General features: G+C 73.6%; 373 protein-coding genes and 12 pseudogenes (2 of these 385 cut by a window edge). 198 read left to right on the top strand and 187 right to left on the bottom strand.

Annotated elements, in window-relative coordinates; all coding sequences use genetic code 11:
* The 4 genes and pseudogenes from AC5R91_RS02650 to AC5R91_RS02635 form a co-directional block, all read left to right on the top strand.
* Nucleotides 1-166 carry the 3' portion of a hypothetical protein gene (locus AC5R91_RS02650; RefSeq protein ID WP_495395485.1) on the top strand. Its footprint begins 1,208 nt before the window's first position, so 166 of the gene's 1,374 nt are visible here — the last part of the coding sequence; its start codon lies off the left edge, out of view; the stop codon is at nt 164-166.
* Nucleotides 167-421: 255 nt separating this feature from the next.
* Nucleotides 422-2,169, top strand: a pseudogene (locus tag AC5R91_RS02645) (Tn3 family transposase); the annotation flags it as partial.
* 351 nt (nt 2,170-2,520) lie between these two features.
* Nucleotides 2,521-3,513, top strand: coding sequence for an aldo/keto reductase (locus AC5R91_RS02640; RefSeq protein WP_495395484.1), 993 nt, complete (start codon nt 2,521-2,523; stop codon nt 3,511-3,513).
* Nucleotides 3,514-3,516: 3 nt separating this feature from the next.
* Entirely contained in the window at nt 3,517-4,422 is a 906-nt protein-coding gene (locus AC5R91_RS02635) for a recombinase family protein (RefSeq protein ID WP_495395482.1), read from the top strand.
* Nucleotides 4,423-4,914: 492 nt separating this feature from the next.
* On the opposite strand, the gene AC5R91_RS02630 is transcribed toward AC5R91_RS02635, so the two are convergent.
* The 5 genes from AC5R91_RS02630 to AC5R91_RS02610 all read right to left on the bottom strand — a co-directional run bounded on the left by AC5R91_RS02630 (nt 4,915) and on the right by AC5R91_RS02610 (nt 9,616).
* Nucleotides 4,915-5,166, bottom strand: coding sequence for a DinB family protein (locus tag AC5R91_RS02630; RefSeq protein ID WP_495395481.1), 252 nt, complete (start codon nt 5,164-5,166; stop codon nt 4,915-4,917).
* An 88-nt stretch (nt 5,167-5,254) separates the two neighbouring features.
* Entirely contained in the window at nt 5,255-5,800 is a 546-nt protein-coding gene (locus tag AC5R91_RS02625; protein ID WP_495395480.1) for a CchlQ, read from the bottom strand.
* 138 nt (nt 5,801-5,938) lie between these two features.
* Complete coding sequence (locus AC5R91_RS02620; protein ID WP_495397882.1) at nt 5,939-6,754, bottom strand: methylenetetrahydrofolate reductase; 816 nt, start codon at nt 6,752-6,754, stop codon at nt 5,939-5,941.
* 383 nt (nt 6,755-7,137) lie between these two features.
* Complete coding sequence (locus tag AC5R91_RS02615; RefSeq protein ID WP_495395479.1) at nt 7,138-8,556, bottom strand: hypothetical protein; 1,419 nt, start codon at nt 8,554-8,556, stop codon at nt 7,138-7,140.
* Nucleotides 8,557-9,076: 520 nt separating this feature from the next.
* Nucleotides 9,077-9,616, bottom strand: a complete 540-nt coding sequence (locus tag AC5R91_RS02610) for a putative immunity protein (protein ID WP_495395478.1) — start codon at nt 9,614-9,616, stop codon at nt 9,077-9,079.
* A gap of 56 nt (nt 9,617-9,672) precedes the next feature.
* Here AC5R91_RS02610 and AC5R91_RS02605 point away from each other — a divergent pair, with 56 nt between their 5' ends.
* Nucleotides 9,673-10,524, top strand: a complete 852-nt coding sequence (locus AC5R91_RS02605; RefSeq protein ID WP_495395477.1) for a class I SAM-dependent methyltransferase — start codon at nt 9,673-9,675, stop codon at nt 10,522-10,524.
* Between the two features lie 123 nt (nt 10,525-10,647).
* Here the strand turns inward: AC5R91_RS02605 and AC5R91_RS02600 are convergent, their stop codons facing one another.
* Nucleotides 10,648-11,175 carry an alpha/beta hydrolase gene (locus AC5R91_RS02600; protein ID WP_495395476.1) on the bottom strand — a complete coding sequence of 176 codons (528 nt, stop codon included), beginning with the start codon at nt 11,173-11,175 and terminating at the stop codon, nt 10,648-10,650.
* A 270-nt stretch (nt 11,176-11,445) separates the two neighbouring features.
* Between AC5R91_RS02600 and AC5R91_RS02595 the strand changes: the two genes are divergently transcribed.
* Complete coding sequence (locus AC5R91_RS02595) at nt 11,446-11,802, top strand: hypothetical protein (protein WP_495395475.1); 357 nt, start codon at nt 11,446-11,448, stop codon at nt 11,800-11,802.
* A gap of 296 nt (nt 11,803-12,098) precedes the next feature.
* Nucleotides 12,099-13,262: a GNAT family N-acetyltransferase gene (locus AC5R91_RS02590; RefSeq protein WP_495395474.1), complete on the top strand. Its 1,164-nt coding sequence runs from the start codon at nt 12,099-12,101 to the stop codon at nt 13,260-13,262.
* A gap of 144 nt (nt 13,263-13,406) precedes the next feature.
* Here the strand turns inward: AC5R91_RS02590 and AC5R91_RS02585 are convergent, their stop codons facing one another.
* On the bottom strand, nt 13,407-13,673 hold the full coding sequence (locus tag AC5R91_RS02585) for a hypothetical protein (protein ID WP_495395473.1): 267 nt from the start codon (nt 13,671-13,673) through the stop codon (nt 13,407-13,409).
* 484 nt (nt 13,674-14,157) lie between these two features.
* On the opposite strand from AC5R91_RS02585, the gene AC5R91_RS02580 reads away from it, so the two are divergent.
* The 6 genes and pseudogenes from AC5R91_RS02580 (at nt 14,158) to AC5R91_RS02555 (ending at nt 19,172) form a co-directional block, all read left to right on the top strand.
* Nucleotides 14,158-14,373, top strand: coding sequence for a hypothetical protein (locus tag AC5R91_RS02580; protein ID WP_495395472.1), 216 nt, complete (start codon nt 14,158-14,160; stop codon nt 14,371-14,373).
* 89 nt (nt 14,374-14,462) lie between these two features.
* A complete protein-coding gene (locus AC5R91_RS02575) occupies nt 14,463-15,281 on the top strand; it encodes an SHOCT domain-containing protein (protein WP_495395471.1) in 819 nt (272 codons plus the stop codon).
* Between the two features lie 119 nt (nt 15,282-15,400).
* Nucleotides 15,401-16,255: an aminoglycoside adenylyltransferase domain-containing protein gene (locus AC5R91_RS02570; protein WP_495395470.1), complete on the top strand. Its 855-nt coding sequence runs from the start codon at nt 15,401-15,403 to the stop codon at nt 16,253-16,255.
* Nucleotides 16,256-16,380: 125 nt separating this feature from the next.
* Nucleotides 16,381-17,208 (top strand): MerR family transcriptional regulator, encoded by an 828-nt coding sequence (locus AC5R91_RS02565; RefSeq protein WP_495395469.1) that lies wholly within the window; start codon nt 16,381-16,383, stop codon nt 17,206-17,208.
* Nucleotides 17,209-17,309: 101 nt separating this feature from the next.
* Nucleotides 17,310-17,630: pseudogene (locus tag AC5R91_RS02560) on the top strand (class I SAM-dependent methyltransferase); the annotation flags it as partial.
* 249 nt (nt 17,631-17,879) lie between these two features.
* A complete protein-coding gene (locus tag AC5R91_RS02555; protein ID WP_495395468.1) occupies nt 17,880-19,172 on the top strand; it encodes an alpha/beta hydrolase family protein in 1,293 nt (430 codons plus the stop codon).
* Between the two features lie 80 nt (nt 19,173-19,252).
* On the opposite strand, the gene AC5R91_RS02550 is transcribed toward AC5R91_RS02555, so the two are convergent.
* A complete protein-coding gene (locus AC5R91_RS02550; RefSeq protein WP_495395467.1) occupies nt 19,253-19,765 on the bottom strand; it encodes a methyltransferase domain-containing protein in 513 nt (170 codons plus the stop codon).
* Between the two features lie 67 nt (nt 19,766-19,832).
* Between AC5R91_RS02550 and AC5R91_RS02545 the strand changes: the two genes are divergently transcribed.
* The gene (locus AC5R91_RS02545) at nt 19,833-21,068 is read left to right on the top strand and encodes an epoxide hydrolase family protein (RefSeq protein WP_495395466.1); all 1,236 of its coding nucleotides are present in this window, start codon (nt 19,833-19,835) and stop codon (nt 21,066-21,068) included.
* A 55-nt stretch (nt 21,069-21,123) separates the two neighbouring features.
* Here AC5R91_RS02545 and AC5R91_RS02540 read toward each other — a convergent pair whose 3' ends face one another.
* From AC5R91_RS02540 to AC5R91_RS02500, 9 genes and pseudogenes are all read right to left on the bottom strand, one after another.
* A complete protein-coding gene (locus AC5R91_RS02540; protein ID WP_495395465.1) occupies nt 21,124-21,795 on the bottom strand; it encodes a class I SAM-dependent methyltransferase in 672 nt (223 codons plus the stop codon).
* Nucleotides 21,796-21,859: 64 nt separating this feature from the next.
* Nucleotides 21,860-22,558, bottom strand: a complete 699-nt coding sequence (locus AC5R91_RS02535) for a DUF4865 family protein (RefSeq protein ID WP_495395464.1) — start codon at nt 22,556-22,558, stop codon at nt 21,860-21,862.
* Nucleotides 22,559-22,579: 21 nt separating this feature from the next.
* Nucleotides 22,580-23,173: a TetR/AcrR family transcriptional regulator gene (locus tag AC5R91_RS02530; RefSeq protein WP_495395463.1), complete on the bottom strand. Its 594-nt coding sequence runs from the start codon at nt 23,171-23,173 to the stop codon at nt 22,580-22,582.
* A gap of 53 nt (nt 23,174-23,226) precedes the next feature.
* Nucleotides 23,227-23,649, bottom strand: a complete 423-nt coding sequence (locus AC5R91_RS02525; RefSeq protein WP_495395462.1) for a hypothetical protein — start codon at nt 23,647-23,649, stop codon at nt 23,227-23,229.
* Between the two features lie 230 nt (nt 23,650-23,879).
* Nucleotides 23,880-24,426 (bottom strand): annotated as a pseudogene (locus tag AC5R91_RS02520) (SigE family RNA polymerase sigma factor); the annotation flags it as partial.
* Nucleotides 24,427-24,676: 250 nt separating this feature from the next.
* A complete protein-coding gene (locus AC5R91_RS02515; RefSeq protein WP_495395461.1) occupies nt 24,677-25,588 on the bottom strand; it encodes a sigma-70 family RNA polymerase sigma factor in 912 nt (303 codons plus the stop codon).
* Nucleotides 25,589-25,694: 106 nt separating this feature from the next.
* Nucleotides 25,695-26,363: a DUF2599 domain-containing protein gene (locus AC5R91_RS02510; protein WP_495395460.1), complete on the bottom strand. Its 669-nt coding sequence runs from the start codon at nt 26,361-26,363 to the stop codon at nt 25,695-25,697.
* Nucleotides 26,364-26,650: 287 nt separating this feature from the next.
* Nucleotides 26,651-27,025, bottom strand: coding sequence for a fluoride efflux transporter FluC (locus AC5R91_RS02505; protein WP_495395458.1), 375 nt, complete (start codon nt 27,023-27,025; stop codon nt 26,651-26,653).
* The gene (locus tag AC5R91_RS02500; RefSeq protein ID WP_495395457.1) at nt 27,022-27,600 is read right to left on the bottom strand and encodes a fluoride efflux transporter FluC; all 579 of its coding nucleotides are present in this window, start codon (nt 27,598-27,600) and stop codon (nt 27,022-27,024) included. The genes AC5R91_RS02505 and AC5R91_RS02500 overlap by 4 nt, the downstream gene beginning before the upstream one ends.
* Before the next feature lie 436 nt (nt 27,601-28,036).
* Here AC5R91_RS02500 and AC5R91_RS02495 point away from each other — a divergent pair, with 436 nt between their 5' ends.
* Entirely contained in the window at nt 28,037-28,918 is an 882-nt protein-coding gene (locus AC5R91_RS02495) for a TIGR03620 family F420-dependent LLM class oxidoreductase (RefSeq protein ID WP_495395455.1), read from the top strand.
* 144 nt (nt 28,919-29,062) lie between these two features.
* Here AC5R91_RS02495 and AC5R91_RS02490 read toward each other — a convergent pair whose 3' ends face one another.
* Nucleotides 29,063-29,344, bottom strand: coding sequence for a GlsB/YeaQ/YmgE family stress response membrane protein (locus tag AC5R91_RS02490; protein ID WP_009738533.1), 282 nt, complete (start codon nt 29,342-29,344; stop codon nt 29,063-29,065).
* A gap of 297 nt (nt 29,345-29,641) precedes the next feature.
* Here AC5R91_RS02490 and tatA (AC5R91_RS02485) point away from each other — a divergent pair, with 297 nt between their 5' ends.
* A complete protein-coding gene (tatA, locus tag AC5R91_RS02485) occupies nt 29,642-30,019 on the top strand; it encodes a Sec-independent protein translocase subunit TatA (protein WP_495395454.1) in 378 nt (125 codons plus the stop codon).
* Nucleotides 30,020-30,405: 386 nt separating this feature from the next.
* On the opposite strand, the gene AC5R91_RS02480 is transcribed toward tatA (AC5R91_RS02485), so the two are convergent.
* From AC5R91_RS02480 to AC5R91_RS02460, 5 genes are read right to left on the bottom strand one after another with little or no spacing between them, the layout of a single operon-like run.
* Entirely contained in the window at nt 30,406-31,104 is a 699-nt protein-coding gene (locus AC5R91_RS02480; protein ID WP_495397881.1) for a BtrH N-terminal domain-containing protein, read from the bottom strand.
* A gap of 9 nt (nt 31,105-31,113) precedes the next feature.
* Nucleotides 31,114-32,139 carry an IS3 family transposase gene (locus AC5R91_RS02475; protein WP_495392521.1) on the bottom strand — a complete coding sequence of 342 codons (1,026 nt, stop codon included), beginning with the start codon at nt 32,137-32,139 and terminating at the stop codon, nt 31,114-31,116.
* A gap of 5 nt (nt 32,140-32,144) precedes the next feature.
* On the bottom strand, nt 32,145-32,489 hold the full coding sequence (locus AC5R91_RS02470; protein ID WP_495395453.1) for a hypothetical protein: 345 nt from the start codon (nt 32,487-32,489) through the stop codon (nt 32,145-32,147).
* 25 nt (nt 32,490-32,514) lie between these two features.
* A complete protein-coding gene (locus tag AC5R91_RS02465) occupies nt 32,515-32,937 on the bottom strand; it encodes a BtrH N-terminal domain-containing protein (RefSeq protein ID WP_495395452.1) in 423 nt (140 codons plus the stop codon).
* On the bottom strand, nt 32,934-33,188 hold the full coding sequence (locus AC5R91_RS02460) for a GyrI-like domain-containing protein (protein WP_495395451.1): 255 nt from the start codon (nt 33,186-33,188) through the stop codon (nt 32,934-32,936). The genes AC5R91_RS02465 and AC5R91_RS02460 overlap by 4 nt, the downstream gene beginning before the upstream one ends.
* A 1,032-nt stretch (nt 33,189-34,220) precedes the next feature.
* Here AC5R91_RS02460 and AC5R91_RS02455 point away from each other — a divergent pair.
* The 3 genes from AC5R91_RS02455 (at nt 34,221) to AC5R91_RS02445 (ending at nt 36,987) form a co-directional block, all read left to right on the top strand.
* A complete protein-coding gene (locus tag AC5R91_RS02455; RefSeq protein ID WP_495395450.1) occupies nt 34,221-34,871 on the top strand; it encodes a DsbA family oxidoreductase in 651 nt (216 codons plus the stop codon).
* Nucleotides 34,872-34,909: 38 nt separating this feature from the next.
* Nucleotides 34,910-35,542, top strand: a complete 633-nt coding sequence (locus AC5R91_RS02450) for an HD domain-containing protein (protein ID WP_495395449.1) — start codon at nt 34,910-34,912, stop codon at nt 35,540-35,542.
* Nucleotides 35,543-35,649: 107 nt separating this feature from the next.
* Entirely contained in the window at nt 35,650-36,987 is a 1,338-nt protein-coding gene (locus AC5R91_RS02445) for an APC family permease (protein WP_495395448.1), read from the top strand.
* A gap of 60 nt (nt 36,988-37,047) precedes the next feature.
* On the opposite strand, the gene AC5R91_RS02440 is transcribed toward AC5R91_RS02445, so the two are convergent.
* On the bottom strand, nt 37,048-37,884 hold the full coding sequence (locus tag AC5R91_RS02440; RefSeq protein WP_495395447.1) for an LLM class flavin-dependent oxidoreductase: 837 nt from the start codon (nt 37,882-37,884) through the stop codon (nt 37,048-37,050).
* A 191-nt stretch (nt 37,885-38,075) separates the two neighbouring features.
* Nucleotides 38,076-38,570, bottom strand: coding sequence for a hypothetical protein (locus tag AC5R91_RS02435; RefSeq protein WP_495395446.1), 495 nt, complete (start codon nt 38,568-38,570; stop codon nt 38,076-38,078).
* A 332-nt stretch (nt 38,571-38,902) separates the two neighbouring features.
* Between AC5R91_RS02435 and AC5R91_RS02430 the strand changes: the two genes are divergently transcribed.
* Nucleotides 38,903-39,895 carry a site-specific integrase gene (locus tag AC5R91_RS02430; protein WP_495397880.1) on the top strand — a complete coding sequence of 331 codons (993 nt, stop codon included), beginning with the start codon at nt 38,903-38,905 and terminating at the stop codon, nt 39,893-39,895.
* A 94-nt stretch (nt 39,896-39,989) separates the two neighbouring features.
* Here the strand turns inward: AC5R91_RS02430 and AC5R91_RS02425 are convergent, their stop codons facing one another.
* Nucleotides 39,990-40,121 carry a hypothetical protein gene (locus tag AC5R91_RS02425; RefSeq protein ID WP_495395445.1) on the bottom strand — a complete coding sequence of 44 codons (132 nt, stop codon included), beginning with the start codon at nt 40,119-40,121 and terminating at the stop codon, nt 39,990-39,992.
* Nucleotides 40,122-40,734: 613 nt separating this feature from the next.
* Between AC5R91_RS02425 and AC5R91_RS02420 the strand changes: the two genes are divergently transcribed.
* From AC5R91_RS02420 to AC5R91_RS02405, 4 genes are all read left to right on the top strand, one after another.
* Nucleotides 40,735-41,670 (top strand): hypothetical protein, encoded by a 936-nt coding sequence (locus AC5R91_RS02420; protein ID WP_495395444.1) that lies wholly within the window; start codon nt 40,735-40,737, stop codon nt 41,668-41,670.
* A gap of 90 nt (nt 41,671-41,760) precedes the next feature.
* Nucleotides 41,761-43,002 carry an IS256 family transposase gene (locus AC5R91_RS02415; RefSeq protein WP_495395443.1) on the top strand — a complete coding sequence of 414 codons (1,242 nt, stop codon included), beginning with the start codon at nt 41,761-41,763 and terminating at the stop codon, nt 43,000-43,002.
* A 344-nt stretch (nt 43,003-43,346) separates the two neighbouring features.
* Nucleotides 43,347-44,189 (top strand): class I SAM-dependent methyltransferase, encoded by an 843-nt coding sequence (locus AC5R91_RS02410; RefSeq protein ID WP_495395442.1) that lies wholly within the window; start codon nt 43,347-43,349, stop codon nt 44,187-44,189.
* A gap of 108 nt (nt 44,190-44,297) precedes the next feature.
* Nucleotides 44,298-46,154: a hypothetical protein gene (locus AC5R91_RS02405; protein WP_495395441.1), complete on the top strand. Its 1,857-nt coding sequence runs from the start codon at nt 44,298-44,300 to the stop codon at nt 46,152-46,154.
* Nucleotides 46,155-46,379: 225 nt separating this feature from the next.
* Here AC5R91_RS02405 and AC5R91_RS02400 read toward each other — a convergent pair whose 3' ends face one another.
* Both AC5R91_RS02400 and AC5R91_RS02395 read right to left on the bottom strand, forming a co-directional pair.
* A complete protein-coding gene (locus AC5R91_RS02400; RefSeq protein ID WP_495395440.1) occupies nt 46,380-47,120 on the bottom strand; it encodes a formylglycine-generating enzyme family protein in 741 nt (246 codons plus the stop codon).
* A gap of 188 nt (nt 47,121-47,308) precedes the next feature.
* Entirely contained in the window at nt 47,309-48,382 is a 1,074-nt protein-coding gene (locus AC5R91_RS02395) for a pentapeptide repeat-containing protein (protein ID WP_495395439.1), read from the bottom strand.
* 396 nt (nt 48,383-48,778) lie between these two features.
* On the opposite strand from AC5R91_RS02395, the gene AC5R91_RS02390 reads away from it, so the two are divergent.
* From AC5R91_RS02390 to AC5R91_RS02375, 4 genes are read left to right on the top strand one after another with little or no spacing between them, the layout of a single operon-like run.
* A complete protein-coding gene (locus AC5R91_RS02390; protein ID WP_495395438.1) occupies nt 48,779-51,241 on the top strand; it encodes a VWA domain-containing protein in 2,463 nt (820 codons plus the stop codon).
* A gap of 1 nt (nt 51,242) precedes the next feature.
* On the top strand, nt 51,243-51,851 hold the full coding sequence (gene cobO / locus AC5R91_RS02385) for a cob(I)yrinic acid a,c-diamide adenosyltransferase (protein ID WP_495395437.1): 609 nt from the start codon (nt 51,243-51,245) through the stop codon (nt 51,849-51,851).
* The gene (locus AC5R91_RS02380) at nt 51,845-53,548 is read left to right on the top strand and encodes a cobyrinic acid a,c-diamide synthase CobB (protein WP_495395436.1); all 1,704 of its coding nucleotides are present in this window, start codon (nt 51,845-51,847) and stop codon (nt 53,546-53,548) included. Before cobO ends, AC5R91_RS02380 begins: the two co-directional genes overlap by 7 nt.
* An 8-nt stretch (nt 53,549-53,556) precedes the next feature.
* Nucleotides 53,557-54,063, top strand: coding sequence for a cobalamin biosynthesis protein (locus AC5R91_RS02375; protein ID WP_495395435.1), 507 nt, complete (start codon nt 53,557-53,559; stop codon nt 54,061-54,063).
* A 150-nt stretch (nt 54,064-54,213) separates the two neighbouring features.
* Here AC5R91_RS02375 and AC5R91_RS02370 read toward each other — a convergent pair whose 3' ends face one another.
* Nucleotides 54,214-54,477, bottom strand: coding sequence for a hypothetical protein (locus tag AC5R91_RS02370; RefSeq protein WP_495395434.1), 264 nt, complete (start codon nt 54,475-54,477; stop codon nt 54,214-54,216).
* Nucleotides 54,478-54,493: 16 nt separating this feature from the next.
* Here AC5R91_RS02370 and purN point away from each other — a divergent pair, with 16 nt between their 5' ends.
* Entirely contained in the window at nt 54,494-55,144 is a 651-nt protein-coding gene (gene purN, locus AC5R91_RS02365) for a phosphoribosylglycinamide formyltransferase (protein WP_495395433.1), read from the top strand.
* Nucleotides 55,145-55,281: 137 nt separating this feature from the next.
* On the opposite strand, the pseudogene AC5R91_RS02360 reads toward purN, so the two are convergent.
* The 3 genes and pseudogenes from AC5R91_RS02360 to AC5R91_RS02350 all read right to left on the bottom strand — a co-directional run.
* Nucleotides 55,282-55,776 (bottom strand): annotated as a pseudogene (locus tag AC5R91_RS02360) (transposase); the annotation flags it as partial.
* Between the two features lie 63 nt (nt 55,777-55,839).
* Complete coding sequence (locus tag AC5R91_RS02355; RefSeq protein ID WP_495397879.1) at nt 55,840-57,072, bottom strand: IS256 family transposase; 1,233 nt, start codon at nt 57,070-57,072, stop codon at nt 55,840-55,842.
* 118 nt (nt 57,073-57,190) lie between these two features.
* A pseudogene (locus AC5R91_RS02350) lies at nt 57,191-57,958 on the bottom strand (IS256 family transposase); the annotation flags it as partial.
* Nucleotides 57,959-58,213: 255 nt separating this feature from the next.
* Here AC5R91_RS02350 and AC5R91_RS02345 point away from each other — a divergent pair.
* Together AC5R91_RS02345 and AC5R91_RS02340 are read left to right on the top strand one after the other, a co-directional pair.
* Nucleotides 58,214-59,086 carry an NAD-dependent epimerase/dehydratase family protein gene (locus AC5R91_RS02345; protein WP_495395432.1) on the top strand — a complete coding sequence of 291 codons (873 nt, stop codon included), beginning with the start codon at nt 58,214-58,216 and terminating at the stop codon, nt 59,084-59,086.
* 66 nt (nt 59,087-59,152) lie between these two features.
* On the top strand, nt 59,153-59,842 hold the full coding sequence (locus AC5R91_RS02340) for a precorrin-8X methylmutase (protein ID WP_495395431.1): 690 nt from the start codon (nt 59,153-59,155) through the stop codon (nt 59,840-59,842).
* Nucleotides 59,843-59,921: 79 nt separating this feature from the next.
* On the opposite strand, the gene AC5R91_RS02335 is transcribed toward AC5R91_RS02340, so the two are convergent.
* Nucleotides 59,922-60,278, bottom strand: a complete 357-nt coding sequence (locus AC5R91_RS02335; RefSeq protein ID WP_495395429.1) for an ArsR/SmtB family transcription factor — start codon at nt 60,276-60,278, stop codon at nt 59,922-59,924.
* 389 nt (nt 60,279-60,667) lie between these two features.
* Between AC5R91_RS02335 and AC5R91_RS02330 the strand changes: the two genes are divergently transcribed.
* Together AC5R91_RS02330 and AC5R91_RS02325 are read left to right on the top strand one after the other, a co-directional pair.
* On the top strand, nt 60,668-61,228 hold the full coding sequence (locus AC5R91_RS02330) for a hypothetical protein (RefSeq protein WP_495395428.1): 561 nt from the start codon (nt 60,668-60,670) through the stop codon (nt 61,226-61,228).
* Entirely contained in the window at nt 61,218-61,427 is a 210-nt protein-coding gene (locus tag AC5R91_RS02325) for a VOC family protein (protein WP_495395427.1), read from the top strand. Before AC5R91_RS02330 ends, AC5R91_RS02325 begins: the two co-directional genes overlap by 11 nt.
* Here AC5R91_RS02325 and AC5R91_RS02320 read toward each other — a convergent pair whose 3' ends face one another.
* Nucleotides 61,428-62,006 (bottom strand): putative glycolipid-binding domain-containing protein, encoded by a 579-nt coding sequence (locus tag AC5R91_RS02320; RefSeq protein ID WP_495395426.1) that lies wholly within the window; start codon nt 62,004-62,006, stop codon nt 61,428-61,430.
* A 234-nt stretch (nt 62,007-62,240) separates the two neighbouring features.
* Between AC5R91_RS02320 and AC5R91_RS02315 the strand changes: the two genes are divergently transcribed.
* Nucleotides 62,241-62,447 carry a hypothetical protein gene (locus tag AC5R91_RS02315; protein ID WP_495395425.1) on the top strand — a complete coding sequence of 69 codons (207 nt, stop codon included), beginning with the start codon at nt 62,241-62,243 and terminating at the stop codon, nt 62,445-62,447.
* A 62-nt stretch (nt 62,448-62,509) separates the two neighbouring features.
* Here AC5R91_RS02315 and AC5R91_RS02310 read toward each other — a convergent pair whose 3' ends face one another.
* Entirely contained in the window at nt 62,510-63,328 is an 819-nt protein-coding gene (locus AC5R91_RS02310; protein WP_495395424.1) for a hypothetical protein, read from the bottom strand.
* 331 nt (nt 63,329-63,659) lie between these two features.
* Nucleotides 63,660-63,893: pseudogene (locus AC5R91_RS02305) on the bottom strand (helix-turn-helix domain-containing protein); the annotation flags it as partial.
* A gap of 98 nt (nt 63,894-63,991) precedes the next feature.
* On the opposite strand from AC5R91_RS02305, the gene map reads away from it, so the two are divergent.
* From map to AC5R91_RS02290, 3 genes are all read left to right on the top strand, one after another.
* Entirely contained in the window at nt 63,992-64,762 is a 771-nt protein-coding gene (map, locus tag AC5R91_RS02300) for a type I methionyl aminopeptidase (RefSeq protein ID WP_495395423.1), read from the top strand.
* A gap of 217 nt (nt 64,763-64,979) precedes the next feature.
* Nucleotides 64,980-66,143, top strand: coding sequence for an epoxide hydrolase family protein (locus tag AC5R91_RS02295; RefSeq protein ID WP_495395422.1), 1,164 nt, complete (start codon nt 64,980-64,982; stop codon nt 66,141-66,143).
* Between the two features lie 195 nt (nt 66,144-66,338).
* Entirely contained in the window at nt 66,339-66,956 is a 618-nt protein-coding gene (locus tag AC5R91_RS02290; protein ID WP_495395421.1) for a GNAT family N-acetyltransferase, read from the top strand.
* A gap of 103 nt (nt 66,957-67,059) precedes the next feature.
* Here the strand turns inward: AC5R91_RS02290 and AC5R91_RS02285 are convergent, their stop codons facing one another.
* Complete coding sequence (locus tag AC5R91_RS02285; protein WP_495395420.1) at nt 67,060-67,863, bottom strand: SDR family NAD(P)-dependent oxidoreductase; 804 nt, start codon at nt 67,861-67,863, stop codon at nt 67,060-67,062.
* Nucleotides 67,864-68,621: 758 nt separating this feature from the next.
* On the opposite strand from AC5R91_RS02285, the gene AC5R91_RS02280 reads away from it, so the two are divergent.
* Nucleotides 68,622-69,740, top strand: a complete 1,119-nt coding sequence (locus AC5R91_RS02280; protein WP_495395419.1) for a hypothetical protein — start codon at nt 68,622-68,624, stop codon at nt 69,738-69,740.
* Between the two features lie 99 nt (nt 69,741-69,839).
* On the opposite strand, the gene AC5R91_RS02275 is transcribed toward AC5R91_RS02280, so the two are convergent.
* Nucleotides 69,840-70,265 (bottom strand): PPOX class F420-dependent oxidoreductase, encoded by a 426-nt coding sequence (locus AC5R91_RS02275; RefSeq protein WP_495395418.1) that lies wholly within the window; start codon nt 70,263-70,265, stop codon nt 69,840-69,842.
* Nucleotides 70,266-70,447: 182 nt separating this feature from the next.
* Nucleotides 70,448-71,083, bottom strand: coding sequence for a hypothetical protein (locus AC5R91_RS02270; protein WP_495395417.1), 636 nt, complete (start codon nt 71,081-71,083; stop codon nt 70,448-70,450).
* Between the two features lie 310 nt (nt 71,084-71,393).
* Here AC5R91_RS02270 and AC5R91_RS02265 point away from each other — a divergent pair, with 310 nt between their 5' ends.
* The gene (locus AC5R91_RS02265) at nt 71,394-72,152 is read left to right on the top strand and encodes a phosphotransferase (protein ID WP_495395416.1); all 759 of its coding nucleotides are present in this window, start codon (nt 71,394-71,396) and stop codon (nt 72,150-72,152) included.
* A gap of 169 nt (nt 72,153-72,321) precedes the next feature.
* On the opposite strand, the gene AC5R91_RS02260 is transcribed toward AC5R91_RS02265, so the two are convergent.
* The 6 genes from AC5R91_RS02260 to AC5R91_RS02235 all read right to left on the bottom strand — a co-directional run bounded on the left by AC5R91_RS02260 (nt 72,322) and on the right by AC5R91_RS02235 (nt 81,033).
* Nucleotides 72,322-72,852, bottom strand: a complete 531-nt coding sequence (locus AC5R91_RS02260) for a GrpB family protein (RefSeq protein ID WP_495395414.1) — start codon at nt 72,850-72,852, stop codon at nt 72,322-72,324.
* A 106-nt stretch (nt 72,853-72,958) separates the two neighbouring features.
* Nucleotides 72,959-74,236 (bottom strand): lysophospholipid acyltransferase family protein, encoded by a 1,278-nt coding sequence (locus AC5R91_RS02255; RefSeq protein WP_495395413.1) that lies wholly within the window; start codon nt 74,234-74,236, stop codon nt 72,959-72,961.
* A 110-nt stretch (nt 74,237-74,346) separates the two neighbouring features.
* Nucleotides 74,347-75,933 carry a lactate racemase domain-containing protein gene (locus AC5R91_RS02250; RefSeq protein ID WP_495395411.1) on the bottom strand — a complete coding sequence of 529 codons (1,587 nt, stop codon included), beginning with the start codon at nt 75,931-75,933 and terminating at the stop codon, nt 74,347-74,349.
* Between the two features lie 97 nt (nt 75,934-76,030).
* Nucleotides 76,031-77,161: a zinc-binding dehydrogenase gene (locus tag AC5R91_RS02245; protein WP_495395410.1), complete on the bottom strand. Its 1,131-nt coding sequence runs from the start codon at nt 77,159-77,161 to the stop codon at nt 76,031-76,033.
* Nucleotides 77,158-79,503, bottom strand: a complete 2,346-nt coding sequence (locus AC5R91_RS02240; RefSeq protein ID WP_495397878.1) for an SDR family oxidoreductase — start codon at nt 79,501-79,503, stop codon at nt 77,158-77,160. The genes AC5R91_RS02245 and AC5R91_RS02240 overlap by 4 nt, the downstream gene beginning before the upstream one ends.
* Before the next feature lie 390 nt (nt 79,504-79,893).
* Nucleotides 79,894-81,033: a 5'-3' exonuclease gene (locus AC5R91_RS02235; RefSeq protein WP_495395409.1), complete on the bottom strand. Its 1,140-nt coding sequence runs from the start codon at nt 81,031-81,033 to the stop codon at nt 79,894-79,896.
* 281 nt (nt 81,034-81,314) lie between these two features.
* Here AC5R91_RS02235 and AC5R91_RS02230 point away from each other — a divergent pair, with 281 nt between their 5' ends.
* A complete protein-coding gene (locus AC5R91_RS02230) occupies nt 81,315-81,758 on the top strand; it encodes an Lrp/AsnC family transcriptional regulator (protein WP_009738598.1) in 444 nt (147 codons plus the stop codon).
* A 124-nt stretch (nt 81,759-81,882) separates the two neighbouring features.
* Here the strand turns inward: AC5R91_RS02230 and AC5R91_RS02225 are convergent, their stop codons facing one another.
* The 4 genes from AC5R91_RS02225 to AC5R91_RS02210 are packed head-to-tail and all read right to left on the bottom strand — an operon-like array spanning nt 81,883 to nt 86,217.
* Complete coding sequence (locus AC5R91_RS02225; protein WP_495395408.1) at nt 81,883-83,112, bottom strand: ABC transporter ATP-binding protein; 1,230 nt, start codon at nt 83,110-83,112, stop codon at nt 81,883-81,885.
* Between the two features lie 8 nt (nt 83,113-83,120).
* Complete coding sequence (locus tag AC5R91_RS02220) at nt 83,121-84,032, bottom strand: carbohydrate ABC transporter permease (protein WP_495395407.1); 912 nt, start codon at nt 84,030-84,032, stop codon at nt 83,121-83,123.
* A complete protein-coding gene (locus tag AC5R91_RS02215; RefSeq protein WP_495395406.1) occupies nt 84,029-84,928 on the bottom strand; it encodes a carbohydrate ABC transporter permease in 900 nt (299 codons plus the stop codon). The genes AC5R91_RS02220 and AC5R91_RS02215 overlap by 4 nt, the downstream gene beginning before the upstream one ends.
* Complete coding sequence (locus tag AC5R91_RS02210) at nt 84,928-86,217, bottom strand: ABC transporter substrate-binding protein (RefSeq protein ID WP_495395404.1); 1,290 nt, start codon at nt 86,215-86,217, stop codon at nt 84,928-84,930. Before AC5R91_RS02210 ends, AC5R91_RS02215 begins: the two co-directional genes overlap by 1 nt.
* Nucleotides 86,218-86,709: 492 nt before the next feature.
* Here AC5R91_RS02210 and AC5R91_RS02205 point away from each other — a divergent pair, with 492 nt between their 5' ends.
* The 3 genes from AC5R91_RS02205 (at nt 86,710) to AC5R91_RS02195 (ending at nt 91,304) form a co-directional block, all read left to right on the top strand.
* A complete protein-coding gene (locus tag AC5R91_RS02205) occupies nt 86,710-88,311 on the top strand; it encodes an amidohydrolase (RefSeq protein ID WP_495395403.1) in 1,602 nt (533 codons plus the stop codon).
* Between the two features lie 219 nt (nt 88,312-88,530).
* Nucleotides 88,531-90,441 carry an apolipoprotein N-acyltransferase gene (lnt, locus tag AC5R91_RS02200; protein ID WP_495395402.1) on the top strand — a complete coding sequence of 637 codons (1,911 nt, stop codon included), beginning with the start codon at nt 88,531-88,533 and terminating at the stop codon, nt 90,439-90,441.
* A gap of 32 nt (nt 90,442-90,473) precedes the next feature.
* Nucleotides 90,474-91,304: a polyprenol monophosphomannose synthase gene (locus AC5R91_RS02195; protein ID WP_495395401.1), complete on the top strand. Its 831-nt coding sequence runs from the start codon at nt 90,474-90,476 to the stop codon at nt 91,302-91,304.
* Nucleotides 91,305-91,442: 138 nt separating this feature from the next.
* Here AC5R91_RS02195 and AC5R91_RS02190 read toward each other — a convergent pair whose 3' ends face one another.
* Nucleotides 91,443-91,793 carry an RNA polymerase-binding protein RbpA gene (locus AC5R91_RS02190; protein WP_009738606.1) on the bottom strand — a complete coding sequence of 117 codons (351 nt, stop codon included), beginning with the start codon at nt 91,791-91,793 and terminating at the stop codon, nt 91,443-91,445.
* Between the two features lie 96 nt (nt 91,794-91,889).
* Here AC5R91_RS02190 and AC5R91_RS02185 point away from each other — a divergent pair, with 96 nt between their 5' ends.
* The 4 genes from AC5R91_RS02185 to AC5R91_RS02170 all read left to right on the top strand — a co-directional run bounded on the left by AC5R91_RS02185 (nt 91,890) and on the right by AC5R91_RS02170 (nt 95,388).
* The gene (locus AC5R91_RS02185) at nt 91,890-92,315 is read left to right on the top strand and encodes a hypothetical protein (RefSeq protein WP_495395400.1); all 426 of its coding nucleotides are present in this window, start codon (nt 91,890-91,892) and stop codon (nt 92,313-92,315) included.
* 72 nt (nt 92,316-92,387) lie between these two features.
* Nucleotides 92,388-92,837 (top strand): peptide-methionine (R)-S-oxide reductase MsrB, encoded by a 450-nt coding sequence (gene msrB / locus AC5R91_RS02180; RefSeq protein WP_495395399.1) that lies wholly within the window; start codon nt 92,388-92,390, stop codon nt 92,835-92,837.
* Nucleotides 92,838-93,475: 638 nt separating this feature from the next.
* Nucleotides 93,476-94,000 (top strand): DUF4262 domain-containing protein, encoded by a 525-nt coding sequence (locus tag AC5R91_RS02175; protein ID WP_495395398.1) that lies wholly within the window; start codon nt 93,476-93,478, stop codon nt 93,998-94,000.
* A gap of 860 nt (nt 94,001-94,860) precedes the next feature.
* On the top strand, nt 94,861-95,388 hold the full coding sequence (locus tag AC5R91_RS02170) for a phosphotransferase family protein (protein ID WP_495395397.1): 528 nt from the start codon (nt 94,861-94,863) through the stop codon (nt 95,386-95,388).
* Here AC5R91_RS02170 and AC5R91_RS02165 read toward each other — a convergent pair.
* Nucleotides 95,346-95,849: a methyltransferase domain-containing protein gene (locus tag AC5R91_RS02165; RefSeq protein WP_495395396.1), complete on the bottom strand. Its 504-nt coding sequence runs from the start codon at nt 95,847-95,849 to the stop codon at nt 95,346-95,348. The two genes, AC5R91_RS02170 and AC5R91_RS02165, sit on opposite strands and share 43 nt — an antisense overlap.
* A gap of 90 nt (nt 95,850-95,939) precedes the next feature.
* Nucleotides 95,940-96,884: an AraC family transcriptional regulator gene (locus tag AC5R91_RS02160; protein WP_495395395.1), complete on the bottom strand. Its 945-nt coding sequence runs from the start codon at nt 96,882-96,884 to the stop codon at nt 95,940-95,942.
* A gap of 211 nt (nt 96,885-97,095) precedes the next feature.
* Here AC5R91_RS02160 and AC5R91_RS02155 point away from each other — a divergent pair, with 211 nt between their 5' ends.
* Complete coding sequence (locus tag AC5R91_RS02155; RefSeq protein WP_495395394.1) at nt 97,096-97,707, top strand: flavodoxin family protein; 612 nt, start codon at nt 97,096-97,098, stop codon at nt 97,705-97,707.
* A gap of 137 nt (nt 97,708-97,844) precedes the next feature.
* Here AC5R91_RS02155 and AC5R91_RS02150 read toward each other — a convergent pair whose 3' ends face one another.
* Complete coding sequence (locus AC5R91_RS02150; protein ID WP_495395393.1) at nt 97,845-99,968, bottom strand: DNA polymerase; 2,124 nt, start codon at nt 99,966-99,968, stop codon at nt 97,845-97,847.
* Nucleotides 99,969-100,194: 226 nt separating this feature from the next.
* Between AC5R91_RS02150 and AC5R91_RS02145 the strand changes: the two genes are divergently transcribed.
* On the top strand, nt 100,195-100,524 hold the full coding sequence (locus AC5R91_RS02145) for an FDXHR family putative zinc-binding protein (protein WP_495395392.1): 330 nt from the start codon (nt 100,195-100,197) through the stop codon (nt 100,522-100,524).
* A 93-nt stretch (nt 100,525-100,617) separates the two neighbouring features.
* Here the strand turns inward: AC5R91_RS02145 and AC5R91_RS02140 are convergent, their stop codons facing one another.
* A complete protein-coding gene (locus tag AC5R91_RS02140) occupies nt 100,618-101,595 on the bottom strand; it encodes an acyl-CoA desaturase (RefSeq protein WP_495395391.1) in 978 nt (325 codons plus the stop codon).
* A 166-nt stretch (nt 101,596-101,761) separates the two neighbouring features.
* Between AC5R91_RS02140 and AC5R91_RS02135 the strand changes: the two genes are divergently transcribed.
* The gene (locus AC5R91_RS02135) at nt 101,762-104,338 is read left to right on the top strand and encodes a DEAD/DEAH box helicase (RefSeq protein ID WP_495395390.1); all 2,577 of its coding nucleotides are present in this window, start codon (nt 101,762-101,764) and stop codon (nt 104,336-104,338) included.
* A gap of 132 nt (nt 104,339-104,470) precedes the next feature.
* On the opposite strand, the gene AC5R91_RS02130 is transcribed toward AC5R91_RS02135, so the two are convergent.
* The gene (locus AC5R91_RS02130; RefSeq protein WP_495395389.1) at nt 104,471-106,930 is read right to left on the bottom strand and encodes a diguanylate cyclase domain-containing protein; all 2,460 of its coding nucleotides are present in this window, start codon (nt 106,928-106,930) and stop codon (nt 104,471-104,473) included.
* A 367-nt stretch (nt 106,931-107,297) separates the two neighbouring features.
* On the opposite strand from AC5R91_RS02130, the gene AC5R91_RS02125 reads away from it, so the two are divergent.
* Complete coding sequence (locus tag AC5R91_RS02125) at nt 107,298-107,933, top strand: response regulator (RefSeq protein ID WP_011604921.1); 636 nt, start codon at nt 107,298-107,300, stop codon at nt 107,931-107,933.
* Nucleotides 107,934-108,107: 174 nt separating this feature from the next.
* Here the strand turns inward: AC5R91_RS02125 and AC5R91_RS02120 are convergent, their stop codons facing one another.
* Both AC5R91_RS02120 and AC5R91_RS02115 read right to left on the bottom strand, forming a co-directional pair.
* Complete coding sequence (locus tag AC5R91_RS02120; protein ID WP_495395388.1) at nt 108,108-109,895, bottom strand: AAA family ATPase; 1,788 nt, start codon at nt 109,893-109,895, stop codon at nt 108,108-108,110.
* A gap of 267 nt (nt 109,896-110,162) precedes the next feature.
* Complete coding sequence (locus AC5R91_RS02115) at nt 110,163-110,669, bottom strand: hypothetical protein (RefSeq protein WP_495395387.1); 507 nt, start codon at nt 110,667-110,669, stop codon at nt 110,163-110,165.
* A gap of 672 nt (nt 110,670-111,341) precedes the next feature.
* Between AC5R91_RS02115 and AC5R91_RS02110 the strand changes: the two genes are divergently transcribed.
* Entirely contained in the window at nt 111,342-111,983 is a 642-nt protein-coding gene (locus tag AC5R91_RS02110; RefSeq protein WP_495395386.1) for a TM2 domain-containing protein, read from the top strand.
* Nucleotides 111,976-112,467 carry a DUF2752 domain-containing protein gene (locus AC5R91_RS02105; RefSeq protein ID WP_495395385.1) on the top strand — a complete coding sequence of 164 codons (492 nt, stop codon included), beginning with the start codon at nt 111,976-111,978 and terminating at the stop codon, nt 112,465-112,467. The genes AC5R91_RS02110 and AC5R91_RS02105 overlap by 8 nt, the downstream gene beginning before the upstream one ends.
* Before the next feature lie 198 nt (nt 112,468-112,665).
* Here AC5R91_RS02105 and AC5R91_RS02100 read toward each other — a convergent pair whose 3' ends face one another.
* Complete coding sequence (locus tag AC5R91_RS02100) at nt 112,666-113,253, bottom strand: acyl-CoA thioesterase (protein ID WP_495395383.1); 588 nt, start codon at nt 113,251-113,253, stop codon at nt 112,666-112,668.
* A 113-nt stretch (nt 113,254-113,366) separates the two neighbouring features.
* Nucleotides 113,367-115,094, bottom strand: coding sequence for an amidohydrolase family protein (locus AC5R91_RS02095; protein ID WP_495395382.1), 1,728 nt, complete (start codon nt 115,092-115,094; stop codon nt 113,367-113,369).
* Nucleotides 115,095-115,207: 113 nt separating this feature from the next.
* Here AC5R91_RS02095 and AC5R91_RS02090 point away from each other — a divergent pair, with 113 nt between their 5' ends.
* The 4 genes from AC5R91_RS02090 (at nt 115,208) to AC5R91_RS02075 (ending at nt 119,001) form a co-directional block, all read left to right on the top strand.
* Nucleotides 115,208-116,401: a lipase family protein gene (locus AC5R91_RS02090; RefSeq protein WP_495395381.1), complete on the top strand. Its 1,194-nt coding sequence runs from the start codon at nt 115,208-115,210 to the stop codon at nt 116,399-116,401.
* Between the two features lie 80 nt (nt 116,402-116,481).
* Nucleotides 116,482-117,141 carry a pyridoxamine 5'-phosphate oxidase family protein gene (locus tag AC5R91_RS02085; protein WP_495395380.1) on the top strand — a complete coding sequence of 220 codons (660 nt, stop codon included), beginning with the start codon at nt 116,482-116,484 and terminating at the stop codon, nt 117,139-117,141.
* The gene (locus tag AC5R91_RS02080; RefSeq protein ID WP_495395379.1) at nt 117,138-118,070 is read left to right on the top strand and encodes an LLM class F420-dependent oxidoreductase; all 933 of its coding nucleotides are present in this window, start codon (nt 117,138-117,140) and stop codon (nt 118,068-118,070) included. Before AC5R91_RS02085 ends, AC5R91_RS02080 begins: the two co-directional genes overlap by 4 nt.
* 4 nt (nt 118,071-118,074) lie before the next feature.
* The gene (locus AC5R91_RS02075) at nt 118,075-119,001 is read left to right on the top strand and encodes an SDR family oxidoreductase (RefSeq protein ID WP_495395377.1); all 927 of its coding nucleotides are present in this window, start codon (nt 118,075-118,077) and stop codon (nt 118,999-119,001) included.
* Nucleotides 119,002-119,304: 303 nt separating this feature from the next.
* Here AC5R91_RS02075 and AC5R91_RS02070 read toward each other — a convergent pair whose 3' ends face one another.
* The 3 genes and pseudogenes from AC5R91_RS02070 to AC5R91_RS02060 all read right to left on the bottom strand — a co-directional run bounded on the left by AC5R91_RS02070 (nt 119,305) and on the right by AC5R91_RS02060 (nt 123,982).
* Nucleotides 119,305-120,060, bottom strand: coding sequence for a TetR/AcrR family transcriptional regulator (locus AC5R91_RS02070; protein WP_495395376.1), 756 nt, complete (start codon nt 120,058-120,060; stop codon nt 119,305-119,307).
* 246 nt (nt 120,061-120,306) lie between these two features.
* Nucleotides 120,307-121,727 (bottom strand): annotated as a pseudogene (locus AC5R91_RS02065) (MFS transporter).
* A gap of 782 nt (nt 121,728-122,509) precedes the next feature.
* On the bottom strand, nt 122,510-123,982 hold the full coding sequence (locus tag AC5R91_RS02060; RefSeq protein ID WP_495395375.1) for an XdhC family protein: 1,473 nt from the start codon (nt 123,980-123,982) through the stop codon (nt 122,510-122,512).
* 374 nt (nt 123,983-124,356) lie between these two features.
* On the opposite strand from AC5R91_RS02060, the gene AC5R91_RS02055 reads away from it, so the two are divergent.
* From AC5R91_RS02055 to AC5R91_RS02040, 4 genes are all read left to right on the top strand, one after another.
* Nucleotides 124,357-125,541 (top strand): AAA family ATPase, encoded by a 1,185-nt coding sequence (locus AC5R91_RS02055; RefSeq protein WP_495395374.1) that lies wholly within the window; start codon nt 124,357-124,359, stop codon nt 125,539-125,541.
* Nucleotides 125,498-126,466 (top strand): hypothetical protein, encoded by a 969-nt coding sequence (locus AC5R91_RS02050; RefSeq protein WP_495395373.1) that lies wholly within the window; start codon nt 125,498-125,500, stop codon nt 126,464-126,466. Before AC5R91_RS02055 ends, AC5R91_RS02050 begins: the two co-directional genes overlap by 44 nt.
* Before the next feature lie 481 nt (nt 126,467-126,947).
* On the top strand, nt 126,948-127,712 hold the full coding sequence (locus AC5R91_RS02045) for a crotonase/enoyl-CoA hydratase family protein (RefSeq protein ID WP_011604937.1): 765 nt from the start codon (nt 126,948-126,950) through the stop codon (nt 127,710-127,712).
* Between the two features lie 555 nt (nt 127,713-128,267).
* Complete coding sequence (locus AC5R91_RS02040) at nt 128,268-129,482, top strand: ABC transporter substrate-binding protein (RefSeq protein WP_495395372.1); 1,215 nt, start codon at nt 128,268-128,270, stop codon at nt 129,480-129,482.
* Nucleotides 129,483-129,610: 128 nt separating this feature from the next.
* On the opposite strand, the gene AC5R91_RS02035 is transcribed toward AC5R91_RS02040, so the two are convergent.
* Nucleotides 129,611-130,537: a glycoside hydrolase family protein gene (locus AC5R91_RS02035; RefSeq protein ID WP_495395371.1), complete on the bottom strand. Its 927-nt coding sequence runs from the start codon at nt 130,535-130,537 to the stop codon at nt 129,611-129,613.
* A gap of 189 nt (nt 130,538-130,726) precedes the next feature.
* On the opposite strand from AC5R91_RS02035, the gene AC5R91_RS02030 reads away from it, so the two are divergent.
* The gene (locus tag AC5R91_RS02030) at nt 130,727-131,662 is read left to right on the top strand and encodes a sulfotransferase family protein (RefSeq protein ID WP_495395370.1); all 936 of its coding nucleotides are present in this window, start codon (nt 130,727-130,729) and stop codon (nt 131,660-131,662) included.
* Between the two features lie 94 nt (nt 131,663-131,756).
* On the opposite strand, the gene AC5R91_RS02025 is transcribed toward AC5R91_RS02030, so the two are convergent.
* Nucleotides 131,757-132,143, bottom strand: coding sequence for a DUF2237 family protein (locus tag AC5R91_RS02025; RefSeq protein ID WP_495395369.1), 387 nt, complete (start codon nt 132,141-132,143; stop codon nt 131,757-131,759).
* A gap of 64 nt (nt 132,144-132,207) precedes the next feature.
* Nucleotides 132,208-134,625, bottom strand: a complete 2,418-nt coding sequence (locus AC5R91_RS02020) for a HelD family protein (protein WP_495395368.1) — start codon at nt 134,623-134,625, stop codon at nt 132,208-132,210.
* A gap of 917 nt (nt 134,626-135,542) precedes the next feature.
* Here AC5R91_RS02020 and AC5R91_RS02015 point away from each other — a divergent pair.
* Complete coding sequence (locus AC5R91_RS02015) at nt 135,543-136,628, top strand: acetoacetate decarboxylase family protein (RefSeq protein ID WP_495395367.1); 1,086 nt, start codon at nt 135,543-135,545, stop codon at nt 136,626-136,628.
* On the opposite strand, the gene AC5R91_RS02010 is transcribed toward AC5R91_RS02015, so the two are convergent.
* Entirely contained in the window at nt 136,546-137,214 is a 669-nt protein-coding gene (locus tag AC5R91_RS02010; protein WP_495395366.1) for a TetR/AcrR family transcriptional regulator, read from the bottom strand. The two genes, AC5R91_RS02015 and AC5R91_RS02010, sit on opposite strands and share 83 nt — an antisense overlap.
* Before the next feature lie 15 nt (nt 137,215-137,229).
* Nucleotides 137,230-139,197 (bottom strand): APC family permease, encoded by a 1,968-nt coding sequence (locus AC5R91_RS02005; RefSeq protein ID WP_495395365.1) that lies wholly within the window; start codon nt 139,195-139,197, stop codon nt 137,230-137,232.
* A 290-nt stretch (nt 139,198-139,487) separates the two neighbouring features.
* Between AC5R91_RS02005 and AC5R91_RS02000 the strand changes: the two genes are divergently transcribed.
* Complete coding sequence (locus tag AC5R91_RS02000; RefSeq protein ID WP_495395364.1) at nt 139,488-141,041, top strand: substrate-binding domain-containing protein; 1,554 nt, start codon at nt 139,488-139,490, stop codon at nt 141,039-141,041.
* A 90-nt stretch (nt 141,042-141,131) separates the two neighbouring features.
* On the opposite strand, the gene AC5R91_RS01995 is transcribed toward AC5R91_RS02000, so the two are convergent.
* Nucleotides 141,132-141,731 carry a TetR/AcrR family transcriptional regulator gene (locus AC5R91_RS01995; RefSeq protein WP_495395363.1) on the bottom strand — a complete coding sequence of 200 codons (600 nt, stop codon included), beginning with the start codon at nt 141,729-141,731 and terminating at the stop codon, nt 141,132-141,134.
* A gap of 196 nt (nt 141,732-141,927) precedes the next feature.
* Between AC5R91_RS01995 and AC5R91_RS01990 the strand changes: the two genes are divergently transcribed.
* The 6 genes from AC5R91_RS01990 (at nt 141,928) to AC5R91_RS01965 (ending at nt 146,748) form a co-directional block, all read left to right on the top strand.
* Entirely contained in the window at nt 141,928-142,986 is a 1,059-nt protein-coding gene (locus AC5R91_RS01990; protein WP_495395362.1) for an ABC transporter substrate-binding protein, read from the top strand.
* The gene (locus tag AC5R91_RS01985; protein ID WP_495395361.1) at nt 142,986-143,924 is read left to right on the top strand and encodes an ABC transporter permease; all 939 of its coding nucleotides are present in this window, start codon (nt 142,986-142,988) and stop codon (nt 143,922-143,924) included. The genes AC5R91_RS01990 and AC5R91_RS01985 overlap by 1 nt, the downstream gene beginning before the upstream one ends.
* Nucleotides 143,924-144,727 (top strand): ABC transporter ATP-binding protein, encoded by an 804-nt coding sequence (locus AC5R91_RS01980; RefSeq protein WP_495395360.1) that lies wholly within the window; start codon nt 143,924-143,926, stop codon nt 144,725-144,727. The genes AC5R91_RS01985 and AC5R91_RS01980 overlap by 1 nt, the downstream gene beginning before the upstream one ends.
* Nucleotides 144,724-145,878 (top strand): alpha-hydroxy acid oxidase, encoded by a 1,155-nt coding sequence (locus AC5R91_RS01975; RefSeq protein ID WP_495395359.1) that lies wholly within the window; start codon nt 144,724-144,726, stop codon nt 145,876-145,878. Before AC5R91_RS01980 ends, AC5R91_RS01975 begins: the two co-directional genes overlap by 4 nt.
* Entirely contained in the window at nt 145,875-146,264 is a 390-nt protein-coding gene (locus tag AC5R91_RS01970) for a RidA family protein (RefSeq protein WP_495395358.1), read from the top strand. The genes AC5R91_RS01975 and AC5R91_RS01970 overlap by 4 nt, the downstream gene beginning before the upstream one ends.
* 70 nt (nt 146,265-146,334) lie before the next feature.
* Nucleotides 146,335-146,748: a VOC family protein gene (locus tag AC5R91_RS01965; protein WP_495395357.1), complete on the top strand. Its 414-nt coding sequence runs from the start codon at nt 146,335-146,337 to the stop codon at nt 146,746-146,748.
* A 277-nt stretch (nt 146,749-147,025) separates the two neighbouring features.
* On the opposite strand, the gene AC5R91_RS01960 is transcribed toward AC5R91_RS01965, so the two are convergent.
* A complete protein-coding gene (locus AC5R91_RS01960) occupies nt 147,026-147,232 on the bottom strand; it encodes a hypothetical protein (RefSeq protein ID WP_495395356.1) in 207 nt (68 codons plus the stop codon).
* A gap of 140 nt (nt 147,233-147,372) precedes the next feature.
* Nucleotides 147,373-148,212, bottom strand: coding sequence for an IS5 family transposase (locus AC5R91_RS01955; RefSeq protein WP_495392532.1), 840 nt, complete (start codon nt 148,210-148,212; stop codon nt 147,373-147,375).
* 359 nt (nt 148,213-148,571) lie between these two features.
* Here AC5R91_RS01955 and AC5R91_RS01950 point away from each other — a divergent pair, with 359 nt between their 5' ends.
* Entirely contained in the window at nt 148,572-149,417 is an 846-nt protein-coding gene (locus AC5R91_RS01950) for an IS5 family transposase (protein WP_495392703.1), read from the top strand.
* Between the two features lie 21 nt (nt 149,418-149,438).
* Here the strand turns inward: AC5R91_RS01950 and ltrA are convergent, their stop codons facing one another.
* The 5 genes from ltrA to AC5R91_RS01925 all read right to left on the bottom strand — a co-directional run bounded on the left by ltrA (nt 149,439) and on the right by AC5R91_RS01925 (nt 156,960).
* Nucleotides 149,439-151,262, bottom strand: coding sequence for a group II intron reverse transcriptase/maturase (ltrA, locus tag AC5R91_RS01945; protein ID WP_495395355.1), 1,824 nt, complete (start codon nt 151,260-151,262; stop codon nt 149,439-149,441).
* Nucleotides 151,263-152,183: 921 nt separating this feature from the next.
* On the bottom strand, nt 152,184-152,945 hold the full coding sequence (locus AC5R91_RS01940; RefSeq protein WP_495395354.1) for an SDR family oxidoreductase: 762 nt from the start codon (nt 152,943-152,945) through the stop codon (nt 152,184-152,186).
* Between the two features lie 184 nt (nt 152,946-153,129).
* Entirely contained in the window at nt 153,130-154,620 is a 1,491-nt protein-coding gene (locus tag AC5R91_RS01935) for a sensor histidine kinase (RefSeq protein ID WP_495395353.1), read from the bottom strand.
* Nucleotides 154,621-154,626: 6 nt separating this feature from the next.
* Nucleotides 154,627-155,379 (bottom strand): response regulator transcription factor, encoded by a 753-nt coding sequence (locus AC5R91_RS01930; RefSeq protein ID WP_495395352.1) that lies wholly within the window; start codon nt 155,377-155,379, stop codon nt 154,627-154,629.
* Between the two features lie 120 nt (nt 155,380-155,499).
* Nucleotides 155,500-156,960 carry an MFS transporter gene (locus AC5R91_RS01925; RefSeq protein ID WP_495395351.1) on the bottom strand — a complete coding sequence of 487 codons (1,461 nt, stop codon included), beginning with the start codon at nt 156,958-156,960 and terminating at the stop codon, nt 155,500-155,502.
* Between the two features lie 89 nt (nt 156,961-157,049).
* Here AC5R91_RS01925 and AC5R91_RS01920 point away from each other — a divergent pair, with 89 nt between their 5' ends.
* A complete protein-coding gene (locus AC5R91_RS01920; RefSeq protein ID WP_495395350.1) occupies nt 157,050-157,703 on the top strand; it encodes a TetR/AcrR family transcriptional regulator in 654 nt (217 codons plus the stop codon).
* A 594-nt stretch (nt 157,704-158,297) separates the two neighbouring features.
* Here the strand turns inward: AC5R91_RS01920 and AC5R91_RS01915 are convergent.
* The 6 genes from AC5R91_RS01915 to AC5R91_RS01890 form a co-directional block, all read right to left on the bottom strand.
* The gene (locus AC5R91_RS01915) at nt 158,298-159,545 is read right to left on the bottom strand and encodes an ABC transporter substrate-binding protein (protein ID WP_495395349.1); all 1,248 of its coding nucleotides are present in this window, start codon (nt 159,543-159,545) and stop codon (nt 158,298-158,300) included.
* A gap of 137 nt (nt 159,546-159,682) precedes the next feature.
* The gene (locus AC5R91_RS01910; RefSeq protein ID WP_495395348.1) at nt 159,683-159,877 is read right to left on the bottom strand and encodes a ferredoxin; all 195 of its coding nucleotides are present in this window, start codon (nt 159,875-159,877) and stop codon (nt 159,683-159,685) included.
* Complete coding sequence (locus tag AC5R91_RS01905; protein WP_495395347.1) at nt 159,874-161,121, bottom strand: cytochrome P450; 1,248 nt, start codon at nt 161,119-161,121, stop codon at nt 159,874-159,876. The genes AC5R91_RS01910 and AC5R91_RS01905 overlap by 4 nt, the downstream gene beginning before the upstream one ends.
* A 56-nt stretch (nt 161,122-161,177) precedes the next feature.
* Complete coding sequence (locus AC5R91_RS01900; RefSeq protein WP_495395346.1) at nt 161,178-161,855, bottom strand: ABC transporter ATP-binding protein; 678 nt, start codon at nt 161,853-161,855, stop codon at nt 161,178-161,180.
* The gene (locus tag AC5R91_RS01895; protein ID WP_495395345.1) at nt 161,852-165,535 is read right to left on the bottom strand and encodes an ABC transporter permease subunit; all 3,684 of its coding nucleotides are present in this window, start codon (nt 165,533-165,535) and stop codon (nt 161,852-161,854) included. The genes AC5R91_RS01900 and AC5R91_RS01895 overlap by 4 nt, the downstream gene beginning before the upstream one ends.
* Nucleotides 165,536-165,737: 202 nt before the next feature.
* Nucleotides 165,738-166,958, bottom strand: coding sequence for an ABC transporter substrate-binding protein (locus AC5R91_RS01890; protein WP_495395344.1), 1,221 nt, complete (start codon nt 166,956-166,958; stop codon nt 165,738-165,740).
* Nucleotides 166,959-168,433: 1,475 nt separating this feature from the next.
* On the opposite strand from AC5R91_RS01890, the gene AC5R91_RS01885 reads away from it, so the two are divergent.
* Together AC5R91_RS01885 and modA are read left to right on the top strand one after the other, a co-directional pair.
* The gene (locus AC5R91_RS01885; RefSeq protein WP_495395343.1) at nt 168,434-168,952 is read left to right on the top strand and encodes a flavin reductase family protein; all 519 of its coding nucleotides are present in this window, start codon (nt 168,434-168,436) and stop codon (nt 168,950-168,952) included.
* A 631-nt stretch (nt 168,953-169,583) separates the two neighbouring features.
* Nucleotides 169,584-170,399 carry a molybdate ABC transporter substrate-binding protein gene (gene modA, locus AC5R91_RS01880; RefSeq protein WP_495395342.1) on the top strand — a complete coding sequence of 272 codons (816 nt, stop codon included), beginning with the start codon at nt 169,584-169,586 and terminating at the stop codon, nt 170,397-170,399.
* Here the strand turns inward: modA and AC5R91_RS01875 are convergent.
* The 6 genes from AC5R91_RS01875 to AC5R91_RS01850 form a co-directional block, all read right to left on the bottom strand.
* Nucleotides 170,339-171,403 (bottom strand): SAM-dependent methyltransferase, encoded by a 1,065-nt coding sequence (locus tag AC5R91_RS01875; RefSeq protein WP_495395341.1) that lies wholly within the window; start codon nt 171,401-171,403, stop codon nt 170,339-170,341. The two genes, modA and AC5R91_RS01875, sit on opposite strands and share 61 nt — an antisense overlap.
* A gap of 86 nt (nt 171,404-171,489) precedes the next feature.
* A complete protein-coding gene (locus AC5R91_RS01870) occupies nt 171,490-172,329 on the bottom strand; it encodes a neutral zinc metallopeptidase (protein ID WP_495395340.1) in 840 nt (279 codons plus the stop codon).
* An 84-nt stretch (nt 172,330-172,413) separates the two neighbouring features.
* Nucleotides 172,414-172,770: a hypothetical protein gene (locus tag AC5R91_RS01865; protein ID WP_495395339.1), complete on the bottom strand. Its 357-nt coding sequence runs from the start codon at nt 172,768-172,770 to the stop codon at nt 172,414-172,416.
* A 240-nt stretch (nt 172,771-173,010) separates the two neighbouring features.
* A complete protein-coding gene (gene rnhA, locus AC5R91_RS01860) occupies nt 173,011-173,484 on the bottom strand; it encodes a ribonuclease HI (RefSeq protein WP_495395338.1) in 474 nt (157 codons plus the stop codon).
* A gap of 61 nt (nt 173,485-173,545) precedes the next feature.
* Nucleotides 173,546-175,723: a DUF7846 domain-containing protein gene (locus AC5R91_RS01855; protein ID WP_495395337.1), complete on the bottom strand. Its 2,178-nt coding sequence runs from the start codon at nt 175,721-175,723 to the stop codon at nt 173,546-173,548.
* Nucleotides 175,724-176,173: 450 nt separating this feature from the next.
* The gene (locus AC5R91_RS01850; protein ID WP_495395336.1) at nt 176,174-177,166 is read right to left on the bottom strand and encodes a lytic transglycosylase domain-containing protein; all 993 of its coding nucleotides are present in this window, start codon (nt 177,164-177,166) and stop codon (nt 176,174-176,176) included.
* Nucleotides 177,167-178,270: 1,104 nt separating this feature from the next.
* Between AC5R91_RS01850 and AC5R91_RS01845 the strand changes: the two genes are divergently transcribed.
* Entirely contained in the window at nt 178,271-178,975 is a 705-nt protein-coding gene (locus tag AC5R91_RS01845; RefSeq protein WP_495395335.1) for a LuxR C-terminal-related transcriptional regulator, read from the top strand.
* A 433-nt stretch (nt 178,976-179,408) separates the two neighbouring features.
* Nucleotides 179,409-180,125 carry a hypothetical protein gene (locus AC5R91_RS01840; RefSeq protein ID WP_495395334.1) on the top strand — a complete coding sequence of 239 codons (717 nt, stop codon included), beginning with the start codon at nt 179,409-179,411 and terminating at the stop codon, nt 180,123-180,125.
* Between the two features lie 421 nt (nt 180,126-180,546).
* Here the strand turns inward: AC5R91_RS01840 and AC5R91_RS01835 are convergent, their stop codons facing one another.
* Nucleotides 180,547-181,020 carry an Lrp/AsnC family transcriptional regulator gene (locus tag AC5R91_RS01835; protein ID WP_495395333.1) on the bottom strand — a complete coding sequence of 158 codons (474 nt, stop codon included), beginning with the start codon at nt 181,018-181,020 and terminating at the stop codon, nt 180,547-180,549.
* Nucleotides 181,021-181,455: 435 nt separating this feature from the next.
* On the opposite strand from AC5R91_RS01835, the gene AC5R91_RS01830 reads away from it, so the two are divergent.
* Both AC5R91_RS01830 and AC5R91_RS01825 read left to right on the top strand, forming a co-directional pair.
* Nucleotides 181,456-181,851, top strand: coding sequence for a Zn-ribbon domain-containing OB-fold protein (locus tag AC5R91_RS01830; RefSeq protein WP_495395332.1), 396 nt, complete (start codon nt 181,456-181,458; stop codon nt 181,849-181,851).
* A gap of 51 nt (nt 181,852-181,902) precedes the next feature.
* Nucleotides 181,903-183,105, top strand: coding sequence for a thiolase family protein (locus AC5R91_RS01825; protein WP_495395331.1), 1,203 nt, complete (start codon nt 181,903-181,905; stop codon nt 183,103-183,105).
* A 12-nt stretch (nt 183,106-183,117) separates the two neighbouring features.
* On the opposite strand, the gene AC5R91_RS01820 is transcribed toward AC5R91_RS01825, so the two are convergent.
* Nucleotides 183,118-183,711 carry a TetR/AcrR family transcriptional regulator gene (locus AC5R91_RS01820; RefSeq protein ID WP_495395330.1) on the bottom strand — a complete coding sequence of 198 codons (594 nt, stop codon included), beginning with the start codon at nt 183,709-183,711 and terminating at the stop codon, nt 183,118-183,120.
* A gap of 263 nt (nt 183,712-183,974) precedes the next feature.
* Here AC5R91_RS01820 and AC5R91_RS01815 point away from each other — a divergent pair, with 263 nt between their 5' ends.
* Nucleotides 183,975-184,925, top strand: a complete 951-nt coding sequence (locus AC5R91_RS01815; protein WP_495395329.1) for an SDR family NAD(P)-dependent oxidoreductase — start codon at nt 183,975-183,977, stop codon at nt 184,923-184,925.
* A 76-nt stretch (nt 184,926-185,001) separates the two neighbouring features.
* Here the strand turns inward: AC5R91_RS01815 and AC5R91_RS01810 are convergent, their stop codons facing one another.
* Together AC5R91_RS01810 and AC5R91_RS01805 are read right to left on the bottom strand one after the other, a co-directional pair.
* Complete coding sequence (locus AC5R91_RS01810) at nt 185,002-187,404, bottom strand: PASTA domain-containing protein (protein WP_495395328.1); 2,403 nt, start codon at nt 187,402-187,404, stop codon at nt 185,002-185,004.
* Nucleotides 187,405-187,936: 532 nt separating this feature from the next.
* Nucleotides 187,937-188,554: a TetR/AcrR family transcriptional regulator gene (locus tag AC5R91_RS01805; protein WP_495395327.1), complete on the bottom strand. Its 618-nt coding sequence runs from the start codon at nt 188,552-188,554 to the stop codon at nt 187,937-187,939.
* 195 nt (nt 188,555-188,749) lie between these two features.
* Here AC5R91_RS01805 and AC5R91_RS01800 point away from each other — a divergent pair, with 195 nt between their 5' ends.
* The 3 genes from AC5R91_RS01800 (at nt 188,750) to AC5R91_RS01790 (ending at nt 191,890) form a co-directional block, all read left to right on the top strand.
* Nucleotides 188,750-189,799, top strand: a complete 1,050-nt coding sequence (locus AC5R91_RS01800; RefSeq protein WP_495395326.1) for an NAD(P)-dependent alcohol dehydrogenase — start codon at nt 188,750-188,752, stop codon at nt 189,797-189,799.
* 405 nt (nt 189,800-190,204) lie between these two features.
* A complete protein-coding gene (locus AC5R91_RS01795) occupies nt 190,205-190,540 on the top strand; it encodes a DUF362 domain-containing protein (protein WP_495395325.1) in 336 nt (111 codons plus the stop codon).
* Between the two features lie 138 nt (nt 190,541-190,678).
* A complete protein-coding gene (locus AC5R91_RS01790; RefSeq protein ID WP_495395324.1) occupies nt 190,679-191,890 on the top strand; it encodes a cytochrome P450 in 1,212 nt (403 codons plus the stop codon).
* 2,710 nt (nt 191,891-194,600) lie between these two features.
* Here the strand turns inward: AC5R91_RS01790 and AC5R91_RS01785 are convergent.
* Together AC5R91_RS01785 and AC5R91_RS01780 are read right to left on the bottom strand one after the other, a co-directional pair.
* Nucleotides 194,601-194,888, bottom strand: a complete 288-nt coding sequence (locus tag AC5R91_RS01785; RefSeq protein WP_495395323.1) for a hypothetical protein — start codon at nt 194,886-194,888, stop codon at nt 194,601-194,603.
* A gap of 365 nt (nt 194,889-195,253) precedes the next feature.
* Complete coding sequence (locus tag AC5R91_RS01780; RefSeq protein WP_495395322.1) at nt 195,254-195,850, bottom strand: hypothetical protein; 597 nt, start codon at nt 195,848-195,850, stop codon at nt 195,254-195,256.
* A 214-nt stretch (nt 195,851-196,064) separates the two neighbouring features.
* On the opposite strand from AC5R91_RS01780, the gene AC5R91_RS01775 reads away from it, so the two are divergent.
* A complete protein-coding gene (locus AC5R91_RS01775; RefSeq protein ID WP_495395321.1) occupies nt 196,065-196,466 on the top strand; it encodes a LysR substrate-binding domain-containing protein in 402 nt (133 codons plus the stop codon).
* Between the two features lie 66 nt (nt 196,467-196,532).
* On the opposite strand, the gene AC5R91_RS01770 is transcribed toward AC5R91_RS01775, so the two are convergent.
* Nucleotides 196,533-199,115 (bottom strand): MMPL family transporter, encoded by a 2,583-nt coding sequence (locus tag AC5R91_RS01770; RefSeq protein ID WP_495395320.1) that lies wholly within the window; start codon nt 199,113-199,115, stop codon nt 196,533-196,535.
* Nucleotides 199,116-199,634: 519 nt separating this feature from the next.
* On the opposite strand from AC5R91_RS01770, the gene AC5R91_RS01765 reads away from it, so the two are divergent.
* Together AC5R91_RS01765 and AC5R91_RS01760 are read left to right on the top strand one after the other, a co-directional pair.
* A complete protein-coding gene (locus AC5R91_RS01765) occupies nt 199,635-201,149 on the top strand; it encodes an acyl-CoA carboxylase subunit beta (RefSeq protein WP_495395319.1) in 1,515 nt (504 codons plus the stop codon).
* Nucleotides 201,150-201,206: 57 nt separating this feature from the next.
* Entirely contained in the window at nt 201,207-201,542 is a 336-nt protein-coding gene (locus tag AC5R91_RS01760; RefSeq protein ID WP_495395318.1) for a hypothetical protein, read from the top strand.
* A 175-nt stretch (nt 201,543-201,717) separates the two neighbouring features.
* Here AC5R91_RS01760 and AC5R91_RS01755 read toward each other — a convergent pair whose 3' ends face one another.
* From AC5R91_RS01755 to AC5R91_RS01700, 12 genes are all read right to left on the bottom strand, one after another.
* Nucleotides 201,718-202,605: an LLM class flavin-dependent oxidoreductase gene (locus tag AC5R91_RS01755; protein WP_495395317.1), complete on the bottom strand. Its 888-nt coding sequence runs from the start codon at nt 202,603-202,605 to the stop codon at nt 201,718-201,720.
* Nucleotides 202,605-203,426 (bottom strand): thioesterase II family protein, encoded by an 822-nt coding sequence (locus tag AC5R91_RS01750; RefSeq protein ID WP_495395316.1) that lies wholly within the window; start codon nt 203,424-203,426, stop codon nt 202,605-202,607. The genes AC5R91_RS01755 and AC5R91_RS01750 overlap by 1 nt, the downstream gene beginning before the upstream one ends.
* Before the next feature lie 132 nt (nt 203,427-203,558).
* Entirely contained in the window at nt 203,559-204,977 is a 1,419-nt protein-coding gene (locus AC5R91_RS01745) for an MFS transporter (protein WP_495395315.1), read from the bottom strand.
* A gap of 85 nt (nt 204,978-205,062) precedes the next feature.
* On the bottom strand, nt 205,063-206,433 hold the full coding sequence (locus AC5R91_RS01740) for an FAD-binding oxidoreductase (protein ID WP_495397877.1): 1,371 nt from the start codon (nt 206,431-206,433) through the stop codon (nt 205,063-205,065).
* Nucleotides 206,434-206,567: 134 nt separating this feature from the next.
* On the bottom strand, nt 206,568-208,478 hold the full coding sequence (locus AC5R91_RS01735; RefSeq protein WP_495395314.1) for an FAD-dependent oxidoreductase: 1,911 nt from the start codon (nt 208,476-208,478) through the stop codon (nt 206,568-206,570).
* Nucleotides 208,479-208,584: 106 nt separating this feature from the next.
* Nucleotides 208,585-210,297: a dipeptide ABC transporter ATP-binding protein gene (locus AC5R91_RS01730; RefSeq protein WP_495395313.1), complete on the bottom strand. Its 1,713-nt coding sequence runs from the start codon at nt 210,295-210,297 to the stop codon at nt 208,585-208,587.
* Nucleotides 210,294-211,397 carry an ABC transporter permease gene (locus AC5R91_RS01725; protein ID WP_495395312.1) on the bottom strand — a complete coding sequence of 368 codons (1,104 nt, stop codon included), beginning with the start codon at nt 211,395-211,397 and terminating at the stop codon, nt 210,294-210,296. Before AC5R91_RS01725 ends, AC5R91_RS01730 begins: the two co-directional genes overlap by 4 nt.
* A 14-nt stretch (nt 211,398-211,411) precedes the next feature.
* Nucleotides 211,412-212,362: an ABC transporter permease gene (locus tag AC5R91_RS01720; protein WP_495395311.1), complete on the bottom strand. Its 951-nt coding sequence runs from the start codon at nt 212,360-212,362 to the stop codon at nt 211,412-211,414.
* Between the two features lie 69 nt (nt 212,363-212,431).
* Nucleotides 212,432-214,102: an ABC transporter substrate-binding protein gene (locus AC5R91_RS01715; protein WP_495395310.1), complete on the bottom strand. Its 1,671-nt coding sequence runs from the start codon at nt 214,100-214,102 to the stop codon at nt 212,432-212,434.
* 133 nt (nt 214,103-214,235) lie between these two features.
* A complete protein-coding gene (locus tag AC5R91_RS01710; RefSeq protein WP_495397875.1) occupies nt 214,236-215,453 on the bottom strand; it encodes an acyl-CoA dehydrogenase family protein in 1,218 nt (405 codons plus the stop codon).
* A 77-nt stretch (nt 215,454-215,530) separates the two neighbouring features.
* Nucleotides 215,531-216,700, bottom strand: coding sequence for an LLM class flavin-dependent oxidoreductase (locus tag AC5R91_RS01705; RefSeq protein ID WP_495395309.1), 1,170 nt, complete (start codon nt 216,698-216,700; stop codon nt 215,531-215,533).
* Between the two features lie 47 nt (nt 216,701-216,747).
* Complete coding sequence (locus tag AC5R91_RS01700) at nt 216,748-217,632, bottom strand: lysophospholipase (RefSeq protein ID WP_495397874.1); 885 nt, start codon at nt 217,630-217,632, stop codon at nt 216,748-216,750.
* A gap of 799 nt (nt 217,633-218,431) precedes the next feature.
* Here AC5R91_RS01700 and AC5R91_RS01695 point away from each other — a divergent pair.
* The 4 genes from AC5R91_RS01695 to AC5R91_RS01680 all read left to right on the top strand — a co-directional run bounded on the left by AC5R91_RS01695 (nt 218,432) and on the right by AC5R91_RS01680 (nt 222,882).
* Entirely contained in the window at nt 218,432-219,286 is an 855-nt protein-coding gene (locus AC5R91_RS01695; protein WP_495395308.1) for a LysR family transcriptional regulator, read from the top strand.
* Between the two features lie 166 nt (nt 219,287-219,452).
* The gene (locus AC5R91_RS01690; RefSeq protein WP_495395307.1) at nt 219,453-220,865 is read left to right on the top strand and encodes a sensor domain-containing phosphodiesterase; all 1,413 of its coding nucleotides are present in this window, start codon (nt 219,453-219,455) and stop codon (nt 220,863-220,865) included.
* Nucleotides 220,852-221,505, top strand: coding sequence for a TetR/AcrR family transcriptional regulator (locus AC5R91_RS01685; RefSeq protein ID WP_495395306.1), 654 nt, complete (start codon nt 220,852-220,854; stop codon nt 221,503-221,505). Before AC5R91_RS01690 ends, AC5R91_RS01685 begins: the two co-directional genes overlap by 14 nt.
* Nucleotides 221,506-221,616: 111 nt before the next feature.
* A complete protein-coding gene (locus AC5R91_RS01680; RefSeq protein WP_495395305.1) occupies nt 221,617-222,882 on the top strand; it encodes an acyl-CoA dehydrogenase family protein in 1,266 nt (421 codons plus the stop codon).
* 66 nt (nt 222,883-222,948) lie between these two features.
* Here the strand turns inward: AC5R91_RS01680 and AC5R91_RS01675 are convergent, their stop codons facing one another.
* Both AC5R91_RS01675 and AC5R91_RS01670 read right to left on the bottom strand, forming a co-directional pair.
* A complete protein-coding gene (locus tag AC5R91_RS01675) occupies nt 222,949-223,650 on the bottom strand; it encodes a DUF4386 domain-containing protein (protein ID WP_495395304.1) in 702 nt (233 codons plus the stop codon).
* Nucleotides 223,647-224,471 carry an SDR family NAD(P)-dependent oxidoreductase gene (locus AC5R91_RS01670; RefSeq protein ID WP_495395303.1) on the bottom strand — a complete coding sequence of 275 codons (825 nt, stop codon included), beginning with the start codon at nt 224,469-224,471 and terminating at the stop codon, nt 223,647-223,649. The genes AC5R91_RS01675 and AC5R91_RS01670 overlap by 4 nt, the downstream gene beginning before the upstream one ends.
* Before the next feature lie 35 nt (nt 224,472-224,506).
* On the opposite strand from AC5R91_RS01670, the gene AC5R91_RS01665 reads away from it, so the two are divergent.
* From AC5R91_RS01665 to AC5R91_RS01640, 6 genes are all read left to right on the top strand, one after another.
* Nucleotides 224,507-225,013 (top strand): MarR family winged helix-turn-helix transcriptional regulator, encoded by a 507-nt coding sequence (locus AC5R91_RS01665; RefSeq protein ID WP_495395302.1) that lies wholly within the window; start codon nt 224,507-224,509, stop codon nt 225,011-225,013.
* 168 nt (nt 225,014-225,181) lie between these two features.
* Nucleotides 225,182-225,655, top strand: a complete 474-nt coding sequence (locus AC5R91_RS01660; protein ID WP_495395301.1) for a hypothetical protein — start codon at nt 225,182-225,184, stop codon at nt 225,653-225,655.
* A gap of 432 nt (nt 225,656-226,087) precedes the next feature.
* Nucleotides 226,088-226,771 carry a TetR/AcrR family transcriptional regulator gene (locus tag AC5R91_RS01655; RefSeq protein WP_495395300.1) on the top strand — a complete coding sequence of 228 codons (684 nt, stop codon included), beginning with the start codon at nt 226,088-226,090 and terminating at the stop codon, nt 226,769-226,771.
* A 141-nt stretch (nt 226,772-226,912) separates the two neighbouring features.
* A complete protein-coding gene (locus tag AC5R91_RS01650; RefSeq protein WP_495395298.1) occupies nt 226,913-228,082 on the top strand; it encodes an acyl-CoA dehydrogenase family protein in 1,170 nt (389 codons plus the stop codon).
* A gap of 39 nt (nt 228,083-228,121) precedes the next feature.
* Nucleotides 228,122-229,480, top strand: coding sequence for an acyl-CoA dehydrogenase family protein (locus AC5R91_RS01645; RefSeq protein ID WP_495395297.1), 1,359 nt, complete (start codon nt 228,122-228,124; stop codon nt 229,478-229,480).
* Nucleotides 229,477-232,125 (top strand): CaiB/BaiF CoA transferase family protein, encoded by a 2,649-nt coding sequence (locus AC5R91_RS01640; protein ID WP_495395296.1) that lies wholly within the window; start codon nt 229,477-229,479, stop codon nt 232,123-232,125. Before AC5R91_RS01645 ends, AC5R91_RS01640 begins: the two co-directional genes overlap by 4 nt.
* Before the next feature lie 59 nt (nt 232,126-232,184).
* Here the strand turns inward: AC5R91_RS01640 and AC5R91_RS01635 are convergent, their stop codons facing one another.
* Together AC5R91_RS01635 and AC5R91_RS01630 are read right to left on the bottom strand one after the other, a co-directional pair.
* Entirely contained in the window at nt 232,185-233,024 is an 840-nt protein-coding gene (locus AC5R91_RS01635) for a mycofactocin-coupled SDR family oxidoreductase (protein WP_495395295.1), read from the bottom strand.
* Nucleotides 233,024-234,217: a CaiB/BaiF CoA transferase family protein gene (locus tag AC5R91_RS01630; protein WP_495395294.1), complete on the bottom strand. Its 1,194-nt coding sequence runs from the start codon at nt 234,215-234,217 to the stop codon at nt 233,024-233,026. Before AC5R91_RS01630 ends, AC5R91_RS01635 begins: the two co-directional genes overlap by 1 nt.
* 226 nt (nt 234,218-234,443) lie before the next feature.
* Between AC5R91_RS01630 and AC5R91_RS01625 the strand changes: the two genes are divergently transcribed.
* The 3 genes from AC5R91_RS01625 to AC5R91_RS01615 are packed head-to-tail and all read left to right on the top strand — an operon-like array spanning nt 234,444 to nt 237,569.
* The gene (locus tag AC5R91_RS01625) at nt 234,444-235,898 is read left to right on the top strand and encodes an aldehyde dehydrogenase family protein (RefSeq protein ID WP_495395293.1); all 1,455 of its coding nucleotides are present in this window, start codon (nt 234,444-234,446) and stop codon (nt 235,896-235,898) included.
* Nucleotides 235,899-236,543 (top strand): TetR/AcrR family transcriptional regulator, encoded by a 645-nt coding sequence (locus AC5R91_RS01620; RefSeq protein ID WP_495395292.1) that lies wholly within the window; start codon nt 235,899-235,901, stop codon nt 236,541-236,543.
* 36 nt (nt 236,544-236,579) lie between these two features.
* On the top strand, nt 236,580-237,569 hold the full coding sequence (locus AC5R91_RS01615) for an LLM class flavin-dependent oxidoreductase (protein ID WP_495395291.1): 990 nt from the start codon (nt 236,580-236,582) through the stop codon (nt 237,567-237,569).
* A gap of 58 nt (nt 237,570-237,627) precedes the next feature.
* On the opposite strand, the gene AC5R91_RS01610 is transcribed toward AC5R91_RS01615, so the two are convergent.
* Nucleotides 237,628-239,097 carry a TetR/AcrR family transcriptional regulator gene (locus AC5R91_RS01610; RefSeq protein ID WP_495395290.1) on the bottom strand — a complete coding sequence of 490 codons (1,470 nt, stop codon included), beginning with the start codon at nt 239,095-239,097 and terminating at the stop codon, nt 237,628-237,630.
* 272 nt (nt 239,098-239,369) lie between these two features.
* Here AC5R91_RS01610 and AC5R91_RS01605 point away from each other — a divergent pair, with 272 nt between their 5' ends.
* The 4 genes from AC5R91_RS01605 to AC5R91_RS01590 all read left to right on the top strand — a co-directional run bounded on the left by AC5R91_RS01605 (nt 239,370) and on the right by AC5R91_RS01590 (nt 242,928).
* The gene (locus AC5R91_RS01605; protein WP_495395289.1) at nt 239,370-240,272 is read left to right on the top strand and encodes an NAD(P)-dependent oxidoreductase; all 903 of its coding nucleotides are present in this window, start codon (nt 239,370-239,372) and stop codon (nt 240,270-240,272) included.
* Nucleotides 240,273-240,456: 184 nt separating this feature from the next.
* On the top strand, nt 240,457-241,284 hold the full coding sequence (locus AC5R91_RS01600) for a mycofactocin-coupled SDR family oxidoreductase (protein ID WP_495395288.1): 828 nt from the start codon (nt 240,457-240,459) through the stop codon (nt 241,282-241,284).
* 205 nt (nt 241,285-241,489) lie between these two features.
* Nucleotides 241,490-241,693, top strand: coding sequence for a ferredoxin (locus AC5R91_RS01595; protein ID WP_495395287.1), 204 nt, complete (start codon nt 241,490-241,492; stop codon nt 241,691-241,693).
* Between the two features lie 5 nt (nt 241,694-241,698).
* Complete coding sequence (locus tag AC5R91_RS01590) at nt 241,699-242,928, top strand: cytochrome P450 (protein WP_495395286.1); 1,230 nt, start codon at nt 241,699-241,701, stop codon at nt 242,926-242,928.
* A gap of 124 nt (nt 242,929-243,052) precedes the next feature.
* Here AC5R91_RS01590 and AC5R91_RS01585 read toward each other — a convergent pair whose 3' ends face one another.
* Complete coding sequence (locus tag AC5R91_RS01585) at nt 243,053-243,622, bottom strand: hypothetical protein (RefSeq protein WP_495395285.1); 570 nt, start codon at nt 243,620-243,622, stop codon at nt 243,053-243,055.
* 631 nt (nt 243,623-244,253) lie between these two features.
* Between AC5R91_RS01585 and AC5R91_RS01580 the strand changes: the two genes are divergently transcribed.
* The 10 genes from AC5R91_RS01580 (at nt 244,254) to AC5R91_RS01535 (ending at nt 259,113) form a co-directional block, all read left to right on the top strand.
* Nucleotides 244,254-244,838, top strand: coding sequence for a hypothetical protein (locus AC5R91_RS01580; protein WP_495395284.1), 585 nt, complete (start codon nt 244,254-244,256; stop codon nt 244,836-244,838).
* Between the two features lie 171 nt (nt 244,839-245,009).
* Entirely contained in the window at nt 245,010-246,518 is a 1,509-nt protein-coding gene (locus AC5R91_RS01575) for a GlnX family signal transduction membrane protein (protein WP_495395283.1), read from the top strand.
* Nucleotides 246,519-246,788: 270 nt separating this feature from the next.
* Nucleotides 246,789-247,805 (top strand): glutamate ABC transporter substrate-binding protein, encoded by a 1,017-nt coding sequence (locus AC5R91_RS01570; protein WP_495395282.1) that lies wholly within the window; start codon nt 246,789-246,791, stop codon nt 247,803-247,805.
* 6 nt (nt 247,806-247,811) lie between these two features.
* On the top strand, nt 247,812-249,383 hold the full coding sequence (locus AC5R91_RS01565; RefSeq protein ID WP_495395281.1) for a hypothetical protein: 1,572 nt from the start codon (nt 247,812-247,814) through the stop codon (nt 249,381-249,383).
* A gap of 202 nt (nt 249,384-249,585) precedes the next feature.
* Nucleotides 249,586-251,883: a serine/threonine-protein kinase gene (locus AC5R91_RS01560; protein WP_495395280.1), complete on the top strand. Its 2,298-nt coding sequence runs from the start codon at nt 249,586-249,588 to the stop codon at nt 251,881-251,883.
* Nucleotides 251,880-253,145, top strand: a complete 1,266-nt coding sequence (locus AC5R91_RS01555; RefSeq protein WP_495395279.1) for a protein serine/threonine phosphatase 2C family protein — start codon at nt 251,880-251,882, stop codon at nt 253,143-253,145. Before AC5R91_RS01560 ends, AC5R91_RS01555 begins: the two co-directional genes overlap by 4 nt.
* Nucleotides 253,126-254,472 (top strand): VWA domain-containing protein, encoded by a 1,347-nt coding sequence (locus AC5R91_RS01550; RefSeq protein ID WP_495395278.1) that lies wholly within the window; start codon nt 253,126-253,128, stop codon nt 254,470-254,472. Before AC5R91_RS01555 ends, AC5R91_RS01550 begins: the two co-directional genes overlap by 20 nt.
* Nucleotides 254,469-255,104: an FHA domain-containing protein gene (locus tag AC5R91_RS01545; RefSeq protein WP_495395277.1), complete on the top strand. Its 636-nt coding sequence runs from the start codon at nt 254,469-254,471 to the stop codon at nt 255,102-255,104. Before AC5R91_RS01550 ends, AC5R91_RS01545 begins: the two co-directional genes overlap by 4 nt.
* A 290-nt stretch (nt 255,105-255,394) precedes the next feature.
* Nucleotides 255,395-257,953 carry a tetratricopeptide repeat protein gene (locus tag AC5R91_RS01540; RefSeq protein WP_495395276.1) on the top strand — a complete coding sequence of 853 codons (2,559 nt, stop codon included), beginning with the start codon at nt 255,395-255,397 and terminating at the stop codon, nt 257,951-257,953.
* A gap of 164 nt (nt 257,954-258,117) precedes the next feature.
* A complete protein-coding gene (locus AC5R91_RS01535; RefSeq protein ID WP_495395275.1) occupies nt 258,118-259,113 on the top strand; it encodes a helix-turn-helix transcriptional regulator in 996 nt (331 codons plus the stop codon).
* Here AC5R91_RS01535 and AC5R91_RS01530 read toward each other — a convergent pair.
* Both AC5R91_RS01530 and AC5R91_RS01525 read right to left on the bottom strand, forming a co-directional pair.
* Entirely contained in the window at nt 259,049-260,707 is a 1,659-nt protein-coding gene (locus AC5R91_RS01530; RefSeq protein WP_495395274.1) for a phytoene desaturase family protein, read from the bottom strand. The two genes, AC5R91_RS01535 and AC5R91_RS01530, sit on opposite strands and share 65 nt — an antisense overlap.
* Before the next feature lie 117 nt (nt 260,708-260,824).
* Entirely contained in the window at nt 260,825-261,115 is a 291-nt protein-coding gene (locus AC5R91_RS01525) for a WhiB family transcriptional regulator (protein WP_495395273.1), read from the bottom strand.
* 252 nt (nt 261,116-261,367) lie between these two features.
* On the opposite strand from AC5R91_RS01525, the gene AC5R91_RS01520 reads away from it, so the two are divergent.
* Nucleotides 261,368-261,499, top strand: a complete 132-nt coding sequence (locus AC5R91_RS01520) for a hypothetical protein (RefSeq protein ID WP_495395272.1) — start codon at nt 261,368-261,370, stop codon at nt 261,497-261,499.
* A 402-nt stretch (nt 261,500-261,901) separates the two neighbouring features.
* Entirely contained in the window at nt 261,902-265,000 is a 3,099-nt protein-coding gene (locus AC5R91_RS01515; RefSeq protein ID WP_495395271.1) for a SpoIIE family protein phosphatase, read from the top strand.
* A gap of 55 nt (nt 265,001-265,055) precedes the next feature.
* Here the strand turns inward: AC5R91_RS01515 and AC5R91_RS01510 are convergent, their stop codons facing one another.
* From AC5R91_RS01510 to AC5R91_RS01495, 4 genes are all read right to left on the bottom strand, one after another.
* Complete coding sequence (locus tag AC5R91_RS01510) at nt 265,056-266,009, bottom strand: ABC transporter ATP-binding protein (RefSeq protein ID WP_495395270.1); 954 nt, start codon at nt 266,007-266,009, stop codon at nt 265,056-265,058.
* Nucleotides 266,010-266,076: 67 nt separating this feature from the next.
* Nucleotides 266,077-266,898, bottom strand: coding sequence for an ABC transporter permease (locus AC5R91_RS01505; protein WP_495395269.1), 822 nt, complete (start codon nt 266,896-266,898; stop codon nt 266,077-266,079).
* Complete coding sequence (locus AC5R91_RS01500; RefSeq protein WP_495395268.1) at nt 266,891-267,694, bottom strand: ABC transporter permease; 804 nt, start codon at nt 267,692-267,694, stop codon at nt 266,891-266,893. The genes AC5R91_RS01505 and AC5R91_RS01500 overlap by 8 nt, the downstream gene beginning before the upstream one ends.
* Before the next feature lie 535 nt (nt 267,695-268,229).
* On the bottom strand, nt 268,230-268,547 hold the full coding sequence (locus AC5R91_RS01495) for a GNAT family N-acetyltransferase (RefSeq protein WP_495395267.1): 318 nt from the start codon (nt 268,545-268,547) through the stop codon (nt 268,230-268,232).
* Between the two features lie 180 nt (nt 268,548-268,727).
* Here AC5R91_RS01495 and AC5R91_RS01490 point away from each other — a divergent pair, with 180 nt between their 5' ends.
* Nucleotides 268,728-269,879 carry a CapA family protein gene (locus tag AC5R91_RS01490; protein WP_495395266.1) on the top strand — a complete coding sequence of 384 codons (1,152 nt, stop codon included), beginning with the start codon at nt 268,728-268,730 and terminating at the stop codon, nt 269,877-269,879.
* Between the two features lie 190 nt (nt 269,880-270,069).
* Here AC5R91_RS01490 and AC5R91_RS01485 read toward each other — a convergent pair whose 3' ends face one another.
* Nucleotides 270,070-270,498: a VOC family protein gene (locus tag AC5R91_RS01485; protein ID WP_495395265.1), complete on the bottom strand. Its 429-nt coding sequence runs from the start codon at nt 270,496-270,498 to the stop codon at nt 270,070-270,072.
* Between the two features lie 172 nt (nt 270,499-270,670).
* Nucleotides 270,671-270,730, bottom strand: a pseudogene (locus AC5R91_RS01480) (SAM-dependent methyltransferase); the annotation flags it as partial.
* 263 nt (nt 270,731-270,993) lie between these two features.
* Between AC5R91_RS01480 and AC5R91_RS01475 the strand changes: the two are divergent.
* Nucleotides 270,994-271,473 carry an SRPBCC family protein gene (locus tag AC5R91_RS01475; protein WP_495395264.1) on the top strand — a complete coding sequence of 160 codons (480 nt, stop codon included), beginning with the start codon at nt 270,994-270,996 and terminating at the stop codon, nt 271,471-271,473.
* A 286-nt stretch (nt 271,474-271,759) separates the two neighbouring features.
* On the top strand, nt 271,760-272,662 hold the full coding sequence (locus AC5R91_RS01470; protein WP_495395263.1) for an oxygenase MpaB family protein: 903 nt from the start codon (nt 271,760-271,762) through the stop codon (nt 272,660-272,662).
* Nucleotides 272,663-272,902: 240 nt separating this feature from the next.
* Here the strand turns inward: AC5R91_RS01470 and AC5R91_RS01465 are convergent, their stop codons facing one another.
* Nucleotides 272,903-273,427: a hypothetical protein gene (locus AC5R91_RS01465; protein WP_495395262.1), complete on the bottom strand. Its 525-nt coding sequence runs from the start codon at nt 273,425-273,427 to the stop codon at nt 272,903-272,905.
* 181 nt (nt 273,428-273,608) lie between these two features.
* On the opposite strand from AC5R91_RS01465, the gene AC5R91_RS01460 reads away from it, so the two are divergent.
* The gene (locus AC5R91_RS01460; protein ID WP_495395261.1) at nt 273,609-273,872 is read left to right on the top strand and encodes a DUF2277 domain-containing protein; all 264 of its coding nucleotides are present in this window, start codon (nt 273,609-273,611) and stop codon (nt 273,870-273,872) included.
* A gap of 104 nt (nt 273,873-273,976) precedes the next feature.
* Here AC5R91_RS01460 and AC5R91_RS01455 read toward each other — a convergent pair whose 3' ends face one another.
* Nucleotides 273,977-274,159 (bottom strand): hypothetical protein, encoded by a 183-nt coding sequence (locus AC5R91_RS01455; RefSeq protein ID WP_041939414.1) that lies wholly within the window; start codon nt 274,157-274,159, stop codon nt 273,977-273,979.
* Between the two features lie 221 nt (nt 274,160-274,380).
* On the opposite strand from AC5R91_RS01455, the gene AC5R91_RS01450 reads away from it, so the two are divergent.
* Nucleotides 274,381-275,598, top strand: coding sequence for a sensor domain-containing phosphodiesterase (locus tag AC5R91_RS01450; RefSeq protein WP_495395260.1), 1,218 nt, complete (start codon nt 274,381-274,383; stop codon nt 275,596-275,598).
* On the opposite strand, the gene AC5R91_RS01445 is transcribed toward AC5R91_RS01450, so the two are convergent.
* Nucleotides 275,526-277,967, bottom strand: a complete 2,442-nt coding sequence (locus AC5R91_RS01445; protein WP_495395259.1) for an MMPL family transporter — start codon at nt 277,965-277,967, stop codon at nt 275,526-275,528. The genes AC5R91_RS01450 and AC5R91_RS01445 overlap by 73 nt on opposite strands.
* 485 nt (nt 277,968-278,452) lie before the next feature.
* Here AC5R91_RS01445 and AC5R91_RS01440 point away from each other — a divergent pair, with 485 nt between their 5' ends.
* On the top strand, nt 278,453-279,676 hold the full coding sequence (locus AC5R91_RS01440) for a cytochrome P450 (RefSeq protein ID WP_495395258.1): 1,224 nt from the start codon (nt 278,453-278,455) through the stop codon (nt 279,674-279,676).
* Nucleotides 279,677-279,868: 192 nt separating this feature from the next.
* The gene (locus AC5R91_RS01435; protein WP_495395257.1) at nt 279,869-281,425 is read left to right on the top strand and encodes an MFS transporter; all 1,557 of its coding nucleotides are present in this window, start codon (nt 279,869-279,871) and stop codon (nt 281,423-281,425) included.
* Between the two features lie 9 nt (nt 281,426-281,434).
* On the opposite strand, the gene AC5R91_RS01430 is transcribed toward AC5R91_RS01435, so the two are convergent.
* From AC5R91_RS01430 to AC5R91_RS01410, 5 genes are read right to left on the bottom strand one after another with little or no spacing between them, the layout of a single operon-like run.
* Nucleotides 281,435-281,830, bottom strand: a complete 396-nt coding sequence (locus AC5R91_RS01430) for an ATP-binding protein (protein WP_495395256.1) — start codon at nt 281,828-281,830, stop codon at nt 281,435-281,437.
* A 22-nt stretch (nt 281,831-281,852) separates the two neighbouring features.
* The gene (locus AC5R91_RS01425; protein WP_495395255.1) at nt 281,853-282,818 is read right to left on the bottom strand and encodes a glycosyltransferase; all 966 of its coding nucleotides are present in this window, start codon (nt 282,816-282,818) and stop codon (nt 281,853-281,855) included.
* Nucleotides 282,815-283,720 carry a glycosyltransferase gene (locus AC5R91_RS01420; protein WP_495395254.1) on the bottom strand — a complete coding sequence of 302 codons (906 nt, stop codon included), beginning with the start codon at nt 283,718-283,720 and terminating at the stop codon, nt 282,815-282,817. Before AC5R91_RS01420 ends, AC5R91_RS01425 begins: the two co-directional genes overlap by 4 nt.
* A 41-nt stretch (nt 283,721-283,761) precedes the next feature.
* Entirely contained in the window at nt 283,762-285,504 is a 1,743-nt protein-coding gene (rfaE2, locus tag AC5R91_RS01415; RefSeq protein WP_495395253.1) for a D-glycero-beta-D-manno-heptose 1-phosphate adenylyltransferase, read from the bottom strand.
* Nucleotides 285,501-286,583: a glycosyltransferase family 9 protein gene (locus AC5R91_RS01410; RefSeq protein WP_495395252.1), complete on the bottom strand. Its 1,083-nt coding sequence runs from the start codon at nt 286,581-286,583 to the stop codon at nt 285,501-285,503. The genes rfaE2 and AC5R91_RS01410 overlap by 4 nt, the downstream gene beginning before the upstream one ends.
* 328 nt (nt 286,584-286,911) lie before the next feature.
* Here AC5R91_RS01410 and AC5R91_RS01405 point away from each other — a divergent pair, with 328 nt between their 5' ends.
* The 11 genes and pseudogenes from AC5R91_RS01405 (at nt 286,912) to AC5R91_RS01355 (ending at nt 298,666) form a co-directional block, all read left to right on the top strand.
* A complete protein-coding gene (locus tag AC5R91_RS01405; protein WP_495395251.1) occupies nt 286,912-288,147 on the top strand; it encodes a glycosyltransferase in 1,236 nt (411 codons plus the stop codon).
* A complete protein-coding gene (locus tag AC5R91_RS01400; protein ID WP_495395250.1) occupies nt 288,144-289,565 on the top strand; it encodes a glycosyltransferase family 9 protein in 1,422 nt (473 codons plus the stop codon). The genes AC5R91_RS01405 and AC5R91_RS01400 overlap by 4 nt, the downstream gene beginning before the upstream one ends.
* Nucleotides 289,566-289,698: 133 nt before the next feature.
* The gene (locus AC5R91_RS01395) at nt 289,699-290,328 is read left to right on the top strand and encodes an HAD-IIIA family hydrolase (RefSeq protein ID WP_495395248.1); all 630 of its coding nucleotides are present in this window, start codon (nt 289,699-289,701) and stop codon (nt 290,326-290,328) included.
* Complete coding sequence (locus AC5R91_RS01390; protein WP_495395246.1) at nt 290,325-291,494, top strand: glycosyltransferase family 9 protein; 1,170 nt, start codon at nt 290,325-290,327, stop codon at nt 291,492-291,494. The genes AC5R91_RS01395 and AC5R91_RS01390 overlap by 4 nt, the downstream gene beginning before the upstream one ends.
* A complete protein-coding gene (locus AC5R91_RS01385) occupies nt 291,491-292,720 on the top strand; it encodes a glycosyltransferase (RefSeq protein ID WP_495395245.1) in 1,230 nt (409 codons plus the stop codon). The genes AC5R91_RS01390 and AC5R91_RS01385 overlap by 4 nt, the downstream gene beginning before the upstream one ends.
* A gap of 2 nt (nt 292,721-292,722) precedes the next feature.
* Nucleotides 292,723-295,089, top strand: a complete 2,367-nt coding sequence (locus AC5R91_RS01380; protein ID WP_495395244.1) for a PfkB family carbohydrate kinase — start codon at nt 292,723-292,725, stop codon at nt 295,087-295,089.
* On the top strand, nt 295,076-295,831 hold the full coding sequence (locus AC5R91_RS01375; protein ID WP_495395243.1) for an SDR family oxidoreductase: 756 nt from the start codon (nt 295,076-295,078) through the stop codon (nt 295,829-295,831). The genes AC5R91_RS01380 and AC5R91_RS01375 overlap by 14 nt, the downstream gene beginning before the upstream one ends.
* Entirely contained in the window at nt 295,828-296,988 is a 1,161-nt protein-coding gene (locus AC5R91_RS01370; protein WP_495395242.1) for a glycosyltransferase family 9 protein, read from the top strand. Before AC5R91_RS01375 ends, AC5R91_RS01370 begins: the two co-directional genes overlap by 4 nt.
* Nucleotides 296,989-297,110: 122 nt before the next feature.
* Nucleotides 297,111-297,428, top strand: a pseudogene (locus AC5R91_RS01365) (toll/interleukin-1 receptor domain-containing protein); the annotation flags it as partial.
* A 302-nt stretch (nt 297,429-297,730) separates the two neighbouring features.
* Entirely contained in the window at nt 297,731-298,375 is a 645-nt protein-coding gene (locus AC5R91_RS01360) for a PAS domain-containing protein (RefSeq protein ID WP_495395241.1), read from the top strand.
* Nucleotides 298,376-298,477: 102 nt separating this feature from the next.
* Nucleotides 298,478-298,666: a DUF2795 domain-containing protein gene (locus AC5R91_RS01355; RefSeq protein WP_495395240.1), complete on the top strand. Its 189-nt coding sequence runs from the start codon at nt 298,478-298,480 to the stop codon at nt 298,664-298,666.
* A 242-nt stretch (nt 298,667-298,908) separates the two neighbouring features.
* Here AC5R91_RS01355 and AC5R91_RS01350 read toward each other — a convergent pair whose 3' ends face one another.
* From AC5R91_RS01350 to AC5R91_RS01340, 3 genes are all read right to left on the bottom strand, one after another.
* Entirely contained in the window at nt 298,909-299,331 is a 423-nt protein-coding gene (locus AC5R91_RS01350) for a CBS domain-containing protein (protein WP_495395239.1), read from the bottom strand.
* A 182-nt stretch (nt 299,332-299,513) separates the two neighbouring features.
* Complete coding sequence (locus tag AC5R91_RS01345; protein WP_495395238.1) at nt 299,514-299,897, bottom strand: DUF6480 family protein; 384 nt, start codon at nt 299,895-299,897, stop codon at nt 299,514-299,516.
* A 97-nt stretch (nt 299,898-299,994) separates the two neighbouring features.
* A complete protein-coding gene (locus tag AC5R91_RS01340) occupies nt 299,995-301,470 on the bottom strand; it encodes a DHA2 family efflux MFS transporter permease subunit (RefSeq protein WP_495395237.1) in 1,476 nt (491 codons plus the stop codon).
* A 135-nt stretch (nt 301,471-301,605) separates the two neighbouring features.
* Here AC5R91_RS01340 and AC5R91_RS01335 point away from each other — a divergent pair, with 135 nt between their 5' ends.
* The 14 genes from AC5R91_RS01335 to AC5R91_RS01270 all read left to right on the top strand — a co-directional run bounded on the left by AC5R91_RS01335 (nt 301,606) and on the right by AC5R91_RS01270 (nt 311,573).
* A complete protein-coding gene (locus AC5R91_RS01335) occupies nt 301,606-302,412 on the top strand; it encodes a TetR/AcrR family transcriptional regulator (protein ID WP_495395236.1) in 807 nt (268 codons plus the stop codon).
* Nucleotides 302,406-302,798 carry an aspartate/glutamate racemase family protein gene (locus AC5R91_RS01330; RefSeq protein ID WP_495395235.1) on the top strand — a complete coding sequence of 131 codons (393 nt, stop codon included), beginning with the start codon at nt 302,406-302,408 and terminating at the stop codon, nt 302,796-302,798. The genes AC5R91_RS01335 and AC5R91_RS01330 overlap by 7 nt, the downstream gene beginning before the upstream one ends.
* Nucleotides 302,795-303,601, top strand: a complete 807-nt coding sequence (locus AC5R91_RS01325) for a hypothetical protein (RefSeq protein ID WP_495395234.1) — start codon at nt 302,795-302,797, stop codon at nt 303,599-303,601. The genes AC5R91_RS01330 and AC5R91_RS01325 overlap by 4 nt, the downstream gene beginning before the upstream one ends.
* 492 nt (nt 303,602-304,093) lie before the next feature.
* The gene (locus AC5R91_RS01320) at nt 304,094-304,237 is read left to right on the top strand and encodes a hypothetical protein (protein WP_495395233.1); all 144 of its coding nucleotides are present in this window, start codon (nt 304,094-304,096) and stop codon (nt 304,235-304,237) included.
* Between the two features lie 181 nt (nt 304,238-304,418).
* Nucleotides 304,419-304,982, top strand: a complete 564-nt coding sequence (locus AC5R91_RS01315) for an SRPBCC family protein (protein WP_495395232.1) — start codon at nt 304,419-304,421, stop codon at nt 304,980-304,982.
* 253 nt (nt 304,983-305,235) lie between these two features.
* Nucleotides 305,236-305,448, top strand: coding sequence for a hypothetical protein (locus AC5R91_RS01310; RefSeq protein WP_495395231.1), 213 nt, complete (start codon nt 305,236-305,238; stop codon nt 305,446-305,448).
* Nucleotides 305,449-305,529: 81 nt separating this feature from the next.
* On the top strand, nt 305,530-305,700 hold the full coding sequence (locus AC5R91_RS01305) for a hypothetical protein (RefSeq protein ID WP_495395230.1): 171 nt from the start codon (nt 305,530-305,532) through the stop codon (nt 305,698-305,700).
* A 100-nt stretch (nt 305,701-305,800) separates the two neighbouring features.
* Nucleotides 305,801-306,574 (top strand): phosphotransferase, encoded by a 774-nt coding sequence (locus AC5R91_RS01300; RefSeq protein ID WP_495395229.1) that lies wholly within the window; start codon nt 305,801-305,803, stop codon nt 306,572-306,574.
* Between the two features lie 209 nt (nt 306,575-306,783).
* Complete coding sequence (locus AC5R91_RS01295; RefSeq protein ID WP_495395228.1) at nt 306,784-307,170, top strand: hypothetical protein; 387 nt, start codon at nt 306,784-306,786, stop codon at nt 307,168-307,170.
* Between the two features lies 1 nt (nt 307,171).
* The gene (locus AC5R91_RS01290) at nt 307,172-308,314 is read left to right on the top strand and encodes an FAD:protein FMN transferase (RefSeq protein ID WP_495395227.1); all 1,143 of its coding nucleotides are present in this window, start codon (nt 307,172-307,174) and stop codon (nt 308,312-308,314) included.
* Nucleotides 308,311-309,066, top strand: a complete 756-nt coding sequence (locus AC5R91_RS01285; protein WP_495395226.1) for a ferric reductase-like transmembrane domain-containing protein — start codon at nt 308,311-308,313, stop codon at nt 309,064-309,066. Before AC5R91_RS01290 ends, AC5R91_RS01285 begins: the two co-directional genes overlap by 4 nt.
* Entirely contained in the window at nt 309,063-310,658 is a 1,596-nt protein-coding gene (locus tag AC5R91_RS01280; RefSeq protein ID WP_495395225.1) for an NADH-ubiquinone oxidoreductase-F iron-sulfur binding region domain-containing protein, read from the top strand. Before AC5R91_RS01285 ends, AC5R91_RS01280 begins: the two co-directional genes overlap by 4 nt.
* 26 nt (nt 310,659-310,684) lie before the next feature.
* On the top strand, nt 310,685-311,005 hold the full coding sequence (locus tag AC5R91_RS01275; protein ID WP_495395224.1) for a ferredoxin: 321 nt from the start codon (nt 310,685-310,687) through the stop codon (nt 311,003-311,005).
* A gap of 127 nt (nt 311,006-311,132) precedes the next feature.
* A complete protein-coding gene (locus tag AC5R91_RS01270; protein WP_495395223.1) occupies nt 311,133-311,573 on the top strand; it encodes a DUF4190 domain-containing protein in 441 nt (146 codons plus the stop codon).
* A gap of 135 nt (nt 311,574-311,708) precedes the next feature.
* On the opposite strand, the gene AC5R91_RS01265 is transcribed toward AC5R91_RS01270, so the two are convergent.
* On the bottom strand, nt 311,709-312,269 hold the full coding sequence (locus tag AC5R91_RS01265) for a TetR/AcrR family transcriptional regulator (protein WP_495395222.1): 561 nt from the start codon (nt 312,267-312,269) through the stop codon (nt 311,709-311,711).
* A 19-nt stretch (nt 312,270-312,288) separates the two neighbouring features.
* Between AC5R91_RS01265 and AC5R91_RS01260 the strand changes: the two genes are divergently transcribed.
* Entirely contained in the window at nt 312,289-313,347 is a 1,059-nt protein-coding gene (locus tag AC5R91_RS01260) for an epoxide hydrolase family protein (RefSeq protein WP_495395221.1), read from the top strand.
* A 62-nt stretch (nt 313,348-313,409) separates the two neighbouring features.
* Here the strand turns inward: AC5R91_RS01260 and AC5R91_RS01255 are convergent, their stop codons facing one another.
* Both AC5R91_RS01255 and AC5R91_RS01250 read right to left on the bottom strand, forming a co-directional pair.
* Entirely contained in the window at nt 313,410-314,468 is a 1,059-nt protein-coding gene (locus tag AC5R91_RS01255; RefSeq protein ID WP_495395220.1) for a hypothetical protein, read from the bottom strand.
* A gap of 554 nt (nt 314,469-315,022) precedes the next feature.
* The gene (locus AC5R91_RS01250; protein WP_495392234.1) at nt 315,023-316,279 is read right to left on the bottom strand and encodes an IS701 family transposase; all 1,257 of its coding nucleotides are present in this window, start codon (nt 316,277-316,279) and stop codon (nt 315,023-315,025) included.
* Between the two features lie 451 nt (nt 316,280-316,730).
* Here AC5R91_RS01250 and AC5R91_RS01245 point away from each other — a divergent pair, with 451 nt between their 5' ends.
* A complete protein-coding gene (locus AC5R91_RS01245) occupies nt 316,731-317,294 on the top strand; it encodes a hypothetical protein (protein ID WP_495395218.1) in 564 nt (187 codons plus the stop codon).
* 402 nt (nt 317,295-317,696) lie between these two features.
* Here the strand turns inward: AC5R91_RS01245 and AC5R91_RS01240 are convergent, their stop codons facing one another.
* The 4 genes from AC5R91_RS01240 to AC5R91_RS01225 form a co-directional block, all read right to left on the bottom strand.
* Nucleotides 317,697-318,032, bottom strand: coding sequence for a hypothetical protein (locus AC5R91_RS01240; RefSeq protein ID WP_495395217.1), 336 nt, complete (start codon nt 318,030-318,032; stop codon nt 317,697-317,699).
* A gap of 427 nt (nt 318,033-318,459) precedes the next feature.
* Entirely contained in the window at nt 318,460-318,915 is a 456-nt protein-coding gene (locus AC5R91_RS01235) for a DUF6461 domain-containing protein (RefSeq protein WP_495395216.1), read from the bottom strand.
* 177 nt (nt 318,916-319,092) lie between these two features.
* Entirely contained in the window at nt 319,093-320,799 is a 1,707-nt protein-coding gene (locus AC5R91_RS01230) for a metallophosphoesterase (protein WP_495395215.1), read from the bottom strand.
* A gap of 155 nt (nt 320,800-320,954) precedes the next feature.
* Nucleotides 320,955-322,115: a S1C family serine protease gene (locus AC5R91_RS01225; protein WP_495395214.1), complete on the bottom strand. Its 1,161-nt coding sequence runs from the start codon at nt 322,113-322,115 to the stop codon at nt 320,955-320,957.
* Nucleotides 322,116-322,469: 354 nt separating this feature from the next.
* Between AC5R91_RS01225 and AC5R91_RS01220 the strand changes: the two genes are divergently transcribed.
* The gene (locus AC5R91_RS01220) at nt 322,470-323,399 is read left to right on the top strand and encodes an LLM class F420-dependent oxidoreductase (protein WP_495395213.1); all 930 of its coding nucleotides are present in this window, start codon (nt 322,470-322,472) and stop codon (nt 323,397-323,399) included.
* Nucleotides 323,400-323,766: 367 nt separating this feature from the next.
* Nucleotides 323,767-324,723, top strand: coding sequence for an FkbM family methyltransferase (locus tag AC5R91_RS01215; RefSeq protein ID WP_495395212.1), 957 nt, complete (start codon nt 323,767-323,769; stop codon nt 324,721-324,723).
* A gap of 541 nt (nt 324,724-325,264) precedes the next feature.
* On the opposite strand, the gene AC5R91_RS01210 is transcribed toward AC5R91_RS01215, so the two are convergent.
* The 3 genes from AC5R91_RS01210 to AC5R91_RS01200 form a co-directional block, all read right to left on the bottom strand.
* On the bottom strand, nt 325,265-326,137 hold the full coding sequence (locus tag AC5R91_RS01210) for an enoyl-CoA hydratase/isomerase family protein (protein ID WP_495395211.1): 873 nt from the start codon (nt 326,135-326,137) through the stop codon (nt 325,265-325,267).
* Nucleotides 326,134-327,180: an LLM class F420-dependent oxidoreductase gene (locus tag AC5R91_RS01205; RefSeq protein WP_495395210.1), complete on the bottom strand. Its 1,047-nt coding sequence runs from the start codon at nt 327,178-327,180 to the stop codon at nt 326,134-326,136. The genes AC5R91_RS01210 and AC5R91_RS01205 overlap by 4 nt, the downstream gene beginning before the upstream one ends.
* A 96-nt stretch (nt 327,181-327,276) precedes the next feature.
* Nucleotides 327,277-328,089, bottom strand: a complete 813-nt coding sequence (locus AC5R91_RS01200) for a PaaX family transcriptional regulator (RefSeq protein ID WP_495395209.1) — start codon at nt 328,087-328,089, stop codon at nt 327,277-327,279.
* Between the two features lie 236 nt (nt 328,090-328,325).
* On the opposite strand from AC5R91_RS01200, the gene AC5R91_RS01195 reads away from it, so the two are divergent.
* Entirely contained in the window at nt 328,326-329,417 is a 1,092-nt protein-coding gene (locus tag AC5R91_RS01195) for an SDR family NAD(P)-dependent oxidoreductase (protein WP_495395208.1), read from the top strand.
* Nucleotides 329,418-329,578: 161 nt separating this feature from the next.
* Here the strand turns inward: AC5R91_RS01195 and AC5R91_RS01190 are convergent, their stop codons facing one another.
* Nucleotides 329,579-330,550, bottom strand: a complete 972-nt coding sequence (locus AC5R91_RS01190; RefSeq protein WP_495395207.1) for an aldo/keto reductase — start codon at nt 330,548-330,550, stop codon at nt 329,579-329,581.
* 140 nt (nt 330,551-330,690) lie between these two features.
* A complete protein-coding gene (locus tag AC5R91_RS01185; protein WP_495395206.1) occupies nt 330,691-331,863 on the bottom strand; it encodes a thiolase family protein in 1,173 nt (390 codons plus the stop codon).
* A 205-nt stretch (nt 331,864-332,068) separates the two neighbouring features.
* On the opposite strand from AC5R91_RS01185, the gene AC5R91_RS01180 reads away from it, so the two are divergent.
* Nucleotides 332,069-332,836 (top strand): SDR family NAD(P)-dependent oxidoreductase, encoded by a 768-nt coding sequence (locus AC5R91_RS01180; RefSeq protein ID WP_009737852.1) that lies wholly within the window; start codon nt 332,069-332,071, stop codon nt 332,834-332,836.
* Nucleotides 332,837-332,881: 45 nt separating this feature from the next.
* Here AC5R91_RS01180 and AC5R91_RS01175 read toward each other — a convergent pair whose 3' ends face one another.
* The 3 genes from AC5R91_RS01175 to AC5R91_RS01165 form a co-directional block, all read right to left on the bottom strand.
* Nucleotides 332,882-333,985: an MBL fold metallo-hydrolase gene (locus AC5R91_RS01175; RefSeq protein WP_495395205.1), complete on the bottom strand. Its 1,104-nt coding sequence runs from the start codon at nt 333,983-333,985 to the stop codon at nt 332,882-332,884.
* 171 nt (nt 333,986-334,156) lie between these two features.
* Complete coding sequence (locus tag AC5R91_RS01170) at nt 334,157-336,316, bottom strand: acyl-CoA dehydrogenase family protein (RefSeq protein ID WP_495395204.1); 2,160 nt, start codon at nt 336,314-336,316, stop codon at nt 334,157-334,159.
* 362 nt (nt 336,317-336,678) lie between these two features.
* Nucleotides 336,679-337,455: a TetR family transcriptional regulator gene (locus tag AC5R91_RS01165; RefSeq protein ID WP_495395203.1), complete on the bottom strand. Its 777-nt coding sequence runs from the start codon at nt 337,453-337,455 to the stop codon at nt 336,679-336,681.
* 485 nt (nt 337,456-337,940) lie between these two features.
* Between AC5R91_RS01165 and AC5R91_RS01160 the strand changes: the two genes are divergently transcribed.
* The 3 genes from AC5R91_RS01160 to AC5R91_RS01150 all read left to right on the top strand — a co-directional run bounded on the left by AC5R91_RS01160 (nt 337,941) and on the right by AC5R91_RS01150 (nt 341,493).
* Nucleotides 337,941-338,531: a metallophosphoesterase family protein gene (locus AC5R91_RS01160; RefSeq protein ID WP_495395202.1), complete on the top strand. Its 591-nt coding sequence runs from the start codon at nt 337,941-337,943 to the stop codon at nt 338,529-338,531.
* Nucleotides 338,532-339,030: 499 nt separating this feature from the next.
* The gene (locus AC5R91_RS01155; protein ID WP_495395201.1) at nt 339,031-340,161 is read left to right on the top strand and encodes an ABC transporter substrate-binding protein; all 1,131 of its coding nucleotides are present in this window, start codon (nt 339,031-339,033) and stop codon (nt 340,159-340,161) included.
* A gap of 93 nt (nt 340,162-340,254) precedes the next feature.
* Complete coding sequence (locus tag AC5R91_RS01150) at nt 340,255-341,493, top strand: excalibur calcium-binding domain-containing protein (protein ID WP_495395200.1); 1,239 nt, start codon at nt 340,255-340,257, stop codon at nt 341,491-341,493.
* 90 nt (nt 341,494-341,583) lie between these two features.
* On the opposite strand, the pseudogene AC5R91_RS01145 reads toward AC5R91_RS01150, so the two are convergent.
* Nucleotides 341,584-342,179 (bottom strand): annotated as a pseudogene (locus tag AC5R91_RS01145) (YbhB/YbcL family Raf kinase inhibitor-like protein).
* Nucleotides 342,180-342,188: 9 nt separating this feature from the next.
* Between AC5R91_RS01145 and htpG the strand changes: the two are divergent.
* Entirely contained in the window at nt 342,189-344,120 is a 1,932-nt protein-coding gene (htpG, locus tag AC5R91_RS01140) for a molecular chaperone HtpG (protein WP_495395199.1), read from the top strand.
* Between the two features lie 120 nt (nt 344,121-344,240).
* Nucleotides 344,241-346,694 carry an FxSxx-COOH system tetratricopeptide repeat protein gene (gene fxsT, locus AC5R91_RS01135; RefSeq protein ID WP_495395198.1) on the top strand — a complete coding sequence of 818 codons (2,454 nt, stop codon included), beginning with the start codon at nt 344,241-344,243 and terminating at the stop codon, nt 346,692-346,694.
* A gap of 14 nt (nt 346,695-346,708) precedes the next feature.
* On the opposite strand, the gene AC5R91_RS01130 is transcribed toward fxsT, so the two are convergent.
* Both AC5R91_RS01130 and AC5R91_RS01125 read right to left on the bottom strand, forming a co-directional pair.
* Nucleotides 346,709-347,896, bottom strand: coding sequence for a GNAT family N-acetyltransferase (locus tag AC5R91_RS01130; RefSeq protein WP_495395197.1), 1,188 nt, complete (start codon nt 347,894-347,896; stop codon nt 346,709-346,711).
* A 134-nt stretch (nt 347,897-348,030) separates the two neighbouring features.
* Nucleotides 348,031-349,014, bottom strand: coding sequence for a threonine ammonia-lyase (locus tag AC5R91_RS01125; RefSeq protein ID WP_495395196.1), 984 nt, complete (start codon nt 349,012-349,014; stop codon nt 348,031-348,033).
* Nucleotides 349,015-349,625: 611 nt separating this feature from the next.
* On the opposite strand from AC5R91_RS01125, the gene AC5R91_RS01120 reads away from it, so the two are divergent.
* Nucleotides 349,626-350,699 (top strand): dolichyl-phosphate beta-glucosyltransferase, encoded by a 1,074-nt coding sequence (locus tag AC5R91_RS01120; protein WP_495395195.1) that lies wholly within the window; start codon nt 349,626-349,628, stop codon nt 350,697-350,699.
* 152 nt (nt 350,700-350,851) lie between these two features.
* Nucleotides 350,852-352,990 carry a glycosyltransferase family 39 protein gene (locus AC5R91_RS01115; protein ID WP_495395194.1) on the top strand — a complete coding sequence of 713 codons (2,139 nt, stop codon included), beginning with the start codon at nt 350,852-350,854 and terminating at the stop codon, nt 352,988-352,990.
* Nucleotides 352,991-353,288: 298 nt separating this feature from the next.
* On the opposite strand, the gene AC5R91_RS01110 is transcribed toward AC5R91_RS01115, so the two are convergent.
* The 3 genes from AC5R91_RS01110 to AC5R91_RS01100 all read right to left on the bottom strand — a co-directional run bounded on the left by AC5R91_RS01110 (nt 353,289) and on the right by AC5R91_RS01100 (nt 356,517).
* Nucleotides 353,289-353,981: a TetR/AcrR family transcriptional regulator gene (locus tag AC5R91_RS01110; protein WP_495395193.1), complete on the bottom strand. Its 693-nt coding sequence runs from the start codon at nt 353,979-353,981 to the stop codon at nt 353,289-353,291.
* A gap of 214 nt (nt 353,982-354,195) precedes the next feature.
* The gene (locus tag AC5R91_RS01105; protein ID WP_495395192.1) at nt 354,196-355,266 is read right to left on the bottom strand and encodes a DUF2889 domain-containing protein; all 1,071 of its coding nucleotides are present in this window, start codon (nt 355,264-355,266) and stop codon (nt 354,196-354,198) included.
* 306 nt (nt 355,267-355,572) lie between these two features.
* Nucleotides 355,573-356,517: an alpha/beta fold hydrolase gene (locus tag AC5R91_RS01100; protein ID WP_495395191.1), complete on the bottom strand. Its 945-nt coding sequence runs from the start codon at nt 356,515-356,517 to the stop codon at nt 355,573-355,575.
* A 382-nt stretch (nt 356,518-356,899) separates the two neighbouring features.
* On the opposite strand from AC5R91_RS01100, the gene AC5R91_RS01095 reads away from it, so the two are divergent.
* A complete protein-coding gene (locus AC5R91_RS01095) occupies nt 356,900-358,837 on the top strand; it encodes an MFS transporter (RefSeq protein ID WP_495395190.1) in 1,938 nt (645 codons plus the stop codon).
* Between the two features lie 756 nt (nt 358,838-359,593).
* Nucleotides 359,594-360,793, top strand: a complete 1,200-nt coding sequence (locus tag AC5R91_RS01090) for an HNH endonuclease signature motif containing protein (protein ID WP_495395189.1) — start codon at nt 359,594-359,596, stop codon at nt 360,791-360,793.
* Between the two features lie 288 nt (nt 360,794-361,081).
* On the opposite strand, the gene AC5R91_RS01085 is transcribed toward AC5R91_RS01090, so the two are convergent.
* On the bottom strand, nt 361,082-362,512 hold the full coding sequence (locus AC5R91_RS01085; RefSeq protein WP_495395188.1) for an alkaline phosphatase PhoX: 1,431 nt from the start codon (nt 362,510-362,512) through the stop codon (nt 361,082-361,084).
* Nucleotides 362,513-362,652: 140 nt separating this feature from the next.
* Between AC5R91_RS01085 and AC5R91_RS01080 the strand changes: the two genes are divergently transcribed.
* Together AC5R91_RS01080 and AC5R91_RS01075 are read left to right on the top strand one after the other, a co-directional pair.
* Entirely contained in the window at nt 362,653-364,296 is a 1,644-nt protein-coding gene (locus AC5R91_RS01080; RefSeq protein ID WP_495394615.1) for an IS1634 family transposase, read from the top strand.
* Between the two features lie 918 nt (nt 364,297-365,214).
* Nucleotides 365,215-365,559, top strand: coding sequence for a cysteine hydrolase family protein (locus tag AC5R91_RS01075; RefSeq protein WP_495395187.1), 345 nt, complete (start codon nt 365,215-365,217; stop codon nt 365,557-365,559).
* Here the strand turns inward: AC5R91_RS01075 and AC5R91_RS01070 are convergent.
* Both AC5R91_RS01070 and AC5R91_RS01065 read right to left on the bottom strand, forming a co-directional pair.
* A complete protein-coding gene (locus AC5R91_RS01070) occupies nt 365,537-366,208 on the bottom strand; it encodes an alpha/beta fold hydrolase (RefSeq protein WP_495395186.1) in 672 nt (223 codons plus the stop codon). The genes AC5R91_RS01075 and AC5R91_RS01070 overlap by 23 nt on opposite strands.
* A gap of 1,029 nt (nt 366,209-367,237) precedes the next feature.
* Complete coding sequence (locus tag AC5R91_RS01065; protein WP_495395185.1) at nt 367,238-367,375, bottom strand: hypothetical protein; 138 nt, start codon at nt 367,373-367,375, stop codon at nt 367,238-367,240.
* A gap of 500 nt (nt 367,376-367,875) precedes the next feature.
* Here AC5R91_RS01065 and AC5R91_RS01060 point away from each other — a divergent pair, with 500 nt between their 5' ends.
* Together AC5R91_RS01060 and AC5R91_RS01055 are read left to right on the top strand one after the other, a co-directional pair.
* Nucleotides 367,876-369,297, top strand: a complete 1,422-nt coding sequence (locus AC5R91_RS01060; protein WP_495395184.1) for an NsdA family TPR-like regulatory protein — start codon at nt 367,876-367,878, stop codon at nt 369,295-369,297.
* Nucleotides 369,298-369,308: 11 nt separating this feature from the next.
* Nucleotides 369,309-369,884 (top strand): GNAT family N-acetyltransferase, encoded by a 576-nt coding sequence (locus AC5R91_RS01055; protein WP_495395183.1) that lies wholly within the window; start codon nt 369,309-369,311, stop codon nt 369,882-369,884.
* Nucleotides 369,885-370,132: 248 nt separating this feature from the next.
* On the opposite strand, the gene AC5R91_RS01050 is transcribed toward AC5R91_RS01055, so the two are convergent.
* Entirely contained in the window at nt 370,133-370,711 is a 579-nt protein-coding gene (locus tag AC5R91_RS01050) for a TetR/AcrR family transcriptional regulator (protein WP_495395182.1), read from the bottom strand.
* Nucleotides 370,712-370,818: 107 nt separating this feature from the next.
* Between AC5R91_RS01050 and AC5R91_RS01045 the strand changes: the two genes are divergently transcribed.
* On the top strand, nt 370,819-371,274 hold the full coding sequence (locus AC5R91_RS01045) for a nuclear transport factor 2 family protein (RefSeq protein ID WP_495395181.1): 456 nt from the start codon (nt 370,819-370,821) through the stop codon (nt 371,272-371,274).
* Nucleotides 371,275-371,474: 200 nt separating this feature from the next.
* On the opposite strand, the gene AC5R91_RS01040 is transcribed toward AC5R91_RS01045, so the two are convergent.
* On the bottom strand, nt 371,475-371,840 hold the full coding sequence (locus AC5R91_RS01040) for a YybH family protein (protein WP_495395180.1): 366 nt from the start codon (nt 371,838-371,840) through the stop codon (nt 371,475-371,477).
* A 331-nt stretch (nt 371,841-372,171) separates the two neighbouring features.
* Here AC5R91_RS01040 and AC5R91_RS01035 point away from each other — a divergent pair, with 331 nt between their 5' ends.
* The 9 genes from AC5R91_RS01035 (at nt 372,172) to AC5R91_RS00995 (ending at nt 394,871) form a co-directional block, all read left to right on the top strand.
* The gene (locus tag AC5R91_RS01035; RefSeq protein WP_495395179.1) at nt 372,172-373,191 is read left to right on the top strand and encodes an SDR family NAD(P)-dependent oxidoreductase; all 1,020 of its coding nucleotides are present in this window, start codon (nt 372,172-372,174) and stop codon (nt 373,189-373,191) included.
* A gap of 130 nt (nt 373,192-373,321) precedes the next feature.
* Nucleotides 373,322-382,144: an SDR family NAD(P)-dependent oxidoreductase gene (locus tag AC5R91_RS01030; RefSeq protein WP_495395178.1), complete on the top strand. Its 8,823-nt coding sequence runs from the start codon at nt 373,322-373,324 to the stop codon at nt 382,142-382,144.
* 199 nt (nt 382,145-382,343) lie between these two features.
* The gene (locus AC5R91_RS01025; protein WP_495395177.1) at nt 382,344-387,836 is read left to right on the top strand and encodes a beta-ketoacyl synthase N-terminal-like domain-containing protein; all 5,493 of its coding nucleotides are present in this window, start codon (nt 382,344-382,346) and stop codon (nt 387,834-387,836) included.
* Entirely contained in the window at nt 387,823-388,131 is a 309-nt protein-coding gene (locus AC5R91_RS01020; protein WP_495395176.1) for a phosphopantetheine-binding protein, read from the top strand. Before AC5R91_RS01025 ends, AC5R91_RS01020 begins: the two co-directional genes overlap by 14 nt.
* Before the next feature lie 2 nt (nt 388,132-388,133).
* Nucleotides 388,134-389,081: an alpha/beta fold hydrolase gene (locus AC5R91_RS01015; RefSeq protein WP_495395175.1), complete on the top strand. Its 948-nt coding sequence runs from the start codon at nt 388,134-388,136 to the stop codon at nt 389,079-389,081.
* Nucleotides 389,078-390,424 (top strand): glycosyltransferase, encoded by a 1,347-nt coding sequence (locus AC5R91_RS01010; RefSeq protein ID WP_495395174.1) that lies wholly within the window; start codon nt 389,078-389,080, stop codon nt 390,422-390,424. The genes AC5R91_RS01015 and AC5R91_RS01010 overlap by 4 nt, the downstream gene beginning before the upstream one ends.
* Nucleotides 390,421-392,370: an ABC transporter ATP-binding protein gene (locus AC5R91_RS01005; protein WP_495395173.1), complete on the top strand. Its 1,950-nt coding sequence runs from the start codon at nt 390,421-390,423 to the stop codon at nt 392,368-392,370. Before AC5R91_RS01010 ends, AC5R91_RS01005 begins: the two co-directional genes overlap by 4 nt.
* A 78-nt stretch (nt 392,371-392,448) precedes the next feature.
* Nucleotides 392,449-392,826, top strand: coding sequence for a VOC family protein (locus tag AC5R91_RS01000; RefSeq protein ID WP_495395172.1), 378 nt, complete (start codon nt 392,449-392,451; stop codon nt 392,824-392,826).
* Between the two features lie 1,313 nt (nt 392,827-394,139).
* On the top strand, nt 394,140-394,871 hold the full coding sequence (locus AC5R91_RS00995; RefSeq protein WP_495395171.1) for an HAD family hydrolase: 732 nt from the start codon (nt 394,140-394,142) through the stop codon (nt 394,869-394,871).
* Between the two features lie 76 nt (nt 394,872-394,947).
* On the opposite strand, the gene AC5R91_RS00990 is transcribed toward AC5R91_RS00995, so the two are convergent.
* The 3 genes from AC5R91_RS00990 to AC5R91_RS00980 all read right to left on the bottom strand — a co-directional run bounded on the left by AC5R91_RS00990 (nt 394,948) and on the right by AC5R91_RS00980 (nt 397,580).
* Nucleotides 394,948-396,033 (bottom strand): SDR family NAD(P)-dependent oxidoreductase, encoded by a 1,086-nt coding sequence (locus AC5R91_RS00990; RefSeq protein ID WP_495395169.1) that lies wholly within the window; start codon nt 396,031-396,033, stop codon nt 394,948-394,950.
* A 709-nt stretch (nt 396,034-396,742) separates the two neighbouring features.
* Nucleotides 396,743-396,952: a hypothetical protein gene (locus tag AC5R91_RS00985; protein WP_495395168.1), complete on the bottom strand. Its 210-nt coding sequence runs from the start codon at nt 396,950-396,952 to the stop codon at nt 396,743-396,745.
* Nucleotides 396,915-397,580, bottom strand: coding sequence for an LLM class oxidoreductase (locus tag AC5R91_RS00980; protein ID WP_495395167.1), 666 nt, complete (start codon nt 397,578-397,580; stop codon nt 396,915-396,917). The genes AC5R91_RS00985 and AC5R91_RS00980 overlap by 38 nt, the downstream gene beginning before the upstream one ends.
* Nucleotides 397,581-397,585: 5 nt before the next feature.
* Between AC5R91_RS00980 and AC5R91_RS00975 the strand changes: the two genes are divergently transcribed.
* From AC5R91_RS00975 to AC5R91_RS00955, 5 genes and pseudogenes are all read left to right on the top strand, one after another.
* Nucleotides 397,586-398,878, top strand: coding sequence for a macrolide family glycosyltransferase (locus AC5R91_RS00975; protein WP_495395166.1), 1,293 nt, complete (start codon nt 397,586-397,588; stop codon nt 398,876-398,878).
* 234 nt (nt 398,879-399,112) lie between these two features.
* Nucleotides 399,113-399,820, top strand: a complete 708-nt coding sequence (locus AC5R91_RS00970; protein ID WP_495395165.1) for an HAD family hydrolase — start codon at nt 399,113-399,115, stop codon at nt 399,818-399,820.
* A 507-nt stretch (nt 399,821-400,327) separates the two neighbouring features.
* On the top strand, nt 400,328-401,497 hold the full coding sequence (locus AC5R91_RS00965) for a ferritin-like domain-containing protein (protein WP_495395164.1): 1,170 nt from the start codon (nt 400,328-400,330) through the stop codon (nt 401,495-401,497).
* Nucleotides 401,498-401,578: 81 nt separating this feature from the next.
* Nucleotides 401,579-402,739 (top strand): annotated as a pseudogene (locus AC5R91_RS00960) (IS701 family transposase); the annotation flags it as partial.
* 401 nt (nt 402,740-403,140) lie between these two features.
* Entirely contained in the window at nt 403,141-403,983 is an 843-nt protein-coding gene (locus AC5R91_RS00955; RefSeq protein ID WP_495395162.1) for a heme-binding protein, read from the top strand.
* Nucleotides 403,984-404,069: 86 nt separating this feature from the next.
* On the opposite strand, the gene AC5R91_RS00950 is transcribed toward AC5R91_RS00955, so the two are convergent.
* Complete coding sequence (locus tag AC5R91_RS00950) at nt 404,070-405,389, bottom strand: MFS transporter (RefSeq protein ID WP_495395161.1); 1,320 nt, start codon at nt 405,387-405,389, stop codon at nt 404,070-404,072.
* 89 nt (nt 405,390-405,478) lie between these two features.
* On the opposite strand from AC5R91_RS00950, the gene AC5R91_RS00945 reads away from it, so the two are divergent.
* Complete coding sequence (locus AC5R91_RS00945) at nt 405,479-406,366, top strand: LysR family transcriptional regulator (protein WP_495395160.1); 888 nt, start codon at nt 405,479-405,481, stop codon at nt 406,364-406,366.
* A 272-nt stretch (nt 406,367-406,638) separates the two neighbouring features.
* Nucleotides 406,639-408,192, top strand: a complete 1,554-nt coding sequence (locus AC5R91_RS00940; RefSeq protein ID WP_495395159.1) for a cryptochrome/photolyase family protein — start codon at nt 406,639-406,641, stop codon at nt 408,190-408,192.
* A 93-nt stretch (nt 408,193-408,285) separates the two neighbouring features.
* On the opposite strand, the gene AC5R91_RS00935 is transcribed toward AC5R91_RS00940, so the two are convergent.
* Nucleotides 408,286-408,927 (bottom strand): TetR/AcrR family transcriptional regulator, encoded by a 642-nt coding sequence (locus tag AC5R91_RS00935; RefSeq protein WP_495395158.1) that lies wholly within the window; start codon nt 408,925-408,927, stop codon nt 408,286-408,288.
* 299 nt (nt 408,928-409,226) lie between these two features.
* On the opposite strand from AC5R91_RS00935, the gene AC5R91_RS00930 reads away from it, so the two are divergent.
* The 6 genes from AC5R91_RS00930 (at nt 409,227) to AC5R91_RS00905 (ending at nt 414,813) form a co-directional block, all read left to right on the top strand.
* Complete coding sequence (locus AC5R91_RS00930) at nt 409,227-410,678, top strand: aldehyde dehydrogenase family protein (protein WP_495395157.1); 1,452 nt, start codon at nt 409,227-409,229, stop codon at nt 410,676-410,678.
* Nucleotides 410,679-410,721: 43 nt separating this feature from the next.
* Complete coding sequence (locus AC5R91_RS00925; RefSeq protein ID WP_495395156.1) at nt 410,722-411,540, top strand: mycofactocin-coupled SDR family oxidoreductase; 819 nt, start codon at nt 410,722-410,724, stop codon at nt 411,538-411,540.
* A 36-nt stretch (nt 411,541-411,576) separates the two neighbouring features.
* On the top strand, nt 411,577-412,785 hold the full coding sequence (locus AC5R91_RS00920) for a cytochrome P450 (RefSeq protein ID WP_495395155.1): 1,209 nt from the start codon (nt 411,577-411,579) through the stop codon (nt 412,783-412,785).
* 29 nt (nt 412,786-412,814) lie between these two features.
* On the top strand, nt 412,815-413,000 hold the full coding sequence (locus tag AC5R91_RS00915; RefSeq protein ID WP_495397873.1) for a ferredoxin: 186 nt from the start codon (nt 412,815-412,817) through the stop codon (nt 412,998-413,000).
* Nucleotides 413,001-413,121: 121 nt separating this feature from the next.
* Nucleotides 413,122-413,646 (top strand): cupin domain-containing protein, encoded by a 525-nt coding sequence (locus AC5R91_RS00910; RefSeq protein WP_495395154.1) that lies wholly within the window; start codon nt 413,122-413,124, stop codon nt 413,644-413,646.
* A gap of 102 nt (nt 413,647-413,748) precedes the next feature.
* Nucleotides 413,749-414,813, top strand: a complete 1,065-nt coding sequence (locus AC5R91_RS00905) for a phosphotransferase family protein (RefSeq protein ID WP_495395152.1) — start codon at nt 413,749-413,751, stop codon at nt 414,811-414,813.
* Between the two features lie 54 nt (nt 414,814-414,867).
* On the opposite strand, the gene AC5R91_RS00900 is transcribed toward AC5R91_RS00905, so the two are convergent.
* Nucleotides 414,868-415,692 (bottom strand): SDR family NAD(P)-dependent oxidoreductase, encoded by an 825-nt coding sequence (locus tag AC5R91_RS00900; protein ID WP_495395151.1) that lies wholly within the window; start codon nt 415,690-415,692, stop codon nt 414,868-414,870.
* A gap of 321 nt (nt 415,693-416,013) precedes the next feature.
* Between AC5R91_RS00900 and AC5R91_RS00895 the strand changes: the two genes are divergently transcribed.
* Complete coding sequence (locus AC5R91_RS00895) at nt 416,014-416,241, top strand: hypothetical protein (protein ID WP_495395150.1); 228 nt, start codon at nt 416,014-416,016, stop codon at nt 416,239-416,241.
* Nucleotides 416,242-416,269: 28 nt separating this feature from the next.
* Here the strand turns inward: AC5R91_RS00895 and AC5R91_RS00890 are convergent.
* From AC5R91_RS00890 to AC5R91_RS00840, 11 genes and pseudogenes are all read right to left on the bottom strand, one after another.
* A pseudogene (locus tag AC5R91_RS00890) lies at nt 416,270-417,895 on the bottom strand (cobyric acid synthase); the annotation flags it as partial.
* Complete coding sequence (locus AC5R91_RS00885) at nt 417,892-418,986, bottom strand: cobalamin biosynthesis protein (RefSeq protein WP_495395149.1); 1,095 nt, start codon at nt 418,984-418,986, stop codon at nt 417,892-417,894. The pseudogene AC5R91_RS00890 and the gene AC5R91_RS00885, both read right to left, overlap by 4 nt.
* A gap of 208 nt (nt 418,987-419,194) precedes the next feature.
* Nucleotides 419,195-422,278, bottom strand: a complete 3,084-nt coding sequence (locus AC5R91_RS00880) for a DEAD/DEAH box helicase (RefSeq protein ID WP_495395148.1) — start codon at nt 422,276-422,278, stop codon at nt 419,195-419,197.
* A gap of 191 nt (nt 422,279-422,469) precedes the next feature.
* Complete coding sequence (tatC, locus tag AC5R91_RS00875; protein WP_495395147.1) at nt 422,470-423,474, bottom strand: twin-arginine translocase subunit TatC; 1,005 nt, start codon at nt 423,472-423,474, stop codon at nt 422,470-422,472.
* Between the two features lie 204 nt (nt 423,475-423,678).
* Nucleotides 423,679-423,951 carry a Sec-independent protein translocase subunit TatA gene (gene tatA / locus AC5R91_RS00870; protein ID WP_495395145.1) on the bottom strand — a complete coding sequence of 91 codons (273 nt, stop codon included), beginning with the start codon at nt 423,949-423,951 and terminating at the stop codon, nt 423,679-423,681.
* Between the two features lie 349 nt (nt 423,952-424,300).
* Nucleotides 424,301-424,516 (bottom strand): hypothetical protein, encoded by a 216-nt coding sequence (locus tag AC5R91_RS00865; RefSeq protein ID WP_495395143.1) that lies wholly within the window; start codon nt 424,514-424,516, stop codon nt 424,301-424,303.
* 10 nt (nt 424,517-424,526) lie between these two features.
* Nucleotides 424,527-425,519 carry a helix-turn-helix transcriptional regulator gene (locus tag AC5R91_RS00860; RefSeq protein WP_495395142.1) on the bottom strand — a complete coding sequence of 331 codons (993 nt, stop codon included), beginning with the start codon at nt 425,517-425,519 and terminating at the stop codon, nt 424,527-424,529.
* Between the two features lie 3 nt (nt 425,520-425,522).
* Nucleotides 425,523-426,605: a helix-turn-helix transcriptional regulator gene (locus AC5R91_RS00855; RefSeq protein WP_495395141.1), complete on the bottom strand. Its 1,083-nt coding sequence runs from the start codon at nt 426,603-426,605 to the stop codon at nt 425,523-425,525.
* 219 nt (nt 426,606-426,824) lie between these two features.
* On the bottom strand, nt 426,825-427,481 hold the full coding sequence (locus AC5R91_RS00850; protein ID WP_495395140.1) for an FKBP-type peptidyl-prolyl cis-trans isomerase: 657 nt from the start codon (nt 427,479-427,481) through the stop codon (nt 426,825-426,827).
* 13 nt (nt 427,482-427,494) lie between these two features.
* Entirely contained in the window at nt 427,495-428,853 is a 1,359-nt protein-coding gene (gene pafA / locus AC5R91_RS00845; RefSeq protein ID WP_041939239.1) for a Pup--protein ligase, read from the bottom strand.
* Between the two features lie 57 nt (nt 428,854-428,910).
* Nucleotides 428,911-431,115, bottom strand: coding sequence for an ABC transporter permease (locus AC5R91_RS00840; protein ID WP_495395138.1), 2,205 nt, complete (start codon nt 431,113-431,115; stop codon nt 428,911-428,913).
* 405 nt (nt 431,116-431,520) lie between these two features.
* Here AC5R91_RS00840 and AC5R91_RS00835 point away from each other — a divergent pair, with 405 nt between their 5' ends.
* The gene (locus AC5R91_RS00835; RefSeq protein ID WP_495395137.1) at nt 431,521-432,306 is read left to right on the top strand and encodes a dienelactone hydrolase family protein; all 786 of its coding nucleotides are present in this window, start codon (nt 431,521-431,523) and stop codon (nt 432,304-432,306) included.
* 191 nt (nt 432,307-432,497) lie between these two features.
* Here the strand turns inward: AC5R91_RS00835 and prcA are convergent, their stop codons facing one another.
* The 5 genes from prcA to arc all read right to left on the bottom strand — a co-directional run bounded on the left by prcA (nt 432,498) and on the right by arc (nt 438,960).
* Nucleotides 432,498-433,223, bottom strand: a complete 726-nt coding sequence (gene prcA, locus AC5R91_RS00830) for a proteasome subunit alpha (RefSeq protein ID WP_495395136.1) — start codon at nt 433,221-433,223, stop codon at nt 432,498-432,500.
* A 1-nt stretch (nt 433,224) separates the two neighbouring features.
* Entirely contained in the window at nt 433,225-434,049 is an 825-nt protein-coding gene (prcB, locus tag AC5R91_RS00825) for a proteasome subunit beta (protein ID WP_495395135.1), read from the bottom strand.
* A gap of 579 nt (nt 434,050-434,628) precedes the next feature.
* Nucleotides 434,629-434,847 (bottom strand): ubiquitin-like protein Pup, encoded by a 219-nt coding sequence (locus AC5R91_RS00820; RefSeq protein ID WP_495395134.1) that lies wholly within the window; start codon nt 434,845-434,847, stop codon nt 434,629-434,631.
* A gap of 376 nt (nt 434,848-435,223) precedes the next feature.
* On the bottom strand, nt 435,224-436,723 hold the full coding sequence (dop, locus tag AC5R91_RS00815; protein WP_495395133.1) for a depupylase/deamidase Dop: 1,500 nt from the start codon (nt 436,721-436,723) through the stop codon (nt 435,224-435,226).
* 431 nt (nt 436,724-437,154) lie between these two features.
* A complete protein-coding gene (arc, locus tag AC5R91_RS00810) occupies nt 437,155-438,960 on the bottom strand; it encodes a proteasome ATPase (RefSeq protein ID WP_495395132.1) in 1,806 nt (601 codons plus the stop codon).
* A gap of 119 nt (nt 438,961-439,079) precedes the next feature.
* Here arc and AC5R91_RS00805 point away from each other — a divergent pair, with 119 nt between their 5' ends.
* Entirely contained in the window at nt 439,080-439,403 is a 324-nt protein-coding gene (locus tag AC5R91_RS00805; protein ID WP_495395131.1) for a ferredoxin, read from the top strand.
* Nucleotides 439,404-440,015: 612 nt separating this feature from the next.
* Here AC5R91_RS00805 and AC5R91_RS00800 read toward each other — a convergent pair.
* Both AC5R91_RS00800 and AC5R91_RS00795 read right to left on the bottom strand, forming a co-directional pair.
* The gene (locus AC5R91_RS00800; protein ID WP_495395130.1) at nt 440,016-441,014 is read right to left on the bottom strand and encodes a tRNA (adenine-N1)-methyltransferase; all 999 of its coding nucleotides are present in this window, start codon (nt 441,012-441,014) and stop codon (nt 440,016-440,018) included.
* On the bottom strand, nt 441,011-442,201 hold the full coding sequence (locus AC5R91_RS00795) for a site-2 protease family protein (protein WP_495395129.1): 1,191 nt from the start codon (nt 442,199-442,201) through the stop codon (nt 441,011-441,013). The genes AC5R91_RS00800 and AC5R91_RS00795 overlap by 4 nt, the downstream gene beginning before the upstream one ends.
* A 239-nt stretch (nt 442,202-442,440) precedes the next feature.
* Here AC5R91_RS00795 and AC5R91_RS00790 point away from each other — a divergent pair, with 239 nt between their 5' ends.
* The 4 genes from AC5R91_RS00790 to AC5R91_RS00775 all read left to right on the top strand — a co-directional run bounded on the left by AC5R91_RS00790 (nt 442,441) and on the right by AC5R91_RS00775 (nt 449,448).
* Entirely contained in the window at nt 442,441-443,427 is a 987-nt protein-coding gene (locus AC5R91_RS00790; protein ID WP_495395128.1) for a RecB family exonuclease, read from the top strand.
* Between the two features lie 287 nt (nt 443,428-443,714).
* A complete protein-coding gene (locus AC5R91_RS00785; protein ID WP_495395127.1) occupies nt 443,715-445,223 on the top strand; it encodes an ABC transporter ATP-binding protein in 1,509 nt (502 codons plus the stop codon).
* A gap of 4 nt (nt 445,224-445,227) precedes the next feature.
* Nucleotides 445,228-447,759, top strand: a complete 2,532-nt coding sequence (locus tag AC5R91_RS00780) for an ABC transporter permease (protein WP_495395126.1) — start codon at nt 445,228-445,230, stop codon at nt 447,757-447,759.
* A gap of 513 nt (nt 447,760-448,272) precedes the next feature.
* Nucleotides 448,273-449,448, top strand: coding sequence for a hypothetical protein (locus tag AC5R91_RS00775; RefSeq protein WP_495395124.1), 1,176 nt, complete (start codon nt 448,273-448,275; stop codon nt 449,446-449,448).
* Here AC5R91_RS00775 and AC5R91_RS00770 read toward each other — a convergent pair.
* Nucleotides 449,396-450,217: an HAD family hydrolase gene (locus AC5R91_RS00770; protein WP_495395123.1), complete on the bottom strand. Its 822-nt coding sequence runs from the start codon at nt 450,215-450,217 to the stop codon at nt 449,396-449,398. The genes AC5R91_RS00775 and AC5R91_RS00770 overlap by 53 nt on opposite strands.
* 1,166 nt (nt 450,218-451,383) lie before the next feature.
* Here AC5R91_RS00770 and AC5R91_RS00765 point away from each other — a divergent pair.
* Complete coding sequence (locus AC5R91_RS00765; protein WP_011604006.1) at nt 451,384-452,226, top strand: PAC2 family protein; 843 nt, start codon at nt 451,384-451,386, stop codon at nt 452,224-452,226.
* Nucleotides 452,227-452,381: 155 nt separating this feature from the next.
* On the opposite strand, the gene AC5R91_RS00760 is transcribed toward AC5R91_RS00765, so the two are convergent.
* The 5 genes from AC5R91_RS00760 to AC5R91_RS00740 all read right to left on the bottom strand — a co-directional run bounded on the left by AC5R91_RS00760 (nt 452,382) and on the right by AC5R91_RS00740 (nt 457,650).
* Nucleotides 452,382-453,827 carry a DivIVA domain-containing protein gene (locus AC5R91_RS00760; RefSeq protein WP_495395121.1) on the bottom strand — a complete coding sequence of 482 codons (1,446 nt, stop codon included), beginning with the start codon at nt 453,825-453,827 and terminating at the stop codon, nt 452,382-452,384.
* A gap of 3 nt (nt 453,828-453,830) precedes the next feature.
* On the bottom strand, nt 453,831-455,219 hold the full coding sequence (gene mshC / locus AC5R91_RS00755) for a cysteine--1-D-myo-inosityl 2-amino-2-deoxy-alpha-D-glucopyranoside ligase (protein WP_495395120.1): 1,389 nt from the start codon (nt 455,217-455,219) through the stop codon (nt 453,831-453,833).
* A gap of 162 nt (nt 455,220-455,381) precedes the next feature.
* Nucleotides 455,382-456,158, bottom strand: coding sequence for an SCO1664 family protein (locus tag AC5R91_RS00750; protein WP_495395119.1), 777 nt, complete (start codon nt 456,156-456,158; stop codon nt 455,382-455,384).
* 124 nt (nt 456,159-456,282) lie between these two features.
* Nucleotides 456,283-456,825: a DUF3090 family protein gene (locus AC5R91_RS00745; RefSeq protein WP_495395118.1), complete on the bottom strand. Its 543-nt coding sequence runs from the start codon at nt 456,823-456,825 to the stop codon at nt 456,283-456,285.
* Nucleotides 456,826-456,831: 6 nt separating this feature from the next.
* The gene (locus AC5R91_RS00740; RefSeq protein WP_495395116.1) at nt 456,832-457,650 is read right to left on the bottom strand and encodes a histidine phosphatase family protein; all 819 of its coding nucleotides are present in this window, start codon (nt 457,648-457,650) and stop codon (nt 456,832-456,834) included.
* A gap of 196 nt (nt 457,651-457,846) precedes the next feature.
* Between AC5R91_RS00740 and AC5R91_RS00735 the strand changes: the two genes are divergently transcribed.
* Together AC5R91_RS00735 and AC5R91_RS00730 are read left to right on the top strand one after the other, a co-directional pair.
* Complete coding sequence (locus AC5R91_RS00735; RefSeq protein ID WP_495395115.1) at nt 457,847-460,243, top strand: ATP-dependent DNA helicase; 2,397 nt, start codon at nt 457,847-457,849, stop codon at nt 460,241-460,243.
* Between the two features lie 126 nt (nt 460,244-460,369).
* A protein-coding gene (locus AC5R91_RS00730) for a glycosyltransferase family 39 protein (protein WP_495395114.1) crosses the window boundary here: on the top strand, nt 460,370-461,373 show its 5' portion. 829 nt of this gene lie beyond the right edge of the window; the window shows 1,004 of its 1,833 coding nt (coding positions 1-1,004); it begins with the start codon at nt 460,370-460,372; its stop codon lies off the right edge, out of view.

Here is a 461,373-nt window from a genome sequence, read left to right as displayed (position 1 = left end):
GGTGCCCCGCGAGCACACCTACCTGACCCGCAACGGCGACGGGGAGATCTTCGAGGTCCGTGACGGCACCCGTCGGGCGCTGACCGCCGACGAGGCCGCGGCGTTGGGGGAGGTCGACTGCCCCACCGTCGCCGACGGTTTCCTCGACGCGATCCCGACCGCCTGACCCCCGCGGCGCCCCGCAGAGCACAGACCCACCACGGCCGTCTCGCCCGCCCGCACCGGTCCCGCGGGCGGGCGCGACGGCCCGCCCTGCGCCTACCACCGGCCCCCTGACACCGCCCTACTCGGCGGCATCTGACGAGACGGCGAGGATGCGCGAGGCGGCCCTGTGCGCGACCCATCCGAGGGAACCGCTGGCGAGGACGACGATGCCACCGACCGCCAGGATCGGATCGGTCAGCAGAACGCCGCCGGCGGTGGCGCCGCCCCGGCCGGGCGGCGCATCCTCAAGGCGGTGCGCCGCCTGCCCGCGCTGTCCCGGCGCCGGGTCAAGGACCGCCGCTGCTGCCCCGCGAAGTCGACGCCGAGCTGGTGCCAGCGATGTGGAAGCGCGCGGTGTTCTCCAACGCCAAGCTGCCGCAGGGCGCGGTCGACCGCGACGCGTACGTGGTGTGCGTCCTGGAGCAGCTGCACCGCGCCCTGAACCGGCGCGATGTGTTCGCCTCCCCGTCGAACCGGTGGGCGGACCCGCGCGCCCGGCTGCTGGACGGGCCGCGGTGGGAGGCGATGCGCGCGGACGCGCTCGCGGGCCTGTCCCTGACCGAGGACGCCGAGGAGCACCTGGCCCAGCTCACCCGGGGGCTGGACGCGGCGTGGCGGCAGATGGCCGACCGACTGGAGGAGGCCGGCGCCGACGCGAAGGTGGAGATCGTCGTCCCCGAGGGCGGCGGACGCGCCCGCCTGTCGGTGGACAAGCTCGGCGCGGTGGGCGAGCCGGAGTCGCTGACCTGGCTGAAGGCCACCACGGAGGCGATGCTCCCGAGGATCGACCTGCCGGACCTGCTGTTCGAGGTCCACTCCTGGACCGGGTTCCTCGACGCCTTCGGCCACGTCTCCGAGCGGCGCACCCGCATGGAGGGCTTGCTCGTCTCCCTGGTCGCGCTGCTGGTGGCGGAGAGCTGCAACATCGGCCTGACCCCGGTCATCGACCCGGAGAACAAGGCGCTGACCCGCTCGCGGCTGTCCCACGTCGACCAGAACTACCTGCGCGCCGACACCATCGCCGCGGCGAACGCCGCGCTCATCACCGCCCAGTCCCGCATCGAGCTGGCCCAGATGCGGGGCGGCGGGCTGCTCGCCTCCGTCGACGGCCTGCGGTTCGTCGTCCCCGTCAAGAGCATCAACAGCCTCTACACGCTGGACACGCTGCTGAACCTTGACGGCGGGGTGAAGCCGGAGATGGTCGCGACCGACAACGCCTCGTACTCCGACATGGCCTTCGGCCTGTACAAGATTCTCGGCTTCCGCTTCGCCCCGCGCTTCCGCGATCTCGCCGACCAGAGGTTCTGGCGGGCCGACCTGCCCGACGGTGAGGCGCCGACCGCCGGGTACGGGCCGCTGGAGGCCGTCGCCTGCGACAAGGTGAACCTCAAGCGGATCGCCACGCAATGGCCGGACATGCTCCGCGTCGCCGGATCGCTCATCACCAACCAGGTCCGGGCCCACGACCTGCTGCGGATGTTCGGCCGCGAAGGCCACCCGACCCCGCTCGGCGCCGCGTTCGCCGAGTACGGGCGGATCGACAAGACCATGCACCTGCTCGCGCTGGTCGACCCGGTCGACGACACCTACCGCCGGCTGATGAACCGGCAGCTCACCGTGCAGGAGTCCCGCCACCGCCTCGCCCGCGCGATCTGCCACGGCGGCCGCGGCCAGATCCGCCAAGCGTACCGCGAGGGCCAGGAGGACCAGCTCGCCGCCCTCGGCCTCGTCCTCAACGCCGTCGTCCTGTGGAACACCCGCTACCTGGACGCTGCCGTCGCCCAACTCCGCGCCGAGGGCCACGACGTCAAGGACGAGGACGTCGCCCGCCTCTCTCCGCTCAAGGACCGGCACATCAACTTCCTGGGCCGCTACCTGTTCAACATCAAGGCCAGCGGCCCCGGCAAGGGCCTGCGCCCGCTGCGGGACCCGGACGCCGTCGAGGACGCCGAAGACGAGGAGTGATGGGCGACGCACCCGACCTGTCGGGCCGTTCGTTGTCGAAGCGGAGGTCCCGCGCAGATACCCGGGACCGGTAAGAGAAGAGGACACCATGGCCCGCACGAAGGTCCGGCCGCTGGGCCGCTGCACCCGCTGGTGAAGACCGCCGGGAAATACGCGGTGTCCGGGCCCTGTGGCAACCTGCTGCCGGTGCACCGCTTCACCCTCACCCGCTCCCGCCCCCGCCGCGCCTGACCCGCCGGCGGGGGCCGGTCCTCCGGCTTGACTTCGAGCGCTCTCCAAGTCCTAGTTTCGGAGGCGTTCGTCAGCCCTCGAGGTACCGCCCGGTCCGCCGGGCAGGAGGAGTATCCGCGCATGATCACCCGAACCACGCTCGGCTCGCCCGGTCTCACCGTCAGCGCGATGGGCCTGGGGTGCATGGGGATGAGCGAGAGCTATGGCGCCGCCGACTGGGACGGCGGCCTGGCCACCATCGACCGGGCCCTGGAGCTGGGCATCACGTTCCTGGACACCGCCGACGCCTACGGCACCGGGCACAACGAGGTGCTGGTGGGCCGGGCCATCCACGGCCGCCGGGACCAGGTGCAGCTGGCCACCAAGTTCGGCATCGACCGCAGTGCCGGCGACCGGGCACGCCACATCCGCGGTGCCCGGGACTACGTGCTGCGCTCCTGCGACGCCTCGCTGCTGCGGCTGGGCGTCGAGGTGATCGACCTGTACTACGCCCACCGCCCGCCCCAGGACGTGGAGATCGAGGAGACCGTCGGGGCGATGGCCGAGCTGGTCGAGGCGGGCAAGGTCCGCCATCTGGGCCTGTCCGAGGTCGACGGCGAGCTGCTGCGCCGGGCGCACGCGGTGCACCCGATCACCGCGGTGCAGAGCGAGTACTCGCTGTGGACCCGCGACGTCGAGGCGGTCACCCCGGTGATGGCCGAGCTGGGGGTCGGGCTGGTGCCGTACTCGCCGCTGGGGCGGGGGTTCCTGACCGGCACCCTGGACCGCTCCGCACTGGGCGAGAAGGACTTCCGGCGCACCAACCCCCGCTTCGCCGGCGAGGCGGGCGAGGCCAACGAGAAGATCGCGCAGACCGTGCGTGAGGTGGCCGACCGGCTGGGTGCCACCCCGGCCCAGGTGGCGCTGGCCTGGGTGTACGCCCAGGCCGAGCGGCTCGGGGTGGCGGTGGCGACCATTCCGGGCACCCGCAGCCCGGCCCGGCTGGAGCAGAACGCGGCCGCGCTGGAGCTCACCCTGGACGCCGAGGCGCTGGCCGCGCTGGACCCGCTGAGCGACCGGGTGATGGGCGAGCGCTACACCCCCGCGCACACCGCTGAGGTCGCTCGGGGATAGCCGGTGGGCTCGACGCGCACGACGTCCAGCTCGACGACGTCGTTGTACCTCGTCCCGGACGAGGCCGGCATCGAGGACCCGGTCGTCTTCGAGGAGGACGGCGGCACCTCCAGCCGCCTCCACCCGCTCCAGCGTCCGAAATTCCGCGCGCTCCTCGACTACGCCCGGCCCGGGGACACCGTGCACATCTCCGAGATGTTCCGCCTCGTACGCGGCACCGGGCACATCCTCGACGTGCTCGACGTGCTCGACGTCCTCCACCGCGGCCAGGTGAAGTTCATGGTGCAGACCCTCGCCGCCGTCGGCGAGCTCCAGCGCGACCTCCAGCGGGAACTGACCTACGACGGACTGCGCGCCGCCGAGGCCAAGGGCAGCAAGGGCGGACGCCGCCCCGCTGTCCCGGCCGACAAGACCGGCGACGTCCGCACCGCGTATCTGGAGGGCCGCTCCATCGCCGCCCTTGCGCGCGACCACCGGGTCAGCCGCGGCGCGATCCGCACGGCCGTCGCCGATCTCCTGCCCGACCACACCGCCGCCGAGGAGGAACATGTCCGGGGGCGTCACAGGTTCATGGTCGCAGGCACGCGGCACGGCTTCGTCGCCGGAGCGGACGTCACCCTGGAGCCGGTGTTCGGGTCAGGTTGGCCAGTCGAGCTGGGAGTCGGGGACGCCCTGGGCACGGCCGTATTCCTCGGCCTCGGCACGCCCCTGCGGATCCCCACGCCGGTAGCGAAAGACTCGACCGGAGAACACGATGAAGCTTTCCTCGGCGGTGTGCAGGTCCACATACCACCCCGGCGCTTCCAGAGCCTCGCCGAGGTGAGCGGCCAGAACCTCGGCTTCGGCGTCAGCGACGTCGAAGTAGACCAGCGTCCAGACGGGTGGCTGGTCGGCGGTGGCATTGCCTGATGCCGATCGTTGGATCTTCCGAACGGTAAGCGCCAGGTCGTCGACGACCGCTCCCACCCGCAGGCTCTCGGCGATCAGTACTCCGGCGGCCACGGCGGCTCCCTGGGATCAGCTCCGGCTGACGGGCCTGTTCAGGCTATGCCGAGATCGCGGGGAAATGCTTGGGATCACCGCCGAGCAGCGGCAAGATCCGCGAGTACGTCACGCTGCGATCCACCCGCCCACCCGCCCATCCGCGGATCGCCGGACCGCGAGGATGGGCGACGTGCTGACTGTGGACGATACGGGCCACGCCGAACGACATCTTCATCCCGAACGACGAGATCAGAGTGATCTGCTGGTGGGACGAGGCGCAACCGGCTGCCGGCCGCGTACAGGTGCTCGACGTGGTGCTGGGACGGTTGACGCGAGCCGCCCTTTCCTGACGGATACCCGGAGTGCACCACACGGTGGCACGGACTCGAGCCCGGGCCTGCTGGCCGCCGGGTGGGGTCAGTGGCTGCGGGTGGGGTGACGTCCAAGTGCAGCCAGGAGCCTGTCCTGGGGTGAGCTGTCGGGGGGTACGGGCAGGGCGGTGGCGTACATGCCGGTCGCGGCGAGCTGGCCGCCGAGTGCGTCGACGGCGGTGAGGGTGGCGGTCACGGTCTCGGGGTCGAGCTGGACGGTCTGGTCGGCGGTGGTGGCCAGGTCCCAGGCGTGGATGAGCGCCTTTCTCGGACTGGCCAGCCAAATCCGTAGGATCAAGCTCGCATCGAGAGCGGCGCTATGTCGCGATTCGGTCAGGCCGGTGGGCAACCTGGCGCGTTCGCGGCCGGGGGAGAACCGCCTCCGGTCAGGCGTCGCCAGAGGCCGATCGGCAGAGCGGGCAGCGGTCGTTGCCGTCCCAGCTGTCCCAGCCGAAGTCCATAGGCGATAGCGCGGTGGCCTCCAACTCGGCGCGAACTGCCTCCCGGTAGCGCCAAACAGCGTCGAGATAGGGGTGGTAGGCGTCGTGGAATGCCGCCGACGATAGGCCAGCTCTAGTGGCGACCACGTGCCGCAACACGCGCAGCCGCTCGAACATCGCCTGGCCAGCGCCGGCGACCGTCGCGGTGGCGTCGATGAACAGCCGCTCGCGCACGTCGTAGATGCCCGCGTCGGCCAGCACCGCCCGCGACGCCGCGTCGAGGTCACCATTGCCGGAGCTGTTCAGGGCGATCTGGCGCAGCCGGGTGTGGCAGACACCCGCGGCCACGATGAACGCGATGTAGGTATCCCGCCGCCGTTGCAAGTGGCCTCGGTCGTCATCGCGCCGGCCACGCAGATGATCGGCCAGGACGGTGCCGGCGATCGCGATGACCGCGCCGCTGGCGGTGGCAACCAGTGTCCCCCAGTCCACCGCACTCCTTCCCTTCGATGCCGGTGCAGGCGTAGTCCGGTGGAGGCTTCTTACCGGCACGAAGTCCGCAGGTTCAGCCTCCAGGCGATCAGCGGCTACGACCAGCGCGCCGGCCGACGGAACGACTGTCGGATCAGGTCAGAGGAGTCCTTCGAGTTGGGCGGCGACTTGGCGGTAGCGGCTGACGGGGACGAGGTGGACGCCAGTGAACGCGGCGCTATCGCGTAGGCGGAGGATCTGTTCGCAGGCGGCGTCGACTCCAGCGGCCTGGTCGCGTTCGACGCGTTCGACGAGGTCAGCGGGGATGTCGATGTCGGGGATCGTCGCGGCGAGGCGCCGGGCCATCCCGGCGCTGGCGAGGACCATCACGCCCGCGTAGACAGGCCGATCGATCGGGTGGGTATCGCGCCAGCGCAAAAGGGCGTCCACTGAGTAGCTGACCTGGACGAAGACGAAGTCGGCCGCGTGCTTCCAAGCGGGCAGCGGTCGCAGGCCCGCCGCCGTGCCGACGCGGAAGGCGGGCCGGCCAGCGTAGACCGGGTCGTCGGCGACCGCGCGAACCTCATCAATCATGGCGCGTACGGTGAGGTCGCCAGTCCGGTTCCCAGCGGTGGGCTTGTCGCCCTGGACGAAGAGGAACTCCTCGACGCCGTAGGCAGCGGCAGTGAGTAGGTCGCGGCGGAATCCAAGCAGGTTGCGGTCACGGGAGTTCACGCAGGCGATGCTGCGCCCACCCATCGCTTGAACCTCGTGGGCGACGGCAATGCTGGAAACCGTCGCACGCCCCAGGTGATTGTCGGGAATCAGGAAGGCGTCGGCGACCGGGGCAAGAACGCCGATCTGGTGGCGGGCGTGGGTGAGATCGGGCCGAGTCGGCGGTTCGATCTCGCAGATCAGCTCGAAGCCGTTCGTCGAGGTTCCTCGGCTCGCCCTGCCGATCTCGTTCCGGGCCACTGCCTGCTCAGTCAATGCCGCCTCCACGTTCCCAGTGCGAGTCCGCCCCGCCCACGCCCCAGTATCGCTAGCGACCATCACGGTCCGTTGACCGCAGCCTTCGCGGCCGGACGGCGCGGACCGGACCCGGAGTGGCTAGCCCACCGCGAGACGATCGGGTGGCGGGACGCCGGTCCCTCGAGCACCTTCTCCGGCTCGGGAAGCAGCAGCTCGTCGACGCTGAAGAAGCCTCACAGTGGGGCGATGGGGTCGAGCGTGGCCGTATACAGTAGCTGGCTTACCGGCGGGCTGGGGAACCCGGCAACTGTTGTACTCCCGTCCTGCCAGCGCCCTCGGTCGGGCGGACCCCTGCGGAGCCTGGGACGGGGCCCGAGGAGCTGAGCTCAGGTCCCGCTGGGGCCGGGGGTGCGCAGGGCGCGTAGTTCGGCGGCGAGGTCGTCGGCCTGGCGTTCGGCGCGTTCAGCGCGGGTGCGGGCCTCGGCCCGGGCCTCGCCGATCACGGCGAGGCGTTCGGCGGCGGCGCGGCGTTCGGCGTCGAGGCGGGCCTCGGCCTCGACGCGGATCCGCTCGGTCTCGGCGGCTGCCGCGGTGCGGGCGCGGTCGACGTCGGCGGTTGCCTCCGCGCGGATGCGGGTGATCTCGGCGGTCGTCTCGGCGCGTAGCCGGTCGAGGTCGGCGGCGGCGGCCTGGCGTAGGCGCAGCGCGTCGGCGCGTTCGGCGCGGATGTCCTCGCGCAGCGCGTCGCGTTCGGCGCGCAGCTCGGTGCGCTGTCGGGCGTCGCGCTCGGCGTCGCGGCGCGCGGTGGCCAGCTCGGTGAGGGCCTGGTCGCGGGCGGCGGTGGCCTCGGCGATGCGCGTCTCGGCGTCGTGGTGGGCCTCGGTGATGCGGGCGGTGGCGTCGCGCTCGGCGGCGTCGATGGCGGCCTGGGCGTGGGCGTCGGCGACGGCGACGGCGGTGTCGGCGTCGGCGCGGACGGCCTCGGCCGCGGCGGTCGCGGCGCGGACGGCGGCGGCGGACTCCTCGACGGCGTCGGCGACGGCGGTCTCGGCCGCGGCCAGGCGGCGCTCGGCGTCCTCGAGCGCGGTGACGGCTTCGGCGGCGATCGCGTCGGATTCGGCGCGGGCGATCCCGGCGGCGCGGGCGGCCTGCTCGGCGCGTACGGCGCGGGCGACGGCTTCGGCGACGCGTTCGGCGGCGTCTGCCTCGGCGGCCTCGACCTGGGCTTCGGCGGCGGTGACGTCGCCGAGCAGCGCCATCTGGCGGGCGAAGGCGTCGAGGGTGGCGGTCAGTTCGCCGGCGAGGGACTGGACCTGGCCGGCGAGTTCCTCGGCGCGGGCGCGGCCGGCGGCCAGCGGGCGGGGGATCGGGGCGGGTCGGGTGGCGCCGGGTGCCGGGGTGCTCTGCCCGGCGGGGCGGTGGGCGAGTTCGCGGCGGCGGCGGTAGGCGGACAGACGGTTGTGGGCGGGGTCGTCGCAGTAGGCCGGGGGGCGGCCGGGACCGTCGGCGGGAGCGGGCGGGCGGGTGCAGCCCGGGTAGGCACAGCGCGCCCCCGCAGCGCCAGCCGGCGCCGGCGCCGGCGCCGACGCCGACGTCGGCGCGGCGTCCGCATCGGCGGCGGTGTCGGACGCCTGTGCCGGCCCGTCCCCCGGCGTGTCGGCGGCGCCGTCTGCGGTGGTGGTCGGGTCTGCGGTGGTGGTCGGGTCGGGGGGTTCGACGGGGGGGCGGGGTGTCGGGGGGCGGAACGGCTCGTCCGGCTCGGACGGCTCCTCGCGTTGCCGAGGGGGACGGGGCACCCGGCTCATCACGTTCCTCATTCCGTCTCGTATCGTCATTTCCGTATCATCACGCGCAATGAAACGTTAACTCGCATCGTTATATCACGGAACGGAACGACGATACGGGACGTCCCCCGCGTCCCGATCCTGACGCCCGATAAGGGAGGGTTATCGGGCGTCAGCCGATCCGCGGGCCTGCCTGGCCGGATCTGCTCTCTGCGACCAGCTGTGCCGTCTCACTGGATCTGCACTCGTCTCAGCGAAGCTGCGCAGATCTGGTCTCGGGTCTCACTGCATCTGCGTCACGTCGGGGGACGAGGAGGATCCGTACAGCCGCTGGCGCTAGCGATGATCAGGAGTTCTTGTGCCAGGGGCGTCGGGGTCGGCGAGGGTGTCCAGGACGAGGTGGCACCAGGTGAGGGCGGCGTTGACAGCTCGGGACTCGGGTCCGTGCCACCAGCCGCCATGTATCTCTCAGCAGTCGACGGTGCGGAGAACTGCCCGCATGTCTGGCTCTTCCCACCTCCGCAGCGGCGCGCCTCGCTGATCAGCGGCGAAGGGCTGCGTCGAGGTGGTGGCGGAGCATGTCCAGTCGACTGTGACCAGGGCTGTAAGCCGGCATCTGCCGCACGATCGTGCGCACCGCCGGCGGGGCGTGCTCGATCGCCCAGCGGATCTCGGTGTCACCGATGCCGGTGTCGTCGCCCGCCGCGAGTTCAGCCGCGCGCGCCGCCTGCATCGCCGGCCCGAGGGCGTGTTTCGCCTGGTGCGGGGTGGCCAGTGGGTGGATGTACGGGGTTGCTGCCGCGTAGCCCGCGGCGCGGGCGGCGGCGGTGGCAGCCGGATCGCCGACGTCCCGGGCGGCGGCGAGGGCCGCGAAGGCAAGGGCGCGCAGCGGCCCCCTCCGCAGCTGGCCGCGCGCGTAGGAGCGGATGCCCTCGATGGCCTCGCGGGGGCGGGTGTCGCAGGGAGCCTTCTGTTCGAACAGCGGCAGCGCCCGCTCGGCGCAGTCGGCAGCCCAGACGCCGAGACGTCGACGGTCCTCTTCGCCGATGGTCACCTTGCTCACCCGCGCATCCTGGTTCACCCGTACATCCTGCCGGTTGTCGTGGTACCACCGTGCGCTCTGCCAGAGTGGGCGTCATGGTCACCGAGCTCGCCGTCGACGCGTCGAACGCCACCCAGCTCGCCAGCTGGGACGGCGAGGGAGGCGCCTTCTGGGTCGCCCACGCCGACCGCATCGATGAGGGGGTCGCCGCATACCGTGACCGGTTTCTGGCCGCGGCCGCGATCGACGAGACGGCAACCGTCCTCGACGTCGGGTGCGGCAGCGGACGGACGGCCCTGGACGCCGCCCGCTGCGCGGCCGCCGGCTCGGTCCTGGGTGTGGACCTGTCCTCGGAGATGCTCGGGCTGGCCCGCCGGCGCGCCGCACGCGAGTACGTCACGAACGCGACCTTCGAGCAGGCCGACGCGCAGGTCCACCCCTTTCCCACCGCAGCCTTCGACGTCGCCGTCAGCCGGCACGGGGCGATGTTCTTCGGTGATCCCGTCGCCGCCTTCACCAACCTCGCGCGCGCCCTGCGCCCCGCCGGGCGCATCATCCTGCTGACCTGGCAGCCGTTCGAACGCAACGACTGGCTCCAGGCCTTCTTCACCTGCCTGGCCGGCGGCCGGGAGATACCCGTCCCACCGTCGGACGCGCCGAGCCCGTTCGCCCTCAGCGACCCCGACCGGATCCAGTCGCTGCTGCGTGCTGCCGGGTTCTCCGACGTCCAGCTGGAGGGCCTCGCCGAGCCCATGTACTTCGGTCCCGATCCCGACGACGCCTTCCGGTTCGTCTCCGCCCAGCACGCCGGACTGGTACGCGACCTCGACCCCGGCACCAAAAGCCGCGCGCTCGACGACCTGCGAGCCGACCTCGCCGCCCACCACACCCCACGAGGAGTCCTGTACGACTCGGCCGCCTGGCTCATCCAGGCCCGCCGGGACTAGAAGCAACTCGCCTCCAGGCCCCCGCCCCTGTCGTCGCGACCATAACGGGGCCTACCGGCGCCGAACCGCCGACCAAGCTATGTGAGGAACGCTGCACTGGTCCTCGTCGCGAGGGCACGCTCATCAGCGGGTGTCCTCCAGGCTCAGCAGCAGGTCGCCCATGGCGGCGGGCTGGGACAGGAAGGGGTGGTGGCCGGCGTCGAGCTCGACGACCCGGCCGGCCCTGCGGGCGAACTCGTGCTGCAGCCGGGCAGGGGTGCCCCTGTCCTGGGCGCACACGAGGTAGGTGCAGGGCAGATGGTGCCAGGCAGCCGCCCCGACCGGCTGCCCGGTCGCCTGGACGCTCTGGCGAGTGAGGTGAGCCGGCGCCTGCGTCTGGACGCCTGCGTCGCAGTCCGCCAGGAACGTGTCCACGAGCAGCTCGGGGCGGACCCCGAACGTCCCGGCGTCGACGTCGACGTCCAGGAACGGGGCGGGGGTGCCGCCGCCGAACTCCGACAGGCTCTGCCCGACCTCGGGCAGATAGCTGGAGACCAGCACCAGAGGGCGCACCGAGGCGACCCCCGCGGCGGCCTCCGCGGTCACGATGCCGCCGTAGCTGTGGGCGACCACAATGGTGGGTTCGTCGCCGTCGTGGAGCACGTGGCGCACGGCGGCGACAGCCAGAGATCAAGCAGCGGCTGCTCGACGCGTGCGCCGACCACGCGCTCGAGCATGGCCTCCCCGACCGGCTCGAGCCGCTGGCCTGCGCCGCCGGCACCTCAACCCGCATGCTGATCTACCACTTCGGCACCCGCGACGCCCCTGCTACGGGCCGTCCTCGCACACGCGCGGCAACGCCAGCTCGACACCTTCGGCGCCCTGCTGCGCGCCCGACCCGACGAGCCCTACACCACCACGCTGGACAACGCCTGGACCTCGATGACCGGCCCGGACGGACAGCCGTTCCTGCGGATGTTCGCTCAGCTGCGGGAGAGCTCGGTACAGCAGCTGTGGCCCGACTTCCGCCGTACCGCGACGACCGACTGGCTCGGGCCGCTCGCCGACGGCCTGGGCAGCATCGGCCGCCACGAGCTCGCGACCCTCGTCCTCGCGGTCATCCGCGGCCTGCTCATGGACCTCGACGCCACCGCGGACACCACCCGCACCGATCGGGCGTTCCACCACTTCCTCAGCACACTCGATCACCAGGGTGATGGCGAACGCTCACCGGCCCGCCGCGCCTCCGAACCAGCGAGCAGTGGCACGACCAGCACGAACGAGCCGATGGACACATAGCGCTGGGACAGGCCTGCCCACTATCGCTGCAGGTCCCGCGCCCGGGCAGCCCGCAGGCAACCTGCTCGACAACGTCAGCGATGTAGCGAGCTACTTGGCGGCTGGTGACACGGGCCCGAGCCCCGGGGAGGTCCGCACGTTCAGCCTGACCGAGGGTTTTTCGCCACGAACCCACGGCTTTTTCGATGATCGGATTCGAGTCCGACGTATTCGGCTCGCCTCCCTTCCAGGGTGCTCGGCACCGGGCTCCTGAAAAGTGTTGGCGGCGATGCGCACACTGCTGCCAGGGTTGGCCGGTGGTCGACGAGCTTCCTGACGGTCTGGTGACGCGCCATCCCACCCCAGACGATCAGCGACGTGTCCTGGCCGTCATGGACGCCTGGTGGGCGGGTTTCCAGGGCGACGCCGGGTCGCTGCAGCGCAGCCTGCTGCTCCCGCGGTTGTTCTTCCAGCACTTCACCGACAGCAGCTACCTGGTGGAACGCGACGACGGCCAGCTGGTGGCGTTCCTCATCGGGTTCGTGTCACAGTCCCAGCCCGAGATTGCCTACATCCACTTCGTCGGGATCGATCCGTCACTGCGCCGCCGCGGTGTCGGTGCGCTTGTCTACCGGCGGTTCTTCCGCCTGGCGGCCGCCCGAGGCTGCCGTCGGGTGCGGTGCGTCACCAGCCCCGGCAACACCGCCTCGCTGGCGTTCCACACCGGCCTCGGCTTCCAGGTCGATCCCGGTGACACCACGATCGACGGGGTCGCCGTCCACCGCGACTACGACGGACCAGGACTTCCTCGCATCGCCTTCACGCGGATGCTCACCGACCCGACGTCGCCGCCCCCACCGGCGATCAGAGACGTGCGGGTCTGCTTCCTCGGGGACTCCTTCACCGCAGGTGTGGGCGATCCCGCCGGCCTGGGCTGGGTCGGGCGCCTGGCCGCACACACCGAGAACAGCGGCCTGCAGCTCACCGCCTACAACCTCGGGATCCGCGGAAACACCTCGGCGCAGATACGGGCCCGGTGGCGCCAGGAGTGCCTGCCACGCCTGTCCGAGGCGCCGGAGGCCCGGCTGGTGCTGTCCTTCGGGGTCAACGACATGACCCCTGACGGCCAGGGCCTGCGTGTCCCTACCGAGAAGTCGGTGGCCAACCTCAGTGCCCTGCTCACCGAAACGCTGCCGGTCCTGCCCGTCCTGATGGTCGGACCGCCGCCCTCGGGAGACCCAGGTAGAGACGAACGCGTCGCCGCACTCGACGAGCAGTACGCCACCGTCTGCGCGGCGAAGGATGTTCCCTACGTCACCGTGTTCGCCGCACTGAAAGAGCAGCCGTCCTGGCAGCAGAGGATCGCCGCCGGCGACGGCGCCCACCCCGCGGCGGCCGGCTACGAGCAGCTCACCACCCTCGTCGTCGACCCCTGGCGACGCTGGCTCAACGATCCCCATGTAGGACAAAAGCGAAAATGATGAATGATGGCGGAAACACCCAGGGGGCGTTCAGCGGCCTCGCTGGGCCGCTCGTGGCCGGTCAAGCCAGGCCGCCGGGGTCGACACAGGTCCGTACGGGCAGAGGGCGCGACCCGCACGGACCTGCGTGACGCGGCACCGCTCTCAGCGGCGCCGAACGCCGGGCCGGTAGACCCGGGGCGGCGTGTAGACCACTGTGGGTCCGGAGGTCGGTGGGGCACCATAGACGGGCGCGGCCCCGTAGACCGCACCAGGCCGGTACACCCGGTGGGACGCGGCGACGACACCGGGCCGGTAGACCCTGGCGCTCCCCAGGGGCCGCGCCTGCGCCGCGACCGCGGGGAAGAGCGCGAAAGTCGCGGCAGCGGCAAGAAACAGGGCGAGCATCGACAACGTCCGTTTGAGGATCATGTTCTGCTTCCCGTCGTTAGGTTCACGGCTCGTGGAGACGCCGCTGGACACTGGACGGTGGCCACCTCGTCATGACGATATTCACCTAGGGGAGGGATTCGATCGCCGTCGGTTACATCATGGGGGAAGGGTTGGCGGGCGCGCCACTGGGGGCCGGCGTGAGGCGCAGATTCCGGCGCAGAGAACGAGCCGGCCTGGCTGTCCGCGAACATCGCCGCGAAGACCGCGGCCTTCTACGCCGCCGGCGGCGCTATGATCATCACTCCACGTTTCACCCGCTGGTCCTGGCCGGCCCCGGGAGCAGCTCATGGCACCCGACGTCGTTGCCATCCGGGGTTGTGTTGATCATTGTGCTCCTACGCTGCGCCTGCGCGTGAACCTGTGGCGTTGACGCAGCGGTTGGTGGCGGACAGCGTTCAGATCATCAGCAGCACCCCGGACAGATCACACGACGCGGTGACGGCCCGGCTGGCGGCGGTCACCGGTGAGCATCTCGTCCGGGCGGGTGCTCGCCGAGGCCCTCGCTCAGGTCACCACGTTCGACCTCCATCCGGCCGGGCCGAGTGGGGATCCCGGGACGGTCCGCGGAACAACGGAAAGCTACCGGGCGCAGTGCGCGCACGTCATCGGTCAGGGATCCACGCCATCCGACGGTCTCGACACGCTGATCAGCCGGCTGGTGAATCGGCTGACGACGTAGTTCGGCGTCCCTGGAACCCGACTGATCACGGACGTCGGACGGGAGTACTAGCCTGGGCGGACGGCGTCACAACCACCGGGAGCGGCACCATGCGCACGTTGACCAGCCAGGGCGAGCAGGCGGTCGCGGACCTCTCCGCCAGGTACGCCGTGAGCACCGACGCGGTGCGGGCCATGCTGGAGGCCGTCCGCCTGGGCGGCGGCACCATGGCGCAGTTCTCCCACCCCGAGTTCGGCGGGCCCGGGCAGTGGATGGCGGGCGGCATGACCATGGTCGGCGACATGTTCGACCACGGCCTGCAGGCGACGGTCAGCGGACTCGCGCGCGAACTGTCGAGCCTGCTGGCATCCACCCCGGTGTACGCGTCCGTGCTCGATCCGGTGTCCGCGAGCGAGCCCGGCCCGGTGTACCCGGCGAACCGCCGTACGGCGCAACCGGGTTCCTGGTGGCCGGCCGAGCTGGGGCGGCCCCGGGCGAGCGGCGGCCAGAGCGACTCCCGCTATGCGGTGTTCCCCCAGCTCAGCCGGCTGGCCGTGCAGAGCGGCACCGGGCCCGTGCGCGTCTACGACACGCTCGACCATGCCATCGGCGGCGTGCACCAGCAGCAGGGCGCCGAGCCGGGCACGCTGTCGTTCACCAGCCAGCACGGCACCTTCACCGTCGAGAGCCTGCCGGTGGCGAACCCGGCCCCCACGACGCCGCCCGCCGCCGAGTCCGCTGCCCAGCCCGCCGCGTCGACCACCGCCCCCGCACCGCCCGCCGCACCGGCCGCGCAGGCGGCCCGGTCCGCAGCCGACGCCGACGCGGTGCTGGCGACCCTCGACCGGCTCGGCGATCTGCACCGACGCGGCATCCTGACCGACGAGGAGTTCGCCGCGAAGAAGGCCGAACTCCTCTCCCGCCTGTAGCCCACCGGCTCTCACGCCTGGAGCCCCACCCCGCCGCGCCATGGGAGCGGACGGACCGTCCGCGCGGTCGGGCCGGCGGGCGGCCAGGCATGAGGCGACCGGAGGATAGGTTGTCCGACATGCCGGCCAACGATCTTCCCGCCGAGGCCCGTCAGGCGGCGGAGGTGTTCCTGGCGACCGCCGACGCGTTGGCCCCTGGCCTGGTCACCGGCTTCTACCTGGTCGGATCGGTGGCCCTGAACGATTTCCATCCCGAGGGTGTCGGCCGCGGCCGGCTGAGCACCGCCAGCGACCTCGACGTCGTCGTGGTGACCGACCGACGCCCGGGCAGCGGTTCCGACAGGGCGGCGCTGGCCGGGGCCCACGCCCGCACCGTCGCCCAGTTCCCGCGACCGCACCTCGACGGCGTGATGGTCACCTGGGCGGACCTCGCGGCGGGGCCGGACGGCTGCCCGGACGTTCCCTGCGCCCGGCAGGGCCGGTTCGTGCCGGCCGGACGGTTCGCTGTCAATCCGGTGACGTTCTGCGAACTGGCCTGGCACGGCGTCGCGGTGCGCGGGCCGCGGCCGGCCGCGGTGGAGGTGTGGGCCGACCGGGCGGCCCTGCGCGCGTTCACCGCCGACAACCTGCTCTCCTACTGGCGGCCGTGGTCGCAGACCGCGCGGCGCCGGCGGCCCCGGGCCCTCGCCGTCGGCCTCACCCCCTGGTTCCCGGTGTGGGCGGTGCTGGGGGTCAGCCGGCTGCACCACACCCTCACCACGGGGGCGATGACCTCCAAGTGCGGCGCCGGTCGGTACGCCAGGGACGCGTTCGACCCGCGCTGGGCACGCCTGATCGACGAGAGTCTGAGCCTGCGCACCGGCGGTGCCGAAGGTCGGCGTGGTTACCGGGACCCGCTGGCACGCCGCCGCGACACTCTGGCCTTTCTCGACGCCACCGTCGACTCCGCGCTCGCGTTGGCCGCCGCGCCCTGACGACCACGAGTCCTTGGGGCACGCCGTCGCCTGCCGTCGCGGCGCCGGAAGCCGGGCGGGCGGCATGACGGCGGGGCGCTCGCGTTGACCCTGACACGGTGGCAGGCCGTAGACCGGTAGGTGTCATGTTCAGCATCGGAGACTTCGCCCGCCGCGGGCTCGTGTCGGTCCGCATGCTGCGTCACTACGACGCGATCGGACTGCTGCGGCCCGCCCACGTCGACCCGGTCAGCGGCTACCGCTTCTACCAGGCCGGCCAGCTCGCCAGGCTCAACCGGATCATCGCCCTGAAGGACCTCGGCCTCACCCTGGCGCAGGTGCGGGCGATCCTCGACGAGCAGGTGAGCGTCGCCGAACTGCGCGGCATGCTGCGACTGCGGCAGGCCGAGCTCGCCGCGGCGATCGCGGCCGACACCGCCCGGCTGGCCCGGGTGCACGCGAGGCTCCGCGCGATCGAAAGCGAGGGACACATGCCCACCGACGAGGTTCTCGTCAAGCGTCTCACCCCGGTCCGGGTCGCGGAACTGGTCGCCACCGCCGCCAGCTACGCCCCCGAGGACATCGGACCGGTCGCCCGACCCCTGTTCGACGACCTGGTCGACCGGCTGGCCCGCGCCGGGGTGACCCCGACCGGACCCGCGCTCGCCTACTACACCGACGCCACCCAGGGCGAGGGCATGATCAGTGTCCACGCGGCCCTGCCGGTCGTCGCCGCGCCCGACTGCCACCCTGACTTCGCGCTCGTGGACCTGCCCGAGGTTCCCGCCGCGGCCACCCTCGTTCACCACGGGTCCATGGACGAGGCGGTCTCCAGCGGTCAGGCCCTGGCCGCGTGGATCGACACGCACGGCTACCGGGCCGTCGGCTACCCCCGCGAGCTCTACCTCGCCTGCCCCCCGCACGCCCCCGAGCGGTGGGTCACCGAACTCCAGGAGCCGATCATGAAGCGCTGACCCGACGACACCCAGCCCGACGACACCCGACCCGACCGCACTGGTCCGATCCGGCCCGCAGACGCGGCGGCCCACGCGGGGGCAGGGGCGGGGGCGCGGCGATGACCGACTCCGCGCCCCCGCGGCGGCGCTACGCCGACGATGTGCTCGGCGGCCCGACCGACACCGAACGCGCCCGGCTGGCCGCGATGGCCACCGTCTGCGACCCGACGACGATCCGCGTCCTCGACGAACGCGGCGTCGGCGTCGGCTGGCGATGCCTGGAGGTGGGCGCCGACGGCGGATCGATCGCGGCGTGGCTGGCCGACCGCGTCACCGGCGCCGACGCCGATTCCCCCACCGGCCCGGCCACCGACGCCGGGGCGGGCCACGCCACCGAGGCCGGCCACGTGGTCGCCACCGACGTCGACACCCGCCACCTCGATCAGCGACGTCGGGGTCGTCATGGACGTCGGGCTCGCGTCTGACAGCGCGGCGCGGTTCCGCGGAACACCACGATCATCAGATTTGGGCTCAGGCTGAAGCATTTCCGTACCCCGCCGATCACACACAACCACCCGTAGTTGCCGAGGCAACCGAGACAGGCACCGGCCAACAGGTGCGGTGTCGCCTGGCGGACTACCCGTCCTGCACGCTAGGCAACCTCAGCACCACTTAGAGTGCGAGCAGTGATGGCAATCCTCCGCGCGGTGTCCCTCGCCGCAGCGATCCTCCTGCTCCCCGTCGCCGGTGCCGGCAGCGCCGTGGCGGCTGTGCCCCCGCAGGGCCCGTCGTCAACGCAGGGCCCGTCGTCAACGCAGGGCCCGGCGACGGTGGCGGGGCTGGCCCTGCCTCGCCCCACCGGGCCCCTCGCGGTCGGCCGGGACACGCTGCACCTGATCGACCGCGACCGACGCGACCCGTGGGTGCCCGGTGTCGCGCGGGAGCTGATGGTCGACGTCTACTACCCGGCGCAGGCCGCCACCGGCACTCCGGCCCGCTACGCCACGGTCGAGGAGATCCGCCGCTACCTGGCCGCGCTCGGCCTGGCCGACACCCTGCCCGTGCAGGCGCTGGCCGACACGCGCATCGCCAGCCGTGTCGGGGCGCGCCCGCTGCCCGGGCGCCGGGCGCTGGTGCTGCTGTCCCCGGGCCTGGGGGTGGGGCGCCGCTCGCTGACCGGGCTCGCCGAGGACCTCGCCAGCCGCGGACTGGTCGCCGCAACCGTCGACCACGCCTACGAGTCGGTCGGCACGGCGTTCCCCGGCGGGCGGATGCTGACCTGCGTGGCGTGCGACCGGATGCGCACCGACGCCGACTTCCGCGCCGCCAGCCGCGGGCGCGCCGCCGACCTGTCCTTCGTCCTGGACAGCCTCACCGGGGCGCACCCGGCGTGGCGCGGCGCCCAGTTCATCGACCCGGCGCGCGTCGCCGCGGTCGGGCACTCCCTCGGCGGGTCGGCGGCGGCGTCGCTGCTGCTGCACGACCGGCGGGTGCGCGCCGGGGTCGACATGGACGGCACCCTCGGCGAGCCGGTCGGCGCCGGCGGGTTCGGCGGGCGGGCGTTCCTGCTGCTCGGCGCGACGACGGACCATCCCGGCACCAGTACCGGCACCGGGACGGCGGGGGCGGGAGCAGGGGCGGGGGTGGACGACGATCCGAGCTGGGCGCAGGCGTGGGCGCACCTGGGCCCGCCGCGGCTGTGGCTCGACGTCGACGGCGCGGACCACTTCAGCTTCACCGACGATCCCGTCCTCGCCGACCAGCTCCCGCTGCCCCCCGCCGCGGCGGCAGCGGCACCGGCGCAGGCGTTGACCGGACGGCAGGCGCTGGCGATCACCCGCGCCTACGTCGGGGCGTTCGTCGAACGCTGGCTGTGTGAGCGGACGCAGCCGCTGCTCGACGGGCCGAGCCGGGTCTACCCGCAGGTGCGTGTCGTCGGCCGGGACCCTCAGCCCACCGCCGACACCACCCGCCGGCGGTAGGCCGTCGGAGTGTCGCCGGTGTGCTGGCGGAAGGCGCGGGTGAAGGCGCTGGCGCTGTCGAGGTCAGCGAATCATCGAGGTCAGCGACACCGGGCCTGGACGGCGAACATCATGGCACCAATGGCGAGGTTGTTCTCGTCGCCGGTGAGTGACCACCACTCGTCCACTTCGTGCTGCGTCATCAGCTCGGCCTGGATGATGCCCTGTTGGAACTGTTCCACGAGGAGCTGCCAGGGTAGCCACGACTGGCTGGTGCTGCGGGACTGAGTCCCGCGGTACTGGGCGGATACGTCGGCGAGGCCGAGGCTGAACACGTCGCCAAGGAGCCGGCGGCCATAGGTCGCGTCGAACCCGCCCCTCTCACCCATGAGCTGCTGCAGAGCACGGACCATGGCGATGTGTATCGGCGCCTCGGGAACGATCAGGTCTGCGCACGTCCAGTCGACTTCCTCGACCAGAAGCCAGCCGCCGGGTGCGACCGCTGCCGCCAGCCGCCGCAGCGCGTGCAGATGGGGGTGTAGGTGTGCTATCAGTAGCCGCGTGTGTACCAGGTCGAACTGCGCGGGCGGAAGGTCGTCGACCATGACGTCCATGCACCGCACATCGACCCCGTCCGGCAACTCGCCGAGGAAGCGGATGTCGCGGTCGGAGAATCACGCCATGACCCCCCTGCGCGCCTTTCCCCTGGAGCCCGCCCCGATCCATGTGTCCGACGACGTCCTCGATGATCTGCGCGCCCGTCTCGCGCTGACCCGTGCGCCGGTGGACGAGGGGAACGGGGATTGGTCCTACGGCGTCCCGGACAGCTATCTGCGTGAGCTTGTCGCCTACTGGCGGGACGGCTACGACTGGCGCAAGGCCGAGGCGGCCATCAACGCCCACGAGCACTACCAGGTGAGCGTCGCCGGTGTCCCGGTGCACTTCATGCGCAGGCCCGGCCGCGGCCCCCGCCCGATTCCGTTGATCCTCACCCACGGCTGGCCGTGGACGTTCTGGCACTGGTCGAAGGTGATCGACCCGCTCGCCGACCCGGCCGCGTTCGGCGCCGACCCCACCGACGCGTTCGACGTCCTCGTGCCCTCCCTGCCCGGCTTCGGTTTCCCCGGCCCGCTCACCGGCTTCCCGGACGTCAACTTCTGGAAGGTCGCCGACCTCTGGCACACCCTGATGACCGAGACCCTGGGCTACGAGAAGTACGCCGCCGGGGGCTGCGACATCGGCGCGATCATCTCCAGCCAGCTCGGCCACAAGTACGCAGGCGAGCTGTACGGCATCCACATCGGCTCCGGGCTGCCGCTCGACTTCTTCACCGGCCCCCGCGCCTGGGACCTCGCCCGCAACCGGCCCCTCACCGACGACCAGCCCGCCGACGTGCGCGCCCGCATCATCGAGCTGGACCACCGCTCGGCGTCCCACCTCGCCGTGCACACCCTCGACGGCGCCACCCTGGCCCACGGCCTCGCCGACTCACCCGCCGGACTGCTCGCCTGGCTGCTGGAACGCTGGAACGCCTGGAGCGACAACGGCGGCGACGTCGAGTCCGTCTTCACCAGGGACGACCTGCTCACCCACGCCACGATCTACTGGGTGAACAACTCCATCGCCACGTCGATGCGGTACTACGCCAACGCCAACCGCTACCCCTGGGCCCCCGCCCACGACCGCACCCCTGTCGTGCAGGCCCCGGTCGGCCTCACCTTCGTCACCTACGAAAACCCGCCCGGCATCCACACCACAGGCGAGCGGGTCCGGGCGTTCACGACCGGCCCGCAGGCCGCCTGGTTCAACCACGTCAACGTCAACGCCCACGACCACGGCGGCCACTTCATCCCCTGGGAAAATCCCGACGCCTGGGTCAGCGACCTGCGCCGCACCTTCCACGGCCGCAGGCCCTGAACGACCCTGCGGGTTCCTCTGGCGACAGGCCAGATGAACAGGGATGCGTGACCGGTCAGGAGGCCGGCCCGCGGCGGGCGAGCAGGACGGCGGAGGGGAGCCGTTCGGTCGCGTCGGGGTTGCGCAGCAGCCGGGCGGACTCGACGAACCCGGCCCGGTGCAGCAGGGCGGCGATCGCCCCCGGCGGCCAGCGGTGCGACGGGGTGACCTGGTGGGGATGCGGCTGGGGGGCGTCGGTGCCGGCGTCGGCGTCGGCGGCCTGGAAGGCAAGCAGGACCTGGCCGCCGGGGGCGAGCACCCGGGCGAACTCGGCGAACAGCGCCGGCACCCGCGCCGGCGGGGTGTGGATGATCGAATACCAGGCGACGACGCCGCCGAGGGCGCCGTCGGCGAGCGCGAGGCGGTGCATGTTCCCCACCTCGAAGCGCAGGCCGGGCCGGTCGCGGCGGGCCAGCTCGATCATCCGCGGGGACAGGTCGACGCCGAAGGCGTCGACCCCGAGCTCGCGCAGGTGGGCCGTGATGTGGCCGGGACCGCAGCCGAGGTCGGCGACTTCGGCGGGCGTGCCGGTGGCGGTGGCGTGGGCGAGGACGAGTTCGGCGAACACACCCAGCAGCGCCCGGTCCAGCGGGCGGCGGGCCAACTCGCGGCTGAACAACTCTGCGTAGAGTTCGGCGACGCCGTCGTAGGCGTCGCGGGTCACGCGCAGATCCGGCTCCTCACCCATGGTCGATGATCATAGTGAGTCCGGGTGCAGCCGCCGGCCCCGGTCGGGGCAGCGGCCCGGCGGGCTACCAGCCGCGGCCGCTGGGCAGCGGTGCCGCGCCCGGCGCGGACACGTGCAGCACCTCGTAGCGCTCGGTGGCCTCGCCGTCTCCGGCGGCGGCCGCGGCGTCGGCCCACAGCACGAACCGCGTCAGCTCCCAGCGGCGGGGGTCCAGGGTGAGCGCGGCGGTGCGGACGCCGGCGCGGCCGGCCAGGGCCGCGAGCGCGTCGATCTCGCCGGCGACGTGGGCGGCGAGCCCCGAGCCCGAGCCGTCGTCGCGCGCGTCGGCGTCGGCGGGCAGCGCGCTGACCCGCCGCGAGGCCGCGGTCGGCGCCGCGGCCGAGGTGGCCGGCGGCGGCGCGCCCGCGTCCCTGGGACGAGCCGGCCCGGTGTCCGACGCCGGCCCGGTGTCCGACGCCGGGCCGGGGACGACGGCGAGGACGGTGCCGTGGGCGACCGCCGGGCGGCCGAAGGAGCGGATGATCCGGTCGAAGCCGCCGCCGCCGACGAGGAAACGGCCCATCGCGCCGGCGTCGTGCCACAGGTAGAACGGCGCGTACTGGTTCACCGCGGCACCCGCGACGCCGCGCTCGCGGATCGCGTACGTCTTCAGGGCGAGCCCGGCCCGGTCGTCGAGGGCATGGCCGGTGTCGGCGACCCGGCGACGGATGATCTCCATGTCGTAGTCGGCGGGCAGGGTGATCTCGTACTGCATCGCGTACATGTCTGCGTCCTGTCCTGGTCGCTAGCCGGTGGGTGCCGCCGGTGCGGTGTGGGCCGCCAGCAGGGCGAGCAGGCCGTCGACGGCCTGGACGAACGGCGCATCGCCGCCGGCGGCGCGGGCCAGCACGTACCCGCCCTGCAGCACCGCGACGATCGTGGCGGCCGTGACCGCCGCGTCGAGCCCGACGAGCTCGCCGGCGGCCGTCCCCTCGGCGAGCACGGCGCCCAGGCGCGCGCGCAGCCAGGTGAACGTCTGCTCGACCGGGCGGCGCAGCTCGGCGTCGGCCATCACGTCGGGGTCCTGGGTGAGCCGGCCGACGGGGCAGCCGCGCAGCACGTCCCGCTCGCGGCGCAGGTAGGTCTCGATGCGGGCGAGCGCCGGCCCGTCGGCGCCGAGCTGGGCGTCGGCCGCCGCCCGCAGCTGCGCGGCGGTCCGCTCGATCGCCGCCCGTGCCAGCGCCGCCTTGCCGTCGAAGTGGTGGTACATGCTGCCCTGCCCGACCCCGGCGTGCGCCTGGATCGCCCGCGGGCTCGTCCCGACGTACCCGCGTTCCCACAGCAGCACCCGCGTGCTCTCGATCAGCCGCTCCGCCGCGTCCACCCGACCAGTGTACATACCAGTAGGTACAGGAAAGGGAATCGGACGATGGCGCCACCCCTGTGCCGCGTCTAGCCAGTGGCGGGGGTCGCGGGGGCGGCCGGGCCGCCCGTGGGCGAGGCCGGCGTCACCGGCGGCCAGGACGAGAGCGAGGGCAGGGGCACGGCGGTCTGGGTTGCCGATCCCGTGTCGCACACCGGCACCTGGCCGCATGGGGTGGGCGTGGACCGGGCGAGCAGAGTGCCGGCGGAGTTGTCGGCGTAGAACGTCAGCGGCATCCGGCCGAGGGCCTGGTACCGGGCGAGATCCGGGGTCGTGACCTGGATGCGGGTGATGAACGCGCCGGTCGAGGGCTCGAAGGGAACCACGACGGCGTCCCCGGTCGGGAGCACGGCGACGAGCAGGGCGACCTGGGGGGACACCTGGCCGACGGCCCACCGCCGCGCGTTCCACTCGCCGAGCCGGCCGGACCCGTCGTCGCCCGAGCTGACCACCTCGACAGGCCTCGTGGGCGGCTTCGTCAGGTCATGGCGAGGGCCTGACCAGAGGATCGGGCCGTTGATGCCGGTGAGGTCGGGGACGGTGGTGAGGTCGGGGACTGCGGTGAGGTCGGGGACTGCGGTGAGGTCGGGGACTGCGGTGAGGTCCGGGACGGCGGCGGGTCCGTTGACGGTGCCTCCTTGCGTGGAGCGAGGGGTGCCCGATCCCGCAGGCCCACGGGGGGTCCGACCTGGGGTGGGCCTGGTGGGGCTGGTGGGGCTGGTGGGGCGGCGACGCCGGCGATCGCGGGGTGGATGCGTAACTTGGCGAGGCCCTTCGCGGCCTGACTTTTCACCGTGCCGACCGACCAGCGCAGCAGCGCGGCCACCGCGGCCTCGGACAGGTCCTCGCAGTAGCGCAGCACGACGACGGCCCGCTGCCGCGGCGGCAGCATGGCGAGCGCCGCGGCAAGCCCCGCCCGGTCCTCGACGGCGGCGAGCTGCGCCGACGGCTCCGCACGCTCCGGCGGCACGTCGACGAGCACGTGGCGGACCCGGCGACGGAACCCGGTGGGTATTGGCGTTGACCATCACCCGGCGGGCGTAGGCGTCGGGCCGGTCGTGGCCGCGCACCCGCGGCCAGACGACGAACACGCGGGTCAGCGTGGTCTGGGTCAGGTCCTCCGCCTCGCCGGCATCGCCGGTCAGCAGATAGGCGAACCGCAACAGCTCGCCGGCCCGCGGCGTGAAGTACGCCGTGAACCCGCCGTCGTCGCCCTCGTCCGTGTGCAACACGACCTCCCTCGCCCTACAAAGGCCGGCGGGCCGCCTCCAGGTTGCCCGGCGTCCCGAAATTTCCGCGAGCGTTGCCCGGCCGTAGGCGGTGGGGCGGCCGTACGCAGAGTCAGGGCAGGTCCAGCGCGGCGGTGAGCTGGGCGCTGCCGTGAGCTGGGCGCTGCCGTGAGCTGGGCGCTGCCGTGAGCTGGGCGCTGCCGTGAGCTGGGCGCTGCCGTGAGCTGGGCGAGGTGGCGCCGCGGCGGGCTCAGGTGAGCAGGTCGAGGTCCAGGGAGCGCAGGCGGTCGGGGTCGGCGAGGATGTCGATCTCGGTGATGCGACCCCCGCTGATCGTGAAGCCCATGACGGCGAACGGCCGCCCGCCGCTCATCGTCACCAGCCCCGCGGTGCCGTTGACCAGCGCCGGGCGGGCGGCGCGGCCGAAGCGGCGGAACGTCAGCGCCCGGGCGGCGACGGCGCGTGCCCCGCGGGTCCGCCCGGAGCCGGCGGCCCCCATCCCGGCGGCGCCCCGGTCGGCGCGCAGCACGACGTCGGGGTCGAGCACGGCGACGAGGGCGTCGAAGTCCCCACCGCGGGCGGCGGCGAGGAAGGCGTCGACGACGGTGCGCTGGCGGGCCAGGTCCACGTCGGGCGTGGTGGGCGCCCCCTGCACCCGGCGCCGGGCCCGGCTGGCGAGCTGACGGGTCGCCGCCGGGGAACGCCCGACGATCGGGGCGATGTCGTCGAAGGGGACGGCGAACATGTCGTGCAGCACGAACGCGAGCCGTTCGGCCGGGCCGAGGGTCTCCAGGACCACGAGCAGGGCCAGGCCGACCGCGTCGGCGATCAGCGCCTGCTGGGCGGGGTCGACGCCGTCGGCGTGGCTGACGATCGGGTCGGGCAGGCGGACGAGGTCGTCGAGGGGATCCTCGCGGCGCGCGGTGCGCGAACGCAGCATGTCCAGGCACACCCGCCCGACGACGGTCGTCAGCCAGCCGCCGAGGTTGGTCACGGCGTCGCTGTCGGTGCGGCTCAGGCGCAGCCACGCCTCCTGCACGGCGTCGTCGGCCTCGGCCAGCGAGCCGAGCATGCGGTAGGCGACCGCCCGCAACTGGCCGCGGTGCGCCTCGAACCGGGCCGCGAGCAGCTCCTGGGCGCCGTCTCGTACCTGCTCGTCCATGATCGCCTTCCGTCGTCGCGGGGTGTCGCAACCCTGACGGATCACAGGCCGCCGACGTGACGCCTCGGCGGCCTGTCGTAGCGCCGCGGGCCGGCGGACGCGCGCGTCAGGCGTGCTCGCCGGCGACGGTGTGCCGGGGTGCGACGCCGTCGGGCCGCCAGACGCGGGCGGGTGGGCCGGTGGGGTCGGTGCCGAGGGTGTTGCCGCAGCGGGTGGAGATCCACGTCGACATCGAGTTCGGTCGCATCATCGGCCGCCAGCTCTCCAGGTCATAGGTGTCGCCGGTGGCGTACCCCCGACCGCCGCCCAGCGCGGGGATCAGGGCCAGTTCCTGGTGACAGGTCAGTTGGGCGTGCAGGCTGTCGGTGACGTCGCGGCCGAGGGTGGGCAGCGTGGTCACGCAGCCGCCGATGGCCGTCCAGATCGCGTCGGTGGCTTCGCGGCGGTCGGCGTGGCGGGCGGCGGAGGTGGGCCGCACCGAGATCCGCAGCCGGCCGTCGGTCCACTGTTCGACGACGATCTCCTCGACGTAGCGGCTGGCCCCGCAGTACGGCGTCGCCGCCGCGGGCGCCACGGCGGGGGGCCGCGGGGGCGCCGCGGCGGCCGCGGGGAAGGACGACGCGGGGGTCGTGGCCGCCGGGGCGGGGCGGGCCGCGGCGTCCGCGCGGGTGGGGCCGTCGGCGCCGGCGCCGGAATGGCAGCCCGCGAGCAGCCCGCACATCAGGGCCCCGGCCACGGCCAGGGTCATCGGCGTGGGCAGCGGCCGGCGCCGCACGCGGCGTCCCGGGTGGCATGGCGGGTGGCATGGCGGGTGGCAAGGCGGGTGGCATGGCGGGCGGCGTCCGGGGCGAGCGGCCAGGTGGTGGGCCGGGTGGCGTTCCGGGGTCGGTGGGACGCGGGTGGCGGGCCGGGCGCCGCCGCGGCGCAAGGGGGTCGGCGTCTGCACGGGCAGAAGGGTAGGTCCGGGCGGGGCCGCCGGGCGCGACCGACCCCGCCCACCGGATCGGCGGGTGCGCGCTCGGGGCGGCGGGTGGGGGACATGTCCGGGCGTGGCGGACGCGGTCATCCCCACAGGGCGCGGGCGAGGGCCACGCCGGCCGCGGCGGCGCCGACACCGGCGAGCAGGCTGGCGGCGACGGTGAGGGCGGCGAGGCGGTGGCGGCCGCCCTCGACCAGGCGCAGGATCTCGTAGGACAGCGTCGAGTAGGTGCTCAGCGCCCCGCACAGCCCGGTGCCGACCAGCAGCGCCACCCGCGTCGAGGCGGCGCCGGCGGCGACCGCGCCGGTGACCAGTCCGAGCACGGCGCTGGCCACCGTGTTCACCGTGAACGTGCCCCAGGGCAGCGGGCTGTCGTGGCGGGCCTGCACGGCCCGGTCGGTGAGGTAGCGCAGCGGGGCGCCCACCGCCGCGCCGAGGATCACCAGCAGCCAGCTCACCGCCGTCGCCGCCCGGGTGGCAGCAGCCGGCGGGTCGCGGCCGTGGCCGCCCACACCGCGACGAGCGCCACGGTCGGGGTCAGCGCCAGGGCGGCCAGGGCCGCACGCGGCCGACCGTCGTCGAGGAGCCCTTCGACGTCGACGGCGTAGGTGGAGAAGGTGGTGAACCCGCCGAGGATCCCGGTGCCGAGGAACGGGCGGGCCAGCGGGTGGGCGAGGCGGCCGGCGGCCAGCAGGGCCATGAGCACGCCGATCGCCGCGCAGCCGACGGCGTTGACCGCCATGGTGGTCCAGCCGAACGCGCCGGGCTGGGTCGGCCAGGCCAGCGCCGCGGCGTAGCGGGCGCTGGCCCCGAGGGCGCCGCCGGCGGCGATCGAGCCCAGCAGCGGCACCGGCCGGGCGCGCAGTTCGGCGCGCTGTGCCGGCAGGTGCAGGTCGACGTCGGGATCGGCCGCGGCAGTGGCAGTGGGAACCCCAGGATCGGTCACGGCCTCGGGATCGGTCACGGCCTCGAGATGGGTGGGGGTTGCGGGCCGCGCGCGGGCCGCGCGGTGCGGTGCGGGCCGCTCGGCCATGCGGTTCCTCCCTGCGTGGGCGCCCGACCGGCGGGGCCGGGCGCAAGCCGTGTACACGCAGGGACCGTTGGCGGCGCGCTGCCGCGGTTGGACTACGGCGGGCCCCACCGCCGCCGGCGGCCGCCGCAGGGCGGGCACCGTCCGGGAGCGACTCTACCGGCCGACGGACGGGCCGCCTGCCGGCCCCCGCGGTCCGGCGCTGCGCGCCGGCCGTGCGACCGGCCGCCGGGCGGAGGGCGGATGGTGGAGGCGGACGGTGACGGGGGAGGGATGTGGGCTGCCGAGGTCGCGGTTGCGCGCCCCGCCCGCCCTGTTCGATCGCCGTCGTACACTAGGCGGTGTGTTCGGTGACCATCGAACACATCGTGAGGGGTGTCCGGGCCGAGCGAGGGCCCGGGGCCGCGCCGGCAGCGGCGCGGAGGTGAGGAGGATCGTCATGGCGGTGTTGTTGGGGCGCGTGGGCGTGTGGTCGCCGTCGTTCGCCTGGACCGAACCGGACGCCGTCGCCGCGGCGGCGGCGGAGCTGGACACCCTCGGCTACGGCGCGCTGTGGATCGGCGCCGCTCCGGCGGACCTGACCCTGCCCGAGCAGGTGCTCGCCGCCAGCGGCCGGCTGGCCGTGGCCACCGGGATCGTCAACGTGTGGACGACCGAGCCGGCCCCGCTCGCCGCCGCCTACCATCGCCTCGACGCCGCGTACCCGGACCGGTTCCTGCTCGGACTCGGCATCAGCCACGCCCGGGTCGCCGAGGCGCTCGGCCGCGAATACACCCGGCCGCTGGCCCACCTCGCGCAGTTCCTCGACGGGCTGGACGGCGCCGACGATCCGGTCCCGGCCCAGGCACGGGTCCTCGCCGCGCTGCGACCCCGGGCGCTCGAGCTGTCCGCGCGCCGCGCCCGCGGCGCCCATCCCTACCTGGTCACCCCCGAGTACACCGTCGCCGCCCGCGCGGCACTCGGCGACGGTGTGCTGCTCGCCCCCGACCAGAAGGTCGTGCTGGCCACCGATCCCGGCGACGCCCGCGAGCTGGCCCGGTCGAACCTGCACTACTACCTGGCCATGCCCAACTACGTCGCCAACCTGCAGGCACTGGGCTTTGACGCCGACGACGTCGCCGGGTCGGGCAGCGACCGGCTCGTCGACGCCCTCTACGCCTGGGGCACCCCCGCGCAGGCCGCGCAGCGTGTGCGCGACCATCTCGACGCTGGCGCCGACCACGTCGCGGTGCAGGTCATCTCCGCCGACGTCGACCTGGTCACCCGCACGGGCCGTCCCACCGTCGAGGAATGGCGCGCCTTGGCCGCCGAACTGCTCTGATCCACGCGGCCTGACAGCGGGTCCGCGGAGCCGACCCGGGCAGGACGAGCCGGTCCGGCACCGACGAGGCCCGGCACCCCGGGAGCGGGGGGCCGGGCCTGAGGTCGCGGCCGGGAGGCGGCGGGTCAGCCGAGTTGCGGCGGGTCAGCGGTGCAGCGCGTGGCGGCGTCCGCCCACCGCCCGCCAGACGAGCAGCACGACGATGGCGCCGAGGATGGACCCGACGACGCCCGAGGGCTGCAACGCCCCTTCGCCGAAGTCCTTGTCGAACAGGACGTAGCCGAGGAAACCGCCGACGAACGAGCCGACGACGCCCAGCAGGATCGTTGCGGGGATGCTCATCGGATCGGGTCCGGGCACGAGCAGGCGGGCCACGGCCCCCGCGATGAGACCGAGTACCACCCAGGTGATGAGGGTCCAGAGCACAGCGGGCCTCCGACAGATGAGGATCAGCGGCGGGGTTGCCGATGATCGGCGATGAGATCGACCGCGATGTACCCGCCGCCGACGATCCGTCAAACATCACCTCGCCGGTCAGGCTGACGACAGGGCACCCGCGGCGGATGGGACCCCTGGCCGCAGCGGCGGGTGTGACCCGGCTCGGACGGCCCCGCTCGGACGGCCGCCAGGGCGGGCCGCCGGATGCCCCGCCCGTCGCCACGGCGGTGCGGGCGGCCGTAGCATGCCCTCAGGGCCGGCGGTGGGTCCGACCCCGTCCGTAGGATGGTTTTCGTGGGTGACATCGGTACGCCTGAGCTGCTCATCATCATCGTCGTCGTCGTGGTGCTGTTCGGGGCGAAGAAGCTCCCCGACGCCGCCCGCTCCCTGGGCCGCTCGCTGCGGATCTTCAAGTCCGAGATCAAGGGCCTGCACGACGACGACGACGCGGCCCCGGCCGCCGCGACCCCCGCCGCACCCGTGCACCCCGCCGCCGTGAGCCCAGCCGCGCCGGCCGTGCCGCCGCCGGCCCCGGCCGCCGACGCCGCGGCGGTGGCCCCCGCCCCGCCCTCCCTGGCCGCTCCCGGCGCCGCCGCAACGGTCGCCGGGCCGGCTTCGGCCGCGGACGGCGCGGTGGACGGCCGGCCCGCCGGGTCACGCTGAGCACCGCCGCCGCAGTCCACCTGCTCTCCCTGCGCGGCGCAGCCGCGGGTCGCCGTCGCGCTCACGGCGGGCGTCGGGGAGCGTGATGCGTCCTGGCCTGCTGGTATGCCAGTAGGCTGGGCACGAGTTCGTGTCGTTCACCCAGCACCGCCCGCGCCGCCTCGGCCAGTCGTGCGCACCGGGCCGCTCGGCGATCGCGGTGAACCGATGGGCGGGGCGTGGGCGATCCGGGGCGGCAGGGTCTGCCGCGCCCACGGCGGCGCCTCGCCGAACGCGCGGGCAACCGCCCGGACACGGCTGCTCGTCGACGACCTGCATCGGGCCTACGTCGGCGAGCGGCGCGCGCACGAGCAGCGGCTGCGGGACTGGCGGTGGGGCGCGCTGCCTCACGCCTCCAGGCAGGACAACGCCTGCATAGCCTCACGCTCAAGGCGCGAAAGAGCGCCAAGGATCGTGCTGGCTTGTTTGAGGAACTGCGTCTCGCTCGATTCGCCAGCCTTCTTGATCAGTGCCGCCACTTCCGTCCACAGGGTGGCTGCCTCGGTGTACAGCGTGTGAGCAGTGCGCAGATGGCCACTGTCGAGCAGATCGGTGCATTCGGCGAGGAAGTCGCGGTAGAGGTTACGGAACAGGGCACCGCCGGTGCCGGCCTTCTCCATCAACAGGGCAGCCTGCGGCAGGTCCCGCTGCGGGGCGGCGGTGCGCTGGAACCATGTGCGTACCAGCTTGCCGGCCTTCTCGATGCCTCGGTGGCCGAGGTTGGCAATGGGCGGGTTGAGGAAGGCATGGGCGCAGGCGGTGATGGCAGGGATGATCTGCCCATGTGCGGAGGGTAGGTCCCTCTGAGCGGTGAGGGTGAAGGACCGGTGCTGGGCGGTCATCGGGCCGCGCTCGGCCCTGGCCTGGGCGAGGCTGGTCAGGCTGGTGGATACCGCTCCGCCTTGCTGGTCGGTGTCCACCAGGTAGGCGCAGCGGCCGTCATAGCCGTACATGGCGACGACGTGGCCGCCGAAGTGGACCTTCGACTCGAAGTAGTCCAGGTAGTAGCTGTCGAGCTGTAGTCCGACGGGGTGGCCGGCGTCGATCGGTAGGTGTCAAGTCAAATGAGACAGTTGGTCGTTGCTCGGCTGGCTCGGAACTGGCTGGTTGATCCACACGGTCTCGGGTAGCCGGGGTGGCCGTGGCCGGCGGGCGAACCGCTCGGGATGCGTGGCGTGGGCGCGGTCGAGGGTGGCCTGGCGGTGGGCCTGGACATCGTCGGCGGTGCCGAAGTGCACCGAAGCGGGCGTGTGAAACCCGATCCCGGAGTGGCGATGGTCGTGGTTGTAGGCCGTGAAGAACCCCTCACAGAACGCCCGGGCGTCGGCCAGCGACCCGAACCGGTCCGGGAAATCGTAGCTGTACTTGAGCGTCTTGAACTGCGCCTCGGAATAGGGATTGTCATTCGACGTTCGTGGCCGGGAATGCGACCGGTGGACGTTGAGATCGGCGAGGAGTTCGGATACCTGCTTCGAGACCATCGCCCCGCCACGGTCCGCGTGGATCGCCCGGGGCGCGGTACCGTTCCGCGTGATGGCGTCGGCGAGGAAATCCTTCGCGACCACGGCGTCCTCGCCGGCGGCGACGAGCCAGCCGGTCACATATCGGGAGTAGATATCGAGGATCACGTAGAGCTTGTACCAGACGCCTTTCGCGGGTCCTTTCAACGCGGTGATGTCCCACGACCAGATCTCGTCCGGGCCGGTCGCGGTCAGCTCCGGGCGGACCCGGGCCGGGTGGGTCGCCTGGGCGCGGCGTTCCCGGGTCTGCCCGGCCGCCCGGGCGATGCGGTACATCGTCGACAGCGAGCACCGGTACCGGCCGGCGTCCAGCTCCCGTGCCCAGACCTGCGGAATCGCCAGGTCCTGGTAGACCGGGCTCGCCAGGACCGCCAACACCTCGGCGCGTTCGACGTTGGTCAACGCGCCCGGCGGCGGTGTCCGCGCCAGCCACGGGCCGTGGCGCCGGCCGCCTGGTGCCGCATGACGGTAATACGTTGCCCGTGACCGGCCCGTGTGGGAGCACGCCCGGCTCACCGGCACCCCCGCGGCGCGCAGCTCCTCGAAAGCACCATCCAACACCCGGTCTACGGCCGTTCGGTGTCCGCGCTCCCGGAGATCTGTTCCAAGAGCGCGCGCGCTTTTCCCATGATATCCAGCGCGGTTTCGGTCGTCGCCAGCCGGTTTTTCAGCCGTTCGTTCTCGCGGCGCAACTTCTCCAACTCGATCTGCTCCGCCGATTTCCCGGGTTTCTTCTCCGGACCGAGAGCCGCGGTGCCTGTTCCGCCCAGGGCCCCCGCGTCACGGGCCCGGGTCCACTCCACCAGATGCGAGGAGAACAAACCCTCCCGACGCAGGACCGCTCCTTTCTCCCCATGCGGGGCGTTCTCATACTCGGTGACGATCCGCAGCTTGTACGCAGCGCTGAACACTCGCCGCGACGGACGCGGCGCCGGATCATGCCGCGGCGAGGACCCGCCCGGACGGTCCTGCGACTCTGACTCCACGAACACAAGGATCTCCGATCACGTCCCCCGTAGCCAACCCGCACCCAGCGGGTGTCTCACCCGAGACTGACAGGGAGGGGATGGAGGCCACCACGTTCTCCCATGCCTTGCGCGGGGATGTGGTCTCCTGGACCAGGAGTTCCAGCCCGAGCCTGGTGGCCAGGTTTCTGGTGATGTCGAAAGCCTTGACCCGTCCCCCGAGAAAAGGGAAGCCCATGTTCTTGCTGTCCCAGTAGATGAAGGACAGACCGGAGCCGAGGCCGAAGAGCATGGGCTCCGACAGATCGAGTCCTTGGTGGCGCAGCAGCACTCCCAGGGCTGTCGTCTCGCAGTGCTGCGTACCGCGGGCATCGATGTCTACCACCGTGGTCATGTCATCCTCTCCCGGACCGGGATGATCAGCCGGGTCATCAGTTCTTCTTGCGGTGCCTCCGCCGGTCCGACGAGATACGCCTCGCGTAGGGGTGCCTGCGGGCGCAGTCCGCGCTCGTGGATGGCGGCGAAGAGAACGTAGGCCAAAGGCAGTTGGGTGTGGGACCCGACGTGCATGGTCTCGGCGACGACTCCGCCGGGCAACCCCTCGAACTCCAGGCTGGGCATGCCTTCCCCCGGCGGGATCTGCACTCCGACGGCGATCTCCCGGAGGTCGGCCTACGCGCACCGGGTGACCGAGTTCCCGGCGAACGCTGTGACCACCAACGCTGTGACCACCCAGGCTGCGACAACCCTCGCCCGGCGACGTCGGACGCGACGGAGCCAGACGCGACACAGCCAGACGCGACACAGCCAGACGCGACACAGCCAGACGCGATACAGCCGGACTCCACACGGCAGGCGCCGGCCGGACCGGCACCGTCGCCGGGCGCCGGCGGCGGACCGGCCGGGCCGCGGCGGCGCCGCCCGCGTGCGGGGGTGTGCGCCGCCGGGGGGGTGACCGGATGTGGCTCCCGGTCCGGGGTGGCAAGGGCGAACCGGTCTCGCGCGCCGCGCACCCCACGCAGGCGGGCGCCGTCCCCGGTTGCAGGGCGGGGCGTCCGCCGGTGGTGCGGCGCCTGCATACCGACCGGAAATGCGGCGCATATGCACTGCCATAGGCGCGGGAATCGGCGGCCGTCACCGGGCGGGCGCGGATTCCCGCCGCGGCCGGCGGCACGGGCGCCACGGCGGGCGCCGGCGGCGGCGGATCGGCACGCCCCCGCCGCCCTCGGGCCGCCGCCTCCGAGCTGACCTGCGCCGTCGGCACCGGCCCGGCCCGGCGCCGCCCGTCCGGGTGCCGGCCGCGCCGGGCGTCGGCGCCGCGCCCGGCGGCGCCCGCCCCGGCGGTGCGGGCCGATCCCGACGCCGCACGCACACAGCACGGACCATGCCGCGACCGGCTGTTCACCGAGCACGGTGCCGAACGCGGTCCGCGCCGCGCCCCCGCCCGGGGTCGGCCCGGGCCGGGGCGGGCGGGGGCAGCGGCGTCCGGCGACATGCGGCGCGGGTTCCCGCGGACGGTGTGCGCGGTTCATCAGCAGCGGGCAGGCCGCGGCGCAACGCCGGTGGTGTTCACTCGAACCGGTGGCGACGCCGAGGGTCCGCCGTGCTGCGGTGCGCCGATCGTCGGAGCCTGGGAGCCGCGGACGAGAAGCGGCGAGAAGAGGATGGTGATCCGCCGTGCGTGTGGACATCTGGAGTGACGTCGTCTGCCCGTGGTGCTACGTCGGCAAGGCCCGGTTCGAGCGGGCGCTCGCCGCGTTCGCCCACCGCGACGAGGTGCAGGTGCGCTTCCACTCCTACGAGCTGAACCCGACCCTGCCCCGGGGCCGGTCCGAGTCGCTGCTCGTCGCGCTGGCCCGCAAGTTCAGCGACGTGCCGGCGACCGAGATCGAGGGCATGGAGCACCGCGTCGCCGACGCCGCCCGCCAGGAGGGCCTGGCCTACCGGTCCGACCGGCGCAACGGCAACACCTTCGACCTGCACCGGGTGTTGCACCTGGCCGGCGAGGCGGGCCGGCAGGTCGAGGCGGTCAGCGCACTCAACCAGGCGCATTTCGGTGCCGGCCGGGACGTGTTCGACCACGACGTCGCCGTCGAGGTGTTCACCGCCGCCGGCCTGCAGGCCGCCGAGGTGCGCCGGGTCCTGGCCGGCGACGACTACGCCGAGCGGGTGTTCGCCGACGAGCGTGCCGCCCACGACATGCGCGTCACCGGAGTGCCGTTCGTCGTCGTCGACCGCACCCTGGCGGTGTCCGGGGCGCGCCCGGCGGACCTGTTCACCCGCACCCTCGACCAGGCGTGGGCACGGCGCGCCCAGCGGGTGGCATGACCGATCCGTCGCCCCCCGCGCTCCGGTACGGTCCTGGCATGGTCATCGCGGAGCCGCCGCCGGAGCAGTCGTGGGACGTCGCCGTGGACGCCGACGAGCTGCACCACCGGCACGCGCCGTCGCAGCCGGCGTTCACCCTCGTGCACACCCACTGCCGCATCGTGTGGGACATCGCCGCCGGGCTGCTGGCCGCGGGCGCCGCGCCGCAGGCCGACAGCGGGCTGGTGCGCACCGGGGCGCTGCTGCACGACATCGGCGTCTACCGGCTCTACGACGACGCCGGCCAGCTCGATCACGCCCAGTACGTGCGCCACGGGGTGCTCGGCCATGAACTGCTCGCCGCCGACGGGCTGCCCGAGACCGTCTGCCGGTTCGCCTCCTGCCACACCGGCGTCGGGCTGACCCGCGCCGACATCGCCGCCGGTGATCTGCCGCTGCCCCCGGGCGACTACGTCGCGCAGACCGTCGAGGAACGGCTGGTCATGTACGCCGACAAGTTCCACTCGAAGAGCCATCCGTCGAGTTTCCTGACCGTCGACGCCTACCGCGGCTACGTCCGCCGCTTCGGCGCGGACAAGGTGGCCCGGTTCGACGAGCTGACCGCCGAGTTCGGCGTGCCGGACCTGGCCGCTCTCGCCGCCCGCCGCGGGATGACCGTCCGCGGCGGCTGACCGGCGGCGGTACCGACCCGTTTCGGCGGCTGGCCGGCCCGGCGGCCGGACTGGTCTCCGTCAGTTGTGCCAACCACCCTATGCGCGCCCGGTGCGCGGACGCCACGATGACGGGCGTGGCGGCGAGCGGTGCGATGAGCGGTGCGGCGGACGGTGCGGCGAGCGGTCCCGGACGGCTCGTGCGCCGCCTCGGGCCCGGTGACGCGGTGATGATCGGGCTCGGGGCGATGATCGGCGCCGGGGTGTTCACCGCCTTCGCCCCCGCGGCACACGCCGCCGGGTCGGGGGCGGGCCTGCTGGCGGCGCTGGGCCTGGCCGCGTTCGTCGCCTACTGCAACGCCACGTCGTCGGCGCGCCTCGCCGCGCGCTACCCGACGTCGGGCGGCAGCTACGTCTACGGCCGCGAACGGCTCGGGGAGCTGTGGGGGTACCTGGCCGGCTGGGCGTTCGTGGTCGGCAAGACGGCGTCGTGCGCGGCGATGGCGATCACCGTCGGCGAGTACGCCTGGCCGGCGCACCGGCATGCGGTGGCCGTCGCCGCGGTCGTCGCGCTGACCGCGGCCAACCTCGCCGGGGTGCATCGCAGCGCGCTGCTGACCCGGCTGATCGTCGCGGTGGTGCTCGCGGTGCTCGCCGCGGTCGTCGTGGCCTGCCTGACCTCGGGCGCCGCCGACCTTGCCCGCCTCGGGGCGGGCGGTGACGGGGCGGCGGTGACGGCCGGCGGGGTGCTGCGCGCCGGCGGGCTGCTGTTCTTCGCCTTCGCCGGCTACGCCCGCATCGCCACCCTCGGCGAGGAGGTCCGCGACCCGACGCGCACGATCCCCCGCGCCGTCGCGACCGCGCTGGCGATCACCCTCGTCGTCTACCTGCTGGTCGCCGTCGCGGCGCTGGCCGTGCTCGGTCCGCAGCGGCTGGCCTCGGCGGGCGCCCCGCTGGCCGACGCCGTGCACGCCGCCGGCGCCGGGGGGCTCGCCGGGGTCGTGCGGGTCGGAGCGGTGCTGGCCGCCGCCGGGTCGCTGCTCGCGCTGATCCTCGGGGTGTCGCGCACGACCCTGGCGATGGCGCGCGACGGGCATCTGCCCGCCACGCTGGCCGCGGTCGCCCCCCGGGTCGGCGTGCCGCATCACGCGGAGCTGGCCGTCGGCGCGGTCGTCGCCGTGCTGGCGGGGCTGGCGGACCTGCGGGCGGCGATCGGGCTGTCCTCCTTCGGGGTGCTGGTCTACTACGCGGTCGCCAACGCCAGCGCCTGGACGCTGCGCGCCGAGGAGGGCCGCCCCCCGCATGCGGTGCCCGCCGCCGGGCTGGTCGGCTGCGCGCTGCTGGCGTTCGCCCTGCCCGTCACGGCGGTGCTCGGCGGCCTCGGGCTGCTCGCCGCCGGGCTGGCCGCCCATGGCCTGCGCCGCCTGGCCCGCCGCCGCGCCACGGGGGAGCGGCGGGGTTCGTAGCCTCCGCCGAGCCGGTGACGGTGGCCGGCCCGGCGAGGCTCCCGCCGGCGGGCGGCGGGCTCAGCGCACGAGGGCGGCGAGGGTGTCGACCTGCGCGGGGTCGTCGGCGTAGCAGTAGAGCACCAGCTCGTCGGCGCCGAACTCGGCGTAGGCGGCGACCGTGTCGACGATCTCGGCAGGGTCGTGCAGCGGCTCGCCCCACCCCGGCCGTCCGGTGAAGGCGTAGTAGGCCGCGATGGCCCGGCGGGCACGGCTGAGCGTGTCCGGCCCGCCGACGGCCACGTTGACCTGGCAGACCAGCCGCGGCCGCCCGGCGCGCCCGGCGGCGGCCCACTGCTCGCCGACCGCGCGGACCAAGGGCCCGGCCCAGGCCAGCGGCGCCGCGCAGACGAAACCGTCGCCGTGCAGCGCGGCACGGCGCAGCGCCGCCGGGGCGAACCCGCCGACGAGGATCGGCGGGCCACCCGGTGTCGCCGGGCGCGGGCCGATCGCCGCGCCGCGGTGGGGCTGCCCGGCCCAGATCGCGCGCAGGGCGACGAGCTGGTCGTCGAGGATCCGCCCGCGGCGGTGCATCGGCGTCCCCGCCGCAGCGTGGTCGTCGGCGCGGCCGCCGACGCCGACCCCGAGAACGAATCGGCCGCCGGACATGCGGTCGACGGTGGCGACCTGCTTGGCCAGCAGCGCGGTGGCCCGCAGCGGGCCGAGCAGGACCTCGGTCTGCAGGCGGATGCCGGTGGTGGCACCGGCGAGGGTGGCCAGCGCGACGAGCGGTTCGGGATTGTCGAAGGTGAGCCGGTCGAGCAGCGCCAGGGAGTCGAAACCGGCCGCCTGCGCGCGGACGGCCCAGTCGAGCAGGCGGGCGGGGTCACTGATGGGCAGACCGAGACCGAGGTCCATGATGATCTCTCCAAAGGTGGGCAGCAGACAGCGCTGTCGCCACCTCCTCCTCGCCCGGGCGAGGAGCCGGCTCCCTCTGCGACGTGGTGCGTGGAGCACGGCAAGCGGAGTTCCGCCGCCGACCCTACCCGACCGCCACCTGTGGGGCACCCGTCCCGCCGGTCCGCCGCCCGCCGCCGCGGCGGGCGGGGTCAGCGGGCCCACGGGTCCTGCACCGGCATGGGCACGCCGTGGCGCCCCGTCATCCGGGACACGGCGAACGCGGCGATCTCCCGCAGCGCGACGTCGCCGAGCCGGCGAATCCCGGCGACCCCCGCGGCGACGCGCTGCTCGCAGACGCGGGCGCCGACGTCGTCGCCGACCAGCCGGTAGGCGTCGGCGAGGTCGCGCAGCACGGTCGGGTAGAACGCCGGCAGCGGCAGTGGCAGCCCGCGGCGCGCCACGTAGGACTCGCGCACCTGCTCGCCGGCGTGCAGCGCCCGCAGCAGCCAGGCGAGCCGGTCGTGCTGATCGTCCTGCAGGGCCGCCATCGCCAGGGCGCAGTCGGCGCGCAGCGGCGCGTCGTCGACCGGGCTGAGCTGCCGCCACACGGCAGCGAGCAGGCCGCGGGCGGCCTGCCGCCGGCCGCCGCGGGCCAGTTCGAGGCCGCGTTCGATCTGCTCCGCCCGCGGATCCACCTGGTGCATCAGCCGCCCTTCCGTCTGCGGCCGCCGCGGTGGCGGCGGCCGGCGAACGCCCACGGCGACGACGATAGGACCGACCTCCGACAAGTTTTCGTCCCGTCGCGGGCGGGCCGCCCGCCCGCCGATCAGGCGGACCGCCGGCCGGACGACCCCAGCCGTCCGCGGCGGCGGTGGGAACTAAGGTAGGCCGCGATGACGCTTCACCGCCGATCCGCACACCGGTGAACGGCGAGATCGCGCGGTCCGCCGACACCGCTGCTCACACCGCCGACACCGGCACTGACAATGCCGCCGACACCGCCGACACCGCCGACACCGCTGGCGCCGCACGGCCGCTGCCCGTGCCTGCACCGGGCGGATCCGCCGCCGGGGGCGCCGCGCCGCTCGCGCTGCCCGCCGACCTCGCCGCGCGCGTCGGCGACTACGCCCGCGCGTCGCGGTCGGCGTCGACGTGGCGCGCCTACGACAGCGACCTGCGACAGTTCCGCGCCTGGTGCGCCCGCCAACCGGCCGCACCCAGCGCCCTGCCGGCGACCCCGGCCACCGTCGCCGGCTACCTGGCCACGCTCGCCGACGCCGGCTACCGGCCCTCGACGATCCGCCGCCGCCTCGCCGCGATCTCCGTGGCCCACCAGCTCGCCCACCATCCCAACCCGGCCGCCGCCCCCGAGGTCGGCGCCGTCTGGGACGGCATCCGACGCACCCGCGGGGTGCGTCCCACCCGCAAGACCGCGCTGGACACCGACCTGCTCACCCGGGTCGTGGCGGGCCTGCGCGACGACGACGTCGCCGACGCCCGCGACCGGGCGCTGCTGCTCATCGGCTTCGCCGGCTGCCTGCGCCGCAGCGAACTGGTCGGCCTCGACGTCGCCGACCTGGTGGAGACACCCGACGGTCTCATCCTCACCATCCGGTTGTCCAAGACCGACCAGGAGGGCGAAGGGGCGCTGGTCGGCATCGCCTACGGCTCCTACCGGCCGACCTGCCCGGTGCGGGCGTGGCGGGCCTGGGCGGATGCGGCCGAGCTGCGCGAGGGCCCGGCGTTCCGCGCGGTCAGCCGGCACGGGCACGTCGGCGCCACCCGGCTCTACCCCGGGTCGGTGGCCCGCATCGTGCAGCGCCGCGTCGCCGCCGCGGGCCTCGACCCCGCCGACTTCGCCGGGCACTCGCTGCGCTCGGGGTTCGCCACCGCCGCCGCCCGCGCCGGCGTCGCCGACCGCTCCATCATGCGCCAGGGCCGCTGGCGTTCCTCGGCGTCCCTGGACGGCTACATCCGCGCCGGACGCCTGTTCGACCGCGACAACCCCTCCGGCCGCGTCGGCCTGTAGGACCCGGGGGCGGTGGGACCCGGGGGCGGTGGGACCCGGGGGCGGTGGGACCCGGGGGCGGTGGCCGTCCCGGCCTGCCCGCCCGGCGGCCTCGTCAGCGCCGCCGGAACCTGTCGACGGCGCAGGCGACACCCACACCCCAGAGCTGGATGACGACGGCACCGAGATCGGCCAGCCCCATCCGGACCAGCCCGACCGCGGCCACGGACGACACGACGATCACCATGCCGCCGCACCAGCCACCCCCGCCCCGCCTGGTGCGGTCACGGCAGACAAGGCGGTCACGGCGGCCGTGGCGCGCACGTGCGGGGACCACCCGCGTAGGCCGACGATCCCTGTCGGTGACGCAGCGTTGCGCCGCGGAGGGCCGGTGGCGGGTGCATGGGAGTGCGGGCCGGCCGCGGACGGTGGCGGAGAGCGGGCAGGTGTGGGTACTCCGGGTGGGGGGCGTGTGCGGGGGGCGCGGCTGGCGGGGGCTACGCGGGCGGGTGCGCGGGCGGCGGCGTGTCATGAGTGGCTGTTCCCCTCGCTAAAGCGCGTCCGACGTGTTCCGACCCCGACGTGAAGGGTCGGGTTCGAACCGGTCGCAGACGACACCTTCGGCAACGATCGCAGTGGTGCGTACTCTTCTTATCGAGCGATGCCAATGCATGGCAAGACACTGCATCAACCGTCAGGGAGGCTGTCCACGGCGCCGGAGAATGCGACATCGAATGCTGCATTCAGCATGCCCGTGCGGTATGCGGCCGGTCGATCACGCCAGCTCGATACGGCACCGTGTGCCACATCGAATATCGGGACATGCGTGCCCGGTGACCAACGGAGAGTGAGGAAGGCGGATGTCAGGTAAGCCGCAGCAGGAGCCGGTCACGCAGGTGGGCTCCCCGGTCATGCTTCTGCTGCAGCACCGGTACGAACAGTACAAGGTGCACGGAGTGTCACTGGGTGCGATTGCCCGCGAACTGCAACCGAGGGGAACAACGGCGGAACAACGAAACCTGGCGGCCAAAATCGGCCGCTTCTTCCGTGATGGTTCAGGGGCGCCGTCGCAGCGCTGGTCCTACCTGGAGACGGAGATACGACTCGGATTTCCCGTGGCGGAACAACAGGCCCGGATCGAGACCTGCGCCGAGCTGTATCACAAGGCTTTTCCGACCGCGACAGACTGCCCGTACGGGCGTTCCCCCGAGTTGTCCTTCGAGGACTATGTCCGGCGCAACATCGAGGAGTCGATGCGGGTACTGGGGCAATCGGGCGGCGCCGAGGAACTCTCCGACGCCGACCTGCGCCTGGTGGCCGAGCGGCTCATGCCGCTGCTCGACGGCGCCAGCCTGTACAACCCCTGCCTGCACTGGATGTCCACGCTGCGTAATGCTCCAGAACGTGGGCACAGCCCAGAGGACCTCCTGGCCATCACACAGTGCGACGAGCAGCTGGCCGCATTCGACCGGCAGCTCGCCGCGGTGACGCGCAGCGCAGCCGACCGGCTGCGTCGCGCCATCCGCGAGCATCGCGCCGCGCACCGCCGGGCTCTGGCCCGTCCCGGCGCCCCCGCCGGTCTCGTCGACGCCGGCGCTGGCGAAACCGGCGGCGTGGTCGCGCCGACCGGTGCCGCCCAGCCGGGCGCCGGAACCCCGCCCGCCCCGGCCGCCCTACCCGACTCCGTGGACTTGGCGCCGCCGACCTGGCGGTGGTTGCATACCTCGCCGCCGGGCCGCTCGAAGCTCGGCCCCAGTGGAGTCCACGGACGTGGTGTACGGAGTGTGATTGTCTGACGACTCGCCGGAGTGGCGGTCCGTGACGTGAAGCGACCACCGCGTGATCCTCATTCGAGAACGACCAAGAACCCGATGAGGAGAAACGCGATGGCCGTGCGTCCGACTGTGACCGACGCCGAGGGGTTCGGCAAGGAGCTGGTGGCGGCGAGTCCGGATCTGTTGGGCTCGATGGTGAAGGCGTTCGCGGAGGCGTTGATGGGCGCCGAGGCGGACGGGGTCTGTGGCGCCGAGTACGGGGAGATATCACCGGATCGGACGAATCGTCGGAATGGCTACCGGATGCGGGAGTGGGACACCCGGGCGGGAACGATCGATCTGGCGATTCCGAAATTGCGGTCCGGGTCGTACTTCCCGGAATGGCTGTTGACGCGTCGCCGGCGGGCGGAGCAGGCGTTGATCTCGGTGGTCGCGACGTCGTATCTGCTCGGGGTTTCCACGAGAAGAGTCGACAAGCTCGTGGAACAGCTCGGGGTCGCGCATATTTCGAAGTCGCAGGTGTCGGAGTTGGCGAAGCATCTCGACGGCCAGGTCGAGGCGTTCCGGTCGAGGCCGCTCGACGGCGGGCCGTACCGGTTCGTGCAGGCGGATGCGTTGACGATGAAGGTCCGTGAGGACGGCCGGGTCGTGAACGTGCACTGCCTGCTCGCTGTGGGCGTGAACGGCGACGGGCACCGGGAGATCCTCGGCCTCGACGTCGTGTCCAGCGAGGACGGGGCCGGCTGGCTGGCGTTCTTCCGCGGCCTGGTCGCCCGTGGCCTGTCCGGGGTCCGGCTGGTGACCTCGGATGCCCACCGGGGTCTGGTCGCGGCGATCGGGTCGACGCTGCCGGGCGCCTCCTGGCAGCGCTGCCGGACGCATTACCTGCGCGACTTGTTGACGTTCACACCGAAGTCGTCGCAGCCGTGGGTGGCAACATTGGTCCGGACCATCTTCGAGCAGGCGGACGCAAAAGAGGTGACCGTGCAGTTCGACCGGGTCGTCGACGCCCTCGCCGAGAAACTGCCCCGCGCCGCGGAACACCTGTCCGACGCGAAAGCGGACCTGCTCGGGTTCACCGCCTACCCGCGGGAGATCTGGCGGCAGATCTGGTCGTCGAACCCGCAGGAACGACTGAACAAGGAGATCCGCCGGCGGACCGACGTCGTCGGTATCTTCCCCGACCGTGGGGCCATCATACGACTCGTCGGCGCCGTCCTGGCCGAGCAACACGACGAGTGGATCGAAACCCACCGCTATTTCGGCCTGGAAATCCTCGCGAAAGTCGACGCGGGGAACACGCCGGCCGACACACCCGAGATCAGCGTGACACCCGAAGCACTCACCGCATAAACTAAACCTAGGATCACGCGGAGTCACCTTCCGTACACCACGCCGCTGGACGTGACCTCGGCCCCGGGTCGGGCGCGGATCGTGCCTGTGGCGCGGTCGCGGGTGAGCAGGGGATCGGCGACGCCGCATCGTCGGGGGGCGAACCCGCCCAGGGCTGAGGCCCACCAGCGCCCGCGGCCGCCCTCCCGCCGGCCGGCGGGAGGGATCGCGCCACGACGACCGTTCGGCCGTGCGGCGGAACAGCAGACTGCAGAGCAGGAGCGGTCAGACCGCCTGAACAGATGCGAACGTCGGTGACGTTCGGCGATCCGGACGTATACCTGTCTCGCTACACTGACCGCTCCGTGGACGATGCGACGGAGCTGAACCGGGCGCGCTGGGACGAACTGGCACGCCTGCACGGACAGGACAACTACTACGACATCGACGGTTTCCTCGCCGGTCACCTCGCGCTGAGCCCGCGGGAGCGGGCGGAGATGTCCGCAGCGGTCGGCTCTGTGTCGGGCCTTGATCTCCTGCACGTGCAGTGCCACTTCGGGTTGGGGACGCTGTCGTGGGCCCGGCTCGGTGCGCGGGTCACCGGCCTGGACTTCTCACCCGTCGCGGTGGAACGCGCCCGCGCGCTCGCCGCCGCCGCGGGGATCGACGCGCGGTTCGTCCAGGCGGACGCCCAGCGGCCGCCCGACGACCTCGCGGGCTCGTTCGACGTCGTCTTCGCCTCCTACGGCGTACTGCCCTGGATCGCCGACGTGACGGCCTGGATGACCGCCGCAGCCGCGGCCCTGCGCCCCGGCGGAACCCTGGTGCTCGTGGACGGGCACCCGCTGACCCAGATGATCGACACCGTCGACCCGGTCAGGTTCGACTTCCCCTACCAGGGCGGCGAAGCGCACCGCCTGCCCTCGACGGCGTTCTACACCAGCAGCGCCACCGCTCTGACCACGACGCGGACCGTGCAGTACCCCCATGGCCTCGGTGAGATCGTGACCGCCGCGGCCGACGCCGGACTGCGCCTCGATGCGCTCACCGAGTATCTCGACGCCGACGGCCCGGAGGGCCGCGACGAGCAGATGCAGCGCGGGCAGGACGACCGTTGGCGGCTGATCCTCGCCGGCCAACCCGTCCCGGTGCAGTACTCCCTGCGCGCCACGCTCACACCTCCGCGGCGCAGCACGCTGCGCGCCTAGCATCCACCACTCGTCGGGTGGGCGGATCCGAGCGGGAGACTGCTGCGGCGCCGGTGCGGGACATGGTCATGTTCTCGTTGCCGGGGTGGGCGTGGCAGGCTGCCAGGTGTGAACAGTGGCGCCGCGGCGGAACCGGGCCCCGAAACGGGCGCGGACGCCGCCGCGCCCGGCGGTCGGGGCGGCCCCGGCGACCTGAGCGGTCCGGGGAACGGCGAGGTGCGGGCCGTGCCGGCGGGGCCGTCGTGGGACATCATCGTCTCCCACACCGTCGCGGAGCCGGACGCCGCCTGGGCACGCTGGCTGTGCTGGCAGCTCGCCCACGCCGGCTACCGGGTGCTCAGCCATCCGCTGGTCGACAGCGCCCCGCCCGCCGGGGCGGCGCCGGTCGCTCTCGATCGCCATCTCGCGCTCGGCGGGGAGATCCTCGTCATCTGGTCGGCGGCCTACCGGGCGCAGACGGCCCGGTCGGTCGCCGCCGGAATGCCGGCCAGAGCGACGGTGGCGGGCAATGCGGCGATGCCGGGTACGGCGGCCAAGGCGACGGTGGCGGGGGCGCGTCCGACGACGCGGCCCGGGCCCGACGCCGGCCCGCCGCCGACCGCCGGGGTCGGCGCGCCGGGCGGCGGACGGATCATCCTGGTGCGGATCGAGGACTGCTCGCGGCCCGCGCCGTTCGCCGGCCTGCTCGCCTTCGACCTGTTCGGCCTGGATGCGACGCTGGCGCGTGACTGGCTGCTACGCCAGATCACCGTCGTCGCGCCCCGGCCCGCGACGGGCCTCGCCCCGCCGCCGTTTCCTCCCACCTCGTTCGCCGGCGCCGACGCCGAGCCCACCGCACGCTCCGGCGACGGCGGCGGACACCGTCCGCCCGGCCCACCGGCGCGCGGCGGCGCGGCGCGCGGCGCGACGTTCACCGGCGCCGGCGCCGGCGTCCGCCGCGAGCGCGGCGCCGCCCGCGACCTGGCCGCCGCCCGCCGCCTGGCCGTCCTGCCCGAGGAACGCGGCCATCCGATGAGCGTCAGCTTCAGCCCGACCGCGGCGCTGCTGGCCACCGGCGGCACCGACACCACCGTCCGGCTGTGGCAGGCGGCGTTCCCCGACCCCCCGCGGCTGGTCGCCACCGTCGGCTACGGCCGGCGGATCAACCAGGAGTGGGCGCGGGCGGTGACGTTCAGCCCGGACGGGCGCATCCTCGCCGCCGCCGGCGACGCGGGCACCACCGTGCTGTGGCAGGTCGCCGACCCGGCCCGCCCGGTGCCGCTGATGACGCTGACCGGCCACCGCGGCTACCTGCACGACCTCGGGTTCAGCCCCGGCGGCACGCTGCTGGCCACCGCCGGCGACGACCGGGCGGTGCTGCTGTGGGACCTCGCCGAGCCGGGGGTGCCGCGGCGCGCGGCGATCCTCGCCGGGCATCGCAGCGCCGTGCGGGCGGTGGCGTTCAGCCCCGACGGCACCCTGCTGGCGACCGGCGCCGAGGACCGCACGGTCACCCTGTGGGATCTCGCCGACCCGACCCACCCAACCGCCACCGTGACCCTGTCGGGCGCCCGCGGGGCGGTGTTCACGGTGGCGTTCAGCCCCGACGGCGACCTGCTCGCCGTGGCCGGCAAGGACCGCACCGTGCGGGTCTACTCGGTGGCCGACCCCACCACCGAGACCGTCCTCGCCGAGATCGCCGACCATCGCCGCGCCGTGCACGCCGTCGCCTTCAGCCCCGACGGGACCCTGCTGGCCACCGGCAGCGGCGACCGCACCGCGACGGTGCGCGACATCACCGACCCCGAACGTCCCGGCCCCGGCCACCGCCTGCCGGCCCACGCCGGCCCCGTCCAGGACGTCGCCTTCGCCCCCGACAGCCGCCTGCTGGCCACCGCCGCCGCCGACCGCCTCACGGTCCTGTGGGACCTCTTCCCGTCCCCGCCCGCCGCCGTCCGCCGACCCGCCGACCCGCCGACCCGCTGACCCGCCGACCCCGCGTTCTGCCCGACGCCGACGTTCCACCCGAGCCCGACGCTCCGGCCGAACCCGATATCCGGTCCCGCTCCCGGCGGCCACGGACGCACACGACAGCCGATACGAACTGCCTGCCTCCGGCACTCCCGACGAGGTCCACGCCGCCCTGTACCCGCTGGTGACCGACGTCCTTGGCCGCCGACTCGACCGTCCTGCGGTGCGGCCGCGGGCCGCTCATCTGCTCAGGGAACGCGCGACGCGCAGGCCCACGTCGTCGAGGCGCAGCGTCGGGTGGCTGCGGCGGCGCACCGAGGCCCGGCAGCTCCACGGTTCGTCGAACCACCCGCCGCCGCGCAGCACCCGGTAGCTGCCGTAGACCTCGGCGTCGTAGACGTCCCAGCACCATTCCCACACGTTGCCGAGCATGTCGTGCAGGCCCCACCCGTTGGGCGCCCGGCCGCCGACGTCCTGCGGCCGCTCGCCGGCGTTGGCGCGGTACCAGGCGATGTCGTCGAGGCGGCCGTAGCGGGCCCCCGTCGTCCCGGCCCGACAGGCGTGTTCCCACTCCGCCTCGGTCGGTAGCCGGTACCCGTCCGCACCGGTCTCCCACGCAACGTCGCCGCTCGCGCCCTCACCGTTGCCGCCCACCTCGCCCTCGCCGTCGCCGTCGCCGAGGTGGCCGTCGCCGACGTGGGCGGGCAGCCGGTACACCGGCGTCAGACCCTCGTGGCGGGACAGGGCGTTGCAGAACCGGACGGCGTCCCACCAGCACACGCCCTCGACCGGCAGCCGATCCCCTTCGACGCTACTCGGCCGCAGGCCGGTGATCTGCGCGTACTGCGCCTGCGTGACGGGGCATGCCGCCAGCCGGAAGGAAGCGAGATCCACCGACCAGCGGCGTCGGGTACGCCGATCCGACAACGTCACCTGCCCGGCCGGGACGGCGACCGTCTCGATGGACACGCCTGGCTGCATCCGACCATGATCTCACCGGTGGCCGCCCCCGGCTGGCACCGGCGGGCCGGGGACCGCGGGGCCTGCAACAACCTCGAAGGGGACGCAGGCGCGGCGGGGCGCGGTTCCGCGGAACCTTATGATCATCGAGACGTCGATCGGGAGGTGAGTCGGGTCCAGACGGCAGGGCGAAACCCGTAGCACCGTGATCATGTCGATGGCGTGGCCGGCCGAGTCGAGTCCGCCGTCCAGTGCGCGGGGCGGGTCAGGGTCGCCGGCAGGGTGGCGGTCCGGTCGCCGCGGGCGGCGTCGAGCTGGGCCTGCACGACGAACAGCGCCCCGCGCAGGTCCGCCCCGCTCAGGTCGGCGCCCCGCAGGTCCGCCCCGCGCAGGTCCGCGCCCCGCAGATCGGCGCCGCGCAGGTTCGCTTCGATCAGCAGGCGGCCGGCCAGCTCCGCCCCGCGCAGGTCGGCGCCGGCCAGGCGCGCGCCGACCAGGTCGACACCGAGGGTGCGCGGCCTGGGCGCGCCGAGGCCGCGCACCCCGTCCGACCGCTGGGCGCCGAGGCCCAGCGGCCGGTCCGACTGCCCCCGACCCCGACCCCGACCGCGGGCAGTCGCCCGGCGCGCCGCCGCGCCCCGCCGGGTGCCGGCCGACTCCAGCGGCGTGCCGTCGCGGTCGGCGGCGGGGGTGGGCCCGGCGCGCAGCAGGTTGCTGGCGCGGGTCAGCAGGTCGTGGACGGCGCGGCGGTGGGCGGGCAGATCCGCGGCGAGCAGGGTGTCGGCGTCGGCCCCGGTCAGGGCGACGGTCGCCGCCGTGGCGGCGTCGAGCTCGGCGAGCAGACCGGCGCGGTCCGCGGTGCCGAGCCGGGCACGGGCCTCGCCGAGGTGGTGCAGGGATTCGTGCAGGGTGCGCATGACCGCGAAGGCGTCGAACATCCGCGGGGCGTCGCCGGGATGGGTCCGCCAGTCCCGGCCGGCGAAGGTGACCTGGCTGACCTGCTGGCCGGCGCCGAAACAGTCGAACACCGCGCAGCCGCGGAACCCGCGGGGGCGCAGCTCGTCGTGCACGGAGCAGTCCTGGCGCGGGCTCAGATGCCGGCACGGCGTCCCCGGAGCCTTGCTGATCGGGAAGTCCGCCGAGGTGGCGAAGCCCGGGGCGACGCAGCACAGCGCGAAGCAGCTGCCGCAGTCTGCCGCCAGGCGCGGGTAAGCGGGGGTCAGCCCCAGCTCGGCAGGCCCGCCGGGCCGGCCTGGCGCGGGTGGGTGGGGCTCGTCGCTCACCGCGCGGGCCTCCTCGACGTCGGCGGATATGTCATGCTGGCGGACGCGACAGCTTCGGGAGGAAGCCGGTGCGAATCCGGCGCGGTCCCGCCACTGTCACCGGGAAGCGGGTCTTCCCGGATGGTCCACCGGCGCGGCGCGGCGCGGGAGGCACATCCGGTGATCGTTTCGCCCTGACGTCGGGAGCAGATCTCCCGGCGGCGGGGTGGCGATCGGGTCACGGCCGCAGCGGGCGGCTGGAAGGCCGAGGGCGCGCGCCGATCCGGGAGCCAGGATACTCCGGCCGTCGCAGGTGATGACCAAGGGCGAGGACCCTGGGGAGGACTCCAGCATGCCTGCAAGACCGTCACATCGGGCCCTTCCACCCCATCGGCGCGTGGTCGCGGCGGCGCGGGCGTGGTGAGCTTCCCGCTGTCCGCCGTCGTCGGCATGGACGACCTGCGCCTGGCGCTGCTGCTCAACGCGGTCAGCCCGACGCTCGGCGGCGTGCTCGTGCGCGGGGAGAAGGGCACCGCCAAGTCCACCGCGGTGCGAGGCCTGGCCGCCGTGCTGCCGGCGTTGCAGGTGGTCGACGGCTGCCGGTTCGCCTGCGCGCCGCAGGCGGCGAACCCGGACTGCCCCGACGGGCCGCACCCGGTGGACGTGGCGGGGGTCAGCCGCCCGGCGCGGCTCGTCGAGCTGCCCGTCGGCGCCTCCGAGGACCGGGTGACCGGCTCGCTCGACCTCGACCGGGCCCTGGCCGACGGGGTCAGCGTGCTACGCCCGGGGCTGTTGGCCGCCGCCCACCGCGGGGTGCTCTACGTCGACGAGGTCAACCTGCTCGGCGATCATCTCGTCGATCTGCTCCTCGACGCCGCCGCGCTCGGCGTCGCCCACGTCGAACGCGACGGGGTGTCGGTGCGCCATCCGGCGTCGTTCCTGCTGGTGGGGACGATGAACCCGGAGGAGGGGGAGCTGCGCCCACAACTGCTCGACCGGTTCGCGTTGACCGTGCAGGTCGCCGCCAGCCGCGATCCGGCGCTGCGCGCGCAGGTGGTGCGCCGCCGGTTGGCGTTCGAGGCCGACCCCGGCGGGTTCGCCGCCGCCTGGGCGCCGGCCGAGGCGGCCCTCGCCGCCCGGGTCGCCGACGCCCGCGCCCGCCTGACCGCGGTGACCCTGACCGACGCGGCGCTGCGCGCGGTGACCGCGGTGTGCGCGGGCTGCGACGTCGACGGGATGCGCGCGGACGTGGTCCTGGCGAAGACGGCGATGGCGCTGGCCGCCTGGTCCGGGCACGGCACGGTCCGCGCCGCGGACATCCGCGCGGGCGCGCGCCTGGCCCTGCCGCACCGGCGCCGCCGCGGCCCGTTCGACGCCCCCGACCTCGATGACGCCACCCTCGACGCCGTCCTCGACGACGCGCTCGCCGGCCTCGACGCCACCGTCGACGCCGAACTCGCCGACGCGGCCGCCGATCCCGACCGTGCGGCGCACGGCGACGCCGACGGCGCGGCCGGCGAGGGCGCACGCTCGCGGCGGGACACAGCCGGCGACACCCACGACACCCACGGCGGCCTCGGCGTCGAGCGCGGCGGCTCGGATGGCCACGGCCCGAGCCCGGACGACGACCCCGACGGCGGCGGCCCGGACGGCGGCGGCCCCGGCAGCGGAGGTCCGGACGGCGGCGGTGGCCGCGACGGCGCGTCACGCGGCGACGACCACATCGGCCCCGGCGGCCCCTTCGACGCTGGCAGTGGGCTGGACGGGCGGTCGCCGGCGGACGGCGGCGACCCGGCGGCAGGCCCGGACGCGCGGGCCGGCGCCGACGATCCGCGGCTGCCCGCGACGGCCGGCAGGACCCACCGAGGCCCCGCCGGGCCCGGTGCCCCGCCGCACGGGCACCGGGCGGGCGGGGGACACCTCACCCTCCCGCCGGCACCGTTCCCCCCGTTCGCGGCGGCCACCTCCGGATCGCGTCGCGCCGGCGGCCCACCCGACCCGGCCGCCGCGGCCGGGGTCGCGGGGGCGCCCGGGGCGGCGTTTCGACCCCGGCTGTTCTCCGTGGCCGGCCTCGGCACCGCTGCCGGTGCCGCCGGGCGCCGTTCACTGGCCCGCGGCAGCCGCGGGGCGGTGGTCACCACCGCCGCGGACGCCCCCGGGGTGCACCTGCCCGCCACCCTGCTGGCCGCCGCCCCCCACCAGCACGCCCGCGGCCGGCGCGGGCCCGCCCCGGTCCTGCTGCCCGCCGACCGGCGCGGCGCGGTGCGGGTGGGCCGCGAGGGCAACCTGGTGCTGTTCGTCGTCGACGCCAGCGGGTCGATGGCCGCCCAGGCGCGGATGACCCTGGTCACCACCGCCGTGCTGGCCCTGCTCACCGACGCCTACCAGCGCCGCGACCGCATCGGCATGATCACCTTCCGGGGGTCCGGCGCCGAGGTCGTGCTCGCCCCCACCGCCAGCGTCGAGGTCGGCGCCGCCCGGCTCCGCGCGCTGCCGACCGGCGGGCGCACCCCGCTGGCCGCCGGGCTCACCCGCGCCGGGCAGGTACTGCGCGCCGAACGCCGCCGCGACCCGGCCCGGCGGGCCCTGCTCGTCGTCGTCACCGACGGGCGCGCCACCGCCGGCGCCGACCCGCTGCCGGTGGCCCGCGCCCTGGTCCGCGCCGCCGGCGGCGCGGGCGGACCCGCCACCGGCCACCCCCGCGGCGGGCTGGCCAGCGTCGTCGTGGACTGCGAAAGCGGCTTCCTGCGCCTGGGGCTGGCCGGGCGGCTCGCCCACGCCCTCGGCGGGATCACGATCGGACTCGACGCCCTGCCGCTGCTGACCCCACCGCCGCCGACGACCCCACCGCCGCGCCCACACGCCAGAAAGGCGGCCTGAGATGGCGCCGCAGGGGCAGCCGGCCAGCGTCCCCGACGACGGGTTGACCACCCGCGAACGCCGCGACCGGCCGCTGCTGATCGTGCACACCGGCGACGGCAAGGGGAAGTCGACCGCCGCGTTCGGGCTGGCGTTGCGCGCCTGGTCGCAGGGCTGGCCGGTGGGGGTGTTCCAGTTCGTCAAGTCCGCCAAGTGGCGCATCGGCGAGGAACGCGCCCTGCGGGTGCTCGCCGACTCCGGCGCGGGCGGCACCGTCGACTGGCACAAGATGGGCTCCGGCTGGAGCTGGGTGCAGGGCCGCGTCGATCCCGACGGCGATCCCGCGGACGCGGCGGCGGAAGGCTGGGCGCAGATCCGCCGCGACCTGGCCGCCGAGACCTACCGGCTCCTCGTCCTCGACGAGATGACCTACCCGATGGGCTGGGGCTGGCTCGACGTCGGCGAGGTCGTCGACACCCTGCGTGCCCGTCCCGGCCGGCAACATGTCGTCGTCACCGGCCGGCGCGCCCCGCAGGAACTGCTCGACGCCGCCGACCTCGTCACCGAGATGACGAAGATCCGTCATCCGATGGACGCCGGGCAGAAGGGGCAGCGGGGGATCGAATGGTGAGCGCGCCACTCGCGCTGCCCCGCCTCGTGCTGGCCGCCCCGACCAGCGGCGCCGGCAAGACGACGGTGACCACCGGGCTGATGGCCGCCCTGCGCGCCCGCGGCCTGCGCGTCTCCCCGCACAAGGTCGGCCCCGACTACATCGACCCCGGCTACCACGCGCTGGCCACCGGCCGGCCCGGACGCAACCTGGACGCGGTGCTGTGCGGCGCGGCGCGCCTGGCCCCGCTGTTCGCCCACGGCGCGCGCGGCGCCGACGTCGCCGTCGTCGAGGGGGTGATGGGCCTGTTCGACGGGGTCGCCCGCCCGCAGCCCGGCGAGGCCGCCGACCACGCCTCCACCGCGCATGTCGCCCGGCTACTCGACGCTCCGGTCATCCTCGTCGTCGACGTCTCCGGCGCGGCCCGGTCCATCGCCGCGCTCGTCGCCGGGTTCCGGTCGTTCGACCGGCGCATCCACCTGGCCGGGGTGATCCTCAACCGGGTCGGCTCGCCGCGTCACCGCGAGCTGCTCACCGAGGCGCTGGGCGGCATCGGGGTGGCGGTGTTCGGCGCCGTCCCTCGCGAGCAGTCCGTGCACACCCCGTCGCGTCACCTGGGCCTGGTGCCCGCCGCCGAACGCCGCCCGGCCGCCCTCGACGCCGTCGACCGCCTCGGCGCGCTCGTCGCCGCCTCCTGCGACCTCGACGGTCTGCTGCGGGTGGCGCGCGCCGCCCCGCCGCTGCGCACCGAGGCCTGGGACCCGGCCACGGCCCTCGCCTCCGCCGCGTCCACCATCCCCGCCGCGTCCATCATCCCCGCCGCGTCCATCACGGCCGCTGCCCCCGCCCCGTCCACCGTGATCGGGGACGGCGGGCAGGGGCCGGTCGGCGGGGCCGGCCGGCCGCCGCGGATCGCCGTCGCCGGCGGGGCTGCGTTCACCTTCGGCTACGCCGAGCACGTCGAGCTGCTCGCCGCCGCCGGCGCGGAGGTCGTCGCCGTCGACCCGCTGCGCGACGACACGCTGCCCGCCGGCACCGACGCGCTGATCATCGGCGGGGGCTTCCCCGAGGAACACGTCGGCGCGCTCAGCGCCAACACCCGGCTGCGCGGCGAGATCGCCGCGTTCGCCGCCCGCGGCGGCCCCGTCGCCGCCGAGTGCGCCGGGCTGCTGTACCTGGCCCGCAGCCTCGACGGCGCGCCGATGTGCGCCGTCCTCGACGTCGACGCGGTGATGGGCCCGCGGCTCACCCTCGGCTACCGCCGGGCGGTCGCCGCCACGCCCAGCCCGCTGGCGCCGGCCGGCAGCATCCTGGCCGCCCACGAGTTCCACCGCACCGTCCTGCTTCCCCCGCCCGCCGGGGCGCCCCCGGCGGCCTGGTGGCTGCCCGTCGTCGACCCCGCAGCCCCCGCCTCTCTCGGCGCGGCGCCACCGCCGGCGCTACCCGGGGCGCCGCCGCCGACCGCCGAGCCTCCGGTGGCGGGGCCGACCGAGACGCCGTCACGCTGGCTGGCCGAGGGCTTCGTCCACCGCCGGGTGCACGCCTCCTACCTGCACCTGCACTGGGCCGGACGGCCGCAGATCGCCACCGGCCTGCTCGCCGCCGCGCGCGCGTCCCGCCGCGACAACCCTGCCAGCGCCCGGCACCCCGGCGTCCCCGCCATCCCCGGCGTCCCTGGCGTCCCCGGCGCTGATGGTCGCCGTCCCGGCGCGGCCTGAGCCCCACGATGGCAACCGCGTGGACCGCGGCCGATCTGGTCGTCGGGGTCGGCGCACGGCCCGGGGTCGACGCGGCGGAGATCCTCGCGCTCGTCGACGCGGCGCTACGCGAACTCGGCGTGCCGGCGGGCGCCGTGCGCCTGCTGGCCACCGTCGCCGCCCGCCGCGACGAGCCGGGCATCGTCGCCGCCGCCGACCATTACCACTGGCCCGTCGCGGGCTACCCGCCGCACCGCCTCGCCACGGTCGACGTCCCCCACCCCAGCGCCCTCACGCGGGCCGCAGTAGGAACACCGAGCGTCGCCGAGGCAGCCTGCCTGCTACCCCTCGACCCGGACCCCGCCGCACCGCGACCGGTCCTGCTGCTACCCAAATGCACCGGCCGCCGGACCACACTCGCCGTCGCCCGCCACCCCGCACCTACACCCATACCCGAACACGCACCCATACCCGAACACGCACCCGGATCCGGATCCGGATCCGGCCCACGGTCGCAGCTCCGCGCAACCCCCTGATGGTTCAGATGCGGTGTATGCGCCCCGCACACCGGCGACAACCGATGTGCGTCGCAGAACCCAGGCGATCTCCTCGGGGTCCAGAGTCAGTGGCGCCGACATGGAGGCACCCTCCCGAACCAAGCAGGCAACTGGTCCGGAACCCCGCGGCTACACGGGGTCGAACAGGGGGCGGCGGGCCCGTTGGGCCAGGGCGTCCGGGTCGGGCATCTGGACGTGGTCGGGCGGCGGTCCGCCGACGGCGACCTGCGGCCAGAGCTCCTCGACCCAGGTCAGGTGCAGCAGCCGCGGGTGGCAACGGACCAGATCGACCAGGCGGAGGGTTCGCGCCGTGCCGGCGGTGGTGGTCCGGGTCAGGTAGAGGAGCGCCGCAGCCGCACCGGGAGCGCGCCCGGACCGCTCCGATCTTCGCACCAGCCCGACGAGCCAGGTGAAGACCTCGTCCCAGCCCCGATCGTCACCCGCGCCCGCCAGTTCGCACACCGGCAGCAACCTGCGCGCGCTTCACGAGACGTCCCTGACAACGGACGCGGCGTTCCGCCTGGCCCTGGCAGTCAGTAACAACCGGGACTCCGGCGCGCTCGCCTACGCCCGAAGCCAGGCCATACCTGCCGTGCACCTGTCGACAGCCACCCATCCCGCCCCCAGCCAACTCGATACCGCCATCTGCGCCCTCCTTCGGCAACACCAGATCGATCTGGTCGTCACCGCGGGCTATCTCAAAAAGATCGGACCCCGCACACTCGACTCCTATGCGGGCCGCATCATCAATCTGCATCCTTCGCTGCTGCCCCGCCACGGCGGACAAGGCATGTACGGCAGCGCAGTCCACGACGCCGTTCTGGCTTCCGGGGACCGGACCAGCGGGCCCTCGATCCATCTCGTGACCGCGGAGTACGACGAGGGTCCCGTGATCGCCCGGCAGGAGGTTCCCGTTCTGCCCGACGACACCGTCGCCAGCCTCGCCGAACGGGTTCTGGCAGCCGAGCACCTCCTGCTCCCTGCCGTGGTCAGCACGCTCGCCATGCGCGCGGCACCCTCGTCTGGCCATGGAGTCAGCGCCTCGGATCCACGTCCGTGAAGGGCGAGGCGTACGTCTCGGTCATCGTCGGCGCAGGGGCCGCCTCCGGCATCGCCCGCCACCTCGGTGAACTCATCGTGGGTCACGTCCAGCGGCGTGGTGTACGGAAGGTGACTCCGCGTGATCCTAGGTTTAGTTTATGCGGTGAGTGCTTCGGGTGTCACGCTGATCTCGGGTGTGTCGGCCGGCGTGTTCCCCGCGTCGACTTTCGCGAGGATTTCCAGGCCGAAATAGCGGTGGGTTTCGATCCACTCGTCGTGTTGCTCGGCCAGGACGGCGCCGACGAGTCGTATGATGGCCCCACGGTCGGGGAAGATACCGACGACGTCGGTCCGCCGGCGGATCTCCTTGTTCAGTCGTTCCTGCGGGTTCGACGACCAGATCTGCCGCCAGATCTCCCGCGGGTAGGCGGTGAACCCGAGCAGGTCCGCTTTCGCGTCGGACAGGTGTTCCGCGGCGCGGGGCAGTTTCTCGGCGAGGGCGTCGACGACCCGGTCGAACTGCACGGTCACCTCTTTTGCGTCCGCCTGCTCGAAGATGGTCCGGACCAATGTTGCCACCCACGGCTGCGACGACTTCGGTGTGAACGTCAACAAGTCGCGCAGGTAATGCGTCCGGCAGCGCTGCCAGGAGGGAGCCTGTCACGATTTCCGTGTAAGCCAGAGGTGAATAGCTCAGCTTACATGCTTACACTATCAGAAAGGTAGGCGTCCGGGAAATAGGTTGACGAGCGTGTTGAGGGCGACTTTCCATCCGTGGGTTCCGGTACCGGACTCCCCGCCGCGTTGGCTCGATATGTTACGGAGCCCGAGGTAGAGTAGCTTCATCGCCGCGTCACGGTCGGGGAAATGCCCGCGGTTCTTCGTGATTTTCCGGAGCTGGAAGTTCATCGACTCGATCGCATTGGTCGTGTACACGATCTTCCGGAGCTCCGGCGGGTAGTCGAGGAACGGAATGAACTCGGTCCAGGCGTGGCGCCACACGTCGACCGCGCCGGGGTACTGGACGCCGAACTTCTTGTCGAACGCGGCCAGGCCAAGTTCCGCGGCTTCCAGCGTCGGTGCCGTGTAGATGTCCTTCATCGCCTTGACGACGGCTTTCCGGTCGCCGTAGGACACGAACCTCATCGCGTTGCGGATCACATGCACAACGCAGGTCTGCACCACGGTCTCGGGAAAGACCGCGACCGCGGCGTCGGGCAGGCCGGACAGCCCGTCGCAGCACACGATCAGCACGTCGCGCACCCCGCGGTTACGCAGATCGGCCAGGACCTTCTGCCAGAACTTCGCGCCCTCGGTGTCCTTGATCCAACAGCCCAGCGCGTGCTTACGGCCATCGACATCGACACCCACGGCCAGGTAGGCGACCTTGGTCGTGACCACCCCGTTGTCCTTGATCCGAAGCCGGATCCCATCGACGTACAGGATCGGGTAAACCTCGTCGAGGGGCCGGGACTGCCAGGCCTTGATCTCGTCGACGACGACCTCGGTGACATTGGAAATCAGCTCCCGGGACGCCTGGACCCCGTACACCTCACGCAGGTGCGCCTCGATGTCGCGGGTCGTCATGCCCCGCGAGTACAACGACAGGATCGTGTCGTCAAGATTCCCCAGACGGCGGGCCCGTTTCGGCACGATCGTCGGCTCGAAGGAGCCGTTCCGGTCACGCGGTACCTCGATCTCGACCGGCCCGTTCCGGGTCGACACCGTCTTCGTGGACTTCCCGTTCCGGGAGTTTCCCGTGCCCTGACCGGCCGGATCACCCACCTCATAGCCGAGATGGCCCGTCATCTCGACCTGCAAGGCCCGCTCGAGGACAGCCTTCGTCATCTGGTTCAACAGGCCATCGACCCCGTCGATCGGTGTTCCGGTCGCTTTCGCGTCCTTCAACAACGTGTCGATCGCCTCCGGCGCGAAAGCCTCGGCGATCCTCTTCGCCGCCGCTTCGTCTTTTGTCCGAAACGCCGCGCTCTGTGTCATTCGGTGTCCCTTTCCGACCTACCCGATCAAGGTAGATCGATCCTGGTCCACCTCCGGCTTACACAGTCGTCATGACACGCCCCCAGGAGGCGCCCGGCAGCGTCGACCCGATCGCCGCGACCAGACCCCGGTGGGCATCCGAGGTCACCAGCCGGACCCCGGACAGGCCACGGGCGACCAGGCCGCGGAAGAACGCCAGCCAGCCGGCCCCGTCCTCGCTGGACACGACGTCGAGGCCGAGGATCTCCCGGTGCCCGTCGCCGTTCACGCCCACAGCGAGCAGGCAGTGCACGTTCACGACCCGGCCGTCCTCACGGACCTTCATCGTCAACGCATCCGCCTGCACGAACCGGTACGGCCCGCCGTCGAGCGGCCTCGACCGGAACGCCTCGACCTGGCCGTCGAGATGCTTCGCCAACTCCGACACCTGCGACTTCGAAATATGCGCGACCCCGAGCTGTTCCACGAGCTTGTCGACTCTTCTCGTGGAAACCCCGAGCAGATACGACGTCGCGACCACCGAGATCAACGCCTGCTCCGCCCGCCGGCGACGCGTCAACAGCCATTCCGGGAAGTACGACCCGGACCGCAATTTCGGAATCGCCAGATCGATCGTTCCCGCCCGGGTGTCCCACTCCCGCATCCGGTAGCCATTCCGACGATTCGTCCGATCCGGTGATATCTCCCCGTACTCGGCGCCACAGACCCCGTCCGCCTCGGCGCCCATCAACGCCTCCGCGAACGCCTTCACCATCGAGCCCAACAGATCCGGACTCGCCGCCACCAGCTCCTTGCCGAACCCCTCGGCGTCGGTCACAGTCGGACGCACGGCCATCGCGTTTCTCCTCATCGGGTTCTTGGTCGTTCTCGAATGAGGATCACGCGGTGGTCGCTTCACGTCACGGACCGCCACTCCGGCGAGTCGTCAGACAATCACACTCCGTACACCACGTCCGTGGACTCCACTCTCATCGTGCCCAGACTCCCCTGAAGCAGCCCGTCCCATCGCGGGCGCGGCGCTCCTGCAGCGGTCTTCTCCGACGAAATATGACTCGCGGGCAAGGGGGACGGGCTGGTTGGCTGTCGGGCTGTGCGTGTTCTGGTGACCGGAGATCGGGGGCTGGTGGGCCGGGCCGTGACAGCGGCCCTGACGTTGGTCGGACACCGGACGGTGGGATTCGATCTGGTGGACGGGCACGACGTATGCGACGCCGCCGATCTCGAGCGGATGTCCGCGGGCTGCGGGGGAATCGTGCACCTGGCCGCCCTCGACGAGCCGGTCGACGATCCGGACCTGTCGGAGTTCGGACCGGCCACGACCGGCACGGACGCGCGGGTGTTCGAGACCAATGTGGTCGGGACGAGCAACGTGCTGCGGGCGGCCGAACGCCGCGGTGTGCCCCGGGTGGTCGTCATGAGCAGCGTGGACGTGTTGGGGTGTTTCGGCGGCCACGGCCGGCCGGCCTACCTTCCCCTCGATGACCGCCATCCCGCCTGCCCGGCGGGTGCGTACGGGATGTCGAAGTGGCTGGCCGAGCAGATGTGCGAGGCGGCGAGCGCCGCGTCCGGCGTCTGCACGGTGTGCCTGCGCCCACCCGGGGTGTTCACCGAGCAGACCTACGCCGGGATACGGCGGGCCCGGCGCGACAATCCCGCCTTCGAATGGTCGCCGATCTGGGAGTACGGCGCCTTCCTCGACGTGCGCGACCTCGCGTCGGCGGTCGAACGGGCGTTGACCGCTCCGCCTGCCGGGCACCATCGGCTGCTGCTGTGCGCGGCCGACATCTCCTCCGCCCGCGACGACGCCCGCACCCTGGTCACGCGGCTGCTCCCCGACGTCCCCTGGCGCGGCGCAGCGGACCATCTCCAGGACCCGTTCCGAGCACTGATCGACACCTCGGGCGCGCGCACGCTGCTGGGCTGGGCACCGCAGCACCGTTGGCGACCTTCCCGCATGGAGTAGACCCTGGGAGCGGCGCACGCGGCGCCAGCGGCGCGCGGGCCGGCGGCGACCGCGGCGGGAGGAATCATGACGAGGCGGGAGCCGACCGGCCCGGTCGATCCGGTGGAGCGGATGTCCTACGCGGTCGTGCGCGCCCGGCTGGACACCTCCCGGCTGCCCCGGTTGACCCGGGCGGTGCTCGAACGGGTCGTGCACGCCAGCGCCGACGCGCGCTACGCCGACGACCTGGTCTGCCGGGAGGACGACCTGCGCGCCGGGGTGGAGGCGCTGCGCTCGGGGGTCGCGCTGGTCACCGACGTGCCGATGACCGCCCTCGGCCTCGCCGACGATCCCCGCCACCCGCCCGACCCGCCCCATCCGGACCCCTCCACCCACGCCGGTTCCGGGGCCGGCCCGCGCCTGGCCGGACGGCCCGTGGTGTGCAGCGTCGGGCGCGTCGATCCCGACGTCGCCCGCCGCGACGACCTCAGCCGTCCGGCGGTGGGCATGGCGCTGTCCGTCGACGAGGTCGGCCCGGGCGCCGTGTACGTGATCGGGGCGGCGCCGAGCGCGCTGGAGGAGCTGCTGTCGCTGGCCGACGTGGCCCGCCCGGCGTTCGTGATCGGGCTGCCCGTCGGCTTCGTCGGCTCGGTGGAGGCCAAGATGGGCCTGCGCGACAGCGGTATCCCCGCGGTGTCGAACCGCTCCGCGCGCGGCGGCCCGGCCGTCGCCGCCGCCGCCGTCCACGCCCTGCTGCACACCGTCGTCCCTGACTGACCAGTCGTCCCTGACTGACCGCGAGCCGCGGTGGCGAGGTCAGCGGCAGGGTCGTGGCACATCATCAGGGCCCTCGTGATCAGGGGCCCTCGTGCAGGACGAGGTCGAGCAGCCCGGGGAAGCGATGGTCGAACTCGGCCCGGCGCAGCCGGTTGAACCGGCGGGGGCCGGTGTCGCGCTGCTCGAGCAGCCCGGTCGCGCGCAGCACGGCGAAGTGGTGGCTGCGGGTGGCCGCGCTGACGGGCACCTCGAAGCTGCCGCAGGGCAGCGTCCAGTCCGGATGGTCGGCCAGCGTGCGCAGGATGGCGCGGCGCACCGGGTCACCGAGGGCGTCGAGGGCCTCCTGCAGGCTGACCTGCGCCGGGTCGCGATGGGTCAGGCTCTGCGTGCGCGCCGGCGTCCTGGCCTGCCCGCCGGCGGCCGTCGGCTGCGTCATGACCACCTCCCAGCGGCGCGGGCCGGCGCCAGCGACACCCTCACCCTTGGAAGCGTCACGCCGCAGCGCGGCCCTGCTGTCATGGTAGGTCCGCTTCGCGCGCCGCCGGGCCGGTGGACCGCAGCGGCTCCCCGCGGCGCCGGCCCGGTGCCGACGTCGGCGATCCGGCAGACGTGACGTCGGCGACCATGTCCGACAGTCGTCAGAGTCCCATCGACGTCAGAGTCCCACCGTCGTCGAAGCAGCGATGCGCGACGGGATGTTCTGGCATGCTGCACCGATACGAGCAGGGACGCATGACGCTTCTTGGCTCTGCTGCGGGAGCAGCACAGAGCGCCATGACGGGTGCGGCCGCTGCGAGGTGACGCCATGTCGCGGGAAGGCCCGAGATGATCGCAGCGATCGTTGCGGCTGCTGCCAGCCTGGTCACGGCGGCCTTGACGTACCTGCTTTCGCAACGGGGCGCCCGCCGGGTGCTGGCGCACGAGGCGCGACTTCAGCGGGTGAACGCCCAGTTGAGCCAGTTATACGGACCTCTTCTCGTGATGACGGAGTCAAGCCTGATATCTTTCCGCGTTTTCAAGGAAGTCTACGACGATGCGAACTTCTCGCGGCGCTACAGGCTCGACGAGCCGCACGAGCTGTCGCCGACGCAGCTCGAGGCGTGGCAGCATTGGCTGCCCGGGGTGTTCCAGAAGACGAACCGTCAGATGTACGAGCTCCTTCTCACCCGCGGCGATCTTCTCATCGGTGGCGTGATGCCGGACTGCATGATCCAGTTCTGTGCGCACGTGACCGGCTACGAGACCATTCTCCAACGATGGGAGTCGGGGGACACGCGATTCGCTTTCAGCGCGGTCGCCTACCCGGCAGGATTCACCCCGTACGTACGCGATTCATACGCCCGACTGGTCAGGGAACAGACACGGTTGCTGGCGATTGTCGGCTGAGGACATGCGGATCGACCTGATCACCGTCGTCGTCGACGAATACGACCCGGCCATCGCCTTCTTCACCGACGCGCTGGGTTTCGAGCTCGCCTCGGCCGGTGTCACCTTCGTCAGCGGGCCACGCACGGAGCCCTACGGGAGGGTCGCGGTCTTCCTCGACATCGCCGGCAACCGATGGGACCTTCTCGGCCCCGCGTGATCAGAGCACCCGCACCGCGATCCCTGGATAGTCCAGAACAAGCGCCGCGTCGTCGTAGGTGAGCCGGCAGGCGAAGGCGAACGCGGGAGCGGTGTAGTCGTAGCGCTGACAGGATTCGTCGGCGGCGCGGGTGTAGGTCTGCTCCAGTCGATGGACGCCGAGATCGACAGCGCGGACATAGGCCGCCGGAGCCTCAGCCCGCTGCCCGACGGCCAGGTCCAGCCGGCGGACCGGCAGGGCGTTCGTCACCGCCGACGATTCCAGATCGACGTCGAGACAGCCGTCCAGATGAGCCGCCGCCACCCCGTTGACCAGCCATCGCCCGCCACCGTCGGTTTCCAGCGTGACCGACCGGGATCCGGCGGCCGACCGCCCGCAGACAGTGGCGTCGCGCGTGTGCCCGGCCCCGTCCAGGCTGACACGATAGGCGACCATCCAGGTCTGGCCATCCTCGCAAGCCGTCGTCGCTCCCTCGACGCGGTAGCCGTCGGCCGACCTCTCGAAGTAGACGACCTCGAAACCGCGGCGGGCGTCCTGGTGCTGCCAGGCCGCCGTTGCCGGCCACGTAGTGAAAGGCACGGTGCCACCCTGCCGGATCGAAGAACCAGGACACGACAGGCGTCGACACTGTCGCCCTCGACGAGGCCCGGGACGTGGGCCCGGGGACGTGGGCGCCGGCACGAATCCTCCTCTCCGGCCGACGGCGGCGCACACTGAGCGGGCGGGCCCATCGCCGTTGCTCCCCACCCGCCATCACCAGCGCAGCCCCCGACCGGCATCCCGCCGCCGAGGCCCGTCCCACGAGGGAGACACATGGCCACCCCGCAGGAGCGCCGCACCGCCGACCAGGAGGCCCGGTACGCCGACCATCGCCGCGCCCGGGCAACGATCCTCGACGCCGCCGAGCATCTGGATCCCACCGACCTCAGCCTGCGCGCCCGCCAACTCCGCGACACCGCCCAGGCGATCCTGCGCCGCCCCGGCCGCAGGACCCCCGCCGAGGCGGTCGCGGACAACTGACCCCACCCACCGCGGCCCCACCCACCGCAGCCCCGGCCGGACAGGGGGGCGGCCGGTCGCCGTCAGCGGCGCGGCGCCGAGCCGGCGCCGAACAGCGCCGCCACCATGTCACGGGTGGTGCTCGCGACGGGATGCCACACGGTGCGGCGCGCCCAGCGGGCGGGCTCGACGACGACAACCCGGCCCACCATCCGCACCGCGCGCCCGACCGGCACGGCGAGGGTGCGCCACAGCCAGCCGACCGGCCGTACCACCACCAGACGCAGCACCGCGGCGACGGTGCGCACGACGGCCGCGCTCACCCGCCAGGCGAACCGCAGCGCGTCCGCGACAACGTGCCCCACCGGAACCGCGACGTTGCGCCACAGCCAGCCGATCGGGCGCAGCACGGCCCAGTACAACACGGCTGCCAGTGCTCGGCCGATCGGGCGCAGCACCTGCCGGTGCAGCCAGTGCAGGGGCACCGCGACGAGGTAGAGCAGCCCGAACCGTAGCGGGATCACCAGCAGATACCGGTACAGCCATCGCAGCGCGTGTCCGGCCGGTCGCAGCGCCCACCACCACAGCGCGAGGCTGATCGGGACGACCAGCCAGTCCCACAACAGCGTCCTCAGCGCGAGCAGCACCGGCCGAAGCAGCCGATCCCACAGCAGCAGGCGCAGCCCCCGAGACAGCAGGACCAGCAGCTCCCACGCCAGCCGTAACGGGACCACGACCACCACCGCGATCACCCGCGCCGGCCACCGCAGCACCTCGTACAGGCAGCCACCGCCAGGCTCGGCGGACCGCGGGGCCACGGCAGGGCCAGGGCGGTCCGGACGATTCGGCCCCGCCGCGCCCCCGGCCTGGTACTCCTTCAGCGCCTTCCAGTCCTCGGACACTCTGTACCCCCTGCAACGTGCCCCGTCGAAGGCCCATCACCCTCGCGCTCGCCGTGATCAGCCTGATCGTGGTGACGATCGGACTGGTGTGGTTGCTCGCGGTGGCGATCGTCACCGGTCATCTCAACGGCGTCATCTCGACGGCGTCATCTCGACGGCGTCATCTCGACGGCGTCATCGGCACCGGGTCACGCCGGCGGGCGTTCGACGCGGTCACCGGCGCCGCACTCGTGGCGCTGGCCATCGCCGTCGCCCTGGAATGATCTTCGGCGGGGGTGTGCCGGTCGGGGACGGCGGGTCCGGAGTCGAGGGCGCCGAGCGCCGCCGGGTCGCAGGCGTCGGCCAGCAGGTCCAGGGACAGGCCGAGGACCTCGGCGAGCGCGGCGACGGTGAAGAACGCCGGCGTCGCGATGCGGCCGGCCTCGATCTTGCGCAGCGTCTCCGCGGACAACCCGGCCGCGGCGGCGACCTCGACCATGCTGCGCTCGCCGCGGGCGGCTCGCAGCAGCGCGCCCAGCCGCTCGCCACGTTCCCGTTCCGCCCTCGTCAACGGCGCGCGCACCATACCCGTGATAGTAATACCGTGATAGTAATTGGGAACGGTACGGCGGGTGCCGAGCCGGCGCCGGGCGGCGCCGGTGTCGGCGGGGGAGGGTGGTCGGAATGGTGGAGCTGAAGTCGGCCTCGGCGATCGAGGCGATGGCCGCCGCCGGGGCGGTCGTCGCCCGCGCGCTGCGCGCCACCCGTGACGCCGCCGCCGTCGGGGTCACCCCCCGCGAGCTGGACGCGGTCGCGCACGCGGTCATCCGCGACGCCGGCGCCATCCCGGTCTTCCTGCACTACCATCCCGGTTTCGCCCCGACACCGTTCCCCGCGGTCATCTGCGCCTCGGTCAACGACGTCATCGTCCACGGCATCCCGGGCGACACCCCGCTGCGCGACGGCGACCTGGTCAGCATCGACTGCGGCGCCGAGCTCGACGGCTGGGTCGGCGACGCCGCGATCAGCTTCACCGTCGGCGCCGGGCGCCCCGGCGACGCCGCCCTCATCGACACCACCGCCGCGGCGCTGGCCGCCGGCATCGCCGCCGCCGTCCCCGGGGGCCGCCTCGGCGACATCGCCGCCGCCATCGGCGCCGTCGGGCGCGCCGCCGGCTACGGCATCCCCCGCGACTTCGGCGGGCACGGCATCGGCCGGCGCATGCACGAGGATCCCAGCGTGCCCAACGACGGGCGGCCCGGACGGGGCATGCCGCTGCGCGCCGGACTGGTCCTCGCCCTGGAACCGATGTTCTGCGCCGGGGGCCGCGACAGCTACCGCACCGCCGCCGACGGCTGGGCCCTGCACACCGCCGACGGCAGCCGCGCCGCCCACGTCGAGCACACCGTCGCCATCACCGCCGACGGCCCGCGCATCCTCACCACCACCGCCTGAACCATCCCGCCCGAACCACCTCGCCTGGTCCATCCCGTCTGGTCCATGGCTCGCCGGCCCGTCCGCACCCCGCCCGGACCGCACCCCCGCCCGGCGCGGGTGGTACCCGGTCCGTTGCGGGTCGCCGCCGCGGCGGTCGATAGTCGGAGCTGGCCGTGCGGCACCCGCCGCCGACCGGTGACCATCCCATCCGACCCCGGACCCCTCGGAGCGTGCCATGACGTCGCCGTCAACCGCCCTGCAGCCCTTCACGATCGACGTCCCCGACGCCGTCCTGGACGATCTGCGGCAGCGGCTGCGCCGGACCCGGTGGACCGAACAGATCCCCGGCACGGGCTGGGACCTGGGCACCGACGTGGACTACCTGCGCGGGCTGTGCGCCTACTGGGCGGACGGGTTCGACTGGCGGGCCGCCGAGGCCCGCCTCAACCGCTGGCCGCACCTGCGCACCGTCATCGACGGCACCACCGTGCACGCCCTGCACGCCCGCTCCCCGCATCCGGGGGCGGTGCCGCTGCTGCTCACCCACGGCTGGCCCGGGTCGATCGTGGAGTTCGGCGGGGTCATCGACCGCCTCGTCGACCCGCCGTCCTACGGCGGCGACGCCGCCGACGCCTTCCACGTCATCTGCCCGTCACTGCCCGGCTACGGCTGGTCCGGGCCGACGGTCGAACGCGGCTGGCACGTGCGCCGCATCGCCGACGCCTGGGCGGAACTCATGACCCGCCTGGGCTACGACCGCTTCGCCGCCCAGGGCGGCGACTGGGGCGGGGCCATCACCGCCCACCTGGGCGCCTACCACCCCGACCGGCTGCTCGGCATCCACCTCAACCTGGTACCGCCGCCGCCGATGACCCGCGAGGAACGCGCCAACCTCACCCCCGAGGAGGTCGCCGACCTCGACTTCGCCCGCCGCTTCGCCCAGTACGAGACCGGCTACCAGGCCATCCAGGGCACCAAGCCGCAGACGCTCGCCCACGCCCTGACCGACTCCCCGGCGGGGCTCGCGGGCTGGATCGTGGAGAAGTTCCGCACCTGGTCGGACTGCGACGGCGACGTGGAGAAGGCGATCAGCCGCGACGACATCCTCACCAACATCACCACCTACTGGGTGACGGAGACGATCGGCTCGTCGATCCGGCTGTACTACGAAACGCGCGCCGCGGGCCTGCTCGGCGCCCCCGAACGGCAGGTGAGCACCCCCACCGGCGCGGCGATCTTCCCGAAGGAGATCTACCGGCCGGCGCGGGCCGTCATCGCCCGCCACTACAACCTGCGGCGCTGGACCGTGCAACCCCACGGCGGCCACTTCGCCGCCCTCGAGCAGCCCGAGCTGTTCACCGCCGACGTCACCGCCTTCTTCCGCACCCTGCGCCCCTGACCCACACCCCCAGGGCGGCCGACGACGCGGTTCCGCGGAACACCTTGATCAACAAGGCGGGTGCCGGGCAACGGTCGGAGTCCGGGAGCGGCAGGGGGTTCCGCGGAACACCCTGATCGTCGAAGTCGCAGCGTGGCCGGATGCGGCGGCAGAAAAGGGGGTGACGGATCGCGGCGGGGCCGGCAGCCTGACCGGATGATCCGCACCCCCGACGGCCCCGACCCGGCGCCGACCCCCAGCCTCGACCATCCCGCCTCGCCCGATCACCCCGCGCTGCCCGGCGAGCTGCGCTGGCGGCGTCCGCGCGGCACCGACCAGGCGCGGGTGCTCGCCGTGCTGGACGACTGGTGGGGCGGCTTCGGCGGCGAAGCCGGTTCCCGGCAGCGGGCGCTGCTGCTGCCCCGGCTGTTCTTCCAGCACTTCGCCGACACCTCCCTGCTCGGCGAGGCCGCCGACGGCCGGCTGACGGCCTTCCTGATCGGTTTCCGCTCCGCCGCGCGGCCCGACGCCGCCTACATCCACTTCGTCGGCGTCGACCCGGCCCTGCGCCGCCGCGGCGTGGCCGCCGTCCTGTACCGGTGGTTCTTCGCCCAGGCCGCCGCCGGCGGCGCGCGGCGCGTCGAGGCGATCACCAGCCCGGGCAACGTCACCTCCGTGGCCTTCCACACCGCCCTCGGCTTCCGGATCATCTCGGGGCAGCGCACGGTCGACGGCGTCGACGTCCAGCCCGACTACGACGGGCCGGGCCTGCACCGCGTCGCCTTCACCCGCCCCCTCACCCCCGCCGACACCGCCCCGGCGTCCCCGCCCTGACCCGTCGCCCGCCAGGCGAGTGGGTTGCGGGGAGCCGATCGGCTCCCCCCGCGGATGGGGCCGTCACCCAGCACTTCTTCACCCTGCACTTCTTCGACCTGGCCTACATTTTCGCCGCCTCGCCGGCGGGCGTCGGGCGCATGGTGCGCTCGGCGATCCACACCAGCGTCCGGCGGGGCAGCAGACGGCCGCTGCGGGCCAGCAGCGCGTTGCGGCGCCCGTCGATCGCGATCGGCCGGCCCCGCTGCAGGGCACGCAACGCGCAGGCCACCACCTGCTCGGGGGTGCGCATCGCACCGACGACGTTGTCCCGGGTGCCGACGACGTCGAAGAACGGCGTCTCGGTGGAACCCGGGCACAGCGCGAGCACCCGCACCCCCGCCGGGCGCGTCTCCTTCCACAGCGCCTCGCTGAACGACAGCACGAACGCCTTGCTCGCCCCGTAGACGGCCATGTGCGGCAGCGGCTGGAACGCCGCGGTGCTCGCCACGTTCACCACCGTCCCCTGCCCGCGGGCCACCATCGCGGGCAGGAACCGGGCGGTCAGCGCCACCACGGCGACGCAGTTGAGCCGCACCAGGTCGGCGAGGCGGACCGGGTCGGCGGCGACCAGGTCGCCGTGGATGCCGAAGCCGGCGTTGTTGACCAGCAGATCCACCCGGACGCCGGCGGCCGCGACCTGCTCGGCGACGACGTCGACCGCGCCCGGGTCGCCCAGGTCGACGGCGACGACGTGCGCGCGCACCCCGTGCTCGCCCACGACCTGCGCGGCCACCGCCTGCAGGCGGTTTTTGTCCCGGGCGACCAGCACGACGTCGGCGCCGCGCGCGGCGAGCTCTCGGGCGAACACCGCGCCGATGCCCGTCGACGCCCCGGTGATCAGCGCGGTCTGTCCCTGCAGGTCCATCAGCAACTCTCCATACCATCCGGTCGGTCGGGTGGAAAAGCATGCGGGGGCGGCGCCCGGTCGCCGCGGTGCGCGGGAGTGGACCTACCCGCCAGGACGGGCCGCCACCGCCACCGCCCCCGGCCCAGGCCCAGGCCCAGGCCCGGGCATGTCCGCGCCCCGCCCGCCACACAGCGCCAGGTCGACGAGGCCGACCAGCCCCCCGCCCGCTCGGCGAAGCGCGCCGACGCCGCCGGGTGACCCCCACGCGGGGGAGACGCCGGCCGCCCACCGCCGCCGGTATGCCCGAGCGGCCGGGTCCGCCCCGCGCCCCGCCGACCCCGCAGGCCCGCCGTGCCCCGAGATGCCCCCGGCGCGCACCCCCCACCCGGACCCCGCCCGCCCACGCCCACCCTGACCAGGCCCGCGGCGTGGGCTGCCCCGGAGCGGGGCACCCGGCCCGATCAGGCCATCACGACCCCATTACACGCCTCACGTTCCACCTACAAGAGGAGGAATGTCCCGAATGGACAACGCGGGGGCGGTGTGGAGTTCGTCCAACCGCTGTACAGACCCCCCCAGGGTCGCGGTAGCGTGCCCACCGTCACGTCGTCCACCGATCCGGCTACACACCGGTAGGACCGTCGCCGTGGACGGGTCGCCGCCTGCCCGGCGTCGAAGCCCAGCTCCGGCACCCGCAGCGGGCCCGCCGAGGCGAGGCGGGCGCGGCGGGCAGCAGCCCACGACCAGCCGACGGTAACGCGGCGTGACGGACAGGGGTGGGCTCGCCCGCGGCCTGCGCCGCCGCGGCATCCGGCCGCGCCGACGCCGACGCGCACGGCCCGCCCGGGCCTCGGCCCGGCCCGGACGTGACGGCGGGCGCGGGACCGGCGGTCCGGCCGGCGGTGTGCGCCGCCGGTCGGGAGGTGGAAGGGATGCAGGGCATGGACGCGGTGGAACTGCCGGGCGCGCAGGTGCCGGACCGCTTCGGCCTGTCCGCCGCCGCCCGCGCCGCGGCGATGATCTCCCGGGAGATCGCCTACGCCGACCCCGACCCGCTGGCGCTCAGCGAGTTCGACGACCGCCTCTACCGCTACGCCACCACCCTGCTCACCACGCCCCACACCGGCCTGCTCGGCCCGATCGTCGGCGACTGGCGCCGCGTGCAGGCCGCCCTGGCGCGGCGGCTGTCGCCCGCGGTGCACATCGAGCTGACCCGCGTCGCCGGCTACCTGTCGTTCTACCTGGGCGTGCTGTCCGCGGACACCGGCGCGGACACCTCCGCCCGCCGCTTCGCCACCCTCACCGAGCAGTTCGCCGCCCAGCTCGACGACCGGCTGCTCACCGGCACCTCCCGCAGCCTGGACGCCGCGATCGCCTTCGCCGACGGACGCCTCGACGCCGCCCGCGCCGCCGCCGCGCGGGCCGCCGCCGTGGAGCATCCCTACCTGCACGGCTGGGCCGCGGCCGCCGAGGTCACCCTCGCCGCGGCCGCCGGCGACGAACCCGGCGTCGACGCCGCGCTGGCCCGCCTGCGCGACCGCCCGGTCGTGCGCGGCCTGCGCCATCCCGGCTGGCCCGCCTTCGACGACGTCCGCGAGGCGTGCGTCGTCGCCGACGCGATGGCCCGGCTGCACGTGCCCGGAGCCCGATCCGCGGCGTGGCGCGCCGTCGCGATCACCACCCCGGGCACCCTCGAACGCGGCTGGGCGCTGGCGGCGCTGGCCACCACGCTGGTCAACCACGACCCGGCCACCGCCGGCGGTGTCCTCGACGAGATGGTCGCCATCCTCGACACCCGCCCGTCGCGGCTGCTGGCCACCCGGGTGCACGAGGTCCTGCTGCTGATCTCCGCACCGCCGGTCGACCGCGCCCCCCGCACCGCCGGCGCCTCCTGACGGCAGCTACCGGGTCGGCGTAGGGCAGGCTCGTTGCCGGTAGCCGTCGCAGCCCGGCGGGCCCGGCGCTCAAGCCCGCCGGGGTCGGCTCAGTCCGCGTCAGTCCGCGACGTCGGCGAGGGCCACGACCTGGGTGGGGGACAGGCGCACGAGCAACTCGCCGGGAACGCCGTTGCGCGCGCCGTACTCCTCGGCCCGCTGCGCGCCCATGTAGCGGGCGGCGATGCGCGTGGCCCAGTGGCGCACCTCGGCCACGTCGTCGGACAGCGTCACCGGCCCGGTCAGGGTGACGAACGAGTACGGCGGCCGCTCGTCGTCGACACACAACGCCGCGGCCCCGGTGCGCCGCAGCGCCCGGCCCTTCACCGACTCCGCCCCGGTGTTGAACACGACGTCGGCGCCGTCGAGAAGGAACCAGATCGGCACCACGTGCGGCCGGCCGTCGGCCCGGACGGTGGCGAGCTTGCCGGTGCGCGTGCCCGCCGAGACGAACTCCCGCCACTGCGCATCGGTCATCGTCGCCATGCGAGCACCCTATGCCGCCAGGCGGTGTCCCCCAGCCGGGCCACGCCCGGGGCCACGCCCGCAGAGGTGCACGGGGGCGCGATCGCAGGCGGTTCTCGTCGCCTTCCGGCCGCGGGCGTGTGCACCCTGCTGCACCGGGGCCGCCGGCGCCCGAACGACGGACCGTCGCGGCCTCGGCTGCTTCAGGCCGACGCCCGGTACGTCTGCTCGCCCGGCCTGGTCGGACCCGGGACGATCGAGGCTGCGGTGGTCGGACCGCTCAGGCCCGAGCCGCCGGCGGCCGGACCTGGGGTGGCCGGACCTGGGGTGGCCGGACCTGGGGTGGCCGGACCGCCGCTGGTCCCGGTGGCGCGCCCGCCGGTGGCGCGCAGGCGATGGCCACGGCGTACCAGGAGCCGCTCGGCGAGGGCGTCGGCGCGTTCGATGTCGTCCAGGGTGGCCCGGGTCCGCCGCTCGACCTCCAGGATCGCGGCGAGCAGCTCGGCGGACAGCCGGGTGCGTGCGGCGACCCGAGCCACACTCGGTGGCAGCGGCGCCGCCCCACCCCCGGGCCCGGCCGTCCCACGCGGGGACCCGGCCGCGCCACCCGCCGCCGGACGACCACCGTCGTGCTCGTCGCCGCCGGGACCGGCACGACCCGGACCCGGCCCGCCCGGACGGGCGGCGTCCAGCCGCGAACGGCCGGGCGAACGGGCGGGCGCTCGGGCCGGCGCATCGGGACCCACGACCTGGACGGGGCCCGCCGTCGAGCTCGGGCGGGCGGACTCGGGCGGGCGGGCGGGCGGAGTGGACCGGGCGGTCAGGTGCAGCAGTGCCATGCATCAGTGATACCGCGCCAGATACGCACTGCAACGCCTTGACTTCTCCCCGCCGCGCGGGATTACCCTTTCCCCACAGGACATCCACAGGGTCACACCGGGTTACCCACCACCCCGTCGACAGGGTTATCCACATCTCGATCATCATGTGATGAACATCACAGATCGCCTGGCTCGATCGAGGATCCGCCGATGCTCGGCGACGTCCGCACCCGAGGCGGCGAGCGGATCGGCGAGGATGCACCGATGACCTGGACCCGTGACCCGGACGCACCCGTGACCCCGTTGCACCCGTGACCCCGTTGCACCCATGACGCAGACGCCCCTGCCCGGTGGGCTCGTCAACACGGTCGTCCGGATCGGGGACACCGTGCGCCGGCCCGTGCCGGAGCGCGCCGAGTTCGTCCACCGCCTGCTGGGCCTGCTGGCGGACCGCGGCTTCGAGGGAGCGCCACGCCTGCTCGGCGTCGACGGGCAGGGCCGCGAGATCCTCACCTACCTGCCCGGCCATGTCGCCTGGCAGGCCGACCAGCCGGCCGCCGTCACCACCGACGACAGCCTCGCCCGCCTCGCCGAGCTGGTCCGTCAGCTCCACGACCTGACCGCGGGGACGGCGCTGGCGCGCGGCGGGGAGGTCGTCTGCCACAACGACCTGGCGCCGCGCAACACCGTCTACCGGCCGGTGGCCGGGGAACTGCGCCCGGTGGCACTGCTGGACTGGGATCTGGCCGCACCAGGCCGGCGCATCGACGACGTCGCCCACGTCTGCTGGCAGTTCCTCGCACTCGGCCCATCGGTGACCGACCTGACCGAGGTGACCCGACGGATCGCAGTGATCTGCGACGCCTACGGGCTGCGACACCGTGACCGCCTGATCGAGACGATTCTGTGGTGGCAGGACCGTTGCTGGCGCGGCATCGAGCGCGGTGCGCGGGCCGGGCAGCCGGGCGCCCGCCGCCTGCGTGCGGCCGGTGCCGTCGAGGAGGTGCGTGCGGCGCACCGCTGGGTCGTCGCCCACCGCGGCCGCCTGCAGGCCGCGCTCCTCGGGCGCCGCCCCACCCGGGGATAGCGACGGTGGGGCCGGCACCCGCACCCGCGGCACCCTGGCAGGCGGCGCCGGTCCCTTCGCCGGCATGGCGCTGGGCGCCCTGGGCTCCAGCCTGCTCGTCGCCTACCTGCACGACCCCACCCGGCTGGTCTACCTGGTGCTGCTGGCGATCCTGCTCACCCAGGCGGGTCTACTCCGGTAGCGGATCGCGTGGTGGTGGGTCGACTCCGACGCCGCGCAGTGCCTGGTCGACGAAGGCGGCCTTGGCGTTGGTGTAGGCGTTGCGGTTGTCGCGATGCGTCCGGGCGAGGCGTCGTTTGAGCTGCGCGTACCGCCCGCGCAGCTCGGCATCGGCCCGCAGGGCGTCGCGGAAGGCCAGCAGCGCCCGGGCGTGCGGATCGTCGTGGGCGATCACATGGAGGTGGTGGGTGCGCGCGACCGGATGCGGGCGCAGGAACCACAGGCGGTAGCCGCCGGCCGGATCCTGCGGCCAGTACAGCCAGCCGTCGGCGGCCAGCGCCGGCACCGCGTCGTGCACCGGGGCGAGGAGGTCGACGACGGGCTTGGCGGGCAGGCCCGCCACCGCGGTGGAGCCGATGTGCTCCACCGCGCCGGCGAGCAGATCCCCCAGGAGGGCGGCCAGCCGGTCGCGCTGCTCGGCGAACCGGCCGGCCCACGCCGGGTCGTGGGCGACAACCTCGACCGGCTCGTCGCTGACCATGTGTGCTCGCCCCTCCCACCCGACAGGCATCGTCCTGGGGCCGTACGGGCCCGGGCGCACCGGCGGGCCGCAGACCCCGGGCCGCCGACACCCGAGGCGGCGGCGCTCAGCGGCGCCAGGGGGAGCGGGAGGTGTTGCGCGGCAACGGTTCGGTGGCCGCCCAGATCCGCCGCCAGCGCGCCGTCGGGGTGTCCGGGGCGCCGCGCAGCCGCGCGGAGATCGACACCGGGCCGGACCCGCTACGCGCCGAAGCGCGGGGACGGTGCCGGCCCAGGGTGCGCGCCTCGCCGACAGCGGCCGTCGTCGCGGCCGTGCCGGCCGACCGGGTACCGCCCGATCCGACGTCGTCCCCCTGGTCGAGGCGCGGCCCGCCGAGGACAGACCCAGCAGCGGGGGACAGACTGTCGGCGTGGTCGGCGTGGTCGGCGGCGGTCGGCTGCCGTGGTGGCACGCCGGGCCCGGCCACGGTCGGCTCGCCTGCGGCGACATCCGCCCCGGCTGGCGGCGCGGGATCGGCGCCGAGGGGGACGGCGACACCGGCGGCGGGGGAAACGGGGGAGTCGGTGGGCTGCTCGGCGAGCGCGGCACGGGTGGCATCCCACCAGCTCGTCGCGTCCTCGGCGCACAGCCGGTCGACCTCGGCGGCCAGCCGGGCGGTGAACGCCCGCACATCCTCACCGGGCGCCGGGCGCAGCGGCCGGCCGAAACGCACCGTCACCTGCGGGCGACCCGGCACCGGCCACGACCGGCCCCGCGGCATCGCCGCGAACGCCCCCCGCACCCCCACCGGCACCACCGGCACCCCGGCGTTGATCGCCAGATACGCAGCCCCCAACCGGAACCGGCCCCGCGCCCCGTCCCGCGACCGCGTCCCCTCCGGAAAGATCACCAGGTTCCAGCCGTCGCGCAGCAGATCCATCGGCGTCGACGACGGCGCCCCGCCGCTGCGGTCGATCGGCACCGTCGCGAACGCCAACGCGCTACCCGCCCCCCGCCACACACTGTCGAAGAAATAGTCCGCCGCCGCCGTCACCGCGGTACGCGAACGCACCCGCCCGGGCAGCGCACACAGCAGCATGGGCGCGTCGAGATGGCTGGTGTGATTCGACACGACGATCACCGGGGTGCCGCGGACGGCGTCGAACACCTCCGCGCCATGCGTATCCGCGGTCAGCGAGGCGTGCAGCAGCGGATTCATCACCCCGCTGAGGAACGCCGCCCGAGTCGTGCGCGCCGCACCGCTGCGCGCCCACCCGGTGGGGAACTCCCGCGCCGCCGGCCGCGCCGCACCGCCCGCGTCGCCGGCCGGCGCCCACGGCGGGCCACCCCGACGAAAACCCCGCGCGGCCTCGCGCAGCCCCACACCCCGTCGCGGCCTACCCATCCCGATCACCCATCCGTCCCGAACACCTTCGTCCTACCGGTCCCATCCGCCGCACCCACGCACCCACGCACCCAGCGACCCCGCCCGTCACGGCGCGACCCCTGCGCCCCTCACCGCACCTCGGTGATCAACTGCGGCGGGCTGTGCAGGTAGGTGATCGACGGGTCACGGCCCACCGACCCCGCCACGATCTCCAACGCATCCGCCAGCGTCGACGCCGCCCGGTAACCCAGCCGCGCGCACACCGCCCGATCCCCGCCGACGAAGACCACCTCGGCCAGATGCGCCCGCGCCGGCGCCGTCTCATACCAGCGGTGGAACGGATGCACCCCGTGATGCGCCAGCGACGTCCGGTACAGCGACGCATACCACGGGTCGGTGGCGTACTGCCGCTCGAACTTCGCCTCGATCGTCGCCGGATCACTCGACTCGGCGAGCACCTCCTCGTAGAAGTCCACATACGACGGCTGATGCAACTGGGAGAACCGGGCCGACACCGGATGGTAGACGATCATCGCCCCGTTCTCGCGGACGACGGGCCGCCCCCGATGGCGGGCGAAGACGTCGGCGAGCGCACCGTGCGCGGCGAGCACCGGATCCGCCGGCGCCCCACCCTGATACGCCCCGAACGGGGGCAGCCCCACAACGACGACGTCACTCTGCCCGTCGACGTCGACGCGCTGCTGGGCGTCGACCGCCGCCCACGCCGCCACCGCCACCGCCTGCGGCTCACCGGCCGTCACCGACGTGATCGCGTAGTCGGCGGCCAGATCGCGCAGCACCCGCGCCCGCCCCCGCCCGCCGAGCAGCTCCAGGCCCCGGCCCACCCCGAACGCCAGCGCGGAATCGGCCGGCGACCACTCCCACTCCCGGCGGGTCAGAAACGGCCCCGGCCCGACGGCGGCGTTCACCGTCGCCGTCACCGCGAACACCGGCACCGCCGCGCCCAGCACCGCCCCCACCCGGCCCGCCGCCGCGCCCTGCACGATCCGGCCCTCGACCGTCCCGCCGCCACCCGCACCCGCCGCCGCGCCCTGCGTCACCGCCGCCACCCCGTGCACCGCGCGCAGCGACGCGTACGACGACAGCCCCTCGACCAGCGCACCCAGCCCGCCCTGCCCGGGGCCCTGCACGATCCCGACGGCGACGAGCAGATCGGCCTCGGCCACCACCCGGGCGACCTGAACCGGTTCGCCGGCGTCGCTGAGGCCGATCTCGACGAGGTTCGCCGCGTCCTCGGCGTCATGGCAGGCCAACTGCGTCGGCCAGAACGAGCGGAACACCCGCTCCCCGACGATCCCCGCCACCTCGGCGGCGGCGAGCCGCCGGTGCAGCCCGTTGGCCACCACCAGCGACACCTCGTCGACGCCGGCCGCCGCCGCCACGGTCAGCACCCGCTCCAGGATCCGCCCGCGCACGTCGACACCCCGCACCCGCGGCTGCGGGGTGCGCAGGTCGTCCACGCTGATCGCCAGGCGCATCCCCGGGCGCAGCAGCGCCGACAGCGGCGCGCTGCCCACCGGCTCGCCCAGCGCCGCGCCGATCGCCGCGTCGACGTCTGCGACCCCCGGCCGCGGCTGCGGCGGATACACCACCCGCGTGCCCAGCGGGAACCGTTCCAGCAGCACCCCGGCGCCGGAATGGACCAGCAGCGGGGGAGTCCGCTCGTCGACCTCGAGCACGAACCCCGGTCTCACTGTCGCGATCCTCTCCACGTCCGCCCCGATGAGCCACACCCTGCGTGTGCCCAGTCCACCCCCGCCATCCCGGCCCCGCACCCGCCGCCGGCCCCGCTCACGACGGCGCCGCCGGATCGAACGCCACCCGCACCGCGCCGAGCCGCCCCGCGTCCCACGCATGGGCCAACGCGTCGCGCCAGCGGGTCAGCGGATAGCCGCCGGTGACCAGCCCGTCCAGCGGCGCGGTCGCGGCCAGCTCCCACGCCCGCGCCAGCACGTCCGCCGCGCCCGGATCGGCGCTGGTACGCGCCGCCCCGACCAGCTCCAGCCCCCGCGCCCACAGCGGCGTCAGATCCACCCGACCCGACGGGGTACCGGCCACCACCACCCGGCCACCCGCCCGAGTCGTGCGCAACGCCGTCGCCAGCGCCTCACCGCTACCCGCCGCGTCCACGGCCACATCCACCCCGCCGAGCAGGAACGACCCGCCCGACGGCGGGGTCACCCGCAGCGCATGCGTGCCCCGACGCACCCCGGCGACCGCCTCGGCCGGATCGAACACCGCGTCCGCGCCGAACCGGCCGGCCACCTGCGCCTGGCGGGGATGACGCGCCACGACCGCCACCGACCCGGCGTCGGTGAACGCCCGCAACGCCAGCACCGTGAACAGCCCGACCGCCCCCGCGCCGACGACCAGCACCCGCGCCCCGGACGCCACCCGGGCCCGATCGACGGTGTGCACGGCACGGGCCAGCGCGTCGACCAGCACCGCCCGCTCGTCGGGCAGGCCGTCGGGCACCGCATGCAGCTGACCGCGATGGGCGAGCATGATCCGGCTCCACCCGCCGCCGCCGACCCCGACCTCACCCGCCCGCGGCGCCGACTGCGCCACCGGGTCGACGACGACCCGGGCACCCGCGGCCAGCATCCGGCCGTCGGGAAGGGTCACCTGCTGCTCCACCCGGCCGACGACCTCCCGTCCCGGCACGAACGGCAACCCGACAACCGCCGTCAGATACGCCGACGCCCGCCCGGTCACCAGCGCCAGATCCGCCCCACCGATCCCCGCCAGCGACGGACGCACCCGCACCCAGCGGTCATCCGGCGGCCGCGGATCATCACGGTCCACATACCGCAACGGCACCGCCCGGCCCAGCCCCCCGAGTGCCCCACCGGGCGCCTGAGCGACCAGCCGGGCGGCGACGTGGCGCGCCGGGGAGTCATACAGCTCCAACCCCCGGGTCACCACCCACCCCCCGCACCACCGACAGCCCCGCCAGCACCGCCAGCACCGACGGCGGCGCGGGCCCGCGCGGCCGCGGCCTGCCAGCCCCGCTCCACCCGACTGCCCACCATCAGCCGCGGTTCCCCCACCGCCGCCGCCCACTCCTCGATCGGCCAGCCCGCACCCCGCGCCACCTGGTGCAACGCCACATCCGGGTTCACCGCCACCGGATTACCCACCGCACGCAGCAACGGCAGATCCGACTGGCTGTCCGCATACGCCCAGGACGCCGCCAGATCCGCACCCGTGCTGCGCGCATGATGCCCCAGATACGCCGCACGCGCATCGCCGACCAGCGGCGAGGAGGCCAACCCGCCGGTGAGCAGCCCATCGGCGCCCACCTCCAGCCGGGCGGCGACGATCTCGTCGAACAGCGGCGCGAACGGCCGGGTCAGCACCTCCACCGCCCCGGTCAGCAGCACCGTGCGATGCCCCGCCGCCCGATGCTCCCGCACGCGGCGGATTCCCGCCGGCTTCACCCGCCGCAGCAGAATGTCCCCGGCCACCTCGGCGACCAGACGCTCCAGCTCCTCGGGATCCACCCCCGCGTAGCGGGCGTACACCGCGCGCATCAGATGCCCCCGGTCACGCCGCTCCGCGCGCACATACCCGGGCAGCGCCGCCGCCAGCCCCGCCAGCTCCCGCGCACGCCGCCGCGGCCCCGCGTCGGCCAGCCGCATCCACAGATACGACTCGATCACCGTCGCGCTCGCCACCGCACCGTCGAGATCGAACACCGCCAGCACCCCGTCGCCGGCGGCCAGATGCCCCGACAGCCGCCGGCGCGGCGCCGCCTCACGCGGACGGCGCAGCACCGCCGTCACCGCCGGGCAGTGCACCTGCTGCAGGTAGTGCCGCCAGTCGAAACACGCCGGGTCGAACCCGAACTCCACCTGGTCAGCCGAATCCAACGCCTCGTGCAACGCCGCCGTCGCATCGTCGACGTAGACCAGCTCCGCCTTCGTGTACGCCCGGTACACATCCGAATAGCGGCGCAGGAACGCCACCCGGCTCTGCGCCCGCTCCAGCTCCCCGGCCAACGCCCGCGTCCGCGCCGACGCCGGGACCTGCGCCAACGCCCGGCCCGCCAGCCCCACCAGCCGCTCGGAATGCCGCAGCCGCGCCTCCACCGCCGCCGCCCCCGCAAACGGCCACGACGGCACCGCGATCGCCCCCCGGCCCCGCTGCGGCAGCGGATCGGCCAGGAAGTACTCGCGCACATGGGCATACAGATCCCGGAACAGCAGCGGGTTACGGAACCCCGAACACACCGTGTAGTAGGCCGGGCGGTCCACCGGCGGCACCGTCGCCGCCGCGGCCAGCGTCGCGTTCACGACCAGGTCCACCGGGATGATGTCGACCACCGCGTCCGGAGAGGCGGGGAAGTCCGGCAGCTCGCCGCGGCCGTAGGCCAGGATCAGCGGCTCGGCCATCTTGAACCCCTCGATCCACCCGGGGAACGGCCGCGCCAACGCACTTTCGATGATCGACGGCCGCAGGATCGTCAACGGCAGATCGCCGTGCGCCTCCTCGAGGAACCGTTCCCCCAACGCCTTGGTGAACGTGTACGCATCCGTCCAGCCCAGCACCTGCGCGCGCTGCCCGCCGGCCTCGACCAGCCGGCGCGCCACCCACGCCCGCCGCAGCTTCTCCGCCTCCGCCGACACCGTCTGCGCCCCGGCCGCGGCGAACCGCCGCCCCGCCTGCGTCCGGAACCGCACCGAGTTCTCCGGCGACCGCGAGGCGTCCTCGGTCTGCTGACGCACCCGGGAGGCCGAGTCCTGCTCGACCCGCCAGTCCACATCGTGGGCCAGCGGGCCCTCCGCGATGTGCCCCGACCGCAGCCCCGCCACGTACGCCGTCGACACGTGCACCAGATGCGGACGCGCCCCCGCCGCCGCCAGCGCCCGCAGCAGCTCCTGCAGCCCACCGACGTTGATCCGGAACCCGTCGTCGATCGGCGGGTCGAACGACACCTCCCCGGCGCAGTGGATGACGACGTCGATGTCGCCGGGCAACGCCGGCAGCCGCGACAGGTCACCCTCGACGACCTCGACGCGACGCGCCACCAGCTCGGCGAGCCCCGTCGCCCCGAGCCGGCCGCGCAGCTCACGAAACGCCGGCTTGCGCAGCATCCGCGCCAGCCGCGCCGCCCCCGTGTGACTGCCCCGCGGCCGCACCAGCGCCACCACCGAGGTGTCGGGGAAATCCGACAGCAACCGTTCCAGCAGAGCCTCGCCCATGAACCCGGTCACCCCGGTCACGAACACACGCCTGCCCGCGAGCCGCTCGCGCAGCCCCACCCTGACCTCCGCTGCCGTCACCGCCGACACCCTCATCCGGGGCACCCGCACCCGCCGTCGTCCGGATGGGCGGGTGCACATCCGGTGGGCAACCCTAGGCGACGCCTCGCCCCCGCGGCGCCAACCTGCTCATCACGGGTGCGTGCCCAGGCCGCGGTACGCAGGGAAACCTACCGTCCGCACCCCTGCGCGGTGACGGGCAGCCCCACGATCCGGCCAGCCAAGTGGACAACCACCCCACCCGTCTGCTTCCCCACCGCGGGGCCACTACCGGGCCACCCCGCGGTGGGGGCCCTCCCGCGGACCCCCGAACGGGGGCAGCCCGACCCGGCACGGGAAGGGCGACACCCTGTCCCGTCGACGCCCCACCCCGCCGGCGGGGTGGGCCGCTCAGCCGGCGGCGACCGCGCCCAGGGCGGACACCAGCCGCGTGCACGGCCCCGTCAGTCCCCACCGTTCGCTCAGCGCCAGCACCGCCCGCGGGTCGGCCGGGGTGACCGGCAGCCGCCCGTCGACGTCACCGACGTCGCAGTCACGCACCACCGCGACCACTCCCACCGCGGCGTCGAGGTAGTCGCGGGCAGCCAGCAGCCGCCGCCGCGCCGCCACCGGCATCCCCTCCTCCCGCGCGCCACCCCGCGCACCCGCGGCCGCCGAAGCCGGGGGAGCCGGGGGAGTGTCGAGCGCGGCGAGGATCGCCGCCAACGACCCGAACCGGTTCAGCAGCGTCGCCGCGGTCTTCGCGCCGACGCCGGCGACCCCGGGCAGCCCGTCGCTGGGATCGCCGCGCAGCACCGCGAAATCGGCGTAGGCCCGCCCCGGGATGCCGTAGCGAGCGGTGACGGACGCCTCGTCGACCACGGCGAACTTCTCCACCGCGTAGCGCACCCGCACCCCGGCGTCGTCGTCGACGAGCTGGAACAGGTCCCGGTCCCCGGTGAGGATGTCCACCCCGCCGCCGGCCGCACCCTGCCCGCCCACACCACCCTGCCCGCCCGCCCCGCCCCGCTCACCCGCGGCGCCCCGGGCGCCGTCGCTGTGGCGGGTCGCGAGGGTGGCGATGACGTCGTCGGCCTCGAAGCCCGCCGCGGCCGCCCGGGCGATCCCGAACGCGTCCAGCACCGCATCGATGATCGGGAGCTGGACGGTCAACTCGTCGGCGACCTCCTCGACGTCCCCGCCCACCACCGCCTCCCCGCCGCCCACGGCCCCGTCCCCGCCCACGCAGGCACCGGCCGCCGAGGCGCCGAGCCGGTCGGCGGACACGGCCACCCGGTGCGCCTTGTACGACGACAGCAGCGCCACCCGGAACGCCGGACGCCAGTCGGCGTCGAAACAGGCCACCAGCCCCCGCGGGCGGATCTCGACGATCTGACGGGCCAGCACGTCGAGCAGACCCCGCACCGCGTTGACCGGCGTCCCATCCGGCGCCCGCACCGCACGCGGCACCCCGTAGAACGCCCGGAAGTACAGCGACGGGGCGTCGGCGAGCAGCAACCCGCCGCCCCGCTCACGCACCGGGCCGCTCACCACCGGTCCACCGCCGGGTCCACCGCCGGGCCTCGCGCCATCACCGATCCGCCCCCTACCCGTCCGTCCACCCCGCCGTACACCACCCACGCCCCGGAACGTCCACACCCCGGACCGCCCGCCCCCGCCCGACGGCCTTATCACCACCATCACCACGGCAGCGCCGCGCGACCGCGCCCCACCCACACCTGATCCCGACCGTACCGGCTGTCCCACCGGGACCAGGCAACGGACCAGAAACAGCTCCCTCGCCCCGCGCCGACCTGCGTACGCTCCGGATCGTGCTGGAAGATCTCGACCGTCGAATCGTGCAGATGCTGTGCCGAGATGGGCGCATGAGCTTCACCGACCTCGGCCGGGCCACCGGCCTGTCGGTCTCCGCCGTCCATCAGCGCGTACGACGCCTGGAACAACGTGGAGTGATCACGTCCTACACGGCGCTGGTCGACCCCTCCCAGGTGGGTCTGCCCCTGACCGCCTTCGTCTCGATCACCCCGATCGACCCGAGCCAACCCGACGACGCCGCCGACCGGCTCGCCCACATCGTCGAGATCGAGGCCTGTCACAGCGTCGCCGGGGAGGAAAGCTACCTGCTCAAGGTGCGCGTCGCCAGCCCCGGTGACCTGGAGGTCCTGCTCCAGCGCATCCGCGCCGCGGCGAACGTGTCCACCCGCACCATGGTCGTGCTCTCGACCCCCTACGAGGGCCGCCCCCCCGCCCTGTGACCCGGCGCCCCGCGACGGCACCCACCCCCGTCACCCGGTACCCCACTGCACATCCAGAGGGACAAGTCGGGCACGAAACCCGCTGGACATGCAGGGGAGAGGGAACCAGGTCGGGGGACGCCGGTCAGCCGGTGAGCGCCACACCGCTGGCCGCGTCGAACAGGTGCAGCCGCCCCGGGTCGAACCACAGCTCGACCCGCGCCCCGCGCACCGCCGTGCTCGCCGCCGCCAGGCGCGCCACGACCTGCTCCCCGACGCCGGGCACGTTGGCCGCGCCGGCCTCGCGCAGCACCCGCGCGAGATCGGCGGCCCGCCCCGGCTCGACGGGCACCCCGGCGTAGACGTACTTGTCCGACCCGACCGACTCCACCACCTCCGCGGTCACGCTCACCCGCCCCCCGGGCCGGTCGGCCCCGACGACCGCGACATCCTCGAAATGCTCCGGACGGATCCCCAGCACCAGCGGCGCACCCCCCACCACCGCCCCCGCCGTCCCCGCCCCCGCCGCACCGTCGACACCCGCCGCCGTCCCCGCCTCGCCCGCGGACAACGCCCGGCGCAGCCGATCGTCGAGGGGCACCGCGCCCAGCGGCGAACGCAGCCGATCCCCCTGCACCACCGCCGGCAGAAAGTTCATCGCCGGCGAACCGATGAACCCGGCCACGAACAGGTTCACCGGCCGCTCGTAGAGCTCCACCGGCGCCGCGACCTGCTGCACCCGCCCCGCCCGCAGCACCGCCACCCGATCCCCGAGCGTCATCGCCTCGACCTGATCATGGGTGACGTACACCATCGTCGTGCCCAGCCGACGCTGCAGCCGCGACACCTGCGTACGCGTCGCCACCCGCAGCGTCGCATCCAGGTTCGACAACGGCTCGTCCATCAGGAACACCGCCGGCGACCGCACGATCGCCCGCCCCATCGCCACCCGCTGACGCTGACCCCCCGACAGACTCCCCGGCTTACGGTCCAACCACGGCGTCAGATCGAGCATCTCCGCCACCTCGCGGACCCGCTCCTCGATCCGTGCCCGCGGCACCTTCGCCAACGACAACGGAAACCCGATGTTGCGCCGCACCGTCATGTGCGGATACAGCGCATAACTCTGGAACACCATCGCGATGTCCCGCTCGGCCGGCCCCAGCCCGTTGACGACCCGACCACCGATCCGCAGCTCCCCGTCGCTGATGTCCTCCAACCCGGCGATCATGTTCAGCGTCGTCGACTTCCCACACCCCGACGGCCCCACCAGGATCAACAACTCCCCGTCGGCGACACGCAGGCTCACATCGTCGACCGCCACCTGCCCGTCGCCGAACCACTTGCTCACATGCTCCAGCTCGACCTCCGCCATGAGCGCGCCTATCCCTTCACCGCGCCGGACGTCAGCCCGGCGACGATCCGACGCTGGAACACCAGCACGAACACGATGATCGGAATCGTGATGACCACCGCCGCCGCCGCGATCGACCCGATCGGCTGGGCGAACTGCGACGCCCCGGTGAAGAACGCGATCGCCGCCGGCACCGTCCGCGACGACTCCGTCGACGTCAACGAGATCGCGAACAGGAAGTCGTTCCAGCAGAAGATGAACACCAGAATCGCCGTCGTCACCATCCCCGGCGCCGCCAGCGGCACGATCACCCGCGTGAACGCCTGCCACGGCGACGCCCCGTCCACCGCCGCCGCCCGCTCCAGATCCCGCGGAATCTCCCGGAAGAACGCCGACAACGTGTAGATCGCCAGCGGCAGCGAGAACGTCAGATACGGCACGATCAACCCGATCCACGTATCGAAGATGCCGATCTGCCGCCACAGGTTGAACAGCGGACTGACCAGCGAGATCTGCGGAAACATCGCGATCAGCAACGCCAGGCCCACCAGCAGCCGCCGCCCCGGAAACACCAGCCGCGCCACCGCGTAGGCCGCCATCGCCCCCACCACCACCGCCAGCACCGTCGAGATCAGCGCGATCCCCACCGAGTTCACCAACGCCCGGGTGAACAGCGACGCGTCGAAAATCCCCCGATAGTTCTCCCACGTCCAGTGCCGCGGCACGAAATGCCCGTCCCCGACCGACGCCGGCGTCTTGAACGACAACGACACCAGCCACGCCAACGGCACCAGCGACACCACCACGATGACCGTGTTCACCGCCACCCAGCCCGACACCACCGACACCCGCCGGCCACCCCCACGCCGGCCACCGCCCGCACGCCCCCGGCCGCCAGCCACCCGGTCGGACGTCGCACCACCCGCCGCCACCGTCGTCACCGGCCCGCCTCCTGCTCCCCGCCGGGCGCGGCGGTCCCGAACCCCTTCACGAACACGAACGCCACCAGCGCGACCACCAGAAAGATCAGGACGCTCAACGACGACCCGACCCCCAGATTCAGCGCCGTGAACAGGTTGTCGTACCCGAGAATCGACACCGACCGGGTGTCATACGACCCGCCCGTCAACACATAGATGTTGTCGAAGATCCGGAAGGCGTCCAGGACCCGGAACAGCAACGCCACCAGAATCGCCGGCTTCATCAACGGCACCATCACCCGGGTGAACCGCGCCCACGGCCCCGCCCCGTCCACCCGCGCCGCCCGCAGCAGCTCCTCGGGCACCAGCGCCAACCCCGCCAGCAGCAGCAACGCCATGAACGGCGTCGTCTTCCACACCTCCGCAGCGATGATCACCGCGATGCCCCACGTCTGCGACGTCAACGGCGCCGCATCCCCGAACAACCCCGACAGATACCCCGTCCCCGGCGTCCAGGCGTACTGCCAGCCGAACGCCGCGACCACCGTCACGATCCCGTACGGGATCAGAACCACCGTGCGCACCAGCCCCCGGCCCACCACCGCCCGGTGCATCACCAGCGCCAACGCCATCCCCAGCACGAACTCGATCGCCACCGACACCACCGTGATCACCACCGTGACCGCCAGCGCCTTCCACCACAGCGACGACCCCAGCACCGTGGCGTAGTTCCCCAACCCCACGAACGACGACTGCGCCGGGAAACGCAGGTCATAGCGGCGCAGCGACAGGTACACGGCATAGCCGATCGGATAGCCCGCCACCGCCAGGATCACCACCACCGCAGGTGCACACAGCAGCCACCCCAACCGCCGCTGCGCGCGCTGCTGCGCCGTGAGCCCCACGCGCCCCGCCATCACGGCACCAGCCCCTTCGAGTCCAACGCATCCTCGATCGCCCCCCGCAACCCGCCCAGCGCCGACACCGACACCGAACGCGGCGGGGACAACCGATCGGCGATCTGCAACGACACGCTCTGATACGCCGGCGTCTGCGGCCGCACACTGGCATGACGCAACGCCGTGTAGATCGCCGCCGCGAACGGATACCCCCCCTCGACGAACGCCCGATCCGAATACAACGCCTCCAACGTCGGCGCCAACCCCCCGTCGACCGCCGTGCGGATCTGGTTCGCCCGACTGCGCAGGCAGCCGATCGCCGCCCGCGCCTGACCCGGATGCCGGCTGTACGACGACACCGCCAGGTTGTAACCCCCCACCGTCGTGTGCGACGGCTGGCCGGCCACCAGACTCGGCCACTGCGCCCACCCGATCCGACCCACCAGATCCGGCGCGTTCTGCCGCGCCGACGGGTAGATGAACGGATAGTTCAACTGGAACGCCGCCGACCCCGTCTCGAACGCCAGCCGGTTGTCGTCCTCCCGCTGGTTCGACCACGACGGATCCGCCGCCCCGGAGTGCGCCAACGCCGCGATCGCCGCCACCGCCCGGCGCGCCGGCTCGCCCAGCGCCACCTGCGTCCCGTCCGCCGACAGGATCGACCCGCCGGCCGAGGCCACCAGCGAGTTGAACAGCACCGTGTAGCCCTCGTACTGGGCTCCCTGCACCTCGACCAGATGCGGTCTGCCCGCCGCCGCCAACGCCCTCGCCTGCGCCAGCATCTGCGCCCACGTCGCCGGCGGCCGCGCCACCAGATCCTTGCGATACCACAGCAACTGCGCGTTGGTGCTCAACGGCGCCGCATACAACCGGCCCCGCCAGCTACCCGTGCGCACCGCCACCGGCAGCGTCCCCGCCGTGAGCGCGCGCGCCGACACCGGGTCGAACGGCACGATCCACCCGGCCTCGGCGAACTCCGCCGTCCACGTCACGTCCAACGCCAGGACGTCCATCGAGGAGTCCTGCGCCGCAAGCCGGCGCACCAACTGCTCCCGCTGCCCGTCGGCGTCGTTGGGCAGCACGCTGATCGCGATCCGGTAGGCGCCGTGCGACCCGGCCGAACAGTCCGCCGCCGCCTTCGCGAACGACCCCGACGACTCGTTGTACACATACCAGCGCACCGTCACCGGCCCCCGCGCCGGACCCGACCCCCCGCACCCCCCCAGCACCACCACCGCGCACACCGCCACGACCAGCCCGACCCGGCCCCGCACCACCCGGCCCCGCACCACCTGACGCCGCACCACCTGACGCCGCCCCCGGCTCGAGACCGGTTCAGTCGACGCAGACCGCCCACCCCGACCGGCTAACGACCCGACACGACCCCCGGCCGCACGCCCAGGACCCGCGCCGCGCGACACACGGTGACGGCGCGACACGGCACGGCGCCTGCCAAGCCCCCGAATCGCGAACCTCGCCACCGGCCGGCCTCCCTTCTGGCAGGTACGCAGAAGTCGCAACCCCCGCCCTCAGACGGAAAGAACATCAACACCCATCCGGCTGTACCCGACCACCCCACGGCGCCTCGGCAATGCCCCACCCCACGCACCGTAAAACTCCGATGACAGCAATACACGCCAACCCGGCCAACGGGGAAGCCGAACACACCCACCGCACCCCACCACTCACACCACACCCAGCCCGCCACCCCGGCACGCCCCCACCACCCGCCCCAAGGACGACCGCCACCACACCGACCCGGCGACCAGCCGACCCGACGGGCGGGCAGACTCACCAGCGTGACCGACCCCCGCGCCCCCCGCCGCACCGTGCTCTACCGGGGCGGCCACATCCACACCCCGACCAGCCCCACCGCCACGGCCATGCTCACCGACCACGCCACCATCGCCTGGATCGGCTCCGACGACACCGCCGCGACCCTCGACGCCGACACCGTCATCGACCTCGACGGCGCACTGATCACCCCCGCCTTCGTCGACGCCCACATCCACACCACCGCCACCGGCCTCGCCCTGACCGGCCTCGACCTCACCGCCACCCCCACCCGCACCGCCGCCCTCGACGCCCTGGCCGCCCACGCCCGCCGCCACCGGCACACCACCGTCTTCGGCACCGGCTGGGACGAGACCGCCTGGGCCGAACCCACACCCCCCACCGCCGGCGAACTCGACCGCGCCACCGGCGGCGCCGCCGTCTACCTCGCCCGCGTCGACGGGCACACCGCCGTGATCTCCACCGCCCTGGCCACCGCCGCCGACGCCGCCACCCACCCCGGCTGGCACCCCGACGGCCTCGTCACCGGCCCCGCCCACCACGCCGCCCGCCGCACCGCCGACACCACCCTGACCCCCAGCCAGCGCCGTCACGCCTGGCAGAGCACCCGCACCCACGCCGCCGCCCTCGGCATCGCCGCCCTGCACGAGATGGCCGGACCCGACGTCTCCTCCGCCGACGACCTCGCCGGCCTGCTCGCCCACGCCCGCACCGTCACCGGACCCGACATCGTCGGCTACTGGGCCGGCGACCTGCCCACCGCCGTCGAACTCGGCGCCGCCTGGGGCGGCGACGCCTTCGTCGACGGTTCCCTGGGCTCCCACACCGCCGCCCTGCACACCCCCTACGCCGACCGCCCCCACACCCACGGCACCCTGCACCTCGACGCCGACGCCATCCGCGACGCCGTCCTCGACGCCACCGACGCCGGCCTGCAGACCGGCTTCCACGCCATCGGCGACGCCGCCATCACCACCGTGCTCACCGGCCTGGAGGCCGCCGCCGCCAAAGTCGGATTCGCCCGCCTCGCCGCCGGCCGCCACCGCCTCGAACACGCCGAGATGACCACCACCGACCACCTCCCACGCCTGGTCGCCCTCGGCGTCATCGTCAGCGCCCAACCCGCCTTCGACGCCCGCTGGGGCGGCGAGGACGGCATGTACGCCACCCGCCTCGGCCCCACCCGCGCCGCCACCATGAACCCCTACGCCGCCATGACCCGCGCCGGCATCGCGCTGGCCTTCTCCTCCGACGCCCCCGTCACCCCCCTGGACCCCTGGGGCGCCATCCGCGCCGCGACACACCACCACAGCCCCGCCGCCCGCATCTCCGCCCGCGCCGCCTTCACCGCCGCCAGCCGCGGCGGCTGGCGCGCCGCCCGCGCCGACACCGACGGCCACGGCATCCTCGCCCCCGGCCACCCCGCCACCTACGCCGTTTGGGACCACCACGGCGACCTCGTCGTCCAGGCCCCCGACACCCGCATCGCCGCCTGGTCCACCGACCCCCGTGGCGCCGTCGCCGGCCTGCCCGACCTCACCGGCCCCACCCCCCACTGCCGGCGCACCGTCCTGCGCGGCCGCATCCTGCACGACACCCCACGCTGAACCCCACGCTGGACTCCGTGCGGACCCCCACCTCGACACCAACCCCATAATCGCACACATGTTCGATAGCGTCGAGGGGTGAGCCACCACCGCCCAACCCCGGCCGGACCGCCCACCTTCCCCCACCCCACCGCCAGGCCACACCGCCACCACACTTCGAGCCCCCTTCGGGTCAGGGGTGGCGTGGTCAGCGCGGCCCGAGTGACAGAAACTGGTCGGGTGACCCCCACGCCGGCCACCCCCAGCCCCACGGCCCCCCAGGCGGCCGGCGACACCGCCGCCGCCACGCCGACCCCGCCCGCCGCCATCCCGCCCCAACCCCAGCCCCAGCCCCAGCCCCGGACCAGCATCGAGCCGGCGCGGACAAGCGACCCGTCACCCCCCACACCCGAAGCGCCCACCCCGGCCGCCGCGACCTGCACCGAACCCGACCGGACCGAGCCCAACCAGGCCGAGCCCGGTCAGGCCCGCGAAGACCGGGCCGCCCGCCGGACCCGCCGCCGCGCCACCCTGCGCCGACGCACCCCACCAGCCCTGGCCGCCCTGCTCGGCGGCGCCCTGCTCTACCTCGCCACCCCACCGGTCGGCGCCTGGCCGCTCGCACCGATCGCCGTCACCGTGCTCACCCTCACCGTCCGCGGCCGCCGCCTGCGCGCCTCCTACGCCCTGGGCCTGCTGTTCGGCCTCGCGTTCTGCCTGCCGCTGCTGCGCTTCGTCTCCTTCGTCGGCGCCGACGCCTGGATCGCCCTCGCCGTCGCCGAAGCCGCCATTCTCGCCCTCGTCGCCCCCGCCACCACCCTCGTCTGGCGCCTGCCCGCACCCTGGGTGTGGACCGGCGCCGTCTGGGTCGCCCAGGAGGCCCTGCGCGGACGCGCCCCCTTCGGCGGCTTCCCCTGGGGCCGGCTCGCCTTCACCCAGTCCGACAGCCCGCTGACCGGACTCGCCGCCCTCGGCGGCGCACCCCTGCTCACCGCCGTCGTCGCCGCCATCGGCGCCCTGCTCGCCCTCGCCGTCACCCACGCCCACACCCTGGCCCGCGCCACCACCGGCCACCGGCGCACCGCCCCGCGACGCCTCGCCCCACCCCTGCTCGGCGCCACCGCCCTCACCCTCGCCGGCCTGCTCGTCCCGCTGCCCACCGCCGCCGAACACGGCAGTCTCACCATCGCCGCCATCCAGGGCAACGTCCCCGCCGACGGCGGCATCCACGCCCTCGGCCGCGCCTTCCAGGTCACCGCCAACCACGTCGCCGGCACCCGCCGCCTCGCCGCCGACGTCGCCGCCGGCCGCCGCCCCGCCCCCGACCTCGTCCTGTGGCCGGAGAACTCCTCCGACCTCGACCCCCAACGAGACCCCACCGTCGCAGCCGCCCTACGCGGCGCCGCCCGCACCGCCGGTGCCCCCCTGCTCGTCGGCGCCGTCCTCGACGGCCCCGGCGCCGGCCACGTCCGCAACGCCGGCATGATCTGGACCGCCGACGGCTTCACCGGCCAGATGTACGTCAAACAACACCCCGTCCCCTTCGCCGAATACCTCCCCGGCCGCGCCCTGCTCACCCGCCTCATCGGCCGCTTCGCCGACGAGATGCCCAGCGACTTCCTGCCCGGCCACAGCCCCGGCGCCCTACACGTCGCCGGCACCACCATCGGCGACGTCATCTGCTTCGAAGTCGCCTACGACGACCTCGTCCGCGACACCGTCGACCACGGCGCCGAGATCCTCGTCATCCAGACCAACAACGCCTCCTTCGGCCGCAAGGGCGAAAGCCAGCAGCAACTCGCCATGTCCCGGCTACGGGCCGTCGAACACGGCCGCGCCACCGTCCAGGTCTCCACCAGCGGCGAAAGCGCCCTCATCGCCCCCGACGGCACCCTGCTCGCCAAGACCGGCCTGTACGAACCCGGCGTCCTCACCGCCGCCCTGCCCCGACGCACCAGCCGAACCCCCGCCGACCGTGCCGGAATCGTCCCCGAGGCGGTGCTGCTCGCCCTCGGCCTGGGCGCCATGATGGCGGGAGTGATCCGCCGCCGAACCCGCCCCACCGGCGACCCCGACCACACCGGCACCACCCCGCAGGCACCACGACCCCACGAGACGACACCCACGGTGACGCCCGCCGGGCCGGCCTGACGGATATGGCCCCCGATCAGGAAAGGAACCGCGTGGATCTCCACCGCGTTGTCGTCTGCGTCCCCACCTACAACGAGCGGGACAACCTGCCGGACACCGCCCGCCGCCTGCGCGCGGCGAACCCGACGGTCGACCTGCTCGTCATCGACGACGCCAGCCCCGACGGCACCGGGAAGATCGCCGACGAACTCGCCGACAACGACGACCACATCCACGTGCTGCACCGCGACGGCAAAGCCGGCCTCGGCACCGCCTACATCGCCGGCTTCACCTGGGCCCTCGACCACGGCTACGACGTCATCGTCGAAATGGACGCCGACGGCTCCCACCAGCCAGAACAGCTACCCCGCCTGCTCGCCGCCCTCGCCCACGCCGACCTCGTCATCGGCTCCCGCTGGGTACCCGGGGGAGAGGTCCGCAACTGGCCCCGCACCCGGCTGCTGCTCTCCCGCGGCGGCAACGTCTACGTCCGCGCCGCCCTCGGCATGCCGCTACGCGACGCCACCGCCGGCTACCGCGCCTACCGCGCCGACGTCCTGCGCGACCGCGACCTGACCGGCGTCTCCTCCCAGGGCTACTGCTTCCAGGTCGACCTCGCCTGGCAGGCCTGGCGCTCCGGCTACCGCGTCACCGAAGTCCCCATCACCTTCGTCGAACGCGAACGCGGCACCTCCAAGATGAGCAACGCCATCGTCGCCGAAGCCTTCTGGCGCGTCGCCTGGTGGGCCGCCACCACCCGCCGCCGCCGGCCCACCCCCCGCACCCCCCACCTCCCGGGCAACCCCACCCCGCGCCAACCCACCGCCAACCCCGACATCCCCGCCGACCACCCCGACAACGTCACCACCAGCCGGGGCGCCTGACCACGACCACGCCGACCCACACCCACCCGTCACCCGCCGCAACCGCCGCATCACCCACAACAACCACCCGGGGCATGCCAAAGGGTCGGGCACGTACATTCCCGTGCCCGACCCCGCAACCGCCGACAAACAGCCTTGCTACGCGGTACGCCGACCCTCACCGGTCCCGCGCAGCACCGCCAACCGCTCCGCCAGAACCTCCTCCAGATCATCGGTGGTCCGGCGCTCCATCAACATGTCCCAGTGCGTCCGCGGCGGCTTCGACTTCTTCGGCTCAGGCCGCTCACCATCGACGATCACCGACGCCCCACCACAGACCTTGCACTCCCACACCGACGGCACCTCCGCCTCAGCCGCGAAGGGCATGGTGAACTGGTGGCCGTTGGGGCAGTCGTAGGACGCCGACTGCCGTGGGGCAAGCTCGGTGCTGCGGTCAGTCTCGTAGGACACTGCACCGAGACGGCTTCCCCGCAGGATGCGCTCGCCCATATAACTCCTCCGAGCGTCGAGACGTGTGCAACTACCCCTCGACAACGTTCTGGCCAGCCGAGACGTTCCCGCCGAGGAAGGACCCGTAACACAATCATGAACGCGCAGCGTCCCCACCCCACAGCGAAACGTCCCACCCGCCCCATCCGCACCCTGCACACGGCCACCCTCGGCATCACCCGCACCGCCGTCGGCACCCTCGTGCTCGCCCGCGCCGTGGACACCCTGCGCATCACCGGCGTCGACCGACTCACCGCCACCCGCCTGGCCTGGGTCGCCCGCCTCGCCGGCATCCGCGACCTCGCCCTCGGCGCCGGCCTGCTCGCCGCGATGACCACCGGCCGCGACACCACCACCTGGCTGTGGGCCGGAATGATCGCCGACGCCGCCGACGTTTCGGTCTTCGCGACCTCCACCGCCCGCGGCCACCTGCCACCCGTCATCGGCACCCTCATGGCCACCGCCGCCCTCGGCGGCGTCGCCGCCGCAGCCCCCCTGACCCGCACCGGACCGGGGGAGTGACCCCACCACCCCGCACCGCCGCACCGCCGCACCGCCACCGACGGATCCACACAGAAAGGACCATCTGACGCCATGACCACCAGCGACCACGCCACCGGCACCACCCCCACCGGCCCCGACGCCGCCGACGCCGCCGACGTCGCCAAGACCGACGAGCAGTGGCGGGCCGAACTCTCACCCCAGCGCTACGCCATCCTGCGCCAGGCCGCCACCGAACCCCCCTTCACCGGCGCCTACACCTACAGCAAGGAGACCGGCACCTACCGCTGCGGCGGCTGCGGCGCGGCGCTGTTCACCTCCGACACCAAGTACGACTCCGGCTCCGGCTGGCCCAGCTTCACCGAACCCGCCGTCGCCGACGCCGTCGAACTCGTCGAGGACCGCTCCCACGGCATGATCCGCACCGAAGTCCGCTGCGCCCGCTGCGGGGGACACCTCGGCCACGTCTTCGACGACGGCCCCGGCCCCACCGGCCAGCGCTACTGCATGAACAGCCTCGCCCTCGACCTCGACACCCACTGACCCACCCGAGCCCGTGGACCGGGCCGCCGCCGGTGCACCCACGCACCGGCCGGCCCACCCACCACCAGGCGCCACAACCTCCACCAGGCGGCACAACCTCCACCAGGCGGCACAACCCCACCCCGGCGCCGCCAGACCGACCCGCGCCGCGGTCCGCCGGTCCACCCTCGCATCCCGCACCAGGAACGGCCGACCCGACACCAACGCCCAGCGCGGCTGGCTACCCGGCGCACACGACGCGAATCCGGCCTCCCGCCCCAGCGGCGCCCCCTCCACCGCATCAGCCCGCAACCCCGACCCGCCACATCGGTCGAACCACGCCACCTCCATGCCCATCTCGCTGCACGGCAGCGCCAACAGACCCCGCACATACGCGGCAAAGTCCGGCATGGGGACCCCGCCTGGATCAGGAACGCCACCAGCACCCGAGTCCGGGCCCCCGATCGCGATCCCTGCCATACCTCACTACCCCAGAGCCCCAGCACTCGGAGAGACTCGCCTTCAGCTTCCAAATAGCTACACAAGGTTAACGTCCGTCGCAGGTGGTCTCACCGGGACGACCCGGCACCCCCAAAAACTGTCGGTGCCCCCGCCTACCGTCACTGCCATCCCGCCACCGACCCCGGGGGAGGCACACCATGGAAACCGAACTGCAGTTCGACTGGCACCGGCGGCACGCCGCCTGGATCCGCGACACCATCCACCGCCACGGCTGGGCCGTCCAGGCCGTCCTCGCCGAACCCGACACCGGCGAACCCGACTACGCCTACACCATCGGCCTCACCGCACTGCACCACCCCGAACTGCTCATCGCCGGCCTGCACCCGCACGACGCCGCCGCCCTGCTCAACCTCCTCGCCACCCGCATCCGCGCCGGCGACCACCCGCCAGCCGACACCACCCTCGACGACCTCGCACCCCCCAGACGCCACCACCTGCTCACCCTCCACCCCGCCGCCAGCGACGAACTGCTACTCCACGCCAACGCCACCTACCAGCACCCCGACGGCCCACCCGTCGCCGCCCTCCAGATCGTCTGGAGTGACCCGGCCGGCACCCTGCCCTGGGAAACCGGCTGCACCGGTGACGCCGCCCAGCAGCCCCTCGCCGGCCCACCCCCCGGCCCGCCCACCGACGCCGCGGGGGACAGGCCCCGCCCCTGACCGCCACCCGACCAGCGCCCCGGTGCCCCCGCGGCGGTGCCATCCGAACACCGCCGAAGCACCGGGGCCACGCCGAGCCCGGGGGAGCCGCCTCCCACCCACCATCACACCGACCGACAACCCGAATCCTGAACGACCAGCAAGCCGCCCGACCCGACCAGCGCCAACTCGCGGCACCCGAACACAACCAGCCACCCGCAGCAACCCGTCAGAAGTTCCCACCGCCGACGACCAGCAACAGCCGGCCCGCCCTCGAACACGCCGCCCACCGAGCCAACCCGCACGGTCAAAACCCCACCAACCACTACCCCACCACACGCGCCGATAATGCACATTATGTCAAGTAGAATCGAGCCGACCGCTCCTCCCGGTCGGCTCGAACCTGGGACAGCAGGTGGCGTTGACGGGCGAGATCCGCCGGCGCCCAGAACTCTCGTCGGCCGGCGAACCAGCTGGGTCGCCTACCAGCGCGGCAGTGCAAGATCATCTCCTGTGGCCGCAGCCGATCTTCAGACGTTGATCGTTGACTCCCCTCTTGGCTGCTTGGTGTTGGTTTTTATTTTTTTGATCATTATGCGAAGTTTCGTCAACAGTGTTGATTATCTTGAAGGATAACCACGGTGGATCACGTCACCGCAAGGCCAGGATGCCTCAGGCCTACCAGGCACTCCCCCGGGGCCGGCGCCTCTCGGCGCGGAACCTGCCCGGTTCCGGTTCCGCGGAACACCTTGATCATCGATGGGGAGCGGGACGTGGCCGGGCCGGAGGCTGGGGGCGGTTCCGCGGAACACCTTGATCGCCGGAATGACTCGTTTCCGCGTCTCGGCTGCTGGGACACCTGCACGCGGTGGGTTTCGCCGGTGCCCCTCGCCCGCTGGGGCGGGACGCACCGGGCGGAGCTGTTCTCGATCGGCCTGCACCGGGCCCTCGCCGGTTTCGTGCCGCCGGCCGGGGCGGTGTGGAACAGGATCATCCCGCCAGACTCGGAGGACGTCGTCTGCCACAACGACGTCGCGCCGTGGAATCTCGTCAGGTCCACCCAGGGCTGGGCACTGATCGACTGGGACGGGGCCGCGTCGAGTTCCCGGCTGTGGGATCTCGCCTACGCCGCCCAGGCCATGGCCGGCCTGCGCGCCGATCGACCGCAGGCGGAATCGGCGGCGCGGCTGCGCGCCTTCGTCGACGGCTACGGCCTGGAGGAGACGTCCCGGCCAGTGTTGGCGAGCATGCTGGGCCGGCGCGCCAGGGCGATGTACGACCTGCTGCGCAACGTCGCCGAACGGCAGCACCAGCCGTGGGCCGGGATCTGGACCGAGGACGGCCCCTACTGGCTCGCCACCGCCGACTACCTGGACGCCCGAGCCAACGTATGGGCAACCGCCCTGTGATGAAGCGAGGAGAAGCGGATGGTCTCCCCCACCAGCTTCGCCGCAGTGAACCCGGCGTCACGCAGCGCCCGACGGCATCGCGACCGCGTCCCCAGGGCGGTGGCCGGGTCGGCGAGGGCCAGGCCGTGGCGGCGGGCATGGTCACGAAAGAGCCCGGCCGCGACGGGGAAACCCACTGCCATCGGGGAGAAGGCGACCTGCCCGCCTGGGGTCAGCAGCCGGCGCCATTCCCCAGTGCCGCCTGGACCGGCAGGTAGAGCAGACCGGCCGAGCAGAAGACCAGGTCGAACGAAGCCGTCCCCGAACCGGGGCAGGGCGCTGGCATCCGCCCTGACCAGTTCGATGTTCGTCAGCCCGGCGGCGGTGATCGCCTGCCGGGCTCGGGTGAGCATGCCCGTGAAGATGTCGACGGCCACCACGTGCCCGGTCGGCCCCGTGGCGCGGGCTTTCGACGTTGTCACGGAAACTGGTTACAGCTTGAGGTGAGCGGGGCAACGGGATGATGTTGAAGCCCGGGGTGGTCGGTCATGGTGCCGCGACTCGGCCAGGTGTTATTCGGCCGTCTCGTCAAAGTTCCCGGCTGAGGCACGCCATCGGCGGCGCCATGCTCCGGGTGCGATGCTCTGGTACCGGCGGAACGCTCGGCTGAAGGCGGCGTCAGTGTCGTACCCGACCGCGAGGGCGATCTGCTGCAGGCTCGATTCTGTGTCACGCAGCAGCGTTTTCGCCCGGTACATGCGCCAGTAGGTCAGGTAGTTGATGGGTGAGTCGCCCGTCTTTCGTTTGAACGCCGCGGCGAAAGCCGCCCGCGACATCCCGGCTCGGCGCGCGAGCTCCTCGACCGTCCATGCGTGTGCGAGATCGGTGTGCAGGTCGCGCAGTGCCGGCGCGAGCTGTGGGTCGCTGAGAGCAGAGAGCCATCCGTGCGAGATCTTGGCGGAAGACGAGACGTAGGTGCGAAGTGCGTACACGAAGAGGGCGTCGGCCAGGCGGCTCATGATGAACCCGGACCCGAAGCCGGAGAATGTCCGCTCCAGCTCCAGCAGCCTGAAGGTGGAACGCAACGCGTCGCCGGCCGAGTCGTCGAGATCGAGCCGCAGCACGGGGGGAAGTGCCTTCAACAGCGGCTCGGCGGCACCCGTGTCGAAGGCCAACCGGGCCGAGACGATCTCCGTCACTGGTCCTTCTGTGCCGTGGCGCACAGAAGGACCCCGTCCTGCCGCCAGGAGGCTCTCACAGCCGACGAGGTTTCGCCCCGGCTCGTCCGCGACGGCGAACTCGCCGCCGGCGCGGACCAGAAAACAGCTGCCGGGAGTGAGCAGTTCCGGCACAGCGCTCGAGTTGGGCTGCCACCAGCAGCGCCCACTTCTGATCATCATCACGTAGGTCGTGTGCGGCGACCTGAAGGAGATCCCCCAGGCCCCATGGGCCTCGATGCTCACGTACTGCGAGTCCTCGACAGACCGCGCCGCCAGGACGTCATCAATGGGATCCACCTCGTCACACTAGACGATCAGTCGTAAAAACAAGACGTTCGGCGTTCCTCCGTCTCGACCGGCCACCGTAGCGTCGACAGCGCAAGCACGGTGGCGCAAGGGCAGAGTCCGGAGCGATCGGCGACGCCCACCCCCACCGAGCAAGTCCGTTCACCGTTCACCGTTCACCGTTCACCCAGAGCATCCGACCGCCCGAACCACCGGAGTTCACATGCCTGAGTTCGTTGCCCCGACCCCCTCGGTCGCCGTCGCCTTCCACTCGGGCTACGGACACACCGCGGTCCTCGCCGAGGCGGTCCGGCGCGGGGCGGCCGACGCCGGCGCCGATGTGGCCCTCGTGCCGGTGGACACCATCACCGACGAGCAGTGGCAGCAGTTGGACGGTGCCGACGCGATCGTCTTCGGCTCGCCCACCTACATGGGCAGCGCGTCCGCCGCGTTCCACAGCTTCGCCGAGGCGACCAGCCGCCGGTTTGCCGAAGGCCGCTGGGCCGACAAGCTCGCAGCCGGCTTCACCAACTCCGCGTCCAAGAGTGGCGACAAGTCCGGCACTCTCGCCTTCTTCGCCACCTTCGCCGCCCAGCACGGCATGCTGTGGGTCAGCCTCGGCCTCGGCCCCGGCTGGAACTCCACCACCGCCTCCGAGAACGACCTCAACCGCCTTGGCTTCTGGAGTGGCGCCGGGGCCCAGACCCCGCTGGACGGTGGCGTCGACACCGTCCACACCGCCGACGCCGCCACCGCCGAGCACCTCGGCGCCCGGGTCGCCCGCCAGGCCGCCCTCGTGGCGGCCGGACGTCGCCTCGTATCCGTCACCGCCTGACGCGCCGACCGGTGGACCGGCTCCTGCGGACGGCTGGGGTGTTCCGCGGCCTCTTGGCTCCCTGTCCCTTCGAGTTGATCAAGATGTCTGCCGGCTCATCAACGGTGTTGATTATCTTGGGGAGGTGGACCGCGGCCTCAGTGGGCGGCGTCGGACCAGCGTTGCAGGATGGACACCTCGGCGACGAACCGGACCCCGCTGGCCGTCGCCCAGTAGGCGGCCGTGGCGGCGAGGGCGCGGCGTAGCAGGTCGGCGGCGGCCTCGGCGTGCGCGGTGGGGACGTGCAGGAGCAGTTCGTCGTGCAGGCAGAGCACGATCTCGCCGCCGAGGGCGGGCAGCTCGGCGCGGACGGTCACCGCCCAGGCCTTGAACAGTTCGGCGGCGGGGCCCTGGATGACGGCGTTGCGGGCGAAGCGGCCGCGGGCCTGCTCGGTGACCCCGCCGGCGGGTGGGGATGCCTCGTCGGGCGGCGCCGGGTCGGTCAGGCCCCGGGGTGGGCGCGGCGCGGGGGCGAGGCGGACGAGCCGGCCGCCGTAGGTGCGCAGGTCGCGGCCGGAGCGGCCGGCGGCGTCGGCGGCGTCGAGGTAGGCCAGTGCGGTCGGGTAGGCGCGGCGCATCCGGCGCAGGGCCTCACCGGCCGAGCCGGTGGTCTGGCCGTACATGGCGGCGAGCATCGCGACCTTGGCGTGCGCCCGGTCGCGGCCGAGCTGCGCCGCGACGGGGGCGTACATGTCGTCGGCCCGGGTGGCCGCGGCGAGGGCGGGGTCGGCGGAGACGACGGCGAGCACCCGGGGTTCGATCTGGCCGAGGTCGGCGCGGACGAACACCCGGCCCGGTTCGGCGAGGACGGCGGCGCGCAGATCGGCGGGCAGGTTGTGCAGGCCGGCCTGGGCGGTCATCCGCCCGGCGGCGCCGTCGCTGCCGTGCCAGGCGCCGCGCAGCCGGCCGTCCGGGCCGACGTGGGTGTCGAGCCAGCGGTGGCCATAGGTCGTGGCGATCCGCTCGGTGCGCCGCCAGGCCAGCAGCGCGGCGACGGCGGGATGGGCGTCGCGCAGCGGTTCGAGGCGGCCCGAGCGGGTGTCGGGGACATCGATGCCCACCGCGCGCAGCGCGGCCCGCACGGCGGCGGGGTTGCGCAGGTCGACGGGCCCGCGCAGGTGGGCGAGGACGGGGGCGTCGCGGCGGTGGCGGGCGGCGAGCTCGTCGGCGTCGGTGCGCGGCGGCGGGCCGACGAGCTCGGCGAGCAGCGTCTCGGCGGTGGCGCGGTCGACGGGCAGGCCGTCGCGTTCGAGTTCGCGGGCAAGCAGCTCCGCGGCGGATTCGGCGCGGGCGGTCAGGACGGCGAGGCTGATCCGGCCGGGGCGGGCGCGCCGGTCGGCCAGGCCGCCCAGCGCCGCCTGTTGACGGTGCTGGGTCTGCAGCGCGAGCGCGGCGAGGGCGGCGGCGCGGCGCAGCGCCTCGCCGGGCTCGGGGGCCCGGTGCAGCCAGCCGGCGTCGAGCTGGCCATCCCCCGACAGCGGCCCGTCGGCGTCGCCGGCTCCCAGCGCACCGCCGGCTCCCATCGCACCGCCAGCGCTGAACGCACCGCCGGCGCCGAGGGGTTCGTGGGTACGGAGGGGTTCGTCGGAGCTGACGGCAACGCCGCTGGTCGCACCGCGGGTGTCGACTCCCCCGGCGCTGGTTCCCGCACCGGTGCTGATTCCCTCGGCGCCGGTGGGGTCGAGGCGACGCCGGGCGGCGGGGTCGTCGCCGGTGCCCTCCCACAGGCCGAGCTGGCCCGGAGCGACCCGCGCGGCGGGGCCGGGGGGTCGGGACGGCGGGGGTGGCGGGGGCAGGCCGGCGGCGGCGGCCCACACGGCGGCGGGGTCGTCACGGCGCCCCCCGTGCAGCAGCCGGTGCACGGCGGCAAGGTCCCAGCAGGCGGCGAGGCGCACCTGGGCGGCCAGCGGCACCGCCGCCGACGCCGACCACCACACCCAGCGCGGGGCGCAGCGCCGCTCGATCTCGGCGACCAGGCCGGCGGCCGCGTCCGGCGCGGGGGCGGACACCACCAGGGTGACGGGTGTGCGGGGCGGGCGAGGCGGCCCGAGAGGCCGCGCGCCGACGCCGCCCGCGGGGTGAGCGGGCGGCGGGTCGGCGGGCGGGTGGTGGGCCAGGGCGAACCCGACCGTCGGGAGGACCACGAGCGCCAGGGGCTGACGCGGGGCGAACCTCCCCGACCACAGGTCCGCGAGCGGGTGCGACGGGCTGGCCGGCGTCATCGTTCGATTCTCACCGCCCGGTCCGACAGTGCGCGGCGGCCCGGCGCCGAGGGGCCGGCGCGCCGGCGCGCGTCGCCGGGCGGGCGAGCCTGGCCGGGTAGGCGGTGCCGTGGTCAGATGGACCGTCATGGTGACCGGGAAAGCGGAAATACCCCCGTTGGAAACGTGGAGCGGTAAGAATCCCCGTCGACGAGGGTTGCACGTACCACGGGGGAAGGGTGGATTCATGGCGGGGCGGGACAACGAGTACGAACGTCCCATCCTGCTCGGCTGCGGTGGGTGCGACGCCCGGTGGACGGCGCTGACCGCGGCGCACTGCCCGACCTGTCATGCCACGTTCGCGGGGGCCACGACCGGTTTCGACGCGCACCGGGTGAACGGGGTCTGCCAGCCCCCGCAGCGGGTCGGTCTGCGCCACGACCGGGGCTACTGGCTGGTCGCGGGCGAGCAGCCGCCGGGCCGGATCCTGTACGGCTCCCGGCAGGGGGCCGGCGGGCACGGTGACCCTGGCGGATCGGCCGGGCCCCCCGGCGGCGAGGTACGGATGGCCGGCTGACCGAGCCGGCCGGCCGCATGGGCCGGCCGAAACGGCCGCGCCGGCCCGGCGGCGGACCGGCCGGACGGAGCGCCGGCCGGACGGTCGGCTGCGTCAGCGGGCCTGCTCGGCGGGGCAGGCCTGGCGGGCCGCGATGCGCTCGGCGGTCGGCCAGCGCACGTCGTGGGCCCAGCCCAGGCGTTCGAACCAGCGGATGAGCGCGGCGCTCGGGTCGACCTGACCGGGCAGGACGCCGTGGCGGGCGCTGGTGGGGTCGGCGTGGTGCAGGTTGTGCCAGGACTCCCCCAGCGACGGCACGGCCAGCCACCAGACGTTTCGCGACTGGTCGCGGGCGGTGAAGGGCCGTTCGCCGATGAGGTGGCAGATCGAGTTGATGGAGAACGTGACGTGGTGCAGCAGGGCGATACGCACCAGGGAGCCCCAGAACAGGGCCGTGAGCGCGCCCTCCCACGACATGCTCCACAGCCCGCCGGCCACCGGCGGGATCAGGACCGAGGCGGCCACGCACCAGGGGAACGCGGCGGCGACGGCGGCGACGTCGCGGTCGGCGAGCAGATCGGGGCAGAACCGCTTCGGGCAGGTGCGGTGGCGGTTGAACAGCCAGCCGACATGGGCGTGCAGGAAGCCTCTGGTCACTCCGACGGTGCTGCGGCCGAAGCGCCAGGGTGAATGCGGATCGGCGGCGGAGTCGGAGTACTTGTGGTGGCGGCGGTGGGCGGCGACCCAGTCGGTGACGCTCATCTCGACGGCCAGGCTGCCGGCCAGGGCGAGGCCGATGCGCAGGGGCCGGCTGGCCTTGAAGGAGCCGTGGGTGAACAGACGGTGGTAACCCACCGTGATCCCGAAGCCGGAGACCAGGTACATCACCGCGCCGATGACGATGTCGTGCCAGCCCAGTCCGTGTCCCCAGGCCACGGGCACCGCCAGGGCCACCGCGAGGAGGGGGACGACGAGGAACAGCAGCAGCAGGATCTGCTCGAGGGGGGTCTTCAGGTCGGGGGCGATGTCGGGACGGGCGGGCGGGCCCGCGTCGACACGCTGGAATGTCGATTCGATCGATTCGGAGGACACATATTTCCTCTCACGAGTGTCGTCGGATACCCGGCAACCCTCGTCGGTTCTCCGAGCCGGGTCACGGGTGCTGGCCACCGGAAAGCCGGTTCGGGTCCGCCCCAACAGTAGACGGGGGCGTGCCCGCCGGTCGGCGGCGGCGCGCGTCAGGCACGATCGAGGGACCATGACACTCACCGACCACCTTCCCGCGACCTCGCATCCGGTAGCCGGCGCCGCCGACGATGTACCCGGCGAGCCGGATCCGGACACTCTCTACGACGCCTTCACCGCCTGGGTCGGGGAGCAGGGCCTGGAGCTCTATCCCGCCCAGTCCGAGGCGCTCATCGAGATCGTCTCCGGGTCGAACGTCATCCTGGCGACGCCGACGGGGTCCGGTAAGAGCCTGGTGGCGGCCGGGGCGCACTTCGCGGCGCTGGCCGCGGGGCGCCGCACGTTCTACACCGCGCCGATCAAGGCGCTGGTGTCGGAGAAGTTCTTCGCGCTGTGCGCGATGTTCGGGGCGGCGAACGTCGGGATGATGACCGGCGACGCCTCCGTCAACGACACGGCGCCGATCGTCTGCTGCACGGCGGAGGTGCTGGCGAACATCGCGCTGCGCGACGGGGTGGCCGCCGACGTCGGTCAGGTCGTCATGGACGAGTTCCACTACTACGCCGATCCGGAGCGGGGGTGGGCGTGGCAGGTGCCGCTGCTGGAGCTGCCGCGCACCCAGTTCGTGCTGATGTCGGCGACGCTCGGCGACGTGTCGATGTTCGAGGCGGACCTGACGCGGCGCACCGGGCGGCCCACGGCGGTGGTCCGCTCGGCGCAGCGGCCGGTGCCGCTGTTCTACCGGTTCGTCACGACCCCGCTGCACGAGACGATCGGGGAGCTGCTGGAGACCCATCAGGCGCCGGTGTACGTCGTGCACTTCACCCAGGCGCAGGCGTTGGAGCGGGCGCAGGCGCTGATGAGCGTGAACGTGTCGTCGCGGGCGGAGAAGGACCAGATCGCGGCGACGATCGGGAACTTCCGGTTCGCCGCCGGGTTCGGCAAGGTGCTGTCCCGGCTGGTGCGCCACGGCATCGGGGTGCACCACGCGGGGATGCTGCCGAAGTACCGCCGCCTCGTCGAGCAGCTCGCGCAGGCGGGGCTGTTGAAGGTGATCTGCGGGACGGACACGCTCGGGGTGGGGATCAACGTGCCGATCCGCACGGTGGTGTTCACGTCGTTGTCGAAGTACGACGGGACGCGGGTGCGGCTGCTGTCGGCGCGGGAGTTCCACCAGATCGCCGGGCGGGCGGGGCGGGCGGGCTACGACTCGGTGGGCAATGTCGTCGTGCAGGCTCCCGATCATGTGGTGGACAACATGCGGGCGTTGGCGAAGGCCGGCGACGATCCGAAGAAGCGGCGCAAGGTGGTGCGCAAGAAGCCGCCGGAGGGCACCGTCGGGTACGGGGAGCCGACGTTCGAGCGGCTCGTCGCCGCCGAGCCGGAGCCGTTGACGTCGCAGTTCACGGTGACGCACGCGATGCTGCTCAACGTCGTCAACCGGCCCGGGGACGCGTTCGCGTCGATGCGTCATCTGCTCACCGACAACCATTCGGATCTCCCGACGCAGCGCCGGCTGATCCACCGGGCGATCGCGATCTACCGGGCGCTGCTGGCCGCCGGCGTGGTGGAGAAGCTGGACTCCCCCGACGAGCTGGGCCGCAACGTGCGGGTGACCGGGGATCTGCAGCTTGACTTCGCGCTCAACCAGCCGCTGTCGCCGTTCGCGCTGGCCGCGCTCGAGCTGCTCGACCCGGCGTCGCCGACCTACGCCCTCGACATGCTGTCGGTGCTGGAGTCGACGTTGGACAACCCCCGCCAGGTGCTGCACGCGCAGTTGAGCAAGGCGCGGGGGGAGGCGGTGGCGGCGATGAAGGCCGAGGGGATCGAGTACGACCGGCGGATGGAGCTGCTGGAGGAGGTGACCTACCCGCAGCCGTTGGGCGAACTGCTCGCCGCGGCGTTCGCGACGTACCGGCAGGGTCATCCGTGGGTCGACGACTACGAGCTGGCGCCGAAGTCGGTGGCCCGGGAGCTGTTCGAGCGGGCGATGACGTTCGCCGAATATGTGGCGTTCTACGGGCTGGCCCGCTCCGAGGGGCTGCTGCTGCGCTACTTCGCCGACGCCTACAAGGCGCTGCGTCAGACGGTGCCGGAGGATGCGCGCACCGACGAGGTCGTCGACCTCACCGAGTGGCTCGGAGAGCTGGTGCGCCAGACCGACTCCAGCCTGCTCGACGAGTGGGAGCGGCTGAGCAATCCCGATCCCGAGGCGGCCGCCGGGGCGGGGGCGGTCGACGAGCGGCCGCCGGCGGTGACGGGCAACATCCGGGCGTTTCGGGTACTGGTCCGCAACGCGCTGTTCCGCCGGGTGGAGCTGGCCGCGCTGCGCCGCTACGACCTGCTCGGCGAGCTCGACGGCCCGGCGGCGGGGGTCGCCGCGGGGGACGGTCCGGTGTTCGACGCGGCGGGCTGGGCGCAGGCGCTGGGTGGCTACTACGCCGAGCACGACGAGCTCGGCACCGGCCCGGACGCGCGCGGGCCGGGGCTGCTGCTGCTCGACGAGCGGCCCGGGGTGTGGACGGCGCGGCAGATCTTCGACGATCCGGCCGGGGACCACGACTGGGGGATCAGCGCGGAGATCGACCTCGCCGCCTCCGACGAGGCCGGGGTGGCGATGGTCCGGGTGACCGCCGTCGACCGGCTCTGACCGGACGCGGGGCCGGGCCGCCGCGGGCGAGCGGGAGGCCGACGGCGGGAAGCCGACGGCGGGGGGCGAGCCGCGGCTGGGCGGGTGTTCAGCCCCCTGGCGGCGGGTGGTCGGCCCCTGAAGGAGGGCGTCTCAGCCGCCGCGGGCGCCGGCGGGGGTCGACAGGGCGGCGGGGGTGCGGTCGGGGTGGTGCTCGCCGCCGGTGGCGAGGGTGACGCCGAGATCCTCGGCGCGGGCGGCGGCGGCGGGGCCGGCGAGGTCGGTGGCGACGATGCGGACGCCGAGGTGGTGCAGCAGGCCGAGCAGGGCGTCGCGCACGGCGCGGTCGCGGTCGGCGGCGGTGGGGGCGGTCCAGTCGGCGGTCAGCGCCGGGGTCAGCGCGACGATGTCGACGGGCAGGGCGCGCAGCAGGTCCAGGCTGGCGTCGCCGCCGAAGTCGGACAGGCAGAGGTCGAAACCGCAGTCACGCAGCCGCCGCAGCGCGCCGACGAGGTCGGCGGGGTCGAGGCCTCGCTGGGCGTCGACGAGGTCCCAGACGAGGTCGCCGGGGCGCAGCCGCCCGCTGCGGGCGGCGGCGCAGGCGGCGCCGACCAACGCGGCGGGCAGCGGCACGGCCGTCGGAACGGGCAGGTGGACCGGCGGCGGGGTGGGGCTGCCGCGCAGGCGGGGCAGGTCGTCGCAGACCAGGCGGAGGGTGGCCAGGGTGAGCGCCGGGGCGAGCCCGGCGCATTCGGTGGTGGGCACCAGCGCGGCCGCCGGCAGGTCCCCGAGGCTGGGGTGCGACCAGTGCAGCCGGGCCTGGCAGGCCACGGCGCGCCCGGAGGTCAGCTCGACGACGGGCAGGTAGTGCAGGCACAGTTCGCCGTCGCCGGTCTCGCCGCGCAGGGCGCGGGTCAGCGCGACCCGCGGGGACCGGTCGACGCCGCGCCCGCGGCCCGCCTCGACCGCCGGATCGTAGATGGTCAGGCTGCCCTTGCCGGTGGCCTTCGCCCCGTACATCGCCCTGTCGGCGCGGTGCAGCAGCAGTTCGGCGGACAGCTCCTCGGTGGCGTCGGCGACGACGAGTCCGACGCTGGCGGGCACGCAGCGCCGCGCGCCGGCGAGCAGGGCGGGGGCGCGCACGGCGGTGAGCACCCGGCTGCCGACCGTCGCGGGGTCGTCCCCGCCGGGGGCGAGCAGGATCGCGAACTCGTCGCCGCCGAGGCGGGCGACGGTGTCGGCGGCGCGTACGGCGCGCGTGAGGCGGCGGGCGGTGACCTGCAGCAGCCGATCGCCGGCGGCATGGCCGAGGGTGTCGTTGACCCCCTTGAAGTCGTCGAGGTCGACGTAGAGCACGGCGAGCGGGCGGCGGTCGCGTAGCTGCAGGGTCAGGGCGTGGTCGAGGCGGTCGTTGAACAGGGCGCGGTTGGCCAGCCCGGTCAGGGGGTCGTGGAAGGCCTGGTGATGCAGGCGCCGTTCGCTGAGTTCGAGCTGGCGCAGCAGGCCGATGTTGTCGGCGATGACGACCATCTCGCGGACCAGCCCGAGCAGGAGCAGGCCCACCAGGCCGGCGATGTCGACCACCTGCAGGCCGACGCCGAGGACGATGTCGCCGAGGGCGACCAGGCCGGCGACGACGAGGGGCAGCAGCGGCAGGATCGCATGCCACCAGCGCAGGCTGACCCCGCCGGCGCGGGGCGGGCCCGCGCGCGCCGCGGCGGCGGACGTCACGGCGGCGGGGGTCGTGGGAGCGAGGGTGACGGGGGGTGGGGGAACCAGGCAGGCCAGCATGAGGCACCAGCCGCCGATCACCCAGCCGGCCTCGAACACCGCCGGGGGCGGGGCGCGCTGGGTGGCGAGGGTCGCGGTGTTGGTCAGATAGCTCAGGCTGATCGCGGTCAGACCGAGGGAGAACAGGGCGAACCCAACGGTCGACGCCGGCCGGCGGAAGATCCACACCACCAGGGCGGAGCAGACGAGCAGGAGGTTCGCGGCGCTGATCGCGAGGGTGACCACGACGCTCTCGACGTCGCCGACGGTGGCGTTGATCGCGTCACGCAGGACGAACACCCAGGCCAGCAGGCCCACCGAGCCCACCGCGAGGAGGCTGTCGAGCACGGTGGTCATCCACCAGCGGCGGCCGAGGGCGACCCCGGCCGTCCCGGACGACGGCGACGGCGGGTAGAGCAACAGGGCGACCAGCACGAGCAGGGACGGGATGAGGAACGCCAGCTGGCTGTAGGTCAGGGTCGGCAGAGGTTGGGTCGGGGAGCCCGCCTGGCCGCCGGTGAGGGTGATCGCGATGCCGCCGAGATCGACGACCAGGCTGGCCGCGGCCAGCAGCCAGCGCCACCACCGGTCGCGCCCGCGGGCACGCCAACCGGTCCACGCCCCGACGACGACCGGCAGGAACATGACGACGAGGCCGGCGATCCGCGGGACGAGGTAGGAGCCGGGGTAGGGCAGGACGACGCCGAACAGGATCACCAGGGCGCACAGCACCCCGCCCGTCCAGGCCAGCGCGCGCAGCCCCGATCCGCCGGGGCCGAACGGTTCGCCGGCGCAGCGCGCCCCGCGGACCGCCGCCGCGGTCCCGCCCGCGCGGCCGGTCATCGACCGCGTCGTACCCCTCATCATCACGCCACCGGCTCCTCACCTCGCCGCGTCGCCGCCCGTCGCCGCCCGTCGCGGCTCTCCGCCGCGGTCGCCCGGGGCGCCTCCCTCCCGCTGTCCCACCCCACGCGCGAAGCTAACACTACGAGCTTAATCAAACCCATAGCGTGACGAGATATGCGCTGCGTGAGCGAGGACGCGCATTCCGGTGAGGGTGATGGACGGCGGCGGCGGGGCGGCGGCGGGGCGGCGGCGGGGCGGCGGCGACCGGCCGCGACCCGGCGGCGGGCACACCGTCGGGCCCCTTCGACCGGGGTCACCCCGCGATCCGGGCCGGGGCACGCAACTCGAGCGGTATCGTCACCCTGTGAGTACCGTACGGGTCTTCCTCCTGGATGACCACGAGATCGTCCGCCGGGGAATTCGGGAGATGCTCTCCGAGACCGGGGACGTCGACGTCGTCGGCGAGGCGTCCACCGCGGCCGAGGCGCTGCGCCGGATTCCTGCCACCAGACCGAACGTGGCGGTGCTCGACGCGCGGCTGGAGGACGGCAACGGCATCGACGTCTGCCGTGACCTTCGCTCGGCGCATCCCGAGATCGGCTGCCTGATCCTCACCTCCTACGACGACGATGACGCGCTGTTCGCCGCGATCATGGCCGGGGCCGCCGGCTATCTGCTCAAGCAGATCAAGGGCACGGACCTGGTCGGGGCGATCCGCACGATCGCCGCCGGCCGCTCCCTGCTCGACCCGGCGGTCACCCAGCGGGTGCTGACCCGGCTGCGGGAGGGCCCGGCGGAGGACCGCAAGCTCGCGGCGCTGGGCGAGCGGGAGCGCCAGATCCTCGTCCTCATCGCGGAGGGTCTGACCAACCGGCAGATCGCCGGGCGGATCCACCTGTCGGAGAAGACGGTCAAGAACTACGTCTCGGCGATCCTGGAGAAGCTGGAGCTGTCCAGCCGCACCCAGGCCGCCGTCTACGCGACCCGCATCGACAAGTAGCACGCCGCCGGCCGCCGGACCCCACCCCACTCCCCCGGCCGGCGCCGCACCCCTCTCCCCGGCCGCCGCCGCGCCCTTCTCCCCGACCAGCGCCACACCCCCCGACCGACGCGCCGCTGCGCGTCGGTCGCCGTCGCGCCCACCGGCCGCGCAGGAGGTCTCCCGCGCGGCCGGTCAGTCGAGGTGGCTCTGGACGGCCTGCAACGCCTCGGCGACGGTGACGGCGGTGCGGATCACCGCGGCGGACGGCCACGGGTCGGCGCGGGCGGCCATGGCCCGGTGGATGGCGACCGTGGCCTCGGACGGGTCGGGGCCGGCGGCCATGCGGCGGGCGATGCGCGCCGCGGCGACCTCGGGTGCGGTCACGCAGTGCAGCTCCACCAGGTCCGCGCAGACGTCGGCGGCGAGCGTGGCGGCTGCGTCGCGGTGGCGTGCGCTGGACCAGGAGGCGTCGAGCACCACGCTCTCCCCCCGGCACAGCGCCGCCCGGGCCCGGCGCAGCATCTCGGCGTAGGTCGCGTCGGTGATCTCCGGGGCGTAGCGGCCGACGCCGAACTGGGCGTCGAACCCCGCCGCCTCGCCGCCGACCGGCGGCGAGGCGTCATCAGCGGGCTGCTGGGGCGGGGCCTCGGCGGGCGGCTTGCCCACGAGCTCCTGGCGGATGATGTCGGAACGCAGCAGCACCCAGCCGTCGCCGACCTCGGCCAGCCGGCTGGCCAGCGTCGTCTTGCCGGTGCCGGGCAGCCCGCCGACGACGACCAGGCGGACGCGGCCGGCGCGCAGGTGGCGGTGGGCGACGGCGAGCAGCCGGCGGGCGTTCTCCGCGGCGTCGGGATCCCCCTGACCGCCACGGATGCAGGCCACCTTCGCCCGCACGAACGCCCGGTAGGCCACATAGAAGTGCTGCAGCGACCGGGGATGCACCTCGCCGCTGAACTCGCGGTAGGCCTCCAGGAACTCGGCGGCCTCCTCCGGGGCGCCGAGACGCTCCAGGTCCATGGCGAGAAAGGCGACGTCGCCGAGGACGTCACCGAAGCGCAGCCGCGGGTCGAACTCGATGCAGTCGAGGATGCGGGGGCCGTCGTCGAGGCAGAAGATGTCATCGGCGAGCAGGTCGCCGTGCCCGTCGCGGATCCAGCCGGCCCGGGTGCGCTCGGCGAGCAGCTCGGCGCGTCCGGCGAGGTAGCGCAACGCCAGGCGGCCGATGTCGTCGACGACCGCCGCGTCGAGCTGGGTGCCGCGGTAGGCGGCGATGCCAGCCATCCCCTCCCGCCACAGGTCCTCCAGGGTGGCCCGCTCCCCCGCGGTGGCGATCAGCGGGGAGGTCTCGCACCGCTGGTGGAACACCGCCAGCGCCCGGGCGACGGAGCGCAGCGCCGGGCCGAGCAGGTGGCCGCGGCGCACCAGGGTCGACAGCCGGCGGCTGCTCGGCATCCGCCGCATGACGACGAGATGGTCGATCACCTCGCCGGAGTCGTCGCGCAGGTCGGCGACGCCGAGGTAGACGTCGGGGGCGAGACGGCGGTTGAGCGCCACCTCCGCCAGGCACACCGCCTCCCGGGTCCGCCGTTCGGTGAAGTCGAGGAACCCCAGGTTGACGGGCTTCTTGCGCTTGTAGACCCGGTCGGCGGTCAGGTACAGCACGGCGCTGTGCGTCTCGCGGGTCTCGGCGGCGGCGAGCTCGGCGAGCGAGGGGGCCGGTAGTCGAGGCGGCACGGACGCGCCGGCGAGGGACGCCGGCCCGCTCGACGCCGGCCCGCTCGACGCCGTCTCGCCGCCCGGCCTGGTTCCGGCCGGCCTGGTTCCGGCCGGCCTGGTTCCGGCCGAGGAGGTGCCCGGCGACGAGGTGCCCGGCGACGAGGTGCCGGCCGACGAGGTGCCGGGCGGCGACGGGCTACCGGCGTTGCGGCTGTCGCCGGCCCCTTCGCCGGGCAGGGCATCCCGCACATACTGGACGGTCATGGCCTCTCCCGGGGTTGCGTGAAAGTCTCACGATCCTGACGGTCGACGCCCCGTTCCACCGTCGAACAGTCGAACACAGGCGTTCGATGGTTCTCCTTCGTCATGCTCGCCGTCCGTAGGAGATCGCACGACCGCCAGAGGTTGCCTACCCGGGGGACGTTCGGACCATCCGCGGTGGACATCCGTCCCGGATCAGGGCCATGCCCTGCACACGGGGCGTCACCGGCCGGGCCGGGCGGCCCTCCACCGGAAGGCGGGGAAACTCCCTCAGCGGTCCTCGAACTGGCGCAGGAACGCCTCCCGCTCGGCGGTCGCCCGGTTGACCGCGACCTCGGCCCGGGCGAAGGCGTCGTCATCGAGTAACAGCTGCCCGCAGTAGCGGTCGACGAGTCCGGCGAGGGTCAGCAGGATCGCGCGCAGCTCGGCGGGGGTCGCCGCGATCCACGGCCAGGCGTTCTCCCGCATTCCGTGAACCGTGTGCAGAATGTCCTGGACGCTGAGCGCGCGTGGCCGGGGTGCCAGCACGCCGTCGACGGCCGGCCCGGAATCGGCCGACCACATCCCGACCCTGGCCCCGAGCGCCCATGACGTCCACGGATCGCAGGCGACGTCGAACATTCGCCGACCGCCCCGGAACTGGACATACCAGCAGGTCCGTTTGGCGAGGAAAAGCCCGTACTTCTCGGCCAGCGGCTCCAGAATCTCCATCACCGCCAGGTCGAACTCGGCTCCGGCTCGCCCGCCGGCGGCGCCGTCGCCGTGCCCGTGTCGCATCGCCAGCCACCTCAGCCTTCCGGTCCGAGCTCCCGCCGGCCGTTTGCGCCGGCGCGACGGGGCACGCCTGCGTCGCCGGGTCGCGCCTGCGACGCCGACGGCTTCGGGAACCCGCGCTGAACTGTAGAAGACAACCGGGGATCGTGTAACGGAAATCGAGCCGCTTGTCCGCGGGATCGTGGATTGTTGGCCCGTCCGACCGGTGCCGCGCAGGTCAGCCACGCCCGGATATCCGAAACGGGACGACAAACAGGTCACGAGTCCGCGCGATTGACCCCGAACGGGAAAGAGAACCGCAGGTCAGCCCGCCGCATCAGAACCCCGGAAACCGATGGTGACCAATCGGGGACGCATCGCCGACGCCATGACAACCCGATGGTTCCACCACGGACGGGCCATCCGGGGACCACGAAGGACCCACAGACCGCCACCGCCGGGAGGGGGTCCGCGGCGGACGCCGCGCGCGGCGGCGGGCGGCGGGTTGGCAGGTCGCGCACCGGACAGCGGGCGGGAGGCAAACGGTGGTCGCGCGCCGGGGCGATCTCGGTAGCATCGCCGCAATCACCGCGCCGGCGCGTCCCCGGGCGTGCCGCCGATCAGGGCGGCCCGCCCCGGACGGGCCGGGCGCGGCGCCCGGCCGGGGAGCCGGACCCGCACACCCTGGGAGCACAGATGACCTCGCCATGGCAACCGCAGGACCGGCCGCACGGCTACCAGGGGCAGCCCGAGCACTCCGACCAGAAGCCCGCGGCCCAGGGCCAGCCCGGGTACCCGGAGCAGCCGCCGCCCGGCTACCAGCAGGGCTACCCGAACCAGCAGGGCTACCCGAGCCAGGACGGCTACCCGGGCGCGCCCCCCGGCTTCTCCGGCCAGCCCGGCTATGAGGGTCAGCCCGGATACCCGAACCAGCCCGGATACCAGGGGCAGCCCGGATACCAGGGGCAACCCGGATACCAGGGGCAGCCCGGGTACGAGGGACAGCCGGGGTACTCCGGCCAGATGGGCTACGGACCGCCCCCCGGCTACGGTCCGCCGCCCGGCTACGGTGGTGCGGCGCCCTACGATCCCTCCGCCCCGTTCGGCCGGCACCCGGTGACCGGGGAGGCCTACTCGGACAAGCAGAAGCTGACCGCCGGGCTGCTGCAGATCCTGCTTGGCGGGTTCGGCGCCGGCCGCTGGTACCTCGGCAACACCGGCATCGCGCTGGCGCAGCTTTTCACCTGCGGCGGTCTGGGCGTCTGGGCGTTGATCGACGGCGTGATGATGCTGACGGGCAACGTCCGTGACCGGCACGGCCGGCCGTTGCGTGACTGAGCCGCCGCCGTCCCCGGACGGCGCAGGCGCCCCACCCGGGCCGCCGGCAACCGGGCCGGCCACGGCCAGAACGGCGTCACCCCGATCGGGGCGGCGCCGCGCGGCGGTCTGGGGCGTCGTCGCGGCGGCCGTGGCCGGCCTGGCCTACCTGGCGGGCCACGATCCGCACGACCCGTCGACGACGATGCCCGGCTGCCCCATCCACCGTGTCACCGGCCTGGACTGTCCAGCCTGCGGAACCCTGCGCGCCGCCTACGACGTGCTGCATGGACGGTGGGCGGCGGCCGGCCACGACAACGTGTTCGTGCTGGCCTGCGCTCCGCTGCTCGCCGGCCTGCTGGCCCGCCAGGCCCGGGCGGTACGCGACGACCGGTACGCCCCCCTGCCCGCGCCGCTGGCCTACGGACTCGGCGGCGCGGCGCTGGTCTGGATGGTCGTGCGCAACCTGCCCGGATGGCCGCTGACCCCCGGCTCGCACGGCTGAGCGCCGTCCGCCCGTCTGGCGGCCGATGGCGAACCCCGATCTGGATGATCGTCTTGGCGCCCCGCGCCGTCAACACCGTGGATTATCTTGACGTCGGCATGACGGTTCGGTCGTCAGAGGCGGGTCGGGGTCGCGTCCGGCGGCGCGGCGCGGCGCGGTTCCGCGGAACCACGCACAGATCAGAAGTGGCTGCGCACCTTAGCGACGGTCGGGCTCGGAGCCGACCAGGCCGGAACCGGCCTGCGCCGGCTGATCCGGGATCCCGACGGCCCCGGCGTCGACCTCGGTCCCCGCGGCGGCCTCGATCCCGGCCTCGGCCTCGGTCGGCGCGCCAGCCCCCGCGCGTACCGGGAAGGCCAGCGCCTCCATCTGCGCGCGGCGGTGGGGCGGGATGACCGTCGGCACGCCCTCGACGAGGTGGACCAGGATGCTGTCGCACAGGCCGAGGCAGACGCCGTCGCGGAACAGGCCCGCGCTGTGCACGAACGAGGTGGTGCCGATCCGGCCGACCCCGCAGCCGACGACGTACGTCGCGGGATAGCGCGCCTCGGCCAGGTAGTGGATGGAGATGTTGGCGACGACGAAGGTGAAGTTCTCGAACGGCACCGGCTTGCCGTCGGTGAAGATCCGCCAGTCGAGCGTGATGCGGGCGTCCTCGTAGAACGACGCCAGCGCGACGTTGTTCAGGTGGCCGTTGCCGTCAAGGTCACTGAACCGCGCCTGGACGGGGTGACTGAGCGGGTAGCTGGCGAGGCTGAGCCGCTCGGGATCGCGTCTGGGGTCCATCCCGCCACTGTGCACATCCGCGGCGCCGACGGGGCCGCGGTGCAAGCAATCTCTCACCGGGGGACTCCCACGGGCGGACTCGCACGGGCGGACTCGCACCGGCTGACCTGCGCTCAGCGGTCCTGGCCTGGGCCGTGTACCGGGACGCCGTCGATGATCGTCTGACGGACCTGGGCGGCGGACGGGTCGCGCAGGGCCGCCCGCAGGGGGCGGTGCAGCAGGCAGAGGTCGGCGCGCGCGCCGGGGCGCACCCGGCGCGGGCGGGCCGGGTCCGCCGGGTCGCCGAGGAACAGCGCCAGGGCCGCGGGGGCGTCGAGGCGTTCGTCGACGCCCAGGACGATCCCGGCGGCGGTGCGCCGGGTCACCGCGGCGGCGACGGCCCGCCACGGGTCGGGATGACCGAACGGGGCGTCGGTGCCGGCGGCGAGTCCGATGCCGGCCCGCACGAGGGAGGCGGCCGGGTACAGCGACGCCGGATCCTCGTCGGTGACGTCGACGAGGTAGCGGTCGCCCCGCTCGGCGACGAAGTTGGGCTGGGTGACCACGACGAGCCCGGCGCGGCGCACCTGCCCGTACAGCTCGCCGGGTACGACGGCGCCGTGTTCGAGGCGGTCGCCCCGGCGCGGGCCGACGAGGTCGAGCGCGGCGAGCGTGAGCACCGTCTGGACGCGGGTCACGCAGTGCACGGCCACCGGGTGGCCGGCGCGGTGCGCGGCGGCGAACCGGGCGGCGAGGGTGTCGAGGTCGGGCAGGGTGTCGTCGTCGAGGATCACCTTCACCGGGCCGCCGACGACGCGGGCGCCGCCGACGCCCGCCACGCCCGCCACGCCCGCCACGCCCGCCACGCCCGCCACGCCGATGGTCCCCTCCCCGGCCCGCCGTCCGGCCGGGGCGTCCTCATCGGCGGTGGGCTGCGGTTCGGGGCGCATGAGGGTCAGCCGCTGCGGCAGCTCGCCGGTCGCGGCGGCCGCGGCGAGGGTCCGGTGGTGCTCGGCGGTGCGGCCGGGGGTCGCGTCGGTGAACCCGGTGATCCCCGCCGCGGCGGCGGCACGGCCCACGGCGGCGAGGTCCACGGCCACCGGGGGCAGCGCGGCGTGGCGACGCAGCCAGCCGTCCAGCCGCCACAGCCGCCCGGTGGGCGCCCCGGCGGGATCACGTTCGACGCCCGGCAGGTCGCAGCCGTCGATGCCGGCCAGGCGCAGCGCCGGCGAGTTGAACACCCACAGGGCGCCGCCGCGGTGCTGCACCCGCACCGGCCGGTCGGGCAGCAGCGCGTCGAGGGTGTGCCGGTCGAGGTCACCGGCCACCGACGGGTGGTAGCCGACCGCGCGCACCCACCTCGCCGGACCGGTGCCCGGCGCCGCGCGCAGCGCCGCGCGCAGCCCGGCGGCGTCGACGACCTCGGGCGGCCCCACCCGCACCGACGACGCCGACGCCGCCAGCGACAGCAGGTGGACATGATGATCGTGCAGCCCCGGCAGCAGCGCGCCGCCGTCGGCGTCGAGGACGTACTCCCCCGCCCGCGGACGCAGCGGCTCGGCGCTGACCTCGACGATCCGTCCGCCGAGAATCCGCACGTCCGCGACCCGCGCCGGCGGGAACGCCCCGGCCAGGAGGCGGCGGTCGACCCCCGGCACGCCGCCGGCGGCCCGCGCGCCGGCCGGGCGCGACAAGCGGGGCGGGCGGGGCGGCTCGGTCGGCCCGGTCAGCCCGGTCAGCTCCGCCCGGCGCACGAGCAACGCCCGACGCTGCGGTTCCTGCGCGGCGCGCCCCATCCCCGCCACCCTACGACCGCCGTCCACCGGCGTGGCGGGCGGCAGGGCCCGGACGACGGCGGCCACAGTGAGCTACCCTGCGGCATCGATCCGTACATCGTCGCGGTCACGGTCGGCAGCCGGGGCCGGGCGGGGCGCGCCGGGCCACGCCGGGCGCGGCCGACCGTGGGGAGGCCGCGGTGCAGGTGAGCAACGCGCAGGTCCTCGACCTCGACGACCTGCGCCCGTACCGGCCGCGGCTCGACGAGCACTTCCCGGTCTACCGCGACCTCGTCGACCACCTCGCCGCCTTCGACGACACCCACCTGCATCCGGACGACCCGACCAGCCACGTCCTCGCGGCGTGCGCCGGCTACGCCTACGCCGAGACCGCCTCGACGCTGCTCGATCCGGACCTGCCGCGGGGGATCAACGCGGTGTCGGCGGCGATGACCCGGCTGGGGCTGCCCGGCTGCCGGTGCCGGATCATCGCCGAGCATGTTGACGCGATGCTGATCCGCTCGACGGCGTTCGTCGTGCAGAGCGCCGACGCCCGGGTCGTCATCGTCGCCTACCGCGGCACCGAGCCGTCGGACCTCATCAACTGGGGTACCGACCTGGACGTCCACTCCCGCGAACGCACCCGCGTCCGGCTGGCGGGCACAGCCGTCGACGACCTGCACGCCGGGTTCCACCGCAACGTGCGCGCCACCGCGTTCGAGGTGCTGCGCACCCTGAGCCGGGCGATGGCCGGCCGGTCGATCTACGACACCGACGGCGACGACGCCGCCAGTCCCCGCGCGGGCGGCGCCGGCACGACCCGCGCCGGCGGCGCCAAGGGACGGCGGAAGGCTTCGGCGCGGCCACCGGCGCTGTACCTGACCGGGCACAGCCTGGGCGGGGCCATGGCGGTCATCCTCGGGCTGCGGATCATGACCGATCCGGTGTACGCCGAGCTGCGCCGGGCGCTGCGCGCGGTCTACACCTTCGGCCAGCCGATGATCGGCGGTGACGGCACCGCGGCGGCCTACGCGGCGGTGGTCGACCCGGCGCCGATCGCGCGCTTCGTCTACCGCCAGGATCCGGTCCCCCACCTGCCGCCGACCGCCGTCGGCCGCTACCGGCACATCGGCCGGGAATGGCGCTACGGCGGCGGGTGGACCGACACCACCGGCCGCCCGGTGGGGCAGATGCTCAGCGCGCTCGGGTTCGCCGGGGCGCTGGCCGCGTTCCCCCTCGGCCAGGTCCGGCCGCTGGGCCGGCTGTTCCCGTACACGATCGGCGACCACTTCCCGCACTACTACATCGACGCGTTGGCCGCGGCCGGCGTCTGCGAGTTCGGCGACGACGAGCTCAGCGTCGGCCCGGACGGCCGGTTCCGCCCGCCCCGCTGACCGCCAACCCCGGACCGGGACGGCGGGACGGCGGGGAAAGCACGGGCGCCGGCAGGTGGGCGAGGCGATACTGCCTATCCATGGGAAAGACCTACGAACGCCTCGACGGCCGGCTGCGCGCCTTCATCGAGGAACAGGTCCTCTTCTTCGTCGCGACGGCGCCCCTGTCGGCGCAGGGAAGCGTCAACCTCTCCCCCAAGGGCCGCGCCGGAACGCTCAGCGTCCTCGACGAGCGGACCCTGGCCTACCTGGACTTCGGGGGCAGCCACGCGGAGACCCTCGCGCACCTGCGCGAGAACGGCCGAATCACGCTCATGTGGTGTGCGTTCACCGGGCCCCCGAGCATTGTGCGAGTGCACGGGCGCGGCGAGCCGGTGTTCCGCGACGATCCGCGCTTCGCCGGGCTGCTCGCCCGGTTCGATCCGCGGGCGGCCGACCCCAGCGGGCTGCGGTCGATCATCGTCGTGACGGCCGAGCGGATCAGCGACAGTTGCGGCTACGCCGTGCCGTTCCTGGAGTACCGGGAGGAACGGAGCCTGCACCGAGAGTACTTCGGTCGGCGGACCGACGAGGAGTTCGCCGCCTACTGCGAACGCAAGGAGTACAACGGCACGAGCATCGACGGCCTGCCGGCGTTGCCCCTTCCCCTGCCGCCCCTGCCCGATCCCTCTGCCTGCCCCACCGCGACGTCAACCGCGACCGCGGCGCCGACCGCGACCAGGAGTGTGGAGCACCGATGAGATTCGCCGTCCAACATGCCGTGGCCGATCCTGCCTGGTCGCCGCGGATCCTCACCCCGGACGCGGTGACCGGCTTCGCGCGGGCCGCGGAGGAGTCGGGCTTCGCCGCGCTCGGGTTCAGCGACCATCCCGCGCCGTCGGCGCGCTGGGTCGACTCCGGCGGGGAGGGCAGCGCCGACCCGCTGGTGTCGCTGGCCTTCTGCGCGGCGGTGACGAGCCGCATCCGCCTGTTCACCTGGGCGCTGGTGGCGCCCTACCGCAGCCCGCTGCTGACCGCCCACCAGGTGGCGACGCTCGACGCGCTGTCCGGGGGTCGCCTGACGCTGACCCTCGGCGCGGGCTACCTACGCTCGGAGTTCGGCGCGCTCGGCGTCGACTTCGACGGGCGGCTCGCCGCGTTCGACGAGACGGTGGACGTGCTGCGCGCGAGTTGGGAGCAGCCGCGGCTGACCCACAGCGGCCGGCTGCTGCAGACCCGCGGTACCAACATCCAGCCGCAGGTCGTCCAGCGGCCGCACCCGCCGCTGTGGCTGCACGGCAACAGCGCGTGGGGGCGGGAGCGGGCCGTCCGCTACGGGCAGGGGGTCGTCACCCTGCTGACGAACGACACCCTGGCCCGCACGATCCGTACCGCGGCCGTGCCCGGCGTCGACGGGTTCACCCGGGTCGTCGACGACGTCCGGGCCCGGCTGGACGCGGCGGGGCGCCCGCATGACGCCGTCGACGTGGTGGCCACCGGCATGTGGCCGCAGCTCGATGTCCGGCAGGGCTGGGACGCGGCGGCCATGCTCGACGACGTCGCGACCTTCGCCAAGCTCGGCGCGGACTGGATCGTGATCGCGGTCTGCGGTGACGACCCGGCCGCGGCCGAGGACACCGTGCGCCGCTTCGGCGAGGAGATCGTCGCCCACGCCGCGGACCCGGTGTAAGCCCGTGTCGGGTCTGTGCGCGGGTCGGGTGGTGATCGTCACGGGGGGCGGCAACGGGATCGGGCGGGCGCATGCGCTGGCGTTCGCCGCCGAGGGCGCCCGGGTGGTCGTCAACGATCTCGGCTGCGACCGAACCGGCCATGGTCGCGACGACGGGCCCGCGGCCGCCGTCGTCGAGGAGATCCGCGCGGCCGGCGGGCAGGCGGTGGCGAACACCGACGACGTCGCCGACTTCGCCGGGGCCGGGCGCCTCGTCGCCCAGGCGGTCGAGACGTTCGGGGGCCTCGACGTCCTGGTGAACAACGCCGGGATCCTGCGCGACCGCACCCTGGTCAACATGACCGAGACGGAGTGGGACACCGTCGTGCGGGTGCACCTCAAGGGCACCTTCGCCCCGACGCACCATGCCGGCGTCTACTGGCGCGACGAGCATTCCGCCGGGCGCGGGCGGGCCGGGCGCGTCGTCAACACCAGTTCGCCGTCGGGGTTGTTCGGCAACATCGGCCAGACGAACTACGGCGCCGCCAAGACCGCCATCGCCGGGTTCACCATCACCGCCGCGTTGGAACTCGCCCGCTACGGCGTGACCGTGAACGCGATCGCTCCGCTCGCGCTGACCCGGATGACCGACGGTCTCACCGGCGACCTGCCCGAGGCGCAGGCGGCGAGGATGACCCCCGGGCACATCGCGCCGCTGGTGGTCTGGCTGGGCAGCGAGGCGTCGGCCGGAGTGACCGGGCGGGTGTTCGCCGTCGTCGGCGGCAGCATCACCGTGTTGGAGGGCTGGGTGGCCGGCCCGGCCGTCGACCTCGACGGCGTCTGGGACCCGGGCGCGCTCGGCGAGGTCATCCCCGACCTGGTCCGCGCCGCCGCCCCGAACGCCGACCTGACCGGCACCCGTCCCCCGCGCGACGCGCCCACCCACCACTGAGCCGCCCCGGTGCCCGTCCCCGGCGCGACGCGCCCACCCACCGCTGAACCCGCCCGCGCCGAGGTGGCCGGTCGGCGTCGGCCCGCGCTGAGCCAGCCCACCGGCGCCGACGACACGACAGGGTCCGGCAGCACCACCGGATGATCACTGGCAGGCACAATCCGTCAACACTGTTGATTATCTTGTGGGTCGGGACGGGGACTGCGGTGCGTTGTGCACCATCGCCGGGCCCGGACCGGACAGAACGCACCGCAACCGACCCAACCGTGTTCGGCCGGGTGATCACTGTGGCGACGGGGGCCGTCAGACGGTGCCGTCGAGGAGGCGTTGCAGGCCCGGCGCGCACAGGTCGACGATCCGGTCGCGTTCGGCGACGCTGATCGCCTCGGTATGCACGATCTTGCGCAGGACGCCGAGGCCGAGCAGGTGAGCGAGGACGAGCTCGGCGCGCAGGGCGGCATCCGGGCCGGTCAGTCGGGACCGCAGCCGGGCGACGACCTGATCGCGGAAGTTGTCGCGCAGCAGGGTCGCGTGCTCGCCGTGCTGGAGCGCGAACGCGACCCGGATGAGCGGATCGCGGCGCTGCTCGTGCGCGTCGAGCAGGGCGTGCAGCAGGTGGCGGCCGAGGTCGGGCAGTGGCGCGTCGAGCAACCAGTCGATCTCATCGCCGAACCGGGCGACCCGGGCGAAGAGCTGCTCCTTGCTACCGAAGTACTTCAGGACCAGCGGTGCGCTCACCCCGGCGTCAGCCGCGATCGCCTTGAGCGTGATGGCGGCGTAGGGCTGGCGGGCGAACGCGCGGCGGGCCGCGGCGATGATCGCCTCACGGCTGACCTCGGCGTCTCCCCGCATCCGCCCCCGCCCGTTGCCCGCTGCCCCCGTCCCGGCCGACGCGCCCCCCGCGACGTCGGAACGCGCGGCATCCGCACGCGAGTCGGCCGCATCCGAGTCGGCCGCATCCGAACGGGCCGCATCCGAACGGGCGGTGTCAGGTTGGGCGTGGTCGGCAGGTTCCGGCGCGGCCAGGCGTCCACGGGTGGTGGTCGAGGCGCTCGTCATGGTCCGGTCCTCCGCCCATCCCGGGATGCGCCGCACGTCCCCGACCGGGACGCCCGAGCCTGCACGCTACCGCTCACCGGCGGCGCACCGTGCCCGCCCGGCACCGTCGGGGCCTCCCGGATGCCACATCCTCACCGCGCCGTGCCCTCACCGCGCCACGTCCTCACCGCATCCTCACCGCGCCGCCCTGGCCGCGTCGGCTCGCACCGTCGCCCTGACCCCGCACACCGAGACCCCGCCGCGTGGTCAGTGTGTCGTGGTGACCGGGGTCGCCGTGGCCGGAACCGGCTCCCCCAGCCGGCCATTGTCGCCGCGAGCCGCGTCCCCGGTCCGCGGCGGCCCGGTGGGCTGCACAGGCACGCCCGCATCGGACCGGTCGCGGGCGGGCACCAGGCAGCCCACCCCGAGAGCGAGCGCCCCCACCACGCCGGCCATCGCGAAGACGGTCCGGAAGGCGCCGAGGCTCGGCACCGCCCCGACGGAGGTCGTCATCGTGAGGTGACTGAGCAGCGCGGCGACCGCGGCGCTGCACATCGCCTGCCCGACCGTGCGCAGCAGGACGTTGAGGCCGTTGGCGGCGGCCGTCTGCGTGCGGGGAACCGCGTTCATGATCAGCATCGGCATGGCCGAGTAGGCCAGCGCCGTCCCGGCGGCGACCATCGCCGCACCCACCACGATCATCGGCAGGTTCTCGCTGGTGAACATGCGCAGCAGGTAGCCGAACACGAGTGCGGACGCGCCGAGCAGCAGAGTGAGGCGCGGGCCGCGGGAGGCGGTGATTCGCGCCGCGACCGGCGACAGGGCGAACATCGCCACGCCGCCGGGCAGCAGGCACAGGCCGCTGGCGAACACCGACAGACCCAGGCCGTAGCCGGTCTCCTTCGGGACCTGGACGAGCTGGGCGGTGGACAGCGAGTTGGCGTAGAAGGAGAAGCCGATCAGCAGCGCCGCGGCGTTCGGGGCGAGCACCGCGGGCCGCCGCGCCAGGCGCAGGTCGACCAGCGGGTCGGCGACCCGCAACTGCCAGCGGGACCAACCGGCGAAGATCACCACGGCGGCGAGGATCAGGCCGCCGAACCGCGGGCTGGTGAAGCCCCAGTCCGCCGCCTTGGACAGCGCCAGCAGCAGGCACAGCAGGCCGAGGGCCAGCCCGACCGCGCCGGGGATGTCGAAGCGGGCGGGGGCGCGGACCTTCGACTCGCGCACGAGCAGCCCGGCGAGGATCAGATCGGCCAGGCCGAGCCCGCCGGTGACCCAGAACATCACGTGCCAGTCGGCGAACTGGATGATCAGGGAGGCGAACGGGACGCCGAGCGCCGCGCCGATGCCGACGGTGGCGCTCATCAGCGCGACCGCCGACCCGACCCGCTCGGGGGGAGCTCGTCGCGCAGGATGCTGATCGACAGCGGCACCACCGCGAGGCAGGCGCCCTGCAGGCCGCGCGCCGGGATCAGCAGCCAGATGTTCGACGTCAGCGCGCACAGGACCGACCCGGTGGTCAGCATCCCGAGCGCGACCAGCAGCATCCGCCGCTTGCCGAAGATGTCGCCCGCCCGGCCGAACAGCGGCGTGACCACGGCGCCGACGAGCAGGGTGACGGTGAGCAGCCAGCTCACGTTCGACGCCGACGCGCCGGTGAGCCGGGGCAGGTCGGGCAGCAGCGGCACGATCGAGACCTGCGAGATCGCGGTGAGGATGCCGCCGACGCCCAGCACGGCGCTGAGCTCCCGGGAGCGTCCCCCGCCCGCCGCGGGAGCCTCCCCCGCGGACACGGCGCGGACCGGATGCACGGCAGGCTCGTCCACGTGACTCCTTGACTGATCGAGACCGAATGATCGAGACCGGATCGGCTGAAGGTGAACCGGCGTTCACCAGCATAGTGAACGCAGGTTCACCAACGGGAGGAGCGCCCCAGTGACGGCCGCCACCCATCGCGGTACGCAGACGTCCAGGTGGGACCCCATTCCCCGCCACGGCCGGACGGCTCTCGGGCGGCCCGACGGGCCCCGAAGCCCCCGCACGGCGGAGCCCCCCAGTGGCCACCCGGGGGCCACCCTGCCCACCACGGAGGGCCCGGTCGCGCAGCGACGATCAACCCGGCCCCGCGGAACCGCGCTCCGCGGGGCCGCGCTCCCGCCCCCCGGACCGGACGATCACAGTGTTCGGCGGAACCACGGCCACGCCGCACGACCACCGTCGTCAGCCCGTCAGCCCGTCAGCCCGTCAGCCCGTCAGCCGAATGTCGGCCATATTGAGGCCACATCATGCCGAGGCTTAGGTACGGTTTTTCGCCGAAAAACCGTACCTACCCCTCGGCACGTCTCTGCGCATGAGCGATCACGGATAGAACGGATAGAGACGAGACCGGTGGTTCGGCCAGCGAGCGCCCCAGCCTCGCGGCCACCGAGCACCCGACCCCGGTGGGATCTCCACCGGCAAGAGGCACCCCTCAGCTCTCTGGTCTGGCCAGGGAGGCCGCCGGATACGGCGCGGCCAGCTCCGCCAATGGCTCGGACGACCCTGCCCTGTCGGACGGCCCGGACAACCCTGCCCTGTCGGACGGCCCGGACGACCCGGCCTGGTCGGAGGGTCTGTACGCCCCAGCGCCGTCGGAGATCCTGGACGGCCCGGCCTGGTCGGCCTGGTCGGCGGGGTCGGCCTGGGCGCCGGGGTCGGCGTGGATGCGACCGCTGGTGGTCCGCAACGGGCGGCCGCTGCCACCCCAGCGACTCTGGATGATCTCCGCGGCGATCGAGACGGCCGTCTCCTCGGGCGTGCGCGAGCCCAGGTCCAGGCCGATCGGGGAGTGCAGCCGCGCGAGGTCGTCCTCGGCGACGCCGCTGGCGCGCAGCCGGCGCAGCCGGTCGGCGTGGGTGCGCCGCGACCCCATCGCGCCGACGTAGTGCGCCGGGGAGCGCAGCGCGGCGCACAGCACCGGGATGTCGAACTTGGGATCGTGGGTGAGCACGCAGATCACCGTGCGAGCGTCGACCGCCGCGCGGTCGAGGAAGGCCACCGGCCGTTCGCAGACCACCTCGTCGGCATCGGGGAAGCGTCGCGCGGTGGCGAACACCGGCCGGGCGTCACACACCGTCACCCGGTATCCGAGGAAACGGCCCAACCGCACCACCGCGGCGGCGTAGTCGATCGCGCCGAAGACCAGCATCCGCGGCGATGGGGCGAACGACTGGACGAACACGCCGATCGCGTCCGGCCGCCGCTGCCCCTGCGGCCCGTAGCGGCGCAGCCCACTGCGACCGGCCGCCAACAGCCCGCGGGCGTCGTCCACCGCGGCGACGTCGAGACCGGCGACCCCGGACGAACCCGTGGTGCGATCGGGCCACACCGCCATCTGCCCACCCAGCCCGTCTCCCCCGACGACGGTCAGCAGCGCCACCGTGTCGTCGGCGGCCAGCGCGGCGAGGACCGCGTCGAGCGCGACCCCCGCACGCCGCTGCTGGTCGGCCTCCACGTGGGCGCGCGGATCCACGTCCACATCGGCGACGGCGTCGACATCTGCGACATCTGCGGCGTCTGCGGCGTCTGCGGCGTCTGCGCTCACGTCGGTGGGGTCGGCGTCTGTGGCGGCGGTGTCAGCGAATCGCCCACGGGCCGGGTACGGGACGATGACCAGGTCGATGATCCCGCCGCAGGTCAGGCCGACGGCGAAGGCGTCGTCGTCGGAGATGCCGTAACTCTCCAGGGCGGGCACGCCGGTGCGGATCGCCTCGGCCGCGGCCTCGTAGACCGCGCCCTCGACGCAGCCGCCGGACACGCTGCCCACGACCTCCCCACCGGCGGAGACGGCCATGGCGGCGCCGGGCTGGCGGGGCGCGCTGCCCCGCACCCCCACGACGGTCGCCACCGCGAACGCGCCGCCCTCGGCCCGCCAGCGCCGCAGCGCGTCGGCGATCTCGCGCACCGGCGCCACCCCCCTCCGCTGCCCGATCGACCCCCGACCTGCATACATGCCTACCCAGGGGTCTCGCCGCCACCCTAGAACCCGCCTGCGACCCGGCGGCCCCGCCGTGACCGACGCCCCACCCGACCGATGACAGAGCCAGCCGATGACAGAGCCGGCCAGCGGCCTAACCTCAGGCATCACGCGGCAACGGCCGGGCGACGAGCGCGGGCGTTGTCCAGAAGTTGGCCGGCTGCTCCCCGGGCTGCGGGCCCGCACCGGCCTCCTATGATCTTTACGGGATCGCTGGGAACTGGCGATCAGCGGAACGTCGGCACCGACAGCCGACCGGTCCGAGCGGATCCCCGTCCGCGGATGGCGCGAAGGAGGCAGATGTGACAATCGGTTCCGAGGCGCAGAGATCATCCGACCTGGCCACCGTCGAGTGTGAGGGCTACCGGGGCTTCGCGGCGCCCACGTCCTTGGGACTGCGCCGGCTGACCGTTGTCTTCGGGCGCAACAACAGCGGCAAGACAACCCTCGTTCGGCTTCCGCCGTTCGCCCTCGCCTCACTGACCGCAACGGACGACTACTATGCGCTCGGCGCGCACGGCGTCCGGTTCGGGACGTCCTTCAGGCAGCTCGCCACCGGCGACCAGCCGCACCCGCGGATTCGTATCAGCCTCGGCTGGGGCGAATCCCAACGCTTCGGTGCTTCGATGCAGTATCTGTCAACAAGTGGGAAACGTTCCCGAGCTGTGCTCGCCGAGCTCGACCTCGACGGCGACGTCACGCCGTTCGATCTCGGGCAGGCCGCAGCCACGGCATCGATGGCGGACCAGATTCGCCGTCACCTGCCGAAGGATGCGCGGAACAAGCTGGCGGAGCGGACGGCATACCTGGCACAGATCTTGCCGAGCCTCGTTCACATCCCGAGCACTCGTCCCGCCATCGAGGAGATCTATCCGACCAGGGACGCAACGGCGTGGACCGCCGCCGAAGCCCCTTTCCTGCTGGCCCGGCACGATGATCTTCGGGAACAGGTCGGCCGCTGGTTCCGCGAGGCTCTCGGCGACCCGGAGCCGGTGGTCGACCACGGAACGTTCGCCTTCCGGCTCCTGTCCAATCCTGCCCATGGTGGAGTCGGCGTCAACCTTACCCATGCGGGGCGCGGCACTCAGTCCCTCCTGCCGGTGGCGACCCTGCTCATCGCCATCCGGGAGGGCCTTGTCCGGCCGCGCCTCGTCATAGTCGAGGAGCCAGAGGCGCATCTGCACCCCTCTGCGCATGGAGCCGTCGCGGAACTGCTGCTTACCTGCGCCCGGAACACACAACTGATCGTCGAGACCCACTCCGAGAACCTCATTCTGAGGCTCCGCCGCCGCATCGCGGACGGGGGCCTATCCTCGGACGACCTTGCTCTGCACTACGTTGGCTCGGATTTCCGCGTGGACGAGGTCACGGTCGATGCGATGGGCATGGCCCCGAACTGGCCGGACGGTGTCTTCGAGGAGGACGTCGCGGAGGCCGAGGCCATTGTCCGCGCCAGGCTGGCACGCATCGACAACCGGGGGACCTAGTGATCGTTTCTTTACCGAGCGCGGCTTCGAGGGCATCGATCGGACGACCATCCTTCGTGCCCTTCTCGCCAACCTCGGGGAAGATATCTATCGCACCGACTGGACCCGCTTTCGGGATGGGCGGCGCCGTGAGCTGCAACGGGGCCTGCAAGGCAGCATCGTGTCGACCGCAGCGAGCCTCGACCGGACAGTCGATTTCCTGGACAAGGTGGGAGTGTCAACGAGCAGACTGCTGCCCTACTCCATGCAGGTGGTCCTGCTCAGCGCCTTCTTCCATGCCCAGCCGGAGCCCACCGCCGACCAGGAGGAGTTTCTGCACCGGTGGTTTTGGGTGTCGTCGTTCTCGGGCTGGTTCGGGTCTGCCAGCACGTCCCGCGTCAACTCGCTCGTTGTCGAATTCCGTAGAAGCCTCGCTGCCAATCCCGCGCCGACCAGGCTTGTGAACTTTGATATGCATGCCCGCGCCCAGCCGTATCCTGCCTCGTTCGATCTGCGCAGCGCACGCGCGAAGTCGCTGCTGCTGGTCATGCTCTCCCTTCGGCCCCGAGCAGCAGACGGGGTGGAAATGACCGAGCCGTGGCGCGAGATCGCCCGGCTCGGCCCAGGAGCCATCGGCTACATCATCCCCGATCCACCCAAACAGGTTGCCGGCAACCCCGCGAACCGAATGATCCGGCCGAATGCGACCCGCACCGGTTCCCTGCGTCCCTGGCTGCTGGAGGTGGCTGGGCAGGGCGACTGGCAGATCCTGAAATCGCACGGCGTGACCCGAGAGGCTGTGAGGGCGCTCGACGAACGCGACTACATCGGGTTCATCGAGCTTCGCCAAAAGCAACTGATCGTCCTCGAGCGAGCATTCCAGACAGGGGCCGGCGTGAGCCATAGCGTGATTGACACGGCGGCCGTTGTCATCGACAGCGACTAAATTCGCTCCGCTCGGTACGCATTCGCAGGAATGCCCTGGGGGCAGCCCGGGGGCTGCGATGGGCGGTCAGTCGAGGATGTCGACGACGGTGTTCGGGTCGACGTTGCGCAGCAGAGGGCTGTTGGCCAGTTCCAGGTAGAGCCGCCAGAACGCATGGGCGGTCATGGCGACGGGCTCCTCCGCCACTCCGGGTGGCCCGCCATGCCCGGCGGCACCCGCGGCCGCCGTCGACCACGGTGCGGGACTACCGGGACACGCACAGTTCCCCGCAGTGAGACCAGACACGGCTGCCGCCACGACGACGACCGTCCCCGGACGGGGACGAGGGCGGTGGCGTGGGCGAGAACTCTCCTCTGCGGCGCGACAGCGGTAGCGTTCGGCCACCGGGTATTGCGCGAATACAGCCACGTCCGCGGCGAGATCACCCGTATGCGGCGGCGCGGGCGCACGTGGCTTACTGTCCGTCAACAAGGGAGCACGAATGTCCGACGAAGTTCTGGTCGAACACGCCGACGGGGTCACCGTCATCACGATCAACCGCCCGCAGGCGCGCAACGCCGTGAACCGCGCCGTGTCCGAGGGAGTCGCCGCCGCCCTCGACGAGTTCGAGTCCCGCAAGGACCTGACCGTGGCGATCATCACGGGCGCCGGCGGCACGTTCTGCTCGGGGATGGACCTCAAGGCGTTCCTGCGGGGCGAGAACGTCGCCATCGAGGGCCGAGGCCTGGCCGGCATCACGCTGACACCGCCGCGTAAGCCGATCATCGCCGCGGTCGAGGGCTTCGCCCTGGCCGGTGGGTGCGAGGTCGTGCTGGCCTGCGACCTGGTCGTCGCCGCCGAGAACGCCGCCTTCGGCATCCCGGAGGTCAAGCGGAGCCTCGTCGCCGGCGCCGGCGGCCTGCTGCGCCTGCCCAAGCGCATCCCCTACCAGGTCGCCATGGAACTGGCGCTGACCGGCGACCAGCTCTCCGCCGTCGACGCCCACCGCTACGGCCTGGTCAACGTGCTGACCCCGGTCGGCGAGGCGCTGGCCGGCGCCCGGGCGCTCGCCGCCCGGATCGCGGCGAACGGCCCGCTGGCCGTCGCCGCGACCAAGGAGATCCTCGCGTCGGCGTCCTCCTGGCCGGCCGACGAGGCGTTCGACCGCCAGGCGGAGATCATGAATCCGGTGTTCGCCTCCGCGGACGCCAAGGAGGGCGCGTTGGCGTTCGCCGAGAAGCGGGCGCCGGTCTGGCGCGGCGAGTGACCCTCGCCCGGCGAGGGAACTGACGGCGCGCGGCGGCCGCGGGCGGACACTTCCTCACTCCGCGCGGCCGCCGCGCACGTGCGGACGACGGAGCCGAGCCGGCGCCGACGCAGGCCGGCGGACGGCGGCCGGGCCGCCGGCGGCGGCGAGAGTGCGGCGACGCACCCACGCCGACGGCGAGCCGAGTCGGCGGCGAGCCGAGCGGCGGCGGGGCGGCTTGCACGGCTGCCTTGAGTCACCACGGTGGAGCCGATCGCGCCCGCAGGCGGGGACGCTGCGCCCGCTGGACATTACGCGCAGTTGCTGGCGGACACCTAGGCCTACCAGGCATAACCCCACAAAGGTGTGCTCGGTATTGTGCTCGGGTGTGGACATTTTACGGTAATGTCCGCTCCTCGGGCACGTGCCTGTTGTCACAGGCGGTGAACATCGCAGTCGTGGTTCCGGCCAGGCGCACTCTGCTGCCGACGAGATCGGAGTCCGCGTGCACCGTTCGCTGATCGTCGCCCGTCCTCGCCGATCGTCCACCGTCAGCCACCGAGGGGTTCGCTGCTTATGCGCCGCCACGTCCAGTTACGTCTCGCGACCGCCGCGCTCACCCTGACTGCGGCCACCGCCACGGGTTGCGCCAGCGGCGCGGCGGGCGCCGCCGGCGACTGCGACGCACCCGGGGTGACCAAGGACGCGATCCGCATCGGCGTCGTGTACCCGGACACCGGCGCGGTGTCGGGGCCATTGCAGGCGGCCCGCGCCGGCATCGACGCCCGGCTCGGCGCGATCAACGCCAAGGGCGGCGTCAACGGCCGGAAGATCGTCTACGACTGGCGGGACGACCGGGGCACGCCGGCGACGAACGCAATCGCGGCGCGTGACCTCGTCGAGCACCAGCAGGTCTTCGGCCTCATCGAGTCCACGATCGCGGCCAGCGGCAGCGCCCAGTACCTCAACGACCAGGGCGTCCCCGTCACGGGGCTGGCCGCCGAGGGCGTCTGGTCGAAGTACCGCAACATGTTCTCGTTCTCCTACACCACCGGCGCCGCCGTGGACACCTACGGCACGTTCGTGAAGTCCCGCGGGGGCAGCCGGTCGGTGCTGCTGCAGACGGCGCTGTCCGGCGGCGTCTCCGACGTGGGCACCAAGCTCGTGCAGAGCATGACGGCGGCCGGCGTCAGCGACGGCGGGACCGTCAGCTACACCCCGGGTGCCGACAACCCGACGACGATCGCCCAGCGCGTCGTCGACAGCGGCGCCGACACCCTGCTGGCCATCACCGACACCGACGCCCTCGTCCAGGTTCTCGCGCAGCTGCGCGCCAGCGGGCACGCACCCAAGGTCGTCATGGCCCTCAACGGGTACGACGCCGGGCTGCTCAAGCAGTACGGCGCCGCGATGGCGGGGGTGACGGTGCCGCTGTTCTACCGCCCGTTCGAGTCCGGCGGACCGGCGACCGCCGCCTACGTCGACGCCATGAACCAGTACGCGCCGCAGATCGACCAGCCACAGCAGGACATCCCGCTGATGTCCTACATCCAGACGGACATGTTCATCCGCGGGCTGGAGGAGGCCGGCGACTGCCCGACCCGGCAGGGCTTCATCGACGGGCTGCGCGCGGTGACGAACTACGACGCCGAGGGCCTCATCCAGCCCATCGACATCGCCCACGGCCAGGGCCGCCAGACCACCTGCTACGCCTTCGTGCAGGTCAACGACGCCGGCACCGCGTTCGACGTCGTCAAGGAGCAGCTCTGCGGCAAAGAGATCACCTCCTGACCCGACCCTGACCCGCGTCCCGGGGGTGGCGGCTACAGCGTCCGCCCCCGGGACGACCGGCACGCACGGTACGAGCCGAGCGGCGTCTGGGGACTCACAGGGTCTCTGGGCTCACAGGGTCTCGGGACTCAGGGTGCCGGGTGCAGCTCGGTGCGCAGCTCGTGGCTGCCGTCGGGGCGGGCGGCCTCGTAGTACAGCCGGTGAGAGCCGTCGGGCAGGGGCACGACGCTGACGTAGCGCAGCGCGCCGTCGCCGTCCGGGGAGAACGCGACCGGCTCGGTGCCGACGGCGTGGAAGCGGTCGGGAGTGATGCCGACGGCGAGGCCGGTGCGCTCGGCCCAGTTCTGCGCGGCGCTCGCCCGCCCGTCGTAGTAGGCCACCGGCTGGGTGCCGCCGGTGAGCACGGCGCTGATCCGCACGCCGCGGGCGTCCCAGTGGCCCGGACGGGGGGCGAGCGCCGTCCCGGTCCAGCTCCAGTGCACGCCGTCGGGGCTGGTGGCGTGCCGGCTGTCCATCCGGTCGGTGGCCGCCGCGTCGTCGAGGGGATGGCAGGACGCCCAGAGCTGCCACTGGCCGTCGAGCAGGGCCACGACCGGGTCCTTCACGGCGAGGGTGGCCGGGTCGCCGGGCAGCACGGTGCGCCGGCGCCGCGGGTCGAAGTCGGCCGGGGAGTCGGCCTCGAGCAGGTCCACCCACCAGTGCGGGCTGTCCGGGGTCGCGCAGCTCACGTAGAGCCGCCACGAACCCTGCGGGGTCGCCACCAGGGCGGGCCGCTCCAGGCTCTCCGCGCCGAACGGGTCGCGCGGGACCTCGGCGATCTCGGTGAAGGTCTCCCCGTCGGTGGAGCGGGCGATCACCAGGCCGTAGCCGCGGCCGGAGCCGACCGGGCGGCGCAGGCGGTAGGCCAGGTAGAACACGCCGTCGGCGAGCACCGCGCTGGGCGCGCCGGCCCAGAAGCCCGGGCCCGACCCGGGGGAGGCGGCGACGGTGGTCGCGGGCTGCCGGCCGGGTAGGGGAACGGTCTGGGACGCCGTGTGCTGCTGGCTGATTGCCACGCCGCAACCCTACCGTTTCGCCTGCCGGGGGCCGTGCGGCAAGCGGACCCCGGCGGGGGCGGTGCGCGGCTACCATCCTGATTTCACCGGTCGAGTTACCCGGCTATGCCCGCGCATGGCCACCGACCGGCGCCGCCCCGTGCCCGGATCGGCCGACCCCGATCCCCGTCCCTGGAGGAGCGACCGGCGATGGCCCTTCCCGACTTCCTCGTGCTCGGCGTGCCCAAGGCCGGCACGACGGCGCTACACGCCGCGCTGTCGCGGCATCCGGAGTTGTTCCTGCCCCAGGTGAAGGAGCCGAAGTTCTTCCTGTCCGAGGGTCCGCCGCCGGCCCGCGGGGGCCCCGGCGACGCCCAGACCTACCAGGAGCACGTGTGGCGCCGCCGGGACTACGAGGCGCTGTTCGACCCGGCGCCCGCCGGGACGCTCGCCGGCGAGGCGACCCCGTTCTACCTCTACGACCTCGACGCGCAGAACCGGATCCGCCGGCTGCTGCCGAAGGTGCGGATCATCGTCCTGCTGCGTAACCCGGTCGACCGCGCCCACTCGAACTGGACGCATCTGTGGGCGGCGGGGCTGGAGAGCGAACGTGACTTCGTCCGTGCCTGCGCGCTGGAGGAGCAGCGCCGCGACGCCGGCTGGGCGCAGTTCTGGCACTACGTCTCCCTCGGTCGCTACGGCGAGCAGCTCGCCCACCTGTTCGGCCTGTTCTCCCGTGACCAGGTGCTGCTGCTGCGCTACCGGGACCTGCGCGACTCCCCCGTGGCGACGCTGGACCGGGTCTGCGAGTTCCTCGGCGTCTCCACCGGACTGGTCGGCCTGGTGCCGTCGGAGAACGTCACCCCGTTCGTCGCCGACACCCCGGTGAACGCGGCGCTGCGGGCGGCGCTGCGCACCGGGGGGCGCATCGGCCACCACTTCCCCGTGCCGGTGCGCCACGCGGTGCGCGGCCCGCTGCTGGCGGCTCTGCAGCGGCAGAAGCGCGGCCGGCCGAAGCTGACCCCCGAGCAGCGGCGCGCGGTGCTGCCGTACTTCGTCGACGACATCGCCCGGCTGGAGGAGCTCACCGGGCTGGTCTACCGCGACTGGCTCACCGTCGGCCTCGAACCCGAGGTGATCGACTGACCGCCCCGGCCCGGACGAGATCAGCCCGGCGGTCGCGGGATCGGCCCGGTCGCGGGATCGGCCCGGTCGCGGGATCGGCCCGGCGGTCGCGGGATCAGCTCAGCGAGCGCGGGTCCGCGGGGACGTCGACGGCGTGGGCGCGCAGCGCCTCCAGCGGGATGACCTCCAGGGCCCGCTCGTGGGTCGAGGCGAGCACGACCGGGGCGGCGACCCCGGCGTCGTAGGCCTGCAACCAGCGGACGGCGACGACGCACCAGCGGTCACCGGGGCGCAGGCCGGGGAAGGAGTACTCCGGCCGGGGCGTCGACAGGTCGTTGCCGACCTGACGTTGATGACGCAGGAAGTCGGCGGTCACCACCGCGCACACGGTGTGGCTGCCAAGATCCTCCGGACCGGTGCTGCAGCACCCGTCGCGGTAGAAGCCGGTCACCGGATCGGTGCCGCACGGTTCGAGCTCGCCACCGAGAACGTTGCGCTCCACTGCCACCCGCTCATTTTCTCCCACGCGCCCGATGGTCACACGGGGTCTGGCCAGATCGGGCCGGTCATCCGGCGGTGACGACCGGCACGTTCGCTCCGGCCGGCGCGACGGCAGTGGCCTGGACGGGGTCGCGCAGCTCGCGGGGCAGCGGCCGGGCGTGCACGACGGTCAGCTCGCTGACCGCGCGGGTGAGCACCACGTACAGGCGGCGCAGGCCGAGACGGGGGTGGATCTCCCCCGCGACGATCGACGCCGGCTCCGCGACGATGACATGGTCGAACTCCAGGCCCTTGGCCAGCGACGCGGGTACCAGGCAGGCCCGCGACGGCGTGTCGTCGGCGCCGAGCACGTCGACGCCCAGGCCGGCGCCGGCCAGCGCCGCGGCGAGGGCGGCGACGTCGGCGTCCGCGGCGACGACCGCCAGCGAGCCGGCGCGGCCGAGCGCGGCGGCGACCTGATCGGTGACGATGGCGGCCACGTGGTCGGCGTCGGTGTCGGTGTCGGCGGTGTCGGCGGTGTCGGCGGCCAGGATGGCGAGCGCGCCGGGTGCGGTGCGCGCGGAGGTGGGCGCGGTGAGCTCGGCGGAGATGTGGGCGAGCAGGCGGCCGGCGAAGGCGATGATCTGGGCGGGGACGCGGTAGCCGCGGGTGAGCACCTCCAGGTGCGCGCCGGGCCGGCCGAGGTGGGTGAGCTGCGCGTGCCACGACGTGGCCGCCCACGGGGTGGTGCCCTGGGCGAGGTCGCCGAGGACGGTGAGCGAGCCGTCGACGCAGCGCCGGGCGAGCGCGCGGCACTGCATCGGAGAGAGGTCCTGGGCCTCGTCGACGATCAGGTGGCCGACGCCGGGGGTGCCGTCGATGAGGTCGCGGGCCTCGTCGATGCAGAACGCGTCCGCGGGCGACCAGCGCGGGGTGCGCACCCCGCCCGGCGGTGCGGCGGCGAGCAGGATCCGCTGCTCGGCCGGGTCGAGCACGCCGTCGGCGGCGCGGGTAAGCAGTGCGGCGTCGGTGAGCAGGCGGCGCACCAGGGCGGGCGCGTCCGCCTTCGGCCAGACCGCCTCGACGGCGTCGCCGACCGCACGGCCGCGGGCGAGGGTGCGCAGCGCGCCGTCGGTGAGGAAGTGCCCGCCGGCCTCGGCGCGCCGGCGCACGGCGGCGGCGAGCCGGGTGGCGAGCCGGTCGCGGGCCGCAGCATAGCGAATCGTGCCGGCGCGCAGCGCGGCGGCGGCGTCGGCGAACAGGCCGGCGAACTCCTCCTCCCCCACCGTCCACCGCCCGACCGAGGTGGCCACCCGCACCGGCCCGTCCGGCGGGCGCAGCCCGTCGTGCAACGCCCGGCGCACCACGGTGGCCAGGCGGGCGTCGCCCTTGAGCGTCGCCGCCTCGACGCCGTCCACCCCACGCACGGCGACGGTGTCGACGAGCTCGTCGAGCGTGCTGTGCCGGACGGTGAACTCGCCGAGGGTCGGCAGAACGGCGGCGATGTAGCCGAGGAAGGCCCGGTTCGGCCCGACGACGAGCACCCCCGCCCGGGCTAGCCGCTCGCGGTGGGTGAACAGCAGGTAGGCGGCGCGGTGCAGACCGACGGCGGTCTTACCGGTCCCCGGCGCCCCCTGGACGCACACGCTCACCGCCAGGTCGGCGCGGACGATCTCGTCCTGCTCGGGCTGGATCGTGGCGACGATGTCGCGCATCGGACCGGACCGCGGCCGCTCGATCTCCCGTTCGAGCAGCCCCCCGGCCGCCAGCCCCCCGGCGGCCGGCGCGCCGCCCGGCGGCACCGATGCACCGGTGGTCGCATCACCGGGGGCCGATCCGGGGCCGCCGAGTGGCTCGTCCTCGAAGGCGGTCAGCTCGGGACCGTCGTAGCCGAAACGTCGCCGCCGCAGCACGCCCATCGGGTCGCCCCGGTGAGCCCGGTAGAACGGCCGGGCGACGTCGGTGCGCCAGTCGACGACCAGCGGGTCGTCGCCGGCCGACTCGCGCACGTGCCGGCGCCCCAGGTAGAACCGCCGCCCCGCGGGCTCGGCGGCGTGGAGTGCCCCGGAAGCTCCCTGCGGGTCGGAGGCGCCGGGGGCTTCGGGGACGCCGCGGGCTTCCGGGACGCCGGGGGCTTCGGAGGCGCCGCGGGCTTCACGGGCCTCACGGGCGTAGTCGAGGCGCGCGAAGAACAGCGGGGCTGTCCCCTCGCCGTCGGCGAGACCGGCGATCCGACGCTTCCTGGCGATCCGCAGGAACTCGATCGTCACCTTGTCGTCGACCGGGTCGCCGCCGGCGACCTGCGTGCCCTCGGCCTCGGCCCGCATCCCCGCCAGCGCCGCGCGACCCCGCCGCAGGTAGTCCCGCTCAGCCTCCAGCTCGGCCCGCCCCTCGACCTCGGCACGCCCCCCGGTATCGGCACGCCCCGTGGCCGCCGCATGTACGGCGGCCACCGTTCCGTCCGCCGCCGCGGCCTCCCCTGCCGGTTCCGCATCGCCCGCCATCGCCGTCCCTGCCTCGACCCACCTCCTCGCCTCGACATCGGGCTCTGGCTCGGCGTTCCGTCCGACGTCCCGACGCGCAGTCCCCACCACGACCCCTTTCTTAACCCGGTAAAGACTACGCGACTCTCGACACCCTCGGCGGCGCCACGAACGCCGGCCGTAAGGGCGGCGACCTCTCCCGCGCCACGCCGCCCGACGCGACCTCCCTCGACGATCATCCCGTGAGCCTGTCTCCACGCCTCGATGATCCGGACCCAGGAAGCGCACCTCGCCGATCACAACCGACCCCCGGCCGGAGGCGACACCAAGGCTCGCGGCTGTTCACGATCAGGGACTGGTGCACGGCAGCGACGCGCCCGCCGGCGCCCATTTCGGTTGCGTCGGCAACTGCAGGAGGTTGATGACGCCGGGGACCGCGCGCACGTTACCCAACCTCCTGCATCCGCTGATCACCATCCGGCCGGGGCGACTGCCAGCCGATCTACACACGGCGCGTGATCATTGGGGTACGAAAATGCCTCAGGCCAAACCCGAGCCAGGTGATCACGGTGTTCCGCGGAACCGCGCCACGCCCCCGGGCACGGACCCGACGTCCGCGACACTCCCGACGACCCGACCCGACCCGACCCGACGACCCGGCAATCTCGACGACCCCGACGTCCATGGCCACGGCGTGTATGCACGTCCACGGCTCGACGGGTTCCGGATCACCTGGCGCGGCGGGGCCGCACGGCAGTGCGGCGCAGCCGGCGCGGCGGGCACGGCGCGGTGCGGCGCGGTAGGCGTCCGGGGGTACTGGGTGGCGGTGGAGGATCGGGCTGTGCGGCTACGGCGGCGACATGTGCCGGGGGACGCGGGCACCCGAGGCGAGCAGACAGAGGAGACAGGCGGGCACGCGAGGCGAGGGAGGCGGAGGCATGTCGCGCAGAGCGCGGGGTGGGACGTGGCGCGTCCAGGACCGGCTGATCAGCCTGCCCGTGACGATCACGGATGCGCGGGCCGCCGTCGCGGTCTTCCGGGCCGATCCGGCCGCGGTTCGTGGGGTGCTGGCGGGTACCGGCCTCATCCCGTGGACCGTCGCGGGGCGGGCCGTCGCGGTGCTGGGCGTCGTCCGCTACGGGCCGTGGGTGCTGGGCAGCTACGACGAGGTGGGGGTCGGGGTCGCCGTGCGGGGCCCGGATGGGCGGCGTGGCCTGCACCTGGTCGACCTGCCGGTGACCGCTGCGTTCACCCGCGACGCCGGCCGGGCGATCTGGTCGCTGCCGAAATGGCTGATGTCCGCCGAGGTGCACCTCACCGACCACACGATGTCGGTCACGATCGCCACCGTCACCGAGCCGGCCGTCCCGCGGCACATCCCCGCGCCGGCCCCGAGCCGCGGATCGGACGGCGACGCATCGGACGGCGACCGAGTGGGCCGCGACGAAGGGGGCAGCGCCGGAGGGGACGGCGGCGAAGGGGGCAACGGCGACGGGAGCAGCGGCGACGGGAGCAGCGGCGAGCACGATCATGGCGGCTACCACGGCGGCGGCGGTGCGGGCGGGCGGTTCGTGCTGCGGGCCGGGCTGGAGGCGGGTGGCGTGCGGGTGCCGTTCCCGGTGCCCGTGAGTATCCCGCTGTGGTGCGTGGTGCCGGACGGCCCGCGAGCGGGGGTCCTGCTGCGCGGGGCGATGCCGGTGCGACTGCGCGGGGTCCGCGTGGGGCGAGGCCGGGCGCGGGTGGAACTGGGGGGTCATCCGATGGCCGAACGGATGGCCGCGTTGGGGATGACCGGGCGACCCCTGCTGATCGTGACAACCGCCCGCCTACGCGGCGAGCTGGGTGACTTCGCCGACCTCGGTGGCGTCGGTGGCGTCAGTGGGGTCGGTGGGGTCAGTGGGGTCGGTGGGGTCGACGACCTTGGTGGGGTCGACGGGTGGATCAGGCGTAGTCGGGCAGGGCGCGGCGCAGGGCGTCGAAGGCCCGCCGGGTCGCCGCGACCGCCGTCGGATGGCGCGTGGTGACGTCCTGGCCCGCGCGCAGCCGCGCCCAGTTCTCCCGGGCCAGGACGCGCTGCACGGCGATGATCTGGGCGGCGGCGAGCCGGGCGGCGAGGTCACCGGCCTGCGGCGCGGCCTCGGTGAGCGCGTCGCCGAGGTCGTGCTCGTCCTGCCCGGCGTACTGGGCAACCCGGCCGAGCAGGCTCGGGGTCTCAAACACCAGGGCGTGGAAGGCGAGCACCTCGGGGTGGTCGTTGAGGCCGGTGACGGGCTCGTGCCGGTCGAGGCCGGCGAGCAGGTGCGCCGCCACGGCGGTCAGCGGGGCCACGCCGGGAGCCCGCGCGCGCACCACGCGGGCCGCCTCGCCGCGGTGGTCGAGGATGCGGTGCAGGACGAGGTCTTCCTTGGTGGGGAAGTAGGCGAACAGCGTCGGCTTGGACACCTCGGCCGCCGCCGCGATCTCGGCGACGGAGACGTCGTCGAAGCCCCGTTCGAGGAACAGCGTGATCGCCGCGGCGGACAGCGCGTCATGGATGCGTCGTCGTCGCAGCGCGCGTAGCCCGGACGGCTCGCCCGCGCGCAGCCCTGTCGGTTCGTCCGGGCCCGGCATCCGGGGGTCCCGGGCTCAGGCGACGTGGACGAAGGGGCGGCGGTCGGGGTCGGGTTCGGCCTCGCGTAGTACCTCGCGGGTGACGGTGGCGACCTCGCCGGCGCCGAAGAACAGGAACCGCAGGAAGTTCACGATCGGGTTGCCCTCGCTCCACTCGAAGTACACGTTCGGTCGCATGCCCGTGGTGTCGCGCAGGTGCAGCAGCAGCGCGGCGATCGCGTTGGGCACGGACGTGCTGGTCAGGCGCAGGATCCGGTAGCCGTGGCGGTCCTCGCCGCAGACGTCGAGCTCGCCTTCGAACTCGGAGGAGTCCGGGATGCTGACCTCGAGGAACAGCAGCGGGACGTCGTCGGGCACGAACAGCTCCTGGCGGGCCTTGCGGACCTTGTCGACGTACTCGGCGGCGTCGCCGGCGTCGAGCTCGTTGGCGACCAGGTGCAGCGAGCCGGCCTCGGCGGACTCGCGCACCCACCGCTCGGCGAGCGGGTCCAGGCGCACCCCGGTGACGCGCAGCTCGAACGAGCGCGCCACCCGGGAGGAGAACGACACGACGATGATCGCGATGATGAAGATCGAGCCGATGATGAGCCCGTCGGGCCGTTCGATGATGTTCGCGATGGTCGTGTAGACGAACACGACCGCGATGGCGCCGAAGGCGACCGCCAGCCGGCGCCGGCCGCGGCGCAGGGTGGACAGCGTCACCGCGAGCGCGGCCGAGGTGATCAGGACGAGCACGCCGGTGGCGTAGGCGCCGCCCTGCTTGTCGACGCTGGCCCGGAAGACGATCGTGACGAGGAACCCGATGAGCGTGAACACGATGACCAGCGGTCGCACGGCGCGAGCCCACGTCGGCGCCATCCCGTAACGGGGCAGGTAGCGCGGGACGAGGTTGAGCAGGCCGGCCATGGCCGAGGCGCCGGCGAACCACAGGATCAGGATCGTGCTGACGTCGTAGACGGTGCCGAAGACGGCGCCGAGCTGTTCGTGGGCCAGGTAGGCCAGGGCACGCCCGTTGGCCGGCCCGCCGGGTTCGAACTCCTTCTCCGGGATGAGCAGCGTCGTGCTCAGGCTGCTGGTGATCAGGAACACCGCCATGATCGCCGCCGCGGTGGTCAGCAGCTTGCGGGCGCCGCGGATGCGGCCGACCGGGTTGGCCTCGCTGTCGCCGGGATCGCCGCGGACCAGCGGCATCACCGCGACGCCGGTCTCGAAGCCGGACAGCCCCAGCGCCAGCTTCGGGAAGACGATGAGTGCGAAGCCGATCAGGGCGAGCGGGTCGGGATGTTCGTTGACCAGCAGCGCGTGCCAGTCGCTGAACAGGTGCGGATGGCTCGCGATCTTGATCAGCGCGTCGACGACGACGACCGCGTTGAGGCTCAGGTAGATCACGACGAGGACGACGGCGATGCCGACGGCCTCAGTGAACCCGCGCAGGAACACGCCGCCGAGCAGGGCGAGCAGCACGAGGGTGACGGCGACCTGGTGGCCTTCCAGCGCATGCGGCGCGTAGGGATTCTCCAGGATGTGGGCGGTGGCGTCGGCGCCGGACAGGGTGATCGTGATGAGGAAGTCGGTGCAGGCGAAGCCGAGCAGCACCAGGACGAGGACCTTGCCCTTCCACCAGGACAGTTCCTTTTCCAGCATGGCGATGGACCCCTCGCCGTGCGGGCTGTCCCGGGCGACCTGCCGGTAGACGGGCAGCGCGCCGACGAGGGTCACCAGCACCAGCACCGCCGTCGCGATCGGGCTGACGGCGCCGGCGGCGAGCGCGGCGATGCCCGGCTGGTAGCCGAGGGTGGAGAAGTAGTCGACGCCGGTCAGGCACATCACCCGCCACCAGGGGTGCAGGTGGTGTTCCTCGGCGGGCTGGGCGTGCGGGCCGGAGTGCTGCTGGGCCTGCTCGGTGCCGGCGAGCAGCCATGCCCGCAGGCGCCGCGGGCCGGCCGGCCGCCGCGCCGGTTCGGCTTCGGTCGTCGGGGTCACGGAGCACAACACCTTCCAGCCGAGGGGGGCATGCGAGCATCCTCCCCCGCGCCCCCGGCCGGCACGCGCGGCCCCGGCTCGCCCGCGCGCTGCGACGCCACCCCAGCCGCCCCGGTGGCCGCCCTCGAACAACGAGCCCGAAAACCATCACCGCCGAGGGCATATCAGCAGCCCATGGGTAAATTCGCGGCGAATATCTGGCCACCGAGCCCGCTATGACAATCCGCGCACGGCAGCGCCCCATACAGTGACAAGACCACTAAATCGGCTCACACGCTAGGCACATCGGGGTGAACGGACGCGTGGACTGGCTGAGCACCGAGAACGTCGTGGCCGTCATCACCGCACTGGTCGGCGTCGTGGCAACCTTCGCCGGGGTCTGGTACGAGCGGCGAGTGCCGCGCCGAAAGCGGATCGGTTATCGCGTTCAGATGGACATGCCCATCGGCAGCGATAACCGTCACGGGCCGCGCCGGGCGAACATCCGGCTCGGCCTGTTCAACGACCTCCCCGACATGTCCGACGCCACCCTCGTCCTGCTTCGCATCGAAAACGACGGCGCGCAGAGCATCACCGACACCGACTACACCGGCCGTGAGCCGCACGGGCTCATCGCCGTCTTCACCGAGCGGACCATTCGAGGGGTCGCCGTCACCGAGCCCGGGGACGAGCACCTCATGGACCACTTCACGCCGTCGAATGGCATGGCGCACGACGGCGACACGATCTACCTCCCCCGGGTTCCGCTCAACCGCGGCCAGCACTACAAGCTGCTGGTGCTGCTCAGCGGTGGCGGTGTCGGCAGCGCGGTCCGGGTTATCGGCGGGATCCGCGACGGCACGGTCGCGCGCAACCGGAGCACGACGGTCGACGACAAGCCACCCCTGTTCAGCCGGCCTTCTCGCTGGATCACCAGCGTGCTCACCGTCGGCGTCGTCGCGCTGGCGAGCATCATCGTCACAGGCGAGGGCGCCTCCCCCGCCCCGCTGCCACCTCCGGTCGGCTGCGCCACGGGACACCTCGACGTCAACGGCTCCACGGCGTTCGCACCGGTCACGCAGGAAGTGGCCCGGATATACCAGAAGGACTGCCCGGGTTCAACGATCGTGGTGGCGGCGAACGGCAGCGAGGAGGGGCTCCGGGCCCTCGTCGGGGCAGGCGCAAAGGCCACGAACGGCTCGCCGGCGCTCATCACCATCTCTGATGGTCAGTCGAACCTGTCCACGCACCTGGACAAGCTCGCGATCGGGCTGACCGCCTTCGCCGTCGTCGTGAACAACGACGTGCACGTCTCGGGTCTGACGAGCGAGCAGATACGGAGCATCTACCGGGGGGACGTCGACAGCTGGCGCAGCTTCGGTCAGGCCAACATACCGCTGCGAATCGTGAGCCGTTCCAGCGACTCCGGAACCCGGGAGGTGTTCCGGCAGCGCGTTCTCGGCGGAGCCTTCCCACTGAGCACCAACTCCATTGACTGCAAGACGCCGCTCAACCCCCAGGACACGGGGCAACTCCGCTGCGAACTCAGCAAGACCGACCAGGTACTGGATACGGTCGACGACGTGCCAGGTGCCATCGGTTACAGCGACCTGCACTCCGCTCAGGCCCACCAAAACCTGCACGCCCTGACCCTGGACGGGCTGGCACCCTCCGTCAGCGCGCCCTACCCCTTCCTCGGGGTCGAATACGCCTATACCTACGACCAGCCGCCCCCAGGCTCCCTCGCGGCCAGCTTCCTCAACTATCTGGCACGGGGCAGAGGTCAGGACGTGATGCGGGCCCAGGGGCACCCACCCTGCTACAGCCCGGAGGGCTTCCGGGAATGCCAGGAGCAAAAGTCCTGACGCCCCTGGCCCCCGCGACCCGTCCTGGCCCGGCGATGACGACGTCCCCGCCCGACGGCGCCGGGCGCTGCCCGGCCGGGGGCGGTCACCTCAGGTGCCGGTGCCGCCGAGGGCGGACAGGACGCTGCGACCGAGGACGCGCGCCAGGCGCTGCAGCGGCCAGCCCTTCGACTCCCGCAGGTCGACGATCACCCGCTCGTCGAACATCGTGCTCCAGACGAGCACGGCGTACTCGACGTCCTGCTCGGGAAGCTCCCCCTGCTCGATGAGGTCGCGCACGATCGGCTCCAGCGCGGCGTAGAGCGCGCCGGTGGGCTCGTCGCCGAGGTGGACGCGCTCGAGGAAGCCCCGCCAGCTGCGGATGTGCACCGCGGCCGGGCCCCAGTCCGCGGCCTGCTCGGCCCACCGTTCGCAGGCGGCGTCGAAACGCCGCCGCGGGGTCCAGGTGGGCGGCACCGACTGCAGCCGGTCGGTGAGCCGGGCGGTGAGCTGCAGCAGGAACTCGCGGTGCGCGTCGTGGATCGTCTCGAAGTGCCGGTAGGCGGTGGCGGTGGCCACGCCGCCGCGGCGGGCGAGTTCGGGCAGGCCGAAGGTGGGACCGGACTCGGCAAGCAGTTCGCCGACGGCGGCCAGCAACCTGTCGCGGGTCTCCTGGGTGTCCCGCCGCAGTCCCGGTCTCGGACCCGCCATCGCACTCCCCCTCGCCGCTGGCCGATGCGCACTCACATCAATGTTAACCCATAACCTGGGAAGTTAATCTCATGTTTCGCGCCTTGACAGTCGTCCGGGCTCACCCCAAGACTTTGGGAACACGCGAAGATCTTCCCATGTCCGCGAGAAGATCGCCGAATCGTCCTCTTTCCCCGCTCTCCGAAAGTGATGTCACATGGCCGTTACCGCATTGACACCCGGGCCCCGCGTCCACGGCCGGCGCGGCGGACGCGTTCTCGCGCCGGCCGTCGCCTCCTGCCTGGCCGCCGCGATCTCCCTGGCAGCCTGCGGCTCCTCCGGCAGCGACGGCACCCCCGCGGCCGCCGGCGCATCCTCCGCCGCCACCGCGAAGACGGTCCACGTGGGCGTGCTCCAACTCGCCAGCGCGACCGTCATCGACCAGACCGTGGCCGCTTTCGAGCAGGAACTGAAAACGAAACTCGCCCCTCGCCCGGTCAGTTTCGACGTGAAGAACGCCCAGGGTGACCAGAGCCTCATCACCAGCATCTCCCGGGGCTTCGCGCAGTCGGACTCCGACGGCGTCGCCGTCATCGGCACCCCCGCCGTGGTCGCCCTGGCGCAGCAGACCCAGGAAAAGCCCATCTTCGCCCTGGCGATGGGCGACCCGGTCGGTGCGAAGGTCGCCGAGAGTCTGGAGCGGCCGGGTAAGAACGTCACCGGCAGCGTCGACTACGTCGACCCGGCCGTGCTGCTTCAGTCGATCATGAAGATCAGCCCGGCGCCGAAGCGCATCGGGACGATCTACGACCCGTCCAACCAGAACATGCAGGTCTGGATCAAGGCGTTGCGCGCCGCGGTGGCGAAGTACGCCGGGGTGAGCGTGGTGGAATCGACCATCTCCGGCGCCCAGGACGTGCCCAGCGCCGCGCGCAGCCTCACCGGGCGCGTCGACGCCGAGCTCATCGGCCCCGACGCCACCGTGCTGTCCGCGCTGCCCGTCGTCGGTTCGGCCGCGGCCGGCGGGCGGCTGCCGGTCTACGTCTGCGGCGGCGACGCCACCGTCGCGGGCATCCTGGCCAGCATCGGCCCGGACTACCCCACCCTCGGCCGCCTCGCCGCCGATTCCGCCGCCAAGGTGCTGACGGGCACGCCCGCCGCCGAGGTCGCCTTCGGCAAGCCGTCCGGGGTCGAGTTCACCGTCCAGAAGGCGACCATGACGAAGCTCGGGATCACCCTGCCGCCGGACCTGCTGACCACGGCGACGGTGCAGTGATGACCCAGGTCCTGCTGGACATGCTGGTCACCGGCCTGCCGCTGGTGCCGGTTTTCCTCGGCATCTACACCGTCTTCCGGCTGCGCGCGGACTTCGACCTCACCGTCGAGGGCAGCTTCGTCCTCGGCGGCGCGGTGTGCGCGCTCACGCTGGTGCACGGCTGGCCGAGCTGGCTCGCCCTGGTGGCGGGGACGGCCGGCGCGGCCGCTGCCGGCGCCGTCACGGCGCTGATCCACCTGCTGCTGCGGGTTCCGGTGCTGCTCGCCGGCCTGGTGATGAGCATCGGGCTGTTCAGCGTCAACCTGCACGTGCTCGACACCCCCACGCTGAGCCTCGGCACGGTGGACACGCTGTTCAGCGGCTTCGGCTCGCTGTCCGGTCGGCAGGCCGACCTCGCCACGTCCGGGGTGATGGCCGGTGTGGTCGCCGTGGTGCTCGTCGCGTTCGGCCTGTTCCTGCGCACCGAGCTGGGACTGGCGCTGCGGGCCACCGGCGTCAACGCGCGGATGGCCCGCAGCCAGGGCGTCAACGACCGCCGGCTGACCGTGCTGGCGCTCGTGCTCGCCAACGGCCTGGCCGGACTCGGGGCGAGCCTCAGCGTGCAGTACCAGGGATACGCCGACGTCAACATGGGCGCGGGCACCTTCGTCGCCGGGGTCGGCGCGGTGCTGCTCGGCGAACTGTTCGTCCGGCCGTCCGGGTCGAAGCTGGTGCGCATCGTCGGCTGCGTGCTGGTCGGCACGCTGGCCTACCGGCTGGTCCTCGTCGCGGCGCTACGGGTGGGCCTGCCGGCGGGCGATCTGCGGGGGGTCACGGCGCTGACCCTGCTCGTGGCGATCGCCGCCGAACGCTACCTCGGCGCGCTCGGCGGCCTCGCCCGCACGCTCGCCCGCAACGCCCGCTCCGCGAGCGCACCGGTCCGGCAGGAGGCCGCCTGATGCTCCGACTGGACGACATCGACCTGATCTACAACGCCGGCCGGGTCGACGAGGTGGTGGCGCTGCGCAACCTCAGCGTCACCTTCGAACGCGGGCAGTTCGTGACCGTCGTCGGCACGAACGGCGCCGGGAAGTCGAGCCTGATCCAGACGATCTCGGGCGCGGCCCGCCCGACCCGCGGTCGGGTCCACCTCGACGGCCGCGACGTCACCCGGCTGCCCGACCACCGCCGCGCCGGCTGGATCGCCCGGGTCTTCGACGATCCCCGGGCGGGCACCGCGCCGGAGCTGTCCATCGAGGACAACCTGGCGCTGGCGATGGCCCGCGGGCGCAGGCGCGGACTGCGGTTCGCCGTGAGCGCCCGGCGCCGAGCCGTCATGCGCGAGCACGTCGCCGGCCTGGGTCTCGGCTTGGAGAACCGGCTCGCCGACCGCGTCGGGCTGCTCTCCGCGGGCCAGCGCCAGAGCCTGACGATGGTGATGGCCGCCCTGGGCGCCCCGTCGGTGCTGCTCCTGGACGAGCACCTGGCGGCGCTGGACCCGGGGACGACCGCGACGGTGCTCGCGTTGACCACCGAGCTGGTGCGCGAGCTGGGCGCCACCACGGTCATGGTCACCCACAACATGGATCACGCGCTCGCCCTGGGCGACCGGCTGCTGGTGATGAGCCGGGGCCGGGTGATCGCGGACTACGACGGGACGGAGAAGTCCGAGATGACGGTAGGCGGACTGATCGACAGGATCACCGGCGCCGGCGACGCGCTGAGCGACCGCAGCGCGCTGGTCGAGAAGGTGTCATCGTGACGACCACTGCGGGAGTCGGCCCTGCGGGAGTCGGCCAGACGGAGGCCGGGCCGGTGCAGGCCGAGAGGGGCGATCCGATCGCCGGGCGGTTCCCGACGCTGACGGAGATCCGCGCGGCGGCGCAGGCGGTGCTGCCCCGCGACGTGTGGGACTTCCTCGCCGGCGGCGCCGGGCAGGAGACGACGCTGCGGGCCAACCGGGACGCGTTCGCCGGCTGGCAGTTCCGCCCCCGGGTGATGAGCGGCCACCCGGTGCCCTCCACCGCCACCACCGTGCTCGGCCTGCCGATGCGCCTGCCGGTGCTGACGGCGCCGTTCGGCACCGACGGGTTCTTCGACACCGACGGCCATCTCGCCGTGGCCCGGGCGAACGCCCGGTGCGGGACGTTGAGCATCGTTCCCGAGGCGGGCACCCACTCGATCGAGAGCGTCGCCCAGGCCGCTCCGGCGGCGGCGCGCGTGGCGCAGGTGCATCCCATGGGCACCGAACGCAACTTCGTGCGCATGCTGGAGCGCATCGAACGCGCCGGCTACGCGGCCGTGTGCGTGACCGTCGACTGCCCGACCGCCGGGTGGCGCGAACGCAACCTGCGCAACCGTTTCACCGTCGACCTTCGGATGATCACCGGTAACTACCCGCCGGGCGGCGACGTCGCGGCCCAGGACGTCTTCGGCCAGCTCTTCGCCCGCGACGAACCCGTCTGGACGTGGGACCGGCTGGCCCGGCTGATGCGCCACACCGACCTGCCATGGATCGCGAAGGGCATCCTCACCGCGCACGACACCCGTGCCGCCATCGACGCCGGCGCCGCCGCCGTGCTCGTGTCGAACCACGGCGGGCGCCAGCTCGACGGCACGCCCGCCGCGCTCGACCAGCTTCCCGAGGTCGTCGCGGCCGCCGACGGCCGCGTCGAGGTCCTGCTCGACAGCGGGGTGCGCTGCGGCACGGACGTCGTGAAGGCCCTCGCCCTCGGTGCGCGCGCCGTGGTCATCGGCCGGCTGGCCGCCGCCGGCCTGGCCGCGGGCGGCGAGGCCGGGGTGGCCCGCGTCCTGGCCCTGCTGCACGAGGAGATGGTCACCGTGCTGACCCTGCTCGGGCACGGGTCGGTGACCGAGCTGACCCCCGCGGCCCTCCAGCGGAGCCGGCCGTGATCACGAGGGTGCCCGGCCAAATCCCGTCGATCTCGGGCGCCGCCTGCCACGGCGACCTCGTCGTCACCTCCGGCGTGATCTGCCCCGACCTGCTACGCCCCGGCCTGACGCCCGCCACCGCACCGGACGTCCGCCAGCAGGTCGACGGCGCCCTCGGCGCACTGGGCGACGTCCTGCGCGCGGCCGGCAGCGACCTGCGGTACGCGCTGCGGGTGGAGGCGTTCCTGGCCCGCCCGGCGGACTTCCCGCTGTGGGACAGCGCCTTCGCCGCGGCCTGGCCCACGCACCCCCCGTCGCGGACCACCCTGGTGACCGGTTTCGCGCTGCCCGTCGTGCTCGTCGAACTCCAGGCGATCGCCGTACGCGCACCCGCGACGGCGCCCTAGCGGCGCGGCGGCGGTGGACCGGCCTGCGGCTGCGGCGGCACGCGGGCGCCGGCGGGGGAAGACTGACCGGATGGAGGTTCTCAGCAGTCGGATTCTCATCAGGCCGGTGGACCCGGGGCGCAGTCGCCGCTTCTATCGCGACACCCTGGGGCTTGCGATCTACCGGGAGTTCGGGCCGCCGGACGATCCCGGCCTGGTGTTCTTCCTCGGGCAGAGCCTGTTGGAGGTCTCCGGCCGCGCCGAGGAGCCGGCCGGCGGTGGCGCGGGGCAGGTGCGCCTGTGGTTGCAGGTGCGCGACCTTGCCGCCGAGCACCGCCGGCTCGCCGCCGCCGGGGTGCCGATCGTCCGCGACCCGCAGCGGGAACCGTGGGGGCTCGACGAGATGTGGATCGAGGACCCGGACGGCATTCCGATCGTGGTCGTGGAGATCCCGCCCGAGCACCCGCTGCGCCGCGACCAGCGTGGGGCGCACACCGGGCCCTGACCGCGCCCCCGACGAGCGGAGAAGATCGGGACTCAGACCGCCCCGCGGCGGCGCTCCTCGGGCGTCGTGGCACTCTCCGGTGGCTCGGAACCGGGCCCTTCGCCTGGAGCCCAGACCGTCCGGTCCACCAGGCCGTGAGGACAGCGTCCGGAACCGTCCTTGGTCGACGCCCGGACACCCCGGACGCCAGCGAGTGCCGCGCCGCGGGCCCGGCGGCACTTCCGACAGGCCGTGACAGAGATCATCGGCACGATCCTTTCGGCGCCGGTGTCCTCGCTCACTTCTTCACCCGCCCACTGCCACTGCACGCCGCGCACTTCGTGACGGCATTTCCAGCAAACCGGCCGTCCTCGTCGACCTCCTGCCGGCCCGTCTCGACCTCGCCCTTGCCGTTGCAGGCGGAACACGTGCCGAACTCGACCGGCTGGTCCCCGGTGTTGCCGCCGGCCTTCCGCTTGTCCGCGTCGCTGTCGTCGCGGACCACGGGTGGCGTGCCGCCGCGCTTCGTACCCCCACGGCCCGACGACGCGCCAGCGTCGGTGTGTCGGGTAGGACCGCCCGCATTGCTGCGGGCGGTCCCCCCTCACAGGGTGTTCGATCCTGTGGGTTCTGTCTTGTTCGGGTTTATGTTCCTCGCCAGGTTGAGGTGGATTCGCCGGTGGCGCGGCGGGCCATGAGGTCGATCATCGCAAGGTTGATCATGGCTTCGGAGCGGGTGGGGTGGGCTTCGTAGTCGCGGGCGAGGCGGCGGTAGCCCATCAGCCAGCCGAAGGTACGTTCCACAATCCAACGGTGTGGAAGAGGAATGAACCCTGTGGTTGTGGGGTCGCGGTGGACGGTGTCGACGTCGATGCCCAGCCCGGCGGCGTGCTCGATGACCATGGTGCGGTAGGCGCTGTCAGCCCAGGCTTTACGGATTCTGGAATGGGTGGCGGCAACGGTGGTCAGTACCTGGAGGCCGGCACGGCTGTCGGAGGTGCCGGCGGTGGTGACCAGGACGGTGAGCAGCAGCCCGAGGGTATCGACGATGATGGTGCGTTTCCGTCCGATGATCTTCTTTCCGGGGTCGATGCCCTGGGTGGCAGCCGGAACGGTGGGGGCGGTCTTGACGCTCTGGGAGTCGATCACGCAGGCGGTGGGTTCAGGGTCGTGGCCTGCGTCGGTGCGGACGTGGCACCGGGTCAGGGCGACGAGCTGGTCGAGGATGCCGTCGTTGTGCCAGTGGGCGAAGTAGCCGTAGACGGTTTCCCAGGGCGGGTAGTCGTGGGGAAGGTAGCGCCAGGGGATACCGGTCCGGTCGACATACAGGATCGCGTTCAGGATGCTGCGTAGGTCATGCGCCGGGGGGCGTCCGATGGTCAGGCCTTTGCGGTGTCGTTCGGCGCGCCAGGCGGTCAGCACGGGCTCGACCAGTCTCCATCGGGCGTCGGACAGGTCGCTGGGGTAGCGTCGCTGCTCGGTCATGGTTGTGGCCTACCGCGGACCGGCGGTGGCTACCCGGATTTCTTTCCGTCACTGGCAAGGTCGTAGACCGTCAGATGGCGGGATGAGACAGGATCTTTCGGCGCTAACGCGGCGCTGTCATGGGCGTCATATCGGCCAAAGCAGCTTGGATCGCGCATGGATCTCGGCGTAAAACTGCTATGCGTGACCATCGGTGGGAAACGAACCAGTCGACAATCCCCGGAGAGGGATCAAACGCCCTTTCAGAAGGTGTTTGAGATCTCCGGCTGGTAGCTGGCTGTGATGTTCGGGGTGTGCAATGGGTGTGCACTCACCGGGAAGGGGCCTGACCGGGTCGTTGGGCGGGTGACGGTCAGGGGATGCCGCGACGTCACCGTCACCGCTATCCGTCTGATCTGAGCGATACCCAGTGGGCGTTGGTCGAGCCGCTGCTGCCGCCGGCGGCGTCGATCGGCCGCCGCGAGAAGCACGACCGTCGCGATCTCGTCGACGCCATCCTGTACGTCGTGCGCAACGGCTGTGCGTGGCGGGCGCTGCCGTCGGACTATCCGCCGTGGCAGACGGTCTACTACTACTTCGCCCGCTGGCACGATCTGGGTGTGACCGAACGTGTCCACGACGCCCTGCGGGATCAGGCTCGCCGGCAGGACGGACGTGACCCGGAACCGACGGCGGGGATCATCGACTCCCAGTCGGTGAAGGGCGCCGACACCGTTCCCGCGGTCTCCCGCGGCTACGACGCGGGCAAGAAAATCAACGGCCGTAAGCGGTTTGTCGTCGTGGACACTTTGGGTCTGCTGCTGGCCGTGCTGGTCGTGCCCGCGAGCACGCACGACACCGTCGGCGGCCGGCGGCTTCTCCTCGACACCTATTTCGCCGGCCGGCGGTTACGGCTGGTGTTCGCCGACGGCGGGTTCGCCGGCACGTTCGTCGACTGGGCCGCCCGCATCCTGACTCTGACCGTGCAGGTCGTACGCAAGCCGGCCGGACAGAAGGGCTTCGCCGTCCTGCCACGGCGCTGGGTCGTGGAACGCACTCTCTCCTGGATCACCGCGCATCGCCGGCACGCCCGCGACTACGAACGCCGCCCCGACCACGCCGAATCCCTCATCCGCTGGGCCATGATCAGCACCATGGTCCGTCGCATCGACCGGCGCACCCCCGCCCACCGGCCCGGTCCCCGACCGCTACAGAGAATCATCTAACCGACGATCTCAAACACCTTCTCAGAACCGGCCATGCGAGATTTCCCCGCAACTCGGCTCAAGCAAGCCCGATGGCTCGCGGTCGCGCAGAGGTGCTGGGCCTCCACCGCTGGGCCGGAGCCTGCGGCGACAGGAGGCGTGTAGTAGGCAGGGTGTGGAAAGAAATTCCGACATTCCGCGCCCATTTCTGATGACGATAGTGCGTTCGCGGGTCACCGTGCGGGTTTCCGTGAGCCATTGTTCCCACTTGAGCGGGCTTTGTGGCTCCTGGCCGGCGCCCATCAGCCTGCCACCACATAGTCCACAGCGGCCGCTCTGTGCCTGAAACAGGCGCAGAGCGGCCGGACTCAGTGGCGGTGTACTGCGGCGTCGCCGTGCGGCCCAGAATTCGGCCAACGCCGGGTCGTCGACCGACGCGGCGACTGGCACTATTCTGTGTCGGACGATGCGCGTCCAGGCGAACTTGAGCAGACGGTAGCCCTTTTCTTGATCCCCGAAAACCCATATGTCGCGCCTGGACTTGTGGAGCTGACCCCAGTAGCGGTTTACCACCCAGTGTCGCGACTTGTTCGGGTGGGACCGTCTGGCCCACTTGTAGGTCACTGTCCACATGTGGTAGTCCAACGAACTAAAGGCCCGTTTGGACACACCGATCCGGTAATAGGCCGCCCAGCCCCTGATGATGGGATTGAGCCTGTGCACCACCGCCGCGGCGTTCGCGCCACGCAGGGCCGCCACCTCGGAGGTGAGCCGTTCCCGGATTCTTCGCATCGCTGCCTTACTCGGCTTGGTCAGCAGCTTGCCGCGAAACCGACGGATATTGAAACCGAGGAAGTCACAGCCCTCGTCGAGGTGGACAATCCGCGTCTTTTCCTCGTTGAACCGTAACCCTCGGGGCGCCAGCCACGCGGCCAGCCGCGCCTTGACCTGTTCGGCCTGGTCCCGCGAGTGACACAGGGCGACCAGGTCGTCGGCATACCTGACCAGGGCCGGGGAACCCGGCTTCACATCCCCGGCATTCACACCGTTGACGTGATACCGGACTCCAGCAGCTTCTTCCATACCATGCAAAGCGATGTTCAGCAGCAAGGGGCTGATCACACCGCCCTGGGGAGTTCCCTCCTCGGTGCGGATGAACTGACCCGCGTCAACCACTCCTGCCTTCAGCCAAGCCGCTATCATCCCCCGACCTGGGAATGTACCGAGCATCGCCAGCAGATGATCGTGGTCTATCCGGTCGAAAGCCGCTTCCAGGTCGGCGTCGAGCACCCACAGGCGTTTGGCGTTTTGGCCATTCGCCGTCCTGTGGATGGACACGATCGCGTCATGGCAGCCGCGGCCGGGCCGGAATCCGTAGGACCTCGGCTCGAACCGCGCCTCCCACTCGGGCTCCAGCGCGTTGAGGGCCAGCGCCTGTAGGCACCGGTCCGCTATCACCGGAATACCGAGTGGTCGCCGCCTTCCATCAGACTTCGGAATATACACCCGTCGGACCGGCCTGGGATTCCATGGTCTTGCCTCGCGTAACACCCATTCGGCCAGTTCTTCTCTGGCTCGCGAGCTCAGCGCGACCTTCCCATCGACCCCCGCCGTCCGACGGCCAGCATTCGTCTCCGTCACCCGGCGCACGCTGGCCAGCGCGTTCGCCCGAGAACGGAGCATCAACCTCTGCAGATTGCGGACCTTCTTGAGATCTCCCGCCCGCGTTGCCGTGAAGATACGCTGCCTCAGCCGCCGTACGTCGTCCTCGACCTGCCGCCAATCGATCGTCGGCCAGTCGACGCCCACGCCTTCCGCTCGGTTCACCGTCGCGGCACCAGCCAACACGGCCTGCTGCGTCGTCACGGCGTCCAACCTGCCCTTCGGTTCCGGCATAAAGTACAGCGATTCGTCACAGGCTCACCCGATCCGCGTCAGCACCCTTTCAGGTCAGGACACAAGTCCCTATCCGGCCAGTTATACGACCCCACCGGCGGAGGTGCCGGTATACAGAGCCGGTTTCCTGCTGCCTTTCGGCCGCCGGCGTTTGCTTCTCGGATCGTCCTGCCCCCGCCGGGGAGCTGGGCCTTCCTTGCGGTCGGCTTACCGGGCGCACCATCCACCCGGACCCCGTCGGGATTGTCACGTTCCACATGAGTGAGTTACGACCGGGGTGGGCGCCCTCTATATCCCGGGGGCGGTGGTGCACTCCCGACTGACCGAGGTTCTCCAGTCGGCACCCGCCGCTTTCCAACGGCCAGCCCCTACACCCCGCTGCTACTCTCCATCGGCGGGGTTGAACATGACGAGACATCAACGAGGATTCATTCGCATTCACCCGTCCGGCCTTCCCCAGCCTGTAACTCCCGGATGGGACGGGAATCCTTGGGCCTCTTCCTCGGGCTTCGCACCCCACGATTACTCCTGACGCACGCCGAGGCGGGGACATGCCCTGTGCACTGGCACGGGTCCTACACCCTCAACATCTAGTTGATCCTCCTTGGTGAGTTCCGCTCACTTCATGCGACCTCGTGTCGCACGCCCCTCTTGTTCCACACCATCGGCTGCTCTCCGTCCACACCCGGTGTCGTACCGTATCGACGGTAGCCCCGAACGGCGCGAAGCCGGAACGAGACAGTCGGAACTGTCACCGAACCCCAGCAGGCAGATCGCGGCGAGCCGGCGCCGGAGCGTCTGCTCATCCCGAGATCGGGACAGGCCGGCGTCGCCCAGATCCCCGGAGAGGGTGCGGGTCCCGTCCCGGCGGCGGCGAGCGGGGCGCCGTGGCTAGCGGCCGGCTGGGGCGCCGGTGAGGGCCCGCCAGTCCTCGAAGCGGGTCCTGGCGAGCAGGGCGTCCGGCCCGGGGACCAGGGTGTGCTCGTCCAGGCGGGCGCCGAAGTAGCGGGCCTGCGGGTCGGTCACCACCGGGCGGGGGTCGCCGCGGCCGGCGAGGTACTGGCGGACGAGCTCGTCGAGGCGGAACCGCTGCGGGCCGGCGACCTCGACGGTGCCGCCCACCGGCGCGCTGGCCGCAGTGACGCCGACGGCCGCCGCGACGTCGTCGGCGGCGATCGGCTGGAACGGCGCCGACGCCAGGCGGACCGTGCCGCCGGCGGTGGCGGCGTCGGCGATGTCGCCGACGAACTCGAAGAACTGCGTCGCCTGGACGATCGAGTACGGCAGGCTCCCCTCCCCGATCAGCTCCTCCTGGGCGATCTTGGCCCGGAAGTAGCCGCTCTCGGCCAGCCGCCGGGTACCCACCACCGACAGCGCGACCAGGTGCCCGACGCCGGCGTCGGTCGCGGCGGCGAGGATGTTCGCCGTCGACGTCCGGAAGAACTCCAGCACGGCCTGGTCGGCGAACGACGGCGAGTTGGACACGTCGACGACGGCGTCGGCGCCGGTGAGCGCCTCGGCGAGCCCCTCGCCGGTCAGGGTGTCGACGCCGGTGCTCGGCGAGGCGGCGACCGCGGTGTGCCCGTGCCCGGTCAGCCGGCGCACGACCTTCGCGCCGATGAGGCCTGTCCCGCCGATGACGACGATCTTCACGGTGGATCTCCCCTCGTCGGGTCGGGGCGGGAGCGACGGCCCGCCACGCAGATACAGAGGACGGGGCAGCCCACCGATCCGTGACACGCGGCGACGGCCCCGACGTCACCCACCAGTGTGCACACGCGGCGTACGCGGGTCGCGACGTGACGCACGGACGGCCGGGGGCGGCGAGGCGCCTCGATCATGTTTCGCGCCGGGGCGGCATGCTGGGTGGGTCGGGGGCGGCGGGTGGGTCGGGGGCGGCGGGCAGGGTGATCGTGACGAGTCCGCCGCCGCCCGGGTCGTTGGCCGCCTCGACGGTGCCGCCGTGGGCGGCGGCGATCGCCGCGACGATCGACAGGCCGAGCCCGGCGCCGCCGTCGTCGCGGCCGCGGGCGGCGTCCGCCCGGCGGAACCGCTCGAACGCGTGGGGCAGAAAGGCGGGGGGGAACCCCGCGCCGTGATCGCGGACCTGGACCACGACCACGCCGGGCGAGCCGTCGGCCCGGCCCGGTGCACGGTGCCCACGCAGTTCGACGGCGCTGCCGGGCGGGGCGTGGCGCACCCCGTTGGCGAGCAGGTTGTCGACGGCCTGGCGCAGCAGGTCCGGGTCGCCGAACGCGGTCAGCGGCCGGTCGCCGGCGGGCACCGTGACGTCGAGGCGCAGCCCGCGCGAGGCGGCGTAGCCGGCGGCGGCGCGCGCGGCGCGGTCGAGCAGCTCGTCGAGGGCGAGCGGCCCGCGCCGGACGTGGCCGCCGTCCATCCGGGCCAGGGTGAGCAGCGATTCGGCGAGGCGGATCAGCCGGTCGGTCTCCTCGGCGGCGGTGTGGATCGCCTCCCGTAGCTGCTCGGCCGAGCGTCCCGGGCGGTCGGCCAGCTCCAGCTCGGCGCGCAGCACGGTCAGCGGGGTGCGCAGCTCGTGGCCCGCGTCGGCGACGAAGGCACGGTCCCGGGCGCGGGCGGCGTGCAACCGGGCCAGCAGGTCGTTCATGGTGCGGGCCAGGGCGGCGATCTCGTCGCGGGTGGCCGGCACGGCCAACTGGAACCCGTCGCCGGCCGTCCCGAGGTCGGAGGCCGCCATCTCGGCGGCCTGGCGGCGCATCCGGTCCACCGGGCGCAGCGCGGCGCCGGACAGCAGCCAGGCGGCAAGCCCGGACAGCGCGATCAGCGGCGCGGTCGCCGTGACCATCACGTTGCGGACCCGGTCCTCGGCGCGGTCGGTGAGGTGGGTCGGGGTGCCGACGACGGCGACGAGTGGGCTCCCGCCGGCCGCGGCGCGCACCGGGACGGCGTACAGGCGCGCCTGGCCGCCGGGCAGGGCCCGGTCGTCGGCGTCGCTGGCGATCCAGACCGGGTGGGACCGGGCCCGGGCATGCTCGTCGGCGGTGAGCAGGGGGGCCGTCCCGGCGTCCGCCGAGGAGGCCAGCGGCCGCCCCTCGGGGGTGAGGACCTGGGCGATGGAGCCGGCCCCGGTGAGCAGGGCGGCCGGGTCCCCGCGGCCGGGCACCGGCTCGCCGGCGGCGAACCGGTCGGCGAGGCGCGCGGTGAGCACGTCGGCCCGGGTCCGCAGGTCCGTGTCGACGGCGTCGCGCAGGTTCGCCCGCAGCAGCAGGTAGAACAGCGTGCCGGCGAGCAGGAGCACCAGGGCGGTGCCGAGCGCGAACAGCAGGGTCAGCCGGACCCGTAGCGGCACGTCGGGCTACGTCCCGCCGCCGGCGGCCGGCAGCGTCGACCCGGTCGGGTGCGGCCCGGTCGGGTGCGGTTCGAGCGGGTGCGGTTCGAGCGGGACGCACAGCCGGTAGCCGACCCCGCGAACCGTCTCGATGAGCGAGGGGGCCGGCGGCAGGTCGATCTTGCGGCGCAGGTAGCGGACGTACTGGTCGACGATGTTGGAGGTGGCGTCGAAGGCGTCGTCCCAGACGTGCTCGGTGATGTAGGTGCGGGTGAGCACCTGGTCGGGATGGCGTAGCAGCAGGTGCAGCAGGGCGAACTCCTTGGCGGACAGGTCGACCGGCGCCCCGCCGCGCCAGACCCGGTGCCCGGCCGGGTCGAGTTCGACCGCGCCGGCGCGCAGCACCACGGGCCGGTGCACCGCGCCGCGGCGAACCAGCGCGCGCAGCCGTGCGGTGAGCTCGCCGAAGCTGAACGGCTTGGGCAGGTAGTCGTCGGCACCGGCGTCCAGGCCGCGGATGCGGTCGTCGACGTCGACGCGCGCGGTGAGCATGAGCACGGGCGCCCAGCGGTGGCCTGCGCGCAGCCGGCGGCACACCTCGAAGCCGTCGATGCCGGGCAGCATGAGGTCCAGGACGATCGCGTCGTAGGCGATCTCGGTGGCGCGCCAGACGGCGTCGATCCCGTCGCCGACGACGTCGACGGCGTATCCCTCCTCGACGAGGCCCCGGCGCAGCACCGCGGCGGTGCGCACCTCGTCCTCCACGACCAGGACCCGCATGGACCGATGGTAGGACCCGCCGGATGTGACGGCGATGTGGACTCCGCCGGGTCGCCGGTGACAGACCGGCCCGGCCCGGCCCGGCGGGGCGGGATGGGGCGGGTGGACGAGTGAGCCGAGTCAGCCGGGCCGGCCGGGCAGCCGGGCGGCGAGCAGGCCGATGCCGAAGGCGGCCGCGGCGAACAGGGCGAACAGGAGCGTCACCCAGTCGGTGCCGGCGCGCGACTGCAGCAGGCTCAGCAGGGCGACGCCCAGCGACGCGGCGAACTGCACCGCCATGAAGATCGAGGTCGTGCCCTGCGGCTGCTCGGCCGGCGGCAGCGTGCGGTACAGGCTGGCCACCGTCGGGGAGGCGGTGAGGCCGAAGCTCAGCCCGACGGCGACGAACAGCGCGCACGCGGCGGCGAGCGGGAGGTGCTCGGCGCTCACCGCGAAGGTCGCCAGCAGCACGGCGCTGGCGACGGCGCCGGAACGCACGAGGGAACGCGCGCCGAGGCGGTCGCTGAGCCGCCCGCCGGTCGTCATCGACACGAGCAGCCCGAGCCCGAGGGCGCAGACCAGCAGCCCCTGGTCGAAGCCGTGCAGGCCGTGCTGGTCGAGGCCGATCATCGGCAGTGCCGTGGTCTGCCCGTACATGATCAGTCCGACCAGGCCCATCACGGCGATGCTCGCGGCGAATCCGGGCCGGCGCAGCAGCCGCAGGTCGAGGGCGGGGGTGGCGGTCGTGGTGAACGCGTGGCGGACGTAGGCGGCGAGCAGGACGATCCCACCGGCCGCGGCGGCGAGGACCGGCCAGTCGCCGGGGTGCTCGCCGGCCCGGTTGACCGCGAACAGCACGCCGAGGTAGCCCGCGGTGAGCAGGGCCAGGCCGCGCAGGTCGGCGCCGGGGCGGGTCGAGGCGGGGTCGGGCCGGCGGGCGGGAACGTAGGCCAGGGTGGCAGCGCCGACCAGCAGCCCGAGCGGGATGTTGACCGCGAACAGCCACTGCCAGTGGCCGGTCTCCAGCAGAAGGCCACCGAGGATCGGGCCGGCCGCGGGCGCGACGTTGACGACCGTGGCCATCACGCCGAGCACCCTGCCCATCGACTCCCGGGTCGCCAGCGCCGCGGACAGGGTCATCGCGCTCGGTTCGAGCAGGCCGCCGCCGAACCCCTGGAGCACCCGGAAGCCGATGAGCATCCCCGGCGAGCGGGCCACCGTGCACAGCAGCGAGCCGAGCAGGAACAGGCCGAGACCGGTGAGGAACACCGCGCGCCCGCCGAAGCGGGCGCTCGCCCAGCCCAGCAGCGGCAGCGCCGTCGCCGCGGCGAGCAGATAGGCGATCGTCACCCAGACGACGGTGGTCAGCGGGGCGGAGAAGGCGTCGGCCAGCGGGTCGAGGGCCACGGCGACGACGGTGCCGTCGAGCACGGCGAGCAGCGCCGCGCCCGCGAGCGCGACCAGGGCTGGCCCGGTGCGCGCCGGCGACCCGGACGCCGGAACCAGACCGGACGCGGACGCCGGCGCCGGGCCGGCCGCGGGGACGGCTGCGGGGACGGGCGCCGTGGCGGCGGGCTCCCCGGAGGCTTCCTTTACGCTCATGAGACCAGATTAAACTGAACGGTTTAGTAAGACAAAGGCAGCCTACAGTAAGGGCGGTAGCGGCGGCGCAGAGGTGAGGGTGGGGCCCGATGGCGGGACGGCAGCGCGGGGTCGACAAGCGCCGGGCCATCCTCGACGCCGCGGCGCCGATCTTCGGCACGCAGGGGTACGAACGGGCGAGCGTGGACGCGATCGCCGCCGCGGCCGGGGTGTCCAAGCCGACGATCTACAGCTACTTCGGCGGCAAGGAGAACCTGTTCCGCGAGTCGGTCGCCGACTCCGCCGTCGAGCAGAACGGCGACGCGCTGCGCGTGCTCCAGACCTTGGACCTCTCCCCCGAGCGCTGGCAGGCGAGCCTGTTCGAGGTGGGCGTAGCGCTGGTGGAATGCCAGCGCAGCAGGTGCTCGATGTTCCTGTACCGCACGATCGCCGCGGAGTCCGCCCGCGATCCCGAGATCTACCGCCTGGTGCGGGAGAAGGCCGGCGACCCGATCCTCGACGCGCTCACCGGGCGCCTGGCGATGCTCGGCAACGCCGGGTTGCTGCCGGTCGCGGACCCGGCGCTCGCCGCGCGCCAGTTCTTCGCGCTGATCAACGCGCAGATCCCAGAGCTGACCGAGAACGGCACCCGCCCGGCGGCGGACGACGTCGTGCGCCGCGCCGTGGAGGCCGGCGTGCGCACGTTCCTGCTCGCCCACGGTGTGCCCGACCCGCAGCCGCCGGCCGCCAAGACGGTGCCCTAGGCCGGCGTATGTGGTTGTGACCGTGGGGGCCTGTCGCGTTCCCTGATCCTCACCGTCGAGGTGTGCAGGTGAGGGCAAGATCGTGGAAGTCGAGGTCGCGCCCGGCAGCACGGCGCGGTTCCGCGGAACACCAGGCGTCCGACTCGGGGCCGATGCTCGCAGACGAAAGCGCCTTCGTGCCTGTCTGTGCCTGCCTGTGCCTGCCTGTGCCTGCCTGTGCACGGAATCGTGCCGAGGGCTTGTGCCACTTTTCAGCCCGAAAACCGTACCTAAGCCTCGGCACGATCTGGCCGCGTTCTGACCGGAAAAGCCAGCAGAGTGAGTCCGAAGCCGGGCGGGGAGGTCGCGGCGCGTTTTGCACGGTCTGAGCCCGCGGATCGTGCGCATCGCACCGCAATGCCGCCGCACTTGTAGCCGGCCCAACTGACAGGTCCACGATCGCCGGGGTCTCGGCCGGGAGGTGCCGGGAGGTGCCGGGAGGTGCCGGGAACGTCCTGGGCCGGGCCGACCCCCGCTTCGGGAGCCGGCCCGGCCCAGGACTTGCGCCGGCCGCGGCCGGCTGGCGTCGGGTCCCGCGGACGGGACCCGACGGGGTCACTTCGCGCCGGCGGTCAGGATCTTCTGGCCGTCGTAGGACTTGCCGGTGGCGAGGAAGGTCTTCTTCGTCGAGTCCCAGCGCTGGCCCAGCAGCGTGTTGTTGAACAGCCGGGTCAGGCCGGGGACCGGGTTGGTCCTGGTGAAGTCCAGTGGCGGGACGAGCTGCAGGTCCAGGCCCTTGGTCTGGTTGAGCTGCGCCAGTAGGGACTTGGCGGTGAGGTCACCGGTGACCTTCTTGCCGACCTGCTCGACGATCTGGACCGCCAGCCAGCCGCCGATGGTGGAGGTGGAGTGGCGCAGGTTCTTCGCCGCGTCCTTGTCGCCGGCGGCGAAGTCCGCGTCGAGCTCGGACTGCAGCCGGGTCAGCTCCGGGTATTTCGCGCTCTGGTTGAACAGCGGGAAGGCGCCGACGGCGTAGAAGTTCTTCGCGGCGGGCCCGAGCTTGACCAGGTTCGCCTCCGAGATGGTGCCCGCGGCGTGGCAGTAGCTCAGCTTGTCCCCGCCGGCCTGGATGAGGCCGATCGAGCTGGCCTCGGCCAGGCCCATCGTGACGCCCTGGGCGCCGGCGTCGGTGACCCGGGCCGCGACCGGAGCGTAGTCGCTCGTCGTCACCGGCACCTTGATCTCCTGGGTGCCGACCCCGGCGGACTTGCCGCCGAGCCCGGCCAGCACCCCGAGGCGGGAGGCCGCGGCGATGTCGTAGTTGACGACCCCCATCTTGCTGATCTTGGCGGTGTCCTTGAGCAGCGGCGCGCAGACGGCCTCGTAGTACGTCGACGCCGGCTGGTAGACGAAGCTGATCTTCGAGGTGAGGTCCGAGCCGTCGCCGGCGACGCCCGCGCTGCCGATGCTGGGGATCCCGGCCTTCTCCAGGATGGCGTTGATGCCGCCCGCGGTGCTGAAGGCGGAGACGACGGCGAGGTACTTGCCGTTCACCGCCTTCTGGGCGCAGGCCTCGCCCGCCGCCTGGTCGTTCTTCGAGTCGCACACGTCGATCTGCACGGAATGGCCGTTGATGCCGCCGCGCTTGTTCAGCGCGCGCACGGCGGCCTTCGCCGCTCCGGCCTGCTCCGGGAAGTTCGTCGTCGGCGTCGTCAGCGGCACGATGGACATCAGCTTCACCGGGCTGGCCTTCGGGCCGTCCGTGGCCGGCGACGACTCCCCCGTCGTTCCGGACGAACCACACGCGGCCAGGGCCAGCGTGGCCCCCACCGCCAGCGCCGCCATCGCGCTTCTGGACCGCATCGTCTTCCTCATCTCTCGCCCGAACCCACTCTCAACTCGCCGCCGTTCCTCCACCCGACCGCCGCCGTCCGCCGGCCGACCCCCGTGGGACCGGCCGGCCGCCGCGGCCGGGACGCTCTCCACCACGCCGGGACGCTTTACATCCCGTCGAGCAGCACGGCCCGCTCCGGGCAGGCCTCCGCCGCGCGCCGGGCCAGTTCCACCTGGTCGGCCGGCACGTCCGCGACGGTCACCTCGCCGTAGCCGCTGTCGTCGTCGGTGACCAGCTCCGGGGCGAGGTCGTAACACCGCCCGTGCCCCTGGCAGCGGGCGGTGTCGATCGTGAGCCTCATGCCTGCCCCGCGTCCGTCGGCCAGGTCAGCGCCAGCGAGTCCAGGCCGCGCAGCGTGTGGCCGTTCCAGGTGATGCTCGCCCCCGGCGCCAGGGAGTACTCGGGGATGAGCCGGTGCCACTCGCGCAGCACGGTGCGCAGCTCCATCCGGGCCAGGTGGGAGCCCAGGCAGCGATGCGGCCCGCCGCCGAAGGCCAGGTGCCGCTTGTCGGCCCGGTCGAGGTCGACGACGCCGGCCCGCGGGTCCGCGTCCGGGTCGAGGTTGCCCGAGGCCAGCATCACGTGGACCATCTCACCCTTCTTGATCGGGCAGCCGGCGATCTCGGTGTCGCGGGTGGTGATCCGCGGGACGGCTATCACCGGGGTCTCCCAGCGCAGCAGCTCCTCGACGACGGTCGGGATCTTCTCCGGGTCGGCGACGATCGCGCGCCGCGCCTCGGGATGCTCCAGCAGGTAGGCAAGAATGCAGGTGAGGCTGATGGTGACGGTGTCCAGCCCGGCCATCATGAGCATGAAGCAGATCCCGAGCAGCTCCGGCTCGGTCAGCGGCCGGCCCTCGATCTCGGCCTTGAGCAGCTCGGTGATGAGATCGTCCCGGGGCTCGGCGCGCCGCTGCGCGAGGACCGTCCCGAACAGGGTGAACGCCTGCGTGCCGGCCTCGGTCTGGATCCGCACCCTCTCGTCGGGGTCGTCGGTGAGCGACTCCGGACGGATGATCGCATCCTTCATGTGCAGCAGGGCCGGCAGCTCGGACTGCGGCAGCCCGAACAGGGTGAGGAACACCGAGCAGGGCAGCGGGACGGCGAGGTCGGTGGCGAAGTCGCAGGCGCCGCGGTCGAGGAAGCTCTCGATCGTGGCGACCGTGTTCGCCACGACCTCGGCCTCCAGCACGGCCATCCGCCGCGGGGAGAACAGCGGGTCGAGGATGCGCCGGTACTTGGCGTGGTCGGGCGGGTCGACGCCCATCGGGATGGCGGGCAGCGGGCTGCTCATCAGCTCGGGGATGAGGTTGGAGAACACCTCGGGATTGCGCAGGACCTCGTCGATGTCGGACCGGCGCAGGATCTGGATCCAGCCCTCGTGTCCCTCGTCGTAGTCCACCGGGCACTTCCCCCGCAACCGGGAGAAGTAGGCCCGCGGGTCCTCGGCGCGCTGGCGTTCGAACTCGAGCCAGTCCAAAGTCGCGGCTCGCAGGCCGTGGCCGCCGTCGGCGGGCGCCGCCGCGCCCGCGGTGTCGTCTGGCATGTGCGTGTTCCTCCAGGATCAGTGGGACGTCCCGCCCGGGGCACGGACGGGGCCGGTCAGGTGAGGTAGCCCTGTTCGACGAGCGCCGGGTCCGCGCGGGCCTGGGCGGCCGGTCCGGACCAGCGGACCCGCCCGCGGCTGAGCACCACGGCCCGGTCCGCGACGCGCAGCGCCGCACGGACGTGCTGCTCGACGAGCAGCACGGCGAGTCCGTCGTCGGCGGCGGCGCGGATGGCACCCAGCAGGCGGGCCACCACCTGCGGCGCGAGGCCGAGCGAGAGCTCGTCGGCGAGCAGGGCCACCGGCCGGCGGGCCAGCACCCGGGCCAGGGTGAGCAACTGCTGCTGGCCGCCGGAGAGCAGGCCGGCGCGGCGGTCGAGATGCTCGGTGAGCTCGGGGAAGTCGGCCAGCGCGGACAACGGGTCCACGCCGCCGATGCGCAGGTTCTGGCGGACGGTCAGCGACGGGGTGACGGCCCGCTCCTCGAGCACGACGCCGAGGCCCTGCCGGGCCCGCCGGTGCAGCGGCGCCGTGGTCGCCTCCCCCTGCCAGGTGACGGTCCCCTCGCTGGGGGTCAGGGCGCCGGCCAGCGCCATCAGCGTGGTGGTCTTGCCGGCGCCGTTCGGGCCAAGCAACGCCACCACCTCCCCGCGGGCCACCTCGAGGTCGAGACCGACCACGACGGGCCCGGCGCCGTACCCGACGGCAAGCTGGCGGCATCCGACGACGCTCACCTGACACCTCCAGCCGCGGGCGGCGCTGCCGCCGCCTCACCCACCGGCGCGGCCAGCGCCGCGCCGTCCTTGCCGTCCCCGACCGCCGCGTCGCCGGCCGAGCCGCTCCCGGCGCCGTCGCCGGCCGTCTGCTCCGGTCTCGTGCCGTCGCCGGCCGCCTGGTCGGGTTCGGCGCCGTCGCCGGCCGTCTGCTCCGGTGCGCTGACCTGGGCCACGATGATCTCCTCCTCGGTACCGCCGGCGCCCCCGTCCGCGGCGGCTCCCTCACCCTCCGGGACAGCCTCGCCCTCCGCGACAGCCTCGCCCTCCGGGACAGCCTCATCCGCGGGGACAGCCTCGTCCGCGACGGCAGGAGTCGCCGCGACGGCAGGCTCGTTCGCCATGGCGGCCTCATCCGCCACCGCCGGCGACTCCTCGACCACAGCCTCCTCCGCCGGCGTCGACGACTTCGCCGCGGCAGCCTGATCCACCGCCGCCGGCGGATCATCAGCCGGGGAGGTCTCGGTGTCGCCGCCCGCCCGGTCGTCGGCGGCGCTGGCCGCGGTCGGCTCGTCGGGGCGGCCGAGGTAGGCGGCGATGACGGCGGGATCGGCCTGGATGTCCGCCGGCGCGCCCTCGGCGATCCTGCGGCCGAACTCGAGGACCACCAGCCGGTCGCAGACTCCCATGACGAACGGCATGTCGTGCTCGATGAGCAGGACGGCGATCCCCCACTCGTCCGCCAGGCGGCGCACGAGGACGGCGAGCTCGGCGCTCTCGTGCTCGTCCAGACCGGCGGCCGGCTCGTCGAGCAGCAGCACGGACGGCGCGGTGGCGACGGCGCGGGCGATCGCCACCAGCCGGCGGCGACCGTAGGACAGCGCCGACACCCGCGTGTCCAGCGTGTCGGCCAGGCCGAACTCGCGGACCGCGGCCTGGGCGGGCGCGCTCAGCGGGCGGTTGCCCGGCCAGACCAGGCCGGTGAGGTAGGCGGCGAGGTCGCGCGGGTCACTGGCGGCGCGCAGGTTCTCCGCGACGGTGAGATCCTCGAACAGTTCGAGGTTCTGGAACGAGCGGCTCACCCCCGCCCGCACCCGGCGATGCGCTCGCAGCCCGTCCAGGCGGGTCTCGCCGACCCGGACCGTGCCCGCCGCCGTCGCCGCGTACCCGGTGATGGCGTCGACGATCGTCGTCTTGCCGGCGCCGTTGGGCCCGATGAGCCCGACGACGGTGCCCGGCGCCACCTCGAACCCGACGCCGTCCACGGCGACGACTCCGCCCCAGCGCACCGTGACCCCTTCGACCGTCAGCGTCGCCGGCCGCACCCGCAATGCCTCCCGCCCGGCGTCCGCGTCCGGCGGCACCGAATCCTCGGCAGGCCGCGCCGCAGCGACCGGGACGTCGGCTTCGGCCGCCACCACCTCGCCCGCCACCACCTCGGCCGCCACGGACTCGGTCGCCACGGACTCGGTCGGCGCCTCGGCGACGGTGACCGGCGCCGGCGCGGGGCTGGCGAGCACGACGTCGGGGCGGCCCAGCCGGGCGGCGACGGGGGCGGGCAGCGGCAGGCGGGCCCGGCCGGCCAGGCCGCCGGCGAGCCCCGTGCCCCCGGAGCGGATCAGGACCAGCAGCAGGACGATCCCGCCGATCAGCGGCAGGTAGCGGTCGATCTCGCGCAGCCAGTCGGTGAGCCGGTCACCGAACAGCACGCCCAGCACCGCGAGGACGACCAGGGCGCCGGCCGGCAGCCAGCGCGCCCACCGGGCCGCGCCGGCGCGCCGGGACCGTTCGACCTGGCCGCGGGCGAGCCCGCCGAGCCCGTACCCGAACAGGCCGGCGAGCACGGCGCCGACGGTGCGCGGCAGCGCGGTGGAGCCGCCGAAACGGTCGGACAGCCAGCCGGCGAGCTGCTGACCGAGGGTGCCGGGGGCGAGCAGGGCGCCGATCCCGGCGCCGCTGATGTAACCGACGCCGCCGACGACGGCGTAGGCGACGACGAGGATGCCGGTGAACGGCAGGAAGTCCCCGTCGTCGTAGCTGATGTTGCGGTCGGCGAAGGCGAGCAGCACCCCACCGAGCCCGGCGATGGCCGCGGACAGACCGAAGGCGTAGATCTTCGCCGCGAACACGCTGATGCCCAGCGACGCCGCCGCCCGTTCGTTGGTGCGCACCGCGATGAGCCGCCGCCCGGCCCGGCCGCGGCGCACCGCGGACACCGCGAGCCCCGCGAGCAGCAGCAGGATCAGCGCCAGGGTGGCGTAGGCGCGCGGATCGTCGGTGCGGTCAACCGGGATGCCGAGGAAGTGCAGCGGGGCGTCGGCGGTGGCGACGACGGTGCCCTGCTGGGCGAGCACGTCCCCGAAGATCGACGAGCTCTGGCCGTCCGCGGGGGGTGAGGAGTAGCCGCGCTGGAACAGGATCGCGCTGACGGTGACGCCGAGGCCCAGGGTGACCACGGCGAGCTGCAGGCCGCGGGTGCGCAGCGCCGGCAGGGCGAACAGCACGCCGACGGCGGTGGTGGCCAGCACCCCGATCACCAGGGCGGCGGCGAACGGCCAGCCCTCGGCCGCCACCAGGCGCCCCGCGACCAGCGCGGCGATCCCGGCCAGCGCGCTCTGGGCCAGCGAGAGCTGGCCGGCGTAGCCGACGAGGACCACCAGCGACAGCAGGATCAGCGCGTACCCGGACTGGAGGGCGACCGCGTTGACCCACGGATCGGGCAGCACCAGCCAGACGAGCGCCACCAGCAACGCGAACCCGCCGACCAGCACCGGGAGGTTGATCGCCCCAGAGCCGAGCGGCGGGCGGTCCTCGGCCTGGTGGGCGCGGTCGGGGATGCCGCTGCCCCGCGCGACGAGCAGCGCGATGATGACGACGACCGGCAGGGCGCTGTCGAGGCCCTGCGCCCAGTCGTGCGGGCCGGTCAGGTGCACCTGGAGCTGGAGTTCGACCAGCGCCAGCAGCAGCCCGCCGACGAGCGCGAGCGGGAACGAGCGGAACCCGGCGGCGAGCGCCACCGCCAGCGCGGGGACGACCAGCAGGACCAGACTCGTCGACGACAGCGGGTTCTGCAGCGGGGCGAGCAGGACCCCGGCGAGGCCGGCGAGCACCCCGCCGCCGAACCAGCAGGCCCCGGCGACCGCGTCGGCCGACCAGCCGAGCGTCGCCGCCGCGGCCGACCCCTCGGCGACGGCGGTGGTGACCGCCCCGGCGGTGGTGTACCGGAAGAACGCCCAGAGCGCCGCGACCAGGGCGACGACGACACCGAGGCGGACGAAGACGTGCACCCCGACGGGCTTGCCGAACACCTCGACGACGGACTGCGGCAGGAACGACGGCACCGAGCGGCTCTGCCCGCCGAAGGCCAGCACCACCGCGGCCTGCAGGACGATGAGCAGGCCCAGGGTGGCGACGACCCGGTTGAGCGGCGCGGCATGGCGCATCGGCCGCAGCACGGCCGCGTGGAACAGCAGCGCGACCGCCCCGGTGAGCACGACGACGACGGCGGCGGCGAGCGCGGTCGGCAGCCCCCACCCGTCACCGGCCTCGTGGAACAGATAGGCCGCGAACATCACCAGCGCGCCCTGCCCGAGGTTCAGTACTCCCGAACCCCGGTGGATCAGCAGGACACCGGCCGCCACGAAGACATACAGCGCACCCGTGCCAAGACTGATGACGGCGTATCCGAGAAAGCTGCCCACAGCACCACCCCAGTCCGAACTCCAGCGAGTCCGATCCTCACCGAGAACCGGTCGGACAGTTCTCGACACCGCCGGCCGTCACCGTGACGCCCGCGCTCCCGCCAGGCCACACCATCCGGATCGGACGGCCGGCCCATATCTTCGCCCACGCCCCGCCGCAATGCCCTTCTATCACATCAAGGCGCGGGCCCGACCTCCCGCATCACTGGCCGGTGTCGAAGCGTTGGCCGCAGAGCGGCTGCGGACTCACGACCTCGAAATGGTCACCGCTTCCGGCGACCCGGACGAAGTCGAAACACGGGTCGAGCTGGCCCTGATCGGTGGTGTAATTGATCTTATTGACCAGCATCCCGTCGGCATCATAGTCGGTCACCCCACGCAGGCCGTTCACGTAGGACTCCCGGGTAGGACAGCCGTGCTGGGTCTTCAGTCCACGGATGAACAGGTCCGCGCTCAACCAGCCGATGATGGCGCTCTGCTGGCCGGGCGGGGAGACCTCCGGGGAGTAGTCCGCCATCGCCTGCAGGAACCGGCGCTGGACCGGCCGGTTGCGCTCCAACGCGGCGTAGGAGAGCGACGCGTAGGTGCCGGCGAGCTGCCGCCCGTAGGGGGCGAGCAGGCGCGGGTCATAGCTGACGGCGGACACGGCGACCTTGAACGGGCGCCCGGCGCTGACGGCGGCGTCCAGGACACCGGTGTAGAGGTCGAGCGGCGCCGCGGCGATAATCGTGTCGACCCCGGAGGAGATGATCTTGCGGGCGACGTCGGCGGCGTTGGTGGCGTCGACGTCCTGGGTGACCGCGTCGATGCCCGCGTGCTGCAGGCTCTTCGTCACTCCGTCCGCGTAGAGCTTGGCGGTCTCGCTGAGAAAGCTGACGACCACCGCGGCCTTGGTGCCGCCCTGCTGGCGGACGAAGTCGCCGATCGTCGTCGTGCTCTTGCCCGTCTGGCTCGTCAGGGTCACGGTGAAGGTGTTGCGATGCGCCGCCCAGCCGGGCTGGTCGGCGGCGCCGATCACCGGCACCCCCGCCTTGTCGAGGTAGGCGACGGACTGCTGGGACACCGCGGTGTACTGGACGACGGCGAAGGCGTTCTGGGCGACCAGCTCCCGGGCGCCCTGCAGGTTGCCGCGGGGGTCGGACTGGTCGTCCTGCCAGGCATAGTCGATCTTCCGGCCGTCGACGCCGCCGGCGGCGTTCTCGACACCGAAGCGGGCGTTCACGCCTGCCCGGTAGCCGGTGAACTGGGCCGCCATCACGCCGGTGTCCGGATAGAGCAGACCGACCTTGACCGAGTTGTCGGTGACGCCGGGGGCGCAGGCGCCGGTCGCAGCATGCGTGCTGCCCGAGGAGTCACCGGAACTACAGGCCGCCAGCATTGTCAGCGCGACGATCGCCGCCCCGGTGAATCTCGTCCGCCGCATTTGCAGGAGCCACCTTTCGACCGCACCGAGGTCTACCCGAGCCAGCATCTGGACCGCTGCACGCCAACGCCTTTTCCATTCTCGTCGACAAGTCCGCGATTACGTCCGACCGGCTGCCCCTGCATCGCAGGACCTCGTCGTCCGGTGGCTCATCAACTCCAGAAGAATCAGTGCGGATGATCCGCATCGACAGCGCTGCGGTTTAGGCGGATCCGAGCCGCCCGCACCTTCACCGAAGAGCACTTCTCCGTTGACTGAAACCTACCAGGGCCGAGCTGGCGCGGAGCCAAGCGGGGGGGGTGCCCTCCGCTTCAGCTTCGGGCCCGTCCGGACGGCCGCGAACGTATTCACGCAGCCCTGCTCGCGGGCTGCAACACGGAGTGCTACCGCCGCTCCGGCCAGGCTTCGTATTAGCAGTGCGCGCAGGACCGGTAGCCGATCCGTATCCCGAATATCACCAGACGGACAATGAACGGCGTGCCGTGCCACCGCCACTCGGGGCGAGCGCACGCGGGCCGGGCGCCGCCGGCGACCCCGCCCCGCGGACCGGGCGGCGATCGGCGGGGCTGTGCCGTGCGCAGATCCACACCGGCAGTGAGCGAAGTCATAGTCGCCTCCACCCGCGTTCCGCGCGTATCCCCGTGTTTCCGCCCTCCTTGACACACCGGGGGGCGGATGCCCTGATCGGCCCGTTGACCTGCCATTGGCGCGGATTTAGTGTGGATGCGTGCAGCTCACTCCGTGGCCTACGGTCGGCGCATCGCCGTGCGCCTCCGTGGAGGGTCGTGACGACCAGCCACGACTGCGGCGTCGGCGTCATGTCGACTTCGGCCACAGCAACAGCGATCTCTGTCGCCCCTGCCGCTGAGTCACCCCGCCCCGCGAACGTCAGCGCGGGCCGCAGGTAAGGTCCGGCTCGATCGTCGGCGGATGCCGCCCCGTGAACACCCCGGGCACCTGCGCCGTGCCGAAAGATCCGGCCCGCCCCGTCGCCGCCCGCCTCGCCCCGCGGAACGGCCCTCCCTCCGGTGACACGTCCGCCTCCGGCCGGCGCACCCGCCCGTCGGTCGGCCGGCGGCCCCGACCAGCACGTGTCCGATCCCCCAAGCCCCGTGCCGGCGGCCCGGCCGGCCCGTCCCGAGCCGGACCCCGCCGGTCCGCGGCCCGGATCGTGGCGAGCATGCCGGCCGCGGGCACGGCGCGGCCGGGGCGACCGGACGGATGACCCGACCAACGGCGTGACCGGACTCGATCCACGCACCGGACGGAGCACCATCCGTCACTCGGAGCCACGACCCACCGCCCAGAACACGCCCGCCGCTCAGAAGCACGACTGCCGCTCAGAAGCACGACTGCCGCTCAGAACCACGTCCGCCGCTCAGAACCACGTCCGCCGCTCAGAACCACGTCCGCCGCTCAGAACCACGTCCGCCGCTCAGAACCACGTCTGTCCCTCGAACCTCGGGAGCATCCGTATGACCGCCTCGCTTCGCCAGACCCAGGGAGCCCCCAGGGCGCGCGCCGTCGACGGCGACCTGTTCCGGACCGTCTTCCGGGGTCACCCGGCGGGCGTCGCCGTCATCACGACGGACGCCGGCGTGGGACCGGTCGGCTTCACCGCGACGTCACTGGCGTCGCTGTCCGCCGAGCCCCCGATGGTCGTCTTCGCGATCTCGTCGAGCGCGTCGGCCTGGCCGCACCTGCGCGCCGCCGAGACGTTCGTCGTCAACCTGCTCTCCTCGGAGCAGGAGGAGGTCGCCCGCCGCTTCGCCCGCAGCGGCATCGACCGGTTCGCCGAACCGACCCGCTGGACCGCACTGCCCACCGGGGAACCACTGCTCGACGGCGGCCGGGCCTGGCTGCGCTGCGCCACCCGCCCGCCGATCGAGGCCGGCGACCACTTCCTCATCGTCGGCCAGGTCCTGGAGGCCGCGACCGACCCCGCCGCGGCTCCACTGATCTACCACGACCGCACCTTCCATGCCCTGCCCTGAGCTCGCCCGCGCCCCGAGTCCGCGCACGCGCCTCGGCCGCCCGCCCCGCCGCAGCGTCCACGGCCCGCACCCCAACCACGGCCCGCACCCCACCACGGGGGCGGGCCGTGCGCGCGCCCGGGCCCGGCTGACGCGCCGCCGAGGCCGCCGGCCGGCGCACGGGAGGCACTGCGGTGCGATGTGCACGATCCCAGGGCTCAGACCGTGCAGAACGCACCGCAATCGGCCCCGCCCGGTTCGGACTCACCCGTCCAGACAGGCCTGGGGCGGGGTCCCCGGCCACGCCCGCGGCGCGCACGGGATCCGGCCGGAGCCGGACCGCAGTTGCGGAAGAATTTGAGGCACCCCCACCTGGTCGCAACGTACAAGCGGCACTATCATGCATCCAGTTTCGCATCTGCGGCATCGCCTACCAGCGGCGTCCGCAGGTGCGAGCGGGTGCCGTAGCCGTCGGAGTACTCCGCACGGCCCGGTGCTCGCGGCGACGACGGCGTCGCCATGGGTCGTTCGGTGACGATGAGTGACATCGAGGCGCCCGACCGCACAGCCAACAGTGGATGTTCGTAGGGGGCGGTCGACCGTGCGCGCGATGGCGCCGGCGACCAACCGTGGTGCGTAGGAACGGGGATTCGTGAGATTTCGCAGGGTGAAGACGGCGCTGGCGGTCGTGGCCAGCGCCGGTCTGCTCGCCGCCGGGTGTGGCAGCAGCGGGAGCGACGGGGGCACGGCCGCCACGCCGGCGCCCGCCACCAGCAGTGCCTCCAGCGGTGTGACGGGCACGGTCACGGTGTTCGCCGCAGCGTCGCTGACCGGTACGTTCACGACGCTCGGCAAGCAGTTCGAGGCCGCCAACCCGGGGTCCACCGTGAAGTTCTCCTTCGCGGGCAGTTCCGCGCTGGCCCAGCAGATCACCTCCGGCGCGCCCGCGGACGTGTTCGCCGCGGCGAGCCCGGCCACGATGAAGACCGTCACCGACGCCGGGGAGAACTCCTCGGCGCCGAAGGTCTTCGTCCGCAACCAGCTCGTCCTCGCCGTGCCGAAGGCCAACCCGAAGGGCATCAAGGACCTGCCCGACCTGGTGAAGCCGGGCGTGAAGGTCGCGCTGTGCGCCGAGCAGGTGCCCTGCGGCGCGGCGGCGAAGAAGGCGCTGGCCGCGGCCGGGACGCAGTTGACCCCCGTCACCCTCGAGCAGGACGTCAAGTCCGCGCTGTCGAAGGTCACCCTCGGTGAGGTCGACGCGGCACTGGTCTACCGCACGGACGCGAAGGCCGCGGGCGACAAGGTGACGGGTATCGAGTTCCCCGAGTCGGCGAAGGCCATCAACGACTACCCGATCGCCACCCTCAAGGCCGGCAAGAACGCCGCCGGCGGCAAGGCGTGGGAGGACTACGTCACCTCCGACAAGGGCGAGGCGGTCCTGATCGCGGCCGGTTTCCAGGCCCCCTGATCCGCGGCTCGCCCCCGCGCCGGCCGCCGGTAGCGGGCGGCATCTCGGCCACGGTTCCCCGGGAGAGTCATCCCGGGGAACCGTGGCCGTCGCCTTGTCCGGGCACTGGCCCCGACCGGCGACGGGTGGCCGCGGGTGGCGGTCAGCGGCGGGTGGCGGTCAGCGGCGGGTGGCGACGAGGAAGCCGTCGGCGAGCGGGTCGGGCGCGGGGCGGCCGGACTCGGTGGCGAGCTCGGCGCGCAGCCGCGCGCGCAGCACCTCCCAGCCGTGGCGGGGCAGCCAGACGAGGGGGGCTCGTCGAGGCCGCCCTTGAGCAGCGTCGCGAACTCGGCCAGCTCCGGGGTGGCGCGCAGCTCGTCGAGCAGCCACGTGTCGGCGGCCTGGTACTCGAATCCCAGCAGGCTGCCCGGGGCGGACAGCTCCCCGACGGTGGTGAGCAGGCGGGCGGCCTGTTCGGCGTCGAGGTAGGGCAGCAGGCCCTCGACGAGCCAGGTGGTGCGTTCCCGCGGCCGCAGGCCCGCGCGGGTCAGCGCGGTCGCCCAGTCGCCGGCGAGGTCGGCGGGGACGGTGACCCGCTCGGCGCGCGCGGTGGCGTGCCGGGTGTCGAGGACCGCCTGCTTGAACGTCAGCATCTGCGGCAGGTCGACCTCGTACAGCCGGGTGCCGGCGGGCCAGGACAGCCGGTAGGCGCGGGTGTCCAGGCCCGCGGCGAGCAGGACGAGCTGGCGGTGGCCTTCGCCGACGGCGCGGGTCAGGTAGTCGTCGAAGAAGCGGGTGCGTTGCACGCCGTGGGAGTCCACCACGTCGACGAAGCGGGCGAAGGCGCCGGCGGGGCCGGCCGCGGCGGGGCCCCCGGCCGCCTCGACGAACGCCTCCGCGTAGGGGTCGTCGAAGAGCCGGTCGCGGCGGGCGCTCTCCCGGGCGCGCACCCACGCCATGCCGACGGCGGTCAGACCCACCCCGGCGGGAACATCGATCTGATCGGACGCAGCCCTGAAGGTCATAACTGACCGTAACTCCGTCGCCGCAACCAGGCCAAACCAGTGATTACCAAGCGTCACCAGATCGTGGCGGATGTTGCGGCGGGCGGTCAGAACGACACGTCGCCCGTCTGGGACTTGCCGATCGTGTGGCAGGTGGAGCTGTCGCGCAGGTAGCCGAAGGCGAACGCCTGGGCGCGCTGGCGGGGGGAGCCGTGGGCGTCGGGGGCGCTGGCGGGCTCCTGGGCGAACCAGCCGCCGCGGGTGTCCCCGAGGCTGTAGAACAGCAGGGCGCCCTGCAGGGCGTCGCTGACGGCGATGCGCCCGGCATCGTGCGCGGCGGAGGCCTGCCGCCCGGCGAAGCAGTCGGCCTGGTTCTCCTCGGCGCGGGTGACGACCCCCAGGTTCCCGCCGATGCGGTCGCCGCGGTGGGACAGCTCGTGCATGAGGACGAACAGCGGGTAGGTGGGCCCGCCGACCTGGGCCAGCTCGCCGAGGAAGTCGACGCTGTAGGCGACCGTGTCGTCGAGCGTGCAGTACAGCGCGTTGTCGGCGAACTGGCGGGGGTCGTTGACCTGCCGGCCGCAGGCGTCGTCGGGCACCTCGCCGTCGCGGTAGGGGACGAAGCGCGGCGCCGTCCAGGCGTCGCCGAGCTCACCGTGCCAGAACGTGTTCAGCGCGCCGGGGCAGCCGACCGGCTCGTTGATGAGCTGTTCGACGTCCTGCACGTCGGTGATCTTGCCGCCGCACGACGGGCGCGACGCCGTCGCGGAGGCGGTCGACGCCCCGCGGGCGTCGGTGGACGACCCGCCCAGGGCGCGCGCCGACGACCCACCGGGGTCGCTCACGGACGACCCGCCGGTGGCGGTGCTCGCGCCGATGCCGCCGGCAGCGTTGAGGGGACCACCCGTCGCGGAGGCGTTGCAGCCGGCCAGAAGGCCGACAGACATGACGATCGCGGCCAAGGCCGCCCAGATGACCCGCACGACGGTCAACCGTAGAGGCGATCGTTTCCCTCCGGGGAGCCGTCGTCGTCACCGCGACAGCCGGCGAGGGCCCGCCGCCGCGCCGCCGTCGGCGCGCGACGCCGCCCGGGGCCGCCCGGGGCCGCCCGGGGCCGCCCGTCCGCGCCCGCGCCGCGGCGGCGGCCGCTCCGCCAGGGCGACCCGAATAACCGCAGGTAGAGCGCGCGCGAACGGGCTCATGACCGCCGTTGGCAGGCCGGCGAGGACGACGGAGACGCCGGTGGAGTCGCAGGCCAGGGCGATGACGGAGACCGCGGTCAGGGTCGCGAGCCCGAGCAGGGTAGCCGCGGCGGTGAGCACTTTCACCAGAAGATCGGCCGGTAAGGGGGGTGCCGGCACCGGCCCGTTCGGGGGACGTCGGGCCACGGGCGACCTCCATCGAATGCAAGACCATCGTCGAGTGCATCTGCACGTGCATGATGCCATGCCGAAGTCGGGTGCATTCGGCATTCGCTTCGGTCGTGGCGAATCGGCAGGGCCCGGGCGGCTCGTAGGGCCCGGGCGGCTCGGTCGGGTCGAGCGGGTCGGTCGGGTCGAGCGGGTCGGTCGGGTCGAGCGGGTCGGTCGGGTCGAGCGGGTCGGGGGCCCGGCAGGCGCTGCGCCGGCTCAGGCGGGCGGCGGTGTCTGGCGGGCCTCGCGCAGGCCCCGGGCGGCCAGGGCGTCGGCGCGCTCATTGCCGGGGTCGCCCGCGTGCCCGCGGACCCACAGCCACTCGACCTCGTGCCGTGCGACCGCGGCCGCCAGCCGCTGCCACAGGTCGGCGTTGCGCACCGGCGTGCGGTCCTTCGTCAGCCAGCCGTTGCGCCGCCAACCGGCGATCCAGGTGGTGATCCCGCTGCGCAGGTAGGTGCTGTCGGTGTGCAGGCGCACCACGGACGGCCGGGTCAGCGCCTCCAGCGCCATGATGGCCGCGGTGAGCTCCATCCGGTTGTTCGTCGTACGCGCCGGCTCGCCGCCGTGCAGCTCCCGCTCGTGATCGCCGTAGCGCAGCACCGCACCCCAGCCGCCGGGCCCCGGATTGCCGCTGCACGCCCCGTCGGTGTGGATGTCGACGGCGGCGCGCCCGTCGCGCTGCGCCATGCCGCGCGACGTTACCGCCCCCGCCACCACCGCTGTCCGCCACCACCACCCGTGGGCTGGATCAGTCGAGGCCGACGGCGACGGCCAGCGTGGGGCGGACCGGCGCGGGCAGCCATCCCGCCGCGGCGCGGCCGGGCACCTGACGCCAGCCCAGCCCGGGGGTCAGCAGGGTCAGCGCGCCGGAGGCATGCCGGCGCGCCAGCGGGATGCGTTCCTCCCAGCGGGCGGGGCCCGCGGCGGTCGGCTGGACGACTCCGACGACGAGCTCCCCCGGCAGCGTCGCCGCGCCGGCGCCGAGCTCCCCCGCGCCCGCCGGCTCCCCCGACGTGACCACCAGCGTCGCGTCGATTACCGCGGGGCCAGCCAACGCCGCGCCAGCCAATGCCGAGCGGGCCGCCGTCGGGCCGGCCACCGCCGGGCCGGCCACCGCCGGGCCAGCCACCGCCGGGCCGACGCGATCCCCGGCAGACGGTGCCGCCGGGAAGAACCGGGTCTGCGCGCCCAGTCGCACGTAGGCGGCCGCGCCGGCGGCGGAGCCGGCGGGCAGGCGAGCGGTCAGGTGAACCCGGATCCGCCCGCCGCTGACCTGGCGCAGCGCGGTGAACGAGCCGTAGAAGCTGGCGGGCGCCGCCGGGTCGGCGATCTCATCCGGGCGCAGCCGGTACAGCGCCCGCCCGGGCACGCGGTCGGGCAGGGTCGCCGTCGCGGGGCCGAGGTCGGCCGCGTACAGCACGCGACCGTGCAGGTCCGGCCGGTTGCGCAGCGTCTGGTACGGCACCTGGGTGTACCGGCTGGGCACCTGGGGCGTCACGACGACCACCGCCGGGGCGGGGTAGCTGTCCGGGAGCAGGGCGGCGAGGAAGGTGTTGCGGTCGTTGACCCAGCGCTGCCCGTCGACCTTGCCGGGCAGCGCCGACGCGGTGAGCAGGACCATCGTCACCGCGACGAGCCCGGCCGCCGCCGGCCGCAGCGCGCCGGCCCACGGCAGCGCGGGGGCGGCCGACCACAGCCGGCGGGCGCCGTCCGCGGCGAGGATCAGGATCGGTGTCAGCGCGGCGAGATGGTAGTGCGGGCCGAGCCCGTCGCGCAGCCCCGGCATCGCGAACGCCGAGCCCCACCAGAACAGGTATCCGCCGGCGACCGCGACCACCGTCGCCACGAGCAGCAGCCGCTGCGCCCGCCGCCGCGCGGCCACCGCGCCGACGGCGGCCAGCGCGACCACCACCACCCCGCCGAACAGCCAGCCCGGCGCGGCGGTGCAGGTCTGCTGCAGGGCCCGCAGCGCGAGGTGGCGGGTGAAGGCGAACGTCGGCTCGGACGGCAGGATCCGCCGGGGGCCGAAGCCGAAGCGGTCCAGCGGATCGGAGGCGGACAGCGGCATCCGCAGGGCGGAGCCCGTGACCAACCGGCAGAACACCAGCAGCACGGCGACGAACGGCGCCGCGCCGAGGACCGCCCAGCCGGCCCGCGCAGGTATCGCCCGCGGCTGTCGTCGTAACCGCGCGAGCGCGAACACGACCACCCCGGTCAGCACCAGCACCGCGTCGAAGGGGCGCAGCAGCAGCGCGAAGCCCGCGCCGGCCCCGCCGCCGAGCAGCGAGCGCCGGGCGCCGGTGCGGGCCCCCCGCAGCAGCGCCGCGCTGGCCAGGGTGAGCGTGGCCGCGCCGCAGGCGTAGGCCAGCGGCAGCGCCGTGTGCACGACGACGAGCGGCGACCCGGCCAGCAGGACCGCGGCCAGCACGGCGCTCGCCGCGTCGTCGAGCAGCTCGCGGGCCAGCCGGTAGGTCCCGGCGACCCAGCCGGCGGCGACGAGGGCGGGCGCGACCGCCATGGTGCCGAACACCGCCTGTGAGGCGGCGAGCAGCGCCGGCCAGCCGGGCAGGTACTTGGTGAACAGCCGGCCGTCGTGCTCGCCCGTCAGCCAGGGCCGGAAGAACGGCTCCATCGTCGCGGCGTCCAGAGTGAGGTGCCCGTCGAGCAGCATCCGGGCCTGCAGGACGTAGGCGGCCTCGTCGGCGTCGCCGGAGCCGTCGCGGTACAGCGTCGCCTGCAGGACGAGGCTCGCCGTGAACGAACAGGCGCAGATCACGGCGACGGCGAGCGCCGGCCGCGACCAGACCGCCCGGCCCGGCCCGCGGCCCCACCCGCCCACTCGCCCGTCAGGGCCCGACCGCCGCCGCAGGCGCACCCGCCGGTCCGGGGCGGGCCGCGCCGCCGGGCTGGTGGGCTGTCTCGGCACGGGGAGCGTCACCGGACCGCGGTTCCGCGTCGGCGGGGACGGGACGTCCGCCGACGACCCGACCGCCGCCCTGCGCGCCCGCGCCCACGGTGGTGAGCCCGCGCCCATCTCCCCCGCCCATCCCGTCCCGGAGCCGTCCATCCGTCCCCGGAACCGTTCATCGTCCCCGAGACCGACCTTCCGTCCCGGAACCGTTCATCCGTTCCCGGGCCCGCACATCCGTCCCGGATCGCATCGTTGCGGCGTCGCGTGCCGCCGAGGTCGGCGGATCCTTCCCACCGAGTTCGCCTTCCGCGGCGCCGACCGTCCCGTGCCGCCCGCGTGGAATCGCGCCATCAGAGTAGAGCGCCCCTTATCTGGGCCTTCGCGTGGGGTGTCCGCGGCACCACGCCGTGTTTGTCGTCGGCGCCCCGACCTGCGGGGACGGGTCCGTGGGGTAGCACAGACGGCTCACCCACCGGACGTGCCGAGGACGGCCGTGGCTGTGGGTGACCAATGGTTGTCGCCGGCCGGGGTGAGGTCGACGACGAGAAGGGAGCCGCTGGGCGACCCGGCCGGGATGTCGCGCGGGCCGCCCGGGTCCGGCTCCTGGCGGTCCTGCGGTGCCCTGGGTGCGACGGCGGCGGTGGGAACAGGGGGTGGGTTCACCGCGGAGCCGGCCGTGGGCCCGGCGGATCCCCGCGGACGACCCGGTGCGGAGGTTGGCGCCGCGGCCGCGGCGGGCGTCGAGGCCAGGGTGGAGGCCGCCGGCACGGCGGGCACCGACGGCGCAGCCGACGGCTTCGCGACCACGGACGGTGCGGGGGCGGCGGAGGTGGGGGCGGCGGAGGTGGAGGTGGGGGCGGTGGAGGCGGGGGCCGGCGGCGTCACGTCTGACGGCGTGGGGCCGGGGGCCGGCGTGGCGGCGGCGGGGCCGGGTGCCACGGGTTGACCGTCCGCCGGGCCGACCACGACCGCGGTGGTGTAGCCGGCGGTCCAGGCCAGGACGGCGCGGACATAGCTGGCCGACGGGTTGTAGCTGTGGATCGCGGCGCGCAGCGCGGCCGGCTCGGCCAGGTCCCGGTGACCGCGGCACAGGTAGCCGGCGGCGGCCAGGGCGGCGTCGTCGATGTTGCCGGGATCGGCGTGGCCGTCGCCGGAGTTGTCCCGCCCCGCGGCGGCCCAGGTCGTCGGGATGAACTGCATCGGTCCGACGGCCCGGTCGTAGCGGCGGTCGTGGTCGAGGACGCCGTGGTCGGTGTCGATGATCAGGGCACGGCCGCCGCGGCCGTCGAGGGGCGGGCCGAGGATGGCGCCGGTCAGGGTGCCGTCGGCGGTGATGCGGTGGCCGGCGGCGTGGCCGGACTCGACCTTGCCGATCCCGGCGAGCAGCGGCCACGGCAGATGGCAGGCGGGCTGTTCGGCGGCGTTGCGGTCCGCGGCGGCGCGGTAGGCGGCGACCATGCGGGCGGGGATGCCCCGGTCGCCGGCGGCCAGCGTGATCGTGGGGGGGCGCGGCCGGCGGCCACGGCCGCGAGCGTGGCGTCGGTCGGATCCGACGTCGGACCCGACGAGGGTGGCGCCGCGGTCGGTGCCGGGGTGGGCCCGTCGCCCTGCCCGGTCCCGAAGCGGCTCTGGGGGATGAGGTCCGGCATCGTCCAGTCGCCACCGCGGGTCGGTTGCGCGCCCAGTTCGGCGAGGTCCGCCCCCGATCTCGGCACGGGCGGCGACGCCGCGGTGCACAGCAGCAGGATGCCGACGGCGGCGGTGACCGGCAGGACAGCGACCCGCAGGCCCCCGGACGGACGCCGGTGGGTGGGTCGTCGACGCGCCGGGCGCCGGGCGCGATGCCTCGTCGGTGTACGGCGGTGCGCACCCATCGGCAGCCTCCGAAAAGCCAGGCGAGCAGGCCGGGAAGATCTTCCCGAGCCAGAGAATGTCAGCGGTAATCCACGCTGTTTGAACGCGTGCCGGTCATCGGCGGAACGCAGGAATAACCGGTGCCGGACTGCGCACCAGCCACCCCGGAGGGGCGGGATGGCTGATGCGCAGTGTCTCGAGCCGCGTAGAACACGGCGCCACGCGGTAGGCGTTACTGAATTCTGTCGACGAGGCGGTGCCCCAACCGGCTCCCCGGAGTGAAGACGTAATCAAGCGTCGATCTTCGGGGCGGCGACGTGGGTCACGCAATGTAGCGAAAACTTGATCGGCAAACGCCCCGATCGATGCGACCGGACAGCGAGGAAGGTAGCAATCGAACAAAAGATGCGCAACAGGTGGACGGTCGAACTTTTCGCGTGTGATGCTCCCTGACACCTTCTGCAGCACTGTTCGCCCACTCCGGGCGCAGATGATCTGGATGCGGATCGTCAGATAGGAGTGATCGCATGTCCGTGTCGGCGGTTGGCGCCCCGGCTGGCTCGCCGCCGGGTGAAAGCGCCCACGGAATGTCGACGACCCGCCGTCACCCCGCCGCTCCGCGGATCCTCCGTGACCAGGTCTTTTGCCTCGACGGGCCCGCCGCCCGCCGCCCGCCGCCCGCCGCCCGCCGCCTGGGGGAGGCCGGCGATGCGGACCGTTGAAACCGTGTCCGTCGTGCTGGCCGACGGCGACTATCTCGCCCGCGCGGGCCTGCGGGACCTTCTCGTGACGGAACGCGGGCTACGCCTGGTCGCCGACGCCGCCGACGGCGCGGCGGCGGTCCGCGCGGTCCGCCGCCACCACCCCAGGGTGGCGGTGATGGACTGCACGATGCCCGAACTGGACGGACTCGCCGCCACCAGGATGATCATGTCCGACCCCGCCCTGGCCGGCACGGGAGTCCTTCTCCTCGCGGCCGGGCCACGCAGCGAGCGCCACGTCCTCACCGCCCTGGTGGCAGGGGCCAGCGGCTTCGTGTTCAAGGACGAACTGCACTCCGGCCGGCTGGGTTCCGCGGTGCGCGATGTGGCGGCGGGCGACGGGACCGTGCTCAGCCCACGCGCGGCGGAGATCCTCACCACCCGGCTGCGGCGCACCTTCACGCCGATGCCGACGGCCCTGGCCGCGCGGGTGGACCGGCTGACCCGCCGGGAACGCGAGGTGCTCGGACTGCTCGTGGTCGCCGACCGGTCCAACGCCGAAATCGCCGGCATCCTCGGCGTGAGCCCCACCACGGTCAAAACGCATATGCAGTCGCTGCTCGGAAAGCTGGGCGTTCCGTCACGGGTGCAGGCAGCCCGGATCGCGCGCCTGATGGCCGAGGCCGACCTGTACCCGAACATCGCAAGCTGAGCCGGGCCCCCGAACCTCTTTCGCCGGCCTCTTATTCCGCGCGTAGGACCGTCATGGCGACCGCCGCCCGCCGCCCGCGGCCCGGACGGTCCCTTTCGCATGGCCGCAGTTCTCCTCCGCCCGGAGTAGAAGAGGCGGATACAACGGCGGAGACAAACCCCTGACCGGTGGAGCCCGCCGGCTCGAAGTTCCTCCGAGCGGCCGATGCGCGGTATTCGGATCATGTTCCACGATTGCCGAGGTTCTTTCCGTTCCGGCCCTCCCCCTTCCCGGTGCCCGCTATCCGTCAGGCCAAACCACTGCGCAGTTGGCCGGGTATCGCGCATGCGCCAGTCCGACTTTGGCCCTGCGTTGACCCGCCGACCGCTCGGGTGGGCCAGGTCGGGTCAGCTCTGTCGGCGCTCCCGGGAACGGGCAGAACCTGGGAGTCGCATTGCGAAAACATCGACGTCGCACCCTCCGGCGCCGGCTCGCCGCGGTCACCGCGGTCACCGCGGTCACCGCGGGCATGGTCGCCGCCGCGAGTCTCGCCCTTCCGGTCCTGATTCCGGCGGCGGCCAGCGCCGCGCCACCCCCGACGTTCACCAAGCCGCCCACCGAGGGCTCGGTGCGACCCGCCCCGCCCGGCGGGGCGAGCGGCAAACCGGTCGCCCGCGAGCTCCCGGGCCTACGCACAGCGACGTCACGGACGGTCGAGACGACGCAGGGCGTGTACCGGACCGAGGTCTCCTCCTCGCCGATCAACTACCGGGACGCCCACGGCGCCTGGCAGCCGATCGACACCACGCTCGTCGCCTCCACCATGAAGGGCTTCGCCTGGCAGGCGAAGGCCGCCGGCTACGACGCCCAGTTCCCGGGCACCCTCGCCGACGGCCCGATCCGCGTCTCGCGCGGCGGTCGCTGGGTGGGCCTCCAGCTCGACGGCGCCACCGCCAGGGGAGTCGTCGACGGCGCGACGATCACCTACGCGGACGCCCTGCCCGGCGTCACCCTCGTCTACACGGTGCTTTCCACCGGGGTGAAGGAGTCGCTGGTGGTGAAGGACGCCGCCGCGGCCACCTCGTTCCCGTTCACGATCACGACCTCCGCGGGGTTGGCCAGCACCGCGCGGCTGACCGTGAGGGTGGCCGGCAGCCGGGCGGCGACGTAGGCCCGCACGTGGTCGGCGGTCAGCGCGCCGTCGGGCGGGGTGTCCGCGCCGGACCGGTAACGGGCGGACAGTTCGCGGTAGGCATGCGACAGGTGCCGCACGGAGGAACGGCCACCGCCCACCTGTCCGGTCCCGGTGCCGCCGCCCTTTGCGGGGTCGTCGTCGTACCCGCGGCTAATGTCCCGATCGGCCACGCCCGCAGCGTAGCCACCGCCCCGGCCGAGCTGTTGACCATCCCCTCTCACCGGTGCCGCGACGATGACCGCCGGCGGCCTTGGCGCAATCAGACGCGGCGTACTGCGCCCGGTCGGCGCCGCGAGAATCAGGCACAGCACAGCACAGCACGGCACAGCGCGGCCGGGCGGCCTCGGACGGGCGAAGCCACCGCGGCCGAACCCGGTCCGCGATGGTCGAGGCTGCGCTATTCGGCGGGGTCGGCCGGTTCGATCGGCTCGATCGTGGCCGAGCGGCGGTGGTCGAACACCAGGCTGGTCCGCACGTCGAAGACCTCGGGCCGGGCGGTGAGGCGGTCGATGACGAGGCGGTAGAGCCCGTCGACGTCCGGCACCGCGACGTGCAGGAGGAAATCGAAGGTTCCGGTCGTGGAGAACAGGCTCACCGTTTCGGCGAGGTCGGCCGCCCAGGCGCGGAAAGCCTCGATCACCGGTCGGGAGGGCGGCCTGACCCGCACGGATATCAGGGCCTGCACCGGCCGGCCGATCGCGGCGAGATCGACCTCGGCGCGAAACCCGCTGATGATGCCCCGCTCCACCAGCGCGCGCACCCGCTGCAGGGAGGTCGAGGGCACCACATGGGTGGCCAGGGCGAGATCCCGGTTGGTCCGCCGGCCATTCTGCTGCAACAGGCGCAACAAGGCCCGGTCGAGCTCGTCCAAGCCGATTCCCCTCGCCGTCAGGGCATTGATGACCCGCCCTCGGAGTATTTATTACGGTCGCGACATCGTAGCAACATGTCCCGGTATCGGGCGGGTTGTGCCGAGTGGGTATCGTCCGGGGAACCCGCGACCAGGGAAAACGCGGACGGAGGGATTACGTGATGTGCGTATCTGGCACTTTCGGGCCGGATCCGGTGCGCCACGCCGCGCCGCGCTGGCGCCGCGCCGCGGGCGACCGGACGGCGGACCGGTTGCCGCTGCCTGGGGCGGATGGTAAGCCCACAGAGGATGGATGGTGATCGGTGGGGCGCGCCCCAGAGGCCGTGGCCGGGGTGGGATCCGCCGCCACCACCACGGCCCGTCCCGCGGCGGACCACCCACGCGTCCGCCGGTCGGCCGGCCGGGGACGGAATCCGACCTGTGAGGAGCACCCCCGTGCCGCAGACCGTCCCGTTCGTCGACTATCTGGTCCTGGGTGAACGACCGCACCTGGTCGCCCGCGAATGCACCGCGTGCGGCGCGCGTTTCTTCGACCGGCGCAATGCGTGCGCGAGCTGTTTCGGCACCTCCTTCACGCAGGTGGATGTCCCCACCGAGGGCGAGGTGCGCGCGTTCACGATCGTCGCCCACGCCGCCCCGGGGGTGCCCGTGCCGTTCGTGTCGGCGACGGTGGACTGCGCCGGCACGAGCGTGCGCGCCAACCTCATCAACGTCGAGCCCACGCCCGAGGCGGTGCGCCTGGGAATGAAGGTGCGCCTCGCGCTCACCCCGGTCGGCGTCGACCAGGCCGGCACCGAGGCGATCAGCTTCGGGTTCGAGCCCCGTCCCTGAGGCCCTCGGCGTCCCGGGAACCCGCCCCACACCTTCGGCAGGAGAAACGACATGGCAAGCGACGACGTGTGGATCCTCGGCATCAGCATGACGCGGTTCGGCAAGCACCCCGACTCCGACCTGATCGACCTGGCCGCCGAGGCGACCATGAACGCGATCGCGGATGCCGGGATCACCATGCGGGAGATCGGCGTCCTCGCCGCCGGCAACCTGCGCGGCGGCGGCGGGATCGGCCAGGCCTTACAGAAGCAGGTGGGCCAGACCGGCATCCCCGTCTACAACGTGGCCAACGCCTGCGCGACGGGGGCGACCGCCGTCCGCGTCGTCCACATGGCGCTGCGCGCCGGGGAGGCGGACTTCGGGCTCGCCGTCGGCGTGGAGAAGCTCGCCGGCGCGGGGCTGCTCGCCGGCGGCGAGCGGGCGGGCGACTCCGCCACTTGGGCGCCGCAGGGCCGGTATGGCGCGGTCGGCCCGCTCGACGGGCGCATCGGCACCGAGACGATGCCCGGGGTCTTCGCCCAGATCGGCATGGAGTACGGCCACCGCTACGGCGGCACGAGCTTCGAGCTGTTCGCCCGGATCTCCGAGAAGAACCACGCCCACTCGACGCTGAACCCGCTGGCCTCCTACCAGCGCCGGTTCACCCTGGACGAGATCATGAACGACGTCATGATCTCCTACCCGAACACCCGGCCGATGTGCTCGGCGAACTGCGACGGGGCGGCGGCCGCGGTGCTCGTCACCGGCGCCGCGCTGAAGACCCTGGCGCCCGAGCAGCGCCGCCGGGCAGTGAAGATCTCCGCCTCGGTGCTGACGACCGACCCGTGGGAGGAGGCCTGCCAGGTGCTGCCGAACGTCAACACGCTGACCCGCAACGCCGCGCGGCGCGCCTACGACGCCGCCGGCGTCGACCCGGAGGACCTCGACCTCGTCGAGCTGCACGACTGCTTCGCCACCGCCGAGCTGGTCCACTACGACAACCTGATGCTGTGCCCGGAGGGCGGCGCGGTGGACTTCTTCAACTCGGGTGCGACCTGGCGGGACGGGTCGACGCCCGTGAACGTCTCCGGCGGGCTGGAGTCCAAGGGGCATCCGATCTCGGCGACCGGCATCGCGAACATCTGGGAGGTGGCGACCCACCTGCGCGGTGAGGCCGGCGACCGGCAGATCCCCGGGGCCCGCGTCGGCCTGGCCCACGTGATCGGGCTGGGTTCGGCCTGCGGGGTGCACATCCTCGAACGCGCCGCCGCCTGACCCACCCGCCCCTCAGGGCCGCCGCGGTGGGGCGGCCCGGGGGCGCAGGCCGTCCATGAACAGGTCGAGCAGGCGCCCCGCCTGCGCACGCTGGGCGGGTTCGCCGGCGGCGAGGGTGACGCCGGCGAGCCCGGTGAGCACGTCGACCGGGTCCACGTCGGCGCGGACGGTCCCGACGGCGGCCCCGGCGGCGAGCAGGGAGGTGACGGCGGCGACCATCCGCTCGCGGGTGTGGGCGAACGGATCGCTGCCGGAGGCGATGACGGCCCGCAGCGCGTCGGCCATCCCCCGCTTGGCGGTGGTGTAGTCGAGGAAGGCGTCCATCCAGGCGCGGACGGCCGCGGCCGGCGGCAGACGGTCCAGCAGCGCCGGCGCCGCGTCGCACAGCCGGCCGAGCTCGGCGCGGTAGACCGCCTCGACGAGCGCCTCGCGGGTCGGGAAGTGCCGGTAGAGGGTGGCGATACCGACCCCGGCGTCCCGCGCGACGGCCTCCAGCGGCACGCCCGGACCGCCCGCGGAGAAGGCCCGCAGGGCGGCGTCGAGGACCTGGTCGCGGTTGCGGCGGGCGTCGGCCCGCAACGGCCTGGTCCTGCCGTGCGCCGGCATCGCTCTCCTCCCCGCGGTCAGGTGGGGCGGACCGTCCCGCGGCCAGGAACGCTCGGTCACCACGTTGCTAAGTTGCTAAGTGGAGGCGGCTCCACTTAGGCTGGGCTTCGCGAGCCGGGAGCTTCGCCCCCACCGGAACCGACCGAGTGTTCCGCAGGCCCGCGCGGCCAGGCCCGGACGGGTCGCCGCCGCGGCCGTCCCGCCGCCATCATATCGGCCGGGCTTCCGCCCGGATCCGCCGAGCACACAGGAAGATCATTACTGTGAGCACTCTGATCACCACACCGTTCTCCGCGACCTCGACCGCCGCCGAGGTGCTGGCGGAGGTCGACCTGTCCGGCCGGCGCGCCGTCGTGACCGGCGCGTCCTCGGGCATCGGTGTCGAGACGGCACGGGCACTCGCCGGCGCGGGCGCCCAGGTGACGATCACGGTCCGTGACCTTGACGCCGGTGCCCGCGTGGCCGCCGACATCACCGCGTCGACCGGGAACGAGCACGTCACCGTCGCCCCGCTCGACCTCGCGCAGCCCGCCTCCGTCGCCGCGTTCGTCAGCGGCTGGCAGGGCCCGCTGCACGTCCTGGTCAACAACGCCGGGGTGATGGCCGCGCCGGAGACCCGCACGGCGCAGGGCTGGGAGCTGCAGTTCGCCACCAACCACCTCGGGCACTTCGCGCTGACGACGGGCCTGCGCCCGGCGCTGGCCGCGGCCGGCGGCGCCCGGGTGGTGTCGGTGAGCTCGAGTGCGCACCTGCGCTCCGACGTCGTCTTCGACGACATCCACTTCCTCGCGCGGCCGTACGAGCCGTGGTCGGCGTACGGGCAGTCGAAGACCGCCAACGTGCTGTTCGCCGTCGAGGCGACCCGGCGGTGGACGGACGACGGCATCGCGGTCAACGCACTCATGCCCGGCGGCATCCGCACGAAGCTGCAGCGCCACGTCACCGACGCCGAGCTCGACCGGCTGCGGGCCCAGAGCGCCGCCGGCGCGAGCGGCGGGGGCATCTCCTGGAAGTCGCCCGAGCAGGGGGCGTCGACCTCGGTGCTGCTCGCCGCGTCGCCGCTGGTCGACGGGGTCAGCGGCCGGTACTTCGAGGACTGCAACGAGGCCGGCCCGAACCAGCCGGGCACCCGCACCGGGGTGGCGGACTACGCTCTCGACCCGCGTTCGGCCGCCCAGTTGTGGGACGTCAGCCTCGCCACCCTGGCCGGCTGACCGCGCCGCCCCGCCGCCGGCCAACCGTCGGCGGCCAACCGTCGGCGGCCAACCGTCGGCGGTCAACCGTCGGCGGTCAGGGCGAGGTCGGCGGGGAGGACGCGGTCGACGGGCCCGGTCCCCCGATCGCGGCGGGAGGGCTCGGCGAGCCGGTCGCGGTGGGGCGGGCGACGTCGAGGGTGACGGTCGACCCCCGGGGAACACCGCCCGGCGCCGGGGTCTGCCCGATGACCGTGCCGGGCGGATCGTCCCCGGTCCGGGGGTGCTGGACGACGGTGAGGCCGAGGTCGGTCAGGGTCCGCTCCGCCTCCCCCGCCGGACGGCCGTGCAGATCGGGCACCGTCACCGTGTCGCTGGCCACGGTGATGGTGACGGTGCTGTGGGCCGCCACCCGGGTGTTCGCGCTCGGCGTGACCTCGTCCACCTGCCCGGCGTCGGCGGTGGACGGGCCCGAGTTGACCCGCTCCACGACGACGAGGCCGACAGCGCGCAACATCGCGCGGGCATCCGCGGCGCCCTGCCCGACGACCTCGGGCACCGTGACCGTGCTCGGCCCTGACGACACGGTCAGGGTCACGGTAGCGTCGCGGGCGTGCCTCGTCCCGGGCGACGGGTCGGTGGCGACGACGGTGCCGCGGGCGCCGCCGCCGGCCCGGTAGGCGCGCTCGACCGTGTCGAAGCCGGTCGCGCGCAGGACGATCTCGGCCGCGGCGGCGTCCTGGCCGACCACGTACGGGACGGTGATCTCGCCCGTGGGCGGCGAGGCGTCGGCGGGATCGGTGGACGCGGCGGGATCGGGTGCGCTCGTCGACGCGCCGGTGCCGGCGTCGCCGCCGTCACCGGGGTCGCCGCGATCGCCGACCGGTCGGGTGGCCGGTCGGGTGGTGGTGGCGGGGCTGACGTTGTGGATCGCGGCCGTTGCGCCGGGCGCGGCGACCTGGCCTGCCGCCATCGCGGTGGCGCGGGCGGGTCCGCCGCGGGCGTGCACGAGCAGTCCGATGACCAGCAGCGCGGTCGCGATCACGGCGCCGGCCACGGCGGTGATCAGCCGCACGCGCCGCCGGCCCGCCGACCCCGGATCGCCGGCGCAACCAGCGGCGCCCGCCAGCACCAGGTCCAGCGGGCCGGTCGCCGGGTCGGGCATCACGGCGACCGGCGCCAGGTCCGGCGTCGTCGCCTCGACTCCGGGCACCGGTCCGCCGGAGGGCGCGGATACACCCGGAGGCGCGGATCCTCCCGGAGGCGCGGATACACCCGGGGGCATGGACTTGCCGGGGGTGGCCGGCGCCCGATCGGACGCGACGCGGACTCCCCCGCCGGGCACCGGTTCGGACCGTGCCAACGCCAATCCCGTCGCAAAGCCCGGTCTTCTTCCCGCCCCCACCCCCGCAGGCGCGGCGCCGGACCTCGCCCCCGAGGCCGCCGCCCCGGAGGCTGAGCTGGATTGCGACGCCGCCAACCCGGGGCCGGGCCTCGACCCCGACCGCGCAGGTCCGGCCGACGAGGTTCGGGAGACCGCGAGCGAGGTGGACGGCGAGGTACTCGGGCCCAGCCGGGGCGGCAGGATGTCCAGCGGGCTGGTGACGATCGTCTCCGCGGCGTCGCCGGGGCGCACGAGGCGGCGCAGCAGCTCCTCGGCGGTGGGCCGGCCGGCCGGCTCCCGGCGCATCGCCGCGCGCACCACGGCGGCCAGCGCCGGATCAAGGTCGCCGAGGGTGGGGTCGGCGTGCTGAACCCGGCGTAGCTGGGCCGACGTCGGGCCGTCACCAAACGGCTTGCGCCCGCTGCCCGCGAAGATCACCAGGCCGCCCCAGGAGAAGATGTCGGCGGCGTTCGTCACGGTCTCGCCGCGGGCCTGCTCGGGCGACATGAACGCCGGCGTTCCCGCGACCCGACCCGACGGCCCGCTCGGCGCCTCGTCGGTGACCCGGGCCAGCCCGAAGTCGATCACCCTCGCGCCCAACGGGGACAGCAGCACGTTCGTCGGGGTGAGGTCGCGGTGCACCAGGCCCGCGCCGTGGATGGCGGTCAGCGCCGCGGCGACGCTGACCGCGACGCGTTCCAGGTCGGCCGAGCCCAGCGGGCCGTGGGTGGCGACGGCGCGGGCCAGCGTCGGGCCGTCGACGAACTCGGTGACGAGGTAGGGCTGCCCGTCCGGCGGGTCGACGACGTCGAGGACCTCCGCGGTGCAGAAGCGGGCGACGCGGCGGGCCACCGCGGCCTCCCGCCGGAACCGGTCGCGGTAGCGGGGAATGCGGGCGACGTCCGCGCGGATGACCTTCACCGCGACCAGGCCGGTGTCGCGGCCCCGGCCGAGGAAGACGGTGCCCATGCCGCCCTCGCCGAGGCGGCCGAGAATCCGGTAATCGCCGAGTTCGCGCGGATCGCCGGGGCGCAGCGGGTCCGGGCGGGTGGCGAGCCCGGTCGTTGTTTCCCGCGGCTCGGTCACCTCGTCGACGTTCTCGCGCGCATCCACCATTTCTCCCTACGGCCGAGCGAAAATCGGGCACAGGGCGCCTGCTGAATTGTCGGTGACCGCGCGTCCTCCCGGTCGTCCCTATCGCCTACTCGACACCGCCGGCGGCGCTGTTCCCCCCGCGTCGGCGGGCGCCGACAACGGCCCGATGTCACCGACGCAACTCCCCGCAGGGGCCCCGACCTGGCCCGAAACGGCCAGCTGAGCTGTCGATGCGGCGTGCCCGCGGGGGCCGGCGCGGCGGTCGTGGTGACGCCTGCGGCACCGGGGGTGGCGGAACGGGCCACCGGGCGCGGCGCCGGCCGCCCTCATACCACCGGTGGGACACCGGTTGTCATTGTCTGCGCCGATCCCGGCGGCCGACGCGGCGCATTTCCGCGCCCGATACCTCAGGACCCGGCCGATCGGCGGAAATCTTGACGGAAATCACGGCGAGAGCATCAGCCGTCGCCGAGCCACCGAGCCCAGGCCGGTAATGTCCCGCACGTCCCACGAACGGGTGGCCGGCGACCCGACATCGGGTACCCCCACCCGGTCAGCGGCGCCCGGCGGCGTGGCCGGCGACCAGCATCCGGGTCGTGGCGACGGACGCGGCGGCGGCCTGGTCGACGCTGCGCCGGTGCTGGGCGAACACACCGTCGAGGTGGAACACGGCGTGCCCGTGGGCCTGGGCGAGATGCTGCTCGACGAGGATGAGCGCGTCGCGGTAGCTCGGCACCCCGGGCAGGGCCAGCACCAGCGGGAGCAGCGTGTCGAGCAGGGCCCTGGTCTGCGCGCCGAGCTGCGGGTGGCGGCTGCCCGCCAGCCCCGGGGCGAACAGGACGTCCATCCCGGCGCGTCGTTCGATGACGAACCTGGTGTAGGCGCCGGCGGTGGCGGCCAGCCGTTGCACCGGATCGGCGCCGGCGGAGTCCGCGGCCGCGCGCACCTGCCCGGTGAGCTGGCCCGCCGCCGCCGCGGCGGCCGCCGCGAGCAGGCTGTCGCGGTCGGGGAAGTGCCGGTACGGTGCCGCCGAGCTCACCCCGACGCGGCGGGCGACCGCGGCGACCGAGAACGCCGCCAGGCCGCCCTCGGCGATCAGGTCGAGGGCGCCGTCCACCAGCGCGGCCGCCAGATCGCCGTGGTGGTACGAGGTCCGGCCCGGCTCCATCATTGCCGCCTCCGGTCCCGACGCCTGGACGTCTGTGCACCATACAATCGAAGTGAGTGCGCTCTTACATTGTGGGACCGGGGTGCCGGTCCCGGGGGCGTTCGCAGGTTTTCGTCCGCGTCACACCATGACCATTACTGCCCTCACCGCACTCCCGCGGCGCACCCGCCCGGGGCGGCGAGGGCGCGAGGGAGTTCCATGGCAACCACCGCAGCGCTGGTCGTCCCCGCCGCGGGCGCCAAGTTCGAGCGCTCGACGGTCGAGCGCCGCGAGCTGCGCGACCGTGATGTCCTCATCGACATCAAGTTCGCCGGCATCTGTCACAGCGACATCCACCAGGCCAAGGAGGAGTGGGGCCGGGGCACCTACCCGCTCGTCCCCGGCCACGAGATCGCCGGTGTGGTCGCCGCGGTCGGCCCGGCGGTGACGAAGTACGCCGTCGGCGACCGGGTCGGCGTGGGCTGCTTCGTCGACTCGTGCGGCGAGTGCGAGGCGTGCGAGGCCGACGAGGAGCAGTACTGCCTCAAGGGCGCGGTGCCGACGTACAACGGCAAGGGCTACGACGGCGAGACCACCTACGGCGGCTACAGCCAGAGCGTCGTCGTCACCGAGCACTTCGTCGTGCGCATCCCCGAGGCGCTGCCCTTCGACGCGGCGGCCCCGCTGCTGTGCGCCGGGATCACCGTCTACTCGCCGCTGCGGCACTGGAACGCCGGTCCCGGCACGAAGGTCGCCGTCGTCGGCATGGGCGGCCTCGGCCATATGGCCGTCAAGATCGCCCATGCGCTCGGCGCCGAGGTGACCGTGCTCAGCCAGACCCTGAGCAAGGAGAAGGACGGCCTGCGCCTCGGCGCCGACCACTACTACGCCACCGGCGACAAGGCGACGTTCAAGACGCTGCGCCGCTCGTTCGACCTGATCATCAACACCGTGTCGGCAAACCTGCCGCTGGACGCCTACCTCGGCCTGCTGCGCATCAACGGCACGATGGTCAACCTGGGCGCGCCGCCCGAGGCGAGCTCCTTCAGCGTGTTCTCGCTGCTGGGCGGGCGGCGCAGCCTCGCCGGTTCCAGCGTCGGGGGCATCCGCGAGACCCAGGAGATGCTCGACTTCTGCGCCGAGCACGGCATCGCCCCGGAGATCGAGCTCATCGGCGCCGACGAGGTCGACGAGGCGTACGAGCGGGTGCTGCGCAGCGACGTGCGCTACCGGTTCGTCATCGACATCGCCACCCTGACCCAGGAATAGCCCCGAACCGGGGAACAGCCTCGGACCGGGGAACAGCCTCGGACCGGCCGGCCGCGCCGGCGCCGGACACCGTTCCGGACCGGCGCGGCCGGCCGCGCTGACCTGCGCCTCGACCCGACGCGGCAGGAAAAGAGCCAGGAAAACTTCATCGTCGACATTATCCTTGGCATCATTGTTTTTCTGGCCCTGAGGAATATCGACGTCACCTTTCCCGCGCGCTATTTGTTTACATGAGATTCACAGCGCGCGCCGTTTCGACCTCGCCCTGGCCGCTACGATTCCTTTCGGGTTCGCCGCACGGCACCCGCCCCGGCTTACCAGCCGGAACGAAAGTCGTAGGCCAGCCACGCGATTGCCGACCGCCCAGCAGCGGCCCGCAACGTCGATCCGGAAATGAGGGCTCCCATGCCATACGTCATCACCGCGGCGTGCATTGATGTCAAGGACGGCTCCTGCCTGGAGGGCTGCCCGGCCGACTGCATCTACGAGGGCGACCGCAAGATGTACATCAACCCCGACGAGTGCACCGAGTGCGGCGCCTGCGCGGTCTCCTGCCCCGTCGGCGCGGCCCTCAGCGACGACCGGGTGAAGGCGAAGGACAAGGAGTTCATCGACAGCGAGGCGGCGTTCTTCAACGAGGTCCTGCCCGGCCGCGACGAGCCGCTCGGCGAGCCCGGCGGCGCCACCCGCCTCGGCAAGATCAAGGCCGACACCCCGTTCGTGGCCGGCTACGAGAAGTGACCCGCCCGCGGACGGCCCGCTGACGCCTCGGCGGGTCCGCCAGGGCGCGGCATCCGTCACGAAGGCGGGTGGCGTCCCACACCCGCGCAACCTCGCCGCGCGGGTGTGGGACGTGGGCCCGACGGGGACGACGAGGGGGTGCCCACCACCGACGTGCGAGCGTACTCGCTGCCGGACCTGCTGGCCTGGCTGGAGCGGGCGCGCCGGCGCGGCCAGGTCCACCACGACGACAGACAGCAGTGCTGGCAGGTGCTCGGGCACCCGGAAGGCAGCAGGGTGCTGGCGGACCCCGGGACCTTCTCGTCCGACCTCGGCGATCTGATGCCGCGCCAGCAGGACATGGAGCTGTTCCAGCAGGGGAACTTCGTGCGGATGGACCCACCACGCCACCGCCGGCTGCGCGGCCTGGTCAGCCAGGCGTTCACGCCGAGGACGGTGGCCGGGCTCGCCCCACGGATCGCCGAGGTGACCCGCGGGCTGCTCGACGCGAGTGGCGGCGACCGCGGCGAGCGTCTTGATCTGATCGATGACCTGGCGTATCCGTTGCCGGTCATGGTGATCGCCGAGCTGCTCGGCCTCCCGACGTCCGACCGGCCGGTGTTCCGGCGCTGGGCCGACGCCCTGTTCGACCGGGGGAACGTCGAACCGGACACATCGCTGCCCCGGCTCAGCGCGGAGGCGGTGCGGCGGTCCGCGCCGACGATGCGCGAGATGAACGGCTACCTCCTCGACCGTATCCGGGCCTGCCGGGCCAGACCCGGAGACGACCTGACCAGCAGGCTCGTGCAGGCGGAGGTCGACGGGCGCCGCCTCGACGACACCGAGATCGTCGGCTTCGTCGGGCTGCTGCTGCTCGCCGGGCATGTCACCACCACCGCGACGCTGGGCAACACGGTCCTGTGCTTCGACGAGCATCCGGACGCCGCGTCGCAGGTGCGAGCGGACCCGACGCTGCTGCCCGCGGCGATCGAGGAGGTACTGCGAGTACGTACCCCCTTCCCGCGGCTGGCCAGGAGGGCGACCACCGACGCCGAGGTGGGCGAGGCGGTGATACCAGCCGGGGATCTCATCATCACCTGGCTGACGGCGGCCAACCGCGACGAGCGGGTGTTCGGGGATCCCGACCGCTTCGACATCCACCGCCCGGCCAACCCCCACCTCACCTTCGGACACGGCATCCACTTCTGCCTGGGCGCACCGCTGGCGAGGCTGGAGGCGAGGATCGCCCTCGGTATCCTGCTGGAGCGCTACCGTGAGATCGCCGTGGCCACGGACGTACCGGTCGAGCACCGCAACCCGTGGCTGATGGTCAGCGCCACCCGGCTGCCGCTGGACGTCCGTACCCACTGAAGTGGCCCTGGTAGGTGTCGGTGTGCGCCTGCGCCCTGCCGGCCGAGCCGGGCGTGTCGTAGAACGGACCCGAGCCCATCCCGGCGCCGACCGTCGGCGGTTCCGCGGAACCGCCGCAGCCCCTCGATTCCGGGGCGTGCCTCGCGCCGGTGAGGCCGACACCGCACGAGGCGGCGTTTGCCTGGGCCTCACCGACCTTGGCCAGGTGCAGGGACCGCGCCGTTGGGAGGCGGCGGGCGGCGGCCGGGGATTCGATTCCGGTCGTGGCGGGCGCCTCACTCCATCACCCAGACGACACGACCACCATGAGCCAGATTGCGCGCAGCAACGCACCCAACACAAGAAGCGTGCGCGAAGTTGCGCAGAAGACGTGAACACCCGTCCGCCGGCCATCCAGGCGCGCCAGCTACCAAGATCACAAAATGGCGGATGTGGATCGAGCCCGATGAGGACTTTCTGTACGTCTTCAAGGGCCTGCCTCCTCTCATGACGGCAACCGTGACGGCAACGCAGGCGGACACAGACGGCCAGCGTGGCCACCTGGGCACCCAACGCGACTGCCTTGAAATTGAACGAAGGTTCCTCACTTGACGCAAAGTGTCTTCAGGGGGGACCGAATCGAAACACTAATTACCCGCAGACAAAGACCATTAGTTTGCGCGGGATACGTACTGACCCAAATCCATTCGGAGATGGGCCAGCACGTCGATCAGGCTTCGGGAACTTCAGACGGTCGGATCGTCAGAGTGGGCTGCCGACCCGGGGTTACCGCGAGGACGACAGCTCTCCGGAGCTCTCCGATATACCCTGAGGTCTCTTCTACCGTGAATCGGTCGTCTGTCACGCGAGGGGGGTTCACGTGCCCATAGGCTCCGCCAGATCTTAGCTGAACGCCCACGCCGAAGGCATGGACACACATGATCCGAACCTCGACGACGCTCCCGACCAGTGCAGGATTGATCTCCCCCCGTTGATCCGGCGGGAGTTCGTGGATATCTCGATCTTCTACCATGGCGCGTGGAACCACTCTCTGGATATCGTCAGGCGGTTGAACAGGTCAATCTGGCCGTGTGGGATCTCCCACTCGCGTCCAGGACCGCCCTCATAGCGGAACCCGAGGCCCCTCCCTGTCAGTCTCGGGTGAGACACCCGCTGGGTGCGGGTTGGCTACGGGGGCGACGGTGTCACCGTCGGGTTGGCGCCAGTCCGGCTGCCCAGCCCTATCCAGCCCGGAAAGCACCGTCCACGTCCAACGGCACCAAATCGTGGCCCGTAGTCAACTTCCGGCAGCACATCGAGGGTCCGTAGCCCAACCGTGGACGCGCCATCAATGGTGATGGCCGCATCTTCGGCGCCCGTCACCGCCCCCACGGCGAGGGGCCCCACGAGCCTCTCGCCGGCCGCAACCATCTCAATCAAATCGCCATTCGGCCTCATCGCACGACCCAGGACCTATCAGCTCCGACGGCGTGCCTCAAGAAGCTTCACCCACTCATTTTCCGAGAAATTCGAGTAATCCGCCGAATGAGCATTTGGCGCGGTCTCGATCAGGTGGAGAACAGTCCATGCCAGGCCGAAACATCCATCCGAGCCAAAGACTCCCAGCAGGGCTTGCGCCTCTCGTCCGATACAGGAGCGGAGATCTGACCCACTAGACTCTCTCGTTCCTCCAGGCCACCGGGGGTCGCACCTCCCTCCGCCGGAAGTGGCCCAGCGTCTACCAGGTCTTTCACCGCTTTACGCAACATTGTTCTCTCTCCCCCCAAGCCAGCGGTGGCGGCGAGTTGGGCCAGGCTGGCGAGCCGGTCGCCTTTGGTTCGGGGCCGGCCACGTTTCCCGGTCCTCGGCGGGGCCGGGGCGAACAGTGCCGCGTCCGCGCCGAGCCGGGTCGTCCAGGTCAAGAGCCCGACAAGGCGGGCAGACTGCGGACTGCTGATCTTTAATTCACTGGGTCGGGATTCCGCCCGGTTCCGGTTCGGTGGAATCTTCAGACACAGTCTGTTCATGGCCTCTGTCCAGCCATCGAGGCGCGCGCCAGTAATCTGCACCACATCCCCAGTCGACCCGCCCGACCCAGCCCCTCAGCCCAATCCAGCTCGAGTGGATCAACACGTTACCTCATCACGACCGTTGATCTGTGATGAGTGGTCATGAAGGCAGACCCGACCATCAGGTGTTCTGCGCCCTCCGACGCGCGCGACACTGCCTGGCGAACACGGGCTCCTAGTACTACAGTTTCAGTGATCTTTCTGTCGGCTCGATGGCCGTGTCGAAGTTCTCCGCTGCGCGGTCGCGTGACCGGTGGTGGTAATGCTTGGCGCCGCCGATGGGGCGTTCAAGCGGCGCAAGCTGGGGTCCCGGGTCCAGGGAACGTCTTCGGAGGCACGCGAACGGGTAGCAGATTGCGCTAGGAGTGGGAGCGATCGGACTTCGAGAGACCCGCGGCAGCGACACCTAACGCGCCACGCCGTCCGCCGAGCAGAGATCACATCCCGACCACTGGGGCTGTAGTACTAGTCAACCTCCGGCGGCACATCGAGGGCCGGCTACCCGACCGCGGGCACGCCACCGATCGCGACGGCGGTGGCAAGAGCTGCGTCCTCGACGCTCGTCACCGCCCCGCGGCGCCGGGCTCCCACGACCCTCTCACTGGCCGCGTCACGCTCGATCCCATCGCCATTCGATCTCATCGCAGGATTAGGCACTGCTACTACTGACGGCGTGCGTCGAGAAGCTGCACCCACTGACCTGGGAACTTCGAGTAATCGGCAGAACGAGCGCCTGGTGCAGATTCGATCACGTGGAGGAGAGTCCATGCCAGCCCGACGCAGCCATCCGGGCCGAAGACCCCCAGAAGAGCCTGCACCTCCTCGTCCGACACGGGAGCGGAGATCTGACGGAGTAGTTTCTCCAGTTCCTCGAGATCTCCGGGAGTCGCGCCTTCCTCTGCCGGCAGTGGCCCGGTTTCCACCAAATCATTCACGGCTTCACGTAGCACTTATCTCCCTCCTCAGAGCCTCCCACCGATCCCGGTAGAAATTGACCCACGCCAAGCGTCTGATAGAGGCCCAGAAATTCCTGGCCGGCCACATCCGCCGTTGCAAACTCGGCAATGTGGTTTCGATAGGACGCAGGCCCGATTGTTCGTTGGCCCGATTGTTCGTCAACAGACGATCCGCTGATGAGAAACGAGGAGACCAGATCGCCGCGGAGTATGTCAGCGTCGCCCAGCTCTCGCCAGGCACCATGGCTGCGATGACGTCGCCCTCGGGATCACGCATTCTACCAATACGCTCTCCACCGGCCCGGAAGACACCGTAACGCCTCGGCCTCTTGGGTCGTTCGACGTTCTGGAGGGGTGACTCACTTCATCGATCTCAGACCGTCGACAGCATACTCAAGATTGTTCGAAAGGGCATACCGGACAGCGGCTTCACGAATCTCTTCAGCTTTTTCCCTTCTCCCCAGCTTCAGATGATAATAGAGCGAGATCTCCAGTTTCCCAAGAGGATTTAGAGGGGAGATGGAAAGTCGTCTGCACTCCCGATCACCTTCCAGTAGATGCAGCAAATCGTCGATGTCGCGAATTTTCAGCAGGAATTCGTCGCCAATGAATGAAATGGTTTCCAGGACCAACTCCGCCACTTCTCCATCCTCCTCATCTCCAGTCAACTCTAGATAGATCCCCTTGGGATGCCGTTTCGAATAGATTGATCCGAGATTAGTGCACACAACCCATTCTGCGCGATCTGCCGAGATGAAACTGGCGTTCGGCAGTCCAAGACACAGCAGGGCATCGAACTGATAGCCGCCTTGCCCTGCGGTCTTCAACGGGCGGAAACAGACTGATCGCAGAAGATCGTCCTCGCGGATCGCCATTCTTCCCCTTGCCGTAAACCCGTATTCATCGGAAACAAAGGTCCAGCACCGGTCAATCAACTTCTTGAAGTCGGGATTCATGCTGCTCCGGCCTATCGTACTCGACGGTATGAGATCGTCCCGTCTTGGGAGATGCGGTACACCCACAACTGCCCAGAACCTACTGGCACCTGCATCTCCTGCTCGTAGCGGGCGAGTTCCCTGGTCCTCTTCTAATCTGCGCCCGAGTGTCGGGCTTCAATTCCACCGGCACGGACTTGCCGGTCGCCGGATCGGCGAGGAGGAGTTCGTCGTCGTGCTGCCGCCGGGCGACCCGGCCGTACCCGCCGCGACGACCCAGGTCGGGCTCAGCCGCCTCGCCACCCGGGACTGGGTGCACTACGCCCCAGGTCACGGCCTCGCCGACGTGTTGGACCGGGCCGCCGCGGACGCCGGGTTCCGGCCCCGCGCCGCGGTCCGCACCGAGCAGACCGCGGCCTCCCCGGTCCTCGCCGCCGGGCTCGGCCCGGCCCTCGTCCCGGCGAGTATCGTGCCCGATCCGTTCGCCGGGCGGGTCCTGCGGGTCGATCCACCGCTGCGCCGCCCGCTGGCCGCCTATGCGCGCGACGAACCCGACGTGCTCAGCGCGGCCTTCCTCGACCTGCTCACCCGGCACACCCGGCTGCTGCCCACCCACGTGCGCGCGCTGCTGCCCTGAGGGCCGTACCGCCCGCCGCCCCGGTCAGCAGCAAGCCTGAGCGGAGGTGACAACCATCGCCGCCAGTCAGTGCGGACGCGGGTTGGCCGGCCGGTGAGGCTCGAACCAGCTCCACGGTGCCGTAGCGGTGGGTCCGGTAGCCGGCCCCACAACGCCCTGGCCGCCGGGCAGGCGCGCCGCCGCGTCGACCTCGCGACCGGCCACCGCGCCGGCGGCAGCCCGCGGCGCCGGATCCCGGGTGCGTAGCCGGGTCGGCACCGTGTCCTCGGCGCGTGCGGACTCGGCCGGCGAGCCGGACCCGCCGCCGGCGGCCGCCCCCACCGGCACGCCCGGGCCATGCGGCGCGTCGGTGCCGGTGCTGTCGGCAGAGGCGGTCCCGGGCCGGGCGGTCCGCGGCGCGGGCATCCCGTGCACCCCGCTCGGCGCGGCCGGCCGGTCCGCCGGCCGCGGCGCTCCCTCACCGCCGGGCACCGTCGACCGCCCCGCGGCGGGCCCGGCAACCGGCCGCCGGCCGGCGGCGTCCCGGGTGAGGTGCACCAGCGCCGGCAGCAGCAGGACGCGCAGCACCAGCGCGTCGAGCGCGACGCCGACGGCCAGCCCGAGGCCGAGCAGCTTCATCGTGCGCACCTGCTGGCAGGCCAGCCCGGCGAAGACGGCGATCAGGATCAGGCTGGTCGCGACGACCACGTGGCCGACGTCCGCGTGGCCCGACCGGATCGCCGTCGCGGGGTCCCCGCCGTCCGGCGGCTGCTCCTGCGGGTCCCGCAGCCGGCGCAGCAGGGTCAGGTGCATGCCGATGGCCAGGCCGAAGGAGAGGATCAGGATGAGACCGAGGACGAACGGTTCGATCGGCCCGCCGCGCACCCCGAGCAGGCCGGCGAGGTGGCCGTCGCAGAAGACGAAGGTGATGGCGCCGAGCGCCGCCGCCGTGGTCAGCGCGCTGGCCGCGACGATCGCCACGGTGGGGCCGACAAAGCGCACGCTCGCGAGCACGGTCACCCCGAGGACGACGAGTTCGAGAGCCGCGAAGGCCGGCAGCACCCTGGCGAAGCGGGCCGCCATGTCGTCGAACAGCGCGGTCTGGCCGCCGATGTGCACCCGCACGGTCGTGCCGGCGACGGCGGCGGGCACCGTCCGGGTGCGCAGCCGCCGCACGAGGTCGCTGGCCTGCGCCGACCGGGGCTCCGCGTGGGGCAGCACCTCGATGAGCGCCGAATGGGTGGCGGGGTTCTGCAGCACCTGGAAGGCCCTGACCACCCCAGGGGTGGTCCCGAGGCGGTCGATCAGGGTCGCGAGGACGGTCGGGTTCGCCGCGGGCAGGTTCGCCGCGGGCAGGTTCGCCGCGGGCAGGTTCGAGACGGCAACGAGCACGGGACCGTTCAGGCCCGCGATGTAGTCGTCGCTGATGATGTCGTAGGCCCGCCGGGTGGTCACCGATGTCGGGTCGACACCCCCGTCGCCGCCGCCGAGGCGCAGGCCGATGATCGGCAGTGCCAACGCGGCCAGCAGCAGGACCGCCGCGGCGGCGAGCATCCCCGGGAAGCGGCCGACGAGGCCCGCCCACACCGAGCGCAGACCCGGCCGGACCGGCAGGCCGCGGCCGGTGGCGCGCAGGTGGGTGCGCTCGGTCCAGACCAGCAGGGCCCGGCCCGCGACGGCGAGCGTCGCGGGCAGCAGGGTCGCGATGACGAGGCTGGCGACCGCGGCCGCGACGAACGCGGCGGGGGCGAGGCCGGCGAGGACACTCGCGTGCAGCGTGCTGGTGCCGAGCATGACGACGGCGAGGCCGATGCCACCCCAGACGAGCGCGCGCCCGGGCTGGGCCATGCTTGCGGCGACCGCGTCGCGTGGCCGCCGTCCGGCGCGCATCCCCGCCTGGCAGTGGTGGACGACCACGACCGCCGCGCCGAGGCTCGTCCCCACGGCGAGCATCACGGCGAGCAGCGGTGCCAGCGGGCTGACCTCGACCCGGTGGGAGAGCAGGGTAACGCCGGCCTGCACCCCCGCGGCGGTCGCGCCGGCGACCAGCGCGCAGACGGCGACCCCGCCCGGCGCTCGTACCACCAGGCACAGGATGATCGTGGCGGCCACGACGGCCAGGGCGATGGGGGTCACGGAGATGTCCCCCTGGACGATCATCGTCGTGCCGGGGCCCGACATCTCCACCTGAAGGTCCGGCCCGTCGTAGGCGCGGGCGGTCGCGATCAGGCGCCGCACGGCGGCGAGGTCCGGGGTCGTCGCGGCGCCCTTCATCACGACGCCCACGATCGCCGCGCGCCCGTCGCGCGCCACCGGCTCGACGCCGAGCAGCAGGCCGCCGGCCGGCCCGTAGGGATCGATCGCGGTGGCCACGCCGGGCAGCCGGGCGACCCGCGCGGTCATCGCCGCGATCCGCTGGCGGACGGCCGGAGCGTTGATGTCGCCGTCGCGGGCCCGCACGACGATCATCTCGGCGTCGGGCAGGCCGGCGGGCACGACGTTCGCCAGGGCGTCGGTCGCGAGCTGGGAATCGGTGCCGGCGACGCCGAACGCCTGGTGGTAACGGGCGCCCTCGTGGCCCGCCAGCACGCCGCCGGCAACCAGAACGATCAGCCACGTGCCCACCGCGATCCACCGGTACCGCAGGCACCACCCGGCGATCAGTCCCACAGCCCACTCCTCGACGCCCGGGCCGCCACCTCCGGCGCCTCGCCCTGTTTGTCCGTATTGCCGCTACTTCGGGGACAATCTGAGCGCACCAAGACGATCAGCGTCAACGAATGCCGGGCGCCGTGCGGTCGAGATGGCACGGGGGTGCCGGCCGGTCGCCGTGACTTCGAGGGTCGGCGTTCCACGTCCGCGAAACCGCGCCGGGACCGGCGGTACCACCATCCCGACCGCGGCCGCGGCGGCCGCCCCGCGGGCGATCGCCGGCACGGTCCGCGGCGGCGGTGGCGGCGGAAAAGGCGGGCGAGGAAATGCGGCGACCTTTTCCGCTCTCCGCGGGGCGGGAGGGAGCTCTATCGATTCTTTAGGGGAATGCAAGACCGCCGGTCGACACTGGCAGGAACGCCGGGGGCGGCCCGCCCGCCGGTGACCGACCGACCCGTGGCGTGGCGCGGGTGGCGCCCGAGGATCGCATCTGCGACACCGGATCGCCGCCACCGGCGTCGTGCGGGAGAGGAAGCCATGACCCAGCCGACCAGGATCGGCCAGACCGCGGTCGTCATCCCCGGCCAGGATGTGCGCGACCCCGGTCGCCGGCTGTCCCAGCTTTTCGACGCGGGCTCGTTCGTCGCCGCCGCCGCGCCCGCCGGCGGCCGGGTGCTCGCCGGACGGGGCCGCATCGACGGCGTGGCCGCGGTCGCCTTCTGCACGGACGGCACCCGGATGGGCGGGGCGCTCGGCGCCGTCGGCGCCCGGCAGATCGTGGCCGCCATCGAGGAGGCCGTCCGCGACGGCGTGCCGGTCGTCGGGCTGTGGCACTCCGGCGGGGCGAGCCTGGCCGAGGGCGTCGAGGCGCTCGACGGCATCGGCCAGATCTTCGCCGCCATGATCCACGCCTCCGGACGGGTGCCGCAGATCTCCGTGGTGCTGGGGCCCGCGGCCGGCGGCGCGGCCTACGGGCCGGCGCTGACCGACGTCGTCATCATGGCGCCCGACGGGCGGGTCTTCGTCACCGGCCCGGACGTCGTGCGCAGCGTCACCGGGGAGCAGATCGACATGGCGGGTCTCGGCGGCGCCGACGCGCACGGCCGGCGCTCCGGCGTCGTCCACGTCGTCGCCCGCTCCGAGAGCGACGCCTACGAGCGGGCCCGCCGGATCACCACCCTGCTCGCGGCGCCGGGGCACGTCGACCTCGACGCCATCACCGCCGAGGAGACGGCCGCCGACGCCATCACCGTCGAGGACACGGCTGCCAACGCCGGGCCGGAGCGGGTCGGGCCCGATCCGCGCGACCCGCGGTCACTGCTGCCGCAGCGGGCGCGGCGGGCCTACGACGTGCACCCGCTGGTGTACCGGCTGCTCGACGGCGACGACGGCCCGGGGGGCTTCGAGGAGCTCCAGCCGCGCTGGGCACCGAACGTCGTCGTCGGCCTCGGCCGGCTCTACGGCCACAGCGTCGGCGTGATCGCCAACAACCCGCTGCGCAAGGGCGGCTGCCTGGACTCCCTGAGCGCCGAGAAGGCCAGCCGGTTCGTGCGGATGTGCGACTCCTTCGGCGTCCCGCTCGTCGTCCTCGTCGACGTCCCCGGCTACCTGCCCGGCGTCGGCCAGGAATGGGACGGGGTGGTCCGCCGCGGCGCGAAGCTGCTCTACGCCTTCGCCGAGGCGACCGTCCCCCGGGTCACGCTCATCACCCGCAAGTCGTTCGGCGGCGCCTACATCGCGATGAACTCCCGCTCGCTCGGGGCCACGGCCGTACTCGCCTGGCCCGAGGCCGAGGTCGCCGTGATGGGCGCCGAAGCCGCCGTCGGCATCCTGCACCGGCGCGCGCTGACCGCCGCCTCCGACGACGCCCGGCCCGGCGTGCTCGCCCGCCTCGTCGAGGAGCACACCCGCACCGCCGGCGGCGTCGAGCGCGGAGTGGCGCTGGGCGTCATCGACGACGTCATCGACCCGGTCGACACCCGCCCACGCATCGCCCGCGCGCTCGCCGCCGCGCCGGCGCGGCGCGGCGCGCACGGCAACATCCCGCTCTGAGGGTGGCGGCGCGGCGAAACGTTCCCCGTCGCCTGTCGTCCTGCGCGATGATCGACCATGACGAGTCGCGAGCACGGTCTGGTCAGGCGTCCGGCGCAGGGTGACCAGGCGCTGATCGCCGCCTACGCCGATCCCGCCGACGGGACGTTCACCCGGCTGGAACGGACCGTGATCACGGTGGCGCTGGACGCGCGGCGGCTCGGCCACGCTGGCCCGATCCCCGCCGGCCTGCTCGCCGACGCCACCGCCGGGATGCTGCCCGACCTGGCACTCGCGCGAGACCCACGGTGGATCGACGCCGTGCTGCACGCCTTGTGCCACGAGCCGCGCGCACAGGTCCCGGACGCGACGAGTGCGCTGGTGGCGCAGCGGGCGGGCGCCGGGCGCCAGTGACCGGCTATCACCCGGCGGCCGTCCTAGTCGAGCACGCCGGCCGGACCCGCTGCTATGTCGTTCCGGCGCAGCCGTTCTGGGACGCCGCGGCCCGTCACGCCCGTTCGCTCGACGACCTGCTCAGGCTCGCCGGCGCCGCCCGGGACCGGGCGCGCATCCGGATCGCCGCCCAGCTCTACCAGCAGGCCGCCGACACCCGCGACACCGCCGGCACGGGCGGCACGGGCGGCACGGGCGGGTCGCGCAGACGCTGCGAGCCCACGTTCGGCAGGTTGACCTTCAGCACCTCGCCGTAGTGCGCCTTGGACTGCTCGACGAGCCTGCGAGCCTTGCGCTGCGCCAGTTCGTCGGTCTCGGCGACTATCGGCCGGAAGGTGACCCAGAAGCGGATTTTGCCGGTCCGGCCGACCTTCCGCGCCTCCTCGTAGACCCGGTCAATCTGCTGCTTGGTCTGCTCCAGCGGCTCTCCCCACAGCGCGAAGATGTCCGCCTGAGCGCCACCCGCCGCATAGGCGTAATCCGACGATCCGCCGAGGGAGACCGGAATCGGCTCACCGGAATAGGTCTGGTAACCGGGCCCGAAGTCATCGAAGTCGTAGAATTCGCCGTGGTGCGAGAACGGCTCGGTCTTCGTCCACACATCTCGCAGGATCTGCACGAACTCGGCGGAGCGCCGGTAACGAGCATCCTTCTCGAGGTAGTCGCCCTGCCGCTGCTGCTCCTCGTTGCTCGAACCGGAGATGATGTGGACCGCCGTGCGCCCCTTGCCAAGCTGGTCGAGGGTGGACAGCGCCTGGGCGGCAACCGTCGGGAACGACGTGTTCGGCCGCACGGCGACCATCGGCTTCAGACGCTCGGTGTAGGTGAGGATTTCCGCCGAGCGAACGTACTGGTCAGGACCCGCCGAGTGGTAGGCCACCAACGTGTAGTCGAACCCGAAGTCCTCCAGCGTGCGCGTGCATCGACGGACGTACTCCGGGTCGAGCTTGCCACGCCAAAAGTCGGCCGCAATGCCCGCGCCCGGCTCACGCCAGTTAGCGGCATTGACGAATTCGACCGCCATCATTGTCCTCCTGCTTCGTGGCCCGGTACGGCGGAGCCAAAGGAGCCGCGCCGCGGTGCGAACGTGGCTTGTCCTGCGGCGAGCCCGGCCGAGACCGCGGCCACCACGGCGCCCTGCTGGTCGGACAGGTAGAAGTGGCCGCCGGGGAACACCTTCACCTCGAACGGTCCGGTGGTGTGCCGGCGCCAGAGCTCCGCCTCGGCGAGGGTCACCCTCGGATCGGAGTCCCCCACCATCGCGACGACGGCGGTGCCAATCACGGCGTCATGCGGCGCGGAATACGTTTCGATCGCCTGATAGTCGGCGCGGGTCGGCGGCAGGACCATCTCGACGAGTTCGGGGTCGGCGAGAACCCGCGGATCGGTCCCACCGAGCTCGCGCATCTCCCGGAGAAAGCCCGCGTCGTCGCGACGGTGGACGGTCTCGACCCGTTCGGTCGACGGCGCCCGCCGCCCCGACGCGAACAGCACGAACGGCGCCGGACCGCCGGCCGCCGCCAGCCGGCGGATGACCTCGAAGCCGACGATCGCCCCCATGCTGTGCCCGAAGAGGGCCAGGGGTCGGTCGGTGAGCGGGGCGAGGACCTCGGCGATCCGGTCGGCGAGCGGCGCGATGGCCGTGTGCGCCGGCTCCGCCCGCCGGTCCTGCCGCCCCGGATACTGCACGGCCTGTACCTCGGCGACCGAGGACAACGCCTTCGAGATCGGCAGATAGGTACTCGCGGCGCCGCCCGCGTGCGGGAAACAAACGAGCCGCGGGGCGTCGGGCGGGCCCGCATGAAACCGCCGCAGCCACCGGTCCGCCTCAGCGGACACGGTCATCTCCAAACCACCTTCTCCGGCCCGGACCAGCACCCGGCCGTGGCGTCGGAACCACCTTTTCCGTCGGAACCACTTTTCCCGTCGGAACCATCTTTTCCGTCGGAACCACCTTCTCCGGAGGAATTCGCATACCTACACAATAGGCGGTACGCCGGCCATCGGCTCGCCTTGTGAAGGGGAGTCGGCCACATCACCATCGATTTGTTTCCGCCCGGTGCCCGGGCACCCGGCGAAAGGCGACGGGACCGGAGGCGACGGGACGGAAGGCGACGCGGCGGGAAGCGACGCGGCGGGAAGCGACGCGGCGGGAAGCGACGCGGCGGGCGCGGGGGCCCATCTGCGGTTCGCCGCCCAGGCGATGATCGCGGCGGCGGCGGAGGCGAGGCCGCCGACGTAGAAGCCGGCGCGGGCGCTGTGGTGCTCGGCGAGCCAGCCGACTCCCAGGCTGCCCAGCGGCGTCGTCCCCTGCAGGATGAGGCTGTACAGGGCCATCACCCGGCCTCGGTAGCTCGGGTCGCTGCCGAGTTGGATGCGGTGGTTGGCCGCCTGGGCGAAGTAGAGGGTCGCGAAGCCGGTCAGCGCCAGCAGGCCGATCGCCGCCGGGTAGCTCGGCGCGACGCCCGTCGCCGCCTCGAGCACGCCGAACCCGAACGCCGAGACGATCACCAGCCTGGCCGGCGGGCGGCTGCGACGGCCGGTCGTGAGCAGCGCGGCGACCAGCGAACCGGCGGCGAGCCCGGTGGTGAGCAGGCCGAAGGAGGTGGCGTCGGCGTGGAAGACGGTGCGGGCCAGCAGCGGCACGGTGAGCTGGAAGTTCATCCCGAACAGGCCGACGACGGCCACCAGGCCCAGCACGACGACCAGATCGGCGCGGCCGAGCACGTAGCGCAGCCCGTCGACGATGCGGGGGGCGACCGCGGGGCGGGCATGGCGGTGGATCTCCGCCGGGCGCATCAGGCGCAGGCCGGCGACGGTCGCCAGGTAGCTTGCGGCGTTGATCGCCATCGCCGGGCCGGTGCCGAAGCCGGCGATGAGCGGGCCGGCGGCGGCCGGGCCGACGACCCGGGCGATGTTGAAGTAGGCGGCGCTGAGCGCGGAGGCGTTGGGCAGCAGCTCTGGGCCGACCAGCTCGCTGACGAACGCCATCCGGGTCGGCGTCTCGATGGCGTTGACCAGGCCGATCGCCAGCGCGAACGCGCAGACCTGCCACAGCCGCACCGAGCCGGCGAACACGAGCGTCGACAGCGCCAGGGCGAGCAGGCCGGCGACCAGGTTGGCGCCGGTGAGCAGCAGGCGTTTGTCGTGCCGGTCGGCGAGCCGGCCGCCGTAGAGGGTGAGCAGCAGCACCGGGGTGAACTGCAGCGCGGTGACGAGCCCGAGGGCCGTCCCGGAGTCGCCGCTGAGCGACAGGACGAGCCAGTCCTGGGCGGTGAACATCATCCACGTGCCCGTGACGGACAGCACCTGCCCGGCGGCGAAGAGCCGGAAGTTGTACACCCGCAGCGACCGGAATACGCCGTCGATGATCCGCTCCTCGCCCGTCGTGGTCATCGTCACCGGTGTCCATCGTCGCGGACGGCCGCGCGCGGCGGGCCCGCTGTCCGGTTCCGCGCCGTGGGCGCGTGGCCAAGGATCGCTAAAGGGCGCGGCCGGGGTTGAGGATGCCGGTCGGGTCGAAGACCCGGCGCACCTGGCGTTGCAGGTCGTGGCTGCGGCTGCCGAGTTCGGTGGCCAGCCAGCGGCGTTTGAGCACTCCGACGCCGTGTTCGCCGGTGACCGTGCCGCCGAGCTCCAGTGCGAGCGCGAAGATCTGCTCGGCGGCCGCCCACGCCCGGCGCGGGATCTCCGCCTCGGCCGGGTCGACGACGATGATCGGGTGCAGGTTGCCGTCGGCGGCGTGCGCCAGGGTGAAGATCTCCACCCCGGTGGCGGCGCCGATCTCGGCGACGCGGGCGGCGGCCTGCGCCAACCGCCCGCGCGGCACGGCGATGTCCTCGATGAGCACCCGCCCGAGGCGTTCCAGGGCGGGCAGCGCGGCGCGGCGGGCGGCGAGCAGCGTCTCGGCGGTCGCCGCGTCGGTGGAGCGCCGCACCAGCCGGGCCCGGGTAGCGAGGACCGCCTCGGCGGCGTCGGCCTCCTCGGCGGCGCCCGACCCGTCGGTCTGGACGAGCAGGAACACCTCCCCGTGGTCGGCCAGGTCGCTGCCGGTGGCGGCGTCGACGGCCCGCACGGTGCGGGCGTCGAGCAGCTCGGCGACGGCGGGGACGATGCCGGCGGCGCCCAGCGCGGTGACCGCGTCGACCGCGGCGGCGACGGTGTCGAAGAAGGCGGCGAGGGTGACGGTGGCCCGCGGCGCCGGCCGCAGCCGCACGGTCGCGCCGACGACGACGCCGAGGGTGCCCTCGGAGCCGACGAACAGGCCGGTCAGGTCGTAGCCGGCGACGCCCTTGACGGTGCGCCGCCCGGTGCTGATCAGCTCGCCGTCGGCGAGGACGACGTCGAGGCCCAGCACCGACTCGCGGGTCACGCCGTACTTGGCGCAGCGCAGCCCGCCGGCGTTGGTGGCGATGTTCCCGCCGATCGTGGAGATCGCCGCGCTCGCCGGGTCCGGCGCGTAGCACAGGCCGGCCTCGCGGGCGGCGGCGTCGAGGTCGGCGGTGATCACGCCCGGTTCGACGACGGCGACGGCGTCGTCGACGGACAGCTCGCGGATGCGGTTCATCCCGGCCAGGTCCAGCACGACGCCGCCCGGCGCGGCCGCGGCGCCGCCGGCGAGGCCCGTGCCGGCGCCGCGCACCGTCACCGGCACCCCGCGGGCGACGGCGACCCGCAGCACCGCCTGCACGTCGGCGACCTCGCGGGCGAACGCCACCCCGAGGGGGCGGCCGTCGGGGATCCAGCCCGAGCGGTCGAGGCGGTGCGCGTCGACGACCGCCGGGTCCGTGCTCCACCGGCCGACGGGCAGCGCGACGGCGAAGGCGTCCGCGCGGATCACGTCCGCGTCCACCGGGCCGGCGGCGCGGGCCCGCGGCGCGATGCCGGCCGCCGACGGCCGGGGCGGGCTGCCGGCCGCGGCCGGCCGGGGCGCCGACGGCCGGGGCGCCGACGGCCGGGGCGCCGACGGCCGGGGCGGGGTGGCGGTCACCGCGGGCCGGTGGCGACCGGCCGGGCAGGGTCGGACGACCACGCCGACCAGGAGCCCGGGAACAGCGCCGCGTCGAAGCCGGCGACGGCGAGGGCGGCGATCTCGTGCGAGGCCGTCACCCCCGACCCGCAGTACACCCCGATCGGCGCCTGCGTGGCGCCGCCGCTGGCCGAGGCGCCGAGGGCGAGGAAGCGGGCGCGCAGCTCCGCGGCGGGCAGGAACCGGCCGGCCGCGTCGAGGTTGTCCCCCGTCGACGCGCTGACCGCCCCCGGGATGTGGCCGGCACGCGGGTCGACCGGCTCCACCTCGCCGCGGTACCGCTCGGGCGCGCGGGCGTCGAGCAGGATCCCCTCGCGGGCCACCGCGGCGGCGGTGTCGGCGTCGAGGACGGGCAGGTGCCCCGGCTCGAGCACGATGTCGCCGGGCAGCGGGATGATCTCCCCGGTCTCGATCGGCAGGCCGGCGTCGCGCCAGGCGCCGAGCGCCCCGTCGAGGATGCGGACGTCGGCGACGCCGGCCCAGCGCAGCAGCCACCACGCCCGGGCGGCGGACAGCCCGCCGTTGTCGTCGTAGACGACGACCGGACGCCCGGCGGTCAGCCCCCAGGAGCGGGCGGCCCGCTGCAGGTCGGCGAGCTCGGGCAGCGGGTGGCGCCCGGCGGTGCCCCCGGGGGCGGCGGCCAGCTCGGTGTCGAGGTCGACGTAGACGGCGCCCGGCAGGTGACCCTCGCGGTAGTGGTCGTGACCGTCCGGGTCGCCGAGCGCCCAGCGGACGTCGAGCAGCAGCGGCGCCTGCGCCGAGCCCAGCTCGTCGTGCAGCGCCTTGGCGTCGACGAGCACCTCGCCGCTCGGCTGCCGGCCCGCCCTGGGCCCGCGCGTCACCCGACCCGCGGCCAGCAGCTCGGCGAGGTCGGCGTCACCGAGGCCGCCCGGCGGGGTGCCGAGGCGGGCGGCGACGGCGACGCGCCGCTGCACGCCCGCGTTCACCGGGGCGGTCAGGCCGTGCAGCCGGGCCAGCAGGACGATCTCCCCGTTGAGGAAGTCCGATTCGACCGAGCCGCCGCGGGCCAGGCTCTGCCAGGTGGAGCTGCCCTGGCGCGGGAAGCCGGGGATGTCGTGGATGACGAGCTGGGTGTGGTCGAACCCGCCGTCCTGGCGCAGGTCGGCGATGTCGATGCCGGCGGCGTCGAACGCCCGACGCGCCTCGGCGACGAGCTCGGCGGAGGCGGCGTCGCGCCGCGGGCTCGGCGGGTAGAGCGCGTCGAGGTTGTAGGCGAGGTTGCCCAGCAGCTTGCCGGCCTTCCAGCGGCCGATGTCGTCGACGATCCGCACGGCACTCGCCCCGCGGCGCAGGTCGGCGGCGATCTGTTCGACGACCGGGTCGCCGACGCCGCCGCCGGGCGCACGGCCCAGCAGGAACCCCGCGACGAGCGGCGCCGCCGGGGAGATCACCTCGCCCGGGCGCAGGTGCGACGACGGGCTGAGCACCATCGCGTCGACGACGACGGCGAAGCGGCGCAGCGCGGTGCGGGCGTTCTCGATGCCGTTCTGCAGCAGCACGACGGGCAGCGTCTCGGCGGCGGTGGAGCGCCCGCCGTCGACCGGCTGCCAGGCCCAGGCGGCGAGCAGGGCCTCGGAATCCTGGGACTTGGTGGCGAGCACGAGGACGTCGCCGGAGCGCAGCTCCACCTCGTCCGGCCCGCCGGCCACCGCCAGGTCCACACGCCGTTCCTCGGCCGGGCCGCCCTCGGCGGCCGGGGGGCGGATGTAGCGCAGCCCGTGGGCGCGCAGCGCGGCGAGATTGGCGCCCCGGGCGACGACGACGACGTCGATGCCGGCGAGGGACAGCTCCGCGGCGATGGTCGCGCCGACCGCGCCGGCTCCGATGACAACGTACCGGCGGCTCATCGCCCCGTTCCTCTCTGTCGCGTCTGGCCCGTGTTGTCCTGACTGTGCCACCGAAGCCGGGTTCCGCGCGTCCCCGCGGCCGTGGCCTGGATCGGTCCCCGTCGGTTCACCGCGCGGCTCCGGGCGGCGTCGCGGCCGTCGCGGCGGCGGCGAGCTCGGCGGCGAACCGCTGGCCGGGGACCGCGCCGAGCAGTTCGCGGGTGTGCTCCTCGGCCGGGGCGGTGAGGATCTTCTCGGCGGGGCCGGTCTCGACGATCCGCCCGCCCCGCAGCACCGCGACGTGGTGGGCGAGCTGGGCGACGACCGCGAGGTCGTGGGAGATGAACAGGTAGCCGACCCCCAGGTCCTGCTGCAGCCGCAGCAGGAGGGTGAGGATCTGCTCCTGCACGGACACGTCGAGCGCCGACACCGGCTCGTCGAGGAACACCAGCTCGGGTTCGAGAGCGAGCGCCCGGGCGATCGCGACCCGCTGGCGCTGGCCACCGGAGAGCTCCGCCGGCTTGCGGTCGGCGAACGCCGCCGGCAGGGCCACCTGGTCGAGCAGCTCGCGGACCCGCCCGGCGCGGCTGGCCCGGTCGCCGACCCGGAACGACACCAACGGCTCGGCGATGGTCTGCGCGACGGTGAACCGCGGGTCCAGCGACGAGTACGGGTTCTGGTGGACGAGCTGGAAGCGCCGCCGCAGCGGGCGCAGCTGCGACCAGCCGGCGTCGGTGATGTCGACGCCGTCGAGGTGGACGCGGCCCTGGGTCGGCTTCTCCAGGCCCATCGCGATGCGCAGCGCGGTGGTCTTGCCGGAGCCGGACTCGCCGACGAGCCCGAGGGTCTGCCCGGCGCGCACCGACAGGGTGACGTCGTCGAGGGCGCGGAACGTCCGCTCGCCGCTCGCGGTGCGGGGCAGCCGGAAGTCCTTGCCGATCCCGTCCAGACGCAGCACCTCGGGTGCCGGGGTGACGTCGGTGAAGCGGGGCACGACGCCGCCGGCGTGCGACAGCGCCGGGGCGGCGGCGATGAGGTGGCGGGTGTAGGGCTCCCGGGGCCGCAGCAGGATCGCCTCGGGGTCCCCCTGCTCGACGATCCGCCCGCGTTGCATGACCACGACCCGGTCGGCCCGGTCGGCGGCGACACCGAGATCATGCGTGATGATCAGCAGCGACGCGCCCGTCTCGGCGACGAGGCCGCCGAGGTGGTCGAGGATGCGCCGCTGCACGGTGACGTCGAGCGCGCTGGTCGGCTCGTCGGCGACGATGAGCCGGGGATGTCCGGCGATCGCGATGGCGATGAGCACCCGCTGGCGCAGCCCGCCGGACAGCGCGTTGGGGTACTGCCGGGCGCGCACCGCCGGCTGGTCCACCCCGGCGCGCTCCAGCGCCTCGATCACCTCCGCGTGGACGAGGCGCTTGTCGACGCCGCGGCGGCGCACCACCTCGGCGATCTGCCCGCCGATGCGCATCGTCGGGTTGAGCCCGACCATCGGGTCCTGCGGGACGAGCCCGACGACGTTGCCGCGGAACGTGCGCAGCACCCGGTCGGGGGCACCGGTGACGTCGGTGCCGGCGATGCGGATGCGGCCGGCGGTGATCACCCCACTCGACGGCAGCAGCCCAAGGATCGCGTTCGCCGTCGTCGTCTTGCCCGAGCCGGACTCGCCGACGACGGCCACCGTCTCCCCGGGGGCGATCGTGAGATCGACGTCCTCGACCGCCAGGGTGGTGCGTCCGCGCTGCTGGTAGCCGACGGACAGCCCGGCCAGCTCCACGATGGGGCCGGTGTCGGCGGGCGTGACGGGACCGCCGAGCGGCGCTGTCTCGGTGCTCAACGCTGCATCTCCTCGAGGGTGCGGGCGATGTGGTTGAGGCTGAACACGACCAGGCCGACGAACAGGCCGGGCAGCAGCGACAGCCAGGGGCTGGTGATGAGGAAGTTGCGGCCGTTGGAGATCAGCGTGCCCCACTCCGCGGCGGGCGGCGGCGTGCCGAACCCGAGGAAGCTCAGGGAGGAGATGACCAGCACGGCCGTGCCGAAGTCGAGCACCGCGAGCACGGACACCGGGCCCCAGGAGTTCGGCAGGATGTGGCGCACCAGCACCCGGCCCCAGGAGGCGCCGCCGGTGCGCGCCGCCTCCACGTAGGGCTGTTCCTTCACCCGTAGCACCTCGGCCCGGGTGGTGCGGGCGAAGGTGGGGGTGATGGTGGTCCCGACGGCGATCGCGATCGGCAGCAGGCCGAACCCGAGCGCGGTGACGATGACCAGGGCCATCAGGAGCGCCGGGATCGCCAGCAGGATGTCGACGAGCCGCATGAGCAGGCTGTCGACCCAGCCGCCGAAGAAGCCGGCGACGACGCCGAGGGTCAGCCCCGCGACGATGGCGATGAGCACCGCGCCGCCGGTCGCCTTGATCGTCAGGGTGGAGCCGTGCAGGACCCGGCTGAACAGGTCCCGGCCGAGTTCGTCCGTGCCGAACAGGTGGTGCACGCTCGGCCCCTTCAGCTTGTCCGTCGGGGACGTGGCGGACGGCTTGTAGGAGGTGAACAGCGACGGCGCGAGGCCCGACACGATCACGAAGACGACGAACAGCGCGGCGAGGACGAACCCCGGGCGGCGCAGCAGGGGTCCGGCCGCCGCGAGCAGGTCGTGCCGTCGTCGCCGCACCTCCCCGCCCGCCCCGGCGTCACCCGGCGCCGGGATCGCGGTGCCGGCCGGCTCCGCGGTGCCGACCGGATCGGCGACGTCCGCCGGCACCGCGACGGCGGCCGGCGCCGTGGCGGGGCCGGGCTGGGCGACCCCGGCCGGGGTGAGGACCGGTGGCGCGGCCACTGCCGGCCCGGCGGCGCGGGCGACGGCGGCGCGGGCGACGGCGGCGCGCTGCTCCGGCGGCGCGACGAGGTCGGTGTTCGGGGAAAAGATCTTGTCGGGCATCGGTACGGTCCCCCTCAGGCCGCCCGAGCCGCGCGGGCGACGCGCGGGTCGAGCAGCGAGTAGAGCAGGTCGACGAGCAGGCTGACCGCGACGAACAGCGCCGCCGCGATCAGGACGATGGCCTGGACGACGGGCACGTCCTGGCTGAGCACCGCCTGCTGCGCGAGCTGGCCGATGCCGTTGCGGGTAAACACCACCTCGACGACGACCGAGTTGACCACGGTGTACGCGACGACGACGCCGAGCAGGGTCAACGCCGGTAGCGAGGCGTTGCGCAGCGCGTGCCGGACCTGGATCGTCCAGCGGGACAGACCCTTGGCCCGGGCGGTGACGATGTAGGGCTCGCGCCAGGTGTCGCTGAGGCTGCGGGTGAGCAGTTGGGCGAGCATCGCGGAGCCCGGCAGGGCCAACGTGATCGCCGGCAGTACCAGGGAGCGCCAGCCGTGGGTGCCGGTCGCGGGCAGCCAGGTCAGCGAGAACGAGAAGACCTGGATGAGCAGCAGCCCGACGAAGAACTGCGGCAGCGAGACGCCGACGGCGGGCAGCCGGGCGAGCAGCATCCGCGCCGGGCGCCACTGGACGTAGGTGGCGAGGAAGGCGACGGAGGTGCCGAGCACCAGCATGATCACGACCGCGACGGCGCTGAGCAGGAGCGTCGAGGGCAGCCGGTCGGTGATGAGCTTGCCCACCGAGACGTTCTGCGTCAGCGACATCCCGAAGTCGAGGTGCAGCGCCCCCCACAGGTGGTGGAAGTACTGGACGAGGATCGGGTCGTCGAGGCCGTAGTGCGCCTTGAGGTCGTGCACCTGCGCCGCGGTGAGCTGGCTGATGTCGGAGCCGCTCGCCTCGAGCTGCAGGCTGATCGGGTCGCTGGGCAGGACGTTCAGGATGATGAAGGTGACGGTGTAGGCCGCCCAGAGCACGAGGAGTGCCTGGGCGACCCTACCGGCGAGATAGCGGGGCATGTGGGTACCGGTTCCTACGGTGGCGGGTTCCGGTCCCACGGTGGTGGTTCCGGTGCTGGGTGCGGGGTCCTACTTGGACAGCCAGATGTCGTTGGCGCGCAGGAAGCTCTCCGAGGTCCAGGCGAAGCCGTGCACCTTGGCCGAGACACCAGCGGTCTGCAGCCGGTCGTAGAGCGGGTAGGCCACGCCGTTGTCGATCAGGTAGTCCTGCAGGTCCTGGTAGGCGGCGCCGCGCTTGTCGGGGTCGACGGTGGACAGCCCCTTGGCGAACAGCGCGCTGACCTTGGCCGCGGTCGCGGGGTCCTGGGAGTACTTGGCGGTGTACTGCTTGGACACGGCCTGGTCGAGCGACGAGCCGAGCACGCTCGGGTCCGCCCGGGTCAGGTAGCTGGGCGCGAGGTCGTAGTTGCCGGCGTTGCCGTTCGGGGTGAGCTGCGCGGCCGTGAGGGTCTTGATCTGGAGGTCGATGCCGACCTTCTTGAGCTGGTCCTGGATGAGCTGGTCACCGGGGCCCGGCGCGGTGGTGGCGTAGATCAGGGTCAGCTTCTTGCCGTCCTTCTGCCGGAAGCCGTCGGAGCCCGGCTTCCAACCCGCGGCGTCGAGCAGCTTGCCCGCCCCGGCGGGGTCGTAGGCGAGCTTGGCCGACTCGTCCGCCACGTACGGGGTGGTCGAGGTCAGCGGGCTCTTGGCCACCGGGTAGCCGTCCCAGAAGACGGTCTTGGCGTAGGTGTTCAGGTCCAGTGCCTTGTACAGCGCCTTGCGCACCTGCAGATCGGCCAGCGGCCGCCCGGCGGTGACGTTCGGGTACAGGTTCCCGCTGATGCCGGGCAGGGCGCGGGTCTCGACGGTGGCGCCGGAGGCCTTGATGACCTGCTGGTCGGCGGAGGTGATCGGCTGGCGCGGCCAGGCGATGTCGATCGTGCCGTTGGTCAGGCTGCCGACCCGGACGTTGTCCTCGGCGATGTAGCTGACGTCGATGCCGTCGAGGTACGCAGCGCCCTTGTTGGTGATCAGCGAGCTGGGCCAGGCGTAGCCGGCACGCTTGGTGAGCTTCGCCGACTTGCCGGCCGAGTAGCTGTCGAGGGTGAACTCGCCGGAGCCGACGATCTTGCCGGCGCAGCGTGCCTCGGGCGTCTCCTTGTAGGTCGCCGGCGACAGGATGGCCGTCGTCGTCGTCGAGGATGCCTGCAGGAACGCGGCGTTGGGCGTGGCGAAGTCGACCCTGACGGTGAACGGGTCGACGACGGTGGTCGACTTGTAGCCGGCCAGGTAGGTGACGCCGAGCGTCGACTTGGCGCCGAGGTCGTGCAGCCCGTCGTAGGCCGTCTTGACCGCGGTCGCGTCGAATTTGGTGCCGTCGCTGAACGTCACGTCCTTGCGCAGGTTGAACGTGTACGAGGTGGCGTCGGCGTTCACCGTCCAGCTCGTGGCCAGCCAGGGGACGATCTTGCCGGTCTTCGGGTCCTGGTCGGTCAGCGAGTCGGCCACGTTGCGGTCGATGCTGCGGGACTCGATCCAGTACACCTGGTTCGGATCGATGCAGGCCTGGAAGTCCGACCAGAAGGCGATCTTCAGACGCCCGCCGGGAACGGGCTTGCCGTCCTGGGTGCCGCCGGCCGCCGAGCTGCCGCCGGAGGAGGAACCGCCGCTCCCGCAGGCCGCGAGGGAGACGGCCGCGAGGACGGAGACGGCTGTTGCGGCCAGCCGTCGCCTCGTTCGGTGACGGTGCGACGTGAACATGGTGATGGTGCTCCCCCTTGTGACGTTCCGCGACGAGCGGACACGATGGTGGACGGGATGGATGGAGTGGGCAGGCATGGACTGGGGCCGGGCTGGATGGACCGGGGCCGGGCTGGTGGAGCCGCGGCGGTGGCTAGCCGGCGGCGGGCGCCGCGGCGGCGAGGACACGCCGGCCCGCGATGAGCAGCGCGGTGTCCTCCTGCGGCGGGTGGACCCGGACGCAGTGGACGTCACGCAGGTGGCGTTCGAGCGGGTTGCGCCGCGTCAGGCCGGGATTGCCGATCGCGGCGACCGCGGTCTGCACGGCGGTGATCGCGGCCCGGGCGATGAGCGGCTTGGCGAGAACGGAGCGTTCCGCCGCCTCCGGTGCGCCATCCTCGAAGCGGCGGGCCACCCCGAAGGCGATCTCCTCGGCGGCGACGAGCTGCGCCTCGATCTCCCCGGCGACCGTCTGGATCCGCTCGGTCGTGGCGATCGGCCGGCCCAGCGCCGTGGGGACCCGCTCGTTGGCGAAGCGCACGAAGAACTCCTGCGCGGCCCGGGCCACCCCGATGTACAGGGCGGTCGCCCCGATCCCGACGGCGGCGAACCCGGCGTCCGGGGTCTGGGCGGAGGCGGGCAGTCCGCGGAAGTTGGCGGCGGGCACCTCGACGTCACGGTAGATCACGTCGTGGGTGCTGCTCGCCCGCAGCCCGAAGTGGTCCCAGGTACGGACGATCTCGATGCCGGGCGAGTCGGCGGGAATGATCACGTGCCCGAGCAGCGGGTCGTCCTCCTCTGTGGCGACCCAGACCAGGTGGTAGCTCAGCCCCTCGGAGCTGGTCGCGAAGCCCTTGTGCCCGTTGATCACCCAGCCGTCCGCGGTGCGCCGGATCTTCGTCGCCGGCAGGCCGCCACGGGCCGGGGCGCCGAGCTCCGGCTCGGCCCGGATCGCGTTGAGCAGCACCGGCCGGTCCAGCGAGTCGGCGACGACCTGCCGGTACAGCTCGTCGGGCCAGAACGGGTCACGGGCCTGCAGCACGTGCTGGAAGACGGTCATCGCGGAGACCAGCGCCACCGACGGGTCGCCCTTGCCGAGGGCCTCGAACACCCGGATGCTGTCGGTCGGGCTCAGCGCCCGCCCGCCGTAGCGCGGGTCGATGCCCAGGCGCAGCAGGCCCGCGTCGTGCACGGCCTGCACGCCCTTCCAGGGGAACTCCCCGGACCGGTCGTACTCCTCGGCGGTGGCGGCGAGCTGGGCGCCGACCCGGGCCAGCGCCTCGTCGGAGATGTCGACCGCGGGCAGCGGCGTCGTGGGCGTGACCTCGCCCACCGGCACGGACTCGGCCTCGGTACCCGTCGGCGCGATCACGCCGGCCACGCCGGTCGGGACGGTCACGCCGGTCAGGACGGTCACGCCGGTCGGGACGGTCACCTCGGTCGGGGGGGTCATGACGCCACCCCCGCCCCGGCCGCGCCGACGAGCTCGGGCCGGGAGAGGCCGGCGTCGAGGGGGACGACCTCGCCGCGCTGGCCGGTCGCCTCCCGGTGGGCCAACTCCTGGCGCACCAGCGGCAGGACGTAGCGGCCGTAGTCGACGACGTCGTTGAAGTTGTCGTAGCCGCGGATCGAGATCAGTTCGGCGCCGAGGTCGATGTAGTCGAGGATCGCCGCGGCGACCGTCTCCGGCGTCCCGACCAGGGCCGTCGACGCGCCGGCGGCGTTGGTCGCCTTGGCGGGTGCGGTCCACAGCGCACGGTCGTGCACCTCGCCGCGGGCGGCGGCGGCCAGCAGCCGCTGGGAGCCGACGTTGGCCGGAGCGGCCTTGCGGTCCACCCGGAAGCCCCGGTGGAGTCCGCCGTTGCCCTGCAGGACGTCCAGGATGTGGTGTGCCTTCTCCCAGGCGAGCTCCTCGGTCGGCGCGATGATCGGCCGGAAGCTCACCCAGATCCGCGGGGTGTCGCTGCGACCGGCGAGGCGTGCCTGCTCGTTCACCGCGTCGATCTGCTGGCGGGTCTCGGCCAGCGGCTCGCCCCACAGCCCGAAGATGTCGCCCTTGGCGCCGCCGACCTGGTAGGCCTCCGCCGAGGAGCCGCCGACCGACACCGGGATGGTGCCGTTGACCGGCCGGACCAGGGAGACGAAGTCCTCGAACGAGTAGTAGGTCCCGGCGTGGTCGAACGGTGTCGTCGAGGTCCACACCCTGCGCAGGATGTCGATGTACTCCGACTGCCGGGCGTACCGCTCGGTCTTGCTCAGCCGGTCGCCCTCGCGGGCCTGCTCGTGGTCGTCGCCACCGGCGATGAAGTGCACGACGGCCCGCCCGCCGCTGAGCTGGTCGAGCGTGGCGAGCTGCTTGGCGGCGACCGTCGGGTACATCGTGTTGGGCCGCAGCGCCACGACCGGCCTGACCCGCTCGGTGTGCTGGGTGATCGCCGAGGCCAGGGTGAACGGATCATGGAACGGCGAGCCGTAGGCCACGAGCGTGTAGTCGAAGCCGCCCTCGTCCAGCGCCCGCGCGTACCGCTTGAAGAACGGCAGGTCGATGGTGGTGTTCCTGAGCCCATTGAGCTCGTTGGTTGAGTTGACGTTGATCGCGCTGATGAACTCGACGGGCATCAGGGTCCTCCGGGAAGACGGTCAGACGCGGGGACGGTGGGGGCAGGTCACGACCAGCGCGCGATGGCGGGCAGTTCGCTACCGAGCCGCAGGCGTTCGAGGAACAGCACGACCGCCGCGGCGGCGGTGCGGTGGGTGGCGTCGTTGAGGGCGTCGTGCCTGCCCCCGTCGATGGTGACCAGCTCGGCCCGGGGCGCCGCCGCGTAACGGGCGCGCACCTGGCCGAGCGGGCTGACGAGGTCCGCCGTGCCGTGCAGGCCCAGCACAGGCAGGTCCACCCGGCCCAGGTCGCCGTCGGCCAGCCAGGCCGGCGGCACGGGCGTGTCCAGGCCCCCACGACGCAGGTGCGGGTCGGCGCTCAGCCGGGCCTGATGGGTCGGGCAGGCCGTACGCGCCGCGAGCTCTGCCGCCCAGCGGCCTTCGCCGCCGGCGTCGTCGGCCCCCGCCCCGGTCGCTCCCGCCACGGCTCCCCCCGCCCCGGGTGCCCCCGCCCCGGGTGCCCCCGCCGCGACCGAGGTGGCGGCCGCCGCGGAGGCGGTGCCCGCCGGAGCCGGGGCGCCGGCGGCGGCCGGCGGCAGGCCGACGAGCAGCAGCGCGTCGGCCTGCACGGTCCCCGTCGCGGCGAGGGCGGCGACGAACGCGGCGCCGGCGTCGGAGCCCGCCAGGACGCGGGGCGCGGGCAGGTCTGGGGCGCTCAGCAGGGTGCGGATGTCCGCCGTCACCGCGTCCGCGTCGAGGGTCGGGTCGCCGACGACGCGCACGCGGTAGCCGTCGAACGCGATCCGGGCGCCGAACCGCTCGTAGATGCCGGGGTACTCGCCGCGTCCGACGACCAGGATGATCGTTCCACGCGGGGCGACGGCAGGCGGGTTGTCCCACGCGGCGATGGTCGGGGCCGGCGCGGGGGCGGTGGAGAGCTGGGCGGAGGTCATCGAGGCGTCCTTCGTCCGGGAGTGGGGACTCGGCCCGGTCATGGGGGCCCGGGCCGGGGTGCGGGCGGTCGGATACAGGCGGTCGGGGCGGGTGGTGACGGCGGATGCGCGCCGGGCGCGGTGGCCGGTGGCGCCGGGCACGGCGGGTGCGGGCAGACCGGGGCCGGCGGGCCGTCGGCGCACGGGGCAGGCGCGCACGGCCGGCCGTCCGAGCACGAGGGCACGACGGCGGCGGAGACGTGGATGGAAGGCGGCTGGGCGGAGGCGGCGGCCGGGCGGGAGGCGCCTGGCCTGGAGCGGCACGGAAACGCGGGCGGACGGGCACCGCGTGCACCGGGAGGGCTGACGAGCGCATGCGCCCGCCGACTCCGTCACGCCGTGCGAGGATCGGGGCTTGACCTGCGTCCCCGGGCAGCGCCGCCCGTCGCGGCGGGCCGGCATGCGGCGGTCGCGGCAGCGGTGGACTACCCGGCCGGCCGGGGCGTCACCGCGCCGACGCCGTCAGGCGGGGCCGGGACGGCGGCCGAAACCGGCTGGCGGCGCGGGTCGCGTCAGCGGCAGCGACAACAGGACGACGCGAGGATGCCGAAGTCGACGACCCGCCGACGAGTCAACACCCGCCGGGGTAGCGGGACGGCAACGATGCAGCCGGCACGAGGGGCGTTGACCTGCCCGAACCGGGATGCGCGTGACCTGCCGACCATGTCCATGAGGATGGTGGGTTTTCCTCCGGTTGTCCAACGCCGATCCGCGATCGCACCGATCAGGATTCGCGATCGTTCGTGTTATGGTGCGCCATGTGTCCTCCGTGCTCGACATAAACGCTTTGCGCAGCCTCGTCTCGATCGCCGACAGCGGTGGCTTCCGGCGGGCCGCGGAGGCCCTGTGCGTCTCGCAGTCCGCCGTGAGCCAGCACGTCCGGCGGCTGGAGAAGACGGTCGGGCGCCCGCTGGTCGAGCCGGACGGTCGGGCCACCCGCTTCACCCCCGACGGCGAGCTCCTGCTCGCCGCGGCGCGACGGATCCTCGCCCTGCACGACGGCACCCTCGAACAGCTCGGTGTCGGCGCCCCGGCCCGGCCGTCCACGATCACCGTCGGCGCCACCGAGCACGCCGCGGATCACCTGCTGCCACTGTGGATGGAGGCGCTCACCGCCGGGTTCCCGGAGGCGCGTGTGCAGTTCCGCCTCGACCGGGGGGCCCGCCTCAACGAGGCACTCGACCAGGGCGCGGTTGACGTCGCCGTGCTCATCGGCTCGGCCCGCGCCGCCGTGTCCCGGCCCGCCGGCACCCTGCCACTGGCCTGGTACGCGGCCGCCGGCTGGACGCCGCCGCCACCGGACCGTCCGCTGCCCCTGGTCGCCATCAACGATCCGTGCACGATCCGCAGCCAGGCGTTGAGCACCCTGGCGCGGGTCGGCCGCACCGCCTGGGTGGTCGGCGAGGCCGGTCACCTCGCCGGGGTGCTGCAGGCCGCCCGGGCGGGCGTCGGGGTGGCGCTGCTCGCGGATGTCGGCCCGGTCCCACCCGGCCTGGTCCGGCGCGACGATCTGCCCCCGGTCGCCCCCGAGCCGCTGCACATCCGCGCCCGGCGGGGGGCGCCGCCCCGGCTCGCCGAGCTCATCGGCGACACCGTCATCGCCGCGCTGGCCTGAGACCAGGCCCCGGGTCCCGCCCCGGTCGCCGGCCCGGTCGCCGGCCCACCCGTCTGAACCGCCCGTCGGGGCCGCCCGTCGGGGCCGTCCGTCAGGCCGTCCGTTGGGGCCGTGCGTCGGGGCCGTCCGTTCGGGCCGTCCTGCATGACCGCAGGTCACGGCGGGCATGCTCCCCGTGGAGGTGGTCGGGATGGTGCCCGCGTTGGCGATGGCCGCCGCTGGGACGGAACTGTCCCAACCGGACACGGTGGTGGCGGATCTGCTCGAGATCCTGCGCCGCCAGCTACGGATGGACCTCGCCGCGCTGGCCAGGGTAGAGGACGGGCACCTGGTCCTGCAGGTGCTGCGCGGGGACGTCGCCGGGTTCGGGCTGCGCGCGGGCGCGACGATCAGCCGCCGAGACTCCCTGCTCGGGCAGGTGCTGGCCAGCGAGCTGCCCGCGATCGTCGCGGACACCCTGGCCGATCCGCGCCTCGCCGGCAACCGCGACATCCTGGACAGGGGCATCGGCTCCTACGCCTCGGCGCCGATCGTCGACGGCGAGGGCAGGGTGTACGGCGTCCTGTGCTGCGCCGGACACCGGGCCCGGCCGGCGAGCCCCGAACGCGACGGGCGCTTCCTGCGGCTGCTGGCGGCGTTCCTCAGCGACACCGTCCTCGACCTGCACGAGATGTGGGCGCGCCGGCGCCGGGTCTGGCAGGAGGTCAGCGACCTGATCGACAGCGGCGGCCCACAGATCATCTACCAGCCGATCTTCCGGCTCGCCGACCAGAGCATCATCGGCGTGGAGGCGCTGTCACGGTTCCCGGGCGGACGCCGTGGGGCGCAACGCTGGTATGCCGACGCGGCCACCGTCGGGCTGAGCACCGAGCTGGAACGACTCGCGATCGGCCGGGCGCTCGCCGTCCTGCCCGTCCTACCCGGCGATCTCACCCTGGCCGTCAACGCCTCCCCCACCACCATCTCCGCCGGCCTGCTGGACCTGCTTCCCGACACCGCGGCCGGCCGGATCGTCGTCGAGATCACCGAACACGAGCACATCGGGACCGACAAGCACCTGCTGAGGGCCGTCGAGCAACTGCGCACCCGGGGGGTGCGGATCGCCATCGACGACATCGGCACCGGCTACGCGGGCCTGGAGCAGCTCCTGCACCTGCGCCCGGACATCATCAAGCTGGACGGCGTCATCACCCGGGACATCGACACCGACGCCGCCCGCCGCGCCATCGCGACCGGCCTGGTCGAGGTCGCCGGCGAGATCGGGGGCAGCGTCGTCGCGGAGGGCATCGAGACCCCGGCGGAGCTGGCCACCGCGATGGCCGCGGGCATCCACTACGGCCAGGGCTACCTGCTGGGCCATCCCGGCCCGCCCGCCGGAGCCGCCTGGCTGCGGCCCGACGCACGACGCCCCGTCGTCGCCGGCGGCCCCGGCGGCCCCAGCGGCCCCGGCGGCCCCGGTGGCCCCGGTGGCCCCGGTGGCCCGCAGCCACCGGCCGGCAAGCCCGCGGCCCACCGCGACCCGAGACCAAACCGGCCGGACCACCGCGGCCCGCTATCGTCGGCCGATGCCCGTCGATGATCCCGACCCCCGGCGCACCCAGCGGGAGCGCCGCGCCAGCAGCCGCGAGCTCATCCTCGCTGCGGCGGTCCGGGGTCTGTTCGAGGACGGTTACGCCCGGACGACCACCGTGGCGATCCAGACCAGAGCCGGGGTGTCCCGCGGCCGGTTGCTGCACCACTTCCCGTCCCGGGAGGACCTACTGGTGGCGGCGGCCCAGCACCTGGCCGGCGAGCGCATCGAGGAGATGCGGCGTTTCGTCCTGTCCGCCGCCGAAGGGCCCATCGCCGACGGCCCCCCCGCCGGCGGCGGCGAGCGGATCGACCTCGCCACCGAGCTGCTGTGGGAGACCTTCCGGGCGCCGTACTTCTGGGCGGCGATGGAGCTGTGGACCGCCGCCCGCACCGACGCCGATCTCGCCGCCACCCTCGCGACCGCCGAACGGCAGCTCGGCGGCGCGATCGACAGCGTCGTCGCCACGATGTACGGGCCGGTGCTCAGCGCCCACCCGAACTTTCCCGCCGCCCGGGATCTGATCTTCTCCAGCATGCGCGGGGTCGCCCTGACCTACGCGGTCACCGGGCGTGATCCGCGGACCGAGCCCCATCTGGCCCTGTGGAAACGGGTGCTGCGCGAGATGCTGGCGGCCTCGGAGAGCTGACCGCAGCGGCGTTTCGAGACCCCGATCGAGGCCCCACGCGGCGCCTGCGCCACACTAACAGTCACGTCTGACTGTTAGTGTGGCGAGGTTTCCGACGCGAGGAGCACCTCGATGGCGAACGACCGACCGCTGACCTCCCCGGCGCCCGACGCGACCGGCCAGGTGCCGCGCACGCAGGACCGGATGACCCATGACGTGTGGCTGCCCGACGAGACCGTCGCGCTGCGGGCGCAGGCCCGGGCCGCGGTGGAGAAGCGGCTGGCGCCGCACGCCCGCGAGATCGGCCAGCGCGAGGAGTCCGCGGACAGCTTCCCCTGGGCGGTCTTTCGGGGGCTGGCGGAGGAGGGCCTGTTCGCGGTGCCGTTCGGCGCGGACTTCGGCCGCGGCCTGACCCATCCGATGCTGGGGACCTGCACGGTCACCGAGGAGATCGCCTACCATTCGTCGTCGATGGCCGGGGTCTACGACGGGCAGTGCATCCTGGTGCCGCAGACCCTGACCTTCGCCTCGCCGGCGCTGCGTGCCCGGCTCATCCCCGAGTTGGTCAGCGGCCGCACCGCCTTCTCGTTCGCCACCACCGAACCGGAGACCAGCTCGGACCTCACCGCCACCCGGATGCAGACCGTCGCGGAGCGCACCGCCGACGGCTTCGTCGTCAACGGCCGCAAACGCTGGATCACCAACAGCGTCGTCGCGGGCTGGGTGTCGGTGCTCGTCCGCGCTGGGCGGTCGGACCGGGCGACGATGCTGCTGGTCGACCTGTCCTCGCCCGGCGTCCGCATCGGCGCGCCCGACCTGAAGATGGGTCACCGCGGCCAGCTCACCGCCGACATCGTGTTCACCGACGTGCACGTGCCGGCGGACAACGTCCTCGGTCCGACCGATGGCGGCCTCGGCGTGGCGCTGTCCGCGCTGGTGCGCGGACGGATCGGCATCGGCGCCGCCGGCGTCGGGGTCGCCCAGGCCGCCCTCGACCTCGCCGTGCACCGGTTGCGCACCCGGCACGTGTTCGGCGCCCCGCTCGGCGGCATGCAGCACTGGCAGTTCCAGATGGCCCAGCGGGCCACCGAGATCGAATGTGCCCGCTCGCTGTACCAGAAGGCAGCGCTCCTGCTCGACCGCGGCGATCGCAGCGCCGAACCGGAGGCCGCCATGGCCAAGGCGTACGGCACGCGCCTGGCCAACGACCTCGTCCGCGAGGCCATCCAGATCCACGGCGCGGTCGGCTTCGCCCGCCGGGTGGCCGAGAGCGGCGAGTCGGTCCGTCTGGAGGAGATGTACCGCGACGCCAAGATCCTGGAAATCTTCGAGGGCGCCAACGAGCTCCAGCAGTGGATCGTCGCCCGCCAGCTCATCGGCCGCGACGTCACCGGCTGAAACTGGCCGGCGTCGATGATAGGTCCCTTCCGGTGCCGGCGTGCACCGGCTGCGTGTGCCGCCGGGTCAGGCGTTGGTACCGGCCTTGTTGGTCCGGGTGCGCGGCAGGAGGAAGCCGGTGGCGATGAGCCAGGCCAGCCCGGTGAACCGGGCTATGGGCAGCAGGAAGGCCGAGTCCGAGACGAGCAGGGTGAACGTCGACAGCTCGGCGACGGCGGCGATGACCAGGCCGGCCAGCGCCAGCCCACGCGGCAACAGGCCGGCCAGGAGCCCCGGCACGGCGATGCCCGCGACCAGCAGGCCCAGGAAGACGACGTTCCCGACGCCGCCGGTGGCGAAGGCGAGGTCGTGCAGTGCCCGGACCACGGCCGGCTCGCTACCCACCTCCGACCGTGACAGCACCCAGCTCACCAGGCCGGACAGGCTCAGCATGGCGGCGGCCACCACGCCACCGGTCAGGGCGATGGTGGCACCGGGTACCCGGATACCGAGATTGCGCAGGCGGGCCGAGACGGTGGCGGCATAGACCGCCAACGGGACCGAGGCGGCGAACTGCAGGAACGCGCCTACGCGTACGGGGTCCTGATGGTCGTGGAAATACGCCAGGATGTCGGCCGAGGAGCCGAACGGTGACGGAAAGGTGTCGCCGCCCGCCATGGCCGTGCTGACGGCGAGACTGGCGACGAACAGCGCCGTGAACACCACGGCGAGAATTCCCAGGGGTGGTCCCCCGTCGGACTGTCGTGGGATGCGCGTAGCGGTTGTCACACGATCACCCGTCCGCCGGTCAGGTCGAGGGTGACCCCGGTGACCCAGGACGATGCGCTCGAGGCGAGATACAGCACGGCCTGCGCGATGTCATCGGGCTGCCCGAGGCGGCCGAGCGGGAACGTCGCCGCCAGCCCGTCGAGCTGCGGGCGGGACATGAACCGCGCCATGCGCTCGTTGAGCACCGCCGAGGGGGCCACGCAGTTGACGCGGACGCCGTGCCTGCCGACCTCGTTCGCCAGGTGCTTGGTCAGCATCACCACGCCTGCCTTGGCCACCGCGTACGCGGCGTTCGCGCCGCCCGGATGGCGGCCCGCCGTGGAGGACATGGTGATGATCGACCCGCCACCCAGTTCGAACATGGCGGGCAGGAACGCGGTCACGGTCAGATACACCGACGTCAGGTCCGACTCGAGGACCGCGCGCCAGCGATCAGGGCCGAGCTCGGTGGTAGGCGCCGGGGCGCCCTGACCACCGGCGAACGCCGCGAGGATCTCCACCGGCCCCAGCGCGCGCTCGACGGACTCCCGCACGCTGTGCACCGCGGCCTCATCGGTGACATCACCGGGCGCCGGCACCGCCGTACCGCCGTCCGCGACGATCTTCGCGACGACCGTGTCGACCGCCGCCCGGTCACGGCCGTTCACCGCGACCCTGGCTCCGTTCGCCGCCAGGGCCCGGCAGGTCGCCACTCCGATTCCTCGTGAGCCGCCGGTCACCAGCGCGACCTTGCCGGCCAGGTCCGGATGATGCGACAGCCCGTCGCCGGCCTCGCTGAACATGTCCACAACCGCCTCAGTTCTCTCGGGTGAATCATTCATAGCACAGCATCGTTCTCTACCGCTACCATCGCTGCATGACCGCACAACGGCAGGCCGGCCAGGACGACGGATGGGCGCAGCGGGTCCGGCCGGCGGGCGCGGCGTTCCTGCTGGCCCAGGTGGGTGCGTACGCGGCCGCACGGTTCGCCGAGCGGATCAGCGAGCTCGGGCTGATCCCCGCCGATGCCGGGGTTCTGCGCATGATCGCCACCCGGCCGGGGCGCAGCCAGCAGTCCCTGGCCGAGGAGCTGGGGGTCGTGCCGAGCCGGGTCGTCGCGCTGGTCGACAAGCTGGAGAGCAAGGGGCTCGTCGAACGGCTACGGAACCCACAGGACCGCCGCAACTACGCACTGCATCTCACCGCGGCGGGCACGCAGGTCATGACCAGGATGCGCGGGCTCGCCTCCGCGCACGAGGACCAGATCTGCGCCGGGCTGGACGACACCCAGCGCGCGCAGCTCGCCGGGCTGCTCGAAGCCGTCGCCGCACATCAGGGTCTCGCTCCCGGTGTCCATCCCGGATACCAGCAACGGCCACGGTGACCACGACGAACCGAAATCGTTTTCGCCCGCTGTGGGCGGCCGCGGACCGCGCCGGCCGACCTGCCTGCGGGGGAGCTTCTGTACAGCAGCCGACAATGACCTCGCCGCGATCGGGAGGCTGGCATCGTTGCCTTCGCAGCAACACCAGGCACCGATTACGGGGGTACCATGAAACGCCGTTTCACCCTGCCCGTCCGCCGGCTCGGAACACTGTTCACCGCGGCCGCCCTGGCGGTCGGCCTGACCGCGGCGCTGGGACTGGCCGCGCCGGCCGCGCAGGCCTCCACCTGCACCGACAACCCCTACCAGGGGACCTGGAAGGCCACCGATCCCGACGGTCATCTCATCGTGGTCGTGCTCGACTTCCCGAACTGTTCGAACTGGAACTCCGTAAAGGTCAGCGCCGTCTCCCACGCATTCCTCGGGCTTTCCACGAAGCCGTCGTACTGGGGCTACGCCAGCAGCGTGACATGGGGCATCTACGGGACGTCGCTGACCGCCACGTACACCTTCCAGGGACTGACCGAGACCCTGTACATCAAGCCGCCCACCAGATACACCGGGCTGCCGATCGCCGAGACCGAACGCTACGCCGACGGCACCTCCTACACGTTCCCCACCCAGTACCTCGCCCGCGCCTGACCCCGCCGGGACGGCACGGAGGTCCACCTGTCCCGCTCAGTCCGTGCACTTCTGCGGCGCGGCACGCTGGAGTGCACGGGAGGGGTGCGGACCTCCTCGGCGCTGCCCCGCAGTCGCTCCGCGCGGGCGGCGTGATCGGGATCGGTTTCCGGGCCGGTGTGTTCCAGGCCGCTCCGACGCCAGCAGCCGGACGCCATAGCCTTGGGGGATGCGGGAGGTGCGTGCCGGCTCGGCTGATCGGATGCGGGCGGCCCCGCTCGTGGGAGCGGCCTTCGGGAGGCCGATCGACGCTGGTCGCGGTGGCGATGGTCGCGGTGGTACCGGTCGCGGTGGTACCGGTCGCGGTGGTACCGGTCGCGGTGGTACTGGTCGCGGCGGTACTGGTCGCGGCGGCGCTGGGGCGGTGTCGTGCCGGCGCAGGTGAACGGTCGGTTGCCGCGAGGGTCGCTCGACCCGGAGATGATCCTGGTGGCCGCGGAGCGGCTGGCCGCCGAGGCGGGCCTGGCCGAGGTCACCATCCGCAAGGTCGCCGCGCTCCTCGGGGTGCAGCATCCCGCGGTGCACTACCACTTTCCCCGGCGGCACGATCTTGTTGACGCGCTGCTGGGGCGGGCGGTGCGGCGCTTCAACGACGCCCTGCCGGTGATCGACTCCGACGACTGGGAGACGCACCTGCGCGGCTACTGGGAGGGCTACCGTGCGGTGCTGCGGTCCGATCCGGCACTGTTCGAGCTGGTGGTGGGTCAGTGGGCGACCATGGGCCGGTCCCAGCAGGCGCTCGACTCCAGTTACGGGCGGATCGACGCGCAGCTCGGGGTGCTGTTGCGGGCGGGCTTCACCCCCGAGCAGGCGGGCTACGCCTACCACCTGCTCTCGACCTACACGCGTGGCTGCCTGGTGAGCGAGCACCAGTTCGCGCGGTTCCTGGGCTCGGCCCGCGACGACGCGCTGGACCTGTCGAACGTGGACCTGCCCGGCGACCTCGACCGGTTCCCGAACCTGCGCACGGTCACGGCACGTGGCTGGTCCTACACCTTCGCGACCGACACCGACTTCGACAACGGCCTCGCCGTGATCATCGCCGGGCTGCGCGCCTGGTTGCCGCTGTCGGACTGACGAGCGAGCCGAGGCGGGCCGAGGCACGGCCGGCCCCATCCCATCCGACCCCGCCCCGCCCGACCTGAGCCGAACCGTGCCGGGCCGGGCCGGCCGTTCCCTGGACATCCTGACCATTGGTCAGTAACGTCCGTCCCGAAGATGCTGACCAGTGGTCAGTACTGGGGTTCGACCGGTCGTCTGGAGGCCGCCGTGGGCGTGTTCGAGTTCACCGACGATCACGAGGCGCTGCGGGCGACGGTGCGGGCGTTCGTCGAGGAGACCTTCTCCGAGGCCCAGGTGCGCCGGCTGATGGTGGCGCCCTCGGCGTTGGAGCGTCCCGTCTGGGAGCGGATGGCCCGCGAGCTGGGGCTTCAGGGGCTGGTGGTGCCCGAGGAGTGCGGCGGTGCGGGGGCCGGGCCGGTGGAGTTGGCGATCGTGCTGGAGGAGTTCGGACGCAGGCTGGTGCCGGTGCCGTTCCTGTCGACGGCGCTGGCCACGATCGCGCTGGCCGGTGCGGACCGGGCGGTGAGCGCGGGCTACCTCGAGGCTGTCGCCGAAGGACGGGTGGTGGCCACGGTCGCCCTCGCCGAGGATGGTGGCGGCTGGGACGCTGCCGGGGTGCGCTGCGCCGCGGTCAGCGGCGACGGCGACGGGGGCGGGTGGCGGCTGACCGGGACGAAGTCCTTCGTGCCCGACGGCCTGGAGGCCGATCTTCTGGTGGTCGCGGCGCGCACCGAGGCGGGGGTCGGGCTGTTCGCCGTCGACGGCGCCGCGGCCGGGGTGTCGCGCAGCGAGCTGGAGGTCTTCGACCTCACCCGGCGGCTGGCCCGGGTGCGACTGGACGGCGTGGCCGCGACGCCGCTGTCGGCCCCGGCGGACGAGGCCGCGTTCGACCGCTTCCTCGACACCGTCCGGATCGCGGTGGCCGCGGAGCAGGCCGGGGGCGCCGATTTCGCGCTGGCGATGGCCGTCGGGTACGCCAAGGAGCGGGTGCAGTTCGGCCGGGCGATCGGGAGTTTCCAGGCGGTCAAGCACCTGTGCGCCGACGCCTTCGTCGACGTCGAGTCCGCCCGCTCGGCCGCCTACTACGGCGCGTGGGCCGTCGCGCAGGACAGCCCGGAGGTCGCCACGGTCGCGCCGCTGGCCAAGGCGTTCTGCTCCGAGGCGTTCTTCGCGACGGCCCGGACGAACATGCAGGTGCACGGGGGCATCTCGTTCACCTACGAGCATCCGGCGCACCTGTACTACCGGCGTGCCAAGTCCGGCGCGCAGCTCTGGGGCAGTCCCCGCGCGCACCGTGACCTGCTGGCCACCCGGATCGGGCTGTGATCGCACACTCCGGGTGCACGCGAACGACGAGGAGGACCGATGACCGCGACGACAGGCCCGGACACGCCGCCGGAGGCGTCGAAGAAGACGTCGAGGGGAGCGTCGGCGGCGGCCGCGGAGCCGGCGGAGGCGCCGAGGGGGGCGTCGGTGGAGGCGGAGCCTGCGGAGGCGGCGGAGCGGGTGCGCGCGCAGGTGAGGGCGTGGCTGGCCGAGAACTGGCAGCCCGGCGGTGGGGGCCCGCGGGGGCGGGAGCGGCTCGTCGACTCAGGGTGGGCGGCCCCGACCTGGCCGGTCGAGTGGTTCGGGCGCGGCCTGCACCGTGACCTGCGCCGGGTCGTCGCCGAGGAGTTCACCCGGGTGGGCGCGAAACCGGCCGCGTTGGATGTGACGCAGCTTTTCGCGAACACGATCCTGGCGCACGGCACGGACGAGCAGAAGAGATCGTTCGTGCGCCCACTGGCCCTCGGTGAGCAGCAGGGCTGCCTGCTCTACAGCGAGCCCGGCGCCGGCTCCGACCTCGCGGCGTTGCAGACCCGGGCCGACCGCGACGGCGACACCTGGGTGGTCAACGGTCAGAAGGTGTGGACGTCGGGGGCGCGTGAGGCGACCCACGGCTTCCTCGTCGCGCGCACCGACTGGGACGTGCCCAAGCACCGCGGACTGACGTTCTTCTGGCTGCCGCTGGATCAGCCGGGGGTGGACATCCGGCCGATCCACCAGGTCACGGGCGGCTCGGAGTTCAACGAGGTGTTCCTCACCGACGCCGTCGTGGCCGACTCCCACCGCCTCGGCGCGGTCGACGACGGATGGCGGGTGCTGCAGACCGCGCTCGGCTTCGAGCGGCTGATCATGGGGGCCGCCGCCGGCGGCAGCTCCCGTCAGCGCCGGCGGGCCGGCGGGGGCGAGACGACCCTGGCGGACCGGCAGTCGCCGTGGACCCGGCAGATCGGCGGCGCCGACTACGTCGAGCTGGCGAAGAAGGTCGGCAAGGCGGACGACCCGGTCACCCGGCAGGAGATCGCCCGGCTGTACACGCTGGAGAAGGTCAACGCCTGGAACGGCCTGCGGGCGCGGGCGGACGCCGGGCGCGGCGCGGCGTCGCCACTGGCGTCCATCGGCAAACTCGCCATGTCCCGCATCGTGCACACCGGCGTGGAGGTGACCACGAACCTGCTCGGCGCCTCGTCCGTGCTCGACGGCGACACCGACCCGGTCGCCGCGGAGGTCAACCGCTCGTCGTTCGCCGCGTTCGTCACGTCCATCGGCGGCGGCACGGACCAGATCCAGCGGAACATCATCGGCGAACGGGTCCTGGGCCTGCCCAGGGAGCCCGAGGTCGACAAGAACGTTCCGTTCCGCGAGGTCCGCAAGGCCCAGGCCACCAGGCGGTTCAGTTGACCACCGCCGACGCCCCGACCACCCCCACTGCGTCGACCACCCCCATTGCGTCGACCACCCCAGTTACGTCGACCACCCCAGTTACGTCGACGACCGCGGAGCCCGCCGCGGCGGGCGAGCCGTTCCCGCTCGACCTGCCCCTGTCCGGCGTGCGGGTCGTCGACCTGACCACGGGGCCGCTGGCGGCGATCGGCCGTCACCTCGCCGAATGGGGCGCCGACGTCCTGCGCGTCGAGCCGCCCGGCGGCGCCGCCGACCGCCGCGCCGGTCGCCGGGTCGGCGGGGTCTCGCTGGCCTTCGCCGCCGCGAACCTCGGCAAACGCGCCGTGTCACTCGACCTCGCCCGGCCCGCCGACCGCACCAGGTTCACCGCCCTGCTGGCCGACGCCGACATCCTGCTGGAGAGCACCCCGCCGACCGGTCCGGAGGTGACGACGCTCGACGTCGAGGGCATCCGACGGGAGCACCCGTCCCTCGTCGTCCTGTCCGCCACGCCGTTCGGCCGGACCGGTCCTCACGCCGGCTGGCAGGCCACCAGTCCGGTGCTGCACGCCTTATCCGGCGAACTGTCCCGCTCGGGCATCCCCGGCCGCGAGCCGCTGCTGCCGCCCGGCGACCTGCCCTACGACTGCGCCGCGGCGCAGGCCGTGTTCGTGGTACTCCTCGCCTACCTCGAACGCCTGCGCACCGGTCTGGGCGACCACCTCGACTTCGCCGTCCTCGACGGCGCGGTCGCCGCGCTCGACCCCGGCTATGGCATCGCCGGCAGCGCCACCGCGGGAGTACCCGCCAGCAAACTCCCCCGGGGACGCCCCGAGGCCCGCCACCAGTACCCGATCATCCCCTGCGCCGACGGCTTCGTCCGCCTGTGCATCCTCGCCCCGCGGCAGTGGCGCGCCATGTTCGCGTGGATGGGACGCCCGGCACAGTTCGCCGACCCCTCCTACGACAAGCTGTCCACCCGCTTCGCCTCCACCACCCTCCTGCCCGCGATAGCACAGTTCTTCGCCGACAAGACGCGAGCGGAACTCGAACAGGCCGGGCAACGCCACGGCGTCCCCACCGCCGCCGTGCTCGACCTCGACGAGGCACTGGAATCCGAGCAGGTCCGCGCCCGAGGCGCCTTCACCCCCGTCGAACTCGCCCCGGGGATGGCGGCCCCGTTCCCGAACGGCGTGCTCGAACTGGACGGACACCGCGCCGGAATCCGAGGCCCGGCCCCGACGCTCCCCCCGGACTCCGCGGCACCGCCGAGCTGGGCCGCCCGACCGGCCCCTGGCCGGCGCAACAGCTCCGCCGATCCAGATGGTTGCGCCGATCCGGACAGCACCGCCGATCCGGACAGCTCCGCCGATCTGGACAGCTCCGCCGATCTGGACAGCTCCGCCGATCTGGACAGCTCCGCAGACCAGGACAGCACCGCCGACCGGGACAGCCGGCCGCTCGCCGGACTGCGTGTCCTCGACCTCGGGGTCATCGTCGTCGGCGCCGAGCAGGGACGCCTGCTCGCCGACCAGGGCGCCGACGTCATCAAGGTCGAGAACGACGCCTTCCCCGACGGCAGCCGCCAGGCCCGCGACGGCAGCGTCATCACCGTGACCTTCGCCGCCGGCCACCGCAACAAGCGCAGCCTCGGCCTCGACCTGCGTTCACCACGAGGCAAGGACCTGTTCCTACGGCTGGTCGCCGACACCGACGTCGTGCTCACCAACTACCGTCCCGGCACCCTGGAATCCCTCGGACTCGGCTACGACGTTCTGCGGAGCATCAACCCGGCCGTCATCATCGTGGACAGCTCGGCGTTCGGTGCCACCGGACCGTGGAGCCGCCGGCTCGGCTACGGGCCGCTGGTCCGCGCCTGCGCCGGCATGACCGCGCAGTGGCGTTACCCCGGCGAACCGGACGGATTCTCCGACGCCCTGACCGTCTACCCGGACCACGTGGCCGCCCGCATCGGCATCGCCGGCGTCCTCGCGCTGCTGATCCGCCGCCGCCGCACCGGCACCGGCGGCACCGTCAGCGTCAGCCAGACCGAGGTCATGCTCGGCCACGCGGCCGTGGCCGCCGCCGACAAGGCCCTCGTCCGCGCCGGCACCGAGGTCGACGGACCCGCCGAACCCGACGCGCCCTGGGGTGCGTTCCCCACCGCCGGTGACGACGACTGGTGCGTCGTCACCGTCCGCGACGACGACGACTGGCAGGCGCTGTGCCGCGTCCTCGACCGCCCCGACCTCGCCGCCGAACCCGCCCTCACCAGCGCGAACGGACGCGCCGCGGCCCGCGGCCGGATCGACGCCGCCCTCACCGGCTGGCTCGCCCAGCACGGCGCCGTCGAAGCCATGACTCTGCTGCAGGCGGCCGGAATACCCGCCGCGGCGATGCTGCGCGTCTCCGAGCTGCCCTCGTTCCCCTACTACACCGAGCGCCGCCTGTTCCGGCTGTCCGGACACCCACACATCAGGCAGAGCTTCTACCTGGAAAACGCACCCGTCCGTTCCGAACGACTGCCCGACCCACCCGACAACCCCGCCCCCCTGCTCGGCGAACACACCGAACGGATCCTCCGGGAAGCACTCGGCCTCACCGACACCGAGACAGCCGCGCTGCTGTCCGCCAACGGCCGGATCGCCGGCGCTTCCCGCTGATCCCGGCGACGCACAGTCTTTTCCGGGGCGTCCCGACGGTGCGATCGTAGATCCACCGTCTACGGCCGGTTGCGGGTGCCCTGGTCGATCGGCACGGTGATGCCGGTGACGTAGCGGCCCTCGTCGCTGACCAGCCAGAGCAGGGCGTTGGAGACGTCGATCGGCTCGATCCAGGGCCGGCCCAGCGGGGAGACCTTCTTCAGCGCCACCTTGGTGTCCTCCAGGTTCGGGGCCTCGAGGTCGGGTCGGAAGACCCCGTACTGGGCGCGGTTCTGGGTGACCATCGGGGTGCCGACGGTCCCCGGGCACAGGGCGTTGACCCGGATGTCGTGGCGGGCCAGCTCGTTGGCCAGCGTCAGCGCCAGGCCGACGACGCCGTGCTTGCTTGCGGTGTAGGCGCCGAGATGCGGAATCCCGCCGAGGGCGGCCCCCGAGGCGGTGAGCACGATCGCTCCCCCGCGCCCACCGGCGATCATCGGGGGCACGACCGCACGGATCGTGTTGAACACGCCGGTCAGGTTGACGGAGATCTGCTCGTCCCACTCGGCCGGCGTGATCTCCCAGAGCTTCGCGAGCCGGGGTGAGATGCCGGCGTTGGCGGCGACGATGTCCAACCTGCCGAGTTCGCCGACCCCCTGGTCCACGAGCGCCTGGAGCGCGTCGGCGTCGCGGACGTCGGCCTGGCCCCACACGACCCGCCGGTCCAGGGCCTCGACCGCCGCCACCGTCTCGGCGAGGTCGGCGTCGGTCCCGAGACCGTACTCGAGTGTCGGCAGGTCCTTGAGCACGTCCACGAGGATCAGGTCCGCGCCCTCCTCGGCCAGCCGCACCGCGTGTGACCTGCCCTGCCCGCGGGCCGCACCCGTGACCAGAGCGACCTTGCCGCCAAGACGACCCATCAGAGTGCCTTCTCCCGACGCAATGTGGCGATCTCGGACTGGGTGAACCCCGCCCGGGTGAGGACCTGTTCGGTGTCCGCTCCGACGGCGGGCGCGGCGGCGGAGTCGGCGGCCGCGTTGGCGGCGGAGTCCGCAGCCGGGTCGGCGGAGGTGTCGCCGGGCGCCTCGGTCAGCCGCACGGGGCCGCGCAGCACCGTGCTGCCGTCGTCGAGCTTGAGGAGGTTTCCGCGGGCCAGCACATGCGGATCGGTCAGCAGGTCGGGCACGGTACTGACCGGCCCGACCGCGGCCTCCGCAAGGAGGGTGACCCACTCGTCCATCGGCCGGGACGCGAACACCGCCGCCAGCCGTTCGGTCATCGCCTCCTGCTCGGCGGCCGGGGCGTGGAGCCGGTCGGTCAGCTCGGGCAGGTCGAGCGCGGCGCACAGCGCCCGCCACGGCCGCGGCTCGGCGGCGGCCAGCGTCAGCAGCCGGCCGTCGGCGCAGCGGTAGGCCCGCCGCCCGGCGCTCGGGCCCCAGCCCGCGGGTTCGCCGGCGGCCACCCGCGCGACGTGTTCCGAGAGCAGCCAGCTCGCCGCGTCGAGGATGCTGGTGTCGACCAGCCGGCCCTGGCCGGTGCGGTCCCGCTCGCGCAGCGCCGCGAGGATGCCGATCACCGCGACCAGCGCGCCGAGCGGCACGGCGAGCACCAGGTCCGGCGTCGCCGGCACGCCGTCCCCGGCGAGCAGGCTCAGCACCCCGGAGTACCCGAGGAAGCTCAGATCGTGGGCGGGCCGGTCGGCGTAGGGGCTGTCCTGGCCGAACCCGGTCAGCGAGCACCAGACCAGGCCCGGTTGCACGGCCGCGAGCTGGGCATAGCCGATGCCCGACCGGTCCATCGTGCCCGGCCGCGCGGACTCGACGAGCACGTCGGCGTCGGCGGCGAGGCGGCGCAGGACCCCCGGCGCCGCGTCGTGGCGCAGGTCGAGGGTGATCGACCGCTTCCCGTGGTTGTAGGCCGGGTGCGCGCCCGGGATCGTCCGCAGCAGGTCGCCCGCACCGGGCTGTTCGACGCGCACCACCTCGGCGCCGAGATCGGCCAGCAGCCGGGTGCAGAAGGCGCCCGGCTGCAGCCGGGAGAGGTCGAGCACGCGGATGCCGGCCAACGGCCCGCCGACCTGCCCGGTCGCCCCCGTGGGGTCCTGCGCGTTCATGAGCGGCCTCCTCTGCGGTGCCCGGCCTCGCGGTCAGCCCGGGACGCTACCCATCCGGGCTGACCGGGTCAACAGACAACAAGATCTGTCGAATGAAGTCGAGGGTTGACCTTTCCGCACAGCGGCCTACTCTTGATCCCAATCCACAGGGACGACAAACTTTAAGATCTGTCGTGTGTAGATCCCGGGCGGACTGGCGCCGCCCAGACGGAAGCAGGTGATCGGCGTGAGCGACTCGGCGCACCGGATGCTCATCGACGGCCAGCTCGTCGCGGCGCGGGACAACCGCGAGTTCGGCAACATCAACCCGGCCACCGAGGAGGTCATCGGCACCGCGCCGGAGGCGTCGGCGAGCGACGTCGAGCGGGCGATCGCGGCCGCCCGGCGCGCGTTCGACACCAGCGGCTGGTCGACCGACGTCGACCAGCGCATCGCCTGCATCGGCCAGTTACAGGCCGCCCTGCGCAAGCAGGTCGACATGCTGCGCCCGACGCTGACGGCGGAGTCGGGCATGCCGCTGGCGATGGCGTTCATGATGGGCGTCGACCCGGCGATCGAGGCGATGTCCTACTACCCGGACCTGCTGCCCTTCCTGGAGTTGACCGAGGAGCTCCCCCGCAAGGAGATCTTCGGGACGCCGGTGCGCCGGGTCGTGCGCCGGGAGGCCGCCGGTGTGGTCGCCGCGATCACTCCGTGGAACGTCCCGTTCGAGCTCAACCTGCGCAAGTCCATCGCGGCGCTGTCCGCCGGGTGCACGGTGGTGCTCAAGCCGGCCCCGGAGACCCCGTGGTCGGCGACCCTGATCGCGGCCGCCGCCGCGGAGACGGACCTGCCCCCCGGCGTGTTGAACATCGTCACGACCTCCGACAACAGCGTCGCCGAGATCCTCACCAGGCACCCCGACGTCGACCAGGTCGCCTTCACCGGCTCGACGGCCACCGGCCGGCTGATCATGGCCAACGGGGCGCCGACCGTGAAGCGGGTGTCGCTGGAACTCGGCGGGAAATCGGCGCTGATCGTGCTCGACGAGGAGTCGCTGCAGGCCGGGGTCCTCACCGCGGCGGGCACCATCTGCGTGCACAGCGGCCAGGGGTGCACGCACTACACCCGGCTGCTCGTCCCCGCCCACCTGGCCGCCGCGGCGACCGAACTGGCCAAGGGCGCCATGGAGGCGACACCCTACGGGGATCCGCTGGACCCGAACCACATGATGGGCCCGCTGATCAGCCAGCGTCAGCTCGACCGGGTGCTGGGCTACATGGACCTCGGCCGCACGGAGGCGCGCCTGGTCACCGGCGGCGGTCGCGCCACCCAGTTCGACCGCGGCTATTTCGTGCAGCCGACGGTCTTCACCGACGTCCCGAACTCCGCGCGGATCGCCCGCGAAGAGATCTTCGGTCCGGTGCTGTCGATCATCGCCTTCGACGGCGACGACGACGCCGTGGCGATCGCGAACGACTCGCCCTTCGGGTTGAGCGGGGCGGTCTTCAGCGCCGACACCGCCCGCGCCACCGGCGTGGCGCAGCGCCTGCGCACCGGCACCGTCTCGGTCAACGGAGCCCCGTGGTTCGATGTCGACTCGCCGTTCGGCGGCTACAAGCAGAGCGGCCTGGGCCGGGAGTTCGGCCGCGAGGGCCTGGAGGACTTCATGGAGATCAAGACAGTGAGCTACCCCGTCTAGATGGCCCGGACCCAGCCGGCCCGGTGGGGTGCGCAGGCCCCGACCACCGAGGACGAGGCGCGTGAACGCATCCTGCACGCCGCGATGCGCTGCTACCTGCGCCACGGGGTGGCCCGGACGACCGTGGAGGACATCGCCCGCGAGGCGCTGATCCACCGGACGACCGTCTACGCCTACTTCAGGAGTCGCGACGACGTGCTCGCGGGGGTGGTGCTCATCGAGGCCCGCGGGCTCATGGCCGCCTCCGACCGGATCATGGGCGGCGAGGGGCGGTTCGAGGACAGGTTGGTCGACGCGTTCCTCGCCGCCCGGCGGGCGGTCGCGCGCTCGCCGTTCCTCACCCTGCTGTTCGACCGCGACAACGCCGCCCAGACGGTCGGCGCAGCCTACGCGTCGGGCCTGATCCAGCAGCGGACCCTGCCCACCCTCACCGGCTACATCGCCACCGCCCAGGAGAACGGCGAGCTGCGCACCGACGTCGGCGCCCCCGCGATGGCCCGCTGGCTGCTGCGCGTCCAGAACATGCTCATGACCGATCCACCCGCGGACGACGACGCCGTCGAGGCGACCCTGCGGGTGTTCGTCGTCGCCTCCGTCGCACCCCGGCCGGGCACCGCACGGATCGGCGACGGCGAGGGTTCCTGACCACGCGAGCGCGTCCGACCCAAGGAGCGAGCGAACATGGCTGTTGCCGCCCTGCGCTACGACTTCCGACATCCACCGTTCGCGCCGTCGTCCCCGGCGCAGCGCTACCGGACCTGCCTGGAGCAGTGCGCCTGGGCCGAGCAGCACGGATTCGGCCGGGTGGTGCTCTCCGAACACCACGCCCTCGACGACGGCTATCTTCCCTCGCCCCTGGTCGTCGCCGCCGCGGTGGCGGGCGCGACGAGGAGCCTCACGGTGCAGGTGGCCGCCGCGCTCCTGCCGCTCTACGACACGGTCCGCCTCGCCGAGGATCTCGCCGTGCTCGATCTCGCCAGCGGCGGTCGCGTCGAGGTGGTGGCGGGCATCGGCTACCGGGACGTCGAGTTCGCCATGTTCGGCGTCGACCGCTCCGGACGCGGCGCATACATGGAGCGCCAGATCCGCGACCTGCTCGACGCCTGGGCGGGCCGGCCGGTCACCGCGCATGGCCGACAGGTCGTCATCACCCCCCCGCCGGCGAGCGATCCGCGTTCGCTGCTCTACGTGGGCGGCGCCACCGAGATCGGGGCACGCCGGGCGGCGGCCCTCGACCTGGGCTTCGCCCCGGCGCTGCCCGACCCCGGGCTGTACGCGGCCTACACCGACGAGTGCGCCCGCCTCGGTCGGGCCCCGCGCCGCGTCATCCCCGGCTCGACGCACGGCTTTCTCCACGTCGCCGACGATCCGGAGAAGGCGTGGGACAGCCTGGCCCGGTACGCCGTGTACGAGGCCGTCACCTACTCCGGCGCGAAGCCGGACTCGGAACGTTCCAGCGCGACCGTGGTGGGCGCGGATCTGGCCGCCGTGCGGGCGTCCGGCGTCTACCAGGTCGTCACGCCCGACGAGTGCGTCGCGCTCGCGCAGGCGCTGGAACCCGACCAGCCGCTCGTCTTCCATCCGCTGATGGGCGGGATGCCACCGGAGCTCGGCTGGGCCAGCCTGGAGCTGTTCGCGGCGAAGGTGCTCCCCCGGCTGGCCCCCCGGTAGGGCCCGCCCGATGCCGCCGCCCATGGAGCCGCCCGGTGCGGGCTCACCCGCGCCGGTCTCACCCCTGCCGGGAGTCGCCCAGGATTCCCCGGCCGAGGAACAGCCGCTGGCAGGACAGGATCTCGTCGCGGGTGAGGACGTTGTGCCGCAGCCAGGCGTTGTAGGGCAGCTCGGTGAGCAGGGTCCAGAGGGTGATCGTTCCGGTCCGGGCATCGAGTGGGATCGCCGCCGGCCAGTGCTGCGGGAGCTCGGCGGTGACGGCGTCCAGATAGGCGCGCAGCCCGCGCGCGGCGGGCCACAACGACGGGGTTTCGAGAATCTCGACGGTCCAGACGTGGAAGACGGTCCCGTGCTTTTCGACGATTCGCAGCCACTCGTCGAGCCACCCGTCCAGCTCCGGCCCGGTGCGTACGTCACCGAGCCGCTCGAAGTGGTCGCAGGTCCGGACGGCGGCCCGGTGCGTCAGGGTGGTGAACAGGGCGGTGCGGTCCGTCCAGTACTGGTAGAAGCTGCCGTGCGCGACGCCGGCGCGGGCGATGATGTCGTTCACGCTGGTTCCGGCGAGTCCCCGCTGCTCGACGGCGGCGACCGCGGCCGCCAGGACCTTCTCGATGGTCGCTCGGGCCCGGGCCGTGACGACCTTGCGCAGTCCGGGCTCGGGGCCGGCCTGATCGTCGACGGCGGGGCGTTGCGGCCGGGCGGCCGCCTTCCGCCCGGCGGGGGTGGCGTCGGGGGCGTCGGGATCGAGAGCGTCGCGATCGTGGGCGTCGGGATCGGAGGCGTGCGCGGCCGGGAACACCGCCCGGTGGATGATGCGGGCGAGCGTGTCGTGCAGCGCCTTCTCCTCGGAGGCACGCTCGGCCCGGGAGGCGCCGGCGTCGAGGACGATGTGGGCCCACTCGACGACGCAGATGATGGCGATGGACAGCACCCTCGTGTCGATGTATTGCGTGTCGGCGGCGCGGGTGTCGGCGGCGGCCAGGCGCCCGTGGATGAGGGCGCCGAGCTGGCGCAGGTACTCCTCGGAAGGGTTGTCCACCGCGGGCTCGTCCTCGAGCGGCCAGTCCGCGAACACCGGGGAGTGCCGGCGCAGCACGGCGCCGAGCTCCTCCAGCCAGGTCCGGAAGGCATGGAGGCCCGCACGGTCCGCCGTGAGCGCCGGCATCGCCGCGAACAGGGCGATCAGGTCCGCGCCCAGCTCCTCGAACAGGATCCGGAAGATCTCCTGCTTGCCGCGGAAATACTGGTAGACGGCGGTGTCCGAGCGACCGGTCGCCTCGGCGACGGCCTGGATGCTCGTCGCGTGGTACCCACGCTCGACGAACAGCAGGCGGGCTGCGTCGAGAATCTCCCGGCAGGCGCGCATCCCCTCCGGGCCGATGGTCGGGCTCACCGGATAGGGGGCGCGGCGCGTGCGGGGCAGCCACAGACCGTCGATCGGCGGCTCCTGCCCGGGCAGCCGCCCCGGCTCCGGCAGCCGGGTGCGCGCTTCGCCGTCAGCTCGGGTGGCGGGGACCGACTCGGACATCGACAGCCGCTCCCTCCCAGGCCCGCGTCGCATCAACCCGGCTCCGGGACGTCCCTCGAAGTCTATGCGGGGCCGATCCTCCCCGACTCGATGATCGTTCTCTCGGCGACGTTTCGGAGGAATGTTCACGCAGGGGGTTCCAATGTGACAGTTGTCTTAGTAGTGTCAGAGGTCACAGATCGACCCGGGCCACACCGCCCAGTCCGCCATCGGCGGCAACCGGCCCGAGCGTCTCGCGGCCCGCGTCACTGCAACTGGGAGGAGCCGTCTCCATGTCCGTCGCGCCGCCTCGATCCGACCCCGCCAACGGATCGGCCACCGACGCCTCGCCCGCCGACGGGTTACCCGCCGGCGGATCGGCCCCGACGGTCGGCTTCATCGGCGCGGGATCGATGGGGGCGCCCATGGTCGAACGCCTGCTCGCCGCCGGCCACACCGTCCACCTGTACGCCCGCCGTGCCGACGTCGCGGCCCGCTTCGCGGACCTGGGCGCGCGGATCGGCGCCTCGGCCACGGCGGTGGCCGGCGCGGTCGACGTGCTGATCGTCTGCCCGTTCTCGCAGGACCAGCTCGTCGAGATCCTGACGGCCGGCGGCGCGCTGGCGGCGATGCGTCCGGGATCGGTGCTGGTCCAGCACGCGACGGTGTCCCCCACCACTGTCCGCGACCTGGCCGCCCAAGCCGCCGCCGGCGGGGTGGGCGTGCTCGACGCGCCCGTGAGCGGCACCTCGGACTCCATCCGCGCCGGGCGTCTCACCGTGCTCGCCGGCGGCGACAAGGACGCGGTCGACCTGGTGGAACCACTCCTGCGCGCCTACAGCGCCGCGGTGGTCCGCACCGGCGAGGTGGGATCGGCCTCGGTCGTGAAACTCGTCAACAACCTGACGTTCGCCGCACACGTCCAGACCGCCATCGCCGCCGACGCCCTCGGGCGTTCGCTCGGGCTCGACACGAACCTGCTGATGGGCGCCCTCAGCCTGTGCAGCGCGAACAGCGCCGCGATCCAGGCGCTCGGCGTGCTCGGCAGCCCCGAGACGTTCGCGCAGTTCGCCCTTCCGTATCTGCGCAAGGACGTCGCCCTGGTCGAGCAGGTCGCCGCGGACCTCGGCCTCGACGTCGGTCTCCTCGGCGACATCGTCCGCAACGGCCCGGCCGTGCTGACCGGCGACTCCTGACCAGCGTCACCCGACCGGCGACGCCCGACGCCCGACACTCGACTCCCGACCGGCGGCACCGGACCGGCGGGGCGCTCGCGCCACCCCGGCACGCCCACACCACCCACTCCACCCTCGACACACCACCACTCGACACACCACCACCCGGCACACCCACACCCCGAACCCTCGCGAAAGGGACATCATGGGCTTACTCGACGGCCGCGTCGCCTTCATCACCGGCGCGGCCCGCGGCCAGGGCAGGTCGCACGCAGTGACCTTGGCCGAGCAGGGCGCGAACATCGTCGGCGTCGACATCTGTGCCGACCTCGACACCGTCCCCTACCCGCTCGGCACGATGAACGACCTACAGGAGACCGCCCGCCTGGTCGAGAAGGCCGGCCAGGAGATGGCCATCCACCAGGCCGACGTCCGCGACCTGGCCGCGTTGCAGGCGGCGTTCGACGCCGGGGTCGAGCGGTTCGGCCACATCGACACCGTCCTGGCGAACGCGGGTGTCATCCTCAGCAACGCCGAGGAGCGGGACGCCTCCGAGGCGCTGCGGCTCGGCCTCGACATCATGCTGATCGGCGTCTGGAACACCTTCCAGATCGCGATCCCCCACCTGAAGGAGCGCGGCCAGGGCGGCAACCTCGTCGCCACCAGCTCGATGGCCGCCCTGCTCGACCTGACCGACGGCAGTGGCGGGTCGGACGCCTACAACATGGCGAAGCTCGCGGTGACCGGGCTGGTCCGGTCCTACGCGAACCTGCTCGCCCCGCACCGCATCCGGGTCAACGCGGTCGCCCCGACGAACTGCTCGACCCCGATGATCCTCGAGAATCCGGCGCTGTTCGCCGTCATCGAGGCCAACCAGCACCTCGCCAACGCGATGCAGACCGCGCTGCCCGACTTCCCGATGATCGAACCGCGCGACGTCAGCCAGGCGATCCTCTTCCTCGTCTCCGAGGCCGGACGCACTTTCACCGGCAGCCTGCTCCGGGTCGACGCCGGCATGTCCGTCCGCCGCTAGCGGACCGACGCCCCGCGCCCCGTCGCGGGCGAGGCGCTCCGAGCGCACCACCCCCACGTCTTCGTCCGTTCCGTCGGCGACCCGTTTTCCGTCCGGTCGGGCAGCAGGTCGCCGGCGGTTCCGGACGCCTTCGCAGAACGGCCTCACCGAGATATCCGAACCGGTATATCCGTACCGGGATATCCGAACGCCCCCGAGGTGACCGATGAAAGTTGTTGTTGACGCGGATCGCTGCCGCGGGCACGCCCGCTGCCTGACGATCGCGCCGGATGCCTTCGAGTTTCTCGACGACGAGGACCGGACCATCGTCCACGACCAGGCGGCAGAGCAGGCGGGAATCGCGACCCTGCGGGCGGCGCAGGTGGAATGCCCGGAACAGGCGATCACCATCGAGACCGGAGAGGACTGATCGACATGACCACGGTCCAGCCCGAGGCGACCGGCCACCCGGCCGGAATCGACCATCATTCGCCGTACTTCCGCGAGCACAACTACGAGATCTACGAGGACTTACGGGAGAAGTGCCCGGTCGCCCACTCCGATGCCTGGGGCGGCTTCTGGATGTTCCTGGACCACGCGGACGTCTACAACGCCGAGCAGGACGGCGAGCTGTTCAGCTCGGCGATGGAGAAGGGCATTCCCCAGGCCGGCAACCCGGACCCCTTCATCCCGATCGACTCCGACCCGCCGCTGCTCGCGCAGTACCGCAAGATCGTGCTGCCCTGGTTCTCCCCGTCCGCGGCCAAGAGGCTCGAACCGACCTTCCGGCGGATCGCCACCGAACAGATCGACGAGTTCATCGAGACCGGCAGGGCCGACATCGTCAACCAGCTCACCACACCCCTGCCGGCGCGCTGGATCCTCGAGATGCTGGGCTTCGACGACAGCCGCTGGCAGGACTGGGTGGCGTGGGTCCACGCGACGGTGCACGACCGCTCGAACGCCCCCGAGAAGGCCATGGAGGCGGTCGGCAACATCTACGCCAGCATCACGGCGGAGATCAAGCTTCGACGCACCGAGGGCTACCGCGACGATCTCCTCAGCACGATCATGCAGGGAGAGGCCGACGGGGCGCCCCTGCGCGACGAACTCGTGATCGGCTTCGCGTTCCTCATGCTCCTCGGCGGGATGGACACCACCAGCGGCCTGACCGGCAATGCGCTGGTGCGCCTGCACGAGCAGCCCGAGCTGCGCCAGCGGCTCCTCGACGAGCCGGACATCCTGCCGAAGGCGACCGAGGAGTTCCTGCGCCACGACACCCCCACCCAGGGCCTGGCCCGGATCATGACCCGGGACTGTGTGGTCCAGGGTCAACAGCTCCATGCCGGCGACCGCGTCCTGCTGATGTACGCCGCGGCCAACCGCGATCCGAAGGTCTTCACCGACCCCGACCGGATCGACTTCGACCGCACCGGGAACCGGCATCTTGCCTTCGGCGCCGGGGGTCACCGCTGCCTGGGCTCCAACCACGCCCGCGCCATGTTCCAGGTCATGATCACCGAGATCCTCACCCGACTGCCGGACTACACGATCGACGGCGAGTTCGAACGGTTCCCCGACGCGGGCGACGTCTACGCCGTGCGCAGCCTACCGATCCGCTTCACCCCGGGTCCCCGTTCGCAGCGCCCAGATCCAGAGCAATGATCATCCGCTTCTCCGGAGTCGGGTGGCGCGGCGGCGCGCCGAGGCGGTGCATGTGCCGCAGCGCCTCGCCGTAGGACGTTCGGGGGGCGGTCCAGGGGGCGTTCAGGGGGCGTTCAGGGGGCGTTCAGGGGGCGTTGGTGACGAAGTCGGCCGCCGTGACGGGGACGGTGGCCAGGGGGCCGGTGACATCTCCGACCAGGACGGTCCAGCGTCTGCTGGTCCTGTCCACGCCGCCGGTGGGCGAGTTCTGCGGCGCCCACACTATGTCGCGCGGGCCGCAGGAGTAGTAGCCGACATAGCCCGGATGGTTCTCCGGGGATCCCCAGGCACCGCCGTCACGCAGGCGGCAGCGCTCCCCGTTGGCCAGGTCCAGGCCGAGCGGGACGGGGTTCCTGGGCGGGGAGACCCTGGCGACGAGCGACTGGGCCGTGAGCGCGGCGAGCGTGGCCGAGTACGGGTCGCGCAGGCAGAGCATCCGGCGGGCCTGGGGTGTCGGCCAGCAGGTATCGGCGTCGGCGGCGCTGGGCGAACAGTAGTAGATGTCCGCGCTGACGGCGGCCGGCGACGGGTACGCCCGACTGGTGTCGCCGCAGTCGATCGGCGCGTCCGGATCATCATCGCGCCCGTCGACGGCCCAGCCTTTCGCCGGTTGTCCGCGGCGGTCGACCGGGGCCAGGTTGACCAGCCGAGTCACCGGGCCGCCGCGCGCGCCGGTCGCCCCCGAGCTTCCCGCCCCGGCGCCTGTCCCCGCGGGCGAAACCGTTCCCGCGGCCGAAACCGTCCCCGCGGCCGAAACCGTCGCCGCGGCTGGGACCGTCGCCGCGGCCGGGACCGTTCTCGCGGGGGACACGGCCGGCGGCGTCGTCACCGCCGCCTGCCCGCCAGTCCGCCCCTCGCTGGCACAGCCCGCGAGCGCCGTCACCGACGCCGCCACGAAGACGGCCGCCCACCAGCGCACGCCCGCCTCTCGCCGACCCGTCCTACCTGCTGCCCGCACATCCGCCTCCCGGCCAGGTCCCGCCGATTCGACACGTGACCCGACCCGCGGACTGTAAGCCGCCCGCCGCCCGCTACCTCCCGCCCTGTCCAACACCCGACGACCGCATACCAGGTTCTTCTGGCGGGGCTGGAGTTACGGGCGTCTCAGGTCGAGGGTCACCGTCCCCGCCTCCGGGCTGCTGGCCCCGGCTGCTCCAGACCGCGGGGACCGCACTCGCAGGACCTGTCACAAACCAGTCAGGATCACGGCTGTCGAGGCCGAGGCGGCGATAGTGTTCGCACTGCCATCCACGGCGGTGCGTGCACTGGTTCGAGGGGGGCGCACAATGACAGTGGACGAACCATCAGCCGGCGTACCACGGCGAACCCTTCTGGTGGCCGGGTTGGGGTTGGCGACCGTCACGGCAACGGCCGCCTTGTCCTCGCCTGCCGAGGCGTCAGGTATATGGCATCCCGACTGGCGCTTCTGCAACAAATGCTTTGGCCTGGTCCGGAACCTGCAACAGGTCCACGATCGCTGCCCGGCGGGCGGCCGGCACGTGATACAGGGCTGGACCTTCGGGATACCCTTCACCAACAGCGCCGACCACCACGCCGGCGAGACGGCGTACCAGCAGAGCGACTGGCGGCAGTGCTCGTCCTGTGGCCTCCTCTACTATCACGACTCCCCGGGCGTCTGCGCCGGACGCGGCGGCGGGTCGCACACCGGCGTCTACCCACAGAACCTTCTCTGGCACGACCGGAACCCGGTTCCGGGGAACTTTCAGAGCGCGTGGCGCTTCTGCTTCAAATGCAGCTCGCTCTATTTCGACGGATACCAGCCGAATCGAGGCGTCTGCCCAGGGAATCCGGGATGGGGGCATGCCGCCGCCGGCTACATGTTCCAACTGGAAGTGTACGCGTACGCCTGAAAGGCACCGCGCCCCGCGCCCGGGCCGGGCTTGCCGCGAGACCGAGTCCCGCAGACAGATCACTACCCGATAGGCGCCCCGGAGCGGCGACCGCCGGGACGGCGCAACTGTGATGACGCAAAGTTGACACCGCGGCCCCGGAACGCCGTAGATCGCCTAAGATCACCGGATATGACCGCGGTGGGCACGCCGTCGCCTCCCTCCATCCCGCCGGCCACGGCCGCGCTCCCCCCGCCGGCTGCCCGTGGCGCGGCGGGCACGGCCGCCGGGGGCGCGGCCGGCACCTCGGGAACGGCCGACCCCTCGCGAACGGGCAGCTCCTCGGGAGCGGGCAGCTCCTCGCGAACGGGCAGCTCCTCGGGAACAAGCGGCGGGGCGGGCGCCGGCAGCGCCGGCTCGCCCGGGCGCCGCGGGCTGCGGCGCCGCACGGCCACGCCGCCCGGCCGGCTGCGACTGCTGTCGATCATCGTGACCGTCGGCCTGCTCGCCCTGTGGGTCGCGGCCTTCACCACCGTGCGGGCCCGCCAGCAGGCGCTGAACTCGCTGCGGACCGACAGCGGCGCGTCGTTCATCGCGGCGCAGAGCCTGCACGCCGACCTCTCGGCGGCCGACGCCGCGGCGGCGCGGGCCTTCCTCGCCGGCGGCGTCGAGCCCCCCGACCAGCGCGCGGCCTACCAGCGGGCCATCGCCGACGCGAGCGAGCGGATCGTCGATCTCGCCCGGGCCGGGGGGCCGCGGGAACCGCTGACCGTGCTCACCGAGCGGCTGCCCGTCTACACCGGCGAGGTGGAACGGGCCCGGACGAACAACCGGCTCGGTCTCGTCGTCGGCGGCGCCTACCTGCGCGAGGCGTCCAGCCTGATGCAGGGCACGATCCTGCCGGCCGCCGACCGCCTCGCCGCCGCGGCCGCCGACCGCATCGACCGCGACTACCGGCAGGCCAGCCGCGCCTACCACCTGGTGGTGGTCACCGTCGCCGGGCTGGCGACGCTCGCCGTGCTGATCGCCCTGCAGGTTCGACTGTTCCGGCGGACCAACCGCATCCTCAACCCGGCGCTGGTGGCGGCGACGCTGCTCGCCGTGCTCGCCCTCGGGTGGACGCTCGCCGCATTCGGGGTGCAGCGCGCCCGCCTGCTCGACAGCCGCGACGACGGCTACGTGCCGATGACGATGACCGCGCAGGCCCGGGTCCTCGCGCTGCGCGCCTGGGGCGACGAGAGCCTGTCGCTGATCTCCCGCGGCAACGGCGCGGAGCTCGACGCCGACGCCGACGCGGTCGGTGCCCGGCTGGGCTACGACGCCCGGGGCCGGCCGACCGGCACGGGGCTGCTCCCGGCGGCCGCGGCGCTGCCCGGACCGGATCGGCCCGCCCGCGTCGCGCTCGCGCCCGCCTGGCAGGCCTACCAGGCCAGCGCGGTGCGGGTCCGCGCGCTCGTCGCCGAGGTCGGCGGGTTCCAGCAGGCGGTGGCCCTGGCCCAGGGCGGCGGCACCGACGCCTTCCGACGATTCGACATCGCGTCGACGGTGGTGTTCGACGCCGGCCGCGGCCGGTTCGAGCAGCGGCTCGCCGCCGCGGACGACGGCCTGGACCCGCTGCCGCTGGCCGTCACCGCGAGCGTCCTGTTCGCCGCCGCCCTCGCGCTCGCCGGGATCCAGGTGCGTATCAACGACTACAGGTAGCGCCGTCATACCGCCCCCACCCGGCCCATCCCGTGGTGGCTGCCGGGATCGGGCTCACCCCCGACGGTGCCGGTTCCCATGACGCCGAAGGCGGGTGACACGGGCGGGTGACACGGGCGGGTGACACGGCGCACCCGTGGCCGGGCCGAACGGAACGGCCCTGCATCCCGAGTCGGGACGACTAACATTTCGACCTCGCGAACCGCCCGGGGTGACGACAACGCGACATTGCCGCACGGAAGGTACCGATCGGCCTTACGATCTGTCATCGTGCGACGTCGGAACGATCAGCGGGCACCTCACCGGACCCGTGCGCCGCTGCCCGCGGCGGCCGCGCTGGCCGCTGCCCTCGTCCTGGCCGTCGCCTACGCCACGGTGCTCGCCGGCTGCGGCACCGTGACCAGCCCGCCGCCGCAGCCCGCCCGCCCGTTGCCCGGCGCGTCGCCGGCCGCGGCGAGCCCCAGCCCCCAGGCGACGGCCGGCCCCTGCCGGGCGACGACGGCGAGCTGGCGCCCGCCCGCGATCCCGCCGGTGCCGGGGCAGGCGGCGGGGCCAACGCTCGCCACCATCCTGCGCCGGGGCTACCTGAGCGTCGGCGTCCGGCCGGACACCCCGCCGTTCGGCTCGATCAACCCGGACAGCGGCCAGTTCGAAGGGTTCGACGTCGACCTGGCGACCCTCGTCGGCCGGGCGCTGTTCGGTGTGGACGGGCGGGTGAAGTTCCGGGCGGTGACCGCGGCCCAGCGGATCGACCTGGTGCGGCGCGGGCAGCTCGATCTGGTCGCGGCGACCGTCAACATCACCTGCGACCGGGCCGAGCAGGTCGACTTCTCCGAACCGTACTTCCTGACCACGTCCGGGGTTCTCGTCCGGCGTGGCTCGCCGTACCGCGGGCTCGGCGACCTGGGCGGACGCCGGGTGTGCGCCGCGGCCGGGACGACGTCGCTGCGGCAGATCGAGACCGCGCCGTCCCATCCGATCCCGCACGTGGTGACCAACGTGACCGAATGCCTCGTCGCCCTGCAGGACGGCAGCGACTCCGGCATCGTCAGCGACGAGACGGTGCTGCTCGGGATGGCCGCGCAGGATCCCAAGACGGCCATCGTCGGGCGCGCGGCGCGGACCACCGAGATGGGTGTGGTCGTCAGCCGCACCGCGCCCGACCTCACCCGCTTCGTCAACGCGGTCCTGCAGGCCGCCAAGCGCGACGGCGACTGGGCGACGATCTACCAGCGCTGGCTGCACGCCCCGGCCCCGGCGCCGCCCGCGCCGACCTACCGGGACTGACCGGCGGTGCCCACCCGCTGGGAGGTCGACGCGGTCCTGGCGAGGCTGCGCTCGGGCAGCGCGCAGCTCGCCGCCGAACTGCTCGACCTCGACGCTCTCGTCGACCGCCAGCTCGGCGATCCACCCCGGTTGCGCGGGCGCACGGCCGCGATCGCCGCCGACGCCCACCGCCGGCTGGTGGGGTTCTGGGAGGCCCACGGCGCGATCAACGACCTGCTCACGGCGGCCGCCGCCGAACGCGGGGAGGGCCCGCGGCTCGGTGGGCGCCGCGCCGGCCGGCTCGCGGCGCTGCTGGCCGCCGAGACGGGCGAGCCGGCACCAGGCGACGTGCCCGCCCAGCGCCGTCTCGACGACGCCCTGGCCGGCGTGCGTGAGGTACAGGCGGCCGTCGAGGAGGCCGTCGCCGCCCGCGCCCGCCACCGCGACGCGCTGGCGCCGCTGGCCCGGCAGCTCGGCGACCTGCTGGCGACGGCGAAGCGCATCGGGGTGGCACCGGCCGGCGACGGCAGCGGCGGCAGAAGCGGCGGCAGGCATGGTGACGGCGGGGATGGGCACGGCGGGGATGGGCACGGCGGCGACGGCAGGAACGGCGGCGACGGCAGCGGCGGCAGCGATTGGGACGGCGAGGACGGGCAGGGCCACGGGCGGGGCAGGGACGGGGACGGGGACAGCGAGGACGGGAACGGAGACAACGGGGACGGCGGCGGTGACGTGCCGGAGCTTGCGACGGCCCGCGCGGCGCTGGCGCTCGCTCAGGCGGCGGTGGCCGCCGACCCGATCGACCTGCCGGCGGGGCTGCTCGACGGGGCCGGGGCGGCGCTCGCCTCGGCGGCAGCCGCGCTCGCCGCGCTCGCCCGGGCGCACGACCATCTCGCCGAGGACCTGGCGGCGGCCGGCGGACTGCTGACGCGGGTGGTCGAGACCGCGCAGGTCGGGGAGCGCCATGCCCGGGAGGCCGTCGAGCGGATCACCGGCGACGCCGACGGGTTGCTGCGGCTCGCCGACGGCTGGTTCGACGCCCCCCGGCGGGGCTTGCGGCCCTGGCTTGACCGGCTGATCGCCGCCGGGGAGGCCGGCGACTGGCGGCTGGTCGCCTACGGCCTGCCGGCATGGCGGCGCACGGCGCAGGAGACCCTGGCGACGGCGGCCAGGATCGTCCAGACGAACGCGACGCCGGCGCGCCGCCGCGACGAGCTGCGCGGACTGCTGCGGGCACTGCGGGCCAAGGCCGGACGCACCGGGCGGTCCGAGTCTGCCGAGCTGGAGGCACGGTACGCCCCCGCGCTCGCCGCGCTGGGAACGGCGCCGATCGACCTGGACCGGGCCGAGAGGCTCGTCCGTGCCTACGCGGACGCCCTGCTGGCGGCTGCCGAGGCCGGCGGCGGGCCGGAGCGGGACAGCCCGCGATCCGACAGCCCGCGACAGGACCGCCCCGGCCGGGACGGCGATCGGAGCCGCGACGCAGACGGCCGGCCGCCCGCGTCCACGACGAGGAGTGAGCTTGACCTCCTCCACCGCGTAACCGCGGAGGAGGATGTCAACTCCTACTCGTCCCCCGGAGGGGGTGCGCGGTGTTGAGGTTCGCGGTTCACAGGCCGCCTACTGGCGTCGCCTCCCCGCGCAGTCACCCAGGTGGTTGCCCGCTGATGTCCCAGGACGCTCGGACAGAGCTGATAGCGGGACATTCCCCATTCTACGACAAGGGATATCGACTGATGAACAAGATGAGGCGACGTTTCCTGCCCGCCGTGAATGGCGGGGTCTCCACGCCGCAATCCCGATGACCGAGGCGATCCGGTGTCCCGAGCCGGACTGCGAGGGCGTCATCGAGGACGGTTACTGCACGATCACCGGCCTCGCCTACCGGCCGCCCGGCCCCGCCGCCGCAGACCGTCCCGCCGCCTCGGCGACGTCGGCCGGCGGCGTGACCGGCGCACCCCCTACGTCCGGCGCACCCCCGGCGTCCGGCGTCACCCCGGCGTCCGGCGTCACCGACGCGTCCGGCGGGACCGGCGGCTCGCCGTCGACGGGGGCCTCCGCCTCGCGGCGGTCCCGGCGCGGGTCGGCGAGCCACAGCGCGCCCGACCGGCTGGGCGCCGGGCTGGTGCGCATGCCCGATGTCGACCTGCCCGATCCGACGTCGCTGCTGCTCACCGACCCGCAGATCCCGCAGCGGCGGCGGCTGTGCGCCCGCTGCGGCGAGCCCGTCGGCCGCCCGCGCGGGGGCCAGCCGGCACTGGCGGAGGGGTTCTGCGCGGGTTGCGGGCAGCCCTACTCGTTCCGGCCGGCGCTGCGGCCCGGCGACCGCGTCGGCCAGTACGAGATCGCCGGCGCCCTCGCCCATGGCGGGCAGGGCTGGGTCTATCTGGCTCGCGACCACGGTGTCGGCGGGGACTTCTGGGTGGTGTTCAAGGGGCTGCTCGACTCCGGCGACCGGCACGCCCAGCTCGCGGCGATGGCGGAACGCAGGTTCCTGGCCGCGGTCGACCATCCGACGATCGTGAAGATCTACACGTTCGTCGAGCATGCCGGGACCGGCTACATCGTGATGGAGTACGTCGGCGGCACGTCGATGCGCGAGGTGCTGCGCCGGCGGCGGACCGCCGCGGGCCGGCCCGACCCGCTGCCGGTGGCCGAGGCCGTCGCCTACCTGCTCGCGGTGCTGCCCGCGTTCGCCTACCTGCACCGCAACGGTCTGGTGTTCTGCGACTTCAAGCCGGACAACATGATGGTCGGCCGGGACGCGGTGCGGCTGATCGACCTCGGCGCGGTGCGGCGGATCGACGACCACGACGGTGCCGTCTACGGCACGCTCGGCTACCAGGCGCCGGAGGTGCCCACCGAGGGCCCGTCGGTGGCCTCGGACCTGTACACGGTGGGCCGGACGCTGGCCACCCTCGTCCTCGACTTCCGCGGCAACACCTCGACCTACCGGCACACCCTGCCGCCGGCGTCCGGCCATCCGGTGCTCGCCCGGCACGAGTCGCTGTACCGCCTGCTGGTCAAGGCCACGGCGCTCGACCCGGACCATCGCTTCGCCAGCGCCGAGGAGATGCACGGCGAACTGCTCGGCGTCCTGCGGGAGATCGTCGCCGCGGAGCGGGGCGCCCCGATGCCGGCCCGCAGCGCACGGTTCACCGGTGACGCCCACCCGACCGGTGAGCCGGCCGACCCGGCGCCCTGGGCGGTGCTGCCGGCTCTGCTGCCGGCGTTGCTGCCCGATCCGGACGATCCCGCGGCGGCCGCGCTCGCCGCGCTGCCCGACGTCTCCCCCGGCCAGCTTGCCGAGCTGCTCGGCGCGATGGCTGCGGGCAGCGCCGCCGCCCGGCTGCGCCTGGCCGACCTGCGGACCCGGCTCGGCGAGCACGACGCGGCGCGGGAGCTGCTCGACGCCGTCGCGGCCGAGGACCCCTTCGCCTGGCGGGTGCACTGGCAGCGTGGCCTGCTCCTGCTCGCCGAGGGCGACGCGGCGGGGGCGGTCGCGGCGTTCGAGCGGGTGTACGGAGAGGTGCCCGGCGAGCTCGCGCCGAAGCTGGCGCTGGCCCGCGCGGCCGAGGTCGGCGGCGACCTGCCCCGGGCACAGGAGCTCTACGACCTGGTCTCGCGCACCGACGACACGTTCACCAGCGCCGCGTTCGGGCTGGCCCGGGTCCGCCTCGCCGCCGGTGACCGCGACGGCGCCGCGCAGGCCTACCAACGGGTGCCGGCGGCGTCGGCCGCCCACGTCGAAGCGCGGGTGCGCCTGGCCCGGGTGCTCGGCACCGTCACCGCCGCGGGCGCCCCGGACCGGTCCGGCCTGCTGGCGGCGTCGACGATCCTCGACGATCTGGACCTCGCCCCGGCCGTCCGGGCGACCCTCACCCGAGACCTGCTGGCCGGCGCGCTCGACCTGGTCACCTCCGGCGCGGTGGCGGCGGACCCCCAGGTGAGCGTCGCCGGGTCGGCGCTGCGGCCCGCCACGCTGCGGCTCGGCCTGGAACGTGCCTACCGGATGCTGGCCCGCCTGGCGCCGACACCCGACGAACGGTACGCCCTGGTCGATCTCGCCAACGGCGTCCGTCCCCGGACGCTGCTATGACCAAAGAGCAGAGCCCGCAGCCGGACGCCCCGCCCACCGGCGAAGCCCCGGGAGCCGGAGAATCCCAGAGCAGCGCGGGATCGCCGGGAGCCGGGCGGTGCCCGGCGTGCGCGGCGGTCGTCTTCCCGCACGACCGGTTCTGCGAGCGCTGCGGTGCCGGGCTGCGCCCGGGAGACCCGCCCGGTGACCACGCCGATCTCGATCTCGTCAGCGCGGCGGGGGTCTCCGACCGCGGCCTGGTGCACCGCACCAACGAGGATGGTTTCGCGCTGCGTGTCCTCGCCGGGCCCGTCGACGACCGGCCGGCCGCGACGCTCGCCGTCGTCTGCGACGGGGTGTCGACGGCCCCGGGGTCGGGGCCGGCGGCGGTGCGGGCGGCGCGCGACGCCGTCGACCTGCTCGCGCAGCTTGCCGGCATGCTGACCGCGCCGCCGGTCAAGCCGCCCCACCCCGGCGGCACCAGCGAGACGAACGTCCCCGTCGACGACGGCGACAGCGGCGACGCGCCCGACGGTGGCGGCACCAGCGGCAGCACCGGCGGCACCGGCGGCGGCAGCAGCAGCAGCGACGACACCGGCGGCACCAGCAGCAGCGGCGGCAGCGACATCACCGGCGACAGCGGCAGCACCGGCGACAGCGGCGACACCCGCCCGCTCGGTCCCCGTCCCGGCCCGGCGCCCCCCGGCGGGGACACCGCCCGCTGGCAGGCGAGCGCCCTGCGGGCCGCCGCCGCGACCGCGCAGCGCAGCGCCGTCGCATCGATCAGCGGTCCGGACGACGCGCCGGCGTGCACCTTCGTCGCCGCCATCGTGACGCCGGGCCGGCTGGCGGTCGGCTGGCTCGGCGACAGCCGGGCCTACCTGATCGACCGGTCCGGCGCGCGGCTGCTCACCGCGGACGACACGCTGGCCGCCGAGGCGGTACGGGCCGGCCTGCTGCCGCCGGAGCGGGCCGAGACCGGGCCCGGCGCCCACACGATCACCCACTGGATCGGCACGGGCAGCGCGTCGGCGATCCCCCGCGTCGCCGCGACGGCGCTGAACGGGCCGGGACGGGTCGTGCTGTGCAGCGACGGGCTGTGGAACTACCTCTCGGCCGCGGGCGCCCTCGCCGACCGGATCGCCGAGCTGCCCGCCGAGGCTCCGGCGCTCGCGGTCGCCCGCCATCTGACGACCGTCGCCCTCGCCCGCGGCGGAGGCGACAACATCACCGTGATCGTCATCGATATCCCGGGGAGCAGCGATGATCACCTTCACCTGTGAGGTCAGCCAGAACGAGTTCCTCGCGCAGGGCGCCGGCGAGGTGCACGCGGTCATCACCGTGGCCGCCCGCGACGAGGCCACCGTCGCGCCCGCCACCGGCACCGGCACCGACACCGGCACCGGCACCGGCCGGCCGGCGGCCGCGGCGGGCCCCGGCGGGCCCCGCGACGAGTCCCCCGGCGCCGCCGAGGTGATCATCCTGGACTGCTCCGGGTCGATGGAGTACCCGCAGTCGAAGATCATCGAGGCGCGGCGGGCGGCGCGGGCGGCGATCGACGCGCTGCCCGACGGCGTCGCGTTCGCCGTGGTCGAGGGCACCGAGCAGGCGCGGGTGGTCTATCCGGACGGGCGGGAGCTGGTGACGGCGAGCGCCGAGACGCGGGCGGCCGCGGGCCGGGCCGTCGCCCGGCTGCGTCCGCACGGCGGCACCTCGATGGGCCGCTGGCTGCGGCTGACCGCGCAGCTCATGGCGTCGCGCCCGGATGCCATCCACCACACCATCCTGCTCACCGACGGGCAGAACGGCGAGAGCGCGCGGGCGCTGGAGGCGGCGCTGGCCGCGTGCGAGGGCGCCTTCCAGTGCGACTGCCGCGGGGTGGGCGCCGACTGGCGGGTCGACGAGCTGCGCCAGATCTCCACCCGGCTGCTCGGCACCGTGTCACTGCTGCGCGAGCCCGCCGAGATGGCCGACGACTTCCGCGCCCTCGTCGCCAAGGCGCTCGCCCGCGGCGTGGCCGACGTCGCGCTGCGGGTGTGGACGCCGAAGGGCTCCACCACCCGCTTCCTGCGCCAGGTCTCCCCCGAGGTCGACGACCTGATGCCGCGCGCGGTCGAGGTGAACCCGTTCACCCGGGACCATCCGACCGGCGCGTGGGCGGCGGGTACCCGCGAGTACCACCTGTGCGTCGACGTGCCGCCGGCCGACGTCGGCGACGAGCGGCTCGCCGCGCGGGTGAGCCTGGTCGTCGGCGGCGAGGTCGTCACGCAGGCCCGTGTCCGCGCGGTGTGGACCGAGGACGCCGAGCTGTCGACCCGCATCGACGGCGTCGTCGCCCACTACACCGGGCAGGCGGAGCTCGCCCGCGCCGTGCAGGACGGGCTTGCCGCGCGCCGCGCCGGGGACGAGGTCAGCGCCGTGACGCTGCTGGGCCGGGCGGCCCGGATCGCCGCCGGGGCCGACGACGGCGCGATGCTGGACCGACTCGGCAAGGTCGTCGAGATCGACGACCCGGCCACCGGCTCGGTGCGGCTGCGCCGCGACGTGGAGAAGCTCGACGAGATGGACCTCGACGCCGGTTCGACGCTGACGGTTCCCGCGAAGCGGTGAGGCGGGAGACCTGCCCGCTCTGCGAGTGTCCGCGCCGCGGAGTGGGGACGCACTGCCCGGCCTGCGACCACAACTTCGCCACGGGCACCGGCCCGCTGCCGGCGAGGGCCGTCCCCCTGCGGGTCGCGGCGCCGCCGGCCGTGGCGCCCGGCAGCGGAGCCGATGGCCGCGCTGGCGGCCGGACCGGCGCCGGGGCCGACGGCAGAGCCGGCGGAGGGGCCGGCGGCCGGGCCGGGAGCTGGAGCGCGCGGATCTCCGTCGACCGTGCGTTCTTCGAGCGCGGTGACGACGCGGGAGCGCCCGCCCTCCCCGAACGGTCCCGTCCGGTGACCGTCGAGCTGACCGCCGCGCGGACCGTCGTCGGTCGGCGCAGCCGCAGCCAGCGCCCCCCGCCGGGCATCGACCTGTCCGGCGACCCGGGGGATCCCGGCGTCTCCCGGGTCCACGCCGCGCTGGAACTCATGGCGGACGGCTCCCTGCGTGTCACCGATCTGGGCTCGTCGAACGGCACCTGGGTCGGCCCGGACCCGGGGCACCTGGTCCGTCTGACGCCGGGCGGCGCCGTGGCGCTCGACGACGGCGACCGGTTCTACCTCGGCTCCTGGACCCGGATCACGGTCCACCTCCGGTAATGCCCCCGACCGCTGCGACGGCTCCCGTGGCGGGCGACACGTCCCCTCCCGCCCGAACCTGACCGAAGGGGTAGGTATTTGTTACGGTTTCACCCATCGCCATTCGCCTCCGCCAAGCAAGGTCGCCTACGCTGCATTTCCTGTCAGCCGGCTGCTGGAAAACTTCCGGCCGGGCATCGCGCGCGAAGGGGGTTCGTTTTTACGCCGTTGTGCCGGACAACCCTCGGTCGCCTTAGGTCACAGCGGCAGGGCGTGAATCGGCGTGGCCTTTTCTGGCAGGCTCTGTCGTCGTGCGATCTACCCGACCGTCCGCGGTCGACGCCGCCGGTACCGCCCAGCCGGGCACCGGCTTATTCCTTTCGTACGCCGGTCCGGATGAGAACTGGGTCACCTGGATCACTGACATTCTCGAGTCTGCCGGCCGCACGGTGCGGGTGCAGCCTTCCGAATCGCCCGGAGGGGAGTACGCCGTTTCCGATATCGGTGCCGAGGTGGCGCAGGTGGAACGTGTCCTGGCCGTTTGTTCCCCGGCCCTGTTCGAGGCCCCCTGGTGCACGTTGGAATGGGCCGCGGTGCTGGCGACGCGGCCGCTGCTGCTGGTCCGGGTGGCCGACGGCCCGGTCCCCGGGGTGCTGGCGACCGTCGACCGCATCGACCTGTTCGGCGTCGCCGAGACGGCCGCCGCCCGGCGCCTCCTGGACGCCGTCGCCGCGCCCGGCACCCCCCGCCCCGCGGCGCCCGGTCCCGACACGCCGGGCGCCCCCTTTCCGCCGCTGCTGCCCGCGGGGTGGAACGTGCCGCGCCGGGACCGGTCGGGCGTCGAGCGCGGGACGCTGCTGCGAGAGGTCCGCCGGGCGCTGACGGGCGGCCCGGTGCCGGCTGTCGTGCTTCGCGGCCCCGCCGGCAGCGGACGCACCCAGCTCGCGGTCGACTACGCCTACCGGCACGCGTCGGGGTACGGCCTGGTCCGGTGGCTGGACGCGGGGCAGCTTCCGCTGCTCGGCCAGCAGCTCGCCGCGCTCGCCGGGCCGTTGGGGCTGCCGGCCGGCGCCGGTGTCGACGCGACGATCGGTGCCGTCCTGGCCGAGCTGAACCGGCGAGACCGCTGGCTGCTGGTGTTCGACGACGCCCGCGACGCGTCGGGGTTGTGGCAGTGGTTGGACCAGTCGCTGCCGGCGCGGTCGGGCCACCTGCTGCTGATCGACGCCGACGGGACGGCGCGGCGCGGCGATCCGGTGCCGGCGGTGGAGGTCGGTCCCCTGCCCCGCGAGCGGTCCGTCGCCCTGCTGACCGTCCGGCGACCCGACCTGGACCCCGATGTCGCCGACGCCATCGCCGCCCGGCTCGCCGACCAGCCGCTGGCGGTGGGTCTGGCCGCCCGGCTGCTCGCCGAGGATGATCGCGACCCGCGGGACCTCCGCACCGGCCGGGACGGCCACGCCCCGGTCGAGCTGTGCTGGACGCTGTTCCAGGAGCGGTACGCCCAGTCGGCACCGGCGACCGTGCGGCTGCTGGAGCTGTGCGCCCTGCTCGCGCCGGCACCGGTGCCCCTGTCCCTGTTACGCGCGGGGAGCCCGCCGAACCGCCGGGGGCGGATCGGGCCCACCCACCGCCAGCGCCGCGACGACGGCGAGCGTGACCTGCACCGGATCATCGCGGTCGCCGTCGACCACGGCCTGGCCCGGCGCGCCGGGGACAGCATCGTCCTGCCCGGTCTGGTGCGCGACGCGGTGGCCGCCGGGCTGACCTCGCGCCAGCGCCGCGAGCTTGGCGACCTCGCCGGACGGCTGCTCGCGGCGGCGTATGCCGCGAGCCCGGCCGACCGGCCGACCTGGTCGGCGCAGGCGCCCGTCGTCCCGCACCTGCTGGCGGCGCTGGACACCATCGACGATCCCGACGACCCGCACCAGCTCCACGCGTGGGCGGACGTCCACTGCTCCCACCTGTACGCCCGGGGTGCCTACGCCGCGGCCGAGCACCTCGCCCGCGACCTGTATCGCCGCAACCTCGGACGGTTCGGCCCGGACCATCGCGACACGCTGGCCACCGCGAACAACCTCGCCGTCACCCTGCTCGCGGTCGGGCAGCGGGGGGCCGCACGGGAGCTGGAGCGGGACACCCTGGCCCGGCGGCTCCACTTCCTCGGCGAGAACCACCCGGACACCCTCGCGACCGCCGCCAACCTGGCGATGGTGCTGTGGGAGCTGGGCGAGCACGAGGCCGCCCGCGACCTGCACGCCGACACCGTCGCCCGGTCCCGCGCCGTCCTCGGCGAGGACCACGCCGACACACTCGCCCGCGCCCACCAGCTCGCCGGGCATCTCGGCGCCGTCGGCGACCTGCGGAACGCGCGGGCCCTCATCGAGGACGTGCTCGCCCGGCGGCGCCGCCTGCTCGGCGAGGACCATCCCGAGACCCTCGACACGACCACCGACCTGGCCGCCGTCCTGCGGGGGCTCGGCCAGTTCCGGGCGGCTCGCGCGCTCGACGAGGACCTGCTCGCCCGGCTGCGCCGGCTGCTCGGCGACGACCATCCCGACGTCCTCGCCTTCGCCAGCCGGCTCGCGAGCAACCTGGACGACCTGGGCGAGTTCCAGTCCGCCCGGCGGCTCACCGAGGAGGTGCTGGCCCGGCGCCGTCGCCTGCTCGGCGACGACCATCCCGACACGCTGGCCTCGACGCACAGCCTGGCCGCCAGCCTGTCGGCGACCGGTGACTACCGCGGCGCGCAGGAGCTGTTCGACGAGGCGTTGGGCCGCTGGCGCCGCCAGCTCGCCGCCGCCCGCGCCCGGACCGACCGCGCGGTCCGCCGTCCCCGCCCGCACCCGGATGGCGGCATGGCATCCTGACGCGGGCGCAGACCGCGCCGCACGAAGCCGCCCGGGACGACGCCGTGTGGGACGTGGCCGCCCGGGACGTAGCCGCGTGGGACGAGGCCGCATGGGACGAGGCCGCATGGGACATGGCTGGGGCGGGACGAGACAGGACGGGACGGCGCGGGAGCGGAGCGGCGATGGCGGACACGAGTGCCCGGATGCTGCGGCTGCTGTCCCTGCTGCAGACACACCGGTACTGGCCGGGCGGCGAGCTCGCCGAGCGGCTCGCGGTCAGCCCCCGCACGCTGCGCCGCGACGTCGACCGGCTGCGTGAGCTCGGCTACCCGGTCCAGGCCATCCGCGGGGTGGCCGGCGGCTACCAGTTGCGGGCCGGCGCGGCCATGCCGCCGCTGCTGCTCGACGACGCCGAGGCCGTCGCCGTCGCCGTCGGGCTGCGCACCGCGGCCGCGGGGGCGGTGACGGGTGTCGGCGAAACGTCGGTGCGGGCGCTGGCGAAGATCGTCCAGCTTCTGCCGCCACGGCTGCGCCGGCAGGTCGACGCGGTCGCCGCCTTCACCACGCCGGCGCCGTGGGGCGGCCCGACGCTCGACGCCGGGCTGCTCACGGCGATCGCGCTGGCCTGCCGAGCCGAGGAGGAGCTGCGCTTCGACTACACCGACCGGGGCGGGGAGCGCAGCCGGCGCCGCGTCGAGCCGCACCGCCTCGTCGCGCTCGGCGGGCGCTGGTACCTGGTCGCCTTCGACGTCGAACGGGACGACTGGCGCACCTTCCGGGTGGATCGGCTCGCCGGGCCCACCGCCACCGGCCGGCGGTTTCGACCGCGCCAGCCGCCCGGCGGGGACGCGGCCGAGTATGTCCAGCGCGCCGTCGCCGGCGCGGGGGTCCGCCAGCAGGTGCTGGTCGATGTCGCCGCGCCGGCCGCCGAGGTCGCGCGGGTGGTCGGCGGGTGGGGCCGCGTGGAGGAGGTCGACGGCGGGTCGTGCCGACTGCGGATGGAGGTGGACTCGCTGGCCTGGCCCGCGATGGTGCTCGGCGCCGTCGGCGCGCCGTTCACGATCCTCGAGCCGGCCGAGCTCGCCGATCGCGTCCGGGCGATGGGCGAGCTGTTCATCCGGTCGGCGCCGCCGGGCGGGACGGGGCGTGGCGGGACGGGGCGTAGAGGCGTCGGTTGAGCGCGGCGACGGTGGCGCGCTGCACCGGGCCGAACGGGCCGGCCGCCCGTAGCGCGGCGCGGGCGGCGAGCGCCCCCGGGCCGCCGTGCACGCCGCCGCCCGGATGGGCCGACATCGATCCCAGGTACAACCCGGCGACGGGCGTCTCGGGTCGGCCGAGTCCCGGCACCGGGCGGAAGACGAGCTGCTGGTGCAGCGCCGCGGTCCCGCCGTGCACGGCCCCGCCGCGCAGCACCGCGTCCGAGCCCTGCAGGTCGGCCGGCGACTGCACGTGGCGCGCCAGCATCCGCGCGGCGAACCCGGGTGCCGCCGCCTCAACGCTGCGCTCGGCCCGCTCGACGACGCGTGCCACCGCCTCGTCGTTCCACGGCCCGGCGATGCCAGCTCCCCCGGCGTCGCCCCGCGGGAGCTGGGGGACGTGCAGGTAGGCCCAGGCGCTCTCGGTGCCCGGCGGAGAACGGGTGGGATCGGTCGTGGTCATCTGCCCGAGCACGCAGAACGGTTCGGCGGGCACCAGCCCGCGGGCGAGCTGCGCCGCGGTGCGGCTGAGATCGTCCAGGGTGCCGCCGAGATGGACGGTGCCGGCCTGGGCGCACCGCGGGTCCGCCCAGGGGATCGGTCCGGACAGCGCCCAGTTGATCTTTATGGTGGCCTGGTCCCACTGGAAGCGGGTCAGGTCGTCGAGCAGCCTGGCGGGCAGATGCCCGGCGCCGACCAGGTTCCGGTACAGCGACACCGCGTCGACGTCGGCGATGACGGCACGCCGTGCCGGCAGCGAGCTGCCGTCGGCCAGCCGGACGCCGCGGGCCCGCCCGCCGCGCACCTCGACGGCGTGCACCGCCGCCCCGGTGCGTAGCCGGCCACCGCGCTCGCGCAGGCGGGCGACCAGCGCCTCGGGGATCCGCCCGGCTCCGCCGCGCGGCGCGGGGAAGCCGACGTCCTGCCCGAGCATGGTCAGCAGCCAGCCGAGCAGCGCCGAGCCGACCGACTCCGGGCCGAGATCGGCGTGCATGGCGTTGCCGGCGAACAGCAGCGCGGCGCCCTCGCCGGTGAACTCCTCCTCGGCGAAGCGGCGCACGCCCAGCGCGGCGAACCGGGCGAAGCGCAGCCCGTCGGCGGCGCCGAGGCTGCGGGCGAGGCGCAGTCCGGCCCGCAGCGGCGGGAACGGCGCGCCGAACAGGGCGTCGAGCAGGGGTTCGCGCAGCGGCGCCCACCGGTCGACCAGCGCCCGCCAGGCCGCACCGTCGCCCGCGGCGAAGTCGTCGAGGGACCGCGCGGTGCGAGCCGGGTCCATCGACAGCAGCGCGCAGCGGCCGTCGGGGGTGGGATGGGCCAGCACCTGCGGTGCCCTGCACCATTCCAGCCCCTGCGCGGGCAGGTCCAGGCGGCGCAGGGCGGGGCTCGCCGCGGCGAACGGATGGAAGGCGCTGAACAGGTCGCTGAGGAAACCCGGGGCGGTGACCTGCGCGGACCGGCAGGCGCCGCCGGGGCTGTCGGCCGCCTCACAGACGACGACGTCCCACCCCGCGTCGGCGAGCACGTTCGCGGCCACCAGGCCGTTCACGCCCGCGCCGACGACCACCGCGTCCGTCACGTCACGTCCCCTGGATCCGTCACGTCACCGCGCCCGTCATGCCGCCGAGTCTGTCATGTCGCCGAGTCCGTCACGGTCGGCTGCGCCCGCCCGCCCGCCGGGAGCCGGGCGCCGACGTCACGGCCGGTCGAGGCGGGCGCGTTCCCATTCCGTCAGGCCGCCCCAGACGCCGAACCGCTCGCCCGTGCGCAGGGCGTAGCGCAGGCATTCCCGTCGCACCCTGCACCCTGCGCAGACCGCCTTCGCGGCCGCCTCCCGCCGGGCGCGCTCGCGGCGGGGCACACCGTCGGGCGCGAAGAACAGGTCGAGATCACCGGCTCCGCAGGCGCCCGCGCTGCGCCAGGACGCGAGCGGGGGGACGTCGGCGGCGGGTGACCAGGTGCGGTGCGTGGAGGCTGATACCGGCATGTTGCCGCCTCTCCCGTGTGAAGCGATCCGACAGAAAGCGTTCCGACAGGTAACTGCCGGACACGCCCGACCCGACCCGACCGAGACGACCCAGGCGAGACGACGGGCATGGCGCCTCGCGGCACGAAGTGCCTATTCCCCCGCGTGTCGCCGGAAACCCGCCGCGGGGCTTCGTCACGAGACAGAAACCTGCCCCGCTCGCAGGCTCGGTTCCTCACCCGCTCGCCGGCCCGGGTCGCGACGCCGACGGGCGTGCCGCACAAAAGCCGGACCTCCTACGTCCGCCCCAGGATCGTCGACCTGTTCCTCGACGGGTACACGATCGCGGCGGACCTGGCGTCCCTCGACCCGCCGACACCGGCCACCTCGCCACCCTGGGGGTGACCGAGGTCGCCGTGCTCGACCTGCTCGCCGGGTCGACGCGCCGGGGCGGCCGAACCCCCGCCCGGTTCCGCGGCCGGTTGCCGTGACGATCCCGACGCGCCCGGCCCGGGACGGCGCGCCAGACATCCCGACCTGGTCCGATCCGTCTGCGCCCGACGGGCGGCGGGAAACCGCCGGCAACCGGTTAGGGGGGCGTCGCCCAGGGCATCACCGACTTTTCTGGCATGCTTGACCTCGCCGAAGGGCGCGGCGGAGCACAGGCAGTGAACGGCAGGCAGGGTGCCGCGCCGCGTCAAGGGTTGCGTCGCGTCAAGGGTCGCGCCGCGTCAGGGCCATCAGGGTTGGCCGGTATCTAGGGTTGGCCGCCATCATGAGTGGTCGGTCGGACGGGAGGCCGGCAGGATGGGCAGGCACAGCGAGGTGGGCGACGCCGTCGCCGCCGGGCCCGGCGGGCCCGAGCCCGGGCGCGCCGAGGGCGAGCCGGCCGCGGCCGCCGGGCAGGCCGGTGACTCCGAGGACGCCGCAGCGGGCGGGAACGGCGCGGCGGGCGGGGACGTCGCCGCCGGTGGCGATCGTGCCACGGTGCGCCTCGACGGCCGTTCCGGCGGGGTCGACCGGGTGCGCAAGCTGGCTGTCCGGATGCTCGCCGGCACCCGGTGGGAGCCGGTGGTGGACGACGTCCGCCTGGTGCTGAGCGAGCTGACGACCAACGCCCTGCTGCACGGGGCCGCCCCGGTCGAGGTGCGGATCCTCGCCGGCGGCGCGGCGCTGCGGGTGGAGGTCAGCGACAGCAGCCAGACGATGCCGCTTCGCCCTCCGGCTGGTGGGGACGGGCTGACCGGGCGGGGCATGGCGCTGGTCGCCGCCTCGGCCACCCGGTGGGGAGTCCAGCCGGTGGCCGCGGGCAAGATCGTATGGGCGGAGTTCGCCGGGGTCGGCGACGGCGCGGACGCCGTCGCCGAGAAGGGTGCGGGCGTCGGCGTCGGCGAGGGCCGACCGGACGCCTCGCACAGCGGCCGGACTCCCCCGGCACGGACTCCCCCCACGCGTCGGCGGGCCGGTGGCTCGGCTCAGGCCGGCCGTTCCGCACCGCACGGCGGCGCCGCGCAGAGCGGCGGTTCGGCGCAGAGCGGCGGTTCGGCGGACAGCGGCGGGGCGCACACGGTCGGGATCAGGGGCATGAGCGGCCTGCGCGGCGTCGGCACGATCATCCTGTCCGCCGGCGGGCAGCCCACGTCGGCGCCGGGGCATCTCGTCCGTCTCGGCGACGTGCCCACCGATCTCCTGCTCGCGGCGAAGCACCACGTCGACGGCCTGGTCCGCGAGTTCGCGCTGGCCGCGGGCGGCGCGGCGTCCGGTGCCAGCGCGGCCGTGCCCGAGCGGCTGGCCGAACTGCTCGGGACGGTCACGACCCGGTTCGCCGGGCCCCGTCAGGCGATCAAACGGCAGGCGCTGGCGGCCGCGTCGGCCGGGCGGCCGCGCACCCCGCTGGAGCTGGTCCTCCCGCTGAGCACGGCGGCCGACGCCGAACAGTACCTGGCGGCGCTGGAGGAGATCGAGGACTACGCCCGCGCCGCCAGGCTGCTCACCCTCGAGTCCCCGCCCCAGCATGTCGCGTTCCGGCGCTGGTACATCGGCTCCCTGGTCGAACAGTTGCGCGCCGCCGAACGCGGCGAGGGCGCGGTGCGGACCCGCGGCTTCGAGCAGTACCTGCTGGACACCCTCGACGTGGTCGTGGCCGCCCAGCGCACGGCGGAGCGCTCCGCCCGACTGCAGCGGGTCACCGCCGCCCTGGCCCGGGCGACCACCCCGGAGCAGGTCGCGGCCGCCGTCGTCTCGCAGGGCGCGAAGGCACTCGGCGCCAGCGGCGGGGTACTGATGATCCCGCACGGCGCCGGGCGGCTGGCCATCCCCGGGTCGGTCGGCTACGGGGAGAGCATGATCGCGGCGCTGCGAGCGGAGCGGCTCGACGACCGGCTGCCGGCCACGGACGCGCTGCGCAGCGGCGAGCCGGTCTGGCTGGAGTCACGCCGGGAGCGCGACGCCCGCTACCCCGACCTCGCCGAGCTTGAGCCCACGGCGGTGGCGATGTGCGTGCTGCCCCTGTTCGTCGGCGACCGCACCCTCGGCGCCCTGCGGTTCTCCTTCGACCACTCCCGCCTGTTCGACGACGACGAGCGGGCCTTCGTCCAGGCGCTGGCGACGCAGACGGCGCTGGCGCTGGAACGCGCCCGGCTGTTCACCGTGGAGCGGGAGGCCCGGGAACGCACCGCCCTGTTCGCCGCCGCGACGGACCTGTTCACCTCCACCCTGGACACCCGGCGCATCCTGGAGCACCTCGTCTCCCTGCTCGTGCCGTGGCATGCGGGGCGGGCGGCGGCGTGCCGGTTCGACGAGGAGGGCGGCGTCGAGATCGTCGCCGTCGCCGACCGCGCCGACCCGCTGCCGACCGCCGGCAGCCGCCCGACCGGCGCCGACCGCCCGACCACCGACCCGGCGCACCAGGTGTCCGCGGTCCCGGTTCAGAGCCCGGCCGCGGCCCCGATTGGCGGCCGGCTGGGCGGCCGGGGCGTCCCGGACGGTGGGGGCATGACGCAGGCGCTGCGCACCGGCCGGCCGGCCCGTTCCCCGGACGGCACGCGGCTGGCCCTTCCGATGGTGCTCGGCGGTCGGCCGGTGGCGGCGGTCGGCCTGGCCGCCGCCGAGGGCGGCGCCTACGAGGACGACGAACAACGCGTGGTCGCCGAGCTCGTCGACCGGGCGACGGTCGCGATCGGCAACGCCCGCCAGTACGAACAGGAACGCCGGACCGCGGTCACGCTGCAACGCAGCCTGCTACCCCAGCGCCTGCCGGAGATCCCCGGGCTCGCCTTCGCCTGGCGTTACCTGCCCGGCAGCGCCGGAGCTCTGGTCGGCGGCGACTGGTACGACGTGCTGCCTCTCGACGACGGCCGGATCGCGCTGGTCATCGGCGACGTGATGGGCCACGGGATCCACGCGGCGGCGACGATGGGCCAGTTGCGCGCCGCGGTGCGCGCCCACGCCGTCGCCCAGACCAGCCCCGGGGCCGTGCTCGCCCTGCTCGACGCGGCCGCCAACCGGCTCGAGCAGGGCCGGATCGCGACGGCGGCGTTCGCACTGCTCGATCCCGACAACGGCCGGCTCGTCCTCGCCTCCGCCGGACACCTGCCGCCGCTGCTGATCCCCCCGCACCAGCCGGCCCGCTACCTGCACCTCGAACCCGGGCCGCCGCTGAGCGCCGGCCTGCCCGACTACCCCGAGACGGAGCTGACGGTGGAGCCGGGCAGCACCCTGCTGTTCTTCACCGACGGCCTGGTCGAGGACCGCCGCCGACCGGTCGACGAAGGGATGGAGCTGCTCCGGGCGGGCGCCGCCGCGCACGGCACCCCCGAGGAGGTCTGTGATCGGGCGCTGGCCGCGCTCGGCCGCGACGCCGACACCGAGGACGACACCGCCCTGCTCGCCGTCCGCCTGGGCTGACCCGTCCCCGGGCCGGACCACGGAGCGGCCTTCCGACGCGGCGGTTTCGACGGTTTCAGCGGCGGGCGGCATAGATCCGGCGGACGACGGCCTCGATATCGGGCTCCTCGACCGTGAAGTCGAGGATCTCGGCCCGTTCGGCGACCGCCGCGAACACGCGGGCGGCGGTGGTGGTCTCGGCGTCGAACGCGAGGCTCTGGCGCAGGCCGTGCGCCTCGCTGGACAGGTGGCGGGCCACGCCGATCCCGATCAGGTCCGGGGACGGCGCGGCGAGGTGGACGACGAGCACCCGCTCGGCGCCGGTGGTCCGCCCGAGGCCGGCCAGGTCGCCGTCGTAGGCCAGCCGGCCGTGATCGACGACCAGGACCCGGTCACACAGCCGTTCGACATCACCCATGTCGTGGGTGGTCAGCAACAGCGTCGTGCCGTCGGTGCGGCGCATGGCGATGAGGAACTCCCGCAGCCGCTGCTTGGACAGCACGTCGAGGCCGATTGTGGGCTCGTCGAGGATCACCAGGCGGGGAGCGTGCAGCAGCGCGGCCGCGACCTCGGCGCGCATCCGCTGGCCCAGGGATAGCTGACGGACCGGGGTGGCCAGGAAGTCGGCCATCTCGAGCCGCTCGACCAGCTCGTCGGTGCGGGCCCGCTCCCTGGCAGCGGGCAGGGCGTGGATCGCGGCCAGAATCCGAAAGGACTCCCGCACCGGCAGATCCCACCAGAGCTGGGATCGCTGACCGAACACGACCCCGATCTGGCGGGCGAGCCGGCGCCGGTCCCTGACCGGTCGCAGCCCGCAGGTGGTCACCGTGCCGCTGGTCGGCACGAGGATGCCGGCGAGCATCTTGATCGTGGTGGACTTCCCGGCCCCGTTGGCACCGATGTAGCCGACCGCCTCGCCCGGTTCGATCCGTACCGTCAGGTCGTCGACGGCGGTCAGCCGCCGCCGACGGACCCCGTCGCGCACGGTGAACTCCCTGGTCAGCCCCGCGGTCTCGACGATCGCGCTCATCCGCCGTCCCCTTCGTCGTCGTCCCCTTCGTCGTCGTCCCCTTCGTCGTCGTCAGCCACCGGCTGCCTCATCCGCCGCCGCCGCGGTAGTGCCGCACGCCCCAGTGCCAGCACAGCAGCGCCATCGCCCACGCCCAGATCGCGGCGAGCGGTCCGCACCAGGCCAGCCACGTCGGCAGCCACGCGGGTGCCGGCAGGTCGAGCAGTCGCAGCGTCGGCAGGAAGCCGGTGAAGGCCATCGGGAAGAAGAATCCGAACACCGCCTGGAGCGGTCGCGACCACACCGACGCCGGCTGGGTGGCGGCGTAGCGGCCGCCGTAGACGAACGCGTTGGTCATCTCCTCCCCGTCGACGAGGAAGAACTGCAGGCCTCCCGCCAGGACGAACATCGCCGCGAACGTCGCGCAGCCGCTGACCAGGGCCACCACCAGCAGCGCCACGTCGCCCACGCCCCAGGTGACGTCGTTGACGGCCAGCCCGGCGCCGAGGGCCGCCAGACCGACGGTCGCGCGCGCCAGCCGCCGCAGGCTGATGTCGCTGGTGACCAGCTGCAGCAGCAGCGGTTGCGGCCGCAGGTAGAACACGTCGAGAGTGCCGGCCCGCAGGTACGCGGGCAGGTTGTCGCAGTGCCCGAAGACCAGGTCGGCGAGGGAGAAGGCCAGGTCGGCAAGGCCGAACACCAGCAGGATCTGGTGAAACTCCAGCCCGCCGAGCCGCGTCACCGCATGGAACAGCACCCAGACCTCGGCCAGCTCGACGACGGCGGACAGCAGGGAGCTGACCAGGTCGAGGGCGAAGTTCGCCCGGTAGGCGGTCTGGGAGCTGGCCCGAGCGGCGAGCACCACCCGGTAGGGACGCAGCCGAGCCCGAACAGTGAGCCCCTCAGCCACCCTGCACCTCGAGGTGGCGCCGGCCGGCGCGGGTCAGCGCCTGGCCGAGCCCGCCGACGCCGGCCAGCCAGGCGAGCTGCGCCGCGAGCAGGGTGAGCGCGCCGGCGAGGCCCACGCGGCCGGCGAGGATGTCGATCGGGTACGTCAACATCGACGGGAACGGCGTCGCCTGGGCAGCGATCCACAACCAGCGCGGGAACAGCCGGATGGGCACGAACAGCCCAGCCAGGAACCCCGAGACCACCAGATAGAAGACCTGCACGCCGTGGGTTTCCACCAGCCAGAAGCCGGCGACCCCGACCAGGTAGGCGGTCGCGACGGAGATCACGATGCCGAGCAGCAGGCTCACCGCGCCGAGCGGGTACGCCGCGAGCGATCCGGGCTGCGCCATCCCGACGGTCACGCCGATCAGCAGCATCGGGATCCCCCGTGGGACCAGCGCGAACAGTGCCCGACCGACCTCGGTCGTGATCTCGGCGGCCTGCACGTCCAGCGGGCGCAGGAAGTCGACTGCGACCCGGCCATCCTTGATCCGTTCGGCGATGTCGGTCCGGCCGGTGAGGTTGACCGAGCCGAGCAGCGCCTGGGAAAGCCAGATGTAGGTGCTCATCCGACCGACGTCGTACCCGGCCAGCTCGCCGCCCGCCGCGCGCACCGTCGCGAACAGCACCTCCACCTTGAGCAGCCCGAACGTCGCGTTCGCGGCCACCCCGCCGAACGCCGCCAGCCGGTAGGCGGACTGGCGACGAATCCCCGCCCTCAGCAGGCGCCAGTACACCCGCAGCGTCGCGCGCATCGACGGACAGGGCAGACGGTGCGCACCGGCCACCGCAACACGCCGCGACCCGGCGCCGCTCAGATCCGGCGCCAGGCCGCGCTCGTCGCCCGCGGGAGGTCGCCAGGAGGCCGGCTCACGAGGAGATCACGCCGCATCCGTGCACTCTTGCACGGATGACGCCGGCCCCAAGGCGAAATCTGGATGTTCTCGACGACGGACTCCGGACTTGCGGAAGTCAGGGCGGCCACACGCCGGGACCATCGTCGGCAGCCCCACGCGGGCTGCGCCCGGCGTACCGCCGGGTCGAGGAAACGCGCCGGACGGGCGTAGTAGGGCGTCCGCGGCACACTGGTACGACCGGGCGATTCAGCCCATAAACGGATGGTGGTGGTACCGGATCCGGGCGAGTATTGCGCGATGCGGCTGGAGGATGTCGCCGTGGCCCGAGCGGACGAGGACAGGCTACGCGCGTGGTTGAGGGCCGGCGGCTACGGCGAGTTGGGCCGCCCAGGTGCCTACCCACCCCCAGGTTGCAGATGTCCGCAAAGAGGGACTATCGGATCGTCGCTGTCCCGGGCTCACGGAGACCGACCGCGTCGTGCCGCCAGAACAGTTCCGAGTAGACCAGCGTCCCCGTCATCCACGGCTGATAGCCGGGAAGCGTGACGACTTGGAAGGCCGCGTCCGGAATACGCGGCGACGGCTTGCGGAAGCTCAGGCCCCCGCCGGGCACGAAGCCGAAGCGGCGGTAGTAGTCGGGGTCGCCTTCGAGGAAGACGAGTGGCACCGAGGACTCGGCGAGGATGTCGAGGCCGCGGTGGACGAGAGCCGAGCCGACCCCGTGCTTCTGGTGTTTGCGTACGACCGCCAACGGGCTGAGGACCTGGACCTCGACCAGCGACCTGCCTCGCCGGCCGCGGCGACGCCCCGGTCGAGGACTGGAATCCTGAGTATCCAGAAGACCCCACCCCCTTCGATCGAGACGACGTCAACCGCCGCCTCGTGGTCTTCGCGGCACCGATGCCGTTGCGCTGACCCGTACGGTGGAACCGTGGGTGACGACGTCGTGACGATCGTGTTCTGCGGTGACACCATGCTGGGCCGCGGGGTGGATCAGATCCTGCCGTGTCCGGGTGATCCCACCCTCCTGGAGGGTTTCGTCCGGGATGCCCGTAGTTACGTCGAGCTGGCGGAGGCGGTGAACGGGCCGATCCCCCACCGGGTCGACGCCGCCTGGCCGTGGGGCGACGCGCTGGCGGCGCTGGACGCGGCCGGGCCCGCCGTCCGGGTGCTGAACCTGGAGACCAGCGTCACCTGGTGCGACGACTTCGCGCCCGGCAAGGCCGTCCACTATCGGATGAACCCGGATAATCTTGGGTGTCTCGCCGCCGGTCGGCCGGATGTCTGTGTGCTGGCGAACAACCATGTGCTGGACTTCGGGCCCCGCGGGCTTGCCGAGACGCTCGATGCGCTGTCCGGCGCGGGGCTGCGCCATGCGGGTGCTGGCCGCGATGCCGACGAGGCCAGACGGCCCGCGATCGTCCCGTGCGGCGCTGGCGAGAGCGACCCTCATGAAAGCCACCGTCGCGGCCGGGTGCTCGTCTTCGCGTGCGGGGTGCCGTCCAGTGGAATACCGCCCGGCTGGGCCGCGACCGACGACCGGGCCGGCGTCGACGTCGTCGAGAGACTCACCGACGCCGCGGCCGACGAGCTCGCTGCCCGCGCCCGAGGGATGGCGCGTGCCAGCGATGTCGTCGCCGTGTCGATCCACTGGGGTTCCAACTGGGGCTACGAGGTGGACGACGAGCAGATCGCCTTCGCGCACCGGCTGGTCGACGGCGGTGTGGACATTCTGTTCGGTCACTCGTCGCATCATCCGCGCCCGGTCGAGGTGTACCGGGACCGGCTGATCCTTTATGGCTGCGGCGACTTCATCGATGATTACGAGGGCATCGCCGGCTACGAGCCCTACCGGGACGATCTGCGGCTGGCCTACCTCGTGTCCGTCTCGGCCGACCCGGCCGACGCCGGGACGCTCGCCGGCCTGCGGATGGTGCCGCTGCGGTCCCGGCTGATGCGGCTGCGCCGGGCGTGCGTCGCCGACCGCGTCTGGCTGTGCGACATCCTGGACCAGATCAGCCGCGGTTTCGGCGCCCGGTTCGACCTCACCGCGGACGGCCTGCTGGCGCTGCGTCGAGCCTGAACCGGGAAGTTCGCTCTCGTCGGCTGGCGTCCCGGGCTTAGCTGTACGGATGGCTGTACCGCACCGCGATGCTCGGCACCGCACGACCGCACGACCTTGCCCTCACGGGATAACTCCCGCCCCACACGGGACTGGCTTTGAGAGAGGCTCAAGGAAGACGGCTCACCACCTCGCTGGTCCCGGAGGATGCTCAGTCAAGACAAAACTCGTTTCCCTCGATGTCCTGCATCACGATGCAGGAGTCGTGGCCGTCATACAGCAGTCGCACGCGCACCGCGCCGAGCACGGACAGTCGTGCGCATTCAGCTTCGAGCGTGGCGAGGCGCTCTTCACCCACGAGCCCGGAGCCGACCCTCACGTCAAGATGCAGCCGATTCTTGGCGACCTTTCCTTCGGGAACGCACTGAAAGAACAGTCGCGGGCCCACGCCCGAGGGATCAATGCAGGCGAACCATGAACCCTGATCCTCAGGAAACCGGGAGCGGTTGAAATCATCCCAGGTGGCGAACCCCTTCGGGGGCGGCGACACAACGTACCCCAACACCTCGCACCAAAAGCGAGCGACGCGCTCAGGTTCTGCGCAGTCAAAGGTGACTTGAAACTGCTTGATCGATGACATAGGCGCACCGTAGCATGGGAGGCTTTTGCTCATCTCCCGCATTTTGACGGGAGGATGGTCCCCGGGAGTCGCTGCTGCGTCGTGCGGTCGCACGGGCCGAGCCATGCGTGTGCAACGCGGGTACGGACCCGTTGTTCGCCCGATCCAAAATATGCTGGTGAGAAGCCTGAACCTACGCCAACACGATCGGGTCGTTGTCCACATACACAATCCGGGAGTCGGGTCGCATCGGCTGTCATGGCTGCTCTCCGGAGGTCCACGGACGACAAGGAGGCCAGACCGCCGCGTACGGGCACGCGGTAGTACACGGAAGGAAACCACCTCACTGCGGACGGTGGCAGCACCCGCGCATCGGTGGCGGTATCGGTTGAGCACCGATCGGTCACGGCATATACAACGTAAGGGCATGATCCGGATCACCGCGGGCCCGCGGTCGTGACCGGCGGCACCGCCCCCCGGATCCATCGGGGTCCATCCCGACGCGAAGGAGCACCCGTGGCCGACGAGCAGCGCATCTCCACCACCCGCCGGATCTCCGCCCCGGCCGGACGGATCTTCGAGCTCGTCACCGACCCCGACGGCCACGTCCGGATCGACGGGTCGGGCATGCTCGTGGCCGCCGGCGACGCCCGGCGCGTGACGAGCGTCGGCGACGCGTTCGAGATGGACATGGACCGCGAGCCGCTCGGCGACCTGCCGATGGGCAAGTACCGGGTGCGCAACGTCGTCACCCGCATCGAGCCCGACGCCCTGGTCGAATGGACGGTCGGCGGCGTCGACCACCCCCCGATCGGCCATGTCTACGGCTACGCTCTCGCGCCGGTCGACGACCACACCACCGACGTGACCTCCTACTGCGACTGGAGCGCCGTGTCGGAGAAGTGGAAGGCCCGCGTGAGCTGGCCGGTGGTGCCGCTGACGATGCTGGAGAAGTCGCTGGCGAACCTCGACCGCCTGGTCAGCCCCGCCGCCTGAGCGCAGTCCAGGGCCGCCGGCCGCAGGCCTCCGCCCGGCGGCCCGACTCGGCGCGGTTCCGCGGAACACTTTGATCATCGGGAGTCGGGCTCGGACCGAGGTCAGTACCCGTTCACCCGGCCCCCACCGTCATCAACCTCCAGCAGTGTTCAGCGCCGCCGACAGGCACCGGCCCTCACAGCACTTCCGCACACCACCCGGTGAATGTGTGTCCGCCGGCACCCGTGACGGTGGCCGGACCGCGGCGCGCCGCCCGGCGCATCATGGGGTAATGGTGGGTGTACGGATGATCAGCGGTGCCGACGACGTGCGGGCCTGGCTCGGCGGCCACGTCCTGCAACGCGTCGCCGGCCCGGAGGGCCCGCGCCGGCGGGCCCAGATCTTCGAGGCCGCGGGCGAGCGCTGGTTCGCCGAGGACCGGCCGATCCGCCGCGTGCACGCGGACGCGGCGATGTTCGTCGGCGGCCTGCGCGCGCTGTTGTTGCAGTCGCTGCACCCGCTGGCCATGGCCGGCGTGGCGGGACACTCCGACTTCCGTCACGACCCGTGGGGGCGCCTGCAACGCACCAGCTTCTTCCTCGCCGCGACCACCTTCGGCCCGGCCGAGGAGGCCGAACGGGCCGTCGCCCGGGTCCGCGGCGTCCACCGCCGCGTCCGCGGGGTCGCCCCCGACGGCCGGCCCTACGCCGCCGGCGACCCGCACCTGCTGCGCTGGGTCCACGTGGCCGAGGTCGACAGCTTCCTTGCCGCGTACCAGCGTTACGGGACCGGCGGCCCGCTGAACGCCGACGAGCGCGACGCCTACATCGCCGACGCCGCGACCGTCGCCGACAAGCTCGGCGCCGCCGACCCGCCGCGCACCGAGGCCGAGCTGGCGCAGGCCCTGCGCGAGTTCCGCCCCGAACTCGCCGGCACCCTCGAGGCCCGAGCCGCCGCCCGCTACCTGCTGCTCCAGGCACCCCTGCCGCTCGCGGCCCGACCCCCCTACGGCGTGCTGGCATCGGCGGCCGTGGGACTGATGCCCGCCTGGACCCGCTGGCCCCTGCGCCTGCCCTACCTGCCCGCGACCGAGGCGACCATCGGCCGGCTGGCCGGCCACGGCATCGTCTCCACCATCCGCTGGGCCACCCGCCCCCCGTCGACACCACCCGGACGGGCGATCCCCCCAAGAGTCTCGAACACTTCTTGATCCAGCTTTGGTGAACTCAGTGCCACGTCAGGCAACCTTCGCCCTGTCGACAACCTGGCGTAGGCGCTTGTCCTGGGCGTGCTTGTTCCGCCATCTGCAGTAGCGGCGGATCATGCTGGCCTGACTGCTGCCGGGGAAAGGCATCGCCAGCATGATCGGCGGTGTGCGATGACGGTGTACGTACGTCGTCGAGGTCGGTAGCATCACCGCACCCCTGGCCGCCGACGACGGCCCCGGCGGTTAGCGGCGTTCGAAGACCCAGGCGGCCGCCACGGCGGCGCCGACCACGACGCCGACGAGCAGGATTCCGCCGAGCACGAAGAAGCCGACCGCCTTGATCAGGGCGATGACGATGGGCAGGGCGGCGGCGAGCACGAAGAAGCCGCGGGTGCGCACCGGGGTGTTCACGACCGCGTACAGCTTGCGGGGGCCGCTGGTGCGGGCGACGTTGAGCTCGTCGGACACCGACGGCATGAGCCGGATCGTCGTCCAGGTCAGCGCGACGAAGGCGAGCGTCAGCGCGAGGGCGTAGAGGAACCCGACGGCGCGACCGAAGGCGTCGAACGACGCCCCGGCGGCAATCACCGTGATCACCAGCGGGATGTACCACGAGGTGGTGCGGTCCTGTCGCGCCTGGCCGGCCAGCCGGCGCGCCTGGGCGAACCGTTCGCCGCGCCGGCCCGCCCCCCGGTTGCCACCCGACGACTCGCCGTAATATCCGTCCGCCATGAGCGCTCGGCTCCCCTCCACGGTGAGTACCGCCATGCCCCGCATCTTGCATGGGCACGACATTGCACCCCTCGTTATTTTCCCCCAATCCAGCGGCCCGGGGTATGTGATTTTCGGGGAAGACCACAACCCGAAGGGCTGGAGCCACAACCCGGTGACCCGGAGGTGGCTGCGGACGCCCGGTCAGGACCGTTCGCCCGGTCGTTACCGTTGCGGTATGTGTCGCAACATCACCGAGCTGCGGGGACTCGAGCCGCCGGCGACCGCCGACGAGGTGCAGGCCGCCGCCCGCCAGTTCGTCCGGAAGATCAGCGGCCTGCGCCGGCCGCCGGCCACGGCGGACGCCGCCTTCGAGGCCGCCGTCACCGAGGTCGCCGCCTCGGTGCAGCGGCTGCTCGACGCGCTTCCGGCTCGCCGTCAACCGCCGTCGACGGTGCCACCGCTGCGGCGGCCGGAGGTACGCGCCAGGGCCGACGGCTAGCCACCCGCCGACGGCCCGCCGCACTTGGCAACGGCTGGCCACGCCACCTGCCGACGGCCAGCCGCACTGGGCGGCAGCCGGGCACACCGGCCGGCGGCCGGTCACTACCGGCGCTGGGTCTCGGCCCGCGAACGGCGGCGGCGGCTGCCGGAGTCGACGAGCCGGTCCGGCGCCTTACCGGCGAGCGCATCGGCGCGATCGGTGGCGACGCTGTCGGCGATCAGTTCCCGCGTCCGGTCCTGCTCCTGGTCGTCGAGGCCGTGCAACAAGCTGTCGAACATGCTCACGTGGTCACTCCACCTGGTCGGTTCCGCGGCGTTGCTGCCCTCGCTCTGGGCCCTTCCCGCTCCCGCGTGCATAAAGCACCGAATTTGCTCCGATCTGATACAGACCACGGACAAGCCCCTGACCTGCACGTTTGTCCGGCTCGCGGAGGCAGGGCGGCGGCTGGCGGGCGTGTGCGTGGACGCGGGCGCGGGCACAGACACCTCGCGGGGAGGTGATGCGGATGACGGTGCGCGCGGCCACGCTGCTCGGGCCGACGGCCGAGGTCCCCACACCGTCGGCGGCGGTGGTCGAGCTGCTCGGTGTCCTACGCCGGCATCTCGACATGGACGCGGCGTGGCTCGGCCGGATCGAGGGCGACGTGCTCGTCATCCAGGTCCTCAACGGCGACGGCGGATCCTTCCACCTCGCCCAGGGGTCCACCGTGCGGCGACAGACCGGCCTGTACGCCGAGGTCCTCAGCGGCCGGTTGCCGACGCTCATCCCCGACACCTTCGCCGACCCCCGCACCGCCGACTCGCCGGTCGCGCGCGAGCTGGACATCCGCTCCTATGCCGCCGTGCCGGTCGTGGACAGCGACGACGCGCTCTACGGTCTGCTCGGCTGCATCGCCCACCGGCCCCATAACGAGCTGCGGGAACGGGACGCCCGGTTCCTGCACATGCTCGCCGAGATCCTGCGCGACTCCGTGTCCGACCTGCACCGGATGTGGCAGGCGCGCAGCCAGGTGTGGCTGGACGTCAGCCGCCTCATCGACCAGGGCGGCCCGGCGCTCGCCTTCCAGCCGGTGTTCGATCTGGAGCGGGCGCGGATCATCGGGGTGGAGGCGTTGTCCCGGTTTCCGGACGCCTCCCGCAGCACGACGCAGTGGTTCGCGGCGGCCGGCGCGGTCGGACTGACCGTCGAGCTGGAGCTCGCCGCGGTGCGCCGCGCGCTGAACGCACTCCCCCAGATCCCCGCGCACATCGGCCTCGCCGTCAACGCCTCCGCGACCACCCTGTCGGCCGGACTGGTGGAGATGATCACCGGGACCGACGCGGAACGCCTCCTGGTGGAGATCACCGAGCACGAGCGGATCGCCGACGCCCCCGAGGTCACCCGCGACCTGGACCGCCTGCGCCGACTCGGGGCCCGCCTCGCCGCCGACGACGTCGGCGCCGGCTATGCCGGGCTGGAGCAGCTCGTCCGGCTCCGCCCGGAGATCATCAAGATGGACTGCAGCCTGACTCAGGGCATCGACGCCGATCCGGCGCGCCGCGCGGTCGCGACGGGGCTGGTGCACGTCGCCGAGGAGATCGGCGGCGGCGTGGTCGCCGAGGGCATCGAGACGACCGGCGAGCTGCTCACCACCCGCGAGACCGGGATCCGCTACGGGCAGGGCTTCCTGCTCGGCTCCCCCACCCCCGTACTGCGCGACGCCTGCGTCGCGGCCGGCGAGTGAGCCGGCCGGTGCGCACCGCGGACACCGCGCACGGGTGTGCGGGGCCGGGGGAACGGCGGTAGGCCGCCGCCCGGGACGGCGGCTGCGCCGGCGGCGGATCCGCCGCCGGCGGCGGCCGCGCCCCGATCGGGGCGGCCGGCGCCGGCCTCGATGTACAGGCGGACCAGACCGGTGCGCTTGGTCGACATCGGCGCGCCGAGCGGCAGCAGCCGGCGGCGCGAGCCGCGGCGTGGCGGGGCGGGCGGCGCGGGCCGCGGCGGGTCGCCGCGGCGATGGTCCAGCCCGACCAGGTGGATGAGCGCGGGCAGCAGCACCAGCCGCAGCACGAGCGCGTCGAGGATCACCCCGACGGACAGTCCGATGCCGAGCAGCTTCATCATCCGCACCTGCTGCGTCGTGAGCGCCACGAACACCGCGACCATGATCATGCTGATCGTGATGACGACACCGCCGACGTCCGCGTGCCGGCTGCTGATCGCCGCCTGGGGATCCGGGGCGTCGGCGGAGCCGCGCAGCCGGCTCAGCAGCGTCAGGTGCATCCCGATCGACAGCCCGAACACGATGATGAGGATGAGGCCGAGGATGAACGGCTCGATCGGGCCGGTGCGCACGCCCAGCCCGGAGGCCAGCCATCCGTTGCAGAAGACCGAGGTGATGACACCCAGGGTCGCCGCGAGGGCGAGCATGCTGGCCGCCGTGATCGCCAGGCTGTGCCGAACCGAACGCAGGCCGAGCAGGACCGCGACCCCGAGCACGCCCAGTTCCAGGATCAGGAAGGCGGGCAGGACCCGGGCGAACCGGTCCGACATGTCCTCGAAGATCGCCGTCTGGCCGCCGATGTACACCTCCAGGGAGGTGCCCGCGATCGCCGCCGGCACGGTGGAGTCGCGCAGTCGGTGCACGAGGTCGCTGGCCGCCGCCGACCGGGGCGGGTCGTTCGGGAACACCTGGATCAGGGCGCTCGCCGCCTGGGCGTTCTGCAGGACGAGGAAGGCTCGCTTCACGCCGCGGGTGCCCTCGAGGGCGGTCAGCAGGTGGGGCACGGCGGTCGGCTGGTCGGCGGACACCCCCGTGGCCATGACGATGAGCTGCCCGTTGAGGCCGGGGAAGTACTCGTCGCTGACCAGGTCGTAGGCGCGCCGGCTCGTCGTCGACGTCGGGTCGACGCCGTTGTCGGTGCCGCCGAGGCGCAAGCCCACCACCGGCAGCGCCAGGACGGTGAGCAGCACGACCGCGGCGCCGGCCAGCACCTGGGGGTGGCGCCCGACGGTCCCCGCCCACCAGGATCGCAGGCCGGGGCGCACCGGCAGCCCGGTCCCGGTGACGCTCAGATGGGTCCGCTCGGCCCAGACGAGCAGGCCACGCCCGGAGATCGCCAGCATCGCGGGCAGCAGCGTGACGACGACGAGGATGCTCACGGCGGCGGCGGTGAACCCGGCCAGGGCGAGGCCGTCGAACACGCTGAGGCGCAACGCGCTGGTGCCGAGCATGACCACGGCGAGCCCGAGGCTGCCCGCGACGGTCGCCCGGCCGGGATGGCGCATCGCCGCGCGCACCGCGTCCTCGGGTCTGCGTCCCCGCCGCAGGCCGGTCTGGCAGCGGTTGACGATGACGAGGGCGGAGCCGAGGCTCAGCCCGAAGCCGAGCACCAGCGCCAGCAACGGCGCGAGCTGCATGACGTTGGCCCGGCGGGACAGCACGGTGACGCAGTCCAGCGCCCCCGCCGTCGTCGCCCCTGCGGCGACGGCGCAGACGGCGACGGCGGCCGGCGACCGCACCGCCAGGCAGAGGATGAGCAGCGCGACGCCGATGCCGAGCGCGATCGGCCAGGGTGAGATCGTCCCCTGCACGACCACGGTGGTGGCGGGCCCGGTGACCTCGACCTGGAGATCGGGCCCGTCGTAGTCGCGGGCGGTGGCGATCAACCTGTGCATCGCGGGGAGGTCGGGCGTGGTCGGCGCGGCCTTCATGAGCACGGAGACGATCGCCGTGTGTCCGTCGGCGCTCAGGGGGCTGCCGCCGAGCGGCACGGCGCCGAGCGGGCTGTAGGGGTCGAACACGCCGGTGACGCCGGGGAGCTTGCCGAGCTGGGCGATCATGGTGGCGACCCGCGCTCGCACCTCGGGCGCCTGCACGTCACCCGCCCGGGCACGCACGACGATCATCTCCAGATCCGGCAGTTTCCGGTCGGGCATGATGTCGGCCACCAGGTCCATCGCCTGCTGCGATTCGGCGCCGGTGACGCCGAGATCCTGGCTGAAGCGGGCGCCCTTCTGCTGGGCGACGTTCGTCGCGGCGATCAGTGCTATCAGCCACACCGCGACGACCAGCCATCGGTACCGCTGGCACCAGCGGACCAGTAGCGTCACGGCACACTCCTCGGCAAGGACCGGTAATGGCCCATTTGGGTCGAATGTCGGATTCGTATGCGGGGCCAATCTGGCCCACGGACATGCACGGCGTCAACGCGAACCGGATCTGGACCGGCGAGATGGGCACTCCGGTGGGGTGCCGGCAACGTGTCCGGGGGATCACAACACGTCCGGGTGAACCGCCCACGAGGCGGCCACCGCGACAGCGGCCGTGGCGGTGGTGGCAGACGGTGGTGACGGACGGTGGCGACGGCGGCGGAGCCCTGGTGGCGGCGGATTCTAACCCCCGACAATCCGGCGCCGCGGCGGGTGACCTTCTCCTGCCAGCGGCAGGACGTGTGCAGAGCATGTTGGCGACTAGCTGTCCCGACGTCGCTTCGCGCCCGTTTTTTCGACCGTCTTCACTACGTACGACCAATCGACATGCAACGATCGGCCCGCTGCTCCCCCCTGCCCTGGCAGCGAGAGGAAGTCCACTCCCCATGTCGGTCACCGAAGTCGTGCAGAACGACCAGGAAATCCCCACGTTTCCCTTTGACGACACATTCTCGCCGCATTCCTCGGGACGCCTGGCGGAATACGCCCGGGAAGCTCCCGCGATCCGTGTGCGTTTCGGTCCCGGCCAGCTCCCCATCTGGCTGATCGTGCGCTATGCGCCGGCCCGGGCGATGCTCGCCGACTCCCGTTTCTCCCGCACCAGGACGCTGGACTTCTCCCCGCCCCTGACGGCGGGCCAGATGCCCGATCCGAACTCCATGCTCTGGCTCGACCCGCCGGAGCACACCCGGATCCGGCGCATGGTCAACGCCGGTTTCGCGCACCGGCGGATCGAGCGGATGCGGCCCTGGATCGCGGCGACGGCCCGGGCCCGGATCGACGCGATGACGGCCCAGCAGGCGCCGGGTGACATCCGCACGCTCGCCTTCCACCTGCCGATCGAGGTGATCTGCCAGCTTCTCGGCGTCCCCGACCTCGACCGGGAGAAGGTCCGGACCTGGAGCGAGTCGCTGTTCCGGTTCCATCTCGATCCGAAGGGCGCCGCCGAAGGGCTCTTCGCGCTGTACGGGTACATGGGCGAGCTGGTGCGTGCGCGCAAGGCCGCCGCCGGTGGCGCCGACAGCCCGGAGGGTCTGCTCGACGTTCTCATCGCCGCGGCCGACGACGACGGCACACTCACCGAGGCCGAGCTGCACTCACTCGCGATGACGCTGCTCATCGGCGGATTCGAGACCACCGGCGGCGTCATCTCGAACGTCATCACGACCCTGCTCACCCAGCGGTCGCACTGGGAGGCCCTCGTCGCCGACCCGAGCGGCATGCCCAACGCCATCGAGGAGCTCCTGCGCTACCACCCGCTGTCGATGACCTTCCCCCGGGTGGCGACCGAGGACGTCGATCTCGGCGGCTTCGTCGTCCGCGCCGGAGAGGTGGTCGTGGTGCCGCTGGCGGCGATGAGCCGTGACCCGGCGGTGTTCACCGACCCCGACCGCCTCGATCTGACCCGGGAGCCGGTGCCGAACCTGACGTTCGGCGCCGGCGTGCACCACTGCATCGGCGCGCACCTGGCCCGGGTCGAGCTGACCGAGGTGCTCACCGCGCTGATCGAGAAGGTCCCCGGGCTACGGCTCGCGGTGGCGCCCACCGAGCTGCGCTACGAGCTCAAGGCACCGATCGGCCGACCGGAGACGCTGCCCGTCGTCTGGTGACGTTCAGGGCGGGTTTCGCGCCGCCGGGACCGACGCACCGTCAAGGACGTCACCCACCGGTCCCGGCGGCGCGCGCCCGCGCTGCGACCTCACCCATCCTCCGACCGTTGGATTCTCCAACTCACTGCGGCTAGGCTCCGTCCTGGCCAGGTCAGTTGCGTTTCCAAACTTATGGGCGAGGGATGAGCGAGCATGGACGACAGCCCCGAGGCGGCGCTCAGATCCGGGCGACCATCGACGATCACTCCCGTCGGGAACCGCCCCTCCACAGGCAGCAGCCCGACGAGCGGTGACGCGGGCGGCATCGCGCCGGGTGGCTCGCCCGGTGGGCGGTTCGGGCCGGTGTTCGCGGTGGTGGCGGCCGGGGTCGCCATGTCCAACCTCGACCTGTTCGTCGTCAACGTCGCCCTGCCGGACATGGGCCGGCACTTCGACGGGTCGTCGCTGTCGTCGCTGTCATGGGTGCTGAACGGGTACGCCGTCGTCTTCGCCGCGCTGCTCGTGCCGGCCGGGAACCTCGCGGACCGGACCAGTCCGCGGCGCGCCTACCTCTGGGGCACCGGGATCTTCGTCATCGCCTCCGCGCTGTGCGCCGTCGCCCCCACGGTGTGGTTCCTCGTGGCCGCCCGGGTGCTGCAGGCGGCCGGCGCCGCCGTGATGACCCCGTCCTCGCTCGGCCTGCTGCTCGCGGCGGCGCCGCCCGCGCGACGGGGGGCGGCGGTGCGGGCCTGGACGGCGGTGAGCGGGCTGGCGGCCGCGCTCGGACCGGTCGCCGGCGGGTTGCTGACCGAGCTGGACTGGCGGTGGGTGTTCCTGGTCAACCTGCCGGTCGGGCTCGCCGTGCTCGTCGCCGGGCCGCGGGTGCTGCCCCACCCGCCGCGGCGCACCGGTGTGGGGCGGACCGACCCGGCGGGGGCGGTCCTGCTGACAGTCGGGATCGCGGCGTTGGCGCTGGGGCTGGTGCGCGGGCCGGACTGGGGCTGGGGCTCGGCGCGGGTCGTCGGGTCGCTGCTCGCCAGCGCGTTGCTGCTGGCCGGGTTCCTGTACCGCTCGGCGCGTCATCCCGCACCGGTCCTGCCACTGCCACTGCTGCGCGTGCGGACCTTCAGCGCCGCCGCGGTGGCCGCCTTCGTGTTCAGCGTCGCGTTCGCGGCGATGCTGCTGTCGGGCGTGCTGTGGTGCCAGGACGTCTGGCACTGGTCGGCGCTGCGGACCGGGCTCGCCATCGCCCCCGGACCGCTGATGGTGCCCGGGCTGGCCCTCGCCGCCGGCCCACTGGTGGCCCGCCTCGGGGCCGGGCGGGTGGCCGCCGCCGGCTGCCTGGTGTTCGCGGCCGGGATCGGCTGGTGGGTCCTGCGGATGGAGCCGCATCCGGACTACGTCGGCGCCATGCTGCCCGGGATGCTGCTCACCGGCGTCGGCGTCGGGCTGATCCTGCCGACGCTGATCAGCGCGGCCGTCACCGCGCTGCCCCCGGCGAGCTTCTCCACCGGCTCCGCGGTGGTGACCATGGCCCGCCAGATCGGCACCGTCATCGGGACCGCCCTGCTCGTCGCGGCGCTCGGCGGCGCGGCGCCCGACGACCTCGGCTCGCTCACGGACGCCTACGACCTGGGCTGGATCATCACCGTCACGGCGGTCGTCCTCGCCGCGCTCGCCTGCCTGACGATCCCGCGGCCAACCCCGACGCCGGCACCGACCTCCCCGCCGGCACCGACCTCCCCGCAGGCGCCGACGGCGGCGGCGTAGCGGCCGAGGTCAGCGTCGCAGGAGGAACCACACGGTCTTGCCGTCGCCGGGGACGGCGGCGGCGCCCCAGTCCTCGGCCAGCGCCTCGACGAGGTGCAGGCCGCGGCCGCCAGGCGACTCGGGGCCGACGTGGCGCACCCGCGGCGGATGGCGGTTCGGGTCCCGGACGCCCACCCAGACCAGGTCATCGGTGGTCCGGATCTCCAGCACCGGTTCGCCGTGGCCGTAGAGCACGGCGTTGGTGACCAGCTCGCTGGCGAGCAGCAGGACGGTCTCGGTCACCTCGACCGGGATGCCCCGGCCGGTCAGGTCGGCCGACAGCCGGTGGCGCGCGCGTCCTTCCGTCCGGACCGGACGGAAGGACGAAGCGGTCGAGGAAGATCCCGAATATCCGGGCGAATCCATGGATAAACCGAAGCCGCATCGGTCATCGGGCCACCTGCCCGAGGACGTCGTCCCAGTCGGCCAGGAAACGCCCGAGGCCGTGGCGGGCCAGGGCCGCCTGGCGGGCCCGCTTGCCGCAGGCGTGGGCCAGCTCCGGGTCGGCGACGAACCGGCGGGCGGCGTCGACGAGCACCGCCGGATCGGTGGACAGCACGCCCGCCTCGGCCGGCACCGCCTCGGTCGCCTCCGTGGCCGCCAACGCGACGACCGGCATACCGAGATGCATCGCCTCCAGCAGCGACAGCCCGAGCGAGGTCCAGCGCGGCAGGTGGACGTAGACCCGCCGGCGGGCGAGGGCCTCGTGCAGATCGGCCTGGGCGACGTCGTCGAACACCGCGAGGCGCTCCGGCGGCAGGCCGGTGTGCGCGGGCAGCGCGGCCACGCCGATCCCGAACGCGTCGACCGGGGCGGCACGGGTGAACCCGGCCAGCAGGTCGGTGCCGGTCACCCGGCCGCGGCGCACCGGCTCGTTCACCGCCACCGCGATGCGGGCCAGCTCGCCGGTGTAGCGGTGGCCGGTGTCGACGATGCCGTGCGCGACGACCCGGGTCGGGGTGGTTCCGGCGTCCCAGAACAGCCGGTTGAAGTGGGTGACGTGGACGAGCAGCAGCTCCGGCCGGTCGGCGACGGGATGGCGGGTCAGCGGCACGTCCCCCCTCGGGGTGTTGTGCTCGACGTACACCGCCGGGAGGTCGCGGCCCGGCCGCCGGCCCAGCCAGCGCTCGGTGAGCTCCAGTTCGTGCGGGCGCTGCAGGACGACGACGTCGACGCCGGCGTCGCGCAGCTCGTCCGGTCCGAGTTCGGCGACGGTGCCCGGCCACGGGTAGGTGCGGGCGAGGCCGAGGCCGTCCGGCCCGCGGCCGGGCAGCACCGGGACGACGTAGGAGTGCCCGCCCTGGACGAACGACGTCGTCCACGAACCGTGCACGTGCCAGAGCAGGATTCTCATCCGGTCCCCGTCCCCCCGCGGTCGCGGTCGTCGGTCTCGACGATCTCGGCGTAGGCGTCGGCGTCGCGTTCGACGACGCTCGTGGGCATTTCCAGGTGCTGGGCGCCGGAGGGCAGCAGGCCCACGCCGCCGGCCCGTTCCATCACCCGGAGCTGGGCGACGATCTCCTCGCCCCGGTGGCTGGCGGGCAGCCGCCGCCAGAACTGGAAACCGCCGCAGTCGACGAGCACCGCCCGGTCGTAGAGCACGCAGCCGGCGATCCAGCTCACCCGGTAGGCCAGCCAGCCGCGCGCCGGCAGCGTCACCCGCTCGGCGAGGTGGGCCGGGTTCGCCGCGTTGTGCAGCCGCCACCGCTCCCACGCCGGCCCGTCCTTGCGGACCCGTTCGGGGCGTACCGGCCCGTGCACCGCCTCGAAGGCGGTCCACTCGTGCGGGCGGACGTCGTCGAGGTAGCTCAGGCCCTGCGGCGCGCAGCCGACGAACCCGCAGCGAAGCTCCCCGATCGCCGCCAGCATCCGGGCGACGGTGGACGCGTCGAGGAAGACGTCGTCGTCGAGGAACAGGACGTGGTCGCCGCCGGCCTGGTCGAGCAGGAACTGGCGATGCTCGGCCATGCCCCGCCGCGGGTGGCCGTGATGCAGGTCGACCCGGTGGCCGCCGTGACGCAGCCGGCGGGTCATCGCCCGCACCTCCGGCGCGTCGGCGGCGGGCGCGCCGGGGCTCTGGTCGGACACGACGACGCGGAACCCGCCGGCGGTCTGGTTGGCGAGCCCGGCCAGGGTCACCGCCAGCGCCGCCGGTCGCCCGCAGGTCGGGATGAGCACGTCCAGGCCGCCCGCTGGACGCCGGCCGGACGCCGAAGCGGCGCGCACGGCACCGCTGGTCACGGCAGGGCTGGTCATGGCACCACTGGTCACGGCACCGCTGGTCACGGCAGGGCGGGTCACGGCAGGGCCGCCCCGCGCCGGATGCGGCCGAGCAGGTCCGACGTCGACCGGTCCGCGACGTAGTCGACGAAGCGCACCTCGCCGCCGAGCGCCCGGACCAGCGGCGCCTCGGCGAGCATCGACTCGGTGTAGTCGCCGCCCTTGACGTAGACGTCGGGCCGCAGCGCACGCAGGAGCTGCGCCGGGGTGTCGTCGTCGAACACGGCGACGTGGTCGACGGCGGCGAGGGCGGTGAGCACCGCGAGCCGGTCGGCCAGCCGGTTGATCGGACGGTCCGGGCCCTTGAGCCGCCGCACGCCGGCGTCGCTGTTGACGGCGACGACGAGGACGTCGCCCAGTCGCCGGGCGGCGTGCAGGTAGGCGATGTGGCCGGCGTGGACGACGTCGAAGCAGCCGTTGGTGAACACGATCCGCCGGCCCCGGCAGCGGTGCGCGGCAACCGCGTCGGCGAGCGCCACGCCGTCCAGGACCGCCCCGCCGACCCCACCGGGGTGACCACCCAAACCGACCCCGCCGACCGAGGCGACCCCGCCGACCGAGCCGACCGAGCCGACCGAGCCGGTCAGGCCGGCTCCGCCGCTCGCGGGGTCGGCGCCGGCGGCACGCAGGCGGGCCCGCAGATCTGCCGCCGAGCAGGTGCCGGTGCCCGGCGTGGACACCGCGGCGCAGGCGGCGAGCGAGGCGAGCCGGGCGGCGTCGCGCGCAGCGGCGCCGGCGGCGAGGGCGAGGACCATCGCGGTGATGAAGGTGTCGCCGGCGCCCGAGGTCCGCTCGTCGGGGGCGTCGGTGCCGGCCGGCAGGTGCCACGGTTCGTCGTCCCGGCTGAGCACGACGACGCCGTCCCGGTCGAGGGTGACCGCGGCGAGCCGGGCACCGCTGGCCGCGAGGATCGGCCCGGCACAGCGGCGCACGGTGCCGACCCGGTCGCGGGCGAACGCGTCGCGGGCGTCGTACGGCAGCAGCGGCACGACCTCGCCGGCGTTCGGCTTGACCAGATCCGGCCGGACCCCCGCCCAGCGGCCCGGATCATGGGCGTCGACGACGAGGCGGCGCCCCGCCGCGCGGGCCGCCGCGCCGACCGCGTCGATCAGCTCCGGCGTGAACATCCCCGCGCCGTAGTCGCAGGCCAGCACGGCGCAGGCGGCCGGCGCCGACGCCACGACACCGGCGGCGAGCGCGGCGGCCGTGGCGGGCGCGGGCGGGGTCTCGTCGCCGGTGTCGCAGCGCAGGTGCAGGTGGCTGCCCGAGCAGATCCGCCGTTTGGCCAGTGTGGCGCGGCCCGGCTCCGCCACCAGGCCGGCCGTGCCGACTCCGCCCGCGTCGAGCAGGTCGCCGAGCCGGCGGCCGTCCGCGTCGTCGCCGACCATGCCGACCAGCCGGACGCGCGCGCCGACGACCGACCCGGCCAGCGCCGCGTTGCCCGCCCCGCCCGGGGAGTCGGTGCGGGCCGTCACCGACACGACCGGCACCGGGCCCTCCCGGGACAACCCCCGCGGCGGCCCCCACAGCCAGGCGTCGAGCATCGCGTCGCCGACGACGAGCAGCTCGAGGTCGGCGAACCGGTCGAGCAGACCGGGCAGCCCCCCCTCGCCAACCGCCCCGCCCCCCGCCCTGCCCGCCATCCCGGCCGCCGCCGTACCCGCCATCCCAGCAGGCGCCTCAGCCGCCGCCTTGCCCGCCATCCCGGCCGCCGCCCCAACAGCCGCCACGGTGGGCGAGCGCCGCGCCGCCGCGCTCACGCGGCGAGTCCGCGGGTGCACAGGCTGAGCGCGGCGGCGGCGACCTCGGCGGGTGTCAGGTCCAGGCACTCCTGCTCGAACGGGCAGGTGAAGGCGCGGCACGGCGAGCATGACGTCGCCCGGCGCAGCACGACGGCCCGGCCGGCGCGCGGGCGGTACTCGGCCTCCCGTTCGGTGCCGGCGAACAGCGTGACGACGGGCGCGCGCACGGCGTCGGCGAGGTGCGCCCCGGCCGAGTTGTTGGTGACGGCGACCGCCGCCCCGCTGAGCAACGCGACCAGCCCCGGCACGTCGAGCGCGCCGGCGAGCCCCCGCCCGGCCGGACCGGCCCCGACGCGCACCCGGTCGACCAGTGCCGCCTCTGCGCGCGTCCCGGCGACGAGGACACGCAGCCCCTCGCCCGCGAGCAGGCCGGCGACCTGGGCGAACCGGTCGGGATCGTAGCGCCGCGACGGGCAGCTCGCGCCGGGCAGCAGCACCGCGTACGGGCCGGCCTCGACCAGCGGGCGCACCCGGGCTCGCGCCTGCGTGGGCACGGTGAGGCGGGGATGGCCGCCGGCGGCGGGCAGACCGGCGTGGCGCAGCAGCAGCAACGCCCGGTCGACCTGGTGGACGTCGCCCGGCAGGTCGTCCACCCAGTGGGTGAGCAGTGAGCCGCCGAACTCCCGCGACGCCCCGACCCGCACCGCGATCCCGGCCAGCGCGCAGACGAACGCGGCGGGCCACGGCGACTGCGAGAACGAGGTGAAGACGACGGCGGCGTCGTAGCGGCGCGCGGCGAGAGCGGCGACGAGCCGGGCCTGCGCCCCCGGATCGACGGCCCGCCCGCCGGCATCCTGCCAGCACACCGAGGCGACGATCGCCTCGTCGACGTCGTCGATGAGCGGCGCGGCGGCGGCGCCGGCCGGGGAGGTCAGCAGGTCCAGCCCCGCCGTGGGCGCCGCGGCGCGCAGCGCTCGCAGCGCCGGGGTGAGCAGCACGACGTCGCCGAGGTTGTCCGGGCGGATGGCCAGAATGCGGCGCGTGGCGGTGAGGTCCAGCGGGCCGCCGCGGCCGGCGGCCGGATGATGGCGGCTCACGTCTGCCTCCCCCTGTCGCGCCCCTGTCCTTGGCAGCGTTCCCCCACCCGATTCCCGGACCCTCGGCAACAAAACTACTACTCAGCGTAATCGACGCTGGTGGATGGACGCTGGTGGATGGTGGTGCACTGCGGGAGCGGGTAGGGGCTCCCGCATGCCCGGGAGAGCTCACCGAGGCGCCCCGGCCGGACCGTCGGCGGCACCGACAGCACCGACAGCACCGACGGGGTCGGCGGGATCGGCGGGATCGGCGGGATCGGCGGGATCGGCGGGATCGGCGGGATCGGCGGCTTCGGCCGGCCCGTCGCCCGTCGGCCGCGACCGCCCGGTGAACGGCGAATGGCGGCCGCGGGTCGCCCTCGTCTGCGGCAACCTCGCCCCCGCCGAGGACGGCGTCGCCGACTACACCGTGCGGCTCGCCGCGGCGCTGCGCCGCGACGTCGAACCCGTGCTGGTCACCTCCGGCCGGCTCGACGTCGACACCGGCGCATTGCCGGTGGTCGCCCTCGGACGGGGCTGGGGGCCGGCGGGTCTGCGCGCCGCCGCCCACGCCCTGCGGCGGCTGCGGCCGGACGTGGTCCACGTACAGTTCGCCCCGTCGGCGTTCGGGTTCTCCCCGGCCCCGGGCCTGCTGCCCGTCCTGGCCGGAGCGGGAGCCGTCTGGGTGGCCACGCTGCATGAATACGGCTGGTGGGCGTGGCCGTCGCGGCTGCCCGCGGCGCTGTGGCGGCCACCGGAACGGCGTGGCTGGTGGGACCGGGAGACGCTGACCCTCGTCCCCCGGGCGCGGGCGCTGGTCGTCACCAACCCCGACCATGCCGCTACCGTGCGCGTCCGCTTCGGCCGGACCGCCCAGACGGTGCCGGTCCCCCCGAACATCCCCCGCACCGCCCTGCCCGCCTCGAGCTCGGCGCCCGCGGCGCGGGGACGCCTGCGGGCCCGGCTCGGCGCGCCGCCCGACGCCGAGGTGGCGGTGTTCTTCGGCTTCGTCCATCCGGTGAAGGGCGTGCGCTACCTGATCGACGCGGTCGCCGCAGTTCACGCGAGGCGGCCGCGGCTGCGCCTCGCGGTCGTCGGCGGATTCGCCTCGCTCGCGCTGCCCGCCGCCGAGGCGACGGCGTTCCGCCGCGAGCTCACCGAGCACGCCCACGCCGCCGGCGCCGGCGACCTGGTCACCTTCACCGGGCACCTGCCGGCCGCCGAGGTCTCGGAGATCCTGGTCGCGGCCGACGTGTGCGTGCTGCCGTTCACCGCCGGGGTCACCACGAAGAGCGGGGCACTGGCCGCCGCCCTCGCCCACGGGCTGGCGACGATCGTCACCGCCGCGCAGCCACCCGATCCGGCGCTCGTCGACGGCCGGACGGTGCTCGTCGCCGACTGTGTACGCGACCCGGCGCCGCTGGCCGCCGCGCTGCATCGCGCGCTGGGGGATCCGGCGCTGCGGGCGCGGGTGGCGGCCGGCGGGCAGCGCCTGGTCGCCGGCCGCTCCTGGCCTGCGATCGGCGCGACCCACACCCGCCTGTACCGGCAGGTGCTGGCCGACGCCCGCCCGCGGTCCCGATGATCGCCGTCCCGTCCAGCACCACCCCAGTCGGCGCCACCCCAGCCAGCACCACCCCGGCCAGCACCACCCCGGCGAGAGGCCCGGAGATCGGCGAGATCCTCTTCGTCGAGCTGCTGGGCGGCATCGGTGACCTGCTCATCGCTTTGCCGGCCATCCACCTGCTCGCCGACAGCCATCCCGGCGCGCGGCTTCGGGTGCTCACCTTCACCCCCGCCGTCGAGTTGCTGCACGGCGACCCGCGAGTGGCCGAGATCCTCCCGCTGACCGACCACGACGCGCACGCCGTGCATGCCGCCGTCCGCGACGCGATGACGCGCCGTCCGGATCTCGCCGTGACGACGACCCGCCACAGCGGCGTGCCGGCCGCGATCGAATCCGGCCGGCCCCGCTTCGCGGTGACGGACCTGTGGCGGGGCCCCGGCCCGCACGAGCCGATCGGCGACAGGTACGTGCGGCTGCTCGCCGCCGACGGCTGGCTCCGGCTCCCCGACGACGCCCGACGGCTCGCGCGCTGGCGGCGCGAGCCCCGCCGGACCGATGGTTTCCCGCCGGGACGCGTGGCCTTGGACGCCACCGAGCTGGCCGAGGGCCGGCACCGGCTCGACGCACTCGGCGGCATCAGGCCGGGTGCGTCCAGGCCAGGTGGGACCGCTGGCGGTGCCGGTACCACTGGCAGTGCGGGTACCGCTGGCAGTGCCGGTGCCGCTGGCAGTGCCGCTGACACTGATGGGGCCGCTGACACTGATGGGGCCACTGTCGGTGCAGCGCCGAGGGCGAGTGGGACCGTTACGGGCTCCGCCGGGACCGGCACGGCCGGTGGGGGCGTGCCGGTGCTGCTGGTACCCGACGCGGGGATGGCGGTCAAGCGGTGGCCGGCGTCGCGCTGGGCCCAGCTCGCCCGCCTGCTCGCCGTCCGGGGGCACCCGCTGCTGCACCCGCACGGGACGGCGGTGCCGGGGGCGGTGGCGGTGCCCGCGCTGTCGCTGCGGGAGTTCGCCGGGCTGTGCGCGGCCGTGGCGGAACGCGGCGGCGTCGTCGTGGGCGGCGACACCGGTCCGGTGCGCCTGGCGGCCGCGGTCGGCGCGCCCACCGTGACGTTGTTCGGCCCCAGCCCAGCCGAACGCTACGGATTGGCCGGGCACAACGTGTCCGCCGGGCACAACGGGTTGGCCGGGCACAACGGGTTGGCCGGCAGCGCGGCGAGCACCGGTGCCCGCCGCCCGCCGCGCACGCTCGGCGCGGACCTGCAGGGCCTGCCGGACTGCCCGGTCCGCCGCCCCCTCGCGATCACCGAGCAGGAGTGCTGGTGGACGGCCCGCTGCCCGCTGGCTCCGGACGGCCCGGCCTGCCTGGACGACCTGAGCGCCGAGCAGGTCGCCGGCGCCGTCGCCGCGGCCACCGAGGCGACGGCCGCCTGACCAGCCGGCCTGCTGGCTCCAAGGGCAGCGGGGCGACCACGGAGAGGCGCCGACCGTTCCCGCAGCAGGTCGTCCATGGACGATTACGCAGAGTAGTAGTTTTGGTGGCCTTCACCAGGGCAGTCCTGTCTGCGTGACCGAGCAGACCGTTCCCGTGCGCATCTCGGACGGCTCGCCGCGTGCGGGCGCACGAGAGGTGCCCATCCAGGTGCGGGCGGTGCTGTTCGACCGGGACGGGACGTTGTGCGTCGACGTGCCCTACAACGGCGATCCCGAACGGGTGGAGCCCGTCGCGACGGCCTCGGCGGCGCTGCGGCGGCTGCGTGCGGCCGGCGTGCCGACGGCCGTCGTGTCGAACCAGAGCGGCATCGGGCGCGGCCTGGTGACCGGCCGCCAGGTCGACGCGGTCAACCGCCGCCTCGACGAGCTGCTCGGCGGGCTCGGCCCGGTCCTCATCTGCCCGCACGCGCCGGACGCCGGCTGCCCCTGCCGCAAGCCCGCACCCGCGTTGCTGCTGGCCGCCGCCGACCGGCTGGGCGTGCACCCCCGGCACTGCGCGTTCGTCGGGGACATCGGCGCGGACATGGCCGCCGCGGCGGCGGCCTACATGCGCGGCGTGCTCGTGCCGACGCCGGCGACCCGGGCCGTCGAGGTCGCCGCGGCCGTCGAGGTCGCCCCCGACCTGTTCAGCGCCGTCGACCGGCTGCTCGGAGACGGCCCGGCGACGCGGGTGGGGCGCGTGGCGCGGGTGGGGCGGCCGTGAGCACGCGGGTCCTCGTCGTCCGCCTCGACAGTGACGGCGACGTCCTGCTGTCCGGGCCGGCGATCCGCGCGGTGGCCGCGCGGGCGGCACACGTCACGCTGCTCGTCGGCCCCCGCGGACGGTCGGCCGCCGGCCTGCTGCCCGGCGTCGACGAGACGATCGTCTGGCGCTGCCCGTGGATCGACGCGACGCCGCCGCCGGTGCGCCGCGACGACGTCGACGGTCTCGTCGACCGGCTCGCCGCCGGCCGCCACGACGAGGCGCTGATCCTCACCTCGTTCCACCAGAGCCCGCTGCCGATCGCGCTGCTGCTGCGCCTGGCCGGTGTTCGGCGCATCGCCGCGGCCAGCGAGGACTATCCCGGCACGCTGCTCGACGTCCGTCACCGGCTGCCCGAGCGCGGTCTGCACGAGGTGACGCGCGCGCTGTCGACGGCGGCGGCGCTGGGTTACCCGCTGCCCGCCGGCGACGACGGCATGCTGGCGCTGCGCCGGCCGCTGCCCGACCCGACGCCGCTGGTCGGCGCGACTCCGCCGATCGGCGCGGTCCCGGCGGACGCTCGGCCCTACGTCGTGCTGCATCCGGGGGCCTCCGTCGCCGCGCGGCGCTGGCACGCGGCCGGCTTCGCCGCCGTCGCCCGTCACCTGGCCGGACGCGGCCACCGGGTCGTCGTGACCGGCGGACCCCGGGAGACGCCGCTGACCGCCGCCGTCGCCGGCGCGCTGGCGGGGGTACGGGACCTCGGCGGGCGCACCGACCTCCCGGCCCTGGCCGGCGTGCTGGCAGGGGCCGGGGCGGTCGTCGTCGGCAACACCGGGCCGGCGCATCTCGCGGCGGCCGTGGCCACACCGGTCGTGTCCCTGTTCGCCCCCACCGTGCCGGCGGAGCGCTGGGCGCCCCACACCCCGCACCGGGTGCTGCTCGGCGAGCAGGGCATCGGCTGCGCCGGCTGCCGTGCCCGGGACTGTCCGGTGCCCGGCCACCCCTGCCTGAGCCGGGTCGAGCCGGGCGAGGTCGTCGCCGCCGTCGAAGCCCTCCTCGCGCCCGCCGCCGCATCCTCGTTCGCCACCGCACCCTCGTTCGCAACTGCCACCGCCGCCCCGCCGGCCGGACCGGCCGTGGCCGTCGGCCCGACCAGCCCGGACGCCCTGGAGGCATTCCGATGAACGTCTCGATGGTCTCCGAGCACGCCAGCCCGCTCGCCGCCCTCGGCGGGGTCGACGCGGGCGGGCAGAACGTGCACGTGGCCGCCCTCGCGACCGCGCTGGCCAGCCGCGGCGTCGAGGTCACCGTGCACACGCGGCGGGACGATCCCGAGCTGCCCCGGTACGTGCGCCACGGCGCCGGCGTACGGATCGACCACGTCCCCGCGGGACCGGCGTGCTACGTGCCCAAGGACGAGCTGCTGCCCTACATGGACGGCTTCGCCGCCGAGTTGCACCGGCAGTGGCAGTGCCGGCGTCCGGACATCGTCCACGCGCACTTCTGGATGTCGGGGCTCGCCGCACTGCGCGCCGCCCGCCCGCTCGGCGTCCCCGTCGTGCTCACCATGCACGCCCTCGGGGTGGTCAAGCGCCGCCATCAGGGACGCAAGGACACCTCGCCGCCGGCGCGCATCCCGCTGGAACGCCGGCTCGTCGCCGACGTCGACCAGCTCGTCGCCACCTGCACCGACGAGGTCTTCGAGCTCATCCGGATGGGTGCGCCGCGGCGGCGGATCAGCGTCGTGCCATGCGGGGTCGACCTGTCCCTGTTCAGCACCCGCGGGCCCGCCACGCCACGGCCGGCCGGTCGCGTGCGGCTGCTGTCCGTCGGCCGGCTGGTGGAACGCAAGGGCGTCGGCAACGTGATCAGCAGCCTGCCGCTCCTGCCGCGGGCCGAGCTCGTCGTCGCCGGTGGGCCGGCCCCGGCGGGCATCGACCACGACGCGGAGGTGGGCCGGCTACGCCGGCTCGCGGTCGAGCTGGGCGTCGCCGACCGGGTGCGGTTCCTCGGCCGGGTCGACCACGGCGAGCTGCCGAGGCTGTACCGGGGGGCGGACATCGTCACCTGCGTGCCCTGGTACGAGCCGTTCGGCATCGTCCCGTTGGAGGCCATGGCCTGCGGGGTGCCCGTCGTCGCCTCCGCCGTCGGCGGCCTCGTCGACACGGTCGTGGACGGCATGACCGGGTTGCACGTCCCGCCGCGTTCCCCGGAACGCATCGCCGAGGCCCTCGCCGAGCTGATCGACGATCCGGGGTGGCGGCTCGAACTCGGCGCGCAGGGCGCCCGGCGGGCCCGTTCCCTGTTCTCCTGGGACCGGGTGGCCGCGCTCACCCTCGCCGGTTACGAGCGGCTGGCCGCCCACGGCCCGGCGCGCCTGGGCGTCCCCGACCTGCCCGCGGGGGTGTGACGGTGGTCGCGCGCCGCGAGGCGTGGCCGGCCGCGACCGCCGCTGCGGCACCGGGCGGGCCCATCGGGTCCGACCGTCGGCCGCTGCCGTCGGGGCACGAGCATCTCGCCGCGCTGCGCCGGGCACTGGACGACGTCGACGTCGACCGGCTCACCGCCTGGGGTGGACGCCTGGCCGCCGTCCTGGCCGCCGGCGGACGGCTGCTCGCCGCGGGCAACGGCGGTTCGGCCGCCGAGGCCCAGCACCTGACCGCCGAGCTCGTCGGCCGCTTCCGTGACGACCGCCCGCCGATGTCCGCGATCGCCCTGCACGCCGACACCTCCGCCCTCACCGCGATCGGCAACGACTTCGGCTACGACGACGTGTTCGCCCGCCAGGTCCGCGCCCACGGCCGGCCGGGAGACGTGCTGATCCTGCTGTCCACCTCCGGCCGCAGTGCCAACCTGCTGCACGCCGCCCGGGCCGCCCGGGAGGTGGGCATGGCGACGTGGGGGCTGGTCGGCGCGGCGGACAGCCCGCTCGCGGCCGCCTGCGACGACGTCGTCGGGGGGGCCTCGACCGCCACAGCGGGGACGGCGTCGACGGCCACCGTGCAGGAGACCCACCTGGTCGCCGTGCACCTGCTCTGCGCGGCCTGCGACGCGGCGCTCGGTGTCGCCCCCGTCCGTTCCTCGAGAGGCGATCCGTCGACGGCCGATCCGTCGACGGCCGATTCGACCGGGACCGGGACCGGGACCGGATCGGATCGATCCGTCCGGGTAAGGCCGACACGAACGCCGGGTCGGCCACGGTCGGGACCGCTGGTGATCGTCGGCGACGCGTTGCTGGATCGGGACGTCGCCGGCCGGGTGGAGCGACTGGCTCCCGACGCGCCGGTCCCCGTCCTCGACGAGATGGCCGACACCGCCCGGCCGGGCGGGGCGGGACTGGCCGCACTCCTGGCCGCGGGCGACGGTGCCGACGTCGTCCTCATCACCGCGCTGGCCGGCGACGAGGCCGGCCGGCGGCTCGCCGCGCTGCTCGCCGACGCCGGGATCACCGTCGTCGACCTCGGCCTGACCGGCATGACCCCGCAGAAGATCCGGCTGCGCGCGGGCGCGAACACCCTGCTGCGACTCGACCGCGGCGGCAGCGGCGGCTCTCCGGTCCGTGGCGGCCTGCCCGAGGTGGGCCGGCGGGCCCTGGCCGCCGCCCGGGGCATCCTCGTCAGCGACTACGGCCGCGGGCTGATGCGTGAACGTTCGGTGACCGCAGCCCTCGCGGGCCGCCCGGGTGGGGTGCCGCTCGTCTGGGATCCGCATCCGCGCGGCGGCGAGCCGTGCCACGGCGCCACGCTGGTCACCCCGAACCTCGCCGAGGCCCGCGGGTTCACCGCCGGTACCCCGGTGCGGCGCGATCCCGTCGCCGAGGCCACCGACCGCGGACGCCGGCTGGTGACCCGGTGGGGCGCCGGCGCCGCGGCGATCACGCTGGGCGAACGCGGCGCGGTGCTGGTCGGTCCCGAGGCCGGTCCCCCCCTCGTCGCGCCCGCCGAGCCCGTCGACGCCGACCCGTGCGGCGCGGGCGACCGCTTCGCGGCGAGCGCCGCGGCCCTGCTGGGCGCGGGGGCGCTGCCGTCGGAGGCGGTCGTCGCGGCGACCAGGGCGGCCGGTGCCTTCCTCGCCGCCGGCGGCGTGTCGGCCATTCCTCCCGTGCCCGGCCAGCTCGGTGACGACTCGAGCGGCGAGCACGACAGGAACGGCGAGCACGACAGGAACGGCGAGTGCGACGGGAACGGCGAGTGCGGGTCCGGCCAGCGCGGCATTGGCCAGCGCGGCGGCGGGAGCGGCGGACCCGGCGGCCACGGGCGCCGCGGGGACGGTCCGGGGCCGACCGGCGGCGGGAACGGGCGCGGCGACGGCATCGGGATGGCGGCGGCCCTGGAGTTGGTGCGGTGCACCCGCGCCCGCGGCGGGGTGGTCGTCAGCACCGGAGGCTGCTTCGACCTGCTGCACGCCGGGCACGTCAGCGTCCTGGCCGCCGCCCGCCGCCTCGGCGACTGCCTCGTCGTCTGCCTGAACAGCGACCTGTCCGTCCGCCGTCTGAAAGGCCCCGACCGGCCGCTGGTGAGCCAGGCCGATCGGGCGGCCGTGCTGCTGGCTCTGGGCAGCGTCGACGCGGTCGTCGTGTTCGACGACGACACGCCCGCGCCGGTCCTGGCGCAGTTGCGCCCGGACGTGTTCGCGAAGGGCGGCGACTACGCGGCCGGCGACCTGCCGGAGGCGGCGGTGGTCGAGTCGTGGCGGGGGCAGGCGGTCATCCTGCCCTACCTCGCCGGCCGCTCCACCACATCGATGATCAGAGAGGCGGTGCGCCGTGGCGGCACCTGACGTGACCCTCGACGCGACCAGGACGAACCCGGCGCCGGCATACCCGGCCGGCCGCTCGGGCGAGATCGGGACGGTCCTCGTCTCCGGCGGGGCCTCGGGGCTGGGGGCCGCGGTCGTCGCGGCCGTGCGCGACGCCGGGGGGACGCCCCTCGTCCTCGACCGGATGCCGGTCCCGTCCGCCGAGCACGCGATCGTCGACCTCGCCGACGGCCGCGGCACCGAGCTCGCCACCCGCCGGCTCGTCGAGCGGACCGGCGGCCGACTCGACGGCGTGTTCACCGCCGCGGGAACCGACCGGCCGGCGCCGTTCGGGGCATTGGACGGTGCCGGCTGGGAACGCATCGTCGGCGTGAACCTGTTCGGCACGGCGGCGGTCATCCGCGGGGCGCTGCCGTACCTGGAGCCCTCGGCCGGACGGATCGTGACCTGCGCATCCACCCTGGGGCTTCGGGTCGCCGGCGACGCGTCGGCGTACTGCGCGTCGAAGTTCGGCGTCGTCGGGTTCACCCGGGCGCTGGCCGAGGAGTTCAAGGGCCGGCTCGGCGTGACGCTGCTCGTGCCCGGCGGGATGACCACCGCCTTCTTCGATGACCGCGAGGAGCAGTACAAACCGGGTCCCGACGCGAAGCTCAACCGGCCCGAGGACGTCGCGCGCACGGTGCTGTTCGCCCTGGCCCAGCCGCCCGGCTGCGAGATCAGGGAGCTGGTGGTGACGTCGTCCTGGGAGACGTCGTACCCGTGAGCGCCGGTCCCGCCCGGCGCGAGCGGGTCGTGGTGCTGCGGGCCCTCGGCCTGGGCGACCTGCTCACCGGCCTGCCCGCGATGCGCGGCCTGCGCCGGGCGATGCCGGACGTGGACCTCGTGCTCGCCGCGCCCCGCTGGCTGGAGCCGGTGGCGCTGCTGTCCGGGGCCGTCGACGCCGTGGTCGACACCGCGCCGCTCGGACCGGTGCGGACCGCGCAGCCGCGGCTGGCCGTGAACCTGCACGGCCGGGGCCCGCGGTCCACCGCCACGCTGCGAGCCCTCCGGCCGGACGCGCTGTGGGCGTTCGACCTGCCGAGGGGCCCGCGGTGGGATCCCGGCGACGGCGCCGACAGGACCGACAGGACCGACAGGACCGACAGGACCGACGCAGACCGCGCGGACCGGGAGCCGGACGAACGGGAGTCGGTTCGGTGGTGCCGGCTGCTCGCGGCGTACGGCGTGCCCTGCGACCCGGACGACCTGGCGCTCGCCCGGCCCGACAGGCACGGCGGATTCCACCGCGATCCCGACGGCCCCGGCGCCCCGGCGCACCTGCCCGGTCGGGCGCCGGACCACTCCGCAGCGGACCACTCCCCAGTGGACCGCGGCGCAGCGGACCGCGGCATCACCCTGGTACATCCGGGAGGGGCGGCGTCGGCTCGACGCTGGCCGGCCGAGCGGTGGGCACGGGTGGCCCGTGGCCTCGCCGACCGGGGGCACCAGGTCGTCGTGACAGGCGGGGCGGCGGAGTCGGCACTCGCCCGGCGGGTGGCGCACGGCGCCGGACTCGGGCCCGCGGCCGTGCTCGCCGGAGCCACCGACCTGCTCGACCTGTGCGCACTCGTCGCCGGGGCCCGGCTCGTGGTCGCCGCCGACACCGGTGTCGGGCACCTCGCCACCGCCTACGGGACCGCCTCCGTCCTCGTGTTCGGTCCGGTGCCGCCGGCGGTCTGGGGACCGCCGCCGGACCGGCCCCGGCATCGTGCCCTCTGGGCCGGCTGGCGCGACGACCCGTTCGCCCCGATGCCCGGAGCCGGCCTGCTGGCCCTCACCTCGGCGGACGTCCTGACCGCCGTTGACGAGCTGGTCGCATGGACGTCTGACGCCACCGGTGGGGCTGAGCTGTCCGGCCGGCGGCGCGGGCCGGGCAATTGATTGCCGGTCGGCGGCTTTCCCACGGCGGATTCGGTTCACCCGGGCCGAACCCCTGCGGCATCGCCCACATTGGCCAGCGTCCCGGGCCGGGGGCGTCGAATCCGACCCGGGCGCCGGGTGGCATGCTGACAATCATGGACGACACGAACCCGCGGGGGGCGGCTGTTCCGGAGCCGGAGGGCGCCGGGAGGCGTGCCGAGCACGACTTCTTCGTCTCCTACCACACCAGCGACCGCGCCTGGGCGGAGTGGGTCGCCTGGCAGCTCGAGGATGCGGACTACCGGGTGCTGTTGCAAGAATGGGATTTCACCCCCGGAACGAGGTGGACGGCCTTCCTGCAACGTGCCATGACCGAGTCGGAACGCACGATTGCACTGGTGTCGGAGACCTACCTCACGTCGGCCTACGGGCAACGCGAGTGGGAGCTCGCCTACCAGCGCGATCCCCACGGGTTCGCCCGCAAGCTGCTGCCGGTCAGGGCGAGGACTGCCGCCTGCCCGGGCTGCTCGGCGACATCAAGGCCTTCGATCTGTTCGACGTGGCGGACGAGACGGAGGCCAGCAATCTCCTGCTTCGACGGGTCTCGGACGCGCGGACGGGTCGGGCGAAGCCCACGACGAAGCCGCCGTTCCCCGGCTCGACAGGCACCGACCCGGGACTGCCCGGGGAGACGGCCAGGTGGCCGCGCGGCCCCGAAGCCCTGTTGCGGGGCACGCCGCTGGCCAGAATGGCGGAGTATCCGGTGCGGTTGCGGGACGGATACCCCGTCGGGCTTGATCTCGAATACCTGCGGCGGGCCTGCCGGCGGGTCATCGCCGACCGGAACGTCCGCGCCGCCGTGGAACTCATCTACCTGGTGGCGCAGAACCAGCCGGACGTGGAAATCTCTCCGGACACCTACGCACTGGTGCAGCGGGTCAAGGAGGAGTTTCACCCGGAACTGATGCACATGGACGGGCCCCAGGCCCAGCAGCGAAACCTCATCGAACCGCTGATCAACCTGACCAACCTCGCCGGTGCGATGTTCGCCCACCTACCGATCGAGTTCGTCCTGCACGACACCCGGGATCCCCTTCGTTCGGTCTGCGCCATCCAGAACAGATTCACCGGACGACAGGTGGGTTCACCGGTAAGCAACGTGACACTGGACCGGATCGTGAACCCGCCGGGCGCCGAGGCAGCCATCTACCAGGTGCGTCTGCCGGACGGCCGCAGGCTAAGAAGCACGACCATTCCGATTTACCACCGAGTATTCGGCCTGATCGCACTGCTGTGCATCAACGTGGACACCGAGAAGTTCCTGCCAGAAGCGAAAGGCCTCACAAATTTGCTGCGGGCTCTTGCCCACCTTCCTGACGAGGTGGTGAACGAGACCTTCTACATCTGACTCCGCCACGTACCGTCAGCGAATTCCGAAACGTCGAGGTCACATTCCCTGGCATTACGCGGGGGAGGTTTCGGCGACCGGGCGGCGGGTCATCATGCCTGCATGACCACAGCAATCGAAGCGCAGAAGCTCCTCAAGGGCGTCGACTACCCGGCCGATCGTTCGGCAATCGTGAAGAAGGCGAAGGAGAACGGCGCGGACGAATCCTTCATCCGGACTCTGGAGAAGATCCCGGACCGGCAGTACAACGGCCCGAACGCGATCTCGAAGGAACTGTCCGGGAAGTCCTGACCGGCACCCGTCACCGAACGCGGCACGCGACGGGGTCGAGCCGGGGCTACCGCCTTCCGGCCCGACCCCGTCGTTCACGCCGCGGCGGCGCCGAGCACAGCAGCCGACCCCGCCGGCAGGCATCGCCGGTGGGCCGACGTCACCCGGTTGGCCGGCACCACTGATCGGCCAATGTCACCGACCGGCCAATGTCACCGACCGGCCAGCGTCACCGACCGGCCGCCGTCACTGGTTGGCCGCCGTCACTGGTTCGCGGGCATCGAGCTGACCTGCCCGAGTACGGACTCGTTGTCCCCCTCCCGGGCGAGGTCGCCCAGGCTGACGACACCGACGATGCGGTCCTCGTCCACCACCGGAAGCCGCCGCACGGCGCGCAGCCGCATCAGTTCGGCCGCGTCGTCGATCAGGGTGTCCGAGGTCACCGTCTCGATGTCGCCACTGGCGACGTCGCGTACCGGGGTGGTGTGAGGGTCGCGGTCCTCCGCCACCACCCGCACCGTGATGTCCCGGTCGGTCAGCACCGCGGCGGCACCGCCGCCGTTCTCCGTCACCACGATCACGCCCGCGTCGACCTCGCGCATGAGCCGCGCGGCCTTGTCCACGGTGTCATCCGCCCGCACCGTGGCGGGATCACGAGTCATGATCTCGGCTACTGTCGTGGCCATCACCCACTCCTCTCACCATTCCTCCGTCACCGGCTATTTCCGGATTTTCGGCGGCCCGCCCTGTCCTGCGCTTTTCGGACCGGTTCCGGCCCGCGCAGGAAGTCGGGATTCCGGCAACAGGAGTCTGCACGGTACTCGCCGGAGGAAACCTGCGCGACGGCGTGCCGGAGCCCGACCGACGATCAGTGGACGTGCACGACCGCCCCGGAGAGGAAGAATGCCGCGACGAGCAGGACGACCATCCCGACCGCAGTCATCGCGATGATCATCGGGGTACGATTGGGCATCGTGGGCTCGGCGTTGGGCTGGTCGCCGCCGACCGCGCCGCCGGTGGAGTCCTCGCCCGGCGGCGTCTCCCCCGGCGGCACGCCACCGCCCGGTTCGAGCCCGGGAGTGCGAGCCGGATCGGGGTCGACGGGCGAGCCGGCGGCGCGGGATCGCGCACCGGCGCGGGCGTGGGCCGGTCCCGCGCGGGCATGTGCCGGTCCCAGGGGTGCGTGGGCGGGCCCCGTGGCGGCGGCCGGTGCCGGGCCCGAGCGGACGTGATGGTGCTGGTCACGTGTCATGACCTCGGCGTGCCCGCACCGGGCCGGACAACCCGCCGGCCCGCCCGCCCACCGGCCGGAGTTTCGGACGTCGGATCGGCATCCGAGCCGGCTCCGGTCACGAGACGGGGACTTCCGCCGTCCGCTCCGGCTGGGCGGCCGGCTGCGCCGACGGCTCTGGGCGGCCGGGCAGGAGCAGGCTGGCGGCCAGAATGATCACGAGGGTGCCCAGCGCGAACCAGTAGACCCCGTGGAACCCGTCGACGCCGCCGCCGCCGTCGCCCACCGTGGCCAGGATGAGGGTCACCACGGCGATGCCGATCGCGGCACCGAGCTGGTTGAGGATGTAGAGCACCGAGCTGCCCTGCGGCACCGAGGCCGGCGGCAGCGTGCGATACAGCGAGCCCATCGTCGGGGCGCCGACGAAGCTCAGCCCCAACCCGACGACGAACGCGGCGAGCGCCGGCCAGACCTCCGCGGTGTGCGCGCCCACCCGGGTGAACGCGAACTCGCCGACGGCGGCGACGAGCGCCCCGGCGCGGACCAGCCGGCGGGCGCCGAGCCGGTCGGACAGCCGACCGGACTGCGGCATGGCGATGATGGCGGCGACCGCGAACGGCGCGACGAGCAGCCCGGAGGCGAGTGGGCCGTGCCCGTGCTGCTGCTGGTAGTACAGCGGCAGCACGAACAGGTTCGCGAACATCGCCAGCCCGACCAGCATCATGATCGTCACGCTGGCGGAGAAGCCGCCGCTGGTGAACAGCCGGAGGTCGATCGGCGGCGGCGTGCGCCGCGCGCCGGCCGGGCGCAGGGCGTGCCCGGCGTAGCCGGCGAGCAGGGCGACGGCGGCGATCAGCGGGAGCAGCACCTGCCAGGCGGCGAAGGTCGTGCGGTCCGCGGCCTGGGACAGCGCCAGCACCGCCGCGGCGAAGCCCGGGCCCACCAGCGCCACCCCGAGCACGTCAAGCCGGATGCGCGGCACCTCGCCCGTCGACACGCCGCCCGTCGGCGCGTCGCGGGGGATGACCCGCAGCGCGCCGATCAGCGCGGCGACCCCGATCGGCAGGTTGATCAGGAACATCCACCGCCAGGAGAAGTGCGCCAGGACGGCCCCGCCGACGATGAGGCCGACAACCGGGCCGGCCGAGAGGACCATGCCCATCAGCCCCATCACCCGGCCGGCCCGGTGGGGGCCGGCGGCGCGGGCCAGCAGCGTGAGCACGAGCGGGTCGAGGATGCCGGCGGCGAGCCCCTGCAGGACCCGGAAGACGATCAGGCTGCTCACGTTCCAGGCCAGCCCCGAGGCGAGCGAGGCGGCCAGGAAGGCGACGAGGCCGCCCAGCCACAGCCGGCGGGCGCCGAACCGGTCGACGGCCCAGGTGGTGACGGGGATGGCGACGGTGAGCGCCAGCAGGTAGCCGGTGGAGACCCAGCCGATCGTGCTGAGCGCGGCGTCGAAGCGCGCGGCCAGGGTGTCGACCCCGACGGCCACCATCGATCCGTCGAGGATTCCCATGATCCCGCCGAGCAGCACGACAGCGATCAGCCGCCGCAGCGCGGGATCGAACCGGTCCTCGTCCAGCACCTGCGCCATCTCTCACCTCACGAGTCCCTCAGCCTGCACCAGCGAGTGCACTGTAGCAGGCGGCCTCGTTCTCTGGAACCAGCCGGGTGGTTCTACTGCACTGATCGGTGCAGAGGATGGATGGCGATGGGATACGGTGTGGCGATGAGTGGGAGGACGCCCGCCGCGGCCGCCGGATCGGCCGCCGCCACCCCCGGTTCGCCCACCACCGGTTCGCCGGCCACCGCCGGTTCGCCGGCCACCGCCGGTTCGCCGGCCACCATCGGTTCGTTCGCCCGGCCGGGTGCGCGCGGTCGGATCGACAAGCGCGAGGCGATCCTCGCCACCGCGTTCGTGGTCTTCGCCCGCGAGGGGTACGCGCAGGCCACGCTGGACGCGATCGCGGCCGAGGCGCGCGTCGCCAAGCACACGATCTACAACCACTTCGGGGACAAGCAGACGCTGCTTCGCGCGGCGATCGCCGCCGAGGCGGACCGCGCGATGGCGAAGAACCTCGCGGCCGTCGACCGGCTACGCGACCACGACGGCGACCTGCGCGCGGCGCTCGAGGACGTCGGCAGCCAGCTCGTCGCGTGCTACTGCGACGAGCGCGGCTGGGCGCTGCGGCGCCTGCTCTACGCGGAGATCAGCCAGTTCCCCGACCTGCTCGACATCATCACCGGCCGGGCATCGGACCCGGTCACCGAGGCGCTCGCCGACCGCCTGGCCCGCCTCTCCCTGGCCGGCCACCTGCGCACGGGCGACCCGGCCGCCGCGGCCGAGCAGCTCGCCGCCCTACTCACCGGCTCGCTGGAGGCCCGCTGCCGGTATGGCACCCGGGTCATCTCCGCCGCCGAGCAGCACGCCGTCGCCCGCGCCGCGGTCGACACCTTCCTGCACGCCTTCGGCTCCCTCCCCGGCCCCGCCGGGACGCCCGCGACCGGGGAGGGAGACCCGACGGCGCGATGTTGACGATCGGGATGCTGGGCGGGATGAGCTGGGAGCAGCGCCGAGTACTACCGGCTCGCCAACGAGCTGGTCCGGGCGCGGCTCGGCGATCTGCACTCGGCACGGTGTGTGCTGTTCTCCCGCTGCGGCACCTCGCGGACGCCACGGCGGCCGCGGTGACCACCGCGGGTGGCGTCGTGCGGGAGGAGTCGCGCCGGCAGTACGTGGCGGTCATCGAGCGGCTGGCAGCCGCGGGTGCCGAGGGCGTCGTTCTCGGCTGCACCGAGATCGAACTGCTGGTCCGCCGGCAGGACAGTCCGGTGCCGCTCTTCCCGACGACCCGGCTGCACGCCGAGGCCGCCGTCGAGCTGGCCCTCGCCGCGGCAACGACGGCAGGCGAGTCCGGTTGACCGGGGCGGGCGGCCCGGACGGTCCCGAGGAGCCGGCGCACCCGCGCACCAGCGCGTGGGACCGGCTCTCGCCGATCCATCTGCGGCAGTTCGCCCGGGCCACCGGGCTGGCCGTCGACGAGGTCCGCGGGCTGCCGGAGCATCTCGTCCCGGCGTGGCTGCGGCCTACCGACGGCGAGCGGCGGCTGCCGGTGCTGCTCGCCACGGTGGTGGCGATCGCGTTGCAGTGGGCGCTGCCGTCCCGGCTGACGCTCACCCCGCGTTGGCTGCTGCCCGGCCTGGAGATCGCGCTGCTGGCGGGGCTGACCGCGGTCAACCCGGTACGGCTGACCCGCAAGCACCCGGTGGAGCGGGCGGCGAGCCTGTTGCTGGCCGCCTCGGTCACCACCGCGAACGGGGTGAGCGCGGCCCTGCTCGCCTACCGCCTGGTCCGCGGCACGGCCGGTGAGGACCCGGCGGCCCTGCTAAGCACCGGCGCGGCGATCTATCTGACGAACATCATCGCCTTCGCCCTCTGGTACTGGGAGTTCGACCGCGGCGGGCCGTTCGCCCGGGCGCAGAGCGAACGGCAGTACCCCGACCTGCTGTTCCCCCAAATGAGCGATCCGGCGAACGCCGATCCCCGCTGGGAGCCGACGTTCGTCGACTACCTGTTCGTCGCGTTCACGAACAGCACCGCCTTCAGCCCGACGGACACGATGCCGTTGACCCGCTGGACCAAGCTCATGATGATGGCCCAGTCGACAATCTCGATCATCGTCGTCGCCCTCGTCCTTGCCCGCGCCGTCAACATCCTCCGTTGACAGCACGCACCGGTCAGCGAGACGGCTGCGCTGTGCGCGCCGGATCAGGCACTCGGCGCGCAGCCGGCCGCGGAGGGCCCGATCCACCGCCGCGCCGAGGGCCGGCTGCCCCCCGCCCACGCCTCCGCCCTGGCCGGCACCGGAGCCGGCCGGTCGCCGCCCGAGCCGGCCGTCCGCGGCGAGCCGGCGCAGCACGAGAGCCAGGCCGCCGTACAGGCACACCGCGGCGGCGGTGTGCCCGGACGGGAAGCTGGCCAGCGGGTTCCCCGGGTCGAACCGGGGCACCGCGGGGCGCGGCTGGTCCACGAGGGCGTTGGACGCCTCGTAGACGGCCGTCTCCCCCGCGGTGAGCAGGATGATCCCCGCCGGCAGCCACCAGCGCCGCGTCCACCATCCGACGGCCGCCGCCAGCACCGCCGTCGCGGCGATGACCGTCCAGGTGTCGGCGAGGTAGGTCGCGTCCGCGGTGAGGCGGACCAGGCCGCCGGTGCGGTGGTCGGCGAACCAGCGCTCGGCGTCGGTGTCCCAGCCACGCACCTGGCCGGGCCCGTGGACGAGGAGCGCACCGGTGCCGGCGAGGATGAGGACGAGCAGCCCCGCCGCCGCCACGAGACGGCCGCCCAGGCCGAGGAGTGATCGCACGGATCAGTTCCTCTCCAGAACGAGGCCACCGAACACCTGCCACACCATGCCACCCGGCTGGACATGACCCGCCAGTCGGCGAGCCGGCACCTGGCGGTGCTCGCGGCGGGTCTGGTGACCACGCGTGGCGCGGCCGGGAGTAGCCGCACCACCTCAACACCGGGAGTCCGAGCCGATGGGCAGCACCGAGTTCGTCTACATCACCTACATCCACACCACCCCGCAGCGCCTGTGGCAGGCGCTGACCGATCCCGCCTTCACGCTGCGCTACTGGGGGGCGGCTCTGGAGTCGGACTGGCAGGCCGGCTCACCGGTCGTCTGGCGTCAGGGCGAGGTGACGATCGCCGACCCCGAGCAGGTCGTCCTCGAGGCCGATCCACCACGGCGGCTGTCCTACACCTGGCACACGTTCACCCCCGAGTTCGCCGCCGCGTTCGGGTTCGCGGACGAGTTCCTGGCCACCGTGCGCGCCGAACGCCGCTCGAGGGTCGTGTTCGATCTCGAGCCGGTCGGCGGGACGGTGAAGCTCACCGTCGTCCACACCGACTTCGATCCCGGCAGCACGGTGCTGGAGTCCATCAGCGGCGGGTGGCCGGCGATCCTGTCGAACCTCAAGACGCTGCTGGAGACCGGGCAGACGCTGCCCATTGAGGACCAGCCGGCCCAGGACCAGTCCCCCCGAGACCGTCCGGCCGAGGACCAGCCCGCCCCGGCTGGCGAGCCGCCCACTGCGACCTGACACCACGCGCGGGTGACGGAGGCGACTGCTTCGCGATCCGCGACCGGGCGTGGGGGCCGCGGCGCGACCAGCGGCAGCGGCGCGTCGGCTACGCGTACGGCACGGCGTCGGCGACCGAGGCGTTCCTCGCCATCACCGGGCCGGACCGCCACGGCACGGACCGGGTGTGGACGGGCTACCTCATGCGGGACGGTGTGTGGTCCCCGCTGGTCACCGGCGAGCGCCGGGTGGAACGCGACGGCGAGGGCCGGCCGTGACCGTGCGGATCACCGGCGGCGACGAGCTGGGCCGGGCGCTGTCCGCGACGGGCACGGCGGTCAGCCGGCTGGTCTTCACCCCGTCCCCGAGCATGCTCGCGTGGTGCGGCATGACCCGCTGGGACCTCGACGGTCAGGTGTGCTGGGGCGAGGACCAGGACGTGTGGAGCCCCCGCCGCTGGCGCCGCGACATGGTCGCCGCCGGTTAGACCCCGGTCAGAATCGCCGACCTGAGCCGGGGCGGGGTCGTCGAGCGCGGCGAGGATCCCGCCGACCGGCGGCGGCGGATCGTGAGCATCGCCGACGTCAGCCGCCCGGCGATCGAGCGATGGCTCGGCCCGGGCGCCACCGCCTGGCGCCAGGCCCTCCAACCGTTGACCCCCGCCGAGCGCCGCCTGGTCGTCGACACCCTGCGTGCGTATGAACGCGCCGCCGGCACGCGCGCCGCACCCGCGGACTGAGCGCCCGCGCGACCGCGCCGATCGCGCGGGCCGACCGCGCCGATCGCGCGGGCCGAAAAGCGGTTGCGGTCCCACAGTGTCACGCCTAGAAATCGGAACCATGGAAGATCAGCACGTAGTCGAGCAGCGCCTGCCCGGCGGCCGGCATGTCGGGGGCGTCCGCATCGGCGACACCGTGCATCGCCCCGCCAACCCCTGGACCCCGGCGGTGCACGGGCTGCTGCGCCATCTCGACGCGGTCGGGTTCGCCGCTGCGCCGCGGGTGCTCGGTTTCGACGAGCAGGGCCGCGAGGTGCTGTCCTGGCTTGCCGGAGACACGATCGGGGAGCGGCGGCCGTGGCCGGCGTGGGCGTTCTCCGACGAGGCGCTGGGCCAGGTCGGGGCGTGGCTGCGCCGGCTGCACGACGTCACCGCCGGCTACGTGCCGCCGGCCGGCGCCGTCTGGCTGTCCGGGCGGCCGTGGCAGCCGGGGCTGGTCGTCGGCCACCACGACGCCTCGCCGTTCAACGCGGTGTGGGACGCGGGCGCCGACCGGCTCGTCGGATTCGTCGACTGGGACACCGCCGGGCCGTCGTCCCGCGAGCTCGACCTCGCCTTCACCGCGCTGACCTGGGTGCCCCTGCACGCCCGCGCCGTCGTCGAAGCGCAGGGCTTCACCGCCTTCGACGACCGGCCCCGCCGGCTGCGTCTGTTGCTGGACGCCTACGGCTACGACGGTGACCGCGCCGCCTTCGGCCCGGCCGTCGCCGCCCGGGCCCGGCTCAACGCCGCGGTCATCGACCGGCTGGGCATCGACGCGCTGCGGCCCATCGCCGCCGACCTCGAGCAGGCCGCCCGCGAGATCGAGGCCCTGCCGCCCGCCTTCTGGACCTGACGGCTGCGCGAATCCGGGGCCGGGCGGCTACTCGGCCTGGGCCTGACGGCCACGACTGGGCCTGACGCCGCGACCTGGGCCTGACGGCCGCGCGACACCGGACCCTTGGCCTGCGCTCAGGCGGCGCACAGCCACCCCACAGGCTCGGCTCGCACTCTCATCACCAATCGGCGTTCCTTCCACGGAGCGCGGCCGGTGAGAGGGAGACGATGGCCACACGCGAACAGGGGATCCGACGGGTAGGTCCCGTCACGACCGGTCTGGTCGCCGTCGCGGCCGCCGGCGTCATCGGTTTCGGCGTCCTCGCCCACGAGCACACCGCCGCCGCGGACGACGACACCGCCGCCACCGCGACAAACGGCACCACCACCTCCGGCACGGACACCACCGGCAGCACCGGCAGCACCTCGGGCACCACCGGCAGCACCTCGGGCACCACCGGCAGCGCCTCGGGCAGCACCGGCTCCTCGGGTAGCACCGGCTCCTCGGGCAGTACGAGCTCCTCGGGCAGCACGAGCTCCGGAGCCTCGTCCTCCAGTGGGACATCGCCCTGGAGCGCCGACGGCCAGGCGCACGCCACCACCGGTGGCTCCTGACATGACCGCGACCACGAGCCCCCACCGCGCCGCGGCGTCGAAGCCCGCGATCGGCACCGAGCCGACCGGGCCTGGCGCCCACCCGATCGGGCCCGGGGAGACGGCCTCGGCCACCTGGCCGGTCTGGAGCACCACCGCGCAGGTCGTGGTGACCGACCCGGACCGCCTCGACGACGCCCGGCGGCTCGTCGCCGACCAGCTCGCGGCCGTCGACGCCGTGGCCAGCCGCTTCCGCGCCGACGCGGAGATCGTCCGGCTCGACGCGGCCGGCGGGGCGCCGCAGCAGGTCAGTCCCCTGCTCGCCGAGCTGATCGGCGTGGCGCTGGCCGCCGCCCGCCAGACCGGCGGGGGCGTCGACCCCACCCTCGGCGGCCCGCTGGCCGACCTCGGCTACGACCGGGACATCGCCCAGCTCGCAGCCGGCGGCCCGCCCGTGCGGGTGGTGCGCCGACCGGCACCGGGCTGGCAGCGGGTCCGCCTGACCGGGCGGCTGCTGACCCTGCCCGCGGACGTCCAGCTCGACCTCGGCGCGACGGCGAAGGCGCACACCGCCGACCGCTGCGCCGCGCTGGTCGCCGCGCGGCTGGGCACCGGAGTCCTGGTCAGTCTGGGCGGGGACATCGCTACCGCGGGGCCGCCCCCGCCGGGCGGCTGGCGGGTCCGGGTGCTGGACCAGCCAGGCGAGCCCGCGTGCACGGTCGGCCTGCCGCCCGGGACCGCGCTCGCGACGTCGAGCACGCTCGGGCGGCGCTGGCGGCGCGGGCACCGGCTGCTGCACCACGTGCTGGACCCGCGGACCTGCCAGCCGGCGCCGGCGGTGTGGCGAACCGTCACCGTGGCCGCCGCGAGCTGCCTGGCGGCGAACACGGCGAGCACGGCGGCGATCGTGCGCGGCCCGGCGGCGCCCGATTCGCTGCGCCGCGAGGGGCTCGCCGCCCGGCTGGTCGACGCGGACGGCACGGTGGTCACCGTGGCCGGCTGGCCGTCCCCGACGGAACATCCGGCGCGACCCGCGGCCGCGTCCGAGCCGAGACGACCGGCGCGATCGGCGGCCGCGTCCGGGGGGTCTACGGCCGCCGAACGAGTCCCGGCGGAGACGCGATCGGCGACGCCCGGCCCGCGGACGGCCGGAGCCGCCCGATGACCACCGACACGCTCTGGTACACCGCCCGGGGCAGCGGCGCCGTGGCGCTGCTGCTGCTCACGCTCACGGTCGTCCTCGGCGTGGTGGCCCGCTCGGGCCGGGGGCTGGCGGGCCTGCCGGGCTTCGCGGTCGCCGCCGTGCACCGCAGCGCGGGCCTGCTCGCCGTCGTGTTCGTCGCCCTCCACGTCGTGACCCTGCTGCTCGACCCGTATGCCCGGCTCGCCCTGCCCGACGTGGTCCTCCCCTTCGGAGCGGGGTACCGCCCGCTGTGGGTCGGCCTGGGAACGGTGGCCCTCGACCTGCTGGCCGCGGTGGTGCTGACCAGCCTGCTGCGCCGGCGCGTCGGCGCCCGCATCTGGCGCACGGTGCACTGGGCCGCCTACGGCGCCTGGCCGGTGGCCGTGGCGCACGGCCTCGGCGCCGGCAGCGACACGGGCACGCCGTGGCTGTGGGCAGTAGCCGTAAGCTGCGTGCTCGCCGTCGCCGGGGCGCTGAGCTGGCGCCTGTCGGTGGGATTCGCCGCATTCCACCGGCCCCGGCCGTTAGCCCCGACCGAGCCTCTGCCGGGCGGGTTCCATGGCTCCCCTCTGCGGGCCATGCGCACCGTCCCCGCGCACGGCCCCGTCCCCGCCGTCGGCGGCCACCTCGACCGGCCCGCGGCGGCCGCCGTGGCGACCCCACCCGACCAGACCATGCGCGGCGCCGCTGGGGACAGCCCCGCGGCGGCCGCCGACCGATGGGACCCTCGATGACCGTCGAGCACACTGTTGAGCCCTGGCCGGCCGGTGAGCCCTGGCCGGCCGGCGTCCACCCGGTCCGTGGCGTCGCGGAGGCACCCAGCGAGGGCGGCACCGCCATGGCGAACCCGCCGAGCGGGGCCGGCGCCGGGTACCTGGCGGACACGGCCGGTGCCACGGATCTTCCGGGCACCGTCCGCACCGCCGACCTGCCGAGCACGGTCCGCGCCGCGGATCTGCCGGGCACGGTCCGCGCCGCGGATCTGCCGGGCACGGCCGGCGTCGGTGGGCACGCCACCGAGCGGCTGCTGGCGCTGGCCGCCCCCGACCTGCTCGGCCACCACCGCCGGTGCGGGCCGCTGCCCTGGCGCGGCCCCGGCGGACGCCTCCTGCGCGAGATCCACGACGCGGGATTGACCGGACGGGGCGGCGCGGCCTTCCCGACCTGGCAGAAGCTGGCCGCCGCCGCGCAGGCCGCGTGGCCGCCCGGCGCGGACCGCCCCGGACGGCGCCGGGCGGGCACGGGCGGGGGCGGGGGCACCGGACGGCCACGGCCGGGCGGCACGCCCGTCGTCATCGCCAACGCCGCCGAAGGTGAGCCCGAAAGCGCGAAGGACGCGACCCTGCTCGCCGCCGCGCCGCACCTCGTCCTCGACGGCGTGCAGCTCGCCGCCGAGGCGGTCGGCGCCGGGGAGGCGTACGTCTACGTCAAGGCCGGCAGCGCCGCCGGGGCAACCGTGCGGCAGGCGGTGGCCGAGCGACGGGCCGCCGGCTGGGACCGCTGCGGGATCGAGGTCCGCGAGGCCCCGGCGACGTTCCTCGCCGGGGAGGCGTCCGCGGTCGTCGCCGCGCTCGACGGGGCCGCGGCCCGACCCCGCGCGCACTGGCGACCGCTGGCCGACAGCGGCCTGCACGGGCGTCCGACGCTGGTGCACAACGTCGAGACTCTCGCCCACCTGGCGACGATCGCGCGCTGGGGCGCCGCCTGGTTCCGCTCCGTCGGGACCGCCGACGAGCCCGGCACACTCCTGGTCACGGTGACGGGAGCCGTCGCCGCGCCGGGAGTCGTCGAGGTGCCGTACGCAACCCCCCTCGGCGATCTCGTCGGGTCCCGCGGCGGCGCCGTCGAGCCGGTCGGCGCCCTGCGGATCGGCGGGTTCGCCGGCACCTGGCTGCCCGGCGGCGTGGCGCCCGCGGTGCCGATGTCGCGGGAGGGGCTGGCGTCCTGGGGCGCCACGCCGGGACCGGGGATCGTCTCCGTGCTGCCCGCCCGCGCCTGCGGGCTGGCCGAGACCGCCCGCATCGTCGCCTACCTGGCCGCGCAGAACGCCGGCCAGTGCGGCCCGTGCGTCAGCGGGCTGCCGCAGCTCGCCCGGGCGGTCGCCGGCGTGGCCGGGGTCGCCGGCCGGGACACGGCGCCGGACGGGGAGAACCCGGCCCAGGCGGCGAGCCGGTCGCTGCGCCTGGCCGCCCTGGTCGCGGGCCGCGGCGCCTGCCACCATCCCGACGGCGTGGCCCGCCTCGTGCACAGCGCGCTGCGCACGTTCGCCGCCGACATCCGCGCGCACGCCCAGGGCCACTGCCTCGGCTCGGCCCACCCGAGCTGACCGGCGCAAACAGACGAGGAGACAGCATGCCCGGCATACCGCAACGGCGGCGAGCCACCCCGACCGGCGCTCCGAACGGCCACCCGGACAACGCGGCGGGCGGCGGCGGACCCGCGGTCGGCCCGGCCCGACTGTGGATCGACTGGACGGCCTGCGACGCCCGCGGCTGGTGCGCCGAGCTGCTCCCGGAACTGCTCACCCGCGATCCCGACGGCTACCCCCTGGCCCGCGCTCCCGGCGCCCAGGCCACCCGGGAGGTCACGATCCCCGCGCCGCTCGCCGGCCACGCCCGCCGGGCCGTCGACGCCTGCCCCCGCCTCGCCCTGCGCCTGCTGCCCGACGGATGACCGCACGATCGAGCACCAGTCGAATCGAGGATATTTCTCGGGAATCTTCGTGTGAGGGAACGGGATTGCGGGGTACAGCAAGGTCACGACAGTACCGGCCGACGACCGAAGGAGAGGAGGAGTTCCCATGACGAGGCCCAACACGGTGCACGATGCCGGTACCGAGCAGCTTCCCGTCAATCCGCCTTCCGACCGCCCCTACGGCCAGCCCTACCGCGAGCCGTACGCGCCCCAGAACTCGCCGCAGTACGGCGGTTATGGCACCCGGGAAAGTGACCAGACCGGCTATTTTCCGTACCCGGACAATGGCCAGGCGCAGATGCAGTACGGCCGCCAGCCGCAGCCGGCCGGGCCGCGCCCGGAATCGTCCGGGACGCGGGCGCTGTGGATTCTCGCCTTCGTTTTCTCGGCGGTGGCGCTGTTCGTGCCGTTCGTCGGCTTCGCCGCCATCGCCTGCGGCGCCGTGGCCTGGGGCAAGGGCAGCCGGCGGGGCCGGATCGCGACCTTCGTCGCCATCGCGGCCACGATTGTCGGCTGGGTCCTCAGCATCCTGATCTACACCTCCTAGCCCGGCGCGCCGCGGCCGTCCCGGCCATCGCCGGACGGCCGGAACAGGGCCCCGCCCCACCCGGCGGCGGGGCCCTGTTCGCTCGCAGTGCCGTACCGCGGCCGACCCTCCGCCGCGGTACGGCACTGTCGTGCATCACCCGTCGGCGAGGCGTTGGATGGTGGCGCCCAGCCAGGCCTGGAGAGCAACGGGGTCGCCGAGCTCGGAACGCAGGACCCGGCGGCGGGTCGAGACGCCCAGCACGAAGGCGTCGATCGCCTCGGCTCGGCTGCGGGCGTCCGCGTCGTCCAGGCCGCTGTCGCGCAGGTAGCGGTGCAGCGGCTCCAGCGAGTTCGTGTCGAGGAAGGCGGCCAGCGCCTCCGCCGCCTCCGGGCGTTCACCGGACGCGCGTTGCAGCACGAGCAGCGGATCCTCCCCGGGTGCACCGAACCAGCGCTGGACGATGCTCGCCGCGAGGCGCGAACCCAGCACGGAACGGTCGCCGTCGAGGGAGTGCGAGACCGGGATTTCCACCCGGGTCGCCGCCAGGAAAAGGCCGTCCTTGCCGCCGAAATAGCGCGTGATGAGGTTGGGCGACACGCCGGCCGCGTCGGCCACACTTTTGACCGTGATCGCCGCGTACCCGTGCTGGGCGAACTGGCGTTGCGCGTGTTCCAGGATCCGCTGCCTGGTGGCGGCCGCGTTGCGCAAGGTCATGTGTACGAGCATACACACCATGTGTACGCTGATACACATGAACGACGAGATGCGGGAACGACTCCAGCGGACGCGGCGCGTCACGACCCCGTGGAGTGACGACGGGACGCGCGGCATCAGCGGCGCCCACCTCGACGAACTGCTCGAACGCTGGGCGAACGGGTACGACTGGCGCGTGTACGAGCGCCGCATCGGCGAGTTCCCCTGGGCGACGGTGCAGGCGAGCGACACCGACCTGCGTGTGATCCACCAGCGGTCCGCGGATCCCGGCGCCCCGGTTGTCGTGCTGCTGCATGGCTGGCCGGACTCGGTGTTGCGGTTCGAGCGCGTCCTGCCCTTGCTCACGGACCTGCACGTGGTGGTGCCCGCGCTGCCGGGCTTCCCGTTCGCGGCCCCGCTCACCGTTCCCGGCATGTCGGCCAACCGGATCGCTGGGATCGTCGCGGATGCTCTGGATGAACTCGGTTACTCGCGGTACACGGTGTCCGGCGGCGACGTGGGTGGCACCGTCGCCGAAATCCTCGCGGCCGAACACCCGGACCGGGTGGCTGCCCTGCACCTCACGAACATTGCCCCGCAGCGTGCGCTCACGGCGAACCCGGCGACGCTCGCGCCCGACGCGGCGGCCTACCTGCGCCGCTCGGCGCAGTGGTTCCGGACCGACGGCGGGTACATCGCGCAGCAGTCGACGCGGCCGAACACGCTCGCCGTCGCCCTCGGCGACTCACCCGCCGGCCTCGCGGCGTGGATCATCGAGAAGCTGGAGTCCTGGTCCGACGAGTCGGCCTTCACCCCGGACGAGCTTCTCACCTGGGTCACCGCCTACTGGGTCACCGACACGATCGGCACCTCTTTCACCACCTATGTCGAACCGGTCACCCTCCCCGACCGGATCGACACGCCGACCGTCTTCTCCCTGTTCCCGCGCGACATCAAACCGGAGCCGCGAAGCTACGCCGAGGCGTTCCTGAACGTTTGCGATTATGTGGAACACCCTGCCGGCGGCCACTTCGCGGCCTGGGAGCAGCCCGAGGCTTACGCCGGCGACGTACACCGTGCGATCAAGCTGGGCGGCTGAAACGGGAGCTTGCGGATGCTCCACCCCTGCAACGCCGCGCCCGGACGCCGCGGATCAGGAACTCACTGACCTCCCGCGGGCGCCGAGCGATCCGGGTCCGCGTCGCCGCGTGCCGCGCCGTCGCGTGCCGCGACGGTGTCACCGCGGTCGGCGTCAGTCTCGGTGGTCCGGGAGAGGCCGGGGATCGCTATCCCGTTGCCCAGCGGGATCGACGCGGGCAGCGGAAGGTCGCGTCGGACCTGCCGGATCGTGCGCTCGGCGACGAGCAGCGTGAGGCTGACCTGACCGGACCCGGGGTGCGCCCTCGTCAACCGGCCCGCGCGCAGGGCGATGCTCACCTCCGCCAGCGCGAACTCGACGATCAGCCGGATCCTCGTCCTCGACAGCAGCAGCTCGCCGGCGAGGATGTCGGCCTCACGGCCGTACTCCACGGTCGAGGTGTGGGAGCCCAGGAGGAGCGTCTCGGTCGCCTGCGGGGACGCGGCGGAGCGGCGGGCCGCCTCCCGGACCACCGGCCACTCCGCCCACGCATCGATGATCATGCCGACCAGGTCTATGCGCAGGAACCGGAGGATCTCGGCGGCGAGCTCGCCGGCGACGCGAAGGATCACGCCCGGCGGGATCTGCGCCGCTCGAAGGGAATCGGTGACCTCGCTCAGCTCGGTCGCCAACTGACGCCCCAACCTCGCAACGCTCTGGCCGGCCGCGAACAGCATGCCGCCCGCCTGGAGCAGATCGAACGGCGCGGGCTCCCCGTCGGGCGTGGCCGGCGGCTCCGGCTGGGCGGCCTGGTCGTCGGACCGCTGGTCCGCTTGACCCGGCTCGGCGGCCTGGTCGGCCGGGCGCCCGGCCGGCTGGTCGCGCCCGGCGGCACCATCCCGTTCCGGCGGTTCACCCTGCTCCGCCGGCACCCTCCGATCCGCCGGCTCACCCCGATCCGCCGGTGAGCGCCGGCCGTCCGGCTGGGCGGCCGGTTGATCGGCGCCTGCTGGGCGCGCGCCGGGGCTCTCGTCGGTGGGCGGCGTCCGGCGGGGTGCGGGTGGCGCCGGAACCGCGTCCGCGGGGCCGCGGATGACGGGCAGTGGCTGGGTCGTGTCCGGATCCCCGGGGCTCGCGTTCATGGCCGCTCTCCTTCGCGGGTCCGGCATCGCATGGAGCGGACGGGGGTGAGGTCATGGGTTCGCAGGCAGACGGCGGGGCCGCCCGGGACGCCCTCGTCCGCGCCCACGACGACGACACGGGGTGTACCCGCGACGGACCAGCGCAGGCGGGGCGATGCCGCCGCCGCGTCCCCGGTCGCGGCGGGCGGGCGGGCCCGCACCGGGTCGCGGGAGCCGCCAATCACCAGCCGCACCGGCGCAGGCGGCGCCGCGGGGAGGACCCTGCGCACCGCGGCCGGCGGCGCCGCCGCCGGCCGCACCCACGGATCTGGCGACGTTCCACCGGCCGCGGCCGGCGTCAGGGCGCGCGTCCGCACCCGTACCGGCGGGCCTCCGCCGCGGCTCGGTGCCGGCTGACCGTCGGTCCGACGCACCACTAGTAGGACTTTGTTAGGTGACTCCGAGGAGTTGTGGCGATTTGCCCTGTGACGGGTCGTAGGGGCGGTGGCAGGTGCGGCAGGCGCCGGTCCAGACGTTGAGCAGGGTCTGGAGGCTACGGAGGACTCCGTAGAGGGTCAGGCCGGCGCAGGGGCTTTTGGGGTGCGGCGTAGCTGGGTGCACAGGGCTTGGGCGACGGAGACGAGGGTGACGTGGCGGTGCCAGCCGAGGAAGGAACGTCCTTCGTGGTGGTCGAGGCCGAGGCCGTCCTTGAGTTCGCGGTAGTCGTGTTCGATCCGCCAGCGGATCTTCGCGAGGCGTACCAGTTGGCGCAGGGGGATGTCGGCGGGCAGGGTCGAGAGCCAGTAGTCGGTGGGTTCGGTCTTGCCGGGGGGCCATTCGGCCAGCAGCCAGCATTCGGGCAGGCTGCGGTCGTCGGCGCGGGTGACCGACCGGCCGGCGGGGCGGACCCGCAGGGCCAGGAACCGCGACCGCATCGCCGCGGTCGGGTTGTTCGCGCTGTGGTGGGTGCCGTGCCGCCAGGTCACGGTGCGCAGCGCGGCCCGGCCGGCGGCCAGGGCGAGGTCCTTCAGGGTGGACGGCGGGTCCGGGTAGGCCGGGACCGGGCGGCGTCCGGTCCCGGAGTACGGCGGGGTCACCGGTGCGGCCGAGGCCAGGTGCGCGGTGGCGGTGGGGGTCACCCCGAGCACGTAGACCAGGTGCCGGTCGGTCAGGGCTTGGCGGAACTGCGCGGCGTCGCCGTACCCGGCATCAGCGACGACCGGCCGGGCGGGCACGCCCCAGCCGGCCAACTCGTCGAGCATGTCCAACGCCAGGCGCCACTTCTCTCGGTGCCGGACGTCGGCGGGGATCCCGGCCCGGGTCCGGCGAGCGCGGACCGCCGCGGCCTCGGTCGGATCATCGCAGCATGTGTCGTCCCAGCTGGCCGGCAGGAACAGTCGCCAGTCCAGCGCCGCCGACGCCCAGTCGGTGACCGCGTGCACGGACACCCCGATCTGGCAGTTCCCGACCTTGCCCAACGTCCCGGAGTACATCCGGGCCACTCCGGGCGAGGCGGGCCCGTCCTTCGGGAAACCGGTGTCGTCGACGACCAGCGCCTGCGGGGCCACGAAGTCCACCGCCCAGCCCGCCAGCCGGGCACGGACCTCACCATGCTCCCAGGTCGAGTTCCGCAGGAACTGCTGCAACCCCTGATGATCCACCCCGAGGCGCTCGGCCATCGGGACCAGGCTCTTGCGCTTCCCGTCCAGCATCAGCCCACGCAGATACGCCTCGCCCTTGGCCCGCTGGTCCTTACGCGGCAGGTCCGCGAACATCCGGGCCGCGAACTCCTCCACGACCGGACGCACCTGCTCCATCTCCTCCGGCGTCACAGCAGGCAGCGAACCAGGCGAAGATCCCAACAGCCAAACCAGACGATCAAAGACCTAACAAAGTCCTACTAGGCGCACCGCGGGATAAGGGGGAAGCCGGCTGGGTGGAGGCGACGGCCTGATCGGTGGCGACCGTCGCGGGGGCGGCTGCGCCGCTGCGGGGCGTGCCGACGGGCCCGGCGCCCTACCGACCGGCGCCCTGCCAACAGGCGCCCTGTCGACCGGCGCCCTGGCCGCTGGCGCCCTGGCCGCTGGCCCGCTGGCTGCTGGCCCGCTGGCTGCTGGCACCCTGTCGACCGGCGCTGGACGGACCGGTGGGCCGCCGACCGGGACCGGTTGCGCGCGCCCGGTCAACCGCCGCCGTCGCGCCAGGGGCACCACGATCGCCAGTCCGACCACGCCGCCGGCCACGCCCAGGATCGCCCGCCCTGCCACGGGGAGGCCGCCGTCGGTGGGCGGATCCTGCACCGAGACGACGGCGGGCGGGACGTCCTGCACCGGTCGTGGGCTGGGCACGGCGCACAGACCGTCCTGCCCTCGACTCGTCCCGTCCGGGCAGCGGGCCGGAACCCGCGCGCACGCCCCGGAAGCCGTGCGGACGAGGCCGGCGGGGCACCCCGCCCTCACCGGCTCGCAGAGCCCCGCCGCGGTCCGGATGGTGCCGGTGGGGCAGGTGGACACCGTTTCCACGCAGACGCCGCCGATCGTCCAGGCCGTGCGCTCGGGGCAGGCCGACCCGGTGCACAGCTCGCCGTCCAGCGCGGTCCCGGCGGGGCAGCGCGCCGTCCGCCCGGCCGGACAGCGGCCCCCTGACCTGGAGAGGCTGCCATCGGGGCAGGACCACGACGGCGACACGGCGCAGCGATCCGGCGGCTCGACGGTCCCCCGCGGGCAGGACGGGGTCGCGTCGCCGGCGACGCAGGACGTGGTGCCGGCCGGCGCGTCCCGGCCGGCGCAGCGGACCTGCACCGGGACGACGCACCGGTCGAGGTCGTCGATGTCGGCCCGGTCGTAGCCGTCCGGGCAGCCCAGCGTCGGCGGGGTCACGCAGCGGTCCGAGGAGTCGGGGCGCACGCCGTCCGGGCAGCTCGCCGTCGCCCTGGTCACGCAGCCCGCCGAGGTGGGCGCGGCACCCGTCCCCGGACAGGCGGCCGTCGCCGCATAGGTCGGCGCATAGGTCGGCGCGACGACGCAACTTCCGTCGGACGTCCCCCCACCGTCGCGCGTCCCGACGCCGTCGCGCGTCCCTCCGTCCTGCGCGAGCGTGAGACCGACCGGCCCAGCGGTACTCGGGCGCGCGTTCGCCTGCGGCGGCGAGGGTGGGCAGGTCGTCTGGGAGCGCACGCAGGTCGCGCCGGACCGGGTGTCGCCGTCGCGGCAGGTGTAGTCCGGCTCGCGGGTGCAGGTCGTGCCGTCCCTACTCGCGCCGGTGGGACACGTCCACGTCGGGTCGTGCGTGCATTCTCCGGTGCCGTCTCCGCGCCGGTTCCAGCCCTCGGGGCAGGTCGCCGTGGCCGCCACGAAGCAGCTGTCCCCGGATCGGTCCCAGCCCCGCGGACAGGTCCGCTCGGCTGGCGTCTCGCACCCGCCGGCACGCCGCGTCGCGCCCGACGGGCAGGTGAACTCGGCGGCGGTCGAGCACCGGCCGGCAGTCGAGGTCCAGCCGGTCGGGCAGGACGGCGTCGCCGCGGCCGTGCACCCGCCCGCGGTCCGCGAGCCGCCCGCGCAGGCCACGGTCGGTGCCGCGCTGCACCTGCCGGTCGAGCGGACGAGGCTCGACCCGGGCGGACAGCGAGACGCCGCCGTGGACGCGCCGGGGCCCGCGGCGGCGAGACCCACCGGATGGGCTGCCGCACCGGCGCCGCTGCCCACCGCACCGGTGACGCTGAGGGCAGCGGACGCCCGCGAGCCGTCCGGCGCCGCCATCAGGACGACGGCGCACGCCGCGGCCAGCACGATGACGCGAAGAAATGTCGCCGACAACCAGCCGGCGGGAACGCCGAACCCGCGCATCATGCCTCACGCTTCCCCCGTCGGCATCTCGGCCCGGCGCCTCCCGCGAGCGCGGACCGATACAAGTGTCTCCCATGGTCACCCGCGAGCAGACATTTACGTGAAAAGGCCCGGGGAATCCGTCGATTTTTATCTTCCCGACAAACTCCCGTCGCGAAAGGCGGCCGTCACCCGCCGCTCATTCGGTGGGCGAGGTCGTCGGTCCAGAGCCGGTCCAGATCGTCGGGCCGCAGCTCATATCCGGTGAACCGTTCGACGACGAGCAGGCCCTTGGCGACCCGGTTCCGCCAGCTCGTCAGGTCGACGCCAGCCAGGTAGTCCGCCACCTCAGGGCCGGCCGGGTAGTACTCGTCCAGCTCCCCCGCCGCGAGGATGTCGCCGTCGCGTGCCAGCGTCAGCCGGGTGACGGCGTTGACGTTCCAGAACATGCTCGCCGCCGGGCCGAGCCGGGACAGCGCGCGCATGGTCGCCGGGCCACTGCCGACGAAATCGTTGTCCTCGGCCACCACGACCACGCCGGCCTCGGGCACGGCGAGGGCCGCCATCCAGCGGGCGAAGCCCGGTAGATCGGCCAGGGAGGCCAGCGATCGCTGGTGCGCCGGATCGGCACCGAAGGCGCGCACCACGTCGTCGCGGTCGGCGCCACCTGGTCGTGGGCGTGCACGACAGGCGCGGAGAGAGACTGGGCGTCACCCGTGGGTACTCGATCCGCGGAGACGGACCGGCGACGCCGCGGGCAGCCGTCCGCCGCCCGGACCGACGAGGGCCGGTCCGGGCGGCGGCCGGGTGCGCCACCGCCGTCAGCGGTGACGGGGGACGGGGCGCTTCAGGACGACGCGGTCGAACTCGGTGCCGTGCTCGTCGACGCCGCACACGGTCAGCGTGGACGCGCCGCCGGGCTGCCCCGGCGCCGAGTCGACGGACACGAACGCGTAGTTGTCGAAGCGGGTCCGCGACCAGGAGATCGCCTCGGGGGTCTTCGTGCCGTCGGGCGACCAGACGTAGCTGTTCGGCACGATGTTCGATCCCGCCGGGGCCGGCTTGCCGCGGTAGTTCTCCACCTCACCGGTCTGGAACTGGTAGCGCGGCCGGCCGGCGCTGCCCGCGGTGATGTAGATGGTGCCGTCCTTGGCCGGCTCGATGGTCGAGCCGTCGGGCGCCTCGCGGGTCGGGGCGTTGCCGCGGATCGGGTCGGTGCGCTCGTAGAGGTGGTTGTGCCCCTGGAGTACCAGGTCGACCTGGTACTTGTCGAACAGGGCAGCCCACGCGCCGCGGACTCCGCCGTCGCTGGCGTGCTGCGACGTCGTCGAGTAGGCGCAGTGGTGGAAGAAGCAGACGATGAAGTCGATGTCCGGGTCCTCGCGGTAGCCCTTGAGCGTCCGCTCCACCCAGGACGTCTGCGCGCCGCCGGAGTAGCCGGTGTTCGTCTTGATCTCGAAGCTGACGTCGTTGGCGTCCAGCGAGAGCACCGCGACGTTGCCGTAAACGAACGAGTACACGCTCGGGCAGCCCTTGGGCCCGTCGCCGGGAAGGTCCAGGCGGGCGGCGTGGCCGCCGTAGCCGTGCGGCGAGTACAGCGCCTCCATGTCGTGGTTGCCGGTGGCGAACATCCACGGGCTACGGGCGCTGGAAAGCTCGATGTCGGCCAGGTAGACGTCCCAGACCGTCGGGTCGTAGTTGTCGAAGCCCGCCGGCGGCTGGCCGGTGGTGGTCCGCTGCGGCGGCTTGCCCGCGCCGGACGGGTCGGCGTAGCAGATGTCGCCGGCGAGCAGGTGGAACGCCGGGTCCTGGCGGGCGATCGCCGCGGTGATCGCGGAGGCGTGGGCGACGGTCGGCTCGTTGTCCGGCTTGTAGTAGTCGTCGTCGAAGACGCCCTTCGGGTCACCCGGCGGGGTGGTGTTCGACCCGTGGTCGCCCATCATCGTGAACCGGAACGGCCCGCCGTGGCGGCCCTTCGCGTGCCCGGTGCGCACCGCCTGCACCGGGGTCGTCGCGCCGCCGGGAATGCGGAACCGGTAGTAGTACTCCCGGCCCGGGGCGAGGCGGTCGAACGCCGCGTGCACGTAGAACTGCTCGACGCTCAGGATCGACCCGTCGACCTGCGGCACCTGGGACAGCAGCGGCCGGACCTCGGCCTCCACCGTGCCGCCGAGATGGGGGGTCGGGCCGATGTCGACGAGGATCCGGCCTCGGCCGGGGTTGCGCGTCAACTGCGCGGCCAGGCGGAGCTGACGCGCCGGGTCGATGCCGAACGCGGTGTGCCGGCCGCCGACCAGCAGGGGACTGTCCGCCGCGGTGGCGGCGTAGGCGGCCCGGCCGAACGGGGTGGTACCCAGCGTCGCGGCGCCCGCGCCCGCCAGGCCGCCGAGGAGCATGCCGCGGCGGCTCACCGGCCGGCGGCGCAGAAAGGTCTGGAGCCACTCGTGCTGCTCCGCGATGGTCATGTCCTGGGCGATGTTCGCCGGAACGCCGGAAGCGACCACTTCGTTGGGAGGACTCACTGGCATGGCGCTGAACGTAGGCCCGCCGTCTGCGGAGCACCCCAACGGCAAGATGGCCGCGGGTCGAAATATGCGTAAACACGTCGGCCGTCCACGCAGGCCGTCGGCGCATTTCCCGGCCCTCGATTTCCGGCCGGGCGGTTGTCGCCGGTCACCTCACGTCACGTTGGACGGTCGGTGACGGTTACTTTCAGCTTCACGTTCCTGCCGTCGCGGTTGACGGTCAGGGTGACCGTCTGTCCCGGATCGACGGTCCGCAGCTCGGCCGAGAAGTCCTCGACGGAGGTGACCGCCCGGCCGTCGAACGAACGGATGACGTCACCGGGCTGGATGCCGGCCCGTGCCGCGGGACCGCCGCCGACCACTCCGATCACCAGCGCACCGCTGTGGACGGTCAGGCCGAGCTGGTCGGCGATCTGCGGGGTGAGGGTGACGGACTGGATCCCGATGAACGCGTGCCGCACGGAACCGGTGCGCAGGAGCTGGTCGACGGCGTCGACGACGGTCGCCGACGGGATCGCGAACCCGAGCGAGACCGCGCCGCTCTGCGGCGGCACGTACGCCTCGGTGACGCCGACGACCCGGCCCTCGGCGTCCAGCAGCGGACCGCCGGAGTTCCCCGGCGAGATCGCCGCGTCGGTCTGGATGAGGTCGACCCGCGGGCCGGCCGCCGCGGCCTGCCCGCCCCCGCCGGACCCGCCCTGCCCGCCGTCCCCGCCCTGACCGCCCTGGCCACCCTGACCGCCCTGGCCACCCTGACCGCCGTCCCCGCCGCCCTGGCCCCCTGGGCCGCCTGGGCCGCCCTGGCCGTCGACGCCGGGGAGAGTGCGGTTGAGGCCCGAGATGATCCCGGCGGTGACGCTGTTCTCCAGGCCGAGGGGGCTGCCGATGGCGATCGCGAGCTCACCGAGCCGGGGCTGCTGCTCGCGGAACCTCGCCGCCGGCAGCCCGGTGCGCTCGACCTTCACCACGGCGAGGTCGCTGACGGCGTCGGCGGCCTGCACCTTGCCCGGCACGCGCCGCCCGTCCGCGAAGGCGACCTCGACCGCCCCGCCGGCGGCCGAGGCCACGACGTGCTGGTTGGTGACGATGACGCCGTCGGAGCGGTAGACGATCCCGCTGCCGAGCCCGTCGCCCACGAGGATGGTGACCACGGAGGGCTCCACCTCGGCCACGACGTCCGGCACCACGGACAGCGCCCCCGCGGCGGCCGGCGGCTGACCCCTGGCCGGCGGCGCGCCCCTGGCCGGCGGCACGCTGGAGCGCCCGCCGTGCCCGACAAAGGCGATGAGGGCGACGAGCACCACGATCACGGCCCCCACCCGCGACCACGCTCTGCGCACGACCCGATACACGTCAGCGGCATACCCACTCGCCGAATCCCCTGCACCCCGCGCGGCGAACGCCTGGCGAGCAACGGCGCGCAGCGGACGTTTCGTGCCGGTCTCCGCGGCCCATTCACGAGCCGCCCACGACCGGCGACCGGCGCGCAGAACGGTCTGACCTTGACCATATTCGGCGGGCCGGGAAGGCTCGGTGACGTCAACACGTCGAACGTCCGGGGCTCGGCATCCGACAGGTGCACGGCGGCGCCGCGGCGCGGGGTCGGCGACGGGCCGCGCCGCAGCCCCCCGCGCCGGGCGGGTGACCGGCGACCGCCAGCGGAGGTCAGCGTCATGAAGTACGTCGCGGAGTTAGTGCTCGACGCGGGATGCCGGCCCGGGGCCTTCTCGGCCCGCCGGCTCGCGCGGATCGCGCGGCGCATCGAGGAGGCGGGCTACGACGCCATCGCCGTCAACGATCACCTCGCCCCCTCCCGCAAGTGGTACGAGGCCGGCGGCCACGACGCCTACGAGCCGTTCGGGCTGATGGCCTACCTGGCCGCCGTCACCGAACGGGTGCGGCTGATGACGTTCGCCGTCGTCGTCCCGCACCGCAACCCGTTCGCGCTGGCCAAGTCGGTGGCCACCACCGACGCCCTGTCCGACGGCCGGCTCGACCTCGGGGTCGCCGTCGGCTACCTGCGCTCGGAGTTCCTGGCCCTCGGCGCGGACTTCGACGAACGCAACGAGCTGTTCGACGAGGCGCTTGCCGTGCTGCGCGGGGCGTGGACGGCGAGCAGCGTCTCGGCGCGGGGCCGGCACTTCGACGGTCTCGACCAGGTGCTCGCCCCCGCCCCCGTGCAGTTGCCGCACCCGCCGCTGTGGATCGCCGGCAACAGCGCCCGCGCCCGGCGCCGGGCGGCCGCCTGGGGGCAGGGGTGGGCCCCGCTGTCCATCGACGAGCTCGGCGCCCGCACGATCCGGTCGGTGTCGATCCCGACCGTCGACGACCTGCGCCGGGCCGCGCGCACGCTGCGCGCCGACACGGTCGTCGCCGGGCGGGACCCGGCCGAGGTCGGCCTGTGGGCGACCACGAGCGAGAGCGCCGCCGCCGGCCACGGCGAGCTCGACCCCAGCGCGCACCTCGACCACCTCGTCGAGCTCGCCGACCTCGGCGCCAGCCATTTCACGGCGACGTTCCACCTCGACGACACCGACGGCGCCGAGCGCGCCGTCGACAGCTACGCCGAGCACGTCCTCGCCGCCGCCGGACTCCCCCGCTGACCACGGCTCCCCCGCTGACCACGGCGCTCCTCCGCTGACCACGGCGCTCCCCCGGGGCCGGGCCCATCGCCGACGCCGGGGCATTTCCGTTCTCTCTCGCAACGGTCGAATTTTGCAAAACAGCAAGCCGGACGATTCACCGGAATGGGCCCTCCGGAATGACTGTGATCTGAATCACAGTCTCGATAACACGGGACGTATCGATCCGTTCGCCCTAGTCTGCCCGTGTCATTGATTCCGTCGCCCGTCCACGTGGCCGCGACGGGCTTTCACCGATCCGCGTGGGTGGCGCCGATTCACGTGGACGGCAGCGATTCACGTGGACGGCACGATTCGCGTGGACGGCGCCGATTTACGGGGGTGGACAGTGTCGGGACCGGAGCTGGCGAACCGCATTGCCGGGAGGGCCAAGGCCACGCTGCGGCAGAACAAGCGGCTGCGGGGCGGGGTCGTCGCGGCGAAGGACGCACTGTGGCAGGCCCGGGTCTCGCTGGACGCGGCCCGCCGCGGGGCGGTCGTCGTCGAGGACGAGTACGGCATCACCCTGCTGGTCCCCGCCGACGAACGGGCCCACCTGCGCTCGCTCATGCGCCGCCCGGGGGACCGGCCGGCGTTCGCCCTGATGGACCGGCTGCTCAGCGCCGGCGACGTGGTGTTCGACGTGGGCGCCAACATCGGCGTCTACAGCGTGCACGCCCGGCGGCGCACCGACGCGAGCGGCCGGGTGTACGCCTTCGAGGCGGTGCCCGCGACCGCCGACCGGCTCGTCCAGACCCTCGCGCTCAACCGCTCCGCGGACGTCACGGTCGTGCGCGCCGCCGTCACCGACACCCCGGGCACGGCGACGATGAACGTGTTCCCCGACCCCGCGTCCGGGTGGAACTCGCTCGGCAGCCACCCGATGTTCACCTACGACGGCACGGCGATCCGGCCGAGTGAGGTCGTCGAGGTCCCGGCCGTGACCCTCGACGGGTTCGCCGAGCGGGAGGGGATCGAGCGGGTGGCGCTGTGCAAGGTCGACGTCGAGGGCTTCGAGCGCCAGGTCTTCGCCGGCGCTGCCGGGCTGCTGGCGCAGCGTCGCATCGGCGTCGTCTGCTTCGAGATCAGCGAGGACCCGCTCGTCGGGGAGGGCGGCACTCCGTCGGAGGTCTTCGACGCGCTCGACCGCCACGGTTACCGGACCTTCCGCCACGACGAGGCGAGCGACACCCTCGTCGGCCCGATCGACCCGGCCGTCGAGGACAACCGCCTCACCGCCGAGCCCGTCCGTCCCTACGTCGCGAATTACTTCTCCACCGCGGACGAGGCACTGCTGAACGCATGACGACCCGCCGCCGGCACTGACACCACACCCCATTCCCCCGCCGCCAGGGCACCGCCAACACACGTGCGACGCCAAAGGCACGAGCCCCGTCTCTCGCGCCTTCCGGACATGACGCCCCCGCGCGGCGGTGTCCGGCCTTGTCCGAGGATGTCGCCGCATCTCGCCGCGAGACCGCCGACGGACAACAGTTGTCCCGTGTCCATTCTTCGCGCGGGCAGCGCCGCCCCGCTGCGGCGAGCCGCCGACGCCTACCTTCGCGCGCGCCGCGACGCCGAGCGCAGGCAGGCGGTCGTGGCGCTGCTGCACCTGCTGGCGCAGCGCCAGGACCTGCTCGGCGCGGTGCTGCCCGCCGCGGACGCCGACGACGTCGCCCGGATCGCCCTTGACGTCACCCGCCGCAACGCCCGCCGCCACCGCGAGCTGGGATGCCGCGTCGACGGCCTCGACCTGGTCTTCTGGTGGTGCTCCACGGCGATCGAGGTGATCGACCAGCTCCTCGCCGGTGCCGGTCGCGCGGGCTGCGGCGACGCGCGACGGAGGGTCAGGAGTCGGTCCAGCGGGGCTCGCGTCGTTCGAGGAAGGCGGCCACCGCCTCCGGGTTGTCCGCGGTGGTGGAGGCGAGGACCTGGGTGCGGTTCTCCAGGTTGATCGCCGCGTCCAGGCCGGGGATCTCCAGCGTCGACCACATCACCTGCTTGGTCATGTAGACGCCGAACGGCGAGTTGGCACGGATGAGCCGCGCGGTCTCCAGCGCGCGCTCCAGCAGCGCGTCGTCGGGCACGACGTCGACGACGAGGCCGATGCGCAGCGCCTCCTCGGCGTCGATGATCCGGCCGGTGAGCAGCAGCTCGTGCGCCCGCCCGACGCCGACGACCCGGTTGAGCAGCCAGCCGGTGCCCATGTCGCAGCCGGACAGCCCGACCCGGGCGAACGCCGCGGAGAAGCGCGCCGACGCGGCGGCGAGGCGAACGTCGCAGCCGAGCGTGAACGCCAGGCCGCCGCCGGTCGCCGGCCCGTTGACCGCCGCGATCACCGGCTTGGACAGCGCCCGCAGCCGGCTCGTCGTCCGCGAGTACTGCTCCTGGATCTGGAAGGTGCCGACGGGGCCGGGCCGCGGCTCGAACGGCTCCGGGATGTCCGGATCCCCGCCGCGCAGATCGGCGCCGGCGCAGAAGCCGCGGCCCGCGCCGGTCAGGATCACCGCCCGGCAGGATCGGTCCGCGTCGACCTCGTCGAGGCGGCGGTGCAGCGCATCGACGAGCGCCGGGGTGATGGCGTTGAGCCAGGCCGGCCGGTTGAGCCGCAGTAGCTGCACGCCGTCCTCGACGACCTCCCGCTGCACCAGGTCCGCCCCGGCCTCGCCGTCCACCGCGCCGTCCACCGCGCCGTCCACCGCGCCGCCAGGCGCGCTCACAGCGCCGCGCCGCTGGTCGCCGGATCGGCGCCGAGGGCGGGGACGGCGCGGATGGCACTGACCATCTCGCGGACCTCGTCGGCGCCGAGCGACGGCGGCGGCGTGAACGACAGCCGCGTCGCCAGGCCGGCGAAACGCTCGGCGAAGCGGGCGGGGACCTCGGCGGGTGGGGCGACGACGGCGAACGCCTCGACGACGTCGTCGTCGATCAGCGTGGCCATCTCCGCCCACCGGTTCTGCTTCGACAACACCGTCAGCTCGGCCCCGAGGTCACCCCAGCCGTGCAGGTCCAGCACCGGGCGGTAGGCGGGCGTCGAGCCGTAGAAGGAGATCTGCCCGCGGATCGTCGCCAGGCCCTCGACGATCTCCTGTTCGGTTCCGGTGGCGAGGAAGGCGCCGGCGACGACGTCGAAGCCGGCCAGGTCGAGCCCGGCGCGGCGGCGGCCCTCGGCCAGTGCCGGCAGGGTGTGCTCGCGGATCCAGCGCGCGGTGGTGAAGCCGTGGCAGAGGAAACCGTCGGCGACCTCGCCGGCGACCCGGGTCATCACGTCACCGACGCCGGCCAGCAGCACCCGCGGCGGCCCGTAGGCGTGCGGCGCCGGGACGAACGTCGGCGGCATCAGGGTGTGCCGGTAGTACTCGCCCTCGAACGACAGCGGCGTCCCATCCGCCCAGCTCGACCACGCGGCCCGCATCGCCAGGATGAACTCGCGCATCTGCGGTCCAGGGCGGCCCCACGGCATCGAGAACCGCCGGGTGATGTGCGCCTTGACCTGGGACCCCAGTCCCAGCACGAACCGGCCGCCGGAGAATCGCTGCAGGTCGTGCGCGGTGTAGGCCAGCGACATCGGCGAGCGGGAGAGCGCCACCGCGATGGACGTGCCCAGCTCGATCGTCGACGTGGCGTCGGCGGCGAGCGTCAGCGGCAGGAACGGATCCTGGTTGACCTCGGACGCCCACACACCGTCGTAGCCGGCCTCCTGCGCCGCGAGGGCGTTGCGCGTCGCCTGCTCCAGCGTGCCCAGGGCCCCGTCGATCTTCATACGCATCCTTCCGCGGCGCGCGCCCGGCGGCCACTCGGCGGCGGCCGTCCGTCGACAGGGAAGCTAACAGAACCGGTCCGCTGCGGCCATCGGTTGTTATCTGTCGATGCCGAGCACCTGGCGGACCTGTGCGGTCGCGTGCCCGTCGAGGCCGCCGTGGGCGGTCGCGTAGGTCTCGACGACCTGTTCACGCAGGGCGCGGGCGTCGGCCGGCAGGAACTCGGGCGGCAGCTCCGGGTCCCGGTAGACGAGTTCGCGGTAGTCGTGGGTGAGCCGCATCCACCACAGCAGGGCCTCCGACGCAGTCAGGGCGTCGCGGGAGCCGGCGGCGCGCAGCGGAGCGAAGCGGGCGACGAACGCACTGTAACGCTGGGTGAGCGAACCGAGATCCCAGCAGCGGTGCAGGATCGCGTCGACGTCGGCGAGCGCCGAGGGACGGCCGACGAACACGTCGACCAGACCGGCCAGGTCGAGCGACTCGACCAGATCCTTGACCTCGTCCTCGCAGGCCCGCGCGGCGACCCAGGTCGTCTCCCGCAGCCGGCCGAAGCCGAGGTAGGCCAGCGCGCTCTTCATCCGCCGCCGGGTCGAGCGCAGCTCGTCGGGCACCGAGGCGAGCACGATCGTCCACGAGCCGTCCCAGCCCACCGACCGGCCGAAGCTCTCCACCCGGCCGCCGACCGAGGTGACCGTCTCGGCCATCTGCCGGCCCAGCCGGTAGCTGGTCTGGCGGCCGTCGCGGCGGCGTTCGAGCGAGCCGTCCGCGCACAGCCGCGACAACCCCACCCGGGTCGCTCCCGCCGCGTAGCCCGCGGTGGCGAGCAGGTCGACGAGGCCCGCGCCGGACGCGAACGGGCGCGCCGGCAGCGCGGTACCGATCAGCAGCGGCACCCAGCTCTGCGCCGACACGCCCGGAAACTCACCGGCCGCCATCACCGGAGTGTAACGACGCCGGTCCCGCCGCCCGCCCACACAGCCACGACCCGAGACCGGCCACACCCCCGCCCCGGGATGGGGCCGACGCCCGCGGCAGAGCGGACCGATTGACGCGCGGGCACGGGCGCGCCTAGAACACCGGACATGAACCGCATTCGACGTCACGCCCGACGAGGCCAACAGCCCCGCCTTCCGTCCCAGGCGGCGAGGTGAGCGCCGGCGCCGGTCGGCTCGCCGGTCGTACGGCGATCGTCACCGGGGCCAGCCGCGGCCTGGGCCGGGCCATCGCCCTGACCTTCGCCCGCGAGGGCGCCGCGGTCGCCGTGGTCGCACGCACCGAGGCGCAGTGGGACGCGCGCCTGCCCGGCACCGTGCACGAGGTCGTCGAGGAGATCGTCAAGGAGGGCGGCCGGGCGCTGGCCGTCCCCGCCGACCTGTCCCGGCCCGCCGACGTCGAACGCATCGTCGAGGTGACCCGTGCCCGCCTCGGCCCCGTCGACCTGCTGGTGAACAACGCCGCCCTCACCGTCCCGGGCCGCCCGCCCGCGCAGCCGCAGCCCGGCTTCCCCCCATCCGGCAGCGCCGCACCCGGCACGCCGGCCGCGCCGAGCTCACCGGCCGCGCCGCGCGAGGGCGCTACGCCGGCAGGGCCGAACGGTACACCGGCAGGGCCGGGCACTACGCCGGCAGGGCCGGACGGTACGCCGGCAGCGGGAGCATCGGGCCAGGCACCACCGGCGCCGGCCGGCACGGGTGCTGGAGTCCCTGCGGCGCCGGCACCGTCCGGGGCGCCGGGGCGGATGCCGGGCTGGGCGTCGTTCCTGAACTTCCCGCTCAAGGGCCTACGGATGCACTTCGAGATCGGGCTGTTCGCCTCCTACCGGCTCATGCAGCTCGTGCTCCCCGACATGATCGACCTGGGCCGGGGATCGATCGTGAACATCAGCTCGGTGGCCGGGTTCATCCCCGGCGAGGGGCCCTACGCCGCGCCCGGCACGCCCGGCCCGATCGCCTACGGCGGCAACAAGGCGGCGCTGCACCACCTGACCCAGGCCGTCGCCATCGAGGCGCAGGCCTACGGGATCGCGGTGAACGTGCTCTCGCCGTCGGAACCCGTCATCACCCCCGGCAACCTGGTCGCCGCCGCCGGGGAGTCCGACTGGGCCAGCCCCGAGGACTTCGCCGAGGCCACCGTCCTGGTCGCGCTCGCCGACCCGGCGAAGACCAACGGCCAGCTGCTGTGGAGCGACGACGTGCTCCACCCCGACCTCGGCCGCCGCGGCTGGCTGCGCCCCACGTAAGCGAGGCGGTGTGCGTGGGAGCGGCGCCACCTGGCTCTTCCACAGGGATAAATCGGACGCCGAACCCTGTGGAAGAACCATGGAGGCGCTCTCCCACACATCCGCCGCCGACGCACGAGCCGTCGCCGCCCGAGTGGCTCGGCGGCGGCCGGCCTGGTCGGTCAGGCGAAGCCGGCGACGGGATGCGGGGTGTAGGGCTTCTCGAGCTGGGCCCGCTCGTCCTCGGTGAGGTCCAGCTCCACGGCGGCGACGGCGTCGTCCAGGTGGGAGAGCTTCGTTGCCCCGATGATCGGCGCGGCGACCTGGGGCCGGCCGAGCAGCCAGGCGAGCGCCACCTGGGCGCGGGGCACGCCGCGTTCCGCGGCGATGCGCGCCACCTCGTCGACGATGGCCCGGTCGCCCTCGGTGTAGAGCTTGCGGCCGAACTCGTCGGTCTCGGTGCGGGCGGTCGTCGCGTCCCAGTCGCGGGTGAGACGGCCGCGGGCCAGCGGGCTCCACGGGATCACGCCGACGCCCTGGTCGGCGCACAGCGGGAGCATCTCCCGCTCCTCTTCCCGGTAGATCAAATTGTAGTGGTTCTGCATGGCCGCGAAGCGGGTCCAGCCGTGGGCGTCGGCGACGAACAGCGCCTTGGCGAACTGCCACGCGTACATGGACGAGGCGCCGATGTAGCGGGCCTTGCCGGCCTTCACCACGTCGTGCAGGGCCTCCAGCGTCTCCTCGATCGGGGTGCGCGGATCCCAGCGGTGGATCTGGTAGAGGTCGACGTAGTCGGTGCCGAGCCGCTTCAGGCTCGCGTCGATCTCGCTCAGGATCGCCTTGCGGGACAGTCCGCGACCGTTCGGGCCGCGCCGCATCGGCCCGTGGACCTTGGTGGCCAGCACGATCTCGTCCCGGTCGGCGTACTCGGCCAGCGCCCGCCCGGTGATCTCCTCGCTGCTGCCGGCCGAGTAGACGTTCGCCGTGTCGAAGAAGTTGACGCCGGCCTCGATCGCCCGGCGGAAGAACGGTCGAGCGGCGTCCTCGTCCAGCGACCACGGGTGGGCGCCCCGGCCCGGCTCGCCGTAGCTCATGCAGCCCAGACAGATGCGGGACACGTCCAGTCCCGTCGAGCCGAGCTTCGTGTACTGCACCGGGCCTCCTCGTCTCGTCGCGAACGCGCCTCGCCACCGGCGCACGCGTCCTGGCCGGCGCCCGATCGCCTCCGCGGAACGTCGCATCCGCGGGAACGCTGACCGGGCGCCGGCCACCGCCGGTCTACATCCTGCCGGGCTCAGACCTCGATGAGGACCGCGCCGCCCTGGCCGCCGCCCGCGCACATCGCGGCCACGCCGATGCCACCGCCGCGGCGGCGCAGGTCGTGCAGCAGCGTGATGATCATGCGGGCACCGGAGGCGGCCACCGGGTGACCGAGGCTGCAGCCGGAGCCGCTGATGTTGACGGTGTCCTCGTCGAGGCCGAACTCCTTGACCGCGGCCACCGGCACCGAGGCGAACGCCTCGTTGATCTCCCAGAGGGCGACGTCCTTGGTGGTCAGCCCGGCGCGGCCGAGCACCTTGGAGATCGACTCCAGGGCGCCGAAGCCCATCCGGCGCGGCTCGACGCCGGCCGCCGCCCACGCGCGGACCTTCGCCAGCGTCGGCAGGCCCTCGGCGGCGGCGATGTCCGCGCCGACGAGGGTGACCGCGGCGGCCGCGTCGTTGACGCCGCTGGAGTTACCCGCGGTGATGTTGAAGCCGGGGATCTCCGGGTGCAGGACCTTCAGCGACGCCAGCTTCTCCAGCGTGCTGGAGCGGCGCGGGTGCTCGTCGACGGCGAACTCGCGGAACGACCCGTCCGGCGCCTGCACCTTGATCGGCACGATCTCGTCGACGAAGCGGCCCTCGTCGATCGCGGCGACGGCGCGCTGGTGGGAGCGGAACGCCCAGGCGTCGAGCTCCTCCCGGGTCAGCCCCGCCTCCTTCGCGGTGTTCCAGCCCACCGAGATGGACATGTCCATGTTCGGGGCCTCGGGAGAGTCCGGGTGGGTCGCGGGGATCCAGTCCTCGAACTGGTCGGCGGTGCCGAGGACGCGGCGGGTCAGCTTCGGCCCGGTGGAGGTCGCCTGGACGCCGCCGGCGACGACGATCTTCTCCATCCCGCTGACGATGCCGGCGGAGCCGTTGCCGATCGCGGTGAGGCTGCCGGCACAGTGCCGGTTCACGGCCTGCCCGGGAACGCTCGTCATGCCGAGGACGACCGCGGCGTAGCGGGCGAGGTCGCCGCCGCCGTACATCGACTCGGCGAAGATGACGTCGTCGATGCGGGCCGGGTCGAGGCCCGAGCGGCGCACGGTCTCGCGCAGGACCACCTCCGCCAGCTCCTCGCCGGTGGTGTTGACGAGCGAGCCCTTGAAGGCCGTGCCGATCGCCGTGCGCGCCGCGCTGACGATGACGGGATCTGACATGACGGTCCACCTTTCACAGGGTGAGGGCTTCCAGCGGAACGCCCCCGGACAGGAACTATGGTAAGCATTACCGAGATACCGACAGTAATACAGCGGGATGGAGCCGTGAGTTGACGATAACGTCACCTTGCGGCCGGACGCCCCTGATGACGACCGCCCCCGCCGGCCACCCCTGCGTGACACCGGCGGGCCCGAAGGAGGAACCATGGATCTCACAGGAGCGTCCGCGCTGGTCGTAGGCGGAGCGGGAGGCTTCGGCGAGGCCACCGTGCGCCGGCTCGTGCAGGCCGGCGCCAAGGTCGTCATCGCCGACCTGGCGGCGGACAAGGGCAAGACCCTCGCCGACGAGCTCGGCGAGCAGGCCGTCTTCGTCCCCACCGACGTGACCAGCGACGAGTCCGTCGAGGCCGCGATCGCCGCCGCCGTCGAGCTCGGCCCGCTGCGCGCGGCGGTCGTCGTGCACGGCGGCCCGGCGGCCGGCAAGCGCCTGGTCAACCGGTCGGGCCAGGCCTACCCGGTGGAGACCTTCCAGCGGACCATCGACATCTTCCTGGTCGGCACGTTCCGGGTGGTCAGCAAGGTCGCGGGGGCGATGTCGCAGAACGAGCCGCTGGACTCCAACCAGCGCGGCGTCATCATCACCACGGCGAGCATCGCCGGGTTCGAGGGCCAGGTCGGCCAGACCGACTACTCGGCGGCCAAGGGCGGCGTCATCGGGTTCAACCTCACCGCGGCCCGCGACCTCGCCCCCACCGGCATCCGGGTCGTCTGCATCGCCCCGGGCACCTTCTTCACCCCCGCCTACCGGATGGAGGAGGCCGAGGCGCAGGCCAAGTGGGGCCCCGGCGTGCCCAACCCCAAGCGGATGGGCCACGCCGACGAGTACGCCAAGCTCGCCCTGTCGATCGTCGACAACGACTACATCAACGGCGAGACGATCCGCATCGACGGGGCGCAGCGCTTCAACATCTGACCCCAACACCCGACCCCACCGTCTGACCCCACCGTCTGATCCCACTCAGCGCAGCAGCGCTTCCACGAGGACGCCGGCCTCGGCCGCGGGTCGCCAGGCGTCGACCTGGCCCTGGCCGGCCTCCTCCCCATTCGCGCCGCCCGTGAGCAGGCCGCGGCGCTCCAGATGCAGCAGGTGGGCGTAGGTCTCGCCGACCGCCGAGCGGCGCACGATCCCCTTCGACTCGCTCCACGGCCGCGACCAGGTCAGCCGCTCGGCCACCGCCATCGTCGTCGGACCGTCGAGCTCGACCACCGCCTCGACCACCTCGCGCAGCCGCGCCCGGTGATGCTCCTGAAGCTGGCGCACCCGGGCGCCGAGGCCGCGGAAGCGGTACTCGTGGGCGGGCAGCACCTCGTCGACCGGCATGTCCTCGATCGCCGCGAGCGAGCCCAGGTACTCCCCGAGGGTGTCCGCGCGCACCCGCGGCGACGGGCTGATGTTCGGGCTGATCCGCGGCAGCACGTGATCGCCGGTCAGCAGCACGTTGTGCTCCTCGTGGACGAAACACAGGTGGCCGGGGGTGTGTCCGGGGGTCCACAGCGCCCGCACCGCGGCGGCGGCGCCGAGCGGGCGGTCGCCGTCCTGGAGCAGCACGTCGGGCGGATCGCGCCACTCCGGCGGCTCGTCGCCGTCGGGGAACAGTGCGCCGATCTCCGCGGCGGGCATGCCACGGCGACGCAACCAGATCCGGTCGGCGGCGCGGAACTCGGCGATGCTGGCGAACTGGTGGGAGACCGCCACCTCCAGTTCGTGAATCATGATGGGGGCGCCGGATTCCCGCCGGATCCGCCGGGCGAGGCCGAAGTGGTCGGCGTGGCCGTGGGTGATCAGCACCGCGCTGACCTCGCCGATCTCGTGGCCGGTGGCGCGCACGCCCGCGACGAGGCCGTCCCAGGCGTCCTCGCTGGGCCAACCGGTGTCGACGAGGACGGGCCCGCGTGGGGTCTCCAACAGGTAGGCCAGCACGTATCGCAGCGGGCTCTGCGGGAACGGAGTCGGCACCGACCACAGGCCCGGCCGGACCTGTTCCACCGGCGGCAGGACCCGGTCCCGCCAGGCCTGCTGCTGAACCTGCCCAGTGACGATGATCTTGTCGTCGACCGTCACGCTGGCGCCTCCTATCGCTGGGATGCCGTCGGGGCCGGACCTGTGCCGAGCCGGCCACGTACCGAGCCGGCCACGTACCGAGCCGGACGTGTGCCGAGCCGGCCCCGACGCGCCGCCGGCCGCGGCGCACGGGGCGGCGCCGCGGCGGTGGCGGGAAGGGATGGGCGCGCCTCAGCGCATGTTGGGTTCCCGGGGCAGGCCCAGGATCCGCTCGGCGATGACGTTGCGGCCGACCTCGGAGGTGCCGCCGGCGATGGTGAGCGCCCGGGCGAACAGGTAGCGGTAGGCGAGGTCGGCCTCCGCGCCGGTCACCCCGGTGGCGCCGGCGATGCTCATGCCGAGCTCGGTGACGTGCTGGGCGTGCTCGGCGGACAGCAGCTTGCTGACGTTGCCCTCGGGCGACGGCTCGCTGCCGGCGACCGCACGCTCGACCTGGCGCAGGTTGATCAGCCCCATGGCGGCCTCGACGGCGACGAGCCGGCCGACGCGGCGGGCGAGCTCGACGTCCCCGGCGGCGTAGCGCGCGTGCAGGTCGACGAGGCCCACGGCGGTGCGGCCCTCGTCCGCGCCGCTGCCGGCGCCGATCGTCACCCGCTCGTTGCCCAGCGTCGCGCGGGCCACGATCCAGCCGGCGTTGATCTCCCCGACGACGTCGGCGTCGGGAACGAAGACGTCGTCGAAGAAGACCTCGTTGAACAGCGCGTCGCCGGTGATCTCGCGCAGCGGCCGGACCTCGACGCCGGGCGCGGTCAGGTCGACCGCGACCGCCGTGATGCCCTTGTGCTTGGGGGCCGTCGGGTCGGTGCGGACGGTGGCCAGGCCGCGGTTGCAGTTCTGCGCGTCCGACGTCCAGACCTTCTGCCCGTTGATCCTCCAGCCGCCCTCGACCCGCTCGGCGCGGGCCTGCACGGCGGCGGCGTCGGAGCCGGCGTTCGGCTCGCTGAACAACTGGCACCAGCGCAGCTCGCCGCGCAGGCTCGGCAGCACCCAGCGCTCGATCTGCTCGGGCGAGCCCTGCTGGGTCAGCGTGAGCAGCACCCAGCCGCCGATGCCGAGGTTCGGCACCTCGACGCCGGTGAACTCCTCCTCGATGACGAGCTGTTCGGCGGCGCTCGCCTCGCGGCCCCATGGCTTCGTCCAGTGCGGCACCAGGTAGCCGCTCTCGACGAGCAGCTCGCGGCGCCCGCCCTCGGCGGCGGCGTGGTAGCGCTCCACGAACTCCCGGGCCTCGCGCCGGTACTGCTCGGCCTCGGGCGGCAGCTCGACGGCCAACGCGCGGCGGGTGCCGTCGCGGGTCAGCGCGTAGACGTCGTCCTCGGCGCCCTCGATCGGGCCGGCGAGCGCGGCCAGCGTCGCCGCGCGGCGCAGGTACAGGTGGGCGTCGTGCTCCCAGGTGAAGCCGATGCCGCCGTGGATCTGGATGTTCATCCGGGCGTTGTGCTGGTACGACGACAGCGCCACCGCGGCGGCGACGGCCGCGGCGAGCTCAGCCTCCGCGCCGCCGGCCGCGACCCGGGCGGCGTCCCAGGTGGCGGCGGTGGCGAGCTCGGTGGCGACGAGCATGTTGGCCAGGTGGTGCTTGACGGCCTGGAAGCCGCCGATGATGCGGCCGAACTGCTCGCGGACCTTGGCGTAGTCCAGCGCCATGTCCAGGGTGGCCCGGGCGCCGCCGACCGCCTCGGCGGCGGCGACGACCCGCAGGATGCGCACGGCCGCGGACCGGCCGCCGCGCAGCAGGCCGGCGGGGTGCGCCGCGACGGCGGACAGGCCGAGGCCGGCGAGCCCGAGCGACGGGTCGAGCGCGCTCGTCGGGCGCAGCGTCAGACCCTCGGCGTCGGCGGCGACCACCGCGAGATCGTCGCCCACCGGCACGAGGTGCAGGCCGGCCCACACCGCGCCGAGCGCCGCGGGCGCCTCGCCGTGCAGCGCGCCCGCGGCGTCCGCGGTGACCGCGCCCACGGCGGAGAACGAGGCGATGACCGAACCGTCGGCGAGCCCGGGGAGCAGCTCCGCCTGCTGCTGCGGCGAGCCGACGGCGGCCACGACGGCGGAGGCGACGACCGTCGGCAGCAACGGGCCCGCGGCCGCACGGCCACCGAGACCCTCGGCGACGATCGCGAGCTCCGCCAGGCCGAAACCGGAGCCGCCATGCTCCTCGGGCAGGTGCAGGCCAAGCCAGCCGAGGTCGGCGATCTGCTTCCACTGTGGGCCGACGGCGCCAGGACCGCCGTCGAGCGCCCGCCGGGCCGCCGCGCGCAGGTCGTTCGCGTCGGCGAAGGTGCGGACCACCTCGGCGAGGGCCTTGTGGTCGTCGCTGATCGCCAGGGCCATCGTGTCTCCCTCCAGCGGGCTCCGTCGCCGCACCGCCGAGCGGCGCGGCCGTCCCACCGACCATGATTTGTAAACCTAACCGTAAGCCTTTCAAACAGGCTCCGTCCACGAATCCCTACGCACCGACCATCCGCAGGGAGTCGACTCGACCTGGGCGGCCGGATGCGGGCACCCGGAACGACACCAGGCACGCTAACCGTGAGCCATGCCGTGAGTCGATCGATACCGGCCGATCACCGGCACGGAGACGAGTACGGAGACCAGCACGGGACGAGTACGGGACGAGCACGGAGACCAGCGCGGGCGGACCCGGCCGGCGCGGCTCAAGCTCGGCGCGGCTCGGGCTCGGGCTCGCGCTCGGGTCAGGCGACCTCGCGGTCGTGCGCCTCCTGGGGCAGCAGGCTCCGCAGACCGAGAATGATGTTGGTGATGCCGAACTCGAACTCCTCGGGCGGCCCGGCGGTCGGCCGCGACGATTCCAGCTCTGACGCCAACGCCGCTGCCGGTGCCGCCGCCTGCGTCGCCGTCGTTGCCTGCGTCGCCGGTGCCGGTGCCGCCACGGCTGCGGCGACGGCTGCGGCGACGGCCGGCCGCCGGCCGCCGGCGGGCGGGGCCTCGGCCGGCCGCTCGGTGAGGAGGAATCCGCGGGTGTAGGCGGCCAGCGTGAGGAAGGCGTGCCAGGCCAGCGACGGGGGGAAGCCGGCCTCCCGCAGCCCGTCGAGCAGTTCCGCGGCCCGCGGCCACGCCTCGACCGCCGCCTGCCGGGTGGCGCCGCCGATGCGCCGGGCGATCAGATCACAGGTCAGGTCGTCGGCGGCGAGCGCGGCATAGCAGTCGTCGAAGAACCCGCGGAGCATGTCCTCCCAGTCGCCGGAGCGCAGCGGGGGCATGCTCTCGTAAAAGGCGGCGAGCGCCTCCTCGGTCATCGCGTCGAGAAGGTCACGCTTGCTCTTGTAGTACCAGTAGATGCTGGTGACGCCGACGTCGAGGAATGCCGCGAGCCGCGGCATGCTGAGCTGGTCGACGGGCGTGTCCCGGCAGAATTCGAAGGCCCCCGAAAGAATCCCCGCGGCGTTGATCGACCCCCGAGCACGCCGCGACCGGGACCGCTTGGCGTTCGTGTTCGCTGTGGGGGGCACGCTGCCTCCGCATCGTCAGGAGCGGCCCCGCCCGCCAGGACCACCCCGAGTATCCTACCGGATGGTTCTCCGGATGGGTCTGAGACGTGCGCCGCACCCTGCGGATGCAGGGATTGTCCGCAGGTCGCGGCCCGCCTCACGGGGCCGCCGCGCGGCCGCCTCGCCGAGACTTCCCGGCCGCCACACGCCCGGCGGCGATGAGGATCCGAGGGTGGCCTCAATGCTCGACGACCGCCGCGGAGCGGGTCGGACGAGACCCTTCGCGCAACGCCACCGGATCCCGCCGGACCGGCGTGCGCCAATGCCGTCCGGTGAACGGCGGCCGTGGCTCGCGCCTTCCAACTCCGAAACTCCAGGGCCCGTTGGGTATACCCTTTTATGCGGGATGGATCGGACGCGGCCGACGTTATGGCGCTCATGCCGCGGATCGCGGCCGGAATCGGCGGACGGCCAGGCCCGGTGATCGAGGCTGGGAGGGGACGGCGATGAAGCTCGGGATCGTGTCCGACGTGCACTGCGAGGCGGCGCTGCTCGAGACCGCCGCGCGGGAGATGGTCGACGCGGGCGCCGAGGAGATCCTCCTGGCCGGCGACGCGCACTTCGAGTACCGCTTCTCCAACGACGTCACCGAGGTGATCCGGGCGTTCGGGATGCGCTATATCTCGGGCAATCACGAGTGGCGCCCGATGGGCCCGACCGGGCAGCGGGCCAGGGAGGCGCCGCACGTCCGCGCCGCGAACCGCGACGTCGTCGCCGCCATCCCGACCACCATCGACACCGTCGTCGACGGCCGCGCGCTGCGCATGATCCACGGCTGCCCGTGGCCGCCCTACGACCGCTACCTCAATCCGGCCGACCCGGACTTCTCCCGCTGCGGCGAACTCGGCGTGGACATCCTCGTCATGGGCCACACGCACCTGCCGCACATCCAGCGCGTCGGGAAGACCCTGGTGATCAACCCCGGTTCCCTGGCGTTCTCCCAGGATCCCGGCGGCTTCGACCTCATGACCTACGCCCTGCTCGACGCCGGCACCGACGAGGTCACGCTCGTCCGCCGCCCCAAGCCGACCGCCTAGTCTCGGAGAGTGACCGGGCTCGCCGCCACCCGCCCCCGTCGGGGCCCCTCAGTGCGCCGTATATCTTGGCCAAACTAGGGACAGATACCGAGGAAGCGGCATATCTTCACGTCTGAGCCCGCATCCGCGGAGATCGGTGCAACGGAGCACGTCATGCTCACGCACGGAAGTCGGTCACTTCCCGTGCATGAGGTTTTGCTCGCCCCTTCCGGGCGACCCGGGTTGGCGCGCGGTCACGCGCCGTGCCCGGGCCGACGGCGTCCGGGCGGTCCGAGGCCAGGACCCGCCCCCTGCGCCGTCGTCGCCCCGGGGTGAGCCCGCCGCCGAGCTCCGGGTGCGGCGCGCGGGCCGCGGCCATTGGGACAGCCGCACCCCGCCGCCACGCAGACCGCGGTCGCGGATCCCCGCACGACCAGAGCACCGGGCGCCCGCCGCCCATCTGCGCCCTCCCTGTCGGACCAGTGTTATGGGGACCACCGAACACATGTCAGCAACACACATGCCAGCAACACACCCGTCACCCCGACGCCCGTTCGCCGCCCTGCTCGCCGCCCTGGTCGCGGCTCTGGTCGCGGCTCTGCTCGCGGTGGTCACGCTCACCGCCTGCGGCAGTGACTCCGACGGCGGCTCCGGCAAGCCCGCGGCGGCCACGTCGGCCGCGCCGACGACCCACGAGGTCGTCGACATGGGCGGCCGGCACGTCACCGTGCCGACGCATCCGGAGCGGATCGTCACCAACTACCCGGCGGTCACTCAGATCATCTTCATGCTCGGCGGGATCGAGCGGGTCGCCGGCGTGCCGCTGAGCAATCTCACGACCCTGCCGCTGTTCAAGAAGATCTACCCGCCGCTCGCCCAGAAGAAGGCGGTGTTCGGGGCCGACACCACCACCGTCAACACCGAGACCCTGCTCGCCCAGAAGCCGGACCTGGTGGTGCTGACCTCCGGCAACGCGGCGCTCGTGAAGAAGATCACCGATCTCGGTGTGCCGGTGGTCCAGATCGCCTCGTTCCCGAACTACTCCAAGCTCAACGACGGCGTCACGTTCCTCGCCGACGTGCTCGGCGGCGACGCTCCCAAGCGGGCCCAGCAGTACGTCGAGTACGTCGACGGCAACGTCGCCCAGATCAACAAGGGCCTCGCGGGCCTGCCGGCGACCGACCGGCCGAAGCTCTACTACACCGCCAACAACCCGCTGAACACCGAGGGCGGCGGCTCGATCATCGACAACTGGTCGACGCTCGCCGGGGGAACGAACGTCGCCACCGTGAACGGCGTCACGGGCACCATGAAGGACGTCTCGGTCGAGTCGATCGTCCAGTGGGATCCGGAGTACGTCTTCTGCCGTGACGCCTCGTCCTGCACGAAGATCCAGCAGAATCCGCGCTGGTCGTCGGTCGCCGCGGTGCGCGACAAGCACCTGATCGTCAACCCGCGGGGCGTGTTCGTCTGGGCCGCACGCAGCGCCGAGGAGGCCCTGCAGCCGATCTTCGTCGCCAAGACCCTGCATCCCGCGCAGTTCGCCGACGTCAGCGTCGAGCAGGAGATCAAGGACTTCTATCAGACCTTCTACTCCTATGACCTGACTGACGCCGAGGTGTCCGGCATCCTCCACCCGACGACCCCCTGACGCGCGTCGATCCATCGACCGGCTGACCCGCCGAGGCACTGGTTCGTGACCATCCACTAAGGTCACGAACCGGTGTCTTCGGGGGGAGCACGGATGGCGGGTCGTCGGCAGCACGTCGCATTCCTGGCGGGACGGGGGGCCCGGATCGGGCTCGGTGTGCTTGGCGCCTTCGTCGCCGTGGCCATCGTGGTCGGGATCTTCGGCGGCTCGTCGTCGAAGCCCCGAAGCCTGGTCGACGCCTCCACCCGAGCCGCGGACTCGGCGGCGACGCCCACAGCGGCGGCGACGCCCGGGTTCACCCCGTCACCGTCGGGGGCGCGGTCGGACGCGGGGTCGCCGTCCGGGACGACCTCGGGTACTCCGTCGTCCGACGACGGATGGCCCGGGCTGCCGTACTCGGCCGCCCCGGCACCATCGCCCGGCACCGGCACCGCGGACGGCAGAACGACAGGCAGCGGTACCGCGGCTGGGACCACGGCCAGCACAATCACGACCAGCACAATCGCGGCTACCAGCGCCACGGCTACCGGAACCACAGTCACGGGCTCCGGGGATGCCGATCCCGCAGGCGGCGGCCCGGCAGGCGGCGAGACCCCAGGCACCGGGACCACAGGCGCCGGGACTGCGCGCGGGAACGCGCTGGCTCCCGCGGCGGCGGGCGGCCCGACACAGGCGTCCGGGTCGACCTACTACGCGAACTGCACGGCGGCGCGCGCCGCCGGCATCGCCCCCCTGTACCGCGGCGACCCCGGCTACCGCGCCGGACTCGACGCGGACGGCGACGGCATCGCCTGCGAAACCACGTCGTCGACCACATCGTCGACCACATCGGCACCGGCCGCCGGGTCGGGAGCGACCTACTACGCGAACTGCACCGCGGCCCGCGACGCGGGTGTCGCCCCCCTGTACCGCGGCGATCCGGGTTACCGCTCCGGCCTGGACGCGGACGACGACGGCATCGCCTGCGAGACCACGTCCTCGACAGCGACGGCGCAGCAGCCGCCGGCGACGACCCCCGCGACCCAGGCCGCCGCACCCGCCACCGCCCAGTCCGCGGCGCCCAGCACGACGCAGAACGCGACCCCTCCCGCGACCCGGCCCGTCCCGGTCACCGAATCCGCGTCGCCGCCGCCACCCGCACCCACCTCCGCGGCACCCGCTCCCACGACCGCGCCCGTCCACACGACCGCGCCGGTGCCGACCGGCGGCCAGCCGGCCGTCTATGCCAACTGTGCGGCCGCCCGCGCCGCCGGTGTCACTCCCCTGCACAGCGGCGACGCCGGGTACAGCTCCGATCTCGACCGGGACGGCGACGGCATCGCCTGCGAGTAACGCCCGGCCGCGCCAGGTCGGGTCGTCGGATCACCGTCCGGTCGAACGGCATCCACCGCGCGACCCGGTGGAACTGACCGGACGTCCCGCCTATCGGTCACCGGGGGTCTCGGCGGTTCCGGTGAGGGTGGCTCGCGCGAGGATGTGCGAGGCCATGGTGAAGCCGAGGGATGCCGGCGTGCTGTCCGCGCGAACGCCGATGTCGCCGACGTCGAGCGCGTGGACGGTGATGAGGTAGCGGCGCGGGCGTCGTTGGGAAGCTGCACGGCCGGGTCGGGAAGTCCCGAGCCGGTGTCGTCGCCGGCTCCTTCCGGCAGCGAGGTCACGGTTGCGGGGATGTTGGCGACGGCCCAGTGCCAGAAGCCGGACATGGTCGGGGCGTCGGGGTCATACACGGTGACGGCGTAGCTCCTGGTGTGTTCCGGGGCGCCGGACCACGAGAGCTGCGGGCTTGCGTCTCGGCCTCCGGGGACGCCGAACAGGCCCGAAAGCTGCGCGGGCCGTAGCGCCTGCCCGTCCCTGGCGGGGACGTCGGGTGTAAACCGGGTCGGCTGCGCTAATATCTGACCCCACGAATGGGGGGCGCCGGTAGCACTGTGCCGCCTCCGGGTTGGCGCGCCGCAGGAGTGCCTCCCCGGCCGCGCGGGACCCCGCGTTGATCCTGCCCGAACTACCCGTGTCCGCATGGAGGTCCCGTGAGCACCCGGATCGAGACGCTTGAATTTCAGGCCGAGGCCCGTCAGCTTCTGCAGTTGATGGTCCATTCGATCTACTCGGACAAGGACATCTTCCTGCGTGAGCTGATCTCCAACGCGTCCGACGCCCTCGACAAGCTTCGTCTCGAGTCGCTGGTCAACAAAGAACTGCAGGCTGACACGTCCGACCTGCACATCGACATCGAGGTCGACCGGGAACAGCGCACTCTCACGGTGCGCGACAACGGCATCGGCATGTCCCGGGACGACGTCGTCGAGCTGATCGGCACCATCGCGAAGTCGGGAACGGCCGAGGTGCTCCGCAAGCTGAAGGAGTCGAAGGACGCCGCCGCGTCGCAGGACCTCATCGGGCAGTTCGGCGTCGGCTTCTACTCCACGTTCATGGTGTCGGACACGGTCACCCTGCTGACCCGGCGGGCCGGCGCGAGCGGCGGCACGCGGTGGGAGTCCAGCGGCGAGGGCACCTACGTCATCGCCGACGTCGACGACGCGCCGCAGGGCACCGCGGTCACCCTGCACCTCAAGCCCGAGGACCGCGAGGACCACCTGTTCGACTACACCGCCGAGTGGAAGATCCGCGAGATCGTCAAGAAGTACTCCGACTTCATCGCGTGGCCGATCCGGATGGCCGTCGAGCGCACGAACGAGGCCGGCACAGGCGAGGCCGGCGCGGCCACGACCGAGATCCAGACGCTCAACTCGATGAAGGCGTTGTGGGCGCGCCCGCGCGACGAGGTCGACCAGGCCGAGTACCACGAGCTCTACCGCCACCTCAGCCACGACTGGACCGACCCGCTCGAGACCATCCACATGAAGGGCGAGGGGCTCTTCGAGTACGAGGCGCTGCTGTTCCTCCCGTCCCACGCACCGCTCGACCTGTTCGCGCAGGACGGTAAGCGCGGAGTCCAGCTCTACGTCAAGCGCGTGTTCATCATGGACGACTGCCAGGCGCTCATGCCGAACTACCTGCGCTTCGTCAAGGGCGTCGTCGACGCGCACGACCTGTCACTGAACATCTCACGCGAGATCCTCCAACAGGACCGCCAGATCCAGCTCGTCCGTCGTCGACTGGTCAAGAAGGTCCTCTCGACCGTCAGGAGTCTGCAGACCGACGACGCCGAGCGCTACCGGACCTTCTGGAAGGAGTTCGGACCCGCCGTCAAGGAAGGGCTGCTCGACGATGTCGACAACCAGGAGGCGATCCTGGAGATCGTCTCCGTCGCCTCGACGCATGACCCGGAGCGGACGACCACCCTGCGGGAGTACGTCGAGCGGATGAAGGACGGCCAGGACGACATCTACTACATGACCGGCGAGTCGCGGTTGATGGTCGAGAAGTCGCCCCACATGGAGGCCTTCCAGGCCCGCGGCTACGAGGTCCTGATCCTGACGGACCCGGTCGACGAGGTGTGGGTCGAACGGGTGGCGCAGTTCGACGGCAGGCCGCTGCGGTCCATCGCCAAGGGCCAGGTCGATCTCGACACGGCGGACGAGAAGGAGAGTGCCGAACCCGAACGGGAACAGCAGAAGAAGGATTATGCCGAGCTGCTGTCCTGGCTGGCACGGACCCTGCAGGAGCAGGTGAAGGAGGTTCGTCTCTCGTCGCGCCTCACGACGTCACCGGCCTGCCTCGTGGGCGACACCCACGACATCACCCCGACCCTGGAGAAGATGTACCGCGCGATGGGGCAGAACGTCCCGCATCCCAAGCGCATCCTGGAACTCAACCCCGCCCATCCCCTGGTGTCGGGCCTGCGCAAGGCCCACGAGCAGCAGGACGCGGACTCCGACGTTCTCGGCGAGACGGCCGAGCTGCTGTACGGCATGGCGCTGCTGGCCGAGGGCGGCGAACTCCCCGACCCGTCCCGCTTCACCCGCATCCTCGCCGACCGCCTGGCAAACACGCTGTAGCGGACACGAGGCCGGGAAAAGCCGGTAGGACATCCCCCGTTGTGAGATTCTATGGCTGTGGGGATGCGGGCGGACTCACCAGCCGCTGAAGGTACCCGCGAAGGTGGCACGGACTTCTTCGTGTCCTACACCCGCGTGGATGCGAAGTGGGCGGAGTGGATCGCCTGGCAGCTCGAAGCCGCCGGCTACCGGGTGAAGATCCAAGCCTGGGACTTCGACCGGGGCTCGCATTTCGTGCGGGAGATGCACCGGGCAACCGCCACGGCGGACCGCACGATCGCCGTGGTGTCGGCCGCCTACCTGAACTCAACCTATGGGGAGGCCGAGTGGCAGGCAGCCTGGGCCGCCGACCCGTCAGGGACTGGCCGCAAACTGATTCCAATCCGCGTCGAGGACTGTCCGCGACCTGGATTGCTGGACCAGCTCGTCGGCGATGATCTCTTCGGCCTGGACCCCGAGACAGCGGTGGAGCGGCTACTGGCCACAGCCCGGGGAGGCCGCGGAAAGCCGGCGACGGAACCGCTCTTTCCCGGCCACTGCGCGACAGTAGGAACCACGCCGGAGCCCACATTTCCTGGCCAGCTTCCACGATTTTGGAAGGCCCCTGGGAGGAACCGCAACTTCACTGGCCGAGAGCGCCTGTTGGCGGCGATCAAGATGAGCCTTCAGGAGGGACTACCGGTGGCCGTGACCGCGCTTCACGGGTTGGCCGGGGTAGGCAAGACACAGTTGGCCGCCGAATATGCCCACCGGTATGCCGACGAATACTCGCTGGTCTGGTGGATCGACGCCGATCAGATTCCGCTCATCGACGAGAAGATCGCGGCGCTGGCGGGCCCGCTTGGTCTGTCCGGTGACGGGCCGGCATCCGACATCGCGACGACTGTCCTCGCCGCGTTGACCCGCCGCACTGGCTGGCTGGTGGTGTTCGACAACGCCGAGGACCCTGTCGCCCTGCGGAGCTGGCTGCCGGATGGGCCAGGTCATGTACTGATCACCTCGCGGAACCCGGCCTGGGACGCGCTCGCCGACCCCATCGCCGTCGGGGTGTTCGAGCGGGCCGAGTCGAGCGCGCTGCTGAACCGGCGCCTCCCCAGCCATGCCCCGGCGGTGGTGGACATCCTTGCCGCCGAGCTGGGCGACCTGCCGCTGGCACTGGCGCAGGCAGCCGGCTACATCGCCGCCACCGGCACGGACCCGGCCGGCTATCTGGCCAAGTTCCGCGCCCGCAGGACAGCCCTGTTGGCGAAGGGGGACGACCCGCTCTACAACGGCACGGTCGCCACCGCCTGGTCGGTGGCCCTGGATCGGCTACAGGCCGAGGCCCCGGCGACGGTGCAACTACTGCAGCTATGCGCGCTACTGGCGCCCGAGCCCATCCCACTCACCCTGTTCAGCGACCGTCCCGAGCTGCTCGAGAGCCCGCTGGCGGATGCGTGCACCGACGGTCACGTCGACCTGGATCTGGACGAGGTGATCGGCGCGGCCCGGCAATACTCCTGGGTGAGCCGTACCGGAAACACGATTCAGCTCCACCGTCTTGTTCAGCGCGTCATCGCCGACTCCGGCCGCCGGACCCCCCACAGTGACGCGATCTGCCGCACCGTCATCACGCTGCTCGGCGGCATGGTCGACTCGCTTCACCCTGAGCTCCCGGCCGACTGGCCGCAGTACTGGCTGCTCACGCCGCATCTGGCTGCCCTGTGCCACCAGGCCGCCGTCCGCGCCGTCGGCTCCCGCCACGTCGACCGTCTCCTTCACTCCGTCGCGGGGACGGTGTCGGCGCATGGCAGGAGCGGTGCGTTCGCGGCAGGCGAGGCGCTGGCCCGCACCTCCCTGGACGTCCTCGCCGATCGTGGCAGCGAACAGGCCCTGTTGCGAGTGCGCCATGAACTGGCCTGGCACGTGGCACAGCGACGGCCGGCCAAGGCAGAACAGATACACCTCGACGTCCTGGCCGCTCGACGGCGACTGCTCGGCGACGAGCATCCCGACACCCTGGCCTCCCGCCAGGAGGTCGCGTGGATAGCCGGGGTCCAGCGACAGTGGCCCGACGCAGAGAAGAAGTACCGTGAGGTCTTCGGCGCCCGGCGCAGAGTTCTGGGTCTCGACGATTCCGAAACCCTCATCACCTGGCATGAGCTGGGCTGGGCGATCGCCAACCAAAGTCGCTACGACGAGGCCGAACGGATCCTGCGTGGCGTACTGAAGGCGCGCAGGAAGGTGGTCGGTGATCATCACCTCCGCACGCTGACCACCCAGCACGAGCTGGCCTGGATCGCCGCCTTGACGGGCCGGTGGTCACAGGCCGAGGCAGCCTACCGAGACCTCCTCGACGCCCGCCGTCGCCTCCTCGGCCACAACCATCCGGAAACGCTCGTCGCCTGGCAGGAACTGGCCTGGGTGCTGGCGAAACAGGGCCGCCATGGGGCAGCACTGACCGAATATCAGGGGGTGCTGGAGGCACGGGAGCAGATGCAGGGCGACGAACATCCAGATGTCGTCGAGACGTGCCGCTGCATCGAGTTGCTGCAACTCGGCAGGATTCCGCAGCCGCCCGTCCACCTCGCCTGAGTCAGAACCCTGAGTCAGAACGAGGTGAAGACGTACGGCATGCGCCGCGGGAACATCTCGCGCAGATCATTCGCCGCCTGGGTGGAGACTGCGCCGAGCCCCCGTACCACCACATCCTCCGGGTCGAGCACGCCGTAGATCAGTCCGGACAGTCCGGGAACGGTCAACGTCGCTGCCGGTTCGGAGCTCTGTTCACGGTGCACGACGAGCTGCCCGGTCCGACCGTCGAGCACGTACCGCCCGGCGATGAAAGGATCTTCTACGACGTCGACGACCGTGAGGCCCTGTCCGGTTGCCATGCCGGCGAGACCGTCCAGCGACAGAATCCGGGCCATCGGCGCGGGTGACACCGGAAAGGACGTCCGTGCCTCGATCACCACGGCGAGGTCGGTGGCCCACAGCTCCGGGGTCTCGTCAGCCCCGACCGTCACCACGATCCGGGCCACCTGGTCGACGTGCCGGGCGAAGAACTGCAGCAGCAGCGCCCTCGCCAGCGGCCCCGTGGTCAGTAGATCGTCGACGACCAGATCACCGCCGTGCCCGGTGATGCGGTAGGTCGCGGCGCCGACCACCTCATCCCGGACCCGCGCGGTGACAAGCCAGCGGTCCTCGGAGTCACGGATCTGCACCGCCCGGGACTCCGGGAAGACGGCAAAGCCATGCCGCTCGGCCACAAGTCGAAGGGTGAATTCGCGGTAGGTTTCGTAGCCGGCGCTGATCGGCTCCCAGGTGGTGTCGCCATCCAGCTCACGGTGCAGCAACCCCGCGAGGTCGGACGGCGCGAACGCCGCCGTCCGCGTCCTGGGTAGGCCCACGTAGCCGAACCGCTCGTAGAACGACGGGCGGAACGGGTACAACGCGCTCACGACATTGCCGGCGTCACGCATTCGGCCCAGCAGCTCGGTCACCAGGGCCCGCGCGTACCCCTTGCGCCGCGCAGGCGGAAGGGTGGCCAGCCCGGCGACACCAGCCATCTGATACACCGTGCCCCGCACGTTCTGTCGCAGGGGAACGGCCGACACGTCGGCGACGGGGATGTCGTTCTCCTCGGCCACCAGCGAGAAGTGGCTCTCGTAATACCGCTGCGTCGCGCTCAGATTCTCCCAATCGCCGTCGCTCACCGGCGACGGCTCGAAGGCGTACGCCTGGATCGGCAGACTCAACGTCACACGCTCGGCGGCAGTGATCTGACGGATCTTCATATCTCCCACTGGGCCAAGGTTACGTCCTGACCCTCCGCCCACCAACGGCTGGCATCGGCCCAGTGGCCCAGTATTGAGGCCGAGCACGCCCCCGCCGTCGGACTCTCGTGCCTCGTCGAGTCAACCTCGTCGATTCAACCTACGTACCGGACACCAGGGCGCTGGGAAGGAGCCGCACCGACCCAGCGGTGATAGGCGTCCATGTCGACGTTGCTGCCGCACACGATGGTGACGACGTGGCGGCCGGCGAAGCGGTCACGGTCTTCAAGGATCGCCGCGATGCCGAGCGCGGCCGACGGTTCGACGACGAGGCCGGCATGATCGAGCAGCATCCGCATCCCGGTGATGATCGACGCCTCCTGGACCAGCACGGCGTCGTCCGCGACCAGGAGAAGATCGGCCAGGACGGCCGGGATCGGACGCCGGCCGGCGACGCCATCGGCGATCGTGTTCGTCGCATCGGTGGTGACGACGCGCCGCTGGCGCCACGAGAGGGTCATCGCCGGTGCGCCCAGCGGCTGGACGCAGATCACCTCGACGTCGGGCGCGAGGGCCTTCACCACATGACCCACCCCGGTGGCCAGCGCCCCGCCGCCGAGAGCGATCAGGACGGCGTCGAACGACGGCGCGGTGTTGAACGTCGGCGCGGTGTCCACCAGTTCCGGGTCCACCAGTTCCAGGCCGATGGTCGCCGCGCCCTCGCAGGTCTCGAGGTCCAGGCTGTCCTCGACCAACCGGATGCCGTCGTGCCGCGCGACGGCCGCCGCCCGCTCGCGAGCCAGGTCGAAGTCGCCGTCCACCAGCTCCACCCTGGCGCCCAGCGCGCGGATCCGATCAAGCTTGGCCGCAGGGGCGAAGCGGGAGGCCACGACGGTGACGTCGAGCCCCCGGCCGCGACCGGACCAGGCGAGGGCCTGGCCAAGGTTGCCCGCGCTGGCACATACGACGGCTCGCGAGCGGTCATCGGCGAGCTGGCTCGCGACCACCTCGGTGCCGCGGCCCTTGAAGCTGCGGACCGGGTTCGCCGTTTCGAGCTTGATGCTGACCGTGCACCCGAGGTCGGGCTCCAGCGCCTCACAGCGGTACAGCGGAGTGTCGAGAAAAATCGGGTGGATCATCCGGCGAGCCGCCCGGATCCGAGCAGTATCGAGACGCGTCCCCCGCACAACACATCAGCGTAGCGTCGCCGGCGCCGCGCCATTTCGCTGAACGCCCGGCGACCGGAGCCCACAGCACTGTCTGCGTCGGGTCGCCCATGGACGTCTGGCTCGCGCCCGGCAACGCGGCGCGGTTCCGCAGAACACCATGATCACCGAGAGTCGGACTCGGCCCGAACAACCTGCACCCCACCAATCACGCACAGACACGAAGATCGGTCCGCGGCAGTCCCGACCACAAGGCGGTCAGCAGATGCTGGAGGTCAATACCCGTTCACCCGGCTCCGACCGTCATCACCCGCCAGCAACCGCCGACGCGACCGACAGGCACCGGCCGACACAGTGCCCCCGCACGCCACCCCTCGATCACAAATAGATGCGCACCCTGACGGACTCTCGTGCCTCGTCGAGAAAGATGACGCCGCCTGCATCGGTCGCCGGGGAGGCGGAGACGGACGGCCAGGCGTTGATCCGTGCGGCTTCAGTCGTGCGGGCTGTCGGGCGGTGGGGTTCACAGGGATCACACAGAGGTCGCACAGGGTCTGCGCAGGCGGGGGGCCGACCGTGAGGGCATGACACTCCTGCCGATCTCCGACGCCCCCCGCCCCACGGCCCCACGCACCATCGCCCGACACACTGCGGCCCCCCGCACCGTCGACGCGCGGTCCGACTTCCCGCGGTCCTCGAGCCGGCCCGCCGCAGGGCAGGTCGGCCGGGAGGGGCGCGCCGATCAGAGAGTCACACAGCCGAGCCCGCGGCCACCCCGGGCGGATCATCCCGTTCTGGACCTGGTGGTGCCGGTCTACAACGAGGAGCGGGATCTCGGGCCGTCGGTTCGGCGGCTGCACGCCTTTCTCCTCGGCCGGTTCCCCTATCCGTTCCGGATCACGATCGCGGACAACGCCAGCACCGACGGGACCCTGGCACTGGCCCGGGCCCTGGCCGCCGAGCTGCCCGGCGTCGCCGTCACCCACCTCGACCTCAAGGGACGGGGACGGGCACTGCGGGAGGTGTGGTCGGCCTCGGACGCCGACGTGCTCGCCTACACCGACGTCGACCTGTCGACCGACCTGGGCGCCCTGCTCCCCCTGGTCGCGCCGCTGATCTCCGGGCATTCGGACGCGGCGATCGGCAGCCGGCTCAGCCGCGGGGCACGGGTGGTGCGCGGGCCGAAGCGGGAGATCATCTCCCGCTGCTACAACCTGCTGCTGCGCCGGACGCTGCGGGTACGGTTCCGCGACGCGCAGTGCGGCTTCAAGGCCATCCGGTCCGACGTCGCCGCGCACCTGCTGCCGCACGTCGCCGACACCGGCTGGTTCTTCGACACCGAGCTGCTCGTCCTGGCCGAACGCTGCGGGCTGCGGGTACACGAGGTGCCCGTGGACTGGGTGGACGATCCGGACAGCCGTGTCGACATCGTCGCCACCGCCCTGGCCGACCTGCGCGGCATCGTGCGGGTCCGCCGGGCGATCGCCAGCGGCGCGGTGCCCGTCGCCCATCTGCGCTCCTGGATTGGACGCCGCCCGCTCGCCCCGAACTCCGCGCTACCCGCCCACCTGACGCCCTACCCGGACACTCGCCCCCGGCCCATGCGGTCGGACGCCGACCGGCAGGCCGCCTCGGCTGGCACCGGCGCCCCGCGCTGAGCCCGCCCGCCTCCCGTACATCCCGCACTGAACCCGTTCGTCGCTCGCGTATCTCGCGCGCTGAACCGCGGCCGCCGCATCGGCGACGCGACCGACACCGACCTGGCCCGCCCGGGGACGGAACCGCGACAGACAGACCCTGGAGTTTCTCGATGACGACCACCGCACCCGACGTCGACGCGTCCGACACGATCCGGCTCGCCCCGCGGCCGGGCGCCGGGCGCTGGGCCCAACCGCCGCCGCCTCCGCCGCCGGGCAGGGGGCACGGGCGGCTCGGGCGGTTGGCCCGAGGGCCGGCCGGTGATCCGGTCTGGGTCCGGCCGGCGCTGCTGGCCCTGCTGGCCGGGACGGCGTTGCTCTACCTGTGGAACCTCAGCGCGTCCGGCTACGGCAACAGCTTCTACGCGGCGGCGACGCAGGCGGGCTCGCAGAGCTGGAAGGCGCTGCTGTTCGGCTCCCTGGACGCCGGCAACGCGATCACCGTCGACAAGCCGCCGGCGTCGCTGTGGATCTCGGGGCTGTCCGCGCGGGTCTTCGGCTTCTCGTCCTGGTCCGTGCTCGCGCCGCAGGCGGTCGAGGGGGTCTCGGCCGTCGGGCTGCTGTACGCGACGGTCCGGCGCAGCGCCGGCGCCACCGCCGGGCTGCTCGCGGGCGCCGCGTTCGCGCTGACGCCGGTCGCCGCGCTGATGTTCCGCTTCAACAACCCGGACGCCCTGCTGGTCCTGCTCCTCGTCGCCGCGGCCTACTGCACGGTCCGGGCGACCGAGCGGGCCAGCGCGCGCTGGCTGATGCTCGCCGGGACCTGCATCGGCTTCGGCTTCCTCACCAAGCTGGCGCAGGCGTTCCTGGTCGTCCCGGCCCTCGGCCTGGCGTATCTGATCGCCGCGCCGACGGGCCTGGGGCGCCGGGTGCTGCATCTGGCCGGCGCGGCCGGAGCGATCGTCGTCTCGGCCGGCTGGTACGTCGCCCTGGTCGACCTGTGGCCGGCGTCGTCGCGCCCCTACATCGGCGGTTCCACCGACAACAGCCTGCTGCAGCTCGCCCTCGGCTACAACGGTCTCGGCCGCATCCTCGGCTCCTCCTCCGGCGGCGGGGCCGGTGGCGGCGCTGGCGGCGGGATGGGCGGCGGGGCGAACAACGGCTTCGGCGGCGCGACCGGGATCACCCGGCTGTTCGGGTCGAGCATGGGCTCGGAGATCTCCTGGCTGCTTCCCGCGGCGCTGCTCGTGCTGGTCGTCGGACTGTGGCGGACCAGGCGGGCGCCCCGCACCGACGCGGCGCGGGCCGCGCTGGTGCTGTGGGGCGGCTGGCTCGTCGTCAGCGGGCTGGTGTTCAGCTTCATGAACGGGATCATCCATCCCTACTACACCGTCGCCCTGGCGCCGGCGATCGCCGCCCTCGCCGCCGCCGGCGGGGCCGCGCTGTGGCGTGACCGCGACCGGTTCCCGGCGCGGGCGGCACTCGCCGCCATGATCGCGCTGACCGGTGCGTGGAGCTTCGTGCTGCTCGACCGGGTGCCGACCTGGCTGCCGACGCTGCGCTGGATCGTGCTCGTCGCCGCGTTGGCCCTGGCCGCCGCGCTGGTCGCGGGTGCGACCCGGTTCACCCGGGTGACCGCGGCACTCGCCACCGCGGCGGTGCTCACCGTCGGCGCCGGCAGCACCGCCTACGCCGCCAGCACCGCCGCGCATCCGCACACCGGCTCGATCCCCACCTCGGGACCGTCCAGCGCCGCGATGGGCGGCGGCCCCGGCGGCAACGGCGGACGCTTCGGCGCCGGCGGCACCCCGCCCACGGGAACTCGACCCACCGGCACCCCGCCCACGGGCACGGGCACGCCCGCGGGCACGTCGGGATCCTCTGCCGCCACCTCCACGACCAGCGGCACGGCAGACGGCGGCGAGCAGTCCACGAACTCGGCGCTGACCGCGCTGCTGGCCCGTTCGACGACCACCTGGGCCGCGGCCACGACGGGCGGCGCGACCAGCGCGGCGCAGCTCGAACTCGCCAGCGGGCAGTCCGTCATCGCGATCGGTGGCTGGGACGGCAGCGATCCGGCACCCACCCTGGCCCAGTTCCAGCAGTGGGTCGCCGCCGGGAAGATCCACTACTTCCTGGCCGGCGGCGGGGGCATGGGCGACGGGATGGGCGGCGGCCGCGCCTCGGGCACCGGCACCGCGATCGCCAGCTGGGTCGAGGCGCACTTCACCGCCACCACGGTGGGCGGTCAGACGGTCTACGACCTGACCGCCACCAGCACGACCGCGACCGCCACCAGCACAAACGGCTGACACGACAACGGCGACACTGCCCGCCACGGCGGCGACGGACCTCCCGGGGACCATCGCCGCCGGGGCGGGCGTTTCGGCCCCGCCGCCGCAATCAACGCGCCCGAATCAGCACGCCGTCCGGAGGAGGGCGCGATCCAGCACCGACGATCATGGTGTTCCGCAGAACCGCGCCACGCATCCAGCCCACCTTCATTCAGCGATCTTGGTGTTCCGCGGAACAGTACCGCGGGGCAGGGCGGACCTGCGGGCCCACGCCGATCTCCACCTGGACGGCCGGTGGGCAGGAGAGGGGCGCCGGTCAGGGGGTCTCGGGGGCGGCGCGTTGCCTGGCCAACAGGGCGCGCAGGCCGTCCACGATGAGGGTGTCGGCGAAGGCGGTGAGGTCGCGATCGTGGACCTGCGACCACATCGCCTCCACCCGGCTCAGCGCCGGCCACTGCGCGGGCCGGTCGCTCGGGACGCCGGTGCCCGCGCCCTCGCGCAGCCGGCGCTGGATCGACCGGGCCATGCCGTAATCGTGCAGGACGTTGAAGCCGAGCAGCGCGTTCTTCGGCGTCAGGCCGGCGTCCAGCAGGATCTGGAGGTAGCCGTCCATGATCCGCCAGCCCTGGGTCGTGGGCGGGCGGCTGTAGACCAGGACGTCGATGCCCGGCCATGCTTCCAGGGCCGCGCAGGAGCGCCGGCGCAGCTCGCGCAGGCGTACGTCCCAGTCGCCGAGGCCGGGCGGGGGGATCTCGACGTCGGCGAGGACCGCGTCGATGACCAGGTCGACCAGCGCGTCCTTGCTGGGAACGTGGTGGTAGGCCGCCATGGCGGACACCCCGAGCTCCTCGGCGAGCGCGCGCATGGTCAGCGCCTCGAACCCCCGGTGTGTACCCACGCGCAGGGCGGCGGCGACGATGTCGTCGACCCCCAGGGCCCGCACCACACCGGCCGGCGCGCCGGACGCCTGCGCGCCGCGCGCCGCAGCCGGACGGGCACCTGCCGCCACCTCACCACCCGAAACACATCGACGTCGCCGGACGCCGTCACCCTCCCCGCCACCCCGGGGAACGCCCAGCGGACAGTATAAAACCGGCGGCGCGGCGCGGCGCGGCGGGCAGGGCGATCGTCCGACCCCGGTCGGCCAGTCGATCCCGGTCGCTCGGTCAATCCCACTCGGTCAGACGATCCGGGCGATCAGGCCGGTCAGTCGATCCGGCCGGTCAGGCGATCCGGCCGGTGGTGACGAGTTGGTCGACGAGGACGGGGACCTCGGCGAGCGCCCGCAGCGCGTCGTTGAGGTGGGTGCAGCCGTCGGTGCCGACGACGAGCGCGATGACCCGGGCCCGCAGGGTCCGCATCGGCTCGCCGAGCAGCAGGTCGACGTTGCCGGCGGCCGACGGGCAGGTGTCGAAGGGCAGCACCCGCGGGTCCGCGCGGAGCCCGACGAGCCGCATGGTGGCCGGGTCGACGGTGGCGTGCACGCCGTACTCGTGCACGACCGTCTCCACGCCCTGCGGGCTCCACATGCTGTCCCGGAACATCGAGTCGACGGTCAGGACGCCCTGTGGGGAACCAGGCTCGGGCGCGACCACGTCCACCCGGCGCCGGCGGCGGAACATCGCCGAGTCGCCGGGCGGCGCCGGCATCCGGTGCCAGGCCAGCGGGTCGTCAGGCTGCTCCAGGGGATGGGCGGGCACGAGGTTCTGCTCCAACCCGCCGCCCTGGGACATCCGTTCCAGCGGGCCGCCGTCGGCCCGCCAGCCGGAGCAGACCTCCCGCATCGCCTCGACCCGACTGGCCTGCGTCGCCGCGGCGAACCTCGCCAGTTTCTCCTGCTCGCCGGGCCACAGCCGCCAGGCGATCGGCGCCACCAGGGTCGCGCCGGGCATGTCGTCGAGCAGGAAGTGCAGCGGCGATCCGGTGGCGACGTCCTCGGGGACCAGTTCGCGCAGCCGGGCGCGGTAGCCGCGGCCGCCGCTCTGACCGACCAGATCGGACAGGGCCCTGCGGGGGGGCACACTGGTGACGGAGCGCAGCGTCCGGGTGCCGTCGACGGTGACCCGCAACTGCGCGGAGTCGACCACCGTCGCCTGCCCGTCGCGCCCGGTCACGAGGTCGCGGGCGCCGGCGCTGAGGTTCATCGGAGACCCGTAGCCGGCGGGCCAGGTCGCGTTGAGGTGGCTCGTGCGCCGCACCGACCCGGGCACGCGGCGTGGGGCACCGCGGTGTGGACTGCCCGGCGGCGGGGTCAGCTCGGCGAGTGCCGGCAGCGGTCGTACGGGAGACGGCATCTGGACCTCCGAGCCCGGTCGGGCGGCACGCCGCGCAGGCGCACCGCCCATGTGGGCCGTGCCCGCGGCATAACCCGTCACCCTTTACGCAGTAAAGCCAAGTAGTGAATCTACCCTTCACGATCCCGCTGCGCTGGGTGACATCGCCCACGGCTACGCCGGACGCCCGCAGCCCGAGGCCACGGGAGCGGGCATGCTCCCGTTCTGGCCCGGTGCTGGTCGGGTGCGCCCCTCGGTCGGTGGGAGCGGACGAACCTGCTCGGCGACGCCGCGCCGGCCGGGCACTGATCGGCGCGGCGGGGGCGGTCAGGCCGGGAAGGCGAAGTCGCGGATCAGGGTGACGAGCTCCCGCGGGCGGTCGCTCTGCACGGCGTGGCCGGCGCCGTCGACGAGGGCGTAGCGCAGGGCCGGCAGGCGGCGGCGGAACTCGGCGACGTCGGCGTCGTGGACGTACTTCGACTCGCCGCCGCGCACGAGCAGCGCCGGCACGCTGATCGTGTCGACCTCGTCCCACAGCGAGGTGAAGTCGAGCCAGTCCGGGGTTCCCGGCGGGGGCGGGCCGAACAGGTCGTACCGCCAGGACCAGCGGCCGTCCGGCAGCCGGCGGGCGTTGTGGCGCACCCCACGGCGCACCCCGGCGGCGGCCCGCAGCGGGCTCAGCGCCACCGCGGCGTCGGCCATCTCCTCGAACGAGGCGTAGGTCGGCGGTCCGGAGACGAGTGCCACCGAGCCGCGTTCGGCCGTCGTCATCGTCCGGCTCGGGTCGTTGACCTGCGGGGTGACGTCGACGATCACAGCGCGGCGGCAGAGGTCGGGGCGCGTCGCGGCGAGATGGGTGACGGTCAGGCCGCCGAGCGACATGCCCACCACGACCGCCGCGTTCGGGGCCACGGCCGGCAGGGCGGTCTCCAGCGCCTCGACGTTGCGCCACGGACCGTAGTCGCGGTCGGCGCGCCAGGACGACCGGCCGTGGCCGGGCAGGTCGAACGCCACCGCCGGCCGGCCCAGCGCGAGCGCCACGTAGTCCCAGGTGTGGGCGTTCTGCGCGCCGCCGTGCAGGAACACCACCTCGGGATCGGCGGTGCCCCAGCGGATGTAGCTCAGCCGCCGGTCGGCCGCAAGGTCTACGTAGCCGCGGCTGACGTCGGGCCGGCCCGCGAACGGCAGGCCCAGCTCCTCGGCGTTCTCGTGCAGCAGTCCGAACTCGTCGTAGTCGTCGGCCGCCAACGTGCTCTCGACATCGGTCGCCACGTCGCCTCGCTCTCCTCGCGCCGGCCTCGATCCGTCCAGCGAGCAATGTAGGACGCTCCGGCGCCGAGATGCGCCGAGATGCGCCGCTTCGGGCCGCGAAATCGCCCCCCGAGGCGGGAATGCCGATCGACAGGCGTGGTTGTTAGTATGAGTCAAGCAACTATCCGACGTGGACGCGGGGCACACGGTCGACCCGACCAGAAGGCCTGCGCCAGACGCAGAAGGCACCCGCCCGACGCCGAAGGTGCCCAGGCCCCTCACCGCAGAGACGAGATGCACCCGGCCCCCGGCGGCCCCCCTCGCGCCCATGCCATGCAATACGCCCGGCACCGCCCGCAGCGGCGGGCCCGGCCCGCATCGGTGATGGAGGGAGCAGCGCCGGATGTCCACGACAGCGGGGACTCCGGTCGACGCAGCGCGCCGGCCACACCAGGACGACCACTCGGGATACCGCTGGATCGCCCTGTCGAACACGACCATCGGGGTGCTGATGGCGACGGTCAACAGCTCGATCGTCATCATCTCCCTGCCCGCGATCTTCCGCGGGATCCACCTCGATCCCCTGCAGCCGGGCAACGTCAGCTACCTGCTGTGGATGCTGATGGGCTACATGCTCGTCTCCGCCGTGCTGGTGGTGACGCTGGGCCGGCTCGGCGACATGTTCGGCCGGGTCCGGATCTACAACGCCGGCTTCGCCGTGTTCAGCGTCGCCTCGATCGGGCTGGCGCTGACCCCCTGGCAGGGCTCGTCCGGGGCGCTGTGGCTGATCGGCTGGCGGGTCGTGCAGGGCGTGGGCGGCGCGATGCTCATGGCCAACTCGACGGCCATCCTCACCGACGCCTTCCCCACCCGCCAGCGCGGCATGGCACTGGGCATCAACCAGGTCGCCGCGCTCGCCGGCTCCTTCATCGGGCTGGTCGCCGGCGGCCTGCTGTCGGAGTGGAACTGGCGCGCGGTGTTCTGGGTGAGCGTGCCGATCGGCGTGGCCGGCACGATCTGGTCCTACCGCAGCCTGCGCGACACCGGCCGGCGCGCGCCCGCGCGGATCGACTGGTGGGGCAACATCACCTTCGCCGTCGGGCTGACCGCGCTGCTCGCCGGCGTCACGTACGGCATCCAGCCCTACGGCGGCCACGACATGGGCTGGCTGAACCCGAAGGTGCTCGCCGCGCTGATCGGCGGCGCCGCCGTCCTGGTCGCGTTCGTCCTCATCGAACGGCGCACCGCGCAGCCGATGTTCAACCTGGCGCTGTTCCGGATCCGGGCGTTCACCGCCGGCAACGCGGCGGTCCTGCTGTCCTCGATCGCCCGCGGCGGGATGCAGTTCATGCTGATCATCTGGTTGCAGGGGATCTGGCTGCCGCTGCACGGCTACGACTACGTCGACACGCCGCTGTGGGCGGGCGTCTACCTGCTGCCGCTGACGATCGGATTCCTGGTGGCGGGCCCGGTGTCGGGCTTCCTGTCCGACCGGTTCGGTGCCCGCGCCTTCGCCACCGGCGGCCTGACGCTGGTCGCGGCGACCTTCGTCGGCCTGCTGCTGCTGCCGACGGACTTCAGCTACCCGGCGTTCGCGGCGCTGCTGGTCCTCAACGGGATCGGCTCGGGCCTGTTCTCCGCGCCGAACACGACCGCGGTGATGAACGCCGTGCCCGCGGCGGCCCGCGGCGGCGCGTCCGGGATGCGCGCGACCTTCATGAACTCCGGCCAGGTCCTGTCGATCGGCCTGTTCTTCTCCCTGATGATCGCCGGGCTGTCCTCGACGCTGCCGCACTCGCTGCACAGCGGGCTGGCCGCGCAGGGCGTGCCCGCCGACGTCACCGACCGGGTGGCGAACCTGCCGCCGGTCGGCAGCCTGTTCGCCGCCTTCCTCGGTTACAACCCGATGCAGAACCTGCTCGGCGACGGCACCCTGCACCAGCTCCCCGCGGCGAACGCGCAGGCGCTGACCGGCAAGGAGTTCTTCCCCCACCTGATCGCCTCGCCGTTCCACCACGGCCTGATCAGCGTGTTCTCGCTGGCCATCGCGATGTCGCTGATCGCAGCCGTCGCCTCCCTGCTGCGCGGCGCGCGGTACGTCCACGTCGAGACGCTGCTTGCCGCCGAGGCCGCCGCCGGCCCCACCGCAGACGGCCCCATCACCGCCGACGGCGCTGTTCTGGCAGGAAGCAGCCATTCGACGGAGATCAGCCATCCGGTCGCGAGCAGTCGCCCGACCGAGAGCAGTCAACCGGCCAAGGGCGTCCTGCCGGCAGAGCGGATGCGGCCATCCGCCCAGGCGGGCGTCGACCTGGACGCGCCGACCGTGCGGATCCCCTAGTCGCACTGCCTGTGGCCGGGGGAGGCGGACGGCCGTCCGCCTCCCCCGGCCACGCCGACGTTCTCCCACCCGCGCCAGCCGCGCCAGCCGCGGCGCCCGCCGGCCCGCGCCGCCTGCGGCGCCCGTCTGTTCGCGTCGCCTGCCTGCGTCGCCCGCCTGCCCGCCTGTCCGCGTCGCCCGCCCGCCCGTCCGCCCGCCCGCTTCGCCCACCTGTCCGCGTCGCGTCCTGCGCCTCCGGGCCTGCAACGACTGCCGTCCAGCTCTGCTGCTGCGGACGTCGGCTGCCGCCGCGGTCGCCCTTTCTGGGTGGCTACCGGGAAGCTCGGCGCGCCGGTATACCAGCCGAGGGCCGGTACCGCCCACGGACTGCGAAGGGTGTGGCGGCCAGATCTGGTGTGTGGTTGGCGTTGTTCGCGCGGGGCGTGCGGGGTGCGGGTTGGTTCCCGTGTCGTCTCCGCTCACAGCGTACGAACATATGTTCGACATCCGGCCTGTGTTGTTCTACCGTTGACCCATGGTTTTCGACGACGACCTCGGAGACGGCCCTGACCCGCCAGCCCGCCTCGCCACGATCTCCCGGCAGGTCGACGGGCTGCTGACCGCGCAGGCATGGCAGCTGTCGGACGGGGAACCGGAAGGACTGATCGAGGGGGTGAGCCGGCCGACCGGCCGGGTCGCCGCCGTGCGGGGCCGGCTGTTCGTGGAGGCCCAGGATCGTGGTTTCGCCGTGCGCCACGGCGCCACCGATCTCGCGGGTTGGCTACGCGACCGGCTGCGGCTGACCACCCGCGACGCCAGGTCACCCTCGCCCGCGACACCACCGCCTGCACCGCCACCGGCGCGGCCCTGGCCGACGGGACCATCACCGCCGAACAGGCCGTGGTCATCGGCGAGGCCATGCGCACCCTACCCACCGAAGTCACCCCCGACCAGCGGGCCGCCGCCGAACAGGCCCTCCTACGCTTCGCCGACCAGTTCGACCCCATCCACCTGGTCAAACTCGCCGCCCGCCTCCGCGAAACACTCACCACCACCGACACCTCCCCCGGCGGCGACGACCCCCACACCGACAAACACACCAACCCCAGCACCGGCAGCGGCAGCCGCGGCGGCGGCGTTGGTGGCGGTGGCGATGGCGGCAAGACCGGCAGCGGTGGCAGAGCAGGCGGTGCCGGTGGCGGGAACAACGGCCGGGACAAGCCGAGCCCGGACCCGGCCGACATCCGCCGGTTGACCCTCACCGACACCCCGACCGGCACCACCGTGATCAACGGGGAACTCGACGCCGAAGCCGCCGCCCTGCTGCGCACCGCACTGGACAGCCTCGCCGCCCCCCAGCCCACCACCGACGGCACCCCCGACCGGCGCACCCCCACCCGCCGCCGCGCCGACGCCCTCATCAACCTGATCACCCGCGCGTTGAACGCCGCAGCCGTTCCCGACAGCGGCGGGGTACGCCCACACCTGACCGTCACCATCCACTGGAACACCCTGCTCGCCAGCGGCGCCACCCCCGCCCTGACCAGCCGGGGACTTCCCCTACCCCACAGCACCCTCGCCCGACTGTCCTGCGACGCCGAAATCAGCCGGATCATCCTCGATCCCGCCGGCGTCCCCCTCGACGTCGGACGATCAACCCGCGTCGTGCCGCCCCAGCTACGCCGCGCGCTCGCCGCCCGCGACCGAGGCTGCACCTTCCCCGGCTGCGACCGGCCACCCTCCTGGCGCGAAGCACACCACGTGACCTATTGGACACACGGCGGGGTCACCGCCCTCCACAACCTCGTCCTGCTCTGCGGCCACCACCACCGCCACGTCCACCACGACGGCTGGACCATCACCTTCACCGACGACGGACACCCCGCCTACATCCCACCCCGGCACATCGACCCCCACCAAACACCACGCCAAAACCCCTACACCCACCCACCCGACCTCCTGGCCACCGTCAGCTGACAGTCGGCCAGTCCGCCAGCCCCACGCTGCCGGTCGTCACTCCTGCCGACGGCGTATCACGCAGTGACGGGCTTCGGTGGCGTCGCGATCCGGTCTGGCGGACCGTCCGCGCGGAACCTCGGCGAGCCAGAACACGATGGAGGTGCGATGTCCTTGCGCGTAGCAGCGGCGTCCGTCTTCCTCCGGCGGACCGCCATCCCGCCAGCCTGGCGGCATCGGAGCTCCCGCCTGTCCGAGCGAGCAGGAGCTCCAAGCGCCGCCCGACCACCGACGTCCGCCCAGGACCGGCTAGGCGAGCGTGCCCCAGGGTCCGGTGATGACGCAGGTCAGGCCCGGGTACTGGAGGTTGACGAACAGGTGGCGGCCGTCTGCGGTGAACCGGGCACCGGCCGTCTCGCTCGCGCCCACCGGTCCCGGCGCAGGGAAGTCCTCGGCGTTCCAGTGGTGCAGGTCAAGCGGGGCGATGACCTTCGCCAGGTCGACGATCCGGCCGGCCGTGGTCAGCAGCCGCAGGTAGTTGTCGCCGCCCGCGGCGTCTTCGCCGTCGCCGTCCTCGCAGAGAACGACGCCGCCGTGCGGGCCGACGGTCAGCCCGTCGGGCTGGTCGAGCACGCCGCCGTCGCGCGATTCGTAGCGCAGCGTCAGCACGCCGGTGTGCAGGCCGGTGGGCCGGTAGGTCCACACCTGCCCCTCCTCTGCGTCCCCGGCCTCGGAGGCGACGAAGGTGAGCTGGCCGCCGGCCCAGTCGGCGCCCTCCAGGCCGAGGAAGCGGGCGCCGCCGCGGGCCCGGCCCTGGGTGTAGACCGATCCGGGGTTGGACTCGGCGTCCGACGGGTCGGGGTGGTCGATGTCGACCCAGGCCACCGGCAGACGCTCGCCGACGCGCTGGCCGGTGGCGGTGTCGTAGGTCGGCTCGCCGCGCACAGCGAGCATCTGCAGCCGTCCGCCGGCCGCCAGCCTCCCGGGGCGGTTCGGCAGGAAGCGGTAAAGCCCGTCGCCGGGGTCGCCGTTGTCCTCGGTGAGGTAGACGATGCCGGTCGTGGGGTCCACGGGAGCGCACTCGTGCTCGAAGCGGCCCATCGCCCGCAGCGGCAGCGGCGACACCGGACCGCGGGCGTTCGCCGGGACCTCGAAGACGTAGCCGTGCGGCCGTTCGTAGCCGGCGGCCGTCCCGTCCGTCGTCTCCTCGCACGACAGCCAGGTTCCCCACGGCGTCGGCGAGCCGTTGCAGTTCTCCAGCGTCCCGTTGAGCACGAGCCGGCTCTCCCGCAGCCGGCCGGCCGCCAGGTCGTAGCGCGACCAGGTCACCCCCGCCGGCGCGGCCCGGTCATAGGCCTCGCGCGGGCCGAGCGCTCGGCGCTGGACCCCGGGCAGGTCCGGGTCGATCTCGTGGTTGCGCAGCAACACCACCGTGCCGCGCCCGCCGTCGAACAGCGCCTGGCCGTCGTGGGCGATCGGGGTGGGCAGCCCGTCTGACATCGGCGTACCCGCACCGCCGAACGAGGTGTATCGGAACCCGGGCGGCAGGGCGAGCTCGGCCCCGGCGGGCCGCAGCGATCCGAAGCCGGCCGGTGCCGCCGAGGAGCCCGCCGGTGCTACCGAGGAGCCGGCCGGCGTCGCGGACGGCGCGGCCCACGCGGGTCCGGCGAGCCCGGGAGCCAGTCCCGCCCCGAGCAGGCCGAGACCCGTCGCCGTCAGCACGTGTCTGCGTGTCGCCATGCCCGTCCCGCCCGCCACCGGAAGATGCGGCGGCCGGACGACCGCCGCCGGGCACGCTAGGCCTGTCTTCCGCACGTGCGTGCGGTGAGACAGTTACTTGATCGATTGTTCGGATCGGGTCGGGTTGATCGGGATCCGTGGTGACGGGTCTGGGACTGTTCGTGGCTGTGTCGGTCGTGGCGGGTTACGGGCCACCGAGCGTGGAGAAGCCGCTCGGTGTGCTCCCCGTCGCGCGGGACTACCTGGCCCGCCTTGATCTGGCGGGCACGATCGACCGGCTCGCCCCGATGCGCCAGGACGTCAGCCGCGTCAGCCACGGGCAGGTCATCGCCGCCCTCGTTGCCAACCGGCTGACCTCGCCGACCCCGCTGCTGCACGTCGCGTCGTGGGCCCGGGAATGGGCGGTCGAGGAGATGTTCGACATTCCCCCGGACGCGCTCAACGACGACCGGGTCGGCCGGGCGCTCGACGCACTCGCCCCGGTCTGCGACCAGGTCGCCGGTTCGGTCGGCGCGGCGGCGATCGCCGCGTTCGGCCTCGATGTGTCCCGTTTCCACTGGGACATGACCTCGATCTCGCTGCACGGCGCCTACCCCGAGGTCGACGCCGACTACGCGACCCCGAAGTACGGCCACCCGAAGGACCGCCGGCCCGACCTCAAGCAGGTCCAGACGGGCCTGGCCACCACCGGCGACGGCGGGGTGCCGCTGCTCCCGCGTGCCTACGACGGCGGCGCCGGCGAGGTCGCCCAGGTCACCGGCGCGCTGCGCGCCCTCGTCGAGCTCGCCGGCCCGCGCGCGTTCCTGCTGGTCGGGGACACCAAACTCGTCTCCTACGCCAACCTGACCGCGCTGACCTCCACGCCCGGGGTCACGTTCCTCGCCCCGGCCCCGAAGACCGTCGTGCCCGCCGAGGTCCTCGCCGCCCAGGACTGGGCCACCGCCACGATCATCGAGCATGTCCCGGCCCGGGACCGGGACAGACCGATCCACCAGCGGGCCAGCTACCGCGCCCGCGAGGGCATGACCGTGCTGCGCGGGCCGCAGAAGAAGAACCCGCCGGTCACCGTGCGCACGGTGTTCGTCTGGTCGTCGGCGAACGCCCAGGCCGCGAAGGCGGCCCGCGCGCTGAAGCTGGACCGCGCCCGCGCGGCCCTGGACACCCTCGCCCGCGCCGCGGGCAGCCACCACCTCTACCGCACCGAGGCCGCGGTGACCGCCCGCCTGGCGTTCCTCGCCACGAAGCACCGGGTCTCCCGCTACCTGCTCGCGGAGACCAGCGCCGACCCGGAGACCGGGAAACCAGCCCTGACCTGGCAGTTCGACCAGACGGTCCTGGACGCCGAGGCCGCCACCGACGGCTGGTACGCCCTGCTGACCAACCTGCCCGACAGCGTCGGCCCGGCCGGGGTCCTCGCCCGTTACAAGGGCCAGGAGGTCTCCGAACGCCGCTACGGCGCGTTCAAGGGCCCGCTCGCGGTCGCGCCGATGTTCCTGCACTCCAACCAGCGCATCCACGCTCTCCTCCACGTGATCTGCCTGGCCCTGCTCGTCTTCTCGCTCATCGAGCGACAGGCCCGCCTCGGCGCGGGCCCCGACGGGAAGATCCCCGGCCTCCACGCCGGTCGTCCCGCCCGCCCCACCGGGGCACTCATCCTCAGCACGCTGGGCAGGCTGCGCCTCGTGCCCGCCCAGAACGGCCAACCCGCCTACATCCCCCGCCCACCACACCTGCACCAGCACCTCCTCGACATCCTCGGCGTCGACCCAACCCGACCACCTTGATCGATAACCGGGTCGGCTGGCGCATCGAAATCCCATGTGCGGAAGACGGGGCTAGGAGCAACGAACGACGACCCGGTGGCCCGCGCCTGTCCGCCCGGCTGACGCGAAGCGAACAATGCCGCCTTTTCCCAGCTCAATCCGGCATACCGGGCACATCGCGCCGCCTCCCTTCGAGCGGGCAAGCCCCGAAGGCGGATCGACCGCGCAGGTCCGAGGCCGGCTGGACCGTGGTCAACTCACGAGCTGGGCGCCGGGCGCGGGGGCCAGGGACGGCTGCGGGGGGCCAAGGGCGGCCGCGGGCCCAGGGACGGCCGCGGGCGCGAGAGGCCAGGCGCGGGCGCGGGGGGCAGAGGCGGGCGGGCGCGGGCGGGCGCGGACCGGGGACCCGGCCATGAGCGCCGTTGCTGACGATCAGTGCGGATCGTTGTTGGACACCTGCCGCAGCCGCGGGCGGGCTCGATCCTGGCCCGGGCCGGGTCGGCTTCAGCGCCGGCCGCGGCGGACCATCGAGCCGGGCCGCCCGGCGGAGGGCAGGGGCGGGTTGGGCGACCGCCGGGAGGGAGTCGCGGTGTCCGAGGCGGCGACGGGGGACGGGCAGCCTGTGGACCCGAGCCGGTGGGCGCTGCTCACCATCGACGTGCAGAACGATTTCGTCCGTGCGGACGGACCCGGCGCCATCGCGGGAACCGAGGCGCTGCTGCCGACGATGGCCCGCGCCGCCGCCGGTTTCCGCGCGGCCGGGCTGCCGGTGTTTCACCTGGTCCGGCTCTATCTACCGGACGGCTCGAACCGGAGCGTTGCCGGCGCGCCTCGATCGCCGCCGGCAGACGCCTGGTCTGCCCCGGCAGCGACGGCAGCCAGCTCCACCCCGCGCTGGCGCCGCCGGGCGGCGGCGCGCGGCTGGACGACCAAGCGTTGTTGGCGGGCGCCACTCAGCGGCTTGGCCCGCGCGAATGGGCGCTGTTCAAGCCCCGGTGGGGCGGGTTCTACGCGACCCGGCTCGGCGACGAGCTGCGCGCGCTCGACGTCGGCACCGTGGCCGTGGTCGGCGCCAACTTCCCCAACTGCCCGCGGACGACCGTCTACGAGGCCAGCGAGCGCGACTTCGACGTCATCGTCGTCGCCGACGCGATCTCGCGGATCTATCCGCGGGGACTGGCCGAGTGTCGCGACATCGGCGCCCGGGTGCTCGACACCGGCGAGCTCCTCGACGCGCCTGCTCCCACCGCCGGCACGGCGGCTACGACACGGCCCGGCGGGTGAACCCGTCCAGCAGCACGGCGAGGCCGGCCGGGTCGGTGAGCATCGGCAGGTGGCCGCCGGGAATCTCGACGGGGTCGACGCCGAGGGAGAGGCGGGCGCGGTCCCGCTCGGTCTCGAGGGCGAACATCTCGTCGTCGGCGGCGCAGACGACGACGGTGGGCAGCGCGGCCCGTTCCGCGCGGCCAAGGGGGTAGCGGCCGGCGGCGGGGGCCATCGGCCGCAGCCGGGCGGCGAGGCGCCGGGCCCGTTCCGATTCCAGCCGCGGGTAGAGCGCCGCGACCGCCGCCGACGGATTCCAGGCGCTGATGCCGTCGGGGTCGGCCGGTGGCCAGGGGAAGCCCGCGCGCAGCGGGCCGAGACCCGGGCACAGGAGCACGGTGAGCGCCCCGGGTAGCGCCGCCGCGACGAGCTGGGCGTAGGCGGCACCCATCGAATGTCCGACGATCACGACCGGCCCACCGTCGTCCGCCCGGGCGACGGACAGGGCGGCGAGAACGGGGCGGACGCGCTCGGCGTAGGTCGTGGCGGGGTCACCGAGCGGCAGGTCAGGGGCCAGCACCCGGTGTCCACGGGAGCGCAGGTCGACGACGACGTCGTCCCAGCAGGTCGGGTCGTGCCAGGCCCCGTGCAACAGGCAGATGACCCCCACCGGCCAAGGCTAACCGGACCCCCGCCGGCACCGACCTCCCGAGGCCACCTGGGCCGCCCGCCGGCACCGACCGGCGCGCGGAGCGACCTGACCTGTCGCCGGGCGCCGGCACCACACGGCACGGCGGCGGCGGTGCGGCGCCAGTGCCTCGCGGGCCGGAATTCCTCCGGACCATGCGGCGCCCACCCACCCCGCGGGGCGTTGTCCATCCGTTTCGAATACTCTGCGGATGCGACGGCGTCGGCTGGCCGCCGGGCCGGCCTCGAGCGAACAGTTGCGCGATATTCACCCAACAGATGCGCGACCATTGCTCCGTGTTGGTCCTACGCTCATACCTCTAGACAATCCGGAGCCGACCGCAAAGATGTCTCGTTGTTCTGCACACTCCGGATGGTGGGTGCAGCCGGCCGGATTACGGCACCCGGGCGACCCCTCGCGGCCGACCCGACACGGCAGCGGGCGATTCCGGTGGGGACGGGATCGTTCCGTGCTCCACGCATTCGAGCGAATGATGACGACGAGCGGCCGGCGCGCCGGGAAATCATCCGCCGGGACGACGCCACCGCGGCCCACACCAGCCTGTGTACCTCAGCCTGTGCACCTCACCGCCTGGATACCTAACCGACCGGGGCAATTCACCACCTGCGCACCCCGCCGACCTGCCCATGTCACCAGCCTGCGCCCGTCACCGACCCGGCACGCCGACGACCCGGCCCGTCACCGACCCGGCAGGCCGACGACCCGGCACCGGCGGGCGCCGAAGCCGGCAGGTTACGCAGAGCCGCAAGTCAAGCAAGTCAGGCAAGACGGACGCAACGGTCAGACCGCGCACACCTGACAGACAACGCGGACCGGGCGATTGGGCGCCCGATTGGGGGGCCCTGTGGTCACTTCGGGGCACACGATCCTGTCGTCCGGACTACTAGAGGAGTCCGGACGGGCTCTGGTGCCAACCGGCGATCTGCTTCATGGAGAGGCCCCTCGGCGGGCGCTGGCGCTTCCACCCGCCGAGGGGCGGTGCCCCGCCGCTCAGCGACCACCGGTACGGCGGCAGGGCACGATCCGGTAACCGGCGATGCCGGCGAGGGTGCGGGCGTGTTCCTCCGCGAGCGACGCCTCTGACCAGCCGAGGAGGGTCTCGACGGGACCGCCGTCCGCATCGAGCACCGTGATCGCGTAGTCCGACGCCCGCGGGCCCTGGGGCGGGATCCAGTGCCGACCCGGCCGGCGGACCGGCAGGCTCCGCGGGGGTACCCGAATCGGGGAGGGACGGGGGGCCCGAGTGGTCGGTGTGCACGGACCACATCGGTAGTCGGGGTGCCGCCGGTATCGGGACCAAGGTCCCGTCGCGCCACCCGTGTGAGCCAGATTCGGCGGAATGTCCCCCCCATCCCGGGTAGACCCCGGCAGAGTCGAGGACGAATCACCCCCATCGGGGGTCCGCGATGTGGCGTGCACAACCTCTTCGTCCTCGAGGGGAGGGGATACGGAACTCGGTATTCCTGCCGAAGGGCTCGATGGTGTCACGAAACCTCCTCGAAACGGCGTTAACCGGATCACCGGTGCCGGGGGCACTCCCGCGGTACCCACCTGGGTGGCCCGGGCGTGCCTCGGTTGGTGCCATGACACACTTCGGCCCCAGCTCAGCGACAGAGTGCAATAGATGGGTGCTCGTCCCGCAAGGACTTGTTGCACCCCTCGAAACGGATGCGGCCCGGAGGTTGACGGTGGAGGCTGAACGGCAACGCAATGATGCGCTGGACCAGCTGGCAACCATGCTCCAATCGCTGATCGGAGACAACGAGACCAACATCAGCAGACTCGCGGAAAGGACCGGATTCAAAAGGCAGCAGGTATCCCGGGCGGTCAACGGCCGGGAGGTACCTTCGCCAGACCTCTCCGACGCCCTGGATGTTGTTCTCCCATGCGGGGGAGCAATTAGGCGGCTGCGTGACGCCGCCGACCGGGAGAAGCGGGCGCGACGCCTCGGTGTCGTGCCCCCCATGAGAAAACCGACCGATGAATACGTTCCTGCACCGGAGGGGATGCTCGTAGCCAACGGTGCACGGACGATCGACCAAGGGGTGATTTCCACGAACCGGCGAGAGTTCGCGGCCCTGCCCGCGCTGCCCGCCCTGTCCGCCCTGGCGGTCTCCACCCGCCAGCGCATCGAGACCGGCAGTGCCTCCGACCGCACGCTCGACGAGCTGGAGTCCGACGTCGACGAGATCGCCCAGGTCTACGGCTCCGCCCCGCACGCCGCCCTGCTCGGCGAGGTGGCCGGACGCTGGAAGCAGATCGAGGCCATCCTCGACGGCCGGATGTCCGCGGGCACCCGCAGTCGGGTGACCCTGCTCGGCGGCCAGCTCACCTACTTCCTTGGCCGGCTGGCCTTCAATACTGATGACTTCCGCTCCGCCCGTCGGTTCGCCGGCCTTGCCGGAACGTATGCGAACGAGATCGGCGAGCCCGTTCTCATCATGTCGGTCGCGGCCCTGCAGAGTTCCATCGCCTATCACACCCAGCGCTATCGCCAGGCCATTGCCGCGCTGAGCGTCGTCCGCCATGTGAATCACCCGTACATGGATGCAAGAATGGCCGCCTACGAGGCACGGGCATACGCGAAGGCGGGCGACAACGACAGCGCCCGGCGCGCGTTGAACCGGATGGAGGCGGCGTCCTGCTCGATGGCGCCGATGCCAGGAGAAACCCCGGTCGGTCCGGCGGCGGTCGCCATGTTCCGATCCGGCGTCGCCATCACGATGGGCGACGCCGACATGGCCCGGGAATGGGCGCCGATCGCGGTGGCGGGTTACCGCCGCAGAGGTGCCGACTTCACCGTCGAGGAATCACAGCATGCCTCCATGTCCGACGCCTCGCGGCATCTTCTCGGCCCCGACGCGGAACCCGAGGAGGCGGCCCGCATAGCAATGGAGGTGATGACGAGCGCACCGGCCGAACTGACGCACACCGTGAAATCCCGGCTGCGGCAGTGCGCGTCCTCCTTTTCCCCGTCGCATCATCGGCTGCCCGCGGTCTCGTCCTTTCTCGAGGCGTGTCGCACGCTGCCGGCCGGAACGCCGGTATGACGACGACCGGGATGACGACGACAAGGACGGTTGAAACGGCCATCCCGACGCTCACGACGGAACGCCTGATTCTGCGTCCGCTCGACAATGCCGACGTCCCCGGTTTCGTCGAGATCTGGTCCGATCCCGAGTTCACCCGCTACATCGGTGGACGATGCGATCCGGACAGCGTGTGGCACGCGATGGCCGGGAACATCGGCTGTTGGGCGCTGACCGGCGTGGGTCCCTGGGCGGTCGTGGAGCGGTCGACCGGGTCGCTCGTCGGCCGCGCCGGGCTGTGGAACGAACCCGGCTGGCCCGGCGTCGAGGCCGTCTGGTTCATCCGCCGTGACCGCTGGGGTCGCGGCTACGCGCGCGAGGCCGCCACCGCCGCCATCGGCTGGGTCTTCGCGCAGCGGCCGGACCTCGCCGAGGTCGTGTCGGTCATCCTGCCGGAGAACGCCGCGTCGGTGCGCGTCGCCGAACGGCTCGGCATGACCCCGCAGCGCCTGGAGTTCCTCCACGGCGAGGACCATGCCGTCTACACGATCAGCCGGACCGACTGGGCCGCCGCCCAGCCCGCGCAGAACGCGCAGAACGCCCACTGACGGCACACCACCCCGCACACGCACCCCGCCGCCCCGCACACGCACCTCGCACGCCGCACCTCGCACGCCGCACCTCACACGCCGCACCTCACACCTCGCATGCCGCATGCCGCATGCCGCACGCCAGAGCACCGGCAGACGACCGTCGATGCACAAACGCCGCAGACACAACGCACAGAAACACAACGGAACACCACGCAACGCGACGAACGGTGGCCGGGCCCAGGATCACAACCGGGCCCGGACCGTCACCGATTCGCGGCGAGGCCGTCCAGGACGACCCTGACCGCCCCACGGCTGACCGCGGTGGGCACGGGCATCGCGGCCGCCGCCTGGGTCAGGCCCCGGACCAGGAAGTAGAGCTCGTCGACGGAGACGTCCGGACGGGCCACCCCCGCGTCCTGCGCGCGACGCAGCACGGCGTCGACGGCATCACGCAGCCGCCGGGCCGCGTCCGCCGCGCCGGAGGGGACCTGGTCGGCGGCGCCGAGCAGGTTCGCCAGCGTCACCTTCGTCGCGCCCCGCTCGACCATCGCGGTGACCAGATCGCCGAGCGCCGGACCCGGCGCGGGCGCGGCCGCGAGCGTGCGGGCGTGCGCGACGAGGTCGTCGAAATGCCGGATCAGCGTCGCCTCGACGAGGTCGGTCTTGGTCGGGAAGTGGCGGAACACCGTGGCGACGCCCACCCCGGCCCGACGGGCCACCTCCTCCGTCGACGCCTGCGCGCCGAGGTCGCCGAACACCTCCTCGGCGGCGGCGAGGATGCGCTCACGGTTCAGCCGGGCGTCCACCCGCATCCGCGACCACCCCTCACCCGACGACGGCATCCTTCCGTCCGTCGTATCACCCCCCGCCGCCAAGAGGCGTAAACGAAGCCGCGACTTCGGCTAGTATCCGAAGTCGCCACTTCGCTTACTTCGCCTGGAGGCTTGGGATGACCGCCGCCGCCACCCCCACCGAGGTCTTCCACGCGCTCGCCGACGCGGCGCCGCGGCTCGCGCTCGGCGACCGCTTCCAGCTCGAACCGCTCATCGCGCTGTACGCCGAGCCCACAGACGTCCGCCATCCGTTCGCCCCGTTCCCGGCCGAGCCGCTGCGTACCCGCGACGACCTGCGCCGGCACTTCGGCGGGGCGACCGCGGCGGCCGACGGGGTCGAGAGCTTCGCCGCGGTCGAGCGGACCGTGCACGCCACCGCCGACCCGGAGGTCGTCATCGGCGAGTTCCACTACGTCGGCCGAGCGCACGCCCGCGACTTCGACGTCGCGTGCATCTTCGTGCTGCGGGTGCGCGCCGGGCGGATCGTCGAGTCCCGCGACTACACCGACCCCGTCGGGTTCGCCCGGGCGTTCGGCCGGCTTGACACGCTCGCCGCGGCCCTCGTGGGCTGACCGCCGCGGTAGCCCGCCCGCGACGTACGGCGAGGCGTTCGTCGTGTTCGGCGGGAGCCGAACGAGCGGCGAACGGATCAGCCGACGAGGCCAACCCGACCGGTCTATGCAGGCGAAGCCAAGCCGACCGTATACGCAGGCGAAGCCAAGCCGACGGGGCCGACCGACGAGGACCGGGCGACGGGACCCGGGCGACGGGGTCAGGCGGGCGGGGGCGTGAACTCCGGCTGGTCGATCAGGCGCAGCCAGGAACCGTCCGGCTGGCGGCGGACCACCTGGGCGCGGGCGCCCGCGCCGTCCTTCGGTGGGGTCGAGGTCAAGGCGATGTCGCCGCTGGCCAGGGTCGGCAGGGGCGTCTCCTGCTCGAACGGCGGCAGTTGCGGCAGGACCTTCGCCCAGAAGGCGTGGATGGCCTCGCGACCGACCGTCACGCTGCCCGGCGGGTAGGCCATCACGGCGTCCGGCTCGTAGAGCGCCGCGATGCCCTCGGCGTCGCGGGCGTTGACCCGCTCGACGAACAGGCGGGTGAGGTCCTCGGGCTGCAACGCCTTGTCGCGCTCCGACATGTGTCCTCCTCCGTGGGGAGCCTGGTTGTGTCCGGGCCGTTCTGGTGCCGTTCCAGGATCTCCGGACCGGAGTGCAGAAGTCCAACAGATGATCCGTATGACTTCTAGAACCAGAGCTGATGGCAGACCGAGAGATCAGGCGCCGCCCGACCGTCGAGGCGCCCACACCGGCCCACCGCGCCGCCCGTCGCCGGATGTAAAGAACGAGTCACCTTTCCCAGCCGAGAAACGGACAGATCAGACGTACCGGGCAGAGTCCACGCACACCGTCCGACCTGCCCCTTTGGGCCCCCGAGGCCCCCCGGAGGCGGTTGCCCGGGGTAGCTCCTTGGTGGAAATCACCCTTCCACTGCACTTGCACGAAGTTCGGGCACTGCCTAGTGTTCCTGCTGACTCAGATCAACAAGTGGCAGGATTCAGCAATCCGGACCGTCCAGGACCGGGCCCGCGAGCTCGCCCTCTTTCTCGGCGAAACCATTCACCGAATACCATCTCGCGGCACCGCCGACTGCCCTTTTATTGGGATGTCACCATCGGCAGGGAGGTTTCCATGCTGCTCGCGGACAAGGTTGTCGTCGTCACCGGTGGCGGCCGTGGGATCGGCGCGGCGCTCGCCGATCAGGCTGCGGCGGCGGGTGCCCGGGCGGTCGTCGTCGCTGACATCGACCTTGTGGTCGCGCGAGCGACGGCCCAGCGTGTGGGCCTGCGCGGCACCGTGGTAGAGGCCGTCAGGGCCGACGTCGGGTCACCGGCGGACCTCGACGAGCTGGCCCGGCGTACCCGCGAGATGTTCGGTTCCGTCGATGTTTTCTTTTCCAACGCCGGAATCGCGGCGGGCGCCGGTATCGACGCCACCGCACGCCAGTGGGCCCGCGCCTGGAGCATCAATGTGATGTCTCACGTCAACGCCGCCCGCATTGTGCTTCCGAGCATGCTGGAAAGGGACAGCGGCGCGTTTGTCATCACCGCCTCCGCGGCCGGCCTGCTCAATATCCCCGGGGACGCTCCTTACGCCGTGACGAAGGGCGCCGCGGTCGCTCTCGCGGAATGGCTGGCGCTGACCCATGGCGGCCGCGGCGTGCAGATCAGCGTCCTGTGCCCGCTCGGCGTCCGCACGGACATGCTGGTGGACGCCCTGAACGCCGGTCACGAGACGGCCCGCGCGGTGGTGGCGTCCGGCCCGGTGCTGGAAGCCGACGTGGTCGCCCGATGTGCGATCGAAGGCGTCGCCGAGGGCCGGTTTCTGATAATGCCCCAGGCGCAGACGGCGACGGCGTACGCCGAGAAGGCCGCCGACCCGGAGGGCTGGCTCGCCCGGCACCGCCGGGCCACGGCCGTCACCGCCCCCTGACGCCCTCTCGCGGGCATCGCCGATCGCGGCGTGGCCCATGCCCGCCGCCCCGGCCCGTCCCGCCCGTCACCCAGCCGTCCACCCGGCGGCCGTCCGCCCGGCGGCCGATCATCGTTGGAGAAGTGAGTCCATGCAGGCAAGCGCGCAGCCTCCCGCCGCCGCGGTGGGCACCTCGCCGGCACCGGTCCCGGCGCCCGCCGCGGCCCGGCACCGGCGCGACCTCGTCCTCGGGGTGAGTCCGTTCGGCGAGCCCGATCCCCGGCTGGTCGCGGCACTGTGCCACGCCGGCGCCTGGGGCGTGCTCGACCTGGGTCGCGACCCGGTCGCCGCGCTCGCCGCGCTGCACACCACGGCGCGCATGGTCACCGGCAGGTTCGGGATCCGGCTGGCGCACCCGGGTCTGGTCGCACCGGAGGATCTCGCGGCCTTCGCCGACCGCATCGGCCTCGTCCTGCTCCCGGCGCCACCGCCCGGCGTCGGTCCCCGCGGCGGCGAGGCCGCCGGTCAGGACACGCGCCACCTCGGCCGGCAGGACCGCGGCGACCCCGACCGCCACGACCCCGACAAGCACGACTCTGACCGGCACAACCCTGACAAGCACGACCCCGACAAGCACGACCCCGACAAGCACGGCTCTGACCAGCACGACCCTGACCGGCACGACCCTGACCGGCACGACCCTGACCGGCACGAAGGAAACCGGGGTTCTGGAGACGGTCCGCGCCGGGCGGAGCTCGCCGCCCTGCCGGGCGCGCGGCGGCTGGTCGAGGTCACGACGGTCGAACAGGCCCGGGCGGCCGCGGCCGCGGGGGCGCACGGGCTGGTGGCTCGGGGCAACGAGGCCGGCGGCCGGGTCGGTGAGCTCGGCGCGTTCGTCCTGCTCCAGCAGTTACTCGACGGCGTCGGCCGGGACCTGCCGGTGTGGAGCTGGGGTGGGATCGGGGTGCGCACCGCGGCGGCGGCGGTCGTGGGCGGCGCGGCCGGCGTCGTGCTGGACAGCCAGCTCGCCCTGCTCGCCGAGTCCGACGTGCCCGCCGAGACCGCCGCGGTGCTGCGCCGGATGGACGGCACCGAGACCGTCGTCGCCGCCGGCCACCGGGTCCTGCAGTCCGCGCCGGACCGCCGCACCCACGGCGACGCCGCGACCTGGCCGCCCGAGCGGGTGCTGGACCGGCTCGGCGGCTGCGGCGGCGGGCGGCTCCTACCGGTCGGCCAGGACGGCTACCTCGCCGGCGCGTTCGCCGAGCGGTACGGCACGGCGGCGCGTGCCGTCAGGGCGGTGCGCCGCGCGATCGCCGCGACCGCCGGCGGCGCCGAGGCTGCGGCCGCCGCGGCGATCCTCACCGGCGACTCGCCGCTGTGCACCACGCTGGGCCTCACCCGCCCCGTCGCGCAGGGGCCCATGACCCGGGTCAGCGACTCGCCGGCGTTCGCCCGCAGCGTCGCGGGCGACGGCGCGCTGCCGTTCCTCGCGCTGGCGCTGGCCACCGGCGAGCAGGCCCGTCGGCTGCTCGCCGAGACCCGCGACGCGTTGGGCGCGCGGCCCTGGGGGGTCGGCGTCCTCGGGTTCGTCGCCGAGGACCTGCGGGCCGCCCAGCTCGACGCCATCCGGGAGATCCGGCCGTCGTGCGTCATCATCGCCGGGGGCCGGCCGGGCCAGGCCGTGGAGCTCGAACGGCTCGGGATCCCCACCTTCCTGCACGTCCCCTCCCCCACCCTGCTGCGCCAGTACCTGGCCGCGGGGGCGCGCCGGTTCGTGTTCGAGGGGGCCGAGTGCGGCGGTCACGTCGGCCCCCGTGGCAGCTTCCCGCTGTGGGAAGCCCAGGCCGGCGTCCTGCTCGACCACCTCGACGACGGGAGCCTCGACGACAGGGACCTCGACGACAGGGACCTCGGCGACAGGGGCCGCGACGACAGGGACGGGTCGGCGGGTCGGCGGGCCCCCGTCCAGGTGCTGTTCGCCGGCGGCATCCACGACGCCCGATCCGCGGCGATGGTCGCCGCGCTGGCCGGGCCGCTGGCCGCCCGCGGCGTCGAGGTCGGCCTGCTGATGGGGACCGCCTACCTGTTCACCGGCGAGGCGGTCCGCGACGGCGCCATCGGCGCGGAGTTCCAGCGCCAGGCGCTGCGGGCCCGCGCCACGGCGCTGCTGGCGACCGCGCCGGGCCACCTCACTCGCTGCGTGACCAGCCCGTTCGTCGACCGGTTCGACGAGTTGCGCGCACAGTTGCGCGCGGACGGCGTCGCAGACCATGAGGCATGGGAGCGGCTCGAACAGCTCAACGTCGGACGGTTGCGCCTGGCGAGCAAGGGCCTGGAGCGCCGCGGCGAGGAGCTGCTCCGCGTCGACGCCGAACGCCAGCGAGCCGAGGGCCTGTTCATGGCCGGCCAGGTCGCCGTGCTGCGCGCGACCGCGACCACCGTCGCGGACCTGCACGACGACGTCACCATCCGGGCCCGCCGGTTCCTCGCCGACCAGGCAGGCCGGATCCGCAGGCTGACCGGCACCCGCATGGCCGAATCCACCCCGTCTCCGACCGCGATGTCCCCGACCCGGATGCCCACCACCGCCATGCCCACCACCGCCAGCTCCACCACCGCCAGGTCCACCACCGCCGCGGCCACGAGCTCCATGTCCATGTCCAGCGCGCCCGACCCCGGCCCGCTGGACGTCGCGATCGTGGGGATGGCCTGCGTCTTCCCGGACGCGCCCGACCTCGCGAGCTACTGGTCGAACATCGTCGCCGGAGCGATCGCGATCGGCCCGGTGCCGGCTGACCGGTGGGATCCCGAGATCTACTTCGACGCCGGCGACGGCGGTCACGGGCACCCCAGCGGCGAGCGGACCCGGTCGAAGGTGGGCGGATTCCTGCCGCGAATCCCGTTCGACCCGCTCCGCTACGGCATCCCCCCGTCCGCGTTGACCAGCATCGAACCGGTCCAGCTCCTCGCCCTGGAGACCGCACGGCGCGCGCTCGAGGACGCCCGCCTGGACCCCACGGCCTTCGACCGCTCCCGCACCGGTGTCGTGTTCGGCACCGAGACGAACAGTGACCTGTCCGCGGCCATCACCCTGCGCGGGCTGCTGCCCGCCTACTACGGCCGGGTGCCGGCCGAGCTGGACGAACAGCTACCCAGGGTGACCGAGGAGACGTTCACCGGCATCCTCGGCAACATCATCGCCAACCGCGTCTCGAACCGCCTCGACCTCGGCGGCCCCGCCTACGTCGTCGACGCGGCCTGCGCCTCGTCGCTGACCGCGTTGGACATGGCCTGCAAGGAGCTGCGGTTCGGCACCGCTGACGTGATGCTCTGCGGCGGCGCGGACCTGCACAACGGCATCCTCGACTACCTGATGTTCTCCTCGGTGGGCGCGCTGTCCGCCACGGGGGCGCCCCGGCCGTTCGACGCCTCGGCGGACGGCACCGCGCTCGGCGAGGGCGTCGCCTGCGTCGTGCTCAAGCGGCTCGCCGACGCCGAACGCGACGGCGACCGGGTGTACGCGGTGGTCAAGGGGCTCGGCGCGGCCAGCGACGGGCGGTCGCTCGGCCTGACCGCACCGCGGGCCGACGGGCAGCGCATGGCGCTGGAACGCGCCTACCGTGCCGCCGGGGTCTCCCCCGCCGACGTCGGCCTCGTGGAGGCGCACGGCACCGGCACGGTCGTCGGCGACCGCACCGAACTCGGTGCGCTCACGGACGTGTTCACGGCCGCGGGCGCGGCGCCGGGGGCCTGCACGCTCGGCTCGGTGAAGTCGCAGATCGGCCACACCAAGACGGCCGCCGGCCTCGCCGGGCTGGTGAAGGTGGCGCTGGCGCTGCATCACGGCGTGCGCCCGCCGACCCTGGGGGTGCGCGAGCCGAATCCGGCCTGGGACGCGGCGAGCAGCCCGTTCTCGTTCTCGGACACCGCCCGCCCGTGGCCGGTGCCGCCGGCGCGGCGGGTCGCGGCGGTGAGCGCCTTCGGATTCGGCGGGGCGAACTACCACGCCGTGGTAGCCGGCTATCCTGCGACGGCCGGGGCCCGGCACGCGCTGGACCGCTGGCCCGCCGAGCTGCTGCTGATCCGCGGAACGGACCTCGACGCCGCTGGGGAGGCCGTCGAGGAGCTGCGCCGCCTGCTCACGGCGAACGACGCGGCGGGACGGCCGTGGGCGCTGCGGGACTTCGCGGCGACCGCGGCGCGGATGGCGGGGGAGCGCCGCGGGCCGGTGCGCTTCGCCCTCGTCGCCGACGACCTCGATCATCTCGCCGACCTGCTGGCCCGGACGGCGGCCCCGGACGCGCGCCCCGGTCACGGGCTGTTCGTCGCCCCGACCCTCGTCGCCCCGACCCTCGTCGCCCCGGCCCAGGACGACTCCGCCGCGACCAGGCCGAGCGGGCCGAGCGGGCCCGACAGGCTGGGCGGATCATCCGACAGGCTGGGCGGATCCGACGGGTCGTCGCCGGGGCAGGTGGCGGTGCTCTTCCCCGGGCAGGGCAGCCAGCGGCCGGGGATGCTCGCCGAGCTGTTCGTCGCCTTCCCTGAGCTGCAGGACTACCTGCGGGCCGGTGACTCCTGGGCGGACCTGCTGCATCCGCCGTCCGCGTTCGTCACAGCGGTGGACGGCGAAGCGGGCGCGGACGCCGAGGCGCGGCTGCGCGACACCCGGGTCGCCCAGCCGGCGCTCGGGATCACCGGGCTCGCCGTGCACCACCTGCTGACCCGGCTCGGTGTACAACCGGACCTGCTCGCCGGGCACAGCTATGGGGAGCTGGTGGCGCTGGCCGCCGGCGGTGCCTTCGCCCCGCAGACGCTGCTGGAGCTCAGCGCCGCCCGCGGACAGTCGATCATGGCTGCGGTGGATGCGGTGGGCAGCGGCGACGGTTCCGATCCTGCCGCGCGGGTGAGTGATCCGGGAACGATGGCGGCGGTGCGTGCCGGCGCGGCCAGGATCGAGGCGGTGCTCGCGGACGCCGGGCTCGCCGACGAGGTGGTCGTGGCCAATCACAACGCCCCCACCCAGTCGGTGATCTCCGGGGCGACGGCCGGCGTCGAGCGCGCCATCGCCCTGCTGCGCTCGGCCGGGCTGGGGGCCGTGCGGCTGCCGGTGGCGTGCGCGTTCCACAGCCCACTGGTCGCCGCCGCCGGTGACCGGTTCGCCGAGGTCCTCGCCCGAACCCGGGTGACGGCGCCGCGGCTGCCGGTGTGGGCGAACCGCACCGCCTCCGCCTACCCCGTCGCCGGCCCGAGCGGCGGCAACGAACCGGCCGCGGTGGAGGCCGGCGGGAGGCCGGCGACCGGCACGCCCGGGGACGCGGACGGGCACCCGGACGGCCACACGAACCCGGACGGCCACACCAATCGGAACGCCGCCGCGGAGGTGGACGACCAAGCGAATCCGAACGACGCCACAGATCCGAACGACGCCACAGATCCGAGCGGAGGCACGGATCCGAGTAGGGGCATGGATCCGAGTAGGGGCACGGATCAGGGTGGCGCCGCGGATCAGGGTGGGGGCGCGGCGGTGCGGGCAGAGCTCGCGGCGCAGATGGGCGCGCCCGTCCGGTTCGTCGACGAGATCGAGGCGATGTACGCCGCCGGGGCACGGGTGTTCGTCGAGGCCGGTCCCGGTCGGGTGCTGACCGGGCTCGTCGACGAGATTCTCGGCGAGCGCCCGCACGTCGCGGTCGCCTGCGACGGTCGCCGCGGTGGCCTGCGCGGATTCCTCGACGCGGTGGCGCAGCTCGCCGTGGCCGGGGTGGCGTTGCACCCGGACTGGCTGGTCGAGGGACGCGACGCCGCCGACCTGCGGGGCAGCCGGCCGCCAGTCCGCCCACGGTGGAGCGTGACCGGCCGGGCGGTGTTGACCGCGGACGGCGAGCCGCTGCCGGGCGGGCTCGCACCGGCCCGGCGGGTCCCCCACGCACCGGCCGACCACGCGGGCATCCCCGGATGGTCGGCCGCTGGACAACCGGTGGCGGCCGCGCGGCCGGCGGCACCGGCCCGGACGCCGGTATCCGGACAGCCCGCGACGCTCGCCCAGGCCTCTGTAGCCAGCCTGCCCGCCGCGCTCGCGCAGCCGGGGTCACTCGAACAGGCGGCGTTCACACAGCCTGGGACGCTCGCACAGCCTGGGACGCTCGCACAGGAGACCGCCGCGGGACTGGCCGCGGGCGCGCCGACCCGCGAGGCTCTGGTCGGCCACTTCCTCACGACCGCACGGGACATGCTTGCCGCCCAACGCGACGTCCTGCTGTCCTATCTGGGCGCCCCGGCCGCCCCGGCGGGAGCCGGCCTGGTGACGCCGGCGAGCCCCGCCACGGTGGCGATGACGGCACCGGCGGTGGGCCTGCCAGCGGACATCGCTTCGGCGGAGACGGAAGGCCTGCCCAGCGGCGGTGACGGACGACCTGCCGCAGCCGACGGCCGACCTGCCGCAGCGGACGGCCGAGCTGCCGCGGGGAAGGGCGAGGCCGGCGCGGCGGACGTCGAAGCCGGCGCGGGGAACGGCGGGGCCAGCCCGGAGGCCAGGAACGGGGGCGGTCCCGCGACGGTCGACGTCGGCGCCGTCGTGCTCGATCTGCTCGCGGGCAGCACCGGCTACCCCACCGAGATGATCGAACCCGACCTGGACCTCGAGACCGACCTGTCGGTCAACTCCATCAAACGCACCGAGATCGCCGGCCTGCTCACCCAACGGCTCAACCTCACCGACGCACTCGGCCCCCGCGCCGTCGAGGAACTCAGCCGGCTGCGCACCGTCCGCGCCATCACCACCTGGCTCGCCCAGCGCACCCCGGCAGCCGACACCACCGCGGCGCCGGCCACCGCGGCCGTACCAGGGGAGGCCGAGCTCCAGGGCATCGTGCTCGATCTGCTCGCGGGCAGCACCGGCTACCCCACCGAGATGATCGAACCCGACCTGGACCTCGAGACCGACCTGTCGGTCAACTCCATCAAACGCACCGAGATCGCCGGCCTGCTCACCCAACGGCTCAACCTCACCGACGCACTCGGCCCCCGCGCCGTCGAGGAACTCAGCCGGCTGCGCACCGTCCGCGCCATCACCACCTGGCTCGCCGATCGCGCCGCAGGACCCGGCCCCGCCACACCCACCGCACCCCCAGCAGCCGGCGCGTCCTCGCCATCCCCGACGGCCCCAGCACTCCCGAAAGCCCCAGCACTCCCGAAAGCCCCAGCACTCCCGATGGCCCCAGCACTCCCGACAGCCCTAGCACTCCCGACAGCCCTAGCACTCCCGACAGCCACGCCACTCCCGAAAGGCACCGCATTCCCGACTGCCACGGCATTCCCCACTGCCACGGCACCCGCGGCGGCTACCGGGACGGTTACGCCGGTCGTCGACTCCGGCCCAGGCGAGCCCGGCGGGCGCGGTGGTGGGCGGGCGCCGACCCGGTTCGTGCTCACGACCGTCCCCGCGCCGCTGATCGCCGACACGGTCGACCTCACCGGCACGGACTGGACGGTGTTCGGCGACGTGACGGTGCACCACGTCGCCGACCCGGTGGTCGCCCGCCTGGCGGACCTCGGAGCCACGGTCACCGCGCGTACCGCCACCGAGCTGGCCGAGTCGCCGCCGCAGCGGCTGGACGGGCTGCTCTACCTGTGCGGCTGGGGTCGCGCCGAGGGCGAGCCGGAGCTGCCGGAGACGTTCGCGGCGATCCGCGCGGCGCTGGGTGCCGGGCCCCGCTGGGTGCTCGCCGCGAGCCCGCTCGCCGCCGACCCGACCGACCCGACCGACCCCGCCGACCCGGCTGGTTCCGCGCGACCTGCCGGCCCCACCGGACCGACCGGCCCCACCGGACCGACCGGACCGGGGCGGGCGCTGCCCACCGAGCGCGCCGCCGGCCTGCGCGGGCTGTTCCGGACGCTGGCGAGGGAATACCCGGATCGGCTGGTGCGGCTCGTCGAGCTTGACGCCGCCACCGCGGCGGCGGACATCCTGGTCGCCGAGCTCGGCCGATCCGCCGGGGCCGGGGCGGTCGTCGTCCACCGCGGCGGCGCCCAGCTCGGCGAACAGCTCACGCCGGTTCCGCCGGGGCCGCTGGCCGCGGCCGGCGCGGGGCCCGCCGCCGACGGCGCGGCGGAGGCCGAGGCGCTCGGCCTCGACCGCGACGCCGTCATCCTGCTCGTCGGCGGGGCCCGGGGCATCACCGCCGGGTTCACGACGCTGCTCGCAGGTGCCGCGCGCTGCCGGCTGGAACTCGCCGGGCGCACCGCGCCGCCGGCCCCGGAGCATCCCCGCACCGCGGGGATCGTCGACCGCGCCGGCCTCATCCAGGCGGTGCGCGAGCTCGGGCACCGCACGCCCGGCGAGGCGCGCCGCGCGGTCGCCGCCATCCTCGCCGGGCGGGAGATCACCGCGACCCTCGCCGACGTCGAGGCGCGCGGCGGCCAGGCCCGCTACCGACAGCTCGACGTCCTCGACGCCGACGCCGTCCAGCAGGCGGTCAAGCAGGTCTTCGCCCGCCACGGCCGCCTCGACGGCGTCGTCTACTCCGCCGGGGTCATCGAGGACGCCCTCGTCGCGGACAAGGATCCGCAGTCGTTCCGGCGGGTGTTCGACACCAAGGTCGCCGGAGCCCGGACCCTGCTCGCCGCACTCGCCGAACTGCCCGTCGCGCCCCGGTTCCTGGCCTTCTTCGGCAGCATCGCGGGCGTCCTGGGCAACCGCGGCCAAGGGGACTACGCGGCCGCGAACGACGCGCTGGAGACCCTCGGAGCCGCCTGGGCCCGCCACCGGGACACCCGGACGATCACCGTGCACTGGGGTCCGTGGGCACCGTCGGCCGCGCATCCAGGGATGGTCGATCCGGGGCTCGAGGCGGAGTTCGCGCGCCGCGGGGTGGACCTCATCGACCCCGACGAGGGTCACCTGTGCCTGCTGCGCGAGCTCGCCTGGGGGCCCCGCGACGTGCCCGCGGTCGTCTATTCGGCTTCGGGCTGGTAGCCGGCCACCGCGGCCCTGCCCTCGCTGCGGCCCTGCCCTCGCCGCAGCCCCGCCCTCGCCGCAGCCCCCTCTTGCCCGCAAACCCCGCCCTCACCGCCGCCCGGGCCCGCCTCCCGCCAGGTCGCGCCCGGCTCACCGCCCCGGCCCCACCTGCCCCGAGTCCCACCCGTCCCTCCCGGTCCAAGGAGTCCCCACCACGATGACGCCCTCGCCGGCCCCGCCCTCGTCACCGGCGCGCCCGCCCCGGGCCATCGCGCCGCCCGACCCCGCCGCCGGTGGCTGGCGCCAGCCACCGATCGCCGTCGTCGGCATGGCGGTGCTTCTGCCGGGTGCACCGGACCTCGCCGCCTACTGGCAGAACCTGTTGGGCGGGATCGAGTCGATCAGCGAGGCGCCGCCGCACCGCTGGGACCCCCAGTTCTACGACCCGGCCGGCGCCACCGAGCCCCACGCGGAACGGATCTACTGCCGCCGCGGCGGGTTCGTCGACGAGTACGCCTACGCCGACCCGCTGCGTTTCGGTATCCCGCCCGCCGACGTCGCCGGCATCGAACCCGACCAGCTCCTCGCGCTGCAGGTCGCCGCGAATGCGATCGACGACGCCGGCGGCGCGACCCGGCTCGGCGACCCGGCCCGCGTCGGCGTCATCCTCGGCCGCGGCGGCTACCTCGGCGCCGGCCTCGCCCGCCTCGACCAGCGGCTGCGCACCGCCCACCAGCTCGTGTCCACCCTCGGTACGCTGCTGCCCGCCCTGGGCGCCGATGAGCTCGACCGCATCCGGGCGGCCTTCACCGACCAGCTCGGCCCGCAGCGCCCGGACGGCGCCATCGGGATGGTGCCGAACCTGGCCGCGTCCCGGATCGCGAACCGGCTCGACCTGCGCGGCCCCGCGTACACGGTGGACGCGGCCTGCGCCTCGTCGCTGATCGCCGTGGACAGCGCGGTTGCCGAGCTCGCCGCCGGGCGCTGCGACGCGGTGCTCGCCGGCGGCGTCCACCACTGCCACGACATCACCCTGTGGAGCACGTTCGCGCAGCTCGGGGCCCTGTCGGCGCGCCAGCAGAGCCGGCCGTTCGACCGCGCCGCGGACGGGATCCTCATCGGCGAGGGCACCGGCGTCGTCGTGCTCAAGCGCCTCGACGACGCCCAGCGCGCCGGCGACCGGGTGTACGCGGTGATCCGCGGCACCGGGACGTCCAGCGACGGGCGCGGCGGCGGCCTGGTGAACCCGGAGCCGGCCGGGCAGGCCCTCGCCGTCGAACGGGCCTGGGCCGCGGCCGGACTCGACCCGCGCGCCCGGCACTCGGTCGGCATGATCGAGGCGCACGGCACCGCGACGCCGGCGGGGGACGCCGCGGAACTCGCGACGCTGGCCCAGGTCTTCGGCAGCGACCGGGACGACGTCGGCGTCCTCGGCTCGGTCAAGTCGATGATCGGCCACGCGATGGCGGCGGCCGGCGTCGCCGGGCTGGTCAAGGCCGCGCTGGCCCTGCACAACCGTGTCCTGCTGCCGGCGGTGAACTGCGAGGATCCGCATCCGGCGCTGGCCAGAACGCGGTTTCGCCCGCTGCTGACGGCCGCACCGTGGGAGAGCGCAGGGCCGCGCCGCGCCGGCGTGAACGCCTTCGGGTTCGGCGGGACGAACGCCCACGTGCTGTTGGAGGAGGCGCCGCCGCCCACCGCGGCACGTGCCGGGGCCGGCGCACCTGGATCCCCCGCGGGGGCCGGCTCGCCGGGGGCGCGGCGGGACCCGGCCTCCGCGGGTCAGGCCGCTGCGCCCGCCGCGGCCGGAGCCGGCACGGCGGCAGGCGGCACAGCGGGAGCCGGCACGGCGGCAGGCGGCACAGCGGGAGCCGGCACAGCGGCAGGCGGCACGGCGGCAGGCGGCACGGCGAAGGGCGGTACGTCCGAGGGCAGCCTGGCAGGGGGCGGGACGGCGGGGGGCGGCCTGGCGGAGCGCGGCCTGGCGGAGCGCGGCGCGGCGGAGCGCGGCGCGGCGACGGTCCCGGCGGCGACGGTCCGCGAACCCGACGTCATCCTCCGCTTCGCCGCGGCGACTCCGCGCGAGCTCGCCGGCCAGCTCGACGCCGACGACGCGACCCTGCGTGCGACGGCCGGTGGGCCACCCGCGTACACAGGTCCCGGCGCCCGCCTCGGTCTGGTCCACCCCACCCCGCGCCGGCTCGCCGCCGCCCGGCACGCCGTCGGCGGAGCCCGGACCGGGGCCTGGGATGCCTGGCGGGGTCGCAGCGAGGTCTGGTACAGCGCGTCCGGCCTGCTCGCCGGCCCGAAGCCGGCACGGGTCGCCTTCGTCTTCCCCGGGCTGGAGGCCGAGTTCTCCCCGCGGCTCGACGACGTGTGCTCGCACTTCGGGTTCGCGCTGCCGCGGCTGTCCGCCGACGGCCTGGGCACGCACGGCAGCAGCGTGCTGGCCGCCAGCCGGGTGCTCGACCGGACGCTGCGCCGGCTGCGCGTCGAGCCGGACGCCGTGGCCGGGCACAGCATCGGCGAGTGGAGCGCGATGTTCGCCGCGGGCCTGTTCGACGAGGCGGAGGTCGACGCCGACATCTTCGGCGCCGACCCGTACGAGGGCGACGTGCCCGAGGTGGACTACGCGTCGCTGAGCTGCTCGCACGACGACGCGCTGGCCGCGATCGCCGACCACCCCGGGGTCGTGCTCTCCCACGACAACGCCCCGGCGCAGACGGTGGTGTGCGGGCCGCCGGCACGGATCGCCGAACTCGCCCGCGGGCTGCGCCGGCGCAACGTCGTCGTGCAGATCCTGCCGTTCCGCTCCGGCTTCCACACCCCGATGCTGCGGCCCTACCTCGCCGGGTTGCGGGAACGCACCCAACGGATGCGGATCCGGCGAGCGCCGCAGACCGAGCTGTGGTCGGCCACGACCGCCTCGCCGTATCCGGAGGACACCGGCGCGATCCGCGAGCTGTTCGTCCGCCACCTGCTCGAACCGGTGCTGTTCCGGCAGGTCGTCGAGGCGATGGCCGCCGCCGGCGTCGGGGTGTTCGTGCAGGTCGGCCCGGGACGCCTCGGTGGGCTTGTCGACGCCACCCTGGAGTCGACGCCGCACCTGACGATCGCGGCGAACAGCTCCGAACGCGACGGGCTCGGCCAGCTACGCCGGCTGGCCGTCGCCCTGTGGGTAGAGCACGGCGACCCCGACCTCGCCGTCCTGGACACCCCCACCGCCGGTGCCGCGCCGCCCGCCCGCTTCCTCGCAGGCGGCGCGGACGACGCAGGTGGTCTCGGCGGTCTCGGTGACGCGGGTGGCCTGGACCGCGCGGGCGGCCCGGGCAACGCGGGCGGCCCGGGCAACGCGGGCGGTCTAGACGGAGCGGGCGGTCTGGACGACAAGGGCGGTCTGGACGGCGCGCGGGGCGCTGGGGGCGCGGGGGCGACGGGCCGCCGCGGCGGGCCGCTGGTCCGCCTCGATCTGGGGGCGGCGTCGGTCCGCCTCGACCCGGCGGCACTGCCCAGGTTGGAGCCGGCCCGGCCGGCGAGTCCGCTGGCCGCGTGGGCCGCCAGCGACCCCCTGGCCGGCGAGCTCATGGCACTGCTCGACGACACCGCCGAGACCGCCGCGTCCGTTCTGGCCAGTGCCTTCGCCGCCCCACCACCGCAGACCCCACCACCGCGCACCACACCACCGCAGACCACTTCGCCGCCGCAGACCACACCACCGCAGACTGCACCGCCGCGAGCCCCGGCACGGGTGGTCCCAGCACCGCATGCCGCAGCCCCGCACGCCGCGGTCAGGGAGACCGTGGTCAGCGAGACCGTGGCACCGCCGGCCACACCACCGCGACCGGCCGAACCCGCGCTCACCACTCCGACGCGGACCGGCGCCGGCTGGGAGGCGATCCTGCGCGTCTCCCTGCGGACGATGCCCCACCTGCTCGATCACGCACTCAACGCGCAGCGCCCCGGCTGGCCCGACGACGCCGACCGGCGGCCCGTGGTCGCGGCGACGACGACCGTCCGACTGATGATGGACGCCGCCGAGCGGGCGTCGGGGCGGATCGCGGTCGGCCTCGCCGACGCCCGCTTCGACGCCTGGCTGCCCGCCGCACCCGCCCGGGAGGTGGCGGTCAGGATCGCACCGGTGGGGCCCGAGCGGCTGCTGGTCACGTTCGTCGGCTACGCCAGCGCCCAGGTCGTCGTCGCCGACCGCTATCCGGCGTCCCGGCCGGCGCGCTGGCCGGTCGACCCGGCCGCCGAGCAGCCGCCGATCATCAGCGCGCGGGACTTCTACCGGGAACGGTGGATGTTCCACGGCCCGGCGTTCCAGGGCGTGACGGCCCTGCTCGGCCACAGCGCCCACGGCGTGCGCGCGGTGCTCACCGGCACCCGCGCACCCGGGTCGCTGCTCGACGCCGCCGGTCAACTGCTCGGCTACTGGATCCGCACCCAGGCCCGCGACGGGCTGGTGCTGTTCCCGGTGCGCATCGGCGGGGTGCGACTGTACGGGCCGGAGCCGGCGCCGGGCACCCCGGTGACCTGCCAGGCATGGGTGACCTGGGTGGACGACCAGTGGGTCCACGCCCACCTGCAGCTCGTCGACGGCGCCGAGGTATGGGCCGAGGTCGAGGGCTGGGTGGATCGCCGCTTCGGCCTCGATCCGGCGCTCGACGAGGCGTTCCGCCATCCGGACCGGCACCCGTTCGCGCTGGCGCAGCCCGGCGGTTGGGTGCGCGTCACCGAGCAGTGGCCCGATCTGGCCACGCGGGAACTGGTCCTCGGCAGCGTCACCGGCGCCGCCGAGCGGGCGGACCACGACGCGACCTCGCCGCCGGCGCGGCGTGCCTGGCTGCTGCGCCGGATCGCGGCGAAGGACGCCGTACGCACCCGGCTGTGGGCGGCGGGCCACGGCCCCCTGTTCCCCGCCGAGCTGCACGTCACCGATGCGATGATCGGCTCCGCCGGGGCCGCCACCGCGGGGGCTGCCACCGCCGGGGCCGCCACGACGATCACCGGGGCCCACGGCAGCGCGCTGGCGCCCTTCGCGCTGTCGGTCGCGCACGACGCCGGCTTGGCCGTGGCCATCGCCCGCCCCGCGACCCCGGCGAGCGGCGGCGGCGTCGGCATCGCACTCGTCCGGATCGACCCGGCCGACCCCGCCACCCGCGCCAACCCGGGGGCGCCCCGTCCCCCGGCCGGGCCGGACGTCGCGGACCCCGCCGAGGACCGGCTGCTGCGCCGGCTGGGCGGGCGCGACCAGGCGACGGACGACGAGGCGGACGACCAGTCGACGGATGACCAGGCGACGGTGTCCCGCTGGCGCGCTCGGTTCGCCGCCGCCCGGCGGGCCGCGACCCGAGCCGCCGGCCACACCGCCACCCGGGTCGTGGCCGCGGGTCCGGACGGCACGTTGACCGTTCTGGTCGGCCTCGATCCGCAGAACGGTACAGGCGCGGCCGGCGGTCCGAGCGGGCCGAGTGATGCAGGCGGGCCGGACGGCGCGGGCCGGGCGGACGGTGCAAGCCGGACGGACGGTGCAAGCCGGACGGACGGTGCGGGCGGGCCGCTGCCGCAGCGGTACGCCGTGGCCTACGCCGAGATCGACGCGCCCGCCGCACAGCAGGAGCACGCCGCCGCGGGGACGCGGCACCGGTACGTGGTCGCCTGGACGACAGGGGCCGCCAGTCGAGAGGAGTCCCACCATGACGCACGATGACGAGCTGTCCGGCACGCTGCTCGCCGAGATCGGCGCGATGATCGCCCGCATCCTGGAGAAGTACGGCCTGGCCGACGTGCACGTCGAGATGACCACGGCCTTCCACGACGATCTGGAGATGGAGAGCATCGACCTGGTCACGCTCGGCGGCATGCTCGCCGAGCGGTACGGCGAGAACGTCAGCCTCGCCGAGTTCCTCGCCGAGAAGGACCTCACCGAGGTCATCGCGCTCACCGTGGGCGACATCGTGGGGTTCGTCCGGTCCCGGCTGGGCGCCCCGGCGGGCGTGGACTGACCGTGCCGATCATCGACGTCAACGGCAACGACCTCCACTACCTCCACGAGCGGGGCAAGCATCTCCACGAGCGGGGCGAGCCCGTACTGCCCACCGCCACCGCCGCCACCACCACCACCGGCGCCGGCGCCGGTGCCGGTGCCGACAACGCCGCCGACACCGCCGCCGACACCGCCGCCGGCGACCCGGCCCGTCCCGCGGGCCCGGCGCCGACGCTGGTCTGCGTGCACGGCCTGGGCACCGACAGCCTGGCCAGCTTCTACCTGACGATGGCCGCCCCGCTGGCCGCCGCCGGCATCGACGCGGTGTTCTACGACCTGCGCGGGCACGGCAACAGCGGGCGGCCCACCCGCGGCTACACCGTCGGTGACTTCGTCGCCGACCTCGCCGGCCTGCTGGCCGCCCTGGGCATCGACGAACCGGTGCACCTGGTGGGCAACAGCTTCGGCGGCACGATCGCCTACGCCTTCGCGGCCGCCCATCCGGACCGGGTGGCGAGCATCGTCACGATCGAGGCCGAGCCGCCGACGCAGCCGTGGGCCGACCGGGTGGGGCTGATGCTGGAGAACACCCGGCGCGACCTCGGCCGTGAGGACACCTACGCCTGGCTGCAGAAGACCTTCGGCTCCCACTACGTCCGGCTGTCCCGGCTGGCCTACCGGCGCCTGCAGGAGACGTCGATGGCCGACGAGATCCCGGAGGGCCCGTTGCTCGACCTGGAGGACCTGGCCCGCATCCACCACCCGGTGCTGAGCATCCTGGGCAGCGACGGCTTCCAGGCGGAGGACCCCTACCTGTTACAGAGTGTCCTGCCCGACTGCCACACGGTGATAGTGCCGGATCAGGACCATTCGGTGCTCGTCGAGTCGCACCGGCGGGTCCGCGACCTGACGATCGACTGGGTGCGCCGGCACCAGGCGGTGGGCGTCCCCTCCGGCGAGGGGGCGTGAACACCTTCCTGTTCGTGGTGCCGCCGCTGGCCGGGCACATCACCCCGCTGGTCGCCGTGGCCGACCGGCTGCGCGACCGCGGCCACCGGGTGGTCTGGTCGGGCGAGGAGTCCATCGTGCGGCGGCTGGCCGGACCCGACGCCGAGATCCATCCCTGCCTGGCGGGGCCGGTCGACGTCGACGTGCGCGGCGCCGAACTGCGCGGCTACGCCGGGGTCCGCTTCCTGTGGGAGGAGTTCCTCGTCCCGCTGGCCGAGGCGACCTACCCGGCGGTGCTCGAGGCGGCCGTCCGGTCGGCGGCGGACCTGCTGGTCTGCGACATGCAGGCGCTGGCCGGGCCGCTCGCGGCGACGCGGCTGGGCCGGCCGTGGGCGACGTCGGCGACGACGTCGGGCCCGCTGCGGGACACCTTCGCCGCCACCCCGAAGGTCCAGCGGTGGTTCGACGACCTGCTCGACGGGCTCATCGCCCGCACCGGCGACACAGCCCGCACCGCTGACACAGCCCGACCCGACCCGGCCGCGGCCGGCGGGCCGCCGACGCCGCGCACGCTGCGACTGTCCCCTCATCTCGTCCTCGCGTTCACCACTGAGGCGCTGGCCGGGCCACCCGGCGGCGACTCGCTCATCGGCCCGGACGGGCCGCCGACCGCCTGGGTCGGCCCGTCGCTGCCACCGCCGCGTCCCCACCCCCTCGGGGCAGGCCCGGGCGCTCCGGAACCGGGCGGGTTGGAACAGGGCGGGCCGAAACAGGGCGGGTTGGAACAGGGCAGCGCGGCGGTGGGCGAGGCGTTCCCGTGGGGGCGGCTCGATCCGGGCCGCCGGCTCGTGGTGACCAGCTTCGGGACCGTCAACGGCCGGGTGAGCGGGGAGTTCCTGCGGACGTGCGCGGCGGCGCTGCGCGCGCTCGGCGACGGCGTGCAGGCCGTCATCGCCGACCCGTTGGGCGCCGTCGACCCGGCCGCCGTGCCGGCCGGCGGCATCGTCGCGCGGTTCCTGCCGCTGGTCGACCTGCTGCCGCGGGCTGCGGCGGTCGTCTGCCACGCCGGGCACAACACGGTCTGCGAGGCGCTCGGGCACGGCGTGCCGCTAGTCGTCGCGCCGATCCGGGACGACCAGCCGGTCATCGCCCAGCAGGTGGTGGACGCGGGTGCGGGAATCCGGCTGCGCTTCGCCCGGGCCACGCCGGCGATCGTGGCGTCGGCCGTCCGCGAGGTCCTCGACGATGCCCGCTACCGGTCGGCCGCGGCCCGGGTCGGCGCCTCGTTCCGGGCGGCGGGCGGAGCCGCGGCCGCGGCCGAGCATCTGCAGCGCCTCGCCGCGGCGCGCAGCCCAGTCGGATGAGCCGCGCCCGCCGCGCCGCCACGCCGCGCCGCCAGCCGCTGCCGGCCGGGCGGTTCGTGCTCCACTTCACCGCGGGCTCGCGCCGTGTCCTGCTCGCCGGTGGGGTGCTCACCCTGCTCGGCACCTCGATGTCGCTGGCCCAGCCGATCATCGCCCAGCACATCCTGGCCCGGCTCACCGCCGACCAGCCGGTCGGGCGGCTGCTCGGCGTCCTGACCGTCGCGGTCCTGCTCGGCACGGCGGTGTCCGCCGCCGGGTTCTTCCTCATCGAGTCGGTCGGGGAGACCCTCGTGCGGACCGTCCGCATCCGCCTGGTGGAACGCATCCTGCGGTTGCGGCTGTCCGCGACCGACGAGATCAAGCCCGGTGATCTGATGTCGCGGCTCGTCGGCGACACGACGCTGCTGCGCCAGGTCACGACCCAGGCCCTGGTGACGAGCTGCACGGCGACGATCGCCCTGGTCGGGGCGCTGGTGATGATGGCGCTCATCGACGTCGTCCTGCTCGGCGTCACGCTGTCGTCGGTCGTGCTGATGAGTGCCAGCGTGCGCTGGTCGGCGGCGCGGATCGGGAAGGCCACCGGCGAGGCACAGGCCGCCGTCGGCTACATGGCCACCCTGCTCGACCGCGACCTCGGCGCCCTGCGCACCGTCAAGGCCTCCGGGGCGGAGGGTCACGAGATCGGCCTGCTCGCCGACGCGGCGCAGACGGCGTTCCGGCGGGGGCTGCGCGTCGCCGCCTGGCAGGCGGGCACCGGGGCGAGCGCCGGCATGCTCATGCAGGCGTCGTTCCTGGGGGTGCTCGGCGTCGGCGGCGCCCGGGTCGCCGCCGGAAACCTGCCGATCTCCGACCTGATCGCGTTCCTGCTGTACATGTTCTTCCTGACGCAGCCGGTGACCACCCTGGTCGGTGCCTGGGGCCAGTTCAAGGCGGGCGGGGCGGCCGCGGAACGGATCTCCGCGGTGCTGCACCTGGCCACCGAACCCACCGCGGACCGGGGACGCACCACCCCCGGCCGCGACACCGCCGGCCACCGCAACACCCGCGGCCACCGCAACACCCGCGGCCACCGCGACCCAGCCGCCCACCGCGATCCAGCCGCCAGCGGTCCCATGTTCAGGCGCGGGCCGGCCGTCGTCCGCCGCACCGCGCTGACCAGGCGCCCCGCATCGACCACGAGCACCGCCCCGAACGGCCGGGCCACCAGCGCGGCGGTGGCCTTCGACGACGTCGAGTTCGCCTACCGGCAGGACCTGCCCCCGGTGCACCGGGGGGTGTCGTTCACCGTCCCACCCGGCGGGATGACCGCCATCGTCGGCCCGTCGGGCGCCGGCAAGTCGAGCATCTTCCTGCTGCTCGAACGGTTCTACGACGCCACCACCGGCCGGATCCTCGTCGACGGCCGCGACGTGCGGGACTGGCCGCTGGCGCAGCTTCGCCGCTCGATCGGCTACGTCGAGCAGGAGGCTCCGGTGCTCGCCGGCTCCCTGCGCGAGAACCTCACCCTCGGCCTGACCGGCGTCGACGACCAGGCCCTGTACGAGGCACTGCGCCTGGCCCGACTGGAGCTGTTCGTGGCGGCGCTGCCCGGCGGGCTCGACGGCTGGATCGGCCACCGTGGCGGCACCCTGTCCGGCGGTGAACGCCAGCGCATCGCGATCGCCCGCGCTCTGCTGCGCCGGCCCCGGCTGCTGCTGCTCGACGAGGCGACCTCGGCACTCGACGCCGGCAACGAGCTCGCGCTGCGCGACACCGTCGCCGCCGCGGCGAGCACGACGACGGTGATGGTCGTCGCCCACCGGCTGTCCACCGTCGTCGGCGCCCGGCAGATCATCGTCATGGAGGCGGGCCGGGTGCGCGCCGTCGGCAGCCACGCGGAGCTGCTGGAGACCGACCCGCTCTACCGCGATCTGGCAACCACCCAGCTCCTCGTCCCCACCGGCTGACGGTGCCGCCGGCCTCGCCCTGTTCGGCTGTTGCCGCTGCCGACGACGGCGGACACTGGCTGGCGGAGGCGGTGCACGATGTCCGTCCAGCTCAACCACACCATCGTCGTCGCCCGAGACCGGCGTGAATCCGCCGAGTTCCTGGCGGAGATCCTCGGCCTGTCGGTCGGGACACCGACCGGCCCCTTCCTGCCCGTGGCCACCGGCAACGGCGTCACGCTCGACTTCGCCACCAGCGACGAGCCCACTATCCCGACGCAGCACTACGCCTTCCTCGTCTCCGAACCGGAATTCGACGTGATCTTCGCCCGGATCCGGCAGGCAGGCGTCGACTACTGGGCCGATCCCACTCGGCGACGCCCCGGCGAGACCTACCGCCACAACGGCAGCCGCGGCGTCTACTTCCTCGACCCCTCCGGCCACTTCCTGGAGATCCTCACCCCCACCGCCGAATGAGCCGCCCACGCGCGATCCCGCTCGCCTTCTACGGCACCGTCGTCGCCGACGATGATGGGTCCACCCGCTCATCGCCGGGGAACGCCGGCGGCCTCTGCGGGACCGGGCCCGACGCGTGACCTCGCCCGCGTCGATCCGCTCGACCTGCTGGACTCGGCCGTTGGGTCGGCGCGGTCTGACCGTGACGCCGGGCCGGTGACAGATCCGGCTTTTCCCTGCCGCTCGCGCAGACCCAGGGGCTACCATCGGCACGGTGTGAAATCGGGTGTGAACGGAGAGCAGTCATGGGTTGGGGTGGCAGCAAGCACACCGACAAACGCGGCAACACCGGCGGAGGCAGCAGCACCGGCCGCAGCGGACAGAAAAGGGGTGGCTCTGGCCACACGGGCGACCCTGCGGACAGCGTCGACCGCGGAACGCTGACCTGCCCGAAGTGCCTCGGGAGCGGAATGGTCGGCAACCCGGCGGCAGAGCAGGACGCCGGTGAGGAGTTCGACGGCGCCAGTCAGATCAGGTGCCCGCGTTGCAGCGGCACAGGCCAAGTGAATGCGAAATGAGCGAGCCGCCGGAGGACGGCCCGACCGGGCCCGCCCCCGAGGTGCACGCTCTCATCCCGTCATGCGGGCCCTGCCGGCGAGCACGGGCGCAGCACCTGCGCAGGTCTGCCCGGGGATCGGCGGGCAGGGAGGACCTGCCGGAGGTAACGTTGCAGCCGCCGGTGACGCGCTGCCCGCATATCCCGGCCGTGTGGGCGCCCGGGTTCGGGCCGGATGCCGAGCCGCCGGAGGACTCCGGGTGGGAGACGCGGCCCGACGGACCGGTGTGACGACGCCGGAGGAGCGCCGCCAGAGTTCGGTCTGACGGGGAGTTGAACGCCCTCGCCTCGGGTGTTCGGTCAGGGCTCGGTGTGAGTTCCACCCTGGTCGCGGCGCAGCGGGTACTCGGGTGGGAGCTGCACGACGACGACGGGGATGGATGTGGTCACCCGACGAGAAATACCCCCACAACGGCGGTCGCAGCACGTACTTCCACGACCCGTCCGGCCGTTGTCGGAGATCCTCACCCACTCATGAAACCCTGAAGCCGGCCCGGGAGTGCATCGGCGAGGTGATCCAGAATGTCGACAACCGCGGCAGGCCCTTCCTCATCACCGCGAGCAACGGCAAGGATCTCTTTACCTACGATTCACGATGTTCCAGGCCATCTACGCGGGCGGTGTCGCCAGCTCGACCAACGACAGCCGCTTCCGTCGGCTCGACCCGGCGACCTACCACTGATCAGCACCACCCACAATTCCTTCCGGGGGAAGACGGATGAGCCGGCCGCGCGCGATCCTGCTCGACTTCTACGGCACCGTCGTCGCCGAGGACGACGACGTGGTGGCCGCGGTCTGCCGCAGCATCGAGCAGACCGCGACGGCTCGCGTGCGCGATCCGGCGACGATCGGCCGGTACTGGTCGGACGCCTTCGCCCGGTTGTGCGCCGCCGCGACGGGCCCCGCGTTCGCCACCCAGCGGGAGCTGGAACGCCGGTCATTGCGGGAGACGATCCGGCATTTCGGCTCGGACGCCGACGAGGAATCGCTCAGCCGGCGGCTGTTCGACTACTGGCGTCGGCCGGCGCTCCTGCCCGGCGCCGCCGCCTTCCTGGCCGAGATCGAACTGTCGGTCTGCCTTGTCTCCGACATCGACCGTGCCGATCTCGACGCCGCGCTCGACGCCCACGGGCTCCGAGTGGACGCGATCGTCACAAGCGAGCAGGCACGGGCCTACAAGCCGCGACCGGAACCGTTCCGGCTCGCCCTCGACCACCTGGCACACGGCCAGCCCGGACCCGGCCAGCCCGGACCCGGCCAGCCCTGCCTCGCTCCGGGCGAGGTCTGGCACGTCGGCGATTCCCTGACCTGCGACGTGGCCGGCGCCAACGCGCTCGGCATTCCCGTCGTCTGGATGAACCGCAAGCACCGGCAACGGCCGGCAGGGGCGTCGCTCGTCGCCGAGGTCGGGGACCTCACGATGGTCCTGGAACTGGTCCGGCAAGCCTGACCGCGACGGCCGCCCAGGCGCCACGCGTCCACCACCGGTCCACGGCCCAGCCGTCGTCCCCCGCGCGGACCACCCGTCACCCGGCGGTGGCCTCGCTGCCGGCGACGGGACTGCCGAGGGCGGGGCCACCGGCGACGGAGATGGCGGGGGCAGAACTGCCGGCGCCGGGGATCACGGGATCGGGACGGGCACCGACGGTGAGCGTGGGGACGGGACTGGCGGGGACGGGACTGGCGGGATCGGATCCGGCCGGGACGGGACCTTCCGGGGTGGGACTGGCGGGGGTGGGGCTGGTGGGGGTGGGGCGAGCGGAGACGGTCAGGCGGGCGGCGCGGGTGAGGACGTAGCCGAGGATCGACATGTGGGACGCCGGGAAGAGGCGGGCGACGGCGTCGATCGTCCTGGCCTGGCGGGTGATGACCACGCGGCCTCGGCGGGCCTCGACCGCGGCGAGGATCTCCCGGGCGGCGGCGTCCGCCGGGTAGCTGAGCATCTTCGCGAACTCGCGGCGGCCCGCCTCCGCCTCGTGGCTCGGCACGGCCCGCGCCACCCGGGCCGTCTCGGCGAGCCGGGTGCGCACCCCGCCGGGGAACACCGCCGTGACGCCGACGCGGCCGGCCAGCTCGTGGCGTAGCGCGTCGGTGAAGCCGCGCACGGCGAACTTGCTCGCCGAGTAGGCCGTCTGGCCGGGGGGTCCGATCAGCCCGAACAGGCTTGAGATGTTGACGATGTGGCTGCCGGGGCTGGCGAGCAGGGCCGGCAGCAGCAGGCGGGTGAGCCGCACGGGCGCGCGGAAGTTGACGTCCATCACCCAGTCGAACTCCTCCAGCGTGAGGTGTTCGAAGCCGCCGCCGAGCGCGACGCCGGCGTTGTTGACCAGCAGAGTCACCCCAGGATGGTCGGCCAGCACGCGGGCCGCCGCGGCGTCGACGGCGTCGGCGTCGGCAAGGTCGACGGTCAGGCAGTCGACCAGCAGCCGCGGATGGCGGGCGCAGATCCTGGCGGCCACGGCCGCCAGGCGCGGTGCGTCGCGGTCGAGCAGCACGAGGTTGCTGCCGCGGCCGGCGAGTTCGTAGGCCATCTCCTCCCCCAGGCCACTCGCGGCACCGGTCACGACGGCGGTTGCGGCGGCGAACCGGTAGGGACGTAGCGGGGACGGCACGTGGGAACTCCTTCTTCGGGGAACGGGGACGACCAGTATCCGTGGACCCGGTCGACCGGCCGGACCCGACCTCGCACCACATTTCCCAACTCCGGGCGACAGGCCCGAATGCGGCGCCCGGACGCGTCCATTATGCGGCCCGAAGGCCGCCGAGCCGAAGTCGGCCGCGTCGTAGTCGGCCGCGTCGTAGTCGGCCGATACTTTGCCGTCGGCGACAGTCAGTACGGCCCGCCACGCGGCCTTCACCCGGCAGCACACGCTTTCGGGGCAGCCGCCGTCGACGCCCTGTCAGACACCGGCTCGACGGACATGCTGCGTCCGCACCGTGCACCATCCGGCCGGCCCGCTCCACACCCGAGAACTGGTATCTCTGGATTAGGGAGAATGCCGCGCCGAGTCCGGTCACCATCGCGGCGAATATGCGATATCGACAGAGGAACGCGATTCGTTTTCGGCGTTCCGGGGCAGCGCCCGCCGTGGTGGACATGGACTCGCCAAACCGGGCCGCGCCGGTCTGACGGCAGCCTCAGCAGCGGCTGATGCTGGAGGTCTCCGGCCGCGCCGAGTCCGCCGCCGCCCGGTACGGCCACACCCTCGACCCGGCGCTGGCGGGCGACGATCGAGGCGAGCCGGCTGCGCACCGGCCAGCGCAGCCTCGCCGGCGAGCACGGCGCGTGATGCCCGCCGCCGGGCCCGCCGGCCGGCCGGCTCAGGGCAGCAGGACGTCGGCGAGGCGCCGCCACCACGTGGACTCGGGCTCCCCGCCGGTCGCGTCGTTGACCTGGAGCACGACCTGGTCGGCGCCGGCCGAGAGGTACTCGGCCACCCGCTTGCCGATGGTCTCCACGCCGCCCCACACGGTGACCTGGTCGATGAGCCGGTCACTGAGGTCCGCGACGTCGTCGGTGGTGAAGCCCATCCGGGCCAGGTTGTTGGCGTAGCCGGGGACGGTGGTCAGGAAGCGGATCGCCTCGCGGGCGGCGCCGCGCGCGGCGACCGGGTCGCGGTCGGGGATGACGGTGACGAGCACGGCCAGCGTCCGGTCGGGGCCGAGCACGGCGCGGGCGTCGGTGACGTACTGCGGGGTGACGAGGAACGGGTACGCCCCCGGCCGCGCGGTCGCGGGCGAGGCGGAGCATGGCCGGGCCGAGGGCGGCGAGGATGCGCCCGGCGGCCGGCACCGCCGGCTGCGCGGCGTCGAGCTCGTCGAGGTAGGCGCCGAGGGTGCCCAGCGGGCCCGCGCCGTGCGCGCCGCCGAGGCCGGCGAGGTAGCGGCCGGGATGGTCGGCGGCGAGCGCCGCGTAGGTCGCCGCGACCTCGGCGGCGGGGACCTGGTCGACGGACAGGATGCCGTTGGCGACGAGCAGGCTCCCCGTCCCGCGCACGACCTGCTCGACGAGAGAGACGTTGTTGTCCTGGCCGCCGGGCAGCCACAGCGTCGAGTAGCCCAGGCCCTCGACCTCGGCGGCCGCCGCGACGGCGGCGGGAACGTCCGGGTTGAAGGCGATCGTCGAACTCGCGATGCCGATGTTGCCGAGAGTGGTCATGACCCGTGCAACCCCCCGTACCGGGAGCCTCTTCCGGGTCGGCGGGCAACCTGCGGGGCGGCCCGGACGACAACGAACCGGACGCGCCCGACAACGAAGCTGATCGGCAGGACACGATGCGCACCCCGCGACACATCGCCATGATCGGCTGCACCACGCCGAGCCACGTCTACCCCTCCCTCGGCGTCATCGCCGAACTCGTCCGCCGCGGCCACCGGGTCAGCTACGCCATCGGCGACCGGCTCGCCGGGCTGGTGGAGCCGACCGGCGCGCGGCCCGTCACCCACCCCTCGACGCTGCCCGCCGAGGACGGTGACTGGCCGGACAACCCGGCCGCGGAACTCGCCACCCGGATGTTCCTGACCGAGGGGATCGCCACCCTCCCGCCGCTCGCCCGCCACTTCGACGACGACCGGCCGGACCTGCTGATCCACGACGTCGCCGCGCAGGCGGGGCCGGTGCTCGCCGCCCGGTGGAACGTCCCCGCGGTGCTGCTGTCCCCGACCTGGGTGCCGTGGGACGGCTTCGAGCAGGACAACGCCGAGGCCCTGGCGGCGCTGCGCACGTCCGTGCCGGGCAAGGAGTACCACGCGGCGTTCGGCGCCTGGCTGCGCGACAACGGCCTCGACCGCGACCCCTGGGAATGGCTGGGCGCCGACCGGCCCACCGTCTCGTTGATCCCCCCGGTGCTGCAGCCGCACCTGAACCGGGTCCGGCCGGGCGTGCGGTTCGTCGGACCGTGCCTGGACCCCGCACGCCTGGCCGAACGGACCTGGACGGCACCGCCGGACGCCGGCCGGGTGCTGCTGGTGTCCCTCGGCACCGTCTACAACGACCGGCCCGACATCTACCGGGCGGCCGCCGAGGCGTTCGCCGGCACCGGCTGGCACGTGGTCATGGCGCTCGGCCGGCGCGTCGACCCCACCGCCCTCGGCCCGCTGCCCGCGAACGTCGAGGCCCACCGCAGCGTCCCCCAGCTTGCCGTGCTCGCCGCGGCGTCGGCGTTCGTAACCCACGCGGGGATGGGAAGCTGCGTGGAGGCACTGTGGTTCGGGGTGCCGACGGTCGCGATCCCGCTGGCCGCCGAGCAGTTCGGCAACGCCGCGATCCTCGCCGCCCTCGGCGTCGGCGAGCAGCTCGCCGCCGACCGGGTCAGCCCGCAGCTCCTGCGCGCCGCCGTCGAGTCCGCCGCCGACGACGCCGAGATCGCCGGACGGCTGGCCGGGGTCGCGTCCGTGCTGCGCGCCCACGGCGGAATCGAGGCCGCCGCCGACGCCGTCGAATCGTTCCTGCCCTGACAGGCCGGCCCGGTTCAGGCCGGCACATCCCCGCGATCTCCATCGAGGACGTCGTAGACGGGCGCGAGGCGGGGGTGAGCGAAGATCGCATCGGGCACCCGGCGACCGTATCCGGCCGGGCGAGGATCGGCGACGACGACCGAGACGGCCCCCGACCGGCCCCGCCGTCGGGCCGGGTCGGGACCTGCTCGTCGCCGGAACACGCGGGGCGGCGAGCTGTGAGATCGTGCGCGGATGACCGCCGAACCTGCGCTGATCCTGTGGGACGTCGACCACACGCTGGTGTCGTTCCCCGGGCTCGGCCGCGAGCTCCACGCCCGCGCCTTCCAGGAGGTCACCGGCCGGCCCGCGGACCAGATCGCCGACCTCGCCGGCCGCACCGACCGGGCCATCGTCGTCGACACCCTGCGGCTGAACGGGATCGACCGGCCGGAGTCGCTGCTACCGGCGTTCTACGCGGCGCTACCGGCCGCGGCCGTCGCGCTCGACGATCGGATGCGCCGGACCGGCCTGGTCCTGCCCGGCGCCCGGGCGGCCGTCGAAAGCCTGGCCCGCGACGGCGTCGTGCAGTCGGTGGTCACCGGGAACCTGCCGTCCCTCGCCCGGCTCAAGCTCGCCACCTGTGAGCTGACCGACCTGCTCGACCTGACCGTCGGCGGCTACGGCGACGACGACAGCGACCGGGCCGCGCTGGTCGCCCTGGCCGTCAAGCGGGCGGAGGCCGCCTACGGGGTCACCTTCGCCCCGGCCCGCGTCGTCGTCATCGGCGACACGGCGCACGACGTCCGCGGCGCGCGCGACGCCGGGGTGCGGGCGGTCGGGGTCGCCACCGGCGCCACCACCGCGCAGACCCTCACGGCCGCCGGCGCCGACGCGGTCCTGACCGACCTCACCGACCTCACCGCCCTGCACGCCGCCGTCTACGGCGACACCGTCACCTGACACTCCCGCACCTGACACTCCCGGCGCCGGCGCCGCGTCGGCAACCCCGAGCCCGGCAACCCCTGAACAGTGAAGGCGCGGGTCGGCGGAGCTTTGCCCGTCGTATCTCGCTGGATTTGGGTTGAATCCATCTTCTCCTCCGTGCGCGATGCGCGACGAGCCGCGCGACCAACCCGCAGAAAAAACAGGGTCCATCGCTTCCATTCCAGCCGTGACGGCGGGTCGTAGCGGGCACCTTTATCGCAACTTCTCCTAGCAGGGCAATGCCGCCGATTACGTCAGTGCGTTCCGGACTCGCGTCTCGGAATGCTTGACAGGGATAATTCTTCGGACCTATCGTTCCGCTTACCGACCACCTCAGTACAAGACTGCCTGGACGCCTTCCCTGCAGGTGCGGTTCTGTGCCAGGTACCTTCCGGAGACACGGTGACTGTGTTGCATGGCATCTCCCCGGGCGGGATCGAGGTCCCGGGCGGGAAGTATTCTCCGGCCGGCCGGTCCGGCCACATGTTCCCGGACCTGACCGCCCGGCCGGCGATCGGGATTCCCCCGGTCGAGCAGCACGGCCTTCCCGCCGGGAAGGCGGACGCGGGCACTCTCGGCATCGTCGGCCGGCCCCACGCCGCGGGCGTCGCGCCAGGCCCGAGCCGGCGGCGATGCCATCACCGTACCCAGAGTGGAGTCTTCGTGTCACCTAGAAGGACGATTCGCGAGACCGTCGAGAACGGTATCAACAATCTCGCCGAGCTGCAGGCCTCCCTGCTTACCGCCATCCAGTTGGAGTTCTCGACCATTCCGCCGTATCTGTGCGCCCAGTGGTCGGTCGCGAGTGGCGACCCCAGCGGCGTGGCGGGCATGATCGAGAAGGTGGCAGTACAGGAAATGCTACATTTCGGCCTGTCCTGCAACATGTACACCGCTACCGGAGCATCACTCAAGGGCGAGATCGCCACGCCGGACTTCGTTCCCGTCTATCCTGCTACGGGACTGCCCGGCGGTGTCCATCCCGAGCTGGTCGTCGCGCTGGCACCGCTGAGCGGCCGCGCCCTGCAGACCTTCATGGCCATCGAGTACCCGGAGAGGGATCCGGTCGTGCCGGCGCCGGATCTGCCGCCGCCACCCCCGCCGCCGACCGGGCCGACAATCGGACAGTTCTATGACGCGATCGCCGCCGGCTTCAACGCCGTGTTCCCCGACGGCTCGCTGCCGACGTACCCGGCGCCGAACCAGGTGACCGCCACCAGAATAGGCGGCGACACGCTGTTCGCCGTCAACACGGTCGCGGACGCCCTGAAGGCCGTCGACGAGATCACCGCACAGGGCGAGGGCACCGGCGCATCGCCCGACGAGGGCACGTTCGATCCAGGCAGACTCGCGCACTACTACACGTTCGCGGAGATCTACTACGGCAAGACCGTAGTACCGTCGGGCGATAATTTCGAGTACGCGGGCACTCCCATCGAGATGCCCACGGTCCATAATTTCTCGGCGCAACCGTCACCTGGACCCGACCAGCAGACCTTCATCGCAACGTTCACGGCACTGATGACCAATCTGGAAAAATGCTGGAGGAACGACTTCGGCATCGAAAACGCCATCTCCGAAATGTCCGGCCTGGAGAAGGCGGGCCTTCTTCTGATCGAGGCCGGGATCACCCCTCAGTTCACCCTCGCCTAGTACTACAGCCACAGTGATCTCTTTGTGGTCTCTGGTGCGGAAGGGGTAGCGCGACACGAATATCCTGTGATCGTCGGGTGTATGCGGGGATCTGGCGAGGATGCGCTGGCGACGGATGATGGCGTCGACGACGTGGATGTGCAGGCATGGGAAGCGAGCCTGGAAAGGCTGTTCTCCCGCGTCTCGGAATGTTTCCGTAGCGACGAGTCGGCTGCCCAGGCCCGCATGTATCTGACGGGTCTGCTGTCGGGTGTCGAAAGGAAGAACGGCTGGACACTCGCCGAGCATGCCGGCGATCCGGCCCCACACAAGATGCAACGACTGTTGAACTCCTACGCCTGGAACGCCGACATGATGCGGAACGTGATCCGTTCCTACGTCCTGGAGAACCTCTCCGAACCGGACGGGGTGTTCGTCGTCGACGAAACCGGATTCGTGAAGAAAGGCACCGAGTCCGCCGGGGTACAGCGGCAGTACTCCGGTACCGCGGGACGCATCGAAAACTGCCAGCTCGGGGTGTTCGCCGCCTACGTGTCCGGGAAAGGCAGAGCGCTGATCGACCGCCGCCTCTACCTGCCCGTGTCCTGGACGAACGACCCGGCCCGCTGCCAGACCGCCGGCATCGGCAAGGACACCACCTTCGCCACGAAGCCCGCCCTCGCCCGGGCCATGGCCGCCGACGCCTGGCAGGCCGGGGCACGGTTCACCTGGTTCGCCGCGGACGAGGCCTACGGCAACAGCCCCACCCTGCGCGACTGGCTCGAAGCCCACGACGTCGGCTACGTCCTCGCCGTCGCCCGCAGCCACCAGGTCTCCACCGCCACCGGCCGCCACCGCGTCGACACCCTCGCGGCCAAGGTCCCCACCCGCGCCTGGGAAACATACTCCGCCGCCGACGGATCGAAAGGCCCCCGCCTCTACGACTGGGCCGTCATGGACACCACCGACACCGCCCCCAACACCGGCCGCCGCCGCCAGGTCCTCCTCCGCAGATCCCGCACCGGCAAGCACGAACTCGCTTTCTTCCTCACCTACAGCCCTCGCCCGGCCCCGCTCTCCCTACTCGTCACCGTCGCGGGACGCCGATGGGGAGTCGAAGAAGCCTTCCAATGCGGAAAGAACGAAGTCGGCCTCGACCACTACCAGGTTCGGCTTCACGACGCCTGGTACCGGCATATCACCCTCGCAATGCTCGCACAGGCCTGGCTCGCCGTCACCGCCGCAAACAGCGGCGAAACCCAGCACAAACACTTAAAAAAAAGAATTCCGTCTCCTCTGGCTACCGCCGCCACCGCGGCGGCATCGCGATCGACGCACCACCCGAACTCCCCACGAACGCGATGATCCCTCTCACCGCCAACGAGATCCGGCACGTCTACGCCCTCACCCACCGCATCAATCACCCCACAGGCCACATCCGCCGATGGTCACACTGGCGCCGCCGCCACCAGGCCCACGCCCGCTACTCCCACTACCAACGGCGCATACACGCAGCTCAGACCCCCTCCATGAGGATCAAGACCACACCACAACCACTGTCGCTGTAGTACTAGCTGCGGCGGCTACCGAAAGGAATTGCGATGACCGAAGTGCCTGTGGCCAGCCGACCGGTCAACACCCGCCCGGGCCTGCCGTTGGCCGGGGTGACCCAGACCCTGGGTCCGCTCGCCGATCTCGCCGGCACCTGGATCGGGACCGGCTTCACCCTGATCGCACTTCCGGATTTTGACCCGAGTCCGCCGAGCACCGGGCCGAGCGCGTTCCGGCTGAAGCTCAACGCCACGGTGGAGCATCTGGAATTCATCCCTATCGGTGGTGCGGTTCCCAATCGGGGTTCGACTGGCCAGCTCGACATCAGCATCTTCGGGTTGCGCTACCTTCAGCGGATCGCCGACATGGTGACGAACGAGGCGCTGCACATCGAACCCGGTTTCTGGCTCGACGTACCGGCGACGACGGTCCCGGCCAGCCCGGCGACGGTCGTCCGGCAGGGTGCGATCCCGCACGGCACCTCCATACTGGCACTGGGAACCCCGCTGACAGTCCCCTCGGGCCCGACGATCGACGCCGTCGACTCGACACCCACGAAGAACCCCGATGGTCCCCCACCCTTCCAGCTCGGATATCTGGATCCCTACGACCAACCAGAGCTGCCACCGGGATTCAAGCAGATCTTCGTCAAAGATCTGAACATCGCACTCACGGAAGCGATCGTTGGCCAGAAAATCATCCAGACGGTCGTGCTACCGATCTCCACAGTGGCCACCGTACAAGGCTCGGGCACCGAGGCCGGCGGGTCCGTCAACATGCCGTTCAACATCGCCAACGCCGACGCGACGAGACTCGACGCAATCTTCTGGATCGAGACAGTCCAGCAGCCGGACGGCAGCACGTTTCTGCAGCTCCAGTACACCCAGACCGTCATCCTGCACTTCCTCGGCATCGACTGGCCGCACATCTCGGTCGCGACGCTGATCAAGCAGTGAGCCTTCGCTACCTGCACGCGAGACCACCTGTATCTGACGGTGGCTGCAGACGGTTTCGCCGCTGACCCAGAACCTTCGTCGGCGGGTCACCTCCCGGACGCGGCCGGGCGACGGCGCACGGCGGCCCAGGCGGCGAGGGTGACGGCGGCGAGGCCGAACACGGCGCCGGTGACGCTGACGGCGGTCCAGCCGCCGTGGCTGTAGGCGGTGCCGGAGGCGATCGAGCCGACGAGGCCGCCGGCGAAGTAGGTCGCCATGTAGGCGGAGGTGAGCCGGCTGCGGGCCGCAGGGTCCAACCGGTAGATCTCGCTCTGGTTGGCGATGTGCAGGCCCTGCGCGGCGAGGTCGAGGGCGAGGATGCCGACGATCAGCGCGGCGAGCGAGTGCCCGCCTAGGCCGAGCGGCAGCCAGGCGGCGAGCAGCAGCGCGGCCGTGCCCACGGTCACCGCCCCGGCACGCCCGCGGTCGGCGGCCCGGCCGACGAACGACGCGGCCAACACCCCCATCAGGCCGAGCAGGCCGAACAGGCCGATGACCCCGGTGGAGTAGCGGTACGGCGCCGCGGACAGCAGGAACGCCAGCGGCGTCCACAGCGCGCTGAACGCCCCGAACGACGCCGCCCCGTAGGCCGCGCGCAGCCGCAGCATCGGCTCGTCGCGCAGCAGCCCGACCACCGAGGCGATCAGCGCCCGGTAGCCGAGGCGCGGCGCCGCCGTACGCGGCTCGGCCGGCAGGCGGGCGGCGAGCACGGCGCACAGCACGAGCTGGGCGGCCCCGGCGACCCAGAACGGGGTGCGCCAGCCACCGAGGTCGGCCAGGTAACCGGCGACGGTGCGGGCCAGCAGGATGCCCAGCAGCAGTCCGCTCATCACCGTCCCGACGATCTTGCCGCGCTCGGCGTCGCCGGCCAGCGTCGCGGCGAAGGCGACGCCGATCTGCGCGGTCACGGACAGGGCCCCGACCGCGATGCCGGCGATCAGGAGCTGGGTGGCCGACGTCGCGGTGGCGAGCACGAACAGGCCCACCGCCTGGGCGGCGACCAGCGCGGGGATCAGCCGGCGGCGGGCCACGAGGTCGCCCACCGGAACCAGCAGGCACAGCGCCACCAGGTACCCGGCCTGGGTCACCGACACGAGGAGACCCGCCGAGCCGGTCGACAGCCCCAGCGCCGCCCGGATCTCGCCGAGCAGGGGCTGGGCGTAGTACATCGCCGCCACGCACATGCCCGTGCTCACCGCGAGCAGGCCGACCAGGCCACGACCGAGGCCCGGCCCCGCCGACGGGACGGCGCCGCCGGACGACTGGACGCCGGACAACGGGACGCCGGACGACGCGCCGTCGGACAACGGGCCGTCCGAGGATGCGCCGTCGGAGGATGCGCCGTCGGAGGATTGGTGTGTCGTCACGCCGCCGTCGATCATGCGTCCAGCGTGCCGCGCGGCGGGTAACCTGTCCAACAGAACAATCAGCTTGGCTTCATCTTCCGAGGAGATGTATGGAGCTCCGCCAGCTCGAGCATTTCGTGGCCGCCGCCGAGGAGCTCCACTTCACCCGGGCCGCGCAGCGGGTGAACATCGTCCAGTCGGGGCTGTCGTCGTCCATCGGCGCCCTGGAACGCGAGCTCGGCGCGCGGCTGTTCGTGCGCAGCACCCGCGCGGTGCGGCTGACCCAGGAGGGCGAGGTGCTGCTCACGCAGGCCCGCCGGATCCTGACCGCCGCCGCCGCGGCGCGCTCGGCGGTCGCCGGGGTGGCCGGCGGCATGGGGGGCCGGCTGACCATCGGGATCATGCAGTGTTTCCGCCGCGGCCTGACCGAGGCGCTCGCCGCCTTCCACGCCGAGCACCCACGGGTGGAGCTGCGGCTCGTGCAGGCCCCCAGCGTGGAACTGCTCGACCGGGTCGCGGCCGGCACGCTCGACCTCGCGTTCGCCTGCGCGCGGACGGCCCCGGCCGGCGTCCACCTGACCCCGCTGGACGACCGGCCGATGGTGTTCGCCTGCCATGACGGACACCCGCTCGCCAGCCGGGCGGCGGTGTCGCTGCGGGAGACCGTCGACGAGGACTTCGTCGACTACCCGCCCGGCTGGGGGTCGCGCACGGTCGTCGACGCCGCGCTCGCCGACCACGGTCTGCGCCGCCGGCTGGCCTGCGAGGTCGGCGACACCGACACGCTGCTCGACCTCGTCGCGCACGGGCTCGGCGTCGCCGTCCTGCCGCCGAGCCTGGACACCCGCCACCGCGGCGACCTGCGACTGATCCCGCTCGCCCCGCCCATCCCCACCTTCCCGACGGCGATCGTCACCCCGGCCGGCGCCACCTCGACCGCGGCCCGCATCCTGCGCGACACCGTCCTCGCCCGCCAACCCGCCCCGACCACCCGGTAGCGACCGGCCCGCGTCGCGGCGGCGGGTGTCGCGGCGGCGGGTGTCGCGGCGCGCCGGGCCGCGGTCAGGACGGCCGGCCCCCTTCGCCGGGATCGCCGGGTGGCTGCGGCGCGGCGCGGCGCCTTCGCTGCCGGCTCCGACGAGCCATCCATGATCATCGGCGCTCGCGGCACATCGTCAACGGCGTTGATTATCTTGTGTGGCGATGGAGGGCGAGGCCGCAGCGGATCGATCGAGTTGGCCGGTCGCGGCGGGTGTGTCACGGTCGGACGATGCGCCGCTGGCTGTTCGCCGACCAGCTCGGGCCGCATTTCCTCGACTATGCCAACCAGCCCGTGCTACTCGTCGAGTCGACCCGGGTGCTCGCCCGACGGCGCTTCCACCGACAGAAGGCGCACCTGGTCCTTTCGGCGCTGCGTCACCGGGCGCGCGAGCTGGGCGACCGCTGCGACCACCGGATCGGCGCGACCTACGGCGAGGCCGTCGCCGACTACGGCGAGCCTTTGGAGGTGCCCGACCCGACCTCCTGGCCGGCGCGGCGCTTCGTCACGGACCTGCCCGGGGTGACGGTCGCGCCCTCGGCGTACACCGCCACGAGCCGGGACGACTTCGCCACCTGGGCCGACGGCGACACCGGCCACGGCCGTAGAGGCAGCCATAGCGGCGGCGGCCAGAGGGACGGCCCCGGCGACAGTGCTCGCGACGGGCGGAGCGGTCGGCGGCGGCTGCTCATGGAGGACTTCTACCGCTGGCAGCGGCGTCGCTTCGGCGTGCTCATGGACGGCGTGGAGCCCGCCGGCGGCCGGTGGAACTTCGACCACGACAACCGCCACCCCCCGCCCCGGGCCCCCCGCCTCGACCTGCCCGAGCCGTGGTCGCCGACCGAGACCGAGATCGACGCCGAGGTCCGGGAGCATCTCGACCGGCTCGAACGCGACGGCCACGCCCGCTTCCGCGGGGTCGACGGCCCGCGCCGGTTCGCCGCGACCCGGGCGGAGGCGGGCCAGGCGCTGGACTGGTTCGTCCGCCACCGCCTCGCCGACTTCGGTCCCTACGAGGACGCGATGCTCGCCGGGGACGGGGCGATGGCCCACTCCACCCTCTCGCCGGTGCTCAACCTGGGCCTGCTGCACCCGCTGGAGGTCGTCGCCGCGGCCGAGCAGGCGTACCGGCGCGGGGAGGCGCCGATCGCCAGTGTCGAGGGGTTCGTCCGCCAGGTCCTCGGCTGGCGCGAGTACGTCTGGGGGATCTACTGGTGGGCCGGCGAGGACTACGCCGACCGCAACGCCCTCGGCGCGCACGTCCCCCTGCCCGGCTGGTTCGACGACCTCGACGCGGACGCGGTGGGCGCCGCGTGCCTGTCCGACGTGCTCGCCGGGGTCCGCGACCGCGGCTGGGTCCATCACATCCCCCGGCTGATGGTGCTGGGCAACTGGGCGCTGCAACGCGGCTACGACCCGCGAGCCCTCACCGACTTCTTCCACGAGAGCTTCGTCGACGGCTACGCCTGGGTGATGGCACCCAACGTCGTCGGGATGAGCCAGTACGCCGACGGCGGCCTGATGGCGACCAAGCCGTACGCCGCCGGCGGCGCCTACATCCACCGGATGAGCGACTACTGCGGCGGCTGCCGCTACGATCCGTCGCGCCGGCTTGGCGACGACGCCTGTCCCTTCACCGCCGGCTACTGGGCCTTCCTCGACCGCAACGCCGACGCCCTGGCCGGCAACCCTCGCCTGGGCCGCCCGCTCGCGGGCCTCACCCGCCTCGCCGACCGGGCCGCCGTCACGGCCGCCGAACACCGCCGCGGCGCGGGCCCACCCTGACCCGCCGGCACCACCGCCGACCACCGCCGCGGCGCGGGACCATCCTGACCCGCCGGCCGCGGGCCGGGCGAGCCGCGAGGTGCCGGCTGGCCTTCACCGGGTCGAGTCCGGCGGGGGCCGGCCGGGCTCCAGCAACAGCGGGAGGAGCAGGTCGACCAGCTCGGTGCAGGCCGCGACGATCTCCGCGTCGCCGATGGTGTCCGTCTCGAGACCGTGAGCCAGCACCTTCAAGGTGATCGCGCCGTAGAGGCACTCGATGACGCGAGCCTGGGTGACCGGGTTGATGGGTTCGCCGCGCTCGGCCGCCCGGGTGAGCACCACGCCCGCGGCTCGGCGATGGCGTTCGGCCACGTCGGTGGTGACCTGGGGGGCGGCGCGGCTGGCCACGGCCTCGACCGTGAGGCGCAGCGTCGCGAACCCGACGGGGTCGAGCAGGAACCGCAGCATGTTCGCGCTCAGCGCGATCAGGTCGTCGCGCAGTGATCCGGTGTCGACGTCCTCGATCGCGCGGGACCGCACCAGGACGCTGTCGACGAGGAGCGTGTCGCGGTCGGGCCAGCGCAGGTAGACCGTGGACTTGCCGACCCCGGCGCGCCGGGCGACGCCGTCGACGGTGAAGCCGCTCGCGCCGCGTTCGAGGTACTCGTCGATGGCGGCGTCGAGGATGCGCCGCTCGGCGTCGGCCCTGCGAGGCCGGCCGGGGGACCGTCGCGCGGCCGTCGCGCCGTCACCCATGGATCTCCTCCCCGCCGCGTCCGCGAGCCGATCCTCACCGTAGCGGCGAGCAGCGGGCCCTGCGGAGCCGATCTCTGCGTCAGGATTTACGGACGACTTTGTCCGATTCCTTGACACGTGACGACCACCACAGTTCACTAAGGTCACTCAGTCACCTCACTGCTCTCCCTGATCCGCTCACCTGCCGATCCGCTCACCCGCCGATCCGCTCACCCGCCGATCCGCTCACCCGCCTTCCACTCACCTGCCGATCCGCTCATCCACTCCGTCGTGCGCGCGGGAACGTCCCGAGGAGCCCCATGTCAGACATCGACCGCACCCCGCCGAAGGTCCACCTCCGCATCAACGGTGAGAGGCATGCGTCCGGCTCAGGGGGCACCTACGGTCACGTCAACCCGGCCACCGGCGAGGTCGACGCGCAGATTCCGCTCGCGGACTCCGACGAGATCGACCTCGCCGTCACCGGGGCGCACGAGGCGTTCCAGACCTGGAAGCGCACCCCGCCCGCCCAACGCCGCGCCCTGCTCATCAGGCTCGGGGACCTGATCGAGGCCCACGCGGACGAGTTCGCCCGGCTCGGGGCGCTGGACAACGGCACGCCGCTCACCGTCGGAGCGGCCTTCCCGGTGCTCTCGGCGGAGTGGACCCGCTACTACGCCGGCTGGGCCGACAAGATCCAGGGCGACCTGACCGGCAACCCCGTCCAGGACGGCGAGCTCGGTTACACCCTCGCCCAGCCGTACGGCGTCATCGGGATCATCATCACCTGGAACGGCCCGCTCATCTCGCTGGCCATGAAGATCCCGGCCGCGGTCGCGGCCGGCAACACCGTGGTGGTCAAGCCCTCCGAGCTCACCCCGTTCAGCGGGGAGCTGTTCATGGACCTCGTCGAGCAGGCCGGGTTCCCGCCCGGGGTCGTCAACGTCCTGCCCGGCACCGCCGAGGCGGGCGCGCAGCTCGTCTCCCACCCGCTGGTCAAGAAGGTCACCTTCACCGGTGGCCCGGCCACGGCGACCAGGATCCTCGAGGCGTGCGCGCCCAGCATGAAGCCCGCCGTCCTCGAACTCGGCGGCAAGTCCGCCAACATCGTCTTCGACGACGCCGACCTCGACGTGGCCTGCCAGCTCGGGACGACGTTCTCCCTGATCGCGCTCTCCGGCCAGGGCTGCGCCTTCGCGACCCGGATGATCGTGCACGAGGACGTCTATGACGAGGTCGTCGCGCGGGTGAAGCTGATCGCGCAGAACATCCCGATCGGTGACCCGTTCGATCCCGCCGTCGCCTCCGGTCCGGTCGTCAACCAGGCGGCAGTCGAGCGGATTCTCGGGATGATCGAGCGGGCCAAGGAGCAGGGCGCGACCCTGCTGGCCGGCGGGAGCCGGATCGAGCGTGCCGGCTACTTCGTCCAGCCGACCGTCTTCACCGACGTCGACCCGGACTCCGAGCTCGCCCAGACCGAGGTCTTCGGACCGGTGCTGACGATCTTCAAGTTCCGAACCGAACAGGAGGCGGTCGCCCTGGCCAACGGCACGCGGTATGCGCTGTCCTCCTACGTCCAAACCCGGGATCTGCAGCGGGCGCTGCGAGTCGCCGCCGAACTCGAGGCCGGCGAGACGCTCATCAACGGCGCGACCAACCTCAAGATCGGCCGGCCGTTCGGTGGGTTCGGGCTTTCTGGTGTCGGCAAGGAGGGCGGCCGGGAGGGAATCGAGGAGTTCCTCCGCATCCGCAGCGTCGGCATCGCCGTCTGACCTCACCGGCTTCTCACCGGCTCGCGAGACAGGACAGGAAACAATGACCGGAAAGCTCGAAGGGCGCGTGGCCTTCATCACCGGCGCCGCCCGCGGCCAGGGCCGCGCGCACGCCGTCCGCCTCGCCCAGGACGGCGTTGACATCATCGGCGTCGACATCTGCGCGGACATCCCGTCGATGAACTACCCGTGCGGCACCTGGGCCGAGCTCGAACAGACCGCCGGCCTGGTCGAGAAGGAAGGCCGGCGCATGGTCGTCGGCAAGGCCGACGTCCGTGACCAGGCTGCGCTCCGGGCCGTCTTCGACGAGGGGTACGCCGCGTTCGGCCGGATCGACATCATCCTCGCCAATGCCGGCATCCTGCGGGTCGGCGACAGCGTCGACCCGCAGCGCGAATGGCAGGACACCATCGACATCCTGCTCACCGGCACGTTCAACACCGTCCAGGTCGCGCTGCCACGGTTGCGAGCGGGCGGACGTGGCGGCTCGATCGTCATCACCTCCTCGAGCGCGGGGCTGAAGGGCACCGCCAGCGAGGAGCCGAGTGCCCAGGCATACACGGCCGCCAAGCGGGGCCTCGTCGGCTACATGCAGGTGCTGGCCAACCAGTACGCCGCCGAGATGATCAGGGTGAACACCATCCACCCGACCGGCGTCGTGTCGGGCATGACGATGAACGCCGCGATGCAGGCGGCGATGGCGAAGGCGGACACCAACATCTCCGCGATGCAGAACGCCCTGCCGATCCCCATTCTCCAGCCCGAGGACATCGCGAACGCCGTCGCCTACCTGGTCTCCGACGAGGCGACGTTCATCACCGGGACCCAGTGGGCCCTCGACGCCGGCTTCACCGTCCGCTGACGTCCCGGAACAGCTAACAGCTAAGGAGAATCGGCGATGACGACACCCACCACCGAGGTCACCGACCACCGTCTCGTGGGGGTAGGCGCGGTCGGCGACGCGGGCGACCGTTTCGACGCGCTGCGTGCCTTACACCGCGTCGTCAGGGTGACCGAACCCGAACGCTCGTACTGGATGGTGCTGGACCACGATCTCGTGCGTGAATGCCTGCAGAATCCGGCGGTCTTCTCCAGCGAGGTCATCACCCCGCTCAGCCCGGACCCGCCGTTCGCGATGATTCCCATCCAGCTCGATCCGCCGGAGCACACGCAGTGGCGGCGGCTGCTGGCGCAGTACTTCTCCCCGCGCACCATGGGGCTGCTGCGACCGCGCCTGGAGGAGCGCACCGCCGAGCTCGTGGCGGCGGTCCGCGCCAAGGGCGAATGCGACTACGTCGAGGATTTCGCGCTGGAGCTGCCGACGGTGGTCTTCCTCGAGCTGATGGGGCTGCCGATCGACGAGTTGCCGACCTTCCTGGAATGGGAGAAGCAGGCGCTCGCACCGACCGACGAAGGCGTCTTCGACCCGGAGCGGCAGGTCGGCGGGATCTTCTCGGTCGTCGGGTACTTCCAGGCCGAGATCGCCCGCCGGCGGCAGAGCGGCGAGCGGGGAGAGGGACTGCTCGGCGCGATGCTCGGCTGGGAGCTCGACGGCGCGCCGGCTCCCGACGACGCCCTGGTCAACTGCTCGCTGCTGCTTTTCCTCGCCGGGCTCGACACCGTGGCGATGAGCCTGTCCTTCGCGATGCACCACCTCGCCACGCACGACGCCGACCGGCGCCATGTCGCCCGGCTGGCCGCCGCCGGCGAGCCGCTCGACGGCGTCGTCGAGGAGCTGCTCCGCTTCCACGCCGTGCCCGAGGTCGGCCGGAAGGTGAAGCAGGACATCGAGATCGACGGCCAGCGACTGCGGGCCGGTGACCTCGTGCTCTTCCCGCTCGTCGCCGCGAACCGGGACGAGGCGCTCGTCGCCGGCGCCGACACCGTCGACCTCGTCTCCCGCCCGCCCGCCCCGCACCTGGCGTTCGGCGCCGGCCCCCACCGGTGCCTGGGCTCCCACCTCGCCCGGATCGAGATGACCGTCGCGCTCGCCGGCTGGCACCGCACCATCCCCGACTACGCCCTGCGCGACGGTGCCACACCCCAGGCGTACTGGGGCAACGTCCACGGCATCTTCTCCCTGCCCCTGGCGACATTCGGGTCCTGACCCGAGCGAAAGGACGACCCTTGAGGATCGTGGTCGACACCGGGCTCTGCTCGGGCCACGCCCGCTGCAACGCCACCGCCGAGGACCTTTTCCCCCTCGACGACCTGGGCTACGTCGCCGTGACCGACCCGGATGTTCCGGCGGGCCAGGAGAAGCGTGCGCACGACGCCGTCGCCGCCTGCCCCGAGCGGGCGCTGAGCCTGATCGACGAGTGACGGCGGACGGGCCCCCTCCTAGGCTGCATCACAGGCACCACCGGATCACAGGAACCACCGGATCACAGGAACCACCGGTCGGGCACGGCCAGGCCCGATCTCGCCGCCAGGAGGATGTGACGTGCACCTTCGACGCGTGGTGACGGGCGTCGGCCCGGACGGTGCCGGGATCTTCGTCCAGGACGGGCCGGCACCCCACGTGATCACGAACGACGACCGGCCGGGCCTCGAGGTGAGCTACCTGTGGTCCACCGACGAGCCGCCCTCGGTGCCCGGCAGCGGCGCGGAGAGCACCCGGCTCGACCAGGAGCCCGTGCCGCCTGCGGGGGGAACCCGTTTCATCGCCGTGACGTATCCCCCTGGGTTCGGCCTCCCCGACCCCGCCGCCGGGCTGTCCGCGGACGTCGACGACGCGGCGGCGGACGCCCCGTTCGACGACAGCCTGCTCCACACGACGGAGACGGCCGACTACGGCGTGGTGCAGCGTGGTGAGATCTGCATCGTGCTCACCGGCGGCGAGGAGCGCGCCCTTGCGGCCGGGGACGTGCTGGTTCAGAACGGCGCCGCACATGGCTGGCGCAACCGCCGCGACGAGCCCGCGGTCGTGCTGTACGTGATCGTCGGAGGCCGAACCGGCCTGCGCTGAGGCCGCGGGAGTCCTCGTCGACCGCCCGACTCGGCAGTGGGGCGGTCGCGGCGCGGGCGCCGCACGTCCACGCCGTCGTCGAACGTGTGGAACCCTGCATCTGTGGCAGATGCGAGCAATCTGATCAATCTGGCAGCCCTGACCGGCTGGTTGGACGAGCACGTCCCGAGTCTGGGGGACGGGCCGCTGGCGACGGCCCTGGTCTCGGGCGGGTCGACCAACCTGATCCTGAGCCTCGACCGGGGCGGCCGGAAGGCGATCTTCCGCAGCCCGCCGCCGGAGGGCAGCCCGCAGGGTGCGCGCACGATCCAGCGCGAGGCCACCGTCCTGCGCGCGCTGACCGGGACCGATGTCCCGAGCCCGGAGTTCCTCGGCTTCTGCGCGGACGACTCCCTGCTCGGGGTCAGCTTCTACGTCATGGAGCTGGTCGACGGCTGGGCGGCCACCATCACCGCCGAGAACGAGACGATCTGGCCGGCGGGTTTCGACGGCGGCCCCGACCAGCACTACATCTGCTGGGCGATGACCGACGGGCTGGTCGCGATGGCCAACCTCGACTACGAGGCGGTCGGACTGGGCGGCTTCGGCCGGCCCGAGGGGTTCCTCGAGCGCCAGCCCGACCGGTGGCTGGGCCAGGTCGACGGCTACCGCCGGCGCTACCCGAAGTACGAGCCACGCGACCTGCCCGGGCTGCGGTACGTGGCGGACTGGCTGCGGGACAACGTCCCCCCGCCGTCGCGTCCCGCGCTCATCCACGCCGACTACGCGCCGAACAACGCGCTGTTCCACCACCGGCCGCCGGCCCGGCTCGCCGCGATCATCGACTGGGAGACCGCGACCATCGGCGATCCCCTGCTCGACCTCGCCGCCTTCGCGAACAACCTCGTCACCGCCGACGAGGACGACGGCGCCATGCGGTACTTCACGCCGGGACGCTTCCCGCACCGCGACGACGTCATCGCCTACTACGGCGAGCAGACCGGCCGCGACGTCTCGACGATCGGCTACTACTCGGTCCTGTCCAAGTGGCGCGCGGCCTGCATGATCGAGTACAAGGTCGCCGAGTCGATCCAGGGCCTGTCCCCCAGGGCCAAGGGCGACCGCTTCGACGCGATCGTCCGCCGCCTGCTGCTCGACTCCGAGGCCCTGGCCCGCTCCCTGACCTGACGGCCTAGCCCAGCGGCATCCACCGCCACCGCCACCGCTACCGCGCAGCGGTGGTCAGGATCGGGTGGATGCGGCGAACAGCTCGTCGGTGGCCTGGCGCAGGCGGTGGCGAGCGTCGGGGTCGTAGGCCTGGGCGAGGGCGCGGGCCTCGCGCTGGCCGGCGAAGTAGCGGCCGGTGCCCGAGGTGGCTGCGGGACCGGTGATCAGGTTCAGGGTGGCGTCGCCTCCGTCGGTGACGGTGCTGCTCACGGGGGAGCCGGCCTGGCGGACCATCGTGGTGTCCATGAAGGTCGCGGGGTGCAGGGCGTCGACGGTGACGGCGGTGCCGGCCAGCTGTTCGGCCAGGTCGAACGTGCCCATGATCTGGGCGAGCTTGCTGCGGCGGTAGGCGCGTACGCCGTCGTAGCCCTGGACGGTGAGCAGGTCGGCGAAGTCGAGGGGCTCCTGCCCGGCGGAGGCGACGTTGACGATCCTCGCCGGGGCGGACCGGGTCAGCAGCGGCAGCAGCAGCCGGGTGAGCCGGTAGCCGGCCAGGTAGTTGACGGCGAAGCGCAGCTCGATGCCGTCGACGCTGGTCTCGCGGCCGGCGCCCGGCGCGCCGAACCCGACGCCGGCGTTGTTGACCAGGACGTCGAGCCGGTCGGTGTGCCGCTCGACGTCGGCGGCGAGGCGGGCGACCGCGCCCAGATCCGCGAGGTCGGCGAGCAGCACCTCGGGCCGCGGTCCGCCGGCCGCGCGGATGCGGCCGGCCACCCGCTCGGCGCGCGCGGCGTCCCGGCCATGCACCAGCACCCGCCAGCCCGCGCCGCCCAGCCGTTCGGCCAGGTGGGCGCCCAGCCCGTCGGTCGCCCCGGTGATGAGGACCGTGCCCTCGTCCATCGTGCGTTCTCCTCTCGGCCGTCCTGGCAGGGACCCGTGCCCGGCGGAGGGGCCGTTCCTGTCGAAACGGCCCTGCCCGTCAACCGGGTGGGAACCCGTCGACCGCGGCGGCTCTTCCCGTGACGGCAATCCCGCGACGGATCCGATCGGTTGGACGAGACGGGTAGGAACGTTCGGTACGGGCATAGGCACCTTCAGCGACCGCGACGCGTCGCCGACTCGTGGCGGCGCGGGATCGCGGCCGCGGCCGCCGGTCCCCGGTGCCTGTACCGGAGTCGGGGCCGGACCGCATCACGACGCCCAGAGGAGAGGCCGCCCATCATGACCACGACCGTGGAGCACGGGAACATCACCGGGACGAAGGACGCCCAGTACGACCTGCTGTGGTTCACCGAGATCTGCCTGAGCAACGCGCTGCGGCTGGAGATCTACGCCGCCGACGCCGAGCGCGACGGCGATCGGGAGCTGCACGACCTGTTCCGCCGGGCGCAGACCGAGAGCCGCAAGGGCGCCGAGCAGGGCAAACAGCTCCTGCGTAACCGGCTCTGACCGCCGGCAGTTCTGACCACCGGCGGCGTCACGGCGCGCCGGGCGGGACGAAGGGCAGGCCGGGTGGGGCTCCCTCGTCGAGCAGGCGCCGCAGTGCGGCGGTGTCGAGATGGTCGGCGACCAGGTCGCCGAGGACGTCGAGGCGGCGGCTGCGCACGTCCGCGAAGCGGGTGCGGGCCGCAACGAACGCCCGCCCGGCCGCACCGGCGACGTCGGCGAGGTAGGCGCGGCGGAACTCGTCGCTCTCCAGCAGGCCGTGCCAGCTCGTGCCGGCGACCGCGCCGACCCGCACGCCGTCGGCGGCGAACGGCTCGGCGGCGGGATGGTCGGCGACGGAGAGCCGGCCGTGGCGGATCTCGTAGCCGCTCACCGGCCGGCCGGCGGCGTCGGTCGCCGCGCGGCGGCCGAGCAGCTTCGACGCCTCGAAGGTGGTCGTCACCGGCAGCAGGCCGAGGCCGGCGACCTCCCCCGCACCCGACTCGACGTCGTCGTGGATGCGCCGGCCGAGCATCTGGTAGCCGCCGCAGATCCCCAGCACGGGCCGGCCGGCGGCGGCGCGGGCGGCGACGGCGTCGGCGAGGCCGCGTCGGCGTAGCCAGCGCAGGTCCTCCACCGTCGAGCGGGTGCCGGGCAGCACCACGAGGTCGGCGTCGGCCAGCTCATCCGGATGGGTGACCAGCCGCACCACGACGCCGGGCTCGGCGCGCAGCGCGTCGAGGTCGGTCACGTTCGACAGCCGGGGCAGCCGGACCACGGCCACCCGCAGGCTGTCCCGCCGTTCGCCGCGGTGCCGCGGCGAACCCGAGCCGGCCCGGGCGTCGGAGCCTGCCCGCGACCCGGGACCGGAGCCGGCGAGGCCGGCCGCGCCGAGGCCCGAGTTCCCGTCGGGGACGTAACCGGCGTCGTCGGCATCGTCGGCATCGGGGTAGGAGGCCAGGTCGAGGGAGTCCTCGACGTCGAGCCAGAGCCCGGAGCGGAACGGGACGACGCCGTGCACGGGCCGGCCGGTCAGCGCCTCGATCTGGCGCAGCCCGGGTTGGAGCAGCCGGGCGTCGCCGCGGAACCGGTTGATCACCCAGCCGGCGACGAGGGCCTGATCGGCCCGGTCGAGCAGCGCCAGCGTGCCGAACAGGGCGGCGAAGACCCCGCCCTTGTCGATGTCACCGACGACGATCACCGGCAGGTTCGCCGCGCGGGCCAGGCCCATGTTCGCGATGTCGGTGGACCGCAGATTGATCTCCGTCGGGGACCCGGCGCCCTCGCAGATGACCGCGTCGAACCGGCCGCGCAGGTCGTCGAGGCAGTCCAGGACGATCTTCGCCAGCCGTTCCTTGTACGGGCGGTAGCCCAGCGCGTCGACCTCGGCGACGGGCCGGCCGAGGACGATGAGCTGGCTGTGGCGGTCGCCGCCCGGCTTGAGCAGCACCGGGTTCATCGCCGCCTCCGGCTCCACCCCGGCCGCCGCGGCCTGCATCGCCTGCGCCCGGCCGATCTCCGCGCCGTCCGCGGTGACGGTCGAGTTCAGCGCCATGTTCTGCGCCTTGAACGGCGCGACGCGCACGCCCTCGCGGGCCAGCCAGCGGCAGATACCCGCGGTCAGCACGCTCTTGCCGGCGTCCGACGCCGTCCCGGCGACCAGCAGTCCCCCGCTCACCTGCGCGAACCCCCCTCGGCCCCGGCGCGGCGCACCCGGCGCAGGCCGCGGGCCAGCAGCGCGGACGCCGCGCCGCCGGCGAGCGTCGTCACCGCGAGGCACAGTGCGCTGACCGCGCCGGACAGCCGGGCGGCGGCGACGACGTCGGCGCCCCGCGGCGCGCGGCCGAACCCCAGCTCGGGCCGGTGTTCGACCCGGTACGGGTAGTGCAGCTCCCCGCCGAGACGCAGGCCCAGCGCCCCGGCGAACGCGGCCTCGGCCATCCCGGCGTTCGGGCTGGGATGGGACCGGCCGTCGCGGCGCATCACCCAGAACGCGTCGGCGGCGCTGCCCCCGACGACCGGCGCGCACACGCAGGTCGCGAGCGCGCACAGCCGGGCCGGCAGCAGGTTCACCAGGTCGTCGAGGCGGGCCGCCGCCCAGCCGAACCGTTCGTAACGGTCGCTGTGATGGCCGATCATCGCGTCGAGGGTGTTCACCACCCGGTAGCCGGCCAGCCCCGGCAATCCGGCGACCGTCCCCCACCACAGCGGCGCGACCACGGCGTCGCAGGTGTTCTCGGCGATCGACTCGACGGCGCCGCGGGCGAGCCCGGCCTCGTCGAGCCGCGACGGGTCCCGCCCGCACAACGCCGGCAGCCGCGCCCGGGCGCCGGCCAGGTCGCCGGCGAGCAGCTCGGCACCGAGCCGCCGGCCCTGCCTGCGCAACGACGCCCCGCCGAGCACCACCCAGGTCACCGCCGCGGTCATCGCGACCGCCGCGCCGTCATGCTCCCAGCCGCCGTCACGCTCCCAGCCGCCGGACCGGTCCGCCACGGTGGACCGTGCCGGCACCGCCCGGGGACGTCCCCACGCGTGCTCGACCGCGGCGGCGGGAACGGCGACGGCGGCCAGCAGCAGGGCGGTGTGCAGCGCACCGGCGGCGCGGCCGTCCCGGTAGACGTGCCGTTCCAGCCGGGCGGCGGCATGCCCGAAGCCGGCGACCGGATGCAGCCGCGCCGGATCGGCGAGCAGCGCGTCGAGGGCCGCGCCGAGGACCAGCCCGCCGGCACGCGCCGCCGCGCGCCGCCGCGCAGCACCGCCAGAACGCACAGCACCGCCGGAATACGCAGCACCGCCAGAACGCACAGCACCGCCGGAACGCACAGCACCGCCGGAATACGCAGCACCGCCAGAACGCACAGCACCGCCGGAACGCACAGCACCGCCGGAATACGCAGCACCGCCGGAACGCACAGCACCGCCGGACGTGACCGCCGAGCGCCGATCCGCCGCACCGATCATCGCCACCGGCGCCGGCTCAGACACTGGTCGCGTAGGCGACGACGCCACGGCGCAGCGCGTCCATCGCGGAGCGGGCGGTGCGGCGCACCCGGGAGTCGTCGGGGGCGACCTTGGCGATCTGGTCGAGCAGGTCGAGCAGTTGGCGCATCCAGCGGACGAAGTCGCCGGCGGTCAGCTCCAGCCCGCTGTCGGTAAGGACCCGCTCCAGCGGCCGGCCCACCGCCCAGTCGTGGGCGGCGGGGACGAAGCCGAGCTCGGGCGGGCGCAGGAACGCCAGCCGGTGGCCCTGCTCGGTCGCGGCGAGCCGGAACGCCAGGCGGCCCATCTCGTCCAGGCAGTCGCGCAGCGCCGCGCCGCCGGGCAGCGCCGGGACGCCCACGTCGTCGCCGCGCGGCTCGAAGACCAGGCTGGACACCGCGGCGGCGAGCGCCGGCGCGGTCAGGTCCTCCCAGATGCCGGCGCGCAGGCACTCGGAGACGAGCAGATCCTGCTCGGAGTAGATGCGCGCCAGCACCCTGCCGGCGTCGGTGACCGTGTCGCCGTCGAGGTAGCCGAGCTCCGCCAGCGCCGCGCGGACCCGGTCGAACGTCTTCGCGACCGTGTTCGTGCGGCCCTCGACCTTGCGGGAGATCGCCGCGGTCTCCTTGGTCAGCCGGTTGGCCTGCTCGGCCGAACGCAGATGCTCCTCGCGGCGCGGGCAGTCGTGCACCGGGTGGGCGCGCAGGGCGCGGCGCAGCCGGGCGAGTTCGGCGTCGTCCGCGGCGGCGGAGCGCGCCTTGGCCCGCCGGCCGGGCGGACCGTCGGGGTCGACGTCCGCGGCCCGCAGCGAGGAGGCCAGGTCGCGGCGGGACTGCGGCGAGCGCGGGTTGAACGACCGCGGCACCCGGACCCGCCCGAGCGGCTCCACCGCGACCGGGAAGTCGACCAGCGACAGCCGCCGCACCTGCTTGTCCGCGGTCAGCACGACGGGACGGGGCCCCTCGGCGCCGACCGCGCCCGCATCGGCGTCGAGGACGACGGCGAGCCCGCTGCGCCGCCCGGCGGGCACCCGCACGATGTCGCCGGTGCGCAGCCGGCCCAGCGCCGCCGCCGACTCGGCGCGTCGGCGCGCCGAGCCCTCCCGGGACAGCGCCGCCTCCCGCTCACGGATGTCGCGGCGGATCCGGTCGTACTCGGCGGCGTCCCCGCGGTCACAGCTCAACTGCGCGCGCATCTCGTCGATCGCCGCGGTGTTGCGCGCGACCACCCGCGCCAGACCCACCACGTCCCGGTCGGCCTGGAACTGCGCGAACGACGATTCGAGGACGGTGCGGGCCCGATCGGCCCCGAGCCGGCCGACGAGGTTGACCGCCATGTTGTAGGAGGGGCGGAACGACGAGCGCAGCGGATAGGTGCGGGTGGACGCGAGCCCGGCCAGCGCCAGCGGGTCAAGCCCCGACTGCCACAGCACGACGGCGTGGCCCTCGACGTCGATGCCGCGGCGGCCGGCGCGGCCGGTGAGCTGCGTGTACTCCCCCGGGGTGATGTCGACGCGGCTCTCGCCGTTGAACTTCGTCAGCCGTTCGAGGACGACGGTGCGCGCCGGCATGTTGATGCCGAGCGCCAGGGTCTCGGTGGCGAACACGACCCGGACCAGCCCCTGGACGAACAGCTCCTCGACGATCTCCTTGAACGTGGGCAGCATCCCGGCGTGGTGGGAGGCGATGCCCCGCTCCAGTCCCTCCAGCCACGCCCAGTAGCCGAGGACGCCGAGGTCGGAGTCGGGGATCCCGGTGGTGCGCTCGCGGACGATCGCCCGGATGCGCTGCTGCTCGGCCGGACCGACCAGGCGCAGCCCGGAACGCACGCAGGAGGTGACCGCGTCGTCGCAGCCGGCCCGGCTGAACACGAACACGATCGCGGGCAACAGGCCGTCGCGGTCGAGGCGTTCGACGACCTCCGGGCGGCCTGGCACCCACATCCGCCGCCGCGGGCCGGGCCCGCCGCGGCCCCGGCCGTTGCCGTAGCCGCCGGGCACCCCCCGGCTCTCCTCCCGGGCGAGCCGCACCAGGTCCGGGTTGACCACCCGGCCGCCCACCGTGGCCGTCGTGCCGCGGGCCCCGCCGCCGTTCGCGCGATCACCACCGCCCGCGCGGGCTCCCCCGGCCCCCCGGGCGCCCCCGTCGGACCGAGGGCCACCGGCGGGTCCGCCCGCCCCGTCCCCGTCGGACCGCGCCGCAGGGACCGTCGGCGACCACGTCCGAGCGCCGTCGGCGGCGCGACCCCGCCCGTCGCGGCGCCGGCCGCGCTCCCCGCCGCGGCCCCGGTCCCCGGATCGCCCACCCGAGCCGGGCGTGGCCGCGCCGGCGGAACCGGCGGCGGGCGGGGAACCCCAGCCGGGCCGGGCGAGCTCCTCCTCGGACACCGCCCGGGCGAGCGCCGCCCCGGCGGACGGCACCGGCGCGCCGGAACCGTCCTCGAGGAACAGGTCGTGCAGGGTGCGGTCGGCGAGGACGTGCTGCCACAGCGGCACCGGCCGGTGGTCGCTGACGATGACGCGGGTGTGCCCGCGGACGGTGACGAGCCACTCGCCGAACTCCTCGGCGTTGCTCACCGTCGCCGACAGCGACACCAGCCGGACGTGCGCCGGCAGGTGGATGATGACCTCCTCCCAGACGGCGCCCCGCTGGCGGTCGGCGAGGTAGTGCACCTCGTCCATGACCACGTAGGCGAGGTTGTCGAGGCCGCCGCCGCCGACCGGGCCGGCGTAGAGCATGTTGCGCAGCACCTCGGTCGTCATGACGACGACCGGCGCGGAGCCGTTGCGGGAGGTGTCGCCGGTCAGCAGGCCGACCTTGTCGGCGCCGTAACGGGCGACGAGATCGGTGTACTTCTGGTTGGACAACGCCTTGATCGGCGTCGTGTAGAAGCAGCGCGTTCCCGTGCTCAGGGCGAGGTGGGCGGCGAACTCGCCGACGACCGTCTTGCCCGCTCCCGTGGGCGCCGCGACCAGGACCCCTTCGCCGGCCGCCAGCGCCGAGAGCGCCTCGAGCTGGAACGGGTCGAACCCGAAGGGGAGGCTGGCGGCGAACTCCACGAGAGCCTCAGGCGTGGAGGACACATTGCCACCCTACGGGACGCGGCGCCCCCGCACCGCCCGCCACGGCAGGTGGAGACGCCCGTCGGGCCCGTCGCCGCGCCGAGGCGGACCGCACCCGGGTCGGCCGGTGGGGCGACCCGGGTGCACGGACGGTCGGGTGGCCGCGGGAGCCGACGCGTCGGGTGCTAGTCGACGTCAGGTGATGGTCGACGTCAGGTGATGTCGAGGTGCGACGGATCGCCGCCGGGAGCCGCGGAGCCGGTCCCCGCGCCGACCGGCGACGCCGGGGTCGACTCGGCCGGCCGGGCGGCGCCGGCCGCGCGGGGAGCGGCGTCGTCGTAGTCCAGCGGCGAGGTCTCGTCGTCGCCGAGGTCGGCGTACGGGGAGTCGTCGCCGCGGCGGGCCTTGCGCCGGTCGTTGATCCACCCGACGATCAGCGCGACCTCGTAGAGGATCACCATCGGCAGGCCCAGCGCCAGCATGGTGAACGGGTCCTGGCTGGGCGTGACGACGGCGGCGAAGACGAACACGAGGAAGATCTCGGCGCGCCGCCAGGACCGCAGCCGGGCGGTGGTGACGACACCGGCCAGGTTCAGCATGGTGACGAGCAGCGGAATCTCGAACGACAGCCCGAAGATCAGCAGCATCGCCTGGACGTAGCTGAGGTACCTGTTGCCGTCGAGGACGCTGACCAGGCCGTTGCCGCCGAACCCGAGCAGCAGGCTCAGCCCCGTGGACAGGGTCAGGTAGGCGAAGACGGCGCCGGTGGCGAACAGGATCAGCGAGATCCCGACGAACGTGAGCGACCAGCGCCGCTCGTGCCGGTGCAGACCGGGGGTGATGAACGACCAGAGCTGGTAGAGCCACACCGGGGAGGACACCACAGCCGCGGCGATCATCGAGATCTTCAGCCGGATGGTGAACGCGTCGAGGATGCCGAAGAAGTACAGGGTGCAGTTGGTCGACGCCGCGCCGTCGGGGCTGAAGCGCTTGCTGGCCGGCAGGTCGCAGTAGGGCGCCTTGAGCCAGTTGAAGATGTGCGGTTCGAAGATGAAGCACACGACCGCGGCGATCGCGAAGCCAAGGAGCGCGATCGCGATCCGGTTCCGCAGCTCACGAAGGTGCTCCGTAAGGGGCATCCGGCTGTCCTCGACCGTGCGGGTCCGCCGCTGGTGCACCGAGGCGAAGAGCCTGCGCGGCGTGGGGATCCCTGGCACGTCGGCGTCTCCTGGTCAAGGGGGCAGGGTCGAGGGTCAGGCAGGGTCGAGGGTCAGGCAAGGGCGAGAGGGCCCGCATTGTCGAGAGGGCACAGTGTCGAAAGGGCAGGCAGGGTCAGGCGGGCAGGTCTAGGGCGCGAGGGACCGCCGACCGCGACCGGCACCCACCGGCCGGACGCCGCGGCGCCCGGCCGGGACGTGCGGTCAGCGGTGGTCCGCCGCCGGGGCGGAGCCGTTCACGGACGCGCTGGACTGGGCCGCCTGAGCGGGGGCCGCAGCCGGGGCCTCGATCGGCAGCGGGGCCGGCTGGGCGACCGGGGCCGGGTGCTCGTCGTCACGCAGGCCCTTGGTCTCGGCCTTGAAGATGCGCAGCGAGCGGCCGAAGGAACGCGCCGCGTCGGGGAGCTTCTTCGATCCGAACAGCACCAGCACGACGAGGGCGATGATAATGATCTCGGTGGTGCCCAGGTTTGGCATGGTCTGCGTCCTCCGATGAGCGGAACCGGCCCCGGTCCCACGACCGGTGCGATCGATGCTACGTCCGCCAGCCTAGGAGGAGATAGAGGGCATACGGGTATCTCGGAGATGACGGCTGCGCAACGAAGCGAGTCTGCTGGACAAATTGTAGCTGTCCCGGAACCCTTCGCAAGCGAGATCCCGCAACGCCGCCGTCGATATCTCCCACAGTCATCGCGCGGACGCGCCACGTCAACCTTAACGTTACCCCGCGCCACGAGTCCGAACCCCGCGATCGCTCCTCATGGATCACGGAGGGACCACACCCGAGCCGCCCGCTCGCGCCCCGCATCCGGCCCGGTCGGGCTGATCAGGAGGTGCGCTCGGCAAGCCGGGCCGTGACCTCCGCATGGTTCAGTCGGGCGGAGAGCTCCGCGGTGTCGGCGGCGAGGCCGGACACCCGCGTCGACAGCTCGCCGAGAGCCCGGCGCACGCCGCGCACCTTCTGCCACACCCGCCAGGCGCACAGGGCGACCAGGACGAGCCCGCCGAGGATGAGCACGAGGTAGACGAGCGCCCAGAACATGCCGATCACCCTACCGTTCGCCGCCGGCGCCGCCGGCGGGGGCGTCGAGCCCGTAGGCGGCCAGCGCCCGGCGCGCCAGGGCGTGCACCTGGGCGGCCAGCCCCGCCGGCTCGACGACCCGCACGTCGGCGCCGAGGCCGAGCACGAGCCGGTGCAGCCAGGACGTCTCCCGCGCGTGAAGGGTGACCTCCAGGCGGCCGCCCGGCAGCTCCCGCACCCCCGTGACCGGGTAGTAGTCGGCGACCCAGCGGGCCGGCGAGGCGAGTTCGAGGACGACCCGGACGTCGGCCGGGCCGGGACGGTAGATCCCCTCGCTGGTGTCGCGGGACACCGCGCCCGGCGGCGGGGCGGCCGGGACGTCGAGCACCTCGACCCCGCCGGGCCCGTCGATGCGGTCCAGCCGGAACAGCCGCACCGCCTCCGCCCGGTGGCACCAGCCCTCCAGGTACCAGTGGCCCTCCCGGACCAGCACCCGCATCGGGTCCACGTCACGCTCGGTCAGCTCGTCGCGGGACCACACGAGGTAGCGCAGGTGCACCCGGCGACGTTGCCGCACCGCCCGCTGCACCGCGGCGAGCACCTCGGCATGGGTGTCGAGACTGACGCGCACCTGGCCGGCGACGCTGCCCGCCGCGCCGACCGCCTTCTCCAGCTTCTCCAGCGCCCGGTCGAGGGCCTCCCGGCCGGCGAGCCCCGGCACGTCGGCGAGCGCGCGGGCGGCGACGACCAAGGCCGTGGCCTCGTCCACGGACAGGCGCAACGGCCGGTCGAGCGTCTGCGGATCGGCGACGGTGATCCGGTCGCCGGAGTAGCTCAGGTCGATGAGGTCGCCCGGCGCCCCGCCGGGCAGTCCGCACACGAACAGCAGGTCCAGATCATCGCGTAGCTGCCGCGGCGTGATGCCGAAGGCCTCCGCGGCGGCCGGCAGCGGGATGCCGGGATGCGCCCGCAGCCAGGGGACGAGGGCGAGCAGCCGGCTCAACCGGTCGGTCGCGGCGCTCATCGCTCATCGCCCGCCGGGAACCGGAACCGCGGCGGCCTCGCGCGCGCCGGCGGTGCCTGCGGCCGCCGCCCGCAGCCGGGCGACCACGGCGGCGCGCAGCTCCGGCGGCCCCAGCACGATCACGTCCGGTCCCGACCCGACGATCCAGCGGGCGAAGCGCTCGGTGTCGGCGAACTCCCTCTCCACCAGGTCCATGTCCGCCGGTGCGACCAGCCGCCGCCCCGCCTCGGCCGACCGACATCCCACCTCGGCCGGCAGGCCGGTGAGCCGGTTCGGCGGCAGCTCGGTCGGCGGGCAGGGGTGGACGGGGCGGGCGCCGCGACGCAGCGCGTGGCCGGTGCCGCGGCGCACGGCGAGCGTCGCGGTGCGCACCCGGTCCGGCGGGGCCTGGGTGGAGACCATGGCGTGCAGGTCGACGTCCGGCGGGACGCGCACGGCCCCGCCGGGTCCGACCGGCCGCACGGGCCCGGCGAACCGGGACAGCCGGAACACCCGCGGGGCGCCGCGGACGACGTCGTGGCCCGCCAGATACCAGCGGCCCCGCCAGGACAGCACACCCCACGGCTCGACGTGCCGCTCGGCGATGTCGGTCTCGCCGACCTTGCGGTAGGGAAAGCGGATGGCCCGGCCGGCCTGCACCGCGGCGAGGCACGGCTCGAACGCGGGATCCGTCGCGTCGACCCGGGGCTCGAAGCCGTCCAGAGTGTCGAGGCCGGCGAGGCCGTCGAGGCCGCCGTCGCCGACCGCGGCGCTGCCGGCGGCCAGCTTGCGCAGTGCGCTCGCCGCCGGACCGGCCAGCGCCGTCGTCGACCACAGCGACCCGGCCAGCGCCAGCGCGGCGGCCTCGTCCGGCGCCAGGGCGATGTCGGGCAGGGCGTAGTCGCCGCGGCGGATCCGGTAGCCGACCTCGTCGCTGAACGCCGAGTCCGCCCCGGTCTCCAACGGGATGCCGATCTCGCGCAGGTAGGCCTTGTCGCGCTCGAACATCCGCCGGAAGGCCTCCTGCTCCTCCTCGGTGACGCCGGGCTCGTAGCCCTCCACCAGCTCGCCGAGCTGGGACACGGTGAGGAAACGCGATGTCGCCATCAGGCACATCGTCAGGTTCAGCAGGCGCTCCACCCGTCGCCGGGACACCTGACACACGCTAGCCGGCCAGCGGCGCCGGGCCGGCACCGCCCCCACCGCGACCTGTCACCCGGTCGGTCAGGCGCGGGGAACAGCAGGGTCCGGCCGGAAGCGACCGGCCCAGACGTTCGTCCGGACGCGTGGCATCGCGGCCAGGCCTGACCGCACCGCAGCCGCCGGCTAGGGCTGGACGGTCGCCCCGCCCGCGCCGGCACCGCCAGCACCGCCGCCGCCCTGGACGGCGAGCAGGTCGACCACGAAGACCAGGGTGTCGTCGGCGAGGATGGTCGGCGGCTGGCCGCCCGCCGGCCCGTAGCCGAGGTCGGGCGGGATGACGATCTGCCGGCGGCCGCCGACGCGCATCCCGTCGATGCCGCGCCCGAAGCCGGTGATCGTGCCGTCCAGCGGGAAGGTGGCGGTCTGCCCGCTGCCCCAGGTGGTGTCGAACTCCTGGCCGTTGCGCCACAGCACGCCGGAGTACTGGATGACCACGGTGCTGGTGGCCGAGGCGCGCGCCCCGTGGCCGGTGACGAGGTCGTCGGTGACCAGCGTGGTCGGCGGGGTGCCCGACCCCGCCGCGGACAGCGGCTTGCGGGTCAGGTCGGTGGCGTTCCGCACCGCGGGCAGGCGGGGCCCGGCGGTCACGGTCGGCGCCGGCGCGCCGCTGGTGCCGTCGGGGGCGTCCGAGGCGGAGCAGCCCGCAAGGACCGGGACAGCCAGCACGGCGGGCAGCACCACGCCGGCGAGCAGGCGCCGGCGGCGCGCGACCTGCGCGAGCGGGGCGGCCGCGCGCGGAGCGGTCAGGGCGGCGCGGGCGCGCCGCGGAGCGGACATCACAGAAGTCGGGTCCTCACATGCTGGCGATGAGCTTGTCGACCCGGTCGTCGACGGAGCGGAACGGGTCCTTGCACAGGACCGTACGCTGCGCCTGATCGTTGAGCTTGAGGTGGACCCAGTCGACCGTGAAGTCTCGCCGCTTCTCCTGGGCCCGCTTGATGAACTCGCCGCGCAGCCGGGCACGGGTGGTCTGCGGCGGCCGCGACTTGGCCTCGAACACGTCGAGGTCGCGGGTCACCCGCTCGACGAGGCCCGCCCGCTCCATCCGGTAGTACAGCCCGCGATCGCGGTGGATGTCGTGGTACTTCAGGTCGAGCTCGGCGACCCGCGGCGAGGCCAGCGACAGGCCGTGCTTGTGCCGGAACCGCTCGATGAGCACGTACTTCGTCACCCAGTCGATCTCGCGGGCGACGAGCTCGAGGTCGTCGGTCTCGATCGCGAGCAGCGTGCGGCCCCACAGGTCGAGCACCCGCTTGGCGACCTCGTCGCCGCCGCGGCGCTCGACGAACTCGACGGCCTTCGAGTAGTACTCCCGCTGGATGTCCAGCGCGCTGACCTCGCGACCGTTCGCCAGCTTGATCTTGCGCTGGCAGGTCATGTCGTGGCTGACCTCGCGGATCGCCCGGATCGGGTTCTCCAGCGTCATGTCGCGCAGCATGACGCCGGCCTCGATCATGCGCAGCACCAGATCGGTGGAACCGAGCTTGAGCAGCATCGTCGTCTCGCTCATGTTCGAGTCGCCGACGATGACGTGCAGGCGGCGGAAACGCTCGGCGTCCGCGTGCGGCTCGTCCCGGGTGTTGATGATCGGGCGGGACCGGGTGGTCGCCGACGACACCGACTCCCAGATGTGCTCGGCGCGCTGGGAGATGCAGTAGACCGCGCCGCGCGGGGTCTGCAGCACCTTGCCGGCCCCGCAGAGGATCTGCCGGCTGACCAGGAACGGCACCAGCACGTCGGCGAGCTTGGAGAACTCGCCGTGCCGCCCGACGAGGTAGTTCTCGTGGCAGCCGTAGCTGTTGCCGGCGGAGTCGGTGTTGTTCTTGAACAGATGGATGTCGCCGGCGATGCCCTCCTCCCGCAGCCGCCGTTCGGCCTCGACGAGCAGGCCCTCCAGGATCCGCTCGCCGGCCTTGTCGTGGGTGACGAGGTCGGGGACGGAGTCGCACTCCGGGGTGGCGTACTCCGGATGGCTCCCGACGTCGAGGTAGAGGCGGGCGCCGTTCTTGAGGAACACGTTGCTGCTGCGTCCCCATGACACGACACGACGGAACAGGTACCGCGCCACCTCGTCCGGGGACAGCCGCCGCTGCCCCCGGAACACGCAGGTGACGCCGTACTCGTTCTCCAGTCCGAAGATGCGGCGATCCACGTCTGTGACCCTATGCTCGGATGCCACCCTGGCGTGGCCAGACGCTCGGGCTCGAGGTCACCGGGATTCCGATCCGCCCGCCGTCGCACCCCCCGCGGGGCCTCCCCCACGCCCTGGTGGCGGGTCGCCCGGACGGGTCGGGGGCACCAGCCGGACGCCTCCGCCCGACGGTTCGATCGGCACGGTGCCTTCCAGCGGCGAGCGCCACGTCGGCAGCGGCGCCGCGACCGCGGCCGGTGGGCCACCGGGCGCGCTCCCCGCGCGCGCCGCCGGCGCCTGGTCCACCGCCGCCCCGCCGGACAGCACCGGGGCACCGGGCCGCACAGGGCCACCGCCGGGGAGCACAGGGCCACCGCCGGGGAGCACAGGGGCACCACCGGGGAGCACAGGGGCACCGGCCGCTTCCTGGGACGCCCACGCCTCGTCCGCCGCGGTCGCGCCGGCTCGTGCGGGCACCGTCGCCCCCACCCCACTCAATGCGCCCGTAGCCGTGGCCGTGGCGCCTGCGCCTGCGCCTGCGCCTGCCGGGATCGTGGCCCCGCCCGCCGGCACCGTGCCCGGCGCGGTCGTGCCGACCGGGGCGGTACCGGCCCCCAGTCGTTGCGGCCCCTGGCCCGACCGGGGGGTCCCGTGGGTACCCGGGTACAGCGACGGGGCGGCGCCGCGCTCCCCTATGAAGGCCAGCCAGAGGCCGACCACCAGCCAGACGGCCAGCACAACCACCGGTCGGCCGCCGGCCGCCCCCTCGAAGTAGCTGGTGGAGCGCAGCAGGGTCGCCCCCGCTCCGGGCGGCGCGAACTGGCCGATGTCCCCCCACGGGCGGGGCAGCATCTCCGGCGCGGACTGCACCGCCGACAGCGCGGCGCCCGCGACCGTCACCAGGACGGCGCCGACCAGGCCCGGCGTCCCCGCCACCGCGCCGACCCCCACGATCGGCCCGGCGACCGCCAGGGCCAGCAGGGTCAGCACCGCCATCGTCGTCAGGAAGGAGCCCGGCAGGACGTCCAGCGCGCCCTGCAGCGCCACCGTCCCGGCGAACCCGGAGAGCACCGCGAGGACCGCGATGCCGGCCAACCGGACCGCGCGGGAGCGGACCAGCCGGGCCAGCAGCACTCCCGCGGCGGCGATGACGAGCACGAGCGGCAGGTACCCGGCGGCCAGTCCCCCGCCGGCCAGGTCTCGAGGCGCGTTCGCGACCACGTCGACAACCGGGATCTCCAGACCGGGCATGAACACCCGGATGCCCCGGGTGATCGCCTCGGTCACCGCGGGACTGGCCGCCGAGGCGACCCGCAGCGTCAGTCCGTCGTCGCCGATGACGATCGCGGCGTAGGCGTCGCGGTCGCGCAGAGCCTGGTCGGCCGCGGCGACGGTCGGCACCGTGTGCACGGTCAGCGCGCCGGGTTCGACCCGGCTGATCTGGTCGGCGAGCGCCGTCGCCGCGGGCGCCGGACCCACGGTGAGGATCGGCAGGTCCCGTGGCCGCAGGCTGGTCACCGACGTCCCGTAGAGCCAGACGAGAATCCCCATCAGCACGGCCATCCCGACCGTGATGACACCGGCCCGGCGCACCGCGCGCAGGCCGAGCGGATCACGGCCGGGACGCTGCTCCGCCAGGGCGCCCGGCCTCCCCCGGCCCGCCACCGCGTCATGATGGGCGCCGGGGACCAGATCGGCGGACACCTCGCCCGCACCGCCGATCGCCTCCCCCGAACCAGGGATGCCGGCCGGGCCGGGCACCCCGACCGAACCAGGCACCCCGACCGAACCAGATACCCCGACCGAACCGGGCACCCCCGTCGGACCAGGCGTACCGGCCGAACCAGCGCCCGCGCCAGCGGCCGAGGTCACGCCCGGCGGGGTGTCGCCGGCAGGGACGCCGCCGTCCGGGGTCGGGAGCACGCTGCCGTCAGCGGCATGGCGGTGGCCGTACGCCGGTCGGTGGTCCGGCCAACCGGTGTCGCCCGGCCCGTGGTCGTGCAACGGGTAACCGGGATGGGCGTGCCGGCCGACCGCGGGATCGCCCCCGGCCGGACCATGGATGCCGGCCGAACCACCAGGGCCGTCAGCACCACCAAGGCCGTCAGCACCACCAAGGCCGTCCGGCTCGCGATGGACGTCCGGCTCGCGATGGACGTCCGGCTCGCGATGGACGTCCGGCTCGGCGTTCGGTCCGCGGGCGCCGTCCGACTGCGGGCCGGGTCGGTGACGTTGCCCGGGCAGCGGGCCGTGGTCGCCCTCCCGGTGCCTGCCGCCGGTCACCACGGGACCGCTGTCCCGGTCACGCCGGCCCGCGCCGCGCCCGCCGTGCCCCGCGAGTCCGCCGTCGCGCGCGCACGCGCCGTCCTGTTCGGCAGCGGTCTGCTCACCGCATCCTCCCCTCCGTCCGGCGGAGCCCGCCGGGACGCTACGGGGAGTAGCGTGACGCCTTCACGTTGTAGCGGCCCGTCCGACGGCGTGTCGTGGCACGGCGTTTCGCGACGGATCCGTCGTCACCCGGCGGTTCCCGGCACCGTCCGGCGGCCCCCGGCGGGGACACATGGGGTCGCTCCGGTGGGCCACCGCATGCAGGTCGCCGCGATGCGCCCGCACGCGCCTGCCGCGACGGTGGCACGTCCGACGCGGGCCATGCGGTCACGAAGGCCGCGACGGGGAAGGATGGCCGCCATGACAACCGGAACGAACGACACGACGTCCAGCCAGTCCCACCGCAACGGCACCCTGAAAAGTCACCTGCGGGCGGAGGTCGCCCGGCGAGGTTCGGTCCCGCTGACGATCGTGGCCCCCGCGGCGGACGATCCCCCCCGGGGTGGCATGGTCGTCGTGCAGGACGCCCGCGGCATCACGCCGTACCTGGTGTCCGTGTGCGACCGGTTGGCCGGCGCCGGCTGGCTGACCGTGGCGCCGCACCTGTACCACCGGGACGGACGCGACGAGGTCGACCCGGCCGGCGGCTGGCCGGGGGCGATCCCGGCGATGGAGGCGCTGACGGGGACGGGGATCGACGCCGACGTCGACGCGGCACTCACCCATCTCGCCGACTCCGGCTTCGACGCCGGGCAGAGCGCGATCGTCGGGTTCTGCATGGGCGGCACCGTCGCGCTGCACACCGCCACCCGCCACCCGCTGGCCGCGGCGGTGTCGTTCTACGGCGGCGGGGTGAGCACGCCGTACTGGTCGGGCGTGCCGCCGCTGGTGGAGGCGGCCCCGACGCTGCGCGTGCCGTGGCTTGGCCTCTACGGCGAACAGGACGATCTGATCAGCGGCGACGAGATCGCCGCGCTGCGGGCCGCGGCCGCCCGCAGCGGCGCGCCGACGGAACTCGTCAGCTACCCGGGCGCGGGACACGCCTTCCACAGCGACGACCGGGAGGCGGTGTACCGCCCGGTCGCCGCGGCGGACGCCTGGTCTCGCGCGCTCGCCTTCCTCGACGAGCACGTCCGCCCACGCTGAGTCGTCACCCGAGCTGAGTCGTCACCCGAGCTGAGTCGTCACCCTCGTGGGACACCGCCCGTACTGAGCACTACGCCGACGCGCCGTTCGGCCGGTCCGACGGTCGCCGCAGGGGCACCGATCGGACCGGCCGACCCGGCCGGTCAGGAGCGCGGCCGGTCAGGATCGCGGCCGGTCAGGATCGCGGCCGGTCAGGTGGGAGTGGCGGTCTGGGCGAGCAGCTCGGCGAGGGCGGTGCCGGCGATCCGCTTGAACTGCCGCCGGGCGCGGGTCCGGTCGAGCATCCCGACCTCCAGGTTGGCCTCGGTGAGCACCCGCTCGCCGTTCTGCGGCAGCCCCGGCGGGACGCTGACGGTCAGCGCCTGCACCGCGACCCGCAGGGCGTCGGCGAGAGGCTGGCCGTCCCGATGGTGCTCCTTCAGCGAGGTCGTGACCTGGTCGGAGGCGCCGCCGATCGCGACGAACCCCCGCTCGTCGGCGATCGACCCGTCGAACGTCAGCTTGTAGATCTGGTCGTCGCCGGTGGTGGGGCCGACCTCGGCCACCACGATCTCGACCTCGTAGGGCTTCACGCTCTCGGTGAAGATCGCACCGAGGGTCTGCGCGTAGGCGTTGGCGAGGGCGCGGCTGGTCACGTCGCGCCGGTCGTACATGTAGCCGCGGGAGTCCATCAGGCGGATGCCGGCCGTGCGCAGGTTCTCGAACTCGTTGTACTTGCCCACGGCGGCGAACGCGATGCGGTCGTAGATCTCGCTGATCTTGTGGAGGGTCGCCGAGGGGTTCTCGGCGACGAACAGGATCCCGTCCGCGTAGGTGATGACGACGACGCTGCGCCCGCGTGCGATGCCCTTGCGCGCGTACTCGGACTTGTCGCGGACCTGCTGTTCGGGGCTCGCGTATCCGAACGGCATGGTCACGTCAGCCTCCCGCGCTCGTGGAACGGTCCGCGATGATGGCGGTCACCACGGGTTCTACCTCGTCGTCGCCGTAGCGCCGGTACCCGTCGGACGTGACCGACGCGACGATCGGATACAGCTTGCGGATCGTGTCCGGGCCACCGGTCGCCGAGTCGTCGTCGGCGGCGTCGTAGAGAGCCTCGACGGCGATCCGCACCGCGTCGTCCTGGGTCAGGTCGACGCGGAAGCGCTTCTTCAGCGAGCCCTTCGCGAACACCGAGCCGGAACCGATCGACTCGTACGTCCGCTCCTCGGACTTCGCCGCGGCGATGTCGTAGGAGAAGATCCGACCCTTGTCCAGGTCCGGGTCGTAGCCGGCGAACAGGGGGACCACGGCGAGGCCCTGCAGAGCCATCGGCAGGTTGCCCTTGACCATGGCCGCCAGCCGGTTGGCCTTGGCGTCCAGGCTCAGGGTCGCGCCCTCGATCTTCTCGTAGTGCTCCAGCTCCACCTGGAACAGCCGGATCAGCTCGGCGCCGACCCCGGCCGTGCCGGCGTAACCCACGCAGGAGAAGTCGTCGGCGTGGTGCACCTTCTCGACGTCCCGCTGGGCGATCATGTGCCCCTGCGTCGCCCGGCGGTCACCGGCCATGATCACACCACCGGGGAACGTCACCGCCACGATCGTCGTGCCGTGCGCCACCTCGGTGACCGGCCCCGGCAGGCCACCCCGGGCCCCCGGCAGCAGGTGCGGCGCCGACTGCGACAGGAAATCGGTGAACGACGACGTTCCCGGTGTCATGAACACAGCCGGTAGGCGCCCGGCGCCACCCAATGGATCAGCCACGCATCCCCCTTCCGATAGACGGTCACACGGGCCGCGGCGTCCCGGTCGTCTCCGGGAACCGCGGGCGACGTGCGCATGAGCACAACATAGGGCCATCGCCTCCTGGTGCGGTCGGCCAGGGCGACCGGCCGGGCGATCGGCGGCGATCCACCCGCGGGGGCCCCAGCCCCGGACCGACCCCGGACCGGCCCCGCGGACCGTCCGCAGGGCGTCCACCGGCCCCGGCCGACCCGGCCGCGGCGCCCCGGCCGCACCCCGCGGGCCGGATCAGGGCCGTCCGGACACGCCCGGGAGGCCGCCGACGCGACCAGCGACGATCCGCACCCCGCGGACCGCAGCGGCGCGGCACGGCGGCGGGCGATAACGCGGTTCCCGGGCCCCGCGGGTCATCCACGACCCTGCCTCACCCGCCGGCGGAACCGACGGGCGACACGCGGAGTGCGGGTGGGCGACCCGGCCGGCGGCGGTCAGGCGACACAGGGCGACCGCCACGATCGGGAGGCACCTTCGGTTGCCCCGAGCGCGCCCGGAGCCGGTGCGTGGCGCGGGCTCAGCCCCGCCGACGCCGGGGTTGCGCGGTCACTCGCCGCCCTTCTGGACGTAGCCCTTCACGAACTCCTCGGCGTTCTCCTCAAGGACGTCGTCGATCTCGTCGAGGAGCGAGTCGACGTCCTCGGACAGCTTCTCATGCCGCTCCTTGAGGTCACTGGCGTCGCTGCTCTCGGCCGCGACCTCCTCGACCTCCTCGGCATGCCGGTTGGTGTGCTGCTGCCCGCCGCCGCTGTCCCTGGTGGCCATGAAGCCCTCCTTCGATCGCCTGGCGCGACACTATCCCGCCCCACCGACACCATCAGTCGGATCGGTGAGAGGTCCACTCCATCACGAACTGACCGTCTCGTCGCGACGTCCGCCCAGGGCGCAACGCGCACAGATCAGCAGGGAGCACCCGGCCCGACGGTGGGCGCGGTAGGGTGCCGGCCGCGGGCGACGAGGCCCGTGCCACGCCCGGCCGGCTCACCGACCGCGCGGCGCCGCCAGCCGGCTCTGGCGGCCGGCCAGCACGGCCGCCAGCGCGTCCGGCCGGCTCACCGACCGGCCAGTGCCGCCAGGCGGCCCCAGCGAGCGGCCAGCGCCGCCAGGCAGCCCAGCGAGCGGCCAGCGCCGCCGGTCGGGCTCAGCGGCCGGCCAGCGCGTCGACGAGGTCCGCGGCGGTGGCGCAGCGGTCGAGCAACTCGCCCACGTGCGCCCTGGTCCCCCGCAGCGGCTCCAGGGTCGGCACCCGCTGCAGGGAGTCCCGGCCGATGTCGAAGATCACCGAGTCCCACGACGCCGCGGCGACCTGCTGCGGGTAGCGGGCGAGGCAGCGGCCGCGGAAGAACGCCCGGGTGTCCTCCGGCGGCTCCGTCATCGCCCTGGTGACCTCGTCCTCGCTGACGACCAGATCGAACCGACCGCGCTCGACGAGGCGGTTGTACAGGCCCTTGTCCGGCCGCACGTCGTGGTACTGCAGGTCGACGAGCTCCAGGCGGGGTGAGTCCCAGGCCAGGGCGTCGCGCGAGCGGTACCCCTCCAGGATCGACAGCTTGGCGACCCAGTCGAGTTCCCGGGCGCAGCTCATCGGGTCGACCTCGAGGCGGCCGAGGACCGACTCCCAGCGGGAGAGGACGTCGGCGGTCTGCGGGTCGACGTCCGAGCCGAACCGGTTCTCCACGTACTTGCGGGCCTGCTCGAAGTACTCCATCTGCAGCTGCACGGCGGTCATCTTCCGACCGTCGCGCAGCGTCACGAGATGCTTGAGCGAGGGGTCGTGCGAGATCGCCCGCAGGGCGGCCACCGGGCCGTCCACGGACAGGTCGACGCTGAACCAGCCGTCCTCGATCATGGCGAGGACCAGCGACGTCGTGCCCACCTTCAGGTAGGTGGCGACCTCGCTCATGTTCGCGTCGCCGATGATGACGTGCAGCCGGCGGTACTTCTCCGGGTCGGCGTGCGGCTCGTCCCGGGTGTTGATGATCGGACGCTTCAGCGTCGTCTCGAGGCCCACCTCGACCTCGAAGAAGTCCGCCCGCTGGCTGATCTGGAAACCGGCCTCTCGGCTGTCGACGCCGAGGCCGACCCGACCGGCGCCGCAGACGACCTGGCGGGAGACGAAGAACGGGGTGAGGTTGCGGACGATCTCCCCGAACGGGGTCGACCGGGCCATGAGGTAGTTCTCGTGGCAGCCGTAGGAGACACCCTTGTTGTCGGTGTTGTTCTTGTACAGGTTCACGGGCTTGGAGCCGGGCACCGTCAGGGCACGGCGTGCCGCCTCCGCCATCACCCGTTCACCGGCCTTGTCCCACAGCACGACGTCACGCGGGTTGGTGACCTCGGGCGAGGAGAACTCAGGATGGGCGTGGTCGACGTAGAGCCGTGCCCCGTTGGTCAGGATGACGTTGGCGAGGCCCAGGTCGTCCTCGTTGGCCGGCGCGCTCGGGTCGACCGCGGGCTCCCGGGGGAGCTCGAAGCCTCGTGCGTCCCGCAGTGGCGACTCCTCCTCGAAGTCCCACCGGGCACGGCTGCCCGAGGACGACGTTCTGTTGGCATAGGAGTTCACCACCAACGACGAGGCCAACATCTGATTGGTGTTCGGCTGACCGGGCACCGACACCCCGTACTCGGTCTCGATTCCCATGATCCGGCGCGCGCTCACTCTGCAAGCGTAGGTGCTGCGCGGGCGGTCGGTTGGCCGGACGTCCGCCTTGTTTCTTCTGGGCGGTGCGCGTGGACCCGTTCCGCCCGACGCGGATCGGCGCGGCGAACGTCCGAGCCGGACCCCGACGAGGCCGGGGATCCCCCGATCGGGGGCGCCCGGGCCGGGGCGGATCGCGGCTGGACCGGCACGCGGGTGTCGCCCGCGCCGGTGGCGGCGCACCTCGGGGAACGCCGCTGCGGTGGGCCGCAGGCCCCCGCGGGCTGGGCGGGCCCGGGCCTCCGGCGCACGCATGCCGCGGCGCCCGGGACCTCCTCGGTCCCGGGCGCCGCGGTACGGAGCAGGCCGCATCCCGCCGCGGTCGCCTTGTCAGCGCGACCGCGGCGGGACCGCGGCGAGTGTTCCGCCGGCCGTTACAGGTACTGGCCGGTGTTCGCGATGGTGTCGATGGAGCGTCCGGCCTCGGTGCCCTTCGTCCCGGTGACAAGCGTGCGGATGTAGACGATCCGCTCGCCCTTCTTGCCGGAGATCCGGGCCCAGTCGTCCGGGTTGGTCGTGTTCGGCAGGTCCTCGTTCTCCTTGAACTCGTCCAGGCACGCGGCGAGCAGGTACTGCATGCGCAGACCCTTGAGGCCGCCCTCGATGTGCGCCTTGACCGCCATCTTCTTGGCGCGGGCGACGATGTTCTCGATCATCGCGCCCGAGTTGAAGTCCTTGAAGTACAGGACCTCCTTGTCACCGTTGGCGTAGGTCACCTCGAGGAAGCGGTTCTCCTCGCTCTCCGCGTACATCCGCTCGACGACCCGTTGGATCATCGCGGCGACCGTGGCCTCCCGGTTGCCGTCGAACTCGGCGAGGTCCTCCGGGTAGAGCGGCAGGCTGGGCACGACGTACTTGGCGAAGATGTCGCGGGCCGCTTCGGCGTCGGGCCGCTCCACCTTGATCTTGACGTCGAGCCGCCCCGGCCGCAGGATCGCCGGGTCGATCATGTCCTCGCGGTTGGACGCGCCGATCACAATCACGTTCTCGAGCTGCTCGACGCCGTCGATCTCGCTGAGCAGCTGCGGAACGATCGTGTTCTCCACGTCCGAGGACACACCCGAGCCTCGGGTCCGGAAGATCGAGTCCATCTCATCGAAGAACACGATCACCGGCATTCCCTCGGACGCCTTCTCGCGCGCCCGCTGGAACACCAGCCGGATCTGCCGCTCGGTCTCGCCGACGAACTTGTTGAGCAGCTCGGGGCCCTTGATGTTGAGGAAGAAGGCGCGGCCGTTGCCCTGGCCGGTGATCGCCTCGACCTTCTTGGCCAACGAGTTGGCGACCGCCTTCGCGATCAGCGTCTTGCCGCAGCCGGGTGGGCCGTAGAGCAGCACACCCTTCGGCGGCTTGAGCTGATGCTCCCGGTAGAGATCCTTGTACAGGAACGGCAGCTCCACCGAGTCGCGGATCGACTCGATCTGACTCTTCAGCCCGCCGATCTGCTCGTACCCGATGTCCGGGACCTCTTCGAGGACGAGCTCCTCGACCTCGGACTTCGGGACCCGCTCGAAGGCGTACCCGGAGCGGGGCTCGATCAACAACGAGTCCCCCGCGCGGATCGGACCGTCGAGCAGCGGTTGGGCCAGCATGACCACCCGCTCCTCGTCGGTGTGACCGATCACCAGTGCTCGGTCACCGCTTTCGAGGACTTCCTTGAGCAGAACGATCTCGCCCTGCCGCTCGAACGCGCGCGCCTCGACCACGTTGAGGGCCTCGTTGAGCATGACCTCCTGGCCGGGCGAGAGCGAGCCGACGTCGACACTCGGCGACACGGTCACCCGGAGCTTTCTGCCCTGAGTGAACACGTCGACGGTGCCGTCGTCATACCGGGAGACGAAGATCCCGTAGCCGCTTGGCGGCTGCGCGAGTCTGTCGACCTCCTCCTTCAGGGTGACGATCTGGTCGCGCGCCTCCCGGAGGGTGGCGACGAGTCTGTCGTTCTGTCCCGTGGCGGACGACAGCTCGGCCTGTATCTCCGCGAGGCGTTCCTCCAGCACCCTGACCTGCCTGGGCGATTCGGACAACCTGCGCCGCAGCATGGCCACTTCCTCTTCCAGGAAGGCGACCTGCGTCGTGAGCTCGTGTGCTTCCTTCTCGTACGCCGACCGCCGTGATTCGGCATCACCTGGACGACCCGTGCTCCCACCGGAGCCAGAGCCCGAACGGGGACCGGACACTGCGCCTCCACCTCCCCCGTGCTGACCGGGACGCACCCACACTACCGTTGTGACCGCCGCTGGCAGGCCGGTCACGCAAGGACGACCGGGCTTTGCCGTAAACAGCGGGTTACGGTGCCATGGTGACAGAAGATCGGAGCCCTGTGGCAACTCCAGCGAAGCCGGGCGTTTCGGCAGGCCTGCGCGTGCGGGTCGACCAGAACGCCTGCACCGGCGACGGTCTGTGCGTCCAACTCGCCCCCAGCGTCTTCGAGTTCGACGTCGACGGGCTGGCCTACGTCAAGGACGACGCCGGCGAGCTCCAGACGACCGACGGGGCGTACGTGCCGGTGCCCCTGCCCGTCGTGGACGCGGTCGTCGACGCGGCCGACGAGTGTCCGGGGACGTGCATCTACGTGGAACGCCCGGACGGCACCCTGGAGGCCGGCGGCCCCCTGGGCTGACGCCTCCACCACGCCGAGCCCCCTCCGCCGCCGAGAGACCCTCCGTCAGCGAGGGACCCTCCGTCGGCAAGACCCCTCCGTCGGCGAGAGACCCTCCGTCGGCGAAAGGGTCTGCAGGAGGTCGATGACGCTCCAGGAGCGGCGAGAGGTCACTGACCTTCTGCGACTGCGACCGCCCTGTCGCCTCGGTCCCGATCGACCCGGCCGTGGGGCCGCCGTGGCCTCCCCTGGTCCGCGCGGGTCAGACCCCGGGCCTGCCTGATCGGCTTGGCCTCGTGCGGCCGCTCACCAGTTCCTCTCCACACTCGGTGACGGAACGTGATATCGACCTACACCCGCCTCGCCACCGCACGGCCCATCGCCACACCGCCACACCGCCACACGAGGCGGGGGTGTGCAGGGGAACGGGGCAACCTGTTCCTTCTGGAGGGACGAATCAGACACAGAACCCCCCAGAAGGAACAGGCAGGCGCTCTCCCCCGCATCCGCATCCGCCGCCGCCCGAGCCGTAGCCCGATTCGCGACGCGCCTCAGCCACACCCCCTACCGTCACGGAAGGTGACAGCAGGACGGGAGAGGCTTCTTGCGGCGTGCACCAGCTGGCTGGTGGAGTCAGCTCCCACGCGTGGCTTCGGGTACCGCATCCACGGCGGGTTCGGGCGCAGCTCCGGCGAGGGCCGTCGCGGCCGGCTCGGCGAGGGGGGCACCCGCCTCAGCCGGATCCGTGGCGGCCCGCTCACCGAGGGCGCCCTTGGCCGGGCGCCGGCGACGGACCGGGGGCGTGACCCCGTCGGCGAGGCGGCGCGCGGTGACCAGGAAGCCCGTGTGGCCGACCATGCGGTGGCCGGGACGGACGGCAAGGCCCTCGACATGCCAGTCCCGCATCATCGTCTCCCAGGCGGCGGGCTCGGCGAACGTGCCGTGGGCCCGCAGGGTCTCCACGACCCGGGAAAGCTGCGTCGTCGTGGCGACGTAGGCGCAGACCACCCCGCCGGGAACGAGCGCGGCGCTGACGGCGTCCACGACGTCCCAGGGCGCGAGCATGTCCAGGACGACCCGGTCGACGTCCCGTTCGGTCGTCTCGGCCAGGTCGCCGACGATCACCGTGTGCGCCGGATGCGGCCCGCCGAAGAACGTCTCGATGTTGCGCTGGGCGATGGCGGCGAAGTCCTCCCGCCGCTCGTAGGAGATCAACCGGCCGGCGTCCCCGATGGTGCGCAGCAGGGAGCAGGACAGCGCGCCCGAGCCGACGCCGGCCTCGAGCACCCGCGCGCCCGGGAAGATGTCCGCGTACGTGATGATCTGGCCCGCGTCCTTGGGGTAGACGACGGTCGCCCCGCGGGGCATCGACAGCACGAAGTCCACGAGCAGGGGGCGCAGCGCCAGATAGTCGGTGCCGCCGGTGCTGGTGACGACGATGCCCTCGGGCCGGCCGAGCAGCGCGTCGTGTTCGACGGCCCCGCGGTGGGTGTGGAACTGCTTGCCCGGCTCCAGGACGACGGTGTGCTTGCGCCCCTTGGGATCGGTGAGCTGCACCCGGTCGCCCTTGGTGAAGGGCCCGCGGCGGTGCGCCGCGCCGGTGGGGCCGGGACGAAGGTCGGGATCGGTCACCGCTGCGCCACCATGCGCGCGGCGGCGGCCGGGTCGAGGCGGGCGACCAGGTCGACCATCGCGAGCACGCCGACCGGCCGGCCGTGCTGCAGCACCAGGTACTCCGAGGCGGGCATGCTCTGCACCGCGGCGAGCAGGTCCTCGCCCTCCAGGTCGGCGTCGAGCACCATCCCGGGCGAGATCGCCCGGCTCACCTCGTCCACGGACATCCACGGCCTCCGATGCTCGGGCAGCGCGTCGACCGCCGAGCCATTCATGATCTTGATGGGATTGCCGTCGCGGTCGATCACCGCGACGGCGGTGGCGCCGACCTCCTGCGCCCGCCGCAGCGCCTCGGCCAGCGGCACGGCGCCCTCGACGGGCAGCGTCCGGCGCACCAGCCGGCCGGCGGACAGCCCCGGCAGCCGCCCACGCAACTGGGCCGCCCGCAGCGACTGGAAGGCCGCGAAGGCCAGGAACGCCGCCAGAGCATACGTGTAGAACAGGCCGAAGCTGTCGCCGGAGATCGTCGTCCCCCAGACGACCATGCCCGCGGCCACCACGAAGCCGCCGTAGGCGCCGGCCCGCAGCCCGCGCAGCTTGTCCCCGGTCACCGCCCACACGGCGGCGATGACCACCCGCCCGCCGTCCAATGGCACACCGGGGGCCAGGTTGAACACGAACAGCGCCAGGTTGATGACCCCGAGATCGCGCAGCACCACCCCGACGTGGGTGTCGTCGCCGATGCCGAGCAGGCCGAGGAAGCACAGCCCGGCGAGCAGACCGTTGGCCGCCGGACCGACGAAGGCGATGAGGAACTCGCGGCCGGGGCTGCGGGGCTCGGGCTCGAACTCGGTGAACCCGGCGAACCCGTGCAGCGTCACCGAACGGACGGTGTGGCCGAAGGCGAGGGCGGCCAGGCAGTGGCCGATCTCGTGGACCAGCAGGGAGACCAGGAAGCCGACGGAGATCACCGTGGCCATCGCGAGGACCTGGCCGTCCGACGCCGTCGGCAGCCGGTCCCGGATGGAGCCGGAGAGCAGATAGGCCACCAGCAGGGCGAAGATCAACGCAAGCGGCGACACCATGATCGGGACGCCCCGGATGCGCCCGATGATGACTCCCGCCGGGCGTTCACCCGGATGCCGCGACGCACCACCCGTGCCGCCATGGGCATCCGAGCCGGTGCCACCGCGCTGATCCGTCATGGAACCGATGCTACGGACCAGATCCGGCCGCGTCTGCCGGCCCTGTCCGCGCCTGTGACCAGCGGGGGTGCCGGGGGTCTCCGGCCAGGGCCGCCTCGGCGCGCCGGTGCCCACCCGGACGCCCCGCGCCGCCGGTCACGCACGACGGCGCCGCCACCGGCCGGACCGCCGCCGTCGCCAGCCGCCGTCGGCCGGGGCCGACCCGCGGGAGTGTCGGTGGCGGGTTCTAGGGTCGGGTCATGACCACGACGCCGCCGCCGGGTTCCGCGGCATCCAGCGAGGCCCCGGTGCCGGCGGTCGGCCCCGCAGTGCCGCACGGCCCCGCGGCGCCGGCCGGCGCCGCAGCGCCGAGCGGGCCGCGGGGTGCCCAGCGGCCGCTGATCGGGTCGCTGTCGCCGTCGCGGGCGGCGGACTTCGTGAACTGCCCGCTGCGCTACCGATTCCGCGTCGTCGACCGGCTGCCCGAACCGCCGAGCGAGGCGGCCAGCCGCGGGACCGTCGTGCACTCGGTCCTGGAGAACCTGTTCGACCTGCCGCCGGCCGGGCGGACCCTCGAGGCCGCGCGCACGCTGGTCGAGCCGGCCTGGCTGGCGCTGCGCGAACGGGAGCCGGCGGTCGAGGCGCTCTTCGACGGCCCGGACGCGCTCGCCGCCTGGCTGGATTCGGCGCGCGAGCTGCTCGCCGGGTACTTCGCGCTGGAGGACCCGGCCCGGCTCGCCCCGTCGGCCCGCGAGCTCTACGTCGAGCACGTGCTCGACTCCGGGCTGCGGCTGCGCGGCTACGTGGACCGGCTCGACGAGGCCACGACCCCGCAGGGCGTGGCCCTGCGGGTGGTCGACTACAAGACCGGCCGCTCGCCCGGACCGGCGTTCGAGGGTTCGGCGATGTTCCAGATGAGGTTCTACGCCCTGCTGCTGTGGCGGATCCGCGGCGTGATCCCCCGGGAGCTTCGCCTGTACTACCTCGGTGACCGCACCTGGTTGCGGGCCACCCCGGACGAGGCGGACCTGCGGGCCACCGAGCGGCGGATCGAGGCGCTGTGGGCGGCGATCGACCGGGCCCACCGCAGCGGGGACTGGCGGGCCACCCCGAACCGCCTGTGCTCCTGGTGCCACCACCAGGCGCTGTGCCCGGCGTTCGGCGGCACGCCGCCGCCGCTGCCCCGACAGGCCCCCGCCGTGCCCCTCGACGACGCGGCCCCGGCTGTCTGCGAGGCGGACGGCTGACTCCCGCCGGCGAGGACGCCGCCCACGGACGAGGACGGGAACGTCGACGGGACGCGGGCTGTCCGGGGATTCCGGATCGATCCCGAGATGCGGATCATTCCTCGGTCGTTGGGGACTCCGACGGCGTGATCGAGGTCGTCCGGACCGGGCGGCCGGCGGGCGGACCCCGCCGAGCGTGGCAGTCCGCGCGCCGAAACACCTACATAGGACGATGGGACGGGCCCTGTACCCGGCGGCGGGCAGGGGCATCGGCAGACGCGCCGAGCGCGCGAGGAGAGGACGTCACGATGGCCCGACGGACCGGATCATCCCCAGGCGGGAGGCGGGACGCGGGCAGGGGCGCTCCGCCCGGTCGCCCGCAGCGGGTGGCGCGGACCGCCGAGCGCGGGGACGACCGCCGCGAGCAGCCCGCCGTCGGCATCGCGGGCGGTCCCGGCGGTCCCGGCGGCACGGGCGGCACGGTCCCGGCGGCGCGCGCCGACCGTCTGACGAAGGTCTACGGCACCGGGGACACGACCGTCACCGCGCTGCGCGGGATCGACCTGGACTTCCCGCGCGGCCGCTTCACGGCGATCATGGGGCCGTCGGGTTCGGGGAAGTCCACGCTCATGCACTGCCTGGCCGGCCTGGACACGGTGACCCGCGGGCGGGTGTTCATCGGCGACGTCGACCTGTCCCGGCTGTCGGACAAGGAGCTCACCCGGCTGCGCCGGGACCGGATCGGTTTCATCTTCCAGCAGTTCAACCTGCTGCCGACGCTCACCGCGGCGGAGAACATCACGCTGCCGCTGAGCATCGCGGGCCGCTCCCCGGATCAGGCGTGGATGCGCACCGTCGTCGACGCGGTCGGCCTCGCCCCCCGGCTGGGGCACCGGCCGAGCGAGCTGTCGGGCGGCCAGCAGCAGCGGGTCGCCTGCGCCCGCGCCCTCGTCACCCGACCCGAGATCATCTTCGCCGACGAGCCGACCGGCAACCTGGACTCCCGCTCGGGCGCCGAGGTGCTGTCGTTCCTGCGGGACTCGGTCACCGAGCTCGGGCAGACGATCGTCATGGTGACGCACGACGCCACCGCCGCCTCCTACTCGGACGAGGTGATCTTCCTCGCGGACGGTCGGCTCGTCGACGCGATCGAGCAGCCGACCGCGGACGAGGTGCTCGACCGGATGAAGCACCTCGACGCCGCCCAGCGCGGGCTGCTCCCCGACGGCGCCGACGCGCCCGGCGAAGCGGACGCCTACGACGACGATCGGGACGGCCGGGACCGCCACGACGATCGGGACCGCCACGGCGGCCGGGACCGCCACGCGCGTCGCGCGGACCGCGAGCATCAGGGCGACCGAGCCCGCCACGACGGCTACAGCGCGGCGCCCCACCCACGGGGCTACCCGGAGGGCGACGACCGTTACGGCGACTACGACTACCCCGACCAGCGCTACGGCAACGACAGCCGGCCGGCGCGGCCGGCGCCCTACGACGGCCGCTACGCCGAGCCGTTCACCGGCGAGTTCGACCCCGTCCCCGGGCCCGAGACCGGGCCCCTGGACGAGACCGGACCACCGGACGGCAGCGGGCCGGGCGGCGGCCGCTACGGTGGGCCGGCGGGCGCCCCGCGGCGCCGGCCGGTGCCGCGCCCCACCGGCCCGCGCGACGACGACGAGCCGGACGGCTACGGCGTCCCAGACGGCTACAGCACCCCGGACGGCTACAGCACCCCGGACGGCTACGGCACCCCGGACGGCTACGGCGCGCCGGGCGGCTACCGGGCGGACGGGCCCGGGTCGGCGGGCTGGGCCTGAGCCGATGCTGCGCGCCACCCTCAAGAGCCTGCTGGCCCGCAAGGTCCGGCTGGCCCTGTCCATGCTGGCGGTTGTCGTCGGCGTGAGCTTCGTCACCGGCACCCTGGTCCTGACGGACACGCTCAACCGGACGTTCAACGGCCTGTTCGCCGACATCAACAAGAACGTCAGCGTCGCGGTCCGCGCGGTCAACCAGATCGACCCGACGAGCGACGCCGGCCGACCGCCGCTGCCCGCGTCGATCCTCGACACCGTGGCCAGGGTCGACGGGGTGCGCGCGGCCGTCGGGTCGGTCAACGGCCAGGCGGTGCTCATCAACCCGCGCACCGGCAAGCCGGCGAAGGAGGGCGGGGCGCCGGGGCTGGGCAGGAACTGGACGGGCGGCCAGCCGACCGCGTCCGAACAGCTCGCCGAGGGCCACGCCCCTGGTCCCGGCGAGATCGTGGTGGATCGGGCGACGGCGCGGGACCTTCATCTCGCCCTCGGGGCGCGGATCTCCGTGCAGACCAAGGGGCCACCGGCGACGTACACGCTGGTCGGCACGTTCCGGGTGGCCGGGCAGGACAGCCTCGGCGGCGCCGCGGTGACCGCGTTCGACACTGCCACCGCCCAGCGGGTGCTGCTGGCCCCCGGCCAGTTCAGCTCCATCCACCTGGCGGCCGTCCCCGGCCTCGGCCAGCCGGAGCTGCGCGCGCGGGTCGCCGCCGCGCTCCCCGCCGGCGTCGAGGCGATCACCGGCACGCAGCTCTCGGAGGAGAACGCCAGCGCCGTGCAGCAGGCGATCAGCGGCTTCTCGACCTTCCTGCTGATCTTCGCGGCTATCTCGGTGTTCGTCGGGGCCTTCATCATCTTCAACACCTTCACGATGTTGGTGGCGCAGCGGGTACGGGAGCTGGCGCTGTTGCGGGCGATCGGCGCCAGCCGGCGCCAGGTGCAGATCTCGCTGCAGGTCGAGGCGGCTCTGGTCGGCTTCGCCGGCGCGAGTGTGGGGCTGCTGTTCGGCGCGGGGCTCGCCGTGCTGCTCCGGGCGGCCGTCGGGGCGTTCGGCGTGGATCTGCCCAGCGGCTCGCTGGTCTTCGAGGCGCGCACGATCACCGCCGCCTACGCCGTGGGCGTTCTGATCACCTCGGCGGCGGCCTTCGTGCCGGCGCGCAAGGCCGCGTCCGTGCCGCCGATCGCGGCGATGCGGGAGACCTACGTGCTGCCGACGCGCTCGCTGCGCACCCGGGCCGTCGCCGGGACGGTCCTCACGGGGCTCGGGGTGCTGCTGCTCGTTCTCGGGACCGCGTCGGCGGGCAAGTCGGGTGCCACCTCCGTCGGGGTCGGCGCCGCGGGGATCTTCCTCGGTATCGCCACCCTGTCGCCCCTGCTGTCCGGCCCGATCATCCGGGTCCTCGGCGCGCCGTTCGTCTCGCTGTTCGGCACCACCGGCCGGCTCGGCCGGGAGAACGCGATGCGCAACCCGCGGCGCACCTCCTCGACCGCCTCCGCCCTCATGATCGGACTTGCACTGGTCAGCGCCTTCTCGATCCTCGGACAGTCGATCAAGGAGTCGGTGCGCACGACGGTGCAGGACAGTCTCGGCGCCGACTTCTTCCTGACCGCCCAGGGCTTCGGCCAGGGCTTCAGCGGGCAGGTGGCGCGCGACCTGGCCGGCAAACCCGGCATCGAGGTCGCGACCGGGCTGCGCGGCGGCCTGGCGAAGGTCGGCGGACGCGACGCCCAGGTGCTCGCCGGGGATCCGGCGGGCCTGCCCAAGGTGCTGGCCCTCAAGAAGGTCGCCGGGGACCTCCACGCCCTCGGCGACGGCACGATCCTCGTGGATGACACCGTCGCCGCCGACCGCCACCTCACCGTCGGGCAGAAGGTCCCCGTCGCCTTCCCCGACGGCACCCAGGACCTCACCGTCGCCGGGACGTACAAGAAGAGCCAGGTGGCCGGCTCGTGGATTATCTCGACCAGCCAGTTCGCCCGGCACACCACCGACGACCTGGACCTGTTCGTGCTGGTCAAACGCGCCGGCGGAGCCGACCCCGCCGCCGTGCGCGCCGAGATCGACAAGATCGTCAAGCCCTACGCCACGGTGGAGGTACGCGACCAGTCGGAGTTCGTCGCCCAGCAGGAGAAGCAGATCGACCAGCTACTCGGCTTCATCTACGTCCTGCTGGCCCTGGCAGTGATCATCGCGCTGTTCGGCATCGTGAACACGCTCGCCCTGTCCGTGATCGAACGGACCCGGGAGATCGGGCTGCTGCGCGCCGTCGGCATGAGCCGCGGGCAGATGCGGGCCATGGTCGTCATGGAGTCGACGATCATCTCCGTCTTCGGCGCCGTGCTGGGGGTGGCCGTCGGCAGCATCTTCGGCTGGGCCCTGACCAAGGCCCTGGCCTCCCAGGGCATCAGCACGTTCGCCTACCCGGTCCCGACGATCATCATCGTCATCATCGTCGGCGTCCTGCTCGGCATCCTCGCCGCCGTCTTCCCCGCCCGCCGCGCCGCCCGCATGGACGTCCTGCGCGCCATCTCCGCCGCCTGACCGCCTGCGCTGGAACCGTAGCGGAAGGGCGCACCCTCTCCCAGCGCAGGGACCACCTCACGGAGGGTTCTCCGGCGCCCACGGCGCGCTCAGGGCCGGACGCCCGCACGCGCGCCGCCACGCCTGCCGTCACCCCGCCCGTCGACGTCCCCGCCGCCCCACCCGTCGGCACGGCGTCGCCCGGCACGGCGTCGCCCGGCACGGCGTCGCCCGGCACGGCACGGAGGGAGCGTCTCCGGCCGACCCAGCCCAGCCCTTCGTCGACCCCACCCGAAAGCGTGACCCGGCCAGATTGCTGCCACATCATGCCGAGGGCTCGGTACGGTTTTTGGGCGAAAAACCGTACCGAAACCTCGGCACGATTGTGTGCACGCACGATTACGGAAGGACCCAGCCCGCAGAGTCCTTGTCCGTAGATGCCCTTGTCCACAGGCCTCCGGCTCGTCCACAGATGGCCGTGTGCCGCTGCCCAGGAGGCAAGATGCCCGCCACGCTGGCCGGGTGGACCTCCCCGTGCTCCCGCTCTCCCTGCGTCGGCTCGCTGCCCGCCAGGACGGCATGCTCACCCGGGCCCAGATCCGGCAGGCGGGTCTGACCCGCCGGCAACTCGATCGCCTGGTCCGGGGCGCCGGCCACTCCACGCCATTCCGCGGCACCGTCCTGCTCCCAGGCGCGCACCCGCTGCGCGGACCGGTGCGGGCTGCGCTGGTCGGCCGGCCAGATGCCGTCGTCTGCGGCGTGACCGCCGCCCGGCTTCTGGGGCTGCCGGGGCTACCTTCCGCTCCTCGTCCACCTGATCAGGCGGAGGACCGAGGCAGCCCGAAGGCAGACGCGCGGGCGGCCCGCAGCTCCCGCGGCGCGGGCCGCGGCACGAACCGCGCGCGGGCGGACCAGGGAGGCACGGCGCGCGAACCGGTCCACCTTCTGCTCCCCCGGTCCGCTCACGCGGCAGCCGACATTGACGGCCTCATCCGGCATCTCGGCACCCTCCGCTCCGACGAGCAGCAGCTCCGGCGAGGCATCCCGGTCACCACCGTCGAGCGCACACTGGCGGACCTGGTCCTGGACAGCGATCGGGAGACCGCCGTCAGTCTGCTCGACGCCGCGTTGCACCAAGGGCGGATCCCGGACATCGACGCCGTGCTCAGGTCGGCAGCCGGCCGTCGGGGAGTGGTCGCCCGCCGGCACTGGTTCGCGCTCGCCGATGGTCGGGCCGAGTCGCCTCTGGAGACGCGGCTACGCCTGCTACTGCTCGACGCCGGCCTGCCGCCGGAGGAGTTGCAGTGGCAGGTGTGGGGCCCCGCCCGCCCGACGGCGCGGGACAGTCCGACGGGGTTCACGAGCGTCGACGCCCTCGAAGGGGCGCAGGACGAGCCGCCGGACCCGGTCTCGACGCCCGGAGGCCGTCCAGTCGCCCGGCTCGACCTGGCCTGGCCGAGCCGGCTGGTCGCCGTGGAGGCGGACGGCGCCGCCTATCACCGCCAGCCACGCGCGCTGTTCCGCGACCGCATGCGGCAGAACGACCTACTGTCGGCTGGCTGGACCCTGCTGCGCTTCACCTGGGCCGATGTGCTGGGCGGCGCAGCCGGCGTCGCCGATCTGGTGCGCCGCGCGCTCGCACTGGCGGAGGTCACGGTCAGGGCCCGACCGGTCGGACGCTCAGCAGTTCGTCGAGCAGATCGAGGGTGACGTCGTGCAGGCTGGCGACGATCGCGGCGAGGCCTGCGGGCACGGGTTCGAGGGCTTCCGCGGACGCCACGTCGGCCCGCGCGAGGGCGGACGGCACGGCGGCGGACGGGGTGGCGGTGGGCAGCGCCCCCTCTGACGGCACGGCGGTGGGCGGGGTGGCGGTGGGCGGGGTGGCGGCGCGATCGAGGAGGTCGGGCATGGAGGGGACGAGGATGGTCGCGCAGCCGGCGGCCACACCGGCGCGGGCGCCCGAGGGGCTGTCCTCCAGGACGACGCAGCGCCGGGGGTCCACGCCGAGCATGCGGGCGGCGGTCAGGTAGGGCTCGGGATCCGGCTTTCGGCGGCTCACCTCGTCGCCGGCCACCGTCGTCGCGAACAGCTCCCGACCGATGACGCCGAGCACAGGGTCCATCAGGTCCCGGAAGGACGAGGAGACCAGCGCCGCCGGGACGCCCCGCTCCCGCAGGACGGCGAGCAGCTCGACGGCGCCGGGTTGCGGGACGATCACGCCTGGCTCGCGGAACAGCTCGGCGGAGCGTCGCAGCAGGAAACGCGCCGTGGCCGGGACGTCGGACGGCGGCCGGCCGAGCATCGACACCATGATCGGCACCGCGGTGTCGATGCCGTGGCCGATCATCGCCCGCTTCATCGCCGGCGTGAACTCGCCGCCGAGCCGCGCCGCCGCCTCGTGCTCGGCGACGGTCCAGATCGGCTCCGTGTCGACGAGCAGGCCGTCCATGTCGAAGAAGACCGCCGCGAGGCTTCCCACGTTGTGCTCCCAGCTCGAATCGGGGCGCACCGGATGGTTCCGGGTGCGCGGGTCGACGTGCCTTGCCCGGACGCGGGGTCGCCGGCTGCCGGCCGCCGACCGCCCACGCCGACCGGTCCCGCCCGGGCGGGATCGGCCTCCGGTCTGGAGAGGCGCCGCTGCGCCCGGTACGGACCGGTCCTGCCCGTATGCTGCCGGATCGCGGCCGCGCATCTGGCGGCGGGCGGCTCAGCGGGCTCGGGACGCGGGGTTCGGCCCGTCCGGGCGGGCCGGGACCTGAGGACCTCGTTACACCGCCCTTCGGCGGGAATGCAGCGCGGGAAGGGGGCGGGGCCCGGCAACATGGTGACCATGGCGCCAGAGGCCTCCGGCACACGTCGCGACAGGACGGACAGCAGGCCGTCGGGAATCCGCCGCCGACCCCGCCGCGAACCCCGGCGCCGTCGGCCCCGGTGCGGACGGGCGCCGTACCGGGAGAGTCCGCCGCAGGCGCCGAGCGCGGTGGGCCAGGTGCCGAGCGCGGTGGGCCCGCGCCCGCCCTCGGGCCCGCGCCCGCGGTCGGGCCGGCGCCCGCGGTTCGGGAATGTGGTCGGGAATGTGGTCGCCCGGGCGTGGGTTGGCGACGACGCTGCCAACGGTGGCCGGGTGAACTCCGTCGGAGACGGCTGGGTGAACGTGGACATCCAGGGAGGTGGTAGGACGGGCGGCGCGGGAGTCACGGGAGCCGGCGCGGCACGGCCCCGCGGGTCCGCGGCGACGCCACCCGGGCGGACGGGGACGCGGCGGCCGCCAGAGCCGGCGGGCGGGCCGGGAGACGGGGGTGCGGGTGTCGCAACGCGGACAGTGCTCGCCGCGACCGTTGGCCTTCCCGCGACAGCGGGTACTCATCGGGAGCCGATACGGTGCAGCCACCGCGTCGATCCGGAACGGATGTCCGATCCGCCCGGCGTCGTTCGCCATCGACAGACCGAGGAAAGGCGTTCCCACGAGAACACCGGCAGACTGGTCCCGCGGAGGTTCACCGCGGGCGAGGGCAGGTTCCCCACCGGATGCAAGGAGGGCTGACGTAACGGATGTCGGCTCTGGGCAGGAGTCGTCTCCGTGAGGACGTACCGTTGCACTGTCACGGGGGCAGTGGGCCGCCGCTGGGCGGCAGGAGGTGGTAGGTGATCGAGTTCTCCGGCGTCGGTCAACTGCGGTCGCCGGTCGTGGTGGCCGCCTTCGAGGGTTGGAACGACGCCGCCGACGCGTCCTCCGCCGCCGTGGAGCATCTCGAGACGGCGTTCAAGGCCCGGGTGATCGGCGCGATCGACCCGGACGACTACTACGACTTCCAGGTGAACCGGCCGACGGTGAGCGGAACCGACGGGGCGTCGAGGAAGATCACCTGGCCGACCACCCGGCTGTCGGTGGCGCGGCCGCCGAAGTCGGAGACGGACTTGGTGCTCATCCGCGGGCTGGAGCCGAACATGCGCTGGCGCGGCTTCACCGATGAGCTGATCGAGGCGGTGCATGCCCTCGGCAGCGACATGGTGATCTCGCTCGGCGCGCTGCTCGCGGACTCCCCCCACACCCGTCCGGTGCCCATCAGCGGGACGGCCGGGGATGCGGCGACGGCGGCGAGGCTCGGCCTGGAGCCGTCCCGCTACGAGGGTCCGACCGGCATCGTCGGCGTCTTCGGCGACGCCTGCGCGCGAGCGGAGCTGGCGTCGGTGTCGTTCTGGGCGGCGGTGCCGCACTACGTCGCGAACCCGCCGTGCCCGAAGGCGACGCTCGCGCTGCTGCGGCGAGTGGAGGACCTGCTCGACATCGAGATTCCGCTCGGGGATCTGCCGGAGCGGGCCAAGGCGTGGGAGCGTCAGGTCGACGAGCTCGCCGCCGGGGACACCGAGGTCGCCGAGTACGTCCGCTCGCTGGAGTCCCGGGAGCCGGAGACCGCGCTGCCGGAGGCCAGCGGCGACGCGATCGCCCGCGAGTTCGAGCGCTACCTGCGGCGCCGCGGGCAGTGATTTCTCTCACGCGGCAGTCGCCCGGCTCCGTCTGAGCGGGTGGCCCGGGTGGCCGGGCCCGGATGGTCCCGGCCGGGCGGAGCGGCGCGTGGAACTCGGCGCCGCCGCCGCGGGCAGGGGTGTGCGGGCAGGGGTGTGCGGGCAGGGGTGGTGGCCTACTCCTCGACGATCTCGGCGTCGATGATGTCCTCGTCGGCGCCTCGGCGGAAGGGGACCCCGGCGGTGCTGGCCGCCGGCTCCCGCTGCGCGGCGCTCGCCGGGTACGGCTCGGCGTCGGCGACCTCACCCTGCCGATGCCGGCCAGGAGAGCGCCGACCGAGCCCAGCGGCACCCATGCGGCCAGCGACCCGACCGGCCGCCGCAGCACCAGCGCCGACGGCCGGGCCGGCAGCATCCCCGGAGGACCCGTTCCCGTCGGTGCCGCCGTGCGGGCCGAAGGCGCCCGCAGCGTCCCAGGCCGTCCCACCGGCACCCACGGCCGCCGGCCAGCCCGGGCCGTGCTGACCGGTGCCGTATGGCCCAGCTTCGCCCCGGCCGGCGCCGTGCAGTCCGCCGCCGTGCTGGCTGGCACCGTGCTGGCCGGTCCCGTGCTGGGGGGCTGTGCTGTACTGGGGGGCTGTGCCGTGCTGGGGGGCTGTGCCGTGCTGGCCCGTGGCCGCTGAGGATCCCGGAGCGGCCGAGGATCCCGGGCCGGCTGAGAATCCCGGGCCGGCCGAGGACCCGGGATCGTCGGGGCTACCGGGTGCCCTGGGCGGCCCGGGTGGGGCGCCTACGGGGGGCGTGGACGGCCCCGTCGGTCCGTCCACGACCGTCGGGGCCGTCGGAGCCGTCGGAGCCCTCGAAGCCGCCGGGGCCGCGGTGTCCGGTCCGCCCGGGAAGCCGCCGTCGGTCGCCTGCGCGGCGGAGGCGCCGGGGACGAAACCGTCCTGCGCGCCACCGCTGGGGAAGCCGCCGGCGGTGGGGAAGCCGCCGGCGGTGGGGTCGCCGTTGCCCGCTTCCGGCGGGGCCGTGCCGGCCCGGGCGAGGTCGGTGAGAGCGCGGTCGACGTCGTCGGAGCCGAGGAGGCGGCGCAGCCGCAACACCGCTCCGATGATCTCCCCCTGTTGGTGGCGAAGCGCGTCGAGGGACGCGGAGCTGCGGGCGATCTCGTCCGCCAGCTCCCGGTGGCGTTCGACGGCGAGCCGACGGCTCTCCTCCACCGCGTCGAGCAGCAGCTTCTCGGCCTGCTCGCGGGCCTCGCGGACGATCGGATGGTTCGCCCCGGCGTCCTCGATCACCTCCTCCAGGGCGGACTCGGCGATCCGGCGGGCGCCGTCGATGATCTCGTCGGCCTCCCGCTGGGCGATGGCGAGCATCTGCCCGATCCGACCGCCGGCCTGGGCGGCGAGCGCCTCGGCGCCGGTGACGCCCGCGTTGCGCTCCCGCTCGTGCCTCAGCGCGCTCTCGGCGGCGGCCGCGCGCGAGGTCACCTGGCTGGCGTACCGCCACAGCGTGGCGAGGTAGTCGTCCACCTGGCGCGGGTCGTAGCCGTGGGCGACCTCGTCGAACGCGGGTCGTTCGGTCGCTGCCCCGGGATCTGTACTGCGGTGGTGAGCCCCCATCCCTCAGCTCCCTCTGGGTCGGACGGGTTCAAGGTCTACACCGAGCAGTGTGTCAACGAGCCGCGAGACCAGTGCGGGCGCCTCCCCCCCGGCACCCGCCGCACCGCCAGAACCGCGAAGGGACCCGCCAGCCGACCCGACCCCGACAGGACCGACGCGGGCAGAACCAGCACCGACAGAACCAGCAGCGACCGAACCAGCACCGGCAGAACCAGCACCGGCAGAACCACCGCCGGCGTCGGCGAGCGCCGCGTCGACCCAGGCGTCGACCGCGGCGAGGGCGCCGGGGGTGTCGAGGTCGTCGGCGAGCCGCTCCCGGACGGCGGCGAGCACCCCCGCCGCGTCCGGGCCGGCGGGCAGGGCGACGGCCGCCCGCCACCGCTCGACCCGGGTCACCGCGCCCGCCAGCAGGCCCGCCGTCCACTCCCAGTCCTCGGTGTGGCGGTGGTCCAGCAGGGCGAGGCGCAGCGCGGCCAGGTCCGTGCCGGCGCGGCGTAGCCGGGAGACGAACTCCAGGTTGCCGCGCGACTTCGACATCTTGTGGCCGTCGAGGCTCACCATCGCGGTGTGCACGTAGCTGCGGGCGAACGGGCGGGAGCCGGCGGCGACCTCGGCGTGCGCGGCGCTGCACTCGTGGTGCGGGAACGACAGGTCGGTGCCCCCGCCCTGGATGTCGACGACGCCACCGAGGTGGTGGCGGGCGATCGCCGAACACTCGATGTGCCAGCCCGGGCGGCCGGGTCCGAACGGGGACGGCCACGACGGCTCCCCGGGGCGCTGCGCCCGCCACAGCAGCGGGTCGAGGGGGTCCTTCTTGCCGGCGCGGCCCGGGTCGCCGCCGCGCTCGGCGCAGATCGCGAGCATCTCGGCCCGGGACAGGTGGGAGATGTCACCGAACGCGGGGGCGGCGGCGACGGAGAAGTACAGGTCGTCGTCGACGTGGTAGGCCGCGCCCCGGTCGACGAGCTCGGCGACCATGTCGACGATCATCGGGATCGCCTCGACCACGCCGACGTAGGAGTCCGGGGCGAGCATCCGCAGCGCGGTCATGTCCTCGCGGAACAGCGCGATCTCCCGGGCGGCGAGGTCGCGCCAGTCCAGGCCGTCCCGGTCGGCACGCTCGAGCAACGGGTCATCGACGTCCGTAACATTTTGTACATAAAGGACGTCATGCCCGGAATCCCGCAGAACCCGCTGCGCGAGGTCATACGTCAGGTACGTGAACGCATGACCCAGGTGCGTCGCGTCGTACGGCGTGATGCCGCAGACATAGAGATGGGCCGTGGGCGCGGAATCCAGGGCCCGCACGCTCGACGTGGCCGTGTCGAAGATCCGCAAGGGCCGGCCGGAGCCTGGAAGTGGACGTATCGGAGGAGATGGCCACGCCTGCATGCGTGTCAGAGTAACCGCGAACCGTTCCGCCGGCGGGCACAAGACGGGTAACCATCCCGTAACCGACCTGCGAAAATGAACACAGACCGCAACATCACCGTCAGTAAACTGACGAGGCGGAACGCAGGCGGTTCAGAACGGCCACGGTCAGAACGGCCACGGTCAGAACGGCGGCCACGGGATCGGCGGCCAGTCCCCCGAGGGCAGCGGGAAGCGTCCCTCGTCGAGCAGCCGGTCCACCCGGGCGACAAGCGCGCCGGACTCGGCGACGGTGAGCAGCTCGGCGAGCCGGTCACCGAGGTCGTCGGCGAGCGCCTCGCGCAGGCAGCCGAGCAGGGCCGTCTCCTCGGCGACCAGCCGCCGGCCCCGCCACGTCCACAGCAGCGTGCGCAGTTTGCCCTCGGTGTGGAAGGTCACGCCGTGGTCGATGCCGTGGATGCGCCCCGACGGCGCGGGCAGCAGGTGCCCACCCTTGCGGTCGGCGTTGTTGATGACGGCGTCGAACAGCGCGATCCGGCGTAGCTGCGGGTCGTCGGAGCGGGTGAGGGCGACCAGGTCGACGGTGACGTCGGTGTCGATCCAGAGCTGGACCATGCCCTCGCCGAACGGGCCGTCGCGCATGACCGTCGGCGGCACGATCCCGAGGTCGAGGTACGCGGAGACCTCGTAGGCGGCCAGCTCGCGAGCGGCGAGGGTGCCGTCGGGGAAGTCCCACAGAGCCCGTTCGCCGCGCACCGGCTTGTAGACGCAGCGCCCGGCGACGTCGCCCGCGGTGATGTCGCAGTACAGCGTCGCGTTGCTGGCGTCGGCGAGCCTGGCGCTGACCGCCAGCTCGCCGCGGCGCAGCAGGTCGAGCGCGGCGGGGGCGTCGAGGCCGCCGCCGTCGATCGGATCGAGTGGCAGCCGCCCCGGAGGGGGACCCGCCGCGGGAACGCCCATCAGCCCAGTGTGTCCGCTACGCGCCGGCTCTGTCGCCGGGTCCGGATGGTGACCGGGGTCTCTCCGCGGCGAACCCGCACGCCGCGCCCCCGGCCAGGCCGGGTGGGCGGGCCCGGGACGCGCATCAGTGCCGGTGTCCGTTCTGCCGCGGGCAGACGTGGTCCTCGTCGAGCGGCAGGCCGCACAGCGGGCACGGCGGGCGCCCGGCGGCGACGAGCCGCCCCGCCCGGCGGGCGAAGGCGCGGGCGGGGCCCGCCGCGAGCAGCACCCGCAGGGCGTCGGGGCCGTCCGGGTCGTCGCTGAACCCCGACGCCGACTCCTCACCGCCGGCCGCCTGCGCCTCGACGACGACCCGGCTGCCACGCGGATCCCACCCGAGGGCGATCGTGGCGACCCGGAACTCCGCCTCGATCGGCTGCTCCAGCGGCGACGTGTCAGGCGCGCCGACGGGTGCGGCCGGCCCCATCGCGACCCCGCGCCGGCCCAGCTCGTCGAGCAGCTCGGTGAGCTGCTCGGCCAGCAGGGCGACCTGGGCCTTCTCGACCGCGACCGTGACGAGCCTCGCCTCGTCCCGGGCCTGCAGGTAGAACCCTCGGGCGCCGGGCGAGCCGACGGTGCCCGCGACGAACCGCTCCGGCGGGTCGAAGACGTGTATCCGGCGTGCCATGGCCGATCAGACCGCTCCCCCGCCGGCGGGGGGCGGGTAGGACCCGGCCCCGCCGCCGACGACCTCGTCGGGACCGAGCGCCGGCGGGGACGCCGCACCGTCCCCGGCGGGCGGGCCGGCGGCGCCGTCCCCGCCGCCGTCACCCGCGGCGGCCTCCCCCTCGGGCTTGGGAGGCGGCGGGAGCAGCTCGGCGACGTCGCCGCCGATGTCGTTGATCCGCCGGACTAACGGTCGCCGCTCGCCGTAGCGGATCACCGTCAGCGAGCACGGGTCGACGGTGATGCGGTGGTACATGTCGAGGTGCATGCCCAGGGCGTCGGCGACGATCGTGCGGATGACGTCACCGTGCGAGCACAGCAGCCAGGTCGCGTCCGGGCCGAGCCGGTCGTTCCACTCCCGCACCGCGGTGACGCCGCGGGCCTGGGTGTCGCGCAGCGCCTCACCCTCGGGCCCGGGGAAGACCACGGCGCTGGGATGGCTCTGCACCACCGCCCACAGCGGGTCCTTGGCCAGGACGGCGAGTTCCTGCCCGGTCCAGTCCCCGTAGCGGCACTCCCCGAACCGCTCGTCGACGGCGACCGGCTGGACCCCGCCGGGGGCCTGCGAGCCGTCGGGGCGGCGGGCCGCGATCGTGCCCGCCGTCTCACGGCAGCGCTCGAGCGGGCTGCTGACGATCGCGGCGAGCGGGATGTCCCCGAGCCGGCCCGCCAGGTCCGAGGCCTGCCGCCGGCCGCGCTCGTCCAGGCTGACGCCGGGGGTCCAGCCGAGGAGGATCTTGCCCGTGACGGCGGTCAGGCCGTGGCGGACCAGCAACACAGTGGTCAACCGGTCGGTCCCTTCGAGATCGGACGGGTCCGCGACGCCGCCGGACCCGCGGGCGGCCGACCGGGCGCGACGCGAGGCCGTGACGCCGGACACGCCGGGTGCGGACCACGGTGCGCCCTGGCACAGCCACCGGTGATACCACGCTACCCAGCGGGCTTCGCCGGGCGTCGAGTGGTGCGTCGTTACGCTTCCCGGCATGCCCGACGAGTACCCGACCGCCGCCCCGGGACCCGATCCCGCCCCGGGAGCCGCCCCCACCGCCGGTCCCGCTCCGGGAGCCGACCCGGTCGCCGCCGACGCGGCCGCGGACCCGACGACGGTGTTCGCCGCGTTCTGCGAGGCCGCGCTGTGGCCGGGGCTGGGCCGCACGACGGCCGCCCGCCTGCCGGCCGCCGGCATCACCCGGCCCGAACACGTCGACGTCGGCCGGCTCGGCGCCGTCGAGGGGGTCAACGGCCCGCGGGCCCGCCGGCTCGCCGACAGCTTCCGCGCCGCCGCGGGCACGTACGCGGTCGTCGAGCTGCTCGTCGCGGCGGACCTCCCGGCCCGCCTGGCCCGGGGGGCCACCGAGCGGCTCGGTCCGACCGCCGCCGAGGCCCTGCGGGCCGACCCGTGGATGCTGCTGACCGCCGCCGAGGCCGAGATCGGGCAGGCCGACCGGTTCGCCCGCCGCCGTGGGCTGCACCGCGACGACCCTCGCCGCGGCCCCGCGGTGCTCACCCACCTGCTGGGCCGGGCGGCGACGCGGGCCGGGGACACCGCCGGCCCGGTCGACGCCGTGCTGCAGGCCGCGGCCCGGGAGGGGGTGGCCGATCCGCGCCAGGCACTGGACGCCGCCCTCGACGACGGACGGATCATCGCCGTCGGCGACCGGATCGCGCTGGAACGCTACGCGATGGCCGAGCAGTCCATCGCCGACGGCATCGAACGGCTGGTGGCCACCGCCGAGCCGCTGCGCGCGGGCGCGCCGAGGGTGCGCCGCCGCCCGGACGACGACAACGACGGCAACGACGACGCGGACGGGTCGCAGGCCGTGGCCGCCGCGGCCGGGCCGCCGCCGACCGCGCTGATGTTCGACGACGAGGACGCCGAGGACGTCGCGGGCGACGACCCGCCGAGCGGCGCGAACCGGGCGGCTGGCGACGCCGGGCCGGACGGGACGTCCGAGGCCGAGGACGCCGGCAGCCCGGCCGGCCCGGCCGGCCCGCAGGGATCGTCCGGCGGGGCCGGGGACGACCCGGTGGGCGGCCTGGACGAGGTGCAGCTCGCCGCGGCCCGGGCGGCCCTGGAGTCGGGGGTCAGCGTGCTGACCGGCGGGCCGGGGACGGGCAAGAGCCGCACCGTCGCCGCCGTGGTCCGCCTCGCGTGGGCGGCGGACGCCGAGGTCGCGCTCGCCGCGCCGACCGGTCGGGCCGCCAAGCGGCTGGAGGAGCTGTGCGGGGCGCCGGCGAGCACCCTGCACCGGCTGCTCGGCGCGCAGGGCCGAGGCGGTGGGTTCGCCCGCGGCGAGCACAACCCGATCGACGCCGACCTCGTCGTCGTCGACGAGGCGTCGATGCTCGACGCGGAACTCGCCGCCGCGCTGCTCGACGCCTGCGCCGAGGGCACCCACCTGATGTTCGTCGGGGACCCCGCCCAGTTGCCGAGCATCGGACCGGGCCAGGTCCTCACCGATCTGCTGGAGTCCGGTGAGATTCCGGTGACGGAGCTGCGCCGGCTCTACCGGCAGGTCGACGGCGGGGCGATCGCGATGCTGGCCGCCGCGGTGCGCGGCGGGGAGCTGCCGCCGCCCCCGCCGGGCCCCGGCCGTGAGGTGGTCGTCGTCCCGTCGAACAGCTCCGGGGAGGCGGCGCACCGCACCGTGCAGCTCGTCACCGACTCGATTCCGCGGGCGTTGGGGATCCCGGTCGCCGACATCCAGGTCGTCACGCCGGTGCATGCCGGGCCCGCCGGCACGGGGGCGCTGAACGCGGCGCTCAAACGCGTCCTCAACCCGGGCGCGGGCGCCGTGTCGGGGTTCGACGTCGGGGACCGGGTGGTGGCCACGGCCAACCACATCGACGTGGGGTTCGCCAACGGCGAGATCGGCACCGTCGTCGCCGCCGGCGAGCGGGGGGCGTTGCGGGTCGCCTTCCCGGGCGGGGTCATCGAGGTGCCCGCGGGGATCCTCGGCGATCTGCGGCACGGCTGGGCGGTGACGGTGCACCGGGCGCAGGGCAGCGAGTGGCCGGCGGTCGTCGCCGTCTTCCCCCCGGAGGCCGGCCGGATGCTGACCCGCCCGCTGATCTACACGGCGCTCACCCGGGCGGCGACGCACCTGTCCATCGTCGCCGTGAACGGCCCCGCGGTGCGCCACGCGGTGCGTAACGCGGGCGGCCGGCGGCGCCTGACGTCCCTCGCCGCCCTGCTCGCCGGTGAGATCGCCGGCGAACTCGCCGAGGACGACGAGGACCTGGACGACGAGGAGAACCTGGACGACGAGAATCCGAACGGTCAGGATCTGAACGGTCAGAACCTGGACGGCCAGCCCCTGGACGGCCGGGGCCCGCAGCGCGAGGGCCTCCGGTCCGGCGCCGGGGTGAAGAGTGGGTGACCGGCCGGTGGCGCGGTGGTGGCCGGCAGCCGTCGCCGCCTCGGGCGCCCACGGCACCCCCGACGCGTCGGGGGCCCCCGACGGGAGGCAAGATCGTGCCCTATGAGGATGGGTAGCGTTCCCGTCGTGGACGCAGACGCACCCGGGACGGCCGCCACCGGCCGGGAGGCCGGGTCCGGGCCGACTGTCCTGCCCGGTCCGCGCTCACCCCGGCAGGCATCGGATGGCGACGAGCCCGAGGTCTCCGCGGGCGACGCGGCCGTGGCGACCGTCCCCACCACCGCCGTCCCGGCCAGCACCGCCGAGACGACCAGCACCGCCGTCCCGGCGACGGCGCCGACCACGACGTCCGCACCGCCACCGCGCGGGCGCGTCGAGCGGCTCGTGCGCGTGGCGGGGGCCTGGATCGTGCCGCAGGTTCCGCGGCTGTTGCTGGCCGCGGTCGCGGTCGCCGTCGCCGTCGGCGCGGTCATGCGGTTCGCCACGCCGAGCCACCTGTGGCTCGACGAGTCGCTGACGGTCGCGATCGCCTCCCGGCCGGTGCCGGACCTGCTCCACGCGCTGCGCCACGACGGTTCACCGCCGTTGTACTACCTGCTGCTGCACGGCTGGATCAGCGTCTTCGGTGACGGCGACATCGCGGTCCGGGCCCTGTCGGGCGTGTTGTCGCTGCTCACGCTGCCGCTGGCGTGGCTCGCCGGGCGCCGGGTGGGGCGCATCGCCTTCGCCGCCGGCAACGGCGAGCGGGCCGCCCCGACGTGGGTGGGCGTGGCGACGCTGCTGATGTTCGCCTGCTCCCCGTACGCCATCCGCTACGGCAGCGAGACCCGGATGTACTCGCTGGTCGTGCTGCTGGTGCTGGTGTTCGGGTTCGCGGCGGTGCGCGCGCTGGAACGCTCGACGCTGCCCCGGCTGGCGGCGCTGACGCTGGCCACGGCGGCGCTGGTCTACACCCACTACTGGACGTTCCTGGTGATCTTCACGGTGGCGGCGTTCCTGCTGGTGCAGGCCCGCCGGCGCCCCCACTACCGCCGGGTCACGCTGCGGGCGTTCGCGGCGATGGCGGCCTCGGCGGCGCTGTTCGCCCCGTGGATGCCGTCGTTCCTGTTCCAGATGCTGCACACCGGCAC

Source organism: Frankia sp. BMG5.60 (assembly GCF_059428125.1).
The sequence above is the reverse complement of the archived record's forward strand: the minus strand, read 5'-3'. Positions and strand labels throughout refer to the sequence as shown.

Excerpts from the sequence above, each read along its gene's own strand:
- AC5R91_RS01085 (WP_495395188.1), bottom strand. The coding sequence starts at position 362,512 with ATGGCGACACGCAGACACGTGCTGACGGCGACGGGTCTCGGCCTGCTC.
- AC5R91_RS01965 (WP_495395357.1), top strand. The coding sequence starts at position 146,335 with ATGGAGGTTCTCAGCAGTCGGATTCTCATCAGGCCGGTGGACCCGGGG.
- AC5R91_RS01180 (WP_009737852.1), top strand. The coding sequence starts at position 332,069 with ATGGATCTCACAGGAGCGTCCGCGCTGGTCGTAGGCGGAGCGGGAGGC.
- AC5R91_RS01590 (WP_495395286.1), top strand. The coding sequence starts at position 241,699 with ATGACCACGGTCCAGCCCGAGGCGACCGGCCACCCGGCCGGAATCGAC.
- AC5R91_RS02040 (WP_495395372.1), top strand. The coding sequence starts at position 128,268 with ATGCGCCGCCACGTCCAGTTACGTCTCGCGACCGCCGCGCTCACCCTG.
- AC5R91_RS01920 (WP_495395350.1), top strand. The coding sequence starts at position 157,050 with ATGGCGGGACGGCAGCGCGGGGTCGACAAGCGCCGGGCCATCCTCGAC.
- AC5R91_RS01800 (WP_495395326.1), top strand. The coding sequence starts at position 188,750 with ATGGCAACCACCGCAGCGCTGGTCGTCCCCGCCGCGGGCGCCAAGTTC.
- AC5R91_RS01345 (WP_495395238.1), bottom strand. The coding sequence starts at position 299,897 with ATGACACGTGACCAGCACCATCACGTCCGCTCGGGCCCGGCACCGGCC.
- AC5R91_RS00900 (WP_495395151.1), bottom strand. The coding sequence starts at position 415,692 with ATGGACGAGGGCACGGTCCTCATCACCGGGGCGACCGACGGGCTGGGC.
- AC5R91_RS01150 (WP_495395200.1), top strand. The coding sequence starts at position 340,255 with ATGGCGGGTCGTCGGCAGCACGTCGCATTCCTGGCGGGACGGGGGGCC.
- AC5R91_RS02225 (WP_495395408.1), bottom strand. The coding sequence starts at position 83,112 with ATGGCGGAGGTCGAGCTGGAGCATGTGAGCAAGTGGTTCGGCGACGGG.
- AC5R91_RS00925 (WP_495395156.1), top strand. The coding sequence starts at position 410,722 with ATGACCGGAAAGCTCGAAGGGCGCGTGGCCTTCATCACCGGCGCCGCC.
- AC5R91_RS01285 (WP_495395226.1), top strand. The coding sequence starts at position 308,311 with ATGACCACCGACACGCTCTGGTACACCGCCCGGGGCAGCGGCGCCGTG.
- AC5R91_RS01230 (WP_495395215.1), bottom strand. The coding sequence starts at position 320,799 with ATGCCAGTGAGTCCTCCCAACGAAGTGGTCGCTTCCGGCGTTCCGGCG.
- AC5R91_RS02110 (WP_495395386.1), top strand. The coding sequence starts at position 111,342 with ATGACCTCGCCATGGCAACCGCAGGACCGGCCGCACGGCTACCAGGGG.
- AC5R91_RS00980 (WP_495395167.1), bottom strand. The coding sequence starts at position 397,580 with ATGACCACTCTCGGCAACATCGGCATCGCGAGTTCGACGATCGCCTTC.
- AC5R91_RS01810 (WP_495395328.1), bottom strand. The coding sequence starts at position 187,404 with ATGGTGGATGCGCGCGAGAACGTCGACGAGGTGACCGAGCCGCGGGAA.
- AC5R91_RS01690 (WP_495395307.1), top strand. The coding sequence starts at position 219,453 with ATGCTCCCCGTGGAGGTGGTCGGGATGGTGCCCGCGTTGGCGATGGCC.
- AC5R91_RS01130 (WP_495395197.1), bottom strand. The coding sequence starts at position 347,896 with ATGAAGATCCGTCAGATCACTGCCGCCGAGCGTGTGACGTTGAGTCTG.
- AC5R91_RS01355 (WP_495395240.1), top strand. The coding sequence starts at position 298,478 with ATGACCACAGCAATCGAAGCGCAGAAGCTCCTCAAGGGCGTCGACTAC.
- AC5R91_RS01050 (WP_495395182.1), bottom strand. The coding sequence starts at position 370,711 with ATGCCGTCGTCGGGTGAGGGGTGGTCGCGGATGCGGGTGGACGCCCGG.
- AC5R91_RS02500 (WP_495395457.1), bottom strand. The coding sequence starts at position 27,600 with ATGGCCGAGCGGCCCGCACCGCACCGCGCGGCCCGCGCGCGGCCCGCA.
- AC5R91_RS01460 (WP_495395261.1), top strand. The coding sequence starts at position 273,609 with ATGTGTCGCAACATCACCGAGCTGCGGGGACTCGAGCCGCCGGCGACC.
- AC5R91_RS01155 (WP_495395201.1), top strand. The coding sequence starts at position 339,031 with ATGCCAGCAACACACCCGTCACCCCGACGCCCGTTCGCCGCCCTGCTC.
- AC5R91_RS01290 (WP_495395227.1), top strand. The coding sequence starts at position 307,172 with ATGACCGCGACCACGAGCCCCCACCGCGCCGCGGCGTCGAAGCCCGCG.
- AC5R91_RS01910 (WP_495395348.1), bottom strand. The coding sequence starts at position 159,877 with ATGAGGCTCACGATCGACACCGCCCGCTGCCAGGGGCACGGGCGGTGT.
- AC5R91_RS02135 (WP_495395390.1), top strand. The coding sequence starts at position 101,762 with ATGACACTCACCGACCACCTTCCCGCGACCTCGCATCCGGTAGCCGGC.
- AC5R91_RS01440 (WP_495395258.1), top strand. The coding sequence starts at position 278,453 with ATGTCGGTCACCGAAGTCGTGCAGAACGACCAGGAAATCCCCACGTTT.
- AC5R91_RS01845 (WP_495395335.1), top strand. The coding sequence starts at position 178,271 with ATGCGGACCGTTGAAACCGTGTCCGTCGTGCTGGCCGACGGCGACTAT.
- AC5R91_RS00835 (WP_495395137.1), top strand. The coding sequence starts at position 431,521 with ATGACAACCGGAACGAACGACACGACGTCCAGCCAGTCCCACCGCAAC.
- AC5R91_RS01045 (WP_495395181.1), top strand. The coding sequence starts at position 370,819 with ATGACCGCCGCCGCCACCCCCACCGAGGTCTTCCACGCGCTCGCCGAC.
- AC5R91_RS02420 (WP_495395444.1), top strand. The coding sequence starts at position 40,735 with ATGTCAGGTAAGCCGCAGCAGGAGCCGGTCACGCAGGTGGGCTCCCCG.
- AC5R91_RS00930 (WP_495395157.1), top strand. The coding sequence starts at position 409,227 with ATGTCAGACATCGACCGCACCCCGCCGAAGGTCCACCTCCGCATCAAC.
- AC5R91_RS02155 (WP_495395394.1), top strand. The coding sequence starts at position 97,096 with ATGCCTGAGTTCGTTGCCCCGACCCCCTCGGTCGCCGTCGCCTTCCAC.
- AC5R91_RS01160 (WP_495395202.1), top strand. The coding sequence starts at position 337,941 with ATGAAGCTCGGGATCGTGTCCGACGTGCACTGCGAGGCGGCGCTGCTC.
- AC5R91_RS01535 (WP_495395275.1), top strand. The coding sequence starts at position 258,118 with ATGGCGGACACGAGTGCCCGGATGCTGCGGCTGCTGTCCCTGCTGCAG.
- AC5R91_RS01170 (WP_495395204.1), bottom strand. The coding sequence starts at position 336,316 with ATGGCCCTGGCGATCAGCGACGACCACAAGGCCCTCGCCGAGGTGGTC.
- AC5R91_RS01575 (WP_495395283.1), top strand. The coding sequence starts at position 245,010 with ATGACCGCGGTGGGCACGCCGTCGCCTCCCTCCATCCCGCCGGCCACG.
- AC5R91_RS02540 (WP_495395465.1), bottom strand. The coding sequence starts at position 21,795 with ATGGGTGAGGAGCCGGATCTGCGCGTGACCCGCGACGCCTACGACGGC.
- AC5R91_RS00745 (WP_495395118.1), bottom strand. The coding sequence starts at position 456,825 with ATGGCACGCCGGATACACGTCTTCGACCCGCCGGAGCGGTTCGTCGCG.
- AC5R91_RS00945 (WP_495395160.1), top strand. The coding sequence starts at position 405,479 with ATGGAGCTCCGCCAGCTCGAGCATTTCGTGGCCGCCGCCGAGGAGCTC.
- AC5R91_RS01485 (WP_495395265.1), bottom strand. The coding sequence starts at position 270,498 with ATGTCATCGATCAAGCAGTTTCAAGTCACCTTTGACTGCGCAGAACCT.
- AC5R91_RS00920 (WP_495395155.1), top strand. The coding sequence starts at position 411,577 with ATGACGACACCCACCACCGAGGTCACCGACCACCGTCTCGTGGGGGTA.
- AC5R91_RS01650 (WP_495395298.1), top strand. The coding sequence starts at position 226,913 with ATGCTGACCAGTGGTCAGTACTGGGGTTCGACCGGTCGTCTGGAGGCC.
- AC5R91_RS00970 (WP_495395165.1), top strand. The coding sequence starts at position 399,113 with ATGACCGCCGAACCTGCGCTGATCCTGTGGGACGTCGACCACACGCTG.
- AC5R91_RS00935 (WP_495395158.1), bottom strand. The coding sequence starts at position 408,927 with ATGGGTGACGGCGCGACGGCCGCGCGACGGTCCCCCGGCCGGCCTCGC.
- AC5R91_RS01255 (WP_495395220.1), bottom strand. The coding sequence starts at position 314,468 with ATGAACGCGAGCCCCGGGGATCCGGACACGACCCAGCCACTGCCCGTC.
- AC5R91_RS02080 (WP_495395379.1), top strand. The coding sequence starts at position 117,138 with ATGAGATTCGCCGTCCAACATGCCGTGGCCGATCCTGCCTGGTCGCCG.
- AC5R91_RS01400 (WP_495395250.1), top strand. The coding sequence starts at position 288,144 with ATGATCGCCGTCCCGTCCAGCACCACCCCAGTCGGCGCCACCCCAGCC.
- AC5R91_RS01875 (WP_495395341.1), bottom strand. The coding sequence starts at position 171,403 with ATGACCTTCAGGGCTGCGTCCGATCAGATCGATGTTCCCGCCGGGGTG.
- AC5R91_RS02605 (WP_495395477.1), top strand. The coding sequence starts at position 9,673 with ATGGTCACCGAGCTCGCCGTCGACGCGTCGAACGCCACCCAGCTCGCC.
- AC5R91_RS01820 (WP_495395330.1), bottom strand. The coding sequence starts at position 183,711 with ATGCCGGCGCACGGCAGGACCAGGCCGTTGCGGGCCGACGCCCGCCGC.
- AC5R91_RS01580 (WP_495395284.1), top strand. The coding sequence starts at position 244,254 with ATGACAGTGGACGAACCATCAGCCGGCGTACCACGGCGAACCCTTCTG.
- AC5R91_RS01525 (WP_495395273.1), bottom strand. The coding sequence starts at position 261,115 with ATGCCGGTATCAGCCTCCACGCACCGCACCTGGTCACCCGCCGCCGAC.
- AC5R91_RS01040 (WP_495395180.1), bottom strand. The coding sequence starts at position 371,840 with ATGTCGGAGCGCGACAAGGCGTTGCAGCCCGAGGACCTCACCCGCCTG.
- AC5R91_RS01385 (WP_495395245.1), top strand. The coding sequence starts at position 291,491 with ATGAACGTCTCGATGGTCTCCGAGCACGCCAGCCCGCTCGCCGCCCTC.
- AC5R91_RS01000 (WP_495395172.1), top strand. The coding sequence starts at position 392,449 with ATGTCCGTCCAGCTCAACCACACCATCGTCGTCGCCCGAGACCGGCGT.
- AC5R91_RS00820 (WP_495395134.1), bottom strand. The coding sequence starts at position 434,847 with ATGGCCACCAGGGACAGCGGCGGCGGGCAGCAGCACACCAACCGGCAT.
- AC5R91_RS01270 (WP_495395223.1), top strand. The coding sequence starts at position 311,133 with ATGACGAGGCCCAACACGGTGCACGATGCCGGTACCGAGCAGCTTCCC.
- AC5R91_RS02100 (WP_495395383.1), bottom strand. The coding sequence starts at position 113,253 with ATGGACCCCAGACGCGATCCCGAGCGGCTCAGCCTCGCCAGCTACCCG.
- AC5R91_RS01450 (WP_495395260.1), top strand. The coding sequence starts at position 274,381 with ATGACGGTGCGCGCGGCCACGCTGCTCGGGCCGACGGCCGAGGTCCCC.
- AC5R91_RS01620 (WP_495395292.1), top strand. The coding sequence starts at position 235,899 with ATGGCCCGGACCCAGCCGGCCCGGTGGGGTGCGCAGGCCCCGACCACC.
- AC5R91_RS02585 (WP_495395473.1), bottom strand. The coding sequence starts at position 13,673 with ATGATCCTCAAACGGACGTTGTCGATGCTCGCCCTGTTTCTTGCCGCT.
- AC5R91_RS02555 (WP_495395468.1), top strand. The coding sequence starts at position 17,880 with ATGGCAATCCTCCGCGCGGTGTCCCTCGCCGCAGCGATCCTCCTGCTC.
- AC5R91_RS01990 (WP_495395362.1), top strand. The coding sequence starts at position 141,928 with ATGGCCGTTACCGCATTGACACCCGGGCCCCGCGTCCACGGCCGGCGC.
- AC5R91_RS01510 (WP_495395270.1), bottom strand. The coding sequence starts at position 266,009 with ATGAGCGCGATCGTCGAGACCGCGGGGCTGACCAGGGAGTTCACCGTG.
- AC5R91_RS02260 (WP_495395414.1), bottom strand. The coding sequence starts at position 72,852 with ATGGTCAGCGACGAGCCGGTCGAGGTTGTCGCCCACGACCCGGCGTGG.
- AC5R91_RS01630 (WP_495395294.1), bottom strand. The coding sequence starts at position 234,217 with ATGAACGCGCAGGACCCCACGGGGGCGACCGGGCAGGTCGGCGGGCCG.
- AC5R91_RS01700 (WP_495397874.1), bottom strand. The coding sequence starts at position 217,632 with ATGACCTCCGCCCAGCTCTCCACCGCCCCCGCGCCGGCCCCGACCATC.
- AC5R91_RS02070 (WP_495395376.1), bottom strand. The coding sequence starts at position 120,060 with ATGACGAGCGCCTCGACCACCACCCGTGGACGCCTGGCCGCGCCGGAA.
- AC5R91_RS02120 (WP_495395388.1), bottom strand. The coding sequence starts at position 109,895 with ATGACCGTCCAGTATGTGCGGGATGCCCTGCCCGGCGAAGGGGCCGGC.
- AC5R91_RS01470 (WP_495395263.1), top strand. The coding sequence starts at position 271,760 with ATGATCAGCGGTGCCGACGACGTGCGGGCCTGGCTCGGCGGCCACGTC.
- AC5R91_RS00865 (WP_495395143.1), bottom strand. The coding sequence starts at position 424,516 with ATGTTCTGGGCGCTCGTCTACCTCGTGCTCATCCTCGGCGGGCTCGTC.
- AC5R91_RS01425 (WP_495395255.1), bottom strand. The coding sequence starts at position 282,818 with ATGAGAATCCTGCTCTGGCACGTGCACGGTTCGTGGACGACGTCGTTC.
- AC5R91_RS02425 (WP_495395445.1), bottom strand. The coding sequence starts at position 40,121 with ATGGTGATCGTCGTGTCGTCCGTGGCCGCGGTCGGGCTGGTCCGGATG.
- AC5R91_RS01315 (WP_495395232.1), top strand. The coding sequence starts at position 304,419 with ATGGGCAGCACCGAGTTCGTCTACATCACCTACATCCACACCACCCCG.
- AC5R91_RS02450 (WP_495395449.1), top strand. The coding sequence starts at position 34,910 with ATGGTCATCGCGGAGCCGCCGCCGGAGCAGTCGTGGGACGTCGCCGTG.
- AC5R91_RS01220 (WP_495395213.1), top strand. The coding sequence starts at position 322,470 with ATGAAGTACGTCGCGGAGTTAGTGCTCGACGCGGGATGCCGGCCCGGG.
- AC5R91_RS01125 (WP_495395196.1), bottom strand. The coding sequence starts at position 349,014 with ATGATCCACCCGATTTTTCTCGACACTCCGCTGTACCGCTGTGAGGCG.
- dop (WP_495395133.1), bottom strand. The coding sequence starts at position 436,723 with ATGGGAATCGAGACCGAGTACGGGGTGTCGGTGCCCGGTCAGCCGAAC.
- msrB (WP_495395399.1), top strand. The coding sequence starts at position 92,388 with ATGACCACCAGCGACCACGCCACCGGCACCACCCCCACCGGCCCCGAC.
- AC5R91_RS01735 (WP_495395314.1), bottom strand. The coding sequence starts at position 208,478 with ATGAGCCGCCGGTACGTTGTCATCGGAGCCGGCGCGGTCGGCGCGACC.
- AC5R91_RS02030 (WP_495395370.1), top strand. The coding sequence starts at position 130,727 with ATGGCCCTTCCCGACTTCCTCGTGCTCGGCGTGCCCAAGGCCGGCACG.
- AC5R91_RS01615 (WP_495395291.1), top strand. The coding sequence starts at position 236,580 with ATGGCTGTTGCCGCCCTGCGCTACGACTTCCGACATCCACCGTTCGCG.
- AC5R91_RS02290 (WP_495395421.1), top strand. The coding sequence starts at position 66,339 with ATGATCCGCACCCCCGACGGCCCCGACCCGGCGCCGACCCCCAGCCTC.
- AC5R91_RS02315 (WP_495395425.1), top strand. The coding sequence starts at position 62,241 with ATGGCCACCCCGCAGGAGCGCCGCACCGCCGACCAGGAGGCCCGGTAC.
- AC5R91_RS01420 (WP_495395254.1), bottom strand. The coding sequence starts at position 283,720 with ATGACCAGCCCTGCCGTGACCAGCGGTGCCGTGCGCGCCGCTTCGGCG.
- AC5R91_RS01055 (WP_495395183.1), top strand. The coding sequence starts at position 369,309 with ATGACGACGACAAGGACGGTTGAAACGGCCATCCCGACGCTCACGACG.
- AC5R91_RS01750 (WP_495395316.1), bottom strand. The coding sequence starts at position 203,426 with ATGACCGTGTCCGCTGAGGCGGACCGGTGGCTGCGGCGGTTTCATGCG.
- AC5R91_RS02045 (WP_011604937.1), top strand. The coding sequence starts at position 126,948 with ATGTCCGACGAAGTTCTGGTCGAACACGCCGACGGGGTCACCGTCATC.
- AC5R91_RS02570 (WP_495395470.1), top strand. The coding sequence starts at position 15,401 with ATGCCGGCCAACGATCTTCCCGCCGAGGCCCGTCAGGCGGCGGAGGTG.
- AC5R91_RS01185 (WP_495395206.1), bottom strand. The coding sequence starts at position 331,863 with ATGTCAGATCCCGTCATCGTCAGCGCGGCGCGCACGGCGATCGGCACG.
- AC5R91_RS02185 (WP_495395400.1), top strand. The coding sequence starts at position 91,890 with ATGAACGCGCAGCGTCCCCACCCCACAGCGAAACGTCCCACCCGCCCC.
- AC5R91_RS02595 (WP_495395475.1), top strand. The coding sequence starts at position 11,446 with ATGACCGGCCCGGACGGACAGCCGTTCCTGCGGATGTTCGCTCAGCTG.
- cobO (WP_495395437.1), top strand. The coding sequence starts at position 51,243 with ATGGCGCCGCAGGGGCAGCCGGCCAGCGTCCCCGACGACGGGTTGACC.
- AC5R91_RS02295 (WP_495395422.1), top strand. The coding sequence starts at position 64,980 with ATGACGTCGCCGTCAACCGCCCTGCAGCCCTTCACGATCGACGTCCCC.
- AC5R91_RS01825 (WP_495395331.1), top strand. The coding sequence starts at position 181,903 with ATGGCAAGCGACGACGTGTGGATCCTCGGCATCAGCATGACGCGGTTC.
- AC5R91_RS01205 (WP_495395210.1), bottom strand. The coding sequence starts at position 327,180 with ATGAAGATCGACGGGGCCCTGGGCACGCTGGAGCAGGCGACGCGCAAC.
- AC5R91_RS01660 (WP_495395301.1), top strand. The coding sequence starts at position 225,182 with ATGAAACGCCGTTTCACCCTGCCCGTCCGCCGGCTCGGAACACTGTTC.
- AC5R91_RS01715 (WP_495395310.1), bottom strand. The coding sequence starts at position 214,102 with ATGTTCACGTCGCACCGTCACCGAACGAGGCGACGGCTGGCCGCAACA.
- AC5R91_RS01330 (WP_495395235.1), top strand. The coding sequence starts at position 302,406 with ATGTTGACGATCGGGATGCTGGGCGGGATGAGCTGGGAGCAGCGCCGA.
- AC5R91_RS01605 (WP_495395289.1), top strand. The coding sequence starts at position 239,370 with ATGTCCGTCGCGCCGCCTCGATCCGACCCCGCCAACGGATCGGCCACC.
- AC5R91_RS01550 (WP_495395278.1), top strand. The coding sequence starts at position 253,126 with ATGATCACCTTCACCTGTGAGGTCAGCCAGAACGAGTTCCTCGCGCAG.
- AC5R91_RS01995 (WP_495395363.1), bottom strand. The coding sequence starts at position 141,731 with ATGGCGGGTCCGAGACCGGGACTGCGGCGGGACACCCAGGAGACCCGC.
- AC5R91_RS01780 (WP_495395322.1), bottom strand. The coding sequence starts at position 195,850 with ATGAATCCCGACTTCAAGAAGTTGATTGACCGGTGCTGGACCTTTGTT.
- AC5R91_RS01435 (WP_495395257.1), top strand. The coding sequence starts at position 279,869 with ATGGACGACAGCCCCGAGGCGGCGCTCAGATCCGGGCGACCATCGACG.
- AC5R91_RS02150 (WP_495395393.1), bottom strand. The coding sequence starts at position 99,968 with ATGACGCCGGCCAGCCCGTCGCACCCGCTCGCGGACCTGTGGTCGGGG.
- AC5R91_RS00855 (WP_495395141.1), bottom strand. The coding sequence starts at position 426,605 with ATGGCGACATCGCGTTTCCTCACCGTGTCCCAGCTCGGCGAGCTGGTG.
- AC5R91_RS01665 (WP_495395302.1), top strand. The coding sequence starts at position 224,507 with ATGACCGCACAACGGCAGGCCGGCCAGGACGACGGATGGGCGCAGCGG.
- AC5R91_RS01905 (WP_495395347.1), bottom strand. The coding sequence starts at position 161,121 with ATGCCAGACGACACCGCGGGCGCGGCGGCGCCCGCCGACGGCGGCCAC.
- AC5R91_RS01870 (WP_495395340.1), bottom strand. The coding sequence starts at position 172,329 with ATGTCTGTCGGCCTTCTGGCCGGCTGCAACGCCTCCGCGACGGGTGGT.
- tatA (WP_495395145.1), bottom strand. The coding sequence starts at position 423,951 with ATGCCAAACCTGGGCACCACCGAGATCATTATCATCGCCCTCGTCGTG.
- AC5R91_RS01680 (WP_495395305.1), top strand. The coding sequence starts at position 221,617 with ATGGCGAACGACCGACCGCTGACCTCCCCGGCGCCCGACGCGACCGGC.
- AC5R91_RS02190 (WP_009738606.1), bottom strand. The coding sequence starts at position 91,793 with ATGGGCGAGCGCATCCTGCGGGGAAGCCGTCTCGGTGCAGTGTCCTAC.
- AC5R91_RS02495 (WP_495395455.1), top strand. The coding sequence starts at position 28,037 with ATGGCGGTGTTGTTGGGGCGCGTGGGCGTGTGGTCGCCGTCGTTCGCC.
- AC5R91_RS01765 (WP_495395319.1), top strand. The coding sequence starts at position 199,635 with ATGACCCAGCCGACCAGGATCGGCCAGACCGCGGTCGTCATCCCCGGC.
- AC5R91_RS00995 (WP_495395171.1), top strand. The coding sequence starts at position 394,140 with ATGAGCCGGCCGCGCGCGATCCTGCTCGACTTCTACGGCACCGTCGTC.
- AC5R91_RS02550 (WP_495395467.1), bottom strand. The coding sequence starts at position 19,765 with ATGGACGTCATGGTCGACGACCTTCCGCCCGCGCAGTTCGACCTGGTA.
- AC5R91_RS02640 (WP_495395484.1), top strand. The coding sequence starts at position 2,521 with ATGATCACCCGAACCACGCTCGGCTCGCCCGGTCTCACCGTCAGCGCG.
- AC5R91_RS02340 (WP_495395431.1), top strand. The coding sequence starts at position 59,153 with ATGACGAGGCGGGAGCCGACCGGCCCGGTCGATCCGGTGGAGCGGATG.
- AC5R91_RS00735 (WP_495395115.1), top strand. The coding sequence starts at position 457,847 with ATGCCCGACGAGTACCCGACCGCCGCCCCGGGACCCGATCCCGCCCCG.
- AC5R91_RS02380 (WP_495395436.1), top strand. The coding sequence starts at position 51,845 with ATGGTGAGCGCGCCACTCGCGCTGCCCCGCCTCGTGCTGGCCGCCCCG.
- AC5R91_RS01885 (WP_495395343.1), top strand. The coding sequence starts at position 168,434 with ATGACCGCCTCGCTTCGCCAGACCCAGGGAGCCCCCAGGGCGCGCGCC.
- AC5R91_RS01275 (WP_495395224.1), top strand. The coding sequence starts at position 310,685 with ATGCCCGGCATACCGCAACGGCGGCGAGCCACCCCGACCGGCGCTCCG.
- AC5R91_RS01025 (WP_495395177.1), top strand. The coding sequence starts at position 382,344 with ATGACGCCCTCGCCGGCCCCGCCCTCGTCACCGGCGCGCCCGCCCCGG.
- AC5R91_RS01745 (WP_495395315.1), bottom strand. The coding sequence starts at position 204,977 with ATGACCACGACGGGCGAGGAGCGGATCATCGACGGCGTATTCCGGTCG.
- AC5R91_RS00790 (WP_495395128.1), top strand. The coding sequence starts at position 442,441 with ATGACCACGACGCCGCCGCCGGGTTCCGCGGCATCCAGCGAGGCCCCG.
- AC5R91_RS01465 (WP_495395262.1), bottom strand. The coding sequence starts at position 273,427 with ATGGCGGTACTCACCGTGGAGGGGAGCCGAGCGCTCATGGCGGACGGA.
- AC5R91_RS02130 (WP_495395389.1), bottom strand. The coding sequence starts at position 106,930 with ATGACCGGCCGCGCGGGCGGGACCGCGGCGGCGGTCCGCGGGGCGCGC.
- AC5R91_RS01280 (WP_495395225.1), top strand. The coding sequence starts at position 309,063 with ATGACCGTCGAGCACACTGTTGAGCCCTGGCCGGCCGGTGAGCCCTGG.
- AC5R91_RS02400 (WP_495395440.1), bottom strand. The coding sequence starts at position 47,120 with ATGCAGCCAGGCGTGTCCATCGAGACGGTCGCCGTCCCGGCCGGGCAG.
- AC5R91_RS02330 (WP_495395428.1), top strand. The coding sequence starts at position 60,668 with ATGATCGCAGCGATCGTTGCGGCTGCTGCCAGCCTGGTCACGGCGGCC.
- rnhA (WP_495395338.1), bottom strand. The coding sequence starts at position 173,484 with ATGGCGCAGCGCGACGGGCGCGCCGCCGTCGACATCCACACCGACGGG.
- AC5R91_RS01850 (WP_495395336.1), bottom strand. The coding sequence starts at position 177,166 with ATGGTCGCCGCCTACCGCGCCGCCGCGGACCGCAACGCCGCCGAACAG.
- AC5R91_RS01955 (WP_495392532.1), bottom strand. The coding sequence starts at position 148,212 with ATGACCGAGCAGCGACGCTACCCCAGCGACCTGTCCGACGCCCGATGG.
- AC5R91_RS02615 (WP_495395479.1), bottom strand. The coding sequence starts at position 8,556 with ATGAGCCGGGTGCCCCGTCCCCCTCGGCAACGCGAGGAGCCGTCCGAG.
- AC5R91_RS01930 (WP_495395352.1), bottom strand. The coding sequence starts at position 155,379 with ATGCGGGTCCTGGTCGTGGAGGACGAGGTGCGCACCGCCGCGGTGCTG.
- AC5R91_RS01600 (WP_495395288.1), top strand. The coding sequence starts at position 240,457 with ATGGGCTTACTCGACGGCCGCGTCGCCTTCATCACCGGCGCGGCCCGC.
- AC5R91_RS02445 (WP_495395448.1), top strand. The coding sequence starts at position 35,650 with ATGACGGGCGTGGCGGCGAGCGGTGCGATGAGCGGTGCGGCGGACGGT.
- AC5R91_RS00760 (WP_495395121.1), bottom strand. The coding sequence starts at position 453,827 with ATGGGGGCTCACCACCGCAGTACAGATCCCGGGGCAGCGACCGAACGA.
- AC5R91_RS01340 (WP_495395237.1), bottom strand. The coding sequence starts at position 301,470 with ATGGCGCAGGTGCTGGACGAGGACCGGTTCGATCCCGCGCTGCGGCGG.
- AC5R91_RS00895 (WP_495395150.1), top strand. The coding sequence starts at position 416,014 with ATGACCACGACCGTGGAGCACGGGAACATCACCGGGACGAAGGACGCC.
- AC5R91_RS02535 (WP_495395464.1), bottom strand. The coding sequence starts at position 22,558 with ATGTACGCGATGCAGTACGAGATCACCCTGCCCGCCGACTACGACATG.
- AC5R91_RS02375 (WP_495395435.1), top strand. The coding sequence starts at position 53,557 with ATGGCAACCGCGTGGACCGCGGCCGATCTGGTCGTCGGGGTCGGCGCA.
- AC5R91_RS02215 (WP_495395406.1), bottom strand. The coding sequence starts at position 84,928 with ATGGCGGGGCGCGTGGGGCTCACGGCGCAGCAGCGCGCGCAGCGGCGG.
- AC5R91_RS02530 (WP_495395463.1), bottom strand. The coding sequence starts at position 23,173 with ATGTACACTGGTCGGGTGGACGCGGCGGAGCGGCTGATCGAGAGCACG.
- AC5R91_RS02285 (WP_495395420.1), bottom strand. The coding sequence starts at position 67,863 with ATGGACCTGCAGGGACAGACCGCGCTGATCACCGGGGCGTCGACGGGC.
- AC5R91_RS00860 (WP_495395142.1), bottom strand. The coding sequence starts at position 425,519 with ATGAGCGCCGCGACCGACCGGTTGAGCCGGCTGCTCGCCCTCGTCCCC.
- AC5R91_RS02275 (WP_495395418.1), bottom strand. The coding sequence starts at position 70,265 with ATGGCGACGATGACCGATGCGCAGTGGCGGGAGTTCGTCTCGGCGGGC.
- AC5R91_RS02415 (WP_495395443.1), top strand. The coding sequence starts at position 41,761 with ATGGCCGTGCGTCCGACTGTGACCGACGCCGAGGGGTTCGGCAAGGAG.
- AC5R91_RS01295 (WP_495395228.1), top strand. The coding sequence starts at position 306,784 with ATGGCCACACGCGAACAGGGGATCCGACGGGTAGGTCCCGTCACGACC.
- AC5R91_RS01795 (WP_495395325.1), top strand. The coding sequence starts at position 190,205 with ATGCCATACGTCATCACCGCGGCGTGCATTGATGTCAAGGACGGCTCC.
- AC5R91_RS02335 (WP_495395429.1), bottom strand. The coding sequence starts at position 60,278 with ATGACGCAGCCGACGGCCGCCGGCGGGCAGGCCAGGACGCCGGCGCGC.
- AC5R91_RS02575 (WP_495395471.1), top strand. The coding sequence starts at position 14,463 with ATGCGCACGTTGACCAGCCAGGGCGAGCAGGCGGTCGCGGACCTCTCC.
- AC5R91_RS01645 (WP_495395297.1), top strand. The coding sequence starts at position 228,122 with ATGACCGCGACGACAGGCCCGGACACGCCGCCGGAGGCGTCGAAGAAG.
- AC5R91_RS00940 (WP_495395159.1), top strand. The coding sequence starts at position 406,639 with ATGCGCCGCTGGCTGTTCGCCGACCAGCTCGGGCCGCATTTCCTCGAC.
- AC5R91_RS01985 (WP_495395361.1), top strand. The coding sequence starts at position 142,986 with ATGACCCAGGTCCTGCTGGACATGCTGGTCACCGGCCTGCCGCTGGTG.
- AC5R91_RS02440 (WP_495395447.1), bottom strand. The coding sequence starts at position 37,884 with ATGGACCTCGGTCTCGGTCTGCCCATCAGTGACCCCGCCCGCCTGCTC.
- AC5R91_RS01755 (WP_495395317.1), bottom strand. The coding sequence starts at position 202,605 with ATGGCGGTCGAATTCGTCAATGCCGCTAACTGGCGTGAGCCGGGCGCG.
- AC5R91_RS01105 (WP_495395192.1), bottom strand. The coding sequence starts at position 355,266 with ATGCCGTCTCCCGTACGACCGCTGCCGGCACTCGCCGAGCTGACCCCG.
- AC5R91_RS01720 (WP_495395311.1), bottom strand. The coding sequence starts at position 212,362 with ATGCCCCGCTATCTCGCCGGTAGGGTCGCCCAGGCACTCCTCGTGCTC.
- AC5R91_RS01260 (WP_495395221.1), top strand. The coding sequence starts at position 312,289 with ATGTGTACGCTGATACACATGAACGACGAGATGCGGGAACGACTCCAG.
- AC5R91_RS01635 (WP_495395295.1), bottom strand. The coding sequence starts at position 233,024 with ATGGGTCGTCTTGGCGGCAAGGTCGCTCTGGTCACGGGTGCGGCCCGC.
- AC5R91_RS00780 (WP_495395126.1), top strand. The coding sequence starts at position 445,228 with ATGCTGCGCGCCACCCTCAAGAGCCTGCTGGCCCGCAAGGTCCGGCTG.
- AC5R91_RS01950 (WP_495392703.1), top strand. The coding sequence starts at position 148,572 with ATGCCGCGACGTCACCGTCACCGCTATCCGTCTGATCTGAGCGATACC.
- AC5R91_RS01300 (WP_495395229.1), top strand. The coding sequence starts at position 305,801 with ATGGAAGATCAGCACGTAGTCGAGCAGCGCCTGCCCGGCGGCCGGCAT.
- AC5R91_RS00985 (WP_495395168.1), bottom strand. The coding sequence starts at position 396,952 with ATGGGCTTCACCACCGACGACGTCGCGGACCTCAGTGACCGGCTCATC.
- AC5R91_RS02145 (WP_495395392.1), top strand. The coding sequence starts at position 100,195 with ATGGCGGGGCGGGACAACGAGTACGAACGTCCCATCCTGCTCGGCTGC.
- AC5R91_RS01430 (WP_495395256.1), bottom strand. The coding sequence starts at position 281,830 with ATGGATTCGCCCGGATATTCGGGATCTTCCTCGACCGCTTCGTCCTTC.
- AC5R91_RS01095 (WP_495395190.1), top strand. The coding sequence starts at position 356,900 with ATGTCCACGACAGCGGGGACTCCGGTCGACGCAGCGCGCCGGCCACAC.
- mshC (WP_495395120.1), bottom strand. The coding sequence starts at position 455,219 with ATGCAGGCGTGGCCATCTCCTCCGATACGTCCACTTCCAGGCTCCGGC.
- AC5R91_RS02115 (WP_495395387.1), bottom strand. The coding sequence starts at position 110,669 with ATGCGACACGGGCACGGCGACGGCGCCGCCGGCGGGCGAGCCGGAGCC.
- AC5R91_RS00965 (WP_495395164.1), top strand. The coding sequence starts at position 400,328 with ATGTTCCCGGACCTGACCGCCCGGCCGGCGATCGGGATTCCCCCGGTC.
- AC5R91_RS01805 (WP_495395327.1), bottom strand. The coding sequence starts at position 188,554 with ATGATGGAGCCGGGCCGGACCTCGTACCACCACGGCGATCTGGCGGCC.
- AC5R91_RS01610 (WP_495395290.1), bottom strand. The coding sequence starts at position 239,097 with ATGTCCGAGTCGGTCCCCGCCACCCGAGCTGACGGCGAAGCGCGCACC.
- AC5R91_RS01115 (WP_495395194.1), top strand. The coding sequence starts at position 350,852 with ATGACGACCACCGCACCCGACGTCGACGCGTCCGACACGATCCGGCTC.
- AC5R91_RS01500 (WP_495395268.1), bottom strand. The coding sequence starts at position 267,694 with ATGCGCGCGACGCTGCGGGTGTACTGGCGCCTGCTGAGGGCGGGGATT.
- AC5R91_RS02465 (WP_495395452.1), bottom strand. The coding sequence starts at position 32,937 with ATGACCACGGTGGTAGACATCGATGCCCGCGGTACGCAGCACTGCGAG.
- AC5R91_RS00795 (WP_495395129.1), bottom strand. The coding sequence starts at position 442,201 with ATGACGGATCAGCGCGGTGGCACCGGCTCGGATGCCCATGGCGGCACG.
- AC5R91_RS02085 (WP_495395380.1), top strand. The coding sequence starts at position 116,482 with ATGGGAAAGACCTACGAACGCCTCGACGGCCGGCTGCGCGCCTTCATC.
- AC5R91_RS01685 (WP_495395306.1), top strand. The coding sequence starts at position 220,852 with ATGCCCGTCGATGATCCCGACCCCCGGCGCACCCAGCGGGAGCGCCGC.
- AC5R91_RS00785 (WP_495395127.1), top strand. The coding sequence starts at position 443,715 with ATGGCCCGACGGACCGGATCATCCCCAGGCGGGAGGCGGGACGCGGGC.
- AC5R91_RS01890 (WP_495395344.1), bottom strand. The coding sequence starts at position 166,958 with ATGCGGCGGACGAGATTCACCGGGGCGGCGATCGTCGCGCTGACAATG.
- AC5R91_RS02270 (WP_495395417.1), bottom strand. The coding sequence starts at position 71,083 with ATGGCACTGCTGCACCTGACCGCCCGGTCCACTCCGCCCGCCCGCCCG.
- AC5R91_RS02175 (WP_495395398.1), top strand. The coding sequence starts at position 93,476 with ATGGAAACCGAACTGCAGTTCGACTGGCACCGGCGGCACGCCGCCTGG.
- AC5R91_RS02545 (WP_495395466.1), top strand. The coding sequence starts at position 19,833 with ATGACCCCCCTGCGCGCCTTTCCCCTGGAGCCCGCCCCGATCCATGTG.
- AC5R91_RS01335 (WP_495395236.1), top strand. The coding sequence starts at position 301,606 with ATGAGTGGGAGGACGCCCGCCGCGGCCGCCGGATCGGCCGCCGCCACC.
- AC5R91_RS00750 (WP_495395119.1), bottom strand. The coding sequence starts at position 456,158 with ATGGGCGTTCCCGCGGCGGGTCCCCCTCCGGGGCGGCTGCCACTCGAT.
- AC5R91_RS01760 (WP_495395318.1), top strand. The coding sequence starts at position 201,207 with ATGACGAGTCGCGAGCACGGTCTGGTCAGGCGTCCGGCGCAGGGTGAC.
- AC5R91_RS02015 (WP_495395367.1), top strand. The coding sequence starts at position 135,543 with ATGTCGCGCAGAGCGCGGGGTGGGACGTGGCGCGTCCAGGACCGGCTG.
- AC5R91_RS01120 (WP_495395195.1), top strand. The coding sequence starts at position 349,626 with ATGACACTCCTGCCGATCTCCGACGCCCCCCGCCCCACGGCCCCACGC.
- AC5R91_RS01670 (WP_495395303.1), bottom strand. The coding sequence starts at position 224,471 with ATGAATGATTCACCCGAGAGAACTGAGGCGGTTGTGGACATGTTCAGC.
- AC5R91_RS01555 (WP_495395279.1), top strand. The coding sequence starts at position 251,880 with ATGACCAAAGAGCAGAGCCCGCAGCCGGACGCCCCGCCCACCGGCGAA.
- AC5R91_RS02265 (WP_495395416.1), top strand. The coding sequence starts at position 71,394 with ATGACGCAGACGCCCCTGCCCGGTGGGCTCGTCAACACGGTCGTCCGG.
- AC5R91_RS02010 (WP_495395366.1), bottom strand. The coding sequence starts at position 137,214 with ATGCCGGGCCCGGACGAACCGACAGGGCTGCGCGCGGGCGAGCCGTCC.
- AC5R91_RS01925 (WP_495395351.1), bottom strand. The coding sequence starts at position 156,960 with ATGAGCGTAAAGGAAGCCTCCGGGGAGCCCGCCGCCACGGCGCCCGTC.
- tatA (WP_495395454.1), top strand. The coding sequence starts at position 29,642 with ATGGTTTTCGTGGGTGACATCGGTACGCCTGAGCTGCTCATCATCATC.
- AC5R91_RS01705 (WP_495395309.1), bottom strand. The coding sequence starts at position 216,700 with ATGCCCGTCGAGTTCATCAGCGCGATCAACGTCAACTCAACCAACGAG.
- AC5R91_RS01515 (WP_495395271.1), top strand. The coding sequence starts at position 261,902 with ATGGGCAGGCACAGCGAGGTGGGCGACGCCGTCGCCGCCGGGCCCGGC.
- AC5R91_RS01350 (WP_495395239.1), bottom strand. The coding sequence starts at position 299,331 with ATGGCCACGACAGTAGCCGAGATCATGACTCGTGATCCCGCCACGGTG.
- map (WP_495395423.1), top strand. The coding sequence starts at position 63,992 with ATGGTGGAGCTGAAGTCGGCCTCGGCGATCGAGGCGATGGCCGCCGCC.
- AC5R91_RS02565 (WP_495395469.1), top strand. The coding sequence starts at position 16,381 with ATGTTCAGCATCGGAGACTTCGCCCGCCGCGGGCTCGTGTCGGTCCGC.
- AC5R91_RS02020 (WP_495395368.1), bottom strand. The coding sequence starts at position 134,625 with ATGGCGGGCGATGCGGAACCGGCAGGGGAGGCCGCGGCGGCGGACGGA.
- AC5R91_RS01020 (WP_495395176.1), top strand. The coding sequence starts at position 387,823 with ATGACGCACGATGACGAGCTGTCCGGCACGCTGCTCGCCGAGATCGGC.
- AC5R91_RS01595 (WP_495395287.1), top strand. The coding sequence starts at position 241,490 with ATGAAAGTTGTTGTTGACGCGGATCGCTGCCGCGGGCACGCCCGCTGC.
- AC5R91_RS01030 (WP_495395178.1), top strand. The coding sequence starts at position 373,322 with ATGCAGGCAAGCGCGCAGCCTCCCGCCGCCGCGGTGGGCACCTCGCCG.
- AC5R91_RS02515 (WP_495395461.1), bottom strand. The coding sequence starts at position 25,588 with ATGGACGAGCAGGTACGAGACGGCGCCCAGGAGCTGCTCGCGGCCCGG.
- AC5R91_RS01725 (WP_495395312.1), bottom strand. The coding sequence starts at position 211,397 with ATGCCCGACAAGATCTTTTCCCCGAACACCGACCTCGTCGCGCCGCCG.
- AC5R91_RS02435 (WP_495395446.1), bottom strand. The coding sequence starts at position 38,570 with ATGCACCAGGTGGATCCGCGGGCGGAGCAGATCGAACGCGGCCTCGAA.
- AC5R91_RS02255 (WP_495395413.1), bottom strand. The coding sequence starts at position 74,236 with ATGGGTAGGCCGCGACGGGGTGTGGGGCTGCGCGAGGCCGCGCGGGGT.
- AC5R91_RS01005 (WP_495395173.1), top strand. The coding sequence starts at position 390,421 with ATGAGCCGCGCCCGCCGCGCCGCCACGCCGCGCCGCCAGCCGCTGCCG.
- AC5R91_RS00805 (WP_495395131.1), top strand. The coding sequence starts at position 439,080 with ATGGTGACAGAAGATCGGAGCCCTGTGGCAACTCCAGCGAAGCCGGGC.
- AC5R91_RS01915 (WP_495395349.1), bottom strand. The coding sequence starts at position 159,545 with ATGCGGTCCAGAAGCGCGATGGCGGCGCTGGCGGTGGGGGCCACGCTG.
- AC5R91_RS01980 (WP_495395360.1), top strand. The coding sequence starts at position 143,924 with ATGCTCCGACTGGACGACATCGACCTGATCTACAACGCCGGCCGGGTC.
- AC5R91_RS01265 (WP_495395222.1), bottom strand. The coding sequence starts at position 312,269 with ATGACCTTGCGCAACGCGGCCGCCACCAGGCAGCGGATCCTGGAACAC.
- AC5R91_RS01560 (WP_495395280.1), top strand. The coding sequence starts at position 249,586 with ATGACCGAGGCGATCCGGTGTCCCGAGCCGGACTGCGAGGGCGTCATC.